Consider the following 461,373-nt stretch of genomic DNA (forward strand, 5'->3'; position numbering starts at 1 on the left):
ATGGTGACACAGGCAGTCAACAATAACGCGCTTAATACTGATATTTTTCTCATAACGGACTCCCGGTTATTCAATAATTACTTGGATTGATGCCGACTCTCCGTACCATCAATACATTCCAGTCAACATGGAGATTATAGCCGATCGCATCGATTCGCGGCAGACCGCTGTCGGTAATAACAAAAATTAGAGCGATGAAACCTCGACTATTCGTAGCTATTCAACAATCACTTCATCCGAGGTCGTAATTCGCTTTAACCGCTCCATCAATACATTCCAGTCAACACGCGGGTTATAGCCGATCACATTGATTCGCGGCAGGCCGCCGGGGGTGATAATGGCGTAGCCGGATTCTGTGGCCTCTACGCCCATCAGCTGACACACGCCATCATGTAAATAGCATCCCAGACCCAGTTTGTCGTAGCCGAAAGTTTCAAAAAAGCTTAAGAAACTCTGGGACAGTATATCCGCCGCGCCACCGCCTCCGATATTGGCGATGTTTTTTACCGCCTTCTGACTGATCCTGTGCCGGGAGTTATCGTCATCCGGCGTCCCCAGCCAGGCGTAAAAAGTGACCGGCTGCCAGTTTTCCATATACAACTGGCGGACATAACCCGATAACTTGCCGGTAATGCCGCCAAATTCAAACTTGCTGGTTAGCTGATCCAGATCAAGGTTGTCAATTTCCAGATCGCTATGGAACTTGGGGAAATCGGTAAACAATCCCGACGAGGCCAGGTTGCTGATCTTAATTTCACCGTCGAAAACCTTGACGATCAATTCACCGCCCAAACTCAGGGTTTTATTGCTGTACTCGACGCGGGGAATTTGACCGCTGATAGTTCCCGATAGCGGCGCCCAGTTTAAGGCCAGGGATAATTGCTCAAGCGACACATTGCTTACGTCACCCTCAAAAGACACTTCGGGTTCTTGTTGTTTTTTTGCCTGAAAGCTGAAGTGATTGACAGCGATTGCACCGCCCAAAAAAGGCAGCCGGGTCTTTTTTAGCAGTTTGATATCGCCAGCCCTGCCCAGAAACGAAAGCCTGGATGGGCCTATCGGCAAGGCACGCACTCGCAGTTGTTGCCAGGCTATTTCCGAGGACTGGCTAAAGGCTTCATCGCTCGACCAGTTAAGCCGACCTGCGCCGCCCTGAACTTCGCCGCGACCTGCTTCATCTTTAATATCAAGATGATTAAAGCTTGCCGCCAACGCGGTTAAGGCTTGTTGGTTAATAGAAAAATCGGCTGTTAACTGGCCTGCGAGCGTAACGCCTTGCAATACCGTCTGCTCAAAAAACGGTTTCAGATAGATTGCAGAAAAATCCTGCAAATTATCGCTGCTCAACGAGAACCGAGCCTTATCAAGGCTTATACCATCCTTATATTGAATGGTTGCGCTGCCGCGTAATGCGCCGACATTTGAATGCCGGTAACTTGCCGAGTGGATTTCAACGCGCTGGTTTGACGCGTCCCAGTCGCCCTGTGCATCCAAAACGCTATGTTGCCCGGCCGCTTCCAGATACAAAGGCTCCAAATACAGCGCGCCGCCGTTAAACTCAACATAAGTTTGCCATTGCCACATGCCGTTATTATTTTGGGCATTCAGCGTTGCAGCCACCATTAACGCCTCAGTAGCCAACCGACCGTCTTGGGTTTGCCCAGTCAGGCCATTAAGTCCGGCAGTTACAGCAAACTTGTTCACCGACTCATGACTGCCGGATGCCGTTAACTTAACATCGAGTTTACCGGCTTGCAGTTTGAATATTTCCTGCGGCATCAGCTGTTGAATCAACTTGCCATCTACAGCCTTGGCGTTAATCTGCAACTGCCATAGCTCGCCCCGCTCTTCGCCTTCAACGGCTATGTTTCCACCGGCCAGCTGCAAACCGGTTAGTTTGAACGAGCTGTGTTTTTCCGTGACCTGAAATGAAAAATTGGCGGCTGGCGACTGCCAATGTTTTGAACGCATTTCCGCCCTGCCCTGTTTACACAACAGTTCCTTGTTTTGCCAGGTGAAAGCCGTACAACGGATATTGACCAGATTGAGGTCATTGAACGGTTTAGGCAGGCTTAACCGGGCAATCGTTAAGGCCAGTTTTTGTGAGTTTTGCGCAAGGTCGGTCAGAGTGATACTGATGTTTTCTAATTGCCATTGCGACCCTGTAAGGGTTCCGACATCAACTGCCACGCTTTCCAGCGCATCGGCGCTAGGCGTTATCCATAAAAAAGCGCTGATCAGGATAAGTTTGATCGTTACTTTTGTAGGAGCGGCTTTAGCCGCGATTATCGCGGCTAAAGCCGCTCCTACAAAGACCCACATTAACCGGGAAAAACACCCGTGGACAAATACCGATCGCCCCGGTCGCAGATAATCACCACAATCACCGCCTGTTCAACTTCTTTGGACAGCATCAAGGCTGCATGAACAGCGCCGCCGGATGAAATACCAGCAAAAATACCTTCTTGAGCCGCCAAAGCGCGGGTGACGTTTTCAGCCGACGCCTGATCGACATCGATAATCCGGTCAACCCGATCGGCCTGATAGATTGTCGGCAAGTATTCTTTGGGCCAGCGCCGGATGCCGGGGATTTTGGACTCGCCTTCCGGCTGCACACCGATAACCTGAATATCGCTGTTTTGTTCTTTCAGGAATTTCGACGTACCCATAATGGTGCCGGTCGTACCCATGGAGCTGACGAAATGGCTTATTGTTCCCTGCGTATCGCGCCAGATTTCAGGCCCGGTGCCTTCATAATGAGCCCGCGGATTGTCGGGATTGGAAAACTGATCCAGCACCCTGCCTTTGCCGGCAGCTTCCATTTCCCTGGACAAATCAATCGCCGCTTCCATGCTGCCTGCCGCAGGCGTAAGGATGATCTCGGCACCGTAAGCTTTCATCGAAGCCCGACGTTCTTCGCTCATGTTATCCGGCATAATCAAGGTCATTTGATAACCTTTGATTGCCGCCGCCATCGCCAGCGCTATACCGGTGTTACCGCTGGTCGCTTCAATCAAGCGGTCGCCGGGTTTAATCTCGCCTCTTTCCTCGGCATGTTTAATCATACTGAGCGCCGGGCGGTCTTTGACCGAACCCGCCGGATTATTGCCTTCCAGTTTAACCAGAATGGTATTACTGGTAATGTCAGGCAAGCGTTGCAGCCTGACTAGAGGTGTATTGCCGACAAAAGATTCAATGGTTGGGAAAGTCATGATAGTCATAGAATAAAAGGGTAAAGGCAAAAGGTGCTGGGCTCAAGGTTTAAGGCTAAGGGCTAAGGGCTAAGGGCTAAAATTGAAAAAACAACAATTAAGCCTTAATGCAAGTTTTTTTTGCCCTTCGTCCTTCGCCTTTCGCCGAATTCCTATTTTTGAAAATGATGCGTCGGACATTGCCCGTTTCTTAGACTGATAATCGGCCAGTTAGCCGCATCGGCAAATTCAGCCAGTTTTTCATCAGGATCGACTGCAACGGGATGATCCACCAATTTAAGCAGCGGCAAGTCGTTATGGGAATCGCTGTAAAACCAACTGTCCTGCATGGTTTCGCTTGAGTCTGTTAACCATGCCTCCAATAACTTAACCTTGCCTTCGCGAAAACAAGGAATGCCGTTAAAGCCGCCGGTGTATCGACCGTCGATAAATTCCGGCGTGGTCGCCAGTAAGTTGTCAATGCCGTAGAGCCGGACTATCGGCTCGGTTACAAAGCGATTGGTTGCGGTGATAACCAATAAGGTATCGCCCCGGTTTCTATGTTTGTCGATCAGCTGTTGCGCAGGCGTTAACAGCAGAGGCCTGATGGCTTGCTCTATAAATTGCGCCCGCCACCGATAGAGTTGCTCGGCGTTATTGTCCGCTAAAGGTTTTAGCGAAAAGCGGAGAAACTCAACAATATCCAAGGTGCCTTGCTTGTAGTCATCGTAAAACTTGGCGTTAGCGCTTTCATAGTAACTTTTATCAACGATGCCCTGATCTACCAGAAACTGCCCCCATAAGTAGTCGCTGTCATCGGCAATCAGCGTGTTATCCAAATCAAAAATCGCTAAGCTCACGGTTAATCCTGTCTCAAGTCATTAAAAAGAGCCATGCCCTATGGCGTATGCACTTTATTTATGGAACAATGCAGTCATTAATTTACATTACTGACCTATCTTTTTATAATTTTACCATTAGCAAGATTAAAGAACTAGGAAAGGTAAAAACACAGGTTTTAACATGATTGACTCTAAAGGATACCGGCCCAACGTCGGGATCATCCTTTGCAATGACGAGGGTCGCGTGTTTTGGGCAAAACGAATGGGTGTAAACTCATGGCAATTCCCGCAAGGCGGGATTAATCCGAATGAAGACCCAGAAGCCGCGATGTATCGAGAGTTGTGCGAAGAAACAGGACTGCAACAACAGCATGTCCAAGTGCTTGGACGTACGCGCTATTGGCTGAGGTATCAGCTGCCTGAGCGCTATATCCGCAAAAACTCACTCCCCCTATGCATAGGCCAGAAGCAAATCTGGTATATATTGCGTTTAATCACGCATGAATCCAACGTGCGTTTTGATCAGTGTCCCAAACCGGAATTTGATGACTGGCGTTGGGTGGATTACTGGGAGCCGCTTAAAGATGTGGTGTATTTTAAGCGCAAGGTTTATTTAAAAGCGATGAGCGAGTTGGGTGTTATTCTGACCGCCGAGACCATCCCAGTTAATGCAGCCGGGTATTTAGCTAAGGAAATTGAACCGGTGAAAGGCAGAAGGCGCAAGAGGTAGGGTATTTTTCAGCTGGAACCTGCTGTCAATATTCATGCAGATTGGTTTGCAGCCCAGCCAACGGCTCGGCTAAACGCATCACCCCGGATTCAACCCGGCCATCTGCATACAGCTCTATCAACCGATAACCCGGAGCCGTGTCGTTTACAGCGAACTCAGTGCTTCCGGGCACAAATTGAAAACAGGTTGATGGCACGCCCAATACCCGAAGGCTCGCTGTCTTTATATCCAAAATCTGATGGATATGGCCGGTGGTTATCGCTTTTACTTGCGGATATTCGTCAACTATCGCCCATAATTCCCGACTGTTGTCTATGATCATGGTATCCATCCAGGGGCTTTTAGTCTCCAGGCAATGATGATGGACAGCAATCAACGCATGGCGGCTTGGGTTTTCAGTTAAGCAGTTTTCAAGAAACGCCAACTCCTCATTTGACAGATGCCCGCCCGGCTCTCCGGGTATTTGGCTGTTCAGGCTAATCAGCTGCCAGTTATCCAGAAAAACCTGTTTGCGGCAATTAATGCTGTCAGCATTAAATACCTGCTGCATCAACTCATAATCGTCATGATTGCCGGGCAGACAGATACAGGGCGTTTCATACACCTCAAGACTGTTTAAGATACGCCGGTAGCTTGCAGCGCAAGGATCCTGAGCCAAGTCGCCGGTCAGCAGAATCAAATCGAAATGCCGCTTTTCGGCAAAGGCCTGATCAAGGCAGGCGTGGAAATAATGCTCGGTATTAATGCCCAGCAGCTTATCTTCCGGCGCAGCCAAAATATGCAAATCAGACAGTTGCAGGATTGATAAACAAGCGGGGTTATTGTTCATAACAAAATGCTATGCCATTTCTTTGCAAAGAATTTTAGAGTTTCTTTGCGGGTTATATAACACCTTGAGCTGATCGGGAAGATCGCTGATAGCCGACGATAAAAATCCCCGCTCAATAAACCAGTGCATAGTTTGCGTAGACAGCACGAATAGCTTTTTAAGCTTGAGCTCTGCTGCCCTACGGTAGACATATTCAAGCATGCGATTGCCTCTGGCCGAACCTTGATAATCGGGATGTACGGCAAGGCAGGCAATCGCGCCGAACCGGTTTTGCAGATCCGGGTGCAATGCGGTGCAGCCGATAATCAGGCCATCGCGTTCGATAACGATATAGTCGGCGATTTCCATTTCAATTTTTTCTCGGGAGCGCTTGGCCAACTTGCCTTGTTGCTCCAGCGGCTTGATCAACTCCAGAATGCCGCCGATGTCGTTCAGTGTCGCCGGGCGCAATTCTTCAAACGCCGTTGAGCTGATCAACGTACCGATGCCGTCACGGCTGAATAATTCCAGCAACAACGCGCCGTCGATGGTTCTGTCAATCAAATGCACGCGGTCGATGCCGGATTGACAGCTTTGCATCGCCGCTTTGAGCGGTAAGCTGATGCTGGTGGATATGCCCGGATGTTGCTGCAGGAAAGCGTCGGCTTCGGCGGTGGTCATTTGCTGGATCTGTTCGCCGTTGTCGGGATTGCAGCAGCTTTGTTCGGTTAATAAAACCAGTTTTTCCGCTTTTAACGCAATCGAAACCGCGGTGGCGACTTGCTCGGCCGACAGATTGAAGACTTCGCCGCTCGGCGAATAACCGACCGGCGAGATTAACACCACATTGTCCTGGTCGAGTTGCTGATGAATGGCCGCGCTATCAATGCGGCGCACTTCGCCGGTATGGCAGTAATCGATGCCGTCGATCACGCCTATCGGTTTAGCGACGACAAAATTGCCCGAGGCCACCTTGATCTTGGCTCCCGCCATCGGCGAGTTGGCCAGCCCCATCGATAACAGCGCTTCAATTTCGACGCGGACCAATCCGGCTGCTTCTTTGACGCATTGCAAAGCTACATCGTCGGTGATGCGCAGGTTTTTATGAAAGCGGGCGGGGACGACCAGCTTGGCAAGTCGCTGGTCGATCTGCGGGCGTATGCCGTGAACCAAAACCAGGCGTATGCCCAGACTGTTCAGCAAGGCGAAATCGTGAACGTGATGATCGAAATCATCAGCCAGCACCGCTTCGCCGCCAAAGAAAATAACGAAGGTTTTGTTGCGATGGGCATGGATGTAAGGTGATGAGTCCCTAAACCAGCTAACGAATGATTTTTGTGGTTCCATGGTTTGTTATGGCAAGAATGTTATTGGCTAATTCCCAAGCTCCAGCTTCAATCACCATAGTGATAACGGCATTGGGCAATAATAATTTTTTTGTCGCTCACCGAATAGATAAGCCGGTGTTCATCATCAATACGGCGTGACCATAATCCCGTCAGTCCATGACGCAGGGCTTCGGGCTTACCAATGCCATCGAATGGGTCGCGTTGAATATCCCTGATTAGCTGATTGATACGCTTAATCTTGGTCTTGTCGGTTTACTGCCAAAACAGGTAGTCTTCCCATCCCTGCTGCTCGAAACTAATCATCGGGCAGCAATTCCCGTTCTTCAATGCATCGTCCCGCCCGGATATTTTCCGCCGCCGCCAGCAGTCTTCGGGCATTGGCCGGTTCTTGCAAAAGATAGGCTGTTTCGCTTTCGCCCCGGCGCTTGGTTTCCAAAAACCCCATGAAATCCAAAATTTCTCGCGCCTCAACTTCGGGCAATGCCTTGGCTTTTTGGTAGATTAATTCCGCTGTATTCATTATGTCACCCTCATTTCAGTCAGATGTGCGCAATATTTTACTAGTTTTCAAGTTCCGGCATATATGTCGGGTTACGTTATCTCGCTACCGCTCAATAAGCTAACCCGACCTACGCAACTATGCGTATCGAAAGTAATGGTGGTCATGGCTGACTCCTGATGCTAGTTCCCAAGCTCCAGCTTGGGAATTCGGTGCTGGAAGCTCTAGCTTCCTGTCTCGCGAAGCTGGAGCTTCGCCATCTGGGCTCCCAAGCTGGAACTTGGGAACCAGCGCAAAAGGTACGTACAGCGTGCCCTACATCAATCCAAATTATCAGTCACTGCACCTAACGAAGCCGAACTCACCAACTTGGCGTATTTCGCCAACACACCACGGGTATAGCGCGGCGCTGGTTGTGTCCATTGTTCAAAACGACGGGCGATTTCATGTTCGTTGACATGCAGTTTCAGTTCGTTGGTTTCCGCATCTATGGTGATGGTATCGCCGTTCTCGACTATCGCCAACGCACCGCCGACATAGGCTTCAGGCGTGATGTGCCCGACGACGAAACCGTGGGTGCCGCCGGAAAACCGGCCGTCGGTGATTAACGCCACTTCCTTGCCCAAGCCTTTGCCCATGACCGCCGAGGTAGGAGTCAGCATTTCCCGCATGCCGGGGCCGCCTTTGGGACCTTCGTAGCGGATAACAATCACATCGCCTTTGACGATATCGCCGTTTAAAATGCTTTTCAACGCCTGTTCTTCGGCATCGAATACTCTGGCTGTGCCGGTAAACACCAGCCCTTCCTTGCCGGTAATTTTGGCGACTGCGCCTTCCGAAGCCAGATTGCCGTACATCACCACCAGATGGCTGTCTTTTTTGATCGGATTATCCAGCGAGTGAATCACGTCCTGATCTTCGGGATACGGTAAGACATCGGCCAGATTTTCCGCCAGCGTAAGGCCGGTAACAGTTAAGCAATCACCGTGCAGCAAGCCTTTATCCAGCAGGATTTTCATCAACGGCTGTATGCCGCCGATTTCGATCAATTCGGTCATCAGGTAACGGCCGCTGGGCTTCAAGTCGGCCAGCATCGGCACATGTTTGCCGATGCGGGTAAAATCGTCCAGCGTAATATCCACGCCGGTTGAATTTGCCATCGCCAGGATGTGCAGCACCGCATTGGTCGAGCCGCCGAGCGCTATCACTACGGTGATCGCATTCTCGAACGCGGCCTTGGTCATGATGTCTCTGGGCTTGATGTCTTTTTTCAACAGTTCCAAAACCGCAGCGCCGGCGCGTTCGCAATCCAGGCGCTTGTCGTTGGAAATGGCAGCCTGAGCGGAGCTGTTCGGCAAGCTCATGCCCAGTGCTTCAATGGCTGAAGCCATGGTATTGGCGGTATACATGCCGCCGCAGGAACCCGCGCCCGGAATGGCTTTGGCTTCGATTTCAGCCAGTTCGGCATCATCGATCTGGTTGTTGGCTCTGGCGCCGACCGCTTCGAATACGGAAACCACATCCAGTTTTTTGTCTTTGTGACAGCCGGGCATGATGGTGCCGCCGTACACAAACACCGCCGGGCGGTTTAAGCGTGCCAAAGCAATCATGCAGCCCGGCATGTTTTTGTCGCAGCCGCCGATCGCGACAACGCCGTCAAAACCCTGGCAACCGACTACGGTTTCAATCGAGTCGGCAATCACTTCGCGGGACACCAGCGAGTATTTCATGCCCTCGGTACCCATCGAAATGCCGTCGGAAATGGTGATGGTGTTAAAGATGACAGCTTTACCGCCGGCATTGTTAACGCCAATCGCTGCCGCATCGGCCAGCTTGTTGATATGCATGTTGCACGGCGTGACCATGCTCCAGGTGGAAGCAATGCCTATTTGCGGCTTTTTGAAATCTTCATTGCTAAAACCGACGGCGTGCAACATGGCGCGGCTCGGTGCGCGCTCCATGCCGTCAACAACTAAAGAAGAGAAAGTACGGGTATTTTTGTCACTCATAATATATGGTTCAAGGTGAAAGGTTCAAGGTAAAAGGGAAAGATCCAGGGAACGAGGCTTTTTGAACCTTGAACCTTTCACCTGATTTAATACGAATCCCAGCTGCTGGTTCTGCTGCGGCGCCAGCTGAGTTTAGGTAAGATAAAGCCCAAAATAACACCGATAAGAGCGAGCAGGCCGCCGTATAAAAACCAGTCTTGGCTGGCAGTATCTTGCAACGCATGATTTTCAAGCTTGAATTGCTGTAATTCCCGCTCAACATTCACTACGCGTTCCTGAAGTTCATCACGCTGGTTTTTCAGTTCCACAGCACTGGCAGCGGTTTTATTCAATTCACTGAGTTCCCTGACTAACTGATCCCGCTCTGTTTCCAAGGATTTCTCAAGAGACGTTCCCGGAGTAATGGACTCTTTTATTGTCGATAACTCAGCCTTAAGCGTGGCATTTTCGGACTGCATCGCCGCCAGATCTTTGCTGACAATATCGAGCTGAGAACGGCTGGGTGGCTCCTTCATGGTATTACGGATCGGCATGTAGCCTTCTGTGCCGTCATTCATACGAACATGATAAAAACCATTACTTTCGTCTATGATCGTCAGCGGGGTGCCGGTCGGGAGCAATTTTACAACTTTACTTTTATTATTTGCTTCACTCCTGAGTGTCAAATTCAACGTATCGGTAACATAAACAGTTTTAGCCTGTGCTGAACCAAAAGTTACCAGTAGGATAAAAAACGAGCTGAGTATTTTTTTCACTTAAATCTCTATTGTTGGTCGTATGACGCCTGCCATGGATGGTGGAAGCGTCGCAATTGGTCAGGAACCAATGCGACCGCCTGCCATGGATGGTAAAAACGTCGCAATCGGCAGGAAATCAATGCGACCGACTGCCAGGGACGGTGGAAGTATCGAAATCAGTAGAAAACCGATGCAACTATGATCAATTCTAACGTGCTTTTTTGCACAGGAGAAATTCCAATAGTGATTTTTGCGCATGCAGACGATTTTCAGCTTCATCGAAGATTACACTTTGAGGGCCGTCAATCACTTCAGCACTGACTTCCTCACCTCGATGAGCGGGCAAACAGTGCATAAACAAGGCATCGCTATGCGCCGCTTTCATCACGTCGGCATTGACCTGATAATCTTTAAAAGCCAATTCGCGTAGTTTTTGCTCTTCTTCCTGCCCCATGCTGGCCCAAACGTCGGTGACCACCAGATCTGAATTTTGGGCGGCAGCCAACGCCGTGTCAAAGAAACGGATGCGTTCGCCGGCCGCGTCAACTATCTCTGCTAACGGCTGATAACCTTTTGGGCAGGCGATGTTCAAGTTGAAGTCCAGCACCATTGCCGCATGAATATAGGAATGACACATATTATTGCCGTCGCCGATCCAGGTCACCGTTTTGCCTTTAATGTCGCCGCGATGTTCAAAATAGGTCTGCATGTCGGCCAGCAATTGGCAGGGATGCTGCAAATCGGTCAAGCCGTTGATCACCGGAACACTCGAATACTGAGCGAATGTGGTCACGGTTTCGTGCTTATCGGTTCTGAGCATGATGCCGTCAACCATGCTGGAGATAACTCTGGCGCTGTCTTGCAGGGGCTCGCCGCGGCCCAGCTGGGTATCTCTGGGCGATAAAAACAACGCGCTGCCGCCAAAATGACTCATGCCGGATTCGAATGAAATACGGGTGCGCGTCGATGATTTTTCAAAAATCATCGCCAATACCTGGCCTTTTAACGGTTGATAGTCAGGATCGCGGTTATTTTTTAGAACGATGCCTCTGTTGATCAAGCGGCGAAATTCGTCGCCGGATAAGTCAAGCAGGCTGATGAAATGTCTAGGATTCATAGGGTGTTTGTATGCTTATTAATAAGCGTCGATAAAGTTTCTACGAGTTGAGTCATTTGTTGGTCATTAATAATTAACGGCGGCAGCAAACGAATGGTTTTTTCAGCGGTGACGTTAATCAATAAATTATTTTGCAACGCAGTTTGCACTAACTCAGTGCAGGGGCTGTCGAGTTCGATGCCGATCATCATGCCTTGGTGCCGAATATCGACCACATGCGCATTACCGCGTAATTTTTCTTTAAACGCCGAGCTGATCGCATCGCCTTTTTGCGCTGCCTGCTCGATCAGGTTTTCGGCATCCAGCGTCGCCAATACGGCTAAAGCTGCGCTACAGGATAACGGATTGCCGCCAAAGGTAGAGCCGTGATTGCCGGCGGTTAATACCTGAGCTGCTTTGCCTCGGGCAAGACAGGCACCGATAGGCACGCCGTTGCCCAGCGCTTTAGCCAGGGTGCAGACATCGGGAAGTATCGCGTTGTGCTGATAGGCGAGAAATTTGCCGGTACGGCCCACGCCGGTCTGGATTTCATCCAGCATCATCAGCAGGTTATGCTTATCGCACAGACTGCGGATTTGGTTAAGATAATCGGCAGCGGGAATATTGACGCCGCCCTCGCCTTGTATCGGTTCAAGCAAAACCGCGACGACATTATTATGCTGCTCAACCGCTTGTTCGATGGCGCTAATGTCGTTGTAGGGTACGCGAACAAAGCCTTCAACCAGCGGGGCAAAACCTTGCTGTATTTTAGCGTTGCCGGTAGCGCTCAGCGTTGCCAGCGTGCGACCATGAAAACTTTTTTCCATGACGATAATCGCCGGATTATCTATGCCTTGCTGGTGACCGTATTTGCGTGCCAGCTTGATCGCAGCTTCATTGGCTTCCGCACCGGAATTGCAAAAAAACACGTTATCCATGCCGCTTTTTTCGGTCAACCGGTCGGCCAGTTGCTCTTGAACGGCGATACCGTACAGGTTCGACGTGTGCAGCAGCTTTTCGCTTTGTTTGCAGATGGCTTGATGCACCGCAGGATGAGCATGGCCCAAACTGCACACAGCGATGCCGGATAGCGCATCCAGGTAGCGATTATTGTTTTGATCAAACAACCAGGCGCCCTCGCCCCGTTCGAAAGTAATAGGTAAGCGCCCATACGTTGGCATAATGTGGCTAGTCATTGCGTTTATTTTTAATATTTATAAAGAATACAGGCCGCGAGACCGCCGCCCATCACAAAAATGCTCGATTATAGATTTCAATTTGGTCTCAGGCAAGCGTAAATGAAAAGCCAGAAACATTGTCGCTGGCAAACACCCACTCAATCACCCAGCCAATTTTGCGGCTTTAAATAGCCGTCATAAAGCATAGCTTCGGCACTGCCAGGCTCAGGTTGCCAGTTGTATTTCCACTGAGCTAAAGGCGGCATCGACATTAAAATCGATTCGGTACGTCCGCCGGATTGCAGGCCAAACAAGGTGCCGCGATCGTAAACCAGGTTAAATTCGACATAACGACCCCGCCGGTAAAGCTGGAAATCGCGCTCCCTGTCGCCATAAGGCGTGTCCTTGCGTTTTTGCAGGATAGGCAGATAAGCTTCAATATAATGATTGCCCACGCTTTGCATAAAAGCGAAAGACCGCTCAAAACCCCATTCATTCAAATCGTCAAAAAACAATCCGCCTACGCCACGGGTTTCATTCCGGTGTTTGAGGAAAAAATACTCGTCGCACCATTTCTTGTAAGTCGGGTAAATATCATCGCCGAAAGGCTGACAGGCGGCGCGGGCGGTTTGATGCCAGTGCAGCACGTCTTCTTTGAACGGGTAAAACGGCGTCAAATCAAAGCCGCCGCCGAACCACCAAATAGTCGGTTCGCCCGGTTTTTCCGCGATTAAAAACCGCACATTGGCATGCGAGGTCGGCACATAAGGGTTGTTGGGATGGATAACCAGCGACACGCCCATCGCCTGAAATTGCCGCTCGGCAAGTTCCGGGCGCTTGGCCGTTGCCGAAGGCGGCAGCTTAAAACCGGAAACATGCGAAAAATTAACGCCGCCCTGTTCGATAACCCGGCCATTAGCCAATACGCGGGTTCTGCCGCCGCCACCTTCAACCCTGTCCCAAAGATCTTCAATAAACCGAACTTCAGGCTCTACCGATTCGAGCGCCGCACAGATTTGGTCTTGCAGCTTAAGCAGGTAATTTTTTACTTGAGTGATATTGTCAGTATTCATGGTGGGGTCGATGTTGTGTTTTAAATGCCGGTCATTAAAAAATTCAGAGCTGCAATCATATCATCTCTATAATTCGGCAAGTCGGACAAAGCGTTATCAGGCTGTACATATTCTGCGTGCATTTGTAGAATTTCTGCCCTTAGAAAAAAGGCGGTAGCGTATACTTATCATGTAAACAGCTGTTAAAAAGCTAACAGCTATCCCCTAAAACAGAAAATCGTGAGGCCGACACATGTTAAAAATACCAACCATCAAATCGACAGGATGCATGCTGGCAACGCTCGCAGCGCTCTCCCTTGGCAACATACCAACTGTTTCAGCCCAACAGAAAACCGGCCCGGATAGAACCGTGCTATTAGAAAAAAAACTGGAACTGCCCAGTCCGAACATTGACGCCAAAATAATACGGGTCGCGTTTCCATTGGGCTTTAAAACACCTTGGCATACTCATCAAGGACCGGGGCCGCGTTATGTAGTCAAGGGCACGTTAAAAGTCGTCGAGCACGGCAAAACCGCTACCTACTCTGCCGGTGAAGTTTTTTGGGAAACAGGCGAACTGATGTCGGTAGAAAACGTCGGCGACGATACAGCGGAATTGATTATTTTTGAATTAGCGCCGGTCAAGTAAGTTATCCATTGACGACTATTCTGTCGCCATTATGCCCTGCTCTACACCATAAACGCTTGCATCAGATTGGGATAAGGCGAATATAAGCGGTTCTTTTTTATTCAACTCTCTCCCACCCGATTCAAATCAATGCGTATCTATCTGGCCTACATCAGTATTGTTCTACTTTGGGCAACGACACCGCTGGCTATCAAATGGAGCGGCGAAGGACCGGGGTTTCTGTTCGCGGTGACCAGTCGGATGGCGATTGGTACGGTCTGCATTTTATTGATGCTGGGTCTATCGAAACAACGCCTACCCTGGCATCGCAAGGCACTGAAGACCTACCTCGCTGTGGCCGTGCAAATCTACGCCTCAATGCTTGCAGTTTATTGGGCGGCGCAGTTTATCCCTTCCGGCTGGATTTCGGTGTTATTTGGTCTTTTGCCGCTGATGATGGCTTTATTGGCGGCAATCTGGCTAGGAGAGCGGAGCTTAACCATTGGCAACCTGCTGGCGTATATTCTCGGCATTAGCGGTTTATGGACATTGTTCGGTTCGGCATTGCAAATAGGTCATGCCGCAGTGCTGGGTATCATCGGCGTATTGGTGTCGACACTTTTGCAGGCCGTCAGTTCGGTCTGGGTCAAACGCATTGATGCAGAAATACCGGCTTTATCCCAGGTAACCGGCGGACTGTTGTTATCCCTGCCGCTTTACCTGATGACCTGGGCGGTATTTGACGGACATTGGCCGACTGAAATTTCGCCGATCAGTCTGGCGGCCATTGTCTATCTGGGCGCAATAGCCACGACATTCGGCTTTGTGCTTTATTACTATCTACTGCTCAAACAGAGCGCTTCCCAAGTTGCACTGGTTACCCTGGTTTCGCCGGTAATGGCCCTGTTATTAGGCCATGCCGTTAATCATGAACCGTTGACCATCAAAGTCGTAACAGGCACCTTACTGATACTCGGCGCATTGCTGGTGCATGTGCTGTTTGATCGCTTAACGGGTTCAAGACAAGCTCGGTAGAAGGGGTATAGGCGGCAGCCGAATCCATCCTAATGTATTAAGTCTGCTCATCCTACCGTGTTGAAAAATACGATTACTTACGCATTAACCAGTAAATTTCGGCGCCGAGTGCGGGGAAAAGTATCCCCCAAAATAAGTTTACGCGTACCCAGCCTTTAAAGTTTTCCAAAGAAAAATTTCGCTTACGCAGAAAGTAAGTTCCTGAAAGAAAGTCCAGACTTAGACCGCAACTTTTCGCCATATTTTTCACACGTTGCGGTGAAAACGTGCTGACATGCCCAAAATTGGCGGCGGTCAGACGAATTTTTTTTTGTCGATAGGCTTGTAATAGTTGCGGAACAGTCGGAAAGCCGCCGATTAAAACGCCACGCGGAACCAATGCGGATGAAAGTTTTGAGGCCAATTGTTCAGGCTTAAATAAGTGCTCTAGCAGATGCAGTACGATGATTACGTCGTATTTTTCTGCCAAATTGAAGTCAGGCAAGTCAACATTCGCTTGTATCTGTTTGGTATAGCCGGACTCCATCAGTTCTGGTTGTAATTTGTAATCTACTGCTTCCCAGCAAGCGATATCAGTAAATCCCGCATCCTGCATATAACGGCGCATTTGCCCTCTATCCACACCAATTTCACAGACGCGCAGAGGTCGCCCCAGTCGAACTTGTTCTTCTTTAATTAAGTGATACATGAACCAGTAACGTAACAATTTGATGGGATAGTGCGTGCTGCTTTCTGTGTCGCTTATTTTTTTTACCCGGTTTTGTTTATAAAGAGAAGATAAGCTCCAATTCCAAGCAGCTTGTAACGGGGTTGTCGGTAGTATCATTCCTTGAGTATCCTTTCTTAATTAAGTGAACGGTTCTAAAGATAAATGGAGACGTAGTTACTTGATGATCAGATAACTTCTCATTAGCCGCTTAAGCTACCCTTAAACAGCCTTTTTAACAAATTGAAAAAAAACGGGTTTTCGATTATTCATCTGTTCAAAAAAGATTACCTGCGATAATTTCAAGTCAAGCTTTCGGTGACCGCTGATGATCTTTTCTAATCGCCATTCTCCGATGCTTAATAAAACAACCACATCCCCTCGATAGCGCTTTTCACCGTTTGCGCTCTTATTTGCCGCCGGTTTCCTGAAAATTGCTTTTTGACCACCTTGGCTGCACCATTTTTATGCGCCCAGGCGATAAATACAGTGCCGACCGGTTTCTCCTGAGTTCCGCCATCGGGTCCGGCTATGCCAGTCACCGCAACCGCAATATCGGCATTGCTGTGGGTCAGGACACCCGCTGCCATTTCCGTTGCAGCTTCGGCACTCACCGCACCGTAGTCTTCCAATAGTTGCACACTGATACCCAGCATTTGCACTTTGGCGGCATTGCTATAGGTGACAAAGCCCCGGTCGAACCAGGCTGAGCTACCCGGCACGTCGGTAATCGTTTGGGCGATCCAGCCGCCGGTGCAGGATTCGGCTGTGGCTATTGTTTTGCCGCTGGCCTTTAATAAACGGCCCAGCTGTTCTGCCAGTTTAAATAATTCAGACTCCATGATGTGACCTCGTGCGACTTCGGATAAAATAGACCGATGAGTATAAAACAAAAAACCACCGACCAGCACACACCGATGATGCAGCAATTTTTGCGCATCAAGTCAGATCACCCCGATACTTTGTTGTTCTACCGCATGGGGGACTTTTACGAACTGTTTTTCGATGACGCCAAAAAGGCCTCGCAACTGCTGAATATTACCCTGACCAGCCGGGGGCAATCGGCCGGCTTGCCGATTCCTATGGCGGGCATTCCTTATCACGCGGCTGAAGGCTATCTTGCCAAGCTGTTACGGCATGGCGAATCGGTCGCGCTGTGCGAGCAAATCGGCGATCCGGCAACGTCCAAAGGACCTGTCGAACGCAAGGTGGTGCGCATCGTGACTCCCGGCACGGTCACCGACGAAGCCTTGCTCGAAGACCGCAAAGATAACCTACTGGTCGCGGTATGCTCGGCGACCAGCCGGTCGCCCCTACAGGGAACGCTGCACGGCATCGCCAGCCTGGATTTAACCAGCGGCCGTTTTGTATTGCAGCAGGTTGAATCCGTCGATCAGTTATTGAGCGAAATCGGCCGCCTTAACCCTGCCGAACTGCTGTTCAGCGAAGACTGGCCGTTGCCTGCAAGCTTAAAGCAGCACAGCGGTTTGTGCAGAAGACCGCCTTGGCATTTCGAAGCGGAAAGCGCCAAACATCTGGTGTTAAAGCAATTCAACACCCTTGATTTGAAAGGCTACGGCTGCGAAAACATGCCTGCCGCGATCGCTGCGGCAGGCGGTTTGCTGCAATATGTTAAAGACACCCAGCAAAGCGCACTGCCGCATATTCAGGGCATCCGTACCGAAAGCAGCGACGACAGCATTTTGTTGGATGCGGCCAGTCGCCGCAATCTTGAACTGGATTTTCACCCTTCCGGGCAGCTGCAATACACACTGTTCGGGGTTCTGGACAAAACCGCCACGGCGATGGGCAGCCGTTGTTTACGACGCTGGATCAACCGGCCCTTACGCGATCACGACATTCTGAACAACCGCTATGCCTGCATCGACACCCTGCTGAATGTCTTGTTGTATCGCGACATTCAAACCCAGCTGCGGCAAGTGGGCGATATTGAACGGATCAGCTCCCGTATCGCATTAAAATCGGCGCGGCCCAGAGATTTGCTGGTGTTGCGCAACACCCTGGCGGTGTTGCCCGCGTTGCAGCAGGCGCTTTCCGGCGGCGACAACCCGCAACTTGCAGCTTTATGCGGACAGATCGGCGAACAGCCGGAAATGTTAAAGCTGCTGCAATCGGCGATCATCGACAATCCGCCGGTACTGATCCGCGACGGCGGCGTCATTGCGCCCGGCTACCATCAAGAACTGGACGAGTTGCGCAACTTAAGCCAGAACGCCGATCAGTTTCTGCTTGATATGGAAAATCGGGAAAAAGCGGCGACCGGCATCAGCACGCTGAAAGTTAAATACAACCGGGTACACGGTTACTATATTGAGATTTCCAACCTGCATGCGGAAAAAGTCCCTGCGCACTACACCCGCAAGCAGACCTTAAAAGGCGCAGAACGCTACATTACCGAGGAGTTGAAATCATTTGAAGACAAGGTGCTCAGCGCCAAGGAAAAATCGCTGTCTTTTGAAAAAGCCTTGTACGAGGAATTGCTGAACATCATCGGCGTATCGTTAATCCCGCTGCAACAGTGCGCCGCCGCCTTGGCCGAACTGGATGTCTTGGTCAACTTTGCCGAACGCGCCGAAACCTTGAATTTATCGCAGCCGACGCTGGTCGATAATCCCGGCATAACGATAGAAGCCGGCCGGCATCTGGTCGTTGAGCAGGTTTCGGACATTCCGTTTGTGCCCAATGATTTATCGCTTTCCAGCAAGCGCCGGATGCTGGTCATTACCGGCCCGAATATGGGCGGCAAATCGACTTACATGCGCCAGGCCGCGCTGATCGTATTAATCGCCCATATCGGCTGCTATGTCCCGGCCAAAACCTTAAGCTGCGGGCCCATCGACAAGATTTTCACCCGTATCGGCGCGTCCGACGACTTGTCCAGCGGACGCTCTACGTTTATGGTGGAAATGTCGGAAACCGCCAACATCCTGCATAACGCGACCTCGAAAAGCCTGATCTTGATGGATGAGATCGGTCGCGGCACCAGCACCTTTGACGGCCTGTCTCTGGCTTGGGCTTGCGCCGATTATCTGGCTAAGGAAACCCAGGCGTTTACGCTGTTTGCGACGCATTATTTTGAGCTGACCACGCTGCCGGACGAACAAAAAACCATCCATAACGTGCATCTGGATGCGATGGAGCACGGCGACAAGATTATTTTTTTACATGCGGTTAAGGACGGCCCGGCCAGCCAAAGTTACGGCTTGCAGGTAGCCTCTCTGGCGGGTGTGCCGCGATCGGTAATCGATAAAGCCAAGGCCAAATTGCGGCACCTGGAAGACCATGCCTACAGTGAACAACAGGCGGAAATCGGCGTTAACCAGCTGGACTTGTTTTCCTCGAAAGAGTGTCATCCTGCTGTCGGCTTGCTGGAAGATATGAACCCTGATGAACTCAGTCCCAGGCAAGCTTTAGAGTTGCTTTATCGGCTTAAGGGGATGGTGTAGTTCGCTATTCCGGCTTTTAATCTTGATCTCAGGAAAGCCCGCTAAACCAGGCATTAGAACAATAAAGACTTTTACCTACCTGCCGTCTACCGCAACAGGTAAATCAGAACACTTTTTTGAGCAGACTTTCTATAGACTTCCCAATCAAACTCCAGTGGGGGATTAATCGCCTACTGGCGAACGCGTGCGCTTACCATGATAGAAAGCTAAATAATTTATACGGCACGCTCTTTAAAATATCGATTGCTATAAGTATTTGTACTCATATGTTTACGCATTTTTTTTTGTTTAAATGGCAATGACTTAGGTTTTCTATGTCTAACCTAAAAGACGCTAGACTCATCAAGCGACCTAGGTTACTAACTACTAACAATAAAAAATTCAGGGCTTTTAATTATGTCTACACAAACAAACACCGGTACAGTTAAATGGTTTAACGCTAGCAAGGGATTCGGTTTCATCGAGCAGGAAAAAGGTCCTGATGTTTTTGTTCATTACAGCAGTATCAGCAGCACAGGATTCAAATCATTGACTGATGGGCAAAGAGTACAATTCAATGTCTCCGAGGGAAAAAAAGGCCCACAAGCTGAGGACTTAATTGTCCTCTGATCTGCAACAGATAATCCACCCTTGCACCCAACTTCAATAAGGTGACCAAATCATGCAAATCCCATTACAAATCACTTTTCGTGGAATACCTCCCTCCGAGGCTGTAGAAGCTAAAATTCGTGAAAAAGTAAGTAAGCTGGATAAGTTTCACTCGCATATTATGGCTTGCAGGGTGGCGGTGGAAGCTGAACATCAGCGCCACCATCAGGGCAACCAATACCATATTCGTATTGATATCACCACGCCACGGAAAGAATTAGTCATCAGCCGGGAACATCATGACAAACAGGCTTATGAAGATGTTTATGTGGCCATACGCGATGCCTTTAATGCGGCAATAAGACAGCTGGAAGATTACGCACGGATTCAGCGAGGCCAAGTTAAAACGCATGACTTGGAAAGCACCGGAACCATAACCCGTTTGCTGCCGGAAAAAGATCATGGCTTTATTGCAGCCAGGGATGGTCGTGAAATATATTTCCACCGAAACAGCGTGGCGGGAAGCGGATTTGATTCGTTAAAGGTTGATGATGAAATCCGCTATATCGAAGAAAGTGACGATCTCGGTCCGCAAGCCAGTATTGTTTATCCATGAGTGTACGGGGCTTAGACTTGCTTACGAAAAAACCGACAATTTTGCGTTAACACGCAATAATTTCCCGCAATACCGAGGTGGCGTAGCTCCCCGCAGCTAAGGTGAACTCAAGTTCCAGCGTGGTATCATCCATAAACTGCCAGCATAAATCCTGCACATTAACCCTTAATGCACGTCTGTCGCGATCAACGGCACTGGCTATCAAACCCTGAGCCAGTGCCTGATGCGCCTGAATGACGGCTTGCTCAATAGCCAGCGCATCGGCTGACACATCGGCATTCCCCCTCCCCCATAATACGCCGGTAGGATGAATCTCTTTATCCGCCAGTCGCCGGATGATTTCAGCATCCGGCTGATCCGATTGAAAACAGCTGTGCGACAGGTCGAATTGATAGCTGTCGCCAACCACGGGCTGATTCCAGTTATTTTGTGCCACCCGATCAGCCAAAATCAGGTTGAACAGATACGACCTGACCGCCGACAAATACATGCTGCGCTGCTCCCGGCCCACTTTAGCCCCCTCAAACATGGCCAAAGCCTTATTGACATTTTGACCCTCGTTGCCAAAGCGTTGCGAGCCGAAATAATTGGCGATGCCGCTGGCTTTAATCAGCTCCAGTTGCCGAATGGTTTTTTCTCGATCGCCCTGCCAGTCGCGAATAACCAGCTTAAAATTGTTGCCCGACAACACGCCACGCTTGAGTTTTCTGGCATGACGGACAGCGAGCAGCACCTTCATACTGTCCGAGTCAAACTGCGTCCAATCCGGGTCGGCCTTGCCCGGCAACCAGACACTGAACCATTGAGTAGTAAGCGCATACCGGTCTTTTAGACCGGCGTAACTGACATCGCGTTGCCTGACATTGGCAAATCTGGATAGTTGTCTGGCAACATATTCGGTGTTTTCGCCTTTCTTTTGTATTTGCAAAAAAGCGTGTTCGCCAGCGCCAGACGGTTCAAAGGACAGGTTTTCTTTAACGATAAAGTCTTCGGGAATACTACGGATTTTGCCGGTGCCGGAAGGCCCGCCGTAAACGTAAGGCCAAATGGGGATTTCAATGTTTTGCATAAGCTTAGATGAATAATTTTGTCCACGAAAAGCACGAAACTTTTCACATAGTTACCAAACTTTAGGCCATCGGCAGTCATGTAACATCAATGCAATGCAATGATTTATTTCGTGTCTTTCCTGGACAACTGCGATTTTTAGGATTTTTAGGGATAGCTCGGCTATTTTTCGATCAGAACTATCGCCTGCACGGCAATGCCTTCTTTGCGCCCTTCAAAGCCCAACTTTTCGGTGGTAGTCGCCTTGACGTTGATGCAATCGATATCCACCTGCAAGTCATCGGCGATATTGCGGCACATGGCGGCGGTGTGCGGCGACATAAGCGGCGCCTGGGCTATGATGGTAATATCGGCATTGACCAGCTTATAGCCTTTTTCCTGCACGATAGCGTAAACATGGCGCAATAACACCCGGCTGTCTGCACCTTTAAACTCCGGGTCGGTATCGGGAAAATGCTTGCCTATGTCGCCCAAGGCCGCCGCGCCCAATATCGCATCGCAGAGCGCATGCAACACCACATCGCCATCGGAATGCGCTTCCAGACCTTGTTCGTAATCTATTTTTACGCCGCCTAAAATAACATCGCCGCCTTCTTTGAAACGGTGTACATCGTAACCTTGACCTACTCTAATCATTATTGCTCCATATCAAACTGTATTAGCGCCGTAATTGGTTCGCGGGCAATGGCCCGCTCCTACAATCATTGTTGCTCCATATAAAATTGCGCCAGCGCCAGGTCTTCCGGGCGGGTGATCTTGATATTGTCGGGGCGGCCCTCGACGATTTTCGGCTGCAAACCCTGTAATTCCAAAGCGCTGGCATCGTCAGTGATAGCCGGATTGCCTTGCGCCTGCTCCAACGCGGTTTTTAACCTGCCGTAACGGAACATCTGCGGCGTTAATGCCCGCCAGATATGGTTTCTATCCAGCGTTCCGGTAATGCCATTGCCTTGTACCTGTTTTAAGGTATCCGGCGAAGCTAAGGCCAAAATCCCGCCGACATCATCGTTAATTAAAGAATCAATCAGATGATGAATATCGGACGCAGTTATACAGGGTCTGGCCGCATCATGCACCAATACCCAGTCGTCATCGGCCGCTTGCTCTCTGATAATTTTTAGCCCGGAAAGCACGGAATCTGCCCGTTCCTTGCCGCCTGAAGCGGTAATGATGTTTTTATGCCGCGATATTTCAAGCTCGGGCCAGTAGGGATCTTCTTTGGAAACTGCAACGGCAATAGCGGCAAAAACATCGGCCTGCAGCAAGCGCAACAGGGTATGTTCGATGACCGTTTTTCTGGCAAATTCCAGATATTGTTTAGGCCGGTCGGCCTGCATACGTTTGCCGACACCGGCAGCGGGCACGATAGCCCAGAATTTTATTGAATGAGTCATTGGTAAAAAAAGCGGAGGACAAAAGGTGTGTAGCCTACAAAATTAAATCGGTCATTCGATTTTAGGCAATCTCTGGATATATTGGCCAAAACGGCCATCTGTTGATATAAATCGAGTGCCATTAACTTTTTTTTAACCCACCCAAACTATCCACGGGAAGGTGTTGAAAATGTTTATCCAGTGTTAAAACCGGCATGGCATAGCGCTTGGCAATCACCGCGATTAATACATCGGTTAGCGGTAAGGTTAAACCTTTGGCTCGCAATTGTTGGGCAAGCTGTCCAGCATTGAACCAATCACTATCTTCGGTTGGCAAATAATTAATCGAGCGGAACAATACGCGTAGCCGCTGGCTCTCATTTTCCTGTTTTACACCTTGCAGCAACTCTGCGATGATCACACCGGTAATCGCGGCCTGATTAGTTTCGATCAACTCGGCAACCTGATTGCCCAAATCACCGGTTTTCGATTTAAAAAAATCAATCCAGGCGCAACTATCGATCATCACTCGCGTCATGATGGCCGTTCCAGCTCACGCAATTGCTGCCAATTGCCGTCTATTTCCACCGCTCCCCGGCAACCGAGCAATTCCTGGCGTTGCTTGTAACGGATGTATTCTTCAATAGCTCTAGCAATACTTTCCTTGGCTGTTTTGGCTTTGGTGTATGCCAATAGTTGCTCTAATACGGTGTTGTCTAGGGAAATGGTTGCTTTCATTTAAGGTTACCTCAATTTTATAAATTGGCCAGCTAGTCTGAATACGTTTGCAGATGCCGACAGCGGGGACAATAGGATAGCCCTGTCGTGTAGGTTGGGTTGCGCTTTTTGCAACCCAACAGTTATTGCATCAATGTGTGAGTTAACGATAAAGCTGTTAACCCAACCTACGCTGCTACAATCCACACATATTATTTCCATTTTTTCTAAGGCAGTTTTTTGTAACAAGCTTAATTGTTGGTATAGGATCCAACTTTAAATTTTTCTTGTCGACGTTAAACGTCATCTTAAATACGTCGTCTTCTATTATGTCCACAGAAAACCAGTAACCAAAATTGCCAAATAATGATATGGATTGCATCTTTCCTAAAAATGATATTTCTGCTAGCAATCCATTTTTAGTTAATTCGTCCCAAGCTTCTTTGTCTCCACCAGCAGCAATTGACGTGTGAAGATAGGTAGTGTATCTGGTAACGTTTGTAAAATATTTCGTCATTGCACTCGCCATTTGCAATGATAGATTCGGGTCGGTTAATTTTACAAAAACTTCCATACTGACCGTTACTGTATTTCCATTACTATCACTCACAATTGGTTGACCAGTTGTTATTTTCAACGATTTTTGATATTGATTAAGAATATCCGATATTTCTTTATGAATTTCATTTTTCGACGATTCGATGTTATTAGCTTGTTCTTCTAGGGTTGTTGCTGTGCTGGTTAATGGATGACCGATAAGACAGAAAAAAAGTAATGAGTACAATAAATATTTATTCACATATTCTCCTTAAATGAAAAGTTAGGGTCGAAAGCTGCTCACCGATTACAATCCTAAAATTTAAGTTTACTCCACCGCCCCCCAGTTTTTTTTGTTGGCAATTTTACAAGAACTTGCTTATAAATACGCCTATTAACGACACAATAACTGCAAATACAGCCATCCAATAGGCTCTCTTCGCATACTCAATAGCATGACAAAACTCAAGGTACTGAAGATACGAAAAGTATGCTTCTGGTCGAATAATCCATTGATATTTTTGGTCAGTTTCAAAAAATTGATTTTCCTGAAAACCATTTAGACTGAAGATGCTGGCTCTAACAAAATTGAATTCCCTCTTTGATAAACCAGTTGCAGCACATGCTTCATCCGCTGAAAATTCTTCATCATCAAGTTTTAACGAATTATTCAATGAGCGAAGTATATTTGTGCTTCGAAGGCTCATTGTGCCTAGAGTGTCCTAATAGCTTCATATGAACCTAAAACAAAAGTCAATGGGGTGTGTAGCATAAAATCTGCATAACACACGATTTTACATGTTATCCAGAAGCTGAATAATTTTTGTTGTTTTGCGACTAGACAATATAAGCCAAAATGTCTTGAAACGTGACGGGGTTTATAACCCCGTCACTCACGTTTTGTAAATTGCTGAGGTTTTCAAACGTTTTGCCTTTTGCCTAATTATTCAAGCACATGAAAAAACGTTTCATCTTCCTTAATCATCCCTAATTCATCCCTAGCCCGCTCTTCGATCGCTTCCTGCCCTTTCCGCAAATCCAGCACTTCGGCGTAAAGCGCTTCGTTGCGCTCTCTTTTTTCTTCGGCCTGTTTTTTTAGGTCATCGAGACGCAGTTGATAAGCATCGATCTGCGCAAGACTGCCGTCGCCAATCCATATCCGGTATTGGAAATGGATGATTAGCAGGATGATGATGGCAATGAGGGTTTTCATAGACGAAATAAAAAAGGCGAAGGACAAAAAGCAAAAGGCAAAAGGTTCATATTTTTCGCCCTTCACCCTTCGCCATTCGCCTGTTTTTTTATAACATTTTAAACGCGCTACGGCCTGCGTAAGTTGCTAATTCACCCAACTCGTCTTCAATTTTCATCAGACGGTTGTATTTAGCGACGCGGTCGGAACGGCTTAAAGAGCCGGTTTTGATTTGACCTGTGCCTGTGGCAACGGCTAAATCGGCAATGGTAGTATCTTCGGTTTCGCCTGAACGATGCGAAATAACTGCCGTGTAACCGGCTGCATGAGCGGTATTGATGGCTTCCAAAGTTTCGGTCAAGGTGCCGATTTGATTCAGTTTAATCAAAATGGAGTTGCCGATGCCTTTTTCGATGCCTTCTTTCAAGGTGGCAGGGTTGGTCACGAATAAATCATCGCCAACCAATTGGATTTTATTGCCCAATTTTTCGGTGTGGATTTTCCAGCCTGCCCAATCGTTTTGATCCAAACCGTCTTCGATAGAAATAATCGGATATTTGTCTACCCATTCAACAAAGAAATCAGTCATCTCTTCTGAACTGAAACTTCTGCCTTCTGCCGATAACTCATAACGGCCATTTTTATAATATTCAGAACTTGCCGCGTCCATGCCTAAGCAAATATCAACGCCCGGTTTGTAACCGGCCAGTTCAATCGCTTCGATAATCACCGAAATCGCTTCTTCGTTTGAAGCAAGATTAGGCGCAAAACCGCCTTCATCACCGACCGTCGTTGCCAAACCTTTGGCTTTTAACACTTTGCTCAGGTTATGAAAAACTTCAGCGCCGTAACGAATTGCTTCACGGAAAGTCGGCGCGCCAACTGGCAAGATCATGAATTCTTGCAGATCAACGCTGTTGTCGGCATGCGATCCGCCGTTAATGATGTTCATCATCGGTACCGGCATAACGAATTTGCCGCTGGTATTCAAATGACGATATAAAGGCACGCCAGCATCTTTAGCTGCCGCATGAGCCGCCGCCATCGATACCGCTAAAATAGCATTAGCGCCTAAACGACCTTTGTTTTCAGTGCCGTCCAGTGCGATCATTTTTTGGTCGATGCCTGCCTGATCGGCAACATCCATACCGACAATCGCAGCGCGAATTTCAGTATTCACATTGTTAACAGCAGTTAATACGCCTTTACCTAAATAACGGCCTTTATCATTGTCACGCAACTCTATCGCTTCGCGCTCGCCGGTTGAGGCACCGGACGGTACCATCGCGCTACCGACTACGCCTGAGGCCAGGATAACGTCGGCTTCCAGGGTAGGATTGCCGCGTGAGTCTAAAATTTCTCTTGCTTTAATATCAACGATTTTACTCATATTATTGTATTACTCCGAAAGATTGAAAAAATAAAAGCAACAGCATGTTGCATAGGAATGATGGTTATATTAATACTTGATAAAGGGAATTATTATTTTGCCAAATGAACATAGATTGACAAAGCTCTGTTTGATAAAGTTCAACTTTATCAATAGATCCACGTATATAGCTTGCTATAGTTTCGGTAATAGCTTTTTTATTATTCCCTAAAATTCCATTTTGAAAGCCCATCGACAAAATATCAATCATTTTATGCCCATTGCATAATAACCATGGATCAATGTTATTTATTGTTTTGAGCAGGTGTTGAGATGGCTCCGAATTAATATCCATACCTCGGGCATTTACAATAGCGTTGAGATTGGCTTGACTTAAACACCAGGTATCAGGGATAAGAATAGTATTATTTTTATGTAAATCGTTAAGCTCTAAACCAGGTTTCAACTGCTGTTTAAGCCATTCTAATTGAGCAAAAGGCAGAGCTAATTCAATTAGATAATCCTGTATACTTTTTTGCTCTTTCTTTTCAAAATTGGCGATTAGCTGGTTATCCCCAAACTCTGCAAGCATTTTTTTAAAAACAGTAGGGGAGCGTAACAATAAAGTCTCTAAGTCATGAGTATCCGCAACACACGTATTGTTTTCTCTTGGCAGACACATTAAGGCATCAAAATCATTATCGATGATACCTAAAAAACCATTAACTTTGCTGTTGTTTAAAGTTCGAATGTTTTTAATAACCGCTGTCTTTCCTGTTTGTCTCTTATTATTTTCACTAAACGAAACTAAAAAAACAATACAGCATTTTTTCTCTTCAATCCTACTATGCCAAAATTTTTCATCACTCTCACCTTCGATAAATAAAAAACTACAATTTTTATTTTCAGGTGAAGCTCTAAACATAATCAACGCCGCATCAAGACCTTGTGTATTAGAAATAGTCAACGGCGTCATTCATTAACACCTAAAGCAACCATAAGATGCGAGTTTTCACCTACGATGGTGGGCGAATGCGTCGCAATTAAAACATCAAATTTTGAGTGTTCAACAATTTCTTTTAATTCATCAATAAACTTATGTTGCCATGTAATATGGAGTGATAACTCGGGTTCATCGATCATCACTAAGGTATTAGGTTCAACTTTAAAAATAAGATCATAAAACATGACTAATTCGTGCTGCTCACCTGAAGAAAGTAAAGCAGGATCAATCTCTCCGTCTTTTCCAATAATAACTAAACCTTTTTTATCATCAATACGCAGTGATTTTCCTTGAAATTTACTGTTTATTATTTTTAACAACAGTTTAATTTTCTCACTCAAGCACTCTAATACAGCCAGTTTTTCTTCGCTATCTTTCACATAAAGATTCATCACTGCTGCGTGCTGAGCTTCTAAACTGTCAATAGAGCTTGCATCCAAGGTAGCTGAATCAGTTGTTGGTAATAAACCTATTGTTCTTAATTCGTCTCTTTTGTTTTGCAAAGCGACGATATGCTCATTTAACTGCTCGTTAGTATAGTTTTCTGAAGGCTTTAATAATCTAAAAGGAAAAGTTTGTTCTAATTCTTGGGATTTTTTAGCATAATCCGTCATCACGCTCCTAATACGCTGTTGCAATTCAGCCGCATAGACTTTGACTGTATGCGTAATAATTTCTTTGCGTTGATGTAATTCATCACGCTTTACAGTACGTAAAAGCCGGGAAGTCTCAATAAGTTGGACGGGGACATGTCCTAGCTTTGCAATAAGTTCCGAGTTTTTAACGTCCTTAATTGGCAATCTATCTCCATATTGTTCCATCACCTCTTCCAATGATAATGGCTCTTCCGTTCGACGATCATAGAACACATCATCGTCAACTTTACTGATCCAAGGAAGTCGTTTAATCAGGCTTTCGATATCCAGGTTTTGAAAATTAATTTTCTCCTTATTAATAAAAATATTTAGGATATTACGGATTTTATGCTGTTTTTTTTCAACTCTTATGTGATTACCGTTTGACAGCTCAATTTCGAATGAAGTAAACGGTATTTCGTTAAAACTATAAATACGAAAATTAAACAAGCTGTTAATCATCCGCAACAAAGTTGTTTTACCCACACCATTAATGCCATGCAAAATGGTAATGCGTTCCTCTTGATTAAAATCAATATGATGATTGAATTGATTAAACAAGCCTTTAACAGTCACTGATTTTATGCGCGGCGGATTACTCATTTTTTATCTCGAATTGATAAATTACAAGGTGGTTTCAATAAACGGCTGACTTTTAACGGCTCTATCCAAAATCGCCAAGGTTTCCAGCAATTCCCGCATCCGGTGTAAAGGCCAGGAGTTAGGTCCGTCACTTTTCGCTTCCGCAGGATTCGGATGGGTTTCCATAAACAGTCCGGCAATACCGACTGCAATAGCGGCTCTGGCTAACACCGGTACAAATTCGCGTTGACCGCCTGATACCGTACCTTGTCCGCCGGGCAGTTGCACCGAGTGCGTCGCGTCAAAAACCACGGGACAATCGGTATCTCGCATGACCGCCAAAGAGCGCATATCGGAAACCAGGTTGTTATAACCGAAAGATACGCCACGCTCACAGACCATAATCTGCTGGTTTCCGGTCGCCTTGGCTTTGTTGGCGACATGCACCATATCCCAAGGCGCCAGGAATTGGCCTTTTTTAATATTAACGGGAATGCCTTGAGAAGCGACTTGCTGAATAAAATTGGTTTGCCGACATAAAAATGCCGGCGTTTGCATCACATCAACGACCGAGGCGACTTCAGCCAGCGGCGTATCTTCATGCACATCGGTCAATACCGGTACGCCGATTTGTTGTTTAACTTTTTCCAGTATTTTAAGCCCCTGCTCCACGCCGGGACCGCGATAACTTTCATGCGATGAGCGGTTGGCTTTATCGAACGACGACTTGTAAATAAAGGGAATATTGAGTTGCGTCGTTAACTCTTTAAGGTAACCCGCAGTGTCCAGAGCCATTTGCTCGCTTTCAATAACACAAGGACCGGCTATCAAAAAAAACGGCCGATCTAAACCGGCTTCAAAACCACATAATTTCATTACACTGTACCTTTTTTATGTTCAAACGCCGCGACCACAAAACCGGAAAATAAAGGATGGCCTTTTCTGGGTGTCGAGGTAAATTCCGGGTGAAACTGACAAGCCAGAAACCAGGGATGATCAGGGATTTCTATCACTTCAACCAATCGTCCATCAATAGACTTCCCGGAAAATCGCATGCCGGCCTGTTCCAGTTTTTCCAGATACTGGCTGTTGAATTCATAGCGATGACGATGCCTTTCAGAAATGACATCTTTCTGATACAGCTGAAATGCCAGAGAATCGGATTGCAATCGGCATTGCTGGCCGCCCAGTCGCATCGAACCACCCAAATCGGATGCTTCATTGCGGGTTTCCAATTGACCCTCCTCATCCATCCATTCGGTAATCAAGCCGATCACCGGATACGGCGATTTGGGTAAGAATTCGGTGCTGTGCGCGCCCTCCAGTCCAGCGACATCACGGGCAAATTCAATAACGGCAACCTGCATCCCCAGACAAATACCTAAATAAGGAATTTTATTTTCGCGTGCATACTTAACCGTGGAAATTTTGCCTTCCACACCGCGTTCGCCAAAGCCACCCGGCACCAAAATCGCATCGATGCCTTTCAGTCTGCCAACACCCTCATCCTCTATAATTTCCGAATCGATATAGACAATGTTGACTTTGGTACGAGTGCGAATACCGGCATGAATTAAGGCTTCATGCACCGATTTATAAGCATCGGAATGATCGACATATTTACCGACAATGGCGATGGTCGCTTCGTTGACAGGATGTTCCAGGGCGTCAACAACGGCTTCCCACTCGGACAAATCCGCCGGCGGCACATCCAGTCGCAACTTGTTAACGACAATATCATCCAAGCCTTGATCGTGCAGTAATAATGGAATCTTGTAAATCGAACTGGCATCGACTGCAGAGATAACCGCTTTTTCTTCGACATTGGTAAACAAGGCGATTTTACGACGCTCACTGAGCGGTATGGATTGCTCGGATCGACAAATCAAGATGTCCGGCTGTATGCCGATACTCCGCAACTCTTTTACCGAATGCTGAGTCGGCTTGGTTTTTATTTCGCCGGCTGAACGAATATACGGCACCAAGGTCAAATGAATAAAAAGCGAGCGTTCAGGGCCCAGTTCAAAACGCATTTGCCGGATGGCTTCCAGAAAAGGCAGAGACTCAATATCACCTACCGTGCCGCCGACTTCAATCAAGGCAACATCAACCGCTCCCTGGGTCACTCTACCACCGGCATCTATACAGTCGTCGGCGCTTTCATAAACACGACGTTTAATTTCATCGGTAATATGCGGAATGACCTGAACCGTTGCCCCCAAATAGTCGCCTTTACGCTCTTTGCGTAAAACGCTTTCGTAAACCTGACCGGTTGAGAAACTGTTCTTTTTAGTCATCGTGGTTTTAAGAAACCGCTCATAATGGCCTAAATCGAGATCAGTCTCGGTACCGTCTTCAGTAACAAATACCTCGCCATGCTGAAAAGGACTCATAGTGCCCGGATCAACATTAATATAAGGATCGAGCTTGGTCATGGTGACTTTAAGGCCTCGCGACTCAAGAATAGCGGCAAGTGAAGATGCGGCAATGCCTTTGCCAAGAGACGAAACAACGCCACCGGTAATGAAAATGTATTTTGTCATGTAGGATTTTTCTGGTTCCCATGCTCCAGCGTGGGAATCCATACTGGGCTCTGATGAAGTTAGGTGAAACCAAGGTATTTTAGTCGACAATGCCCTTGTCGTCATTGTCTTTTGGGTTTAATTCTTAACTTTGCAATAACAGACTGACACAACCATTTGTTTCTTCATGATAAAATTCCGCGCTGATCCATTTATCAGCCACCGCAGCAAGTCTATCATCCAGATAAATCAAAGGAATTCTATCCCGTTCCCATGGCGGGATACCTGCTTCCTGAAACAGGTTTTTCAGCGAATGATGGCCTTGACGTCCCGGCAAACAGACTTTTTCACCGCCCCGGCGAAACCTTATTTCAACCTTGGCATCCGCCCACCGTTCACGGAGCATTCCTTTTGAAGACGACACACAAGAGACGGTCTGGTTATAAGCGGTTTTTATAGACGCTTGCCCGACAGGCCAAAAAGCATCTTGAGGTAAACCTGCGCCAGACAGATTGGTCACGTCAGGCTTTCCTGCCTGACGCCCTTCGGGTAAATGCAAATCTGTTCCGGACAGATTTGTCAGGCAATACAACTTATCCCGATAACGGCGAATACTGTAACCCTGCCCCGACAATACCGGATCGCGCTGTGCGGCTGCCGCAACCACCTGACTAAGAATTCGTCCGACAACAGCCTGCGCCGGCATTTTTAATCCGATGCTCCGGAACCAACGCCTGATGATGAGTTGCTGTTGGTGTAAATGATGCGCCGTTAACCGACTGATACACAATGTCGTATCTGCCGGATTAAAAACCTCAACGAATAGCTCCTCGGCGACGTCATCAACCAACACCTGTGCATCCGCACAATGCATTGCCGAACGTGCCACGGTTTTATCGATCGCAAGCCAACGCTGCTTGAGTAAGGGCACCACTGCATTACGCAGAAAATTGCGATCATAATCATTGCGTTGATTGCTGGGATCTTCAACCCAGCTTAATTGATACGCTTGAGCGTAATCGCTAATCGCCTGTTTGGGCGTATTCAACAAAGGCCTGAGCATAACACCCGCACCGAAAGCCATAGTTTTCGGCATTCCGGAAAGTCCGGGCAAACCGCTGCCGCGAAACAGTTGCAACAGTACCGTTTCCAACTGATCTTCCCGGTGCTGGGCAAGCAACAACGCATCATCAACTTTCATTAACGATTTTAACGCCGCATATCGGGCGTTTCTGGCAGCTTCTTCAGGACTTTCGCCCGGCAATGCTTGCGCATTAACCCTTAGCGTTAAAAATTCAACCCCCAGATCATTAGCCGTTTGTTCACAATGCTTGGCCCAATATCCGGCTTCTGCCTGCAAGCCGTGATCTACATAAACTGCGCTGAGCTTGTCTTTGAGTTGAGGTGTTGACGCGCACAAATGCAGCAAAACATGAGAATCTACGCCGCCGCTGTAGGCGACATAAACCTTTTGTCGCTGATCCCCAAGATCAAGCTTGGAAATAATGCCCTCGAACAACGGCGAAATTTTCGCCTTTTGTCTTTCGCCTTTCACCTAAGCCTTACTTCCCGCCTTCGTCAGTAAAAACGCCAAAGTCCATAATCCGCTGGTAGCGATTTTCCATTAAGGTATCAATAGGCTGCCGCTTCAACTCATTCATGTGCCGAATCAGCGTTTCCTTTAAATTCAAGGCCGTCGCCTTAAAATCCCTATGTCCGCCGCCTAAAGGTTCCCTGACGACTTCATCCAGAAAACCCTGCTCGCGAATACGATCCGAAGTAATGCCCATCGCCTCGGCCGCCAATTGCGATTTATCTGCGCTTTTCCACAGAATGGATGCGCAGCCTTCCGGTGAAATAACCGAATAGGTGCTGTATTCCAGCATGATCAAGCGGTCGCCGACACCGATGGCCAACGCGCCGCCGGAACCGCCTTCGCCGATAATGGTGCAGATAATCGGGGTTTTCAGCTTGGCCATTTCAAACAGGTTTCTGGCAATGGCTTCACTCTGACCGCGCTCTTCCGCGCCGATACCCGGATAGGCTCCCGGTGTATCAATCAGGCAAATGACCGGCATTTTAAAACGCTCTGCCATTTTCATCATACGCAAGGCCTTGCGGTAACCTTCCGGGCGCGGCATACCGAAGTTGCGGTAAATTTTTTCCTTGGTGTCACGGCCTTTTTGATGACCGATCACCATAACCGGCTGACCCTCAAGACGCGCCAAGCCGCAAATAATCGCAGGATCATCGGCATAAGCCCGGTCGCCGTGCAGCTCATGGAAATCGGTAAAAACATGCTCCACATAATCCAGCGTATAAGGCCGCCCCGGATGCCGGGATAACTGGGAAATCTGCCAATCGGAAAGATCGGTAAAAATAGATTCGGTCAGCGCCTGGCTTCGCTCTTCCAGTTGCTTAAGCGCATCGGAAATATTAATGTTATTGTCGAACTGCACATTGCGGAGTTCTTCAATTTTCGCTTCCAACTCAGCGATGGGTTGTTCGAAATCGAGAAATTTTAGGTCCATGTAGTCTTGATCTGAATAGTTATTACAGTAATAGGTGATTTTATAGAAATTCAACAATTTTTTCTAAATAAATTACGGACTCCAATTAAACCTAAAAACCGCAGTTCATCCACGAAAGACGCAAAAGACACGAAAGGCATCTAACAAATCAGTACGTTGTATTTAACTGACTATTCACCCACTCCCTTTTCATGCCCGTTGCATTCACGACTATTAAGCACGATTAAGCTGAACTGAGTACAATTGTACCCAACCGTCCCCACTAACAAACAGGATAAAAAATGACTGAAAACTTACCCGCAACAAACAAAGTTACCTACTGGCAACCGTCGGCAGGCGAAACCATCGCAGGCATAATTCAAGGCAGCGGCATTTTTAAAAATTCACTCTATGACGAACAGAAAACCCTGCTTTTACTGGATGATAACGGCTCGGTTGTGAGTGTTGACCTCAATCGCTATTTGATACACAGCTTGAAACAACATAACGCCGCCTTAGGGGATTTAGTCACAGTGACTTTTCACGGCAAAGAGCAGAAAAACAACGGGCGTTCTTTCAATCGGTACACTGTACTGGTTGATAAGCTTGCTTGTTCAATATAAGTAAGCAATGAATTTCTTACACCCTCTCGGCTTACGCTAACCCGACATGGCTTCATCTTGAACATCCACAAAAAACGACCCTCAGATCCCCTACTTTTAGCATTTGATTTGGAGTGCGGTTAAGAGTATGGTTAATCGCACTCTTAACGTTTTATGGGGAAATATCATGGCTGGAATCAGTGCGAACGAACTGAAAACAAAAGGTGTTTTAGCAATCCAAACCGCGTTGGAGCAGCAAACCGAAGCGGTCATTTCCGTACGCGGCAAAGACCGTTTTGTGGTGATGAATCTTACCCACTATCAGTATTTGCGCGAATGCGAATTGACCGCCGCGTTGGTCGAATCCAACGAAGACATGGCGGCAGGACGCTATGTTAAAGAATCGGCAGAAGAACATTTGGCCCGGTTGGAACGGATGGAATGAGCTACACCCTGGTTTTTACCGAACACTATAATCGCCGTGCTTTACACTTTATCAAGCGTCATCCTGAGCTTAAAAGACCGTATCTAAAAACACTACAATTGCTGGAAACCAATCCGTTCCATCCCTCTTTACGCTTACATGCTTTGCATGGGAAGCTGCAAAATCTGCATTCGGTTTCCATTAATTTGTCTTACCGTATTACCCTGGAATTTCAAATCAGCGAGGCGGAAATTATCCTGATTAATATCGGCGATCATGAAGCGGTTTATTAACAGACACATTATAGTAAAACCTGTGCGCAAAACTGGAAGAGAGGCAATGCCTAAAAACAATACTTCCCCTGTTATGAATCGCGTAGAAACATCAAAATGATTGACGCACATGAAAAGGGGTCCATGAAAAGGTGAAAAGGGGTCAGGTTACTTTTCGTCAATAATGTAACCTGACCACTTTTCTACACTAATGAGCAATATATCGGAGACGAGCGCCTTTCATCGTGCCCCGAAATTCATATTGGGGACATTAAAAAAACGCCTTCAATACCAGCGATATAACGCCAGCCAATAATACGCCAAGCATCCATCTATTTAGCTTTAATTCACCATCAATGCGCTCAAACCGAACATTCATGTCGGCCTTAATTTCATTTTTGGCTTCTGTTAGGTCATGCTTAGTGATCAGCCCATCCTGAGCTTCGGCAATCACACGCACAACCGCCTCGGCTTGCGCTTGTGGAATTCCGGCAGTTTTAAGCTTGTCTACCAGCTCAAGCGTGTCAAAGGTAATAGTGGTCATAGTCAGTCTCCCCTTGTTATTTTTGGACAGTTTAGCAGATATTTGACTTTCGCTGTTTTGTTGGGATCAACTTGGAGGGATTTCCCCATGACCACGATAATCTTTGACAAAAAGTAGATTGGGGTGATGCTGTTTCAATCCAACCTACTATTTTCCAGTTGCCAAATAGACATTCACTTAATTCGCATTCTTGTCCAACGCTTTCAAATGCTTCAATTTTTCCTTAATCTTTATTTCCAACCCTCTTTCCACCGGCTGATAATATTGCCTGCCTGCCAACTCTTCGGGAAAATAGTTTTCCCCGGCGGCATAGGCTTCCGGCTCGTTATGGGCATAGCGGTATTCCTTGCCGTAATCCAGCGATTTCATCAATTTGGTCGGCGCATTCCTTAAATGCACCGGCACGCCCAGGCTGCCGCTTTGTCTGGCATCGGCCATTGCCGCATTATAAGCCATATAAACCGCATTGCTTTTCGGCGCACAGGCCAAATAAACGACGGCTTGCGCCAAGGCCAGTTCGCCTTCAGGACTGCCTAAGCGCTCCTGGGCTTCCCAGGCGTTGATGCAAATCTGCAAGGCTCTCGGATCGGCATTGCCTATGTCCTCGGAGGCCATCCTGACGACGCGCCGGGCCAGATAGGATAAATCGCAGCCGCCATCCATCATCCGGCACAACCAGTACAGCGAGGCGTCGGGCGAACTGCCGCGCACAGATTTATGCAGCGCCGAAATTTGGTTGTAAAATTCTTCGCCCTGATTATCGAAACGCCGCACGCCGCCCGACAGCACTTCTTTGGCAATGGCTTCGTTAACCGTCTGACCGCCCTTGGCGGCGGCAAGTTCTACGGCAATTTCAAGCAAGTTGAGCAGTCTTCTGGCATCGCCGTCAGCCGCCTGGGCGAACTGCTGTTTTATATCACCGGCCATTTCGATAGCCAGACCGCCCAAACCGCGCACCTTATCGGTTAACGCTTTATCGATCACCGCCAATAAATCATCAGCTGTTAAGGCGTTAAGCACATAAACCCGAGCCCTGGACAATAACGCATTATTGAGCGCGAAAGACGGGTTTTCGGTGGTCGCGCCGACAAAATAAACCGTGCCGTCTTCGACATGCGGCAGGAAAGCATCCTGTTGCGATTTGTTAAAGCGATGCACCTCATCGACGAACAAGATAGTGCGCCGATGCTGTTCCAGCTGGATTTTCTTGGCCTCGGCGACCGCCGCCCTGATTTCCTTGACGCCGGACAGCACCGCCGAAATCGGCATGAATTCGGCATCGGAATGCTGGGCAATGAGCCGGGCCAGCGTGGTTTTACCGGTACCCGGCGGCCCCCAGAAAATCATCGAGTGCAAGCGTCCCGAGGCGATGGCTTCATAGAGCGGCTTGCCGGGTTTCAGGATATGTTGTTGACCGACATAATCGCTTAATTCACTCGGCCGCATCCTGTCGGCCAAGGGTTTGGTCAAATCATCGAAAAGCATAAAAATCAGGCGAAGGGCAAAAGGCTAAGAACGAAGGTTGATGCTGCTTGAGCCTTTTGCCTATCTTTAATCAGAAAAAACATCGACACCCTTGGGCGCTGTAAACTCGAACAGGGTCTGTTTTAACGGCGGATTCAAGACAACATTGGAAAAATAAATGCGTGTCAGCTGGCCAAAATTATCGCTCAATTCCATGCCGCCCAGAGAGTCGTTATCCAAACCGATCAGCACGTATTTAAAACCGCTTTCCTGATTTTTAGGAATCAATTTTACCCACATCAAATCGCCATCGACACCCTGCTGTTCCATGGTGTAATTGTCCTCCAGGGATACTTGACCACTTAACAATAATGCCGGTGTTGACCCCATGGACTCATCGAGTTTTTTAACGGTGACCTGTTCGAGGTCGGTATCGTAAAACCAGACCTTCCCGGTCGTGGAGACTATTTGTTGTTGAAAAGGTTTTAGATAATCCCAACGAAATTTCCCGGGTCGTTGCAGGTAAAAAACGCCGTAACTGGTTTGAGTCGGATTACCGGCTTCGTTAATCAATACTTGCTTAAAATCGGCAGTGAGCGATTTTGTATTTTTTAAAAAAGCTTTTAACTGCCGGACGGGTTTATCTTCTGCGTAGCTCAAGCCGGCAAACAGCAACATGACAGTCAAGCCGACGAAAATAGTCATTTTTTTCATAAATACCTTTATTAATTATTCGGTAACAAATCGTCAATCAAACTTTCAAATTGATTAACGGGCGAATCCACACACGAGGAATACTCCTCCGGTGCTGAACCGGCAATGAATGGATACGCCTTAGCCCCCGGGCAATTTTGATTCGCCAGCAGGCCGTTAGCAGGGTCGACCCAAGCCGTCTTAATATTGTCCGGCGGAACCAGACTTACAGGCTGATTTGAAATCTGCTTCATTAACGACGTCCAAACTTGTAATGCACCGGTTGCCCCGGTTAACCCGGCCGGCTTGTTATCGTCCCGGCCAATCCAGACCACAGCCAAATAATCACCGGTGTAACCGGCAAACCAGCTGTCTTTTGAATCGTTAGTCGTACCGGTTTTGCCGATCAAACCATAGTTTGCCGGAAAAGCGGAATAGGCCGAACGTCCGGTACCTTCACGCATCACCTCCTGCAACATGGTATTGACGATATACGTTACCGATGGATCAAGCACTTGCCGCACCGTAAAAGGATAACTTTGTAAGCGTCTACCGTCGGCTGCAACCACCGCTCTGATGCCTTTTATCGGCGTTGAAAAACCGTCGCCAGCCAGCGTTTGATAAATTTGAGTAACTTCCATCGGCGTTAAACTCGCAGCTCCCAGCAGGAATGACGGGAACAAATCAATCGCCCGGGTAATACCCATACTGCGTAATGTCTTAACGACTCTGGCTACCCCAATATCCATCCCTATCCGAACCGTAGCCAGGTTGTATGAATGCGCCAGTGCCGAATGAAAGCTCACGGTGCCATGCTCCCTGTGATCATAGTTTTTAGGACTCCAATCATTGCCACCCGAACTCTTAACCAAGATGGCTGTATCGCTGACCGGTGTAGTAATAGTGTACTTGTCCGGATATTCCAGCGCTGTCAAATAGACCACCGGCTTGATTAACGAGCCTATCGGCCTGACCGCATCCAGGGCACGATTAAATCCCGCGCTGGACACTTCGCGACCGCTCATCAACGCAGCTATCTCGCCGCCGTCTCTATGAGTGACTACAGCCGCGGCTTCAAGGTCGTTAGCTTTAGGCAGTTTTTCAAGCTGATTTAGCTTTTTAGACAGCGTATCCTCCAGCGCATCCTGAACCCGAGTATCCAATGTAGTAAAAATCCTTAGCCCTTCGGAGGTTAAATCTTCCTCTTTGTATTCCTGTCTTAATTGCCGCTTAACCAAATCGAGAAAACCAGGATAACGATTGCTTGAACGGTGGGTATTGGCGATCACATTTAAAGCCTTGGCTTTCGCCTTGACTGCCTGCTCTTTAGCGATATAGCCTTCCGCTTCCATCTCTCCCAACACTAAATTGCGCCGTAGTACAGCACGATCGGGATAACGCCTCGGGTCGTACTCAGACGGCCCACGAACCAAGGCAATCAACGAAGCCACATGCTCCAGAGGCAAGTCCTTTAAAGAACTGCCGAAATAAAACTCACTGGCTAAGCCAAAGCCATGCACAGCGCTACCACCATCCTGCCCCAGATATATTTCATTTAAATAAGCCTCCAGGATCTCATCTTTGCTGTAGCGATATTCCAAGATCAGCGCCATAAGCGCTTCTTTTACTTTCCGCGTCAAACTGCGTTCAGAGGTCAAATAAAAGTTTTTAACCAACTGTTGGGTAATAGTACTCCCGCCTTGCACGGTATGACCGGCAAGCACATTCATCCAAATCGCCCGGGCAATGCCTTTAAATGAGATACCGATGTGCTGGTAAAAATCCCGGTCTTCTGAAGCCAGCAAGCCTTTAATAAGCGTATCAGGGGCTTCTTCCAATTTAATTAAAATCCGGTCTTCTTTAATCCTTGGGTATAAGCTTCCGATTTGTACGGGATCCAAGCGCACAATGGCGAGATCTTGGTTCTGCTCAGCATCAACGATGTTGGCGATGCCGGATGCGTTAAAATTGACCCGTATCACGCTGCTAGATTGAACTTGATCCCAGAAGGTAAACTTCCTGGTTTTTACACTGACTTGTGAGCCGCTTTTAAAATACGTGCCTTCCGAAGACAAATGGACATCCAGCCGATAATGCAGCGCCTGCAATAACGCTTCAAGCTCTGCACTCGTCAGCTTATAACCGGCATAAAGCTCTACCGGACTGGCATAAACTCGTGCCGGAATAGCCCAGCGTTTACCTTCAAATTGGGTACGCACGTTGTGATCCAGGTAACCCAGATAACTCGCCAAAATAAACGTAAATCCGGCCACAAAAACCAGAACTGAATTTCTAATCCAATGAGAACCTGACTTTTTGGGAGCCGTTTTTTTCTTATCGTATCTACTCGAGCTACGTTTTTTGGTTTTTTCTGCCATAACCTCTTACAACATTATTTAATTAATATTCGCTATTATACATAAACCAAGAAAAATCATTTGATCCACGAAAACCAAAAGTAGGCGCCTCTACGACGGTAAGGACAGATATATTGCGCCGTAACCTAATAAGCACAAATGAAAACCTATACAGTCAATACAATCTTCCCGGTGCTATGCCCGGCTTCTATCAATTGATGCGCTATTGCGGCCTCTTTCAGCGGCATCTGCTTGCTGATATGCGTCTTTAAAAACCCTTTATCGATCCATTGCGCACATTGTTTTAAAATTTCAACGTGCTTGTCTCTTGCCTCAGCCAAATCTCTGAGCATCGGCGTCAGCATCAACTCAAAGCCTATCGATAAATTACGCATTCGGGCTTCGGCCAGACTCAATTCGCCCGGATCGAGCAAAGTCACCAGATGACCGAAATGCGCTGTCACAGCGATGCTTTGTTTAAATACCTCAGCGCCGACGGTATCGAAAACCAAGTCAGCACCTTTGCCGTCAGTCAGTTTATTGACCACATCGGCAAAACCGTTTTGGGTATAAATAACGGCTTCATCAGCGCCCATCGCTTTGACAAACTCGGCCTTTTGCCCGGAACTCACCGTGGTAATGACTCGGGCACCTTTTAATTTCGCCAATTGTATCGCCACATGCCCTACGCCGCCTGCTCCGGCATGAATCAGTACGGTTTGTCCGGATTGTAATCCGCCGCGATCGAACAAAGCGCCCCACGCGGTAATCAACACCAGCGGCAAGGCTGCGGCTTCGCTAAATGAACTGGTTTCCGGCATTAAACTCGCCCAGCGCTGATCTATTACCGTAACTTCGGCGTAATTACCCTGTTCGCGGCCTAGTCCACCGTGACAAAACCAGACTTTATCGCCCGGTTTAAATCGACTGACCGCACTGCCGATTTCGATAACCTCTCCAGCTCCGTCACAACCCAATACCGCAGGCAGTGGATTATCATAAAGCAAGCCATGGCTCCTGATTTTAGTATCGACCGGATTGACCCCAGCCGCTTTAAGCCGGACCTTGATCTGGGTTGCCGTGGAGATTTCGGGTTCGTCAATGTCGTGTAATTCCAGGACATCGGGATTACCGGTTGCCGTCATCATGATTGCTTTCATATTTTTAACCTTATTTGTATAAATAAAAATGTACAGGTATATGCCTTAATGAGCGCTGAATCACTAAAGTTGCTCCTCGCCCCGAACCTCAACCACCCATTGCCGACGATAATCCTGATAATCGTAATGTTTCATTTTTTTTACGCGTAAGGAGTTGCTCAGGTAAATATCCGGCAAGTTGTAACCATTAAAACGGTTCGCCTTAATCAGGGTGTAAGCGCCGACATGCTTAAAAACCACCTTATCCCCTACCTCCAACGGTTTTTTAAATCGATATTGCCCGAATACATCACCGGCCAAACAGGTACAGCCCGCTAAAATAGCAGTATATTGCCCATCAAGATCATGTTCGTGCAGTTCAGGCTGACGCTGATATTCGAATACTTCGGGATTATGATTGACCGAGGTGTCCAGTATGACTACGGTGACACCGTCACTGACAAAGCTATCAAGCACCGTTGCTACTAAATGCCCTGCTTGGCCTACGACCGCTTTGCCCGGCTCGATATAAACCTCAATGGCATAATCCTGCTTCAGCTTATTGACCAACTCGACAAATGGGCGATGATCTTCAATTTGACCCAACAAATAGCCACCGCCGATATTCAACCATTCAAGCTCAGCTAATCCTATCCCCAAATACTGTTGAAGCATGTCGATCGTTTCAATTAACGGAGTGAAATCGGTTGCTGAAAAAACGTTATGAATATGCAGCCCCTGAATTTGATCGAGACAAATCGACCGGCTCAATTCATCAATAGCGGCGCCCAGCTTTGAATGCTGCCGACACGGATCGAAGCGCTGATCATGCAGAAAAGACAATTTTGGATTAACTCGTAAGCCGATTGAGGATTGTGCCCCGGCCGTTTCAGCATAGCGCTGATATTGCGGCAGAGAATTAAAGCTGATGTGCGAACACAGCGAACTTAGCTCATCCAGCTCATCCGGCCTTATGCCGGGCGTAGTCAAATGAATGCTCCCCTGCCCGGCTAAAACCTCATCGGCCAGCCGCGCTTCGAATAAGGAACTAACCGAAAAACCATCAACCCAGGGTTTTGCCATCTCCATAACTGGGGAAAAAGGCAAGGCTTTAATCGAATATAAGACCTTGCAGCCGCACTGATTTTTCAGCTCTGTTAAAACCGCCAATGTCCTGGTCACTTCTATTTCATCGACAACAAAAGCCGGCGTGGAATAAACACTGTCTTTCAATAGTTGAAAATCCATCAGTTTAAAAACTGCCGTCCTTTACCGGCATAAACTACTTTTTCTGTTATGACAATATCCATGGCCACATCATGAGCCTCCATAACGACGTGCTCAACCAGTTGAGACTCAAAACAAACTCCGATTAATGCCGTATCGGCTCTGACGCAGCTCAATAAGCGATCGTAATAACCTCCGCCATTACCCAAGCGCCCGCCATGTCGATCAAAAGCCACGCCCGGCACCAATACGCAATCGAGCTGTTCAACGGCGATTTCTTTGCCCACTTCGCCCCATCGTTGTTTAGGTGGTTCTAAAATGCCCCACATGCCCGGCACCAGTTCGGCAGCATCTTCCAGCAGCCATAACCCCAGCTTATTATGCCCCTGCTGATCTTTAGTACAGTAAGGGATGACTATGCGTTTAGCGGTTGCCAGTTCGCACCATAATGCCGCCTGAGTTCTTGTTTCTGAGCGGCAGTGGCTATACCACATCACCGTTTTGGCCTGCTGGTAAACAGGATGCGCTATAAAGCGGTCGCAAATAATCCGGCTAACGGACTCTTTATCGGTTTGCTCATTGCGTGCAGCGTTAGCTTTGCTACGTTGCCGTTTTTTCAGATCACTCATCTGCCCCCGCCTTTAATATTCCAACCTGGAAAACATAAAATCACTCGGATAATACACAGATTCATCACCGGTTCAAAACTCAAATAGACAAGCGCATTTTTATTCTGCGGCTTTTTCTTTTATACTTGTCGAATAAAAACATAAGGAGAGATCATGGAAAAGCCATTTATTTTACACATGCTAACCACCGCTAAAAACCTCAGTCCGTTTGATGTCAATATGGCATTGGATGCAGGTTGGGTTTCCGCATTACCCTATATCAATGTTGAACCCAGTGAAGTTCAAGGCTTAGTGCAGGATGCTATTTTTTCCCGCAGCCCCAAGAACTTGAAACGCACCGGCATATTCATTGGCGGGCGTGATACCAAACAAGCGATGGATATGTTAAAGACGGCGAAGCGTTCTATGTTCCCTCCTTTTCAAGTTTCCGTCTTCGCTGACCCCAGCGGCGCATTTACCACAGCTGCAGGCATGGTTGCGGCAGTTGAACGCGAATTAAAACTTAAATTCGACACCACTCTGGAAGGAAAAAATGTTCTCGTTCTAGGCGGAACCGGCCCTGTAGGCCAAGTGGTCGCAGTGATTGCCGCCCAATGCGGAGCGCAGGTGAAGCTCATTGGCCGTCAACTGGAAAAAGCTCAAGCCATTGCCGATATGTGCAACAATGAATTCGGCGAAGGTAAAATCACTATTGAAGCCGGTGCAGACACTGATAAAGCTGAATATATTAAAACGACTGATGTGGTCTTTGCAACCGGTGCCGCAGGCATCGAATTATTAAGCGCAGAACTTGTCGCTTCAGCCCCACAACTCAAAGTTGCTGCCGATGTTAATGCGGTACCACCATCAGGTATCGCAGGCGTTGATGCCTTCCATAACGGCAACCCCATTGAGGGATCAAACAGTGGCGCAGTCGGCTTGGGCGCTATGGCAATCGGTAATATTAAATATCAGACCCAAATCATGATGTTGAAAAAAATGATCAGTACCGATAAGCCCGTTTACCTGCATTTTGAACATGCTTTTGAAACCGCCAGAGAATATATTAAATCAAGCTCTTGAGTTTACACTTTCGGATTAACCTGCAAATAACAAGGAACCCTAATGGCGAAGCGTAGCATTCTTCATATGTTTGACCCCATGCCGAACAATAGCCCATTCGACATTAACATGGCTCTGGATGCGGGGTTTGATGTCCTTATGCCGTATAACAATGTCAAGCTGGATAACGTGCATGGACTGACTCAAGATGCCGTTTTCTCCCGCAGTCCATCGGGTGTTAAACGCACCGGAATTTTTATCGGCGGCCGCGATTTAGGCTTGGCTATGGACATGCTAAACACCAGCAAACAAGCCATGGTTTCGCCTTTTGAAGTCTCGGTTTTTGCCGACCCCAGCGGCGCTTTTACCACCGCTGCGGCCTTAGTGACTTGCGCGGAAAAAGAACTCAACGCAAAACACAACAAAGAACTGAAAGAATGCTCAGTGATGATTTTTGGCGGAACAGGTCCGGTAGGTATAGCTACCGGTATTATTGCCTCATTAGCCGGGGCTGATGTAACATTAACCGACCATTTGTCAAGTGATACGGCTGTGGATGTTGCTAACGCATACAACCGCCGCTTTAACTGTACGCTTAAAGGAGTCTTGGCCAAATCTGAAGCCGATAAAATCAAGTTGGTAAAGGATGCTGACATTATCTTTTGTACCGCTAAAGCGGGTATTCAAGTTTTAAATGCAAATGTACTTAAAGAAGCGACCCAACTAAAAGTCGCTGCCGATGTTAATGCTGTTCCACCTTCCGGAATAGAGGGCATCAACAACAATGATTCCGGCGCACCACTCATCCATGCAATCAATGCGCCAGGCGCAGTAGGTATTGGTGCTTTAGCTATTGGGAATGTTAAGTTTAAACTGCAACATGAATTATTAAAAGCAATGCTGGGGGCCGAACAGCCTTTATTTATAGACTTCAGATATGCCTTTAATAAAGCCAGAGAAATGTAATTTAACACTCACCTAAACTAAAATAACAACTCCGTTTTACCCAAAGAGTCCGTAAAGCCACTTCCTTCAGGTGGGAGATGTAAGGATGATCTTGATCTATTTTGTTTCCAGCCATTCCGTGATGGGCTTGGTCATGCAATATTGAGAATAGTTCGGGAGTCATCCGAATGTGAAACCGCTGTTTAGCCATAAAATAAATGGCGTACAATTGGGTGCTATGAAACCCATAATTAAAACATTATCAGTCAGAGTTCGCGATAAACACGCTAGTGTACTGAATCGTATGGCGTTTGATGTGAATCAAGTCTGGAACGCCGCTAATGCTGATTCCGCTGAGTTTTCGTGGGTTTTTATTCCAGAAGTCGGCTACATGAACTTCGGCACCTCGGCGTTTGAGTTGATGAAAGACTTAAAAGGCATCCGCAAAGAGCGCGGCATGATAATCGACTTGACGGCGGTTCAGGAAACCATTGCGGTTCATGCCAAAGCCAGAAAACAATTCAAGAAAAACAAGCTCAATTGGCGCTGCTCTGGTGGAGCCAGACGCGCATTACTGGGTTCCGTTCAAGTCAGGCGCGGCTACATGGGTGAACGGTCAGATCCGCTATGCCGGTCACTACTTCAAGGTCTGGGATAGCTACGGCTTGAGCCAGTTTGATTTTCGTTCCGGCTGTTTTAGCCAGGATTCGCGCGGTCGCTGGTATTTCAATATCGTAGTGCATGTTGACGTTGACATCAGGCCAGCGGAAGGCAGTCAAATAGGCATTGATCTGGGCTTAAAAACCACCGCCACCTGTTCCAATGGCGATACCTTGGCAAGACAGGATTGCTACCGGAATAGCGAAGCCAAGCTGGGCATAGCGCAACGGGCTAGGGATAAAAAACGGGTTAAAGCGATTCATGCCAAGATTAAGCATCGACGCAACGATGCAATCCACAAATTCAGCAACAAAGTAGTTAAAGAAAACAGTTTAATCGTTGTTGGCAACGTCAGTGCGTCCGGTCTGGCAAAAACTAAAATGGCGAAATCCGTTTTAGATGCAGGCTGAGCGATGCTGAAAACACAACTTGAATATAAGTCCATCAGGACGCAAGGCGTGTTTATAGAAGTCAACGAGTCGTACACTACCCAAGCCTGTTCGTGCTGCGGCTGCATAAGCGCCAGTAGTCCGAAAGGTAGAGCGGGACTTGGAATAAGAGAATGGACGTGTGCCGAGTGTGGCACGACGCATGATAGAGATATGAATGCGGCAAAGAACATTCTCGCGCTTGGGCATAAGCGTCTAGCAGTAGGAATCCCCGTCCTTTAGGTCGGGGAGGATGTGTGCGCCCAGCATGGGCGCGATCTCGGAGGTGAAAGTCCTCCCGTGAGCTGACCACAGCGAGCGAATGGAAGCGCAACTGCGCAAAGGTGACTGAGCGTGGGAAGGAAGCGTGGAAAGAAACCGTGAGCCGATGAACAAAAATCAGATATGAGGCGCGTCCAATCAAGGCGAGCAGGCACATTACTGCGAAGCTTTTGTGGTCAATGAGAGGTGGCGTAGATCTGGCGGTTGTGCGGGGAAGGATCACGTTCTTACCTGGGGAGATCTCGTTTTACGCCTGAAAGGGCGACGGCGTAAGCCGGGACGAGAAGTCAGCAGAGGCCATAGTAGCTGGGTGACCAGCGAAGGGCCAAACGAGAAGGAGAGCTGAAAAGTTATGAATCTTGGAAATGTACTGCATCAGAAGTCCGGGAAACCGGAGCGGGTCGTGACCGGCAAGGGTGAAGCCCAAGCCGATGCGGCACGCGATGAAACACGTCCGGCGTTTCATAAACAAGAAGGCTTGGGGCGGGAGGACTTGCTTGCTCAGGCTCTCTCGCGTGAGAACATGGCTGCGGCGTGGAAACGCGTCAAAGCCAACAAGGGAAGTGCTGGTGTCGATGGACTGACTATCGGGCAGACTCCGGAATTCCTCAAGACCCATTGGCCACGAATCCGGTCAGAGCTTTTAAACGGGACGTATAGGCCTCAAGCCGTGCGGCGCGTGGAAATTCCAAAACCGGCAGGTGGTACGCGGGAGTTGGGGATACCGACGGTTGTCGATAGACTGATCCAACAGGCCTTGCTGCAAGTCTTGCAGCCGCTGATCGATCCGACTTTTTCAGAGTCCAGCTATGGCTTTCGACCTGGCCGAAGTGCGCATGATGCAGTGCTCAAAGCACAGCAATACGCGCAAGAAGGCTACCGGGTTGTGGTCGATGTGGATTTAGAGAGATTCTTTGATCTGGTTAATCACGACATCCTCATGGACAGGCTTGCCAAACGTATTGCCGACAAGGCCGTTCTACGGCTGATCAGGCGGTATCTACAAGCCGGGATCATGGCCAAGGGTATGGTGATGGAGCGAGAACAGGGGACGCCACAAGGCGGGCCGCTGTCGCCGCTTCTGGCCAACGTGTTGCTCGATGAAGTGGATAAGGCTTTGGAGAAACGGGGACATCGATTCGCCCGATATGCCGATGACTGCAATGTTTACCTGCACAGTCAGAAAGCCGGCGAGCGGGTGCTTCGCTTTCTGAGGAACCTGTATGAGAGGCTGCACCTTCGGGTGAACGAGAAGAAAACCGAGGTGGGTCCGGTATTTGGGCGCAAGTTCCTTGGCTACTGCCTTCGGCGGTGGTCAGGCGATACGGTCAAAATTGCTGTGGCACCCAAGGCGCTCGACACGTTTAAGCAACGCATCAGGCTCATCATACGCCGGGTGGGTGGACAAAGCATGGCTCAAGTGGCTGAACAACTGCAAGCGTATATGCCCGGCTGGAAGGCCTACTTCCGACTGGCGCAAACGCCAACGACGTTCAAAGATTTGGACTCTTGGCTGCGACATCGACTCAGGGCGATTCAACTGAAGCACTGGCGGACTGGCACCACAATCTATCGTGGGCTACGAAAGCTTGGCGCGTCACACGAGTTGGCCCTGCAAACAGCGGGTGGTGGTGGTCGATGGTGGAGTCACAGTGGCTCCGCCTTGAACAAAGTCCTCACGGTGAGCTATTTTGACAGCATTGGCATTCCGAAACTCACATGACCTCAACTTCTCGAACCGCCTGGTGCGGACCCGCATGCCAGGTGGTGTGGCAGGGGCGCAGCTTAAAGCTGCCCCCTATGCCGTTCAACTGCATTGATGTAATATGATTTTATAATGTTTTAAATTATCAACATGTTTTAATATTATTTCAAAATGAAATTCGACAAATCATCAATAAAAGCATTTCCAAAAAAAGTTAACCCTTCAACAGCCGCAGGTATTTTTCTAAGCATTATTCTCATCCTGTTTATTATTATAGTTGCTGCCAATGATCCGCTTTCTTTTATCAATTTGACCGGACTGGTGATTGTCATAGGCGGCACGGTTGCTGCTATCTTGTTAAGTTATCCTTTAAGAGACATTAGACATGGATTGAAATCGGCAAAACTTATTTTCTTTTATGAAGACCTAGATCCCCAAAGGGAAGCAAACGAAATTGCCGCTGTTGCTCAAATGTGGTTTAACAGAGACACGCTTGCAATAGAAAATATCATCGACAGCATCAACAACCCCTATTTAAAAACCGGTTTCCAGCTTATCGTAGACAACACCCCGGTAGAAGACATCTTGTCGTTACTTAAATGGCGCATTGCCCGCCTGAGAGCTAAAGAGAAAGCCGAAGCTAATATATTTTATAGTCTAGCCGCCTATTCTCCCGCATTTGGCATGCTCGGCACACTGATAGGCATGATAAATATGCTGCAAATCATTGAACTTAAAGACATAGCTGGCATAAGCTACAACATGGGCATTGCGCTGATTACCACCTTTTACGGTCTCATTATGGCCAACCTTATCTTCAACCCTATTGCCATAAAACTCGAACGACGCACTGAACAGCGCATTATGATTATGAGCATGATCATGGAAGGCATTACACTGATAGCAGCTCGTCGCAGCCCCTCATTTGTCCGAGAAACGCTCAAATCATTCATCAAGCACTATGACGATGAATTAAAAGACTGAAGCCGTTCGCCGGGGCTATAAATCCCAGCATTGAATCTCACAAACCGACTAAGTCCTGCAAAATGAGCAAATATCCATTATCGAAATTACAGTCCTCACTGTCCCTAGAGGATCTGCTTAACCAACCGGACACGCACAACTCACAAAACTGGCTATTAAGTTATCTAGATGTATTTGTGCTGATTGTCATGCTCGTTATCACTCTGCTTACATTAAGCGACTTAAACACGGAACAGCAACAAGCAGCCGTCACTAAACCGCGAGCGATTAAGCCTAGAACAGTACCTGCGGTAATATGTCCTCCCGTTGTTGCAGCAGCAATCGTAACCTGCCCTCCCCTCGTTGTTGCGACAAACAAACCCGTTCAAACCACTGTACCCATTGAAAATAACGTCGAAATCAAAACCGAAGCCAAAGAAAGCGACCATATCGTCCCTATTCCCGTCAATACGCCAGAAATTAAAAGCGCCGATAACATCACAACAAAGCCCATGCCCCTGATTAACGCTCAACCGGCAACGGTCAACCCAACAGACGAAAACAAATTGCAGCAACAGCTAACAAAAGCCATTAATGAATTCGGTCTTAATAAAACCGTCAACATAAAAGTTACCCATGGCTATGCGCAGCTTGAGATTCAAGACAAAGTATTGTTTAAATCTTCAGAAGCAGATCTAACTGTTCCGGGAGAAGCCTTAATAAAACGTCTTACCCCATTATTAAAACAAGCGGTTGGCCTGATCCTGATTGAAGGACACACAGACAATATCCCGATTAAAACCGCTAAATTCCCTTCAAACTGGGAACTGGGTTCTGCCAGAGCCACCAGTGTTCTACATCTCCTGGTCTCGCAACAATTAGACAGCAGCCGTTTGCGAGCCATCAGTTACGCAGACACCATGCCCGTTACCGACAATGCAACACCGGAAGGCAGAGAGAAAAACCGACGCGTCAATATTTTAATCAAATTTTCAGAACAATAAACCCAAGGACTTCGTTAAATAATCGAACAACCAATCCCCCGATTATTTAACATGCCGACGCGGGTGCTGTATCATAAAGCCCGTACAATTTAAAAAAAACGCCTACTCTTTATTTTTTTAAACCAAAAAGAAGGCAGTATCTTTATAACAAATAACCGGGGGAATTAATGACTGTTGGTGTTGATGATTTTAAAAAAGCGATGCAACTATGGGCCAGCGGCGTCACCGTTGTTACGACACACTCTGAAAAATTCGGCATTCAGGGCATGACAGTGACCGCCTTTTCAAGCGTTTCAATTAATCCACCTCAAATATTGGTTTGCCTAAATGAATCCGCTGACACCGGCACGGGAATCAAACAAAGCCAGCACTTTGCTGTCAATATTTTAAGTTCAACTCAACAAGACGTTTCCAATCAATTTGCCGGAGGCAGCAGCCAACAGCAACGGTTTGAAAACACCCCATGGACAGCGGGCATTACCGGCGCCCCCATTCTGAATAACAGTCTCATGTCTCTGGAATGCAAAGTCATAGAAGAAGTTCGCGCGGGCACTCACTGGATTATAATCGGCGAAGTACAAGACTGCGTGTGCCGCGAGGGAGAACCCCTTTTGTATTATCGAGGCAATTACCAGCAACTTATGCCCCAACCATAACCCAACAAATACCCTTTAAACGCTATGCAGCAAGGTAAATTTCGCAAAAAATCACGCCCCTTAAAGTTTTTTTAATACCGGCATTACGGCCCTAATAGAATTATCTTTGAGCCTAGTTAAAATATTTTGCTCTGCTCATATCTTTAATGCTATTATTTGCCCCGGTTAGAGTTTGAGCCGGCTTTATTTATGAAGCTGGGATTTGTAAGCCAACAAAAATTGGCGATTTTTTAAGTAAGAGTGTGATATGTCAGAGCAAGTTGTAGGTACCGTTAAGTGGTTCAATGATGAAAAAGGTTTTGGATTTATTGAGCAGGAAGGTGGCAAAGATGTTTTTGTTCACCACAGTGCAATTAACGGCGCAGGCCGCAAGACCTTAAGAGAAGGCCAAAAAGTTACTATGGAAGTAACTCAAGGTCAAAAAGGTCCACAAGCCGAGAATGTAACCCCAGCGTAACAAACTCATATACTTGGCCCAAAGGTCTATCGACTTTTGGGCCAAGCTCATATTTAGTCAACCATTTATGGCTTTTGTAAGCATAGCAAGCCAAGACTAAATACTGATGGGCTTTAAAAAACTCTTTAGACGAGAAATTCGTTTTATTTGAGCAACCCTCTCCTAAATTGCAATATCATGCACAAACTGCATGTACTTGCCGTGTACACCCTTTTAATTTGTTAGGGCATAGACAACAACCTATTCAAATTAATCCAGATCGCGTTAATCATTGCGCATCACCATCCTATTTTAAGCGACAGTCCTTCTATTGCTTTCTTTGCACCCAATAGATTCTGATGGGCCACATCACTGGACCTTGCTGGACCTACCAACATCAAAAGATAAACTCGCTTACGTCTGGCGAACAACGCCGGTTCAACTAAGCAATGCTTTTGAATATCGGTTTCCGAACCGGTTAACACGCATTGCATGTCGGGAATGTAACTTCTTGGCTATCCTCCGACAATTTGCTGCACATCATGATTTATCTCACCGTTTTCATGCATGACAGAACGAATATGAATGTCCCGTTGCGGAAATGGAATGACTATTTTATGCTCACGGAAAGCTTTTTCAAGGCGGAAGTGCAAGTCATGCGTGGTCGGTAGTCGATTTGCCAATTCACTGACGAAAAGACGGATAGAAAAATTCAACGAGCTATCGCCAAAACCGACGAACAATACACTCGGCTCAGGTTCGGCAAGCACCAGCGGCATCGCTTTTACCGTATCGATCATGACTTTATGCGCCAGCTCGACATCGGAACCGTAGGCAATGCCGATAGGAATTACCAGGCGAGTAGTGGCATCGCTTAAGGTCCAGTTTACCAACTGACTGGTAATAAAGGTTTTATTCGGCACAATCAATTCTTTTTGATCCCAGTCAATCAATGTTGTCGCCCGCATTCGGATACGACTGACTTTACCGCTGACATCACCGATGGTAACGGTATCGCCGACCCGTATCGGACGTTCAAACAGCAGGATAATACCCGACACCATATTGGCGAAAATTTCCTGCAAGCCAAAACCCAAACCGAGACTGAGCGCGGCAACCAGCCACTGCACCTGCGACCAACTGCCGCCCAACTCGTTTGCCACACTAATAAAACCTATGGAAAACAGCACATATTTAGCCAGCTGATTAACTGCATAACGACCGCCCGCCTCTATCGACAAGCGTCTAAATACCAATAATTCCATTACGCCGGGAAAATTCCGTATCGAGACCACAATAATAAAAATATATAAACCGGCCAGCAACAGATTGATCAAGGTTATCGGCTGATAACTTTCCTGATTATCGACATTAACCAGATGCTGCCAAAGCACAATTTGTTCCAAAAATGAGAAGGCGGGCAGAATGTTTTTCCAGATCATGCCAAAACCGATCACCAGCGTAAAACCGATAAAAACATTCAACAGCTTTATGGTTTGGGCGTTTATTTTAGGAATATCGATTTGTTGTTCGTCAACCGGCAACACCGGGTCTTCCGATCCAGCCAATTGCTTTTCGGCAATCACTGCCGTCTTACGTTTCTGTCTGGCATTAGCAATGGCCAATTGCCGGTTAACCAGGGTTAACCAGCGAACCACCATCGCATGAATGATGATGCTCAGAAAAATCAGCCGTAGGGTAATAATGAGTTTTTGTTGCAATTCCAATGCACTTAAGTAATAGCCGGCGACCGCAAAACCGATAATAACCAACGGTATGCTGATGACCGCAAAATACCACGCATAGCGCAGCTTAGCCGTCCATCCTTCAGGGTTATTATTGATATAATCTTTTACCAACCCGGTCGAAGGCTTTAACACCCGACCCGCAAAAATCGCCATGGCAATCATGATAATGATCAGCGCTAGACGGCCGATACTGTCGCTGTGCACCGAAAATTTTGAGGCACTGGTGCTGCTGATAATAAACATCCCCGGCACGGCAATAAAACGGATCCAGCCAATCTGCATGCGCAACAAACTAACTGATGCTTCTTGCCATTGAAAATGTTTGCGCGCTATGCCATCGACTGCAAACAGGCGATAGAAAAACTGCAGAAAAAACATCGTCAATGCCGCGCCCTGCAATCCGTCACCGACGGATTTAGTGAAATCGTCAACTTGAACATCTCTACTTAAAAACCAGCCTACATAGTTAAAAAGTAACGGCAGCGGCAACACCAGTATTAAGTTGTAAAACAAGGCTTTTAAAGTGTAATAAAAATTATCGGTATAAATTTTATCAACCTTGCCGGATATAGCCGCTAATTTTAACTTCGCCCAATTTTTAGACAATAGCAAACCAATAAAAAACACGACCGCAACAAAGATCAAAAATAGATGCTGAAAAGTCAGTTTAAACGAATCTTTAATCACCGCCATCCAGTTAAACGGCGACAACAGCCATTGCGTCGAATGATACAAATCGGTTATATATCCCAGGCTAATTGGCTCAGAACTTGGCACCCACAACAAGCGTTCATCCAGAAAAATAGCAAACTTACCGGCCTGAGTGATCATTTGTTGCCGGGCAAAATCGAAATCGCCCAACGCGCGCAAATACGTGCCGTAGGCAACGGACAGCTTGTTGAGCAACTCTTTCTGATTGTTCAGCAGCACCCGTAATTCAGCCTGTATCATCATGCGTTGCTCGACAGGCAAAGCTTGATCAACCTGCAGGCTCATCATGTCCTTCAGATCTGCGTCAATATCCATCAACCGTTTTAGCTTATCTTCGACTTTAAACTGCGCCAGACTGGTCAAGGCAGTTTCGTTTTGAATAGTCTGGGACTGCTGCTCAAATTCATCCTGAACGGGTAAATTACGCCGCTGCTCGCGTAAAATCTTGCCTAACGCCGGACTTAATCCGGCCAGACTGATTTTCTTTTCGGCACTTTTAAAGTCGACTTCAATTTCACTGGCTTGGGCCTCAACTTTGGTTTTTTGTTCGCTGTATTGTTCAATTTTGGCGGTAATATCCTGCAAATCACGGCTGTACTGAATATTATCCCTAGTACTTTCCTGGATCAGAACATGCTTGTCGGAAACTGCTTTTTCTGCTTGACTGAGTGCGTCCTGTATCTGTTTCGCCTCTTGCTGGCGCAGTTCGAAAGTAAGGCTTTCGATTGCAGCAACAATCGGAGTTAGCGCCGTCTTTTGCATATCCAGTAACTGAGATTGGGTTTTCAGTAATTCGACCCTGACCGGATTACTGATAGCTTCAACATCAAGCATTTTTAACTCAGTAGTACGCGCATCAATCAAGGTTTTTAGCTCCACCTGCCTGGCTTCAACCTCCAATTTTGCATCGGCTTTGTTGGCAGGAATTCCCAACTTTTTCTGTGCTGCGGCCAAACTTTGCTGGGCGGCCAGCATTTCTTCTCGGATCAACTGCGGACGGTTATTTTGCACCGTCAGCTCATTTTCAAATTTCTTTAACTGCTCGTCCAGATTACTGATTTTCCCTTTCTCAATAATAAGCCGCTGCTCAAGTTCCTCAACCGGTATCCGACTAAAATCTTCTGGTTTTTGCTTGGAAACTTTTAGCAGAACATGCTCGATTTCTTTTTGCAGCTTTTTAGTTTGCTCGGGCGCTTGTTTGATAGCCGTTTTAAATTCCATGGCCTGCTCTGTAAACTTTTCGATATTGCCCAAATTATCTTCGGCTGTCTGATAAATAAACAATAACTTGGATTTTGTCGCCTCATCAATACCTTCCCGGGAATTGATAGCATCGATTCTGGCCTTTAACGTGTCTTTATTGATGTCAAACGTTGCGCTTTTTTGCCCGGCATCCGCCGCAGTGGCTTTAGTCCACGCCCCGGTTAAAGATACGGTGATCATAAATAGGAAAAACAGCAAGGAATGAATCTTTGATCTAGTCATAGAGAAATTAATGATTTTCATAGGTAACACAGGGTTCAACAGGTAATGAATATACTCGGACATTGTAAACTGTTTTTGCCGGTTCCTACGCAGGCAAAAAAACAACATCTTAATTTAACGCCACCGTTCTTCGTGGTTATTTCTTAGATTTACCTGATTACCCATAATCCTCAGCCATCTTCAGTAGCCGCATAGGCATAGGTGGCGTTCTGGCTGCAACGTAACATAGGCGGGGCAGCATATCCTCAAGGACAAATCGCCGATTGAAGCGATAACAAAACTCTGCCAAATAGCGTGGAAGGTGTTTGTGATTGATAGCGTGATACGCCCCGTCAATCGACCTTTTGACATTACCTATCATGGTGTTTACCCAAGTGAAAGACTCCAGTGAGACACATTCAGGGCCGCCACCGGTTACGATGTAGGTGTGCTGGCATCCTGTATCCTTAACAGCGGCGAAGCAGGCCAGTCCGTCCGAGACCACGTGACTGTCGGTGCTAAGGTGGCGCTTAGCCCAACGAGCGATTTCTTTGGAGCGGAACCCCTTGACCACAGTCATGCTCATGGCAATAGGATGCCCTTTTTCGTTGACCGACACCGCCGCCACAAAAGGTGTTTTGTTGGGGGAACCCCGTCCACGCTTGCCTCCCCGGTGTTCGCCGCCCCAATACACGTCATCCAGCTGGATGACGCCGGATAATAGCTTACTATCATCACGCTCCTTCATTACCTGCATCAGCTTCTGTTTGATGCTCCAGGCGGTATTGTATGAAACACCCAATTGGCGGCGCAGTGAAAGGGCAGAAACGCCAGTTTTTGCCTGTGTGGTCAAGTGGATCGCGAGAAACCAAATCGTTAACGGGAGTTTCGTCGCAGAAAAAATGGTACCACTAATGAGGGAATGTTGATGGTGGCAGCGATTGCACTGATAAACCGCTCGTGTTTTCAGGGTGCAGTAGCTTTGCCCGCCGCATTCAGGACAAACATAGCCTTGAGGCCAGCGCCACTGAAACAAGGCTTTTCGGCATTGATCTTCACTCCCATAATTTTTCATGAACTCGCCTAGGCTATAGCCTTTTTGAAATTGAACTTTGTTTTTCATGACGTTATCCCATTTATATGTAGATACTGCATATGTAGATACTGTCAGTATAGACATTTTTGTAACATTGGCTGTTCTTTATGGGTAATCAGGTAGATTTATGCTAAAACTAAAATAGTTAACGGCTCTCCTCTCTCGATGAATCGGCTTTGCTACTTTCATTTCTTATGGATGAACACCTAAATAGTGCTAAATTAGGATCATCATTTATCCAGGAGCACGTTTGACATGAGTTTTTCTAATGTTTCCCCTGCCTTGGCTCAGCCAGTGCGCTATCGGGTCTTAACCCGCTATCTTGCTCACATCGGTCTTGTCGTCATTGTCTTGAGGTTAGTCCCTATTTCAGTCTCGTGGCTGAACGGCGACTGGGCATTTATGATTAACCAGTTAGGTACATTGGCGGTTCTCAGCGCCATCTGCCTGCCGTTATCCCGGATTCAGGCGCCTGAAGACATCGCGGATAATGAAGTGCTAGTGATTTCCGCGCTGTCTTTTTTCCTATCTGCGGCATCGGGCTGTATTCCTTTTATGAGTGAAGGCTTGAGTGACATCGATGCTTTTTTTGAAGCGGTCTCGGCAGTGACCACAACCGGCTTGAGTACGCTGAGTCAAATACAGCAACATTCAGCGGGGTTTCTATTCGCCCGTTCCTGGATGCAATGGTACGGCGGTTTGGGCATCGTTGTTTTTTCAATCGGTTTGCTATTTCAGGATAAGGGGCTTGCCGCCCGACGTCTGGCGATGGGCGACATCAGTGATAGTCGGGATATTTTAGGCAATGCGCGTGCGCATTCGGTTAAATTGCTCACTATCTATTGCGCACTGACTGTGTTTGCCATCAGCCTGTTATTAATGGCAGGCGTCGCGCCATTGAGCGCGGTGACCCACGCATTGAGCGGCATATCGACCGGCGGATTTTCCATTTACGATTCAAGTCTTGCGGCTATCGATCAATGGTCTATCCAGTTTATGATCGTGTTGTGCGGCGTATTGGGAGCCGTTTCCTTGCCGTTCTATTACCGGCTTGTCCAAAACGGCATCCAGGAATTGTCATTCAATCTGGAAATTCGGGCGTTGTTGGGGCTATCGATATGGGTGATCGGCTTGCTGTTTTTTTGTTCTGGAGGAAACGACGAAAATACCTTGTTGAGACTTAAACACGCCGTGATTCTGGGACTGTCGGCTCAAACCACGACAGGATTTGCCAATGTCGATGTGGTCGCTTTGGATAATGCCTCCAAACTGAGCCTGATTTTTTCGATGCTGATCGGCGGGTCTATTGGCTCCACTGCCGGCGGTATAAAAATCCTGCGCTTACTGATTGTACTGCGATTGTTACAGTTTTTTATTCAGCGTACACGCTGCCCGCTCATGCCGTCCTGGAACGGCATTTGAGCAATGACAAACTGGACTCCCATGAAATAGAAAAAGCGTTAATGCTGATCTTAATCTTCATGGGCACCGTGCTATGTTCCTGGCTGCCCTTCCTGATAACCGGTTACGAGCCGCTGAATGCCCTGCTTGAGGTTGTTTCGGCTTGTTCGACCGCCGATTTGTCGACCGGAATTACCCGAACCGGACTGGAACCGGGACTGAAAATCGTATTGATTGTCGATATGCTACTGGGACGAGTCGAATTTTTGGCTTTTTTGATATTTCTTTATCCGCGCACCTGGATCAAGGTGGGGAGTTAATCTTGAAAATTGTATTTATTGGCGCCTCTTCTCTGGCGATAGCGACCGCAGAATTGCTGCTACAAGTCGACCATGAAGTCATCATTATTGAAAAAGACAAGGCGGTAATCGATGAGCTGATAGAAAAAATCGATTGCGTGTTTATGCATGGCAATGGCAGTAAACCGGCCATTCTAAAAGAGACCGATCCCGATTCTATCGACGTCCTGTTTTGCCTGACCAAGAGCGATGAAGCCAATATTATCGCCAGCCTGGTGGCGCGTTCGCTGGGGATTCAGCGGGTCATCACCCGGATCGAAGATGTTGAGTTCGAGCACATCTGCATAGAACTGGGACTGAACGATACCATTATTCCTACGCTTAACAATGCCCGCTATTTAGCGAATATCGCTGCCGGAAGAAATATTCTGGAGCTGTCGGCGATCATCATCCGAGGCAATGTCCGCTTGTTCAGCTTTATCGCCGACGAAACCTGCGAAGAACCGGTCGGCGACCTGGATTTACCGAAACACTCCCGAGTGATATTTCTTTATCGGGATAACGTTTTTCAGCCAACCGACGAGGATACTAAACTTAAACAAGGCGATGAAGTTGTGCTGGTGACAACGACTGACGAATATGAGCAATTGCATGAAAAATGGTCCAATGGCAAAGCCATGTAAGGACTTTCATACTCTGAGGTCGGCTGCAAGCGCCATGTCCGCGCTCCACCTAACAGCATCAAATCGCCGTTATAACCCAGTACTTAACAACTGCTGCGCCCTATCATCCGCACCCGACGGAAGTTTATCAGGGCTCGCGTTAATCCATGCCGCTATATCCTTCCACGCGGTGGGTGCTTGCAAATCGCGTAACAGCATGTGATAGCCGTGCGGGTATATCGCGACCGTTTTATTGGCCGTATCCGCTGCAAGAAATTGCCGCAAAAATGCATAAGTCGGCTCCTTGGGGATGATTTCGTCTTTCTCACCGTATAGCATCAGGGTATGTCCGCGTAGCGACGCGGCGCTGTTAAAAGCCTCATCCATCAGATCAGTCAAGCCATACACCGTTTCCACGCGAGTCGCTTTGATAACCAACGGGTCACGCCCCATGGCTCTGAGCATGTCGATATTATCCGATGCCACGACGTGTACGCCCTTTCCGGTTAAAGTCAGCCAAGGCAGGCTGTGCGCCAGCGTCCAAAGCAAACCGGTTTGATACCAGGGCATGGTTGACCTGGCCCATAACGCCGGAGCAGCGAGAATAATACCCTCGACTTCCGGCATCTCCACCTGGCTCATAGTCGTAATAACTATCGCGCCACCCATGCTTTCTCCGAGCAGATAAACCGGACGTTTCGGATAGCGTTGTTTGACCAGTCGCACCAAAACCTGCAAATCCTTGATATAGGCCTCGCACCCCGCCCACAAACCACGTTGCGGTGCCATGCCGAAACCGCGTTGATCATAAGCGAAACTGGCAATACCTTGTTGACTGAAATACTCACCAGGCAAATCAAAAAAACGACTGTAATCGTTAAAGCCATGCAGTGCAATAATAACCGCATGCGGTTCAGTTTTTGGCAGCCAATGACGTAACGGTAAACTTGCCCCGTCCTCGGTCAGAAAAATATTCGCGCCAAGTTGCGCCCTATTGTTTTGTGCGCCGGGCGGATAAATCATAGGCATACAGCCGCTTAGCGTCAGCAGTGCAATTGATAGGTATCTGAGTTTCATACGCTGAGTCGAATCTGTGCGAGAAGTTTTTTATTATAACCATTGTAACGACGATAAATCCGCGCCTACCGCACTAACAGGCAAATCATTAAGCACCGGTTAAGCGTTGTGGCTATCCAAACCTGAATTAAGGCTTTATCATATATATCAATGCAACACAGGGCTTTAACCCGTTAACACCACCATTAATCATCATTACACTTTGGCAAGACAATCCCGTTACCCCAAAACCAGGAATAGCCGCTCATTATCCATCAAGCGACTCTTGCGTAAAGCAGTGCTTTATTTGCTGCTCACCTTCCTGGCTACCTCGATAGGCTTGTGCGTATTGTTACGCTGGGTGCCTGCGCCAACGTCGGCGTTTATGGTATACCGGCATATTGAAGATTTATGGGTCGACGGCTCGTTCCAGACTATTAAATACTCATGGGTCGGCGCAAAGAAAATCTCGGCCCATGCCTCTTCGGCGGTTATTGCCTCCGAAGATCAACGGTTTTTTCAACACTCCGGTTTTGATTTGCATTCCATACAATCTTCTATTGATAACTATATGGACGGCGGTAAGCTTAGGGGGGCAAGTACTATTTCTCAACAAGTCGCCAAGAATTTATTTTTAACGCCGTCAAAAAGCTTTGTTCGCAAAGGTCTGGAGGTCTGGTTCACGCTGCTGATCGAGTTGCTGTGGAGTAAGGATCGCATCTTGGTCGTTTACTTAAATATCGCCGAATTCGGCGATCATCTATTTGGCATAGAGGCCGCAAGTAAACACTATTTTGGTGTCCATGCAAGCCAAATCAGTCGATCTCAAGCGGCATTATTGGCAGCAACCTTACCTAATCCTATACTCCTGAGGGCAGAACAGCCATCAAGATACTTACTTAAGCGACAATATTGGATACTCCGGCAAATGCAAAATCAATGAGTTTTTTATGACTTGTGTCTGATATAATCGGCCCAAAATATAATAACTGTTCCGAGACAGACTTCCCATTACCTCAACACCCTGTAAATAGAGATAAACCATGCGTATGAAAAAATCTATCATCAACACTCGTTTATTAGTGAATAGTTTGGTTATATCAAGTGTGCTTGGAGGTTGTGCGACCACGTCAAAAGTCAACGAAACAGACTCCTGGGAAGGCTGGAATCGCGGCACGCAAGAATTTAATGACGATCTGGACAAGGCCATTTTAAAGCCCGTAGCAAAAGGCTATTTGTCAATAACGCCAAAATTCGTTGATAACGGCATCACCAATTTCTTCAGCAATCTTAACGATATCGGCGTAACCGTTAATGACCTTCTGCAACTTAAGATGGCACAAGGCGGTATGGATGCCGGTCGATTCCTGATTAACACCACAGCTGGCGTTGCCGGTTTTGTTGATGTAGCAACCATGATTGACCTACCCAAACATCACGAAGACTTCGGGCAAACCTTAGGTTTCTGGGGTGTTCCGTCAGGTAATTACCTAGTAATTCCGTTTATGGGACCCAGCTCACCTAGAGGCGTCGTCGGGGCTGTTGGCGACGCTTTATTAAATCCATTGACCTATACTTTTGTCTTTGCCGGTGGCGGCGCTGCTGTCAGCGCGATCAATGGCGGAGCAAAAGCTATTGATGTCACCGATACCCGCGCCGATTTGATACCGACAGAGAAGATTGTTGATGAAGCTTCTATCGACCGTTATTCCTTTATCAAAAATGCTTACCAGCAGCGTCGTGAATACCTAATCCATGACGGCAATGTTCCTGAAGAAGACGAACTCCAGCTCGAAGATGAAGCGGATACTGAAGCTGCAAACAGCGCTGTACCGGCTGCAGTGATTATAAAAACAAACAGTGCCGTACCGGCAACTAACAACAATAGCTCAAGCCTTGCCCCCGTAACTGATAATTCCAAGCACTTTCTGGACTTGTCGGAACCTGTTACTAAGTAAGCCGAAAACAGGGCGACTGACCGGTCGCCCTTAATGTTATTGGCAATCTGTTTTTAAAATGAACCTTTCAGTATTTTTCTTATTGTTAGCTGTTTTTTCCGAATGCTCTTCATCTCCTATTGCAAATAATTGGGCAATGGTCAAGCAAACAGTACAAATCGGCGATAGCGCACAGAGTATTGGTTCTTATACGGCCGGTTGTTTGAGCGGTGCTGTCTCGTTACCTCAAAATGGCACAGGGTATCAAATGATGCGCCCCACACGAAGTCGATCTTATGGGCATCCCGACTTGATAAGATTTATCGAAAACATAGCGCAGACGACGAATTTACAGCACTGGGGAGTCTTGCTGATTGGCGACTTGGGACAACCGCGCGGCGGACCGACCTTAAGCGGCCATCGCAGCCATCAAACTGGACTTGATGTCGATATCTGGTATTTGCTTTCACAGCAAGCCGCAAGCCGAAACCTGGAATTTAATGAGCGTGAAACCTGGGGAGCTCCCTCAGTTCTTGTCGCCAAATCGGATGCTATCAATGACGATCAATGGTCACCTACTCACGAGAAAATTCTTGAAGCGGCGGCACGCAGACCCGAAGTCGACCGCATCTTTGTCAACGCCAGCATCAAACAGCTATTATGCACACGTAAGACAAGCCATGACTGGCTAAAAAAAGTCCGTCCGTGGTGGGGACATGACGATCACTTTCACGTGCGCCTCAAATGTCCACTGGATAATCAAAATTGCACTGGGCAAGAATCCCCTTCTGAAAGGGATGGCTGCGATGCTTCATTGGCCTGGTGGTTTTCAGAGGAAGCCAAAATGCCGATTCCAGCAGCCAAAAAACCGGAACCGCTCGCACTTCCGGCGCTATGTGATGTTGTTTTAAAAGCCAATAACCAAACTAAATTAAGCCCTTCTCATCCCTAATCGGGACGATAAAGCCAAGCCCGTCATCCGTTGCTATAAATTCGGACAACTCCAACCTCAGCTTATCCAGCGCCTCATCAAGCGATTCCTGCTTGACCTGATGAAACGAAGGCAGCATGGTTGATGCGTTATGGTACTTCAAAATGTCCAATAATATTCTGGCTTGCTCAATGCTGTAGCGATGCTTCACAACGTCTCCGTGGGTACTGCACCGTGTAAATTTATCCAAGTGTCCACTCATGCTTTATAGAATCCAATTTTCTGATTGATTAGTCTGTTTAATTTTTTTGCCTAAATTTAGATAATTAAAGCTCAAGTTCAGGTCGACTGGTGTTAGGCCGTAGATTCTTTACCCTTTACCCTTTACCCAAATCAATAAGTTTTCATCAATCCATCCAGCGTCAACCCGCAACTTGGCACAAATGCTTTCATAAAAAAAATAACTTCCGGTTGCTCTGATGCACCGATAGTTAAAGCTAATTGGGCGGCGGCGGTTTCAAATTCCAAATTCCCGGCTTTTAATTCAGCCTGGCATTTGAGATAAGCCGATATTTTATCCGCCGCCTTGATAATCTGCACATGCTCTATCGGCATTTTATCGTGCTGAATCAGTACCTGAAAATCCGCCTGTAACTCAATCGGCAAAAGATCCAGCAGTTCCAACTCTGCCTGATGCTCAATCCGCTTGTAAGCGGCACTGATTTCCTGGGAATGATATTTGATCGGCGTCGGCAAATCGCCGGTAATCACTTCAGTAATGTCGTGATACAAAGCCGCCGTAGCAACCGCATTGGCATCGACATTGCCGTCATAATAGCGGTTTTTAATCAAGGCTAGCGTGTGCGCAATAACCGACACTTCCCAACTATGCTCCATCACATTTTCATCATGCGCATTGCGCTTGAGTCCCCAACGTTTAATCCATCTTAGTCGCGATAAATAGGCGTAAAAACTGCTTGTTATTGGGTTCATATTTTGATCTATTTGTTCAAAAAAAAGAGGCTTTGCTATCGGAGTCTGCAGATAATGTTTATGAGTTACCCACTTTTTATTATTTATAGCTGTTGCTTCAACGTCTATGATGCTTAAATATATCATTTTACCCGACTATAAACATCATGCTTATTCAGTGGTACCCCGGCCATATGCACAAGGCCAGTAAAGCCGTCAAAGAAATCCTGCCCAAGGTTGACCTAATCATCGAAATTCTGGATGCACGCATCCCGTTCAGCAGCCAAAATCCCATGCTGACTGACCTGCGCGGCGACAAACCCTGCATCAAAGTACTCAGTAAAAGCGACCTCGCCGACCCTGAGATTACGCAACAATGGCAAACCTATCTGGAGCAGGAACAAGGCGTAAAAACCCTGGCGTTAACCACCGAACAGCCCGAAAAAATGCGCCAGTTGACCGAACTGTGCCATAAGATGCTGCCGACCAAACAAAGCAGCGGCAGACTCATCCACACGCTAATCATGGGCATACCCAATGTCGGCAAATCCACGCTGATCAATATACTGGCTGGAAGAATAATTGCCAAAACCGGTAATGAACCGGCCATCACCAAAAACCAGCAACGTATTGACATCGGTAACGGCATTATTCTTTGGGACACGCCCGGCATGCTGTGGCCCAACGTCGAAAATAAAAATAGCGGCTACCGACTGGCGACCACCGGCGCGATCAAGGACACCGCCATCACTCATGAGCATGTCGCCTTCTTCGCGGCCGAGTACCTATTACAGCATTACCCGGATTTACTGCAAACCCGTTTTCAGCTGGAAAAAGCCCCGGAAAGCGAACAACAGCTGATGGAAGCCATCGGCAAAAAACGCGGCTGCCTGCGCTCAGGCGGACACATCGAGATGGATAAAGTGTCCAAAATCCTGCTGTCTGAATTCCGCGCCGGAACCATCGGCAGAATCAGCCTGGAAACCCCGGGCATGATGGAAAAAGAACTGACGGAACTGGTGATTATTCGGGCGGAGAAAGAAGCCAAGAAAAAAGCCCGGAAACAGAAATGGAAGGGCGCAAGTTAACGTGTGTCACCCAGAGTTGCCAAGAAGTTCTAGTTAAGTTAATTATAGCTGCGGACAAAAACGAGAGGACTAAACGAAATCATGAAAAGATTTTTCTTACTGATGCTGTCAATTTGGCGTCAACAATTAAAGGTTTATCTTACCGTTGCCCTGACTGGCGCAATAATTGGCATTTTTGTATTGGCTCCAAGTTACGACTACATCTATGCACGTGAACAGACCATTGATCCGCTGTCATCAATCGAGTATGTTTTAAAACAAATCGCGTCTCTTTTTACCGGAAATCTATCCGATGAAAGCGCTGCATTGCTTATATTTTATGCCGAAATCGGCGCGATGCTTGGGCTATTATCTCTGGTGCTATACAAATTTATTCATCAACGCCTAGTCAATATTGATCACTTAAAAACCGAATTAGATAAAGATTTACTGTCGATTATTCAGAAAGGTGAAGGCTCTTATTTGGAATTTAAATCTTCGTTGCGTTGGGATATGGTTGAATCACGCGTCAATCGCTCATTGGAAGGCGTTGTTCTAAAAACACTCGCAGGATTTTTGAATAGTCATCTCAGTGGAACATTGCTGATTGGTGTATCGGACGATGGCCAGATTATCGGCCTGGATAAGGATTATCAAACCCTAAAAAAACCGAACCAGGATGGTTTTGAACAAAATCTAATGGCCGCTATTTCAAACAACTTGGGCACTGATCTCTGCCAATTTGTCCATGTATTATTTCATGTAATTGATAATAACGAGGTTTGTCGTCTTATTGTTTCCCCTGCCCCCAGACCTGTATTTTTAGATCAAGGCAATACACCAAAATTTTTTGTTAGAACCGGTGGCGGAACTCGTGACTTGAATATTCGGGAAGCCTTAGATTATATTCACGGTAGATGGAAGCGCGTTAAATAATATGCAGGAAGAACAAAAAAATTAATTTTTCAACCACTTAGCTATATTTTCTTGATTTACCTGCTCGTCATTTTTCTTTAACTCAACACAAAACTAAGAACTACACGACAACATCGAACAGCCCGCCCGTTGCCTTGCCCAGTCAGGCCGTTTTAACGCGAATTCTTCTTTGCCGGGTTGTTCATCGTAGGGATAGCGCAACAACTCCAATAGCTCATTAACCATCGAAAAATCGCCCTGCTCTGCCTTGTCTATCGCCAGTTGCGCCAGATAATTGCGTAAAACGTATTTGGGATTGGCAGCGTTCATGATATTGCGTCGCTCAGTATTGGCTATCCCGGAAGCTTGAACCCGCTTTATATAAGATCTGAGCCAGTTGCCAAGACCTGCTTGGTAAGCATCGGTTATCTGCTCCGGCACATAATAGGCTTCCATCAGCGGCGCCATCAAAGCCTCGTCACTGAGTTCAATATCCATGACCAGTAGCGCAAGCTTGCGGTAAAAAATGGTCATATCCGTTTCTACCGATTGCAACAGCATCAACAACTCGGTGTTTAGCTCGTCATCGGTTGCCGAATCAAACGTATTCAAGCCCAACTTGGCGGCGACCATGGTTTGCCAGCCCTGCTCAAAGGTTTTAGTATAAACATTGATCGCCTGTTGCAGGGGTTCAACCTGCTCTATCAGTGGATAAATGGCGTTGGCCAGTTGCCCCAGATTCCAGAAAGCGATTTGCGGCTGATTGCCAAAACGATAGCGCCGATCCGCCGCATCGGTGGTATTGGGCGTCCAGTTGGAGTCGTAATTTTCCAGCCAGCCGTAGGGACCGTAGTCTATGGTGAGACCGAGTATCGACATATTATCGGTATTCATCACGCCATGAACAAAGCCGACACGCTGCCAGTGCACAATCATTTCCGCCGTTCTGCGGCAGACCTCTGCAAACCAAGCCAGATAAACATCACGCGACGGCTCACCCAAATGCGGGAAGTCGGTGCGGATAGTGTAATCCAGCAATTTTTTCATCAGATCGATCTCGCCTCTGGCGGCGAAAATCTGGAAACTGCCAAAACGGGTAAACGATGGCGCAACCCGGCAAACCACGGCACCCGGTTCCGGCTTGGGGTCGCCGCTGTAAAACATATCGCGAACCACCTGCTCGCCGGTCAATATCAAACTCAATGCCCGCGTGGTCGGCACGCCCAGATGATGCATGGCTTCGCTGCATAAAAACTCGCGCACCGAGGAGCGTAATACAGCCAATCCGTCCGCAGTCCTTGAGTACGGTGTGGAACCTGCACCTTTCAGCTGCAAGGTTAAATGCTCGCCATGACAATTGACCACCTCGCCCAGATTAATCGCACGACCGTCACCAAGCTGTCCCGCCCAGTTGCCGAACTGGTGTCCGCCGTAACAAATCGCATAAGGATCCATGCCGGGTAACAGACGATTACCGACAAACACTTGGGTAAAATCGGCAGATTGACAGACCTCCTCGCTCAAATCCAGCAGCTCTGCAACCTCCCGGGAATAAGCGACTGTTTGCGGCTCGGCAACTTGAGTCGGCAACACCCGAGAATAGCAGGCACTGAATACCTGACGTCGATTATTGGCAATTTCAGGGTCAGCAGGTAACTCGCGTGTAAAACGATTATCGAAAATCAAGTCATCAAGTCGCGATATTTTTTTTTGGGAATCCATCATAATCATAAAAATCTCTCATTAATATATACAGCTCTAAATCGGAATCATCCTATCGCCATAGCGAGGATCACATTCGAAGCTCTCACGTTATTTAGAACGCACTGAGTGTCTACGAACATTCGCATTCCTATGTCTGAATTTGCTTCCCGCTCTATCGGGGCAGGCGTCCCTACCAGTATGATCGTGTCTCGTAGACATTTAGGTATAAAGCTGAGTCCATATTCGGTGAACCGTTAAATTGATAATTCATGTTTATTCTAGCGTTAAACATGAATTCCCCTTAATATTCAGTTAAAATGATCGCGTTAAAAACCTCCGCTTTGAGTTGGCGGTGTGTCATTTTATTTAATGAATTAATCTGAGGCCGTCGTATGCATAAAAATCTTCTTACCTTCATTTGGGGCGCAACAATGCTCCTTACACACTCATGGAGTCAAGCGGCCAGCGATTTACCTCCTACGGCCAAGGTAGATATGGGGCCGGTAGAAGAAGTCTGTTCCGACTTTATTTCTCCCGAATGGCGTAAAGCACAAGTCATTGATGGCGTAGAAATACAGGCTTCACGGCTATGTAATCCCGACAATCCGTCTGACATCGCCGCCTTTGTCAAGGGTACCAACGGCATTTCCATGAAAACACTGATGGAAACCCAACTCGCTGCCGACGCCATCACGATGTCGGACGATATCGATGGCGACGGCGACCCTGATAAAATCATTATCCGGCTCGAAATTGCCGAACTCAACGGCCATTCGCCGGATATGAAAGACCCCACCACCACCTTCGATATAGCGCCGGGCATACAACCTACTTTTTGGGTTTTTGCTCCAAAAACCCGCGATATGTCTACACTGAGCATTTACGAGCCGATTGCTAATCCATTGCTGCGCGTACCGTCTCCGGTCATTCGCGTCGAGCAGGATGACGTAATCTGGCTGATTGTGGAAAATACCCATTATTTGCCGCATTCCTTACATTTGCACGGTATCGATCATCCATTTATGGATCATGCCGGCACCGGCAATGATGGTGTTGCGCAAACCAGCAACATGGATATTATGCCGGGCGAAAGTAAAACCTACGTGATCAAACCACGCCAACCGGGCACCATGTATTACCACTGCCATGTCCAACCGCACACTCATATTCCCATGGGTTTACAGGGTATGTTTATTGTTGAGGAAAACCGTCCCAATAACTGGCCGCAAACGCTGAATGTCGGCGCCGGTCAAGTACGTCATCCTTCGGTAGCAGTGCTGGAAAAATATGCCCGCGAGTACGACTTGCATTATCAATCGGCAGATAAAGAATTACATGAGCTTGTTGCCCGGTCAGCCAACGACCCGCGTCTGATTGCTAAGCACATGAACATGGAATACGACAGCACCGATGCCACCGACGATTATTTCATGCTCAACGGTCGGTCTTTCCCTTATACCTTAAGGGAATCGTTGATTGAAATGCAAAAGGATGAAAAAGTTAAACTGCGGGTTCTGAATGGTCACACCGAAGCCATGGCTTTGCATATCCACGGTCATAAGCCCACCATAACTCATTATGACGGCGTCGATAATGGCCCCGGCTCCTATATCCAGCGCGATGTACACGGCATGGTGCCGGCACAGCGTATTGATCTGGAATTGAACGGTACCGATGACGGCTTAAACAGCTTTGGCCAAGGCATCTGGATGTTCCATGACCATGTCGAAAAAGCCTTTACCACGAATGGTATCGGTGAAGGCGGTGATATCAGCCTGGTCGTCTATAAAGATTTTCTGGATGAAAAAGGCATTCCCAAATCGCACGGCATGAGTCTTGCACCTTATTTCACCAAGGGATTATGGAAAGGCAAGTATCCGATATGGCAGGATTACGATGCCTGGCACAGCTTAGGTCTACCTGATCTGAAAGCAGACTACCAACCCTCTAAAGTTGCAGTACAAACCGTACAAGCACAATGGGCGCCTGCAACTCCGCAAGCCGAACAGGAAAGCTCTGCTTTTGGAAAATTAGTATTCGGTTTACTGCTGGGACTATTAAGCTATGTGCTGATCATTAACCGGAAGATGATTTACGACCGCGTTCGTAAACTGCTTAACAAATAAGCCGCGCGGGGTGGGCAGCGCTTTTCTGCCCGCCCTAGCCGACTTTCATTACCTAAAGGCAGCATATTCTTAAGACTAGGCACAAGGGCGACCAATGCCGCCTCCTTATACCTAAGCCAATCTCAACTACGGATAATACCTCTCGATAGATAATACCTCTCGATAAAAGACCGTCGCTTTTTATGCGCATGTACTATAAAAACGACTACCAAACAGAGAACGCCGATGACATCAATATGATGCGAACCCGCTCTATACTTGCTGTAGCACTGGTCTGCGGTTGCTTTTCGGCATCAGCAGAACCCATTCATCTACAGCTACGCTGGCATCACCAGTTTCAATTCGCCGGCTATTATGCGGCGTTAGAAAAAGGTTATTACCAAAAATCCGGACTCGACGTCATTATCGACGAAGGTACCCCGGAAAAAAAACCGGTACAGGAAGTCCTTCAAGGCCATGCCCAATATGGCGAGGCCAATAGCGAATTACTGCTGGAACGGTTGCGCGGCGCGCCGCTAGTCGCCTTGGCTGCGATATACCAGCATTCTCCTTCGGTGTTAATCGCACGCAAAGATGTCGGCATTTTTTCACCTGACGATTTAGTCGGGAAAAAAATCATGCTAATGGATCAAACCATGGACGCCGACTTTGTCGCGATGTTCAATAATGAGGGCATAGACATTGGCCGTCTTCACGTCATCCCCAGCAGTTATGACATTAGCGATCTAGTCGCTGGCAAAGTAGACGCGTTTAATTCGTACTTAAGCAACGAGCCTTATTTTCTAAAGCAGCAAGGCATTGAATTCACCATGCTGAACCCGCGCAACTACGGCGTCGATTTCTACAGCGACATCCTGTTCACCACGGAAGACGAGCTTAAACAGCATCCCGAACGCGTCAAAGCCTTCCGTAAAGCCAGTCTCGAAGGCTGGTATTACGCCATGAATCACCCGCAAGAAATTATTGATCTGTTACTTAACAAATATAAAGTGACCAAATCCAGGGACCATCTTGAATTTGAAGCCGAGGCAATACGCTCATTGATAGTGCCTGATATAGTTGATTTAGGGCACATGAATCCTTGGCGCTGGCGACATATGGCGGAAACATTCATCGAAGCGGGCATGGTTGAAAACGATCAATTTTTGCAAGGTTTTAGTTATGATCCCGATCCTAAAGCCGATCAAAAAAAACTGCTTCAATATGTCAAAATTGCCGTAGTCATTAGTCTATTGACCGGTGTTATTACCTTAATCCTGTTAGCTTCCTATAGAACGCAAAAACGAAAAAATCAATTAGCCGACCGCAACGAAAAACTGTTACGTCTGGCGCACGATACTGCGGGCATAGGTTACTACGTGATTGACCTTGCAAGTGATCGCTGGGAAAGCTCACCTATGCTGGATCAGATTTTCGGCATTGATGCACACTTTGAACGGAATATCCCCAATTGGACGGAGTTGATTGATCCGCAACACCGTCAACAGGTCATTGACCAGCATCAGACAATAATCCGTAATCACGAACAGTTTTCAATGGAATATATAATCGTCCGCCCTAGCGATAACAAAACACGCTGGGTCATCGATCATGGCGACATCGAGTGCGACAACGTCGGAAAAACCGTAAAACTGGTTGGTACCATCCAGGATATTACTGAACGCAAACAAGCGGAAGTCGCCTTACGCGAAAGCGAAGAGGCATTTCGGCACCTGTTTGAAGATTCCAGAGACCCCATTTTGCTTATCAAAGAAGGTCGATTCATCAACTGCAACGCCACTGCTTTGATGCAACTCGGGTATCACTCAAGATCTGAATTGATCAATTGCAGACCCGGTGAAATATCTCCGGACTATCAAGCCGATGGTCGATCCTCAGAGGAAAAGGCGTCTGAAATGATAGCCATTGCTGTGCAGGTGGGTTATCACCGGTTCGAATGGCAGCATCTGCGAGCCGATGGATCACTCTTTCCTGTCGAGGTGTCGCTAACGCCTATGACAGTGCATGGCAAGCTTATTGTCCATGCCTGTTGGCGCGACATCACCAAGCGCAAGGCCGTCGAAAATGATTTACGTACCCGTACCGATGAACTGGCTTTACAAAATCGAGTTCTTCAACTGATTAACCGGGGAGTCGACCTACCCGAAGTATTGAATAAATTAGCCCTTCAAATTGAAGCGCTACATCCCGCTATGTTGTGCTCAATTTTGCTGCTGGATGAAAATAATAAGCAGCTACGCTATGGTGCAGCACCCAGCTTACCCGACTTTTACAATCAAGCCATTGATGGTACGACCATTGGCGACGGCGTCGGTTCTTGCGGTACGGCGGCGTATCTCGGCGAGCGTGTTATCGTGGAAGATGTACAGCAGCATCCTTATTGGGAAGCGTATCGCGATCTCGCCAAGCAAGCCAACTTACAATCCTGCTGGTCACAGCCGATTAAAAACAACTTGGGGAAGGTGAGCGGCACTTTCGCCATCTATCATCGACTACCAACGCAACCAACCGATAGCGAAATCGACCTGATAGGCCACTATGCCGGCCTGGCACAATTGGCGATTGAACGAAGCCGGTCAATGTTACAAATAGCGGAATCGCTATCGATACTAAGAGCTACTTTGGAATCCACCGGCGAGGCCATTCTGGCTGTGGATCTGAATAATAACTGGCTACTGCATAACCAAAAATTCGCTGATTTGTGGCAAATTCCCGATGAAATTATCGCCGACAAAATGAACGCTAAAGACGGCAATCCAGAACTATTGTACGACCCTAATCAAATCAAAGACTCCGAGGCTTTCTCAAGAAAAACAACCGAACTGTACGCAACTCCGGAAGTTCACTCCTTCGATATTATTGAGTTTAAAGATGGAAAAATCGTCGAGCGCTATTCCATCCCTCAGATAATTGACCATAAAGTGGTCGGCAGAGTATGGAGTTTTCGCGATATTACCGAGCAGAAACAGGCCGAAGCAAGGCTACGCATCGCCGCAACCGCTTTTGAATCGCAAGAAGGTATGTCCATCACCGATGCCAATCAGATTATTCTGAAAGTCAACAAGGCGTTTACCCGCATCACCGGCTATAGCCCTGAAGAAGCCATTGGACAAACCCACGCTTTGCTTAATTCGGGCCGTCAGAATGCCGACTTTTACCAAGCGTTACAACATAGCTTAAAACAGGATGGCTACTGGAAAGGCGAAATATGGAACAAACGCAAAAATGGCGACATTTACCCCGAATGGCTCAGTATTACCACAGTTAGCGATGCGAATAACCAGGTCACTAACTACGTTTCCGCTTTCACCGACATCACCAAAAATAAAGAAGCTGAAGAAACTATTCACAATCTGGCTTATTACGATCCGCTTACGGCACTGCCAAATCGCCGCCTGCTATGGGAGCGACTGACGCATGCCATCGAAATGGAACGACGTGACGGCAAAAAACTGGCATTGCTGATGCTTGATCTGGATCATTTCAAAGCGGTCAATGACAGCATGGGACACTTGGCGGGTGACGAATTACTGCAACAAGTCGCTGCCCGTATCAAAGCCAGATTGCGCGATGTCGATATGCTTGCTCGTTTGGGTGGTGATGAGTTTGTCGTTCTGCTGGAAAATATTACCCATCCGGAAGATGCAGCGCGGGTCGCCGAGGATATTGTCGCCGATTTGGGCCGACCCTTTCAATTGCTGCAAAGTAGCATTACCTATCCTGAGCTAAGCCGAGAGGTCATAATCGGCGCCAGCATAGGCATTAGCTTGTTTCCGCAGCACGGCGACAGCCCTGAAAACCTGATAGATAATGCCGACATTGCACTTTACCGTGCCAAAGATGAAGGGCGCGGCTGTTTTGCCTACTTTTCCGAAGAATTCACCGTTATCGCCCGTGAACGCATCGCCCTGGAAGCTCGCCTGCGTCGCGCCACTGAACAACAGGAATTGTGCGTCTATTATCAGGCACAAATCGACATCGTCAGCGGCTTGATCATCGGCGCAGAGGCGTTGGTACGCTGGCAAGACCCAGTCAATGGACTGATTTCTCCAGCCGGTTTTATCCCTATTGCTGAAGAAACCGGTTTAATTCTAAAGATTGGCGCCTGGGTGCTGCGTGAAACATGCCTGCAAGGCCGACACTGGATAGATGCCGGTTTGCCGCCGTTAACCTTAGCAGTCAACGTATCGCCGCACCAGTTCCGCCGTAGCGACATCAGCGCTCTGGTAGCAGAGGTGTTGCACGAAACCGGCTTTCCGGCCGAACGGTTAGAACTGGAGTTAACCGAAAGCGGCTTAATGGAAAACGAAGAAAAAGCCGTCGAGGTACTCAATAATTTGCGCGCTCAAGGCATTCGACTGGCCATTGACGATTTCGGCACCGGTTATTCGTCGCTGGCCTACCTGAAGCGCTTTCCGCTGAATGTGCTAAAAATTGACAAAAGCTTTATTGATGATATTCCCTCGGCACAAGACGATATGGAAATTACCGCGACGATCATTGCGATGGGGCATATTTTAGGCTTTAAGGTATTAGCCGAAGGCGTAGAAACGCTTGAGCAACTGGCATTCCTGCAGGAAAAAGGCTGCGATACTTATCAGGGTTTCATCAAAAGCAAACCCCTGCCGGCCGAAGAGTTTGCCCAGTTATTGCGGAATCAAGTCTGTATGACTGATGTTTCGCCATAGTTAAGGGACGGGGGTCTGGTTGCCATGCTCCCGAGACTGTGAAAGCATTCATATTTAGAAATTAACCACGAAGAACACGGACGACTGCATGGGCAGATATTTGCTCTCGGCAACTGCTCCTGCGTTGCTCTACTACACGCCATCCATGGCGTTATGCAATATCTGCATTCACCACATCCCTGTGGATTATGCAGGAGGTACGACCCAAGGACGGGGGAGGTAGAATTGCGTCTGGAACAGCAATCGAGAGCAACGCAGGAGCAGTTGCCGAGAGCACGAAGTTTTTAATACCTTGAATTAATACTGTTGTTTTCTCCGTGTCCTTCGTGTTCTCTGTGGTAAATAATTTTTTCAGCTCGATCTGGATAATACTTTCACAGTCTCTCCCGCGTGGAAATGGGCGATGCTCCGCCCAGCTATGGTGACTTGTGTAAATAGCTATGCGTCCAAAGCCAGCTTAGGACTCCAGAAAATACAGCAGTCGGAGTTCAAAGCTAGCTTTGAATTTATTAAACGTAATACCCAGAAAATGCCCGCACTACAATTCCCGCGTTGCGCTGAATTTAATATCCGGCCAGCGTTCTTCGGTCAGTTGCAGGTTAACCCGGCTGTTGGCGACATAAACCAAATAACCGCCGCCGTCTTCAGCCAAGTTATCAAAGGCTTTGTTCCTGAATTCCTCCAACTTGGCCGGTTTATCGGAACTTACCCAGCGTACTGCGGAGATGGGTATCGCGTCATAAACACATTCGACATTGTATTCGCTTTTAAGCCTGAACGCGGTGACATCAAACTGTAAAATACCGACCGCACCCAAAATAAGGTCGTTATTTTTTAACGGCTTGAATAGCTGGGTCGCGCCTTCTTCGGTCAACTGCACCAGTCCTTTTTGCAGGGCTTTGGCTCTTAACGGGTCTTTTAACACCACGCGGCGGAATAATTCCGGCGCGAAATAAGGAATGCCTCCGTATTTAATCGTTTCGCCCTGGGTAAAGGTATCGCCGACCTGAATAGTGCCGTGATTATGCAGACCGATAATGTCGCCGGGATAGGCTTCTTCAACGCTTTTCCGGCTGTCGGCCTGAAAGGTGATCGCATTGGCAACCTGAATACTTTTACCGATACGCACATGATGAATCTTCATGCCTTTGTCGAATTTTCCGGAACAGATTCTTAAAAAGGCAATCCGATCCCGATGCGACGGATCCATATTTGCTTGGACTTTAAAAACAAAGCCGCTAAATGCCGGTTCTTCCGGCAAAACCTCGCGCTGTTCTGCCTGTCTGGGTCGGGGTGACGGCGCATATTCGGCGAATGCATCGAGTAACTCAATAATCCCGAAGTTGTTGATGGCCGAACCGAAAAAAACCGGTGTCAAGTTGCCCGCCAGATAGTCTTCAAGATTGAATTCATGACTGGCGCCTTTGACCAAATCGATTTCATCCCTGAGTTCTTCGGCCTGATCGTCCAGCAACTCGTCCAGCTTTGGGTTATGCAAGCCTTTGATGATTTCAGCCTGTGCAATCTTGCCGCCATGTTGGGCGCTGAACAGGTGAATTTCATCTTTATATAAATGATAAACCCCTTTAAAACGTTTACCCATGCCGATAGGCCAGGTCATCGGTGCGCATTTGATATTCAGCACATCCTCAACCTCGTCCATCAATTCAATCGGTTCCCGCCCTTCCCTGTCCAGTTTGTTAATAAAGGTCAGGATCGGCGTAGTACGCAGACGACAGACTTCCATCAGGTTGATGGTTCTTTGTTCGACGCCTTTAGCGACGTCTATCACCATCAGTGCCGAATCGACCGCCGTCAAGGTGCGGTAGGTATCTTCAGAAAAATCTTCATGACCCGGTGTATCGAGCAGATTAATAATGCAGTCTTTATGTTCGAACTGCATCACCGAGGTGGTCACCGAAATGCCCCGCTCCTTTTCCATTTCCATCCAGTCAGAGGTCGCATGACGTGCCGCTTTACGGCCTTTTACCGAGCCTGCCAGCTGAATCGCGCCGCCGAACAGCAGCAGTTTTTCGGTGATGGTGGTTTTTCCCGCGTCAGGATGGGAGATAATGGCAAAGGTTCTACGACGTTTGGTTTCGGAACTTATTTCAGTAATCGACATGTTTATGCAAAAAATAGGTACACACACGGTACACAACAAAAAGAGCGCCCATTGGTTAATGGGGGACGAATGGATGATTGATGACTTCCCTTGCCAAGAATGTAAGCATTACCGGCAAACCTAAATCCCTCCTTTAAATAAACAGCAAGCTAGGTTTTTTAAAAAATACCGAAGTAGCCTCAATTAAGTAATTTTACCTAATTCATACAAAATAAGTAAGCCTAAGCCTCCTTCAATACAGAATGAGGCCGTATCTATTAGAAAACCAACCGTATTCCGTGTCCCTGGAATAATCATTTTTGGCTTTGCCTCCGACCTTGTTATACACACGAAAGCTACTGAACGGGTGTCGACCATGCACATCGGTGTAATGTGCCGCCGTTCCAATTCAAGGTAAGCTTGACTACATTGTATAAGTCTCATCCTGCATAGGATTCCCGGTGCAAAATCCGGTTAACACTATCGTATGAGAATTAAATAACTCATGTCTTTGTGCAATGGGCGACCAACCGGTCGCCCCTACTATATTGAGATACGGACGAAACACGCAACTTGAGTACTGCGGGGTTTGCTCTACGGGACAGGCCATTGAACCTCATGTAATGCTGCGCGGTAACGGCCGAGTGGTACAGATAGACAAATAAACAGACAGTTGGGAAGTTGCCGTTAAATTTACGGTATGAGAATGATGATTACAGGCATTATTTCATCAAGCATGAATTTGGAATCAAGCCTATCGAGCCACTTGCAATAAACGATGCAATCAATCAAATATCGATGTGACTGCTGTCCACTAAGTCAGGTATCAATGAAACAACAGCATGCTTGATAGCGGCCGCCGCAGTTCGGAGGGCTTGTTGTTCGCTGTCGTTCAACTCGGGATGCAAATGGCGGATAATGCCGCTACGTCCAACTACCACAGGAATACTAAAGCAGTTATCTCGAATGCCCATCCAGTTGTCAAACCAGGTTGCGAGAGGCATGGTGCGGTATTCGTCGAAAACGATGGCTTCAATAACCATACATGTCGCCGTGGCAATGGCGTGATTGGTATAACCCTTGAGTCGATAAACCTCAAAACCGGCTTCGGTAACCTGCGTAAATAACTGTCGATGAATGGGAGTGTCACCAATGGGCTCGCCTCCCGCTTCTGCACTACTCATTATAGGCACTTGATTGGAGCCGTGCTCACCCAAAATATAAGCACGAAGATCATCAGGGTGAATATGCTCTTCCTGTGACAACAAGGCACGAAAACGGGCGGAGTCCACCAGCGTTCCGACCCCCAGCACCCGATTGGCCGCAAAACCGGATAATTTACACGCGGCATAAGTCATCACGTCAACCGGGTTAGTCACGATAACGAATAGGGCATCGGGATTATTGGCAGCCAATACCGGAATCAATTCCTTGAATAATAAGGTGTTTTTTTCGCCCAATTGGAGACGCGAGGTTAAAACCTGACCCTCCATTGCAACCGATGCCGTAATGACCACAATATCGGCATCCTTTACCTGCTCATTAGTACAACCCTCTATGTGCATGGGCCGTAAGCAAAAAGCCAGCGTATGTTGCAGATCCAGAGCATCGCCTCTGGCTTTTTCATAGGTGCGACCGGCAATCACCAGATGGTCGCAAATCTGTTTTAACACCAGCGCATAAGCGAGCGTGGAGCCGACGCGGCCAGTTCCGATGATCGCAATTTTCATAAATAATGTTTCATGCTGAATAGTTACGTGACAATGCCGCCACTCACTGCAAGAGCCTGATTTAGTGCAACTTTTTTATTTTCAGAGTCTTAATTTTATCGCTATTCCTGCGTTCGGTGATGTCCACCTCGATACCGGCCATATGCAGGGGATTGCCTTCAGCATCGCGCTGAATTACCGTGCCGCGATTCAATAGCCAAATTAAGGATCCCGACCGGGTGCGGACGCGATATTCAGCTTGAAAAAACGGCGTGCTATTTTCTAAATGCGCCGTTAAAGCAGCATCATAAGCCGGGAAATCATTAGGATAGATACTGTTTTCCCAGGTATCAATGTGAGATTCTATATCGCCTAACCGGTAACCGCGTATCTTAGCCCAGCGTTCATTAAAAATGACGCGTCCGGTTGTAATATCCCAATCCCATGAACCCATCTCGGCACTAGCCTGCTCTATATCCAGCGTGTGCGTCTGATCCTCATGCAAAACCCTCTTTGCCTGTTTGCTTTCGGTAAGTGTAATTCGCAACATCGAACCTTTGCCGGCAGATGGTACAGACAGACATTCCATCTGAACAGGGAATACCGCACCATCACTGCGTTTTAGCGTCATCTCGGTATTGTTTTTTTGATTATGCTTCTTTATGCCTGAGAAAAAAAGTTGGCAACATTCAATGTCTTTAGGCGTCACAAAGGCAGAAAAATGATCGGGTAGCAGTTTTCTGCGATCCACTCCAAGCAATCTGGCAGCAGTAGGGTTGATTTCTGCAATCTTACCCTCACGCGTGAGCGTAAGATAACCGACCGGAGCAAAATCATAGAGTCCCACATAACAGTCACGGGGTTCGTCCTGAACGACATGAGCATACCTCAGCTCATTGTTTTTCTTATCCAGTTCGATTTGATGTAACCGTAGTTTATGTAGCCATTCTACGATAGGGAGGTCATCTGCTTCGGTTATTAGAGGATGGTAACGCTCTACTGGTAACGAGTTTTGTTTAATTACTTCATTTATCATACGGCACCTTTACAAGTTTATGGAATACCCCGGGTAAAACATTTCTTGGCAATCTACCTTCAAAGACATCTGATTTTTAATAAAAACCGTATCATCAGTTATCTATTTTGCAATAAGTTGAAAAAAGGTTAGCACCGTAAACGAACCACTCATCAATTTAAGATTTAAGCATTTTTTAAGATTAAATTAATGTTGATTACCTTAACAAAGCAAAAACATAAATAAAATACGTGGTAATACTTATCTATCAACAAAGCACCGGCTATACGATCGCATAATTTTTAAGAAAGCAATAAGGAGGAAAAACAACCGGTCTGTTGACCTATCCCATCATTAACGAGAACAACTGCCGTGTCTGGAATAAGTATATTCTTAGAATACGCAGTACTACTAATTCGTATTACGCTATGAATGTGATAATGTTTAATATAACTCGCTAATTTATTGTGATTTTTTTAATCGCTAACGCTATTTAATGTCTAACTACTCAGCAGTTACAAAAATAAATCACGGATTTGACTGATAAACCTATAAAAATCAATTGCTCCACGAAAACTAAAAACAGCTGCCTCTAGGCAACATAAAAAATACGAAAATATTCAAAAAGTACTCAACTGTAGATCGTTATTCACTAAGCAGAACGAGATTTTTTCAACTCCGTTCGGTATGTTTATCGACTAATATGTTCGTCGCAAACGATCTGAACTTGCGAATTATCAAACGTTTTGGACGGCGTGAATACCTCGTCCGGCGTCAGGAGTAATTTTTGATAAAAAACCCATTTCAGCCTATTTAATCAGCGTTACCGGTGCTCTATTATTAAAGCCAGTCTCTGCTGAGTAGTTACTTTTATTTTATTAGTTGCCAGTAAATTATTTTTGTTGTCCCCTCAGACCCTGTGTCTGTTTACTTTAAGGTTTTTCAAGGACTCCTATGAATACAGATTTCCGGATTGCACTGATTAGTGATGACCCTTATCTTCTGGGCTTATTAAAAGGATACTGTCATGCACATCGCTATAAAATTGTTGAAACCGCTGCCGATATGGAATCACTTAATGCAATAGCTCAGATGCAGCCGAATATCATTATTCTTGCTGTCGATCCGGTACAAAGTCAGACCCAAAAAATTATCGTTAAGTTGATTCGTGAAATCAGCCTTAACCATCAAATCCCCGTATGCTACTTACGTGACATTAATAACGATTCCCGTTTAGAAGAGGGTATCGCTTGCTGGGTTGACACCGTTTTAGATTCCCCTCTTGATGTTAATCAATTGGATAACTATCTACTCAATAAATTCAAGCAACATCATCACTTTATTCAAGAAAAAAGGAGTCGTTCGAGACGGGTGACTCATGATCGAAGGCTGTTAATGCTTGAGGTTACCGGCAATAACCAGTTGTCTAATAACACACCCAAAAATGGGCATACCGATTATCTCATCGTCGAACCTTTTCAGATTGATCAACGATCTAAATGTGTATTTTTTAACGGTAAATCGCTGAATTTAACCCGTAAAGAATTTGATCTTTTTGAATTATTGGCAAAAGATGTTGATCGCGTATTTATGACTGATGAAATCATCAATCATATCTGGCCTGAAAATAACCGGGTAACCAAGTCAGATCTTTATCAATACATGCACTTATTAAGAAAAAAGATTGAACACGACCCGAACAATCCGCAATGGATTTTAACGGTGAAAGGTTTTGGCTACAAACTGAATGTACCAGCGTCTGCTAAAGTGAATCCGCCGGGTATTTTAGAAAATGAAGATAGTCATGCATCTCTTAAAGCAATTACAATTTATGGATAATATCCGTTTTTTTAATAGCAGATTTTAAAGCGAGACCTTGTGAAGACACTTTATTACAGTCATCCTGATTTTCTTTTTCATCAAACAGGAACTGGACATCCTGAATGCGCCGACCGACTCAGGAGCATAGAACAAGCATTGGCGACACCGGAATTCTCAGGTTTAACCCGGCAATCGCCGCCACTCGGCACAGAGCGGCAAATCAGGCTAATCCACTCCCAATTTCATATCGATACCATTCTAAAAGCCATACCCGTACAAGGTGAGCACTATTTGGACCAGGACACGGTGCTGTCGCCCGGATCGAGACTAGCCGCTTTTCGTGCGGTTGGCGCGGTTTGCGATGCCGTCGATAAAGTCCTGACCGGCAAAGCCGACAATGCCTTTTGTGCGATACGCCCACCTGGACATCATGCAGAACCCGAGCAAGCCATGGGCTTTTGCCTATTTAACAATATAGCGATTGCGGCGAGTTATGCGCTTCACCATTATCAACTCGGACGCATCGCAATTGTTGACTTTGATGTCCATCACGGCAACGGTACCCAGGCGGCTTTTTACCATCAGCCCAAGGTACTCTATGCATCCAGTCATGAAATGCCGCATTATCCCGGCACCGGTCATCCGGCAGAAACCGGTGTCGGCAATATAATCAATGTGCCGCTGACTGCGGGTGACTCAGGCGTTGAGTTCAGGCAAAAATACAGCCGTATTATTTTGCCGGCGCTAAAAAACTTCAAGCCTGATTTATTGCTGATTTCAGCCGGCTTTGATGCACATAAAGATGATCCCTTAGCTTCCATCATGCTGGTTGAAGATGATTTTAAATGGATTACTGAAGAATTAATGACTATCGCTGACAGCTGCTGTAAAGGCCGAATTATTTCAGCATTAGAAGGCGGTTATCATCTCAAAGCCTTGGCTGCCAGTGTTGCCATTCATGTTAAGACCCTTATGACCGGCTAGAACTAGTTCGCTCTACCCTCAACATCCACCTGCATCAAAGCACCATCATAAACCGGAAGAATAGCCCGTACCGTATCACCGCCGCACTAAATATAGATTGCTAAATGGTATTGAGTTTTTTATCATCGATATAACGCTGAACTTATCCCGTGTAAGTATTCCGCATTTATTTCCTAGTGGGCTTCAGGTGAGCGGATGATGAACTTATTTATACTTGCAGAACTAGATACCGCAACCCCACATGAATTCATAGAATGTACTGAACGTCATAAAATTTGCCTTAGGCATGCCATATCCATCGTAAACGATATGCGTTCTTCGTCGGCACATCCTACAAGCTGAACAGCATGCATCAGCTCACACCCCATATCATTGTCCTTGAGCTGATTCGTTCAGAAGATACCGTATTGCGTATTACTCAGCTTAGCCCCTCTGCCGCTATTTTCTTAGGCTATGGCGAAGAAGAACTCATCGGTAAGCCTGTTGACCTTATCTACGCTTCCGGAAACGACAAGGCAATCTGGCAGACTGCCCTTACCCATGTAATTGGCGTGGTTCCGCTCAAAACAGCCCCTTCAACTTCGCTCAGGACAGGCTTTGTCGGCGAAATTGTTACCAAGGAACATAACAAAATCCGGGTATTCATCTCGCTGTTTGCCTTATCCAGTCGAATACCCAACAAAACCGAGATTGTTTTGTTGGTTCAGGACAAGTCTGCCGAAGACTTCAGTGCCGAATCGGCGCTTACCGAAAGCGAGGAACGTTTTCGACAGATGGCGGAAATGGCCGGCGAATGGTTATGGGAACAGGATCCCGATGGTTACTATAGCTATAGCAGCGCCGCAGTGAGTCAAATACTGGGCTATAGTCCGGATGAAGTGCTAGGCAAACACTATACCGAGTTTTTAACGCCCCGGGATAAAGCTGAGCAGCAACAATACGCAGCCAGCCATCGACCTTTTTATGCGTTGTTAGCTCACTATCAGCATAAAGACGGCCGGTCAATACTGACCGAATCAACCGGGTTGCCGATAATCGATGCAGCCGGAAAACTGCTTAAATGGCGGGGCGTCGACCGAGATATTACCGCCAGAATGCATTTTCAAAATGCGCTTATCGAAAGCGAAAAACGTACCCGAATGATTATTGAGAGCTCCTTGAGCGCCATCGTGATTATGGATTCATACGGTATCGTTACCGATTGGAATCACCCGGCAGAAAAAATATTCGGCTGGACAAAGGAAGAAGCCATCGGCCAGCGTCTTGAAGAGTTAATCATACCGCCACAATTGCGCAACGCGCACCGACAAGGATTGCAACACTTTCTGCGCACAGGACAAGGTCCGCTTTTCAATCAATTGCTTGAGCAGACCGCCATTCGTCGCGACGGCACTGAATTTCCTGTTGAACTTAGCTTTTCCCCGTTAAAACTTGGCAATGCCTATATATTCAGCGGTTTTATCCACGATATTACCAAGCGTAAGCGCTTGGAGCATCGATTTCGACAAGCGGTGGAATCATCGCCCAACGCGATTATTATGGTAAACGAATCAGGAACGATTGCGATGGTCAATGCGCAAACAGAAGCGTCTTTCGGTTACTTACGCACTGAACTCATTGGACAACCGATTGAAATATTAGTGCCGGAGCGCTTTCGTAGCGCACATAGGGGTTTTCGTCAGGCGTACCTCGCGGCCCCTGTGTCCAGAACTATGGGAGTGGGCCAAGAACTCTACGGCTTACGCAAAGACGGAACTGAATTTCCCGTTGAAATAGGCCTCAGCCTGATCGATAGCCATGAAGAAACACTGATACTGAGCACCATCGTAGATATTACAACGCGAAAAGCGACGGAAGCGGCAATTCGCCAGGCACAAATCAATCTGGCTATTGCTCAAAGCGAAATCAAGATTGCCGAACGCATTCAGGCATCTCTTTCGCCCTCGGCACCGATTAAATCCAGTCATTTTGAAGTCACCGGTTACTGTCTGCCGGCCGACCAGGTTGGCGGCGACTATTTTGATTATTTTTACCGTAATGAAAACTGTCTGGACATGATTATTGCCGATGTTTCGGGACATTCAATCGGCCCTGCCCTGTTTATGGTGGAAACCCGCAGCGCCATTCGAAGCCAGGCAAACGGCTCGGGTACGCCCGCAGAAACGCTGACCATACTCAATAATTTCCTTTTTGAGGATTTGGATAAATCCGACTACTTTATCACTTTGTTCTATTTGCAATATAACATCACCAACCAGCAATTGAGCTTTGCCAATGCCGGTCACCCGCCCCCCTTGTTACATAGCCGGTTTCAATCCGAATGCCAACAACTCGATGCGGAGGGATTAATATTGGGGGTACACAAAAATGTGATGTTTGAAGAAAAAACTACCGCACTATCCCAAGGCGACATAATCCTGCTGTATACCGACGGTTTAACCGAAGCGGAAAACGCCAATGGCGATTTTTTCGGTTTACAACGCGTCAGTGATATTCTTGTTCAATATGCGCAGCAATCCCCACAAGTCATCATTGAAGTGCTGCTGGAACAACTCAAACAATTTTGCCGTAGCGAATCCTTTAATGATGATATTACTTTAATGATTTTTAAGCGAAATTAAGCTAGAAATAGGCTGAAGCCCATAGCAACAAAGCACCTGCAAATATCCCCGCCAGCACATCATCCAGCATGATACCCAGACCGCCGTGTATCTGTCTGTCAATCCACTTAATCGGCCACGGCTTAAGTATGTCGAAGAATCTGAACAAGATAAAGCCCAGTATCACCGCTTGCCAGCTAAAAGGCACGAACCATAAGGTTATCAGATAACCGGCAATTTCATCCCAGACGATGCCGCCAAAATCATGTTCGTCCAGCTTTTTTGCGGCTATTTCACAAATCGGGATACCGATAATGGTCACGATTAATGTCAACAGGCTGTAAATAAATAAATTGGATTGCGCAAATAGCCAGTACACCGGAATCGCCGCCAAGGTACCCATGGTGCCTGGGGCTTTTTTTGCCAGGCCGGAACCGAAACCGAAAGCCAAAAACAGGATAGGATCGGACAGTATCTGCTTAGGTGTCAATTTATTTTTACCCATCTGGGTATTAAGAAAAATGCTCAAAGCCTTTTACCTCTAATGGTTGGATATGACCCGTTCTACTCAGCCGCAAACCCGGTTGAGATTCAATGATGCCGATTTTGGTGGCAGCTATAGTCAACTTATCTGCCTGTCCGGGACTTACGGTAAAACACAGCTCGTAGTCGTCACCGGCAGTCAGCGGCATAGACCAGTCGCCGGTATCGGTTATATAGGACAGCACAGCATTAGACAACGGCAACGCGTCCCAATCAAGACAGGCACCCACTTGGCTTTGCTCCAGTATATGAGCCAAATCGCCCGCCAAGCCGTCCGATAAATCGATGCAAGCGTTAGCAATGCCGATTAAGGCCTGCCCTGCTTCGACTTGCGGCTCCGGTCGGTTAAAGCGCATTAACGCGGCTTCGGAATCGGCGCAGTCATAGCCTTGCTTTATTTTTAATCCCAGGCCGGCATCGCCCAATAAGCCGGTCATATAAATAAAATCGCCGGGATGGGCCGATGAACGCCTAAGCGCTTGGTTCTTCGGCACTAAACCCATGGCCTGAACGGTCAAGGTCAACGGGCCGGAGGTGGTATCGCCGCCGATCAAATCCACCGAATAGCGCTCGGCTAATTTTAAAAAACCTTGGGCAAAAGCCGTCAACCAGTTTTCATCAACCCTAGGCAGGGTTAATGCCAGCGTCACCGAAACAGGCTTTGCCCCCATGGCGGCAAGATCACTCAAATTAACGGCCAACAGCTTATGGCCCAGCAAGTCAGGATCGGTTCCTGCAAAAAAATGCACATTTTCGACCATGGTATCGGTGGTTACTGCTAGCTCATAACCATCCGGAATGGACAGCAACGCGCAGTCATCGCCTATGCCCAGCAGCGTTGATGGATTTATGACCCGCTGCTTAGTAAAGAAACGCTGGATTAAGGCAAATTCGGAAAGTGGCATTTTTAAAGGCTAAAGGCTAAAGGCTAAAAGTGTATTTCACCGTGCGCCTTTCGCCTTAATCTCCACAGCCCTTTTTTGCTGAGCCACCTTGTCCAATATGCCATTAACATACTTGTGACTGCCATCGGCACCAAAAAACTTGGCTAAATTAATACCTTCATTCAACACAACCCGGTACGGCATATCCAGTCGATGCAACAATTCGTATACCCCGATTCTTAAAATTGCCCTTTCGACAGGATCAATCATATCAACAGGACGGTCCACAAACTCAGATAATACCTGATCAATAACAATCAGATTTTTAGGCACGCCATAAAATAACTCGATGAAATAACTTTTCTGAGCGTCTTTCAAGCGCTCTTCTTCCAGAAACTGCCGTTCAATCTCACTAAGATTCTGACCGGCCATTTGCCATTGATACAATGCCTGTACAGCAGCCTTTCGGGCATTGGTTCGAGCTTGACTCATTATATTTCCAGGTTATTAAATAAATTGACCATTTCAATGGCTGACATTGCCGCTTCCGCGCCTTTATTACCGGCTTTGGTGCCTGCACGCTCTATCGCCTGCTCAATACTGTCAACGGTTAATACGCCAAAACTGACGGGGATACTATATTGCAAAGAAACCTGCGCCAAGCCTTTAACGCATTCACCGGCGACATATTCAAAATGCGGTGTGCCGCCTCGGATCACTGCGCCTAAGGCGATAATCGCATCGTATTTTTTAGCCGCTGCCACGCGTTGCACCACCATCGGCAACTCAAACGCACCGGGTGCCTTAACCAAATGAATATCGGCTTTATTGGCGCCGTGACGCACCAATGCATCAATCGCACCGGCTTCCAATTGCTCAACGATGAAGCTGTTAAACCGGGAGGCTACTATGCAGAATTTCCCGCCCTGAACGAGTAAATTCCCTTCAAAGGTTTTTAGTGTTGACATGATATTTCTCTACTGTGTGATGTTTTCTACTATTGTGGATGGCATAACCCCCTAATTAAGGGCTTATTACTTTTTCAACCCATATACTCGGCGACTTCCAAATCAAACCCGGACAACGCGACATACTTTTTCTGGGGGCCTAAAACCTTAAGCTTATGTACGCCCAGGTCGGCCAGTATTCTGGCACCCGTGCCGATGTTACGCCAATCTTCAGCGCCGGCAGGTTGAACTGGATTCACAATACCGTTATCTTCCAGCTGATAATGGTGTATCAATTCCGCCAGCGACTTATTGTCTTCTTGCTGCCTGATAAGCACCAACACTCCGCGCCCTTCCTCGGCTATTTTTTGCATGGCTGTACGCAACGGAACGCTACAATCGCTACGCTTGGAGGCAAATACATCGTCCAACACATTCCGCGCATGAACCCTAACCAAAACGGGTTCGTTGCCGGCAACCTGCCCCATCACCAGCGCCAGATGCAGGTTATTGTCGTTTCTGTCCTGATAAGCATATAGCCTGAAATCGCCGAATTCGGTCGGATAAGCGCACTCGCTGATGCGCTCCAGGGTATTTTCGTGTTGGATGCGGTAATGGATTAAATCGGCAATAGTGCCGATTTTAAGATCGTGCTGCTTGGCAAATACTTCCAAATCAGGCCGTCTTGCCATCGTACCATCTTCATTGAGTATCTCGACGATCACTGCCGCCGGTTCCAAGCCTGCCAACCAAGCCAAATCACAACCCGCTTCGGTATGCCCGGCCCGGTTTAACACACCGCCGGATTGCGCCATTAACGGGAATACATGCCCCGGCTGCACCAGATCATCGGCCTTGGCATCGGCCATGACGGCACATTGAATGGTACGCGCCCGGTCGGCCGCAGAAATGCCTGTAGTTACGCCGGTTGCCGCCTCGATAGACACGGTAAAATTGGTTGAATGAGCCGTTTGATTGTCATTGACCATCAACGGTAAATGCAACTGTTGACAACGCTCGCTGGTCAAGGTCAAGCAAATCAGGCCGCGACCGTAACGTGCCATAAAATTAACATCTTCAGGACGCGTAAAAGTAGCCGCCATCAGCAGATCGCCTTCATTCTCGCGATCTTCGTCATCCATGATGATGACCATTTTGCCTAAGCGTAAGTCTGCTATGATTTCTTCGATTGTATTCATTTTGCCTTTGGGCTGTTAGCCAAAAAAACCGCTTTTTTGCAATAATTCTTCTGTGATACCGCTACAACTTTTAGCCGCCGCATCACCCTTGATTAACCGCTCTATATAGCGAGCCAGCAAATCCACTTCCAAGTTGACTTTAGTTCCGACCACCGCATCGCCCAAGGTCGTTTCTTTGAGCGTATGCGGCACAATATTAACGCTGAACACCGCGCCATCGACTTCATTGACGGTCAGGCTAATGCCGTTGATACAAATAGAGCCTTTTTCGGCAATATATTTAGCCAGGTTATCGGGGGCTTTACAGGTAAAACGAAAGGAACGTCCATCTGCCTGCTTTTCCGTTATCGTACCGATACCATCGACATGACCGCTGACGATATGTCCGCCCAATCGGGCTGACGGTGTTAAGGCCAACTCCAGATTAACCGGCGTACCCACCATTGCGGTATTTAAAATGGTTCTGGACAAGGTTTCATTAGAAACATCGGCGCAAAAATGATTTTTACCTAACTCCACTGCGGTCAGGCATACACCGTTGACAGCAATACTGTCGCCCAACGCGACATCCTGCAGCGGTAATCTTCCGGTCGCCACGGTCAATCGACAATCACCGGCTTTCTGCTCGATTGCCGATATTTTTCCCACTGCCAAAATTATGCCTGTAAACATGGATGCCCTGTAATTAATTGTAGGGGCGAATTCATTCGCCCTCGGCGACTTAAGTCGCCTCCTACAATGGTGTATAAGTTAATTTTAAATCCGATCCGACCTGCCTGACATCACGCAGCTTTAACTGCTTTTTCTCGGCCATCTGCTGTAGTCCCGGCAGCTTAAATAAGCCACGACCTTGGTCGCCCAAAATACACGGAGCCATATAAATAATATATTCATCAACCAGTCCTTCAGTCAGTAATTCGCCATTCAGCACCGAACCCGACTCAACCAGCAGCTCATTGATTTGTTGTTGGCTTAAAAAATCCATCACCGCATGCAAGTCTAAACGCCCGTTTTTTCCGCCCAGTTTATAAACTTCAAAACCAGCCTGTTGCAACGCGCGTTGTTTTTGGGGATCATCTGCACAGGTTAAAATCAGACTGCGCCCCAGAAGTTTTGCCATTTTGGCGGTAACCGGCATGTTCAGATGAGTATCCAGCACCACCCGAAGCGGTTGTTCGACAACCCAGTCCACACGGGCATTCATCGACGGATCATCCGCCAATACGGTATTGATTCCGGTTAAAATTGCCGAACTCTCCGCTCTTAGGCGCTGCACATCGGCTCTAGCCTCGCTTCCCGTAATCCACTTGCTTTCACCTGACGCCATCGCGGTGCGACCATCCAGACTCATCGCCAACTTGCTGCGCACAAACGGGCGATTTTCCGTCATTCGTTTGATAAACCCGCGATTCAATGCTTGCGCATCTTCCTGCAATACGCCACAGCCCACCCCAATCCCAGCCGCCTTGAGCTTTTCCAGTCCGCTGCCGGACACCTGCGGATTGGGATCCTGCATAGCCGCAACAACCCGAGCGATTCCGGCGCTTATCAGCGCATCGCAACACGGCGGCGTTTTGCCCTGGTGGCTGCAAGGCTCCAGCGTTACATAGGCAGTTGCGCCTGTTGCATCCTGCACGTTTTTTAATGCCTCAACTTCTGCATGACCTAAGCCCGCTTTAGCATGCCAGCCTTCCCCGATCACCACACCGTCCCTGACTAAAACACAGCCTACACGGGGATTCGGATCGGTCGTATAACGGCCTTTTTTAGCCAACTGAATGGCTCGCGCCATAAAAAAAGCATCGCGCTGCGCTGACATTATTTTTGGCGCAAGTCTTCAATCATGTCGGTGAATTCACTGACGTCCTGAAAACTCCGATAAACCGAGGCAAAACGCACAAAAGCCACATGATCCAGCAAACTCAATTCTTTCATAACCTGCTCGCCCAATACCTGTGCCGATATTTCCCGCTCGCCCAATGCCCGTAAATCCTGTTTTATACGATTGATTGCCGCTTCAATATCATCGCTGCTTACCGGCCTTTTTTCCAGCGCTCTGAGCATGCCTGCGCGTAGTTTATTTTCCTCGAAAGGCTCACGCACCCCGTCACGCTTAACAATGCGAGGCAGCGTTAACTCAGCCACTTCGTGCGTAGTAAATCGTTCCTTACAAGCATAACACTCACGCCGACGGCGAACCTGATCACCGTCATTGGCCAATCTGGAATCAAGAACCCGCGTATCTTGTGCTCCGCAAAACGGACATCGCATAATTAAGCCACTGTTTTTTGTCTACCGGAAAATCGGCCTTCAATCTCGAAAACCGTTAATTTTATAACACTCTGCCGGTTATCTGTATTTTATTTTTCTAGACTATCCGGTAACCACGCTTATACTTACCCGATCACAGCGCACCCGAAATAGCCGAATGAAACAACAAGAAGGCGTCATAAAATATCAGTTAAATCATACCCATCAACCGATTAGCCATCCATGCTCATTAACCGACATCAACGCCTGGCGCACCATTGCCGTCCGGCTTGAGCTAATCGGACAAAGCCCTGAGCGATACCAGAATATCGGTTTTGGCAATATCAGCCAGAGAATCGCCCCTCACAGCGCTCAGTTCATCATCAGCGGCACCCAAACCGGGCATATTGAACAACTCAGCCCGGAGCATTATTGCCTGATTGTTAAAGCAGAGCCTCACCAAAACCGGATTCAATCCCGTGGTTTGTGCAAACCTTCGTCCGAATCCCTGTCCCACGCCGGCGTATACGCCCAGAACCCCGCTATTCAAGCCGTTATTCACGCACACAGCCCTGAAATCTGGCAACATACCGTAGCGCTGGGACTGCCCCACACTAGCGTTGACATTCCCTACGGCACAGTTGAAATGGCGATGGCTGTTGAACAATTATTTCAATCCGGCAAGCTGGCGCAAACCTCATTATTTACCCTGCTCGGGCATGAAGATGGGGTCATAGCTTTCGGCAGAAACATGGAGGAAGCGGCGTGGGAACTCATCAAACATTTATCGCTGGCTATCCGCATTGAACAACAGCGCATTAACCGATAAGATACACAGCTCTATCATTAGCAACTCTTAATAAAATATGCCGGAAATACTGATCTACACCACCAATATTTGCCCCTATTGCATTATGGCTAAACGCCTGCTAGACAAAAAAGGCCTACCCTATACAGAAATTAATGTAGATGCCAAACCCGGTTTAAGGGAAGAAATGATGCTCAAAACAAACCGCCGCACAGTTCCCCAAATCTATATCGGCGATTATCACGTCGGCGGCTTTGACGAACTGCATGCGCTGGAACAACAAAAGAAACTGGATGATTTGTTGGCGGCTGCGTAGACCGGGCACCCAAAGCAGGCGCTTTAGGTAACAGCTTTTCGTTACCCAATAACATGTCGGGCATAAACAGCATGCCCGAACTACAAACCCCTTAAAATATCATTTTTAATATCTTCAAGACTTTCCAATCCTACTGAAATCCTGACCAGGCCGTCCTTGATGCCGGCCGCCGCTCTGACTTCGGGCGCCAATCGACCATGGGTGGTAGTTGCAGGATGGGTGATGGTGGTTTTAACATCGCCAAGATTCGCGGTAATTGACAGCATTTCGGTTGCGTCGATCAGCTTCCAGGCGTGTTCTTTGCCGCCGACCAGCTCAAAACTGACGATGCCTCCGAAATGGCTTTGCTGCCGCTTGGCTAATTGGTGCTGGGCATGCGATGCCAAACCGGGATAATGCACTTTGGCGATACCGGGCTGTTGCTCCAGCCATTTGGCCAGTTCAAAAGCGCTATCGCAATGCGCTTTCATTCTGACCGCCAACGTTTCTAAGCCGGACAAAAACACCCAGGCATTGAAAGGACTCATGGTCGCGCCGCCGGTGCGCAGATACGGATAAATAAACTTTTCGATGATCTCATCGCTGGCAATGACCGCGCCGCCGACACAACGGCCCTGCCCGTCTATATATTTGGTTGCCGAATGGATCACAATATCCGCGCCCAGTTCGAAAGGTTTTTGCAACACCGGCGTACAAAAACAATTGTCAACAATCAACAAGCTACCGTGTTTATGGGCGATATCGGCAAGCGCCGCTATATCGGCAATTTCAATCAACGGATTCGACGGTGTTTCCAGAAACAGAAACCGGGTATTCGGTTTAATCGCCGCTTCCCAGGCTGCGGTATCGATCAGATCGACAAAATCGGTTTCAACCCCGAATTTGCTAAAATAATTTTGGAACATCAGCACGGTATTGCCGAACACGCCACGCGAACACAGCACATGATCACCGGCTTTAAGCAACCCCATGCCGACCGCCATAATGGCCGCCATCCCGGATGAAAATGCCAGGCATCGCTCACCTTTTTCCATGAGTGCCAGTCTTTCCTGAAAAGCATTAACGGTAGGATTGGTAAAACGGGAGTAAATGTTACCGGGTTTCTGCCCGGTAAAACGCAAAGCGGCCTCTTCGGCACTCTTGAACACATAACTGGAAGTCGCAAAAATCGGTATGCTATGCTCATCTTCATGAGTTCGCTTATGCCCGGCTCTGATCGCCTGAGTTTCCAGTGAATAGTCGTTCCAGTTAATATCTTTCATTCTTAATTAAACGCATTTGTTTGTTAACAAGATCAGGCAAAAAACCAGGCTTCAATACGGCCGATCTTCGCCCTTCGCCTTTAGCCTTGCCCCTCAATCCCCATTTTGCATGCCGATAATGAAATTTTCCGAGTTTCTGGTCAATTGTGCGTTGTCATTGCGCAACGCTTCGGTACGTTCCAGATAGGCGTCGTCAATATCACCGGTGACGTATTCATTACTAAAGCAGGAGGTATCGAAGTGCTTGATATCCGGATTACCTTTACGAACCGCATCAATCAGGTCGTTCAGTTCCTGATAAATCACCCGATCTGCGCCTATGGCGACTCGCACCTCGTCTTCGGTACGATTATGGGCAATCAACTCATGAGCGGCCGGCATATCGATGCCGTAAACATTGGGGAAGCGTACCGGCGGCGCAGCCGAGGCAAAATAGACTTTTTTAGCACCCGCATCTCTGGCCATTTGAATAATCTGCTCGGACGTTGTGCCTCTGACGATTGAATCATCAACCAACAATACATTCTTGCCTTCAAATTCGAGACTAATGGCGTTTAACTTTTGCCTGACCGATTTTTCCCTCATTTTCTGGCCCGGCATGATAAACGTCCGGCCAATATACCGGTTTTTTATAAAGCCTTCACGGTACTTCACACCCAGAATATTAGCCATCTGCAAAGCCGCTGTTCGGCTGGTGTCAGGAATGGGAATAATCACATCGATGTCATGATCAGGCCAGTCTCTTAGCACTTTTTTGGCTAACTTTTCACCCATACGCAGACGCGCTTTATACACCGATATACGATCAATAATCGAATCCGGCCTGGCAAGATAGACATACTCGAAAATACACGGACAATGATCCGTTTTCTCAGCACACTGTTTGGTATGCAATACGCCTGACTCTTCGATAAATACCGCTTCGCCGGGCTCAACGTCTCTAATCAGCTCAAAACCCAGGACATCCAGAGCGACACTTTCGGATGCAATCATGAATTCCGAACCTTGCTCGGATTTTTTTTCGCCAAACACGATAGGTCGAATGCCATGAGGATCCCTGAAACCTAAAATACCGAACCCAGCAATCATAACCACAACGGCATAGGCGCCACGACAGCGGCGATGAACGCCGGATACCGCTTGAAAAACGTCATCCACAGTTAAATGCAATTTACCTAAACTTTGCAGTTCATGAGCAAAAACATTCAACAAAACTTCAGAATCGGAATCGGTATTGATGTGCCGTTGATCTTCGATGAACAAAACCTTTTTTAGCTCTTCGGTATTGGTCAAATTGCCGTTATGCGCAAGCGTCAAGCCAAAAGGCGAGTTGACATAGAAAGGTTGCGCCTCTGCAGAACTGGTACAACCCGCCGTTGGATAACGAACGTGAGCAATACCCATATTGCCTTTTAATCTCAACATCTGGGCGTTAGTAAAAACATCACGGGTTAAGCCGTTTTCCTTGCGCAAATGTAGCCGTCCGGCCTCACAAGTCACAATGCCTGCAGCATCCTGACCCCTATGTTGCAGCACTGTCAGAGCATCATATAACTCTTGATTAACAGCCTGATGTGAAACGATAGCAGCAATACCACACATTATTTTTTAACCTGAATTGTTTGTAAGAATTAGCGAAAGAAATTATTGATAACTCATGTATTCGGCAACGGCTCCTGCGTCGCCTCGGCAATTGCTCCTGCATTGCTCTCGATCGCTGTTCCAGACGCGATTCTACCTCCCCCATCCGTGGGGTCGTACCTTCTGCATAACCCACAGGGATGTGGGGAATGCAGAGAAATGACGGGATCATTTCCTGTCCATGCAAGTCGTCCGCCATACCCTGACGGAAAATGATCTCGCAACCAAACAGCGAGCAATTGAAAAGGTAGAATGGTTGCCGATTCTGTCCACCAGAAAGCCTTGGGCAATGGTGTCAATCCCGCCAATATAATAACCACAGTAACGACGACCATGCCATGCACAACGCCAAAAACCATTTTACCGAAACGCTCCATAAGGATTAATCCGGTTTTTTTAAAAGAAAACCTATTAAACCGCCAAAGCTCAACGTAATAACAAATAAAACCACAAAAGAGGCAACTATTCCGGCTGACGGAGGCTGATAGTCGATTCCATACAAACAGCGACCTCCATGGATGGTGGAAGTGTCGCAAGCGGTATGGAACCGGTGCGACCGACCGCCATGGATGGTGGCCGCGACTGCTCCCGGCAGTCGTCGGCACTTCCTCCATCCGTGGAGGTCGGAAGTGCCGCAATCATTAATGCCAACGAGAAAACTTGCTTAACAGATCCTCGCAACAGCCCCATTGCCAAGAAAATAAAAACCAGCTCGATAAATGAAAAATCTACCCAGATCATGCTTTTATACTAACTACGCCGCTTTCCATCACTCAGACATCAAAACTGCCTTTATGTTCTTTTTATCCAGTCTTGCCTTCATTGCGGCCGCTTTTTTCTGGTCAAGTTCGGGACCTAGTCGCAGTCGATAGGTAATTCCCTTATCTGTTTGAACGGTATCCAGCGAAGCGGGTAAGCCTTGTTCGTTCAAGCTTTTCCAATAAGAAACTGCGTTTTCTTTTTTACTAAAACTACCGAGTTGAATATACCAACGCACTAATTTTGAACTCGCTTTCGCTGCAGCTACTGGCTTTTTTGCTTCCGCTACAACGGCAGCAAGATCCTTCGTGACACTAGAGGGTTTAGGCGTCGATTGCTTAACCGTCACTGGTGGTTGCACGGGCTTTTTAACCGTTACTGGCTTTATCGTCTCTATAACCTTCTGAACCTTTTCGGGTACCTTAACCACTGTTTTTATTTGAGAATCCCCCAGTTGAGTGCTTTCTCCGTCATCATCCGTAGCGTCTGCCGATAAAGGCTGCTCAACGAGATCTTTGGTATTGGCATCCTCGGTATAACCTTCGGATTCGGCATACAAAGACTCCCCTGAACGATCCTGTTTCTCAGGTTCTTCTTCTACACCGACACTCTCAGGAGTATCACTGGCATTTTCGATAGATAAAGGCTCAGGATCCGGCAATCCTAAAACCTGATCCGCACTGCTCGGCACAATCCGGCCATCTGAGCCTGGAGTAGGAATACTCAGTTCACTGACTAATTTGCCGCTATTATCGACAGGATCATCGAACAACATGGGGATAAAAATTGCACATAGGGCCGTAACAACGACCGCACCAATCAAACGTTGTTTTAATTCATGATCCATTTCGTCTACTCACTTATTCTCAAATTCAACCAAGCAATCAGATACCAAAAAGAAAGATCCAAAAACCAATAACAAATCACCTTCTTTTGACTGGTTTTTTGCCGCAGCAAATGCTTCAGTAAAACCAGAAAAACCAAAAGAAACCCTGGACACCGAACTTTGTGAAAAAATCTCACGCATAACCGGTTCCGTAACCGCTCTAGAATTTGCCAAAGGCGCAAAAAACCAGTCGTAAACCACCAGATTCATAATTTCAAGGACTCCCGCTATGTCCTTGTCTTTCATCATTGAAAAAACAGCATGAATGCGTCTTCCGGGAAAAACAGCCGTCACGTAATCAACCAATGTTCGGACTGCCTGAGGGTTATGCCCCACATCCAGCAATACCGGAATTTCGCCGTCAATCAATTGAAATCGACCCGCTAACTGGACATTTTCCAGTCCCTGCTTAATCGATGCTTCAGTAACCGGCAAAACCTCAGCCATCTTGGTCACCGCTAAAATAACCGCCGAGGCATTACGATACTGATGCTCACCTTTTAATCCCGGCTCAGGCAATTGTAACATTTGCCGGTCGGCAGAGAACCAATCCCATCCTGTCGTCTGCTTTTTATAACCAAAATCTTTACCGAGGCAATACAGCAGGGTATGCTGTTCAAGGGCGCTCTGTGTTAATGATTTAGGGGGTTCGGAATCGCCGATGACAGCGGGAATTCCCGCTCGAAAAATACCGGCTTTTTCTCGTCCGATGGCTTCTCGCGTACCGCCCAGCCATTCAATATGATCAATACTGATACTGGTGATCAATGCCACATCGGGATCGACAATATTAACGGCATCCAATCGCCCGCCCAAACCAACCTCAAGCAATTGAATATCGACTCCGGCACGGAAAAATATATCCAATGCGGCCAGTGTACCAAATTCAAAGTAGCTTAATGAAGTATTGCCTCGTACCGACTCTATTCTTGCAAATGCCTCGCAAATTTTGTCATCCGACACCGGTTTGCCGTCAATTTTTATTCTTTCATTATATTTCAGGATATGCGGCGACGTATAAGCTCCTACCCGATAGCCTTGCGCCGTGTAAATAGCCTCAAGATAAGCAACAGACGAGCCTTTGCCATTGGTTCCGGCGACCGTAATCGTTGGAGGCTTGGCATAATCGGGATTAAGTGCATCAAAGACCAGTGCCGCCCGCTCCAAACCCAAATCAATGACTAAAGGATGCAAGCTTTCCTGCCACTTCAACCAAGCCTCTAGCGAATCAAAACGTCTCATTAACCGACAATAATATCAGTCTTCCTGAGTCGAGTGATGCAGGGCATCATCCGCTTCAACTTCAAGTCCCCCCTTACCTTCGGCTTCCCCCGCTGTCAAAAGGGAAGAGCTTGCAAGGGGAATTTGCGGTGCTGCAATGTTTCTACCCGCCATCAGCAGCGCCAAGATACCGGCAATCTTATCGCGCATTTCACGTCGATCGATAATCATATCGATAGCGCCATGCTCCTGTAAAAACTCGCTACGCTGAAAGCCTTCCGGCAGTTTTTCACGAACGGTTTGCTCGATGACCCGGGGCCCTGCAAAACCGATCAAGGCATTGGGTTCGGCAATATTAATGTCGCCCAGCATAGCCAAACTGGCTGAAACCCCGCCCATCGTCGGGTCGGTCATGAACGATATATACGGAAGACCGGCATCGGATAATTTGGCCAATACCGCACTGGTTTTGGCCATCTGAAACAATGAAAACAGCGACTCCTGCATACGTGCGCCGCCGCTGGCCGTAAACACAATAAACGGAACGCCCAGCTCCAGACTTTTGTTGACGCCACGAACAAATTTTTCGCCGACCACAGACCCCATTGATCCCCCCATAAAGCCGAAATCAAAAGCCGCAGCAACAATATCCTGACCTTTTAGCTGACCTTTGATCACTACCAGCGCATCATTTTCTTTCGTCTGTTTTTGCGCCTGGGTAATTCTGTCTTTATATTTCTTACTGTCTTTGAATTTTAAGGGGTCGATAGGCTTAACATGCTTACCTATTTCTTCATGATCGCCCTCATCCAGAAACATGGTCAACCGCGTTCTGGCCGAAATCCGCATGTGATGCTCACATTTTGGGCAAACGCTGAAATTTCTTTCCAGCTCCGTGTTGTAAAGAATCGCATTGCAACTCGGGCACTTATTCCACAATCCTTCAGGTACAGTGCCTTTTTTATTCGACCCTTCCGTTCTAATTGTTGAAGGGATTAACTTTTCAAACCAACTCATTCATCTGCCCTTTAGTGTTGCTGTTGTTTGATGGGGCTCCTTACGTCAGCCCATCCTAGCCATCTATCCTTTAGTTATCCATTGCCTGGCGCATGGCGACCAACAAATCGACTATCTCTCTTTTGGCACGCTCCGGATCATCCAGATTCGCCTCAATTTTGCTGATCAGGGCGCTGCCGACAACCACTCCGTCACCCAAACTGGCAACCGTCTTTGCTGTTTGCGCGTCCTTGACGCCAAAACCGATAGCCACAGGCAGACGGGTATTCGTCTTGATTTGCTTAAGCTTGGCTTCGACATCGGCAACATTTAAATGTCCGGCACCGGTCACGCCTTTCAGTGAAACGTAATAAAGATAACCTGAACCCGCGGCATCCATCTTTTTAATGCGCTCATCGGTGCTGTTGGGCGCCAATAAAAAAATCGGATCAATGTCGCGCGCCTTTAACAAGGCTACGCATTCTTCCGCCTCTTCAGGCGGCAAATCAACCGTTAAAACGCCGTCAATCTCGGCGCGTTGGGCAGCATTGGCAAAATCTTCATAACCCATGGCTTCAATAGGATTCACATAGCCCATTAGCACAACTGGGGTTTGTTGATTGGTTTTTCTAAATTCTGTCGCAATCGCCAATACGCGTCTTAAGCTCATTTTATAGCCTAAAGCGCGCTCACTGGCTCGCTGAATAACCGGTCCATCCGCCATAGGATCGGAAAACGGTACACCCAACTCAATCACATCGGCACCCGCCTCAACCATCGCATGCATCAGCGGTAAGGTGAACTCGGGGTTAGGATCGCCTGCGGTAATAAACGGAATTAACGCCTTCCGGCCTGTTTTGGCTAACGCTTCAAATGTTGCAGTTAATCGGCTCACAGTTCTATTCCCTCGCGTTGCGCCATGGTTTGCATATCTTTATCGCCGCGACCTGACAAGCAGACGATGATAATTTCGTCTTTTTTCATGGTTGGCGCCAGCTTCATCGTGTAAGCCATTGCATGACTCGATTCCAATGCAGGAATAATGCCTTCCATTCGAGTTAATGCGTGGAAACCTTCCAGCGCCTCGGTATCGGTAATATTGACATATTCAGCCCTGCCGGTATCTTTCAACCAAGCATGTTCGGGGCCTACGCCAGGGTAATCCAAACCGGCCGAAATGGAGTGCGTCTCGATAATTTCACCATCGTCATCTTCCATTAAATAAGTGCGATTGCCATGCAATACGCCGGGACGACCTGCGCATAACGGTGCAGAATGACGCCCGGTTTCAATGCCGTCGCCCGCCGCTTCAACACCGATCATTTTTACCGAACGGTCATCTATAAACGGATAAAACAAACCGATGGCGTTTGATCCGCCGCCGACACAGGCGACCAGCGCATCCGGCAAGCGTCCGACTTGATCCAGGCATTGTTGCTTCGCTTCGCGGCCGATGATGGCCTGAAAATCCCTAACCATCGCAGGATAGGGATGCGGACCTGCAACGGTACCGATGATATAAAAGGTATTGTCGACATTGGTCACCCAGTCTCTGAGCGCTTCGTTCAACGCATCTTTTAAGGTTTTTGAGCCGGATTCAACGGGAATCACTGTTGCGCCCAATAGTTTCATTCGATACACATTTAAAGACTGCCGGACAACATCGACAGCGCCCATGTAAATCACGCACTCCAGACCCAATCTGGCGGCAACGGTCGCTGTCGCAACACCATGCTGACCGGCTCCGGTTTCAGCGATAATGCGCGTCTTGCCCATACGTTTGGCCAATAAAGCCTGTCCAACCGTGTTGTTTATTTTATGTGCGCCGGTATGATTAAGGTCTTCGCGTTTCAGATAAATCTGTGCGCCGCCCAACTCGCGACTCCATCGTTCAGCGTGATATAGAGGCGACGGCCTGCCTACGTAATGGGTTAAATCGGCATCCAGTTCCGCTATGAATTCAGGATCTTTTAAATACTGCTGGTATGCAGCATTCAATTCCTGAATCGGCAGCATCAATGTTTCTCCAACAAACATTCCGCCGTAAGGGCCAAAGTGTCCCCGCTCATCGGGCATATTATATTTTTCTGTCATAGTAGTATTCTGTCACCCTCATTAACTTCACGTATGAATGCCGCCATTTTTAGCGCACCCTTAACACCTTTTTCTACTTCTACACCGCTGCTGACATCCACAGCATAGGGCCTGACTGTCTGCACCGCCTGCCTGGCATTATTCTCATCCAAACCACCCGCCAACACGATAGGCAACTGACAATGCTCAGGAATTCTGTTCCAATCAAATCGGCTACCCGTACCGCCTTTCGCTCCCGGATGATAAGCATCCAACAGCAATCCTGCCGCATCATGATAGTGTAAAGCCAGACCTGGAATATCGATACCATCCTGCATCCGCAGCGCTTTCATATAACGTTTGCCATATAACCTGCAAGCATCGGCCGGCTCATCACCATGAAATTGCAGGCAATCTACCGGTACCTGCGCCAAAACCTCGTGTATCCGTGACTCCTGCTCATCGACAAACAAAGCGACGACCGTAACAAACGCCGGCAAGGCCTTAACAATTTCAACCGCTTGTTCAATACCGACATGTCTTGGACTGGGCGGATAAAACACCAAACCAATGGCATCGACGCCTAATTGAGCCGCACAAACGGCATCTTCAACACGGGTAAAACCGCAAATTTTAACGCGAGTTCGCATAAAGTGATATGAGAATTTAACCAAAAAAAGCTAGCCGCCTAGAATACCATAAAACAATGCGACTTAGACTACCAACTTAAGCCGGGACCAGCCTAAGGTTATAAGCCGTTCGTGGTGAGTCTTTCGGTTACACTCAGGTGAACGACTAAGCCTGCCACTTGCTCTTAAGTGGGAAGCCAATTTCTGCCGGGCTTACTTCGCGCGCCACTCGACTTCATTAGTGCTGATGAGTATGCTCATGTCCATGCTCATGCTCATGAGAGCCAGGAACTTCAATCTGAAGCGACTTAACGGCCACACCATATTGATAAACCATCAATCCGCCTAGATCGGCGCCTAATACCATTAACCCAAACAATAACGTCGCTAATGCCAGAAAAAAGCAATTAGCCAGGCCTTCAATCACACCGCCACTGATTGCCCGCCAAGCTGATAATAAAATCGCCAAACAAAGTACCGCTACACCAAAATTCTTATGCCGTTCCACAATGCCATGAACCTCCTCTCCATGTGCTACGGAACCGGCCGCACTGAAACCGGCAATCACTGTAAAGACGGCGGCGACGGCGCCCAAGTACAACAACCAACCGGCAACGTTACGCCAATGTTGTTTTTTGACCAGCGTACCGATCATGTCCAAAGCAAAAAAAGCCGATAACAATGCAATAGGAAAATGCACCAGCACTGGATGGATATTATCCATGCTGGAAAGACCCGGCATTAATGTCGAAAAAACATCTGCCGAATCACGCGTTGAAAGTCCCTCAAAAAAAACCAGCAGACTAGAAACGCTGTCGGCAACACCACCGCCGTGATCGGCTCCGCCATGAATTTGAAAAGACAAAAAATTATTCATATCAATCATCACTATTATTTACAAAGGAAAACAATCTACTTGATATTTGGGCAATTGCAAATAAGTAAGAAACATTACAACGCGGCTAATCCTGGAAAGACGAAAAAGGCTAAAAGCACAAGGCAAAGGACGAGAGCAAGTCTCCAGTTACAAAAACCGACTAAGTTTTCTCATTTCTTAACACCCATTAAACCCAACAAGCCCTGCATCAACATCAAAGGTGTAGGTGGGCAACCGGGAATCACCGCATCGACCGGAATGACATTGGATACCGCTCCGCAACTGGCATAAGACACACCGAATTCGCCGCCGCAAGCTGCGCAATCACCGACGGCAATCACCCATTTCGGATTCGGTGTCGCTTCATAAGTGCGCAGTAATGCAGTTTGCATGTGTCTTGAAACCGGTCCTGTGACCAATAGCACGTCGGCATGCCTGGGGGATGCCACAAAATGAACGCCGAAACGTTCAATATCGTAAAAGGGATTGTTCAATGCGTGAATTTCCAGTTCGCAGCCGTTACAGGAACCCGCATCGACAGCGCGTATGGCAATGCTGCCGGAAAATTTCTTGTCGATATACCGTTTGATGTGGACGCCCAACTGCTCCAGTTCATCATCTTTGGGCATGGTAAGTTGTTCAGTGACGACACCCGTGGCCAGGATTTTTTTAAAAATTCTCAGCATGTTCCCTTCCTATAAATCATTGCCTGAATAAGAGCCATTCAGGGATTTGTTGCACACAGGAAAATCCGGCACGATATTATTCAGCACCAGTTTTTCCAACGCAGGCCAGTTCAATTGACTGGGGTCGCGCGGATAAAAACGGGCGATTTTGTTATCGGCATCAAAACGAATGTAGCTGATAATTTCGCCGCGCCAGCCTTCAACAATACCCAAACCTTCACTACCTGCAAGTGGTGTTTTCCATTCGCTTCGTATGTCACCGGCAGCCAGTTGGTCGATGAAATTTTCGATCAGCCGCAAAGCCGTCCTGATCTCCTTGTATCTAACCCAAAACCGAGAGGCAATATCGCCTTGTGTTTCCAGCGCGACCTTAACGGTTACCCGATTATAAGGCGCATAGGGCGCATCGCGGCGTAGATCAAAATCCTGTCCGCTGGCGCGGCCGACATAACCTAAGGTTCCAAATGCGGCGGCGATTTCTTCAGACAGAAAACCGGCCGTATACAGCCGGTCTTCCAGCGAAGAATTGAGATCCAGCACGAGTATGACTTCCGCCAGTTCCATTCTTAATTCGGCTATATCCTTCTTGATCAGGGCGCAGGATTCATCCGACAGATCACACGCAACGCCGCCGGGAATAATTTTATCCATCAACAGGCGATGGCCGAACACCATTGCATTGGTGCGCAGCCAAAGTTCGCGCAAGCGGGTCAACTGCATTTGCGCGAATACAAAAGCGACATCATTACAGATCCCACCTATATCGCCGAGATGGTTGGCGACGCGTTCCCGTTCGGCCAGAATACCGCGTATCAACGCGGCGCGAGCTGGGATTTCAATGCCCGCTGCTTGCTCCATTGCCATACAGGCGGCCCAGCAATGTCCGACCGTGGTATCGCCGGAAACACGCCCCGCCAGCCTGGCCAAAGATTCGGGTTCCCTGCCTTCGGCAATTTTTTCTATGCCTTTATGCACATAGCCCAAACGTTCTTCCAGGTTTAGGATCAGTTCGCCGACTGCCTGAAAGCGGAAATGCCCAGGCTCGATAATGCCGGCATGCACCGGTCCAACAGGAATCTCATACACGCCCTGCCCGTAGGCTTTAATAAACGGATAATCCCTATCGGGCGGCGTGATACCTACCGGCGTACCCTGAACCGGAAAATCTTTGCGCAACGGATAGTTTTTTTCAATCCAGGCTTGATGCCGCGTCCAGCGCCTGTTATCGGGATGCCCAATAAATTTGATCCCGAACAGGTCTTGCGTATGACGTTCGCTGCGATTGGCCGCTGGATAAACCGTGGCTTGGCTGGGCAATTCGGGATTTGAGTCACCAATGATGGTGCGCAACAGTACATACTCGCCGTGCTTCTCAAAACAGGCATTGATGAAAAACTGTTTATCGAGTTGTTCCGCCCATCCGGCAGCCCATCGCAGGTTTTGCTGTACAGCCAGCTCTGCAAAGCGCTGCCAAGCGTAGCTTTCGATTTGCCACAGTGTGGCCGAGGCTATATCGATATGGGTAACGGTAATATTCGTACTGACTCGAATTAAAAAATCCGCTGTCCAGTTTGAACGACTCATAATGGCGTACTCCCGGAAATTAATAGCGTCGCCTGTGAAAACCAGTGCGCCAGAAAGCCGGGGATAGCCAGACCCAGCCAAAGCACCAAGGCAAGGTGTATCGTCACCGGCCATAAATTGGCTTTAATCGGATTCTGCCCTTCGGGTCTGTCGCCGTAAACCATCGGCTGGATATGCCGAAACAGTCCGGCAAAGGCGATGCCGATCCCCAGCAGCAGCGGTAGCGTCAACCACGGATAACTGTGCATGGTCGCCAACAGCACCAGAAATTCGCTGGTGAAGACGCCAAACGGTGGAAATCCGGCAATGGAAATGGTGCCGATCAACAGCCCCCAACCAATCTTGGGCTGGGTTTTAATCAGGCCGCGTATCTGGTCTATACGCTGGGTTCCGGCAAGCTGCGCCGCATAACCTACCGTCACAAAAATGGCCGACTTGGTCAGTGAATGCACGGTCATGTGCAGCAAGGCGGCAAAAGTGGCTAGCGGGCCGCCGATACCGAAGGCAAACGTCATCAGCCCCATGTGCTCGATGGATGAGTAACTGAACAGCCTTTTAATATCTTTTTGCCGGTGCAGCAGTATGGCAGCGACCAGAAACGACAGCATGCCGAAGCCCATCATTAAATAACCGGCCATATTGGCATCTGTCGCTCTATCTACCAGCATTTTACTGCGTACTACCGCGTATAAAGCATCGTTTAACAGCAATCCCGACAATACCGCCGACATCGGCGTAGGCCCCTCGGAATGGGCATCCGGCAACCAGTTATGTAAAGGTACCAGACCGATTTTGGTGCCGTAACCAATCAGTAAAAAAACAAAGGCAATATTAAGAATTTCAGGATTTAATTGGTCGGCATTTTCGTAAAGCACCGACCACAGCAAGGCATTTTCCCCATCGCCGATCTGCACTGCAGCGTAATACAGCAAAATAGTGCCGAACAGCGCCTGGGCAATACCCACGCCGCACAAAATAAAATATTTCCACGCCGCCTCGATAGACTCCGGGGTGCGATACAGACTAACCAGCAAGACGGTTGCCAGCGTCGCTCCTTCCATCGCCACCCACATGATGCCCATATTATTGGTGGTCAATACCAGATACATGGCCAGCATAAAACCCTGAAACATCGAATGATACAGCTTTAAGCGCCCATCACTCAGCTTGCCGATATCCTTTTCATGCACCATATAGGGCGAGGAAAATATCGACGTGGTGAAGCCGACAAAAGCGGTTAACACAATCAAATACACATTAAACGGATCGATTAAAAAAGCCTTGTCTGTTGAAATTATCGTACCCTGATTAAGTACATTAATCGCAAGCCAGATAGTGGCCAGCAACGTCATGCCGTTGAAGCGGACATTCATTTTTCCGGTGTCTTCTCGGTGTCCAGACAGCGCAAAATAGAGTATGCCGACTAACGGTATCAATAAGACCAAATAGACGGCAATCATTTATCCACCTCGTGTAACTTGTTTAACAGATCGACATCCAGCGAATCAATACTGGTGCGGATGTGCAGGAAAAAGATGCCGAACAGCACCGCCGCCACCAGTACGTCGAAGGCAATACCCAGTTCAACCACCATCGGCATACCATTAGTGGCAACAATGGCTGCGAAAAACAAACCGTTTTCTATCGACATAAAGCCAACCACATGGGCGATAGCCTGCCGATGCGAAATCATTAACAACATGCCTAGCAGCATCACCGAAAGACTGACGGCCAAAGCATTCAGCATGACCACCGATGAGGATTGCACAATAGGGTGCAGCACGTAATAACTGAAGACCATCAGACTGGCCCCGCCCATCATCACCACGGTATTATTTTTTAAGGCTTCAATATCGCGATGCATAGCCATTTTTAAAACCTGCCGCCTCAACATCCACGGGATAAAAATAACTTTCAGCAGCAAAGTCAGCACCGCAGAAATATACAGATGATGGCTATCCAGACTGTATGCCGCCAATACCGTGGTCAAGGTTAATAAAAAACCCTGCAGCGCAAAGACAAAAATCAGCCGCAGCAACCGTCCCTGCCCTAACATAAGAAACGAGGTAAGCCCGACCAATGCCGCCATCGATAAAATCGCCTGCGTATAAAAATCTAATTGTTCAATGTTCATGATTAAGACTCAAGGTTAAAGGTGCAAGGCGAAAGGAGGAATACGATGCGCGGTTTTTGCCTTGCACCTTGATCACTCATCACCTCGATGCCTCTAAAATGATGTGGCTTAACATTCCCAGCAAGCCTAACAAATAGGCAAAACTGAGGTATTCCTGCACCCGAAACAGGCGCATTTTTGCAACCAGCGTTTCCGCTATCGCCAGAAAAATCGCCAGCACCGCAAGCTTGCCCATGATAGCCAGCAAGCCATAGCCTAACGCTTGGATGCTAAGGGTTTCGGCAATGCCCCAAGGGAAAAAGATATTGGCAATCAGGACACCATACAACATCAACTTCAACTGACTTGCCCACTCGATCAACGCTAAATGGCGACCGCTGTATTCAAGAATCATCGCTTCATGAATCATGGTCAACTCCAGATGCGTCGCCGGATTATCCACCGGAATGCGACCGGTTTCGGCAATGGCAACCAGTATCAACGCAGCCAAAGCAAATACAAACGAAGGCCGTAAAACCAAACCTTCACCGAGCACATGAGCGATAGCAAAGGATAAGTTGGTCGTCGATGCCGCCATGGTCAGGGTAAAAATAGCCATCAACATCGCCGGTTCCGCCAGCGATGAAATAGTCATTTCCCGAGATGAGCCCATGCCACCGAACGCGGTACCAACGTCTAGACCTGCCAACGCCAGAAAAAACCGGGCAAAGGCAAAAAAACCCACCATCACAATGACATCGGCGCTGGCCGAAGTCGGCAAATCAACGGCAATCAGCGGCACAACGGTTGCTGCCAGCACCGTTGCCGAAAAAATAATGTACGGCGCTTTGGTAAATAACCATGAAGCCTGTTCCGAGACTACCGGTTGTTTATAGGTTAATTTAAGCAAATCCCGGTAAGGCTGAAAAATAGACGGCGCTTTGCGGTTCTGTAACCGGCATTTGCAGCATTTGACCCAGCCGGCCAATAACGGCGCCAGGATGACAAACAAGGTGGTTTGTAACACGGCTATTAACCAATTCATCGCATTTCTCCATACTGTGGAGGCGACTTTAGTCCCCCTTTGATACATTGGGCGACTGAAGTCGCCCCCACACTGGTGATCATCAGCTGATTACCCATAACAGTAAGAGTAAAGTTGCCAGCGAATAGCTAAGATAAAGCCGGATATTGCCTGTTTGAATGCGCCCCACTAATTTGGCTAATTTGTTTACCCCGCGTTCAATCGGCTCATACAAACGCGGCCAACTGTGATCCTGAATCTGCAACTGATAATGAACCGCCGCCACATCCTGATTCATTGCGCCGTGCATGTCTTTATCGATCTGCTCGTCGACAATCCAGACTTTGGCGAAAATCCGCCGGAAAGGCATGGTAAAAGCGCTGCTGCTGTATTGCATACGCGGCGTTAACCCGCCAAAACCGCAATCCCAGGTTTCAGCTATGCGTAACGCCGTTGTGGGATTGCGCCGCAAATACCAAAAACTGATGCCGCCGGCAATCAGCGCACCGATCAGAACTAACGGAGGAGCATAAGAAGCTTGGTTAGCCGAAACCGGCGCCAGCCACAACCAGCCTAACGCCGCGTCATTCGGCAAAGTCTCGCCTAACAATTGCCCGGAAACGCCGTTGATCAGACTGATTACCGGACCGGGAAAAATGCCGAACAAAAAGCACAATCCGGCCAATAGCGCAGGGCCTGCCAGCATGCCTTTGTCCTGGACTTCATGCGCTTTATCGCAATGATGAGAACGGGGTTGTCCCAAAAAAATCAAGCCGAATACTTTGACAAAACAGGCGGCCGCCAATGCCGCCGTCAGCGCTAATGCAGCAGCGGCGACCGGTATCAAGCTGCGCAATACGCCATTGTCCAGCACATCGACCTGCAACGCGGTCTGGAAAGCCAGCCATTCCGAAACGAAGCCGTTAAATAACGGTAATGACGAGATACTCATGCAACCGATCAAAAACAACACACTGGTTTTCGGCATCTTTTTAATCAGCCCGCCCATCATGTCGATATTTAACTCATGGGCTTGATGTTGAATGATACCGGCGCCAAGAAACAATAAATTTTTGAACAAGGCATGATTGAAGGCGTGAAACAGCGCCGCCAAAAAGCCCAGTGCTGCCAGTTGCGGCTGACCGTTTGCCATAAAAATCATCGACAGACCGAGCACCATAAAAATAATGCCGATGTTTTCGACCGAACTGTAAGCCAACAAGCGTTTTAAATTGGTCTGCATCATCGCGTACAAAATACCGCCCAGCGCGGAGATAGTTCCCAGTATCAGCAGCACCACCCCCCATTGCCAGTGCACATCGCCAAGCAAATCAAAGCAGAAACGAATCAGTCCGTAGAGGGCGACTTTAAGCATCACCCCGCTCATCAATGCGGAAATATGCGAAGGCGCCACCGGATGCGCTTCCGGCAGCCAAACATGCACGGGGACTATACCGGCCTTCATGCCGAAGCCGAGTAGCGCCAGCACAAAGGCGATGCTAGCCCAAGTTGACGATAACTTCGCCTCACGCAAGGCATCGAAAGTAAAACCGTCGGTAAAACTGGCCAGTACGCCAAAGCCCAGAATAATGGCTAATGCACCGACTTCCGCCATCAATAAATAAAGAAAAGCAGCGCGGCGATTGGCTGAATTTTCATGCTGGAACGCCACCAGAAAATAACTGGCAACCGACATCAACTCCCAGGCAATCATGAAAAAGAAGGCGTCATCGGCCAACAGCACCAGTAACATCCCGGCAACGAACAGTCCGGTAAACAAGCCCAAGACGGCAAATGGATGCTGGCTTTCGTCATAACTATTGACATAGCCCGGCCCATATAGACTGACTGCGCTTACCGCAATACCGACGATTAAAAAGAAAAAACCGGACAAGCAGTCAAAACGGACATGCCAAGGCAGCCAAGGCAGGCCCAAACTGATTTGATCGGTGACAATCTCTTTACTGATTAATACACTCAACCCGGCCAATACCGCAAAAACACCAGACAAACCCAGTAAAACAAACACCGCTTGCCGCAACAAAACCGGAAAGTGTTTTTCTTCCAGACTGTCGGCAATTACGGACTGACAACGTTCATTGCCACTCGGGATTTTTTTAAACCAGTACCGATTAAACTCCAGTATAGGTTGGCGCTGATTCATCATCAGCGCCAACAAGCCGGAAGCAAAGCTTAAAAGTACTGCACAATAAGCTGATGCAAGTATCATGAATTTCTCACTATCGTATAAGTCGAGTTAGCATAACCCGACACTTTAAGACTACGGATGGATGCCGGGTTACGCTAACCCGATCACAAGCTACAATCATTTTCTATCATCTGCTGTCATAAGCCGCGCAGCGAGAGCATGATCAGAAAACGTTTCCAACGCTTTACCTACTTTCTGACATTGTCCGCCTTGAGCTTCATAGTTCTGCCTGTAATCATGGATAAACTCCATAACGGTATGATCAATCAGGTAACCGCCTGAAAAATCGAAAATAATAGTCTTACCTTTCTCCAGCTGGGCAAGTGCTTTTTTCAACGGCAGGAAGTTTGAAAAAAGGGCGGAACCTAATAACTTAATGGTCAGCGTATCGTTATCTTGTTGTTGGATAGTAAAGTGAATTTTGAACAAGTTGTTAGGCCAAACGCCTCTCGCCAGATTAATGGCCAGTTTTACAACAATACCCAATGTGACACCTATCAGTAAATCTGTCGCTAAAACGCCGATAATCGTGACAACAAACATAAATAACTGTTCTTTACCTACCTCCCTTACTCTGTAGAATATTTCTGGCGAGGCTAAACGATAACCGGTATAAACCAATATTGCGGCCAAAGAAGCCAACGGAATACTCTGTATAACTCCAGTAAACAAGACCACAAACAGTAATAATACCAAGCCATGAAAGAAGTTGGCCCAGGCTGTTTTGGCCCCATTTCTGACATTTGCCGAGCTGCGGATAATGTCAGAAATCATCGGCAAACCGCCTATTAAACCGGCTACCATGTTACCGATTCCGACAGCCGTTAAATCGCGATCAAGATCAGAAGTGCGTTTATAGGGATCCAGCTTATCGACCGCTGTCGCGCTCAGCATGCTTTCAAGACTGCCCACTAGACTGATAGCAATCACGGCTTCCCAAAAGGCTACGGTGAATAGTTTGGAAAAATCGGGAAAATAAAAGTCGGCCAGAAAATTATCGGGAAGCGGAACCATAATCTTCGGCCCGCCGATGACCGCGTCTTTTGCCAGATCAAAATGCCAGGCGAACAGTATTCCTGCCAGCACCACAATGACCGCAGCGGGAATCTTGCTGCCGATTAACGGCCAAACAATGAGTATTAGCAAACCTAAAAAACTGATCAGGCCGATTTTAGCATTCATGCTCAGCAAGCTATGCGGAATCTGTGCGATGATCGAAAACAGGCTGCCTGGTTGCGGCGTTACCCCCAGCATCACATGGGTTTGTGTAGCGATGATGATAATGCCAATCGCAGCCAACATGCCATGTACCACCGACGTGGGAAAAAAGGAACTCAGCTGTCCCATTTTAAATCTCCCCATCAGAATCTGCAAAACACTGGCTACCACAATCGCCGCCAAGGTATAACGATAACCGGCCAAAGCATCGCCTTCACCCAGCGCTTGCACCGCCCCCAAAACCACCACAATCAAACCGGCAGCCGGGCCATTGATGGTCAGGTATGAACCGCTAATACGCGATACCAGCATCCCCCCGATAATAGCGGTGATAATACCTGCCGACGGTGGGAAGCCGGAAGCCACAGAGACACCCAGGCACAATGGCAACGCGATAAGAAAAACCAGAAAACCGGACTGTAAATCACTGCGCCAGTTTTCTTTTAATCCGGCCAAGCCGGTTTTTGGTGAAGTTGACAGAGAAAGCTTATTCATACAATTCCTCGTTGATTCAAGCATTGCCGTTTGATCCATTTACTTTGCAGAGACATGCAAAAACTCATCATGGATAGTTGTTTTTTGAATTCCGAAACGTAAGTAGTCCGCAGTTTCATCATTCGTATTGTTAAACTTCAATTCCCTGAAAAGGACTTCACTGGGGTATCCTTACGTAGTTCCCAGTCTAACTTCCCTCAAAAGTTTGAGGCGGTAGTATCATGGCGTTTGACGAACACATGGAATTTGCTGATGCTTTGTGCATTCAGGGCAACCATAGACTTTTCGACCCGTTTTCTCCCAATGCCTTTGGGCTTAACCGCCAAGTGATACAAATAACCGCGCCTGCCAGCAAGTTGAGGCCTTACCAGGCTGTGGGCAACAATCGGGGTCGCTCCAGAACTGACTGAACCTTTCAAGGTCATCATAAAACACCACAGTGCGTTAGTCGCAGCATAATCTTCAGGTCGCAAGCATGAATCTCAATGTTCACTAGTTTCTCCGGCCAAAGCTTCCTGATCAATTAGAGCGACATGCTGATCGATATATTCGCGGATAAAACGACGCACAACCTGTGAGGATGTTAGATCCTGAGCGGCACAAATTTTCTCGAACAGCCGTTTTTTATCCGGATCGACCAACAATGTCAAACGAGCAGTATAGGTTTCCATAAGAAGACTTCATCATTATTAATTAAATAAGTATATTATCAAAATATATATTAAATGTTAATAGCATTAACATTTAATATGTTTAACAACAAACATCTGCGTCTAATTAATTCCATAATGGTCGCTTTTACGACGACTCATGTGATTCCGCTTCATTCTGCGCACCGCCAAAGGATGTTCTGAAAAAGTATCATGATATTCCATGCCGAAAAACTTGCATTGTCCGCCCTGCCTTTCATAGTTATGCTGAAAATCATGAATGAACTCCATCACGGTATGATCAAGCATGTACGCATTGTTCAATTGAAAGATAACCGTCTTACCGTTTTCCAGATTGGCCAGAGCGGTTTTTAAGGGCATGAAGTTGGAGAAAATGGCAGCACCTACTATTAAGACTACAACAGAATCATCGTCTTTGAGGTCAATAACAAAATGAATCTTGAACAGGTTATTCAGCCTGACGCCGCGTAGCAGGTGGATAGCAAACTTGGTTAAAATGCCGATGCCGACACCGATTAATAAATCGGTCGCCAATACACCGATAATCGTCACCACGAACATAAACAACTGTTCTTTGCCAACACCCATGACCTTGGCAAATTCTTTAGGCGAGGCCAGCCGAAAACCGGTAAAGACCAGCAACGCAGCCAATGCCGCTAACGGAATGCTGTGAATCAAGCGCGGAAACAGCACCACGAATAACAATAAAAATGCGCCGTGGAAAAAGTTGGCCCACTGGGTTTTTGCCCCATTGTTCACATTAGCCGAACTACGCACGATCTCCGCTATCATCGGCAAACCACCGATTAATCCGGCCACCAGATTACCAACACCCACCGCAGTTAAATCACGATCAAGATTGGAATGGCGTTTATAGGGATCAAGTTTATCTACCGCCATCGCGCTGAGTAAACTCTCAAGACTGCCCACCAAACAAATGCTCACCACCGCTTCCCAGAATTCAAGATTCAGTGATTTTGAAAAATCGGGAAAATAAAAACCGGACATGAAATTATCGGAAATAGCGACTAGAAACCTCGGTCCGACGGTTTCTTCATGATGCGGCAAAAAATCGGCATCCGGCAGAAACAAATACATGTGCTCATGTTGCAGGTCAAAATACCGCGCCAAGCCCATACCCACCAACACCACGATGAGCGGAGCCGGAATCATCTTTAAGATAGGATTTTTTATAACCGACCAGATTATCAGTATCACCAATCCTGAAACACCGATAATGGCAATATCAGGATTAAGGTTAACAATGCTGTGCGGAATCTGGGCGATAGTCGAAAACAGACTGCTGCCTTTTTCCGGCGCAGTACCCAATACCACGTTGATTTGCTTGGCCATAATAATAATGCCAATAGCCGCCAACATGCCATGCACCACCGATGCCGGAAAAAACGAGCTCAACCGCCCCGCCTTAAAAAGGCCCAGCAGAATCTGTAACACACTGGCAATAACGATAGCCGCCAGCGTATAACGGTAACCGGCCATCGCATCGCCTGCACCCAACGATTGCACTGCGCCAAGAACCACCACAATCAACCCGGCGGCCGGACCGTTAATCGTTACACATGACCCGTTGAAACGCGAAACCAGCATCCCACCAATAATAGCCGTGATAATACCGGACGATGGCGGAAAACCGGACGCCATCGCTATACCCAAGCACAACGGCAACGCAATAAGAAAAACCAGAAAACCGGATAACAAATCGCTACGCCAGTTTTCTTTTAAACCGGCTAAACCAGATTTTGGTAACCCAGGCAGGGATGGCTCAGTCATAAAAATCCTCGTAATGATAAAAAGTTCATGTCGAATTACATGCGATTAGTATGCCATCCTTATTTAATTACCATAACAATATGATTTTAATTGTTATTTTTATTATTTAGCCGGAAATAACAAAAAACCTTAAGGTGCAAAACAACCGAACGGTTGTTTTGCACCTGTGTCGGAAGAATTGCAGCTGTTTTGCCGGTTAATCAGTTATAGCTTCTATTTGTGGTAGCGGGGGATTTCATCGGATATTTCTTCCCTGTTTTTAAAGCCGTTTTAATGCGTTTGCCCGGGCGAGCACTGACAATATGTTTACAGCTTAGCTTTAACGATCTGATACACTTCTTCTGCAGCCAAATCCGCACCATTCAAGATCGCTTCCAGTTCAGCTAATTTCGCATCAGCAAAAGCCCTGTCTTTAAGACTGCCTGCATTAATGTAAACATTTAACGCTGCGCTTTTTAGTGCGCCGTAACCTGCCATAACCGCAACACCTGCGTCGCTGATCACACCTAAATTACCTTTATCTGCGGCAATTCTGCTCAATGCAATAGTTTCTGCGCAAGCGTGTGCGCACTTCAAAGGAACGACGGTGGCTTCCTTTAATGCTGATTGAATAGCTTCACTACGCGCGGCCTTTTCTTCATCGGAGTCTTTTGGCAAACCATACGTCGCCATCAAACGCTCGAAAACCTCAACATCGGCTTTGATCATGCCGGTCAGCATTTCACGCAACGCTTCTGACTTTTCCAGTAATGACTGCATTTCAATTTCAACTTCAGCGTACTTAGGCTTACCTATGGTCAGGTTACAAACCATGCTGATTAAAGCGGCGGCTTGCGCACCCATTACCGCTGCAGCACTACCGCCACCAGGAGTAGGCGCCTTGCTGGCCAAGCCATCAATAAAGGCTTGAACCGATTTATCTTTTATTTCACTCATGGCGTCACGTCTCTTCAATGTAGTCAGTTATAGTACACTTTTTTGATAAAGCAGATTTCATATCGGCTTGACACAGCATTGCAGCGCCTTATTAATCAAATAGACTTTCATTACCAATAAGGGGTTATTTATATCGGGCTATAGTTTTTTATGACATTTATGCGGAGTAATTGGTCGAACGGACTGCTATATATAAACCTTATGCCGAGACGACATGGCATATGATCAAACAAGGAGATGCATGAACCAAAAATCAAATATCCTGACTAAGCAGGTCAAAAATCCTGGTCGTCGCTCCTTGGTTCTGCCGAACAAACGCCCTACCCTTTTCAGCTAACGATTGCCTGTATGCGGGATCCGCATGCAAGGCAATAATCGCGCTGATTATCTCGCTTTCATCCTGGCACTGTATTGCCGCATCCTGACGCAACACGTCTTCAGCTATTTCCTTAAAATTCACCATGTAAGGGCCAAATAAAACCGGAGCCTCAACTGCGGCAGCTTCAAGAATATTATGTCCGCCAACAGGCACCATGCTGCCGCCGACAAACGCGACATCGGAGGTCGCATAAAGCAGCTTTAACTCACCCATGGTATCAGCCAGATAAACATCGGTATGCTGATGACAATGCTCTCCGGAGGTACGCATCACCACCGCCAACTGATACTGCTCACACAGTTTTTTTACTTCACCGAAACGCTCTGGATGTCTTGGCACAATAACCAGCAATAATTCAGGAATTTCCTGCTTTATTTTTTTATAGATTTCAAGAAATATGGCTTCTTCATGTTTATGGGTGCTGGCAATCAACCAAACAAACCGACCGTAAAACAAATCGGCTTTTAACTGCTGACCCCGCTCAATAATTTCGGTTGAAACTTCAACATCAAACTTTATATTGCCTAGCGTCCTAACCGCTTCGGCTTTTGCTCCAATAGCGACAAATCGCTTGGCATCATCCTGCGTTTGTGCAGCAATCAATTTGATGTGAGCTAAAGTCGGCGAAATAAGTGCTGGATATTTTTGATAACCCATCGCCGATTTTTCCGATAAGCGGGCATTGACAACATATAACGGAATTTTATTTTTGCTGCAACAGGCAAAAAGATTGGGCCAAATTTCAGTCTCCATGATCACGGCTATTTTGGGTTTAAAACACCGCATAAATCGACTAACCGCACAGGGAATGTCATAGGGCAGATAGACATGCTCCACGCTTTCCTGCATCACTGCCTTAATTCTGGCAGATCCTGTAACTGTTGTCGTCGTAATTAATAACCTTGCATCGGGGTACTGTCGTTGTATTTTCTTGACTAGCGGAAATAAAGCTTCCGCCTCTCCTACTGAGACTGCGTGAAACCAAATGACATTCTGGGGGAATTTTTTTTGATAGAGAGCAAAACGCTCGTTCCATCTGTACCGATATGCGGGAACCTCAATACTTCGCCAAATCAGGCGAATAAGTATAAAGGGAATGATCAGATAAAAAAAGCAGGAGTAAATAACTCGCATCGTTAAAAAGCAAAGGGTTGTAAGTCGCCCCACAACCCTTTCCCTTGAGCCTTTATTATGCTTCAGCAGCAATTTTAATAGGCATTTTTACGACAACATCGGTATGGCAATTAACGTCGATCTGATATTCGCCGATTTGACGAATAACGCCCTGAGGCAAACGAATTTCATGCTTTTCAACTGAAACGCCTGCTTCGGTAATGGCATCAGCAATATTTTGCGTACCTATTGAACCGAACAATTTGCCTTCATCGCCAGCCTTGTGAGCAATAACAACTTGAAGCTTGCTCAATGCATTGGCACGCGCTTGAGCCGCACTCAGCTTTTCAGCTGCCGCTTTCTCAAGTTCTGCGCGACGTGCTTCAAATTCAGCAATTTTAGTAGCTGTTGCAGGAACAGCTTTACCGTATGGAACAAGATAGTTTCTGCCATAACCTGATTTAATGACGACTTTATCGCCCAGGTTACCCAAGTTTGCTATCTTTTCAAGAAGAATGACTTCCATCTTTTAATACCTCATTTTTCGGATTTTATCCGGCTATTTTTTTACGCCATCAAGGCGTTTGTTGATTCGAAATTTTATTTCGTAAGTTCAGCCACGCATCGCTCAGACCAACTAAAGCAACGGGCAGCATGGCATGGGGTATCAAAAATAATGTCACATAAAACATTGGCACTATAAACCGACCCATTTTCATTGAGGCAAATACGGTATGCAATACTGCGGTTCCGATAAAGGTATACAACACAAACAGCAAAATAGTGATGTTCCACGATACCTCTGAAATCACACCGGAACTTAATGATGCGATAACCACCATTACAATACTGCCTATTGCCAACCTTGGATGCGTATTCAATGACAAAAATTCTTGCTTAAATCCACCGGGATTATAGAGCAAAGCCTGCCACCACCGTCCCAAAAACAGGCCAAACAACAGGCCAAAAACTGCTGCGGCCGCAACCACCCCAGTCATGTAATGGGACAATACATCCAGGGTATGCTGAACATCTTCAACCGGAGCATTCGGAGGCACCATTTGTGAAAGTATATGCTTCCACATCTCTGCCACCTCGGCATTATAGAGATAAAAACCAAGAACCCCCAGAACACCAATCAATACCGCAATTTCAATCGTCAGAGATAAATACCGCCCTTCTCTTAATATAATTGAAATCAACCAGACAGGAACCCATAGCACCATCCCATAAAGCAACACAAATTGGTAATTGCCTAATAAGAAGAACCCTAGCACTCCCGCTACTGCAATTGAGCTTGCCAAAACGATAAAGCCCTCAAGAGCGCCTCGCCTTAACGTGACCAGAGCAACAGAGGCTGAACTTACTATACTCACTGGAGGCATAACCAGCGACACTAATGCAAGAGTAGAAGCCACTATCATGGCTTGCATTCTCCCCCGCATAATGTATTCCGCTAAAAAGCCCATTGATCGTCCAGCGTATTATTTGTGTGCGTCACAGAAAGGCAGTAGTGCAATAAAACGAGCCCGCTTAATTGCAACACCTAGCTGTCTTTGATACTTGGCGCTGGTTCCTGTAATGCGACTAGGAACGATTTTACCGGTTTCAGTGATGTAATCACTTAACAAGTCCAGATCCTTATAATCAATTGCAGTGCCGCCTTCTGCACTGAATCGGCAGAATTTTTTGCGTCTAATGTTACGTGCCATAATAATTCTCGTAAATCCAAGTGTTAAAAGTGTTATTCAGAAGTAGTGTCGTCAGCATCAAGGTTTTCGTCGACATCATCAGCTTCGCCTTCGGCGTCAGTTACAGCCGCTACTGCTTCTCTAGCCGCAGCATCTTTAGCTCTTGATTCAGCCACTTTATTTTCTTCAGCTGTTGATGTGGCAATGATAGATGCTTCAGTAATAGCTGCTTTTTGCAATAAAGTCATACTACGCAAAATAGCATCATTAAAGCGGAAGCCGCTTTCTAACTCTTCCAAAGTAGGCTGATCGCACTCAACATTCATCAGCACATAATGCGCTTTATGAATTTTATTAATTGGGTAAGCCAGGTGTCTACGACCCCAGTCTTCCAAACGATGAATCTTACCGGATGCGGCTTCGATGGTTGATTTATAACGTTCAATCATCGCAGGAACCTGTGAACTCTGGTCTGGATGGACTAAAAAGACAATTTCATAATGTCGCATGATTTTTCCTTTCGGTTAAGCCTCCCACCTCTGTCTTATAAAGATGGTAAAGCAAGGAGGAGCTGGTAGCCCCCTAAGAACCGCCCATTATAAATGCTTTTTCAGCTATTGAAAAGTGTAACATTAAAGATACCGCATTAATCCTACCGAATAGCCAATCAATGTGAACAGAAATATATGTTCGTTCTTAACGCGCAAATCCGCCACTTAATATCGCTATCAAAAAAAAGGATTTATTCTAGCTTTGAATAAATCCTCATGAATTAGCTTATCGGCTTAGGCTATCCAGTCTACGCATAGATACTCAACAAGCCCTTGCTAACCCCAGTCCGTCCGTTTTCAATTTCCGGTTCTATATCATCAACCCCATCAATGTCCACATCGCCCTCATCTTGGCCCCGACCATCAGCGGCTTGCGCGGATCTTTGCGATGATTGACGCCCCTGATCTGACGTAGTGCCTTGGGAAATACTCACCTCCACCAAGTCGACCTGCTGAGCACCCATCATTTCTCGTAATTTAGGAATGGATGCTTCAAGAGCCTCTCTTGTAGCCGCATGCTGAGCTGTAAAAACAACGGTTGCCTGATTATCAGTTACATCAACACGAACGGATATAGGGCCAAGATGCAATGGATTCAATCTAATTTCTGCTGAGGGTATCGCTCTGTTGCTCATCCACACAATCCGCTCACCTAAATCCTTATTCCATTCCGGATGCGATAGCGGTTTGGTTATGGCGGAAATATCTGCTTTATTGTCAACAACCGCTCTATTAAGCGACATTACCTCCCCGCCAACTCGGGGTAAGCCCTTGTCCCCGTCTAAATTTAAGGCCTGCAACTCCTCCCGCCCAGTCTTTTCCGCCAACCCTACATTCTCAACGTATTTTAAATTAAGACCCTGTTTTTCCTGAACCGCCTGACTAAAAATAGTGTCACTTTGCAGCGCATCATCGGGAACTTTCGCAGACTCATTCGGCGTAGCATTCCCCATTAATGGCTTTATAAAAGATGAAGTCCCACCCTCTTTAATCGCATCTTCAGGCGTCAAATTATTGACTGAACTTCCTTGCTCAGCCAGTATCTTCACAGGAAGAACGATGACTGCCACCCCCCCTTGATTTCCGGGATTATCTTCAACCCCCGTCATTTGATCTTCGCCTTCAACCTGCTGCTTATCCGGCTTATCAATTGCTGGCGTCAAACCCATTTGCACCGAAGCACTCGTAACAACGCCTTTCAGACTTTGCTCAACCTCAATAACCCTATCTTTTATGTTTGCCTCAGCGGAAACAGCCGCTGCAATCACGTCTTCCAAACTTTGCTCAACCGGAACAGCCATTGCAATCACGTCTTTCATGTTCTGCTCGGCCACTGCCGCTTTTTCTCCGGTAGTAGTGCCTACGGCAATGTATTTTAATGTGTCAGTTATCGCGACTAAGACAGCCTCGCGCTCAACATCGTCTTTTGTTTTGTATGACGACGGCAAATCCTTGCCCAATAAAGCGGCAAAATCGTGCGTACCAACATGGTCGGTCGGCAAATCGGCAGTATCGCTGACACCTTGCAAAACAGCAATATCCGATGTCTGTAGAGGCAGCGAACCCTCGGTTTTTATATCGCTCAACAACTCAATCTGCGCAACTAATGCACTGGAAAAGCCTTTGGAAATAACGCCACCATCAGCCAAAGGTAGCGCCACACTTTCAACCGTACCGTTACTTGGCGCCAACGACGATAAATTTGTATTTTCTATATTCATAACCAACTCCGCTCGGACTATTATTAATTATTAAGCATTCCCCGTGCCACCTGAGTTATTACGACCGATTCTGGATGCTCGCTCATCCTGTTCCAGTTGCTCACGCTTAGCTTCCTGCTTCATTTCTGCCACCAAAGCTGAATCACATACCTTCTGCAAACTTTGGGTTTTATGATGCAGCCCTTCCCAGACTTTTCTTTTGGCCATTAAATCAGCTGCAATTGAGCTTAATACTTGCTCCTGGCCAATGATTGCCTTATCAAGCTTGTCAATAAATGATCTAAACTCCAGAAGCCGGGCAATATTGACGCCCTTACGGCCTAACAGGTCAAATCTATCTTGGTATTCTTGCCGATAATTTTTTAACCCGTCGACTTGAGTCTGCATGGCTAGCAGTTTTCTCTGCACGGCACCCTGCACTTCCAAAGCATTTTTTTCCTGTGTCGCCTTAATATCTACTATGGTTTTGATGCGTTGCGATTTTTTCACTTATATCCTTTCTTGAGCCTCAGCCGGAAGTCGGCCTGTTTACACCCAGTAATAATGCCAACTCCTGCAAACTCCTTTCCATATCAACCGGCTCATCCATATCCTGCTGCAAAAAATCTAAAATCGCCGGATTTCTTTCAATGGCCTTGTCGATTCTAGGGTCCGATCCTGGCTGGTATGCACCAACACTGATTAAATCGCGGTTTTGCTGATAAAGTGAATACATTCGCCTTAAATCCCGCGCCATTTGCAAATGACCGGCATCAATAATGTCCGGCATAACCCGACTGATTGACGCCTCTATATCGATGGCCGGGAAATGCCCCGATTCGGCCAAGCTCCTGGACAATATGACATGCCCATCCAGCACCCCTCTGGCTGCATCAGCAATAGGATCATTAGTATCGTCGCCTTCAGCCAGAACCGTATAGAAAGCGGTGATAGATCCCCCGCCATGATCGGCATTACCGGCGCGCTCTACCAAATGCGGCAACTTGGCAAAAACCGAAGGCGGATAGCCTTTGGTAGCAGGAGGCTCGTCAATAGCCAGGGCAATTTCACGATGCGCTTGGGCAAATCGCGTTAATGAGTCCATCAACAACAAGACATCGAGACCCTGATCACGAAAATACTCGGCAATACTGGTTGACAATAGAGCAGCATGAACGCGCATCAAAGGCGGACAATCCGCAGGCGAGACCACCACCACAGCTCTTTTAAGCCCCTCTTCGCCCAAGGTTTTCAGTACGAATTCATTAACTTCTCGTCCCCGCTCACCAATCAGGCCAACCACCACAACATCAGCCTTGGTAAACTTGGTCATCATGCCCAATAATACACTTTTGCCCACGCCGGTACCGGCAAACAAGCCCATACGCTGCCCGCGCCCGACGCTGAGTATCGAATTTATCGCTCTAACTCCAACGTCAAGCGGCTCACGTATCGGCCTTCTCGACAACGGGTTGATCGGCACACCATTTAGCGAAATTAGCGCATCGGTTTTAAGCGGGCCTTTGTCATCAAGCGCATTGCCTGCCCCATCCAGTACACGCCCCAATAGACCGAAACCCACTCTAGCCAAGCTATTTTTACCCATGGGAATGACCCGACAATCCGGCTCCAGTCCATGAACTTCCGAGGTCGGCATCAAAAAAATACGTGCATCGGCAAAGCCTACGACTTCCGCCTCAATCATCTTGCCATTCTTAGCCTCAATTCGACAGCGGGAACCAATAGCCGCTCGACAACCAACCGCTTCCAGCGTCAACCCTACCATGCGGGAAAGCCTGCCTTCGACAATCAGCTCTGGGACTTCAGCTAATCTTTCGGAATAGGGTTTTAATTTAGCCAGCCAAATTTGTGACCGATCTACATCCGGAATCACTCGTTTTTATCCTCGGCAACTGCTCCCTGCGTTGCTCTACCTCCTCCATCCCTGGAGTCGTCGGCAACTGCTCCTGCGTCGCCTAAAGCGCCTAAAGCGCCTACTTTTGGTGCTCTCGGCAACTGCTCCCTGCGTTGCTCTACCTCCTCCATCCCTGGAGTCGTCGGCAACTGCTCCCTGCGTTGCTCTATCTCCCCCGTCCGTGGGGTCGTACCTCCTCCATCCCTGGAGTCGTCGGCAACTGCTCCTGAACCTCGGCCGTCGTGCTCCCGTTCACCACCCAATATAGCTGAGATAACAGCAGCCAGCCGATGCTCTACAGTTGCATCAACATGTGAAATATCAGTGTCGACTGCACAGCCGCCACGGGTAATTAACGGGTCCTCAACTATCTTCCAACTGGGCGACATTTCATCCAGCGCTAATGCAGAACGCACTAATTCGGCATCTTCAGGGTGTAATTTCAAGCTGATCTTTTGTGACGCCAGCGGCAAGACATTAATGGTTTCCCGAACAACAGCCACGATTTGCCCTGGATCCAACTTAATTTCCCTACGTATTATTTGCGTTGCGATACCGATAGTCAGTTTAACCAGCTCTTTTTCCACTTCTTCATCTAGCGATTTAAACGGCTCGCTTAAAGATTCCAAAAGACCAACCAGTGTCGCCGCTTGGCTTTGCATCAGGTGCAAATTATCGTCATAGCCTTTTTTTGAACCCTCATCAAAACCTTGCTGAAAGCCATGCATCTTACCTTGCGCAAAGGCTTCGTCATACGCCTGTTTTTGCATGGTTTCAATTTCATCAACCGTTAAAATCGGTGTCGGCTCAGTCTCTATTTCCACCGTCTCCGACTCCCTAGACGCCTCTGCTGCGGAAACGTCCGGCAGACTCCATAATCTTAACGATTCCAGTTCGGCTACTGTAAATCTTGGTGTCTTAGATAAGCTCATCACCACCGATTCCCATTTGTATCTCACCCGCATCGGCTAGTTTTTTAGCGATAGCCAATATATCTTTCTGCGCCAACTCCACTTCACTTAACTTAGCGGGCGGTGAAGCCTCCAAATCATCACGCAGCATTTCTGCTGCCCGCTTAGACATATTGCTGAATATTTTTTCCTTAAGCTCACTACCCACACCCCGCAACGCCAGCAACAACTGTCCGGTTGAAACTTCACGCAACAAGGTTTGCATGCCCCTTTCATCAACCGTAGTCAGGTCTTCAAAGGTAAACATCTTCTCCTGAATTTCCTGAGCCAATTCCGACCTGTGCTCAGCAATGCCGGACATGACTAAATCGGCAGCGCCGCCATCCAGGAAATTTAAAATATTAGCCACCGCATCAACACCGCCGATATTTGTCGATTTGACATTATCAGAGCCGGTTAATTGTTGCTCCATAATTTGATCCAACTCACGTAAGGCAGCGGGCTGTATGCCTTTCATCGTTGCAACTCTCATCATCAAATCAGAACGCATACTCTCGGGCAAAAACATCATCACATCCGCTGCCTGCTCACTGTCCATTAAAGACATAATGGTCGCGACAATCTGAGGATGCTCCAAACGAATCATGTCTGCAATCGACCGGGTATCCATCCATTTCAGTTGCTCAATTCCCTTAGTGTTACCGCCCTGTAAAATTCGATCAAGGATGCTATTTGCTTTATCTGCACCCAAGGCACTGATTAACACGGTACGAATATACTCATCGGTATCCATGCCCAGAGCCGTCTGCCTCTTTACCGCGACAATAAAGCCCTCAACCACTTCATCCATCATCTCGATGGAGATCTCCCCCACGCTTGCCATGGTGATACCTAAAACCTGCACTTCCCTGGGAGACATATGCTTTAGAACCATCGCCGCCCTATCCATTCCCAGTGCCAGCAACAATACAGCGGCGCGATCAACCTGGCTTAACTCTTTTACTGGCGCTTTAGCCATCTTTTTTAATCCATGATTTAATAACTTGTGCGACTACTTTCGAATCATCATCGACCAATCTCTTCACATATTCCAAGCGATGTTCGTAACTCTGAGGCACATCCAATAGCAGCAGATCCTGCATTTCCATTTCATTGGGCATCGAAAAATTCACACTTTGTTGACCGCTCGGTACTGCGACAGGCGTACCTTGCTCATTAAAGCGAACAGATCCCCCTATAGCGACAGCCTTTTCTTGCGCCTCAGCTAAATCCTGGGCTTTTTTCTCTTCTATGTCCCGACCGACAAGACTGCGCATCGTGGGTCGCAACACCCCAAAAAGCAAAAATAATACGGCCAACACAGCAGCAGCTTGTTTCATAAGATCAAGAAACCAGCCTTGCTCCCAAACAGGTATTGTCGGCAATGCCTCAATAAGTTCATCCATTTTGAACGTCACATTAGTGACGGTAACCTGATCTCCCCGGCTACTATCAAAACCTACCGCCTGTTTTATCAGGTCACTAAAACGATTAACATCTTCCTGAGAAAAAGCCTGCCCTTTAAACGTACCATCGCTCTGAAGTAAATGCCGATCATCAACAACCACAGCTACGGACAAACGGCGCAAGCCTCCTGTCGCTAATCGGGTATGAGTAATGGTTTTATCCAATTCGTAATTCTTGGTAGCATTTTTTGCTATCGAACCCGGCGAACCCGTCTTCTCTGCCCCCGCAGCAGCTGACCCGGGTATTGCTTCAGGAGCGACACCTGCAGGAGTTGGTTGATTTGATAGCGCGCCGGGAACACCTTGAGTAGCGGATAAGGTACTTTGTTCTTCCGATGTTTGCTCACTTCTTAAAGCCGGCAAATCCGGGTTGAACATTTCCTGGGTTCTGTCAGTCTCGGTAAAATCCACATCCGCTGAAATTTGTACACGCATTCCGTCACCACCAACCAAAGGTGACAAAATATTCTGAATCCTTCCCATCAAATGCTCTTCAATATTTTTCTTATATTCGAATTGCTTGGAGGTCAAATTACCTGCCACTGATGAGTCATTGCTGTTTAACAGCTGACCTTTTTGATCGACGACAGTGACTTGATTGGCATCCAGTTGCGGCACACTGGATGCAACTAAATGAATAATGGATTCGACCTGGCCTTTATCCAGCGACCTGCCTTGATATAAATTAACCATGACCGAAGCGCTGGGTTTCTTACGTTCCCTGACAAACACCGACTGAACAGGAATAGCTAAGAGTACCCTGGCCGTCTTTATATTCTGGATGGACATAATAGTCCGTGCAATCTCGCCTTCCAGTGCTCGTTGAAAACGCACCATTTCTACACTTTTGCTGCTACCAAAGCCCTGATCTTTATCCAGAAGCTCGTATCCCATGCTGGTACTTCTGGGCAATCCCTGAGCCGCTAATTTGAGCTTTACTGTACTCACGTCATCCATCGGCACCATAATGGCTCCAGAACCACTCTCGACTTTATACTTGATGGACTCCTTATTGAGGATTTCAAGAATTTCCGCCACATCACTTTCACCAATGTCGGAATACAAACGTCCATAAGAAGGTTCCTGTGACCATAGAACAATAGCAACACCCATAGCAACACTAAGGGCCAGACCTAGCATCAGCCCCAGTTGACGCGCTATAGTCAGCCCAGCCAAGCCTTTAATGGCAGGATGCGCATCGACCTTAGCAGCTAAAATATGAGACGCTTCACCCTCAAGGTGCCCGTTGCCTGGCGCCATTGACTCATTCCGGCGCTTTGCCTCAATTAAACTATTACCGCTCTGTTCGCTCATTTTTTATTCACAGTTTGCCCGATTACATTGGCATATTCATGACATCTTGATAGGCTTCAACTAATTTATTTCTGACCTGTAGCATGGCCTGAAATGAAACACCCGCTTTTTGCGAAGCAATCATAACCTCTGCCAAACTGACATTAGTATCGCCTGTCTCAAAAGCCTTGGTCATTTTTCCGGAAGCTTGCTGGGTATCATTAACAGAATCAATGGACTGCTTTAGCATTGCGGCAAAATCAGCGCCACCGCCACCTGTTTCCGGCACTTTACTGCTACCAGCCTCAAGCGACATTGCCCGCATCTGAGCCAAAACTTGATTTACATTCATCTCACTCATGGGGTTTTCCTCTTACCTTCTTAATAATACAGAGTATTAAGCATTTTTAATGCCACATGTTAGCATGAAATAATAACACCCGAATCTTTCATCCTCGCCATTTTATAGCGGAGCGTTCTGGGACTAATACCCAACTTTTCAGCCGTTATCTTACGACTGCCGTTTTCCATCTGTAAGGTTTGCAAAATAATGCTCTCTTCGGCAGATCTAACCCCTACACCCAAACCGCCGATTTCAGGCTTTTCATCTATAGGCGTTGCCTGAGTCGTTTGTACGGCCTCAAACGAAGCCCCTCTCGCCATCATCGAACCGGAGTCCTCAAATACCAAATCGTCAACGGTAATGTTATCGTCAGTCCGCAAAATAAGGGCCCGCTGCACCACATTATCCAACTCTCTGACATTACCAGGCCAACGGTAAGCCTGCATTTTCTCAACAGCCTGACTGTCAAATTCAGGCAATTTTTTGCCTTCTTGCCCATGACGTTGCATAAATTCCTGCGCCAACGGCAAAATATCGCCTGGCCTGTTGCGTAACGGCGGGATATTAATAGGAAACACATTGAGACGATAATACAAATCCTCACGAAACAGCCCCTGCTCCATATGTTCTTTCAGCTTCTGATTAGTGGCCGCCAAAATTCTGACATTGAGTTTGATTTTTTTATGACTGCCCAAACGCTCGACTTCCTTTTCTTGCAATACCCGCAATAATTTTGCCTGCAAGCCTAAATCCATTTCGGCAATTTCATCCAATAATAAGGTACCGCCCTGGGCTTGTTCGAATTTTCCCGGCATAGACTGAACCGCTCCGGTATAGGCGCCTTTTTCATAACCGAACAACATCGCTTCCAGCATATTTTCAGGAATAGCCGCACAATTCACTGCGATAAAAGGCCCACGATGATACGTTGAATTATGATGAATATAATGAGCGACAACCTCTTTACCGGTTCCGCTTTCGCCCTGCAACAATACGGTAACATCGGTTTTAGCGACTTTAGCTGTCAGCGCATAAAGTTTTTTCATGCTTTCGTCTTGCACGATGCGCTGATCTTCCTCTGTATTAGCCGCAGCCGAGTTGACTACCACATAATCAGCCACCTTATTGACTAGCGCCTGTGCATCAAATGGTTTGATAAGATAATCGGATGCGCCCGCCTGTATAGCTTCGACTGCCTTGGGAATAGTTCCGAAAGCCGTCATCAACAGCACCGGTGTTTTTGAATATTTATACTGCATATTTTTTAACAACTGAAAGCCGTCCATAACCGGCATCTGCACATCGCTAACAACCAGTTTAAACTTACCAAGCTCGAGTTTGAGTAAGGCTTCAGTACCATTACGAGCAGAAATCACACGATAACCGGCTATCTCCAGAGTGTCACAAAGCGCTTCACATAGCGACAGATCATCCTCGACAACCAACACATCATACTGCTTCATGATTCAGACCTCTTTGATCGTCGCTTTGATGGTGATTTTTACCGGACAAATCTGTCTGGAACAGATTTGCATTTACCCGAAGGGCATCAGGCAGGATAGCCTGATGTGAAAAACCACCGGGCGACAAACTAAATATTTGATGTATACAAGGCAGGACTAATGTAAAAACAGCGCCCTGCCCCAGAACCGATTCAACCTGCACATGACCGCCATGGGCTCGCACCACACTGTCTACGACAGCCAAACCCAAGCCGATACCACGGGTCTTGGTGGTGAAAAACGGTTCAAAAATCCGCTGACACAGCTCTTGATTAATGCCTGGCCCATCATCCTTAATAACTATCCGCAGCTCAAAACTATCAAGCTGAACCACCGATATTTGTATGCATCCGGACTGGCCTACCGCATCAACCGCATTATTCAATAAATTAAGCAGCGCGCCGCGCAAGGCATTTTCATTACCCAACATAGCGTCATCTTGTGCCTCATTAATAATCTGCAAATCAATTCCGCCGCTATCGGTATATTCTTTGACCGCTTCCCTGAGATGATTTAACAGCTCGGCCAAGGAAAAAGTCTCCATCGCCAAGCGTCCGTCTTTGGCAAAAATCAACATATCGTTAACCTGCCTTTCCAGATAGTGCAGACGTTCAAGAATTTTTTGTGAAAACCGCAGTCGCCTTTCATTATCCAGCGCCGGGCTACTCATTTGCGATGCATAGAGTATTGCTGTCGCCAGCGGCGTTCTGACCTGATGAGCCATACTCGCCACCATTTCCCCCATTGCCGATAACTGCTTTTGCTGATTGAGCATATCTTGCAGGTTACGCATTTCACTGACATCCGATAACAAAATAATTTGTCCGGAATCAGTCGGGGCATTGCAGGCAACCTCTCTACTAATGGTCATATTTACCCGCTTACCATTACCCAACTGTCGCTCATGATGGTTGCCAACGACGGGAATCAGACTACGAGCAACAACATCGAACCAATCCTGGCCAATCAGCGGCTCAGCTAAAAAATCCATCGCTACCGCATTGCAATCTACAACCTTTCCGTCTGCATCCAACACAATGACGCCAGCGGGAAGCGCTGCCAATATTTTTTCTAAACGGCTGGCAAGTTTTTCTTTTTCCTCAAGGGTTTTGAGTCGCTCACTATGGGCAAAAGCAAGCTCACCGTGCAGCTTAGCAACTTGTTCTTCCAGTCCTTGGTAAGAAACGGATAAATTCTGGGATAGCTCGTTAAAAATACGGAATGCATCGGTAAGCTGTTCGGTTTTCTGCTTTTTCTGCGTATTCATATCTAATTGCTTTGGTTTTCTACAGCGTAAATTAATTAATAAAAATTAAGCAAAAACCAGACCAAATATTAATTCATCTTCTTTTCAAGACCTTGAGAATAAGATGACAGGAAATTGACTGCCTATCCTTAACGCTGAAAATCATATTTGCGTAATTTTTCAACCAGCGTTGTACGTCTCATATTTAATCGTTTGGCGGCATGAGCCACCACCCCATTGCATTCGCTCAACGCCTGACGTATCAAATTGACCTCTAAAACATTCAAATATTCTTTTAAATCCATACCCTGTTCCGGTAACTGCGCTAATGCGGTAGATGCTCCATCAAAAGCGCCGACAACTTCAAGTTGCTCCTCGGACTGAGCGTTATCTTCTGCCTCTATATTAACCGCAACTGTATCATCAATTATTTGTTCAGCTAATGCCTCAGAAACGTTATATCGTTGAAATTTTTCCGGTAAATCAGCCGCTTCGACGAGTCCCTTAGGGTTAATAATAGCCAAACGTTCAATCAAATTCGCCAATTCTCTGACATTACCCGGCCATTCATACAGCATCAACACCGCCAATGCGGCATTGGTCAGTCGCACCGAGCCGCGATTGGACGCTTCCATACGAGCGATAAGGTCATTCACTAACAGCGGAATATCTTCAGCCCTGTGCTTTAACGCCGGTATTTCGATAGGAAAAACATTTAAACGATAAAACAGATCCTCCCGAAATCGGTTTGCTTTTATTTCATCTTCAAGAAATCGGTGTGTTGCGGCAATAATCCGCACATCGCAATGTAGGGTTTTGTTGCTGCCTACGCGTTCAAAGGTGCGTTCCTGCAAAATGCGCAATAATTTGACCTGCATAGCCTGAGGCATATCACCAATTTCGTCCAGAAAAAGAGTTCCGCCTTCCGCCATTTCAAAACGACCTTGCCGGGCGCTTAAAGCGCCGGTAAATGCCCCTTTCTCGTGACCAAACAGCTCGCTTTCCAGTAATTCACCCGGAATAGCGCCGCAATTGATCGGCACGAACGGCTTTTCTTTTCGAAAGGACGCGTCATGCAAAGCGCGGGCAACCACCTCTTTTCCTGTTCCTGATTCGCCAAGAATTAGCACCGTCGCATCGGATTCCGCAACTTGGTCAATCAACTTACGGATACCGACAATAGCTTGGCTCTTACCTTTTAGCCGCTCAACTGAAGACGAACGCCGATCAGACTTTTCGCGTACCGTAAAAGTCGTTTGCATACCGAATACTGACAGTTTATCGAGTATCGGCTTCAACACAGGATGCGTAGTCGGCCATTCCAACACCTGAAATACACTATGCGTAATTGCGGTAGAAACCTGGAGCAGAGTTCCTTTGTTAATTAACAAAATAACCGGGACATTATTCGCCCGTCCCACAATATCACTGAGCACAGTTGCTTGTCTTTCAATACCATCACCGGCAAAAACGCCACATAACTGATCGATTTCGCTAAAATGCGATATATAATCCGCTGAACCTGCGATTTCTATCCTGTATCCCATAAACTGAAAAATCGTCTCCAGTTGTTGAATTCTTGTTTTATTATCATCAATTAATAAAATACGCGGCAACGCCATATTTTTACACTCATTATTCACATTGAGGCCATTTAGATTTAAACCTTACACTTTCCGCCGTAATAATCATTGCGCCTCATTATCCAGCATCTTAAAAATAATCTATTTTAATTATTTAGCGATTTGTCAAAGTTAAGCATCGAATCGGTATCATATCAAAATTCTTTTTATTTCATACTGTTCTAAGATCTTTTTAATGTAGCTTACACAATTAAGCCAACCCGCAACTCAGATATGGGCTTGACAAAAATTTCTCATCATAGACACTAGAGTTGTTTTCACAACCCAGAGTACACTTTCTTTGAACGATATGTCCCTTAGTATGCTGTTTGGCATACTTGCAGCCATGCTTATTCTTTCTGCTTTTTTCTCAGGCTCGGAAACGGCCTTGATGTCACTAAATCGCTACCGTTTAAGACATCTAGTTAAACTAAAACATTCTGGCGCTATTAAAGCCACTACATTACTGCAAAGACCGGATCGCCTGCTCGGCTTGATTTTACTGGGCAATAACTTTGTTAATATTTTCGCATCCTCAATAGCAACTGTCATTGCCATTAAGCTTTACGCAAATGAAGAATCCAGTATCGCTATCGCCGCCGGAATTTTGACTATCGTAATACTTATCTTTTCAGAAGTAACCCCAAAAACATTTGCCGCTATAAAACCGGAGCTACTTGCCTTCCCTGCCGCCTGGATTTACACCCCTTTATTAAAATTATTTTACCCTATCGTTTGGTTCGTCAATTTATTTGCTAATCAATTACTCCGCATAGTCGGTGTCGATGCCCAAAAAAAACGCCATGACACACTTAATAAAGACGAATTAAAAAGCATTATTAGCGAATCGGAAAGCCTAATGCCCGCACGCTACCAAAAAATGCTGATGGGCATCCTTGATCTCGAGTCGGCGACTGTTGAAGACATCATGACCCCGCGCAATGAAATTTTTGGTATCGATCTTGAGATGTCGATTGAAGACATCATTACCCAAATAAAAATCAGCCCGCATACCCGCTTGCCCGTCTATAAAACCAGTATCGACAGAATTATCGGTTTTATCCATTTAAGAAAAATACTGATACTGATTAATCATGATGATTTTGACAAGCAAACCCTCATCAACTGCCTGGACAAACCTTCGTTTATCCCTGAGAGCACCCCGGTGCACAACCAAATGCATCGCTTTAAACATGAAAAAATCCGTATAGGTCTGGTGGTTGATGAATATGGCGATGTCCAGGGACTGGTTACGTTGGATGATTTGCTTCAGGAAATCGTAGGGGAACTGATCACGGACGATATCGCAGCAAGAGTCCAAAGTGACGGTAGCTATCTGGTTGACGCCAATATTACTATCAGGGAATTAAACCGCGTCAATCAATGGTCACTGCCTACGGAAGGACCAAAGACGCTTAACGGACTTATCATTGAGTTTATGGAAACCATACCCGAGACCGGAACCAGTATCAAACTGCATGGATACCCTCTGGAGATCATAAAACGGGATGAGAGTACCGTTAAACTGGTTAAATTTCTGCCGAAAAAAATAAACCTTTATCGCAATACCGAATAAGCGGTAAGCCAAAAAACGGAATTTCTTGAATAACTAAAATAATACCGCCTATAATCAAAGCTCGTTTAAATTACTAAAATTGAACACGAATGATGTGCTGGTTATTGACAACACATCCCTGCAATTATTTTTTAAGCCAAGCCCATGAATCCTATAGAAAACAACGATAACCGCTATTTCCACCGCATTCACTTCGCGGGAGAAGCCACTTTAAGCTGCGAAGAAAAGACTTGGAGCTGCGAAATTATTGATCTGTCCTTAAAAGGCTGTTTATTAGGCTTTGAGCTTCCCTGGCAACAAGATCTGGAAAAACTCTACACTCTCACCTTGCCGTTATCCGAAGAAACCCAAATAAAAATGGAACTGACCGCAACACATGTTGTAGGCAATAAGGTGGGCTTTAAATGCGAGCACATCGATATAGACAGTATTTCCGCGCTACGTCGGTTGGTTGAGCTTAATCTTGGTAACAGCGCCTTACTGGAAAGGGATTTGTTGGCGTTAAGCGAGTAAGAAAAATTAGGCTAAGGGCAAAAGCATGTTCCGTAGTCTTTTGCCCTTCGCCTTACTCTCACATCTCCGAAAGAATATCCAACGCCTCCGAAAGCGTAGAGACTCCTTGAATTTCCAGCCCCTCAATCGATTTCTTAGGCACATTTGCCTTCGGAATAACCGCTTTTTTGAAACCGTGTTTTGCCGCATCATTAAGTCGTGCATGACCATTAGCTACCGGCCTGATTTCACCGCTCAGGCCGATTTCCCCAAAAAAGAAAATATCATGCGGAATCACCTTGTCCCTCAGACTGGACACAACGCCCACCACAATGGCTAAATCGGAACTGGTTTCGGTCACCTTAATGCCGCCGACCACATTGGCATAAATCTCGTCATTTGCGGTAAAAATGCCGCCGTGCCGGGACAGCACGGCCAGTAACATCGCCAGACGATTTTGATCGAAACCCACCGCCAGCCGCCTAGGATTACCATACTGGCATTCGGTCACCAGCGCCTGAATTTCAACCAGAAGCGGCCGAGTCCCTTCCCACAGCACAGTCACCACGCTGCCCGAGGACGGCTTATCCGGCCGGTTTAAAAACATCGCCGAGGGATTTTTAACTTCTTTAAGCCCGGTGCTGTCCATCGCAAAAAAACCCAACTCGCCGACGCTGCCGAAACGGTTTTTATCCGCCCTTAACACCCTGAATCGGGCGTCATCGGTCGATCCCAGCATCACTTGAGTATCGACAATGTGGCTCAAAGTCATCGGCCCCGCCAGCGATTGATCCTTGGTCACATGGCCAACCATAAATATCGACACATCATGCTTTTTGGCATATTGGGTCAAATAACTGGCCGACTCCCTGACTTGAGAAATCGAACCCGGCGCCGATTCCGTATCCTGGGTATGCATCACCTGGATCGAGTCTATGACCAGAATTTTCGGCTTGACCTCATCCAATACATCGCAGATGCGTTGCACCGACGTTTCGGCCAGCATCATGATTTTGTCCGCAGGCAGCTTAAGCCGATGCGCGCGTTCGGCAATCTGCTGCAGCGACTCTTCGCCGGAAACATAGAGCACGCTGACTCCGCGCGCGGCAATATTGGCAATCGCTTGCAGCAACAGCGTACTCTTGCCCGCTCCAGGCGCTCCGCCGATCAGCACCACGCTGCCGCAGACTATCCCTCCGCCCAGAACACGGTCGAATTCGGAAATGCCGCTAAAAATCCGCTCCGCTTGGGAAAGATTAACATCCGATAATAATTTGACCTCAGACCGGCTACCGGCATAACCTGCCGTACGGCTATTATGCTGGGTTGTTGCTCCGCCCAGCCTGATCTCCTTAATAGTATTCCATTCACCGCAACTGGTACATTGTCCGCCCCAGCGGGGATAATCGGCACCACACTGATCGCAGACAAACGCAGTCTTGCTTTTCTTGCTCATGGTTTTTCCCGTTCCAGCAAGCGCTGGTATTCAAGTTTATCGGGCTTACCCTGAAGATACGAAGCGCCAGGATCGACAATAAACCGGGTATCCATTGCCGTGCGCCCCAGCAACATACGAAAACGCATGCTGTCCCGATTGGTCAAGGTCATTTCAGCCCGGATCACCGACTGCCCCAAAAACAACTGGGTTTCTATCACATAACGACGCTGTTTATGGCCGCCGGAATCCATAACCAAACGACGGTCTTTAATCGGAGCATGACATTCAATCATCACATCGCAACGTTTTTGCAAAGGATGAATCGCAAACATCAGCCAGCGTTGCCCGCCCTTTCGATAAGGCTCGATAGCGAACGCATGCAAAGCCGACGAGCGCGCTCCGGTGTCGATTTTCGCCTTAATCTTCGCCAGCTTAAGTTCCGGCAGCGCCACCCATTCGCGCCAGCCCAGCATCGGTTTATCTATCATCTGTGTAAAGCCTTATTCTAAAGTTATACTGTATCCAAACAACGGTCGGAACATCGGTAAAATGTGCGCCATTATGCTTGAATAGACCAAGCGGATAAAATATATATCAAAAAGGATAACCATGTCTGAATCATTGAGTTACGCTTCCGAAAAGTCAGGTTTGCCGCCCGGCTCTCTGGTGCATGTCGGCGAAGTGCATAAACACGAACATAAAATCACCGTCATTGATTACAATAAATCAACGCTAACCCAACGCACCATCAAATCCATCGAAGAACTGCTGCCCTACAAGACTACCGATACAATCACCTGGGTGATTATCGACGGCCTAAAAGACGTTTCAATTATTGACGCGATCGGACAACATTTCGATATTCATGTGCTAGTGCTTGAAGACATTCTTAACACCCACCAACGCCCAAAATTCGAGGAATTTGACGATTATTTGTATATTGTCATCAAAGCGATTGCGCTAGCTGATGAATTCAATGTGGAATACGAACAAGTCAGTTTATTGCTGTTAAATAAATTCGTTTTCACCTTCAAGGAAAAGCCCGACGCTATATTCGAGCCGCTCTTAAGCCGACTTAACAACGATAAAAGCCAGCTCAGGAATCTTGGCTCGGATTACCTTACCTATGTGATCATGGATGCCATAGTCGACGAGTATTTTACCCTGCAAGATATTTTCGATGAACTGGTTGAAAACGTTGAAGATGAATTACTGACCAATCCCTCGGCGCAAACCCTGAACACCATCCAGAAAATAAAACGTGAATTGATTTTTTTACGCCGAAGCGTATCGCCCATGCGGGAATTGCTGGCCTCGATTCAGCGTAGCGAGTCGCCGCTGCTTAATGACAAAACCAAACGCTACTTCGGCGATGTTTACGACCATGTCATTCGAGTGACTGAAGCGATGGAATCCTACCGGGATTTAATCGCCGGCATGCTGGACATATATTTATCCAGCGTCAGCAACAAAATGAACGAAACCATGAAAGTGCTGACCGTGTTTGCATCCATCTTTATTCCGTTAACCTTCATCGCCGGCGTCTACGGCATGAATTTCGAGTACATGCCGGAACTGAAATGGAAATGGGGCTACCCGGCATTGTGGGCGGTATTTATCGGCGTGTCGGTATTTTTGCTCAGGTTTTTCAAGAAAAAGCACTGGCTTTAGCACCGTAAAATTTACCGACATGTACCGATTCTAAGTCTGTAGACTTAAAGTGGACCCCGTACCAATGTTTCGTTATCGTCAGCTCAGAGCCAATTTTCTGCTTTGTAACACGGGCAATCCCCGGCTTGATACGAACATCGCCGGAGCTCTTGCCAACTTTCGTTTTAACTTTGTCGGCACAGAAACATGAACGAAATTTCAATTCAGCGCTTACGCACACATGTCGATGAACTTGCCGGTAACATCGGCGAGCATAATGTTTTTCATCCGGATGCGCTCCATGCGGCGGAGGCTTATATTACGCAAGAATGGCGGCAGCAAGGCTATGACGTCCGCAAGCAGACTTATACCGCGCAAGGTATCGAATGCGCCAGTCTTGAAATTACCCGCCCCGGCAGCAGCACCGATGTCATGCTGATCGGCGCTCATTACGATTCAGTCTTCGGCAGTCCGGGCGCTAACGATAACGGCAGCGGCGTTGCCGCGTTGCTGGAACTTTCCCTCCTGTTCCAGGATGTTGCGCCTGAAACCAGCCTGCGTTTTGTCGCGTTTGTGAATGAAGAACCCCCTTTTTTCTTCTGGCCCGGCATGGGCAGCATGGCGTATGCCAAAGCCGCCAGGCAACGCAGGGATCCGATACGCTTTATGATCTCGCTGGAGACCGTCGGCTATTATCGGAATCAGCGAGGCAGTCAAACTTATCCGCCCTTGCTGAAGTATTTTTATTCCGATACCGGTAATTTTATTGCGTTCGTTTCTAACTTGCGCTCCCGGCACATCTTGCGGGACTGCGTTCGGGCGTTTTCCTCGGCGACGGATTTTCCGGTGCAATCCATCGCCGCTCCGGCCATTGTGCCGGGAATGTCCTTGAGCGATCAGCTGGTATTTTGGCGGCACGGTTACAAGGCTTTGATGATTACCGATACCGCTTTCTATCGTTACCCCTATTATCATACGGCTCAGGATACGCCGGATAAGCTCGATTATGAGCCGTTTACAGAAATGACTAAGGAGCTGTTTTTGATGTTATGCCGGTTGGCGAACGCAATACAATAAAGCCCGGAACCGCTCAGTTAACCATTGCCGATAACCCCGAGGTTTCGATATGGATGAAGAATTACCCTGTACTCTGATCACCTGGGAAGGTGTCTACAGTTTATGCCGCCGACTGGCTCAACAATTGCGCAAGGCAAATTTCCGGATCGATGCCATCGTCGCCATAGCGCGAGGCGGTTATATACCCGGACGGCTTGTGTCGGACATGCTCGGCATCCATGACCTAACCGGCTTCAAAATCGAGCATTATCAAGGCGCTTACAAACAGCATCAGGCCTATGTTAAGTACCCGTTAAATGCCGACATCAACGGGCGAAACGTCCTGCTGTTGGACGATGTCTGCGATAGCGGCGATACCTTCACCGTGGGCGTCGAGCATCTCCGGCACTGCGGCAAGGCGAACGAAATGCGCACAGCCGCCATGCACCTTAAAACCGTTTCCAGCTATATTCCCGACTTTTACGTCGAAACGGTCAGCGAATGGCGATGGCTGATCTATCCCTGGGCGGTTAATGAAGATTTGTCGAGCATGATTGCGAAAATGCGGCTCGATAATCCCGACGCGGCCTTGCTGCAACAGGAAATCAAGCAGCGGCATGGCATCGATGTAACCGGCAGGCAGATAGAAGATGCGCTGATGTTGCTAAAGCAATAGAGACTGTGAAAGTATCGTTTTTTGATCAAAATTTAAAAACTCACCACGAAGGCACGAAGGGCACGAAGTTTTCAATATATTGAATCAATTGTTTTTCTTCGTGTACTTCGTGCCTTCGTGGTAAATAATGCTTTTTCCCCGTTCAACATGAGGTCTTGTACATCATGGTAACCAATAAAGAAATCGCTGCGAAACTGCGCCAAATCGCCGCCTTACTGGATGAACAGAGAGCCAATCCTTTCCGGGTCAGCGCTTATCTGAATGCCGCCAAGACCATCGACACCATGACCGAACCTGTCGAGGATTTACTGGGCCGCGAGGGTTTTTCGGCGTTGCTGGAACTACCCGGAATCGGCGAAGGCATTGCCAGATCCATTAACGAATATGTCGTGACCGGGCGCATGAGCCGTTTGGAAAGCTTGCAGTCAGGTCATGATCCGATCGCATTATTCGAACAGATTCCGGGCATCGGCCCCAAGTCGGCGCACCGGATTATTGAAACGCTGCATATCGACACCCTGGAAGCCCTGGAACTGGCGGCGCATAACGGCCGCTTAAACAAAGTCCCCGGCTTCAGCACCAAAAAAATCGCCCTGGTGCAAACCTGGCTTGCCCATGTCCTGGGTTTTCGCAGGCCGCGTTTCGAAGCGCAGCAAACCATTGCAGAGCCGCCGGTCGAATTATTGTTGAAAATAGACGAACAATACCGCAAAAAAGCGCAAGCCGGAGAGCTGCCGACTATAGCGCCGAAACGTTTCAACCCGACTGGCGAAGCCTGGCTGCCCATTTTGCATGCAAGCCGGAAGGGTTGGCATTTTACCGCTTTGTATTCGAATACCGAGCGCGCTCACCAACTGGATCGCGTCAAAGACTGGGTGGTGATTTCTTTTTACGATGATAGTCACCACGAGGGCCAGCATACCGTCGTCACCGAAACGCGAGGCCCTGCAACCGGCCGGAGGATAGTCAGGGGCCGCGAAAAAGAATGTAACGAATATTATGCGGAACTTGCGGACTAAACTCTCCACTGCCGATCGCTATCGGGTGGAGATGGTGTCATATCCTATAGGGCTTGAGCCAGTAAAACGCATTCACTTATTCAAAATCAAGACCAGCCTTTCTCCACGCCTTTGCTCCTCCATCAAGATTGAATAAATTACGGTAGCCTAATTCATAAAGCGACCTTGCCGCAGCATTTCCCATCGGTCCGCCTTCGCAATACAAATAGATAACTGTATTTTTATCTGTGGGAAATTTGTCTTTGTATTTCTCGATTTCGTTGTAAGGAATAAAAAGGTCAGTGCCTTTTATATGCTGCTGTTCGGGCGTGTGAACGTCAACAAGGAATATATCCTCTTGTTGCATGATTCGGTTTAATTCAGTCGCGGTTATCACTTTCAGATAGTCCGGCTGTTGAAACGCGCAGCCGGCAACGATGAAAATAATAGCGATGATGGAATATAGTAGTTTTTTCATAACCAGCCTCGAAATTCATAAAAATAAACAACTCATTGATAGAAAAGTGCCCTGTAAAAATGTCAACTCATTCATACCGGGCGGCCGAGTGATTCAGAGATTGCTTTAACTGAAAATCACGGTAAATTGAAGAAGAATCATGACTATTTGAAATGAGTATTCCTCGTTCCCACGCTCTGCGTGGGAATGCGTACCTGCGCCTCACCATAGCTTACAAACATCCAGCAAGCCGTCCTCTCCTGCATAGTTTCTGGCGCTGGAATAGCGCCAATGCTCAGGCTTGTCCACATATCCGCATTTTACAGGATTTTGGTGGATATAATCGACTTTCTGCCGCATCATCGCATCCGACTGAATCAGCTCAGGGTGAACGCCTTCCTGCCAAAACTGATAGCCTCGGTCGATTTTATGGGCTTTTTTATAAAAAGCGAGCTGGTCAAGAAGCGTCTTAACATTATTATCACCAAGATAAACAATCAATTGTCTGGCCGTGTAGGATTTAAACCGCGCAATATCTCTATCCAACTGCGGACTCTGTGCAACGAGATGCAAGTGATTTTCAAGAATCACGTAAGCATAGATTTTTAGCCCTTCTGCACTCAGGTGACGCAATGAATCGAGCACAATGTTTACCGTATCCGGACGAGTAAATACGGGTATCCAATGCAACACAGTTACCGTCATAAAATGCGGCAAACCTGGATCGGTAAATTGATAGCGACTTCTACCCATGTATTATTCCCCCGTACGTTTGATTTACTTCCTTTTGACTCATTGCTCCGCCTTGAAACCTCTTGCTATAGGCTGAGCACAGAGGCTGGTTTGAGACTGAGTATGCGTTCCCACGCGGAGCGTGGGAACGAGGTGCAGCCAAAGGTTTTCCAGTTGTTCTTCGTTCATTGTTCTACTCCATCTTGTTTAATCCTCTGTAACACCGCTTTACCTGTCGGCGTTATTCGATATTGTTGCAATTTGCTTTGGGGTTTATCAGGCAATGTCATTTCGATCAGTCCTTGTTCGAGTGCGGGTTGTAGATAAGCCTGACGGAATGATTTTCTATCCGCCAGCCCTAATTGCTGCTGTAATTGCTCGCGGCTCATTGAGACTAGCAGCATTTGCAGCAACTTAACAACTTGGGGGGTAACTTGGGGGGTAACTTGAGGGGTGCCATGGGGGTATCTGCCGTATCCACAGACGCTAACGCCTCTTTAACGCGCTGCAACATAAACACAATAAAAGCAGCGCTATCAGTTTGGGCGGTGCTTTGATTTAACGCCCGGTAATACCCGGCCTGATGCTGATGCACCCTGCTTTCCACCGGAATATAAGCAAATACCGGCTGCCAGTGCGACAGCAACAAGGTTTGCCATAACCGCCCGATACGGCCATTGCCATCGGCAAAGGGATGAATAAATTCAAACTCGTAGTGAAAAACAGAACTGACAATCAGCGGATGATCTGCGGTTGTCGCCAGCCAGGAAAATAACTCATCCATTAAGCGCGGCACCTGGCTTGCAGGCGGTGCCATATGCAACACCGCGCTACCGGCCATTACCCCAACACCGTCGGCACGGTAATTACCTGCACTGTCAATCAAGCCTTTCATTAACAGCCGATGAGCCGCCAATAAATCGGCCTGCTGACTACCCTGCCAGTTAGGCAGTTGCTCGTAAGCCGCTAAGGCGTTGCCGGCTTCCAAAATCTCGCGCGGCGGGGCGATGACCCGCTTGCCGTCTAAAATGGCGGTGACTTGTGCTTCCGTCAGCGTATTGCCTTCAATGGCCAACGAACCGGTCACCGTGCGAATACGGTTTATCCGGCGTAGTTTCAGTTGCTGCTCCTGATCCAGTTGCACAGTCAAGCGCCCAATATGCTCGCTGATGTCGGCCACCAGGGAGACGATTTCGCTGATCAGGGTGAACGGCGGTTGGTAACTAGACATGGTTTATTCCTGACTCCGTTGTTTCCACTAATTCGCCATTTAGACACTCACCTCATCAGTCACCTTAACCGCTTGGCTTAGGTCGATTTCACCGGAGAGGAGTTTGGGGAGAAGGTTGTCGCGGAGTTCAGCAAGTGTAATTGATTCACTATTTATTACACTTAATGAATTTAATAATGGATTAATTCGCTTATTAAATTTCAAGAAAACATCATCATTATTTGGTGATGCAATGACATAGTTAGCCATATCATTCCATGATGCTCTAGGCATTCGTGTACCTGTGCTTCTAAGATTTGCATGTTCTACAAAATTAGGGCTGAACGTTTGCAATATAACGAAAGCAGAATAGAAACTTCTTTTAGGTCTAATAACTAAAATGTCTGTAGAACAAATTCCATTTATGGGTGCTATTGAAACCTTGTGAAAATAAGGCCTCAATTTTCCAAACAAGACATCGCCTTTAATAAAAGCTGATTTATTACTCCCAATATCACCACCACTTCCCCATCTGCGTAGAGTTAATGAAATTCTATCAATATGTTCTAAACCGATATAGATTTCATGGTCTTTAGTGTTTTCAGCTTTTATAGATTCACGTACATTCTGAGCAAATTTTGAAAAGTCCTGAGTATTCCACCCCTCCGGTATTTCACCCAATTCCGAATCCTGCATGGCTACAGGGAATAAGGCGGCGGTTTGGGCGAGTTCGGCGTAGGCGTCAGGTTGTTCGGTTTGCAATCGGATTAACGCTGCTTTGTCTTTGCCGGAAATTGCACATATGGCGACGCATTCGGCTTCCTCAGCGGTTCCGCCTGCTTCCAACACCGCCATTTTGGCTTTGACCGGCTCAAAATCGACAAACCAGCTTTTAAAGACCGCTTGGGCAATGGCTTCTAGGGTTTGGTTGGTTTGGGTATTGATGTCAATTTTGAGGTCAAGAATTTCTAAATTATCAGCAATAGACTTTTGTATCGAGATAGGTGGCTTACAAACCTCTAAAGACTCAATCATTCCTTTGGTTAATGCATTACGCGTTGCTCCGATACTTGCAATGGACAGCAGCAAGTCTTGCACCGTAGGCGAAACCAATAAATAACGTAAGTATCTTGAGTCGAACTTTTCTGGATCAGGACGTATTATTGCAACATGTTGATTAACTCTTGCGGGTATGTATTCATTTTTGGCTAAACAAACACGAGCCACAGAATCGCCGGTTATATTGAGTAAAATGTCATTTTCTTCAACTACGACATTTTTTAATTTATCGGCAGACTCTTGTGTTATATAGACTAAACCATTAGGTTTAAACCCATCATTATGAACATTCTGACTACGAATAAGGCAAATATCACCTTGTTCGATGTAGACGTTAGCTCCCCCATTAGGTGTTGAACCACTGCCGACTTTCGCACAGAAATCACCTAGTCGTACCACAGGCCAATCAGCACTCATAATTCTGTCATATCTGCGCTAGTTCCCAAGCTCCAGCTTGGGAATTCAGTGCAGGAAGCTCCAACTTCCCGTCTCGCGAAGCTGGAGCTTTTCCTCGTTCCCACGCGCCGCGTGGGAACGCAGTGCTGGACGCGCTGCGTCCCGTATACGCAATACGCTAGTCGTGACTCGCGGCGCAGCGCGCCTTGACTGCATTCCCACGTAGCACGTGAGAACGAGGTGAACTGACCGGCTAGCGCTTTACTGCTTGCCATTCGACAGGCTACATTAATGCTCATTCCCTGACCTCCCAGTAGCCGCCCTTGGCCGGACCGATACGCTTTATTTTTCTCGTTCCCACGCGCCGCGTGGGAATGCAGTGCCGGACGCGCTGCGTCCCGTATACCCCATCCCTCCCTCCCAACCCCGCCTGAAACGTTTGGCGTTGGTTAAGAGTAGCCATGTACTCAGGCATTGCATAAACGTCTGGAACGGGGTTGCAAACCCCGTTCCGCCTATTCGACAAAATGCCTATGCTAGCTTGAGCGCCCGACTGTCTGAGCTGTTCAGCCACGGGTTTTGCTTGAGGGGTGCGAAAATTGAGGGCTACATTAATACTCACTCCATGACCTCCCAGTAGCCGCCCTTTGCCGGGCCGATACGCTTTATTCGATTCTGGGCTTGCAGGCTTTTTAAATTCCGCTCAATGGTGCGCGTACTAACCTCTACAAGCTTTGACAGTTCATCAATGGTGATATTGGGGTTGGCCTGGATAAATCGCACTATTTTCTCCGACATTTTCTCCGACATTTTCTCCGAACCTGTTACTGGTTCGGTGTTGCTGATTGTTGAACGGTAGAGCTCCCAATCAACAAAGTCGCCGCGCTCCTGAATCTTCGGTTCAGGGTTACCGGCTTCTTTACAGAGTTTCTTGATCCGACTAATGCCGCTACCCCATTGTTCAATATAATTCAGTTCTTTAAAAACTCGTGCTAAAACACGGTTGCGAATTTCAGAACGGCCTTCCCGCAAATCACTTTCCATCAAACCATTAGGTAAACCACTAGGGGAGACAATGTTAAGCAAGTCGTCGTAGATACCAACCTTAATATCACGACCAAAATTGCTGTAGTCTCGATGCAGAACCGCATTTACTAAGGCTTCCCGAATGGCTGGAATGGGGATTTCGTAAGTTTCGGTACGCTGTAGTCCTAAGATTTCAGCTTTTAAATGCAAGTGGTTTTTTATAAATAGCTCCGCCTGCTGAAGCTGATTGAATAAATCGCCACGGTATTCTTTTTTATCGAGGAATTAAAGTGGACCCCATTGTCCAGACAAATAATGCCTTAATTTAAGATAGAGGCCTGTTCACACTCCAGCTGAATGGCGCTGTCCCAATTTTTTGATACGGGAACTGATATTTCTGCCGCCCCGTATTTATCCACGATCATTGCACCGCCACCCCTAGCTGTTTGGTAAACCACACTGGGTGTTTCATAGCCCAATGATTGATGACGCCGCTCTTCATTATAAAACATGAAGTAGTCGGTCAATCCCATCAGCAAGCTCTGTACACTGTCATGCTGCTTCAAATAGACTTCTTCATATTTCACCGTTCTCCAGAGCCGCTCGACAAAAATATTGTCCAGTGCGCGACCACGCCCATCCATGCTGATCGTGATGCCGCTGTTGAGCAGCGCGCCAGTAAAAGCATCGCTGGTGAATTGCGATCCCTGGTCACTATTGAAGATCTCAGGCATCCCGTAGGCCTTGATGGCTTCTTCCAAACAGTCGACACAGAATCCCGCATCCATGGTGTTCGACAACCGTCAGGAAAGTATTTTGCGGCTATACCAGTCGATGATTGCCACCAAATAAACGAAGCCGCGCGGTAGCCGGATATAAGTAATATCAGTGCTCCATACTTGATTGGGGCGAATGATGTCGATGCCCCTTAACAGATAGGGATAAATCTTATGTTGCGGATGCGGCTTACCGGTATTGGGGCCAGGGGTCATCCCAGCCAGGCCTAGCGTTTGCATCAAGCGCTGAACTCGTTTGCGATTAACCCTGTGCCCAAGTCCGCATAAGTATTTCGTCATACGCCGTGAGCCATAAAAGGGGTGCCGCGTATACTCTTCATCGAGCAACTGCAACAACAGGCATTCATCTTCATCAACGGCTTTCAGTAAACGCTTTTTATGGGCATAGACGACCGAGCGCGTAACCTGGAGCAGCTTGCATTGCAGGGATAGCGCCATTGTATTATCCGGTGCTATCCACGATTGCCGCTCATCTATAGGCTGAGTCCAGACTTTTTTTTAAGCCAGTCCAATTCCATGTTCAATTGCCCGATTTTGGCATACAGCCGATCCGGATCGCTCTGTGCATCGGTAGGCTTCGGTCCCCGCTTACCATCAAACAGGCTGCCTGCATTGTCCATCAATTCCTTTTTCCATTGACTAACCTGAGTCGGATGGACGTTGTTATCCTGGGCAATCTCATTGATGGCCTTTATGCCTCGAACCGCTTCCAAGGCGATCTTGGCTTTTTGCGCCCTTGTATAAATCTTCCGTTTGCTTTCGCTCATTTCCTGCTTCTCATTTATCGACAGAGCATAGCTTAAACTATTGTCCGGTTTTCGGGGTCCACTATAGAATACCGCCATAGTACGGCCTTTAAAACGGCTGCATTTGATTTCAACATGCTCGTAATGACCCAACAAAATCAGCAAACCGTGACTGGGATAGAGTTGCCCATGATCATCGAAAATGAGTTTGAGATTACGCATTTTTTCTTGCGTAAGGACTTTACCCGCCGCCAGAAAAGCATCTTGTAACGGTTTGGTATCGAGCGTGTTTAATGGCTGTTGATAGTTGATTTGCTCATCAAAGCTTTGCTTGAGACGCTGAAGTTCTAACGACAGAATGTATTCCTCCGATGCCAGTCTGTTACTGGCGCCCAGACGAATATAAGTTCCTTGCCGACGGTCTTTCGTTTTTAGGTGATAAGGCATTAGCTTGCCACGGAATACGTCAATAATCAGGAGTTCAAAGCCCTGAATATTTTCAATGTAAATATCCGGCAATAAGCTTGGTGCACAAAGTTCATGCACCATAGACGCGACTTTATCCATTAATTCAAATACGTCTGCGCCCTGCAAACCGATCAGTTCACGTTGGTCGTTAACGCCGATAACCAGTTTTCCGCCGCTGGTATTGGCAAAGGCAATCAGTGTCTTAGCAAGCTGATCGCCTTTGGGCAAAGTCGCTTTAAATTCCAGCGTTTTGCTTTCGCCTTGCAAAATTTCAGCAAGCAGCGGGTGTTTAGAGCTCATATCCTAACCCTGCCAGATTCTTTTTAATCTCCGCTTCCAGGCGGCTGCTTTCGGCAAGCTGTGTTTTGAGCTATGCGGTTAAGCGGGTCATTTTTTCGGCAAACGGTTCGCCGTCGTCTTCCTGTTCGGCGGCACCGACATAACGGCCGGGGTGAGCACATAATCATGCTTCTGAATATCTTTGAGTTCAGCCGAAAAGCAGAACCCGGCTTGATCTTGGTAATTTTCACCGCGCTGCCAGACATGAAAAATATCGGCGAGGTATTCATAATTTTTCTTAATTGTGTTTCAAAATAAACAAGTCATATCATACTATTTCGTGAGGTACTGAATTTGTAATCCCATCCCGCACGTTTTGGCATTGCTGCTCTATCTCTAAACCATGCGAATTGTTTGCCATACACACGTATTTTAAGTAGATTCCTATCAAGACCCGTTTCATCACCTTGGGAGTAGCCATTTTTGGACAGTTTGCAGATACAACAGGAACCTCGCCCTGTCATCGGAACCATCGTTGAAGTGCATGGCCCGGTGGTGATTATCGACTGCACCCAGCTGCCGCCTTTGCGTCAGGCTTTGTTCACCCGCTTTGATCACACCGCTTATGTTTTCGAGGTACACCAGCATCTTGATGAGCGGCATATCCGGGCGATTACCCTGCACGGCACCGCCGGATTAAGCCGCGGCATGAGCGTATTCGATACCGGAGCGCCTTTGCATGTGCCTGTCTCCGAGCAATGTTTGGGCCGGTTGCTGAATATATTCGGCAAACCGCTGGACGGACTGCCGCCCTTGCCTAAAACCGAATTCCGCAATATTCACGCTAAACCGTTGCCGCTATCCGAAGCCATCGGCATCAACGGCATTTTGGAAACCGGCATTAAAGTCATCGACTTGTTATGCCCTTTCGTAAAAGGCGGCAAAACCGGGTTATTCGGCGGTGCGGGAGTCGGCAAGACCGTGCTGGTCATGGAGTTTATTCATGCCGTTTCCGCGATCCACAAAGGGGTTTCGGTCTTTGCCGGAGTCGGCGAGCGCATTCGCGAAGCCCACGAATTATGGCGGGAAATGCAACAGGCGGGCGTCATGGACGATACTCTGATGGTGTTCGGACAAATGGACGAATCGCCCGGCGTGCGTTTTCGCGTCGCCCTTTCAGCCCTGACTTATGCCGAATACCTGCGCGACACCCTGCATAAAGAAGTGCTGTTTGTGGTGGATAATGTGTTTCGCTTTGTTCAGGCCGGAAGTGAAATCTCCAGCCTGCTGGGCCGCATGCCCGCTACAGTGGGTTACCAGCCGACATTGACTTCCGAAGTCGCCGAGTTGCAGGACAGGATACTTTCCACCCGGCAGGGCGCCATCACCTCGGTGCAGGCTGTCTACGTGCCAGCCGATGACATGACCGACCCGGCGGTCAGCGCGATACTCAGTCATCTGGATACCACTGTTATCCTGTCCAGGGATCAGGCCAGCAAAGGCATTTATCCGGCTGTCGATCCGCTGCGCTCCAGCAGCAAGCTGATGGACAGAAATACCCTGGGGGATCGCCATTATGCAGTTGCCGAAGCGGTGCGCGAACATCTGGCGCGATATCATGAACTGGAGGATATTATCGCGATGCTGGGCATTGAAGAATTGGCCGAGGTTGATCGACAAATCGTGATGCGCGCCCGTAAATTGCAACGTTATCTGACCCAGCCGTTTGCAGTTTTGGCTCAGCACACCAAACAAACCGGAGTTTCCGTGCCGCTGGCACAAACCCTGACCGATTGCGAAGCCTTTTTGGCGGGGCATTATGATGATCTATCCGAAGAGCAATGCTATATGCGCGGCTCGATGCAGGACAGTCTATGAACCGATTCGTGCTGAACCTGTTCGATGCAAGCCATGAACAACGCATCGCCGGCGTCACCTCCTTTGTCGGGGAAGACGCTACCGGCTGCTTCGGCATCCAAGCCAATCATGCGCGCTTTATGACTACTTTGGTTTTCGGTTTGGCGCGTTTTTCCCTGTCGACAGATGCATGGCAATATTTGGCTTTGCCGGGAGCGGTTGTCTATTTCAACAATAACGAGTTGACGGTCAGCACCCGGCATTTTCTGATCGACACCGACCTTGAACGGATCAGTACCTTACTGGAGCAGCAATTGATAGCGGAGGAAGAAAATCTGCATGCAATCAGGGAAAGCCTGCACCGGATGGAACAAGCCATGATGAAACGCATGTTGGCGCTTAAACACAAGACCGGCTGGCAGTCATGAATACTCAACAACGCCTCAAAAAGAAAATTGAAAGCCAGATCAAACGCATCAAAAAAGCGGAGCATGATCGACCTAATCTGCTGTCACAAACCGTTTATATCGGCACACTGGGTTTGGTCATGGTATTGCCTGTTATTGGCGGCGTTTATTTAGGCCGCTGGCTGGACGGCATGATGGCAGGCTATTCGATGCGCTGGACGCTCAGCTTATTGTTTACGGGATTAGTGGTTGGGATTTTTAATGTGTTTTTTCTGATTAAAGACTAAGGTGAAAGCTACGACAAAACGCTGGAAAACCCAACCAAGCTAAAAATTCTCCGCATTTAACAAAATAACTTCAATCTCTTCGGTAATTTCTTCCTGCCGGTAAATCTGGGATTTTCTTTGCAGCTTTACGGTTTCGTCGTCCAGGTGATTGACCGCGCCTTCCAGATGCTGCAGACGGCTGTGGTTTTCCGCCATCAGGGAGATATAAAAAATTTCATGCAGCACGGCAAATAGATAATGATCGACCAAGTCCGCAAAAAAATCGTCGGGTTCGAGATTCAGCACCGGCGGGTTGCGATAGTGAACGGTGCTTTCATTTTGCCGAGGAAGGGGCGGAAGTACCTGCCGTTGGCTGATTTGAGTGGCTACGTTATCGTGATAAACAACGGTTAACTGTAATGCGGAGGCGGCTTTGCCGTGTAAGCCGCTGAGAGTATCAATCAGGCGGCTAATGATAGCGGGCACTTCTTCGGCGACATTAGCCCCTTCGAGCGTTGCGATGACCTCCGGAGCAATGTCCTCCTGCCGGTTACAAAGCCGGCTGCCGACCGCAATAACGCCGGTATAAGCTTGGCTTGCAATCGCATCAATCAGGCTTTCGTTAAAATCGCCACAAAACCCGCGTTCCGCTCCCAGCAAAATACAAAATTGCGCGGCGTTATCGTCAATTTCTGCTAAGCCGGGATAAAAATCCAGAAAGTCCAGCGCCGCCTGTTCGATAGCAGTCACGGCCTGACCTTGCATGGCTTTAAAACGCTGTAGCTTATGAATCTCTATAAAAGCCAGGTTTTTCATCGAATTTAAAATGCTGCGTATCTCCTTCAGCTGGGTGATATGCTGTTGCAGTTCGCGGCTAAGGCTCATGACGATTTAAGCCATTCGCCGAGTGCTTGCTGCCACTGCTCAGGGCTGCTTTCTAGCGTCAGCGTTGTGGTTTCAATGCCTTGTTCAATGCAAACCAACATCTTTGCAATGTCTTCAGGAGCTGTTTGGTTAAGCAGTCCGGAATTAAACGCCGTCAGCCAGGCCAATTGATAAAGATTGCTCTGCGGAGTCAGTCGATCCTGTTTTAATAGCTCCCGAAGCAACCTGCCACGCTTGATTCGCGCTTCCATTGAAGCTTCCAGACGCTGGCCGAAACGGGTGAAAGCTTCCAACTCCAAAAATTGCAGATAATCCAGTTTCATTTGTCCGGCTTGATCACGGATGCTCATATCCTGTGCTTTGCCGCCGATTCGCGATACCGAGCGGGTGATGTCGATAGCCGGTCGGAATCCCGAAACAAACAAATCGTTATCCAGATAGATTTGCCCATCGGTAATGGAAATCAAATTGGTCGGAATATAGGCGGCAATTTCCCCTTGTTGGGTTTCGATAATCGGCAAGGCGGTCATGCTGCCGCCGCCGTTTTCGGCATTCAAGCAAGTCGAACGTTCCAGCAGGCGGGAATGGACAAAGAAGATGTCGCCCGGATAGGCTTCGCGTCCGGGAGGACGGCGCAGCAATAAAGACAATTCCCGATAAGTCCGGGCGTGGGTCGATAAATCATCGTAAATAATCAGCGTGTCCCGTCCTTGCGCCATCCAGTATTCGGCCAGCGCACAACCGGCAAACGGGGCGATATACTGTAAACCGGGCAAGGCGCTGGCTTCGGCGACCACGCACACAGTGTAGTCCAATGCACCGTGATTTTTAAGGGTTTCCAGGGTGCTGACCACCGCAGAGCGTTTCTGACCAATCAGCACGTAGATGCATACGACATTTTTATCTTTTTGATTAATGACGGTATCGATAGCGATTGAGCTTCTGCCCAGGCCTTCATCGCCGATGATCAGTTGCCGCTGACCTTTACCTATCGGAATCAGGGTGTCGATGATTTTTATGCCGGTGTACAGCGGTTTATGGACAAAATCTCGGGCGATAATCGCGGGCGAACCTTTTTCCATATTTTCGCGCCCTACCTGAGATGGAGGATCTTGCCCGTCCAGCGGCGTTCCTAGCGGGTCGATTACCCGGCCTAAAAACTCGTTGCTAACCGGTATGCTAAGCGAGTGCTTGGAAAGATGGACTGTAGTGCCTGCGGTCAGCGCTTCGGTTTCGTACAATAAAATTGCGCCGATCCGGTCGCGGTTAAGGTCGAAGACCATGCCCCTGCTGCCGTCGGAAAAAACCAGAATGTCATCGATAGCCGCCGATGGCAGACCCTTGATCCAGCTAATGCCATCGCCGATGGAGACTACCTTGCCTTGTTCGGTAACGCGCAGCCCTGGCTGGTAATTAGCCAGCCAGTCGGTCTGTTTGTCCACTAGACTGCTGCTGGGCACGCTTTCAATCCGACTCATAGTCAATCTCGGCAAAACCGATCAGTTCGTGTTGCAGGTTGGCGTTTAGCACCCAAGAGCCGATATCCATGCGCAGACCGGCAATAAGCGCTTCATCCTGCAGGTATTGAAATAGGATTTGACTGCTAATTAACGCGCCCAGCTTTTGTTCCAGCTGCTGGCGCATGTCAATTGATAAGGGATAGGCGCTAGTTATTTTTATAGGCACCGATTTTTTAGCGCCGAGTACGACTAAACACAGCTTGCAGGCATCCGGCAAGGCCGTCAAGTTGTCCATCAGCAGCGTAAATAAGCGCGCTTCCAGATCAGGCCCTGCCGCCTGTTGCAGCAGCATTCCGGAAAATTTGGCAGCGTTTTTCAAGGCCTGTTTTTCGGCCTGCTGTTGCAACTCCTGCTGTTGCTTTGACAGCGTTACTTTGGCTTTTTGCCGTTCTTGCTCAAGATCGGCATTTAGCCTGTCCAGTTGCATTCTTCTTTCGGCTGCGAGTTGTTGGTGCAGAGCAGTGATAGCGGTCTGTTTTTCCTGCTCCCAGAGTTTTTGCCGGTTTTCATAAAGGCTGCGTTGCTGTTCGGCCTGCTGTTGCAGGTTTTTTGTGTCACTTAACGATTGCTCGATAAATTGCTTGCGCTTGGCAATCACTTCAAGCAAAGGCTTATAAAAAAGCCGCTGCAAGATCCAGATTAGAATCAGGAAATTGATGATTTCAAAGATAAAGGTGGATAGATTGAATTCCATGCTGATCCCTTTGCATTATTTCACGATGTATTCAAGTAAAGGATTTCTGAATAGCACGATCAAAATAATAACCAGACAATAAATAGCCAATGATTCAATCATCGCCAGGCCGATAAACAAGGTGCGCATAATAGAACGTTCCGATTCCGGTTGCCTGGATAAGGCGTCCAGTGCACTGCCGATGGCTTTGCCCATAGCCAAAGCAGGGAGCATCACCCCCAGCGCGATGCCAATAATAGCAGCAATACTGGATCCAAAAACAATCGAGGCGATATCAGACATAAGTTACTCCGGTAAATTAAGTTATTGGGACTGCATAGCTCCAGCCAGATAAATCAATGCCAGCATCCCGAAAATATAAGCCTGTACCAGAGCTTCAATGATATGCAGCATTAGAATCGGGATCGGTGCCAGAAATCCTGCCACCAGTAATATCAGCATTGCCGCCAATTCCAGGCTCATCATATTGCCGAATAACCGGATAGCCAGCGCCAGGGTGCGAGTAAATTCGCTGATAATATGAAAAGGCAGCAAAATCGGGTTAGGGGTCAGGTAATGACGCAGGTAGTTTTTCAAGCCTTGCGTTTTTATGCCAAACCAGTGCGCAGAGAAAAACACCAGTATCGCCAGTGCCGAGGTCACAGAAAGATCGTCGGTTGGCGAATGCAAGCCCGGTATTAATCCCGTCAGATTGGCAATGATCAGGAACAGCCAAATCGACGCAATAAAAGGCATAATCTGCCGTCCGTGTTCCGGCGCAACGGCAGTAATGGCGCCTTCGATAGCGACGACGATGCCTTCGACGGTTGTCTGCAACGTGCCGGGCACCCTATCCAGATGCCGGGTTGAAAACCAGGCTATTGCCGTAATCAGCAACATGATGCCCCAGGTAGTGATTAACGATGCACCTATCACCACAGGGCCAAGAGCAAAAATAAGTTCGTTTTCCATCAGAGTACCTGTTTAACCTTTAAAAGGATTGTACATCGATTACTCTATGTCTTATATCCTAATGAGGTTATATATTCTGGAAGTGACTGAAGGTATGTGGAATCCCGGAACTAAAATAATTCGGCAACAAGTAGAGAGCAATTTCAGGCAAAAAAAAAACCCAAGTGCAGAGACTTGGGTTTTTAATTTAAGCGCTTGGCAATTCCCTACTTTCGCATGGCAAACTGCCACACTATCATCGGCGCTAAATGGTTTCACTTCCGAGTTCGGGATGGGATCGGGTGGTTCACATTCGCTATGGTCACCAAGCAAACTGGTGTAGTCGGTTTGCACCAACTGTCATGCAACAGGGGTAACACTCGGCGGCTTTTCAGCCTGTTGCCTTGCGTCTTGCTCCTGCTTTTATGGAAATCTGTAACTTCTCTTTAATCTATGCTCAAATTTGCGATGTTAAGCTGTCTCTAAGTTTCCTTAGTTGATAACACCTTCAAACTGATTGGGTGTTATATGGTCAAGCCTCACGGGCAATTAGTACACGTTAGCTTCACACATTACTGCGCTTCCACACCGTGCCTATCAACGTTGTAGTCTTCAACAGCCCTTCAGGGGACTTATAGTCCCAGTGAGATCTCATCTTGGGAGGGGCTTCCCGCTTAGATGCTTTCAGCGGTTATCCTGTCCGAACATAGCTACCCGGCGATGCCACTGGCGTGACAACCGGAACACCAGAGGTTCGTCCACTCCGGTCCTCTCGTACTAGGAGCAGCTTCCCTCAAATCTCAAACGCCCACGGCAGATAGGGACCGAACTGTCTCACGACGTTCTGAACCCAGCTCGCGTACCACTTTAAATGGCGAACAGCCATACCCTTGGGACCTGCTTCAGCCCCAGGATGTGATGAGCCGACATCGAGGTGCCAAACACCGCCGTCGATATGAACTCTTGGGCGGTATCAGCCTGTTATCCCCGGAGTACCTTTTATCCGTTGAGCGATGGCCCTTCCATACAGAACCACCGGATCACTATGACCTACTTTCGTACCTGCTCGACTTGTCCGTCTCGCAGTCAAGCACCCTTATGCCATTGCACTCATCGCCTGATTTCCGACCAGGCTGAGGGTACCTTCGTGCTCCTCCGTTACTCTTTAGGAGGAGACCGCCCCAGTCAAACTACCCACCATACACTGTCCCCAATCCGGATAACGGACCTAGGTTAGAACTTCGAACATACCAGGGTGGTATTTCAAGGTTGGCTCCACAAGAACTGGCGTTCCTGCTTCGAAGCCTCCCACCTATCCTACACAAATAGGTTCAAAGTCCAGTGCAAAGCTATAGTAAAGGTTCACGGGGTCTTTCCGTCTAGCCGCGGGTATACGGCATCTTCACCGCAATTTCAATTTCACTGAGTCTCGGCTGGAGACAGTGTGGCCATCGTTACGCCATTCGTGCAGGTCGGAACTTACCCGACAAGGAATTTCGCTACCTTAGGACCGTTATAGTTACGGCCGCCGTTTACTGGGGCTTCGATCAAGAGCTTCTCCGAAGATGACCCCATCAATTAACCTTCCAGCACCGGGCAGGCGTCACACCCTATACTTCCTCTTTCGAGTTTGCAGAGTGCTATGTTTTTGCTAAACAGTCGCAGCCACCAATTTATTGCAACCCCGTTCAGCTCCAGCAGCAAGTGCCTTCACCTACTTGGGGTGTACCTTCTCCCGAAGTTACGGTACCATTTTGCCTAGTTCCTTCAGCCGAGTTCTCTCAAGCGCCTTAGAATTCTCATCCCATCCACCTGTGTCGGTTTGGGGTACGGCCACTGGTAACCTGAAGCTTAGAGGTTTTTCTTGGAAGCATGGCATCAATCACTTCGTCGTTCCTAAGAACAACTCGTCATCACGTCTCAGAATATAGGTTCCCGGATTTGCCTAAGAACCCTCCCTACTCGCTTAAACTGCCTATTCCAACAGACAGCTGACCTAGCCTTCTCCGTCACCCCATCGCAGTTACCACTGGTGCAGGAATATTAACCTGCTTTCCATCGACTACGCCTTTCGGCCTCGCCTTAGGTACCGACTAACCCTGCGTCGATTAGCGTTGCGCAGGAAACCTTGGATTTTCGGCGTGGGGGTTTTTCACCCCCATTATCGTTACTCATGTCAGCATTCGCACTTCTGATACCTCCAGCCCACTTCTCAATGAACCTTCGCAGGCGTACAGAACGCTCCTCTACCGCCACACTAAAAGTGTGACCCGTAGCTTCGGTACTATGCTTAGCCCCGGTAAATCTTCCGCGCAGACCGACTCGACCAGTGAGCTATTACGCTTTCTTTAAAGGATGGCTGCTTCTAAGCCAACCTCCTGGCTGTCTGTGCCTTTCCACATCGTTTCCCACTGAGCATAGATTTTGGGACCTTAGCTGACGGTCTGGGCTGTTTCCCTTTCCACGACGGACCTTATCACCCGCCGTGTGTCTCCCGTGCTCAAACTTGTTGGTATTCGGAGTTTGCATCGGGTTGGTAAGTCGAGATGACCCCCTAGCCGAAACAGTGCTCTACCCCCAACAGTTATACACGAGGCGCTACCTAAATAGCTTTCGAGGAGAACCAGCTATCTCCGAGCTTGATTAGCCTTTCACTCCGATCCACAGCTCATCCCCTCATTTTTCAACATAAGTGGGTTCGGCCCTCCAGTAAGTATTACCCCACCTTCAGCCTGGCCATGGATAGATCGCCCGGTTTCGGGTCTAATCCCAGCGACTAAACGCCCTATTAAGACTCGCTTTCGCTACGCCTCCCCTATTCGGTTAAGCTTGCCACTGAGATTAAGTCGCTGACCCATTATACAAAAGGTACGCAGTCACATAACAAGTATGCTCCCACTGCTTGTACGCATACGGTTTCAGGATCTATTTCACTCCCCTCTCCGGGGTTCTTTTCGCCTTTCCCTCACGGTACTGGTTCACTATCGGTCAGTAAGGAGTATTTAGCCTTGGAGGATGGTCCCCCCATGTTCAGTCAAAGTTTCACGTGCTCCGACCTACTCGATTTCACTGCACAGCGTTTTCGTGTACGGGGCTATCACCCTGTATCGCCAGACTTTCCAGACTGTTCCACTAACAACTGTACAACTTAAGGGCTAATCCCCGTTCGCTCGCCGCTACTAAGGGAATCTCGGTTGATTTCTTTTCCTCTGGGTACTTAGATGTTTCAGTTCCCCAGGTTCGCTCAATACAGCTATGTATTCACTGTAATGTGACCCACTGATGTGGGCCGGGTTTCCCCATTCGGAAATTTTCGGATCAAAGCTAGTTTGCAAGCTCCCCGAAACTTATCGCATGCTACAACGTCCTTCATCGCCTCTCACTGCCTAGGCATCCACCGTATGCGCTTATTCACTTGACCATATAACCCCAATAAGTCTGCTTTTTCACTATTCGTTTGAATAATGATTAAGAGATGTCTTGTGTTATATCGATCAGCTTTCTTAATCGCTTTTTTCTGCTTTTGAGAACTCATTCTTGTTTACTTCGGTTTCAACATTTTTGCTGACTCGGTGTTCTTTGCTAATTGCTTGGCACTATCGACTTCGCTTGCTTTTTGTTGTAACCTCGGTTGACTCGAACTCGTTTTAAGTCGCCTCATGGTTTTATTCCATGAAGTTTCTTTGTTACAGATTTCCATTTTGTTAAAGAGCTATTAATGCAATTTCATGCACCAATTCTATAAGGTCTCTGCCGATTCTTTTTTAGAATCGAGACGTTATAGAATTGGTGGAGCTAAGCGGGATCGAACCGCTGACCCCCTGCGTGCAAGGCAGGTGCTCTCCCAGCTGAGCTATAGCCCCAGTGTTTGCTGAGTCCCCTTAGCCACATCACGTTTGCCATCACGGCAAGGTGGTGGGCCTGGGTGGACTCGAACCACCGACCTCACCCTTATCAGGGGTGCGCTCTAACCAACTGAGCTACAGGCCCTAGGCTCATACTGCGTGTGATCAAAATAATTTGTTGTGAGTACTCATGACAACATTCAGTTGCAATTTGTAAGGAGGTGATCCAGCCCCAGGTTCCCCTAGGGCTACCTTGTTACGACTTCACCCCAGTCATGAATCACAAAGTGGTGAGCGCCCTCCCGAAGGTTAGACTACCCACTTCTTTTGCAACCCACTCCCATGGTGTGACGGGCGGTGTGTACAAGGCCCGGGAACGTATTCACCGCGACATTCTGATTCGCGATTACTAGCGATTCCGACTTCATGGAGTCGAGTTGCAGACTCCAATCCGGACTAGGACCGGCTTTCTGGGATTTGCTTACTTTCGCAAGTTCGCAGCCCTCTGTACCGGCCATTGTAGCACGTGTGTAGCCCTACCCATAAGGGCCATGATGACTTGACGTCGTCCCCACCTTCCTCCGGTTTATCACCGGCAGTCTCCCTAGAGTTCCCGGCATTACCCGCTGGCAACTAAGGACAAGGGTTGCGCTCGTTACGGGACTTAACCCAACATCTCACGACACGAGCTGACGACAGCCATGCAGCACCTGTCTCAGAGCTCCCGAAGGCACTCTACTATCTCTAACAGATTCTCTGGATGTCAAGGGTAGGTAAGGTTCTTCGCGTTGCATCGAATTAAACCACATGCTCCACCGCTTGTGCGGGCCCCCGTCAATTCATTTGAGTTTTAACCTTGCGGCCGTACTCCCCAGGCGGTCGACTTAATGCGTTAGCTGCGCCACTAAACCTGTATATAGGCCCAACGGCTAGTCGACATCGTTTACGGCGTGGACTACCAGGGTATCTAATCCTGTTTGCTACCCACGCTTTCGTACCTCAGCGTCAGTTCTAGTCCAGGGAGTCGCCTTCGCCACTGGTGTTCCTTCAGATATCTACGCATTTCACCGCTACACCTGAAATTCCACTCCCCTCTACTAAACTCTAGTCCGCCAGTTTCAAATGCAGTTCCCAGGTTGAGCCCAGGGCTTTCACATCTGACTTAACGAACCGCCTACGCACGCTTTACGCCCAGTAATTCCGATTAACGCTCGCACCCTCCGTATTACCGCGGCTGCTGGCACGGAGTTAGCCGGTGCTTCTTCTAAAGGTAATGTCAAGAGACAGGGTATTGACCTGCCTGTTTTCCTCCCAATTGAAAGTGCTTTACAACCCTAAGGCCTTCTTCACACACGCGGTATTGCTGGATCAGGCTTGCGCCCATTGTCCAATATTCCCCACTGCTGCCTCCCGTAGGAGTCTGGGCCGTGTCTCAGTCCCAGTGTGGCTGATCGTCCTCTCAGACCAGCTATAGATCGTCGCCTTGGTAGGCCTTTACCCTACCAACTAGCTAATCTAACGCAGGCTCATCTCATAGCGAAAGGTCCGAAGATCCCCTCCTTTCCCCCGTAGGGCGTATGCGGTATTAGCGTGGGTTTCCCCACGTTGTCCCCCACTATGAGGCAGATTCCTACGCGTTACTCACCCGTCCGCCACTCGTCAGCGCCCGAAGGCCTGTTACCGTTCGACTTGCATGTGTTAAGCATACCGCCAGCGTTCAATCTGAGCCATGATCAAACTCTTCAGTTTATATCATTTTGCCACTCAATAAGATGAGTAGCCAATCTTGGCTCGACTACAGATTCAAACGTTTATAATTTCTTATCTACGTAAGTTCTCATGTCGACTATTTATTACAAACGTAAATAGCTCGTCACAAGCACCCACACAAATTATTTTGATCATATTTTTAAAGAGCGTCGGAGTAAACCCCGGTTGAGCTGGACAATTATACAGATCCAATTCAGTTTGTCAACACTTTGTTGATTTTATTTCTCTTGCCGTCCTTGTCGAAGTCGTTTACCGAACCCCGAAGAAGCCGACCATTGTAACCTATCCCGTCCGCTTGTCAACATCCTGTTAACTTTTATTTCTTGCTGCGTCTCTGCCAGGGCGTTTACCCCGGAAGAGCTGCGTATTATACATCGCCTTTTCATAAGGTCAAGCAGTTATCTTAACTCGCGCAAACTTTCTTTTTCCTACTTGATAAACATGCTGGGTACCTGCCGTAATCTCCATTTTTTGATCGGAAACCTTTTCTCCGTCAATCTTTACCGCGCCCTGTTTTATCATACGATTAGCTTCGGATGTACTCTCCGTCAATCCGGAATCTTTCAATATATTTGCTATACCGTAACTTGCCCCCTCAATCTTTAATTCCAGCTCTTCCATTTCATCAGGCATCGCGCCACGCTGAAATCTGGCTTCAAAGTTTTCCAACGCCTTGACCGCAGCAGCAGCATCATGAAATCTTTCTATAATCTCCTGAGCCAACTTTACTTTATAATTTCTCGGATTGGCGCCTTGCTTACACTCCTCTGCCCATAACCCTATCTCAGCCATGGGGCGAAAACTCAGCAATTCAAAGTAACGCCACATCAACTCATCTGATATAGACATGAGTTTGCCGAACATATCATCGGCAGAGTCAGCTATCCCCACATAATTATTGAGTGACTTGGACATTTTTTGCACGCCATCCAGCCCTTCCAAAATTGGCATAGTTATAACAACTTGAGGCTTTTGTCCAAAAGCCTCTTGCAACTGCCGTCCAACCAGCAAGTTAAACTTCTGATCCGTACCACCCAACTCCACATCGGCTTTCATCGCCACCGAATCGTAGCCTTGTATTAATGGGTACAAGAATTCATGTATCGCAATGGGCTGCCCACCCTTAAAGCGCTTGCTAAAATCATCTCGCTCCAGCATTCTGGCTACGGTATGTTTTGCTGCCAACTGAATTAAATCAGCAGGTGACATGGCGTTCATCCAACTTGAATTGAACATCACCAGCGTTTTAGTCGGATCCAGAATTTTAAATATCTGCTCTTCATAGGTTCTTGCATTATCAATCACCGCATCTCGAGTCAATGGCTTACGCGTAACATTTTTCCCGGTTGGATCACCGATCATCCCGGTAAAATCGCCAATCAAGAACAATACCTCATGCCCGAGATCTTGAAACTGTTTCAATTTATTAATCAGAACAGTATGTCCCAAATGCAAATCAGGGGCAGTTGGGTCAAAACCCGCCTTAATGCGAAGAGGCCGCCCCTCTTCCAGCTTTTTAATTAATTCTTGCTTAATTAAAACCTCGTCAGTCCCTCTAAGTAGGTGTGCCAATACGTCCTCTTGCAATTTCCTTCTCCAACTATTTACAAATAGTTCATTATAGAATTAATAATCAACTCCCTGAATAAAAACTTTGCTTAGCCTAAAATTGGTAAAAACGCCTAAAACCACTTAGAATGAAACTATAAATTCATTAATTTTTATGATTTACGTAAATTTCAATTATTTAGCCTAGTGAAAAAAAAAATCTATACATCCATGCTCTTTGGAATTAGCGTAGCCTTTTCAGTAGCCGGCCACACTCAGACAAAACCCATCAGCAAAAGCACAACAGCCAAAACGGTTCATGCTGCCAATGTTCATTCAAAAAATACCAAAACGGTTAACAAGAAAAGTATCGTAGCTGCAGTTAAATCGACACCACACAGCAAAAAAACCGCCGTCACATCGAAGTCCGCTAACAAAAAAAATGCGACCACTGCCAACAAGGCAGCTACGCAAAAAAAATCTATTACAAAAAAACAAGCGGTTGTTCCAACCAAACTAAAAAACAACAAACAATCCGTTGTCGCCAAATCCGCGAGAAACAACAAGGCACTCATTGCCACCAAATCAAAACATAACAAACAAGCCATTGCCTCGGCTAAATCGAAGCACACATCTCATCCAGCCGTTGCTTTTGAACCTGCGCGCAGACAACATATCTTTATTGCTTCCAAATCACTGAAACCCGTACTAGGCCACAAAGAACAGCAAAAGCACGTACCTGCCGAGCTGAATCTGGGTAACACCAGGACAGATCAAATTATCCAGACAAATAATGATAAACAATTATATCCAATCACATTCAATCACCCACAAACCATAAAAACTAACACGGCTCACGTCTCTATAGAGACCTCTTTATTTCTCGACGGACTCGAAGTCGGTTTATCAAAAGAGCTAATCCTGCAACTGACGGATATATTTGCATGGGATATTGATTTTGCCACCAATCTACGTCCTGGCGATCAATTCACGATTGTTTATGGCAAAAAAATAGTTAATGGCACAGAGACTGATAGTGATGACATTATTGCCGCCGAATTCGTTAACCAAGGGTCATCATACACAGCGATAAGATACATAGATAAATCTGGCACAACCAGTTACTACTCGCCTGACGGACAATCCATGCAAAGGGCGTTTTTAAGCACGCCTGTTGATTTCATAAAAATCAGCTCCCATTTTGACATGCACCGTAAGCACCCTATCCTGAACAGAATTCGGGCTCACAAAGGCATTGATTATGCAGCAAGAACCGGAACACCTGTAAAAACAACCGGAGATGGAATTGTTACCTTCAGTGGACGCAAAGGCGCTTATGGGCAAGTCGTGATTATTCAACATAACGATCACTATGAAACACTTTATGCCCATATGTCCGGCTTCAAAAAAGGCTTAACCGCCGGTAATCACGTTAAACAAGGCGATGTTATTGGCTATGTGGGCCAGTCCGGCTTAGCGACCGGCCCACATTTGCATTATGAATTTCATGTCGATGGACTTTATCGCGACCCGGAAACCGTCAAGATACCGCATTCAATGCCTATCAGCAGCGCATTACTGACTGACTTTAAAGCGCAAACCCAACCGTTTTATGCTCAGCTTAATCAGACCAAAGCCAAGAGCTTATTTGCAAAAAATCAGGAGGCTATTGCTCCCGACATCGCCCTACCTCCTGCATCCATACGATCATCTCGTTACGATTAACTCAAGCAATGCCCGAACTTTATATTGGACTCATGTCCGGAACCAGCCTGGATGGCATTGACGCTGCTCTTGTTGACTTCAAAGACAACAAAATCGAGCTGATCGAATTTGAATACCTGCCCTTTCCCGACGAAATTCAAAGTACAATTCAGCAACTCAGCAAGCCTGACGCGCTAATCTCGCTTAAAGAATATGGCGCTATGGACACCCGACTAGGTGTCTTATTCGCTGAGTCGGTTAATACCTTGCTGGCTAAAGCCGATATTCCCGCTTCAGCAGTCAATGCCATCGGCAGTCACGGTCTAACCATCTACCATGCGCCCGAGATAAAACTCCCTTTTTCCCTGCAAATCGGCGACCCCAATATTATTGCCGAACTTACCGGCATTACCACCGTGGCTGATTTCAGGCGCCGGGATATTGCTGCCAAAGGTCAAGGCGCACCATTGGTCCCGGCTTTTCATCAAGCCGTGTTCCATCACCCGAACGAACATCGCTGCATCGTCAATGTCGGCGGCATCGCCAATATTACGGTATTACCTAAACAGCTGTCGGCACAAGTCATCGGTTTTGATACCGGCCCCGGCAACACCTTGATGGATCTATGGATCAAGCTGCACCGGAACCTGTCTTATGATAAAAATGGTGCCTGGGGTAAATCCGGCAACATTGATCATGACTTGGTGGCGCTGTTAAAACAAGATGCTTATTTCAATACCGCCCCGCCAAAAAGCACCGGCAAAGAGTATTTTTCACTACCTTGGGTTTATCAGTATTTCGACGCATTCAGTTACAAGGCCGAAGACATACAGGCCAGCTTATGTTTTTTAACGGCGATAACCATTTGCGATGCGATTAAAAAGTACGCACCGGCTACTGAGCGGGTATTGATTTGCGGCGGCGGCATACACAATGGCTATTTGCTGGAACTCATCCAGCAATACATTGGATGCCCTGTTGAATCAACAGAAAAATATCACCTTCATCCCGATCATGTCGAGGCGATGGCTTTTGCATGGTTAGCCAGACAAACCATAAACAATCTGCCGGGTAATCTTAAAGAAGTCACAGGAGCCATTAACTCCGTTATTCTTGGGGGGATTTATCAGGGCAACAAAAAGGACACAGCTTCCGCTCCTCGGCAACTGCTCCTGCGTTGCGCTACCTCCTGAGTCCATGCAAGTCGTGCTCACGCTAAGCGCCTACATCCTTGTAGATGACAGTCCTGTCGCCCCGAGGGAAGAAACTATAGATCAGCTACGCTGAAAAAGAAGACCCGCAGCCACAGGTCGTGGTCGCGTTAGGATTGCGAATAACAAACTGGGCACCCGACAAATCATCTTTATAGTCGATTTCAACGGCGGTTAAATATTGAATACTCATCGAGTCAATCAATACCGTAACACCGCCGTTTTCAACACTGGTATCATCTTCATTGACTTCTTCATCAAAAGTAAAGCCGTATTGGAACCCTGAACAACCGCCGCCTGAAACATAAACCCTCAGCTTCAGATTATCATTACCTTCCTCGGCTATTAATTCACCCACCTTAGAAGCGGCGCTGTCAGTAAAAACTATCGCATTAGACATACATTTAACACTATAAAAAATGAAAGTAGATAGGATTATGACTATACCAAGCTTTTTAGTCAAGAATTATGAATGGATTATTTATCCCTACGGATAAAGAGCAATACTCTTTAATCCTGAGTCTTCCTTTAGCCCGAACATTAAGTTCATATTTTGCACCGCCTGCCCCGCTGCCCCTTTAACCAAGTTATCAATCACCGATAACACCACGATAGTTTGCCCACCCTGCGGCTGATGTATCGAAATCTGGCAGTTATTACTGCCACGGACATTCCGGGTATCAGGATGCGAACCTTGGGGCAGCACATCGACAAACGTTTCATTGGCGTATCTTTTTTCATACAAGGCCTGTACATCGTCCAGACTGCCATGCGCTTGACCATATAACGTAGCGTGTATGCCGCGAATCATCGGCGTTAAATGCGGAACAAAGGTCAATCCGACCGATTTACCGGCCACCAACTCAAGCCCCTGTACAATTTCCGGCAAATGCCGATGCCCGCCAACTGCATAAGCTTTAAAACTCTCGCCGGTTTCGCTCATTAATGTCGCCAGCTCCGCTTTACGCCCTGCTCCGCTGACACCCGATTTAACATCGGCAATTAAATGCTTAACATCAACCCGATCGTTTTCCAGCAACGGAAAAAATCCTAATTGCACAGCAGTTGGATAGCAACCAGGGCAAGCGATTAAATGACTCTGTTTAATCGCCTCACGATTCAATTCGGGCAAACCATAAACCGCCTCGGCGATTAAATCGGGGCAAGCATGCTTCATGCCATACCACTTGCTCCATTGCTTTACGTCTTTCAACCTGAAATCAGCTGACAGGTCTATCACTTTAACCCCACGCGCCAACAACTGCTCCGCCATCAGCATCGCCGTACCGTTCGGCGTCGCAAAAAACACCACATCGCACTCGGCCAAGGTTTCGACTTCGGGCAAACTGAATACCGCATTGATAGCACCGCGCAAGCTGGGATAAAGCGCATCCACCCTAAGCCCGGCATCGGCGCGTGACGTGACGACCGACACCTCAACGTCCGCATGCAACGCCAAAATCCGCAATAGCTCAACACCGGTATATCCGGTTCCGCCCACAATACCTGCACGAATCATCTGTTTTATCCTGTCCACACATTGTTTATGAAAATAACTGGGGCCTATAATAACCGCAACTCAGCTTATTGACGATGTTGTAACTATGCCTTTTCTGAACAGATGCTTACGATTTGAATTGACACCGGTGATTTAAAACCGGCAAAGCGCATGGCAGCTTATCGCTTGTTCAGTCCTGAGAAACTGTTCGTGTCGTTAACTGCACAGGCGCATCCTCGCCAACGGCGATAGGCGCACCTCCCGACCATAGCACCGCATACTGTCCCAGTCGCCGCTTGCGATCCAGTGTTTTCGTAACAGCTTGTCGCAAACAGTCGAGTATGACTTGTGTTTCCTGACTGGGGGTTGGGGGCGTTTGAACACTCATGGTTGAGCCTCTTGTTGCAAAAGTTGAAAGAATTCGTGGTGAAACACCAGCCGCTGCTCAGCGTTTTGCTGAAATACCAGTTCTGGTATTCTATCGTTGTTCATGAAACAAAATGTCTGATCAGCCAACGGGGAAAATAGCTGAAAAAGATTGCGCAGACTGCACGGAAAACGTCGGGCAATATCATCTTTGGGAATATCATGCCCGCCGTGGACGACGCGCTCCGCCACACGCAAGCGCGATATTTCCGCATTGGGCAAGGCTAAGTAGATTAGTTCTACCCTCCATCCACTGGCTTGCAATCGGCGTATCAACTTGAGATAGCTTCGTCCGGCTAGCGTAGTTTCAAAGGCAAAATCTTGTCCGGCGGCAATGCGTTCTTCGATCTCATGCAAAAACAACGGCTGGCCGCCAATAATTGCTGCTCAGGTGCTAGCGGCGACAAGCCAGCTGCAATCAGGTCGGCATTGATGAAATGACGGCAAAGAGCAACCTTCGGTAAATATTCCAGTGCAAAAGTGGTTTTTCCTGCACCATTCGGTCCGGCGATAATCCAGCAGGTTGGCATCAAGTTATCTCCATTTGCATAACCATTTCAGAACAAACTCAGCAGTAATTATTTATTATTTCCAGTGAAAAGAACTGATAAGTCAACTTCAGTTGCTCTGGCTGGAATTAATCGCGCTTTTTTTGCCTGAAGAGCGGAAACCCCATTTACTGTGATTTTGTTATATTGATTAGCTGCGGTACCGAACACTTTTTCCATTCGCCCTAAAAAAGCAGCGCTATTCGCTTCCGGCGCAACTATGTCAATGTAACGGTCTGGATGAACTCTGAGAATATCGTTGAAGTGTTCGTCGGCGTTGTTGAACGAGTAGCCAACCACCACAATTCGTTGAGCCTCTTTTACCCAATCGGAGGCCTTGCTCCACAAATCAATGTATCGGTGAGAAAGAATCGGTTTCAAACGCAAAGGCGGCACGAGGGCAGGAATGACATGCCTTTGCTCACGTAAATCTTCATTTTTGACATCCACATTCGGCGCAACTACTTCACGGATAAACGTAGCCGGATCGCAGTCCAGAATGTTTTCGATAGACAGCAAATCCCGTGTATCCATCCGTACATATTCAGCCAATCCGCCGTGAAAATAGATAGGGTTGTCGCTACCCAAGTGCTGTTGCAGAAAAGAAGTGTAATTGAGCGTAATAGCCCTCACGTTGGAGGGAACGTTGCCGTAGAACGGCAGAGGATTAGCACCATGAACCGCCAACACCTCCTTCTGCCGAGCGACAAGAAACGCCCACAACGCCCAAGAGATGTATAGATAGTTTTTAATGTCCGGCAGCCTTTCATTGTAAAAGCCCAGAAATTTCTCGATCAACAGGGTTTCGATATTGAGCATGTCCGCGCCCAATGCAGCAGCGACTTCGTGCCGGTCGGAACTCAGCCCCATTTTTAGCGTACGTTTGAGCACCGTCTTGAAAGTATCGGACAGAGACAGCTTGTGGATGTCCAGAATGGAATCGCTGTCGATCAAGTCATCTGCATCCTTGGGGAATACTTCGCGGATCAATTGTTCCGTCTCCTCGTCGAGCTGGCTATTCTCGGCAATTGCCGCTAATTTATTGAACAGACGAATGATCAGTTCGCCGTGCTTGCGAACATTTTCTTTGTCAGAAGGCAGATTTGCAATCGCTTCCTGCACACGCTGCACCATCGCTTTTTGCTCGTAGGGTTCCCGAGTGGCAATCTTATCAACTGCCCGTGCGATCATCGAATTGAAACTGAAACGCATGCCCGGCAGCATAGCCCGTAAAGCTTCGTCCACAGGTTTACCGGGGCCATCGAGATAGCGCGTCACATCTGCAAGCAGCGTATTGGCTAAAGGAAAATCAATGCCAGCGGTACGATCCGCGCCAGCGCCCAATATAAGAAGATGTTCGCTCATTCGGTTATTGTCCTTATGCTTGATTATCGATGGAAAATTAGATTAATTTTTTGTCAATTCGACGACTTTGAATGGAGCTCAATTTATGCACTCCAAAAATCGCCGCACTATTCTATAAGCAGGCTCGTAGCAGGCTGCGGCGTCTCTCGTCGGCGATAGCTCGCCATGAAATAATGTACACCGCATTAAATATACCGCTTCAACGAGCCCTGCGAATAAGTGTTCCCGTGAGCATCCGAAAGTATGGGCTCCGCATTGGATGGATGCTTCATTCCCATTAGTGAGATCAGCAATTAATCGAGGTGCTGCGGAGTCATATAGTGCGCGCAGATAGCTTTGTCGTGACGCACTTAGTTTTCCATAAGCTGGATCATCTTGTAGACCAGTAAGATTATAATGTGACTGCGTTAACTGATAGATAGGATTGCCAGTTTTTCCAAGAACTTTGACTGTTATTTTCTTATTCTGGATTCGTTCGACGGAGAATAAACAGCCGTGAGACTGGCCATTCTTCACGCAAGGCGGATTTTCCTTGAGGAAGATATTTGTAAGTGTAATTCGTTCTTTCGTATTACCTTTACCGGTAATTATTTCGTAGTTTTCTAGCCGATGGTGTAGCAAACCAATTTCAGCACGGAACTGCTCCGCTTCATCGGATTGCTGGATTAATAACGGACGCAGATAACTAGCAACTGGATTACTGTTCCATTTGATTTCGTTAATGATTTTTCGATCTTGTGTTTCGGTGTAGGCACTCCGATACCAAGCATTCAAGGCGAGCCATGACTTCACGAACTGGCCGAGATAATCAACATCCGAAAGCCTCATCCAGGCATCCCGATTATCAATAAAAGTATTAGACATGGCTCAAGGTTCCTTTACTGATTTAAGATAGAAAAGTGCAGCTTCCTCGGAATCCTCAATGGCGATTTCTACTGCGTGTTTGGCTGCTTCAAGAAGTTCGGCGGCACGGCAACGATTGGATTGAGCAGCGCGCACATTTTCCGCTACAAGAATTTGAGTCGCTGCTTCGATGCGTGGTATAGGAATCGCCAGTAAATCCAATTCAGAGATAGCTGGATATAGGCTGGCGCTGGTATGCAAGCCCATCAGTTCGCACACAGGCGACAAGCGAAGATAGGTCAGCAGCACTTCCGCCAAGATAGCGGCAGGTTGCAATACGACAAAACCAGAAGAGCAAATGTGTCCACCCTGTTCTGCTGCGATAAGTGCGGACAGGCGGCGTATAGGGCGCACCGTAGAAGTGATAACATCGCCCGCTGTTACATACCAAGTGGCGCGACTGGGAGCTTCGGCATGGAGGATGGATTCCGAAACGGCAGTGCCATCCGCTCGTATTCCGCCGATTTCGATGTAGTTGAAATTTCCCGTCTTGTCCGGCATGAAACGCTTATGCCGTACAGGGGCTACATTGCCGATACTGAGGCCGTCCTTGCTCAGATAGTCCAATAGTTCCGCCACTCTGGGCGCAAAATACTCTGCATCCAGCCGCCCTACGGCAAAAGCGTCTCGACTGGAACGGATGTAAGCCAGCGGTTCAGGTGGCTGCCAATTTGAAAGCCCAAGAGCGCAAAGTAGAGTCTGCTCGGCAAACTCAAGTTGAGTAAAGGCCACATCACGTTGTTCTTTGGCATTGGCAAATATGCGTCCTATTGCCGCGTAAAAACCCGAATTGAATCGAGGAATCCAGATGCTTCTTAAGTAGTTAGGTGCGACTTCCGGTTGAGCCGCGCCATAACGGCCCTTCATGATTTGTGAACGACCATAATAGGAATTTAGGAAGGCTGCCAAGAAATGATGCGGCCAAGCGCCACTACGAATAATGAATGTATGCGATGAGGCAAGAGCATCTTCATCGACGTTGAACAAAGCACAGTCGCCCGCATTCGCGCCAGTTCGAGTAATTATCAAATCGTTAGCTTGAAGTCGGTTTCTTTCAAGCCTTGTAGCATCAGCAGCAGATACGAAAACCTTGTCATTCTCTGATATTTCAAGAGGGCGCAAATTTTGCGCCCTAAAAAACCAGACACCTCCTTCCTCAACATACTCGCGCTCAATTTCGTGAGGATGGATAATAATCGGAGCTGAATCACCAAATCGCTCAGCTCCTAGCTTTCGAAGTTGCTCAATGATGGCAAGATGCGGTTTCAAGTTGAATTCACTATCGATTCGAAAAGCGATATTGTCTTCATACACCTTCGATAGCGGAAGCACTGTTACTTCCAGCCCCTCTAACAAGTCCCAATACCGGGCCTCGTCAAAGGGGCTATTCAAAAAAAACTAAGTCGCTCCTTGGCGGCGAATTCCGCAAAAGCTTCTGCTATGCCGTCCTGAGTCAATCCCTCATGATTAAACAAGTCGTGCTGGATCGCCCAATGACCATGAGTGTCGCGCAGCAAGCTGCCATCCGTATCCTTGGCGATAATCTTTTCGCCGCTGGTGTCTTTTGATTCCAACTTCTGAGTAGCAAAGAAAATGGGGTAGTCATCCAATTTAGGGCAGTAATAACGCGGGTCGGCGGTATCTTCGTTCCATTTCTGTATAAACAATACGCTGGTCTTGGTGCCGGTATGGGGCTTGAAGGTGCTGGGGTGCAACCCAACCACCGACAGAATGCGGCAGCGTTCGCCGATAAATTCCCGCACCCGTTTGTCGCTGGCGTTATTGAAGCGGCCTTGCGGCAACACAACGGCCATGCGCCCGCCGGGGCGCAGAAAGTCCAGATTGCGCTCGATGAACAACAAATCCCGGCCCACCTTGGTTTCTAGTTTGCCGTTGATTTTGTGACCCAGCTCGTAAGGCGAAAGCATGTCGCTTTGTTTTATGTCACCGGCAAAAGGCGGATTGGCCATCAGTACGTCGAACTGAAAGGCGCGATTGTTGTTCTTCACTGCCCTTAGCTTCTTAAGCTTGGTCCAACCTGGACCGTAGGTTTCCTGCCAATCTTCATCCTGGCGGATGCGTTCATCCCATTTCGGCCAATCCAAAGTATTCAGATGCAACACATTGGTTTGCCCGTCTCCCGCGATGAGGTTGAGGCAACGGGCTACGCGTACGCTCTTTTCATCGAAATCGATGGCGAAGACTTTATCTTGCACATAGTCTTTGCAGCGTTGCGGCTTGTCTTCCATGGTGAACAGGTGGGAAACAGGCAAGCCTTCGTCTTCGAGAATTTGCTTCCATACGTGAAAGATTGCATGAACGGTGAAACCCGCCGAACCGCAGGCAGTGTCGATAACAGTTTCCGACTCGTGCGGGTTCAGCATCTTTACGCACATATCGATGACCCAACGCGGTGTGAAGTACTGGCCCTTTTCTCCTTTAGACGATTTGTTGACCAAATATTCGAAGGCTTCGTCTACTACGTCCAGATTGGAGTTGAACAGCTTCCACTCCTCCAGCGAGCCGACGCAGACTTGCAGGTGTTCCGGGCCAAGCTTGATTTTTTCATCGTCGGCAAAGACGCCAGGCCATTGTTTGCGAGCATTGTCGAATAAGCCCTGAATGTTGGCCTTGAGCTGGGCGGCAGTGTTACTGTTGCGAAAACGCAAGTATTTATATCGCCCCCGGAAGCAATACATCTCGTCGTAGAGCTTGGTGAAGATGAGTTTGAAGACTTCCTCAAACACGTCCACACCGGCATTAGCAAGAACCTCGTCTTCCATGTCCTCAATCAGCTGTTTGAGACTGCGCGCGCCTTTGCCTTCCGCTTCGCGCTTTTTCTCGATGTCGATAAGGTTATCTACCGTCCAAGGTTGGCCTACTATGTCGTCGATAGTCTGAGTGGCGCTGGGGACATCGGGAATTTCGACGAAGTAATTCGGGTTCTTACGATGCCAAGCAATCGCCTGAACACCGTTGCACCACAAGGCGAGCGGTGCGCCGGTGGCGTGGGTGTAAGAACGTAGCTGTTCCTTACCATCTTTTAGCTTACCTTGTTTGACCTCGACTATGAGGTAGGGAACTGTAGGTCGATCAGCGTCAAACACTACGATGCCGGCGCGTTTTGAGCTGTCCCGACCAAAGGTAACCGGGTATTCCACGGTGAGGCGGGAAATCGGGTATTTGTAATCGACCACCAAACGATGCAGCCAAAGTTGGCGTACTAATTCTTCCGGCTTTGCTATGACTTCTTTGTTACGAACTAGGCAACTTACGTAACTTTTTCCATTTTTTTCAACAAGTTTTTCTTCAACGGCTTCGATTACTTTACTGCCAAACAGGTCGGTAAGCACTGCCGAGTTGAGATTGTCGAGCAGTTCTTTGATTAACATTTTCTATTTTCCATGTATTGTAATAATTTAAGACTGCATATTCGATCCAGCCCTGAAATTCGTTTTCTAAAGTAGAATGAGGTGGCGCATTATAGACTGATTTCTTCCGTTTGATGTTTTAGGCATAACCTCGCCAAAGACTATAAAGCCAAGTGTGAGAACATCGCCCCCTACTTTTAAAAGCCCACTCACACAGAAATTTTGATACGCCATCTGAATACCTGATGATCCCTGTATTCGTAAATAGTGTGCAATGTACATTCTACCCATTATTTGAAAAATCCGTTTAACCCCGTGCCATCCGTGTTCCATTATTTTAAGTTAGCGTATCAATAACTTGGGCATATAATAATCGCAACTCAGTTTATTGACGTTGTTGTAACTATGCCGCTACCCAAACAAATGCTTGCCATTGAAATCGACAACGGTGTTTTAAAGCCGACAAAACGCGCCATGCCCACGCCGTCAGCCAACCAGGTGTTAATTAAGGTCGCTGCCGCCGGTGTCAATCGACCCGATGTGATGCAGCGCCAAGGCCTGTATCCTCCCCCGCCCGGCGCATCCGACATTCCGGGACTTGAAGTCGCAGGAACCATTCAGGCATTGGGCGACAACGTCAGCCATTTACATGAAGGCGACAGGGTCTGCGCACTGGTGACCGGCGGCGGTTATGCCGAATATTGCCTTGCCTCGGCGGCGTTATGCCTACCCATACTGGAAGGACTGTCTTTTACTCAGGCTGCGGCATTACCGGAAACCTTTTTCACCGTCTGGAGCAATGTCTTTGACCGCGCCCATTTTCAACCCGGCGAAACGTTGCTGGTACATGGTGGCAGCAGCGGCATAGGCACTACAGCAATACAACTTGCCAAAGCCTTCAACGCCAAGATCATAGTCACCGCAAGCTCAAAAGCTAAATGCGAGTTCTGTCTGCAACTAGGCGCCGATGCCGCGATCAACTACCAGGAACAGGACTTTGTCGAAGAAATCAAACGGCTTACCGACAACCAAGGCGTAGCTATTATCCTGGATATGATCGGCGGCGACTATTTCCCGCGCAACCTAAAATGCATGGCCGATGATGGTCGACTGGTGCAAATCGCCATTCAAAACGGTTCAAAAACCGAACTAAACCTGCTGCCCGTCATGCTCAAACGGCTCACCATCACCGGCTCGACCTTAAGAGCCAGGGACGATGCTTTTAAAGCCGCAATCGCCAAGCAGTTGCTTGAAAAGGTCTGGCCTTTATTAGCATCCGGATCAATCAAACCGGTTATCCATTCAACTTTTGCACTCACCGATGCCGCAAAAGCCCATCAACTGATGGAAAGCAGTCAACACATCGGTAAAATCATCTTAACGGTATAAAACTATGACTTACACAACGCTCATTTCCACACAAACACTCCATCAACAACTTAACAATCCCGATTGGATCATCGTCGACTGCCGCTTCTCATTAGCGGATGCCCAAGCCGGTGCCAAAGCCTACCGGCACGGACACATCCCCCATGCCCGCTATGTCGATCTAAACAAAGGCTTGTCTTCAGCGATAACCGATTTTACCGGCCGTCATCCTTTGCCCGACTTTGCATTATTGGCAAAAAAACTGGGGGACTGGGGCATAACCAACACCAGCCAGGTTGTTGTTTATGACGATGCAGGCGGTGCTTTTGCAGGCCGTTTATGGTGGCTATTGCGTTGCATGGGGCATGACAAGGTTGCCTTATTGGACGGCGGCATCAAGCAATGGCAAAAACAAGGGCTGCCGATCACCACAACCTTGCCCAAAGTTAAGCCCGCCACATTCAGACCGTATCTGAACGAAGCCGCATGGCTTAATGCGGTACAGGTGCAAAACAGCTTGGCCCGAAAAGCCATTTGCCTGATCGATGCCAGAACCTCTGAACGCTATCGCGGCGAACAAGAACCTATCGACCCGGTTGCAGGCCATATTCCCTACGCATTAAACCGGGCCTTTCAATTAAACCTGGACAGCAACGGCTTGTTCTTATCGGCGGAACAATTGCGCGAACAATTTAAACAGCTTATCGGCGCTAGTGCACCCGAACAAGTTGTCCATTATTGCGGCTCCGGCGTCACCGCCTGCCATAACTTATTGGCGATGGAACATGCAGGATTAACCGGATCTAGACTTTATGCGGGATCCTGGAGCGAGTGGATCAGGAATAAAAACCGGGCGGTTGCGAAAGACTGATATTGAGTTAAAACCATGCCTGATACGTCAAAATTATTTTTTGCCTTATGGCCCGATGATGAAAACCGGCAAGCATTGGCGCGCTTGAACCAGTCTATCGCGGCTAAAGGATGCAAATGGGTGCAACCCCATAATCTCCATGTAACACTGGTGTTTTTGGGGCAGGTTGACAAAAATATTGAATCATTGATTAAACAGTCCGTCGACGGTATTACTGCCCAGCCTTTTGAGTTAACTTTCGACAGCTTAAGTTATTGGAGTAGGCCTAAGATTTTATGCCTGACCTGCTTACAACCCGCGCCGAAGAACGCGATGATATTGGCATCGGCGTTGACAGCGGCGGCGGCAAATTGCGGTCTGCAAACGGATACCCGGCCTTATACCCCGCATATTACCCTGGCCCGGCATGCCCGCTATTTGCCGGACGTGAAGATTGAGCCGATAGTCTGGCGCGCCGAGGCGTTTTGTCTGATTGAATCCTGTAGCGAACCGGACGGCATCCGTTATCAGGTGATACAGCAATGGCCTTTTATCAAACCCACTGCTAATCCCGATCAATAACTTTAATCTCGCTGGTGAACCGGCCATACGCGAGGCGGGTTTGAACCATATCGCCTGGCTTAAGTTGTTCGGTAGAGCGGATGATTACCCCGGAAGACGGGTCGAGCGTCATCGCATAACCCCGGTTTAATGTTGCCAACGGACTGACCGCATGCAAGGTCTGACTGGCATTGAATAAGCGCTGATTAAACTGCTCCAATTTATGTCTGGTTGCGCCAATCAGGCGTTGACTCAAATAGGCCTGCCGTTGTTTGTGGCTGTTAATGGTTATCGCGGGATTATGTTGCCATAATTGAGCGACTTTCGCCTCAACAATGCCGTTCATATGACGGAGTTTAGTGTAGATGGCTTGCTTAAGTCTGGCTTCAAGTTCATCCATGCGTCGTACGTTTCCTGCCAGTTTCTGGCCGGGATGTTGCCGTTGCAGACGCTTTATTAGCCAGTCCAAGGTCTGCTGTTTTTGATTCAGCTTGCGTTGCAGTTGCTGTTGCAGCCGCGATTCCAGGTACACGAACCGGGATAGCCATTGCTGCTGATCGGGACTGGCGTATTCTGCGGCCGCCGAGGGTGTTGCCGCGCGCAGGTCGGCGACAAAGTCGGCAATGGTAAAATCGGTTTCGTGCCCGACCGCTGAAATGATCGGAATTTCGCTGGCAAAAATGGCTCTGGCGACCAACTCCTCATTGAACGCCCAAAGATCTTCCAATGACCCGCCGCCCCGTCCGAGAATGATAACGTCGCATTGCTTAAACCGATTGGCGGTGGTTATCGCCTTGGCAATTTCATGTTTGGCGTTATCGCCCTGCACCGCAACCGGATAAATAATCACCGGTATCGCCGGAAAACGTCTTTGTAACACAGCCAATATGTCTCTGATGGCCGCGCCTGATGGAGAGGTTATGACGCCGATTGCTGTTGGTAGCGTAGGCAGGATTTGTTTGTGCGCGGCATCAAACAAGCCTTGTTCGGACAACTTCAGTTTTAATGCATCAAACGCCCTGCGTAAAGCCCCTTCGCCGGCTTCCTCAATATGCTCGACGATCAACTGGTAGTCGCCTCTGGGTTCGTATAGACTGACTTGCGCCCTGACGATGACCTGTTTGCCGTTTTCCGGTTTAAACCCCAGTCGGCGTTGCTGAGTGCGAAACATCGCGCAGCGTACCTGAGCGTTAGCGTCCTTCAGCGTAAAATAAATATGTCCTGATGAAGGTTGTACGGTGTTGGACAACTCACCCTCAACCCATACAGACAGGAAATGCTCGGTAAGCAATTGACTGGTTTCACGGTTAAGCTGGGTAACAGTGATGATATTGCGCTGTATAGCAGTCGATGTGGAGGTTGTAACCATGGTTTTACGTGAACTGAGGATGTGCTTGTTAAGGAAAGCCAATGGCTGCTCACTCATTTTTGTACCTAATTACCCATAAAGAACAGCCAATGTTACAAGAATGTCTATACTGACAGTATCTACCATACGGATGGGATAACGTCATGAAAAACAAAGTTCAATTTCAAAAAGGCTATAGCCTGGGCGAGTTCATGAAAAATTATGGGAGTGAAGGGCAATGCCGAAAAGCCTTGTTTCAGTGGCGCTGGCCTCAAGGCTATGTTTGCCCTGAATGCGGTGGGCAAAGCTACTGCTCCCTGAAAACACGGGTGGTTTATCAGTGCAATCACTGCCACCATCAACATTCCCTCATTAGTGGCACCATTTTTTCTGCGACGAAGCTCCCGTTAACAACTTGGTTTCTCGCGATCCACTTGACCACACAAGCAAAAACTGGCGTTTCTGCCCTTTCACTGCGCCGTCAATTAGGTGTTTCATACAATACCGCCTGGAGCATCAAACAGAAGCTGATGCAAGTAATGAAGGAGCGTGATGATAGTAAGCCGTTATCCGGCGTCATCCAACTGGATGACGTGTATTGGGGCGGCGAACATCGGGGAGGCAAGCGTGGACGGGGTTCACCCAACAAAACACCTTTTGTGGCGGCTGTGTCGGTCAACGAAAAAGGACATCCTATTGCCATGAACATGACTGTGGTCAACGGGTTCCGCTCCAAAGAAATCACTCGTTGGGCGAAGCGCCATCTTAGCACCGACAGTCACGTGGTCTCGGACGGACTGGCCTGTTTTGCCGCTGTTACCAAGGCAGGATGCCAGCATACCAGCATCGTAACCGGTGGAGGCCCTGAATGTGTCTCGCTGGAACCCTTCACTTGGGTCAATACGATGATAGGTAATGTCAAAAGGTCGATTGACAGGACTTATCACGCTATCAATCATAAACACCTTCCGCGCTATTTGGCAGAATTTTGTTATCGCTTCAATCGGCGATTTGTCCTTGAGGATATGCTGCCCCGCCTATGTTACGTTGCAGTCAGAACACCACCTATGCCTATGCGGCTACTGAAGATGGCTGAGGATTATGGGTAATCAGGTTTTTGTATGCTTTCTGGTTGAAGCCGATTGATATAACGCTGGACGGTTAACTCAAATAGAAGAGGTCATTCGGGTAAAAATCGAGGAAGACTATGACTGTCATTCATTCAATCATTCTTTCTGTAAGTTTTCTCGTTGAATCTGCTGCATATAACGTTGAATAATATCTTCAACCGGACGCGCTAGATTGATGAACTTACAGCCTATTTTTTGAATTTTTTGTAATTTGTCAGGGTTAATGATGTACTTGGCACAAATCTCAAAAGAAATCATGCCCTCACCCGCGTCCGAAAGAATAAGCTTACATTGCGCCATAGTTTTACCGGAGCTCATTAATTCAGAAATATCTTTCGATACATTAAGCATTGCAAAACCGGTAAGACTAATATCGTATAACTTAAGGTTAACGGGATCCCTATCTTCTCGTATTAATTGGCAATAACTGGGTTTTGAAAGCGGCGATTTTACCCTGTAATACTCTCTACGCTGCATCCAATAAAGCGACTTAGGAATAGTTATACTGAATGCCATCTCTCCCTTATGGGTGATTTCTTTCAGCTCAACTCCGGCAAAAGAAACCTTAATACCGTTATAATCCGCATCGAATGCAACCTTACCGGCATTAAGTAGCCGTTGGTTTAAATCTTCTTTAGATCCGCAGTCTAGAGTTACGGTATTGTTTTTCCCATCGATTCCGAGCAAGGTCGTGATATAGGACTCACTATTCGTCCCAAAACGAGCACTTAGCAGGCATCTGCTTTTTAATAAGAGCGTTAAATGATGAATTATTTGTTTGGTATTTTGAACCGAAAAAGATGATATGTCGCTCATTGTCACTTTGAATATTCTTTAAGGCCATCATCGAAAATTATAATTTTATTTTCTTTATTAGCAATAACTTATGAGGAATCAGAAAAAAAGCAGCATCACTAGAAAAACTTAGTGTTTCGTTGAGAGCCCTAAATTTTTTAAAATGCTGTTAAATTTAGTGTATTGTAGAATATTTAGTATTCAGGCACAAAGGAAAGAGGTATTCGTGGCGTGGTTTCTTTTATTTTCCGCAGGATTTGCAGAAATAATATTTGCTTTAAGTCTTAAATATAACCAAGGCTTTACCAAGCTTTGGCCCAGCATCATAACGATGGTTTCCGGCGGTTGTAGCTTTTATTTATTGATCATAGCAATTAGAACGCTGCCACTGGGAACGGCTTATGCCGTTTGGACCGGCATGGGCGCAGTCGGTGTGGCAGTATTAGGCATTTTCCTTTTTAAAGAATCTTCTGACTGGTATCGCTTATTGTCAATCACCCTGGTCGTTGCTGGCATTATCGGCCTTAAATTAACGGACAACGCTTAACGTGCTGCACCTTATTTTTCAGTCGCCGATTGACACTGCGGTCTTGGAGCGTATGGATTCCGGCGATGTGGCGGTATTTCTCGAAAACGCAGTTCTGCGGGTATATCAACATAGCAACATAAGTGATGCGTTAGCCAAACAACTTAGCAGTAATCGCCTTTGTGTGCTGTCAGATGACATTGCCGTGCGTGGAATCACTGCTGATGAGTTAGTTAAAGGCATCGAAGCAATAACCTATGCCGAACTGGTTGAATTGACCGTTACTAACCCGATTATTCAGTCATGGACTTGATAGACCAGAATGTGCGCCTGAAGACAACAGACCAAGGTTTTTTGGTGGATCAGGCTGACTGGAATGAAGGGGTCGCTCTGCAACTGGCTGTCTTAAACCATATCAAGCTGAGTGATGAGCACTGGGAAATTATTGTATTTATTCGGCGCTATTATCAGCAATTTAAACATTTGCCCAATGCGCGGGTTTTTACTAAAGCGATTGCCAAGGCATTAGGCGAGGCTAAGGGCAACAGTCGTTATTTGCATAAGTTATTTCCGGACGGCCCTTTAAAATACGCCTGCAAGCTGGCTGGTTTGCCTAAGCCGCCTACCTGTTTGTAGCCCCTAGCCTTGCTTAAACTGGTGAATCAGACGCCGTTCCTTTTTATTCGGCTTATGCTCCCTGCCGCTAAAGTCGAATAACTCCCGCTGCTCACGGTTCTTTATGATTTGTTGCTCACGCTTGGTAAGGCTTTCAGCACTTTCCTCATAGAGCAAAACCGCCTCTTTAGCCGAGCGCCGTTGACCGTTAATAGCGATAATCGTAATGTCCCAGCGATAATTGTCTTTACTGATGGAAAGCATTGCGCCGATTTTGACTTCTTTTCCGGGTTTGCTGCGCTGGTCATTAACATGAACTTTCCCGCCGGCAATAGCCTCCGCGGCCAATTTGCGCGTTTTAAAAAAACGCGCAGTCCATAACCATTTATCCAGGCGGATAGCTTCCAGCTCAGACACTAGACGACTTCATTGCCGTTGTCAGTCCACGCCTTAAATCCCCCAGCCATGCTGACGACATTGTTAAAGCCCATTTTGCTTAATACCTCTGTTGCCAAGGCAGAGCGGCCGCCGGACTGACAATAAACGATGATGTGGGCGTCTTGTTTGTCCTGAAAGTCAGGATGTGAGCCTATCTTGAATTCCAATACGCCTCGAGGTATGTTGAACGCGCCAGGCAAGTGACCTGCGGCATATTCAGCAGGCTCCCTGGCATCCAGGATTAGACTTGTTTCCAGGGAATTTTTTGCAGCATCAATATCGATTTCAACGATATTTTGTTTAGCTTGGGCAACAAGATCCATTGCAGTAAGTATCATAATCATCTCTGAGAAAATAAAAGTTATGTTAGTAATAACTAAGAGTTAGTTTTTATAGGATATTTGAGGCCTTTTCATTCTTAGCGTTAAGATTGGTTTTACAGCGAGGGCTATTTTAGATAAAAAAAATAGTTTTTGTCTTTATTTTAACAACGCACGGCTGGATGAGCACAGTCCCGGAGTCACAAATACAAAAAGAAGTGTCGGGGCGGTCACTGAAGTGATCACCCCGTAATAGGGAATGCTAATTGATGTGTTTTTTTAATTCTCTAGGCAAAGAAAATACCACTTTTTCTTCTATACCTTGAATCTCAATAGTCGATTGTCCGCCCCATTGCTTTAACTGATTGATCACTTCCTGAACCAGGACTTCCGGTGCAGAGGCTCCAGCGGTAACGCCGACCACGGCAATGCCGTCGAACCAGTTTTGCTGCATATCTTTTGCGGTATCGATCAGATAGGACTTTTTACCTAACTGTTGTGCAATTTCACGTAAACGGTTGGAATTGGAGCTGTTCGGCGAGCCGACTACCAAGATAATATCGGCTGTTTTAGCCAGTTCGAAAACCGCATCCTGACGGTTTTGCGTAGCGTAACAGATGTCGTCTTTTTTCTGTTCCTGTATGCCTTTAAAGCGCGCTCTTAAGGCGTCGACCATGATCTTGGTATCGGTCATCGACAAGGTAGTCTGAGTCACATAAGCCAGATCATCCGGGTTTTTTACCACCAGGTTTTTAACGTCTTCCGGCGTTTCTACCAGATAAATGCCGCCCTTGTCGGTACAGCGCTCATATTGCCCCATGGTACCTTCAACTTCCGGATGTCCGGCATGACCGATCAGGATAACTTCACGATCCTCTTTGGCATGTTTGGCGACCTGCAAATGCACCTTGGTAACCAAGGGACAGGTAGCGTCAAAAACCGTTAAATTACGTTCTTTAGCTTCCTTTTGTACCTGCTTGGATACGCCATGGGCGCTGAAAATCAAATAAGAACCAACCGGCACATCGGTTAAATCTTCAATGAAAATAGCGCCTTTTTCTTTAAGTCCGTCAACAACCGTACGGTTGTGAACAACTTCATGACGAACATAAATAGGCGCACCAAAAGCCTCAATGGCTTGGTCGACAATTTCAATAGCCCGGTCGACGCCGGCACAGAATCCACGGGGGTTAGCGAGTATAATTTGCATATCTTGAGTTCTTTGCTAGGTTAATGTGCGGTCATTTTAACCCAAGAGGGTTTCTGAGACGATAATTCCGTCGGTATCAGCATATAAAAAGTGATTTTGCTTGAAATTGATTCCGGCGAAAGTAACCAATAAATCGCGGTCGCCATGATCTTTCTTGTGGCTTTTTAACGGATGCGTATGCAATGCCAGAATACCGATAGGAAGTTGCTTGATGATTGCAGAATCGCGGATGCAGCCATGAATGACAATGCCCTGCCAGCCATTGGCGATAGCGATCCTTGCCAGATCCTCGCCCAGCAGAGCGCAACGGTGGGAGCCGCCGCCATCAACAACCAGCACCCTGTTTTCGACTTTCTCTTCCAGAACCGCTCTGATCAAGACATTATCTTCAAAAACCTTGACTGTGGTGATTTGGCCGCAAAAACCAGCCTGACCGCCATAAGATTTGAGCAACGGCTCGGCAATTTGGAAGTTTTCTTCCTCTGAATGGGCATCGCAAAGATTGGCTGTAGTAAAGGTCATGATTCAAGTCTCAAAAGGATAAAATAAGGCGAAGGGCAAAAGGCAAAGGTAACCCGCAAAAAATAAAACGCTGATGACGCTGATAATTATGATTTAAATAAGATTTTTCATAAATTATCCATATTTAATCATATTCACCTGCGTTCCATTATATTTATTGCGAGCTACCTAAAAGGGCAGAATACTAAAGGTAAGTGGCAAGCTTTTTTAGCCTTTCGTTATTTCAAGTATAACGCGCCAGCAGACCCTTATCACCGCCTATTTCCAGCAGCGGTATTTTCACTTCGTAGCCGCCGCCCGACGCTTCTTCCATCACTTGCCCGAACATGCCTTCCATGCGTTCGACGATAATATCCTGATTGCCTGTCGGCAGTATCAATTCCAGTTTATCGCCGACCGAAAACTTGTTTTTAACATCAATAGTCGCAAGACCGGTTGCCTGATCATAATTTCTGATCTCGCCGCAAAATTGCTGCTGATGGCTTTTGGAATAACCGGTGATATAGTTTTGCTGCTCATGGGTATGGTGGCGTTGATAAAAACCGTCGGTATAACCCCGATTGGCCAAGTTTTCCAAAACCCCGAGCAATTCCGGCTGAAACGCACGCCCCGCCAACGCATCATCAATCGCCTGACGATAGGTTTGTGCCGTACGTGCCGCATAATAATGCGACTTGGTGCGGCCTTCGATCTTAAGGCTGTCTATGCCGATTTCAACCAGTCGCTGCACATGCTCGATGGCTCTTAAGTCTTTTGAATTCATGATGTAGGTGCCATTTTCATCTTCCATGACCGGCAACAACTCGCCTTTACGGCCTTCTTCTTCCAGGAAATACACCTTGTCTGCCAACGGATGTCTTTCCGCACCGCCGCAACTGGCATTGCTGATGTCGGACATGGACAGCACCTCGCCAACAGGCAGATAATCGCCTTCGGCATTTTCTTCGGCGGGCAGCGTGTCGTATTTCCAGCGGCACGAATTGGTGCAAGTGCCCTGGTTAGGATCGCGATGGTTGAAGTACCCGGATAACAAACAGCGTCCCGAATAAGCGATACATAACGCGCCGTGGACGAATACTTCAAGCTCGGTATCAGGGCAGCGCTGGCGAATGTCTTCGATTTCATCCAGCGACAATTCGCGGGACAAAATGACCCGTTCAACGCCCATGCTTTTCCAGAAATTGACCGACGCATAATTGACCGTATTGGCTTGTACCGACAGATGTATCGGCATATCCGGCCACGCTTCCCGCGCCATCATAATCAGACCCGGATCGGCCATAATCAGGGCATCCGGCTGCATCGCAATAATCGGAGTAAGATCCTTAACAAAGGTTTTAATCTTGGCATTATGCGGAATCACATTGGTCGCCAGGAAAAACTTTTTGCCTAGTTGGTGCGCCTCATTGATGCCCTTGGCCAGATTATCTTCAAGAAAATCATTGTTGCGCACCCGCAGACTATAACGCGGCAATCCTGCATAAACGGCATCGGCGCCGTAGGCAAAAGCATAACGCATGTTTTTAAGCGTTCCTGCAGGAGAAAGTAATTCGACTTGTTTCACGCAGGGCTGTCCTGCCCTGCGCCCTTCGGGTAAATGCGAATCCGCTCCCGGCGGATTGGTCACGCCGGGCTGTCCTGCCCTGCGCCCTTCGGGTAAATGCAAATCCGCTCCCGGCGGATTGGTCACGTCAGTCTGTTCTGCCTGACGCCCTTCGGGTAAATGTAAATTGGTTTCAGACATATTTGTCATATTGAGTAGGTCAATAATCCAGGTAGCGGTATTCTATCGTAACCGGCTTAGGCAAGCCAAAAACGGGAGAAATGCGATGTGGATAGTGTTGTTTATAGTCATAGTGCTGTTTGTTTTGGGCAGCGCATTGATGCTGTTGCGCTCAGCTAAAATACCGAAAATTCCTGATAAGGTAAAGGCGCAACCTTATGAAGATGATGATGAATAACTCGGAGTACAGGCTTTGCCTGTGCGCAAGCAGAGCTTGCACTCCAGCTACTCACAATGTCGCCATACTGGAGTACAAGACTGGCCTTGTCTGAGTAAATTATCCAAAGCCAGCTTTGGACTCCGGAACCACATCATACGGCCTTAAGCCAAAAGTGCATTACCACCACTTTACTCAAAAAAGCCGTATAAATACATATCCTCATCCTCGCCTTCCAGGATGAATTTTACATCGTCATCGGAAATCTCCACATCCAGCGGGTAAGGCTCGGCGGCATCGTCAAAATAATCGGACTTGATATAAAATTCGTCATCGCCCTCTTTCACCAGAACGACCGAATAACACGCGTTATCTTCGCTTTGATCGATATTTCTTAAGCTAAAGCTGATGCTGTTGCCATCGGCGGCAACGACAGGGCTTTGCTCTGTTTGCTCATATTCGCAGGCTATATCTTCGTCTTCGATGAATACATAGGTCATGGAAAAATGCTTTAAGCGACTAAAATCTACCGACATTACTTTACCTCCAACATGTTATCCAACGCTTTTTTGGCGTACTTTGCTACGTCCACAGGCACAGAAATCCGGTTAACCACATGCCCTGCGGCCAGGTTTTCCAGCACCCAGGCCAAATGTTGCGGGTCGGTCCTGAACATGGTCGAACACATGCACAAGGTAGGCGACATGAAATGGACGTTTTTACCCTGCGCCTTACACTCTTCGTGCAGGCGGTTGACCAGATTGAGTTCCGTCGCCACCAGCCAGCGGGTGTCCGGTTCGGCTTCGCGCACCGTTGTTAAAATATACTCGGTGGAACCGATGTAATCCGATTTCTGGCATACCTCAAACGAGGCTTCCGGGTGCGCAATGACTTTGGTTTCAGGGAAGCGCTTCAAAAATTCATCAATCTGTTCCGGCTTGAATACCTGATGCACTGAGCAAAAACCGTTCCAAAGGATGATTTTGGCATTGCGGATTTTCTCCTCGGTCAAGCCGCCCATCGGCTTGGTGAAATCCCAGGTGACCATTTCTTCCAACGGTATGCCCATGCCATAACCGGTATTGCGTCCCAGATGCTGGTCGGGAAAAAACAGCACTTTCGGTTTTTTGGCAAAGCTCCATTCCAATATTTTCTGGGCGTTGGACGAGGTACAGACGATGCCGTCATGCTTGCCGCAAAAGGCTTTAAGGTCGGCCGCCGAGTTGATATAGGTAATCGGGGTGATTTCGGCTTCCACATCGATAACCTGCGCCAATTCATCCCAGCACTTTTGCACCTTGATCAGATTAGCCATATCGGCCATCGAACAACCTGCCGCCATATCCGGCAAGATGGCAATCTGCTCCGGACGGGACAATATATCGGCAACTTCGGCCATAAAATGCACGCCGCAAAATACGATGTATTCGGCATCGGATTTCGCCGCATCCCTGGACAGTTTTAGCGAATCGCCGGAAAAATCGGCATGCTTGAACACTTCATCGCGCTGATAATGATGCCCGAGCACCACGCAACGGCGGCCAAGCTTGGCTTTGGCGGCGATAATTTTGGCATCGCATTCCTCATCGCTGAGTAAGGCGTAATCTTGAATCGGAAAGGGGGTATTGGTCATAAGTGATGCTCCTCTAGGGCGAATGACTTCGGTAAGATTTGTTTACCACCAAGAGTGTATCCTTCGTGGTAAACAATACAAAAATAAGTAGCCTTAATCCTGCTTAGCTTTTTCTTTTCCCGCTGGCTTAATCAAGCGAATACCCAGCTCTTTCAATTGCTCATCCGTCACTACCGCCGGTGCGCTGACTAAAGGACAAGCCGCCGATTGCGTCTTAGGAAAAGCGATTACGTCACGGATAGAACTCGATCCAGTCATCAGCATCACTAAGCGATCAAGGCCGAAAGCAAGGCCGCCATGCGGAGGTGCGCCGTATTTCAATGCATCCAACAGGAAGCCGAATTTTTCCCTGGCTTCGTCTTCGCCGATGCCCAAAATTTCAAATACGGTTTGTTGCATGGGCGTACGATTGATGCGAATTGAACCGCCGCCGACTTCGGTGCCGTTCAACACCAAATCGTAAGCGCGTGACAAGGCTGTGCCCGGATTGGCTACCAACTCTTCAACCGAGCAACTAGGTGCGGTGAACGGGTGGTGGATCGCATTCCAACGCTGACTTTTCTCATCCCAGTCGAACATCGGGAAGTCGATCACCCAAACCGGCTTCCACTCGCCTTCAATCAAATTAAGATCATGTCCCAGTTTGACCCGCAACGCGCCCATTGCTTCATTCACGATATTGGCTTTATCCGCGCCGAAGAAGATTAAATCGCCGTTTTGTGCGCCGGTTTTGGCCAACACACTGTCCCACACTTCAGCAGGCGCGAATTTAACGATAGGCGATTGCAAACCGTCGACACCGGCGGCAAGATCGTTAACTTTGATATAAGCCAAACCGCGTGCACCGTAAATGCTGACATACTTGGTCAGCGCATCAATGTCTTTGCGGCTTAAATCGCCTGCATTCGGTACGCGCATCGCCACGACGCGGCCTTTCGGGTCGTTGGCCGGTGCCGAGAAGACTTTGAAATCGACGTCTTTCATGTCCTCGGCAATATCGACCAATTCCAGCGGAATCCGCAAATCGGGCCTATCGACGCCGTAACGCGATATCGACTCCTGATGAGTTATGCGCGGAAATTTGTCGCCCAGATTCACGCCGATCACTTTAATGAACAACTGCCGGATCATTTCCTCCATGATATGCATGATCTCGTTTTCATTCATGAACGAGGTTTCGATATCCAACTGGGTGAATTCAGGCTGACGGTCGGCGCGCAAATCTTCATCGCGGAAACAACGCACGACTTGATAATAGCGATCCATGCCCGCCACCATTAACATCTGCTTGTACAATTGCGGCGATTGCGGCAGCGCAAAAAACGAGTTTTCGTGGGTGCGGCTCGGCACGATGTAATCGCGCGCGCCTTCGGGTGTGGCTTTGGTTAAGTAAGGCGTTTCAATCTCGAAAAACTCGTTGTCATCGAGAAAGTTCCGTAAAACCCGCGTCACATCGCGGCGCACTTTCATCTTTTCCTGCATCACGGTGCGGCGCAAGTCGATATAACGATAGCGCAGGCGCAGCTCTTCGTTAACTTCGATCTCGCTTTCCACCGGGAACGGCGGGGTTTCCGATTCATTCAGGACTTCGATGTCCTTAGCCAGTATTTCAATCGCACCGGAATGCATATTGGCATTAACCGTGCCTTCGGGACGGTGGCGAACCAATCCGGTAATTCTTAATACATATTCACTGCGGACGCTTTCAGCAATCGCGAAAATATCAGCCATGTCGGGATCAACCACGACTTGCACTAAGCCGGCGCGGTCTCTGAGGTCGATAAAAATAACGCCGCCGTGGTCGCGGCGTCTATGTACCCAACCGCAGATTGAAACCGTTTCGTCCAGCTGTTGTGTGTTTAATACTCCGCACATGTGAGTACGCATAAATTTTCCCTGTTGATTTGATTAAGATGAAAAGCGGAAAGCGAAAGGCAAAAAACGTCTTCGCCTTGAGTCTTTCGCCTTTTGCCTGTTTTTTATTTGCTGCTTCCAGCCGGACTGCTACCGGTGGACGATGGGGAACTAGTACTGCTCGCCTCGCCCGCTATATTTTTTTTGGTGCCGCTCTTAAAATCAGTTTCGTACCAGCCGCTGCCCTTTAATCGGAATCCCGCCGCAGAAATCTTCTTCATTAATTCCGGCTTGCTACAGGCTGGGCAGGTAATGAGAGGCTCGGCGCTGAGTTTTTGTAGCGCTTCGTGCTCATGACCGCATGACTGACATTGGTACTCGTATATTGGCATTTACCGCTCCGATAACAAAAAATAATAGCTACGATAAGTGCTATGTTTAGTTTTTCAAGACACTTACTATAAAATAACCGCCTATTTTACAGAATTTACCTTCAATAATGAAAACAATAACCATCACCAAACCGGATGACCTGCATTTACACGTCAGAAACGGGGCCGTTTTAAAAACCGTTCTGCCGCATACCGCGAGGCAATTTGCCCGCGCGATCATCATGCCCAACCTCAAGCCGCCGGTAACGACGGTCGCTCAGGCCTTGACTTATCGGGAAGAAATTCTGCAAGCCATTCCTGCCGGCCTGGATTTTACGCCGCTGATGACGCTGTATCTGACCGGTTCGACAAGCCTAGATGAAATCAAACAGGCCGCCGAATCCGAACATATCCATGCCTGTAAACTTTATCCGGCAGGTGCGACCACCAATTCCGATTCCGGCGTCGCTGACATCAAGGCGATTTATCCGTTATTGGCGGTAATGGAGCGACTGGACATCCCGCTGCTGATTCATGGCGAAGTCACCGATGACGCTTGCGATATTTTTGACCGGGAACGGATATTTATCGACACCTATCTTACCGACATCACCGATAATTTCCCCGGTTTGCGCATCGTGCTTGAGCATGTAACCACCGCTGAAGCCGTGCAGTTTGTACAAGCATCCAGCACAAATGTTGCTGCGACCATTACCCCCCAACATTTACTGTTTAACCGCAATGCGCTTCTGGCTGGCGGCATCAGACCGCACTATTACTGCCTGCCGATTATTAAACGCGAGTCTCATCGTTTGGCATTAGTCGAGGCCGCGACCAGCGGCAATCCGAAATTTTTTCTGGGCACAGACAGCGCTCCGCATCTGACTTCATTAAAGGAAACCGCCTGCGGTTGCGCCGGATGTTACAGCGCTCATGCAGCTTTGGAGCTATACGCGGAAGCATTTGAGCGGGCGGACGCCTTGGACAAACTGGAAGGCTTCGCCAGTTTTTACGGTGCCGATTTTTACCGTTTGCCCAGAAATTTAGGCACGGTCACGCTGGAAAAAATCACCTGGAAAGTGCCGCCTACTTATGGAGAGGGTAACCTGTCCATCACGCCGCTCAAGGCAAATGAAGAGTTGTGTTGGAAATTAGCTAAAGGCTAAAAATGCAAGCTTTTTCGCCCTTCGCCTGATTTTTAATACGGTTTAACCGGAGCCAAATTATCTTCATTAAAGTCCTCATCAAGATCCAGCAGATCCACTCCTTCCGGCAAATTGCCATCGTGAATCAGATATTCACGCTGCTGAAAATAGGCACTTTTAAAAAACGCATACCGGTCTACAGCCGCTTCCGAGGCAATTTTTTCGGTATCCAGATTGTCTGCCCGTAAGTCAGCGGCATTCAACGCAAACAGACTGCCGGTGATAATGCCACTATCAATATAGCTAATAGGATTCATTGCCGCATCGCCGACCAGACCGCCCACGCCACGAGGAGAACTGGGGCCAAAAAACGGCAACACCAGATAAGGCCCCATCGGCACCCCCCAAACGCCCATGGTTTGATCGAAATCTTCATTATGTTTGGGCAAATCAATTAGGCTTGCAACATCAACCAAACCGCCAATACCGGCAATACTATTCACCAGAAAACGCGAGCCATCCATACCGGTTTGCTCTATTTTACACTGTAACAGATCATTAATTGTCACCCCTATATCTCTAATATTACCAAAGAAATTAGTCACTCCCTGATCAACAAACGATGGCGTTATCCAGCGATAACCTTTAGCAACCGGCTTCATTGCATAATCGTCAAGGTTGTCATTAAACGATTGCACGCCCCTATTCCATTCTTCGTATGGATCTTTAGGGTCATTGGCAACAGTCGCGCATCCTCCCAACGTACTCAATAAAACAAGAAATCCAAGCGGGGTCATTAATTTTTTCTGTTGCATTACATTCTCTCTACTTTTGCTATTATTTTTTATAATTGAGTAAACTTTCGCGTAACATATCATAAATTACCGCATTTATTCCCCCATCATTTCAGCACTTCTTGGCAAACTTTAAAAAATGGATACACCTGTAACTCCCTTAGACAAACGCTTCCGCGGTTACCTCCCGGTAGTCGTCGACATAGAAACAGCCGGATTTAATCCCAAAAAAAATGCATTGCTAGAAATTGCGGCCGTCATCGTTGAATTTGACGGTAACGGTGATCTGGAAATTACCGAACGTTATACCACACACGTTATTCCCTTTAAAAACTCCGAACTCGATGCTGCCGCACTTAAGTTTAACGGCATAGACCCGCACCACCCATTTCGCATGGCGATCGACGAAAAAGAGGCGCTGCACATGCTATTTAAACCGATTAAAGATGCCGTCAAGCGTAACAACTGTACTCGGGCAATTCTGGTCGGACACAACCCGGCTTTCGACATCGGCTTCTTAAATGCAGCCATTCAAAGAACCCAAATAAAACGCAGTCCTTTTCATCCGTTCAGTACCTTCGATACCGCAACATTAGGGGGATTGGCCTATCAACAGACCGTATTGGCAAAAATCGCCCAAACGGCAGGATTAGACTGGGATAACGAAAAAGCACATGCAGCGCTCTATGACGCGGAAAAGACAGCAGAATTATTCTGTATGATAGTCAATCGATGGAAACAACTGGAGTCGATTGCTAGTTGATGACAAAAACAAGCACACGAATGACGGACTTTTCCATAAAAATCCACGTCATCCGCGTGCCATACCTTACTCCGCTATAGCACCGGCCTCAGCCAGCATTTTTGCAAGTTCACCCTTTTGATACAGACCGATAACAATATCGCAGCCGCCGACCAACTCGCCGCCGATATAAAGCTGCGGATAGGTTGGCCAGCTTGAATATTCTTTCAGTGCCTCGCGAAGCTCAGGATCCTCGAAAATATTAACGTGCTTATATTTAGCATGACAGGCTTCTAATATTTGAACTGTCTGGCCAGAAAAGCCGCATTGAGGAAAATCCGGCGACCCTTTCATATATAAAACAACCTGATTATTTTCAAGTTGGTCTTTAATTCTTTCAACAACACTCATGATGATTCACCCGATTAATAATAAACCTAGTAATTTTATCAACTTTATATTTATTAAAAAAGGAAATCTTTCAATTCAACACTCCAGCCATTATATTGGGAGGGCATTTAAATAGGTTCAGCTTGTTTCGGCTCGGAGCCCAAGCAGAGACCGTAAAAATGTTATATTTATGTTGCAACAGCTTTGATAACAGCGGCAAAGCGTCTATATTCCAACTGACATCAATGGATTACCCAAGAAGAACGAGGTTTCTTTTGCAACTTATTTTTATGCCCCATGTTTAGCTTAGCCATACCAGTCATCTTGGGACTGCTGTATGCCAATGCCGGCGAATGGCTGATGCATAAATACATACTGCACGCGCTGGGCAAAAACCGGCAGAGTTTCTGGACTTATCATTGGCATGAACACCATGCGGTTTGCGCCAAAAACGCGATGCTTGATCCGGGCTATCAATCTTTGTCGTTAACAACATGGAACACCCAAACCAAAGAATTGGCGGTGTTAGCAGGCATTGTACTGCTGCATTTGCCGTTGCTTCCACTCTTTCCCCTGTTTACCGGCGCGGTGTATACGTCTTTAATGCTTTATTACTACAAACATCGCAAAGCTCATCTAAATCCTGCCTGGGCTAAACAGCATTTACGCTGGCATTACGATCACCATCTTGGCGGTAACTGCGCCGCGAATTGGTGTGTGACCTGGCCCTGGTTCGACTACCTGATGGGAACCCGCATTAAAGACAAAAAGCTTGACTAGGCTGACAACTGACAAATCCTAAGCCGGTCGGAATTTGCAACCCCGATCGAGCGGAATTTAGTCTGATCAATACCCGTACTTACGAAGTCAAAGCTGCCTTTAGCGCTACCGGCGAAGAACAGGATATGCGCGTGGTTACCGGAGGAAGCCGTGTGGTGCCAAGCCGCGCCAGAGTGGTCAATGCTCCAGATGCCGATTCGCCCGCCAATGATTAAAAATTGCCAGCCTGCCGTTCTTGCACCTGCCCATTGATGCCAACTAAAACTGTCGTTGCCAGCCCATAAAAAATACCATGCTCAACAATACCGGAAATGCCGTTTAAGATGTCATTGAGTGTTTTAGCATCGATGTGCTGATCAAAGCTTATATCCGCTATTAAACTGCCGTGAGAGCTTATCGCAACACCCTTTTTATGGGTATTTTGGCGTAAATCGCCATGCCCGCCGCGTGCTTCCAACTGTTTTTTAACCAGCTGCCAGGCACATGGCATCACTTCAATGGGAATCGCAAAATGCTGACCGATTCGCGCAACTAACTTACTCGCTTCAATCAACACGATAAATTGCTCACTGGCAGTTGCCAGCAGTTTTTCGCGCACCAAGTCAGCCCCTTGACCTTTAAGTAAGGTTAATTCCGGCGACACCTCATCAGCACCATCGACATAAAGATCAAGATGGCTAACCCGCTTGAAATCAACCGTGGTTAAACCGAGTTGTTGCGCCTTAATCGCACTCGCAACCGAACTGGCGACCGTGATCACCTTAAGCCCCTGTTCACGGCTACGATACGCCAGCTCTTCAATAAAATAATTCGCTGTAGAGCCGGTGCCAAGCCCGACCAGCATCCCATCTGCCACTTGCTTAGCGGCATGTTTGGCAACAAGTTCTTTATCGCTCATCGTTTACACCTTTATTTAATAGCAGAATGCGACACTGTAGAGTTCTTCTTGAGGCTAGTTAACACGCTGATAAATATTACCCGCCATTGTCACTCCGACCAAGGTAAGCGCACCGGCAACAACGCCCGCTAAGGCATTGAGCAGCGAAGAAATCAGTGTTTCCGCCATGCCGCCGATAGTAAGCACAACGCTGGCGCTTTGAGCCAGTTGCTCAATGAAGTGATGCGCTACGGGAATGCCGTGAATCAGAATCCCGCCGCCCACCATAAACATTGCCGCCGTGCCGACAACTGTCAGCAACTTCATCAGATAAGGCGCGCCATGCAACAAGATCAGTCCAATTTGGTGTTGAATTTTCGCCCATAAACCGAGTCCAGGCTTTTGGCACAGATAAAGGCCTGCGTCATCCAGCTTCACTATGATTGCTACCAGACCGTATACACCGGCGGTCATCATCAGCGCAATGCCGGAAACCACGGCCACTTTGGTCGTAAAAGCCGCTGTTGCCAGGGTACCCAGTGTGATAACAATAATTTCTGCCGACAACACAAAGTCGGTACGAACGGCTCCTTTAATTTTATCCCGTTCAAACGCCACCAGGTTAATCTCGGGATTGGCGACTGCCGCAGCCAGTTCGGCATGACGACTTTCATCTTCGTCATGGGAATGCAATAACGGGTGCGCCAGTTTTTCAAAACCTTCAAAACACAGATAGGCGCCACCCAGCATCAGCAACGGCATGATCAACCACGGCGCAAGCCAACTGATTGTCAGCGCCGTCGGCACTAAAACCAGCTTGTTTTTCAGCGAACCTTTCGCTACCGCCCACACCACCGGCAGCTCCCGGTCTGCCCGAATGCCGGATACCTGTTCGGCATTCAGCGCCAAATCATCGCCCAAAACGCCGACAGTTTTTTTCGCCGCAATTTTGGTCATCAGAGCCACGTCATCCAAGACTGTAGCAATATCATCGAGTAAAACTAAAAGGCTTGTACCGGCCATATTGAATTATTTGGGTTAAAAGTTAGTTGAAGAAATTTCAGCGCTTAATCTACAAGGCCGTTAAATAATAATTTTCTCCCCTACTCGAGGAATATTGGCATTCCATCCGCTGCGCTTGAAGCAGGTCTGCAATGACAATGTGGCCGTTTTCTCACCATGTATCAAATAAAGACGCGGCTTGGGTTCTTTAAAATGACTAGCCCAAGCTAACAACTGACTTTGATCGGCATGAGCGCTTAACGCGCCCAATGTATGCACTTTGGCCGCCACATTGACGTCTACGCCCAGGATTTTCAAATGCGATTTTTTCCCGTCAACAATAGCCCGACCCAAGGTGCCTTCGGCCTGAAAACCTGCGATGATGATATGCGCATTGCGCCGCCATAAATTGTATTTAAGATGGTGACGAATGCGCCCGCCGGTACACATGCCGCTACCGGCAATAATAATCACGCCACCGGCAATACGATTGACGGCCATGGATTCTTCCGCAGTCTGTGAATAGACCAACCCAGGCAACCAAGCTTGCCAGCCGTTAGGCGCAACTTTGGTAAACTCGGGGTCATCGATATTGAATAAGTGTGTATGTTCAGCGTAGATATTGCTGGCACCGATAGCCATCGGGCTGTCCAGATAAATCTTTTGCTGCGGCAATCCGCCCTGACGCTGAATTTTACCCAGCCAATAAATCAGATCCTGAGTTCTGCCTACCGCAAAAGCCGGAATAATCACATTGCCGCCGCTATCTGCGGCTTCTGCCAAAGCCTCGCGTAGTTCCTCCAGGGTATTTTCCAGAGGTTTATGGTCACGGTCGCCATATGTGGATTCAAGCAACAACACATCGGCTTCGGTTAGAACGGTTGGATCACGCAGTAACGGCGCATTCTTGTTGCCCAAGTCGCCGGAAAAAACCAGTATTTTGGTTTTATCTTGATCCTTGATTCGCAAACGTACGATCGCTGAACCGAGTATATGCCCGGCTTCATGAAAAGAAACGCTCAGCTCAGGCAATATTTTGCTTTCCACGCCATAAGCTATCGGCTGACGCAGCGCCAATATCGCTTTTACATCGGCCTCCGTATATAAAGGTTCAAGCAACGGCTTACCGGCGCGTTCCCGACGTTTATTTTCCCATTCGATGTCTCTTAATTGCAGATGGACAGCATCCATCAGCATCAATTCCAGCAGCGGGAAACTGGCTTTAGTCAGAAAGACCGGTCCCTTGAAACCCTCTTTAACCAGCTTGGGCAAGCGTCCGCAATGGTCAAGATGGGCATGAGACAACACCACCGCATCAATAGTCGCCGGATTAAAGGGGAAATCAGCTTGATTTTGTTCTTCTGTTGCTCTTGAACCCTGAAATAGCCCGCAATCAAGCAGTATTCGGCTGGAGTCGGTTTCCAATAAATAACAGGAGCCGGTAACTTGGCCTGTTGCACCTAAAAAAGTAAGATTTGCCATCGCATTGCCTTGTCATGTGTAAAAATTAACATAATAATGTCATCTGCAAATGATCACATCAAATTTCCTCGAATGACAGAGTTGATGTTAAAATCGGGCCATCACCGAGTCGTTCAGCAAAAAGCTTATTATCCTATTAAAAGAGTTTTGTCGTAACCCAGCGACAAAACTTAACTTCACGAATTTTTTCAGCGAAGAACTAAATTGAAAAAGACCATAAGACACTCTATCCCCCGATTGCTCCTGTTTTTTTGCTTAGGTCTCCCCATGCAAACACTACTTGCTTTGGGCCTACCTATGCCAGCAGCGCCTACTGAAGATCCCCTCAATCAGGAACCCGGCATAGCTCAGGAAATTACCGCCATTATTTCGACAAAACAGCACCCCTACCTGATGCTGTCCAATTTCGAAAATCGTACCGAAGATATTGAATCCCTCTATAAAATGTCGAACCATCAATTACTGTGGCTAGGCAATCGGAATACCGAAAAAAATATCACCGATGGGCTTAATCTGTTGGCTAAGGCAGCTGATCACGGTTTAAATCCTAAAAATTACGATATTGAAACCCTACAACGAAATCGACAAATTGCCTTATTGCTCAAGCCTGATTCCTATAAGGAATTAGCGTTATACGATACAGCGCTCAGTATCTCATTGCTACGCTACTTGCATGACTTGCATTATGGACGAATAAATCCACAGGGTATAAATTTTAACTTAAAGTTAAGAGAAAAAAAGCTGCTTGATTTACCGGCGTTGATTAAAAATAGTCTGGCACAAAACACGCTAGCTAAATTACCGTTATCGGTTGAACCTCAGCTAAAACAATACCCAAAGTTAAAACAGGCATTGGCTAGCTACCGCCAACTTGCCGCGAATACGCCGCGTTTAAAACTGGATATTAAGAAAACCTTGCTCCCCGGAGACGCTCACCCGCAAATTGGCGAACTACGCCGGTTTCTAATCGCTGTCGGCGATTTGCCTGAAGATAAAACCGTTATCAGTACTGAAAAACCCTCCCATTTGCCTAAAGATAAAACGGCTATCAGTACTAAAATAGTGCCAATCTACACTGACGCTATCGTTACCGGAGTTAAGTCGTTTCAAAAACGGCATGGACTTACTGCGGATGGACATATCGGAAAAGGCACTGTCGCTATGCTCAATGAGCCTTTAAGCCAGCGAGTCATACAAATCGAATTGGCTATGGAAAGATTGCGCTGGTTACCTGAACTCAATACCGGAACATCCATTATTGTTAATATTCCCGCCTTCCAATTATGGGCATTTGATTCGATTGCTCAGACCGATGCAAACATAGTTAATATGAAGGTCGTTGTCGGCAAAGCACTGAAACATCAAACCCCGGTGTTGATGGCAGAAATGCACTATATAGATTTCATGCCTTACTGGAATGTCCCTTCCAGCATCACAAAAAAAGAAATACTGCCAAAGTTGCTTAAAAACAACAACTATCTTAACCAGGAAAACATGGAACTGGTCGCTGTTAACCGCAACACGGAAACGCCTACTGCACTTAATAGAGAAACCCTGAATATGCTTCAACAAGGCAAGTTAAGAATCCGACAGCGTCCGGGGGGAAAGAATGCCTTGGGCAGAATAAAATTTATTTTTCCCAATAAGGAAGACGTGTATTTGCATGACACTCCGGCAAATGCCTTATTTAGCCAATCGCGAAGGGATTTCAGCCACGGTTGCGTGCGGGTTGCGAACCCTCAAAAACTGGCTGAGTTTGTACTTAAAAATCAGGATGACTGGAATCCGGAAACGATACAGCTCGCCATGAATACACCAAAAAATCGACGTGTTCTTTTGAAGGAACCTATACCGGTATTGTTTTTTTATACCACGGCTTTTTTTGACCAATTTGATAATTTAGAGTTTTATCCTGATATTTATGGTCATGATGCTGTATTACTAAAAGCCTTGAGTAAAGCGAATGATCTGCCTGATCAGTCACTTTTTTTCAGCAGCAATACGGCACAGGAAGCGTTAATCAAATAGACTTTGACACATCCTCCCCGACCTAAAGGCCATAGCTATCTACACAAGTTATTTGCCCGTTGTCGCGATCAAGAGTAGGACGGGGTTTTACGCAACACGTGGATAAACATAGCATTATGACGTAAACAGCTATTGATTCCTCCCGATAATTACCTTTACTGCCGCCATCCATGGCGCAAGGTAATTGTCGACATGCCCACTTTCATGCGGATTAAACAGGGCGGAACAATTGCCAAAAAAAAGGACACGAAGTTTTCTTCGTGTCCTTTTGTGTGTTTCGTGGTTTATTACGGCTTACATTACACCAAGCTTATACCTGGATATAAGCTAACTGCCCCAGCTTCTTACGCTGCCGGTATCCAAATGCACAAAATTGGATCTTGAGTAATAACCAACACCACCACGCTGCATGGCCAGCGCTGCATTTCTAATCCGTTTGGAATCTATACCCTCAAGACGTATGTCAATAGCCCGGCCCTGCATATGCAGGCTGTTTTTGGCAACGCCATCGCTGTGTTTACGCAAATCGGCATTAGTAGCCGGTGAACGGTAACCGGAAACAATATTAAAAGGCTTTCTGACTTCCAGACTGTGTTTTAAATCATACAACTGATCCAGCAATGCAGGATCAATGGGATGAACACTACCATCGTGGTAGTCGCGAAACAGATGATTGATTTCGAGAAGTGCATCTTCAACATAATCCCCCTGCTCAAAATAAGTCAGCTTTAAGCGGTCGCCGGTATGCGTATTATGTAAAGCTAGGACCTTATGCGAAGGCGAGTTTTGAGCTAATGTGGTATGAGTAGCAATCTTATGTGAGGACTTTTTTGAGGAAAGGTAATGATGTAACCTGTCATGAACAGGTGTTTTATGCGAAGCATGTACATGTGGGTCTATATGATGTCTAGCTCTAGCATTGACGACATCGATTCCTCCCACCATTAACAAGGAACCATAAGCCATATTTTTCAAAAACTTGCGTCGTGATAAAATAAGATCACTTTCATTCATAGTTGGTTGTGCTCGCGTTGATGCTTTATAGATATTAATACCGTTATATTATTCTGATCATTTAACCTTAAATTAGTCTTAAGTAACCTTAAATATTTCATACAAAAACATCCTTTCTGCTGCTGTATATGTAGCATTATGAAACTATTACTCTATTTAAAACCGCCCCATTATCAGGAACACAATGAACATATCGGTACTAACCCTGTTTGCGGTATTTGCGTTGATCACCGTGCGTAAAATCGGCCATTTTAATATCAAGATCTGGCAATCAATGACCTGCGGCGCACTGACGGTATTGGCTACCGGCGAGATTAGCGGAGTTGACGCCCTAAAGGCCATCGATTTCAATGTGATGCTGTTTCTGTTCGGCATGTTTGTCGTCGGCCAGGCGCTGGTTGCCAGCGGCTATCTGTACGCCCTCGCTTATCATTTATTTAACCGGATGACCTCAGTGCCGCAACTGATTTTCGGCATTTTATTCGGCGCGGCCTTGAGCTCTGCGTTGCTGATGAACGATACGCTCGCCATCATAGGCACACCGCTAGTGCTGCGCCTTGCTCGGGAACACAACATCAACAGTACGCTGCTGTTATTAACCCTGGCTTATGCCATTACCATCGGCAGCGTAATGAGCCCTATCGGTAATCCCCAAAATTTCCTGATTGCCAGTCAGGGCGGATTACCCGCACCTTTTCTGACTTTTTTTAAGGCGCTCACTATCCCTACGCTGCTTAATTTGATTGTCACCTATTTAATTTTACGGCTGTTTTATCGACAACAATTCATTGCCGCTATGCCGCTTACTCATAATCCGGTCAAACTATTGGATAAAAAACTGGCTAAATTGGCCCAAATCTCGATATTTTTGTTGATCGGATTAATAACACTTAACATCATTCTTTCTGCCGTGCACAGCACGATGCAGCTTAAATTAAGCCATATCGCCATTCTCGCCGCCCTACCGCCAATTTTATTCAGCCCTACCCGGCTAAACTTATTAAAAAGTCTGGACTGGTCAACCTTACTGTTTTTTGCTGCCATGCTTGTGTTAATGTCCAGCGTCTGGCAAACCGGCATCATGCAGCAACAGGTTAATGAATTGCACATAGACCTGACAACAACTTCGGCTATCATGTTGCTCAGCGCCTCGTTCAGTCAGTTGATTTCCAATGTGCCGCTGGTAGCGCTGTATCTGCCGATGCTGCCCCATCCGAGCCCCGAATCGCTAATGGCTCTGGCAGCCGGCAGCACTATCGCCGGTAATATGCTGATTCTGGGCGCCGCCAGTAATGTAATTATTATTCAGCATGCGGAAAAGCATGAAGCTACCCTGGGTTTTTTTGAGTTTGCCCGAATTGGAATTCCCTTGGGCTTTATCAATCTATTGATATACTGGACCTGGTTTCGCTATGGGTATGACTAACCGCGTCCCTATTTAAATATTGCACCGCTAATGGACGACACACATGCGCAAAAAAGCCGTTAAACCCTCTGCTTATCTAACCGAAGTCAAAACGCTATCGGATCGGATCGTCAAGGCTCAACAACCGATTCGCATACTCGACGCAATCAAATGGGATGACCATATTAAGCAGGCTTTTTTTGATGGCAATTGCAAAAAACCGCCCATAGTCACACCGGATTATTATCAAAAACGTCCACTGGGGTTTGATCCAAACGAAAAGAGACTTGAGTTTTATCAGATTGAGCGTGATTTAATGCGAAAACTTGGCCAACTCAACCCGCTCAGTGTGATCATGCGCCGAATTTGCCGGGAGTATCAGGACGTAGTACGCATGTTGGAGGCGCGAGGAACCCCGACATTTTCCAATATTTCTCAGGAATTATACGGCTCATCCCAGGATGTTTTCCATGTCGGCGATCCGACCATTGCCGGTCTAGGCAGCATGATGGAAGAAACCCTGGCGCAATTATTGAAGCTGGATTTCCTGGTCGAAGAACCCAAGACCATCAATGCCAAAGATGCGGTAGCCATCCTTAACGAAAAAATAGAGGCTGTGTTTCCCGGCGATGGCCTGCGCGCCATGCTCAGCGACGGTATCGTCGCCGATGCCGCCGCCGGTACCGATTACATCAAATTGCGCGCCGATGCATTATTCAATATGCGCGATTTGCGCGTGCTCGAAGTTCATGAAATATGGGTGCATCTGGGCACCACCCTGAACGGTCTGGCTCAACCTTATTGTACCTTTCTCGGCAAAGGACCGCCTTCCGCGACCATCACCCAGGAAGGACTGGCGGTATTGATGGAAATATTAACCTTCAGCTCCACGCCTAATCGGCTGATGCGCCTGATCAACCGGGTGCGCGCTATCACGCTGGCCGAAGAAGGCGCTGATTTTTTGGACATATTTAATTTCTTTATCGAAAAAGGGCTGGATAATGAAGAAAGTTATACCTTAAGCAGCCGAGTATTTAGAGGCAGCAGCTCTGACGGCATGCCGTTTACCAAAGACCTGACCTATATCAAAGGCTTCGTATTGACTTATAATTTCATGCGTCTGGCGGTCAGCAAGGGCAAGCCGGATCGCATTCCGTTACTGTTTTGCGGCAAAACCATGATCGAAGATATGAAAGTGCTGGTCGATTTGGTTGACGAAGGCACGGTAATAGCACCACGTTTTCTACCACCGCAGTTTAAAGATCTAATGGGACTTTCATCCTGGCTGAGTTTCAGCCGCTTCATGTCATCAATGAATTTCAAACAACTGGAACAAGACTACGCCAATGTTTTATGATGACACGATATTTAAAATGTGAGTGGTTTCGTCTACAGAGTTGTTAGCGTTAACTGCAACCCAAAGCATAACGAGAGCTCACCTTAATATTGGTTACGACAAAAATAACTTAAAGGTCATCCTATGAAAACACCAAGACTACTCGCTATATTTTTTATCGCAGCTTGTTTTAGCACCGTCAACGCCTCTGAGCATCACGGCGGACACGGGGGCGGCGGAGGTGGCGGGGAGCAATCCTGTGTCAAGCCGCAGTTAAGCAAATTTACGCCTGCCCATTTAGCGTCCGTTGCACCGGGATCAGCGTTCTCTTTTCTGGCTTTTAACGTGAGCAAGCCTGAACAAATTCACGTCACCGTTAAAACCATTCCCGTTGAAGTGACTACGGAAAATAAGGACACATTTTTTCTAGTAAAAGGGCAATTACCCACCGAGTTAGTTAACACCGCTGCAAGAATCAACATCAAGGTGAATAGTAAAATTTCAAGATGTGATGTCGAAAATGGCTGGCTGGTAAAAATTACCGAAAAATAAGGATGATTATGTAGGGCGCGAGTGCCGCGCCCTAATTCACTGCCACACCGACTCAACTTTTGGGAGTACTTTATGCCTACAAATAAGTCAATTAAACAATGCGTAGCTTACTGCTTGGCGCAACGCTTTGATATTAGCGCCTTAGCAAAACAACTATCAGACTCAGCGCTGATACGACTTATTAAAGGTGCATTACTCATTGAGGACAATCAATCCTGGTCGGTGGTTTTTGCTTATGGTGCTGTCGTACACTGGAATGTCAGCTCAGAACAGCAGATCAAGCTGCATCATTTATTATTAGATCATGCAGAAAACATACTAGCCGCCGCAGAGGAAGACCATTTCACTTTCATTCTTGATTGTCCGATCACACGCATTATTGAAGATCATCTTGAAATCGAGTCTTCCGATCCCATTGTGATATTTTCATTATCCCAAGGTATGGCCCAATCGATTAAGCTCGCCTCTTTTGAAACCAACGCGATAACCACCATCAACAATACCAGCTACATTCCAAAATCATTAGCTAAAACCGGAAAAATCAACTTAAGCCGCCATCAAATCGCGAAAATTCGCGGACAACTGTTTTTAACCAAAAGCGACATCATTTTAAATTACGACTTGCTGGATACGCCTGATTTCTTTTGGGAATATCCGGAATATGAGGTATTTTACGGGATCACCGCAAAATACCTCGAAGTAAGCCCGCGAACTGACGTACTGTCAAAAAAGCTGGAAACTATCCGCGAGTTATTTGAAATGCTGGCCGATGAGCAAAAACATCGACATTCATCAATACTGGAATGGATTATTATCTGGCTGATTGCTTTTGAAATAGGCATGGCAATAGTCGACAAAGTACTCTAAACAATTAAATTTATCATGCTCAGCTACCGACACTCTTTTCACGCAGGCAACTTTGCCGACGTTTTAAAACATATTACCCTGATACAAAGCCTTGAGTACTTAAGAACTAAAGACAAACCATTCTGCTGCATCGATACCCATGCCGGCCCCGGAAAATATGCGCTGGACGGTGACTACGCCTTAAAAAACCGGGAATTTGACAACGGCATCGCCAAGTTATGGCAACGTAATGACTTACCGGATAGTGTTGCCCACTATGCCAGCCTAATCAAACGCTTTAACAGCTCCGACCAATTAACCCGCTATCCCGGTTCGCCGTTAATTGCCAAACAATTGCTGCGCGACAAAGATCGCCTGTGTTTATTTGAACTGCATAACACCGAAATAAAGCTGTTAACCGCTGAAGCCAACAAAGACAAGCGCATCAACGTATTTCACGCCGATGGTTTAACCAGCTGTTTAAAATTGTTGCCGCCGTTCGAGCGCCGGGGTCTGGTACTGATTGATCCTTCGTATGAGATGAAAAGCGATTACCAACAGGTGGTTGAAACCCTGATCGCCATGCATAAACGTTTTGCCACAGGGACTTATGCACTTTGGTACCCGGTCATTGAGCGCAGTCGAAACCAAAAACTGGAACGCGCGATAAAAGCCTCCGGCATCAAAAATGTGCAACTGTTTGAGTTAGGGCTACGCGCCGACAGCGATGAACACGGCATGACCGCCAGCGGCATGATCATGATCAATCCTCCGTGGACGTTAACCGCTGAGATGAAACAGATCTTACCTTGGCTGGCCGATGTTTTAGGCCATAATGGCGAAGGTTTTTACCGGATACAGACCCTGGCTGGCGACGACTGAATGGACTCAGGAGGTAGAGCAATGCATGCAGGAGCAGTTGCCGGATAGTTCCCCAGTCTTCATCCTTAAAACGGCGATTTATCCACAAAAAGCACGAAATAAATCAATAGGCTGTAATAAAAAGGGGGGCAAGTTAGGTTACATTACTGATGCGAACTAAAAGTAACCTGACCCCTTTCTAGCGGGCGAATTAGTTAAACGTTAGTTCTCGGACAGCCTCCTAGTCGGATCATACCCGCCCACCCACGCCTTTAAACTTCTCAACAAAAGTGGCAATTTTTTGGAAAACACTTTGTTTTTTGCTTAAGTATTGTGGATTCAGCGGACTCATTTTGGGAAGGATTGCATTTAGCTCAGTGCCGTTTTCACTGGCATACTCTCGTTTTAACGATGCCGTGATATAACGCTTAGCAGCTTCTGCATTCAGGTTTTCATCATTAATTAATTCTTCTGCTTCACGTTGTTGTTCTGACTGAGCAAAGGTAAAGAAAGCATCAATAATGCTGGCTTTGTCGGGGATATTATCTAAATTGGTTTGATTGATAAAATCAACCACCAAGCCTTCTTTGGCGCGGCTGCCAAGGCTGGCACGAATTAAACGCCTCACCTCATCAACCAATGCAGCTTTATCTTTAAGCTTTTTATTGTTTTCAAAAATCAATTCCAGAATGTAATCCAGATTAATCTCTTGTGATTTGAGCAAATCTACTTCAAAAACCACATCATCCCAATCAATGGTGGAGGTGTCTTTTTCATTGCCGGATTTTTCACGGCGAAGCCAATCGCGAATATCGTTATAAGTTGAACGGTAATCTTGAATAGTGCGCTCGGCTGGTACCTTAATCGCCTGCATAGCGGCCAAGTCTTCATCGCTTATATAGTGCTTAGCTTTAAACGCCTCTACAGCTGTAGGGTCAGTCAAATCTAAGCTTTGCAAGGCCTTCAACCCAGAAAATTCGTCGTAGTTTTGCAGCACATTCTCGACACGCAAATATTCACCAAATAATTTAGCGAAGTCTTTTTTATCTTTTTCTTTAACAATGTCATCAGGGGTAGGGAAACGTTGTTGTAATTCCGCCACCACGTCCATATAACCACGTCGTGCTTCACCTGTTGCCACATCGGTAAAACCCTCCATGTATTCTTTGTAGCTTTTCTCCAGCACCACGTTTTTGGTGTTGTTGTCCCCAAATGACGTAATGGCATCAATGGTGGCTTGCTCTAAATCGCGAAAGGTGACGATGTTGCCAAACGTCTTGGTGGCATCATAAATACGGTTAGTGCGTGAATACGCTTGCATCAAGCCGTGATAGCGCAGGTTTTTATCCACGAACAAAGTGTTCAACGTGGGGGCATCAAAGCCCGTTAAAAACATGCCCACTACAATCAGCAAATCAACTTCTTGATTTTTTACCCGCATGGCAAGATCGCGGTAATAGTTTTGAAACGCATTGCTATCAACACCGTAATTGGTTTTAAACATCGCGTTATAGTCATCAATGGCCGCGCTTAAAAACTCTTTAGCGCTGCTATCCATTGCCGTGAGTTCAAAGCTCTCATCCAAAATATCCCCTACAGCATCTTGTTCTTCATTGGCGGCAAAAGAGAAAATGGTGGCAATCTTAAGGGGTTTGTGCTTTTCTTTATGTAAATGGTCTTTCTGTAAACTCTTCAACGATTCATAGTACAACTTGGCTGCATCCACACTGCTCACGGCAAACATGGCATTAAAACCTTTGCCATTGGCTTGTAAGCGATGCGTTTTTTGCTTGAAGTTATTTAAGATGTACTGAGAAATCTCTCGAATACGGTCGGGGTGCAATAAAGCTTGTTTGTTTTCCGCCGCTGTTAGTTTCTTCTCGTCTTGTTCAGATTCAATCGCCTTAAACTGTGGGCGCACATCGTTGTAGTCCACTTTAAACTTCAACACTTTATCATCGCGAATAGCATCGGTAATCACATAAGAATGCAATTCATGCCCAAACACGCTAGCGGTGGTTTCTGCGCCCAAGGCGTTTTGTGGGAAAATAGGCGTACCCGTAAAACCAAACTGGTAGAATTTTTTGAATTTTTTCTTTAAGTTTTTTTGCGCTTCACCGAATTGCGAACGGTGCGCTTCATCAAAAATAAACACCACTTGCTTGCTGTAGATGGGCAAGTCGCCTTCACTTTTCATTAAGTTATTCAGTTTTTGAATCGTGGTAACAATGATTTTATTGTCATCTTTCTCAAGGTTACGCTTTAGCCCTGCGGTGCTGTCAGAGCCATTGACGCTATCGGGCGAAAAGCGCTGGTATTCTTTCATGGTTTGATAGTCGAGATCTTTACGGTCAACCACAAAAAAAACTTTATCAATAAAACTCAACTCAGTTGCCAAGCGTGCCGCTTTAAAGCTGGTTAAGGTTTTGCCCGAACCAGTGGTATGCCAAATAAAGCCGCCACCCTCAAGGGTGCTCCAGTTTTTCGCTTGATAAGCACTCTTAATTTTCCACAAAATGCGCTCGGTTGCGGCAATTTGGTAGGGGCGCATCACCAACAAGGTATTGCTAACGTCAAACACCGAATAATGCAGCAGCACATTCAACAAGGTGTTTTTTTGAAAAAACGTTGCGGTAAAATCTTTTAAGTCTTTAATCAACGCATTATCTGATTTCGCCCAATTCATGGTGAAATCAAAACTGTTTTTATCGCGCTTGGTGGTATTGGCAAAATAACGACTATCGGTACCGTTTGAAATCACAAAAATCTGCAAATATTTAAACAGTGAATTCTCTGTATTAAAACTTTCTTTGCTATAACGATGCACTTGGTTAAAGGCTTCGCGTATCGCCACGCCGCGTTTTTTCAGCTCGATTTGCACCAATGGCAAACCATTCACCAAAACGGTGACATCGTAACGATTAGCCTGCGTACCCTTTTGTTCAAACTGTCTAATCACCTGCATTTTATTGCGGACAATATTTTTCTTATCCAATAGGACAATGTTTTGGATGTGCCCATCATCAAACACAAAATCATGAATATAGTCGTCATGAATTTTTCGGGTTTTGTCGATGCTATTATCGCTGGGCTTATCTAAATATGCCTCAACAAAACGCAGCCATTCACCCTCTAAAAACAGCACATTATTCAGGGCTTGCAGCTGCACACGCACATTAGCCAGCATTTTTCGTGGGTGTTTACATCGCGCAGATATTCATAGCCTTGGTTTTCTAAGTCGGCGATAAACTCACGTTCTAAATCGTATTCGCTTTGATAGGCTTCATTGACCTGTGAACACTTGGTGTATTTATCTAACACGATAAAGTTATTCGATTCTGCAATAGTTTTATATTCGCTCATTGTTTATTTGTCTCTAACTGGGATCGAATCAACGCATTTTGTCTGATCACCAAATTTGCAACTTTTCGTTATCGTGGGCAGAAAGCGCATTTTTTTACCCACGTTCTGTGTATATGGGTAAAAAATTCGACTTTTTACCCATGACTTCCCCCAACATTCAAAAGCAACTCAAACAATCTGTCATTCAAGTAATAATTCTCTTTACCTAATCGATGTTTGCTGAGTAAAGCCATATCCACTAGCACATCAAGATATTTGCTTGCCGTTTTCCGATTGACTTGCAATTCATTGGATACAAAATCAATTTTGGTATAGGGATGCCGAAAAATATTGTTAATAAGATCTTGACTGTAGATCTTTGGTTGCTTATCACGCAAATCATGCTTGTACTGTTGCATCAATTTATTAATCGCTACGACCAATTGCGTGGTTTGCACGGCGGTTTGTTCTACTGCATCAAGCATATAGAGCAACCATTCAGACCAGTCATGAGTTTCACGCGTCGCTTGCAACAGTCGATAGTAGTCGGCTTTGTTTTGGTTGATGTAGCGTGATAAATACAGTATCGGCGTATCAAGCAAACCTTGCTGCACCAAATACAAGATGTTAATCACCCGTCCCGTACGTCCATTGCCGTCATAAAAAGGATGGATGCTTTCAAATTGATGATGAATCACTGCCATTTTGACCAGTGCATCCCAGTCACACAGTTCGGGCTGATTGATAAATTGCTCCAAATTACCCATCAATGCGACAATTTCATCGGGATGCTGGGGTGGCAAATAGACCACTTCTCCGGTTTGGTCATTTTTGAGTGCAGTGCCTGTTTGTTTACGATAACCCGCTTGGTTTTCTTCTATCCCCGCTTGAATGGTCAAAATATCATTATTGGTCAATAAACCCGTTTGGCGAATTCGCTCAAAGCCTGCCCGTAAGCTTGCGGCATAATTGTGAACCTCTTTAGCAGCTAGTGTAATGAAGTACCGATGTGCATGGTCACTGCGGTACAAATCATCATGCGTGGTAATGATATTTTCTATCGCAGAACTGTCTTTAGCTTCTTGTAATGACAGAGTGTTAATTAAAATGCTTTGATTGGGCATGGATGCCGCCACCCCCTTCAACTCAGCCAAGGCTTTGTGTGCAAGCGCTGTTTTCTTGAGGATAGCTTTGGTTTCAATATCGCCCAAATCAGGTAATGTCGGCATCTTGTGTTTTGTCATGGCGTGATAATTCTTGGTTTAGGTATTGCTAATGTTCAGATGCAATTCTCTCACCAGTGGTGAGAGTTTTTCATCCGCCTGATATATTTCAAAAAACGGCTTCATACGCCACAGGTTTTTATCGCTAAAGGCTTTGAGTTCAGGCACTTGCTGCGCGATGAATGCGGCCAAATCGGCCACAACACCTTTACCCCAGGCCGCTGTACTGACTTTATGGCTAATGATTTGACCAATTTGCCAATACAAGTCGATAAGGGCCGTGTTGATTTGCGCAAAAACCTTGTGGCGTGATTGTTGAATATGTCGTAATACATCGACAAAGTCTTGGTGGCTATGTAGAGCTGATTTAGTTTCGATTGTCACTTTGCTCTACTTACTGCCAAAAACTATAATTATTAATCAAATGATTAAGTAAAAACTTAACAGTTTTCTTCTCTGGTTCAGTTGGCTCTGCAACCTCTTCATTAGATAATGTGCGATGGCTATGAAATTGCATAACTCGGTTTGAATAAGTCACTTTATCGTCAGGCAAGAGATCAGACCATTTTGGATAACCAAGAAAATTAGCCGTTTTTTCATATAAATTACGCAATAGCATAAAATGATATTTTTGAATTTCATTCCGCTCAATCGCTTGCTCAATCGTCTGCTTCAAATGTAAATGGTATGAAAAGCCTTTGTTGGAATCGCCCTGCTTTTCATCAAGTTCAAACGTCCCGTCCTCAAGCCGACCTAACATATAACAAGCCTTAGATTTAAGTTCATTGTGTAGCACGTTATAAAAAAGTGGGTTATGCATCGATACAATAAACTTAAGGGATGATTCACTGGATTTGATTAATTCTGCTAAATGTACCGCCAATTCAATCAAATGGTTCTCGTCCAACGAACTCACAGGGTCATCAATAAATACATATTCCAACTGATTAAATTGATCTGTTTCACGATCAGTTAGTTCGGGAACATTCATCACGCTAATGACTTGTTCGAGCAGGCTATAAAAAACACTCCAAATAAAGTTGCTTTCTTCACCTTTTGAAATCTTGATATTCCCTGACCGCTCTTTATTTCCACGCTCGAAAGAAAAGCTGACTTCAGAAAAATTCTCATTGAAATGCGGCGTTAATTTTTCATTGGCGTAGTGCTGAAAAATAGCAATAATATTTGGTCTTGACCTTGTTCTTTAAGCACCCAATCAGTGAAAGAATTGGGTTGAATCTTTAATTTCGGCTCGACATCATGCTCTAAATCGTTTTCCCAATAGAACAAGTCTTCCGTAAACGCATTGTAATAAAGAATTTTTGTGCGAGCTAACTCTGTTTGCTCTGCATCTTCATCACTATCTATTTTCGGAGCGATTAACTTTTTAAATGCGCGTGATAAGCCGCGTTTTACCCGTGCCATTGAACGCATAAATCAATTGAACTTTTTTATCAGAAGCTTTGAGTTGCTGTGCAATTTCCGTTAGCGACTTGCCCACGCTATGCCTCTACTTCCGCTTTGGGAAAGCTCAACAGCAAATCGCGATAATACGCATATTGCTGCTGACGCAATGTAATTTCGCGTGGCAAACCTTCGGTTATCGAGTTCGTCAATGCGTCGAATTTATCCAAGATAGATACGATGCGCTCTTGTTCTTCTGGATTATTGGGAACGGGAAAGCGGTACTCCATTATTTTAGATTTATCACCACGTGGCATTTTTGCGCCTTTAGCGTGTTGCATATTGTAATCAAAGAATCTTTCATCAGCTAAAACCTGATATAAATACCGTGGCTTTACCGCCTCATCCCTTGGATGAATAACAAGTACATCGCCATTTGTGCCACCAACACAATCAGCGTGCCATATCTTCTTTAAGTAAGGGCGAATATTACCGATTAAGATATCTCCATCATGATATTCAGTTAAATTACCTCCGGTTGGGACATAATTAGATTCTGTTTTTCCTGCTCGATTTTGCAAGAGATTATCAACGCCTACATAATTCGTTTTATCAAGACGATTAAAACTAATACGTGTTTGTGAATACTCCGCCACTTCGCCCAAGGCTTTCCATTCCACTTCGCCTTCTTCAAAACTTAACAACTGGTCGCGATAGTAGTTGTATTGCTTTTTTCGGGCTGTAAGCTCCGCTGTAAGCTCAGCTGTAAGCTCAGCTGTAAGCTCCGTGAAATTGTCCAAAATTCGGACAATTTCAGCTTGGATATTGAGGGGTGGGATGGGGATTTGGAGTTTTCGCAAATTATCATTGTAAAGACGTTGAATTGTCCCCCCTTCAGCAATGCCCCAATTTGCAATTTGGTAAAAGTAAAACAAATATTTGTTTAAAATTTGGCTTTCATCATTTTCAATCCAAACAATATTGCTGTCTTGAAAATACGCATCCTTTCCATCGAATATGACAGTTCTTCCAATCGTACCGCTCGCAGAAATCAAAATTTCACCAACTTTTGGATAATTGTATTTTGCTTTGTATTCTTCAAATAATTTTTGAGGAATATAAGCATCAGGTTCTTTGCCAAAAGTTCCAATTTTGTAAAACGGAATTTCACCCTCAGGCGAAGTTTGATTTTTTAAGATCCGTTTGCACATGCGCACTTCACCAACTTCCCCCAATGCCTTCCATTCCACCTCAACGCCTTCAAGCAGTTTCTCCATAAAGCTCAAATGACTCATGCGTTATCTCCTTTATTCTCTATAGCTTTGATTGCCCTATCAAAATCAGATTCGTACAGGCGATCCTGCACAATGCGGTATTTTTCAAATTCACTTATCGCGTGAGCTTTGGCGATTTCGGCGCTGACTTTACCTGCGTCTTGCAAAATCTCTCTATCGGTGGCCGCAATAAAACGATTCAGGCGTTCTTCCCAATCGGCCATCGTCAGGGGTATCTGTCTCATTGCCATGTCTTCGGCAATATCTAGATAGGCATTGACCAGCCTTTGTAATTGGGCGATTTCTTGGTTGCTTAGGTAATTTTTGGCAATGCTGACATCAAATTTTTGAATCTTGCCTTCGGGTGCATCTTTCCATGACGTTAAGCCCATATTGGTTTTTTCGGCATCGGCGCGGGTATAAACCATTTCGGCGGCGGTTTGCCCATGAATTGCCCAGTGCAATTTGTTTTGTACGGTCGCAAAGAACCGCTTGGTGGCTATTGCCGTTACATCGTAGTCCAGAGCCGTGGCGTAGATGTCGGTAACCTTTTGATAAAACTTGCGCTCGCTAAGTCGTATTTCACGAATACGCTCAAGTTGTTCTTCAAAATATTTTTTGCCAAGGATAGAGCCATCGTTTTTAATGCGCTCATCGTCCATGACATAGGCTTTGATGGTGAATTCCTTGATGATGCCTGTTGCCCATTTGCGAAACTGTACCGCACGCTCGGAGTTAACTTTGTAGCCAACAGCGATGATAGCCGAGAGGTTATAGTACTGGGTATTGTAGTTTTTGCCGTCTTTAGCAGTTATTCGAAAATTTCGAATAACTGAATTCTCCTCTAGCTCACTATCTGAAAATATTTTTTTTAAATGGTAGTTAATGGTATGGGTTTCTACATCATACAAAACACCTATCATTTTCTGGCTGAGCCATACGTCTTCATCCGCATAGACAGCCTCAACACCGCCCTTGCCGCTGGCTGCGACAAAGGTAAGGTATTCTGCCGCCGACGAGCGAATAGTGGGCGACGGGAGATTCTTTTTGTCCATTCTTTAATCTCCTTCAATTTCCGCAACAATCGCATCAATCTCGGTGCGTAGCTGGTCAATTTTCGCTACCGTGATTTTTAGCTCGGCATTGAGCTTGGCAATTTCCACGACTTCGCGGGTGTCTTTAGCTTCAACATAGGAGCTTACTGATAGGTTGTAGTCGTTGGCGGCTATAGCTGCATATTCCAACGATTTTGCAAAGTGTTCAACATTATTTTTAGTATCAAAAACTTCCATAATTTGCGCGATATGGCTATCGGTGAGCGTGTTGTTATTGGTTTCTTTTTTAAATAATGCACTGGCATCAATAAACTGGGTAAGGTTGTCGGTTTTGTGTTTAGAAAGCACCAAGATAGTGACGGCAATCGAGGTGCCAAAAAACAAGTTAGGCGCTAAAGAAATAATGGTTTCTACATAGTTGTTATCCACCAAATATTGGCAGATTTTCTGCTCGGCACCGCTACGGTAAAAAATACCGGGGAAGCAGACAATCGCCGCGCGGCCTTTGCTGGATAAATAACTTAGCGCATGGAGCACAAAAGCAAAGTCGGCTTTGGATTTTGGCGCTAACACGCCTGCGGGGGCAAAGCGTTCATCATTAATCAGGGTTGGGTCGTCGCTGCCAATCCAGTTCACCGAATAAGGCGGGTTAGACACAATGGCATCAAACGGTTTGTCATCGCCAAAATGGGGATCTAGCAGGGTATTGCCAAGTGCAATATTGAACTTGTCGTAGTTAATGTTGTGCAAAAACATATTCATACGCGCAAGGTTATAGGTGGTGTGGTTAATTTCCTGGCCAAAAAATCCGTCTTCAATGATATGGGCATCAAAGTGTTTTTTAGCTTGCAATAACAACGAGCCTGAACCTGCTGCCGGGTCGTAAATTTTATTGACGGTTTTTTGCTTGTGCATGGCCAGTTGCGCAATCAGCTTAGACACGTTTTGCGGAGTGAAAAATTCGCCACCCGATTTACCTGCATTGGCGGCGTAATTAGAGATTAAAAACTCGTAAGCATCGCCAAACAGGTCGATATGGCTTTCCTCGAAATTGCCAAAGCTAAGCCCCGCCACGCCTTTCAGAACTGCGGCTAAGCGCGTATTTTTTTCGGCAACGGTGTTGCCTAGGCGGTTACTGGTGGTATCAAAATCGGCAAACAAGCCTTTAATATCCATTTCGGACGGGTAGCCATTGGCAGAGCTTTCAATGGCGGAAAATATAGCGGCTAAATCGGTGTTCAGGTTTGCATTATTGTTGGTATTGGCAGCAATGTTTGCAAACAACTGGCTTGGGTAGATGAAATAACCTTTGGTTTTAATGGCATCGTCTTTGGTTTCTGCTTTGATGACATCATCGGCGAGCGTAGCATAATTAACGCTTTCATCACCGCCTTCAATGTAACTGGCAAAGTTGGCGCTAATAAAACGATAGAACAAAGTGCCCAATACATACTGCTTAAAATCCCAGCCATCGACTGAACCACGCACCTCATTCGCAATTTGCCAAATTTGGCGTTGTAGTTCGGCGCGTTGCTGGGTACTTGTCATTGTGAAATCCTGTTTAAATACGTTTTAAATAGCCATCTGGTCATAACCAGCTTGGCATTATAACGAGCAAAGGCGCTCTAATCTAATCACTTGCTGAAAACAGAGTAGCCTAATACCTTGCGGTCACTATTCTACAACCAAGACGAGCTCTCTCAAAAAATCCATAATTCCACATTAAGGCGGAAAAAAGGAAAAGGGCTAGGGGAAAAGGGGGCCGGTTACATTTCTGTGAGCTGTGTGTTGTCATAAAACCGATTTATGCGTTCGTACAGATGACTAATCACGTCCACTTGTTAACGCTAGGTGAAACATCGGGTGGAATTTCCGGCTTAATGCAATCGGTAGGTTGGCGTTATGTGCGCCATATCAATAGGACGTACCGGCGTTCAGGAACTCTCTTCGAAGGGCGCCTCAAATCAAGTTTGGTCGACAGCGAACGTTATTTGTTGACGTGCATGCGCTATATCGAACTCTACCCGGTGCGTGCTCGAATGGTGGCTGATCCGGGAGATTACCGCTGGTCCAGCTACCAGCATCATGCCACTTGACGTTCCATGGAATGGTTGACCGAGCCGCAGGAGTACCTCCACCTAGCCCCGAATCCAGAAGCATGTACGCTGACTTATCGCTAGCTTTTCAAGCAACCGCTGGTAATCCATGATTTCGTGCTTTTAGTGTTTTTCATCGACCAACCGCTTTTTCCAGGTTCATTCAATGTATAATTTGGCTTTTGACTCACAAATTCACTTCAATAACGCATACCAACCCCATGTCTACAAACGATACCCCAGCTACGTCAAACTTTATCCGCCAGATCATTGCCAATGACCTCAAAGACAACAAAAACAACGGCAAAGTCGTCACGCGCTTTCCGCCTGAACCCAACGGCTATCTGCATATCGGTCACGCCAAATCGATCTGCCTGAATTTCGGTATCGCCGCCGAAAATAACGGTGCCTGTAATCTGCGTTTTGACGATACCAATCCCGAAAAAGAAAGCGATGAATATGTGGAAGCGATCAAACGCGATGTACAGTGGCTGGGCTTTGAATGGTCGGAATTGCACCACGCGTCGGATTATTTCGAGCAACTTTACAACTACGCCGTGCAACTGATCGAACAAGGCCAAGCCTATGTTGACAGCTTGTCCGCCGAACAAATCAGGGAATATCGCGGCACCTTGACCGAACCCGGCAGGGAAAGCCCAGACCGCAGCCGCTCAATAGCGGAAAATCTCGATTTATTTAAACGCATGCGCGCCGGTGAATTTGCCGACGGTCAATACGTACTGCGCGCCAAAATCGACATGGCCTCGCCCAACATCAATATGCGCGACCCGGCGTTGTACCGGATTCGCCGCGTGCATCATCAACGCACCGGCAACGACTGGTGCATCTACCCGATGTACGATTACACCCACTGCATTTCCGACGCGCTTGAAGGCATCACCCATTCGCTGTGTACGCTGGAATTTGAAGATCACCGCCCGCTTTACGACTGGGTGCTGGATCAACTTAAAACGCCCAGCCATCCGCAGCAAATAGAATTTGCCCGCTTGCAGCTCGAATACGCCATCGTCAGCAAACGTAAACTCAACCAGTTGGTGACTGAAAAACATGTCAACGGCTGGGACGACCCGCGCATGCCGACCATCGCCGGTTTACGCCGCGCAGGCTTTACGCCCAAATCGATACGCGATTTTTGCGAGCGCATCGGCCTGACCAAACAAAACTCATGGATAGAAATGGGGGTACTGGAATACTGCATCCGCGAAGATTTAAACGACAACGCCCCCAGAGCCATGGCGGTGTTACAGCCGTTGCGCGTAGTCATCGATAATTATCCTGAAGACCAAACCGAACAACTGGAAGTCGGCAATCATCCGCAAAAACCTGAGCTGGGCAAACGCATCGTGCCTTTTTCCAAAGTCATACTGATCGAACAGGATGATTTTGCCGAAATTCCACCACCGAAATTCAAGCGTTTGGTGGCCGGTGGCGAAGTCCGTTTGCGCGGTTCTTACGTTATCCAATGCAACGAAATCATCAAGGATGAAGGCGGCAACATCACCGAACTGCGTTGCAGCTACGACCCGGACACGCTGGGCAAAAATCCTGAAGGCCGTAAAGTCAAAGGCGTAATCCACTGGGTTTCCGAGCCGCACTCCCAACCTGCGGAACTGCGTTTATATGACCGTTTATTCAGCGTACCTAACCCTGACAATGAAGAAAACTTCCTGGATGCGATAAACCCGAATTCCCTGGAAGTCTTGACTGATTGCAGAGTGGAAGCCAGTCTGGCTAATCCGCAACCGGAAAGCCGCTACCAGTTTGAGCGCATCGGTTATTTCTGTTTTGATGCGCTAGACAGCGTCGATGGCAAGCGGGTGTTTAACCGCACCGTGACCTTGCGGGATAATGGAGAAAAAGGCTAAGCAACCCATACCTAGTTAACTTATCAACCACGGAATCACTATGAACCAAGACAGCATCAAGCTTGTAGAACAATACTATGCCGCATTCAACGGCGGCGACATGGGGGCCTTCCTTAACCTGCTGACCGACGATGTCATCCACGACATCAATCAAGGCAGACGGGAAGTCGGCAAAGACGCCTTCACCCAATTCATGGCGTGCATGAACAATAATTACCAAGAACAACTGGTTGACATGGTGATCATGGCTACGCCTGACGGCAAGCGCGCAGCTGCCGAATTTGTCGTGCTGGGCGAATACATTAAAACCGACGAAGGCTTACCTGCCGCACAGGGACAGAAATATCGACTGCCGGCCGGCGCTTTTTTTGACATCCGCGACAATAAAGTGGCTCGCATTACTAACTATTACAACCTGCAAGACTGGATCGCTCAAGTTAGCAAATAGTTGGCTATAGCGATGACGCTGGTTTCCGATTTGGCGATTGGAAGCCAGCGAAAACATCGAAATTCACTTAAATCCTGCTGGCGACTACCCACTGTTCAAGTGAATTCAAAGACTGCCGGCAAATAATATTGCACTGTCATTTAGCCGATTTCAGCCATAAAAAAAACTAAAAATTATCCTTTAAAATCAAAATATTAATATATTTTAAGCGAAAATAACTCCAGCCTTATTTAGCGTGGGAAAAACTTTTAATTTGAAATTGACTGTATAAGCAATCGATTAATCCTATATCATAGAGCCCGGAAAGAACTTTCCTTTCCAATCATTAATTTTCAGACAGTGTCTGGAAATCATATCAAAACACTTCATAGGTATATGATGAATTTAATCAAAAAAGCAGTTCTTACTTTTTTTATGGCAATGTCTTTAGGCGCAACTAACGTTGCTTTCGCCGAAGATGCAAAAGCCACTGAAGTTATTGCACATATCGAAGCCGCTTTAGGTGAAGTCGAAAAAAATGATTTCAATGCCGCTTATTTGCATGAGAAAGCAGCGCGTGAAGCTTCCGAGCAAATCACCAGCAACGAAGCCGTTGCCAAACAAGGATACCAAAGCTTGATTCAAGCGCAAATACTCGGTAAAAAAGCAGAAACTGAAAAAGCCACTGCTGAATTAAACAAAGCATTAGGTTTTTACAAGTCACTCTAATCATTAAATCTGGCTTTTAATGTCGACAGGGTTAACGTTGTTGATCCTGTCTTCATAGTAAAAACCATCGTTCAATCCCTCTAAAATGTCTACACCGCGCAGCTTAAGCTACGAGTAAAATTCTCTTCCCTGTTTTCATGCATCAACATCACAATCCAAGCTCCTGTTATCTATGTCCGCTCTGTGCCGCACCATTAACGCTAACGCCATCCACTAAAAGTTATATTTGCGAAAACAACCATCACTTTGATCTTGCGAAAGAAGGTTATTTAAATCTGTTGCCGGTTCAGCATAAACGCTCCGGAGAACCGGGCGATAGCAAGCAAATGATGCAAGCCAGGCGCGAGTTTTTGGAAGCCGGATATTATGCAGCGATGGCCAAATCGGTGGCAATGATCATCGAGGCAAGCCGGCCTACGCATCTTCTGGATTTGGGTTGTGGCGAGGGCTACTACAGCCGAAAGATTGAATCGGATTGCTCAACCCTCATGATGTTGCATGGCGTCGACATTGCCAAGTTTGCGATACGCGCTGCCGCCCAAAAACAAGCCAATGCCCGATTTATAGTCGCAAGCTCAAACCGGCTGCCTTATGTCGATCAGTATTTCGATTTTGTGCTGAGAGTATTTGCCCCGTCAAATGGCGATGAACTGAGGCGTGTACTGAAACCGTCAGGACTTTTGCTAACGGTGACACCGGGCCCCCGACATCTATGGCAATTAAAAGAATTTATCTATGCCGAGGTGCAAGAGCATGCCTTAGAAAGCGCTGTCCCCCAAGGCTTTGAGCGCATCGATAGCCAACGCATCCGCTATAAAATCTCCCCGAATCCCCAACAACGAATCGCCCTGTTACAAATGACGCCTTTTGCCTGGCGAGCCAATGAAAGCGTCCAGCAAACCATTAAAGATGCCGACCAACTCGACATTGAAACCGACTTTATTTTGACGCTGGCGATAAAAACAGCGGATTAAGTCTTTTTAACGGCCCTACCCTCCCGGCGTTGCTCCCGATGCCATAAATATCCGCAATATCCCAACGAAAACCACTTCACAGTAGCTGAGCATTGTTCGACACAGAGCGGCCTATTAAAGACCGAAGTCGTAGACTGGATCAGGCCTCCTGAGGCACATTCAAACTAACATTTAAAGCCCTGAGGCCATATAAACCGGCTCCTCCTACGTATTTATGCCTATTGCAGGCAGCGATAATATGCGCGCAAAATTCTGTCCAGAAAAAAAATCATGTGTTTTTTATGCACGACTTTTTATTTCGGTTGGCTTGCAAAGCAAGATCAGGATTTAGGTTTCTGCCGTTAGCAGCCTGTTTCGACATACAAGATTATGCGTGTGTGGAGTGCGTGATCTGCTGTCAAATAATACTAAAGAGGAGCGCGTCATGCCTGCAGCACTCTCATATCCCGGCGTTTACATTGAAGAGATTCCCAGCGGGGTACGCACCATTACCGGAGTTGCGACTTCGATTACCGTCTTTCTTGGTCGAACTTTACGAGGCCCAACCGATGAGCCGATCACCATCAATAGTTTTGGTGATTTCATTCGATCTTTCGGCGACCTGCATGTGGATTTTCCATTGACTTACGCTGTCCGCGACTTTTATTTGAATGGTGGACAGCAGGCGATTATCGTCAGGTTACAAAAAAACGCAGCCAAATCAAAAAATGTCGACCTTAAATTGGAAGCGGCAAGCGCCGGATCATTGGGCGATAAAACTACCTATACAATTGATATAAAAGGCATTGCCGATGATGTTGCCAAGCGATACGGCATTGCTAAGGCTGATTTATTCAACTTAACTGTCTATGAAAATCCTGGCAAAGGCCGCGTTGAGCGTTTTCTCAATATGGCCATCACTTCCGATGCAGGTGCGCGCCGACTCGATCGGGTGCTGAAGGCCGAATCGAATCTGGTACTTGTCCAGAAGAAATTGGATGGCACTCCCGATCTGATTACCATTAAACCGACAGATTCAACACCCGCTGAAGATCCGGTCGATCCGGCAGCCGATCCAACCAAATTCAAGAAGTTTACCGGCGGCGCCGACAGCTCGGATTTAACGGTCAAAAACGACATCATCGGCGACAAAAACACCAAAACCGGTTTGTATGCGTTGGAAAAGGTCGATCTATTTAATCTGCTCTGTATTCCTCCTGATAAACGAGAGGGCGATACCTTGAAAGAGGTCTATCAAGAGGCCATGAAGTATTGCACCGACAGGAGAGCAGTGCTGATTGTCGACCCGCCGGCCGCTTGGGGCGCAAATAAGGAAACCGCAGCAGCCACCGCTGCGTGACGGTTTAAGCGGCTTGAACTTATCAAGCGTTGAAGCCCGAAATGCAGCCTTGTATTTCCCGCGCGTAATGCCGATTTGCCAACCCGCAATCCCGCTGGAAAAATCACTCAACGTCCGCAAGTGGCGCTGGATTTACATTACCTACTCGCGTTTTACGGCGATGAAAAGGAGCTGGAACCGCACCGTATGTTGGGGGCGGTTACACGCGACCTGCACGCCAACCCGGTGTTATTGCGCAAGGCAGTTCACGATGCCATAGCCAGCCGCACTGAACTGACCGGCTCCAATCTTGATGAAGCCATGGAGCAGATTAGACTCACTTCGATACCGCTCAATCTCGATGAATTATCTAAATTGTGGTCGGTATTTTTTCAAACCCCGCATGCGCTATCGATTGCTTACCGGGCCAGTGTGGTCGTGATTGACACAGATGACGCCGTTAGCCCAGCGCCGCCGGTGTTGCAACGCGGCCAAAATGACCAGGGTGTTGAGGCCTTGTTAGGCTCTTTGCCAAGACTGGAAAAAATTCACATCAGCTTTACCGAAGACAGCGAATCGCCTGAGCGCCTACCGTCTTTGCCTAATGCCTGGCTAGGCTTGTTGTTGACCGTGCAGGGGCAACACTTGAGCGGCGACGCCGTCACTTTACGCTTTAGCCATCCTCGCCTTGGCACCCGAAACGTTGACATTCCCATCGACAACCGTAGCGATACAAAAATCCGTTTTGAATTGCCAAATGACGCCCAGGCGCAAACCGACTGGGCGGCCGGATTATATACGGTTACAGCGATTATCGAACAGGCCGGAACGACCCGGACGACCAATCAATTAAGCCTGCCGTTGGCTATTAAGGTCAATCAGATTGCACCCGCCAATCCAGTTATTCGCATTGCCGGTAATGCCTCGCTAACCGTCACTTGTAGCCCGGAAGTGCTGATTGAACAGTCCGCGCGGTTATTGTTGGGTGACCGCGAAGTGCAGGCCGAGCCGCGGCTTGCTGCAAACAGTCCGTTGGAATTTATGCTCGAGAACGCACCGGAACTAACCTTACAACCGGTTTATGTGCGTGTTGCCGGTATCGACAGCTTGCCCTTCGAGCACAAGGACAATCCGCCGCGTTTTGTGTTTGCCGACAATCAGAAGGTGACCATCACATGAACGACCATCAGCAATGGCTGCAAGACAATAATGCGTATTTGCGCGATGCCTTAAAGTGGCTGCACCTGCGGCTGGAACGGTTGATTGCAGAACTGGGACCTGTACCGGAAACCGACTGTCGGTGCCAGTAACGATCCGCTGGAACGGGAAGCCGACCGGGTTGCCGAACAGGTGACGGCTGCGCCGACGCATTCTGTCGTCAGCAACTCAACACCAAGAATTCAACGCCATACAGGCCAAACCTCGGCGCAGCCGGAAAAAGTCCCTGCTAGCGTAGAACGAGTTCTTGGCAGCGCCGGCAGACCGCTGGATATTGCCTTACGCAAAGACATGGAATCGCGTTTTGGTCACGATTTCTCTCAAATTCAAGTGCATCTTGGCGCTGCCGCCGAGCAATCGGCGCGCGAGGTCAATGCCAATGCTTACACCGTAGGGCAAAATATTGTGTTCGGTGCCGGTCGGTTCGCCCCCCACTTGCATGAGGGAAGAAGATTGATTGCTCACGAGCTGACTCATGTGGTGCAGCAGACCGGAGGAAGTCTGTCCAGTGAACAAATCGGCTTGCCTTCTTCGAATCTTCACCTACAAAGAGATAAACTGCCTCCGAAGCAGCCGCAACCCAGCGATGCCTGTCAATCGGCAACGCTTGCCGACAAATTCAAGCCAACAAACACCTGGGGAGGGAAAACCTGGGATCCGCAACTCGGTGCCGAAGAGTTTGGCAGCACCTCGAAACTTGCGGCTAACTTCGGCTTTGGTGCCTGTAAGGACAAGGGCCAATGGCACTTTCATCTGAACAAGCTTGAAGCCATGATCACGTCAAAAGTCCAGCCTCAAGGTTTCCGCATCAACGTCGCCAGTACGAGCGATTCTGCGGTCACCCAGGATCAAGTAACGGACATCATGGCGGATCTGCGTCCCAACCGAAAGGTGACATTTCATCCGGGCTGCGGCACTGATAAATACGACGATAAAGTGAAAACTTACTCGCTGAGAGATACGTTCTGGAATCGCCAGTTCGTCGAGGATCACGAGGCTTTTCATCGCAAAGATTGGGGGACGATGTACCGTGCAGAACTGGTAAAGGCCGAGGCCAATGTTCGCAGTTGCACTCTCCCTGAAAAAGACGCCGGCGATTCGGCGTCCGCAGTAGCCAAGGCGCGGACAGACTTGGACAAGTACATGATCGACGCCTATCAGGATACCTGCAAGGCTTACAGCCCGCAGCAAGAGTCGCGTGCCTACGATGACGGTGCGCCGCAATACCAGAAGCTGGCGGACGAGATAAAGGCCAGAGCCGTCAAGGAAAAATGGATTTCGGCATCGAACCAGAAAATATCTCCCGATATCGGTGGCGAAGGCTTTCCCTCTGCGCCGTCCGAATTCGAGCCCCCGACAGAAGGAGAGACGATTCCGATGCTTTTGGAGTCCGGCTTGGACGTCGATGCCACACAAAGCGCTCCGGCTGCTGTCGAGGATGTCGACCAATGAAAACGACTCTTCGGCTTCAGCCATCGAACACCAAGGCTCCGCCTATTAGCCGCTTCAGCCCGATACTGTCGCCTCATCAATCGATCAAAGTGCAACCGGAGCACGACCAAACGGAGCGCGAGGCGGACCGACTTGCCGACCAAGCGTTAGCGGGTTCGACGCGCGCCGGCAAGCATCCGGAAGGATCGCCCAATCGGGCGGCTCCCAACCCCGATAGATTCAGTATCGGCTCCGGCCAGCCTGTGGAACCGACGCTCAGGCAAGACATGGAGCATCGCTTCGGCCACGATTTTTCTCAGGTGCGAGTTCATGCGGGTTCTGTCGCGGCACAGTCGGCTCGCCAGGTTAACGCTCTTGCTTACACACTGGGTTCGGACATTGTCTTTGCCGAGAATCGCTTTGCCCCTTCATCGTCCTCGGGACGATCTTTGTTGGCCCATGAGCTTGCTCATGTGACGCAGCAGTCGAGTCTTCAGCCTTCGGAAGCCGCCACGATTCGAAGAAAAGCGAACACGAGCCCAACAAGTCAGGTTTCGAATGTACTGTTGGATAAGCTGAAGACAGGCGAACAAGGCAGCTCGGAAGAGAAGCTTCCGCTGACTCCTCAGGTTCTGGGATGGGTCGCCGCGTTGCGCTCAGGAGAAAATAAGCCTGCTGAAGCGGATCCTGAGTCCGCTCCGGCCGCGAATGATCCGAGTCATTACCCCGAACGTCGGCACGAAGGCGAAGCTTTCGTTTGGGGCGAGAATGACCGGCGCGCCATCGATCCTTCGGATGTGCAGCAGGGTTATCTTGGCGACTGCTACTTCATGGCACTTTTGGCAGCCATAGCGGAGGTGCGTCCCGAGGTTATCGAACAGATGGTGAAACCGAACGATGACGGAACCTTTACCGTTTCGTTTTTTGCCCCGGATGGAAAGCGGGTTCATCAGACAGTCACCCCGACTTTTCCTACCTTTAAGTCGGGAGATCCTGCGTATGCAAAATTCGGAGAGCAGAGCCAGGTTTATGGCAAAGAAATCTGGCCTATGTTGATTGAGAAGGCATCGATGCAGGCCAACGGCTCCTGGCTCGGCATCGAAGTCGGCAAAGTCGACACGAAGAAACACGCAATCGCGATGACCGGCGGCGAAAGAGAGGACTTTCCCCTTCCGGGCAAGCTTTCGGAGGCCGCATTATTCGACCGGCTGTCGCAGCATTTCTCGGCTAAACAGCCGGTTACGATTTTCTCCCCCAAAGTGAAGGAAGAATCGAAGAAAAAGTCTTTGGATACGGGAGTCATAAGCAACCATGCCTACGCGCTGAGGAACGTACACCCGGCGAATAAGACCGCCGATTTTTATAATCCTCACGGCCCGGATAGTGATCATTTACCCGCCAAGAACATGGCTTTTTTGAGATCCAACTTCCGCAGCATCGTGTTCTTCAAATTGAAGAATACGATACTCGGTATCACGAAGGAAAGTCCGACCCAGGAGGAGCAGCTAGGTTCCGAGGCAGTCCCTAAACAGATTCTCAAAGATAGCGGCTACGATTTGCTGGTTGCGGATTTCGAAAAGCAGCTCCCCACCTTGTCCACCCATTTGATAGCACGGGATACCGTGCAGGACTTCGGGACGAAACTCTGGGAACTCTCGAAGACCCGGGCACAAGATACTAAGAATGCCGATACCGACGACCGGCCTCTTTATTGGGCCCGCCTAGCGGGGGCAGCTTACCTACGTTCGTTTGTGCCCTCTTCTTGCACCTTGACGCCTGTAGAAAAGGGAATTCTCCTGGATGTACTCGAAGCCTCGTCCCGCGGTCGTACCGGTATCGACTTCCCGGCGGCAGCGACGGCAGCAGGAACGCGGCGGGTACTGGTGTCGGGGTTCGATCCTTTTGGCCTACGTAGCGAAGGTATTCGTAAAGCCAACGAGTTACGTAGTCATTTATTCGGGTTACGAGTTACGTTGTATGCAGGTTACGAGTTGACCCCATCCCTGCTTATGCGGGGTACGCGATGTCCGTATGCGGGGTACGAGGTGAAATAACTTGTACCTGACCCCAGTTATTCCTGAAGGGTAAAACCTTTTTAATCTTTGGTAACCATTGTTTAAATTTAGGCTCATCGCCGCCTTTTTCTTTTACCCATTTACTTAACTCGGAAACTAAGACAATCAACGGGTCATCAGCATAATCGGTTTCCCAGGCATTAAAATAGATGGATTGCTTTCCCTCACTGTTTAAATACGCCTGCCACAACCTGACAAACGTTGTTTTGCCTGCTCCCCAAGGCGAATCTAAAGCCAAAACCAAGGGATCGCTGACATTAATAATAATTGAGGTTAGATTTTCAATTTCAGATTTACGATCTAATAAATCATTTTTGAAAATATCGCTGTCGTCGATCTCAATATCTAGCGTTTTTTTTATCATGGCTTAATTTTCTATACGTTGATTGGCTTAATGCAGTTTATTGTTTATACTCAGTTGGGCAATGATTACCTGTAATCTGGAACACCTTTTGCTTATTTACACCCTATATTTGTTAGTCAATGGACGGCATTTGGGGAAGCGTAACGCCAGATTCACAAAGTATCTTTTCTATTTCGGATTTTATAAATTTAAGTCTTTCATTGAGAACTAGATTATCTTCTCTGGCTTTTTTATTTTGGTTATGCGAACCTTCAATAATACTGTCTTCAATGTATGCTCCGGCATCGAAAATCTCCATTATCTTTATATGCTCTATAATAGTCGCTTGATTTGCCATGATTTTTTTTTGGTCATCTTGTAAAACTACCATTAAAACAGATAATTTGACGTTATTTTCATGCGCTTTAGTCGTCTTTTGAAATTCATCTCTATTTGCACGCAATTCATCTCGTTGTAACTTCAATTCCTTGCGTTGCATTGAATATGTTTTAAACAAAAGTACCAGTGCAAAAAAACTCAATACAAGGTTTAATGTTCCACCAACAAAATCACCAAATTCATTGAGCTGAGTTTTACATTTTTCGTAATCAAAAAAGCTAGGAAACTGTAAATAATATAAATACGAAATTGCACCAATCAAAACTAAAAAAATAAACTTATCAGTTTTACTCATCATTTCTTCTCATCCAGCGCTGGCAAGGTGTTTACTATCGCGACTGAACCGATGCTGACGGCTACTATACGTTTGACTAGGTCTACGATGTAACGGGGGTTGTCGCTCCAATCGTTGGGGTTGTTGCGAATGCCGCTGTCTTTATTGACGGTGACGGCGTAGCGTTCCATAATCCATTCAAGCGCGGATTTGCCGTTGACGATGTATTGGTACGTCTCTGCGGGGATGCCTGACAAGGTCAGGTGGGGATTATAAATAATTTTGCTTTTGTCGGCTTTGCTGGGGAATTTCATTTTTTCTACGGTCAAATCCAGTACGCCGCTGACTTCTTCGGTCAAGGGGTAGGGTTCTATAGTTTCATAATTCAAATGCAAGGCGGCTAAATCACGTCCGGCTTGGCTGAATACCTTAAAGTCTTGGGTGTAGGGAATGCGCGGCAACATCTTTTTTAAGTCCGAGGCAAACCGCGTTTTATATTCTGGCGAATGCAACACGCCATAGACGTAATAAAATATGTCTTCTTTGCTCAGAGTGGGGTCTGCGTACTGGGTTCTAAAGTCACTCAGCATGGCATCGGTGATATTTTCTTTTTGTCGATAACCGCTCTCGGCTGGGGTGTCAAACAACCCGCTTTCTTCAATATCTATTTTTTCGTAGGTGTAGAGGGGGAAGCATTGACCTGTATGTTGTAAATGAAGATTAGGAACGCAATCACTAATTAACGCTGAAAATTCTTTTTGCGCTCCAACACCAACAACTGAAATAACCAAATTTTTAACCGTATTATTCGGAAAAATCTTTGGCATTTGATAAACCATTTCATTAAATTGTCTGTCGAAATAAAGCCATTGTTTAGAATACGGGCGGTACATACTTTGAAAGATATTATTTTCGTAAAATTTACCTTTTTTATTCTGTCCTAAATCTTGTTTTAAAGCTCTTGTCCAGCTGATTTTTTTAGCATCGAAATCGACGAATGATTCGATTATTTTTTTCTTATCTTCTGCATTACTAATAATTTTATCTTGTTGAAATACGGCAAATTCTTTTACTTGTGAATTATAAAAATCAATCATTCTGCTCATATTTTTTGTTAAATAGGCCTTTGAAAAGTTATAAGTCCAAGTGTCTCTATTTGTTACAACGCCACCAGAATAAATATCAAAAATAGTTTTATCTTTTTTGTTACTTTCTTTACTACCAAGTTGAAAAAAACTTTCAAATTCCACGTTGCGTTGGTTAATCCAATCATGATTTTCGTTCGGTATGAGTTTTTGCCATGAAATACTGTCAATGCTTTTAAAATTACTAATTTTTTCTAACTTTTCTTGACGATTTAAATAATCACCAATGTCATGATATAATAGCTCACATTCGCCACTATATTCAGGATTTTTGATTAGCAAAGTGATTGCTATTCCTGCTTGGCTTCCTACTCCAAAAATTTGCCCTCCTTCTTCTTTCCATGTGCTTAATCGCATATCACCTCGTAGATTAAAACAATAAATTTTACTAAATTCGCTAGTTAAACATTTACGCAAACCGACCATGGCATTTTTATCAATAAAAGAGCCGTTGGTAACATAACAGACCATGCCTTTGTCTTTGATTCGGTCAGACGCCCATCGAATAGAACGAACGTAAGAATCATAAAGAGATACTTTTCTTGCACGAGATGAATCCGCATTAACGTAAGTATTCAAAATACGATTATCTAACGACTCATATTTTAGATTTTTATTGTTGTCATTTTCGCTAGATTGCCCCTCAGAATAAGGTGGATTGCCTATAATCACCCGAATATCATTTTCCTTTTGCCGCTTGGCACGTTCACTATTTTCAGGCGACATGGTGTTTTGCAGGGTGCTGCCTTCAGCTAGTTGGAAGGTATCGGTTAAGACGATGCCTTGAAAGGGCTGGTAAGTGTGCTGGCTTAAATCGTGATAGGTTGCTTCAATGTTAATCGCGGCAATGTAATAGGCGAGCAAGATGATTTCGTTAGCGTGTAATTCTTTTTGGTATTTGCGCGCTAAATCTTCAGCTTGAATCAAACCGCTTTGCAATAGACGCACAATAAAGGTACCGGTGCCGGTGAACGGGTCGAGGATATGGACACCTGCATCGGTCAAGCCACAACCAAACTCTTGCCGTAAAGCGTCATCGGCACTGTGAATGATGAAGTCGACCACTTCTACGGGGGTGTAAACAATGCCAAGGCGTTCTGCCATGCGGGGAAAGGCGGTTTTGAAAAATTTGTCGTACAGTTCGGTGATGATTTTTTGTTTGCCCTGAGCGCTGTCAATGCCTCTTGCTCGTTCTTTGACGCTGTCATAGAAGAGCTGCAGGGTGTCGGCTTCTTTGTCCAATCGATGGTTTTGCAAGATTTCTAAAACGTCTTGCATGGCCAGGGAAATGGGGTTGTGTTCGGTGAAGGCATAGCCTTCAAATAGCGAATCAAACACCGGTTTGGTGATGAGATGTTGGGCTAACATTTCAATGGCGTCAAGCTTGCTAATGCTGGGGTTTAAATGCGCCTGCAAGCCGGTTAAGAAGTTTTCAAACGCGGTGATTTCAACGGTATTTTCAGGGGTTTCTAAAATAGCTCGGATGCGGGTGATGTGAGTTTGGGCAATTTTGGCGATGTCTTTTGCCCAGTCTTCCCAATGGCTGCGATTGCCGCATTTGGTGACGACTTTGGCGTAGATGGCGCGTTGGATGTCGTCGACTTCAAAGGTGTCAATCAGATCAAGATTGAGTGGTTTTGGCTGTGCTTTGGCGCCTAGGTCATGGCGGCCTTTGCCGGTTGGCTTGGTGCCGGGAGTTCTTTTGGCTTTTTTGCTAACTTTGTCGGTAATGGCGATGACTTCCATTTTGGACACATCTTTGCCGATCAAGTCCAGTTTGTTAATCATGGCATCAAAGCGATCATCATGTGAGCGTAGCGCTTGTAATACTTGCCAAACGACTTTGTAGGTTTTGTTGTCGTCCAGAGCTTTATGAGGCTCTACGCCAGCCGGAATAACCACGGGCAGAATGATATAACCGCGTGTTTTACCGTCGGCCTTACGCATAACGCGCCCTACCGATTGCACCACGTCTACCTGGGAGTTACGCGGCGTTAAGAACAACACGGCATCCAAGGCCGGTACATCGACGCCTTCGGACAAACAACGGACATTACTTAAAATCCGGCAAGTATTTTCAGGGATTGCCGCCTTTAGCCAAGTGAGTTTTTCTTCTTTTTTGCTGGCATTCATACTGCCGTCGATATGTTCGGCTTCACACTGTAGATAAATCGCGGCGTCTTCGCTTTGTGCGGCGTCTTGCTCCTGTTCCTGATAGGCTTCCACCACGGCTTTAAACATATTGGCGATGTTTTTGGAGCTGACTTTATGGGTTCTGACTTTGGTGGTGGGTTCTATCACCTGACAAAAGGCGACGGCGCGGCGCATGGGGGCGCTGTCATCTTTGAGATCGTGGTCTGATTCTTGTTTTGATAAGGCTTTCCAGCAACCGATAATTTTGGCGGCATCATCCACTTTGAGTTCGTTGTCGTCGGAGGCCAGCAGTTTTTGCAGGCGTTGGCTTACATGAAATTCATCTATGGCTAAGACGATGACTTTATAATCGACCAGTAAATCTTGTTTAACGGCTTCGGAAAAACTGATGACGTATAGCTCTTGGCCGAAGAGTGTTTCATCATCCATTGAGCATAAGGCGATGTTGCCTTGTTCGGCGGTGGCTTTGGCGGCATTGCCATAGATGCGTGGGGTTGCGGTCATGTAAAGGCGTTTGGTGGCTTTGATAAAGTCGGCATCGTGGACTTTAATAAAGTTAGATTCGCCTTCATCGTCAAAGGTTGCGCCGGTGGTGCGATGTGCTTCATCACAAATAATCAGGTCAAAGTCGGGGAGCTGGTGTTGTTTTTGCGCGGCGCTAATGACTTCGATGGAATGATAGGTTGAGAACACCACGCTCATGTGCTGGCTGTCATCGCGTTTTGCCATTTCTTCTGCCAAACGTGCGGCGTTGGTGGTGGCGGGGTAACGTAATTCGTGGGTAAAAGTTTGTACGATGTCGTCGACAGCTTTGCGTTTTTTGCCCACATCGTTATCTGAACACACGGCAAAACTGTGTAACGGGGTATCTGATTCTTGTGTCCATTCGGTTAAGGTCTGTGATAACAGCGATAGGCTGGGCACTAAAAATAAGACGTGCTTACCTGCGCCTGCCAGTTTTTCGGCAATTTTTAGGCTGGTAAAGGTTTTGCCGGTGCCGCAGGCCATGATGAGTTTGCCACGGTCGGCGCTTTGTAAGCCGTCTTTGATGGCATGTAAGGCGATGTTTTGATGGCTACGCAGTCGTTTTTTAGCTTTGAATACTGGTGCTTGATAAGGGTGATAGTTTGCCCAGTCAATCTGGCTGTTTTCCAGGTCGTTTAAATCAATTTTGCTAACCGGTGGCTGCTGGTTTTGTAGCGCGTCTTCGGCGTGTTCGCTCCAGTTGTTGCTAGTGCTAATAATGATTCGATGGCTGAATGGCTTTTTACCGGAGGCGGTAAAGAAGCTGTCTATGTCGCTTTTTTGGATGCGGTAATCTTCAGCATAGAATTTGCATTGAATGGCGTGGTATTGGTCAGTGCCTGCGGTCTTGGCGACTAAGTCTATGCCGGTGTCACGAGCATCTATGCCTTGCTCTTTCGCCCAATCTGCATAAGTCCACACATGGCTATATAAATCCCTATAGCTGGCTTCGTTACGCAGATAGGTACACATGACCTCTTCAAAATAAGTGCCTTTTTCACGTTCGGTTTGTGAGGCTTCGCGATAGGTGTTCAGTAATGTTTGTAATGCGGTCATGGGTACGTGATTTTTATAGAGCAGTAATAGAACGATAAAACACACTCACCTTACCGGCATAGTAAGAAGGAAGGCTAGCGTATCAAGGTTGCGCCTTAAACTAGGACCTTTCCCGCGCGCGGGTGAGCCAGTGCAAAAGCCGCATAGTGGCCTTATGTTTTAGGGGGATCGGCAAAACCCAAAGTAATTTGCTTACTTCACAGCTCTGACTTCAAGGTGAATACCGCTTTGGGTTTGTAGATGCGAAATCACCGCAAACAGGTTTTTAGCCTGCGGATTACCTCGCTGGCTGAACATGCGCATGAGGCTTTTAGGCGGAGTATTGGTGGCTTCGCTGAGATTTTCAAAGCCGATGGTCGCGTTGATATAGTCGCGCAAAACCGCTTTACCGGTATCAACGTCACCCGACAACAAGCATTCAACGCCTTCGCGCAGCAGCGCATCACGAAATTCGGTATCACGCTCAACACGGGCTATTACGGTTGCTTTAAAACTGCGGGTTAAGGTCATTTTTTATCTCTGAGTCGTTTGCGTTGTTTGTAATCTTGCCATCGGGCTTGTGCGGCTTCAATGTCGAGCTGTTGGCGTTTCTTGGTACCACCCGCCAACAAAATCACCAACCGTTCGCCATCTTTGCCAAAATAAATCCGGTAACCTGGGCCAAAATCAAGGCGATATTCCAATACTCCAGCACCAACTCCTTTCGCATTGGAAAAGTTGCCCAGTTCCACCCGAACCAGAGCGGTCGCAATTTTAGCGGCGATAGGTGCATCCAGATCATTAAACCAATCCGCAAAAGGGCTATGTCCATCTTGGGCGGTGTATTCCTGCAATTCAATCATGATTAATAGTAACTTATAAGTTACCTTAATTCAACGGTAAACTTGGGTTCACGTTATCATTTGAATTTTTACGCTTAAATATCCGCCACCAACTTACTCAAGCGCTCCTGTCCGGCATGGGTGTAAATCTGCGTGGTGGCGATGCTCTCATGCCCCAGCAATGCCTGAATATCCACCAATTGTACGTCCTTTTCCAACAGCCGCGTGGCGTAAGTGTGGCGGAGCTTGTGCGGCGTGACTTTCTTTTCGATGCCCGCCTTGTCGATCAGCTTCTTTAAGTACGCCCTGGTCGCATGAGGGCCGGGCGGTTTGCCGCCGGGCTTTTTCGCGAATACGTAATCCTCGTTATTCTTGCCGACCAGCGACAACGCCAGCACCCGACCAAACGACTCGGGCAATGGCACCTGCCGCTCCTTGTTGCCCTTGCCGATCACCCGCAGGTGTTTAGCCACGCCATCAACCACGCGGATATGCTGCACTTTCAGACTCAGGGCTTCGCTGATGCGGAATAACTTGTACCTGACCCCAGTTATTTGACCCCAGTTATTCCATTTTCGCAAAACCCGATTGGTAACCGATGAGTATGGTGCGCGCATGTTAGTGGATGGTTTACGTTTGGAATTCGATGAAGTACAGATCGTATTGAATGAACTTGATCGGCAGGATTCCAAATGGTGGGCGCTGGGTAAAATTTATGCCTATCGATTGCAAGACGCGCCTTTTATCCACATAGACAGCGATGTGTTCTTATGGAAGCCGTTACCGGTAACCTCGCACACTCAAGTATTTGCGCAAAACCCTGAGTATTTTCAACTGGGCAAATCATTTTACAAACCCGATGAACTTTCCAAGTTAGTACGGCAACAGGGTGGCTGGTTACCAAAAGAATGGCAATGGTATCAGTCGCAGGGGAATATTCAACAGGCGGAGTGTTGCGGTATATTTGGCGGTTGCGCTATCGAGTTTATTCACTATTATGCCGACTTGGCTATCCGCACGATAGAACATGACGCCAACCGTTCTGTGTGGAAAACCCTGGGTGACGCCATTGAGAGAAACATTTTATTGGAGCAACACCTTCTTTCTGCCTGTATTAGCCATCGCAATCATCAGGATATAAGTCGCCAGCCGATCACTATGGAATACCTGTTTGCCTGTGAAGCCGATGCGTTCAACGCCGAAAAATCAGCGGCCGCTGGATACACCCATCTGATTGCCGACACTAAAAAGAATGCCATCGTTGCCGACAATCTGGAACAACGGGTTAAAAAAGATTATCCTGAAGCTTATCTACGCTGCCTGGAGTATCTGGAATAATAGGGGGTTAATGGTGTGATCTTACGCATTGACCATTGCTCTGTCCTTGCAACATTGCGCTCGATGCCATGAACGTAATAACATCTGACTATTGATTACGTCGAGGTTAACAACATGAGCAACAATACAGCGAAGGAATCAAGCCTCACCCTTATCAATGCGTTATTTGACTTTAATGCCTGTAACATCATTGAAACCCATATTTCCTGGGTGCTGCTGATCGGTAAACACGCCTACAAAATCAAAAAACCGGTTAATTTCGGTTTCCTGGATTTTTCCACGCTGGAAAAACGCCGCTTTTTCTGTGATGAAGAATTAAGACTGAATAGACGCTTGGCGGCCGAGCTGTATCTTGAGGTCGTGCCGATAACCGGCACCCCGGATCATCCGCAAATAGGCGGCACCGGCAATGCCATTGAGTATGCAGTCAAGATGGTTCGGTTTCCTTCCGGGCAATTGCTCAGCAAGTATGCACAGCGCGAACAGCTAAGCACAGATCAAATCGATCAGCTTGCCGATAGTGTCGCCTGTTTTCATCAAACGATTGAACAGACCGGCGAAAATTCGCCCTATGGCGATAGTGCCAACATCAACCATTGGTTTATAGAGAATTTCGATCATATCAGACCTTTGCTGGTCGATAACGGTCAAAAACAACAGCTGCAAAATATTCAGCAATGGGGCGATAGCGAATGGCGTTATCTGGCTGATTTGATGCAGCGGCGCAAGCACCAAGGTCATGTGCGCGAATGTCACGGTGATCTGCATCTGGGCAACATGACGCTGATCAACGGCAAAGTCGCCCTGTTCGACTGCATCGAATTTAACCCGATGCTGCGCTGGATTGACGTGATCAGCGAAGTGGCTTTTTTGTTTATCGACCTGCTGCACTTTGGTTACCACCGCTATGCTTACCGTTTTCTTAATCGCTATTTGCAGCACACCGGCGATTATCCAGGACTGGCATTGCTCCGCTATTACCTGGTTTACCGTGCGCTGGTTCGGGCTAAAGTGTCCTTATTGCGCATGGCTCAGCAGCAAGATGACGATACCGTTGTTAAACAGGCGCGCGATGAATACCGTCTTTTTGCCAATCTGGCAGAACGGTTTACCCAGCCACAATCAACCGCTCTGATTATCACCCACGGCTATTCAGGTTCCGGCAAATCGACTTTCGCCTGCCAACTCGCCGAACAAATCGGCGCCTTCCAGATACGTTCCGACATCGAGCGCAAACGGTTGTACGACTACCGGCCATTAGAGCAAACCGGCAGCAACATAGACCGCGGAGTTTATACCCCGCAGGCAAGTATAAAAACCTATCAACATCTTAAAGAACTTGCCCAAGCGGTGCTTGAAGCCGGTTTTCCGGTCATTATCGATGCGGCTTTTCTTAAAAGCGGACAACGCGACCTTTTCCGGCAGCTGGCGGCAGACTGCGGCGTGCCGTTTCATATTATTGACTTTCAAGCGTCTGATCAGGAATTATATAGACGCATCAAGCAACGACAAGACGATGCTTCGGAAGCGACGGTGGCCGTCCTGCGTCAGCAACAGCACTCGGCGCAACCGCTATCGGAACATGAACAAGCGCGTGTAATAACGCTGAATACCGAGCGCGACGATGTACTGGAAAATCTGCTGGATAATTTTAAGCGTTATTTGCAATGACGTGCTGTCAGTTTTTCAACCCTAACAAAACCATCACTTTACCTTTAGGAGATCCAAATGAACGAAGATACCTTAAATTTAGACATCAGAAAATTTCTCAAAAATGTCGGCATCACCTCACAACGCGAGATCGAACATGCTGTATTCAAAGCCGTTGAAAGCGGAAAGCTGAACGGTTCCGAGACCCTAGACATTAAAATGACGCTGGAAGCTCCTGCTATTGGCATCAGCCATTGCATCGAGGGGAAAATAGCACTCGATTAAATAAACCGGACAGAGGACAAAAGCAATGAACAAGCACTTGAAATTAGTTAGGGAATTCCACGATACATTTTCATTCCCGCAAGCGGAACACGGAGCAAATGTGCCGTTATCCGACATGAATGTTGTTTTCCGCCAAGCCTTACTAATGGATGAAGGTAGCGCGGCTTTAAAAGCCATTAAAGCGGGCGAGATGGTTGAAATATTGGCAGGCCTGATTAACCTTGCCTATTGTGCATTGGGCGCTGTGGCTATGCGAGGCGACGATGTTATCGATCATCAGGTAACATGGCGGCACGATGGCTTTGTGGTATCGGTCATGCGCGCCCTGTCTGACAAAATCCATAACTGTGCTTCCGGCAGCACCGATGATTATTCAGCGGTTTATTGCTTGTGCGTGCATTTAACCAGAAGTTTTATCAATGCGGATTTCGATAAGGCCTTTGACATGATCCATCAGAGCAAGCTATCCAAACCGGCTAAAGCGCCCGATTTAAGCGAGAGTCTTTACGAATAAACGTCAGCCTATTCCAGCCACACCTTATAGGTTTTACTGCCATCGTTAAAAATGAACAGTTGCTGGGGGGTAATGCCGTTGGCACGGAGAGAATAACTCAATTGTTTGAGGTCGATTTTTCCCGAACGGATGATGCGTTCCAATACATTTTCCGGAATAAGATGCTCCAAATCCAGTGCCGCTTCGGCGGGCATAGCAAGCGAAACACGCTGCTCACCGCCATCGGTGACGCACACGCAAAGTTTGCTTGCCTGCTGATCAAAGCTCAGCGCCGTAGCGGTAGCTTCCTGCTCAATTACCGGTAACTCATAAGCCATTGCCTGCTGAATAAGTTCCCGGCCAACCGCTTGTTGCAATAGCGGCCACCACGGCAAATTAATATCCAGCTGTTGTAATTGCTGGATAAGCCCCTGAAAAGCGCGCATCAGTAAAAACAGGTCGGAAGGCCCGGCCGACCGAAACCACCAGCGATAATCACCCAGCAGATCGTTAAAGGCTGGGCCTAGCCGCCACTGATCCGGACTAAACGGATGGCTGACTAAAAAAGGCCGGAATAATATCTGGCATAAAGCAGGCAATGAGCCGCTGATCGGCGCAAGTTTTTTGCTGTCGAAGCCCAGCGCTGAAAAGCAATCCAGCGGTTTGATGGCGCTTCGTTCGCGACAGCCGACAATCAATTTAAGGAGCGCCAGCCGGCGTTGTTCAGCAATAGTAATCGTGCAACCGTAATCAAGCAAGGTCACTAGTGGCCGACCATTTTCGTCATGACTATAAAAAATATTGCCGGGATGCGGGTCTCCATGCACTTCGCCGGCAACAAACAGGCTTTTAAATAGCGTCAGCATCAGCGTCTGCGCGATAGAGCGACGATCCTGCTCTGACCAGTCGCTGATTTTGTCGATCAGCACGCCCTGTGCCCGGCTTTGCACCAGCACACCTTCGCTGCATAAATCCTTATAGACTTCGGGAACTCGCAATCCTGCAACCTGTACAGCCCTGCCGAAATAGTCCTGCCGCTGAGCTTCCGAGCGGTAATCGAGTTCGCGATGCATATTGTCGCGCAGGCTTCTTTTATAAGCATCAAGATCAAAACCCCAGCGGCTAACCGGCCCAATACCGGGCAGCAAGCCGACCAAACGCAATTCGGCATCGACCGCATCGCTAATATCGGGATAGCGGATTTTGACCGCCACCTCGTCACCGTTTTTAAGCTCTGCAAGATGCACTTGTCCGAGTGAGGCTGCTGCGATGGCAGGCTCTATGGAGCGGAAAACACTTTTGATCTTTTTTCCGAATGCTGTTTCAAGCAGCGGAATCAGGGTTTTTAACGGCAAAGGCTCTATGCCTTCGACCAGTGCTTGAAACGGCGTCGAGCCATCGTTGCCCGCAAACAACTGACCGACTTTCATGGTAATGCCGCGCGCATCGGCAAACAGTCCGACAAGCGCCTGTTTGGCGAGTAAGCGTTCGATCTCGTTTTGAGTACGTTGCAGTTTTTTTGCCGCCAGTCCGATCCGAAAAAATTGCAGGCTGCGTTTTGCTGTTTGGAAGATAGTCACTTTTTTGGGTTTATCTGCTTCCATGGCGTCACTGCCATAGACGGACTAGCGGGAGCATTTGAACAGAAACTTACGGTTTCGCCATCAGTTTCCAGTTCATAACCGTAAGTTTGTGTACTGATCTCCAATAAAAACTGGAGTTAAATCCGGCCTTCTTCAATAGCTTTGTAATAAGTTCGCCTACCTATACCAACTTCAGAAACCGCTTTGCTAACGCTAGTGCCATTGTCGACAAGCTTTTGCACTTGCTGCAGCTTGGCTTCATTAATCGGCTTACGGCCTTTATATTTTCCATCCGCTTTAGCAATATCAATACCTTCCCTTTGGCGTTCCAACATAATTCCCCTTTCAAATTCAGCAATAGCAGCCAGCATAGTGAGCATCAATTGTCCGGTTGGAGATTTAGTGTCTAAATTAATGTTGAGGACTTCAAAGTCAGCACCTTTCTTTTTTATCGCTTCGGCTATGTTCAACAAATCCTTGGTTGACCGTGCTAACCGATCTAACTTTGTTACCGTAACGGTATCACCTTTACGAATGTAAGCTAATAACTTTTTTAACTCGGGACGATCAGTATTACTTCCTGATACTTTTTCCTTGAAAATTTCATGGCAACCCGCCTTGTTAAGCAATTCCAACTGGGCAGCCATATTTTGCTCAGTTGTGGATACTCGGCAATAGCCGATTTTTGATGAAGTCATGTTGTTTTGGCTGCTTTGCGCATATAGAATATGTGCAGATTATAAGCTGTGCATTTATTATAATTCAACTTCAAATACACAAAATATCGCCTTCTTTTCGTGCGCAGTTAGGCCAAGATTCAAATGCACAGCTTATGGAAAGATTAAATCAATTAATGTACCGGAAAATTAGGGAAAACTGTGCAAGCGCTACTTATGTTTCTAAGTAATTTGCACAAATCAACGAGTGCCGTTAACTATGACTACCAATGAAGAGTTCCTAAACCAACGGCAACGCTACCAGCCCATCAAGCTACCGCAGGATTTTTCAGATGAAGAAATGGCCAGGGACTGGACACTTTCTGATGCTGACAAAAAAGAACTCAGTAAATATCGAAAGAATTCCCGGATATTTATTGCCATCCAGTTATGCGCGTTACGCTTGTATGGCCGGTTTATGGCCGAGGTAAACGGCCTGTCACCCCGTATTGTCAACTATCTGAATAACCAATTGGGTTTGCCACCTTCGCTTACCCTGCCAACACTGGATCGTGAGGCAACATTTTCTGAGTACCGAAAAAATATTCTGAATTATCTGGGTTTTTCCAAATACGACGATGAAGCCCAGGCTCGATTGCAAAAATGGTTGGAACAACAAGCTTTACAAGCAAATCTGCCCGACGAGCTATTCTTACGGGCCGAACGCTATCTATTGGCCGAGCGTGTCGAATTGCCTGGCGCCAGTGTGTTAGAGCGGCTGGTAATCAGCGTCTGCGCAGAAACGCACGAACAGTTATTTGAAGTTTTGGGCGACAGGCTTACACCAGAACTGAGAACAGCTATTGATAACTTATTGGTCGTACAATCCGGTGACCAACGTTCATTATTTTACCAGCTAAAAGAATATCCGCCGTCAGCCACGATCTCGTCCATCCAAAGTTACCTGGAACGATACCGAACACTTGAAGAGACAGGTATTGGTAAGCTTGAAGCACAGTGCGTCGACCCCGCTTTTATCGATTATCTTTACAAACTTGCCGTCCGCTACAACGCAAGAGACATCAAGCGTTTCAAGGAACCCAAACGCTATGCCATGATGGCCTGTTTTCTTCTGGAAACCCGTAAGGGTTTACTGGATTCCCTGGTCAAGATGCACGACCAGTTCATCATGGACATGCTACGAAAAGCGAAGCACATTTATGAAATGAAACACCGTGAGTTTCGTAAGCGTCATAAAAAAGCCCTTGATACGGTGCTCGATACCACCCAGTTAATTATCGATTGGCCGGACGACAAACCCTTGCATAAAACTGATCTATGGCAACAGGTTAGCGAGAAGCAGTTGCTGGAATCCATTAGCGATCTGCATAGCTTCAAGCGCCTAGAAGAGCGTGGGTATGGCGATATTTTGTTGGGGCGTTACCCCAGCTTACGCAAATATTTTGCTGAATTTATTCAGTTGCCGTTTGCCGTAAAATCCGGCACAGAACCGTTAATGAATGTGATTAACCTTGTCCGTCAGTTGGATGCCGGTATTCTCAAGAAGATTCCCGATAATGCCCCGACAGGATTTATTCCGCAAGAGCTTCGCCGCTCATACAAGGATAAGGACGGCAATATAAAGCGCAATGCCTGGGAACTGGGGCTTGCGATAGCCATGAAAGAGGCGCTTCGCTCTGGCGATTTGTATCTGCCGCAAAGTAAACAGCATGTGTCGTTCTGGGATCTCATGCTGGATGAGCGTTACTGGCAAGCGAACCGAGAGGCTACGTACGAAGCGCCTCAGCAGCCTTATCAGGATGCTGTTAAATCAACACTGACATTGCAATTCCATCAGGCCGTTAGTAAAGCTGAAAAATGCTTTGGCCCAGATATGTTTGCAGAAATCAAGGATGGCAAGTTGAAGCTGAAAAAAGACGACAAAGCCGAAATCCCCGATGCCGTCATCAGGCTGCAGAAAGTCATTGATGCCAGTCTGCCACCTATTCGAATTGAGCAGTTGCTGATGGAAGTAGATCGACTAACTGGGTTTAGCCGACACTTCATTCCCCTACAGAAACACCAGTCCAGACCGGCAGATTTTTACAAAACCCTGATTGCTGCGATGATCTCACAAGCAACCAATCTGGGTGTGGTCGCCATGAGTGCCAGTGTCAAAGGTGTTACCGTGGATATGTTGAGACACGTCTTACAATTTTATGTGCGTGAGGAAACCAACAAAAATGCCAGTGCCGAAATTGTCAATCAGCATCATCAGTTGCCATTCAGCGAGATTCATGGCTCTGGTACGCTATCGTCATCCGATGCCCAGCGTTTCAAGATTAGGGCAGACAGCCTGCTAGCCTCTTATTATCCGAGGTACTACGGATATTATGAGAAAGCGATCGGAATTTACACCCATGTGTCCGATCAATATGCCGTGTACAGCACCAAGGCTATATCCTGTAGCCCCAGAGAAGCGTTGTACGTCTTGGATGGCTTACTGGAAAACAATTCTATCCTGAAAATCCGTGAGCACACGACGGATACCCACGGTTATACCGAAATCGTGTTTGCCTTGTGTTACCTGCTGGGTTATTACTTCATGCCTAGAATCCGCGACCTAAAAGATCAACAGCTCTACAAAGTAGATCGAAACGTCAATCACGGCATCTTCAACCCCTTGCTTAACAAAACTGCCGATATTGATATTGTTGAAGAGCAATGGGAAGCGATGATCCATGTTGCCCAGTCTCTTAAGGAGCGAACGGCTCCAGCGCATGTGATTGTCCAGCGCCTAACCAACAGTTTTCCGGCAGACCGGCTTTCGAGGGCTTTTACCAATCTGGGGCGGATCATTAAAACTGAATATATCCTGCGGTATATCACGGACAAGCCTCTTCGCCAAACCGTGCAATTACAACTCAACAAAGGGGAATACCGGCACAAGCTGCCACGATGGGTTTTCTTTGCCAACCAAGGTGAGTTTACCACCGGTGATTACGAAGAAATCATGAATAAGGCAAGTTGCCTGAGCTTGGTGTCAAATGCGATCTTGTACTGGAATACTTCCAGGATTAGCGATATCGTGGAAGGCTTGAGAAACCAAGGGGAAATAGTGGACGACGAAACCCTTACTCATATTTCTCTATTGCCATACAAACACGTACTTCCGAACGGAACTTATTTTATCGAAGATGAGTGAATGCGTATTTTTGATCAAACCTGCCGCGTTTACTAATTCCAAAACAGCCATTGGAGATCATGGTTACCAATCGGCAGCCGTCGGCCATCAAGAGACCGTCGCCAGATTTCGGTGAGAGGCAGCATAACTGCAAAAACCGGTCATTCAAAGTTGCTTTTACTATATCATTTCACATGAGCGACAGGCACGGTGAAGTCAATGTGACTATACTAATCCGGACACGCGACTTTAAATATTTTGAAAAGAGAAAGTGTATCCAAGATGAGTCGAAAATTCGGGGTGTCGCTATTTTTGCTGCTTGTTTTGGGCAACAAAACACAGCCGAAAACTGTAATAGGGTACAGCCTTAACTGACACCCCCACCCATAGCTTGGTACAGAGCTGCACTATCGACGAGGCGCTGTGCCTGAGCCGCGATCAGGTTGATGCTGGTCTGTTGCGCCGCTTGTTGCGCGATAAGTTGCTGAACGTAACTGGCCGCACCCAGTGCATATTGCCTCTGCACGGATTGCAAAGAGCCTTGAGCCGCAGTATCGGCGGCGGCCAATGCTGCCAATGCCTGGGCATCGTTCTCCAGTGCGCGCAGGACATCGGCCACATTGCGCAGGGATTCGAGCACGACGCTTTGGTAATTTGCCGCCGCCGCATCGAACGCGGCCAATGCCGCGCGCTTTTCGGCGGGAAGCGCGGGATTAAAGAGTGGCTGGGTAAGTTGTCCAAGAACGTTCCATATTGCCGAACCGGGTCCGAACAATGCGCCTGCAATCAAGGTCTGCGTAGCTAGATTGGCGCTGAGATTGAGTTGCGGATACAGCTTGGCGATAGCGCTGCCATATTCGGCGTTGGCGGCGTGTAACAGCGCTTCTGCGCCACGGATGTCGGGGCGGCGGCGCACCAACTCGGAAGGTACGACCAGCGGCAAAGCGGATGGCAGGGTGAATTCCTCCAGGGTGAAAGTGGGCAAGCTTCCATCTTCCGGCGCACGGCCAGTGAGCGTGGCCAACAGATGTTCATTCTGCTGACCCTGTTTGCGCAACAAAGGAAGTCCGGCACGAACCTGCTCCACTTGGGTTTGCAGTGCCAACACCTCATCCGGTGCGCCCTGGCCAAGCCGCACGCGCTCTTTGGTAATGTGTAATTGTTCATCCTGAGCGCGAAGAATGGCCGCCGTAGACTGAATCTGTGCCGCAAGCCTGGATTGGGTGACAGCGGCGGTAACGATGTTGCCCGCCAAGGTCAGCTGCGCACCTTCCAATTCGTGGCGGCGATACTCGGTTTGGGCGGCTAGGGCTTCCAATGCGCGGCGGTTACCACCTGCAAGGTCGAGTTGGTAATGTACGTTAACACCAGCGTTAAACAAACTGAATTCCCGCGCCTTGCCGTCTTGCCCCAATACGATGGGATTAAAGCGTTGTCGTTGTGCGCTGAAACCCGCATCGACTTGAGGATAAGTCATAGCCCCTTCCTGCGCCACATAGATTTCCTGCGCCTGTCGTAATGTGGCTCGTGCAGAAGCCAGGGTTGGACTAGCATGAAAGGCCTTCTCGATCAGTGCATTGAGTTTGGGCGAAGCCAGATCACGCCACCACTGTGCGCTCACGCTCGCGCCGATCCTGAAGTGCTGCGCATCCCCCAAAGCCGTGGGTGCGGATGCCGATTGTGCTGGTAAAGGCGCCGCTGTATAGCCGGGCATATCGGGGGCGGCCGGTGGTTTGAAATCAGGCCCTACGGTACAACCCGTCAGCAACCCGGCAAGAATCAAGGCTGTATATGTCAGAACAGCGATATGATTGGTCTTCGTGCTATCAGTGCCGAGACTGTGCATCTCTTCAACGTTGTCCATAAAAATGTTCCACGAACAATTTACGGAAGCTCTGATGGCAAGCCAGACAACCGCTTTGAAGAGTTGCAAAGGCTGCGATCACGCCTTGTCCATCATTGCGAGCGGCAACTTGCTCCAGTGCACGTGCAGCCTGGTGCGTTATTTCATCATGACTTTCGAACGTGTCCATATCGGTGCCAATGAAACTTAGGATACGCATCTTCTCGATGACTGGCGGTTCCGGATGTTCGGCGACCTGTGGTGCAATTTTGGCGACCAAAGCCCAATCTTCACGAGAAATAGCGTCAGTGATGGCCTGCATGTTTTTGCCGAGTTCTTGCATGATCTGTTGCAGCGCCAATGGCTTACTTTCAGTATCGCCATCGGCCCAAGCAGGCGAACAGATGCCGACTAGAAATACGCCGACTGCAATCGCTTTAAAGAGATTTCTAAAGGAGTTTTGGTGTGTCATAAAAAGCGCCTTAAATTGAATTGTTTACTCACTCGAACCCCCGTCCTTCGCCGACTTCCTCATGTGTCACGCCATCGCGGATATGGTAGATGCGCTTGAAGGTGGGTATGATTTTTTCGTCGTGGGTGACCACGATGATGGCGGTCTCGAACTGACGTGCCATATGATTGAGGATGCGGATAACGGCCATGGCCCTCTCGCTATCGAGCGGCGCGGTGGGCTCGTCGGCCAGAATCACCGGCGGGTGATTGACCAATCCGCGAGCAATCGCTACGCGCTGCTGCTCGCCGCCTGAAAGTTTTGATGGCATGGCGCGAGCACGGTGTTGCACATCCAGCGCAGTGAGCAACTCCAGCGCTTTCGCGCGCGCTTCGCCATTGGGAATGCCTGCCAACATCGGCAGTAACGCGACGTTGTCTGTCACATCGAGAAACGGAATCAGGTAGGGCGCCTGAAATATGAAGCCTATTTTGTCCCGCCTCAAGGCACGCAAGTCGCGGACTTTCCAGCCGTCGTCAAAAATCACCTCATCTCCCAGTATCATGCGGCCGGCAGTCGGGTCGATCACCGCCCCCAGACATTTGAGCAGGGTACTCTTGCCGGAGCCCGAAGGCCCGATGAGTCCTACCACTTCACCCGGCGCAACCTGCATGTCCACGCCTTTCAAGGCATAAACAGCGGTATCGCCATCGCCGTAGCGTTTCTTTAGACCTTCTAGACGAATACCTTTGCCGCTCATCTTAGCCTCCTATGGCTTCCGCCGGATCGACCTGGAGCGCCATGCGAATAGCAACGAGGCTGGCCAACGCACAGATCAGCAGCACGGCAAAAAAACCTGCGACGGAATCTAGCGGCATTAATAACACATACTTGGGAAAGATCGGCACCCAGAAAGTAGCAGTGATTTTACCCACCACAAAACCGATGATGCCAAGCGCAAGCGACTGTTGCATGATCATGGCGGCAATGGTGCGATTCTTGGTGCCAATTAGCTTAAGCACCGCGATTTCCCGAATTTTTCCCAAGGTCAAGGTATAGATGATGAAGGCAACAATGGCCGCGCTGACTATGCCCAGAATCACCAAAAATAAGGCGATCTGCCTAGCCGATTTAGCGATTACCTTGTCCATCAAAATCGACTCCATCTGGGTACGGGTATAAACCTGTAGGCGCTTCCAGCGGCGCATAGGCTCGGCTACATTCTCAGGGGGTGTGTCGGGTTTGAGCTTGACCAGTATCGCATTGACAGTGGCATTGGCACTTTGCGAGGCGTTCACCGCTGCGAGTAGATCGGGAATTCCCGGCCGATTGAAGGCCGGATTTTCGGCATTGCGCCGGCGCTGCTGGGTCAGGGCATCATTGTCTTTTAGAAATTGGGCTTCTTGTGCGTCTTTAAGCGGGATGAAAAGCATCGGGTCACCGTTATAAGACACTGTGCGTTTGGACAACCCGACGACCGTATACAGATTGCGACGAATTCTGATGCACTCGCCAAGCTGAAATCCGCTGGAAATATCGGCAACGGCTTCATAGTGACTACGGGTGATATGTCGGCCGGCAACCAGATGTCGGGGCTGGCCCGGGGTGCCCGGCTTGCCAGCGGTGATGCCGACCACCATGGTGCTGACATCCTGCCCGTGATGGCCGACCTGCATAATCAGATAGGTGACATTAGCGGCGTATTCTACCCCCGGCATATCCAGCAAGCTGCGATAGAGATCATCGTACAAACTGGAGGATTCGGCATAAGGGCCCTGAGTGCCCTGCTGCACCACCCACAGGTCTGCACCGGTGTTGTCCAGCATCACCCGTGCATCGTCTACCATGCCCCGATAGATACCGGCCATGCTTAAGGTTACCCCGACCAATAAGCCTAAACCTATACCGGTGAACACAAACTTGCCCCAGGAATGAAGAATATCGCGCCCCGCCAAGCTGATCATCGCGCACTCCCCGGTATACGCTCAACCACATCGATTCGGCTGTGCGAAGTCAGCGCCTTGTTGCTATAGACCACCACCTTATCGTCGGCCTTCAATCCTTCACGTATTTGCACGTAGCCATCAAGATCGGAAGCCCCATACTTGATGGGGGTAAAATGCAGATCGCCATCCCTGACTTGCCAGACACCCACCTGATCATGCTCACGGTGGATGGCTGCGTTGGAAATTACGGGGGCTGCCGGGAGTGCCGGTAAATCGACCGTGACTTCTGCCAGCTCACCCACGGGCGGTAACGGCTCGGGTTGAGTTTCGAAATTTACCTTGGCCAGCATTTCCTCGGTGATTGCGTCGGCCTTGGGCTCCACCCGCAGTAAGCGGCCGGCCAACGCTTGCCCGTTACGCGAGCGCAATACAATGTGGGCCGGCAGTCCAGCGGCGAGTCCTGTCGCACTGATCTGATCGAAACGCACGTTGAGCCATAAACTTTTGGGATCAATCAGTTCCACCACCGTTTGGCCTGCGACGACGGTTGTGCCTGGATCGGCATCGCGGGAGCTGACCAAACCGTCAACCGGCGCAATCAGCCGCAGATTACTTCGCTGCGCAATCAAAGCCTCCCGATCGGACTGAGCCCGAGCGACATCTTCAAGCGCTGCTGAAACTACAGCATTCGCAATCTGCAATTCCTGTCGTTTAATGGCGAGGATTTCCTCGCTGGTTGAGCGCACTGCAAGCAATTGCTCATACCGGTGCGCCTGCGTTTGTGCATAGACTTGCCTGGCCTTGGCTTCGCGTAATGCCGCTTCGGCATGCTTGTATGCCGAAGCCTGCGAGCGGACGCGATCATCGAGATCGACCGGCTCCATCTCGCCGAGCACTTGGCCGGCCTGTACCCGATCACCCACATGCACTGCCAGCCGTTGCACGCGACCGGCAACCGTGGGTCCGATCTTGTAGGTATAGCGCGCCTCTACGGTGCCGATACCGAATAATGCCGGGGTAATTGACTTAGCCTCCACGGTTTCGACCGTCACGGCCACAGGCGCTAACGGGCCGGATCGCAAGCCGACATAAATAAAAACTGCAAGCAACGGAATGACAACCGCCAGGAGCGCCAAGGTACGTTTTTGTAGAGGTAAGCGTTTCATTGCGTACTCCGGATACCACGTCGATAAATTGCAAACACCCGTGGCGCATCGTGGCGAATACGCTCCACGTTGCCGGCCAGTAGCGATTGCATGACCAAGCCTTGGATAGTGCCGATAAAAAGAGTGGCCGCAGCTTCGGTATCGAGCTCGGCAGGCAGCTCGCCGCAGGCCTTGCCCGCCTCGATTAGCCGATGCAGGCGTTCCGCATAGCGCTGAATTAGCGACTGCACTATACGCTTGGGCGCTGTCTGTTCGGCTCGTTGCAATTCGCCAAACATCATCCGTGGCACCCCTGGATGCTCGGCGACGAACTCGACATGGCTCATAAACATAGCCTGCATCGCGGCCAGAGGCGAGTCAATTCCTTGCGCGGCGCAATCAATCCGAGCCAAGAGACGTTCCGCTACCCACTCCATGACGGCCTGCCAAATGGCATCCTTGGTCGGAAAATGACGAAACAACGCGCCCTGGGTCAGATTCATATGCTTGGCAATAGCGGCAGTTGTGATTTCACTGGGATTTTGCGAACCCGCCAGCTCAACCACTGCCTCGACAGTCACGGCACGCCGTTCATCGGCAGGAAGATGCTTTACATGAGTATTCAAAGTCGCTCCTACAAAAGATAGTAATTAATTACTATCTTAACAGGAGATGCGAATTATGCAAGAGAAGTAGTATGCACGGTAACGTACAATAGCTATGACGGTCTGATTGGTTTGAGTGTACGCATTTTCCGAATTCTGCGATGTCACCTCTTAGCGTACGATTTTATCCATTTTGACAACGGGCACCTATTAGCATTGGGCAGATCAAAGAGTTACATTGCATCAACCATGTAAACGAACTTCTCATTTTGAACTTAATGACATTTATTTGGATTTAGGCCGTTAGTGCCAGTTGATTGGATAGAATCGACTGGCAGATTTTCGTAGGTGAACCGGACGGTCAGGTATTAGATGCCGATGACCGCTGTGGGTCGTTACCTGATAGCCGGGCTATTTGAAATGTATAATTGCCAGCGGCCGCTTTAGAGAGTTTTCGCATGGTCGAATTTTGTTGGAACCGTAAGTTTCTGTTCAAATGCTCCCGCCAGTCCTAGACTTAAGAAAAGCACAGGCTAACAAGGATCGACGTTAATCCCAGCGATTGTCTCTGACCTGTACTTTACCGTTTTCGATTCTGACCGGAAAGCAGTCGATGTCCTCATAGGCGGGCGGGGACGTTACTGCGCCGGTTTTTACGCAAAAACGAGCGCCATGGCGGGGGCAGATGATTTCATCGCCTTCCAGTATGCCGCTGGCGATTTCAGCGCCGTCATGGGTACAAACATCTTCAATCGCATAAAATGCGTCGTCGATTTTAAAAATCGCGACATCGGTACCATCGACCTCTATGACGATGTTCTCGCCATTCGCCAAGGCATTTTGATCTACTACATCTATCCAGTCTGACATTTTTTATCCGTTATCGTTGTATGTTAAATCTGGCGACCCGCGATGTGTCTTTCGTCCTTCGCCTGGAAGCCTGAACCTTTTTATTATCCTTTCAAATAAACATCATAACGCAACAACTTACCCTGAAAACTTTGACTGGGCTTGCCGCCCAAAGGTTCGGCATAATCGGGACTTTTGACCACCACGCGCTTCCCGGCGGCTTTTAAGGCGGCCTCAAAAAGTTGCTCCTTATCCTGATCGTCGCCCAGCAGATCGCGCAATACCATCATCGATTTTTTGGGCAGTGCCGATTTTTTGCGTTTGGGCGGAAACATAGGGTCAAGATAAATGCAATCGGGAGCGCTTTCCAATTCGGCCAACAGCTCGATGGCATTACCCTGCAGCAAGCTGGGAGGCTCAAGATTAAGCCGCAGCATCCAGTCCAGTTGCGCCAGTCGGGCAAAGCCGTCTGTCAGCAGTTCCGCCATAACAGGAGAACGTTCAATACACAGTAGCTCATAGCCCATGCGAAAGATATGCAAGCTGTCCTGAGCCCAGCCGGTAGTCGCATCGATAACGGTTCTGGTTTTGCGGCCAAGCGCCTGAGCTAAAGCGCCGTCTTTCGGCGCAGGCCATGAACGCTGCTCACCATTACGCGGCTCTATATCGACGACCAAACCGCCTTTTTGAAGGGGCGACCGGCCGGTCGCCCCTACTGTGTCGAGCAGTTTTAAACAGCCGTCCCGCCAGCTTAAAAAATAATCTTCCTGGCTATCAATATCGAACGATTGATACAGCGGAACACCCAACCTTTCCGCAAGCTGCTGGAACGGGAGAACATCGCCCTGCCCCTGGTAAAGTACGGCCAACTTTATCGCCAGGGATGGTGTGTATGCCGCAAGCGTGTCGGGAACAGGCGCGGCAATCGCCAGGGGTGGTGTGCATGCCGCAAGCCTGTCGGGAACAGGCGCGGCGCCGGCGTGTTTTTGCGATGAAATTTTCGTACTCAATGATTACTCTGTCGAAATCGATTTTTGTTCATTTTTCAATGCCGCATCCAACGTGTGCCAGGCCAAGGTCGCACATTTAACCCGCGCCGGATATTCCCGAACTCCGGCTAATACCGCCAGTTTTCCGACCGCTTCAAGATTAAAGTTTTCATCTTTACCGGTGGTCATTTCATGGAATTTTTTAAACAAATTCTCGGCTTCCTGTTCGGTTTTGCCTTTGACTATCTCGGTCATTAACGAAACCGAGGCCGTCGAAATAGCGCAACCTGAACCCTGAAAACTGGCATCGGTAATTCTATCGCCGTCCATTTTCAAATATAAGGTCAGGCGGTCGCCGCACAGCGGATTAAAACCTTCCACTTTTCGGTCGGCATTTTCCATGACGTGGAAATTGCGCGGGTTACGATTGTGGTCGAAAATGACCTCTTGATAGAGGTCGCGTAAATCATCAAACATATTTATTCTCTTGCGTGGTTATTCAGTATAGAAATGGGGATAAAGCTCTTCTGAACTGATATAGCGGCTTGCTTGGCGCATAATGGCTTTACAGGTTCCGGTATCCAATTGGGTATGATTCGGAATGGTCAGAATTTGTTTTTGACTATAAACGATTCGTTCCAATTTAATATGACTACCTCGCTGAGAAACAATAACAAAATCAAACTGCATCAAAATAGCTAATACTTGTTTGGCTGTTAAGCGCTTTAACTTTGGCACACAGCTTCCATTTCATAATTCACTACAATGGGTGGATTAGGCGCAAATCCTAAGGCGGCTAAATCTTCACCTTCTAAATGCAGGCTTATCGCTTCACGCAAATTTAGCGTCACTTCATCGAGTGTTTGCCCTTGAGTAACAATAGGCAATTCGACACATTCAGCAACAAAGCCTGATTCTTCGCCTGTATGAATATATGCTTTGATAGTGTAATACATTAGCCAAATACCTCAATCAAGGACTCTATGCCTTTTATTAAAACGTCAATTTCTGCTTTGGTGTTATACAGGGCAAAGGATGCTCTTGCCGTCGCAGGGACTTCAAAAAAATCCATGACCGGCATCGCGCAATGATGCCCTGCCCTGATCGCAATCCCCAAGCTATCCAGCATGGTGCCAATATCATGGGGGTGTATCTTATCCAACACAAAAGACAAAATCGCACCTTTATGCTCCGCCTCGCCGATAATTCTAAGCCCTTTAATTTTCTTAGCTTTTTCAGTGGCATAGGCCAGCAACTCGGCTTCATAAGCGGCGATATTATCCATGCCGATGGCATTCAGATAATCAATGGCCGCACCCAAACCGACTACATCGGCAATACTGGGCGTACCTGCCTCAAACTTGTAAGGCAGCGTATTATATTCGGTTTCTTCAAAAGTGACCTTGCGGATCATATCCCCGCCGCCCTGATACGGAGGCATAGCTTCCAGCAATGCCTGCTTGCCATATAACACGCCTATGCCGGAAGGCCCATAGAGTTTATGGCCGGAAAAAACATAAAAATCGCAATCCAGATCCTGCACGTCCACCGTCATGTGCGGAATAGCCTGTGCGCCATCCAGCAACACCGGAATGCCTTTGGCATGAGCCGCTGCGATAATTTTTTTAACCGGATTAATCGTGCCCAACGCGTTGGACATGTGTACGACGGAAACCAACTTGGTTTTATCGCTGATCAGTTTTTCAAACTCAGCATAGATCAACTCGCCTTGCAGATTAATCGGTGCAACTTTTAAGATTGCGCCGGTCTGCTCGCACAGCATTTGCCAGGGCACGATATTGGAATGATGCTCCATTGCGGTAATCAAAATTTCGTCACCGGCCTTGATATTGGCTTTGCCGTAAGTCTGCGCGACCAGGTTGATGGCTTCGGTAGCGCCTCTGACAAAAATAATTTCTTTTTCGCTGGCCGCATTGATGAAGTCTTTAACCTTGGTACGCGCGCCTTCATACTTATCGGTAGAGCGTATGCTTAAGGTATGTACGCCGCGATGCACATTGGCGTAATCATGGCTGTATAAATGTACGATGCTGTCGATAACCGCCTGCGGCTTTTGGCAGGTGGCGGCGTTATCCAGATAAACCAGCGGTTTGTTGCGTATAAGTTCAGCCAATATCGGAAAATCGGCGCGAATTTTATTGATGTCTAAACTTGTCGTCATAACCATTCCTTGTTCACGCCTTGCTGCGGGAAGCGCGCCAATACCTGCTCTAAAACCCTGTCGTGCAAACTTTTAATCTTGATCTTATCGACCATTTCGTTGGCAAACGCAAAGGTCAGCATGTTACGCGCGGTTTCTTCGTCAACGCAGCGCGATTGCAGGTAAAAAATGGATTTTTCATCCAGCTGCCCGACCGTCACGCCATGTCCGCATTTTACGTCATCGGCATAAATTTCCAACTGCGGCTTGGTGTCTACTTCGGCATCATCCGATAACAGCAAGTTGCGGTTATTCATTTGCGAATCGGTTTTTTGGGCGTCTTCAGCCACAATCACCCGCCCCTGAAACACGCCTCTGGCCCTGTCATCCAGCACGCCTTTGTACAGCTCGCGACTGATCGCGTGAGGTTTCAAGTGATTGATGCGGGTATGGTTATCGATATGCTGACGCTTGACGCCCAAGTACAAACCATTCAGTTCGCACGCTGACGCATGATCCAGATCGACATGAATATCGCTGCGCGCCAGCAAGCCGCCAAAGGCAAAATTGTGATGGGTAAAGCGCGCGTCCCGAGCCTGCTTAATATAACTGCCGCCAAAATGATAAGCTTTTTCGGACTCGCTTTGTAGCTTATACAGGGTCACATCGGCATTCTGCCCGACAAAAACCTCGGTGACTGCGGCTGTCAAGTAGGCGCTGTCAGAACCGACATACGTCTCTATCACTTTAACTTCGGCCATGTCGTCAGCAATAATGATATTGCGGGTGGTCGCCATTTGATCGACGCCGGTCACAATATGCAAAACCTGTATCGGTCTGTCCAAAATCAGTTTGGCAGGCACATGCACAAACAAACCGTCGGTAAACCACGCGGTATTGAAAGCAATGAAACTGTGCTCTGATTGATCGGCGGCCAGGCCTAAATATTTTTCCACTTTGTCCGGCTGTTTTGCCAAGGCATCCGCCATGCTCGTCACTGAAACAGCTTCAGGCAGACCGTCTAAAACCGAAAGCTCGGATGAAAAATGGCCGTTCACTAAAACCAAGACCCAGGCATCTTCCAGTTGAACCGATTTCAGCCACTCGGCATCGACATCATCGACGCTTAAACTTATCGACGGCGAAAACAGCTTCTTTTCAATACCGGACACGTTGGTGTAGCGCCATTCTTCTTCACGCGGCGATGGAAAGCCATGCGCTGAGAATTCCGTCAATGCCTGAGCTCTTAACGCCTGCAACCAAGGCAAATTTTGCCCCGGCAATGCCGATGCTATGGTTTGATATTCAGCCGCATAACGGCTTGCTGTTGCCGTATTCATTACGCTACCGCCTCTTCGACCCAACCGTAACCTTTTTCTTCCAACTCTAATGCCAAATCGGCACCGCCGGATTTGACGATCTGGCCGTGCGCCAAAACGTGGACAAAATCCGGTTTGATGTAATCCAGCAAGCGCTGATAATGCGTGACCATCACAAACGAACGTTCCGGTGAACGCAAGGAATTAACGCCTTCCGAAACGATTTTTAACGCGTCTATATCCAGACCCGAATCGGTTTCATCCATGATGCACAATTTAGGTTCCAGGATAGCCATTTGCAGGATTTCATTACGTTTCTTTTCGCCGCCGGAGAAGCCTTCGTTAACCGCACGGTAAAGAAATTTCTCATCCATTTCCAACAAGCGCACTTTATCTTTAACCAGCGTTAAAAAATCCATCGCATCGACTTCAGGCTGACCGTTATGCTTGCGTATAGAATTCAGCGCCGCTTTCAGCAAATAAATATTACTGACGCCGGGGATTTCCACCGGATATTGGAATGCCAAGAACACGCCTTCGCGCGCCCTGATTTCAGGGGCCATCTCCAGCAAGTCTTTACCCTGATAAGTCGCCGAGCCTTCGGTTACGGTATAACCGCCCTTGCCCGACAACACATGCGACAAGGTGCTTTTACCGGAACCGTTCGGCCCCATAATCGCGTGAATTTCACCGGCCTTAATCTCAAGGTTAATGCCTTTAAGAATAGGCTTGTCGCCAACGCTGACGTGAAGATTTTTTATGCTGAGCATACTTAGTTACCTGACTGGTCTAATTTGAAAACGTGTTCGACTTGCGACTGCTCTAACAATGCCAGGCATTGACATTTTATAGCGTCGCAAATACTGTGTAAGGGTAAATGGCTTAAATTTTTTATATTAAATGGATTCTGTAACTCAATACCGATTCTGTCTAATGACAACAATGGATAAGCGACTAGAAAAAAAATAAATACCGTAATAAATCCCGCCTGTTCTATTAAAGAAAAGGGCAACAATAATAAAAAAAGTAAAATAAACCGCCTGGTCTTAATAGCATAAACCAATGGCATTGGCGTTTTTAAGATTCTTTCACAGCCGCCAATTTGATCAATCAGCAAAATCCGCTGTCCTTCCAACGCCCAAAACCCAAAACCATCTATATGCTGATGTCCGGACCGTGCTTTTTGTAACAAAAAAGCCATTTTGCTGGCGACAAACAGCGGCATATGTTCAGCAGACTTTAGCTCGTTAAGTTCCTGTTCGCTCAGCACACCGGCCAAATCATCAAAATTCTTGGTATTCCGCAAAGACTCTTTCGCTGCGGCAGAAAAGGCTATCGTCCACTTCACCATTGCTTCCCGCCAGGCAGGATCTTGAGACCCATAGTGCAATGCCTCAATGACTATATTTCTGCTCTGGTTAACAATGCCTCCCCATAATTTGCGTGCCTCCCACCAGCGCTCGTGGCCTGCATTGGTTCGAAACACCAGCACCAACCCCAGTACAACCCCCGTATATTCAAACGGGGTCACATCAAGATGTGGCAAAGGTCACCAATATTGATCAAGCAGCACTAATAATAAAGGATAACAAGACATTATCAGCAAAGTGGGCAACACAATTGGGGTAACAGAGCCTCGCCACATTAGGGCGCCACGAAAAAAACCTGGCGATTCAACCTGATTACTATGCAAATGTACTGACTTTGCCATTTTGATAACTCTCATTAGTTAAACTAACTAACCGACCGAACCTTCCAGACTCAACCCCAACAACGCCTGAGCCTCTACCGCAAACTCCATCGGCAGCTCCCTGAATACTTCCTTACAAAAACCGTTAACGATCATCGACACGGCATCTTCCGCCGACAGTCCGCGTTGCTGGCAAAAGAACAGCTGGTCTTCGCTGATCTTGGACGTCGTCGCTTCATGTTCGACCTGAGCCGATGGCTGCTTGACTTCCACATAAGGGAAAGTATGCGCGCCGCATTTATCGCCGATTAACAGGGAATCGCACTGGGTATAGTTACGGGCGTTTTCCGCGCTTTTCAACACCTTGACCAAACCGCGATAAGTGTTCTGCGCATGACCGGCTGAAATCCCTTTGGAAATAATGGTGCTGCTGGTGTTTTTGCCGATATGAATCATCTTGGTGCCGGTATCGGCCTGCTGATAATTATTGGTCAGCGCCACCGAATAAAACTCGCCGGTGGAATTATCGCCGGTCAGGATACAGCTTGGATATTTCCAGGTAATTGCCGAACCGGTTTCCACCTGCGTCCACGATACTTTGGAGTTCTCGCCGCGACAATCGGCGCGCTTGGTCACAAAGTTATAGATGCCGCCTTTGCCCTCTTTATCGCCGGGATACCAATTTTGCACGGTCGAATATTTGATGGTTGCATCTTTCATCGCGATTAACTCAACCACCGCCGCATGCAACTGATTTTCATCGCGCATCGGCGCGGTGCAACCTTCCAGATAACTGACATGACTGCCTTCGTCGGCGATAATCAAAGTCCGTTCAAACTGCCCGGTATTGGCGGCGTTGATCCTGAAATAGGTCGACAATTCCATAGGGCAGCGCACGCCTTTGGGAATATAGACAAACGACCCGTCGGTAAATACGGCTGCATTTAAAGCGGCAAAGTAATTGTCGGTAGGCGGCACCACCGAACCCAGATATTGCTTGATCAGTTCGGGATGTTCTCGCAAGGCTTCTGAAATCGGGCAAAAAATAACGCCAACATCGTTCAGCTTACCTTTAAACGTAGTCGCTACCGATACGCTGTCGAAAACCGCATCCACCGCAACACCGGCCAGACGCTCCTGTTCATCCAGCGGAATGCCCAATTTTTTGTAGGCTTCCAATACTTGCGGATCGATCTCATCCAAGCTTTGCGGCCCGTCTTCCTTGCGCTTAGGCGCCGAATAATAACTGATTGCCTGATAGTCGATAGGCTCGAACTTGACGAACGCCCATTCAGGCGGCTTCATAGTCTGCCAATGACGGAACGCTTTCAGCCGGTATTCCAGCATAAACTCAGGCTCGTTTTTAACCTTCGATAAGCGGTGAATAACCGCTTCATCAAGTCCCGGCGGGAAAGTATCGGTTTCCAGTTCAGTGACAAAACCCTGTTTGTAACCCTGACTGATTAAATTACTGATTTCTTGTGTGCTTGCTGACATAAAAACTTCCTATCGATATAAACTGCTGAGCGGAATCATCACTTCTTCCGGCACAGCAGCAGGTCTGGTTAAATCGGCCAACGTCACCGACTCTAACGCATTATGAATAGTCTGGTTAATCAAACCCCAGTTCCCCCGAATATCACAGCCCGAAGCCTGCTCGCAGCCCTGATGGGAAATACTGCATTCGGTCAGGGCAATCGGCCCTTCCAGAGCACTGATAACCGCCGCAACACTAATCTCTTCGGGCATTCTGGCTAAAATATAACCGCCTTTGGCTCCTCGTGTAGAAATCAACATCTTAGCGTTAACCAGCATCTTAAGAATTTTACTGACCGTAGGCAAAGCAATACCGGTTACCGCCGCTATTTCCATAGCGGCATGCACTTGTATTTCGTCTTTAGCCATAAAACTTAAAATGACCGTTGCATAATCAGTTAACTTACTCAACCGTAACATATGTTGCCCTCATCGATTGAGGACTATTTTAGTCCTATTTAATTACAGAGTAAAGTCGTTGGTAATTGTTATCTGAAATTCCAATATTTACTTTCCGTCTGCCGCATCCCCCGCACTGCCCAAGCGTTATTTTCAACATTAACCACAATCGCCCCGCTGTCGGCACTACTCAGCCATTTAGCATTGACTCGCCGATAGCGCGTTAAAACATCCTGATGCGGATGACCGAATTGATTGCGATAACCTGCCGGAATCAACACGTAGTCAGGTTGTACCGCACGCAAAAAACCGGCTGTCGATGACGTTTTGCTGCCGTGATGCGGGGCGACTAATACATTGGCTTTTAAAGCCTCGCCGTAAGTCTCGACCAGCCAGGATTCTGCTGTAGCTTCAATGTCGCCAGTCAACAATACCGTACCGTGTTTCGACTCGATTTTCAGTACGCAGGAATTGTCGTTTTCCGACACAAACGCCTGCTGCGGAGCCAGTATAGTGAACTTGACTTCATTCCATAGCCACGATTGCCCGGCCACGCACTCGGTTGGCGCATACTCGCTTAGCAATTGAGGAACGCTGGTCAACACCTTTTCAGTATCCATGCCGCGCATTAACGATACCGCGCCGCCGATATGATCATTATCGCCATGACTAATGATTAAGCTGTCGATTTTGGCTATGCCTTGCGCATGCAAAAAAGGCAGCAATACCCGTTGCCCCATGTCGCTGTCAGCAGAAAACCTCATACCGGTATCGTAAACCAGCAGATGATCAGTCGTTTGCACAACCACCGATAAACCTTGCCCGACATCCAGCAAAGTCATATTGATGTCGCCGGTTTCAGGTCGTTTTGTATCAGTAACGACTAACGGTAAAAACATCACCAAGCTTAGCCACCGCGCCGGAATGCCGATTGGAGCAAGTAACAGCAACGCACCCGGCACAGCAAAAAACAACGCCCAATACGAGGGTGACGCATGCGTTATCGATGCCATCGGGAGTTCCGCCAAATAATCCAATAGCCACCATAAACCTTGCAGCACATGATCTACCCAATAGAACAACTTGCCAGCCAGCATTGATGAAACAAACATGACCATGACTGCCAGCAGCGATAAGGGCACAACCAATAGACTGATGACCGGCACGGCAACCAAATTAGCCAGCGGCGCAATCAATGAAACCTGTTGAAAAAACAGCAATAACAACGGCGATAAACCCAGCGACGTGACCCAATGTATTTTTATTGCGCCCCAGAAATAGCCCAGCTTGCCCAGGCGCCCGGAAACGGCATAAACAATCACACTCACGGCCAGAAACGACAACCAGAATCCCGCGGCCAACACCGCTAACGGATCGAATATCAACACCGCGAATAGGGCGATGGCCAAGGTATTAAAGGGGCGACTGTTGCGTTGCAGAATAATAGCTGTCATCGCGATAGACACCATAACCACGGAGCGTTGGGTCGGCACGGAAAATCCAGCCAACCCTGAATAAAAAACGGCAACAAGCACCGCCGAAACCGCCGCAACTCTTTGCGGCGGCCACGCCAGCCATCCGGTCCAGGCCCACAATTTCAGCACCAAGAAATAAACCAGCCCGGCAACCAGACCGATATGCGAGCCGGAAATTACCACCAGATGAGTGGTGCCGGTTTTACGAAAAACCTCCCATTGCTGTTGAATGATACTGCTGCCATCACCAATAGTCAGCGCCTTTATCAGCGCAAAACTGCGGCTGTTGCCCAAAATCAGTGAGAGCTGATCGGCGATACTTTGCCGCCAGACGGAAATGCTGTTCCAGGCCGAATCGCGACCCAGCAAAACAGGCCTTTGATGCGGACGCACATAGCCGGTCGCACCGATGCCTTCGGTAAATAGCCAACGCTCATAATCAAAGCCGCCGGGATTCATGGTGCCGTGGATGCGCTTCAATTTAACCGTAAAAGCCCAATGCTGCCCCGCCTTGATTTGTTGATCTGGATAATACCAAGTTAATCTCAGCTTAGCGGGCAATTGTTGTGCAGGTTTGGGAATAGTTGCCACGTTTTCAAAGGCGACCCGCCGGTCGCCCCTACCGGCATACACCTCATCCCTGGGGATCGCCGCACCCGTTCCCGAGGGGTTCGCGGCATACACCTCATCCCTGGGGATAAAGTCGAAACGAACGCGCTTTTCGTCCTGTTCCGGTAAGTCGGCTACAGTACCGGTCACCCGAACTTCGACACCCTCTAATTGCTCAGGCAACTGGTCAGACAATCGGTGCATGGCAAACACTATCGCCCACAGAACGCCGACCACAAAAAATAGCCACTGCCAATAACGCAACCATGCAATAATGCCCGCCACTACGGCACCGACTATCAGCCATTTAATATCCGGCAACACCGGATACTGTTGAACTAACAGCAGTCCGGCTAAAAATGACAGGGCGGAAATAACCATTTAGCACCTTGGTGTTTTTTAGGCTAACAAAAACCTGATAAACTTAACTTAAGTGTAACCTTAATAATAAATAACGATGCCAAAAGAACTTATACAACAACTGATCAACAAGTTCATCCCTGATCCTGAGGTGATCAAACGACACAAGAGCCTTCAATTTCTTGGCGATAAACTGCACGACCCTAACCTTTGGCATTTAAACCGACGTTCTATTGCTATGGCTTTTGCCGTGGGTCTTTTTTGCGCCTGGATACCGACCCCCACGCAAATGGCCATTGCCGCTGCGGGGGCAATTCGTTACAGGGCGAATCTGCCTCTTTCCGTAGGACTGGTCTGGATAACCAACCCCATCACCATGCCGCCGCTGTTTTACTTTGCTTATAAAGTGGGACTCTGGTTTATGAACCAGCCAGCCAGCGCCGATGACTTCGAGTTTTCACTTAGCACCATGTTCTCAGGGCTTGGCGATATTTGGCAGCCTTTTCTGGTTGGTTGTTTAATTATGGGCATAGTCTCGTCCACCATCGGTTATTTCGGTATTCAATATTACTGGCAATATCATATAACCAAAAAATGGAAGGAACGAAAGGAAAAAAGGTTAAAGGTTAAAGGTTAAAGGGGTTAGCCTTGCACCTTGCACCTTGTATCTTTAACCTAATATAACCCCATCTTCCATGTGCAAAACCTTGCCCATTTTTGCGGCCAATTCATGATCATGGGTTACTACCAAAAAGCTGACATTCAGTTCCTGATTTAATTCCAGCATTAACTGATAAACTTGGTCAGCCGTTTTGCTATCCAGGTTTCCGGTCGGCTCATCCGCTAGAACCACACTTGGCTTATTAATTAGCGCCCTGGCCACTGTGGCACGCTGCCTTTCCCCTCCGGACAATTCACCGGGTTTGTGTTCAATTCGATGTCCAAGCCCTACCCGCTTCAATAACTCAGTCGCACGGACACTCGCCAGTTTTACCGACAATCCGCCAATCAACAAAGGCATCGCCACATTTTCCAATACGGTAAATTCGCCCAACAGATGATGCGATTGATAGATAAAGCCTAAGGATTTATTTCTTAATTTAGCTAATTGGCCGGAGCCAACTTCATTGAGATTAACACCATCCAAAACCACCTTGCCGCCGCTGGGTTTTTCAAGTCCGCCCAACAGATGCAGCAAGGTGCTTTTGCCTGAACCCGATGCGCCCATAATGGCGACACGCTCACCGACACCGATGCTTAAATCAACCCCTTTTAAAACCTCAACATTCAACCCGCCCTGGTCATAGCGCATGGTCAACTGCTGGCATTGCAAGATACTGGTATTATTCATATCTAAGAACTTCCGCTGGGTTTACTTTAGCTGCCTGCCAGGCAGGATAAATAGTTGCCAATAATGACAGGAAAAAGGCCATGCCCGCTATCGCATAAACATCCGACCAAACCAGTTTGGATGGTAATTCGCTGATGTAATACACATCCGCCGCCATAAACTGAATGTGAAATAATTTTTCAATCGCCGGAACAATGGTTTCAACATTCAAAGCCAGCAACACCCCGCCTACGGTTCCAAGTGCCGTGCCGACTATGCCGATAACCGCGCCCAACACCATAAAAATCCCCATCACCGAACCTGCGGTTAATCCTTGGGTTTTCAAAATAGCAATATCGCCACGCTTATCGGTAACCACCATCACCAAGGTCGAAACAATATTAAAAGCCGCCACCGCCACGATCAGCAACAGGATAATAAACATCACCCGTTTTTCCGTCTGTATCGCCCGAAAGAAATTACTGTGCGCCAGCGTCCAATCGCTGACCTGATAATCACCAGTTAAAGCCGTTGAAAGTTCGCCGGTTATTTTCGGGGCGTTAAACAAATCATCCAGTTTAATCCGAAGGCCTGAAACCGAACCTTCCAGGCGGAATAACTTGGCCGCATCATCAATATGAATCATCGCCATATTGCGGTCATATTCATACATGCCTACCTTAAAAATACCGACTACGGTAAACCGACGCATGCGCGGCACAATACCGGCCGGTGTCGAGTTAATCTGCGGACTGATAACGGTAATTTTTTCGCCCATGAAAACGCCCAGATAATTGGCTAACTCCACGCCTAAAACAATACCGTATTCGCCCGGAACCAGATCAGACAGCTTGCCCTCTTTCATCTTATCGGCGACTTCCGAGACTCTGGACTCGTATTCCGGCAAGATTCCGGTCAACATAGTGCCGCTGACACGCCGGTCGGCATTAATCATCACCTGTCCATTAATAAAAGGCGCCGTGCCTTCTACATGGGGATAATTTTTTAATTTCTGCTCCAGTTCCTGCCAATCATCCAACTGACCGTATTTTCCAGTGGCAGTCGCATGTGAGGTCATGCCGAGTATGCGCTCGCGTAATTCGGCTTCAAAGCCGTTCATCACCGACAACACGGTAATCAGCGCCGTAACGCCCAAAGCTATGCCCAGAACGGACGTTAAAGTAATAAAAGAAATGAACTGAGTTCGACGTTTAGCTCGCGTATAACGCAAGCCGATATAAAAAACGAGAGGTTTAAACATGAAGCCTACAAGGTAAAATTAAAAAATCAGGATTTTCTGCACTGAGCGCAAAAACCGTATAAATAAAGGCCGTGATCGGTTAATTCATAGCCCAGCTTTTGTGCAATTTCTTTTTGCCGGGTTTCAATAACCTCATCGGTAAACTCATCTACCTTGCCGCACTTCATACAGAGTATGTGATCATGATGAGTACCCGAATCCAGCTCAAAGACAGAGTTGCCGCCTTCAAAATGATGCCTGCTCACCAGACCCGCCGCTTCGAATTGGGTTAAAACGCGATACACCGTAGCCAAGCCGATTTCTTCATCCTCGCTCAGCAGAATTTTATAAACCTGTTCCGCAGTTAAATGGCGTTCATCAACCTGTTTTTCTAAAATTTGCAGAATCTTGATCCGAGGTAAAGTCACCTTCAAACCTGCATTCCTTAAATCATGGGGTTCCAACATTCATCTCCGGTTATGCCTTGCGTACAGGCAGCTTTATTATAGAACTGCGCGCATTGTAGCCTTTTTTTGGTAAGTTGCGCATGACAGTTTTATAGGATAATTCTTTAACATCCTGTATGATTTTGCATTTTCAACATATCCGCAAGCTCAAATGAGAAAGCCGCTTTTTGCTTTAACCCTACGTGGAAACCGCTACTCCTGCATCGCTGCAATTGCGGCAAGCCTAACACTCGCATCATGCACCACCATCCTGACCAACCTGCCCGGTGTTTATACCGTAGATGTCCAGCAAGGCAATATCGTTGATCAGGACATGATCGACCAACTCAGACCGAGCATGAACAAACGTCAAGTGCAATATATAATGGGTTCACCGATGCTAATTGATTTTTTTAATCAGCAACGTTGGGACTATCTGTATTCGGCGCAACTGGGCGGCGAAAGCAGACAACAAAAAAGAATTTCATTGTACTTTGATAACGACCAACTAATCGGCGTACAAGGTGATTTCAAACCTAGCGTTATTCCCGTAATCAAAACATCGGGTGAAACTACAGTCGATGTGCCGAAGCGTAATCTTGAAAAAACTCTGTGGGAAATGATCACTGGCCTGTTTGGCTACGATAGCACCGATGATGAACATGCGACAGATAGGTCTGATAAAAAACCATCGCCAGGACCAGCATCGGGGCAACTGCCGCTTTAGCTGTTTGTAGTCGGGTTACGCGTAAAGTGTTGAGTTACGGCTAGTGTCTAGGCAAATATCTGTCCATGCAGTCGTAACTCAACCTATGAGGCTATAGTTCTCAAGCAATCCACAATCAAAAACGCTTCAAAGCCCTTTGCCGCCTAGCGTCTTTAGGATCATGAAGCAAGGGCCGATAAATTTCTATTCTATCGGCTTCTCTAACAGGCTGTTCCAGTTTGCAGACTGTACCAAAAATACCCGCCTTAAGCTCGGATAAGCCAATCTCAGGGAAAAGCTCCAGCAAGCCAGAAGCTTTTATCGCAGCTTCAACAGTCGCGCCTTCCTCCATTGCCACCGTGACTATTACCTGTTGTTTGGGTTTCGCGTAGGCCACTTCGATTTCAACCATAAACTTCTTTAGCCCGTGAGGTAAAAGAACTCACCATGGTGTTGCAGATCTGGTTAAAGACTGCGCCAAAAGCCAGGCTTGCCAGTTTGCCCGACATTTCGAATTCCAGATCCAGGGAGATTTTACTGGCATCTTCACGTAGCGGTATAAAATCCCAGGTTCCTTCCAAAGAGGAAAATGGGCCGTTCAACAGCGAAATTGTCATTCTACGCCCCTGCTCAGCCTTGTTTCTGGTCGAAAAGGATTTTTTAAAACCGCCTTTAGAAATCACTAACTCGGCTTCAATAATGTCATCTTCGCGCTTGATGATTCGACTGCCGCTGCACCAAGGCAAGAACTTGGGATAGGCTTCTATATCGTTAACCAGGTCAAACATCTGCTGTGCTGAAAATTTAACCAAGGCACTTTTTTGAACAACGGTCATGCTTAAAGAACCCCAACCACATGCAGGAATACCAAAAACACCGCAGCAGGTGCCACATAGCAAATTAACACCTTCCACACTTGATAGCTAAGCGTATTTGGCATACCCAGTTCATGCTCGGAGTGTTGCCGCTTCATAATCCAACCGGCGAACACCGCGATACAAAAACCGCCGATAGGCAACATCAAATTGGCGGTTAAATAATCCAGCAATTGAAAAATAGTCCGATCGAAAATCTTGAGTCCGGACCAGATGTTGAATGAAAAAATGGTACCGAATCCCAGTAGCCAGGTTATCGAACCTGACCAGATACAGGCTTGTTTTCTGTTCATGTCCTTGTTTTCAACCAACCATGCAACAGCGGGTTCAATCAATGAAATCGACGAAGACAAGGCCGCGAACACCAGCATCACAAAAAACAAAATGCCGAATAGCCAGCCGCCGGTCATGTTGCCGAATGCAATCGGCAAGGTTTGAAATATCAATCCCGGACCTGCGGCAGGTTCCAGGCCGCTGGCAAAAACAATCGGAAAAATGGCCATGCCTGCCAATAAGGCAACTGAGGTATCGGTGCCGGCAATCAAAAATACGGTTTTGGAAATGGATACGTCTTTCGGCAAATAAGAGCCGTAAACCATAATCGCGCCCATACCGATACTCAGAGTAAAAAAAGCATGTCCCATGGCGGTCAATACGCTATCGCCGGTCAGTTTGCTAAAATCGGGCGTGAATAAGAATTTGAGCCCCTGATCATAGCTGCCGGTAGTCATTGCATAGGCCACCAGTAAAATCAGCATCACAAACAAGCTGGGCATTAAAAAACGTACGGCTTTCTCGATACCGGTCTTAACGCCACGCGCTACAATCGACATGGTTGCCAGCATGAACAGACTATGCCAGAAAATCAGCTGTATCGGACTGGCAATAAGACCGTCAAAGAGACCTTTTATCTCTGAGGCATCGGCAGCGAAAAAACTGCCGGTAAAGGCCTTTAACACATAAGCCGAAGCCCAGCCTGCAATAACGCTGTAATAAGAAAGTATTAAAAAACCGGCAATAACGCCCATCCAGCCTAAATAATGCCAGTTTTTATCGGCCCCGACTTCGTCGCTCAGGGTTATCATGGTATCAATCGGATTCTGCCTGGTTCGCCGCCCGAGCATGGTTTCCGCCATCATAATGGGTATACCGATCAGTAACACGCACAATAAATAGACGATCACAAATGCCCCGCCGCCATTTTCTCCGGTAATATAGGGAAACTTCCAAATATTACCCAGTCCGACTGCGGAACCTGTCGCAGCCAGAATAAATGCGAAACGTGATGACCATTGACCATGATCTGATTTTTCTGTACCCGTCATTTGTGCTCCTGTAAAAACGTAAAAGTTATAAATTCACCACGGATGTTTCTTTCGTGGTGAGCTTTTCTGACTATTGCAGTAATATCGAGTAAAATAACAAAATTATTCCTTTACGTCAGTTTAAAAAAACTAATCCGCACTTATGGCCGATAAAAAGTCTAAGAAAAACACCAAGCAGCAAAACGCCAATATTGCCGTTAATCGCCAAGCGACTCATGAGTATTCGATTGAGGAGCGGTTTGAAGCAGGGATTGTTTTGGAAGGCTGGGAAGTTAAAAGTCTGAGAGATGGACGCATCCAACTCAAAGAAAGTTATGTCGTGATCAGACGCGGCGAAGCCTGGTTGTCGGGCGCACATATTTCACCGCTGTTATCTGCATCGACCCATGTTAATCCTGATTCTATCCGCGCCAAAAAACTGTTGCTGCATCGGCACGAACTCAGCAAGTTGATCGGCTCGGTCGAACGCAAAGGCTACACCTTGATTCCATTGAAAATGTACTGGAAAAACGGCCGGGCTAAGCTGGAAATCGGTCTGGCCAAAGGTAAGCAATTGCACGACAAACGCGCTACATCGAAAGACCGCGACTGGCAACGTGAAAAAGCACGGATCATGAAGAAAGGCTAGAAACAGATAAAAGGCGCAAGGTTAAAAGATGTGTTTCTAACCTTTCGCACTTAGCCTTCTTTCCCTTAAACCATTCCTTCACATTAAAATGTCCACACACCCTAATCTCCTTTCTATAGAAAACAGCCTGCTGATCGTCGTCGATTTGCAGACTACATTATCAGCAGCCATGCCGGAAGCTGAAGCCGAGCTGATGACGTCCAACGCCCGCAGCCTGGTTGAAGCCGCAGGACTGTTAAGCATCCCGGTGTTATTAACCGAACAATATCCCCAAGGCTTAGGCTCTACCGATACCAGCATCACCGACTTGTTGTCGGAAGACACCCTGATTTTCGACAAGACCGGCTTTTCCTGTTGCGCGGCTGAGGGTTTTACCGACACCGTAGCCAACACCGATCGCAAGCAAGTCATATTAATCGGTCAGGAAGCCCATGTTTGCGTATTACAGACCGCATTGGAATTGCTGCATTTAGGTTATCAGGTGCATGTCGTCGAAGACGCCATTTGCTCACGTAAGGCGGAACATAAATTCTATGCCTTGCAGCGTATGCAGCAGCAAAACGCCACTATTACCAATTATGAATCGGTATTATTCGAATGGGTCAAAGACTCCAGATATCCTGAATTTAAAAAGATTTCCGGTTTGCTTCGTTAACCCTATTTCACCTTGAACCTTACCCATGTCGCTTACATCCTTCATTGAAAAAATAAAAAATAATGACCCCGTCAGTTTTGATGAAACGATCGCCGTTATTACCGAAAATTACCATTACCAGCCTACCGAATTTCGCAACGGCCTAGGTGAACATATATTAATTAATCAAGAAGGCAGTAACGAAGGCTCCTGCAAGATTTTCGACTTTGCTCAAATTAACGAGCTTAATCAACAACAGACTTTAAACCTGTTCGGCGACTATTACCGGAATGTTTTAAACGATCCGAACGGCACAAATCACCAGAACATCAGAAATTTCATGCAATACGGCTGGGCTGGTATTTGTTTTAACGGTGTGGCGTTGACAGCCAAATAAACATTAGACATAAAAATTCACCACGAAGACACGAAGAAAAACTAGCGCATTAATATTGTTTTCAACCATCATGCAAACTAATGACGTAATGTTTTTCGTCCTTTAAAATGACTAATATTAGCTGGAGATTTCCATGAATTGCCCTAAGTGCGACTCTGACAACACCCGAAAATTTAGCATCATCTACGAGGAGGGAACCTCTCGCGGCAAGAGCGAAGGTTTCAGTGACCACTCAAATTATGAGACGGAGCACTTTTCTCAAACCCCTCTCGCTAAACGATGCTCGCCCCCCAAAGAACCTGAAATAAGTTCTTTTTTAATGCTGATAGGGCTTGCTTTCTCTATTTTTATAGCCTTCAAATTGGGTGTTTTCGCTGGCAGTTTTTGGTGGGGAGTAGGCGCATTTGTTTTATCATTGGTTGCATTCAATATCCTTTGGCACTTTACGTTAGGCACAAAGAAAAATAAGCAATATGATCTCGACTATGAAACATGGGATAACTCATGGATTTGCATGAAGTGTGGCAATGATTTTCTTTCTTCTAAATAACTCACCCTTAAAAATACGCTTTCTTTATCCACGTATCCTCCTTCACTAAATAAAACCTGCGCATCTTCCCCGAAGGATGAAATATAAAACTTCGTGCCCTTCGTGGTGAATTCTAACCATCCAAAAATAATGATCGACTTTCTAATCATCGGCCAAGGACTCGCCGGAAGCTTGCTGGCATGGGAACTCATACAACGCGGTTGTAAAGTCGTCATTGTCGATAACGGCCGGGAAAATGCCTCGCAAGTCGCCGCCGGATTGATCAACCCGATAACCGGCATGCGCTTTGTAAAATCCGCCGATGTCGATACCTTATTGCCTGCGGCAAAACACCGTTATTCACAGTTAGCCGATTTTTTTCAGCAAGAATTTTATGTAGAAAAACCGATGCTGCGGCTTTTCCGTAGCGAAAGCGAATTAAACAACGCCGGCAAACGCCTGAACAACCCCGAGTATCAAGCCTACTTGGGCGACGCACAGCCGCCGGGCGAAGCCATTAACCATCTTGCAACACCTTTCGGTTTTCTGGAACAAAAACAGACCGGTTATTTACTAACCAAGCCATTATTAAGCGGCTTAAAAACGTTTTTCATTGCCCAAGACAGTTACCGGCAGGCTGATTTCGATTACCGGGACATTCACCTTGAACCGTCTTTGCGCTGGCAGGACATTTTCCCCAAGCAGATTATTTTCTGCGAAGGCTATCAGGCAACACAAAATCCCTGGTTTTCCTACCTGCCTTTTCAACCGGTCAAAGGCGAAATTCTGACGCTGGAACACCAAACTGAATTACCTGATAAAATCCTCAATTGCGGCAACTGGCTGATCCCGTTAAACGACCATCGAATCAGGATAGGCGCAACCTTTGACCGGGAAAATCTGAACACCCGCACCACCGAGCAAGGTAAAAATGACTTGTTAAATGCACTCAAGCAAATCTCACCCGGTTTGACTCACACAACCCTGATCAACCACCAAGCCAATGTCAGGCCTTGTACTCAGGACAGACAACCTTTTATCGGCCTGCATCCAAGACACCCGCAACTGGCGATTTTCAACGGCTTCGGTGCCAAAGGCAGCTTGCAGGTACCTTGGTACAGCGAGCATTTTGTCGATGCCTTATTAAACGGCACTCCCCTGCCCAAAACCTGCAATATTCAACGTCATTATGAAACGCATTTCACTGCTTAACACGGCTCACGACCTGATCCGGGACATTCTCCGCCCCGGCGATATTGCCATTGATGCGACAGTGGGCAATGGTCACGACACCCTGTTCCTCGCCGAACAAGTCGGCCCATCCGGCCATGTTTACGGCTTCGACATACAACAGGCGGCCATCGATTCGACTCTGGACAAATTCCGGCAAGCACACCTTTCGGACTCCCTGACCTTGATCCACGCCAGCCATGCCGACATGACTGATAAAATTCCCGCAGATCTTCACGGTAACATCAGCGCAATCATGTTTAACCTGGGCTATCTGCCGGGTGGCGATAAAACAGTCATTACGCTAACCGGTTCCACCTTGACCGCCTTAACTGTCGCCAGCCGGATTTTAGCGGTCAACGGCATCATCACCCTGCTGGCTTATCCAGGCCACCCAGGCGGCGATATGGAAACCGACCAAGTCAAAAACGGGTGCGAGCAACTAGATACTCAGCAATTTGAAGTCAGCACCATTTACAGCAGCGAACACAAAGACACAGCGCCCAGACTTTTTGTAATCCGCAAGCTGCGCTAAATGAAAAATAGAACTCGGCACACCGCTACGCATTAGGAGCGGGGATTACAATTCCCGTTCCGCTTTGGAATTATTATTCCCCATAAATATCGCCCTCATGACGCTTTGGAAGTTCCGCCCAATTTGACAGATAAAGCCCAAGGCGAAGGTAGCGGTGAAAGCTCGAATAGGGCCAGGCACCGGGATGGGATACCAAGCCATGTTTCACCGGATTCCAATGGATGTAATCGCAATGTTTTTCGAAGTCTCGGTCATCGCGGATTTGGTGCTCCCAGTAGCGCGGTTGCCAGATGGTTTGTGCGCGTTTACGTCGCTGGGACGCAGAGGGTGGTAATTTGAGGTCATCCGGGCAATGGCGGGTGAAATAGTTTTTGATTGCATTCCAGCGCATCGGATAATCATTATCGTCTGGCGGCAACGTCCAAATGCAATGCAGGTGTTCCGGCAGCAGTACAAAGGCATCAATGGTGAAAGGATGAACCAATTTAACGGTTCGAAACGCCGTACGCAACAATTTGACGTTATCCGGTTCGCAGAGAAATTTACGCCGCCGGAAAGTCACGACGGTGAAAAAATAAGTGCCGCCGAGGGTTTTAGCGCGACGATATTGCATGATGAAGATTCTCCAAAGTCGGGCAACAGTTTTATCGTTGCCCGACATTTTAGCATCCGAAAATTGAGCGGCAGTGGTCAATCGCGAAATTCGTCAACGTATTGAAGCTTGAGAATGTCGGGCATAAACAGCATGCCCGACCTACCGGACTCCATCCAGACTACTCGCTAGACAAAGAAATTTCTCTAAAATCATAAGGATTAAGAGGGAGTATTATTTTGTGCTTTTCAAATAAATATTCTGAATGCAGGTTGCAGAAGAAGTTATGGTAATGAGCAACCCAAACATACTTCAGCCAAACACAATTATTTTCTTTATGTTTTTCAAGGTTGTTTTCGACCAGTTCCTTGTGCTTTAAAATAATTTCAAGGTTAGGTTCGCTATTATAATCAAAGTAATCAAGAAAAGCGGCATTGAGATAATTTATAAACCATTTTCCATCAGCGTCTTCTAAAAGATTTAGCTTAATCCATGAAGATGGTATTTTATTATGGCTAGTAAGGTCGGGGTGCCTATCAATATAACTATAAATAGCTTTGACTGCGGATTCGGTAAGAATAATTCTTGGGTTAATTGCTTCAATAGATTCGCCTTTATAGGCTTCAGTCAGCGCACTTCCAAAAACAACTATATCGTCAATATAGGCCTCGTCATACGAAATGGCACCACGAATAAAAAAATCTTTTTCGATCATTTCAAACTGAAAACGAGCCAGCTTTGATATAATTACTTGAAAGTATATATGGTTGTTATTGTTTTCAGGGAAACCAATAACAATATTGTCAGTGAATGCTTTGAGAAAATAATCATCCTTTTCAGTTGAAGATTCATTTAAATAATTGACAGTATCGTCAAATTCCTTATCGTTGCCATTAGTACAGCTTTTTTCTAATCGATACCTTCCGCTCTTTAACGCATTATAGAGTCTGCGAAACATTATTATTTCTGTATTATCTTCCCTAGCTTTTAAAACTATACCTTTGTAACCGAGGATATCTATAAACGCGAATACGGACTTTATTAAGCTTGGCTCTTTATCGACAGTGTAATATGGATTACGAGAGATTGGGGGAGATAGATTCATATTATTACATGCCAAAAAATAATTTAAATAAGGGATTATCATACACCGACCTCACTTAACCCGCCAAACCCAACCGGGCAAGGCTTCCAGTCGTGCTTTACGCTCCAGTGGCATGCTATCTTTGGCTGCTCGTTGCGAACTGACCCACCGACCTAGGGAGAATCCCTCCGGTGTTTTGTGAGCATAGGAAACCTTGGCATGTCCCTCTCGATCTGCGAATGCCTTGAGCTGGCGAAATCCTTCTTCCCACAACTCTGACAGAGCATCCCAAACCCAACCGGGCAAAGTTTCCAGTCGTGCTTTGCGCTCCGGTGACAGGCTGTCTTTGGCTCCTCGTTGGTTTCTGACCCACGAACCTAGGCGGTATCCCTCCGGTGTGCTGTAACGCAAAGAAACCTTGGCATGTCCCTCTCGCTCTATGAATGCCTTGAGCTGGCGAAATCCTTCTTCCCACAACTCTGACAGAGCATCCCAAACCCAACCGGGCAAGGCATCCAGCCGCACTTTGCGCTCCAGTGGCATGCTATCTTTGGCTGCTCGTTGCGAACTGACCCACCGACCTAGGGAGAATCCCTCCGGTGTGCTGTAACGCAAAGAAACCTTGGCATGTCCCTCTCGCTCGATGAATTCTTTGAGCTGGCTAAACCCTTCTTCCCACTGCTCTGACAGTACATCCCAACCCCAACCGGGCAAGGCTTCCAGTCGTGCTTTACGCTCCGGTGACAGGCTATCTTTAGCTGTTCGTTGGTTGCTGACCCACGAACCTAGGCGGTATCCCTCTGGTGTAGTGTGATTTTGGGAAACCTTGGCATGTCCCTCTCGCTCGATGAATTCTTTGAGCTGGCTAAACCCTTCTTCCCACTGCTCTGACAGTACATCCCAACCCCAACCGGGCAAGGCTTCCAGTCGTGCTTTACGCTCCGGTGACAGGCTATCTTTAGCTGTTCGTTGGGAGCAGCCCCAGGCGCCCAGGCGGTATCCCTCTGGTGTTTTGTGATTCGTTGGCACCTTGGCATGCCCCTCTAGCTCCATGAACGCCTTGAGCTGGCTAAATCCCTCTTCCCACCGTTCTGAAAAAGCATCCCAAACCCAACATGGCAAAGCTTCCAGTCGTGCATTGCGCTCCGGTAACAGGCTGTCTTTGGCTGCTCGTTGGTGGCTGACCCACTGACCTAGGGGGTATCCCTCTGGTGTTGTGTGATTTTGGGAAACCTTGGCATGTCCCTCTCGCTCCATGAATGCCTTGAGCTGGCTAAACCCTTCTTCCCACTGTTCTTCATATGCACGAGCAATCCAAACCCAACCGGACAAAGCTTCCAGCCGTGCTTTACGCTCCGGTGACAGGCTGTCTTTGGCTTTTCGTTGCACACTGACCCACTGACCTAGGCGATATCCCTCTGGTGTTTTATAAATCGCTGACACCTTGGCATGTCCCTCTTGCTCTATGAACACCTTGAGTCGGCTAAATCCTTCTTCCCACTGTTCTGACAAAACATCCCAAACCCAACCGGGTAAGGCTTCCAGCCGTGCTTTGCGCTCCGGTGACAGGCTATCTTTGGCTCTTCGATGCACACCGACCCACTGACCGAGGGAGAACCCCTCTGCTGTTTTGTGATTCGCTGGCACCTTAACATGTCCCTCTCGCTCCATGAATGCCTTGAGTCGGCTAAATCCTAGTACCCACTGCTCTGACAAAACATCCCAAACCCAGCCGGGCAAAGTTTCCAGTCGTGCTTTGCGCTCCGGTGACATGCTGTCTTTGGCTCCTCGTTGGTTTCTGACCCACGAACCTAGGCGGTATCCCTCTGGTGTAGTGTGATTTTGGGAAACCTCGGCATGTCCCTCTCGCTCTATGAACACTTCCAGCAATCCAAACCAGAAGTTCCAGGACGCTGTAACTTGCTCAACCAGATAAGTGCGCAATGCGCTACCAAAAGACGCATCAACCGTGGTGGGCAGGTCGAGGAAGATTTTTCGCAATTCGCCCACACCAACTCCCGCGCCGGGGTTTTTGCCCAACGATGTTCTAATCTGATCCAGTTCGTAAGCCAGCACGTCATCGTGTGCTTTTAATGCATTCAGTACATCCCAAATGGGTTTGAAATGACTGGCTTCAATTGTGTCTTTGGCATTCTGTCCGGCGGCGATAAACACCGGCAGAACGATGGTTCCTGTCTTTTTGTCTGGACTCAGACGAATGGCGCGGCCCACGGCCTGAATAATATCGATCTGACTGCTGCGTGGATCAATGAATGCCACACCATCCAATGACGGAACGTCGACACCTTCTGACAAACACCTTGCATTGCTTAACAGTCCTCGCTCATCTGCTCTCAATGATTTGAGCTGATCAAGTTTCCTCCGACGCTTATCTGTCGGCATCGCACCCGAAACGAAATCTGTTCTGAGTACGCCACTCGGTCGATGCTCGTCTCCAATCCATTCAATTACCTGCTGAATATCTTGCGTGAATAATTCAGCCCGAATGACGCGATTGTGAAAGCTGATGACCCGCTTGAGATCGTAATCCTTGATTGCCTTGAGTAGGCCAATCTGGGCAGCTAGAGACTCTGCATCGTTTTCGATGCCGGAATCAATTTTGATAAGTTCCCTGTTCTTAATATATTCGGCAATCATCGGGCTATCTACACCAATAATCACGATCCGGTAATCGGTCAGCAGGTTTTGCCTGATGGCTTTACCAAAGGGGAGCGAATACAGCACCTTACCGAATACGGCTTCATCATCCATGCAAGCCACTTCAATGCCGCGATCCTCAGCTGCTTTCTTTACTGAAGCGGTGTAGGTGCGTGGCGTGGCGGTTACGAACAGGCGTTTGCTGGCAATGATGCGCTTGTTGTCCAACACGGTGGAGAAAGCGCTGGTAATCTTGCCGGTACAACGATGAGCTTCATCGGCGACAACCAGGTCGAATGCCAGAGTGGAGTCACCGGCTTGCGCAACGGCTACTATGGGCGAAGATTGGTAGGTGGAAAAGATGACCTTGGCTCCATCCCCTTTTATGAATCGCCTGATTTCCTCTGCATCTGAAGTGACAGGAAAAGCCAGTTCGGAAACCGACTGGATGGCTTCATCCTCTCCGCGTTTTCCAACGGTTTCGTCTGAGCATACACAAAGCACATCGAATGGCTGAGTTGCGGCAAACGTCCATTCCCTGAGGGTTTGTGACAACAGGCTTAATGATGGCAACAGTACCAGCGTCCGCTTTGATGCAAGCTGTTCTTTGATCCAAAGTGTGGTGAAAGTCTTGCCTGTTCCACAAGCCATGATCAGTTGACCACGCTCGGCATGTTGGAAGTTATCAGCTACCGTGGCGATTGCCTCAAGCTGGTGTGGGCGAGGCTTGGGAGCTTCCTTGCGCTTGCCGCTATGGAGGTCATTGTAATGTGATGGGTATTCAAGCTCTGAACGTTCAAAGTCGGAGAGCAGGAACCTGACGACCGTTTTTTCCTGGGCTTCGCAGACCTGTATTGCATTTTTGCCGATCCGGTCAGTGGTAGCTATCAGCAGGCGCTTGTCGATACCCGTGCGGTTAGACTCGCTGAGGAATTTGTCTACATCGTGTTTGGTAATATCATGCTTGTGTGAGTAGCACTTGGCCTGCACTGCCCAGGTTTCACCATTTTTATGTTGAAAAACAAGGTCGACACCGCAATCAATACCCCAGCGTTTGGGGTATTCATGCCACAGCCAGACCTGATCAACCTGAGTTGACCATTCCGGATCATTTTTGAGGAACCATTTAGTAAAGCGTTCAAATTGCTTGCCCCGCTTTAAAGGGTCATTGTCCAAGCTTTGGTAGAGTTCGAGAAAAGTAGCCACTGATTAGAATTTATTGGTTTTATTTTGGATTGATGATAAACCATCCGTTGCATTGTTCACTGAAAATATTGATTGTGAGTCGGAAGAACGGTTTTGGTCGTAAGCAGGCATTCGAGTGCTTTCTTTGTATCGCTCCCACGCTCCGGAGACTGTGAACAATAAAAGAAGAAAAGAAAAATCTGCTTAATCAGCGTTGCCTGGAGCGCCTACTTCTGACATTCGCGTTTTATTACAACTCACCAAAGCAAAACAATCTGGTATCATTGCGCGCCTTATTACCTATTCTCCACAAAGGAAACCCATGTCAGAATTCAATAACGTAACCATCGTCAAAAAAGCCAATGTTTACTTTGGCGGCAATGTCAGCAGCCGGACTGTCAAGTTTGCAGACGGTTCGACTAAAACCCTGGGCTTCATGCTGCCCGGCGAATACACTTTCAACACCGCCGACCCGGAATTAATGGAAATCATCGACGGCGACCTGGACGTGTTGTTGCCCGGCGCGGAATGGCAAACTATCAAAGGCGGCGAATCTTTCAACGTGCCTGCCAATGCAGCGTTCACGATGAAAGTTAAAGCACCTAGCGATTACTGCTGTTCATTCCTCAAATAACGATGGAAAAAGTCGCCATCTTTGCCGATGTGCAAAATATCTATTACACCACCCGGCAAAGTTACCAGCGGCATTTTAACTACGCTGCATTCTGGGCGCAGGCGACCGCCAACAGGGAAGTGGTCGCGGCGTTTGCTTATGCGATCGACAAGGGCGACAGCAAGCAGCTGGGATTTCAGCAGATACTTAGAAATATCGGCTTTGAAGTCAAACTGAAGCCTTACATCCAGCGTAGTGACGGTTCCGCAAAAGGCGATTGGGACGTAGGCATTACTTTGGATGCAATCGACTATGCTGCCAAGGCTGATGTCATTATTTTATTATCCGGCGACGGCGACTTCGACCTGTTATTGAACAAGGCCCGAAGCGTTTACGGCGTAACAACCGAAGTCTACGGGGTACCGGCGCTGACCGCACCGTCACTGATTAAATCGGCCGACCGTTTTATAGCCATTAGCGATAAGCTGCTACTGTAAAACATTCAAAGACTAAAATCTGTTAGAATAGGGTTTTATTTTTCAAAGCCGCAAAGAATCGCTCAATGGCGCTTAAGTCAACCATCTATAAAGCCGACTGTCAGATTGCCGACATGGACAGAGGCTACTATCAACCGCATAACCTGACCATTGCCTTGCACCCCTCGGAAACCGAAGAGCGCATGATGGCGCGCCTGCTGGCCTTTGTTATCAATGCCCATGAACAGCTGCAATTCACCAAAGGCCTGAGCACCGATGATGAACCGGAACTCTGGCAAAAAAGCCTGACCGATGACATTGAACTGTGGATCGAGATGGGCATGCCCGATGAAAAACGCATCCGCAAAGCCTCCAGTCGTGCCGATAAAGTCATTCTTTATACCTATGGCGGACGCAATACCGTCTGGTGGAACCAGATTAAACCCAAACTGGAACGCTTTAAAAACCTGACAGTTATTAACCTGCCCAAGGAAGCCACCGATCAACTGGCACCGATGGTAAAACGCACCATGCAGTTACAAATCAGCATCCAGGACGGGCAGGTTTGGATCAGCGATGATCAAAATACCGCCACTATAATGCCAGAGGTCTGGCTTAGTTAACTCAAACTAAACAAAAGGTGCACTACCTCTATTTAGCCGGTTACCTTTTATATATCTTTTCACCTTTAATCTTCGGAAAAAATCTTGATTTCTACAGCTAACATCACCATGCAGTTCGGGGCTAAACCCCTGTTTGAAAACGTCTCAGTTAAATTCGGCGACGGCAATCGTTACGGCCTGATCGGCGCAAACGGCTGCGGAAAGTCGACCTTCATGAAAATATTGAGCGGTGATTTGGAACCGTCAGCGGGCAACGTCAGTATCAGTCCCAATGAGCGCTTGGGTAACTTGCGCCAGGATCAGTTCGCTTATGAAGACTACCGTGTACTGGACGTGGTGCTGATGGGACACGCTGAAATGTGGGCGGCCATGTCCGAGCGCGATGCCATTTATGCCAACATGGAAGCGACCGAAGATGACTACATGCATGCTGCCGAACTTGAATCGGTATTCGCCGAATTTAACGGCTATACCGCCGAATCCAGAGCCAGCGAACTGTTGCTGGGTCTGGACATTCCATTGGAACAACATAACGGCCTGATGAGTTCGGTAGCGCCGGGCTGGAAGCTGAGAGTCTTGCTGGCACAGGCTTTATTTTCCAATCCCGACATCATGCTGCTCGATGAGCCGACCAACAACCTGGACATCAACACCATCCGTTGGCTTGAAGACATTCTGAACCAACGCGATTGCACCATGGTTATCATCTCGCATGATCGCCACTTTTTAAACAGCGTCTGCACCCACGTTGCCGATATGGATTATGGCGAGTTGCGTGTTTACCCCGGCAATTATGACGATTACATGGTAGCCGTTACCGAAGTTAGAGAACGCTTAATGGCTGGAAACGCCAAGAAAAAAGTCCAGATTGCCGAACTGCAAACCTTCGTTAGACGCTTCTCGGCGAATGCTTCCAAGGCCAAACAAGCCACTTCGCGCGCCAAGCAATTAGATAAAATTAAACTGGATGAAGTTAAACCCTCAAGCCGGGTTAATCCGTTTCTCCGTTTTGACCAGACCAAAAAATTGCACCGTTTAGCACTGGAAGTCGACAACTTAACTAAAGGTTACGACGCTCAACCCCTGTTCAAAAACTTGAATTTGATGGTTCCGGTCGGTGAACGCATTGCTGTTATCGGCCCTAACGGTATCGGTAAAACAACCCTGCTGCGCACCTTGGTCGGCGATTTAACAGCGGATGCCGGCGAGGTTAAATGGTCGGAAAACTCGGAAGTGGGATATTTTGCTCAGGATCATGCCGAAGACTTCGCCGAAGATACCACTCTTATCGAATGGATGAGTCAATGGCGCAAAGAATCGGACGACGACCAGGCCATACGCGGCACCTTGGGGCGGTTATTGTTCAGCGCAGACGACATCAACAAATCGGTTAAAGTCATCTCCGGCGGGGAACAAGGCCGCATGTTGTTCGGCAAGCTGATCCTGCAAAAAAACAACATCATGGTAATGGACGAACCGACCAACCATTTGGATATGGAATCGATTGAATCGCTCAATACCGCGCTGGAAAGCTATCCCGGCACCTTGATATTTGTCAGCCATGACCGGGAGTTTGTGTCATCGCTGGCGACACGGATTATCGAATTAACCCCGACCGGGATTGTTGATTTTAGCGGTAATTATGAGGATTATTTAAGCCGCCAAGCGTAGATCGGCAAATGGTAAGCTGGGTTTGAAGCAATCGCGTAAAACCCAGCGATTAACTTCCGTTCATTAACGTATTGCCCACCAAATCGGCAACAGCTCTGTCTGCCACACCGACTACCTTAATATTGTTTTTAACCATGCCGGCATAATTTTCATGTAAATGGCCATGAAAGATATTTTTTACTCCCATCGCAACGGCCAACTCACTAATCACATCAAAGCCGTGCCGATGAGATCCCGGCGCTTCATGGGTCACCAAAATATCCGCTCTCAGCGTCTTTAATGCCTCAAACTCATCATGCCAAATCGCCCCCTTGTATTTTAGCGACATAGCCATATGCCGACTATTGACCGATTGATTATGCAGATAATGCTGCTTTCCCCGCCATTTAGGCTGTTGCGGCGGATACCAGACCCGCCCCAAAAAAATACCGCCTAAACCGGCAATTCTCAACCCTGCTATTTCCGTGACTTTCAAGTGCAAACCCTTATCAGCTAACGCTGAATCAAACAAATGCTTATGTTTGCTAGGCGTTTCAAAATCATGATTCCCTGCAATCCACCAGATTTGAGTTAAACCGACAATTTCCTGCAAACAGACTTCCAGGGGCATATCCAAATCATAATCACCCAATAACACGACGGCTTCCGGTTTGTATTTATGCACTGCCGCTATCAGCGGCTTGAAATTCCCATGCGGATCGCCTGCAAATAAAACCTTGTTCTGTGGGTTCACATTGTTACTCCTGTTAACTGAAACCTAACCCTTATCAAAAAACAACGTTTTATTTTCGTTGCTCCACGCAGGTTTGAAATTCCTCACGATTATAGACAAAAGTCGTGTTGATTAATATCAGACATTAAATGCCAGTGGAGTCGATTAGAATTTTCGGATGGGTTTTCTCACTCTACTCTATTTTACAGACGAGTTTGCTACCTTAATTCATCTTAATCAGATCGCAGAACAAAAACAGGCAGAACCCCAGTGTTGCGCAGGAAGTAACGGTAAATAAGCGAAAAATTTGATGCCTGGATAAAAAACACTCCCTTTAACAAGAGAGTGCCTCCAGCTTTTGCAATGTTTCTAATCGGCCAAGCGCTTACCAATACGGTAGTAAGTATCTTTCAGTTCTTCACCGACTATTTTGGCTTTGGCAATAAACTCTTCTGAAGTCTCCACCGAATCATCCGCTATTTCAGTAGCTTTGATTTTTAAACGGTGCCATGTTTTTTCGGCTTCTTCAAATTCTTGTTTGGCCTCCATAGAAGCCAAATGCAGTTTTAAATTGATTTCATCACGTTCTATTTGCAGCTTATCTAATAAATTATCAAAATCTTCTTTTATTGACATGACTCACCTCATCTTTATTAATCACTGATGTTACGCACCGACTACGAATTATCAATAACTTATGGTCATTTTTTGCTTTATAAGTTATTGATTTTTGGTTTGCCTGCGTAACATCAGTTAATCATCGTTTAACTTAAAAAACTAGTTGATATTGCATAATCATTTATAGTGTAGATAAATCAATCACTACAATCAATACGTAATACCACCAGTCCGACCGGACAACTGACATCTCAAACACCTTACGTTGCTAGGTTTCAGATGTTTTTTTTACTTTTGATTTAACAAAATTGTAAACATTAACTGGTATAGTGTTAAGAACGCGAAAGTGTCCTGCTATCACCCTCCATGACAGAAAACTTTATGACTCACGAACTTTTATTATTACGACACGCCAAATCGGATTGGTCTGCTGATATGGATGATTTTTTCCGCCCACTGAATAAACGTGGCCGTCGCGCCGCCAAGCGGGTGGGACGCTGGCTGCATGAGCAGCATTTGATACCCGACACCATACTCAGCTCTCCGGCTACGCGTGCGCTGACAACCGCGCAACGGGTTTGCAAGCAGTTGAACATAGACGAATCAGCCATTATCTGCAACCCACGCATTTATCAAGCAGACGCCCTAACCTTGCTGACAGTACTAAAATCCCGTCACCAAGATCAACGAGTGCTGCTGGTCGGCCATAATCCCGGCTTAGAAGACTTGTTATTAAAATTAACCTCCCATGCGGTTCCATTATCCGCTGACGGAAAATATCTGCCTACCGCCGCTTTAGCCCAACTCGCTTTCGAAGGCGACTGGACAGAACTGTCCGAAGGTACCGCCACATTAGTCACGCTGATTCGTCCGGATAGCCTGCCTGAATAATAAAAAGAGAATATCTTCATGTTACGACTATTCAATATCGACAAGGGGCGACTCAAAGAACAAACGCCGCAGGACAATCAACTCAAGCAGGCAGTGGCTAAAGCCGCTTGGATAGATGCCCACGATGCCAGTGACAGTGAGCGGGCGCTACTACAAGCCTTTTTGCGTACGGAATTGCCAGAGTCGGATGATGTGGAAGAAATCGAGTCTTCGGCGCGTTACTTTACCGATAATACCGGCATTCATGTACGCTCTTTATTTCTCGCCCAAAGCGAGGGACGGCACAGCACGGCGACCGTCGCCTTCATCTTGCAAAACGACCGCTTAATTACCCTGCGCGACGGAGCCTTGGCCGATTTTCGCCTGCTGCGTATGCGCGCCCGGCGTGGACAGATAGAGGCTCATTCTCCGCAGGAATTACTGGTAATGATGTTCGAACAAAAAGTGGAGAATCTCGCCGACGCACTGGAAGACATTCATCGTAAACTGGAAGATGTCAGTTATCTGGTACTGGAAGAAATAGACTCCGACCTTGAAAACGCCATTGATCAACTGGCCAAATTGGAGGATAGCAACGGCAAGATTCGACTATGCCTGATGGATACACAACGCTCCATATCCTTCTTGCAACGGCATTTGCGCAACCAGCCCGAGTTGCAGGAAACGGCGCGGGAGATTATGCGCGACGTGGAAACGTTGATGTCGCATACCACTTTCCTGTTCGATAAAATCAATTTCTTGATGGACTCGACCCAGGGCTTTATCAACATTGCCCAGAACAAGATCATTAAAATCTTTTCTATTGCCGCCGTGGTATTTCTACCCCCTACCTTGGTAGCCAGTATTTACGGCATGAATTTTCGCTTTATGCCAGAACTCAGTTTGCGCCTGGGCTATCCGGGTGCGCTGGGCTTAATGCTGCTGGCGGGGATTGCGCCTTATTGGTTTTTTAAACGGAAAGGCTGGTTGTGAGCTAGGTATAACTCATCCATAGCGGCAACCTACACGGCTGCCGCGTAATGGCTATGTTAAAATAAAAAAATAAGCCAGCTCCCTCTATGCTCAACACCTTCAACAGGGAAAATCGTCATGACCAAGGAACCCTTTTTTCGTCTCAATCAAGAACCTGAGGCCCTGAGCGGCTTTTCCCGCACCGTCGCAGAAATTGAATGGTTACTGCTGGTCTTGATGTTGTTCTATCTGGTAGTGGGCCATACCGAGGAAAGCGTTAAAATTTTTTTATTAGGCGGCCTCTGCGCTTTCGCAGGCTTCGTCATAGCATTCCATTACTTCAACTTTTTTACCCAAGCCAACATTTGGAAGCTAGCCTTAGAAACTTGGGTCATGATCTTGTTAATCACCTGGTTTGTCTGGCACACCGGACGCCAAGACAGCCTGTTGCTTAACTTGTACTTTCTACCCATCATTACCAGCGCCCTGGCTTTAGGCAAGCTAACGACATTATTGGAAGTGCTATTAATCGGCAGTTGCTATCTGTATTTGGGCAAAAACGACCTAGCTGGCGGCGAGTTCTTTTCCCTAAGCCAAAGCAGCGTCCTGTTGACGTGGCTATTTCCTATGTTACTGGTGGGTTACATCACCACCATGTTGTCTAACGACATCTACCACGCTTTCAGCCGTATCAAAACCGCCGCGCAAACCGATGAATTAACTAATCTCTACAACCGCCGCGCCTTCATGGAACTATTGGAAAAACAATTGCAGCAAGCCCGGCGCGGCGGATATACTTTCAGTCTATTACTGGGAGATTGCGATAACTTAAAAAGCGTCAATGACCAATACGGTCACGAAGCAGGCAACCTGTTATTGCAAACTATCGCCGATAACTTTCGTCACTGCTTAAGAGGCTGCGACACCGCAGCCCGCTACGGGGGCGACGAATTCACCGTATTACTGCCGGAAACCACTGTAGAAGCGGCAGAACGGGTGGCAAAGCGCATCAAAGATACATTGGTCGCAAGCAGTTTCAACTACCGAAGCAACGCAATCACCACCGATATCAGCATCGGCATTGCCACCTATCCACAACACGGCGACACGGCTGAAGCATTGTTACATCATGCAGATCAAGCCATGTATGCCAACAAGCGCGAAAGTAAAAATCAAGTTGCCGCACAGGTCGCGATCTAATGAATCTTCTTTTAAAGCCCGGCAAGGCATAGCACCCTACCCCATGAGAAACAATTCCTTAATTAATAGCTCAACGCCCCCAGTTACCATTAAACTCAAAATAAACATAGCCAATGATATTGTCATTATATTGAGATTGTTCAATACGAATTTGTTCATGGCGGTTAACCCCTGGCAAATGATTCAAAGGGTTATTCTGATTAAGCGATGTTAAAGTTTGATGACACCGCTATTAATTTTCTATGACACGGCAATGCGGCGTTCATTTAATACAACCCATCAATCACCAACTGGCCTAATCGAATAGGGCGCAGGATTTTGGCAAAAAATCGCATGATTGACTCTTTACTCTTTACAAAAACAAACACCGAAGTACTGATGTCGATACCACCTGCTTGATGGTGGCAACAGGTTTTCACGATGTTCACGCTCCGGCGTCGAAATTTCAAAGCAGCATCACCTTTGTTTAATACAAAAATCGCCAGCGCATCGATTTACCTCAACGGTAATATGTGACAATTTATTAATGCCTCCGTAGCGAAACTCTTTTAATAGCTCCTTATAATATTCCGGCGCTTTGGGATTATGCGAGACTAGCGAGATAATTATCGCAAAATGACCAGGACCTACCCGCCAGATATGAAGGTCTGAAATACGATTGTCGGCGTCATTTTCTATTTTTTCTCTTATCGCCAATTTATATTCCAATGCTATGCTTTCATCAAGCAATACCGGACTGGTCTCTGTCAGTAACAAATACGACCATTGAAGGATAATCAATGCCCCCACCATACCCATAACCGGATCCAGCCAATTCCAGCCATAATATTTACCCAGTCCCAGTGCAATAATGGCCAGCACTGAAGTCAATGCATCGGCAAGTACATGCAGATAAGCCGCTTTAAGATTATGGTCATGGTGATGATCAGCGTGACCATGTCCATGATGATCTTTAAGCAGCAGCGCACAAATCAAGTTAATCAATAAGCCGAAACCAGCAATGGCAATAGCTTCATTAAAATGAATGGTGTGCGGATGAACGATGCGCTGCCCTGACTCAACCAACATAATCAAGGCTACAACGCCCAGAACAATAGAACTGGTATAGCCCCCCAGAACACCCACTTTTGCGGGACTGAACGCAAAGGTCTGATCATGCGCATGAACGCGGGAATAGCGATAAGCAATCAGAGTAATAATGAACGCGGCAACATGTGTGCCCATGTGCCAGCCATCGGCCAGCAGCGCCATCGATCCAAACAAGTTGCCCGTGATTATTTCCAGAATCATGGTAAAAAAAGTGAGTACCAGAACCAGCTTGGTTCGCCGCTCCCCTTTTTTATTAAGGGCTGAAAAATTGTGTTCGTGCTTCAGAATATCTAATGTGTGCGCATGCATTCCGAACCCTGTTTTTGTATTCGTTAAACTAACCAGTCCAATAAAATAGTGTGCTGCGCCTATTTCTTTTGATCAGGCCGTAATGATGACGGAAATTCTATTTTATAGAATAACCATCGCTTTTGATAAGGATTATTTGGCAGGGTCTGATCGCAAACTCAAACTGACAGGCATAAAAAAGGGTTATCATATTGATAACCCTTCTAATAATGGCGTCCCCAGGGGGGTTCGAACCCCCGTTACCGCCGTGAAAGGGCGGTGTCCTAGGCCACTAGACGATGGGGACTAAACTGGTTTAGTCAGCCTATACTTAACTGTACATCAACTTACTTATTTATGCTTCGAACAGCACAAAAAGCAAAACTATAAAAAAAGGCCTATGCTTATAGGCCTTAATATAATGGCGTCCCCAGGGGGGTTCGAACCCCCGTTACCGCCGTGAAAGGGCGGTGTCCTAGGCCACTAGACGATGGGGACTAGAACTGATCAACTATTGGTGGAGCCAAGCGGGATCGAACCGCTGACCTCAACACTGCCAGTGTTGCGCTCTCCCAATTGAGCTATGGCCCCTAAGTTGAGAACCGGCATTGTACATTAATTATCCATCCTGTCCAATACTAATTTAAATTATTTATATGATTTATGGCTCGCCGTATTCTCGCCAAAGTCTTTTCTTTACCCAGCAATGACAAGGTAATATCAATCGCCGGCGAAACCGCTGAACCGCAAACGGCAACGCGCAAAGGCTGAGCAATCTTACCCAGACCTAGCTCCATGGTTTCAGCCAGATTCAGTACAATCTGATGCAACGCCTCACCCTGCCATTCTGTTACCTCAGTAAAGTCATCATGCAACCGCGCCAAAACCTCTGCCGCAGCTGGGGTAAAATTCTTTTTAGCCGCTTTTTCATCATAGGCGTCAAAATCCTTGTAAAAATAAACGCTGGCAGCCGCTATTTCAACCAGGGTCTTGCAGCGTTCGCGTTGCGCCTTGACCATATCGACAAGACTCGGCCCATCGGTAGGATCGATACCCAGTTCGCCCATGTGCCAGCTTAAATGACGCGCCACATGAGCAGGATCGCTAGTCATAATGTAATGATGATTCAGCCATAACAGCTTTTCGGTGTTGAATGTAGATGCCGACACATTGACATTTTCCAACGCAAAATGTTCAATCATTTCATCAACAGAAAAAATCTCCTGATCGCCATGCGACCAACCCAGACGCACCAGATAATTCAACAAGGCTTCGGGCAAATAGCCGTCGTCACGAAATTGCATCACGCTGACCGCGCCGTGGCGCTTTGACAACCTGGCGCCATCAGAACCGAGGATCATCGGAAGATGCGCGTATTTGGGCAGTTTGGCACCTAGGGCTTGAAGAATATTCATCTGCCTGGGCGTGTTATTGATATGATCATCACCGCGTATCACATGGGTGACCTGCATATCCATGTCATCAACCACCACCGTTAAATTATAAGTCGGTGTGCCATCGCCTCGGGCGATAATCAGGTCGTCCAGTTCTTTGTTGCCGACTACAATGTCGCCTTTAATCAAATCGGGAATGGTTACAGCCCCGTCAACAGGATTTTTAAAACGGATGACGGCTTCCCGATCATTCTTAAGCTCATCAGAATCCCTGCATTTGCCGTTATAGCGCGGCTTTTCCTTATTCGCCATTTGCTCGGTACGCAACTGCTCCAGTTCGTCTTTACTGCAATAGCAGTAATAGGCATTGCCCTGATCCAGCAACTGCTGAATAATCTGTTTATAGCGATCGAAATGATGGGTCTGATAAAATGGCCCTTCGTCATATTCCAGCCCCAACCAAGTCATGCCTTCCAAAATAGCATCGACCGATTCCTGCGTGGACCGTTCCAGATCGGTATCCTCGATCCGTAAAATAAACTTTCCTCCGTGTTTACGCGCATAAAGCCAGGAAAACAAGGCAGTGCGGGCACCGCCTACATGCAGATAACCCGTTGGACTCGGGGCAAAACGTGTTTTTATACTCATTTGATATTATTTCGTCAGTAAAATTCTGTTGGCGTATTCTTTCGGGATTTGCTTAGAGGCAGTCAAGCGCATCGCTTGATAATTAAAAGCAATCGCTCCCTTAGCGGCGGCATTCTTGCCCAAAATAGCCAATGAAGGGCCATGTCCTTGGGCGGCAGCTTTTTGGTACCACGCTGTCGCCATTTTAACATCATTTTTCACACCGATGCCCCGGTCGTATAGCGCCGCCATAACCACTTCAGCCTCAATAACGCCTTGATTTGCAGATTTTAACATCCACTCGGCAGCTTTCTGCTCATCTATTTCAACGCCGTTACGACCTAATAAATACATCGACCCCAATTTAGCTTGAGCCATTGCATAGCCTTGTATTGCGGCTTGTCGAACATCATCCTGCAGTGCTTGTTGTTCTGCTTGCACACCCGGGCTAAGCAACAATAAAAAAGCTAACATGAATAATTTGAACATCAATGGAACTCCCTTTTTCTTTAATTGAAAAACCCGCATTATTTCACGCCGGGAAGCAAAGACAAATTATCCGTAAAACAAACTACCGCTAAAATCAATTATTAAGTTGCCAGTATTGACCTGAATGTAACCAATCATATTGTTACAATAAGTATTTCCACTGATTTTATAAATAAGTTGATTCCTATATCCTGTAGCCGTTAACATTCCAATTGATTGCTTTAGGCTTACCTGTTCCATTTAACGCCAATGGCTGCAGGATAACATCATGTTATCTTAAACGATTTGGTAATCAGGAGATATTCCATGAAAAAAATATTTATCATTGCAGCCGCTATTGCCAGTGCACTTCTATCGGGCTGCGCTTCGCAACCGTTGAGCACTTTCAATGCATTTCACCCGGCAGAGCTAAACGATTTGGTTGCTTCAGGACAGTACCTACAAAAAACCGATAACTTCTTTGTCCTCAATGATTCCTCATCATCAATGGCCGAAACTTATCATGGTGCAGGCTACCCGGCCCAGCCCTCCCCGACTAAACTCTCCGTCGAAAAAGAAATCCTGAGCAGAATAAACCTAACCCTTCCTGACCTGAAAATGACCTCAAGCATTCGCAGCTTTGGCTTCGGCCCCTGTCTGGACTGGGGATTCACCCGGCTTAATCTAGCACCGACCCCCTACTCAAAGTCATCATTCGGTAGCGGTATCGATACATTGACCTGCGCAAGCGGCGGCTCACCGATGATTAACGGAATTGAGGGAACAGCCGACGATTTAGCAAACACAACCGGCAACGTCGCCGTTTTGATCCTCAGCGATGGCTATGGACTGGACGCTAATCCTTATGCCGCCGTTCAATCCCTGAAGCAACAGTATGGCGACAGATTATGCGTTTATACCGTCTGGGTAGGCAACGAAAAAGACAGTCAAGGTCAAATCGTATTAAATAACCTCTCCAACATGGGCGGTTGCGGATTTAGCACCACGGCTGATCGGATTTCCAGCAGCGCCGACATGGCCAAATTTGTACAAAGCGTTTTTCTAAAATCCGGCACACCACCGGTTGCCGACTGCTCAATGCTCGATGATGATGCCGACGGCATTAATAATTGCGATGATAAATGCCCCGACACCTTAAAAGGCGCTCACGTTAACCCATTCGGCTGCTGGATTGTTGATATAAAATTCGACAATGATAAGAGCGACATCAAACCCTATTACTATACTGAACTCGATAATGCCGTTAGCGTCATCAAACACAATCCCGGCATCAATATTGAAGTACAAGGCCACACCAGCAGCACCGGCACTGCGGCATACAACCAAGCATTATCCGAACGCCGCGCACTGGCGGTTAAAAACTATTTAAGCGACAAATACGTCCATGCAGATACCGCATTGACCGCACGCGGATACGGCTTAACCCAACCTGTCGACACCAATGAAACCGAAGCAGGCCGGGCCAACAACCGCAGAGTGGAGCTGAAAGTATTTAAGTAAAGTTAACCGATACAGCCAAACCGGAAACGCTCTAAAGGGCGGGGTTATTACCCGCCCTTTTTTATCTGCGCCACAGCAACGATTTGATTCGGACAGCCTCTCAGGAAAGTTGCAGATCCAAATCTACAAGCTTAACTTCAGCAATTTCCTTGTCTGTCACTAACGCACTACAAATGCCCTGCCCTAAAGCTATATCCCGCACCTGCCACATTGCAGCCTGACCGCAATCAACCGGAACCCTTAAAAACCCAGCCTGGTTTTCAGGATTAACCACACAATGATTTAACCCTAAGGCGATACCGCGTCCAGTGGCTTTAACGAAAGCCTCCTTACGCGTCCAGAAGCGATAAAACTCGACTATTTTTTGAGCTTCCGGCAGCTGGTTCCAATAAGCGACCTCTTCTTCAGCAAAACATTTGTCGACCAGCGCTGCTAGACTGGCTCTGGGTTTACAGCACTCCACATCCACACCTAACTGACAGTTCCAGCCTACGGCAATTACCATCGTATTGGCTGAATGGGACAGATTGAATACCAGCTCGGGATTATCGGCAAGATAGGGTTTGCCGTGTTCGGCTTTTTTTATACTGATCTTTTCCGGCGGCAAATTAAGCGTTTGAGCTAACACGTTTCTTAAGCGACCATGCACTTCGACATAGCGCTTGCCTAGCCAATCGTATTTGAATTTCTCGGCTTGTGCCTGCTCGACTGCATCGAGAACGCGCCAGTAGTTTTGATAATGCTCATCATCGGCAACAACATTGCCATGCCATATTTGGATAGTATCGGTATTCATGATCCTGAAGTTTTCGCTGGCTTTCTCATTCCCACGCACCCTGTCACTGTGCCATTAAGTTAAGCCGAAAGTCGTTATGGTCGAATGTTGTGGGCGCGAATTTATTCGCGCAGTAGATTTAAAAGCGCGAATAAATTCGTTCCCACAACATAAACTTAATGCCCAACAACAGCCCGGCCCTCGCCCCGACGATCACTGGCCGCAGTCAATTGACCCGTGGTTTTATTCCACTGTACCGCCTGCATATTGCCGTAATGATAACGCGCCGCTTTCAGCTGATGCCCCATTGCGGCAAGCCGGGTTTGCTCATCCGCCGTCAGTGCGCCTTGTTCATATTCAATCACATCCGGCATAAATTGATGATGAAAACGCGGCACTTGCACCCATGAGTCCGGCTCATGGCCTTTGGCAAAATCCAGCGCGGCTAACAGCACCATCGAAATAATTCGACTGCCGCCCGGCGTTCCCAACACCGCGACATGATGCCCGTCATCAAGAAAAGTGGGCGTCATACTGGACAACATACGCTTGCCCGGCGCGATCGCGTTGGCGATACCGCCTACCAGTCCGTAACCGTTCATAGCGCCCGGCAGACTGGCAAAATCATCCATATGATCGTTCAGCAATACGCCGGTTCCAGGCGCCACCAAACCCGCACCAAAAGGAAAGTTAATACTTAAGGTTGCGGCAACCCGATTGCCTTGCTCATCAATAATCGAAAAATGGCTGGTATTGACACCCTCAGGCTGCGGTTGAATTTCTCCTGACAGCATGCCGCTGGGCAACGCTTTATCGAGTCGCAGACTGCTGCGCAATCCGGCCGCATAATCCTCGTTTAACAAGCGCCTAACCGGCATGTCGATAAAGTCCGAATCGCCCAGATACAAGGTCCGATCATGATAAGCACGGCGCATGGCCTCGACGATAAGATGCTTTCGGGTTGGCTCATCGGCCTGCGTCAAATCATAGCCGGACAGAATATTCAGTGCTTCAATCAACACAATACCGCCGGATGACGACGGCGCGGCGCTGGTGATTTTTATGCCGCGATAATTACCCGTTACCGGCTCCCGTTCGACAATCTGATAAGACGCCAGATCCTGTTTTGTCCAGATGCCGCCCGCCTTGTTGACGCCCGCCACCAGCTTATCGGCTACTTCGCCGCCATAAAATCCATCCCGTCCCGAATCAGCCAATTGCCTTAAGGTATGGGCCAAGTCTTTTTGCCTGAGTATTGAATAAGCCTCGGGAATATCGCCATCAGTCAAAAATATCCGTGCAGTCTGCGGGTGTTTTTTGATCAGCTCAGCCCTGAACTTGAGTAGCTTTCGATGTCTTTCACCGATGGCGAAACCGCTTTGTGCCGCCCTTATCGCAGGTTGCAGACTTTCCGCCAACGGCAAGCGTCCGTATTTTTCCGACAAATGCACCAGAGCCGCAGGCAGCCCGGGGATCGCAGCCGCTAACGCGCCATCGAGCGATAAACCGGGAATCACCTTGCCGACCTTATCCAAAAACATCGTCTGATGAGCCGCCAACGGCGCTTTTTCGCGCCCGTCGATCATGGTTTCAAAACCATCCTGCTCCCTGTGCAACAACCAGTAACCGCCACCGCCCAGCCCAGAACCGGAGGGTTCAACCACTGCCAATGTTGCACTGACCGCCACGGCCGCATCAAAAACATTGCCGCCTTTATCCAAAACCTCAAAACCGGCTGCCGTCGCCAGAGGATGCGCACTGGCAATTGCAGCACGGGTTCGATCCGCATAAACCTGCGCAATCCCAAAAACGGTTGTTATAAGGAGTACGGCACAATATTTCTTAAACATCTTTTCCTCAGATTAAATTTAGTTGATGCAATTAAACCACATTTGCAGGGTCTCGTTAGCTTGATGCTCAACTGATTTTTTAGGACGCTCAATAAAGCCAAAGCATTAGGTATTCGTACTAATATTTTTTTTTATTTTCCTATTTAGAATACATAGTGTTGCTTTTGTTTCATACATAACTCAAAGGGCGATCCTTAATCACTATAAAGAGGTGAAAAATGACTGTAACTGCTAAAAAAACTAAAAATCAGGAAGTTTCAACGTCTGACGAAGACCGCTCAACGATATATCTTCCTGACCGTGACGCCAAGATTGCGGAAATAGCCTATCACAAGGCCGAAAGCAGGGATTTTGCACCAGGCTATGAACTTGAAGACTGGCTTGAGGCCGAACGGAAATTTTTGCTGTAACAATACAACCGGATACAAGTCGCGATGCCTCGTTAGGCTACTATTTTACAATCAATTTACCGGAGTAAATTATGTCAAATAAAGAGATAGATACCACAAAAAAAAGTTCTGAATTATCACCCAAAACATCGCTAGGCGGACTGGCGTCGTTCGATGAATTTGATCATTTTTTTGATGATTTCCTCTCCCGCAGATGGCCGCGCTTGCTGGACTGGAATGTACCTACCCTGCCGGAAATCAGCATTCCAAAAGTCGATATTCTCGATCACGACAATGAAATAGAAGTTCAGGCGGCATTGCCGGGCGTTAAAAAAGAAGACCTGGAGGTATCCATTAACAACCAGACCATTACCATCCGCTCTTCCACCAAGGAAGAAAAAAAAGAAGGGGGAAAAGGCAAATATTTTCGCCGCGAAATATCGCATGGCGAGTTTCAGCGCACCCTGTCCTTACCCAACAATGTCGATGGTGACAAGGCAAAAGCATCGTTTAAAGACGGCATATTGAAAGTAACCATTCCCAAAATCGAAAAGAGCAAGCGCAAAAGCATCGAAATCAGTTAGTTGCACAAACCGGAAACATTGAAAACGGATAAATACGAATAACAAGGCTTAAAACGACTTTGCCACACCGGCATTTTCTCCTGGAGAAAACCAATGAAAAATGAAACCATTGCCGCTTTAGCCGCTGCACTCGTGATTGCTCTGGGAATACAAGCTTATATGACCTATCGACTGAATGACCGGCTTAATAAGCTGGCCGAGCCGTATAGTCAGACTGAAGCTCCACAAACCAAACCATCGAATCGTCCCAAGTCGGTTATGGATGACGAATTCTTTAAGGGACGGACCTGGAATCCTTATGCGGAAATCCAGCACATGCAAAATCAAATGGAACGAATGTTCGATAATTCATTTTCGCGTTTTCATATGAAAACCCCTTTAGGCAATTTAAGCGCTGCACCTGACGTGGATTTACAGGAAAAGTCGGATCGTTATATTGTGACGGTGAATGCGCCCGGTGCCGATGAATCATCCATGGATGTAAAACTAGAAAATCAGGTCTTGCGCATTTCCATTAAAACCGAGCATGCAAAAGATGAAACGGATGATAAAAATGGTAACTACCAATACCGGGAGCGTTTCGTCGGTCAATTCCAACGGGCATTAACCCTACCTGGCCCTATCAACGCGGCCAAAATGACAACCGAATACCATAAAGGTGTGCTGACCATTACGATTCCCAAGACATAGTTTTTAGCCCCTGATAATTTCACTTGATATAGCAGGCTTCACGATGATGCGAATATTTCTTTTTCTGGCGACCAACGTCGCAATAATGGTTGTGATCAGTATTGTCTTTAGCCTGTTGGGCTTAACCGGTACTTTAGATGCTCAGGGCATCAATATCGACCTTAACGCACTGCTGGTCATGTCGGCAATCATCGGCATGACCGGCTCGGTCATTTCCTTAGCCATGTCGAAGTGGTCGGCAAAACAGGCCATGGGCGTTCAGCTTATCGAGCAACCACGAAACCAAACCGAGCAATGGCTGCTGACTATTGTAGCTAAACAAGCTCAACAGGCGGGCATCGGCATGCCGGAAGTCGGTATTTTTCAGGCGCCGGAAGCCAACGCCTTTGCTACCGGAATGAACCGGAACAGCGCCTTGGTAGCGGTCAGCACCGGTTTGCTGCAACGCATGAGTAACGATGAGGTTGAAGCCGTGATCGGTCATGAAATCAGTCATGTCGCGAATGGCGATATGGTGACAATGGCCTTGATGCAGGGCGTGGTAAACACCTTCGTTTACTTTTTTGCCAGCATCATCGGTCATGTGGTTGACAGGGTCATCCTCCAAAACGAACGGGGGCATGGCATGGGTTATTTTCTCGCCCAGATGGTTGCGCAAATTGCCTTGGGGTTTCTTGCCTCACTGCTGGTCATGTGGTTCTCGCGTTACCGGGAATTTAAAGCCGATGCCGGCGGCGCCAAGTTGGCCGGTCGGGGAAAAATGATCAGCGCTCTTCATGCCTTGCAACGTGAATACAAACCGCAAGACCTGCCCGGACAACTGGCGGCTTTCGGCATTAACGGCAGGGGTGGCATCAGCAAGCTGTTTATGAGCCATCCGCCCTTGGAAGAGCGTATTGCGGCGTTACAAAATATCCGTTGAGAGGATATAGACAACATGATTTCAGTCAATGCTAAGCCATGCCGTAAAGCCAGCTAATCGGCATCAATGGATTTCAGAAGCGGCTTATTACAAAGCCCTAGCCAGAAAATTTGAGCCCGGCAAAGAATTAGCCGACTGGTTAGAGGCTGAACTAGACTATTCCAATATGCTGATAACCCTGTACATTTATATTTTAGAAGAAGACGGAGCGATAACAATTTTAAGTTTGCAACAGTTGGCAGAGTTTATCGGCATTAAAAATTCGGAGGATATTCTTTCAGAAATAGAACTGATACGAGCCATTCAAAATGCTGCCGGACATAGACCTTGCTTCCAACCTGGAATCAATATGAATTGCGAAGCAATGGAATGCCAATGGAGAGCCGAGTGCCGAAAATTGATTTCAGCATGGTATTGATGCATAGAAACTGAGGTTTCCCAGTTTTTGAGTCCGCGCAGCGTTCAAAACGTTTTACTACTCAGTTTCCACGAGCAAACTTTGTGGAAATTTTCTAACCTGACGCATCACGCTGCTTGCGGTTAAAGTTGGCCATACTCGCTTTGAAAACCCCGCCTCGGCTAACGCTTCCATAACCCAAGTATTACAATTGTTGAACAAATGATAACGCCCTTTAGCGTCGTAAAATGTACTGTATGCATACAGGCCTCGACCCAATCCGATTAAAGCGTCCTGACTGTCCCTTGCGAAAGAGCTATCGATATACCGTAACATGGACTTTAAACGCTCTCGCGGAATCCGAATACCTTCCATGTTGCTATGCCGAAAATAAAACTCGGGGCGATCACTAAGCCCTGCGACATGCATGACTGAACCGGTAAGAAAAAATAATGCTCTGATGGCCAAAAACACCGAAAAAGAATCGGCCTGATAAAAAGCCTGATCGCCCCAACCGAATTCGATAAAGCTTATATCTTCAAAATTGAACCGTAATCCCTGAATAATTTCAGTCACTGACTCGGCATCGATAACGATGCCGGCATGCATCCCGTGATCGACAATATAAATGGTTGTTTCTTCAGCTTGAGCATTTTCAACCGGAGCCAAAGAGCAGCCGCTGTGCATGAAACCAAAAACCAGAAGGATAAGCAGTTTTAGTGACATGAAAAAAGTATTTATCCCATTTTACTGAAAAAACGTTCAAATTTTAGATTCATCAAAGATGCAAGACCGGCATGCTGCCTCGTCCCGCTTGAAGGATGAACGCTACATATAATAAGTACCCCACGAAATCGGAAAAAGCTTTTTTTCAAAGACAGAGCTAAGCCATTACTTTTTATAATACTTTCACAGTGTAGCGTGAATTCTTTTATCAGGTTAAAGTAGATGCAAACAAGCGTTAAAACGATTTTTTTTCACCGAAAGGAGAGACTGTATCTTGATAGGCTATAAAAGGGTAGTGGAGCAATATTTGCCGTAATATTTCATGCTTTGTCGATTTTATTAGTACTTATAGCAAGTTATGATTTTGTAGGTTATGCGCTCAATCCTCAGGGAGAGTTTATGACAACGGTAATACACGCCGTTAATACCTTTGTTATCGCCTTAGCTATGTTTGAACTTGGTGCTGGCATTAGTAAAGAATACAGCTCTTCAGATGATGAAGAAAACATATACTCCAATATCAGAAGAATAATCACCCGATTTGTCGGAACAGCCTGCATTGCACTTGTATTGGAAGCGCTGATAATGATTATAAAATATAGTCAGTTAGAATTGGCTGGCAATCTGTATTATCCTGTCGGCATACTTTTCGGCAGCAGTTTTTTACTTGTAGCCCTCGGCGCCTTCCTTTGGTTGACGAAAGGACATAAAGAGTGAAATCTCTTCTTTGCTGTTTAAAAGCAACAAAGGATCAAGTAGCAGCATAAAGAGTAACGCCAAAAAACGCGTCATCTGCAAAGCACGAGGTCTGCCACTACCTTAAGCGTTGCACGGTGTTTCGCCGCAGTCACGTTGATTTGCGTTGAAAATCGGTGCCATCGTGAATCCTATGCTCCCAATATCGTCGTTGCCAAAACCGACATTCGCCGCGGATGTCGGGAGTTAACGGCATTCCAGATGCATGCAGATCGCGTGTAAAGTGGGACTTTATCGCCCGCCAGCAACCCGGTTCCGCCGTTATAACACCCTGTTGCACCATCAATGAGTTGGAAAATCCCGTAGATCAGCGCCACAAAGCCTCGGATTCCGCATGCTCCTTACCGTATTTGGAAAGGATATACGATGTGCATAGCTATAGCTCTTGGGAGCTACCCAGCTTCTGTTCAGCAATGTCCAAAAAACGGTTATTTCTTTTTTCTAAAAAATGTCGCTCCAGTTTTTGAACATAGGCATAGATTCCATATAGAACCCCTCCAGCTATTGGTAGTACAAAATACCAATGCTCTTTAGCAACACGCAATAAACTTAATATTTCCTCACCATAGAAATAAGCAGGTGTTACGGTAATTGCGGCCCATACCCATGCGCTAAGAAGATTAATTAATGCAAATTTTCTTGCCGAATACTTGGTAATACCAATCGACATGGGAATGACGGTACGCAAACCATACATATAGCGCTGCATAAAAATAATAGGCCAACCATATTTTTTTAACAGCAAATGCGCAATGGCAAACTTACGCCGCTGCTTATGCAGTTTGCGCTGAATATAGCCTTTATTAAAGCGGCCAATGTAAAAATAGATTTGATCTCCAGTAAAACCACCCAGACCCGCCACAAAAATTGTCGTACAGTATTGCATATCACCGGTATGGGACAGAATTCCTCCCATAATTAAGCCCATTTCCCCTTCGAATATGCTCCACAGAAACAAAACAATGTAACCGTACTCCTTAAGCCAACCAATAAATAATTCTTCCATAAAATCCTTAATTTCGTTGAGATACTGCTCTACGCCCATCATCCGAGTTAAAATCGCATACTTTTTAGGAGCTTACCCATTGATTCTCAATGAGTTTTATTTTTTAAAGTTATACGTTTTCAAAGTAGGATGGAAGCAATTGTAACCCTGTTTACCGTCATCAAATTAAATTAAAAACTTCGTTTTCAATAGCCTATAACGTATTGGACATGGATCATAAAAATCAGACTTTTATCCTGAAGCAGCATCATAAACTGATTAATGGCGGCTTTCCAATCGCGTAAGGATAAAGACCATTTTTCCAGTCGTTTTGAATCCTGTCCCGAACGCTTGAAGCTGCGGTAACCTTGCCGGTACGGGTTACGGCTAGCGCCTCGGCAACTGCTCCTGCGTTGCTCTATCTCCTGCATCCTTGCAGTCGTAACCCAACAGAGTTACACACAGCCGGACGGAGCATGTTGCCCCGTTCGAACTATTTTGCGTTGGTTATGTGTAGCCGCTTAGCTCAGGCATCACAGAAACGTGAGAACTAGTGAATATGTACCTCACGTGACTTTACCGTATCGCTTCTGCGTAAAGTATAGCGATCTGACTTACCTGTCACCTTAGTTCCATCGCTGTTAAGCTGAATCAGCGTTCCTTCATTTTCAATACGATATTGCCGTATAGTTGATTCCTTACGCGGCGTTAAAACAACGGTATGGGTTTCCTCATTCCAAGTATATTTTCCCTTTTCATAAAACTCCTTTGAGGATTCTTTTGCTGGCTGGGTCACCAACAGATAATTGTTGTTTTGTTTTAACGACAGTGTCGCTTTAATTCCATCGCAATCGTTGCAAGGGAGATAACCGTAAAAAACGCCATGAAACTCCAGGCTCTTATCGACAGGGGTTAAATGGCTTGTGTGATCTGTATTTTGCTCATAGCTCTTTACACGCGCCCTAAGAAGTTTTTCTTGGTCTGCTTGGTCTGTTCCTGCCACTGCAATATTAGCAGGAAGCAGAATGCTGAAGAAAATCAACATCAGATTTTGTTTTAATTGTTTTTTTAATGTTTGCATATAAATACCTCTTTTTTTAATGCGTAATTCACGTTTAATGTTTGCCGATCAACCTGAACGGCCACGAATGCTACGAATCCCCGGATTCTGCAAGGTGTAGGCCGGGTTAGCGTAGCGTAACCCGACATTTTTTGCTCATTGCAATTATTCATAGCCAATATCATCAGCAAAATCCATTTCACCTTCACCCCAATTTTTATCCAGCATACCTGATTTTATATATCGGTGAATACTTGAATATTGCCAATCAGTGGCGCGTTTTACAAGCCCGTGTTTTACGGGATTGTAATGGATATAATCAATATGCTGTTGAAAGTCCCGTTCATCACGCAAACAATGTTCCCACCCACGATGTTGCCATAGTTCCTGTTGTTTTTTCTTTTTACGGTTAGCATTTTGAATGATCGATTTATCAGGGTATTGTTTGGTAAATGCGGATTTGATAAGTCGCCAGCGTGTTGAGTAGTCGCTGTCATGTTCAGGAAGCGTCCAGATAAAATGTAGATGGTCAGGTAAGACAACGGCGGCATTAATCACAAAAGGGCGTTTTTTCATGACGCTTTTAAATGCGGCGCGTAGGCGTTTGACATTCTCATCCTCAGAAAATATTTTTCGGCGTTTTTCGGTAACAACGGTGAAAAAATAACAGCCACCTTCGATATAAACACGGCGATAATGCATAATTTGTGAAAATAATCATTATGGATAGATGGGTAGGTCGGGTTAGCGTAGCGTAACCCGACACATTCACGCAAAATGTCGGGTTACGCTATCGCTAACCCGACCTACTTGGCTAGCGCCTAACCCAACCTAAGGTGCTATCGAATCGTGCAGGAATACGCTTCGAAAGAAATTGTCGTACCTCCCATTAAACAAGGAGCTAGTTGTATGATTTGGTAGCGATATGCGTTACCGCCCAGCTGAGCAACAAGATTCTTCATTTCTGAAAAGGCGCGTTCCTTGCACACTTCTGGATAAGCGCCAAATGATGCATTATTGATCTCATCAGTTTTAATTAGTGTGCAACCGTCTGTTGAACCAAGTTCACGTAGAGACCGCGCCGCTGGCGTTTGATTCGTAATACTACAAGCAGCTAAGATGCAGTAAACTAAAATCACACAAAGTATTCGTAACATCATATATCCTTTCGCAGGGTTAATTAAAGGGATGTCACTATAAACTCTTATTCACTGGCTGAATATCTGATACTGCTTGTTTATACCGGTTGTGGCCATCGATGATCTTGTCATCGTGGATGAGCTGGCGCGTAAAAAACAGAAAACCCTTACAGATGGGTAGGTCGGGTTAGCGTAGCGTAACCCGACACATTCACGCAAAATGTCGGGTTACGCTATCGCTAACCCGACCTACTTGGCTTATCTGCGAGTTGTTCAAAGCCGAAAACCCAGCGCGGGAAGATAATTAGGGGACGCCCATTAAATTAGCGCCACGAAGCTAGGGATTACACATTGATTATGCCAATTCACCGTATGCACTTTGATCTTCGTTGACAGCGGTAGCCCATTCAGCCGACAGCAAGCCGTGGCAGACGTATTTGTGGAACGAAGAATACGGCCAGTCGGCAACGCATTGAGTCAACCCATGTTTTACCGGATTCCAGTGGATATAATCGACATGCCTTTGAAAATCAGTGTCATCGCGGATCGTATGCTCCCAAAATCGTCGTTGCCAAAGCCGATATTCGCCACGGTTGTCGGGAGTTAACGGCATTCCCGATAGTCGCAGATCGCGTGTGAAGTGGGATTTTATCGCCCGCCAGCGCCCCGAATAGTCGACATCGCCGTCAGGCAGCGTCCAAATGGCATGCAAGTGATCCGGTAAGATGACAATGGCATCGATGGTGAAAGGTCGTTCCGTCCGCGCCCGGCGGAATGCGCTTCGCAATAGCCCGACGTGCCGCACCAAGACATCGGAGGAACGATCCCGCAACGTCACCGTAAAGAAATACGTCCCTCCAGCAACCCGGTTCCGCCGATATAACACCATACCGCACCATCATTGAGTTAGAAATTCGCGTAGCCCGTATGAAGCGTAGCGGAATACGGGATGATCAGCGCCACGAAGCCCCGGATTCCGCAAGCTCCATCCAGGCTACTTGCTTCGTCGCTTCTTACCAAATTGTTTACGACATGATGCACCGCTGAACGGCGTCTACCGTCAACACGACAGCCGGACGGGGTTTGTAACCCCGTTCGAAACGTTTTGCGGGGATTAAATGTAGCCGCTTAGCTTGAACATCGTAGAAACGTTAGGAACGGGGTTACAAACCCCGTTCCGCTTGTACATTATCCACGAACTCCACGCCATTCTGGAAGTCCATCCCATTGCCTTACAGCAGCGTTCTTTTCGAATTAGCATATTCTGCTAACTCGTGGAAAGTATTGACAAAAGTATTGATGGCAGCACGCTCTCCAAGAGGCTCTATAATTACCCATCCATTTTCTTTTTTTATCATTTTGTAGCCAATCTCAAGAAGAACTCTTTCACAATCTTCTGGTGTAGCCAATGATTCTTCTGGAGTATTTATAATTTCGACAGTGACTTGCTCTTTACCACAATAACGGCATATTACTGCTTCTTTTTTTATTATTTCAGCACAATATGGGCATTTTTTATTGTTGTCATTTGTTTGGCTTCTCCTTGACGCACCAGATCTGGATTTAGAGCTAAATCCAATTAGCATTATTCCAGAAATAAAAGCAATACCAGCACCAATTAACAAATTCGTTTGAAGATTCATGAGTCCTAAATTATTGACTCGACCGCCTAAGCCAGTTGCAACTGACGTATCCATTGTAATTGCTGAAAAGGCACAAATAATGCCAATAATAATTAGAAAACTTCCCCAACCTTTCATTTACTCTCCAAATTTGATATGCCACCGGATAAATTTAAGAACAGTGCAAACCGCAAAAAAAACAACCACTCAAAACGAGCTCACAGCTAAAAGCTAGGTAGGTCGAGTTGGCGTAGCGTAACCCGACATTTTTCGCGTGAAGTGTTGGGTTACGGCTAGCGCCTAACCCAACCTACGGCCCGCAAACGCCCTAATCTTCCCAACCAAAACCCCCATTCCCCCCATAACCAAATCCCCCATCAAAGCCCCAACCAACTCATCATCCTCCATCCCCAATAACTCAACAAACAAATCCCTCTCCCCCTGATCCGCCACCAAATACGCCGTTTCAAGATACCGATTCAACAGAAAATCCAGCTCCTTAGTCCCGCGCCGACATTGCCACCTTAACCGAGCCAGCTCGTCCATCAACCCAACTTTCTCTGCACTAACAGCTTCTTGGTTTCAGCTATGGCCTTGGCCGGATTTAAGCCCTTAGGGCAAGTATCGGTGCAGTTCATAATGGTATGGCAACGATACAATTTAAACGGGTCTTCCAGCCCTGTAGGGTACGCATCGCGTACCATTTGCAAAACGTTCCGATTGATCAAATCCAAAAAAGGTACGCGATGCGTACCCTACTTGGTTATTTTATTAACCAGACCTGCCAGTTCTTTCGGTTCCGGCTTTCGGTCTCCCATCAGAACCCCCATCAACTCATCATCCTCCATCCCCAACAACTCCACAAACAAACCCCTCTCCTCCTGATCCGCCACCAAATATCCCGTTTCCAGATACCTATTCAACAGAAAATCCAGCTCCTTAGTCCCGCGCCGACATTGCCACTTTAATCGAGCCAGCTCCTCCATCAGCCCAACTTTCTCTGCACCAAAAGTTTCTTGGTCTCGGCAATAGCCTTGGCCGGATTCAAGCCCTTAGGACAGGTATCGGTGCAGTTCATAATCGTATGGCAACGGTACAACTTAAACGGGTCTTCCAGTTCGTCGAGCCGTTCGCCGGTGCTTTCGTCGCGGCTGTCGACCAGCCAGCGATAGGCTTGCAGCAGCACCGCAGGCCCCAGGTAACGCTCGCTGTTCCACCAGTAACTGGGGCAACTGGTCGAGCAACAGGCGCACAGCACGCAGTCGTATAAGCCATCGAGTTTTTCCCGGTCTTCTTTACTTTGCAGGCGCTCGGAATCCGCAGGCGGCGGGGTTTGGGTTTCTATCCACGGCTTGATCGACGCGTATTGCGCATAAAAATGGGTCAGATCCGGCACCAGGTCTTTAACGACTGGCAAATGCGGCAACGGGTAGATTTTGATGGTGCCGGGATAAGCATCGATGGCTTTGGTGCAGGCTAGAGAGTTTTTGCCGTTGATGGTCATCGCGCAGGAGCCGCAAACGCCTTCGCGACAGGATCGACGGAAGGTCAGGCTGCTGTCGACTTCATTCTTAATTTTCAGGATCGCGTCCAGCACCATCGGGCCGCAGCTGCTCATGTCCAGTTCGAATGCATCGATCCGCGGGTTTTCGCCGGACTCGGGGTCCCAGCGGTATACTTCAAAGCGGCGGATGTTGGTTGCTCCGGCAGGCGCTTTAAAGGTTTTTCCTTCGGTTAACACCGAATTTTTAGGCAGGGTAAATTCAGCCATCAGTACACCCTCTCTTTTGGTGGAATTACGTCAACGTCGTCGGTCAAGGTGTACATATGCACCGGCCGGTAATCGATTTTAACCTGATCGCCTTCCAGCCAGGTCAGGGTATGTTTGAGCCAGTTTTCGTCGTCGCGCTTGGGGTAATCTTCCCGTGCATGGCCGCCCCGACTCTCGGTGCGGTTGCCTGCTGCGTTGATCGCCACGGTGGCCTGGCTCAGCAAGTTATCCAGCTCCAGCGTTTCAACTAGGTCGGTATTCCAGATCAGGGATTTATCGGCTACTTTGACGTCGGCAAAGGTTTTTCTGACTTCCGCCATCGCGTTGATGCCTTCGGTCAGCGTGGCACCGGTTCTGAACACCGCCGCCTTGGCCTGCATGACTTTTTGCATATCCAGACGTATATCGGCGGTGCTGCGGCTGCCATTGGCATTGCGGATTTCATCGAAACGGGCGATGGCTTTGTCGCAAGCATTACTGGCCAAGGGTTTCTGCCTTGATCCGGGTTTGATCAGTTCCGCGCAGCGTATCGCGGCGGAGCGACCGAACACCACCAGATCGAGCAGCGAGTTTGAGCCCAAACGGTTGGCGCCATGCACGGAAACGCAGGCCGCCTCGCCGATTGCCATCAGGCCCGGCACGACGGCATCGGGATTGTCGCCGTTTAAGGTTACGACTTCGGCTTTGTAATTGGTCGGTATGCCGCCCATGTTGTAATGCACGGTCGGCAGAACGGGAATCGGCTCTTTGGTGATGTCGACATTGGCAAAAATCCGCGAGGTTTCGGAAATACCCGGCAAACGTTCGTGAATAATAGCCGGATCAAGATGCTCGATATGCAGATAGAGATGATCTTTCAGTGGGCCTACGCCGCGACCTTCATTGATTTCGATGGTCATCGCGCGGCTGACCACATCGCGTGAAGCCAGGTCTTTGGCGGTTGGCGCATAGCGTTCCATGAAGCGCTCGCCCTCAGAGTTAGTCAGATAACCGCCCTCGCCTCTGACGCCTTCGGTGATCAAACAGCCTGCGCCATAAATGCCGGTCGGGTGAAACTGGATAAACTCCATATCCTGTAACGGCAAACCGGCGCGCAATACCATCGCGTTACCGTCGCCAGTCACGGTATGCGCCGAGGTGCAGGAAAAAAAGGTACGCCCGTAACCGCCGGTCGCCAATACAGTCATATGGGATTTGAACAAATGCAGCGAGCCGTCATCCAGACACCAGGCCAAAATACCGCGACATTCACCGTCCTCCATAATCAAGTCCAGCGCAATATATTCGACGAAGAATTCGGCCTTATGTTTTAACGACTGCTGATACAAGGTATGCAAAATCGCATGACCGGTCTTGTCGGCCGCCGCACAAGTACGTTGTGCTGTGCCTTTGCCATAATGCGTGGTCATGCCGCCAAACGCACGTTGATAAATTTTGCCGTCGGGAGTTCTGGAAAAAGGCACCCCGTAATGCTCCAGTTCGATAACCGCAGCCATGGCTTCGCGGCACATGTATTCAATCGCGTCCTGATCGCCCAGCCAGTCGGAGCCTTTGACGGTGTCGTACATATGAAAGCGCCAGTCGTCTTCGCCCATATTGCCCAACGCCGCGCTGATACCTCCTTGCGCGGCGACGGTGTGACTGCGGGTGGGAAACACTTTAGTAATGCAGGCGGTTTTAAGGCCTTTTTCCGCCATGCCCAAGGTAGCGCGAAGGCCAGCGCCGCCAGCGCCGACGACAACCACATCGTAAGTATGTTCAATAATTTTATAATCTGCGGACATGAGTTACCCTATCGATACAATGCGAAATACGGCCAGCAAAGCCGCAATCGCCAAAAACAAGAATGCCAGATGAACGGCCCAGATTGAGATAATCTTACTGTCTTCGGCGGCGACATAATCTTCAATCACCACCTGCAAACCCAAGGCGGCATGGTAGAAAACGGCGATGATCCACGCTACCATGCAGACGCTATTAATAGGTGATGCCAACCAGTCTACGGTCTGTTGATAAGGGGCAGTCACACTCAAACCCAGAAAATAGATTAACCAAAAAGACAGCGGGATCAGCGCTACGGCGGTGACGCGCTGCATCCACCAGTGAGTCGTTCCGCTTTTGGCAGAACCCAAGCCCCGAACTCGGGATAAAGGCGTTCTATAATCCATAACATCCCCACACAAAAGCGATTAAAGTCAGCGCCAATGATGCCGCCAGCTCAATCATCGCGTAGCGGTTTAGCGTATCCAGTTCAAAGCTGTTGCCGGAATCCCAAATCAAATGGCGAACGCCGTGGCACAGGTGAAAAAACAGCGCGTAAACAAAGCCCCAGCATACCAGTTTGAGCAACCATAGATTCATGACGGCCTGCATTGCCTTATATGAATCTTCGCCGCCTGCCAGCGCCGAAATGACATAAACAAATAAGAACAATCCAGTAGAGAGCATAACGCCGGTAATTCGATGGCTGATGGAAATAATGCCAGTTAAAGGCAGTCGGTAGACTTGCAAATGTGGGGATGTGGGTCGGTTGGTATTTATCGCCATAGTATTATCCAGTGGTTATGTTTATTCAATGATCATCCAAATCAAAAGTCGATGCAATAGTCGTTAATATCGGCTGATATTATGTTGTACCACAAATTATAGACCCCCGCTAAGTTAATAAACCGGCATTTATAGCCTGTTGCACTGATGTTCCTGATGAAATTTTGTGCCGTTAATAAGTGATACCCGACCAGAACCGAAAAGCAATCAGAGCCAGCTTTGAATGCCAAAAAACACCATTATCTATTAGCCAAAACAGCAGCCATTTTTTTTTGCTGAAACCTTAGGCTACAATAATAAATATGTGGCAACAGGATGACTGCCGAATGACAAGATTCGCTTTGCTGCTTTCTGCAAACTGCCTGTATCACCCTCAATTAAACTATGTTAGTTAACACATTAAACCAAGTCATATGACACACTTTTACCGTTTGCTTCCGGTGAATCAACTCGCTCACACTACTTATAAAAAATTAATCATGCGCCTAAAAAAACTTTTCCCTTATCTTTTGTTTCTCCTTTTAGCCCCACTTTACTCACCTGCGCAAGCAGAGCCATCGGCATTCACCTCAGGAAGTTATCAGCAAATATTGACCAGCAACGCCAATCAGCCATTCATGCTGGTCATTTGGTCGATAAACTGCTCTTCCTGCCTGAAAGACATGGAGCTGTTAAGCAATATTCATAAGAGCAGGCCTGAACTCAACATGATCATGCTGGCGGCAGATGAGTTATCGGCAACCGAACAAATCCAGACGATACTTGAAAAACATCAATTATCCGATATTGAAAACTGGGTTTATGCCGATGAAAACACCCAGAAAATGCAATTTGAAATCGATCCTAAATGGTATGGTGAGCTACCCAGAACCTATTTCTTCGATAACACCCATCAACGTACCGGGGTCAGCGGTGTATTGTCAAAACAAGAGTACGACGAGATGTTCACAAAAATCCTGAAGCCTGAGTAACTACATTTTTAAACCCCAGATAAAAAGTTACGTTAAAATGGCCGACATAACTAAAACTACCGGCCATTTTTTATGTTAAAAAAAACATTTCCAGCTCTGCTAACTGCCTGCCTATTAAGCGCCTGCATCACCAGCCCTACAGGTAGAAGCCAACTTGTTTTCATGCCTGATACGCAAATTGATCAAATGGGCTTGCAGGCTTTTGATAACCTGAAAAAACAAAAACCTGTCAGCACTAACAGCAAATATAATCAGGTCGCCAGCTGTATTGCCGGGGCCATTATCCGGGAAACCGGCGGCAACTGGGAAGTCGTAGTCTTTGAAGATGCCTCGCCTAACGCTTTTGCCTTGCCCGGCAATAAAATCGGCGTACATACCGGAATGCTCACACTGGTCGACAATCAGGATCAATTGGCTGCAGTCATCGGCCATGAAATCGGCCACGTTCTCGCCAAACACAGCAATGAACGGGCATCGCAAGAAATGGCGGTCAGTTCGGGCATGGGCATCATTCAGGCAGTCAGCGCCCCTCAAACCGCCCTCGGGCAAACGGCGCTGGGCATGCTGGGAGTCGGCGCGCAATACGGCATACTGATGCCTTACAGCCGCGTCCATGAAAGCGAGGCCGACATGATCGGCGTCGATTTAATGGCAAAAGCGGGCTTTGATCCAAGACAAAGCGTCGGCTTGTGGCAAAAAATGGAACAGGCAACGCAAGGCAAGCAACCGATAGAATTCATGTCGACTCACCCTTCGCATGCCACCCGCATTCAAGACTTGGAAAAGCGCATGCCGCAAGCCATGGGACTATTCCAGCAAGCTCAAGCACAGGGTAAACAACCGCGTTGTAACTAATCAATGACTCCTAATTTAAAACATTTACATCCCTACCCATTCGAGAAACTGGCGCAACTTAAACAAGGCATTGTTCCGCCTGCGAACAAGCCGCATATCGCCCTGTCTATGGGCGAGCCGACTCATGCCACCCCGCATTTGATTCAGGAAGCGCTGTTAACCCATTTGCATGGTTTGGCTAACTATCCAACCACTAAAGGTCTGCCTGAACTCAGGCAGACGATTGCCGAATGGATCAGCCGACGTTTTCAGATTCCGGCTAATATCATTAACCCTGAAACCCAGGTTTTGCCGGTCAACGGCACCCGCGAAGCTCTATTTTCGTTTGCCCAGTGCCTGATCGATCCGACTGGCGCCGCGCCTGTTCCCGACAGGCTTGCGGCATACACGCCATCCCTGGCGATAAAGCCCATCGTGATCATGCCGAATCCGTTTTACCAGATTTACGAAGGCGCGGCTCTGCTGGCAGGGGCTGAGCCCTATTTTCTGAACACGCTGGAAGACTCCGGCTATTTACCGGATTTTGACGCGGTGCCGGATGACATATGGCAACGCTGCCAGTTGATTTACATATGCTCGCCCGGCAACCCGACCGGCTCGGTGATCGATCAGGCCGGCCAGGAGAAGCTGCTCAATCTGGCGGAAAAACATGATTTTGTGATCGCTTCCGACGAGTGCTATACCGAAATCTATGACGACGAAAGCAATCCGCCGCCGGGCTTGCTGCAAACCGCCTATAACATGGGCAACACGGCATTCAAACGTTGCGTTATTTTCCACAGTTTATCCAAACGCTCCAACGCACCGGGTTTACGCTCAGGCTTTGTTGCCGGCGATGCCGAGCTATTGAAACCCTATTTTCAATACCGGACTTATCACGGCTGCGCGATGCCTTTGCCTACCCAACATGCCAGCATTCAAGCCTGGAAAGATGAGCATCATGTTGTCGAAAACCGGCGCTTATACCGCGAGAAATTCGCCGCCTTCATCGAACTTCTTGGCGATGTTTGCACCGCCACTAAGCCACCGGCCAGTTTTTATGTCTGGTTGAAAACACCGATTGCCGATACCGAATTCGCGCAGCAGCTATTTGCTCAGCAAAACATCACCGTACTGCCCGGCAGTTACTTATCCCGCGATTTTGACGGCATCAATCCCGGCCTTAACCACGTCAGAATTGCCTTGGTTGCACCCTTGGATGAATGCATAGAAGCCGCGCAGCGCATCAAAAACTTCCTTAACTCTTTATAAAAGAAACCATGTCACAACTAGAAAACATCATTAACGACGCCTTTGAAATCCGTGCCGACATTTCCCCTGCCAACGTATCCGCTGAAGTGCGTGCAGCCGTTGAAGAAGCCATCAACTTACTGGATAGCGGCAAAGCCCGTGTTGCCGAAAAAACCAGCGGCGAGTGGGTCGTCAACCAATGGCTGAAAAAAGCCGTATTGCTGTCGTTCAGAATCAACGAAAACCGTGTGATCGAAGGCGGCAACAGCCGTTATTACGATAAGGTTGAAGCCAAATTCAGCACTTATTCACCCGACGACTTTGCAAAATCCGGCGTGCGCGTCGTGCCTAATGCCATCGTCCGTCACGGTGCTTACATTGCGCCGGGCGCGGTGTTAATGCCTTCGTTCGTCAACATCGGCGGCTATGTAGACAGCGGTACTATGGTTGACACCTGGGCCAGCGTCGGCTCTTGTGCGCAAATCGGCAAGAACGTGCATCTTTCCGGCGGCGTCGGCATCGGCGGCGTTTTGGAGCCTTTGCAAGCAGGGCCAACGATCATTGAAGACAACTGCTTTATCGGCGCACGCTCGGAAATCGTTGAAGGCGTTGTGGTTGAACAAGGCTCGGTCATTTCAATGGGCGTTTACATCGGTCAAAGCACCAAAATCTTCAACCGCATGACTGGCGAAGTCAGCTATGGCCGCGTTCCAGCCGGTTCAGTTGTGGTTCCGGGCAACCTGCCATCAAAAGACGGCACATACAGCTTGTATTGCGCAGTTATCATCAAGCAGGTCGATGAAAGAACACGCAGCAAAACAGGGATTAATGAATTGTTGAGGGATTAAGCGGAACCTGACTCGCACCATGCCAAAACAGGAGAAAGCCAATGAGCTTAAACTACGCAAATAGCAAGATCACTGAAGAACAGTATCTACAAGGCGAACTTGTTGCAGAAATAAAGCATGAATTCATTGATGGTGAAGCTTATGCAATGGCTGGGGCGAGTGAAGCGCATAATTTACTGGCTATTAATATGCTTAGTGAGTTAAGAAATAAGCTTAAAGGCACGCCTTGCAGAACTTTCATAGCAGACATGAAAGTTAAGGTGGCTAATGATTTTTTCTATCCTGATGTCATGGTGGTTTGCCAGCCAGATATCGCCAGGGATGGTGTGTATGTCGCAAGCCAGTCGGGAACTGGCGCGACGAATGAGTTTGAATATTACAAACAATCGCCGGTCATTATCGTCGAGATATTATCCAAATCGACCCGAAAGTTTGATAAAAATGCCAAACGTTTGAAATACCAAAATATTTCAACCTTGGAAGAGTATGTTTTAATTGATCAAACCATTGCGGAAATTGAGGTCTTTAAAAAGAAAGAGCATTGGCAATCCTTTTATTACTACCTTGGCGATGCGATTACTTTTGAATCATTAGGCGTTACCGTTCTTGTTGAGGACATTTACTATCAAGTCAACAATGACGATGTGCTTGCTTTCTTGCAGGAAAAAAATCAAGCAGCTCTTGAAGAAACGGATTCCAACCCTGTACACGGTGCTGTACAGCCACCCCACATTGCCACACAGAAACCATGATTAACAACGACGTTTTACGCCGAGTACGCTACGCTTTAGAGCTTAAAGACCCTGACATGATCGAAATCTTCGCCTTGAGCGACGTAGAGATCAGTCGAGATGAGCTGCTTAAGCTGCTCAAAAAAGATAATGAAGCCGACTATGTCGAGCTTGACAACAAGCTACTGGGAAAATTTCTAGACGGCCTGATTATCTATAAAAGAGGCAAGCAGGAAAATCAAGCCGAACAGATCAAAAAGCCGGAGCCGTTAACCAATAACACCATACTCAAAAAACTGAGAATCGCGCTGGAATTTAAAGAAGAGGACATGCTAAGCACCTTAAAACTGGCCGACTTTGAATTGTCCAAAGGCGAACTCAGCTCCTTTTTCAGGCAAAAAGGCCATAAACATCACCGTGAATGCGGCGATCAGATTTTAAGAAACTTCTTACAAGGTCTAACCATTCGTTTTAGAGAACAAGACTGATCTTTTACACACTATTCCCCAATAACCTACCAAGGCCAATACCATGAGCGACAACATATCAAACAATGCGATCATTTACGCCACACTTGCTTTAAACAGCGAAGTCGCCCTGCAACACGAATATTTGGAATCCACGGATGTTCCTGATGATGAGCGCGAAAACGAAGAAGAAATCCTGGCCGATCTGGAACAAGCCTTTATGGAATTTGTCGATCTTTATAAAATCCGCTGCAAATCCGACAAACAACTGCCCAACATAGACGAATTGCTGAACAGCCAATTGTAAAATCGCTATAGAGTCAACGATGCCGATTGTCAGAATCCTGGCTATTTCAGGTAGCCTGCGTAGCGCATCGTTGAACTCTGCACTGCTGCGAGCCGTTGCTGGCTTAGCGCCTGCGGATGTTCGCATTGAGCTGTATACCGAACTGGGCAATCTGCCGCGATTCAACCCCGATCTTGAAATAACCGATACTCCCCAGTTGCCTATTTTTACGCCCGTATTCTCGAAGCCGATGGTGTTATTATTGCCAGCCCGGAATACGCTCGCGGCGTAACGGGAGTCATGAAGAATGCCTTGGACTGGATGGTGGGTAGCGAGGCTTTTGCAAACAAGCCGGTTGCGTTACTTAACGCGTCGCCACGAGCCACTATCGCCCAGGCGTCTCTGAAGGAGACGCTTACCGTCATGTCCGCTCAAGTGGTTGAAGCAGCCTCAATCATCTTACCGATTATCGGCTCTAACCTTGATCAGCTGGGGATTGTTAACCACCCCTTTATTTCAACATCAATTCGCGAGGCGCTACGCGTCTTCCATACGGAGATTGTAAATTTGCAAAATTTAAAAACTCACACGTTGTACGGCATAAAAAACTGCGACACCGTCAAAAAAGCGCGCAACTGGCTGGATCAAAACAACATAGCCTATCAATTCCACGATTTTCGAACCGATGGCTTAACGCCTGAACTGCTGCAGCATTTCGCCGACCATTTGGACTGGAACCAACTGCTCAACCGCAGCAGCACCAGCTGGCGGCAACTCAGTACCGAGCAGCAAAGCGATCTGACCTTAGACAACGCCATGCAACTGATGCTGACCACCCCTACCCTGATTAAACGCCCGATTTTAGAGTCCGGCGACCTGCTAATCCTTGGATTTAAAGCTGAGAACTACCAAGCCAAACTATTATGAGCGATACCCTAGAACTGCTTAAAGACCTTATCAGCCGCGAATCGGTAACCCCAAAAGACGCGGGTTGCCAGGATGTGCTGGCGGCACGACTAACCAAATTGGGCTTCAAAGAAGAACGCCTGGACTTTGCAGACACCCAAAACATCTGGCTGAGACGCGGCGATGCCAAACCGCTGTTTACCTTCCTCGGCCACACCGATGTTGTGCCTACCGGCCCGTTGGATGCCTGGGTTTCACCGCCTTTTGAGCCGACGATTCGTGACGGCAAGCTTTATGGCCGGGGCGCTGCGGATATGAAGGGCGGCATCGCCTGCTTTATTACCGCCGTCGAACGTTTCATTGCTAAGCACCCGGATCATCAAGGCTCTATCGCGGTGATGATGACCAGCGATGAAGAAGGCATTGCCACCAATGGCGTGATTAAAGTCGTTGAAGTGCTGGAACAGCGCAACGAGAAAATAGACTGGTGCCTGGTCGGCGAACCGTCCAGCGACAAAAAAATCGGCGACGTGATTCGCGTCGGTCGGCGCGGTTCTTTATGCGCCAAACTGACCATTGCAGGCATCCAAGGCCACGTCGCCTACCCTGAACTGGCCGATAATCCGATACACACTTTTGCCCCGGCGTTAAAAGACCTCATTGATGAGGTTTGGGATCACGGCAATGCCTTTTTCCCGCCGACCAGCTTGCAGGTTTCCAATATCAACTCTGGAACCGGCGCAGAAAACATCATCCCCGGCAGCGTGGCAGTTCAGTTCAACCTGCGTTTTTGCACCGAACTGGATGAGGAAACCATCAAGCAACGCACCCACGCGCTGCTGGACAAATACGATTTCAAATACGAATTGGAATGGCGCTTGTCCGGCAACCCTTTCTTAACCGAATCAGGCGCATTAATCGATGCCGCCCACGCCGCGATCAAAACCGTGACCGGCTTTGAAACCCTTGATGACACCGGCGGCGGCACCTCCGACGGACGCTTTATCGCTCCGACCGGCGCACAGGTCATCGAGCTCGGCCCGTTGAATGAAAGTATCCATAAAATCAATGAACACGTTGGCGTGGAAGATCTGGAAATTTTGTCTCGTATTTATGAACAGATGCTGATCAATTTACTGATGTAAATTAGCCCAAGGTAACTCAGCCAATCAGTTGCAATCTTGTGCCGGACAACAAAAAACTATTGCCCGACATTCATGGTTTCAGGAGTGCAGGCTCCCTGCTGTACAAGCAAAGCTTGCACTCCTCCATCTTTATTTACTGTAAGTTAACTAACACAGGAATAACCGAGGTAATCGCAGGCAAATATCTGGCTTAATGTAGAGCCAGGCAATGCCATATTGGATTTTTTAGATTTAAGGGATTATTGTTTTACATGGCCAATTTTAACACCCATTTATTCGTCGCTTCAGCTGCCAGCGCCGGCGCAGCTCTCATTGCCACCAACGTCCATTTGATCACTAACGCTGATATACCCTGGCTCGTTTTCCTGGGCATAGTAGGCGGACTATTGCCTGATATTGATGCGAGCAACTCAAGACCGGTAAGGCTGTTGTTTAACGTGTTAGCGTTAATGGGCGTAGCTGCGGCGCTACATACGTTAAAAGACAGTTATGCGCCATACCTGTTATTGCTGATTGCGACAGGTACTTATCTGTTTATTCGCTATGTAATGTTGAACTTGTTTAACAGCCTTACCGTTCATCGCGGCGTATTCCATTCACTATTGGCAGCTTTGTTTTTTGGCTTATTAATGACCTGCATCAGCTACCGTTTACTGCATTGGGATATTTTACATGCCTGGCTAAACGGTGTTTTCATTGCCTTCGGATTTATCGTTCACTTGCTATTAGATGAACTCTACAGCACCAATTTATCCAATTTAAGAATGAAAAAATCCTTTGGTACCGCGTTAAAATTATTCAGTTATAACAATATCGCTGCCTCGGCATTAATGACCCTTTGTACAATAATGCTGTACTCGATAGCGCCATCACCGATGCCATTAGTTACAGTATGGAAAGGCGCTCAATGGAACCATTATTTAGCGCTGGCAATGTTTTAAAATCAAAGGTGAAGCAGAATAAGAACGAAGTCTGCTAAAAGCCGATAAACCATTACCGGCAAGTCATACGATGCAAAGCTTGCGCTTTCCTTATACGGTAAACCCATTGGATTACGCTGCCTGCGTGGCTTAAAGACTACCGCGAAATCAAATGCAAAAAAGCGGCGCGATGCTTAGTTTACAAGACTCATCGCCTGTATTGCTTGCCTTTTCTGACGCGTCCCGCTTTGATCCATCACGGCAATCGACTCTTCACAGCTGATGATATTTTCTCTGTTTTTAAGAATATAATCCGCCAAACGCTCAATAGCCTGCCAATAAATCGGTGAACTTATAAACTGAAAGGCTTTGCCAAACAGCTCAACCAACTTCTCTTGTTGCCGACTTTTAGTTGCGATAAAAATATCCAGATACTCATAAACCTGCTCAAGATCGGATGTACCGCCGTAATAATGCAAAGCATTGATGTTAACCAGTTGAGCAGTAAACTGTTCATTATCACGTAAGGCGACATGCTTTGCTTCCGCTAAAGGCCCGACCAATAAATTAATCACATCCGCTTCAAAAGCGGTCTGATACGCATCTTGCTCAACATCTGAAAAATAATGCGCACTTTCAATCAACGCAACCGGCAGGCTATGAATCAGGCGACCTCCCTCTACGACTGCGGCAAAGTGCTCATAGCCTAATCGGCAGGCGTCCAAAAGGCTGCCTTTTTGGCGCTTCGAAGCCTTAATGATGATTTGAAAATGTACCGGGGGCAGTTGTTTTTGTTTATTGCAAAGATAAATAGCGGCAGCGTGACCCGCCTCATGGAAAGCGATTTGTTTGAACAAATCTTGATCATTAATGACGTAAGAGGTATCAGTTTGGTGATTCCGTTTCATGATTTCACCCGTAGGTTAAAAAGATGCGGCCAGGGCTGCTGACCGCATTTAAAAGGAAGGACAGTCAACTCTAATCCCCTTAAATTAAGGGGACGATGCAAGAGTTGCAAACCAGTCTAATGACTAAAACCAGTCTTGGAAATGTGACCGATTGCCGCGCGACAATAAGCCGCGGAAAATGGCACGGTAACTGCTTTATATTTTGGTTTGCGTACTGAAAAATGCTTAAAAGCCGCATCGTTGCTGGACTCAGAAAAAATCATTACACGAGTAACCCAGGCATTTCACATGGTAATATAGGCTATATGACACATAAAATTATTGAATCGACTGAATCCGATCAGATCGTCGCCGTTAACCGGACAGCATAATTAACGGCGGAAATCACCTTAAATGACGGTCAAACAGGCGTCACAATCAGCCCGTATAATACCGAAAAATCAACCGACCCATTTGCAACCAACTCTAGGATTTATAAGCCATGACCGTCCCAAAAACTCCGCTACCGCAAGAAGAAATCGGCAAAATAGACGCCTACTGGCGCGCCTGTAATTACCTTGCGGCAGGCATGATTTATCTGCGCGACAATCCGCTGCTGCGCGAACCGCTCAAGCTGGAGCATGTAAAGAGTCGCTTGCTGGGACATTGGGGTTCAAGTCCGGGGCTATCCTTCACTTATATTCATCTCAACCGCCTGATTAACAAGTACGATTTAAACGCTATTTTCATGGCAGGTCCAGGACATGGTGCGCCGGGCGTGCTCGGTCCGGTCTATCTGGAAGGCGCTTACAGCGAGATTTACCCGAACAAGAGCGAAGACGAGCACGGCATGCGCGAGTTCTTCAAAGAGTTCTCTTTTCCCGGCGGCATCGGCAGCCATTGCACGCCGGAAACGCCGGGCTCGATTCATGAAGGTGGAGAACTCGGTTATAGCGTCTCCCATGCTTTCGGCGCGGCTTACGACAATCCCGAACTGATCGTTGCCGTGATGGTCGGCGATGGCGAAGCTGAAACTGCCCCGCTGGCGACCTCCTGGCATTCCAACAAGTTCCTGAATCCGATCCGCGATGGCGCAGTATTGCCGATCCTGCATTTGAACGGTTACAAGATCAACAACCCCACTATTCTGTCGCGTATCTCGCACGAAGAACTGGAAAACCTGTTCAAGGGCTACGGCTGGACGCCTTATTTTGTCGAGGGAAACGACCCGGACACCATGCACCAGGCCATGGCCGCAACGATGGAAGACTGTGTACTGGAAATCCGCCGCATTCAACAACAGGCCCGCAGCAGCGGTCAGCCGATTCGTCCGCGTTGGCCGATGATCGTGTTACGCAGCCCCAAAGGCTGGACCGGGCCGAAACAGGTTGACGGTAAAAAAGTGGAAGGCTTCTGGCGCTCGCATCAGGTGCCTTTGGGCAACGTACGCGATACGCCTGAGCATTTTAAACAGCTGGAAGACTGGCTGCGCAGTTATAAGCCGGAAGAACTGTTCGACCAAGACGGCCGCTTGTTACCCGAACTTAAAGCTCTGGCACCCAAGGGCGCGCGGCGCATGAGCGTCAACCCTCACGCCAATGGCGGCCTGTTGCGCAAAGCCCTGCATATGCCGGACTGCCGCGACTATGCCACGGTGGTGACCCAGCCGGGCACCACCAGCGCTGAAAACACCCGCCCGCTAGGCAAGTTCCTGCGCGACATCATGCGCCTGAATAGGCATAATTTCCGCGTGTTCGGCCCTGATGAAAACAGCTCGAACAAGCTGGACGACATCTACGAAGTCAGCAAGAAAACCTGGCTGGCCGACTATCTGCCGGAAGATGCCGATGGCGGCGAACTGTCGCCTGACGGACGGGTCATGGAAATGCTGTCCGAGCATACCCTGGAAGGCTGGCTGGAAGGCTATCTGCTGACCGGTCGCCACGGTTTCTTCTCCACCTACGAAGCCTTCGTGCATGTAATCGATTCGATGTTCAACCAGCATGCCAAATGGCTGGCCATGTCCAAGGCAGTCCCTTGGCGCGCCCCGGTGTCCTCGCTGAACCTGCTGATTACTTCCACCGTATGGCGGCAGGATCACAACGGCTTTACGCATCAGGACCCCGGCTTTCTCGATGTCGTGGTCAACAAAAGCCCGGAAGTGACGCGCATCTATCTGCCGCCGGACGTGAACTGTCTGTTGACGGTTGCCGATCATTGCTTAAAGAGCACCGATTACATCAACGTGATCGTTTGCGACAAGCAAAAGCATCTGCAATTTTTGGACATGGATGCGGCGATCAAACATTGCACCAAGGGCATCGGCATTTGGGACTGGGCTTGCAACGATCAAGGCGTAGAACCGGATTTAGTGATAGCCAGCGCCGGCGACATTCCAACCAAAGAAGCGCTGGCCGCCGTGGTGTTGCTGCGCGAGAATTTCCCCGAACTCAAAGTTCGCTTCATCAACGTGGTCGACCTCTACAAACTGACGCCTGCAGCCGAGCATCCGCACGGCTTATCGGACAAGGATTTCGACAGCCTGTTCACGCTGGACAAACCTATCCTGTTCAACTTCCACGGTTATCCCTGGCTGATCCATCGTCTGGCCTATCGTCGCAACAACCATAAAAATCTGCATGTGCGCGGCTACAAGGAAAAAGGCAGCATCAATACGCCGTTGGAACTGGCCATCCAGAATGAAATCGACCGTTTCAGCCTGGTGATTGACGCGATCAACCGCATCCCGGCGTTGCGTGTAGCCGGTGCCCATGTCAAAGAAAACATGCGCGACAAGCAGATCGAATGCCGTAACTATGCTTACGAATACGGCACCGATCTGCCCGAGGTCGACAACTGGGTATGGCCGTATTGAAGCGCTCAGTTCTAACCATCAACAGCGGCTCGTCTTCGATCAAGGCGAGCTTGTTTTCCGCTGAGGGTGTGCGGCGCAATTTTCGCTATGAACAGGTGCATGACCAAAGACAAGCATTCGCTCAGCTGTTGCACGATTTAGCCGGTGAAGTGCCCAAACTGGTGGGGCATCGCTTTGTTCATGGCGGCGATATCAGCGATCTGGCAAGGCGGGTTGATGCTACTGAGCGTTCCCGTCTGGAACACCTGATTCATCTTGCCCCGCTGCATTTGCCGGGCAATCTGCTCGGGCTGGATTTGTGTCTGCAACGCTTCTCTGTGCCGCAAATCGCCTGCTTCGATACGGCTTTTCACAGCACCCTGCCCGAGTTGGCTAAACGGTTGCCGATTCCGAACGAGTTTGGCATGCGCCGCTTCGGTTTTCATGGGCTCAATTACGCCTACATTGCCGGCATGCTTGCGGAAATTTTAGGCGACGTGGCTTATAAAAAAGTGGTTATCGCGCACTTGGGCAGCGGCGCCAGCCTTTGTTTGATGGAAAACTTAAAATCGGTGGACACCACCATGGGTTATACCCCGGCAGGCGGCATCCCGATGGGAACCCGTAGCGGCGACCTCGATCCAGGCATAATGCTGGAACTGGCAAAGCGTTTCAGTCCGGAAGCATTGAGCGACATGGTGTTTCACCGCATGGGCTTACTGGCTTTGTCTGCGGGTGAAAGTTCGGAAATGGATAAGCTGCTTGCCAGTGACAGTGACAACGCAAAATTTGCCGTCGACTATTTTTGCCGTCAGATACGGGCGGCGATAGGCGGCTTTGCGGCCAAGGCAGGCGGTATCGATGCGCTGGTTTTTACCGGCGGTATCGGTGAACACTCTGCCGAAGTCCGTGAAAAAATCTGCGCTCCGCTGGCCTTTCTGGGGTTTGCTTTGGATCGGACGGCCAATCATTCCGGTGCCAATGACATCGGCCTTACCGATTATAAACCGGTACTGATTGTCCCGGCTGATGAGGAAGTCATGATCCGCACTCTTTGTCTAAGTGCTTGCCGGTAAATTGGCGCTGTAACTGAGGGGAATTAAGCCATGCTCATATCCCACAAAGATAGGAGCATGTTTGAATAGTTGTTAGCTGACTCTGCCAACTGCTGTTGCGGCAGGCACTTCAATCAATCGGCCTGATTTACAATCGTAAATATAACCGTAAACAGGGATGCCGGAAGGAACCAGAGGATGGTTCTTAATGCGGGTGACATCTTCCAAAACGCTTTCCTGTTGATCTTTAATGGTCAGCCAATCGATATATTTGGCTTCGGCAGAACCCGGACCCTCGTTGCAATCATGCCAGCCGTCAGCATCGACAGAGGACGTTTTTAAGCTACTACCCAACAGACCGCGCATGATGTCGTCGGTAAATGTTTCCATGCCGCAGTCGGTATGATGAATAACAAACCATTCGCGGGTTCCCAATAATTTATAGGAGATAACCAAAGAACGGATCGCGTCGTCGCTAGCGCGACCGCCGGCATTACGAATGACGTGAGCATCACCTTCGGATAAACCGGCATATTTGGCCGGATCCAAACGGGCATCCATACAGGTCAAGATAGCAAAATGCCTTCCGGGAGGCATAGGCAATGCGCTCTTGTCACCGAAATCATTCACGTAATCTCTGTTTGCTGCTAAAACCTCATTAAGAATTTTGCTCATAAATACCTCATTGTTTTTGGTGGGCATAAAAAAACCGCTTGACCCTAATCACTAAGGAGAAATGAAAAAGACCAAGCGGCATAAACTACTATCTCCGCGACAAAGTTTACTCCAATAAATCAGGGTTTCAAATAGCGATATAGGTTATACAATATAAACTCAGAGTTTATAAAGAGACGGATATGGCTAAACTAAATAATACTCAAGTCTTTTGCCGAATTGTCGAGTTAGGTACTTTTGCAGCGGTTGCCCGCGAGATGAATCTTTCAGCGATGATGATCAGCAAATACATGGCTCAGCTGGAAGAATCTCTGGGGGTTGCCTTATTAAACCGGACAACCCGGCAGCTGAGTATGACGGAAGCGGGCAAGATCTACTATTACCGCAGCAAACAGCTACTCGATGATTTCTCGGAACTGGAAGAATTCACCTCGCAACTGGGTCGGCAGGTAAAAGGGACTTTAAAAATCAGCGCGCCTATCGATTTTGGCGGGCTTTATATGGTGCCTGCGATTGACGCGTATCAACGCGAATATCCCGATATTAAAATATTGATGACCTTACACAACAGCGAGGTTAATTTGAGCGAAGGTAGTTTCGATTTGTCTATCCTGGTCACGAATACACTTGATTTGGGCGTGGTCGCCAGAAAAATTGCCAAAACTCGATTGTGCACCTATGCTTCTCCGGCCTATATCGCCGAATACGGTGAACCGCAAACCATTGCCGAGCTAAGTTCGCATCGCTGTCTGCATTATATAGATACCCCGCATAAAGATTATTGGATGTTTAATGCCGACGGCGAGGAAGTTAAAATCAAAGTGAATTGGCATTTTGCCTCAAACAATGGCAGGGCATTATGTCAGGCGGCAGCCTTAGGCATGGGCATAACCCAGGCGCCTGAATTATCGGTGATGAATTATTTGGAACAGGGAAAGTTAATAGAGATTTTACCGGCTTTTCGTATTCCAGCACTGGAAATTTATGCTACCTATTTGCAAAGACGCTTTCTGCCTGCCAAGTTGGCAACGTTTGTAGATTTTTTAATCAAGCACTTTGCAGAAAACAATAAATTGAAATTCATCTAAAGACGCTCAACATGGCAAGACAAAACAAACACAGCCTGCAAGTAATCAGGGAAATGCTGCTGGATGCAGCAGAAACCCTCATCAATGAGGGCTATTCTGCATTAAAATTGGGCTAAAAAAGAGACCGCTTTAGAAGCCGCCCAACAAGATCAAAATATCTTGAGTCATACCTACTATTTTTAATCAAAATGTCATACTTGCCAGTTAGAGTTGCAGCTCCTTCTCAATAATCTGGAACTTCAAATGGATCAATTCAAGAAGAAAGCCATTATTACTGGCATACTTTTGGCCTGCGCACAAACAGCCTCTGCTGGAACTGACGTATTTTTTAATCCCTTGACACAATCGGCGGCCGTTGCTCAAACACCCAATCATGTCAACGAGTTGAATTCGCCTTGGCAAGTGCCGGCTGGCGTCAGTTACGAAAACCTGACCAGTCTGCATGAAATCGAAGCCGATCCATCTCAGTCCACAGTGCGTGTTCCCGGTCTCGGTGCTGGAGCTTCGATGACTGACATGAGCGCTTTCGATCCGAGCGGCCGTTATATCTTTTTGCCGCATGAAACTCAATACGGCGCTGGCTTGACCCGTTACGACCGTGAAACCGATAAAGCCGTCAACCTGTTCAGAGGCGACATGGGCGGACAGACTGGTAACTGGACTAACGATTTCGGCGCTCTCGATCCAGCTACCTGGACTCCGGCGAACACTCTCTTGGTTGGCGAAGAATGGTCCGGTCAAGGTCGTTTATTTGAAGTTACAAATCCAATGGCCAATGTCGAAAACGGCGAGGCTGTGATCGTCAATGAATTGCACAGCATCCCTAATGTTTCACATGAAGGCCTGCGCTTCAATCATGACGGTTCAGCATTGTATTTCGTCGATGAAGATCGTTCCGGCTCGGTATACAAATTCGTGCCTTCCGTTCACGGTGATTACAGCAAGGGGCAATCTTTTGTCCTGCGTGTCAATGGTTATACTGGCGGCTCCTCTGCTAATGCGGGCGCCTATCCAAACAACAATCCCTCTGAACGCTCAGGTTCGGCTACTTGGGTAGCTATGACAGATATTAAGGGTGTCACGCTGACTACAGCCGATCCATTCGATAATGAAACGCGTGGCGGTCGTGCCGCAGCCGATGAATTGAACGGCACACCTTTCCGTCGTCCGGAAGATGTTGAAATCGGCTATCTGAAGAATGGTCATGAAGTACTTTACTTTACTGCTACGGAAGAACTGGCTGCTTATTCGGTTGAAGAACTGGGTCACGGCAAAGCGATGGTACGTCTGTTCGCCGACGAAAGCACGCTTAAAAACCTGGGACAGGCATCGACTACTGGACATATAAACTCACCCGATAATTTGGCCCAGGATGCGCTTGGCAATATATATATGGTTGAAGATGCGCCGAACGGCGACAATGTGGGCGGTGATATCTGGTTTTTGCGTGATACCAATAATGACGGTATTGCGGAATCAGTCGACCATTTCATGAGTTTGCAGGTCAAAGGCGCCGAAAACACGGGCATGATATTCAACCCAGCCAATCCGACTCAGTTTATTATCAACGTACAGCATCCGGAAAGTACAGCGGATCAAGATAACGGCATGGGTGATGCGACCTGGTTAATCGACATCAACAATGTCGTTGCACCACTTTGTGCGGCCGATAGCGATGACAAACGCGAACATGCGCGCAATGATCATGATGGAAAAAATCGAACGGTAAAAACCTGTAACGACAGCGATGCTACCAACTTCATTAAGAAATTGACCAAAGCGAGTCAATAAAAAAGCCAAAATGACAATTGTCATGTTCCACTTTGATACCCATGCAACATCCGTTTAATTCGCCGATCAAACATGGCCTACACCCGTTCCCAAGCGCTCAGTTTGGGAACTTTAACTATCGTTAAAAATCGTCCTCAGTTAATAGTGTTGTTACCTTTCTATCCGGGTCGGTGATAACCCATAGTTTTTCGGTACCGATGCTATAAACAGACATGATTCTTTCCACCGATTCAGGCAGTAATGCCAGCGTGTTCTCATGCCAGTCCTGCTCCGATATCTCGCCATAATCACCTTTTTCATGCCTATCCAGCAAATCGCCAATGGCTACTTTATAACGGGCTATTATCGAAATAGCCGATGGCGTCATGGTGATTTTCCCCAGTTCAAATAGCTTCATTTATGTAGCCTCCCTTATTATTATAAAAAGCCCACTTTCAGCGATTAGCCGTTTGTTATTTTTTTTTATTATCAGGCAGATGCAACGATACCAAAAAAGTGGCACTCAATACCAACACACCCAATATAAGCATAGAAAATACGGGATCCACCTTATGTGCTACAGCAAAAGTATAGCTTCCAACTGCCAATAGCATAGCCAAATTTTGAAAAAACCCTTGCAGAGCTACAGCACTGCCGCTACCGATACTTTGTTGCCCCAGTTCCTGTAACGCGGCGTTGACGGGAACGATAAACATACCGCCCATCATACCAATGAAAAACAGCGTAAAACGGGCAGGCCAGATGCTCTCTGTCAGACTCAGCACTATGATAAACGCTGCCATTAAATAGGCGGGTATTCTGGCACGGCGCAAATGTTCCAATGGAATCATCCTGGGCACCAAGGCCGATCCGGCAATAATGCCGATAGCGAGAAACAAAGTCAATTCAGCAATTTCAGAGGCATTTTTGGACAATAAAACCAGCGGCGCCCAAACGACAATAATGACCCTTAAGGTTGCCGCAGAAGCCCAGAATAAGGAGCCGCCAAGAACAGCAAAGCGTGATCTCGGCGTAGTAAAAAACAGGCCTATTTCCCGTAAAAACAGCAGCACTTTCGAACCGGCAGGGGCCGTTTTTTTAGCGATGCTTGCCGGTAAAAACAAGGTGGTTACTGCGGAAATGATAAAAAGGACGATGGTTCCGATCAGCGCCCATGATATTGAGTAATCCGCCACCTTGGCGCCAACAACCATACCCAATAGGATAGCCAAAATGGTGGAGCCTTCAACCCAGCTGTTCGCTTTGACCAGGAATTGATGCCCTGCCAGTTCAGGCAGAATACCGTATTTTGCCGGACTGTAAATGGCCGCGCCTATGCCAACAATGCCATAAGCAATCAGGGGCTCTATATGCAATAGCAATAACCCTGCGCCCGCCGCTTTAATTAGGTTGGCAATAATCAACACCTTCGATTTAGGATGGTTATCGGCAAATCCTCCCACCCACGGAGCAAGTAATACGAAGGCAATCAGGAATACACTTTGCAAGGCAGGAATGTACCATCCAGCCAACTGCGTAGACTGCATCACCATGGCAATCACCGTAAACAAAATAGCGTTATCGGCAAAGGCAGATAGGAACTGGGCAATCAATAACGGGTAGATTTGTTTGTTCATGCAAGAATATCGGTATCGTAAGAACGTTGTGGGGGCGATCCGGCAGGTCGCCCTGATAATGCACGGTCTTTAAAAACAAGGGCGACCTGCCGGATCGCCCCTACGAAAGAGAAACCATGTTTGGTACTTATATTTTACCGGCTGCCAGCTCGGTCACTGCCTGATAATTGGTTTTACCGGTCGCCATCACCGGAATCGCATCAACGATCAAAACTTTCTTGGGCAGGCCGATAGGGGTAACGCCTATTGAGGCCGCTGCCAAGTCAGCGACAGTCGCATCTTTTTGGGTGGTGAGCAGAACAATCTGTTCGCCTTTTTTTGCATCCGGCAGGCTGATTGCGGCGTGATGCGCATCCGGCCAGGCATTGGAAGCCAGCTGTTCGACTGCGGTTAACGAGACCATCTCGCCGCTGATTTTGGCAAAGCGCTTGCTGCGCCCGCGTATGCTGATGAAACCGTCGTTATCGACATTGACAATATCGCCGGTGTCATACCAGCCTTCGCCATAAATTGATTGGGGCGGGATCAGCTTGCCCGGGTTATCGGCCAGCAGATAACCCCGCATGATATTGGGCCCGCGAACGTGTAGCCTGCCCGCCTCTTGGATACCTTCGACAGCTTCCAGCTTGTAGTCCATAGACGGCATAAACCGGCCAACGGTGCCGGCTTTAAAGTCCATCGGCGTATTGACAGAGGTGATGGGCGTGGTTTCGGTGGCGCCATAACCTTCCAATATACGTATGCCGAATTTATCAGCCCAAACTTGGCGGGTGGTTTCCTGCAACTTTTCAGCACCGGCAACTACATAACGCATATTGAAAAAATCATAGGCGTGAGCTTTTTTAGCATAACCGGCTAAGAAAGTATTGGTACCGAACATGATGGTCGCGCTGATTTCATAAGCGATTTCGGGAATGATCGAATAATGCAGCGGGGTCGGATAAAAAAACGTGGTCATGCCATGCAATATCGGCAGCATCGTGCCGACGGTAAAACCGAAAGAATGAAACATCGGCAGAAAGTTCAGCACCACATCCTGGGCAGTGAAATTAATCCGGGCTTCCAGTTGTTTAAGGTTGGACAGGATGTTGGCATGGGACAGCACCACGCCTTTAGGCGTGCCTTCAGAGCCGGAAGTAAATAAAACCACCGCCGGACTGTCGGGGTTGTATTGGGTGTGTTTGTACCAGATATTGGCGGTTTTGCCTTGCACCAGCGCCTGGAATTTGTCCAATTTAGACAGGCCATCGGCCAAATCTTCCAGATAAACCAGCTTAACCAGTTCGCCCAAGTGCTCGGCCTCCATGGCTAACTTACCCAACTCTATAAAGCGACGGGACGTTAAAACGGTTTTAACTTGCGCGGTGTTGCACGCGGAAATCATACCGGCTGAACCGGTTGAATAATTCAACATCGCCGGGACCCGGCCATAAAGTTGCAAGCCCAGAACCACCGACAGCGTTTTGGTCGAATTGGGCAAAAAAATCCCGACATTTTCCGAGGCGGCCGTAATTTTCGTTAAGGCGTTGCCGATCGCAATGGTGCGGGTAATTAAGTTGTCATAGGATAACGGAATACGTTCCAGATCTTTGGCAACAGTATGCTTGCCGCCGTGTATTTTGCGCGCTTCAAGCAGACTGGCGAAAATGGTTTGCCGGTAATGGCTGGTGGCAAACATCATTTCAGTCATAATATCCGACAAAATGTGTCCGCTGTATTTGCGACGGTTTCTGCCTCTCAATTCTGCCGGCGGGGAAACGAAGGTATGAGGCAAAATCTGAATGGTAATTTTGGGAAATAAACGCAAGCGGACAATATTGCGCAGCCTGGAAAAATGCGTGTATTCGGCGCCATGAATGCGCACAGGCAGTATCGCCGCCTGGGATTTATCGGCGACCATGCCGGTGCCGTCGTAAACTTTCATTAACGAACCGGTCACGGTAATGCGACCTTCAGGAAAAATAACGGTGCGGGTGTCTGCCTGCAAGTGGTGAATCAAATCCTTCAGTGATAAAGGATGGGTCGGATCCATTGGAAATACGCGGGATAGTCTCAGAAAAGGCTTTAACCACCAGCGCTCGGAAATCTGGGTGTTAATCGCAAACGTGATGTCATCGGGCAAAAATACGCCCAGCAGCAACGGATCCAGAAATGAGGTGTGATTGGATATAATCAGCACACGTTTGCCTGCCTTTTTATAGTTGTCCAGGCCTTTGACTTCAACCTTGTAGATCAAGGTCAGCAACCAGCGTAAAATTTTTTTCAGCATTAAGTTTCCTCCTTGTGTCATTTTAACAGATGTTTTATTTTACCCGGAAAAATCATGGTGAATGGAGCGCTCAAACCTCTGGAGACATTTTTCGACGCGTGTACTCACCTGCCAACTATAAATGAATATTTTAATTTCAAGGTGTTAACCGCCATGATTTTGCAAACCTTTCTATATAACCGTCTGTTTTATAGATTATATTTTTCACCAGTCACACGCTATCTTATAGGTTGAGAAAAAATCATCAGACAGCGTTATAATGTTTCATTCGAAAATCCCCAGCCGTTACCCAGCAAAGTCGTCTCAGCCAATGAAAATACTCAATATTCATTTTAAAAACATCAATTCATTGGAAGGCGAGAGCCGGATCGATTTTGAACAAGCGCCTTTTTCAGATACCGGGGTTTTTGCGATTACCGGCCCTAACGGATCGGGAAAATCCAGTATTTTAGATGCAATTACGCTGGGCTTATATGGCGAGACTTTTCGTTTTGATCGCCCTGCCAAACACGTGATGACCCAACACACGGCTGAGTGTTACTCGGAGATTGAATTTGTTGTGGACCAGGTGAAATACCGGTCCAGTTGGCATGCGCAACGGCATAATGCGAATCCCGAGGGCGAGTTAATGCCGCCTGAAATGAAGTTGATCCGTTTGAGCGACGACCAAGTGCTGGCGACTACATCCCAACAGGTTTGTGCGCGGATCATCGAAATTACCGGGATGAATTTTCGTAACTTTACCCGTTCGATACTGCTGGCTCAGGGCGATTTTGCCGCATTTCTGAATGCGCTGGACAGTGAGCGCATGGATATTCTGGAAAAAATCATCAGCGCCGACATTTATTCCGACTATAAAAAAGAGGTGCATAAAAAGGCCGCCGATGCGCAACAACGCCTGGATTATTTAACCCAGGATTTGTCGATTATACCGATCATGGAGCCGGAAAAGCAGGAAGCCTGCGAACAGGATTTGGCCGATTTTATCGACCAAGCATCCGAGTTGAGGGAACAGCAAAACCAGCTGAAGCAGCGGCAAGCGTCACTGAAAAACGTGCTATCCCTGCAAGTCCGGATTGCCGACCAGGAAAAAAACCTACAGCAAACCCAATCACTGGCCGAAAGTGAGCAGCAGCAACTGGATCAACTGGCTACGACTCAAGACGCGTTGCTTTTTAAGAATGATGCGCAGCTCATTAAGGAAAAAAATCACGAGATTCATCAGGGCAAAGCAACACTGGCGGACTTTCGTGGCGAACTTAAGCAGATACAAGAGCGCATCGGTGCAGATCAATCGGCTCCGGAAAGCTTGCCCCGTAAATCGGTTACCGAACAGGGACAAACGATAACCCAGATCAGAACCCAGATCGGTCAACTGAGTGCGCAGCAACAGTCGGAATCAGACTTATGGCAATCTTTAGGTATGCAGATTGACCAGAAAACATCGGTTCTTGGTACCGTGTCGCAATGGCTGAAAGATCATGCCGCAGACGAATCTTTGCTGGTAAATTTCCCCGAAACAGGCCGATTAAAAAACCTCCGAGCAGAACTGATCGAACTAAAACAAAAACAAAAAGCATTCATTCAGTGGTCCAAAAACACAACTTCATCACTGAAAAACAACCAATCTGCCCTTGCGCAGGAAAACAAAAAAATTGCTGAATTAACTCGCCAGTTGCCGCTGGCAGAAAAGGCACTGGATGAACTGGCACAGGGCAAAAATCTGGCTGAACTTGAGGAGTTTCAGCAAGATCAGCAAGAGCGGGTTAAGGATTTCCGGGAGTTCTATAGTCTGAGCGTGGCTAATCAAAAACTGTCTCAAAGCGGCTTTGGTTTTTTCCGTATATTTGGCCGTAAAGACCAGCCGAATCATGATATAGAGGAGCTGGAATCCGAACTTGTCGCCTTAAAACAGGAAGTAAGCCGGGAAGACAATATTAGACTCACCTTGGAAACGGCCGTTTTTCATGAAGCCTTGCTTAAAAAAATGGCCGCAGACCGACAGTATCTTGACGATGGCGAACCTTGCTTTTTATGCGGTGCTGTGGAGCATCCTTATATCAAGCATCCGCCGAAAGAAGCCAATTCTCAACAGGCGCTGACGGATCAGAAGGCAAAATTAAAGGCCTTAACATTAGCTAGAGGCAAACTCGCTCAGCGGATTAAAACAACGCAAAAACAGGTAGAAAAAAACCAGGCTAATCAGGCACAACTGCTGAGGATTAGATCCCAATGGTTAACCTTGAGCAACCGACTGAACACCGCAAGTGAAGATCTAAGCATCACCAAATTACGCTTGATAAAGCGTCTGCTAACGGCTGAAATAGATAAATTAACAACCATTACCAACGTGGTTGCCAGCTATCGAAAAAAACTGGCCAGTATCGAACGATTAAAAGCCTCGATCGCCAAAGGCGAAGCTACCGTTGAACGTTTGCAGCTAAACACTCTGCAACTGGATGCCGAATGGCGGGAGCGCCCACAGGAAGAAATCGATTACGACGCCGCATTGGCTAGCCGCCAGCAGGAAGAACAACAACTGGCCGAACAAGTGCTTGCACAATTGATCTTATTGGGCGAAAAAATGCCGACTAAGGGTAAAGAGGATGCCTTGTTTGACCGACTGAATGCGCGGAGGCAGGATTATCAAGGCTATGTTCTACGTCAAAAAAGTTTAACCGACGAACTGGGGGCATTGAAGGCGAAAGCGGCTCATTGCCAAGTTGAAATAACGGCATGCCATGAAAAACTCGAGCATTACAGCCATCAATTGCAATCCGAAGAAATCGTCGGTCTGTATTTGGCATTGATTGAAAAACAAAAACTGATTGCCGACAAGGAGCAGCTTATTGCCAGTCAGGAAACCGAACTCGGCGTGCTAAAACAGGCGCTGCAAGACAAAATACAGGACACGCAATTTACCAGTCTGCATGCGCTGACTGAAATATTAGAGCTGCTGCAACACCAGCCGGAACTTGAACGGCACCTGGCAGAACTGGAACAGGAAATCGACGCCAGGACCGTAGAGTTGGAAAACAGCCGGCTTGAGTTGGACGCTGAAGATACGCTGGTTGTCACTAAAATAAACACCGAACAACTGGACGTCCAACTCAAGAACGCGAGAGAACAACTGGAGATAGCCAATCTGGAAGCGCAGCGTCTGGAGCGGCTGTTGAAAGAGCAAAACCAACTTAAACAAAAAGCCGATGCGATACGGACACAATTGCAGGATCAACAAGAAATCACCCGACTGAGCAACGCCGAGGCCGCTCAAATAGCCGAGGAAAGCGGCATGGCTTTTCGTCGTCGGGTTCAACAACGGGTAGCCGATCGGCTATTATCCCAAACCAATGCCGTGCTGGAAAAAATCAGCGGCCGTTATTATCTGCGGAAAATGCCCAGCGAACAAGGTTTGGCATTGGAAATTGAGGATACGTATCAGGGCAATGCACGACGACTGCCCAAGACTTTATCCGGCGGAGAGAGTTTTGTGGTGAGCCTGTCGCTGGCGCTGGGACTTTCGGAATTAGCCAATAACGGCAAGTCCGTGGATTCGTTATTTCTCGATGAAGGCTTTGGTAACCTGGATGCTGAAACGCTATACACGGTCATCAGCACCTTGGAAAGCCTGCAAACCCACGGCAAAACCGTCGGCGTTATTTCTCATGTTGAAGGCATACAAAAACGCTTTAAAGCCCAACTGCAAGTGGTTAAAAAGCCTAATGGGATGGGGATGCTGAAGCAAGTATCATAAGCGATAAAGGGTGCGCCACGCGCCCTAATCCGGTTCGGATCTCAGCCTAACCGGATTAGGGCAAATAAACATTCCATTTCATTCCGCCCAGCGTTGCGCTCTTTTTACCTTCCAGCACGCCGCCCAACAGTCCGACTAATTCATAAACGACGGCCATGCCGATACCGTGCCCGTGGATATTTTCATCGGCTCTGACACCTCTTTTTAAAATCTCAACCAGTTTTCCATCAGGGATTCCGGAACCGTCGTCTTCAATCTGTAACAATACCGCATAATTCCGTCTGCCTTTACCTTGATTCAGAGAAAGGCTGATTTTGACTGTGTGCCGACACCACTTGCAGGCGTTATCCATCAGGTTACCGGCTATTTCATACAAATCGCCTTCTTCATAACAAACCAGACTTTGTTCCGGCACAGTCATATCGAAACTGATGTTTTTATCGATATAAACCTTAGCCAGCGATACGCTTATTTTTTTTATGATCACCGATAAATCCACGGTTCCGGTGGTTTTATACTCGCCCTTGGCTGCCGCCCGCTGTAATTGATACTCGACGATGTCATCCATACGGCAAATTTGTTCTTTTACCGTCTCCTTATTCACGCTGAAAGACTCGGCACAGCCGCGCATTATCGACAGCGGCGTTTTCAGGCTGTGCGCCAGGTCCGCCAAAGCATTACGATAACGCTTCAGATGCGCCCGTTCGCTGTTGATGAAGGCATTAATGTTTCCGGCAAGACCTTCCAACTCCGTGGCATAGTTCCCGTCTAAATGGATTTTTCGCCCTTTCTCTATCGCCTCAAGATCTTTTACGATAACCCGCAAAGGCTTCAATCCCCAGCGCAACAAGGCCAGCTGAATAACCATCAAAACCACGCCTAATGCCAGCAACCAGACTCTTAAGGTTTTTCTAAACCGCTCCACCTCATTACTGACAAACTGGGCGTCTTCAGTCACGGTAAAGATGTATTCGCGCTCATCACCGATCTTGTTTTTCCAGATGACGGCGTAATGCAGCGTGTAACGACCCTGCTCGGTTAACAAGAATTCAAAATTTCCGGGAATGAGTTCCGGAGGAGGAATGACATCGAGGCCGATAGCCGATGGCGAATGCCAAATCAGAGTTTTATTGACCAAGTGTATAAAGCCGTACAGGCCGGAACCTGGCGTTGCAAAGCGCGGCTCCGGCAAATAAGTCGGCATCGTTAAATCGCCGAAGTTTTTAAGCTCGGCGGACGATAACAGCGAGTACACATGAACCTGTAGCTTTTCTTTCAAGGCTTGTTCGGCACTCTTTCGAAAACCCTGTTCAAGCACCACCGAAGCCAAGGCAAAAAATGCGGCAAGCACAAGGCCTGCGGAAACCAATAATCGAAAGGTTAATGATTTAACTTGCATTCAGATTTGAGTATCAAATCAATCGCGCTGACCATGAATGATATAACCTCGTCCACGCAAGGTTTCAATCGGTTTACGGGTGCCGTCGGGATCGAGCTTCTTTCTCAAACGACCGATAAAAACCTCAAGCACATTGCTGTCGCGTTCAAAGTCTTCATCATAGATATGTGCAGTCAACACGGATTTTGAAATAACTTCGCCCTTGCGAAACATCAGGTACTCCAGCACCTTGTATTCGTAAGCGGTTAATTCCAGTTTGGCGCCGGACACTGTGACTTCCTGAGCCACGGTATCCAGCTCAATATTGTCATGGCTTAATACCGGATGAGCCACTCCGGCTGAACGCCTTATCAAGGCGTTAATCCTGGCCAGCAACTCTTCATAATGAAAAGGTTTGACCAGATAATCATCCGCGCCCGCTTCCAGTCCTTCTACTTTTTCCTGCCAGCGACTGCGAGCGGTTAAGATCAGGATGGGCACGGTCACTTTGTCTTTACGCAAGCGCTTAATCAATTCAATGCCGGAAAAATCGGGCAGGCCAATGTCAATCACCGCCGCATCAATCGGATATTCCTTGCCCATATAATAGCCGTCGCGACCGGTATTTGCGGTATCAACGGCAAAACCTTTATCGGCAAAGAACTGCTGAATCTGTTCACAGAGCTTTATTTCATCTTCAACAACTAGAATACGCATGTTTTTCGTCTACCGAGGTTAACTGACTAATTGACCGGTTTGGGCGTCAATTTTGTAATATCTGATACGACCATCCGGTGTAAGCACTTTAATGATATGGACTTCTTGTCCATCGATAATCTCTGTTTGCGCACCCAGCACCTTGTTATAAGTACCTTCGATTATTTGTTTGGTAGCCTCGTCCAAACTGATGTAAACCAGCAGATTATTTTCTGCAAAACAGCTACTGGAAAATATCAAGGCGACTACAACGGCTTTAAGCAAATTTCTCATGGGCAATCCAAGCTATCCGGGCACAAAATGTTTGTTCAACGTAACGACAAGAATAGAACGCAGATGATTATGATGACCGCGGATAGCCTCAAAATGGCAATCAACTGATTTTTCCAGGATAATTCAAAAAATCTTATTCAATCATAAATATCAGCATCATCTGCGTTCTATTACTGAGTGAAAAGCATTTTAACCCTTCACCCTGAATCGACACTGAACCATTAACGTAACGACAAATCCTGAGCCATGCTGCCGATAGCTTGCCCGAAAGATGCGCCCAACTTACCTGCAATTTTATCCAGAAAATGTTCCTGCCTGCTAAAGTCAACCAATTTATCGGCGCCAATCAGCTCTTTGGCAACGTAATCCTGGTTGCCAACGCCGTCAACTATGCCTTGCTTCACGCCTTCTTCACCGGTCCAAACCAAGCCTGAAAACATGTCTGGATTTTCTTTAAGCCGGTCGCCGCGACCGGCTTTAACCGCGCTGATAAATTGCTGATGCACTTGATTTAACAGGCCTTGTATATACTGGGTTTCCCCTTCTTTAGATGGCGAAAAAGGATCGAGCATGGCTTTATGTGCCCCTGCTGTGAGCAACCGGCGCTCTACGCCCAGTTTTTGCATAACGTCGACAAAACCGAATCCATCCATCAATACGCCTATTGAACCCACCAAACTGGACGGGTTAACAAAAATCTTGTCGCTAGCAGCTACGATAAAGTAGCAACCTGAAGCACAAATATCACTAACCACCGCATAAATCGGCAGACTAGGGTGTTCTTTTTTTATCTTCCTGATTTCCTCATAGATATAAGAAGACTGCACGGGACTGCCGCCCGGCGAATTTGCATGCAGAATAATGCCCTTGGTGTGTTTGTCTTTGACTGCATCTCTCAAACTTCCAATAATGCTGTCCGCATTGGCCTGCTTATCCTCAGCAATCATGCCGACCACATCGATAACAGCGGTATGATCCTTACTGACATCACCCATATCTTTACTCAACTTTGGGTACATCACCACACCGAATACGGCGATCAAGTACACGAACATCAAGCTCTTAAAAAAAACCCCCCACCGCCTTGCCCTGGTTTGCTCGGTGACTGCGGCCAGTGCCAGCTTTTCAATGACCTCTCGCTCCCAACCGGATTCGCGTATAACTTCTGCTTTGTTCTGATTATCCATACTTTGTTAACCTCTAATAATATTCAGTAATGCTGCAGGATGCTGTAAGCACATTAACGGATTGTATTGTTGCAATATGTCTTCCGGATGCGCTCCGCACGACACTGCTATCGACGATATTTGGGCATTCATCGCCATTTGCAAGTCATGGCTGGAATCACCCACCATTAAACTCCGGTTATTCGCTGCATTAGTATGCTGCATAATCTGATGCAGCATCAGCGGATCCGGTTTAGAGGCGGTCTCATCGGAACAACGGGTGATGCAAAACAAATCTTCGGTAGCTGTCGCCTGCAAGGCCTGCTGCAAACCTGCCCTGGTTTTACCGGTAGCCACAGCCAGCTGATAACCGGCCTGTTTCAGTTCCACTAACATCTCGTAAACACCAGGGAATAAATCTTCCCTGCTGAGTTGTTTGGACGAATACGTTTGCTGGTAACAGGCCGTCAATCGCGTCAGCGTTTGCTGATCGACGCCGGGAAATAGCTGACTACAGGCGTTGGCAATACTCAGGCCTATCACATCTCTTGCCGCTTGAGGCTCAGGAATAGCGCAATTACACTGCTTTGCCGCTGCTTGCAGGCAGTTGACGATCCAGTCTATCGAATCAATCAGAGTGCCGTCCCAATCAAAGATGATTAAATCAAATCTGTTCTTCATGTCTTAACAAATCTTCCAGTTGCTTAGGCAAAGGAGCCAAAATGGTTAGCGGCTCACCGGTAACAGGGTGCTGAAACTTTAACTTTTCCGCATGCAGAAACATGCGCTTGTAGCCTCGACCTTTAAATCCGCGGTTAATGTCATCTCGCCCGTAACGGTCGTCACCGACGATGGGATGTCCAAGACTGGCGGCGTGTACGCGGATTTGATGGGTACGCCCGGTTTTTGGCGAAGCCTCAACCAACGTCGAGTCCGCAAATGTTTTCAAGCGCCGAAACAGCGTCTCAGCCTCTTTTCCGGCTTGACTGATGACCACCATGCGTTCACCGCCTTTGCTGACATTTTTTAGCAAGGGCGCGTTGACAATCAGCTTTTTCCTCGCCCATTGCCCGGCCAGCAACGCCAGATAGGTTTTATGAATATGATTCTCTCGAAACAGCTCATGCAACAGTTTCAGCGCGCTGCGTTTTTTAGCAATCATCAGACAGCCGGAGGTATCTTTATCGAGTCGATGCACCAGCTCTAAAAAATGCGCTTCAGGTCTAATCAGGCGCAGTCCTTCGATAATGCCGGAACTCACGCCGCTGCCACCGTGCACCGCGAAACCTGCCGGCTTGTTAACGACCAGGAAACCTTCATCTTCAAACAAAATGCCCTGTTCCAATGCGGCTTGCAAACCCTGCGGAACATAAGATTCTTCGCTACGTTCTGCTATTCTAACCGGAGGAATTCTGACTATATCGCCTGCAACCAGACGGTATTTAACATCGACACGACCTTTATTGACCCTCACTTCACCTTTACGAACGATCCGGTAAATTCGGCTTTTAGGCACGCCCTTCAAGCGTGCAATTAAAAAATTATCCAAGCGTTGATCGCACATATCTTCGGTGATTTCGACCAGTTGGACTTTGGGGGTTACGCTTTTTTCTTCACTATTCATCGTGTAAATAATACCAGTATCTCGTTATGATTGATTCTTTAAATTGATGTATAGCAATAAGATTGCTATATTAAGCAAGTTTTTAATAGTAAAAACATACTATTGTTCTGCGGTTTGATTAACAAAACTGCCTTGGAGCACTATTCAATGATGATTAACATAGCGGTTACTAACCACGCTGACTCATCATTGTAAGATTTTCGGGTTCATCGTTCGACCCTAGACGAACGATTAATAACTCCTGTTTAAGACGGAATTTACAACCAAGACTGAAAAAAGAATATTTATTTGCTTAGACTCTGTCCGTGCAACTATCCACGGTCTTCACCTAAGTGAAGGTCGGGATACCCATTACAACACGCAGAAACGGAATATTAAAACCGTAAAAACTAAGTTATGTAGAAGCGACTTTAATCGCCTGCCCTACACAAACACGATTACCCAAACCAGTCTGTTCAGTAAAATCTGACCGTGGAGCAGGAAACAACAAGGAATATTGAATGAAAAGAATGCTTATCAACGCTACGCAGCCAGAAGAACTGCGAGTCGCTTTGGTAGACGGTCAAAAACTATATGATTTTGACATAGAAGTACCTTCAAAAGAACAAAAAAAGTCCAACATTTACAAAGGGATAGTAACCCACGTAGAACCCAGCTTAGAAGCTGCCTTTATCAACTACGGCGCTGAAAAACACGGCTTTTTACCTTTTAAAGAAATCTCTCCGCTCTACCGTCACCTGCAAGATGGCGTCGAAAACGACGGCCGTCGTCCAGCCATAAAAGACCTGATTAAAGAAGGTCAGGAAATCGTTGTTCAGATTGAAAAAGAAGAACGCGGCAACAAAGGCGCAGCTTTAACCACCTATATCAGCCTGGCCGGCACCTATCTGGTGTTGATGCCTAACAACCCCAAAGCAGGCGGAATTTCGCGGCGCATCGAGGGCGAAACCCGTAGCGATCTGCGTGAAGTCATGGAAGCGCTTGAGATTCCCGAAAGCATGGGACTCATTGTTAGAACAGCAGGATGCGGTAAAAATGCCGAAGAATTGCAATGGGACTTAAATTATTTACTGCAACTCTGGGAAGCTATAGAGCGCTCTTCAGGTGAAAATTCAGCGCCATTCCTGGTCTTCCAGGAAAGCAACGTGATCATCAGAGCCTTGCGTGACCACTTGCGCGGTAATATTGACGAAATTTTGATCGACAATGAAGAATCCTTCATCCTGGTGCAAAACTTCTTAAAACAAGTCATGCCGCACTTTTTGCCCAAGGCAAAACTGTATCAAGATGCCGTCCCCTTGTTTAACCGTTACCAGATTGAATCCCAAATTGAAGTGGCTTATGGCCGGGAAGTTTCCTTACCGTCCGGAGGATCACTGGTTATCGATCATACCGAAGCGTTAACCTCAATCGACATCAATTCGGCGCGCGCCACCAAAGGCAGCGACATTGAAGAAACCGCGCTAAATACCAACCTGGAAGCGGCAGATGAAATTGCCCGTCAGTTAAGACTGCGCGATTTGGGCGGTCTGTTTGTTATCGATTTCATCGACATGATATCTAATAAGAATCAGAAAACCGTTGAAAATCAACTGCGCGACGCCCTAAAAATCGACCGAGCCCGCATCCAGACCAGCCGCATCTCGCGTTTCGGGCTACTGGAAATGTCCAGGCAACGGATGCGTCCATCGCTGGGCGATTCTACTCAACTGCCATGTCCGCGTTGCAAAGGTCAGGGTACGATTCGCAACGTAGAATCGGTCGCACTTTCCGTACTGCGTATTCTTGAAGAAGAAGCGATGAAGAAAGGCACCGAAAAAGTGATTGCTCACTTACCCATTGAGTGCGCGACTTTCCTGTTAAATGAGAAACGCAGCGCCATCGATCAAATTGAACACCGGCTGAAAGTCGGCATTGTGATCCTGCCCAGCAAGCATTTGGAAACACCGGCTTATGACATTGAGCGCATCAAGGAAAAAGAATCCGGCGATAGCAAAGCCAGCTACTTACAGATAAAAGCAGAAGACATCACCATCCCCGAATTTGCCCAACAAGTAAAACCGAGCGCGACAAAAGCCGCAGTCAAAGAATTCCTACACGATTCTCCGGCACCGGTACAAAACAAAAACGAATCAGCCAGCCTGATTCAACGTTTCTGGCAGAAACTTGTAGGCCCCAGCGCCAGTACTACAGAGCCTAAAGCAAGGGTAACGGTAGCCGCTCAATCTACCGAAAGAACCCAACCGACTAACGAGGGTCAACAGAACAAAAACAGGGGCAACAGGCCAAGCCAGGGGCAACCCCAAGAAAGAGGACGTGGGCGCGGACGCGGACAAGGGCGCGTTCAAAATCCAAAATCAGAGCAAGTTCAAGCACCTGAACAACGACAAGCACCCAAACCAAAACCGGAACAAAATCCGGATGAACCGCGTCCTAACCGTCCTCCGCGTGGTCAAGGCAGAAACGTGAAACGCAATCTCGATCCGGCCAATCTGCCTGCGCCAAAAATCGAACCCGTTAAAAGCGAAACTGTTGAGGTTGTCGACCTTATTGCAACCGCACCGGAACTTATTGCTCCTGGTGCAGTCACTACTGGAGATCAACCTAAAAGAAACAATGCCAGAAGAGGGCCGAATCGCAGAAGACCGCGCAACCCCAACTACAAAAAACCTGAATTTGATGGCGATTCAAATTCCACAAATGACGTATCCAGCGTAAGCAATGACGAGTCACGTCCGGCTCAAGTCCGTTCTTATGACAATGACTTTGCAGAAAGAGTGGAAAGAACCGAGCGCCCGGAACCTCAGACTAATGCGCCTAGCCAGGTTAGCGATAATCAGGGATCGGACGCACCAAGACCTGCACCTATTGCTGAACCGACTCCAACGCAAAAACCGGTTGTTGAACCCGCGCCAAAACCGGCTGAAGTAGTCAAACAAGAAACGGAATAACAACCCGAGGATTGAAGTGGTTGGTGGGCAACGATGTTTTGCTCACCAACCGCATTAACTCACCACGAAGACGTGAAATTCACGAAAAAAGCAGGATAAATACCCCCCAAGTCTTCATGCTTTCGACTTTAACCCTCATACTCACCTGTACCTAACTTCTACAACCTCGCTCCCCGACAACGCTTTCAATCGCGCAACCAATTCATCGGTTGGATGGACACGCCACGCATCACCCAACTGTAAGCTTGCTTTAGCAATCATTGATGTATAACTGATACTGACCGGACAACTTCCCCCCTTAAAAGGCTCAAGAGCAGCCATCAGCCTGGTAACAAAGCTATGATCTTCATACTCATTACCTACCGCATTCCAGACCAGTTGAATCCCTCTAGCAAAAACCTCCCTAGCCTGCTCCATGCTGTACAACTTCTCTACCGTTAAGCGTAGCGTTCCCAAATAATCATCAATACCCAATGCTCCTTCGGCAACCAACAGGCTATCGCGAGAAAAAATACCCCGATATTTTTCATAGACATCACCAAATACTGCAATTTCAAGTCTGCCGGTTCGATCATCAATGGTCGCAAAGCCCATGGTTTTACCGCTCTTGGTCTGTCGGGTACGAACTTCGATAACCAAGCCAGCCGTCCGCGCTTCCATCTTCCTGCTTTTGGAACGCTCCACATTGGCCAACAGCGACTCTATAGTTCCGTTGGTAAACTGCCTTAATTCAGCCTCATATTGATTGATCGGATGCCCGGTCAAAAACAAACCCAGAACCAGCTTTTCCGCCGCCAGCCGTTCATTTTCCGACCACGGCTCAACCATCGTGGAATAAGCATGTACATCATCGATATTTCCGACATTAACCGCCAGACCGAACAAATCGTTCTGGCCTGTTTTCGCCATTTTCCCGTATTGGTCGGCAACTTTTAATACCGTGGGCAACTCTGCCAAATGCCCGGCCCGGTTATCGTCAAATTCATCGAAAGCCCCGGCGCGTATCAACGCCTCCAGTACTCGCCGGTTGAATTTGCGCAAATCGACCCGCTTGCATAAATCGTACAGGCCGGAAAAAGGCCCGTTTGCTTCCCGCTCGACCAGCATTTCTTCGATGGCCGCCTCGCCGACGCCCTTTAGTGCGCCCAGGCCGTAAACGATCTGCCCTGCATCGTTGACGGTGAATTTGTATTTTGAAACATTGATGGTCGGAGGACAGACTTCCAGCTTCATCTGCTTGCATTCTTCAATTAATATGACCACCTTGTCGGTGTTGTCCATATCGGCAGACAACACCGCCGCCATAAATTCGGCAGGAAAATGAGCTTTCAACCAGGCAGTTTGATAGGCAACCAGCGCATAAGCGGCGGAATGCGATTTATTGAAACCGTAACCGGCAAATTTTTCCATCAAATCGAACACATAGGTCGCTATAGTTTCATCAACCTGATTTTCTATGGCACCGGCGGTAAATTTGTCCCGCTCTTTGGCCATTTCCTCCGGTTTTTTCTTACCCATCGCCCGACGCAGCATATCCGCCCCGCCCAGCGTGTATAACGCCATTTCACGGGCGATTTGCATCACCTGTTCCTGATACAAAATAACGCCGTTGGTGGGCTTTAAAATCGGCACCAGCAACGGATGCGCATATTCGGCTTTGGCTCCGTGCTTGACGTTGATGTAATCGTCGACCATGCCCGATTCCAACGGTCCCGGACGGAACAACGCCACCAGCGCGATAATATCGTCGAAGCAGTCGGGTTTCAGCTTTTTAATCAGCTCCTTCATGCCGCGCGACTCCAGCTGGAACACGGCGGTAGTCTGGGCGTTGGTCAACAGCTTATAAGAAGCTGCGTCATCTCGGGGAATGGTGGTTATATCAACCAGCGGCTTGCCTTGTTGTTTGTGTTTGGCGTTAATATCCTGCAAGGCCCAATCGATAATGGTCAGCGTACGCAGTCCCAAAAAGTCGAACTTGACCAGACCGACCGCTTCCACGTCATCCTTATCAAACTGGGTGACCAGGTTATTGCCGTCCTGGTCGCAATACAGCGGGGTAAAATCGGTCAACTTGGTCGGCGAGATCACTACGCCGCCGGCATGTTTGCCTGCGTTTCTGGCCGTGCCTTCCAACGACAGCGCCATATCGATCAGCGCCTTGACTTCTTCCTCGGTATCATAAAGCTGTTTCAGTTCCGGACTGTCTTTCAGCGCCTTGGTCAGCGTCATGCCGATTTCAAACGGAACCAGCTTGGCCAGTCTATCGACAAAACCATAACCGAAACCCAGCACCCGGCCGACATCGCGGATAACCGCTTTCGCCGCCATCGAACCGTAGGTGATGATCTGCGCGACATGATCGCGGCCGTAATGACGGGCGACGTAATCGATCACCTCGTCCCGGCGATCCATGCAGAAATCCACGTCAAAGTCGGGCATCGAAACCCGCTCGGGATTCAAGAACCGCTCGAACAGCAGGTCGAATTCGATCGGGTCGAGGTCGGTAATCTTCAGCGCATAAGCCACCAACGACCCCGCACCCGAACCCCGGCCAGGACCTACCGGAATCAAATTGTTTTTCGCCCACTGGATAAAGTCGGCAACAATCATGAAATAACCGGGAAAACCCATCTGGGTGATCATTTTCAACTCGAAATCCAGGCGGTCATAATAAACGCGCCGGTTTTCCTCATCCGTCCCCTTGCCCACTGCCGGATAGTGCTGCAAACGCTGTTCCAGACCTTTCATGGCCTCCTCGGCCATAAACTCGCCCAGATTCATGCCTTCGGGTACCGGAAAATCCGGCAGGAAATTTTCGCCCAGCGTCAGCTTTAAATTGCAGCGCTTGGCAATTTCTACGGTGTTTTCTAAAGCCTCGGGTATATCGGCAAACAGCGCCTGCATTTCTTCAGTACTACGTAAATATTGCTGATCGGTGTAATCTTTGGGCCGACGATTATCATCCAGCACCCGGCTCTGATTGATGCAAACCCGCACTTCATGGGCGGCAAAATCCTGCTGATGAACAAAGCGCACATCATTGGTCGCCACCACCGGCAAACCGGTTGCCAACGCCAGTTCGACGGCGGCGGCGATATAGCGCTCCTCTTCAGGCTTGCCGACCCTTTGCAATTCCAGATAAAAGCTTTGCTCGAACACTCCGCCCCAAAACTCTGCCAATCGTTTGGCCGCATCAGGGTTTTCGGCTAACAGCGCTCGGCCTATATCCCCGCTCATCGCGCCGGACAACGCAATCAGACCGTTATGATTGGCGACTATCCACTCTTGCCGTAGCATCGGCACACCTTGGTGCTGGCCTTCCTGATAAGCTTTTGAAATCAACTCGGTCAGCGTGATGTAACCGGCGTGATTATTGACCAGCAAGGTCAAACGATACGGCGTAGCGGGGTCTTCTGGATTAAAAACCAATACATCGGAACCGGCTATCGCCTTGATGCCCTGCCCTAATGACGCCTTATAAAACTTAACCAGTGAAAACAGATTGGCATGCTCGGTAACCGCAACCGCCGGCATATTTAACTCAGCCAGACGCTTGACCAAGGGTTTAATTTTGACGATCCCGTCTACCAGGGAGAATTCAGAGTGGAGTCTTAAATGGACAAATGTGATCTGCATGGGGATTAGGGAATTGTTTCAGCTTTACTATTATGCCGGGCAGGCTATTTTACCCTGTCTGCAAGATTTGCGTGTGACCAACATAACGCCAAACACAAAACCAGTAACCACAGTTCTACCGCCTAGTATTACTACTTATTGATTGAAGCGCTTAATGTCTCTATTCTATGTCTAACAATGCAAGACTTATGTTTTTAGCTTTAATGAGTTTTGCAAGTAACGCGTTATTTAAACAAAATCATCACAGAGGGAACCATCATGAAATTAACCTGGATACTCGTTGCTGACAGCGCTCGTGCACGCATTTTTACTGCCGACACGTCCGCGTCCCCTTTAGAGGAAATTGAAGACTTTTCTCATACCGAAAGTCGTTTACATGATCGGGACATAACTTCCGATCTGCCAGGAAAGATCAAAAGCGTCGGTGGGGGCGGCCATGCTTTTGAGCAACCTACCGACCCGAAAAAACACGAAGCCGATAATTTTGCGCATATTATTGCCCAATATCTGGAAGACGCACACAACACAAACCGGTTTGAGCAACTACTGCTTGTTGCCTCACCTTCTTTTCTTGGCTTACTACGCAATCATCTGTCTGAACAAGTTAGAAAGCTGGTTCGCTTCGAACTCAACAAAGAAATAACCATGTTGAGTGTTGCCGATATTCGGCAACATCTTCCCCAATATTTACCAAATCTTTAACAAAACCGCGCGTTCCTGCATGCCAATGCAGGAACGCGAACTGCCCTTCAACACCGTATACAGCGATAAAGCCGTATCCAATACTTACGCACAAAATCTGTGGATAACTCTGTGTATTGATTGTTTTCTTTAGTGCTTACTTGCGGTTTTTATTGGTGTTTTGTTAAATCGTACAAAAACGCAACAAATCAATAATTTTATAAACTATCAATGACTTACAACTGCTTAGCGGCACTTAAACGGCGCATTCATAAGGCAACGCTAAGCCACTGATTGTTGCTGTGTGCAAATACTATTGTCTGTTCGGCATAGCTGTACAAAGCGGCAACCACGGGTTTACCCATGGTTCAGTAGAATGGGACGGCGAGCAGGATGTCACGCAGATACTTGAGAGAACTCAAGCTTGGGAATTTGGTGTTCCGAGTCCTGTCGAAAGGCGCTAATCTCCGATTTCGTGAAAAACGAAGCGGCTCCCAATATAGAAATCGGGAGCCAGAAAAATTATATTAACTCTTAGAATCTTTTTTGGTTTTCTTCACCGCTTTTTTTTCTTTCGGGCTTAAAGCAGGTTTTTTCTTGTCTTCTTTATTGCTTTTTTGTTCTTTGCTCATGGTATTCACTCCGACTAATTGATGGTTTTTCTAAAAATTCATGCAAATGACACAGGGACACCCGTGTTTTAAAGATGACTATTGCCAAATTCGACTGCCGAATGCAGCGAATTAAGCATACGCTGATGGCCTGCTTTATGCCAATTCCATCTACGTTGAAAACACACCGATTCAATGCCGGAATGCTAGACAGGTAAAATGGGTATTGACATCCGTACAACCGACATTCCGCATACCCATGCCAATTCATTGAAATTAAATGATATTGTTTTTTACCAATTAGCGACATAATTTTCAACGGATTGATTTTAAATGCTTAATTTTCAGATGCGCGGAATGCCGGGTACAATTTTTACCTTTGAAACTGACTGCACATTCAGCCCTTTGATCATCAACGCTTAAAAATTACCAAATAACATGGAATAATAGCCGACATCGCGATACCCTCTACCCACCTTAAACTGCTGAACTAAACACTATGGCGCAATACATCTACTCAATGAACCGGGTCGGCAAGATTGTCCCGCCCAAAAAATACATCCTCAAGGACATCTCGCTGTCTTTTTTCCCCGGCGCAAAAATCGGCGTGCTGGGCTTAAACGGCTCGGGTAAATCGACGCTGCTGCGCATCATGGCGGGCATCGACAAGGAAATCGAAGGCGAGGCCATCCCACTCAAGGGCATTAAAATCGGCTATCTGCCGCAAGAGCCGCAACTCGACCCCAATAAAACCGTGCGCGGCAATGTCGAGGAAGCGGTCGCGGAAATCAAGGAAACCTTGGCGAAACTCGACGCCGTCTATGCCGCTTACGCGCTGCCCGATGCCGATTTTGACAAACTGGCCGCCGAACAAGCGTTCCTGGAAGACTTCATCAATGCCTGCGACGGCCATAACCTGGATCGCAAGCTGGAAGTCGCCGCCGATGCGTTGCGCTTGCCGGATTGGGATGCCGATGTCACCAAGCTGTCCGGCGGTGAAAAACGCCGCGTGGCCTTGTGCCGGTTGCTGTTGTCCAATCCCGACATGCTGTTGCTGGACGAACCGACCAACCATTTGGACGCGGAATCGGTCGCCTGGCTGGAACGGTTCCTGCACAATTATCCCGGCACTGTGGTTGCGGTCACCCATGATCGCTACTTTCTGGACAATGTGGCCGGTTGGATTCTGGAACTGGACAGAGGTTCCGGCATTCCGTGGGAAGGCAATTACTCCAGCTGGCTGGAGCAAAAGAGCAACCGGCTGTTGCAGGAGGAGAAACAGGAATCTTCCCGCCAAAAAGCCATGAAAGAAGAGTTGGAGTGGGTGCGTTCCAGCCCCAAAGGCCGTCATGCCAAAAGCAAGGCCCGATTGGCGCGCTTTGAAGAGCTGTCTTCATCCGACGTGCAAAAACGCAACGAGACCCAGGAAATTTATATTCCACCCGGCCCCCGTTTGGGCGACGTGGTCATTGAAGCCGACAACATCAGCAAGGCTTTCGGCGACAAGCTGTTAATCAACGGTTTGAGCTTTAAACTGCCGCCCGGCGGCATCGTCGGCATTATCGGCCCTAACGGCGCGGGTAAAACCACGCTGTTTCGTATGATGGCCGGTGTTGACCAGCCCGATTCCGGCACCCTAACACTGGGACAAACCGTTCAACTCGCCTATGTTGATCAGTTGCGCGATGACCTGGATTCGAAAAAAACCGTGTTCGATGAAATTTCTGATGGGCTGGATTTGATTACCGTTGGCAAATATGAAACGCCATCACGGGCTTATGTCGGTCGTTTTAACTTTAAAGGTGCAGACCAGGGAAAACGTATCGGCGATCTTTCCGGCGGCGAACGCAACCGTGTGCATTTAGCCAAGCTGCTTAAAACCGGCGGCAACGTGCTGTTGCTTGATGAGCCGACCAATGATCTGGACGTTGAAACCCTGCGCGCATTGGAAGAAGCGCTGCTGGCTTTCCCCGGCTGTGCGGTGGTGATTTCGCATGATCGCTGGTTTCTGGATCGGATTGCTACGCATATGCTGGCGTTTGAAGGCGACAGTAACGTGGTCTGGTTTGAGGGTAACTATGAAGATTACGAGGCCGACCGCCACCGCCGTTTAGGTAGCGATGCGGATAATCCTCATCGGTTGAAGTATAAGAAACTGACTGGGTAAGAAGTTATAAAACCACGAAGGACACGAACGACTGCAAGGATGCAGGAGGTAGAGCAATGCAGGAGCAATTGCCGAGAACACGAAGTTTTTACTTTGGCTTTTCTTCGTGCTCTTCGTGTCCTTCGTGGTAATTAAAAGATCTGCTAAAGCTTACGCCCTACCCCGCAAACACCACATCAAACCGCTTCATCAATCCGGCTATGTCTTTCCGGTAAAGCTCCTGCACCGGCAGGCACAAATCGCCCGGCTTTAAGCCGCGTTCCTGTAGCGACTCCACTTCAGTGTAGATGTCGTTAACATCGTAGATTTCCAGCGCTTTAAAAATGGAGGCCGTATCTTTCATGCCCGCTATTTCAGGATTCTGACCGTTTTTCAGCTGAAATACGCCGTCGTCCAGCAACAAGATACTGACGTGCTGGTCAAAAGCGGCGGTGGTCAAAATAATATCCAGCATTTCCTGAACCTGTGCGCCGCTGTGCGGGGGTTTACGCAGTACAAATAAATAACGCTTCATGCCCTCACCCGAATACGATAAAACGGTCGGCTTCCAGCGTGGCCTCAACCAGCTGCCCCAGACCGGAAATACGAAAGCCCTCGGCCAAATCGTTATCCTTCTTACCCTGTCGCTGGGCCTCGTCGGCGCATAACAAACCGCGCCGTTGCGCGGCGGAAATGCACACCACCAAGTCAATCTGATGCAGTCTTGCCAGCTCGCTCCATTGCGTAGTGAACTGGAGTTCGTCATCCGGCGGGGTGGCATATTTGAACGCATGGTAAACGCCGTCGTGATAAAAAAACACCCGGAACACTTCATGTCCCGCTGCCAAGACAGCATTGATAAACTCATACGCGGTATACCCGGCATTGGACTGGTAAGGGCTGGCGTTAACTTGGATGGCAAATTTCATTGGGTTTTAACACTCATCGCAGTCAAAAGGATTGAGGGTTTTAAACAAGCCGGACGGGATATGTTGCCCCGTTCGAAACGTTTTGAGTTGGTTAAGTTATGACCATTTACTTAGGTATCATAAAAACGTTAGGAGCGGGGTTGAAACCTAGGCGTAGGTCGGAATAAGGCCATCCAAGCGCGTAGCGCGAGGTGGCGTTTCCGGCGAATTCGAATGGTGTTTGCCGGAAACCCCAGTTTTCGCTGCCGCTCGAACCGGCTTATTCCGGCCTACATGACTGTTCCATACGGAAAACTCCGGTAATTAACAATATAGTCGTACCCTACATGGCTTTGATTAACGGTTACCGTTACACTCTTACTATTCTTTAGCCCACAGTAAGAGTACCTATAGGAATTCCCATAGCATCAGAAAATATAGATAAAGGGGATGACAAGCTATTATTCAATACGTTGTACAAGATCCTTTAAATTTGGCACTTGTCTATCGAGCTGAGACTGATTAACAGTTATAGTTACTCCTGCTACTTTTCTTTGTCCCGCAGTAAGAATACCGATAGGAATTCCCAACGCACTTGAAACAACTGAGGCTGAATTTGCGTCATTTACCTCAAACTGAAACATATTTTTAAATGATCTTTTGTTATTTGGTTTAGTGGCACCAAAAGGATGTATGCAAAATGGAGTGTCACTGGATTGCCATACTGTATAAATTTCATCGCTAATTTCATTGACGACTGTTTTAAAAGCAGAAGCCGATGAAGAGTTCATTTGCGTCAACCTATTACCTATGTACATATAAATTTCGGGTAATGACATTTTATTTCTAGTGGTTTCAATGTAAAACTCTGATTGTGCATCATTTGGTTGTCGTCTTTGTCCATATACAAGGGACAATACAGCTTTAACCGCTCTTTTTGATGAACCATCTGCAGAAAACGGAATTAATAACCTGTCTGCTGCTGTTAATGCCAATTCTGTATAAATAGAAAAACTGGGGTTACAGTCGATAAAAACACAGCAATCTTCGTTATTCCATGAATACTTAATATCTGAAATCAAATCTGTTATCCATAGATGAACGATACGCCAGGCATCATCGTATCCCCTCGGATCTGCTTGGTATGATACTTGTGAGGATTGAAGTTCTAATTTTTCGTCGCCTACAACGAGATATACATTACTAGGCACTTTATCGTTATATTGAGAAACCTGCGTTATATAATCTGCACCAGATTTTGTCGAAACATAGGGGCTTCGACTTCTATCATTAATATATCCAGAGATAGTTTTTCTTGATTGTTGCCCATGAATAGTATTGAGGGTTTCTTCACCATCCACCATTCCACCCAGCAACATAGATGATGAATTTGCTTGCGGACACAAATCAACCACCAGCACTTTTTTATCTGAGTGTTGACGGGCATATTCTGATGCCAATTGGAAAGTTAAGTAACTTTTGCCGACACCACCTTTGTTATTCCAAATTGCATAAATAGCCATGTTTTAAATTCTCACATTATGTTGTAGTTGGCTGTATTGTAGCTAAACATGATCTATTACTGTTAATAATGTGTCGTGATTGCTGTATTCTGTGAAATTCGAAGAAAGCTTTTTACCACAACAAATAGACACCTTAATTTAAGCCAGTAGACGCTTTACCGTTTTCGGCTCAATCCTGCTTAATCTCGTTAAAATAAAGCGTCGCGCCAATCACCGCAGCCGGGGCGATGATGATATTCAGCACCGGAATGGTCAACCCCAGCACCGCCAAGCCGCCAAAGCTTAACGCGCCCAGCCTGACGCTTTTGACCAGGTTTTTCTGTTCGGAAAACAATACACCCTCGTTTTCCAGCGGATAGGCCAGGTATTCCAGCGCCATGCCCCAGGCGCCGAACAGAGCCCATAGCACAGGCGCAATTACGTTGATACCGGGAATAATCGACAATATCAGCAACGGCAAGGCTCGGGTTCCCAGATAGCCCATGCGTTTTAATTCCGCAAGCAGAACCTTAGCTAAGGGCGGCTCACTTATTGTCATGGGTTTGTCGCTTACCATGGCCAGCGTTTTTGCCGATAAATGGCCGTAAAAAGGCGCGGCAATCAGATTCGCCAGTACCGTAAAAGTGAAAAAACCGGCGATGAAAAAGCTGATAAAAAACAGCGGCCATAATATCCAGCTTAACCATTGCAGCCAGCCGGGGATGAATTGATCAATCAAGTCCGAAATATAAAAATATCCCAAGACCAAGGCGGCGCTGTACAAAACGATATTAATCAATACCGGAATGATGATGAATTTGCGCAATTCCGGGCGACTCACTAATTTCAGGCCTTTAAATAAAAAACCTACGGCTAATACCGGGTTGTTGCCTTTTTTATTAAATTGCATGTCTTAATCCTCCCACGCCTTGCTCGGCAGGATTCAATACCACACCGCGCTCGGTCACAATGGCGCTAATCAGTTCCGCCGGGGTTACGTCAAAGACCGGATTCCAGGCGCTAACCAGGGAATCCTCGTTGCTATAACACGCAGGCAATAATTCGTTCGGGTTGCGTTGTTCGATTTCTATCAGATCACCGCTAGGCATAGTCCAGTCTATGGTCGTGGTTGGTGCTACCACCATTAACTTGACGCCATGCTGTTTGGCCAGCACGGCCAGGGAATAGGTGCCGATTTTGTTGGCCGCATCGCCATTCGCGGCAATGCGGTCTGCACCGACCACAATCCAATCGACAGCACCGGACTTCATCAGCCATGCCGCCGCCGAATCGGCAATCAAGGTCGAAGCAATGCCGTCTTGCGCCAATTCCCAAACGGTCAGCCTTGCGCCTTGCAGCCAGGGCCGGGTTTCGCCCGCATAAATGTTAATGCGCTGGCGTTGATAAGCGCTGCGAATAACGCCCAGCGCCGTGCCGTAACCGCCGGTTGCCAAGGCCCCGGCGTTGCAATGCGTCATCACGCCTTTAGCGCCGGCCAGAATATCGGCGCCCAGTTCGCCCATTTTGTAATTGGCCGCAATATCGTCGCTGTGGATTTTTTCCGCACAAGCCAGAATAGCCAGAGGCGGATTATCCAGCTGCTTGGCCAATGTGGTCTTCATCTGACCCAGCGCCCAAAACAGATTGACCGCCGTGGGCCTGGACTTTGCCAGCATGGCTATGTCAGCCGTCACTTTTTGCCGCCAATGATTGGACTGCGCGTAATGCTTACGTACCGACAGCGCCACGCCGTAAGCCGCCGCTATGCCGATAGCCGGTGCGCCGCGAACGCGCATGCTTGCAATGGCTGCCGTTACGCCGACGGCATCGGTGTATTCATCGTAAACAATTTTTTCCGGCAATTGCCGCTGATCCAGCACTTTTAAAGCATCACCTGTCCATTGCAAGGCTTGTACAGTCAATTTATTTTGCATAGTCATTAATATAAAAATAAAATCTAATTATTCAGTGTCTTTATAAGAGACAAAAGGTGCAAGGTTTTTTTGCCCGTCGCCTTTCGCCTAAATCTTTCCTTCGTGCCGAATAGTGTCTAAAAAGTTATAATTCGGCAACCCAAACCTAGGAATATCTTATGACAGTTGTCGATACCCTCATCCACGCTCGCTGGATTATACCCGTTGAACCGGAATCCGTAACCTTAGAACACCATACGCTGGTTATCGATAATGGTCGAATCATCGACCTGCTGCCGACCGATCTTGCCCGGCAAAAATATCAAGGCACAATCACCGAAAACCTTGAACATCACGCCCTGCTGCCCGGCCTAATCAACAGTCACACCCATGCCGCGATGACCTTAATGCGCGGCATTGCCGACGATTTACCGCTGATGGACTGGCTTGCCAACCATATCTGGCCGCTGGAACAAAAATGGATGAGCGAAGCGTTTGTCAAAGACGGCACCGACCTGGCGATAGCCGAGATGATACTGGGCGGGACGACTTGCTTCAACGACATGTATTTCTTCCCGGAAATCACCGCGGCGCAGGCGAACCATCACGGCATCCGCGCCAGCGTCGGCCTGATCGTTATCGATTTTCCGACGGTCTGGGCCGAAAACAGCGACGCCTATATTGAAAAAGGCCTAGCTCTGCATGAACAACTGCGGCACCATCCGCTGATTTCCACGCCGTTTGCGCCGCATGCGCCGTACACGGTGTCGGACGAACCGCTGCAAAAAATCAAAACCCTGGCCGACGAACTGGAACTGCCGATCCATATGCATGTCCACGAAACGCAGCACGAAGTCGAGCAGGAACTGGAAAAAACCGGACAGCGCCCCTTGCAAAGATTGCACGAACTCGGCCTGATCGACCCGTCATTCATAGCGGTACACATGACCCAATTAACCGATGACGAAATCGCCCGGTTTGCAGAATCTGGCGCTCATATCGTGCATTGCCCCGAATCCAATTTAAAACTGGCCAGCGGCTTTTGCCCGGTTGCCAAATGTATCGCGGCAGGCATCAATGTGGCGTTGGGCACCGACGGCGCGGCCAGCAACAATGACCTGGATATGTTCGGCGAAATGCGCACCGCAGCATTGCTCGGCAAAGCCGTTGCCGGTGACGCCAGCGCCATTCCGGCCATGACCGCCCTGCGCATGGCGACCATCAACGGCGCCAAGGCCTTGGGTCTGGACAATGAAATCGGCTCGTTAAGTATCGGCAAAGCCGCCGACGTGATTGCCGTTGATTTATCGCATTTGGAAACCCAGCCGTTATATTGCCCGGTTTCGCAGATTGTGTATGCCGCCAGCCGCCAGCAAGTCACCGATGTCTGGGTGGCGGGCAAACGCCTGTTAAAGCAGCGTCATCTGACTACGGTTAATATTGATGAGTTGAGGATAAAAATCGCCGAATGGCAGGAGCGACTGGCGGGTTGATTGTTTTTGTTTATTTAAGCCGAGTAGGGTACGCTGTGCGTACCATAATAATGTCGAATGATACGCACAGCGTACCCTACTCGGCTTCCACTTCGGAGAAGACGATGGCTACCGCAGAACAATTGCAACAAAAGTACACCTATACCGATTATGCCCAATGGCCTGAAAATGAGCGTTGGGAGCTGATTGATGGCGTACCGTATGCCATGACCGCACCGCAACGACTGCATCAGGATATTGTTTCCGAATTGTGCAGGCAAGTCGGCAATTACCTGCAAGGCAAGCCTTGTAAATTTTATGTTGCCCCTTTCGACGTGCGCCTGCCACGCAAGGATGAAGCCGATGCAAAGGTGGAAACAGTGGTGCAACCCGATCTGAGCGTTATTTGCGACCAGTCCAAGCTGGACAAACAAGGTTGCCGTGGTGCGCCCGATTGGATTATTGAAGTGCTTTCCCCTTCTACCGCGCTAAAGGACATGAACACCAAACGCAGTCTTTACCAACAGCATGGGGTTCAGGAATATTGGATTATCCACCCGGAAGATCGTTGGATTCTTGTATATACACTGGATGAACAAGGACATTACGGTCAGCCCGGAGTATTTGGCATGGATGAACCAACGACCGTTCAACGATTCCCGGATCTGAACATTGATTGGTCGTTTATGAAAATCATTTAATATCAAAAGGTACGCACAGCGTACCCTACATGACTACCGCTTTACTGAGTCCACTTCATAACCGGCACAGATGAAATAGAATTCTTTGGAGAACCTTCAATCACTTTGTCGCTGTAAGCCAAGTAAACCAAAACATTGCGTTTTTTATCATAGAAACGCACCACTTGCAGACTCTTAAAAATCAGCGACAGGCTTTCTTTAAACACCACATCGCCATTTTTCAATTTATCCAGTTTGCTTGTATCGATTGCACCTATTTGCCGGCATGCAATTGACGCTTCTGTCGGATCTTCAGCCAGACCTACCGAGCCTTTAATTCCACCTGTTTTAGCGCGTGAGACATGGCAGGCAACGCCTAAGACTTCAGGATCATCGAAAGCTTCAATCACAATTTTATTATTGGCTCCCAGCAGCTTAAATGTCGTGCTGACATCACCTATCTCTTCGGCTGACACCGTAAAAGCTAAGGTACTGAGAGCCATTGTTGCCGCAAGCAAAATTTGTTTTTTCATAAGTTTATCCACAAAGTTAAGAAGTTATACTGTCTTTATTACCTGAACGCAGCTTGAATGTTAAACCCTTGTCGCGAACCCACTCAAGTTTTACTCTCAATGATCCATTTTCAAAACCGGTACAGCCGCCAATAGTTTTTTGGTATAAGCCTGCTTGGGCTGGGTCAAAACCTCGGCCACACTGCCCTGCTCGATGATCTTGCCCTGGTACATAACGGCAACGTCATCGGCTATTTCTGCGACGACGGCAAGATCATGGGTGATGAACAAATAGCTGACGCCTTTTTCCTGCTGCAAGGTTTTAAGCAACTGGATAATCTGCGCCTGTACCGACACGTCCAGCGCGCTGGTCGGCTCGTCGCAGACGATCAGTTTGGGTTCGACCGCCAAGGCGCGGGCTATGCAGATGCGCTGGCGCTGCCCTCCGGAAAACTCATGAGGATAACGCAGCGCCGAATCTGCGGGCAAATCGACTTGCTGCAACAGTTGCCGGACTCTGGCCTTGCGCTCATCCTGACTCACCTTGGGATGCAAGGCTCTGATGCCTTCGGCGATGATGTCGCCGACCAGCATGCGCGGATTCATCGATGAAAAAGGGTCCTGAAACACGATTTGGATATTGGCGCGTTGTTGCCGCAAAGCTTCTCCGCTTAAGGCATTCAACTCGACGCCGTTGATCACGACCCGACCGCTGCCGGGTATCAGGTTTAACAAACTCTTGCCCAAGGTGGTTTTGCCGCAGCCGGATTCGCCGACCAGGGCCAGGGTTTTTCCTTGCTGTATGTCAAAACTGACGCCGTCGACTGCCCGCACAAAATCGACTACCCGCTTGAAAATGCCTTTCCGGATCGGGTAATAACAATAAAAATCGCTGACCTGTAGCAACAGCGATTTTTCTTGCGCGCTGTGCGACAGGCAACTCTGCATCAACGGCAGCGCATTCAGCAGCTTGCGGGTATAAGGATGTTTGGGCTGGTTAAAAAACTCGGCGGTCGCGCCGGTTTCGACGATTTTACCCTGCTGCATGACCGCAACCCGGTCGGCCATTGTGGACACCAGCGCCAAGTCATGACTGATCAGCCACAACGCCATGCCGGTCTGTTGCTGGATAGCTTTCAGCAGCGCCAGGATTTGCGCCTGGATGGTCACATCCAGCGACGTGGTCGGTTCGTCGGCGATCAGTAAATCCGGTTTGCCCGCCAAGGCAATGGCTATCATCACCCGCTGCCGCTGGCCGCCGGAAAGCTGATGCGGATAGTCCTTAATGCGCTGCTGGGCTTGGGGCAGTTCGACTTGCTGCAATAATTCCAGCGCCCGTTGTTTAACCGCTGCCCTGGGCAGGTCAAAATGCAGCTTAATGACTTCCTCGATTTGGCTGCCGATGGTCATCACCGGGTTCAGCGAAGACATCGGATCCTGAAAAATAAAGCCGATGCGCCGGCCGCGGATTTTGCACAGCTCGAATTCGGAGCGGTTCAGTAAATTATCGCCGTGCAAGTTGATCGCGTCGGCATTCAGCCTTGCATTATTGGGCAATAATCTGAGCACCGACAAGGCGGTGATCGATTTGCCGGAACCGGATTCCCCGACCAACGCGAAGGTTTCGCCTGCATGGATCTCAAAACTGATGTCGTCGACCACCGTCTGCCGGTGGTTGAAGGTCACGCTAAGCTGCTTAACGGCCAGTATCGGATTATTCATTGCCGCTCCGTCTCGGATCGAACGCATTTTGCACCACATCGGCAAACAGGTTAGCTGCCAGCACCAGCGCGAACATAAACACAAAGGCGGCCGTCAGCGACCACCACACGATAGGCTCGCGCGCCATTTCCAGCCGCGCGCCGTTAATCATATTGCCCCAGCTGTAACTGGTCGGATCGACGCCGATATTGATGTAGGACAATACCGCTTCGGCCAGCACCAGCGAGCTGAAATCCAGCACCACGGAAATCAGCACGATATGCATCACGTTGGGCAGGATGTGGCGCAGCAAAATCGCGCCTTGCTTGACGCCCAAGGCAGAGGCGGCCTGAACGTATTCCATTTCCCGGAGTTTGAGGGTTTCCGCCCGGAGCAACCGGCATAAGCCCGTCCAACTGGTCACGCCGAGGATCATGCACAGGAATAATAAGCGCGTATCGGCCCTGACAATAACGCTGGTGAAGGCCGCTTCATGATTGGCCATGTACACCTGCACCATCAGGATGGAGGCGGCTATCAGCAACACGCCGGGGATCGAGTTGAGCGTGGTGTAAATGTATTGGATGATGTCGTCTACCCAGCCGTGAAAAAATCCGGCCAGGATGCCGAAGATGATCGCCATCGGCAGCATGATTAACGTGGTTAAGGTGCCAATGACCAAGCCGGTTCGTATGCTTTTTACCGCCTGATAAAAAACGTCTTCGCCGACTTTGTCGGTGCCAAAAATATGATAATAGGCGGATAAGTAGATTGAGGCGTAACTGAACGACACGATAACAAACACGACTGCCCAGACTGTTTTCGCCGTTGAACTGCGCATGAAGCGTTTATGCTGCTCAGCTAATAATCCCCACATCAGCAATATAATAAAACCAATCAAACTGGCGCCTTGAGCCAAGCCGTAAACGGCTTTTTGCAGAATGTCGGCAATATGCTGCGTTTCAGTATCCTCCAAATGCCTGCCGCCGAATTCCAGACGCGGATAAGCCCATTGCATGGAGCCGTCCGCCAGCGTCATCATTTCCTTGCTGTACAGCGTGGTTGCAAAAGGCGCGGAATAGGTTTTCTCGCCATGCTCGCGCAACGGCGTCGCGAAGGCGTCCAGCAGACTGATAATCTCGTTTTTCTTGTCGTCTGCAGGTTTAAAATGCACGGAATCGAGCAAGCCGATCAGCACAAAAAACAACAGCACCACCAATGACGCCATGCCGATTTTACTGCGGCCTATTTGTTGCAGAGGGCGCTGAATATGTTCTTTGCCGCGCAGGTAAATGCCCAGCGCCAACATTACTACAATCAGCACATAGATCAATGCGTCTGTCCATAAAACCACCATTACGACAACCTCACGCGCGGGTCAACCAGGGTGTAGGAAATGTCGGTCAATAACAGCCCGATCACATATAGCACCGACCCCAGGAAAACCATCGCGCGAACGATAGCGAAATCCTGGCTGTTGATCGCATCTATGGTGTAGCTGCCTAAACCGGGGATGCTGAAAAACGATTCCATGATCAGGCTGCCCATGAATAGCAACGGCAACACGACCACTACGCCGGTCAAAATAGGAATCATCGCATTGGGCAGCACATGCCGGAACAGGGTTTGGGTTTCGGTTAAGCCCTTGGCTCTGGCGGTGCGCACATAGTCTTTTTCGACTTCTTCCAAAAACAAGGTTCGGTACCAGCGAACGCCTGAACCTATACCGGAAAACACGCCGATCAACACCGGTAAGATCAGGAATTTAACCGCCGCCATGCCGTCGTCATAGCCGGATATAGGCACCAGCCTTAAGACTTTACCGATGAAAAACTGTCCGCCGATGATATAAAACAGCGAGGAAATCGACATCAAAATCACGCATAACACCAGACCCGCATGTTCCAGGTAGCTGTTGCGAAACAACACCATCATCAGCGCAAAACAAATATTCACCAGCAGGCCGATCATCAGCGTCGGCAATGCCACGGCAAGACTGGGCCAGGCGCGTTCTTTAATGTCTGCACCGATATTCCTGCCGCTATCGGACACCCCGAAACGAAACAAAAACAAGCCGACCGATTTTTGATAAAAAATAGTGTCGGTTATTTTTTTCTCGCCTTGAGCATCGTCATTCCAGAGCAACGGCACATCGTAGCCGTGTTGCTGTTTCCAGTTGGCGATGGATTGCTCGGTAACGTGCTTTTGCCCCAGTTGCATCCTCGCCATATCGTCCGGGCTGTTGACGACGAAGAACAGTACGAAGGTTAAGATATTGACGCCCATCAACAAGGGTAAGCTGTATAAAAGTCGCCGGATGATATATTGAGTCATAGCCTGGTTTCCTTGATCCGGCGGCGATAGGCAATAACTGCCGGAATCAACATCAACACAAATACCGCGCCACCCAACACCAAAGGCCAAAATACCGGTTCATTCCATTGTTGCCTTTTTGTATCTCGATCGGCCGTATCAATGCGGGTATATTTCAGCTGGTTATTCGCCATCAGATTGGGTTTGAGGTTTTTGTACCAGTGATGAAACAGTGAAAAGTTCTTTGGATGATAACCGAAAACCCACGGCGCATCATGGCGCACAATCTCCTGCATTTGCTGAATAATCCGGTAGCGCTGCTCGCTGTTATCCATGTTGCGCATTTGCTCGAATAAACGGTCGAATTCGCGGTTATGGTAATTGGCGGCATTTTCACCGCCGTGCTGCACTTTGGAATTGGCACCGTACAGCAGGAAAAAGAAATTTTCGGGATCGGGGTAATCGGCGTTCCAGCCCCAGACAAAGATCTGCGCATTACCGGTACGCATTTTTTCCTGGAAACGGTTGTAATCGGTGCCGCGTATCACCAGTTTTATGCCCAGCTTTTCAAATTGTTTGCGATACCAGTTCATCCGGGGACGATCATCAATACTCGCAGCTGTGGTATCAAAATACAAAATCAGGGCTGCTTTAGTTTTGGGATCTATACCATTGGCATAACCGGCTTCGGTCATCAGTTGCCTTGCGTCAGCGATTTTTTTACGCTGAGTTTTACCATCCAGCCACTCGTAAACATAGGGATTAATGCCCGCCTTTTCATCAAACCCATAAATGCCGGGCGGCAAAACGCCTTGCGCAGCAACGCCGCGCCCGTTGGTAAAAATGGAGATGTATTCTTCATAATCGACCGCGATAGCGATAGCCTGCCGTAACTTTCGCCCCTGTTCGGTCTCACCGCCTACGGTCGCGTCAAGCATGTTAAAACCCATGTAAAAACTGGAGATCGCCACCGAGGTTTGCAGCTGGATGCCTTTTTCAAGCATGATAGGCGTTAGCGCAACATCGCCGCTGCCGGTAAATTGTATGGCCTGATCGAAACTGTCAGAGGCGATGCCCGACGCATCGTAATAACCTTGCAAAAATTTGGTCCAATAGGGAATGGTTTCTTTTTCCAGCATAAAAACCACTTTATCGATAAACGGCAGTTTTTTTCCCGCATCAACCAGTAGGCCTTTTTGTTTGTCTTCAGCTTCGCCTTCGGTCGGATAGGTTTCAAGATGGAACAACGGGTTTTTAAGCAAGACCATGCGCCGGTTCGGGTTATTTTCGGCCATTAAATAGGGCCCTGTACCTAGCGGAAACCAGTCCAGGGTAATGTTCTTGTCGGCAAGTCCGGCCTGATCGTAAAACACATCCGCTTCCCACGGCATCGGCGAGAAAAACGGCATGGCTAACCAGAAGATGAATTGCGGATATTTGCCTTTAATACGAATACGGTATTGGTAACGGCTGAGTGCTGTCGTACCGACCATCGGCAGGTTTCTAAGCGCTGCCTTGGGTTTATCGCCAACCTGTTTGGAGAAATCATCAAAACCGACAATATAATTCCTCATGATTTCGGCTATCGGCGACTGAATTTTGGGATGCGCCAAGCGTTTGATCTGGTAAACATAATCCTCAGCAGTGAGTTCACGCGAGCCGGTGGCTTTAAAATCATTCAGCGACGCAGCCGACTCGATTTGCGCTGGGTTTAACCGGTGATATTCATAATCGCCCTGGGCGTTTTTTGCCAGCGCAGGGTGCGGCTGATAACGAATACCGGGCTGAATTTCAATCATATAATCGGTAAACGCAATATCGTCGTCATTTGCGCCATAGCCCAATTTCTCGCCTTTCTGATTCAGGTGAATAACCTCAGGCATACGGGCAGCGGTTAACGGCACCAATTGATAAGGCCTTTTTAAATAATGATATTGAAAAGGCGGCTCGTAAATCTGCGCGATAAAGGCATATTCGTTGGCATTGTAGGATACAGCCGGATCAAAATGCTTGGGCCGCTCGGAAAATGATTCGTATAAAACCGCCTGCTTGCCTTCGTCTTCGCTATACGGATTATTAAGCTGCTCTGATTCCCTCGCCATACACGAAACCGAGACGGCCAAAAATACGGCCGACAACATCAGGACTAATACACGAACTTTGCAGGATTGCATCTTCATACGACTACATGGAATTAAAAGGCAGGCCAACGCATGGAACAGCGGTGTGCCGACAACAAAAGACTGGACATCAATAAAAGGCTCATAGATACTTGAATCTCTATTGTAACAACAAAAACACCGGGAGATGATAATGGGTTTTATGCAGGGCAAACGGGTCTTGATTGTGGGCTTAGCCAGTAATCGTTCTATCGCATGGGGTATTGCTCAAGCCATGCATCGCGAAGGCGCTGAATTAGCTTTTACCTTTCAAAATGAAAAGCTGCAAAGTCGCGTCGAGGAAATGGCTGGAAAATGCAATTCCAACATTACCATTGAATGCGATGTCAGCATTGATGAACATATCGACACGGTATTTAACAAGCTCGGCGAACACTGGGACGGTTTGGATTGTATCGTACATTCGGTCGCCTTCGCACCCCGCGACGCACTGAACGGTGATTATGTTGATGTGACCACCCGAGAAAACTTTAAAATCGCTCACGACGTGAGTTCTTACAGCTTTACCGCCTTGGCTAAAGCCGGACGCGCGATGATGCAAGGCCGCAACGGTTCGCTGTTAACCCTGACTTATTTAGGTGCCGACCGGGCGATTCCTAACTACAATGTCATGGGTGTTGCCAAAGCCAGCCTGGAAGCCAATGTCCGTTACATGGCTGTGGCCTTAGGTGCGGAAGGTACGCGCGTTAATGCTATTTCAGCAGGCCCTATCAGAACGCTTGCTGCATCGGGTATTAATGATTTTAAATCCATGCTCGGCAAAGCGGCCGATACCGCGCCTTTAAAGAAAAACGTCACCATTGAAGAAGTCGGCAATGCGGCGGCTTTTATGTGTTCTGATTTGGCTTCGGGTATTACCGGCGAAATCACCTTTGTGGATTGCGGCTATAATATTGCCGGTTTAGCGGCATCTTAAAGCAATAATTTTGACACAAAAAAAGGGAGCTTTAAGCTCCCTTTTTTATTTCAGGTTCGAAGTTTATTTAGGTGCTTTTACCGAGATGTCAGCATCTCCCTGTAAACTGTTTACCAACGCATTAAACTCAGTCTGACCGAAAGCTTTGGCAATATTTTTGGTCGCCAAGTCCATTTGTTTCTTGTCGTCCTCAGTCATTACGCCTTCTTTTACTTTTGACAAACTCACGACCACCTGCTCACCTGCAGGCAATTCAGCAATAAAGAGGGTCGGCTTGCCACCAACAGGCTTAGCCGCCTTAAAAATCGCTTCACTCAACGGCAATGGCACATCATCCTTGTTGCGCGTTAATCCCGCAACCGTCTTTACTGGCAACTTATTTTCAGCAGCAACCGTTTGAATAGACTCTCCTGCCTGTAACCGGGCTTTAATCTGCCGCGCGGTTTCGACAGCCTGTAATTTGGCTTTATCGGCCAATAATACGGCAACTATATCCTGCTTAACATCTTTTAGTTCTCTCACAGCAGCAGTCTTGTGCTCTGAAAGCCGCAACACGACCAGACGATCGGTTCCCAATTCTATAGGTGTACTATTATTACCTTGCAAAACTTCTTCAGTGAAGGAGGCGTGCCGAATTTTTTCGTCAGCGGCAATACCATCACCTTTATTTTTGGTGAACAAGGCCGATTTCTGGATAGTGATACCCAACGCATCCGCCACTGTTTTCAGATTGTCAGGATTTTCATAACTCATTTCGGTCAGCGTTTCAGCTGACTCATAAAAAGCGGTTTCTGCCTGGGCTTTCTGAAAAGCCTTGGTGGCTTCGTTTTTAACGGCATCGAACGGCTTGATCTCTCCCGGCATTAACTCGGTGACTTTGATCAAGTGATAACCAAATGCCGACTTAACGGGTTTTGATACTTCACCCAATTTTAAAGCACTCGCAGCGTCTTCGAATGATTTCTCCATGACGCCCACATTAAACAGGCCTAAATCCCCGCCTGTTTTAGCGGACAATTTATCATCGGAAAATTCCGCCGCAACAGTTGCAAAGTCTTTAATTGCCAATTCTTCTTGGGCTTTTAAAGCTTTGTCTAAAGCGGTTTTTTCGTCGACCTTGTCATTAATTGCAAACAGGATATGACTGATTTTTCTTCGCTCTGCAGTAGTATATTGATCTTTCTGCTCTTCATAGTAGGCTTTTAGCTTGTCATCGGTTACCGCTATAGTCTTGGCTATATCTTCAAGTGCCAATTCTATGTACTCTACAGAAACCTGCTCAGGCGTTTGATATAAGTCCTGATGCTGCTGATAATAGGCCGCTATATCTTCCTCTGAAGGCTGTTCTGTCGACTTTTGCACCGCAACGGTGATGTAATCTACATCGCGCTGCTGATTCTGGATTTTGAAAAAACTTTCCACATCATATTTTGTTGCAAAACTGCTATCGATAATGCTGCGCTGAAACTGTTCCATGATCAGAGCATTCTTGATTCTGTTTACAAATTCCCCTGAGGACATTTTTTGTAAACTGAGCATTGTCTTATATCGCTTATCATCAAATTTTCCGTCTACCTGAAAATAGGGCAAGGATTGAATAAAATCACGCGCCGTATCATCAGTTGTAACCAGACCTTTAGCATGCACATGTTGCAATAAGACCTCATCTTTTATTAGTTTTTCTAATGCTTGCGCCTTCAAGGTTTGTTCGTCAAACGCCATCCCCTGAAAATTCTGGCTATATTGCTCATAAGCCTTATTAACATCGCGCTGAAAAAAATCCTTATCACCTACGGAAGCGACAGGCGCCTCTTCTCCAGTATCCACATAATTCTGAATGCCCCATAAAGCAAAGGGGACACAAATTACTATCAAAATACCCCATGCAAAAGCACCTTGTGCTTTTTCTCTAATTTTTGTCAGCATAATGCTCTGCCCTAAAGAAACAACTTACAATAATCAAAAAAAAAGCCCCGAATCAATTGATCCGGGGCTTTTTTAATTTGGCGGAGTGGACGGGACTCGAACCCGCGACCACCGGCGTGACAGGCCGGTATTCTAACCAACTGAACTACCACTCCAAAGTCTGGTGGGTGCTGAGGGGTTCGAACCCCCGACCCTCGCCTTGTAAGGGCGATGCTCTCCCAGCTGAGCTAAGCACCCGACTAAAGAAATCCTAGTTTACAGCATCTTTTAAAGATTTACCAGCTTTAAATGAAGGAATTTTTGCAGCCTTAATAGTAATCTCAGCCCCAGTTTGTGGATTACGCCCTTTGCGCTCAGCTCTGTCTTTTACAGCATAGGTTCCAAAGCCAACTAAAGCGACTGAATCACCGCTGCTTAATGCTTTTGTAACTGCACCAATAAAGCCATCTAATGCACGACCCGCATCCGCTTTAGTCAATTCAGCAGACTCTGCTATAGCGTCAATAAGTTCCGATTTATTCATTATTCCCCCTTAGGAAGTCATTTTTTAAAATTATATTCTACAAGACCAGCATGATAATTTTTATGCATCCATGGTCAGCGACACAAAAAACTCGGGTATTTATAACAACTGCACTTACGTAGTGTCAAGTATTAACCACCCCGGAGACCATGATTTTTGGGGTTTTGCTATTTTTTAGACAAAACCCCAAATTGATTAATGCGCTGTTAAGCCCTGATTTACTATTTTAACTGCTTCAGTTTCATTTTTTCCTGACTCTTCCACTTCCTTTTTTTCAAACGGAACTGGCATATATTGTAAAGCGACTTCCAATACCTCATCTATCCAATGAACCGGCTTTATTACCAAGTTCTGCTTAATGTTTTCCGGTATTTCAACTAGATCTTTTTCATTCTCAGCAGGTATCAAAACCGTTGTTATACCGCCGCGATGAGCAGCCAGAAGCTTTTCTTTCAAGCCCCCAATAGGCAACACCTCACCTCGCAAGGTAATTTCACCGGTCATGGCCACACAAGCTCGAACCGGTATCTTGGTCAATGCTGAAATAATGGCTGTACACATACCCACACCTGCACTCGGACCATCTTTTGGTGTAGCACCCTCAGGCACATGAATATGTATATCGTTCTTCTGAAACAGTTCATTATCGATACCCAGGATTTCTGAACGACTCCTGACGACCGTCATTGCCGCTTCAATTGACTCCTTCATCACATCGCCGAGCTTACCCGTTGCCGAATGCTTACCTTTTCCGGGAATGACCGCAGTCTCAATAGTTAATAATTCCCCCCCCACTTCGGTCCAGGCCAAGCCGGTAACCTGTCCAATCTGATCCTTCTCTTCTGCAAGACCGTAATGAAAACGCTTAACTCCCAAATAATTATCCAAATTTTCAGGATTAACCACGACTTTAGATTTTCTCGGCTTCAATAATAAATCTTTCACCACTTTACGACAAATTTTCGAAATTTCCCGCTCAAGACTCCGAACACCGGCTTCGCGAGAGTAATAACGAATCATATCCCTGACCGCGTCTTCTGTAATTTGAATTTCTCGTTCTTTAAGACCGTTATTTTTAACTTGTTTCGGAACCAAATACCGAATTGCGATATTGATTTTTTCGTCTTCCGTGTAGCCGGCAATGCGTATAACCTCCATTCTATCCAACAATGCTGGGGGAATATTCATGGTATTTGCAGTCGCAACAAACATCACATCAGACAAGTCAAAATCCACTTCCAGATAATGATCTGAAAAAGTGTGGTTCTGCTCGGGATCCAGGACCTCTAATAAAGCCGACGCCGGATCACCTCGAAAATCGGCCGCCATTTTGTCGATTTCATCTAGCAAAAACATAGGATTGCGCGTTTTCACTTTAGCCAGATTCTGCAAAATCTTACCCGGCATAGAGCCTATATAAGTTCGACGATGGCCACGAATTTCCGCCTCGTCACGCACTCCACCCAAGGACATACGCACGTATTTGCGATTAGTTGCCCTGGCAATAGACTCGCCTAGCGAGGTTTTTCCTACGCCTGGAGGTCCCACCAAACACAAAATCGGCCCTTTGAGTTGTTTTACTCGCTGCTGAACAGCAAGATACTCAAGAATACGCTCTTTAACCTTATCTAAACCATAGTGTTCGGCCTCTAAAACCTGCTCAGCGACCTTTAGATCATGCCGTACTTTAGTTTTTTTCTTCCATGGCACATTGACCATCCAGTCAATATAATTGCGCACCACGGTTGCCTCAGCTGACATAGGTGACATCTGTTTAAGCTTATTAAGCTCAGCATCCGCTTTTGTTTTAGCTTCCTTAGACATACCCGCGTCTTCAATCTTCTTCGCCAACGCTTCAATTTCATTAGGCACATCATCCATATCCCCTAATTCTTTTTGAATCGCCTTCATCTGTTCATTCAGATAGTATTCCCTTTGATTCTTCTCCATTTGCTGCTTAACGCGCACGCGGATTCTTTTCTCCATCTCCAGAAGATCAACCTCCCCTTCCATTAAGGTCATTAAATCTTCAAGGCGCTTTTCAATATCTGCCGTTTCAAGGATAGCCTGTTTTTCATTAACCTTTAAAGTCATATGAGCCGCCATCGTATCGGCAAGCCGGCTTGGATCATCAATGCCGGACAGCGAATTCAACACTTCTGGCGGAATCTTATTATTGAGCTTAACATATTGATCAAACGAATTAATGACCGTCCGCTGCAACACATCCTGCTCTTGCTCGGTTAGCTTTAAAACGTCGAAAATTTCCGTTACGACCGCAGAAAAATAGCTTTCTGTCTCCTTATAGTGCAATACTTTGCTGCGCTGAACCCCTTCAACCAAAACCTTGACCGTTCCATCCGGCAACTTAAGCATTTGCAGGATATTAGCCAGAGTCCCTACCTCATAAAGATCGGCAACATCGGGGTCATCAACTTCTGCTTCTTTTTGCGCAACCAACAATATTTGTTTGCTGTCCTTCATCGCAGCATCCAAAGCATCAATCGATCTTTCCCTGCCGACAAACAGGGGAATGACCATGTGCGGATAAACCACGACATCTCTGAGCGGCAAAACCGGAATCAGTACATTTATTTGTTGTAACTCTGTCATTTTGTGCGTTTCCATAAATGGAACCTTATAACAATTTTCTTGAAAAAGAGATTATGGGGTCGTTAATTAGAATAGCAAGGATGCCACCTCAAAATAGTACCTTTGATTATCTACAGCACAAAAAAAGGGAGCTTTAAAAAAATAAAAGCTCCCTTTATCATCCATCAATAATCTTTAAGACTCCGCAGAAGCCTTTTTCTTTTCGGTTTCATAAACCAAAATAGGCTCTGACTCACCTGAAATAACACCACCATCGACAACAACTTTGCAAATATTATCCGCAGACGGCAACTCATACATGGTGTTCAGCAGAACATTTTCAACGATAGTTCTTAGCCCTCTCGCCCCTGTTTTTCGCTCCATAGCTTTGCGAGCAATTGCAATCAGAGAGTCATCCCGAAATTCCAGTTCAGCGCCTTCCATTTCAAATAAATGCTTATATTGCTTGATTAGCGCATTTTTAGGCTCGGTCAATATTTGCACCAAAGCTTTCTCGTCCAGCTCTTCTAAGGTAGCAATAACAGGAAGACGGCCCACAAATTCAGGAATCAATCCATATTTAATCAGATCTTCCGCCTCGACTTCGGCAAACAGTTGCCCAATATTTCTAGACTCATCTTTAGTTTTTATTTCAGCTGAGAAACCTATTCCGCCTTTTTCGGAGCGATCTTTAATAACCCGATCCAAACCGGCAAAAGCACCGCCGACTATAAACAGAATATTAGCCGTATTAACTTGCAAAAATTCCTGCTGAGGATGCTTGCGCCCGCCTTGAGGCGGAACCGAAGCAATAGTTCCTTCAATCAGTTTCAACAAAGCCTGCTGAACGCCCTCACCTGAAACATCTCGAGTAATTGACGGGTTATCTGATTTCCTGGAAATCTTATCGATTTCATCAATATAAACGATACCGGTTTCAGCCTTCTCTACATCATAATCACATTTTTGCAGAATCTTCTGAATGATATTTTCTACGTCTTCACCGACATAACCTGCTTCTGTCAACGTAGTTGCATCAGCAATAGTAAACGGCACATCCAGTAATCGAGCTAAAGTCTCAGCCAGCAAGGTTTTCCCTGAACCGGTAGGCCCAATCAACAAAATATTACTTTTTGCCAATTCAACGCTATCTTTTTTAGACTTACTACGTAGGCGTTTATAGTGATTATAAACAGCTACTGCCAAAATCTTTTTCGCATTTTCCTGCCCGATAACATAGCTATCAAGCTCTTCTTTTATCTCTTTTGGCTTGGGCAACTCACCGCCACCAAAAGAAAAAGAGGATTCATCCTGTAATTCGTCTTTTATAATGTCATTACAAAGATCTACACATTCATCACAGACATAAACCGATGGCCCTGCAATAAGCTTTCTGACCTCATGCTGACTTTTACCGCAAAAAGAACAATAAAGCAGTTTGTCATCATCTTTGCTATTTTTGTCATTACTCATAAATTAGACTCCCGCAACCATCCAGAGATGATGTTTTTTTACTTTCGATAAAATAAAGAATATAGCGAAATACAAAAGAATACTAACCGTTATTTCTCAGCAACAGCTGTTCGGCTCGACAATACTTGATCAATCAAACCATACTTAACAGAATCATTTGCACTTAAGAAGTTATCTCTGTCTGTGTCCTGCCGAACCTTTTCTATAGATTGGCCGGTATGATCAGCAAGAATTTTATTCAATTTTTCTCTGATTGACAGAATTTCTTTGGCATGAATATCAAAATCGGAAGCCTGTCCCTGAAAACCGCCCAATGGCTGATGAATCATCATTCTTGAGTGAGGCAAACAATACCGCTTGCCTTTTGCTCCACCCGTCAGAAGCAGCGCTCCCATACTGGCAGCTTGTCCAATACACATAGTACTGACATCAGGCTTAATAAACTGCATCGTGTCATAAATTGACATACCAGCAGTCACTGACCCACCTGGCGAATTGATATATAAATGAATGTCTTTATCAGGATTTTCCGATTCCAAAAAAAGCAACTGGGCGACAATTAGATTAGCCGAGTAATCTTCAACCTGCCCCACCAGAAAAATGACGCGTTCTTTCAATAATCTTGAATAAATATCAAAAGAACGCTCACCTCGAGCAGTTTGTTCAATAACGATAGGCACTAACCCACCAGCTGCTTCTGGAGCAATCACTTGATTTTCTATGTACTGGTTATACATTTAAACCCCTTGGCCTTGCTTACTCATCGCATCACTAAAACTTATAGCTTCATCCGACACTTTTGCTTGAGCAACCAGCCAATCGATGGTCTGATTTTCCAAAACCATCTGCCGTACATCGTTCAATCGGCTTTCATCAGAAAAATACCACTCTATAACGTCACTAGGACGTTCATAGCTTTTTGCCATATCTTCAATAGTAGAGCGTACTTTGTTATCGTCCAGCTTGATGTTATTTTTATCAATAATTTCACCCAAGATAAGTCCCAGCGCTACTCGACGCTTTGCCCGCTCTTCAAATAAATCTCTTGGCAGTTTCACATCTTCCGGCTTCATTTTCTGTCTTTTAGCATTCTCGATGTACGGTTTCATCATACTTTCGACTTCCTGATCGACTAATGCATTTGGCACAAGGATCTGGATTTTTTCATACAAAGCATCCATCACTGCATTTTTAAGCTTACCGTGCAATGCCTGTTCGAGCTCCCCCTCCAAATTACTTTTAATATCTTCACGGAAAGCCTCTACCGAACCCTCAATGCCGTATGCTTTAATAAAAGCATCGTCAATTTCCGGCAATATTGGCTCTTCAACGCTAATGACTTCAACTTCAAACTCAGCCACTTTACCGGTCAACTTCTCATTGCCGTATTCTTCTGGAAAAGTTACTTCAAAGGTTTTATTAGCACCCGCCGCGAGGCCGATCAGGTTTTCTTCAAAACCTGGAATCATTTGTTTCGCGCCAATTTCAACAGGATAATTCTCTACTTTTCCGTCCGTAAAGTTCTCGCCTTCGGAAACTCCTGAGAAACTAATGGTCACGCGATCATGTTCCTGAGATGCACGCGCAACAACAGACCAACTTTTCTTTTGCGCTCTCAGTTTCTCAATCATGCCGTCAACATCAACATCTTGAACGGTAGCAACAGGCTTCGACACCTCAATTTGCTCAACACCGTCTAGTGATATTTCAGGATAGACCTCAAACTCGGCGATGTATTTGAAACCTTCGGCTTCATCTTCTGGCTGAATATGCGGATAGCCGGCAGGTTTCAAATCCTGCTCCTTCAATGCCTCGTAATAAGTAGCTTGAATCAGATCCCCGGCTATTTCACCGCGAACCCGTTCTCCATACATTTTCTTAATGACATGTTGGGGCACTTTACCCGGACGAAAGCCATCAATCTTAACTTCGCGTGCTAACGACTTTAAACGTGCCGCCATTTTTTCCTGAACAACTTCTTCAGGCACGCAAACAGTCATTTTTCTGCTTAATTCTGATGTCTTCTCGACAGAAACTTGCATTTCTTTACCTCAGCTAAATTTAAAATAAGAATTTTATAGAACACCGGTAAACGGCTCATGAAATCTGAAAAGTCAGCGATGAATCGCTGACTCTTAAATGAATTGGGTGGTGCGAATGGAGAGACTCGAACTCTCACAGGATAACCTACTGGAACCTAAATCCAGCGCGTCTACCAGTTCCGCCACATTCGCACTTTGAATGAACTTGCAATTATATCCGCAATTATACACAGACAACAAGCTTTAAATTTTAAACTTATCATTCTCAATATAATCATTTACTGTTAACAACAATGCTCTATTACTCACAGTTCTGCTTTTAAGTCGCAATTCAATCTTTGCATATTACTCATATAGATGTAGTATTAATCTGAAGTTAATTTAATGTACAGAGGTGCGACATGAACATTTCACCAACTACCAGCGCAGTTAATCTAATCAATACCGCCCAACATAAATCAGCGGGCGCGGCTCAAGAGATTGCAAAGCTGCCCATACAAGATAATGAAGTCGGCAGCTCAGAATTCAATTCCAGTGACATTATCAAACCCGTACTCAGCTTAAAAGAGGCTGAACTGGAAACTTCGGCCGCCGTTAAATTACTTCAAGCCGATAAAGAGATAACAGGATCTTTGCTTGACATAAAAGCCTAACACATCACTCACTAACACACTGAAACATCAAAACCCAAGAGCCTGATTTCATCAGCGAATGCATTCAGCGCCTCCAGAGACAATCGCTGCAGCCGATCGGCTTCCGGCTGCAGCGATTGTCTTGCAATCGTATACAGCATCACCCCCTTCAGCACGCAGCCCTTTGCTTTAATATCTCTCAGCAAATCAAGAAAAGCATTTTTTTCTTTCAGGGACAAACCCTGTTTATTGTAATCCAATAAACAGGTTTGTAGCTTTGTTGAACACAGCTTTGCCGAAATCAACAGATTATCGACGCTCGCCTGACAACTCTGCCCGGCATTATTCGTTAGAGCCCTCCCCTCTTCCGTAGCGCTATCCAACTTAAACCAGACTTCTCCGCCATATTCCTGTAATTTCTTCAGACCACCTTGAACATTAGGACGATGCATCAAGCTACCATTGGTAATCAACACAAACTTACTCTGCGGCAAAATTCCGACTTCTGTCGCCACCTCACCAATTAAAGCCACAGCCTTATCAAAATCTTTTAAACTGGTCGGCTCACCATTACCGGATATGGCAATATCCTTAATGATCCGTTTATCTTCATCGACCTGAAAGCGCTGATAAAAATCACCGTTAAGCACATCATCAAGAAAGCATCTCAATTCCTGCTCCAGCAGCTGAAAGTCCATTTTCGGGGCTGTACCCACCTTAAGACCAGGTACCTGGCAATAAATACAGCGCCAATTACAGGCATTGTTAGGATTGAAATTAATGCCGATTGACAAGCCGCCTGCTCGCCTGGAAACCACCGGATACACGTACTTTAACCCGACAACATCGCGACTATGATTGCTTGCTGTTAATGTCGAAGCCATAACTCTACTCAGAAATAATCCAAATTATGCTATTCTACGTTTTTCTCTATTTTTAATTTGGAGTTTTTGAAGTTATGAGCGAAAGAATCATATTCCGCACCGGTGAAGCGCTGGTTGCAGGCGGCCCAGCGGGTACCGCAGCAGAACCTGAAGTCATTATCGGCGAACTTGATGGCCCTGTCGGCGTTGCGCTGGCAACATTGACCGGCAATCAAGCTAAAGGCCACTCCAAAGTCTTTGCTCTGTTAAATACGGATATTCAAGTGCGCCCCGTAACACTGATGGTCAGCAAGGTAACGGTCAACAACAGCCGCTACACCAATATTCTAATGGGCACTGTACAGGCCGCTATTGCTAACGGCGTACTAGATGCCGTGCGTGCCGGCGACATCCCAAAAGAAAAAGCCAATGACCTAGGTATTATCTGCTCGGTTTGGTTAAACCCGAGTGTGGCTACAGATGATAATTTGGACCACCAGATTCTTTTCGACATCCACCGTAAAGCCATGGCACAAGCCATTCATAAGGCCATGAATAACACGCCGAATATCGATTGGCTGCTGGAAAACCAGGATAAAATCATCCACAAATATTTCCAGATGGGCTTGGACGGAAAAATCTAGCCCATTCTCATACAAAAAAGTCCCGATTTAACGGGGCTTTTTTTGTAACCGTATCAAATAATCAGGATGATTTAAATTTTCAGCCTATTTTAACCAATACTTCGCCACGCCCCATTTCCGACATATCGCCAGCGTAACGTTGCACCCGGCTAAAGGCCGCAGAACTGTCTGCAAATTTGGAATCAAGCCTTCTAAATGATGCAAACAATATCGGTAAAAATGCCAAGGTATGCGCACCGCAATCATTAAATCTTGCCGACGTCTGCGGTTGATTCCATAACAATAACGTACCCCGGCGCATCGCAAAACCCAAATACCTGCCGGTCTGCCCCATAACTGCAATAGTACCCGCTGTCATTCTGGAGCCGCAGTAATCACCGGCATTACCCTCAATCAGGATATTGCCGCGGCGCATGTGATCACCGGCGCGTTCGCCGACATTACCCTTAACCAGAATCGTTCCGCCTTTCATGCCCATTTTGTTGCCGGGCAAAGCCGCCCCCAAAAAATCACCGGCATTACCGTTAATTTTCAGCAAACCTTTTTTCATTTCGCAAGCAGCATAAAGCCCGACATCCCCCGACACTTGAATCTCGCCGGACTTCATGCCCAAACCCAGATAAGCACCCGCATCGCCTTCGACCGTTATGCGTCCACCATCCAGCTCCTTGCCGATAAAATCAAGCTTGCCGAAACTGTTCTTTATCACAATGTTTTGTGTATCAGAACCGGTAATACCGAATAACTCATCGACGCGGATTTTACGCTTGCCATTCTGCAAGGTGAGCGCTGCAATCTCAGTGAGTTCCAAATCAGCCAGCTTCTGGCAAACCAGCGGAGACATATCCACGCGCTGATCCAGTCGTTGTTTCAGCGTAAAGGTTAAAGCGCTCATGCCATAATCTCCTGTAAGTGAAAGTGGAACGGCCCCAACTTGCCACCGTAATTACCCGCACTAATGCGCTTGATGCCATTCTTCGAGCCTAAATCACAAACCGCCTGAATACCCACACGCATAACTTTAGCTATATCTTCTTTAGTTAAACCGTCGATAACGATTTCCATGACCGATTCGATTTCCGGCGACAGGTCGGTTTTGGTCATGCCTTTTAAAGTCGGACAGAAGGCATCATTGGTTGACGCGCCTAAAGCCGCATATTTTGAACCGACCTTGGAACCGGAACGCACCACACCGCCGGGGAAAGGCATGATCACATTGGGAATTTTACGCATTTCTTCAATCGCCGCCTCGCAGGCCGCTAGCGCTTGCGGTTGCGATTCAGCCAACACCAGAAAGTTGCCTCCGCCTATTGCATCGACTTGACCGGTAGTCGCTTCGGTTAAAAACTCGCCATCCATTACAGGGATCCGCCAGTAACGTTTGCCATCAATGAGCTTAGCCACCTGAAAGCCGTCACCAAAATAACGCAAGTTTTTACCCAAGGCTATGCGTGTACCGCCATCAATGCCTGCAAACAAGGCCGAAGTCGGCGAGGTTAATACGCACTGCCCTGCCCGCGTTTCAAGTTGCTTAGCCAAGCCTTTGCCGCCCATCGCAAAAATCATAATAGAAACGCCAGGGCGACCATCAGGTGTTTCAGATGGATCTAAAACCCGCTCAATACCCGCCTCACAACCACAGGCAATCACCGAAGTGGCAAAGCCGGTCATGGCTTGGGCTGAAATCATCGCCCATTTTTCATTCTGTGCGGTGATGATGGCACGCGTGGCCTTCATCGGGAACGCTTCGGCAAAAGTTGCGTCTATAACTACACCATTAATGATCATGCCACATCTCCTTTAAGCGGATGCACCGTCAAACTGCCGCGCCCATCCTCAGTTATTTCATCATCGCTGATTTTAAAGTTGCCGAGTTTCATAGTCAGGAACCGATCAAAATATTTCTGTAAATCCTTTTCCACCGAGGCATCCCAGTCAGGCTTAACGACATGGGTCGTACCCCATTTGCTATGAATGACCTTGCCGTCAACCACCACCAGCTCGCCGTCCTTGAACACATAATCCGGTTTTTCAAACATCTTCTGCCTGTCAGCGTTGTCTGTGTAAACGGTAATATCCGCCCAATTACCAGCGCCCAAACCGCCGCGATCTTGCAAGCCAATCAGCCTGGCGGCTCCGGCACGAGTCATAATCGCAATCTCCTGCAAGCTGTATTCGCGCTCAATTGATGCCAAGGTGGTCATTTTTTGCGCTTCAGGATGAATCGTGGACAACACCTCGTTACGGAAACTTCTGTCCATCAGCAAGCGTATCAAATGCGGATAACTGGTAAACGGCGCGCCGTTGGGATGATCCGTAGTCAGGAAAATGCGCCACGGATCGTCAACCAGCAGGAAGGTTTCCAGACCGATCGCCCATTGCAGCGCGTTGACAAAATTCTTATCTTTGTATTTGAACGGCACAACGCCGCAACCCGCATCACATTCAATATCCATGGTCACCCATTTATTCGGGCTGGCATGTTTATGATTGGCATGTTGGCGCATGTTGTCGCCGGAAGCTGTTACCGTTTGACCGAACAGAATCTGCCCGACATCGATAGTGATGTTTTTATTTTTGTTGACCGCTTCGGCAATCTCGGCCGCACCCGAGGAAAACTTGAAATCTCCTTCGGTACCATAACTATGAAACTGAATATGGGTTAAATGCATCGGCAAGCCGCCTATGCCTTGAATGGTATCCAGCGTGGTATTCATGTTGCCGGGCACACCCAGATTACAGCCATGCACATGTAATGGATGAGTAATGCCCAGCTCCTTAACGGCCGTCGCCAATACCCGCAGAATATCGCGCGGAGTCACGCCGTAATGGCTGTTTTGCTCATCCAGATCCAGTTTGCGCTGGTTAAATTTAAACGCGCTGATACCGCCGGGATTAACGACTTTAACGCCGATCGCTTTTGCTGCTTGCATCGTCCAGGCCACGTAATCATTGATGGCTTTCTGGTCTTTTTTGGCGGTCAACATACGCAGCAAATAATCATCACTGCCCATCAAAACATACCCCCCCTTATCCAGAATCGGAATATCGGCCATTTCCATATGCGCCTGACGCGCGTTGACCGGCAATACGGCCGGTTCAAAACCAGCGGTATAACCCATTTCTGCATAACGATAGCCGGTCACAAAGGTGCTGGGCATAGCATGACCGCAGCCGGAACGGGTAATATCGGTACGAGCGACCGGATCGGCCCGATGATCTTCCGGCAACAAGATTCTGGCAATGTTGCCTTTACCGCCGCCAATATGCGTATGCATATCAATCGCGCCGGACATCGCCACCTTGCCTGTTAAATCGTATTCTTTGTCGACTTTAAAATCGCCGATGGGCTTGTCGACGATACGTCCGTCCTGAATGTAAATATCCTGTTTTGCGCCATCAATCCCGCTTGCGGGATCATAGACAGCTCCGCCTGTTAACTTTATCAACATACTATTTTTCCGAGTTACATGGATGTAATGAAAGCTTCCGCTCCTGCTCACGCCCCTTACCTACATCCATGTAGGCAATGCAGAAATTGCCTAAGGCCATCGATGGCCTGTAGTAGAGCAATGCAGGAGCAATTGCCAAAAAGCATATTTCTGCAAATTACAAGGAAGTAATAAATGCAGAAAATGCAGAAGCAATTTTCTGCCTACAAAGCTTGTTCAATGGCATTCAGCACGTCAAACGTACTGGGTAGGCCGGATTCGCGCAATTTTTTCAACCGTATCGCAATCACGTTATCCATACGATAAGCGTGACCGGCATGATCAATGCCCGGCGTACCGATAGGGATAAACACATCCGGCTCTTTGGCAAAGGTCATCCCCGAACGACCCAGTACAATAGTCGGCAAGCTTGTTACCGGCGGTACGGCTTTGGCATTAAACGCCTGCACCCAAACCAAAGCATCTGCCTCACCATTGGCCAACAACAAATTGGTATCATTCAAAAAGGGATCATATTCAGGATAGCCACTGGAAAAACGGGTACGCGCCGGATAACCGGTAGTCCACCCGCAAACCTGGTTAGCCGTCTGATCGCCTTCTTTGCCGCCTAACGGCAAACCGGAACTACGGGTATTTTGATTATTAATATCCTTAATCATTTCAGAAACAGTCTGCACCGTTAATTCGGCCTGACCGTAGGCCAACGCGCCGGCTGCCCAGGTCACGACGCTGTAGCGGGCCGCTAGTAATTTGTCGGCAATAGCCTGCAAATCGGCCACCGCAATACCGCCAACTGAATCGACCCGAATCGGGTTACCTTTGACCTGCGCCCTTAATACTGCGACCACATCCGGCAAATCTTCATTGGCGCATTCAAAAACCAGTGCTTTTTGGCCGCTAGGCGAAGTGGAAGCGTTACCGGAAGGCGCTTTGCCTAGGTAAATAACCTCGCGCTTACCGGTATCGTCCAGAAACATGGATTCTTCGTTCCATAGATAACGCTCAAAAAAACGCGGCGAAAAGCCTTCCAGATCGACACCAACCACCAGCAACAAATCGCAGCGGTTTTTGACTTCCGCCAACGTGGTATTCATCCAGCCGGAATCCTGCAAAGCCAGAAAATTATTCCGCGCACCGGTAAAATTCATATTATCGACCACCGCGCCGCTACGATCAGCCAAGGCCAGCAACGCCCGCATGCCGTTCACATCAGTAGCACAGCCGCCAATTACCGGCTGATTAGTATCTTTTAATAACGCTGCCGCCTTAGTCACGGCTACATCCAGACCGACTTCCTTGCCATCGACTCTTGGACGAGTATCGGTAATAGCCTGCTCAAAAGCAGGCGTATTAACCGCACAGCCGTTTTTAATCACCTTAAGCAGTACACCATCAACCTGAATAGTCAGGTCATCGGTGCCGATACCGCAAAAAGGGCTAGGTACTTCAGTTATCTCAGCCATGGAGCTGTCCTTTTATGAGTCACAATGTGGCGTTATTGTGACAGATGACCTCTATTCGTACAACCTTAGCATCTCCCTCGATCAAGCGCCTATATGAGAAGTTACACATTGACGATTAGCTAAAATGTGGGGATTAAATACATTATGATTGTCATGAAAGTGCCATTCGATATTCAAGTTTTTAATTTTTGAGGGGATGATGAAATCTAAATTTTATCCACGAGTAGCGTAAAACCCCGCCGTTTTCGGTAACCGCTCCTGCGTCGCCTAAAGCGCCTACTGTTGGTTCTCTACCTCCTGCATCCATGCAGTCGAGGGCGGGGATGTAAGCGGCCCAGCTTCGTATTTCTCATAGTATTAAATCTTTCCATAGTGTTAAAATGGACCTGTTGCTACCAGAGGACGCTATCGGCTCGCTCCATGACGGCAACTTAGTTTTAAAAAAGACTTCAAATTCACTTTCAGCGAAAACCAAGCAACCAGTGTGAGGTCTTGAATAAGCGCTTAAAAAGTACAAAACAACCGTCGGGCTGACGGGGCTAGTCTGTGAAGTGAGCGATGCAACAATGTCGCCAGCAGCAGAAACCAGTAGGTAATAGCGATATATGCCTGCTCCTGAAGTTACATCAGGAATCCCCTTCCTTCAGGTGGGGGAGGATGTGTGCGCCCAGCATGGGCGCGATCTCGGAGGTGAAAGTCCTCCCGTGAGCTGACCACAGCGAGCGAATGGAAGCGCAACTGCGCAAAGGTGACTGAGCGTGGGAAGGAAGCGTGGAAAGAAACCGTGAGCCGATGAACAAAAATCAGATATGAGGCGCGTCCAATCAAGGCGAGCAGGCACATTACTGCGAAGCTTTTGTGGTCAATGAGAGGTGGCGTAGATCTGGCGGTTGTGCGGGGAAGGATCACGTTCTTACCTGGGGAGATCTCGTTTTACGCCTGAAAGGGCGACGGCGTAAGCCGGGACGAGAAGTCAGCAGAGGCCATAGTAGCTGGGTGACCAGCGAAGGGCCAAACGAGAAGGAGAGCTGAAAAGTTATGAATCTTGGAAATGTACTGCATCAGAAGTCCGGGAAACCGGAGCGGGTCGTGACCGGCAAGGGTGAAGCCCAAGCCGATGCGGCACGCGATGAAACACGTCCGGCGTTTCATAAACAAGAAGGCTTGGGGCGGGAGGACTTGCTTGCTCAGGCTCTCTCGCGTGAGAACATGGCTGCGGCGTGGAAACGCGTCAAAGCCAACAAGGGAAGTGCTGGTGTCGATGGACTGACTATCGGGCAGACTCCGGAATTCCTCAAGACCCATTGGCCACGAATCCGGTCAGAGCTTTTAAACGGGACGTATAGGCCTCAAGCCGTGCGGCGCGTGGAAATTCCAAAACCGGCAGGTGGTACGCGGGAGTTGGGGATACCGACGGTTGTCGATAGACTGATCCAACAGGGCTTGCTGCAAGTCTTGCAGCCGCTGATCGATCCGACTTTTTCAGAGTCCAGCTATGGCTTTCGACCTGGCCGAAGTGCGCATGATGCAGTGCTCAAAGCACAGCAATACGCGCAAGAAGGCTACCGGGTTGTGGTCGATGTGGATTTAGAGAGATTCTTTGATCTGGTTAATCACGACATCCTCATGGACAGGCTTGCCAAACGTATTGCCGACAAGGCCGTTCTACGGCTGATCAGGCGGTATCTACAAGCCGGGATCATGGCCAAGGGTATGGTGATGGAGCGAGAACAGGGGACGCCACAAGGCGGGCCGCTGTCGCCGCTTCTGGCCAACGTGTTGCTCGATGAAGTGGATAAGGCTTTGGAGAAACGGGGACATCGATTCGCCCGATATGCCGATGACTGCAATGTTTACCTGCACAGTCAGAAAGCCGGCGAGCGGGTGCTTCGCTTTCTGAGGAACCTGTATGAGAGGCTGCACCTTCGGGTGAACGAGAAGAAAACCGAGGTGGGTCCGGTATTTGGGCGCAAGTTCCTTGGCTACTGCCTTCGGCAGTGGTCAGGCGATACGGTCAAAATTGCTGTGGCACCCAAGGCGCTCGACACGTTTAAGCAACGCATCAGGCTCATCACACGCCGGGTGGGTGGACAAAGCATGGCTCAAGTGGCTGAACAACTGCAAGCGTATATGCCCGGCTGGAAGGCCTACTTCCGACTGGCGCAAACGCCAACGACGTTCAAAGATTTGGACTCTTGGCTGCGACATCGACTCAGGGCGATTCAACTGAAGCACTGGCGGACTGGCACCACAATCTATCGTGGGCTACGAAAGCTTGGCGCGTCACACGAGTTGGCCCTGCAAACAGCGGGTGGTGGTGGTCGATGGTGGAGTCACAGTGGCTCTGCCTTGAACAAAGTCCTCACGGTGAGCTATTTTGACAGCATTGGCATTCCGAAACTCACATGACCTCAACTTCTCGAACCGCCTGGTGCGGACCCGCATGCCAGGTGGTGTGGCAGGGGCGCAGCTTAAAGCTGCCCCCTATGCCGTTCAACATCCCTGTATTCCCTCAAAACCCAATATAAGCCTTTTCCCGAAAAAACCGGAAAAGCTTCAGCGCTTCCGTGTTGTTCATGCCAAACCAAAAAACTCAAGCATATGTCGGCCGTTAGGTGTTTTTACTAATTGTACAAATTATTCGCTTCCTATATTCTAAAAGCGTTTCTATCTTTCCAATCGATTTTTCTAGGATAAATAGGGATATTTTGCATCATGCCTGAAATGGAACCGTTACTTAGATTGCAGTCCAAGCCTATTTTAAATTAGTTGGCCTATGCAGGGCGATTTTTTCATAACCTTTTTAGGAGTTATCATGGAATCTATTAAAGCGAGTTTGTCGTCTGTAAGCCCACTCGCACCTATCAGCATTGATCATTACCACACAGGAAAAGAGAGTTCGACATGGAATTTGAATTGTTTAGGAAATAGCATGGGATTTGAATCCAACATAAAACCCTTGTGGAAGAAATCTGTGGTTAACTTATTTCGACATCAATGGTCATTTACCCAGAATGAAGCGTCCCGAGCAGTCATTATCGGATTTAGTAGCTTAAGTAATGAACTCGCCTACAAATTTAAGCAAAACCCGTCGCTGGGAGTGAACTTCATGGGTTTTTTTGATGATCGTTGGCAGAAACGCTTTTCAGGACAAAGCCAACAACCGGAAAAACTACTAGGCAGCGTTGCAACAGCTGCCGAATTTGTTAAAGCCCATAACGTTCAGCATATTTATATCGCTTTACCCATGTCCGCACAGCCGCGGATTCTGGCATTACTGGATGATTTGCGCGATACCACCGCATCGATTTACTTTGTGCCGGATATATTTTTGTTTGATTTAATTCAGGCCAACATCAGCAACATAAATGGCATTCCCATAGTAGCCGTGTGCCAAAGCCCGTTTGTTGGTATCAACAGTAAAATTAAACGGATCAGTGATGTAGTGCTATCACTCTCGATTTTGCTATTGATCGCTCCATTGATGCTGTTGATTGCTATTGGCGTAAAGCTCAGCTCACACGGTCCGATATTATTCAAACAGCGTCGTTATGGATTAGACGGCAAAGAAATTCTGGTTTATAAATTTCGTAGCATGACCGTACTGGAAGACGGAGAGCACGTTAACCAGGCAACGCGAAATGATCCGAGAATCACCCGATTGGGCAGTTTTCTGCGAAAAACATCTCTAGATGAATTACCGCAGTTTATCAATGTGTTGCAGGGGTGTATGAGCATTGTTGGCCCGAGACCACATGCTGTCAGTCATAATGAAATGTACCGCAGCCTAATTAAAGGCTACATGATTAGGCATAAAGTAAAGCCAGGCATCACTGGCTGGGCTCAGGTTAACGGTTTTCGTGGTGAAACAGATATTCTCGAAAAAATGCAGGATCGGATTAATCACGATCTCGATTACCTGCGCAACTGGTCATTATTTCTCGACTTAGTGATCATATTTAAAACTATCGCCGTAGTAATCAAGGATAAAAATGCATACTAACAAAAGATTTCAGCGTTTAGATAAACGCTATCTGTTGCTAGTGGTTTTTCTGCTACTGTTGCCTATGCAGCAAAGCATTGCCACTAATAGCATTGGCCCTGATGATGTTTTGCGCATCTATGTTTACGGTCATGAGGATTTAAGAACTGAAACTCGCGTTTCATCCGATGGCCGGATTAACTTTCCGTTAATCGGTGAAGTCGTGGTGAGCGGGAAATCAAGCATGGAACTGGAGGAAACCATTGCCATAGGTTTAATTAATGGCGGCTTTATCCACGATGCTCAAGTCAGTGTCACTGTGTTGGAACATGTCAGCCAACAGGTATCGGTGCTAGGTCACGTCAATAAACCGGGGCGTTATCCTCTGGATTCCGATAGTTCAATCGTCGATTTGATCGCCATGGCCGAAGGTATTGACGAATTGGGCGACAATAAAGCCGTGGTTACCCGAACTGTTAACGGAAAGCCGCAAAGGCAGGAACTGAATTTGCGCGTTTACCTGGAAGACGCCGAAAGTATCGCGCCATTTAAGATGCACCAAGGCGATGTGGTATACGTACCCAAGGCCCCGCTATTTTATATTTATGGCGAAGTTCAGCGCCCGGGAAGTTATCGTATTGAACCGGGAATTACGGTGCTAAAGGCCTTATCGATCGGCGGCGGACTGACACTACGCGGCACTGAAAACGGTATAGTCATAAAACGTAAAGATGAAAACGGCACCTTACAAGAAGCTGATGTGGAATTGAAAGATACCGTATTAAAAGATGATGTAATTTATGTTAGTGAGCGTTGGTTTTAACATGTTGCAAACCGGGATATGTTCTTGCACCACCCTTACCGGTTGTCCAGATTAAATCAATAAAACAAAGGAATAATATGAACTTTCAACAATTTATTAACATCCTCTGGTCGCGCAAATCAGTCGCACTATCAGTATTAATGGTGACGGTGATCACAACCTTGGTGTTGAGTTTGTTGTTACCCAAACAATACCTGGCCACAACATCAATAGTAGTCGATCAACGCAGTGTCGATCCGGTAACGGGACTGACCTTGCCGGTACAACTGATGCCAGGGTATATAGCAACACAAGTCGATGTAATTTCCAGTCATAATGTAGCGCGCAAAGTAGTGGAAAAGCTTAAGCTCAGCGAAGACCCACAAATACAGGAAGACTTTGCAAAATCCAAGAGTACTGGCGACATCAGAGACTGGATTGCGGATTTATTGCTGAAAAGCCTGGACATCAATCCATCACGCGAGAGTAACGTGATACAGGTTGACGCTACCTCTATCGACCCGCAATCGGCCGCGAATATTGCCAACGCTTTTGCCGATGCCTACATACAAACTGGCATCGAATTGCAAGCTCAACCGGCCAAACTAACTGCAGACTGGTTCGACTTGCAAATGGCTACCTTGCGAGAGCATCTGGAACATGCGCAGTCGGTGCTGTCTACTTATCAACAACAGCACGGTATCGTCGCGACAGATGATCGCCTTGACTTGGAAAGTTCTCGCCTGTCTGAATTATCGCGGCAGTTGTTGGAAAGTCAGGTTCAGACTAGCGAATTGCAATCCAGAAAAGATTTACTGACAACTACCATCAAACAGGGCGGTTCATCCGAAGCGTTACAGGAAGTATTGAATAATCCTTTAATTCAAGCACTTAAGTCTGAATTAGCGCGAGCGGAAGCCAGTTTTGCCGAATTGTCCAAACGAGTTGACATAAATCACCCGCAGTACAAGCAAGCGAAAGCCGAAGTGAACAGCCTGCGACAAAAAACTCAGTCTGAAATCAAAATGGTGTTAAGCAGTATCACCAGTGGACTCGCGTCTTCCAATCAACGTGACCGGATAGTTGCCAATGCTTTGGCTGAACAAAAAGCCAAGGTGTTGCATCTGAAAAAACAGCATGATGAAATAGCGGTTTATAGCCGTGAGGTGGAAAACGCTCAGCGGGCATACGATGCCGCCATGCAACGTACGGTACAAACCCGTATGGAAAGCGAAATCAGCCAAACCAATATTGCCGTCCTGAATCCAGCCCTTCCGCCGCAAAAACACGCCAAGCCCAATGTACAGTTGAACATGATTCTGTCGGTTTTTTTGGGTGGCATGTTAGGAATGGGTGCGGCATTATTGGCTGAAATCATGGATCGTCGAGTGCGCTCTGCTTTTGATATTTCGGAGTTATTGGCCATTCCTGTTTTCGCCATTGTTTCCACATCGGCATCCAAGCCAACGAGAATGCCCCATCTGTTTAATCGTGACAATACCAAATAGCCGATCCAACCATTAAAGGAGCGCATAAATGCACGCAGTAGACGCTATAATTAACAAAAAAATGGTCACAACTGAAAGTCCTATTTCTATGGGGGCTTTGTTTCTCGATGCGGGGAAAATTAGTGTTGGCGATGCCGAACGCATTATCGTTTTGCAAAAACAGAAAGGCATACGCTTTGGCGAAGCAGCGAAAGCATTAGGATTGATCACTGATGACGATATTCAAGAGGCACTATCTCAGCAATTTGATTTCCCATTTCTAGCGGCAAGTGAAGAAAATTTCAGCAGGGAACTGATCGCAGCATACCAGCCCTTTAGTGCGCAAGTGGAAGCGCTACGAGCTTTACGTGGACAGCTCATGCTACGCTGGTTTCTCGACGCCCATAAAACCTTAGCGCTGGTCAGTCCCCGTCAGGGTGAAGGGCGTAGTAACATAGCGGCCAATTTAGCGATTGTTTTTTCCCAGCTTGGTGAGCGCACCTTGCTAATTGATGCAGATCTACGACAGCCGCAGCAACATGCGTTATTCAAGCTACACAACGTTTACGGCTTATCGGACGTGTTAGCAGGCCGCGCTGATCTTACTGGCGTCACACGCATTCCAGGCTTCCGGGATTTATCGGTCTTGCCTGCGGGCACAGTACCGCCCAATCCGGTCGAATTAATTAGCCGAGGCTTAAAAACCTGTTTACATCAATTACGCTCACAGTTTGATGTAATTCTGATCGATACTCCATCGGCAGAACAGGGGATTGATGCACAAATTATCGCCTCACATTGTGGCGGCGCACTTTTAGTGGCGCGACAACACAAAACTAGGTTGAATGATTTACAGCTGTTAAAAGAAGCATTACAAGACACGGGCAGTCAATGCGTTGGCGCTGTTCTAACAGATTTTTAAAAACTAACTGATGTTACGCAGGAAAATAAAAATCAATAACTTACGAAGCAAAAAACGACCTTAGGTTATTGATAGCTCGTAGTTGGTGCATAACATCAGATACTAAAAACTAAAGATTAAACCTGATTGCTTAATTACATTAAATAAACTATATTAACAATCTATAGTAACATTATGTTTTTTATAGATTGTTAATAAATTATCATCATCATTAATTATGAAATTAAGCAAGAACAATGCGATCAGAAATCGCTACTTATTACCATGTTACATGATGCTGATAAGCGGAGTATTGCCTAATAAAAGTTATGCCGTAGCATCGCCAGACGATACCATCAGACCCTATGTTGCCTCCAACCTACTATACGACAGCAATTTTTTACGGCTATCCGATAATGTCGATCCGGTATCGATTACCGGTCAAAGCGATAAAAGCGATTTTATTAAGCAGGTTTCAGCCGGATTTGATATGGACTGGACAATCAGCAAGCAGCATCTGATCATCAAAGCCAGCGCTAACCAGAACTGGTTCCAAAACTTCACCAACCTGGATTACACTGGTTGGGACACTCTAGCTCAATGGAACTGGCAAGTAGGGAATAATCTGGATGGCGAAATTGGATACTCCAATGTTCAAACGTTGGGTAGTTTTGGTCAATTGAATAGCTTAGTAGACAACTTGCAAAATAATCAACGTTACTTTGCCAACGGCGGTTACCTGTTTCACCCCAACGGCAAGATTAAATTTGGTCTCTTTAGAGAAGAGAGGCAGTTTGACGATGAAAATCGACAATTTAGCAACAACACCGAAGATAATGCCGAGCTCAACCTGCAGTACCTAAGCCCCACCGAAAGCACTTTAGGGTTACGAATACTCGCAACCGACGGCAAGTATCCACAGCGCCAATTAACTTCCGGCAGCACCCAGGATAATGCCTACACGCGAATGAACTATGCCGTGACTGGGGATTGGCATGCTAACAGTAAAACTCGTATTGATGGACTGGTCGGCTATACACACCAAAACTTTGCCAATTTTAGTAGCCTTGATTTTGCTGACATCATCGCTCATCTTAATCTAAACTGGCGAGTCAGTGACAAAACATTGTTAGAACTGTCCGCAAGACGTGATATTTATCAAGCCGAGAACTTTTTTGCCAGCTTTGTGCTAACTCAAGGCATGTGGCTTAACCTCAGCTGGCAGGCCAGCCCAAAAATCGCCCTAAATTTGCCCATGTCCTACCAACAGCAACAGTATCTGGGCGGCTCTCGCAGCAACAACATTAGCACTGAGCAACAAACAGACAACGTCAGCAACATCGGCTTAAATGTGATGTATCACCCATTGGAAAGCATCAGTATTGGCCCTATACTGAACTACGAAAAACGCGACTCTAATAACCCGCTTGCCTCTTACGAAACCAAATCGGCCGGAATTAACTTAAAGGCGGCTTTTTAAGATTCAACATAACTCGCGTACGACTAAACATAAATTCTTGGTTTTTACTATCATTAGCTTTAAAAAGACTGCCATCCACGACTCCATATCGTATTTATATAAGACATTCAGCTCAATATCAGGTTTCTTTGATAGGTAATTGCACTAATTGTTTAAAAAAGACAAAGCTTCTATGCTAGACATATTTGTGTTGTATCACTCAGTTTTTTTAGGTTTATGACCCTATTATCTAAGTCTGCATTGCCTCAAAAACCTGTCACTAAACAGCGTCTAGAATGGACGGAGTTAAAACCAGAAATGATTGAAACCATGAAACAGCAGCTGGATTACTGGAAGTTGCAATTGGCGAATATGCCCATACTGGACTTGCCTACCGATAGGCCCCGCTCGGCGCTACAGTCATTCCGAGCTGAAACGCAGCAATTCAGTTTGCCACCCGGCTTGACTGAGGGACTAAAAGACCTGAGTCGGCGCGAAGGCGCAACCTTATTCACAACACTGGCGACGGCTTTTCAAGTACTGCTGCACCGCTACAGCGGCCAAGACGACATTGTAATCGGTACGCCGTCTGCGGGGCGTACCGATTTAGAGCTTGAAGACTCGCTCGGCTTATTTGTCAACACCCTGCTGTTGCGTACTGATCTTTCAGGCAACCCAAGTTTCCGTGAACTGCTGGCGCAGGTGCAAGAAGTTGCACTTGGAGCTTACGCCAATCAGGATATACCGTTTAAAAAACTGGTCGAGGCACTCGACCCGCAATGCGAATGCAGTCACAATCCGCTGTTCCAAGTCATGTTCTCACTTCGGAATGTTTCCGACGACAAATCGCAGTTAAATGCAATTACCCCAGAGTTTTTACAGGTCGATACCGAAACGACCCAACTCGACCTTACCTTAGAACTGTTGGAAACACCGCACGGTCTAACAGGCGAGATGGAATACGCCAGCGATTTGTTCGAGGCCGCGACCATAACCCGCCTGATCGGGCATTTTCAGACCTTACTCGAAGGCATCGTCGCTCAGCCGGAGGCGCGGCTATTCGAATTACCCCTGCTGACTGAGTCTGATCGCCAGCAACTGTTGGCGGAGTGGAATAGCACTACCGTAACATTTCTACATAATCGTTTTATTCATCATTTGTTCGAAGAACAAGTTGCCCGATCCCCTGAAGCTGTGGCGGTGGTCTATGAAGAACATCAACTGACTTACGGCGAACTTAACGCCCGCGCCAATCAACTGGCCCATCATCTGCGAGACATCGGAGTGAAACCGGAGGCGTTGGTAGGCATTTGCCTTGAACGATCCCTGGATATGGTGGTTGGATTGCTGGGTATTCTTAAGGCCGGGGGGGGCTATGTGCCACTTGATCCTGCTTATCCCAAGGAACGTTTGACGTTCATGCTCGAAGACAGTGCCCCGATGGCCTTGCTGACACAAGGCAAGTTTAAGATGCTGTTTGAAGATGTCAGCAAATTTTTATCGGTGATTGATCTGTCGGCCAAGATCCCTTCATGGGTAAGCAAGCCGGAGACTAACCCAGACCACAGCAGTGTTGGACTTATGCCTGAGAATCTGGCCAATGTACTCTACACCTCTGGCTCCACAGGTAAACCGAAAGGCGTTGGAGCTCTGCATCGCGGCCTACAGAACCTGCTTCCTTGGTATATCAGTGAGTTTAATTTATCGTGCGATGATGCCGTTTTGGTAGTGACATCGCATAGTTACGACCTGACACAAAGAAATATTTTCGGCCCCTTACTCGTTGGCGCACGCTTGGTTTTGGCGGGTGAACCCTTTAACCCGCAAGCAATTGTGACATTGGTTGCAAGGGAGCGCATCAGTTTGATCAATCTGACGCCTAGCGCGTTTTATGCACTGATCACGGCCAGTACTAATGGAGAACTCGGCGGATTGCGGCGTGTGATCCTTGGTGGAGAACCGATACAACCCTCCAGATTACTGGAGCTGCCAGAACCGCGGCCTGAGTTTGTCAACGGCTATGGGCCAACTGAGTGCACCGGCATGATTACTTATCACCGAATGTCTCCTGATCTTGAGCAAGACAGATATTGTAACCGCGCAGTGCCAATCGGAAGGCCAATTGCCAACACTCGCATTTACATATTGGACGCCCACCAGCAACTGGTGCCGATTGGCGTGGCCGGAGAAATCCATATAGGCGGAATGCCGGTCGGGCGTGGCTATATGAATCAACCGGAACTAACGGCGGAGCGCTTTGTGCGTGACCCGTTCATCCCGGAAGCTGATGCGCGGATGTACAAGACTGGCGATCTGGCGCGATGGTTAGCCGATGGCACCATTGAATTCTTAGGCCGCAATGACTTCCAAGTCAAAGTTCGGGGCTTTCGCATCGAACTAGGTGAAATCGAGTCGACGTTGCGCGAGCATTCGCAATTACGTGAAGTGGTTGTGGGTGTTTACGAGCCCGTTCCTGGAGATAAAAAGCTGGCAGCTTATATGGTGCCTAAAAGTGATTCAACGCCAATTCCTTCGGAGCTACAAGACTTTCTTAAGTCAAAGTTACCTGAGTTTATGATACCTTCGGCCTTTGTATTTCTTGGTGCCTTACCAACCACGCCAAATGGTAAGATCGACCGAAAGGCTCTGCCGATACCGGATATGAATAAACAGGATCTGGATGTCGCTTTTATTGCTCCACGCAGTCAGGTGGAGACGCGACTGGCTGAGATATGGGGCAACCTATTAGCCATTGATCGTGTCGGAATTTATGATAATTTCTTCACGTTGGGCGGACATTCTTTGTTAGCGATTAAGATGGTTGTCGATGTTAATAAACAATTCGATACCAACTTATCTGTGGGTACAATTTATCAATTTCCAACGGTTGAAAAACTGGGAAGTATAATATCGTCAGGCAAGCCGCAACCTTCATGGTATTCCCTCGTCCCAATTCAGACGCAAGGATCACGCCCCCCCCTATTTGCAATTCATACAATATCGCTCGTAGATTTACCCCATTATTTGGGAAAGGAACAGCCGCTCTATTTTCTACGATATGGCATGGCCGCAGAGAACAGTAATCGTTCTGTCCAACTACCGCAACTGAAGGAGCTTGCCAGTCACTATATTGAAGAGATGCAACAGGTGCAGCCACGAGGCCCCTACTATTTTATGGGGTTTTCCTTTGGTGGTTTAATTGCCTATGAAATAGCCTGTCAATTAGTTGTAAATGGGCATCAAGTGAATTTTGTGGGCTTGTTGGATACGTACCTGACCCGGAAAAAGCTATCACAGCCCTTCCATCGAAAGATCCATAAGTTATTTAGGCAAAACCCACTCCGACTCTTGACAAGAGTCAATAATAAAATTACCGACCTGACAACAGCTAACAAATATGGCACGGATTTCTGGCCTCATATTTATACATCAGCACCTGACGATGCTTGTCGCTATGATTTTCAACCGAAAAATTATAACGGTCGAGTGACACTATTTCAAGGATTCGAGTGGGATAGTGCGTTTTCTAGCTATGCCCTTCCAGAACAAGCATGGCAAACACTTCTGGGTGACAGACTGGAAGTTCAACAGGTTACCGGAGCACATATTGATATATGCAAAGAGCCGCATGTCAAAGTCCTGGCTGAAAAATTAATAGCTTGCATGGATAAAGCAATTGACGATAAATAATATCTTAATATTAAACAGGGAGAGTATTCAGAGAAATTCATTAAAACTAGTTTGTTGCTGGTTTTGTTCTCTGTGAGCTTATTCCAAGCCCAATCAAGCGAGAATACCTGGACTGTTCGCTTTGATTGGTGATTTGTTATCATTGAACTAGCTGGCAAGGTTCGGATGGACTGGTACTTAACATCTCGGGTATTTTAATAGGAGTGAATGTTTCCCGACGCTTTCAAGTCAATTTCGTCAAGCAAGTTTTTCTGCTGTGGACGTAGAACTGCGGCGCCCCCTATTTCGATCTCTCCACCATCAGAATAGAAGGATTATATGTTATTAATTACAGAAACTTACAAATTAACTAACTCACTGGATTTAGGCAAAAAGGAGGCCTGTTTGTGGATAAATCAGACTGGAATATTGGATTCATCCTATTCGTATAGCTTGATAACAACTCTTGTTATTAGCTTAAAGATTTCGCAAAAATGATCACTATGAAACTAGGCATGAAAACTATTTCCCCCGATATTAACAAACAAAGTGTAAGCGCCGTAAAATGGAGTGCGCTTGGAAGCATAGCCCAGTATGGTTTATCGTTGGGCGCACAAATCGTCTTGGCTAGAATCTTGGGACCCGAGAACTACGGATTGTTTGCCATGGGCACCATAGTGCTCACTTTTAGCAATTTTTTTTCCAATTTTGGATTTGCTTGGGGATTAATTCAAATCCAAGACTTAGTCGAAGAGGATATTCGTTTCGTCTTCACTTGGCAGCTTATTACCGGCATTATGATTGCTATCGGGCTGTATTTACTCTCTCCCTTTGTTGCCAACTATTTTAATGAACCGCGAGTCGATCCTATTGTTCGCTGGCTAAGCTTGGCGTGTGTGTTCAGCGCCATTACCGCACCAGCCAGTAATCTACTCAGGCGTAATCTCGATTTCCGCTGGATTAATATCATTCAAATTATCAGTTATAGCATTGGCTATCTTGGCATTGGCATCCCGCTGGCTTATCAAGGTGCTGGCGTTTGGTCGCTTGTTGCAGCATGGCTTACGCAATCTTTTATCATGTTGGTAATAACCTTTATTCGACATCCACATTCCATAAAGCCTTTACTTTGGTATAGCGGGGCTAAATTCATGTCCGGAGTTGGTATCACCGTATTTTTAACAAATCTCTGTAATTGGCTACTCAATAACATGGATCGTATTTTTTTAGGACGCTTTCTTGATTCTCATGCAGTAGGGCTTTACACCGTAGGCTATAATCTTTCTAATACACCCAACAATCTATTTATTGGCGCATTTCAACCTGCATTTTTTACTGCAGGCGCCCGTCTTCAATCGGAACCGGATCGTTTGCGTCGAGCTTACCTTCCGGTCATTGCGACAGTGTGGATACTTATTGCCCCGCTTTTTATTCTCTTTGCAATAATTGCCCCAGATTTAATTGGTTTTTTATATGGTCGAGCATGGACATCCTCTGCAATGGTATTGGCTATTTTGGCGCTAAGCATGCCTGCTTATATCACATGGAGTATGTCAACCCCCATTTTGTGGAATACCGGCAGGAAGCATTTTGAGAGCTTATTGCAATTGCCCATCCTAGCAATAGCGGGTTATGCCTTTTATAGCTTCGCCAACCAAGGCATTATGATGGTTGCGTTGATCACTGCCGGCCTCATTGTCATTCGGGCTACCGTAATCACAACCGCCGCCTGTCGACGGTTAAACATTTCCTTTTTGGATTTATTCTCTTTTGCTGTTCGTGGTATCGTCATGATGAGTCTTACGGCAGTCAGTACTTTTAGCGGGATTAAACTTGGCGTTCTTGGAAATATTTATATCACCACTAAACTTAGCCCCCTTGCGTATACTTTTGCTGGCATCAACGTTAATTTTGCCGCAGTAACTCCCCATTTACTCCCACTTCTTGGAGGTGTTTTTTTTGGAAGCCTTATTTTATTAGCGACCGTATTTGTTTTTCCGCGCTTGCTTGGGAATGAGGTGATCGAGATGTTGAGTCGTTTTAGTCCGCGACTATCTCGAGCGTTAGACGACAATACCAAATCTGAATCAAGAAAATTAATGGCGGTGGAAAAATGACTGAAATTTTATTAACCGCTGTATTGTTTCTGGCGGCATTTTTTGCTGCCATAGGTGCAATATTCTGTTTTATGAGGCTTATGCATATGCTTCGTAACAAGGAAGAAGGTTATCTGCCGTACATTTTTTATACATCAACCTTTGTTTTTATGCTCACACACATAGTCTTAGGGCGAAATATGTTTGTATATCCCGAGCCTAGCAATAGCAATTTGACGTCGCCGTCCTATTTTTTATGGATCAGTCGTGCCAATACGACATTTATTCTTTTTGCAGCCTGTCAATGGTTAACTAGTCGATTAATGCATTACGGAAGTAAACCCAATGCTCCGACCCTACTGATCATCGCGTTCTTGTTTCTCTTCTTTACCAACGTGTTCATCCCAGCATTCTTCAGTACTCATCCATCGCTTTCCCACCAGTACGTGTACATGGCCTTATTAGGCGTTGCATCTCTATTGTTCGCCCAAGAAAAAGAAGAAACGGCTATCCATGCATTCCGTAATTCTATCTTTATTTTTTTGGTGGTCAGTGCAGGATTTATAACCTGGAATCCTGGATTAGTATTTAGTAAAAATTATCTTGCTGGAGTTATTCCTGGACTAACTTACCGTTATGCTGGATTGGCTGATCACCCAAACACTTTAGGCTCAATGGCAACCCTATTTTTGCTATGCTTATGGAGCAAACCTTTTCCTAGTCGTTGGATCAACTTTTTAGGCTGGACAATCGGCTATTTGAGTTTGGTGTTAGCCCAATCCAAAACATGCTGGATCGTTTTTATTCTATGCATGTCCTGTTTGGGATATTTCAAATATGGCGATTTTTTAAAGCAGCGCCTTTTAGATTTTAAGAATCCTATTTTACCGGCGATTTTTATCATTATGTCCATGATAACGGCCAGCATTGTGTTGGGTGTGGTTATGTTTAGCGATATAGGGAGTAAATTTAATTCATTTTTTTCTACACGCGAGGGTTCTGATCTTATGACGATGACAGGGCGAACTATGATCTGGGAAGTCGCGCTAAATGAGTGGAATCACAATCCCCTATTTGGATATGGATTAACCATCTGGGATGACGCACACCGAGCAAGAATCGGTATGCCTTGGGCAGTTACTGCACATAGTCAATTTTATCAATCGCTTGCTAGCGCGGGGACTGTGGGTGTATCAGGATTATTAATCTATGTAACAACATTATTTTGGTTTGCCTTGAAAACCGCAAAATCGAGCCGAGGACTAACGATTGCTATTTTCTTAATGCTTTCAGTTCGAGGAATCAGTGAAGTTCCGTTAACCATAATTGGTTTTGATTTCGATGCACTCACCCATGCGTTACTCTTGATGATTATTGGCGCTCAATTCAAATCTGATCGCACTCCAAAAAAAACCAACAACTCACCAAACACTTATTTTCTTCAGGAGTAACAACTGATGTTCTGCTCAATTATTATCCCTTTGTATAACAAGGCAGGCTTCATTACAGCAGCTATTCAATCCGTACTTAACCAAAGTCATCAGAATTTTGAAATAATTGTGGTCGATGATGGTTCAACTGATGATGGTGCATTGATAGTTCGAGCTATTCATGATCACAGAATTAAACTCATTCAGCAAGCCAACAGCGGCGTATCGTGTGCGAGAAACCAGGGTATTGATCTAGCAAAAGGTGAGCTTGTGTGTTTTCTGGACGCGGATGACTGGTACTTGCCCTCGTACCTTGAAACTATTATTTCAATGGCATTTCGATACCCGGAAATAGCTTTTTTTGCCACTTATTATAAAAGAGTTAGCATTGACAGCCTAAACAAAATAGGCATGTCTTGGAATCCAGGCGATACTCATACTATCGAGTTAATTGACAATTTTTTCCATCGTTGGCGATTGGGTTCGCTATTCGTCACCAATTCAGTCGCCATTAGACGGTTGCATTTAACCCAGTTCAAGCCTTATTTCCCGCTAAACGAGCAATGGGCGGAAGATCAGGATCTGTGGTTTAGACTAGCCGAAAAATCTCCTCTTGCGTATTGCCCGGCACCGCTTGTTGGTTATAGGATGGAAGTGAATGGTAGCCTTTGTGCAATTAATGAGCCACGTTCATCAGTCATGTCTGCCTGTTATCTTCGCCTTGAGCAACGAGCGCTTGATCCACAATTCCCAGACAAGCATCGAAATTCTGCACTCAAATTGGTTGCAGAGAGCAAAATCACATTAGCACGCAATGCCTTAATGGAGGGACGACGTTACGATGCTTTTATACAGCTGCTTAATACATGGCACGGATTGCTCTCAAAAAGATGGTGGGTCAGTTTAATGATGTGCCTTGTTGGTTCACCCGTTTTTGTAAGTCGTTGGGAAAACTGGCGGCTTCAACGAACTCGTAATTGGTGATGCACTCTATTCCCATATCACTCAAAAATCGTCTACCTTTAAGTTAGTCAAACAGCAAAATTTAAGGGGTATGATTCGCAAAACACACCTTCAGTCGCTTGGCACCTCAAGACCGAAAAGCCTGAAAAAACAGTATTGTGAGCATTAAAAGTATTGGCGGCACAGACCAATTTTCTGACATTAAAAGCCATTTTGGCTGGACAGAATCTGCCGCATGATGATTAAGGTTACACTTCGGAGTATTGAATTAGCCGAATATTTTAAACCGACTTACTTCTAAAAATATTATGATGTCCGCCCCTAGCAAACCACGTCTGACTATCCTTATCAAGGCCCTCAACGAAGAGCATCATATTGCTGCTTGTCTTGATGCTGCCGTCCCTGAAGCTCAAGCTTTTGGTGGAGAGATAATACTGATCGATTCACTATCAACGGATAATACAGTGGTCATTGCACGCCAATATCCTATTCGGATAATACAATTTGAACGAATTGAAGACAGAGGATGCGGTGCAGCTGTTCAACTGGGTTACCAATATGCACGAGGTGACTTTATCTACGTACTTGACGCCGACATGGAACTGCAGCCGGGATTTATTGCGCATGCGCTTGAATATTTGGAGACCAACCCAGCGGTTGCGGGCGTTGGCGGATTAATTATTGATACTCGTAAAATTACACCTGAGGACAGACGTCGTGCAGAGCACTACTCTTCTATTAATGACGCTGTGTTTGTGGATCATCTCGGTGGTGGTGGACTGTTCCGGCGTAGCGCAATAGCCTCAGTTGACTATCTATCCAATCGCTGGCTGAAAGCTTGCGAAGAAGGCGATTTGGGTATGCGTTTGGTGGCCGCCGGATGGCATTTAGTACGACTGCCGGTATCAGCTGTCAAACACACCGGTCATAACGAGTCAGGGCTTGAAATGATGTTCCGCCTATGGCGCAATGGACGCATGCAGGCGTACGGCGTATTCCTGCGCAACGCGATAGGAAGACCTTGGTGGTGGGCAAGTATTAAGCACGCTTGGTTTATTTTTGCAGCACCTGCGCTTTATCTTATAGCCTTTTTGTTTTCATGGGTGCAAACCAGTGCTGGCATTGAACCACATAAAGCATTGCTAACCTCGGTCACGTTGCTTTGGATTTTGGCATTTCTAGCGCTGTGGAAGAAAAAACGTGACGCTGCAGATGCGTTACTTGCTATCGCTGCGTGGCATTTTTATGCTGTCGCTGCTATTCCTACATTTCTTAAGAAAGTTCCTGATCCCCATCAACTCATTTCCGCCCGTAAAATAAAATAATCCGATTTGTTCTTTTTCACTGACATTCCGCCCCCCCTTAGCATCTCATCGAGATTAAATGATATTATTTTTTTCTAAATAACCTGAGTTCGGGATAAGGAATCATAACAATGGCAACAAATCCTCTCTTCGTAAATTGAGTGCAGGCTTTTTATCTTGGTAAGAATAAGCGACTAAACAGGCGACAATATTGATCATATAATTTGTCAGGGAACGATGCCTGGAGTGCTCAAGCTGAAAAATGTTTTTGAGTTGATCATTGATAGTTTCAATAATACTGCGTTTTCTCAGTAAAAGTGCATCAAAAGCGGCGATAACTTTAGGTTTCATATTCTTTTTGAGTGTTGTAATTAACTCAACGTCATCAATTGCCAATAGTTCAGTGAGTTTTTTAGAAATATAGCCCCTATCGCCAAAAAGCTTACCAATCAAATTTTTAGCCAGTTTGGGTACCGGTTTTCGATCATCAACATTGCCTTTAGTCATCGAAAAGGACAAGATTTCGCCGCAATCATCAGCAATGATATGTAATTTAAAGCCATAGAACCAACCGGTAGAAGATTTGCCGCGTTGGGCTTCCTGTTTGAAGGTTTTATGGCGTGGAATTCGAATGTTTTTACAAATACACAGTGGTGTTGAATCGACAAAGGCAATTCCCTTGCTTTGACCGCATCGCGATTGTATAAAGGCAGTTAAGGGAACCAGAATATCCGGTATCAATTCGATAAAACGGTTATAACTCGGTACCTTAGGAAAATATTTTATTAAATGTTTAAGCAAATAGCGTTGATAAAACCATTTAAATGTTTGGTAACCTGTCTGATGATAGTAAACAATAAGCGTGATGATTTCGCTACAGCTAATACAGCGTTGTTGTTGTTTTCTTTTTCTTTCACCAGTTTCTATTAACGTTTTTTCCCATTCTGGACTGAACAACCACCAGCTAAAGCTGGTGGGTTCGTATAATGGACTAAAGTCCGGATACGGGTCATAAGACCCGTTCATGACTCTGTCCTAAAATTATCATCTCCTTTGGGTTCAAAATGATGTTCCAGATAATTTTTTATCATTTCATCTGTCAACTCACCAGAAGTCACGCAAAAGTAACCCCGTGCCCAGAAGTGACGACCCCAATAGCGTTTTTTCAAATCAGGAAAACTCTCGAACAGCTTCATCGAACACCTGCCTTTGATTCGCCTCATAATTTCGCTCGGTGCCAAATTGGGTGGCGCAGAAACCAAAATATGGACAGGATCCTGACTGATAACGCCTTTCAGAATTTCTATTTCAAAGGCTTCACAGGTTTGCCTAATCAGTTCACGAACTTTCAAACCAACGTCACCTTTCAACACCTTATAACGATACTTTGTGACAAATACAAAATGATATTGAATTTTAAAAACAGTATGACTTCCATAACGGTAATCCATAAGGCCCCCTACTTTTCAGTTCAGAGCAATATCATGCGTCAAAAAATCATAGATAAATCTGACCGCCTAAAAGGCGGTGGTTTTAACCTTACTACGGACTAATAAACGTCTGACAAAAATCGCCCACATCACAAAATAATCGCGTTAAAATCATCACTGGGCAGCCTTTTGAAAAATATAGTCTTGGTCGTTTATATTTTTTCAGCTTTTTATAAAGGCCGCCAACTTTTCTTATCCCGAACTCAGGTTAAATAGCAACATAATTTTCAATTAATTGATTTTTAATGCTTTTTTTAAGGGTGCGGAATATCGGTTCCTCCTTACCTGAAAAGTGGTGGTACCACCGACGAAGGTGGGCGCGGTATTGGAGGTGACTGCGGTTACGGTTACAGCAAAGGTACGGGCACGGTAGCCACGCCGTCGCTGACCTGCACCGTAAAGCTAACCGGTCGCCGGTGTGTAGGTGATGGTTCCGCCCGGGGTTATATTGGTGCTGCCGGAACTGGCCGTGGCACCGGAGACAGTCCAGCGTGCCGTGGACGGGAGCAACGCTTGAACTCCAGATTAGCGTCTGACCAATGTCGGTATCGCTGACATGCAGACTGGGTTTCAAATCCAGCGCTGAACTGTTCTGCGGCACTGTCAGGGAGGTAGCTCCCCCGACAAAGGTGGGCGCTGTATTGGTAGCGCGGGGAGTCGCTATTTTTGCGAAAGCTTTTATGGGCATCCCTGCCCAACAAGCTGCAAAAATCACGCGACCGCTCATGCCTGCGGCTGCCCCAGCCGTCCTGGTCACTCGATCGCTACCCAACAAGGGGTCACATGCTCTCCAATGACTCGACGCGATGTCGGAAAGCCTGTATTTTCACTACGCAAAAAGACGCTTCGTGAAAACACAGGCACTATCGCTTCTAGGGACTACTCGACTCCTGTCTCGCAGCGGGGGTGGAACCATCTAGAATCTTCGCTATTGAGTATTCATCTGTTGTAAGCGTACCAACACTCGACAAGGCGGTGCCAAAGCTCATCGCTTTGGCACCCACGGGTAATGTCCCTGTCTGATAGGTCATTTGAGCCCAATCGTTGGCCGCAGGTAAATTCGGTCCAGTCTTCCAGTACTGCCAAACGCCATTAGCATCAAGATAGTACAGTACAACGCTTGAGCTAGCCGTGGACTTGTAATATGCGCTAATTTGATAAGCAGCGCCTGCATCCACCGAAGGTGCACACCCGCCGGATGCCTGACCGACATCAAGCGTTGGTAATAACTTACGGTCACCGTTGGTGTAGGAGGCAATCTGCAATTGTTGTGCAAAACTTCCAGTGTAAGCATCGGTTGTGCGCGTCCACGTGAAAGTATTTGTTCCGTAACCACCCTGCTGCCAACAATTAGGTTGATTATTACTGCCGACCACCTCAAGCGATGGATTGATCAGCAGGTTTGGACCCAAGTTCGTTGAAGTCACAGTCATGGTGATCGTACGATTCGCTGTAGTCAAGCCATCGCTGACCTGTACCGTAAAGCTGTCGGAGCCGCTATATCCGGCCGTCGGTTGGTAAGTAATGGTGCCTCCTGGTGTGATATTGATGCTGCCGGAACTGGCCGTGGCACCGGAGATAGTCAGCGTGCCGTGAATCGGGGCGGCGCTTGGACTCCAGGTTAGCGTCTGGCCGGTGTCGGTATCGCTGACATGCAGGCTGGGGTTCAGGTCTAGCGCCGAACTATTCTGCGGCACTGTCAGGGTGGTAGTTCCCCCGACAAAAGTGGGCGCTGTATTCGTAGGGGTTGAACCATCTAGAATCTTCGCTATTGAGTATTCATCTGTTGTAAGCGTACCAACACTCGACAAGGCGGTGCCAAAGCTCATCGCTTTGGCACCCACGGGTAATGTCCCTGTCTGATAGGTCATTTGAGCCCAATCGTTGGCCGCAGGTAAATTCGGTCCAGTCTTCCAGTACTGCCAAACGCCATTAGCATCAAGATAGTACAGTACAACGCTTGAGCTAGCCGTGGACTTGTAATATGCGCTAATTTGATAAGCAGCGCCTGCATCCACCGAAGGTGCACACCCGCCGGATGCCTGACCGACATCAAGCGTTGGTAATAACTTACGGTCACCGTTGGTGTAGGAGGCAATCTGCAATTGTTGTGCAAAACTTCCAGTGTAAGCATCGGTTGTGCGCGTCCACGTGAAAGTATTTGTTCCGTAACCACCCTGCTGCCAACAATTAGGTTGATTATTACTGCCGACCACCTCAAGCGATGGATTGATCAGCAGGTTTGGACCCAAGTTCGTTGAAGTCACAGTCATGGTGATCGTACGATTCGCTGTAGTCAAGCCATCGCTGACCTGTACCGTAAAGCTGTCGGAGCCGCTATATCCGGCCGTCGGTTGGTAAGTAATGGTGCCTCCTGGTGTGATATTGGTGCTGCCGGAACTGGCCGTGGCACCGGAGATAGTCAGCGTGCCGTGAATCGGGGCGGCGCTTGGACTCCAGGTTAGCGTCTGGCCGGTGTCGGTATCGCTGACATGCAGGCTGGGGTTCAGGTCTAGCGCCGAACTATTCATCCCTACCTGTAGGTTGGTGCTGCCACCGATGAAGGTGGGTACCGTATTGGAGGGAGCCGCAGTAACAGTTACAGTGAAAACACGAGTTGCGATAGCTACGCCATCACTAACCTGCACCGTAAAGTTGTCGGAGCCGCTATAACCAGCCGCAGGTGTGTATGTGATGGTTCCGCCCGGGGTGATATTGGCGCTGCCGGAACTGGCCGTAGCACTGGAGATAGTCAGCGTGCCGCGGACTGGAGCAGCGATCAGACTCCAAGTTACCGTCTGACCAATGTCGGTATCGCTGACATGCAGGTTGGGTTTCAAATCCAGCGCCGAACTGTTCTGCTGCACTGTCAGGGTGGTAGTTCCCCCGACAAAGGTGGGCGCTGTATTGGTATCTAGAATCTTCGACATTGAGTATTCATCTGTTGTAAGCGTACCAACACTCGATAAGGCAATGCCGAAACTCATCGCTTTGGCACCCACGGGTAATGTCCCTGTCTGATAGGTCATTTGAGACCAATCGTTAGACGCTGGCAAATTCGGCCCATCCCGCCAGTACTGCCAAACGCCGTTGGCATTAAGGTAAAACAGGATAAAGGTTGATGGAGTGGTGGACTTGTAATATGCGCTAACTTGATAATTGGTACCTGCATCTACTGGAGGGGCACACCCGCCGGACATCTGCCCGGCATCAAGTGTTGGCATTAACTTACGATCACCATTGTTGTAGGCAGTGATCTGTAGCCGTTGTGCAAAGCCTCCCGTATAAGCATCGGTTGTGCGTGTCCATGTAGCAGTGCTGCTTCCCCAGTCGCCAAGCTGCCAGCAATCAGGTAGATTATTATTACCAACGACTACTTCAAGCGAAGGATTAATGATCAGGTTGGGACCAAGTGGCGGTGGCGGTGGGAGTGGCGGATAATCCCCGGACATTACTTGATGAACAGTTTTCACATAAGTACCTTGCGGCTCCCGAGCCCTCAGCCATGTCAAGAAATTAATCAACATTTCTTGTGTCACCGCATAGGTGCTGCAACCATTGCACACACTATGAAAAACCAGTGGCACCCAACCGCCCCCGTTAATTTCTGCCTGGGTCACGTAGCTTTGTAGGGTAGCAAGCGTGGTCGTGGATACCACAGCATCGGTTGTTGCTAGGTGATAGGGGTTCGGTGCGGGCAACGACTCTGCCACCGAGCACTCCTGGCATCCCAACCCGCCGCCCGCCCGCCCGCTTTCGTATTTACCGACAGGTTTATTCAAGGAGCCGTATGTACCGGGACATCCTCCAGCAACAATACCTTGAGTAGCCGGTCCGGTGGATGTGTACGGATATGCCAACGAATAAATATTGTCGCCATACCATCCGCGGAGTGTCGCCAGATCGTCGCAGATAGCTTGCAGCTGGGCAGCGTCACTCAGGGTTGCAAGATCGACATGGTCAATGGTATGTCCGCCGATTTCATAACCATTGTTAAACAGCGTATCAATTTCACCCTTAGTCAGAAAATCATTATTGTCAATTGGCCCGGTGAGGCGTATCCGATTCGAGTTAACATAGAAAGTGGCTTTTAAACCACTGTCAAGCAATGGCTGGATTGCGGCCGACTCCCTCAAGCCATCGTCAAATGTCAACGACACCAAGGTAAGATATTTCACGCCCGCAGCTTCGACTGATTGCACCACATTCAAAGTCAACAAAAAGCTCATCAGCAGTATCTCGATGATGAACAGAACCCCACGGCGTTTCAAGCGCAGCATGGGCGCGTCCTTCAACAAAGCAGACGCTCTCATCGCCATTATCGACAACCTATTCATTAATAATATCTTCATGGCGTTCACAGTGCCTCCAAAGTTATGAATGAAGGTTGTGCCAAGTGGGTATTTCCGTTGTCGGGTGAGAGCGCCACCACCACTTGATATATCCCGGGCGAACCAAATGTAATTCGTAGTTGCAATGTCTTATTCAATTTAGCGGGTATTGCAAAACCACCGCGTCGGTGAATCTCTTTGTGGCCGCTTCCCTCGGCGCCGATGACTGCAATGACGCCGCCATCGATGGGCTCAACAGGCACAGACACCCATGATGCTCCCTCCCGTACCTCGACCTTAATATCGCCTGCTTGAATCTCGTTATGATCTGCTTCGTCCTGATGAATAAAAAGGCGCAGTCGTGCATCTTGCTTGGCCGCCCCGGCGTTGACGAGCTGTACGTTAACCCCCGTGAACCGCTGTCTTGCTTGTACTATCTGTCGGCCGGTCGTCTGCTGGGGTCCGGATAATTTAAGATCCAGCACTGGCGAAGCTGCCATTACGGCCTGCATCCCCCAGTCTCTGCTAACCAAGACTAATAGTACAAGTACACCAACAGACAAGGATAACCTTCCTAGAATAGAGTTAACGGGGGGTTTCGGCATCGCCATGCACCCAACTGATCCTTTATGATTTAATAGGGCTTCTTGATCATCGTTTTGTAGAATGTTTCGCATAGCGTAACTCCTTTATATTTTAATATCTAATGTTACGTAGGCAAACCAAAAAACCAATAACTTAAGAAGCAAAAAATGACCGTAAGTTATTGATAGCTTATAATTGGTGGTGCGTAATATCGGTTAGTATAAATCCGTAAATATGGAGGTATGTCTTTAAATATAACTGACATTCCGCACCCTTAAAAAATAAGCATTAAAAATCAATTAATTGAAAATCATGTTGCCATTTAGCAAAAAATAATCTCATTTAATATCAATGAGATGCTAAGGGGGATGCGGAATGTCAGATATAAGTATTCTCTTGAGAAATACTCTCTTGAGCCTTTAATATTTTTTCAAAAGAGGCAGAAGTATCTATACAAGTACCGATCCATGATGTGTAAAATACACTTACAATTAATCGCATTTAAAGCAACAGGGTACCTTTTAGGCTCTTCCCCATTTCGGGGGATAGGTGCCAAATTAATGGATTTGTGATAATTTATTATAAATTCAAGATGATTGTTTAACATTTATCATCTGATTACTACTAGTACGAATACGCATACCCGACCTCCAGCGCCTAGAGTAAAATTGATAGCTAAATTAATTACGCCCACGCTACGAGACAGGAGTCAATTAGACCCCAGAAGCAATAGATCATGTGTTTTCACGAAGCGTTTTTTTGCGTCGTAAAAATGCAAGTTTTCCGAAATCGCGGCGAGTCATTGGAGAGCATGTGAGCTACCCCTTGTTGGGTAGCGATCGAGTGACCAGGACGACTAGGGCAGCGGCAGGCATAATGGTCGCCTGAGTTTTGCTGCTTGTTGGGCAGAGGATGCTCATAAAAGCTTTCGCAAAAATAGCGACTCCCTGCTCTTATGCAGCAAACGTTCAATTTATGATCTGATTAGTAAGGAACTTCAGCCAACACTGTCTACCGATTGGATTGTAATACTTAGCGAAGGATCTGCGCGGCACGCCCTACTTGGCCGATCAATAAAGTCGAGTTTGGGTCCATATTATTTACTGATGTTACACAGGAAAATCAAAAATCAATAACTTACAAAGCAAAAAATAACCGTAAATTATTAATAGTTCGTAATCGGTGCATAACATTAGTTATTTACACATGATTACATACTTCACCCGCCACCCGATTTTCATACGGGTTTGCGACCTTATTTAGAAATCACCAGTCAGGAGTAATAATGGATTCAATTATAATTGTTGTACCAGAGCTGTTGCCGATTCCTCCGGTGCAAGGCGGCGCAGTTGAGTATTGGGTTCATGAGGCCAGTCGGCATTTGGTGACTTGTGGTCATAGGCTGGCTGTAGTTTCGCGCCCAGCTGGTGTAACAGGGCAAGACGATATCGAATATCTCAGTATTCCCTGGACGCCGATGGAACGGTTTTTCCATCAGATCAAGGAGCGCGTGACCTGGAAGAATCCGCTGCGCTATCTGGCAAAAATCCAGAATGTATACTCATATGGGCAGCGCGTGGCAAGCGTCGTCCGGGATTTTGACGTAGTTTATTTGCATAACGAGCCAAATATTCTGCTGTTCCTCCGTAAGCGCCCCGGCCAGAAGATCGTATTGCACATGCACAATGATCATCTTTCCATACGACTGTTTCGACCTTTTTATCGCCGGGCACTAGCCAAGGTCGACAGGGTGATTTGTGTCAGTGATTATATCCGTCGACAGGCCGTAGTGCATTTTCCAGAATATGCCAATCGCTTCCATGTGGTGCTCAATTCCACCGACCCAAAAGTATTCAAACCCTACGGTGATGAGGGCATTCGGCAGCTAGAAGGCAAGGTGCGTCTTGAGCAGGATAAACGCTATCTGCTTTACGTGGGCCGCTTGACGCCTATTAAGGGGGTACATGTGCTGATCGAGGCATTCCGCGAGATTCATCGCCAGATGCCGGATGTCCGCCTGATCATCACCGGCTCATCTTTCTTCGGCGGGGCAGCCAAAACCGCCTATGAGCAGGAATTGGTAAAACTGGCGGAACCTGTGAACGACGCTATCGTGTTCACAGGTTATCTGCCGCATGAAAATTTGAAATACTTGTATTCTATGGCGGATATGATCGTATTACCTTCTGTGTGGCAAGATCCATGCCCCTTAGTGGTATTAGAGGCAATGGCATCGGGATCATGTCTCGTAGCCTCTGCCGTGGGGGGGATACCGGAGGTAGTGGAAAGTGGAATCAACGGCGTATTAGTCAAACCGGCCGATGCCGATGCCCTTGCCCTTGCAGTTTGTAGTACATTGAGCGAACCGGAATTGATGCGCAGGATGGAAAGCATGGCTCGTCAGCAAATTGTTGCTAACTATACATGGGAACGGCTGGTCGGTGAACTTGAAACCATATTTGGAGTACTAAAATGATTGCGATTGTTTATCCTCAGTTTTATGGCATTGGCGGCATTGCCCGCTATTTAGATTCATTTCTTTCCAATTTACCAACAGATCACCCGCCTGTCTACCTGATTACCAGTGACGAACACCGGGTTGAACGGCATTATCCGGGAGTAAAAATCATCCATTTCCCATACAATCACAATCGCTTCAGCCTTTTTTTCTGGAGTTTAAGGGCGCGCAATAAACTGATAAACCTCTATGATGAAGGCAAAATTCAGTGGATTAACCTACATTATCCCCCATTGATTCCAGGCCTATTCTTGCCACGCCATATTCCAGTCATGCTGACAGTACATTCAACCTACCTTGGTTTCTCCGGTAATTTTTATCCAAAAAAGTTTTATGACAGCGAGATTAGCTGGCTCACTTTAAAAATAAAGATGTGGATGGAGTCACGAATCTATAAAAATTCTTCAAGGACTATTACCTTGACCGAGTTTGGCCGTGAACAGATTCTCGCATATGGGTACGACAAGCCTATTCATATCATTCCTAATGGCGTCGATTTGAACCAGTTCAAGTTTTCATCGGATAACATTAAAAACATTGACGTTTTGTTTACGGGAAGAATCGAACATCTTAAGGGCAGTAAAGGAATGGTGGAGATTTGCCGTCGATTGGTGGAGAAGAAAAAAGATATCTTGATTTACATTGTCGGGTATGGTGAGGAAGAAAACTGGGTTCGGCAGCAGCTAGGCGATCTGAAAAAGAATGTCATTATGACGGGTAAGGTTCCTTTTGCTGAAATGATAATTTACTACAACCGCAGTCGAGTGTATGTCTCAACTTCTTATTATGAAGGCTTGCCCGGAACATGTCTTGAGGCTATGGCGATGCAATTACCTGCGGTTGTTTGGGATTTCCTATTTTATCGCGGCTTGGTGGTCGAGGGTCAGACGGGTTCGTTGGCCGCACCCAATGATTTTGCGGAGATGACAGATAAGGTGCTGACGCTTTTATCCAACCCTCGATTGGCGGCCGAAATGGGCGAAAATGGCCGAGTATTGCTCGAATCAGATTACAACTGGGGAAAGTTGGCCCCCGATGTGTTGGCTGTTTTTGCTAAGGCAGGATAACAATGAATCGATCAATTCACGTGATGATGTTGGGATTTCGTGGATTTCCCGGAGTTCAAGGCGGAGTGGAAACACATGCAGAGCATTTATGCCCGTTGCTTGTCGAGATGGGGTGCCGGGTGACCGTATTGGCACGTTCACCGTATCAGCCTACCGAGATTGGCAGGGACTGGAAAGGCATCAAATTCGTTTCGCTGTGGATACCCAAATCCAAGGGGCTTGAAGCAATAATCCACACTTTTTTGGGCGTATTGTACGCAGCTATCAAACGCCCGGATATCTTGCATATTCAGGCTATCGGTCCTGCCATCATGACACCGCTTGCTAGGCTGCTGGGACTACGGGTGGTGGTGACGCACCACGGTCCGGATTATGATCGGCAGAAGTGGGGGCGATTTGCCCGCCTCATTCTCCAACTGGGTGAGAGATGGGGGATGCGTTGTTCGAATGGACGTATTGTCATTTCAAAAGTTATCGCTGATCTAGTTCGAGGCAAACATGGCGTGAAGTCGGTGCTGATACCCAATGGCGTGGTTCTGCCGCAGCTACCGGACTCGCTTGCTGCGCTTGAGCATTTCGACCTAGAACGTGGCCGCTATGTGCTATTGGTAAGTCGGTTGGTGCAGGAAAAACGCCACCTGGATTTGATAGCGGCATTCCAACAGGCCAACTTGCCGGATTGGAAATTGGTAATAGTAGGTGGCGCCGACCATCCCGATCCTTATCAACGTGAAGTACTCAAAAAAGCGGCTGAAGCCGGTATTGTTATGACAGGCTTCCAGCGGGGTTTGGCATTACAGGAGCTTTATGCGCATGCGGGACTTTTTGTGTTGCCGTCGTCACACGAGGGTTTACCTATCGCGTTACTGGAGGCATTGAGTTACGGATTGCCGGTGTTAGCAAGCGACATTCCGGCCAACCTGGAGGTATGCCTGCCTGCGGAGCGGTATTTCCCATTGGGGAATACCAAAGCCCTTGCCGAGCGTATCACGCTATTGTCAAACGAGAGACTAACCCTTGAGGAGCGCGAACATATACGAGCGTGGGTGACACAGCGTTATAACTGGCGGAATATAGCAGAGAAAACGTTAACGCTTTACATCGGCTGCCTAGGGAGGAATTGAACCTAATCGGCCTGAGTAGTCGGCATAAGAAACAGTCTAACCACTTAAACAGTGCCCACTGCATCTGCGCTGCCTCCTGCACTCTTTGTTTTAAATGGCCAAAGCCAACTTTGGACTCCAAAAATTACCCATATCAGAGCTCAAAACTGGCTTTGAATTTTCAAAAATAACGCAATATCAAGCCTGTATTTCAAACTTGAACAACACTTGTCAATGGCCAACAGAATTGAGCCATTTTTGGCTCAGTTTAATTGGCCATTAACAACACTCTGGGTAGAAGAATAAACACCCACTTAGAATGAGATGACAGGTTTCTTGAAATCAGTAAAGCCCGCTTGTTGAAACCATAAAATCAACAGCCTTCAATTTTCCCGGTAACGACCAAAACATGGCAATACTGATAGCGGCACTCAATTTAAGCGTTGACTTTATCTGCGACGAGGCCATCAGCGAGAACCGCCAGCAATGCTGAAACTGGAAACAGCAGTCTCAAATCCATTATTAATGCTGATTTTGTAAAAATATACAGTGCTACGGTTCAGCCCGGAAATTTGTACTGTTTAACTCGTAGCCGAATTCTCGACGCTAGCTTGAGAACTAAGGTTATCAACACTGGTTCCGTAATAAACTACGCCGGTAACAGAAATTTAGTAGTCCAGTTAATCTCGGTACTGTTGGCCGTTATGTTTCCTACATAGTAGGAAGTTAGTTGCTTGAGACGGAAACGTAACAAGATTTCACCACACCACTGATTGGATCACCAAAAGTACGGTTATTACACCCAATACCGCCTTTTTGACCATATTTATAGTAGAACGAACCGTTGGCGCCATACGCTACATCCACTGTTCCGACCAATGAACATCTGCCAGCTTCATCAGCACACCAAGTATATCCCGATGGTGCACCTGCAGTGCCGTACTCAGGGACGGGTGATGGGAGCGGTGCCTTCGCTGTGCTGCTTGAGGCGGAAACGTAACAAGATTTCGCCACATCATTGATCGGATCACCAAAAGTACCGTTATTACACCCAATACTACCTGTTTGACCATATTTATAGTAGAACGAACCGTTGGCGCCATACGCTACATCCACTGTTCCGACTAATGAGCATGTGCCGCTTTCATCAGCACACCAAGTATATCCCGATGGTGCACCATTAGTTCCGTACAGAGGAACAGTGGAATCAGCCGTATTGTTATTGCTGCTGGTATTACTTATGGCACTAGATGCTCCGAATTCATGAGCCCCTATATCGGGTGCTGTTCCCCTACTCCCCTTAAAGAAGTCGCTCACCATCACATTTAGCGGCATTGCGGCATCTGTTACGGGTGAACTCCCTGATATTTTGAAATAAGCCGAGGTCAAGGCACCTGCTGTTGTTGCTCCAGTCCTGGCTATCTGCGGATCGCCGACTATATTGGTTGACGCCGCCGCTGCGGAAGGCATCACAGACCAATTATTATGGGAGAAAGTGATACCGCTATTACTAGGAATATCGCTATTCTTACCGACAATAATATTATTTCTGATTTGGGAATTAGTATTTATTATGTTACCCCCAGATCCTGTAAACAAACTACCATCAACAATAGTATTGTTTGCTATTAGCACATTGTTTAATCCAGAGTTGGGGACAAGCGTCCAGTAAAATGCCTGAAGATCGGCATTGTAGATAAAATTATTGATAATTGTACTGTTGGCGGAACGGGGAACACTTGCTACTTCATCTGCCATAACAATAGCTTGATGTTCGCCAGCCTTAAAGGGTATAGCAGGATTTGCAGATACATAAACCATATTGCGCTGTACCAGGCTATTTGGACTATCGGAAAGATACAGATTAACCGTGTAATTATCATAAACAATATTATCTTCCATCGTGCAATGGTCGGCTTCAAAGCAAGATAAACCTTCGCCCCAATTGTTAAAAACTGTATTGCGCCGCAAAATAGCATAAGAGGTAATGCCTCGTTTTAAAGCGGCAGAACTAGCATTTCGTGCAGCACTGAGTCCAGAACTCCACCCCGTCCCAGGGTTGGCCGAATTAGTCCTTGATGACTGCGATATTGTGGAATCTTCGACAATACCATAATCGCCTTGAACAAAAATCCCGTTTTCCCAGATATGATGGACATTTACTTTACTGATCGTATTATGATGACCTACTACCCATACGCCATAACCTCCTTGATATGCACCATTAATGTTGCTATTTTTTACTTCAAAGCCGGAAACGGCGTTGTTGTTGCCATTCACTTTAATGAGTGCGCCCCAATTTCCATTAGGTAGCCTGCTTCCACCGTCAATAACGGGTTTATTATCCAGATAAGCGCTCAAGGTAATACCGCTTTGTTCAATAGTAACGGCTTCAGCATAAGTGCCCGTCGTCACATAAACAATATCGCCGTTGGCCTGCGCTTTACTCAGCGCCTTAGTTATCGTCTTTACCGGCGTTGAAAGCGCTGTACCGCTGTTACTGTCAGAACCCGTAGGTGAAACATAATAAGTCGCCGCATAAGATTGCTGAAGTCCGAGTAGACCTTGAATGCAAACAATAAAAAATAATTTGTAGGTGATATTTTTCTTCATATTCATTTGATTGGAATGTTTAATTGCTTCTTTAGTCCCATAATGTGATGCCGTACTCTGGACACATAAAGGAACCGTCCTAGAAAAATGCTTCGAAGTAGATCAGATTTTCTGATTGCCTTGAATACTTAAAGGTTGTAAGTCCAAATTTAAGTCGTTTATATCTGGTCTGAATTTCTGAGACCAGCAAAAGGTCTCTTCTAAAGGCCTCAATAAGGCCGAACACAAAAATACCGATTTATTCACAAAATTACCTCTATGACATAAAGCTGTTAATTTACGAGACATTCGATGCCTGCTTTTTATATCTAATTGAGTTATATTGAAAAAACAACAAAGACCATGAAACGATTTTCTTTTCTTTATGCAAAAAAATTTCTAAAAAACGCATTTAAAGCATAATGAAAATAAACCACAAAAAATGTGGGTTTCTTCTCGTTTTTATCCATGTGCATAGATTTCTATATAACTCAGACAAAGTTTACAAATGGTCTATTAACGTTTACTTAAATTTACGTCTATTTACGTGTTTTTACGTAGGTTCTGTTGACGTTTCGCCAATCAGGTAGAATTTGTTATTTTTGGTAACATGAGCCGGATAAATTTAAGCGATGAAGAGTGGGCGCGTATATTGGCAAACTTAAAGAAATTGACAGGCATTCGTATCGGTCAGCCAGATACTTGCAGACAATTTATCAGTGCCTGCTTGTGGATATTACGTTCGGGAGCGCAGTGGCGGATTTTGCCGCCAACGCAGGGTAAGTGGAATAGCATCTTCAAGCGATTTTCACGCTGGTGCACCAATGGCGCATGGGAGAAGCTCTTAAGTCATTTTTCTGAAGCAGCTGATTTACAGGATGTTTCTATGGATGGCTCGGTGATTAGAGCGCATGCCTGTGCGGCTGGGGCGGCAAATAGCTCCGCCGAGAATGAAGCACTGGGACGTTCCAAAGGTGGTTTTGGCTGCAAGGTTCACGCGCTCTGTGATGCCTTGGGCATGCCGATTAAGTACATCCTGACAGGTGGGCAAGAGGCTGAATGCAAGCGAGCGATACCCTTGCTGGAAAACGTTAATGCCTCAGCCGTTTTGGCGGACAAAGCTTACGACACAAACGAGTTGAGGGAGTGGCTGGAATGTCGGGGAATAAAAGCCGTCATCCCGCCAAAATCGAACCGGAAAGAAGAAATTGAATGCGATTATTGGCATTATAAGGAGCGGCATGCGGTCGAATGCATGTTCGGCAAGCTCAAGCATTACCGCAGAATTGCCACTCGATACGAGAAAAAGGCTATCAATTACATGGGATGCTGTCATTTTCCTCGGTACTTTTGTGGCTGAGATGAAACGTCAACAGAACCTAGATCATCGTGCGGTTATTCCAATAGCTCTTTTTACCTGTAAGCGAAGAGCTAAATTTCGCTAAAATTCATCACAAATTTCATCACAACCTAGGTGTTTATACCACTTCACCTATTCATTTTTTCTATTTACAATAAAAAATAAATTGTTTGTTTCCTGACACGAACCTAAAGCCAATACCTAACCGTAATGAGATGATTTAAGGAATGCGCATGTGTGGAATTAACGGTATCGCAGCTCTGTCGATGCAAATCAAAATTAGCGAGCAGGATGTGCGCAGCATGCTACCTTCCCTGCACCACCGAGGGCCGGATGATAGCGGCGTTTACCTTGATCCCTGCCAACGCATTGGCTTAGGCCACACTCGGCTTAGCATCATTGATCTTGCCGGAGGCGCTCAGCCCATGCACAACGAAGATAAAACCGTATGGGTCACGTTCAACGGCGAGATATTCAATTACCTGGAATTACGTAAGACATTACTCAAAGCAGGACACCGCTTTCATAGTCAAAGCGATACCGAGGTTATCGTCCATGCCTACGAGCAATATGGCGACGACTTTGTGCAACACTTGAACGGCCAATTTGCCATCGCTCTTTGGGATGAAGGCCGCAGACGTTTGCTGTTGGTGCGTGATCGGGTCGGCATTTTGCCGCTATTTTATACGCGCCAAGGCGAGCGTCTGTTATTCGCTTCGGAAATCAAGGCATTGTTGCCGCAGTTATCGGAAGCCCCGCGTATCTCTGCCGTAGCTCTGGATCAGATTTTCACTTTCTGGGCGACGCGCAGTCCCAACACTATTTTTGAAGACATCTTCGAGGTGCAACCTGGGCACATGCTGTTACTGGAAGACGGCCGTTTGCGCGAGTCAATCTACTGGGACTGGCGCTTTCCCGCGCAGGGTGAGTATCATCAGGGTTCGGACACCGAACTAGCTGAGCAACTGTATGATCTACTGGCCGATGCAACGAGCATTCGCCTGCGCGCGGATGTACCCGTTGGAGCCTATCTTTCCGGCGGACTCGATTCCTCGGCGTTGGTAGCATTGATTCGTCGCCACTCGGATGCGCCGCTCAAGACCTTCTCCATTGGCTTCGAAGAACCGTCCCTTGATGAATCATCTTTTCAGCAGCAAATGATCGAACATCTTGGCGTCGAAAACAGCCGGATAACCTGCAGTAATCGCGACATTGCCGAAGATTTCCCCGCCACTATTTTTCACACCGAGACAGCCATTCTGCGCACGGCTCCCACGCCTATGCGGCATTTGTCAGCACTAGTGCGCGCCTCAGGTTACAAGGTAGTCCTCACCGGCGAAGGTGCCGATGAAGCACTGGGCGGTTATGACCTGTTCAAGGAAGCCAAGATTCGCCAGTTCTGGGGTTGTCAGCCTCAGTCCGAATGGCGCCCTCTGCTGCTCAAGACCCTATATCCTTATCTGGAAACATCCGGCAGCCAAGCTAAAGCCTATTTACGCAAGTATTACAGCATCGGTCTGGATAATCCTGATCAACCGGGATTCAGCCATCTTACCCGGTGGTTCACCACCGCCCAATGCAAGCTATTTTTTTCGCAGGAACTGGGCGCCAAGTTGCGCGAAGATGCTGTCGATCGACTGACCGGGCAGTTACCTCCTGCTTTCGACAACTGGCACTGGTTCAACCGCGCACAATATCTGGAAGCCAAAACGCTGATGGGCGACTATTTGTTATGCTCCCAGGGAGACCGTATGCTGATGTCTAATTCAGTGGAAGGGCGCTTCCCCTTTTTGGATCATCGTGTAATTGAGTTCGCTAATCGCCTGAATCCGCGTCTGAAAATGCGCGCGCTCAACGAGAAGTATTTATTTAAGCAAGCGATGAAAAACCAGTTGCCTCGACAGATTCTTGAGCGTCACAAACAACCGTATCGCGCCCCGGACATACCGGCCTTTTTCTCTGCACATCCGCCAGCCTATGTGGATGATCTGTTAAGCGAAGAAAAACTCAATCGCTATGGTTATTTTGACGCTAAAAAAGTCGGCTTTCTGCTTAAGAAGGCGAGGCGCGGTAGTTCGATTGCTTACAAAGATAATATGGCGCTGATCGGCGTTCTTTCCACGCAATTGTGCCATTATTTTTTCATTGAACAATTTTCTCGGACTATCCGAGAAACGGGTACCCCTCATTGCTCTTTAACCTAACCCTGGACCTAAACATGAAAAAAATTATTCGACAATACATTTTGGAAAACCTCCTCTTCACCGAAGATGAACAAGCTTTACAGGATGACGATTCCTTTCTTGACAGCGGCATCATAGATTCCACCGGCGTTATGGAAGTCATACTTTTCATCGAAGAAAGCTTTGACATCAAAGTAAACGATGACGAAATGCTTCCGGCCAACCTGGATTCTGTGAATAATTTGGCCGTTTTTATTCATCGCAAACAAGCTGTCGCCGCCTAAAGAAGGGTGTTCCCTATGCCCAGACTCTTGCAAGATACCTTATTAGCGACTGTCGCGCGCTATCCCAATCAAACCGCATTGATTGCAGGCGATGTGCGCATGAGCTACTGCGAGGTGACGCATTACGCCTGCCGCCTTGCGCATGCTTTGCGCGCGCACGGCGTAGGCCGCGGCGACCGCGTGGCGATTTTCATGAATAACTCTTGGCAATGCGCGGCGTCGATCTATGGCGTATTGTTGGCTGGCGGCGTATTCGTTGCCGTTAATGTCCAAACCAAAGCCGATAAGCTGGCATTCATCCTGCGCGATTCCGGCACTCGCGTGTTGCTCAGTGAGCAACATCTTGAACGCGTGTTCGGCTCAGTGGCGGAACAGATGCCGACGCTACGGATATTGTGCTCATCCGAATCCAAAATATTACCGCTGGGTGTTGAAAACCTGGATGATGCAGTGGCGGATATGCCAAGCACGCCACCTCCACAGCAGTCTATCACCTTGGATTTGGCCGCACTGATCTACACGTCCGGTACCACCGGCGAGCCCAAAGGGGTGATGCACTCCCACCAGTCGCTGTTATTTGTGCTGAACAGCATCAATGAATATCTGGGCTTTACCCAGGATGACCGCCTATTTTCTGCTTTACCGCTCAATTTCGGCTATGGCCTCTTCCAATGGTTTTCGACAGTGTGCGCAGGGGCAACCTTGGTATTGGAGCGTTCGTTCGCCTATCCGGGACAAGTGTTCAAGCACATGCAGGACGAGGCAGTAACCTGTTTTGCCAGCGTACCTACGGTGTTCGCCATGATGCTTGCACATGATGCCCAACAACCTCTCCACTTCCCCAGCGTTCGACTGCTTACCAACGCTGCCGCAGCCCTCCCTGCTGAATTCATCCCCGGCATCCGGCGGCTGTTCCCACAAGCGAGCTTATACAAGATGTACGGACAGACCGAGTGCATCCGTTGTGCCTATCTGAATCCCGCCTTGGCCGAGATCAAACTGGAGTCGGTGGGATGCGCCATACCCGGCACCGAACTACTGCTGTTAGATGAAGGTGGGCGGGCAGTGCTTCAGGGCGAGGTCGGCAACCTGCATGTGCGAGGACCGCATCTAATGCGGGGTTACTGGAATCAGCCGGAAAAAACGGCCGAAGTCTTGGTTCCTGGTTTACTGCCGGGCGAGTTCATGTTAAAAAGCGGCGATTTATTCCGACAGGATCCAGATGGCGATTTCTATTTCGTGGCACGTAGCGACGAAATCATCAAAAGTCGAGGGGAGAAAGTCAGCCCTGCCGAAGTTGAAAATGCTATCTACAGTCTTCCAGCCGTACTGGAAGTGGTAGTAGCCGGTGTCCCCGACGCCTTGCTAGGAGAGGCAGTATGCGCTTTTGTTGCCGCGCGCGCCGGTCAAAATCTGAGCGTAAAAGAAATTAAGCGTATTTGCAGCGAGCGCCTGGAAAACCATATGGTACCCAAGCATGTCTTGTTATTATCCGAACTGCCTCGCACCATCAACGGCAAGCTATCCCGTAAACTGATTATGGAACAATGCGCCACGTTACTTGCCGAATTGATCTAATTTATTATTAAGGATTTACCTATGTCTATGAATCTTACTGCCGCACTCAAGCTCGACGAGACTGCTGAAATCGCCAAAATTGCCGAGCGTCTGCGTGAGTTGTTACGCAGCCATCTCCACCGCCGCGGACTGATCGTTGCTATTTCCGGCGGTGTGGACAGTGCAGTCTGTGCCGCCTTGGCCGTGCAAGCAGTTGGATGTGAGCGCGTGTTTGGCCTACTCTTGCCTGAGCGCGATTCCGCTTCCGAAAGCACGCTTCGCGGTCGCATGGTGGCAAAGCAACTTGGCATCGCCCACGAAGAGTTCGACATCGCGCCGACCTTGGAGGCTCTGGGCTGCTACCGCTGGCGCGACCAAGCTATTCGCGCTGTTTTTCCGGCCTATACTGACGATTGGAAAAATAAAATCGTTATCGCTGGCGGTCAGACAGGCCACTTTAATTATTTCAAACTAGTGGTGCAATCGCCGGAAGGACAGCTATTTGAGGAAAGACTGGACTCGAAGAATTACCTGCAAATTGTTGCCGCCACCAACTTCAAACAGCGGGTGCGTAAAACTCTCGAATACTTCCACGCCGACCGATTGAATTATGCAGTCATCGGCACACCCAACCGTTTGGAATACGACCAAGGCTTTTTTGTGAAAAACGGTGATGGCTCGTCCGATTTAAAGCCCATCGCACACTTGTACAAAACTCAGGTCTATGCCTTGGCACGTCACCTGAAACTTCCCGATGCCATATGCAATGCCCCCCCCACCACCGATACCTACAGCATGACGCAAGGGCAAGATGAATTCTATTTTGCACTCCCTTACGACAAAATGGATGTTGCTTTGCTGGCTTACAACAACGGTGAGACTACCGCTAAGCTGGCGGGAGAGTTGGGCATAGGTCTTGATCAAGCCGAATTTGTCTACCGCGACATCGAAGCCAAACGCAAAGCTACTGCAATGTTGCACTGGCCTGGAATTACTATGGAGACAGTGACAGGTCCGAATACTAAAGCGCCGATACTGGGCTGAAAGTAAACATTTGAATAAAATCAACCGGAGACAAGCTATGACGACGAGAAATGTATGTGGAGGATGGTTGCTGGCGGCATTAATAATGCAGGCACTACCGGGATATGCAGAATCAAAACAGGAGGAAACATCAATGGCGGAAACATCACAAAAAATTAGTGCATCGGAATGGCAAGCGCTGGAAAAAAAGCGCGTGGTATTCGGTCACCAGTCGGTCGGCTGGAATATTCTCAACGGCCTAGAACGTTTGGCCGCCCGGCAAGGCATCAAAATCAATATCCAAGAGCAGCGCACAGCACCCGTATTGACAGGTATTAGCCACTTTACTATCGGCAAAAACGGTGACCCGATGTCCAAAATCCAGGATTTCGCCGCCGCCATTGACGCCGGTGCCGCCCAAGGAGCCGATGCGGCTTTGATGAAGTTGTGCTATGTCGACTTCGATGCAACTACCGATGCACGACAGGTGGCAGACAGCTACATTGCTAGCCTGGAATCCTTGGCCCAGAGGCATCCTGATACAAGCTTCGTAGCCGTTACCGCGCCTCTGATGGCCGTGCAAACTGGGCCAAAGGCTTGGACCAAACGACTCATGGGCAAGCAACCCAGAGGGTATCTCGATAATGCCAGGCGTGCGGAATTCAACACACGGCTTCGTGAGCGCTTTCTTGCTACAGGCCGTTTGTTCGACCTAGCCCGAATCGAGGCCGAATCGACAGGCAAACTCTGCACGGTAGACGTAGAGGGCAAAGCGGTAGAGGCGCTGTGTCCTGAGCTTACCGATGATGGCGGTCATCTCAATGAGCGCGGACAGGAGTTGGTAGCCAACGCCTTGCTGAGTCTTATCGACTCACTCCCGGCCAAGCAGACACCAAAGTGAGTCGGGTATCGATGGACATCGACATTGCCCATCGACGGCGCTGGCCAGATCGTCCCATGAACTGGGCTTCTCGCTTATGGCTGCTGGTAACTTCCCCTGGTTTGCAATTGCTGCTGATCCATCGCATCGCCCACTGGATACATGTAAAGCGTAACAATGACGGCGAACGCCGGTGGCTTTGGCATGTTATCTTGATTCCCCTTGGTTTGCTGAAGTTGGCGACGAAGATCAACACTAAAAGTGAAATTTGCAATGACTGTGAAATTGAAGGCGGTGTTTTCTTTTCCGATCAAGGGCATATCACCTTCGGAGCCAAAAAAACAGGTGGCGGGACTATAATAGGTACGCGAATTACTGTCGGCATGAGTCATACTAAAAGAGGGCGGGGACGCCCGAAAATTGGCCGCAATGTCTGGGTCGGCTCTGATTGCGTCATCTATGGCGCAATCACTATCGGTGACGGCGCAACACTACTACCCGGCACCGTACTTACCAAGAGCGTCCCCGCCAACGTAATCATGCAGGGCAACCCCGCACGGCTGGTATGGCAAAACTTTGATAATGCCAAGTTACGCAGCCATCCAGATACGGATGCAGTGCAATATGTAACCGCAATACGAGACACTTAAATGTTCGAGAATATTCGTGCCGACATAATACGCGTGCATCATTGCACAAAAAAACTCGGCCCAATTGATGTCCTACATTCGTTCTGGATTAATTACGGGCTTCGGGCGCTAATGGTATACCGCCTTGGTCGCTGGTTGACAAGCATTCGCAAACACCGCTGCGGCTGGATTGTTACTGCGCTCTTTTACCCGATTTACTGGCTATTATCGATTTGTATAAACAAGGCTTATGGTATCGACCTGGATCAAAGCGCGAATATCGCGCCCGGCTTGTATATAAATCATTTCGGAGGCATTGAGGTAAGAAATTGCTCTATTGGGCCTCGCTGCAACATTCAGCAGTTGGTCAAGCTGGGATCGACCAAGACTACGGATGGAGGGCTGGTAATTGGCGAAGAAGTATGGATTGGAGCCCATGCACAAATATGCACGGATGTCCGCGTGGGGGATGGCACTACTATCGGTGCCGGGGCCGTGGTTACTCAGGATGTCCCTCACCACTGTCTGGTGCTCGGCAATCCTGGCCGGATTGTCCAACGGAATTACGACAATCGTGAGTTTTTGTAAGTTTTCTTTGCCATCTAGTGCTAAACTTATTTCCTACTTTTAAGCATTTGCATTATCGGAGCAATCCACTATCCCATACCCTTAATCCTAATTTCCGCTTTGATTGCGATAATCGGTTCTTTCACCCCACACAAGACTGCGTAATAGGGTTACGTAACCCTCTATGAATCATATGTATCGACGATACTTGATACCAGCAATTTTAGCGGGGCACCTGCTACACAAAATAATGAGAGTAGCGTAAAAGTTGTTTAGGTACACACGCTATCACAGTCTAAAAATTATTAGGCAGTCGATGAACTGCATTTATTACCGCTTTGGACTGGTTTTTAAGTTCAAGCAATCAGAATTGTTTTATAAAATTTCCTAATTAGGGTAGAGGCTTGAGACCTTCATGAGGTTCAAGAGAAAAGCACCCTGCGTAAAAATAATAGACGAGGCACAGCATGAAAATTTTGGTAACTGGCGGCGCGGGTTTTATCGGTAGCCATACTTGTGTGGAATTATTAAGCTCGGGTTATGAAGTCATAATCGTTGACAACCTGCTTAACAGCAAAGCCAGCGTAGTCGATAGAGTCGCGACCATTACCGGCAAGCAACCCGCGCTGGTGCAGGCGGATGTGCGCGATCAGTCGGCATTGCGTGGTATTTTTTCAACACATAAGATTGATGCGGTAATTCATTTCGCTGGACTTAAGGCAGTAGGCGAATCAGTCCAACAGCCCTTGCAGTATTACGACAACAATATCGGCAGTACTTTGGCCTTGTGCCAGGTGATGGCGGAGTTCGGCGTATTCCAGTTGGTGTTCAGTTCGTCCGCCACGGTTTATGGCGATCCGGCCAGCGTGCCGATCAGCGAAGATTTCCCGCTTTCAGCAACCAATCCTTACGGCAGATCGAAGCTGATGAACGAGGAAATTCTGCGCGATCTGTTTGTATCCGATGCGCGTTGGCATATCGCACTACTGCGCTATTTCAACCCGATAGGTTCCCATAACAGCGGCATAATCGGCGAGGATCCAAACGGTACTCCCAATAATCTGATGCCGTATCTGTCGCAAGTGGCCGCAGGAAAACTGAGCGTACTTTCGGTCTATGGCAATAATTGGCCAACCCCTGACGGCACTGGCGTGCGAGATTATATTCATGTCGTCGATCTGGCCAACGGTCATAAAAAAGCCCTGGAAAAGATCAGCCGAGCACCGGGCGTTTTTACCTATAACCTCGGTACCGGGCGGGGCTACAGCGTGCTGGAAATGATTGCCGCCTTTGAAAAGGAGACCGGGCAGTCTGTCCCCTATAACATTGTGGACAGACGAGCGGGCGACATTGCAACTTGTTACGCTAATACCGAGTTGGCCGAAAAAGAACTCGGCTGGGTGGCGACGCGCGGCCTGAATGAGATGTGTGCCGACTTGTGGCGCTGGCAGCAATTTTGCGCAACGGCTGTTGTGTAATCCTCAATTTCAACGGCTACTAAGGAATGAAAAATTAAATAACTCATGCCTTTGCGCAAGGGGCGACCGGCCGGTCGTCCCTACAATTTATCGCGTGTTCACGTTATTTGGATTTGATTCCTTAGGTATGTGGCAGATGTACTTTCATATTGTTACTAATACCGACTCAAGCGATGCGACCAAATATAATCCGCCGACTGGTAATAAGCCATGTTTTCGGTAACCAACGAGGCGGCGGCATTCATATCCAGCTGTTTGTAAGCCCCTAAAGGATCGTCAATCACATCAACTTTTTGCTGGGGCGACAGATACACCAATTTATTGTCTTTAAACAAGCCCAATTTCTGGTAATTACTAATCAATGCCCTGCCCTCGTCTTTGCGCATCTGCATAATATCGCGGCCATAAAACTGGCTTTCATAGCTGAGGTTTAAAAAACCAAGCACGGTTGGAGCCACATCAATCTGGCTGGACACGATGTCGTTTGTTATTGCCGGCACATGTTTGGGCGCATAGATAAACAAGGGGATATGGTATTTGTCCACAGGCAACTCGATTTTGCGCGCACTACCGGCGCAATGATCGGCAACCATCACAAACACGGTATTATCAAACCAAGGTTTGGTTTTGGCCTGCTCGATAAATTGATGTATCGCATAATCGGTATATTTAACCGCACCTTGCCGACCGTTGCCCGAAGGAATGTCAATCTTGCCTTCAGGATAGCTGTAAGGACGATGATTGCTGGTGGTCATGATCTGAAAGAAGAACGGCTGGTTATGTTGATGATCCTTGTCGGCTTCTTTTAGGGTGCGGTTAAAAATGATGTCATCGGAAACGCCCCAGGCATTGGTAAAGGTTTTTTCCTCTTCGCTGAAATCGGTTTGATCGACGATGCGGTAACCGTTGCCGGAATAAAACGCATTCATATTGTCAAAATAACCCCGGCCGCCGTATAAAAACGCAGTATCGTAGCCTTTTTGCTGCAAGACCCTGCCAAAGCTGAATAAATTGCCGTTATCGGGTCGTTTGACGATGGCCTGACCGGGTGTGGGCGGAATGGACAAGGTTAGGGATTCAAGGCCTCTGACGGTACGGGTGCCGGTTGCGTAGAAATTGGTAAACAATAAACCCTCTTTAAACCATTCATCCATAAACGGCGTGATGTTCTCTTTATTACCAAAGGTAGCTAAATATTCGGCACTTAAACTTTCGACAGTAATTAAAATAATATTCAGGCGTTTTTCTTCGCCTGCCGCTTTAATCATGCGCTTGATGTCATATAAATCATCGGATGAATTTTCGACTCCCAGTTGTTTTTTGATGACAGCGGATAGCTGCTGATCATCGCCCACCTTGTAAAAGTGCCGGTAATCCAGCTCGTTATTTCTAAATGCCGAGAAGAACTGATAAGGCCCGTTGGTAGCCAGTTCATTAAGATAGGTATTATTAGAAAACTGATACCATGACGACCCTATTGAGGCGTAGCTTATTACCGGCAACAGCAGTAAAATTCCGGCAATTTTTAACCGGGACAAAAACGATTCATTTGCCCTAAAGGTATGTGACAGCAGGCTTCTTACCAACAAAAAGCAAATCACGGTAATGACTAAAATACCCGACAATAGCCAGCCTAACGGATAAGATTCAATAATATTGCTGACCACTTCATGGGTGTAAATCAGGTAATCGACGGCAATAAAATTAAACCTGACCCCAAACTCGTCCCAGAAAGTCCATTCGGACAACTCGATAAAAAACAGCGCATATAAGCAGATAATAAATACGCCAAAGCTGATTGTTTTATGAATTTTGCTTTGGTAAATACGATTGGGCAGAACCAGTAAATACAGAACGAAGGGGATTAACAGGTAACTGAAAAAAGCCAGGTCATGAACCAGTCCAATAAGAAAAGCCAGCGCTATTTGATAAACCGGCGTGTCAATGTCGTCCAATTGTTTGATCAGCAAGACTACTCTGAGCAAGGCAAAAGTACCTAAATTAATCAATAAAAACAGCAGCACAATAGTGAACCGTGATCTTGAAAACAATGCGTTTACATTCATTTATGTTGTTACCTGGAAAAGAAAATAAGGTTCAAGATGAAGGCAAAAGCTGCAAAAATTAACAACTTGCATTCCTCACCTTTCGACAAGCACAGGGCGAATGGGATTTTTTAGATTTAACTTAATAGGAACCTTAAACTTTCACCCTGAACTTGATTTTTATATTTTAACACCCACGTTACTCAATTGCTTGCGACTAAAATCAGTGGTCAATACGGCAGTAGTCAATTAGCTTGAGGGGAAAGTGAATGTTTCAACTTATAAAACCTCTAATCGACAACAAAACCTTATAAATCCAGCTTCCCGGCGTATCAAACCCCTTAAACCTAACGCCAAAAATCTGGGCTCTTTATGCAAGCCTTTTTTATAAACGTCTTCGATTTTTACGCCGTCTTCGTTATCTGACGAAAATGGCTGCTCCGATAATTGCTGTAATTTATGCGCAAATTCCAACGTCAATGTAAAGTCTTCCGTTTTAACTTGAGTCGTGCCTAATGCTGTAGCGATGGCTTTTCTTTCAATGCTCACCTGAATTTTTGTTTTCACGCCGGTCAGACCGGCTTTATGCACCGAATAAGTAAACAACGTTTCATCAAAATAAACCACATCAGGATTGACCGATAAGCGAAATAACACATCATGGTGATTTTCAATAATCAAATCAGTGTCTTTAAATAATTCGGCCAGCTGCATTAATTCGGCTTGCAGCGTTGGATTATTTTTAACATCAATCCAGCCATAAGGGTGAAAGATAATATTTTCTTCAATCGTCGCGAATTCAAAACCGCGACAATGTGCCGCCAACCCCAATAAAACACTCAATTGCCTGGGCGTTAAAGCCACATCAAGCGGTTTTTCCTTGCCTAAAGCACCCGCCAACAGTGGTCTTTCGGCATCTATAAGCAACGTCAAACCGTATTTTGGCGGATCAAATAAATAACCTGCCGCAAAACTATCCGGCAAAGCCGACAGCTCTGTTTTTAGCGCTAAACGGTCTTCGCCAAAATCATCAACCAAGGCTTTGATATAAGCGATCTTGCCGTCCGTTGTTTCGCCCTTTGCTACGTCATCAATGGCAAACCAGACCAGACGATCATCGCGTTTGATTTGCTGTTGCAGAAGTAAATAACCTTCCAGCGTTAATTCAACCTGAAAAATATTCAGGTAATATTCAGTTAACGCGTGATTTGGCGCTGATCCTTGAACTTGTTGATAAGGCTTTAAGCTGCGCCAAGGCTTAAAACGATAATGCTGCTCAAAAACCAAACCGACTTCTTCGCGTATTTCCCGTTTTAAAGTTTCCGGCAAGGCTTTTTTAATTAAATCGGAATTTTCTGATTGTAATTCAGCGAGTAAAGCGGGAATATCGATATTCCCCGGCACATCGTGTTGATTCAACCGCCCGCCGACCAAGCCATAATCCCCGGCTTTGTTATCAAAACGTTTTTGGGTGTCTTCGCGTTGATAAAACAAAATATTGCCATCCAGTTTGATCATGCTCCAAGCCACATAAATGTAACGGATAGGTTTAGCGTTATGGCTGGCATGATGTTCATAGCGTCTGTTTTCAACAACACTCAACACCTCGCGTTGCTGGTTTTTCTTAGCATCGGCGATGCCTTGCGTATTCCAAAAATTATCGGCAAAAAAGCGTGATTCCTTGTCGCTTAGCGCCGTTAATAACGACGTAGCCAATAATTGCGCCGGGAATGACATAAAACACCATTCGCCTTTTTGCAGATAGGCGGTATTTAACACAGCCAAGGTATCGAGCAGGGTTTCTATTAAACTTATAGTGTTTTCAGCAATCGCGCGATCAAGATGGTGTTGGTGGCAAAGCGCGTTAATTAAATCTTCGCGCGGAATACCGTAAAAATCGCCTTCTTCTTCGGCGTAACGGGGAAGATGGGAAATAAGCGTTTGAATGCGATTAGCAGACATTATTTATAAACTTCATTTTGCATTTTTCTCTACGTCTCTAATGACTTCTGCCAATAAAGAAGCGCGAATGTGTAAAGTGGTCCGTGTTGAAATAGCGCGTAACAATTCCAATACATCCGATTTTGAGCGGGTTTGTTGGCGAATAGCGCGAACCAACACACCCAGTGTGCCATGTGCCGCCACGCCTAAATTTTTTGCGGCCAACCGGGCGGCAGTATCGTCCGTCAAAAGCAGGCTATTGGTAAATTCAAAGCACAAATGCAAAGCTTCCTGCTCTCCCGCATGTAGAGTGTAAAACGGGGTCAGCGCATCGACTTGGGCCGAGAAATGTACCGCACGTTGGCGAATCAATTTAACTTCGAAGCAAGACAAAGCTTGAGGACGATGCCGGTCCACTTCATTCCAAACTGTTTCCGGAATAATAACCTTGCCAAAATCGGCCAGAAGATCAAGGCTGTTCAGTTCATCCAAATGAATAATAGGCCCGGCGTCGGCAATGACGACCGCTCTAGTCTTTTCCATGTAGGCCCCAGTCAATATCTTCGCGAATAAAGCGTTCGCTGATCGTTTGCTGATGAGACTCTATATAACGGCGCATTGCTTCTGCAACCAGTGCATCCATGTTATCAATCCAACCTTGCTCCACCATGTTTTGCGCTTGTTGCCAAAGTTGATCGGGTATTTCGGTTTTTATAAGTGTGGACATGATGATTACCTATTGAGGAAAACTATGGCTATAGATATGTCTAGCCAATGTCGGTAAAAAGTCATCCGAAGTGGCTGTTAAATTTCTTAAATCAGATTTCTGATTAACCCAGAAATATTGCAGTAAAAAGCCTTTATAGTTATGTTTCTCAGCGTCAGTTTGCCCCGTGTTGTACCTATAAATTTCATTAATTTTATCTTTAAATTTATTCAATTTATTTGTCTTTTCTTCATACTTACCTTCTTTATTTTTAGTAATAGAGGTAACGATAAAATCCCCTTTTTCATTTTTGGAAATATTACTCATTCTAATTAATATGTCATCAACACATTCTTCTGCATGCTTAATATCACCACTTAAAGTTTCAATATTGATATTATCGGCTAGTGATAAAGAAACACAACGCAACAAAATTCTTTCGTAAGGTTGTATTGCTTTTGGTAATTTGAACATGGCTCGCATGTTGACCAAGAATAAAAAAGCGATGATCTGAGGATTTAATGGCTCAAGTAAAATAGCATGGGATACCCAGTTTCGGGTCATTTTCATAAGCCATGCAAAGGTATAAATATCGTTCATTTTTCCAAAAGAATTTGGTTGATCTTTCCTGAAAAACTGTGGATATTTTTCTTTTAAGCTGTTCGCTTCAATATTTTCTTCCCATTCATGTACCAGCGTCCTCAAAAATAAACGATAGTGGATATTTGGGTCATCCGGTTGTTTGATCGCTAAAAACTGCGATAAAGCATCAAGATAATTTTTTATATCCGTATTTGGTATTTCAATAGCGGGCTGATTATTTTCTATTTTTATAAAGTCCCTAAATTGAATATTACCGCCGTCTTTTTCAATATGGGATTTTAAAAAACCGCAACCTTCAATAATCCCCCGCCGCAAAATCAGATAATCGTTTCTTTCGTAATTTTCTAACCAATGATTGAGATGTTGCTTAGCTTCATTTAAACTTTTATTGATAGCTTTAGGCGGTTCAATGCGACAACGTCGATAAGCCTCACAAAATCTGTTATACGTATTTGGGGAATTACCGTCATTTAAGCCATTGAAATGAATTTCAAGATATTGACACAAGCTTTCAATATCTTCTTTATCTATAAACTCAGAACATTTTATTGCTGTTTCTTCCCTAAGTTCATTTGTGATGGTTCCTAGAATTTCATCAGTAACATCATAATTATCTTGTTTATAAGCTTCACGAAGTTCATCTACCCGACTGATATTAATATCTGCATTAGCGGTTAAAAATATAATTTGTTCTTTTGGAAATCCATGTTCCAGCAAGTATAAAAATAAATTCATTCCACTTTCTTGCAAAAACTTTTGCTCAGAAATATCAAATTGCTTTGCAAGTTCTTTTACTTCATTTGAATGCTCAGTGTTCTCTAAATTTATATCCAACACAATCAAATCGAATTGCGCCAAACAATTATTAATGACTTCTTTTGCTTCAAGAAAGTTTGTTTTTACGCAAACCGACCTATTGTTAAACCAGGCAATTTGTTTTTGCTCTGTATACTCGTCTTCAACCCATAATATTTTCAGCATTTTTACTCCATATTGGTTTTTCTTTTTATTTTAAGGCTAGGTAACTCATTTACTAGCAAATCTTTTTTAAAAAACAGAGTTACCTGAAATTGATTTTTTTGTTGAGAAATCAATAAACTTTCTTCCGGGTTTTCGGTGTCGTTCAGTTGCTTTAAATCTTCTTGAATGGCATCCAAGCCTTTCCCTGTACCTAGCATTGATGGGCTTTTATCTTTAACTGGGTTTTCCCAGCTGCAAGACAAATACGTTGTTTCGTTGAGGATTCTTTCATCAAAAACTAACGTTAAAAATTCATTTTTATCATGGTCTGCATACTTAAAGGCATTAAACAAAATTTCCGAAAAATAACCGAATAATAGCGCTTCGGCATGGCTTTCTGAAAGAATGAAAACTTTTTTCCACAGAGGACTTATTTCAGTTATTTGAATCGGCCGCAAATTTTGGTTAATCCATGCAATAGGCCGCAATGATTTGTTGAGCAAAATATCATCTTCAAATTTTTGCTTTAAGGCATCAAGATTTACATTTTTCTTGGACAAAATGTTATCGCGGATGCTGTTAAGCCCCGCATAATGTTGATTGAGAAATCGAGCTGTTACACGACTAGCCGCATAATCCAAAACATCTTCGATGGATTTGGTTTGTTCGGCATCATTCGAAGTTCGGCGACAGCTTCTAATAAACTGGCGAAACTTTTCAGGATTTGTGTTTGCGTAACGTTGGCGTAATAATTCGCCTTGTAACTTGATGATGATTTCTGAATGATAAGCTTCATGCAGCAATAAGACATCTTTACGACATTCTGGGTTGTTTTTTAAACGTTCAGCAACTTGATAAATAGTGTCTGGAAAAATCACATTACCTAAAGAATGCGTGAATTGTTCAACTAATTTTTGCATTCGATGGTTAGCATTTTCTTTTTCTTTTATTTCTAATTCAAGGCGTTTGTTTTTCTCGGCTAATTCTTGCTCTTGCTCAATGCCAGTCAAGCAAATCGCTTTAAAGTTTTTATCCAGGTTTTCATCCTTATCAAAGACTTCTATTATGAATTCCTTTGCTAGATCATATTCTCCAGCTTTTTTGTAGATAGCAACCCTTAGCAAAATGAGAAATACTTTATGATTGTCAGCATACTTAATATCTCCATTAGATGACATAGATATGAGACCTTCCACAAAAGCCTGAGCATCATCTAAGTCGTTGATGGCAATATAGTCGTTTACACCAAAACAGCCGTCATTATCATAGATTACATCACCTTTAAATTTACCTTGAGCCAAACCATTCCCTAAATAGAGTTGAATAGATTTGATAACAGGCAGATTTATAGCATCACCGTGATAGAGGTCACCCCATGCATTTAGTCCTTTCTTTAAATAATCCGAAGCGCGTTCATCGCTTTGTCCAACGCCTTTTCCAGAATAATAAAGAACGCCTAACAATAAATAGGCCCCGTCAGCATTATGCCCATCCACTTCTTTAAGGCACCACTCGGCAGCAAATTCATAATATTGCTCGGCATCTTCTTTATCCGATAAGCAAGACGGAATGGCTAGCGAAAGATAGGCGCTATTAAGCCAATTATTGGCCTCAACATGACCTTTTCTAGCTGCCCTTATTATCCACTTCATGCCGAACTGATAGTTTTTCTCAACACCTTTGCCTTCAAAGTAGCAATGAGCTAACCGGTATTCAACTTCAGTAATGCCCTGCCCAGCCGTCTTTTTGAAGCATTCAAACGCAAGTGTTTCGTCTTGTACTATATTGTTGCCTTCAAAGGAACAACAAGCCAACCAATACAGAAAATCCGCCTGCTGATTTTGTAGTTCCTGTTGTTTTTGTTGTTCAAAAGCTGATTTAAACCATGCAAATGCCAGTGCTTCGTTTTGCTCAACAATCTCACCTGTTAGGTAACAATAAGCCATCCCGTACTGAGCCTTGGCATAGTTTTGTTCGGCAGCTTTTTTTAACCATTCAAACGCAAGCGTGTTGTTATGTTCAACGGCTTTACTTTGCAAGTAATAATCGCTCAACAAGTATTGGGCTTCGACACAGTTTTGTTCAGCCGCTTTTTTTAACCATTCAACTGCAAGCGCATCATTTTGTAATGCATTGTCACTTTGCAAGTCACAATGGCCTAACAAATATTGAGCCTCGTCACAGTTTAATCCAGCAGATTTTTTGAGCCATTCAAATGCACGCTCTCGACTTTTGTTCATCCCCCTCAGCAAATCATCCAAAGCACTAGCTTTCTCATAACCCATCTGAGTGATCTCTGAAAGCCGCCATAAAAGATAGCTGCTATAGCAACAGGCCAAATCAATCTGTGCCTGTACATCGCCATCATTCGCTTGTTTCATTTTATGGATAAACATCCAGGCTTTTAAATCTTCCTGTTTCTGTCTTGGATTGCCGTTGTTGGATTGTTGTTGCAGTTCAGAAATTGACAAGGTGTTTTGTTCGGTCATGGTCTCGGCCTTTGGTTTTGTGCTTTTTTTTGGGTTCGTGTGCTTACGGCAATCATCGGATCGTTGATTGCCTATAAGCTTGGTGTTGCCGTTGTTTATCAAACCAACGGCTGTCCTTGCAGATCACCGTTCAATACATTCGACTTTCACCGGCATATTCAATGCTTTCGCGATTTCTTCCAACACCGTGGTCGCTGATACTTTGTTGACGTGGGTGGTTATGAACCAGCCATCGCAACGCCTTTGCGCTTGGTAGTCGCCATTGGTCGGTGTTCTGGCGATCAGTGGAATCGAGGTGACTGTCTTACCCAGCTTCGCCACCCGCTCCAGTCCGAAAGCCTTCAATGTTTCCACAAAGGTTTCGGCAATGGTGTTCTGTTCTATGACTCTGCCAGCCACTGTTACGCGTAAACGCCCGCCTTGTTTTCGGGTGCGATTACTATCCTTTTTGTGAAAACCCGTTTTCTCCACCGTCCGCGCAGTATATTTTGCGTCAAAATTATTCACGGCGGCTTTGATGTTCGATTCTAATGCTTGCAACTTGAGGCATGAATCATTGAGGGCGGCGACTTGCGAAAAATCGCCGATTAAACAGGCTTCAGCGCCTGCCATTTTTAAATCATCCGTGGCGCTATGCAGCGCAGCAAACAATTCGGTAAATTTTGTGGTAACGGCTTCCGGTAATCTTTTCATGTTTGCATTCTCCATCATTTTTGTTTGATTCGTTTGGTTAAATGTCCTGTAGGAATTACTGTGTCAGCGTAATTTCCATTTTTTAAATATTTTAAAATCCGCTTTTTTCTTGGCGGGATTTACTCCCAATATTTACCTGACTCATTAACCGGTTATTTTCAAATATAAAATAGAAATTAAATTACCTGTTGTTGAAGCTGATTTTATTTCCCCATGAATTCGCTTTCACAACATGGTGTGTAGTATCGGATAAAACTATGCTGATGTAATGGGAGAACTGTGGGAGTTTTTTGGGGGAGGATTCCACAAATGCGGAAATCGGAATTAGTCTTGCTAATTTTTTAAGCAGAGCGGGATTTGATATGTTCACCAACATAGGTGGACGTGTGGAAGCCGCTCATGCTTCGACAGATAGCCGAAGAACTCAGCACGAACGGTTTCCACTCACTACAACTGCGGTTTTTAGGATTATTCTTTATCCGCCATTGCCTAATTGCTCAGGACTAAAATCATCCACGCTAATGGCTGCAAATCGGGCTTTTTCAGCATTCGCCATCAGCTCGGCTTCTTTTTTGCTGATAACGGCCTTGCTGATCGCAGCCTCCAGCACGTCGATAATGGCGCCTTTGGGCAGCTGTTTTTGCTTTTGCGCAGCATGGATTTTAGCCTCCACCGGGGCTGCGGCAAGCACAGCCTGGAAGGCGACTTCGATTCTGCCGGTAGCATCATCAGGTTTATCGTTGATATAAATGCCATGAGTTAAACGGTCGCGAGTCGGGGAGTTTTTCAGCAGCAACACCGCCGTCTGGTGGATTAAATAATCGGCGGGTAGTGAGTAAGGCTTGCCGCCGGGGAACAGCACGGCTCTTAACAGATACGTAGAAAGACGCATCGGCAAGGTGTGGAAAATAGCCAATAAGGATTGCTGGGCGCGGTGCAGGGTTTGTTGGCAGGCCCAATGCAGCAACGGCAAGTCGTCTTGGGGACTGCCCTGATCCTGGTAATTTTTCAGCACGCAGGAACACAAATACAGGTTACTCAGCACATCGGCAAAGCGCCCGGAGAGCCGTTCCTTGCGTTTAAGCGAGCCGCCCAGCGTCAGCAACGCAAAATCGGCGACCAGCGCAAAGCTGACGCTGAGCCGGGCAATCTGCCGGAAATAACGCCGGGTATTTTGATCGCCGGGCACCTCGACAAAACGGGCGTTGCTTAGCCCCAACCAAAAACCGGCCGCCAAATTGTGCAGCACCGAACCGATATGCTCGAACAGCACTTGATCAAACTGCTGCAAAGCCAGTTCGAGATTACTCTCGCCCAAGGCTTCCATTTCCCGCTGGATATAAGGATGGCAACGCACCGCGCCCTGACCGAAAATCATCATCGTTCGGGTCAGGATATTGGCGCCTTCGACGGTAATACTAACCGGAATCACCTGGTACATCCGGCCGAGATAGTTTTTAGGCCCCAAACAAATGCCGGAACCGCCTTGTATGTCCATACCGTCGTTAACCACGCGGCGCATCCGTTCGGTGAGTTCGTATTTGATAATCGCGGAGATGACCGACGGCTTTTGCCCATCATCCAGCGCGGCGGCGGTGACTTTGCGCGCGGCATCGATAATATAGGTTTGTCCGGCAATGCGCGACAGCGGTTCTTCAATGCCTTCGAATTCGCCAATCGGCAGGTTGAATTGCTTGCGAATGCGGGCATAAGCGCCGGTATTGCGGCTGATCATTTTCGACGCGCCGGTGCTGAGTGCAGGCAAGGATACCGCCCGACCAGTAGCCAGGCATTGCATCAGCATCTTCCAACCGTTGCCGACCTGCTCTTTGCCTCCGATAATCCAGTTCAGCGGAATGAACACGTCCTTGCCCCAGTTTGGGCCGTTCTGAAACGCGGAATCCAGCGGAAAGTGGCGCCTGCCGATAGAAACACCGGCGGTATTCGTGGGAATCAGCGCGACGGTAATGCCGATATTTTGCTTATCGCCGATCAAGCGCTCCGGGTCGTAAAGCTTGAATGCCAGACCCAGCACCGTGGCGACCGGACCTAAGGTGATATAGCGTTTGTCCCAGTTGAGCCTTATGCCCAGCACCTTGTCGTTGCCGTCGAATTTGCCGTAACAGACCACGCCGGTATCGGGCATGGCTCCGGCATCGCTGCCTGCATAGGGGCCGGTTAACGCAAACGCGGGGATTTCCAAGCCTTTCGCCAGACGCGGCAGATAATGGTTTTTCTGCTGTTCGGTGCCGTAAGCCAGCAGTAATTTGGCGGGGCCCAAAGAATTGGGCACCATGACGGTCACGGCAGCGGTGCTGCTGCGGCTGGAAATTTTCATCACCACTTCGGAATGCGCGTATTCGCTAAACTCCAGGCCGCCGTAATGCTTGGGTATAATCATGCCGCAGAATTTGTGCTGTTTGATGTAGTCCCAGACTTCACTCGGCAGATCGAAGCGGTTGCGGGTGATGTCCCAATCGTCCAACATACTGCAAAGGGTTTCTACCGGGCCGTCGATGAAGGCCTGTTCTTCGGCGCTCAGTTTCGCGGCGGGCAAATCCATCAGAACTTTCCAGTCGGGATGGCCGGAAAACAGCTCGGCATCCCACCAGGTATTGCCCGCTTCCAGCGCTTCGCGTTCGGTTTGCGACATCCGCGGCAGCATGGGTTTCATGACCTTGAAAATCACCCTGCTGAATAGCCTTTTGCGGATAGCCGGGACATTGAGCGGGATAAAAACCGCATCGAAAACCACCCAGAACAGGAAGACAACATTGCCGCCGCCCTGTGCCAGAGAAAAAAGCCCCAACCATCCGGCCACAACCAGCGTTGTCCAGCGTAACGATGCCCGGCCATAAGCCAGAACTCCGCCGAGAATGAATAATGAGATTAACCAGATCATGGGATACTCCTTGGGTTGATTTGTAGATATTGTCCACGAAAAGCACAAAAATCAGTGAGCCTGTAGCGGTTTATTTTTTGCGAATTCCTTAACAGGCGTGCAGGCTTCGCTTGCACAGCAGGCGAAGCCTGCACTCCAGTAAACCATTAAAGCCGCTCCACGCCGAAGCGAGAGAACGGTAAATCTATTTTTTTCTTTCGTGCCTTTCGTGCTTTTCGTGGACAACTGCTTTTAATCAATTACGCAACGGCTTACCTGTTTTAAACAGGTGCTCCAGCCTAGCCAGAGTGCCCGGTTGTTGAACTAGATGCAAAAACGCTTTTAGTTCCAGATTTAACAAATCGTCTTCGGTTAAAGGCTCGGTAATGTCGCACGAACCGCCGCTGAGCACGTCGGCCAGTTGCTGCGAAATTTCCACATCGTAGTCGCTTATCTTGCCTGCCAGCTTAAGATTATTAATCGCAATAGCCATTGCCGCTTTAGCGCTGGCGCCGGGCAACTCGAAACTAGCGGGTTTGGGCGGCGCATAACCCGGCACCAGCTTCAATGTCTTGGCTTTGGCATCGGTCAATAAGCGGTCTTTGTTCATGGTAACGCCGTCGGAGGTGGACAAAAACAGCAACTCTTTGGCTTCCGCCGCCGATTTGGACACTTTGGCCATGCCGATGCTTTCAAAAGCCTGGGCTATCGCAGGCATCGGGCCGCCGGGGCGTCTGGCAAATTCCAGCCAGCGCCGCAGATATTCCTTGCAGCCGCCCCAGCCCGGCACCAAACCCACGCCCACTTCGACCAGGCCGATATACAATTCGGCATGGGCTTGAATGGCGTCGCAATGCAGCAGGATTTCGCAGCCGCCGCCCAAGGCCAAGCCCGACGGCGCGCCGACCACCGGAAACGGCGCATATTTCAAGGCATAATAGGTCTGTTGCCCCTGCTTGATCAATTGCTCCACCGCAGGCCAGTCTTGAGTGTGGATAGCCTGCACCAGCAAGGTTAAATTAGCCCCGGCGGAAAAATTGTCGGCATCGTTATGAATAATCAAGGCCGAAAAATCGGTTTTGACCTTGTCGATGCTTTGCCGAACCATCGCCAGACTATCGCTATCCAGGGTATTCATTTTGCTGTGGAATTCCAGACAGGCGACGCCGTCGCCAATATCCCAGAGACTGGCCGACGGATTTTCCAGTACTGCCGGAGCCTGCAATTTAATATCGGCCAGCAGCAGAATGCCGTCCGGCCGCTGCACGGCTTGGTAATTGCCGGATAAATCGGCATACATGCGTTTGCCTGAATCGACCTTGTACAGGCAGTGATGTTGCGGGGGCGACGTTAGTCGCCCTGGGCGACTAACGTCGCCCAGGGCGACTAACAACGGCGGTACCTCGCGGTTTTCGGCAGCTAAGCGCTCAACGAACCAATCCACGCCAATCCGGTCCAGCAGCTCGAACGGCCCGTATTTCCAGTTATAACCCAGACGCATCGCGGTATCGACAGCGACGATGTCATCGGCAATCTCGGGGATCAGGCTGGCGCTATAAACCAAGGTGTTGGACAGCACTTTCCAGGTAAAGCGGCTGATGGCGTCATCAGCCGACAAAAAAGCCCGTTGCTCGTCCTGCGTTTTGGGCACCACCTGCAAGGCAAATTTTTCGCTAGCGTGATAAACGCCGGTTTGCAGGTTGATCGATTCTTTGATGCGTTTCCCATCTATTTCATTTAGGCGATAAAAACCGCCCTTGCCTTTTCTGCCGGTGTAGCCGTCGGCAATCAGACGGAGCAATAATTCCGGCGCATTATTGATGGCATTGAATGCATCTTCGGCGGGCAGCAATTGCTTGAAACTGTCCAGTACATGCGGGATTAAATCCAAGCCAACCAGATCAAGCAAACCAAAGATACCGGTTTTCGGGATGCCGAAAACCGTCACCGCCGCATCCGCCTGCTCAACCGGCAAGCCCAGTTCAATGGCGGTCAATAAACCCGATTGAATCCAAAACGTGCCAATCCGGTTGGCGATAAACCCCGGCGTGTCTTTGCAAATCACGCAGCCTTTGCCCAGACGGACATCGGCGAATTTAGCCAATGCGTTTATCGATTCGGTATCGGTTGATTCGCCGACCACCAGTTCCAGCAGGCGCATATAACGGGGCGGATTAAAAAAATGGGTAATCATGAAACGCTGTTTGAAACTGTCCGGCAGGTCTCGGGTCAGCAGTTTCAGCGGCAAGGTCGAGGTATTCGATGAAATCAGGGTATCCGGGCGACAGATAGTATCCAGTTTCCGGTAAAGTTCCTGTTTGATAGCCAAATCTTCAAGCACCGCTTCAATCACCCAATCGACATCGATCAACCAGTCGAGATGGTCTTCGATATTGCCGGGAGTAACCAGACGGGCATAGTTCTTATGCATGAATGCGGCGGGCTCGGTTTTGAGCAGTTTGGCAATCGCGGCTTCGGCAATGCCGTTCCGGTTTACCGCATCTTTTGGCACGATATCCAGCAAATAAACGGGAATACCGGCGTTGGCGATATGGGCGGCGATACCGGAACCCATGACCCCCGCGCCTATCACCGCGACTCTTTTGATGTCCATTAGATAGCCTCCAAAATAGTCGCTATGCCCTGGCCGCCGCCGATGCATTGGGTAGCTAGCGCAAACTGCTTGTTTTCCCGTTTCAGCAGGCTGGCGGCTTTACCGGTAATTCTGGCACCGGATGCGCCCAGCGGATGGCCTAATGCAATCGCGCCGCCGTCCAGATTCAACTTTTCCAGCGGAATCGGCAAATCGTTAAGTACCGCCAAAGATTGCGCGGCAAAGGCTTCGTTCAATTCGACGATATCGATGTCCTGCAAGCTTAAGCCGGCGCGTTGCAAGGCTTTATGAGTCGCGCTGACCGGGCCTATGCCCATGATTTCCGGCGCACAAGCCGATACCGCGATGGCCTTGATTCTGGCCAGTTTTTCCAGGCCGTGGGCATCGGCATAGTCCTCGCTGCACACCAGCACGGCGGCAGCGCCGTCGGTCAGCGGCGAAGAAGTTCCGGCGGTCACGCTGCCGTTTTTAAGGAAGGCCGGTTGCAATTCGGCAAGCGCCTCTAGTGTTGTGGCTATTCTGATACAGCCGTCGTATTGAACGATCTCGCCGTCAGCGCGTTTAATGGGGATGATTTCACTGGCGAACAAACCATTTTGTTGAGCAGTCCACGCTTTTTGCTGGCTGGCGACGGCAAAAGCATCCTGGGACAGACGGTCGATATGATAGTGCAAGGCCAGGTTTTCGGCGGTCTCGCCCATGCCGATATAGGCTTGGGGATAGGCTTTATAAAGGCCGGGATTGGGCAGATAATTGTAGCCGCCCATCGGTATCCGGCTCATCGATTCGACCCCGGCGCAGATAAACACCTCACCGGCGTTCATTTGAATCGCGCCGGCAGCAAAATGTATCGCCTGCATTGAGGAACCGCAAAAGCGGTTAAGGGTGACCCCGGCTATGCTGATCGGCAATCCGGCAAGATGGACGACCAAGCGCGCCAGATTCATGCCTTGCTCGCCTTCCGGGAAGGCGCAACCCAAAATCAAATCTTCAATATCCTGCGGCTCCACGCCGGTTTCATTGATTAAACCGTTGATGACCTGCGCGGCCAGATCATCCGGCCTGACTTTAGCCAGTTGCCCTTTTTGCGCCGGTGTAAAAGGCGATCTGCAATACCCTGCGATAATGACATTTTTCATTTTACTATCCTCTTTTGCGTAGCTCATTTAAAAACCCATCAATAACGCCCCATGTGCCGCCGATATTTCCCATTAAAATTCCGTGGCGTTGAGCTTTAATGACTTGGAGTTGCTTATGCGGTGAAGCCAATTTAGCCATAATAATCGGCGCGCCTTTGGCAGAGACAATAGGATCCTGATCGCCACACACAACCAGTGCGGGCAGGCTAATCTGCGGCAGTAATTCATCAAGCTGCGCAATCAACAGTCTCAGTTCATAAAGCGCCCTGACCGGCGTATTGCGGTAATTAATAGTGGGGTGTTCCGGTTCATTGTCGATAAAGGGCTTTACACCTTCAAAGGCCGAAACCCAACCGACCAGCGTGTTGGTGCCATGTAATAATGACACCAGCATAAAAGCAGGATTAACGAATTTTAACGGCACCGAAACGGCGATAACGCCGACCATTTCAGGATAGTGCTCAGCGGCCAGTTTTAACGCCAAGGCACCGCCTGTGGAAAAACCGGCAACAAAAATACGCGGACAATGCACCTTGAGTATATTAAACCCCCGTTGCACACAACCGTACCAATCTTCCCAGCTCTGATCGCGCAACGCATGGGGCGATGTGCCGTGGCCTTTTAGCCGAATGCCCAATACCGTGTAGCCCTGGTTAACCAGATATTCGCCATAAGCTCTTAATTCCGCAGGACTGGCGAGCAAACCATGAATAAGCAGTACACCGTAGCCATTGGCATGTTCCGGTTGGATGAAAAAAGGCGAGGGATCATCAACAGCGGCTTCCTCCTTGCTAATGTCGTCGCTTAAATAGCTTGAGTAAGCCTGCTTTTCCCATGCCAGCGTGCGACATTCATCTTCAAAATGCCAAGCAGCCAGTTTGTCTACATCGGCATGGGCGCATTCATCTACGGCAGCAATCAGGGTATCGCGAACCGTATGCAGCGGTGCGGCTTCGTTGTTGTAAACCGCAATCGGATTTTCCAGACGAATGCTATCAAAGTCGAACTCGGTACAAAGTTTGGGCAAAAACTGATAACAATGCTCATCTTCGTTGATCAGTTCGGCTTCTTTTGCCGCACAGATAAAATGTTCGAAGCGCTTGTTACTCGCCTTAAACAAATCGCTGTAATCATCGGGATTGAGCAGGCTTCGGTGCAGATGAATCACGGTGTTGTTTTGCAGATGCTTGATGGCGATATACAGAATAGTATAAAACTTGTTTTTCTCGATCCGCGTTTGTCCCTGCTCGATGCAGTGCATGATCAACGTTGCCGCCAGATGGCTTAAATTGATCGTGACATTGGCATAAATGGCTTCCATGTATCGATCTCGGGAACATTGGGCATTTTTTATAAAATACTTCCCCAATAAACGCTGCTTCCAGTTTTTAGGTCGGGAATTCAGCGCAAAAACATCGTCTATCGTGTTGATTTCAGGAACGACCTTGTCCATCAGATAACGGATACGCCAGTCCCAGACACCACAAGGATTGACCGGGGTACCCATGCGTATATCCATGTCGGTATTTTTCAGCATAATATTGCCTTCGATCAGCAATTCCTCGGATTGGCGCAAGCTCAGGCCGCCGGAAAACAGCTCAACGCCTTTAAACAACAGATTTTCAGAGGAACGAATCGGATAAAAAGTAATATTGGCAGGCACTATCAATGTCGGCTTATTCGCTACCGCAATCAGCTGATCAATACTGTCGATCTGCAAGACATTTTTCCATTGCCGAAGCAGTGCAACGTCATTCTGGCTATGGGCGTATCGAATCGCCGCTTTAAAGGTTTCCACACCCTGACACAAAACAGCAGGTCCCGTGTGCAGCTTGCGCCGGTTGCCGGTAACCCTGGAGTAAATACTGTAATGACCGCGTTTGTCGATAACCCGCCGGTCTTTGACCATGCCGCCTTCAGGAAAAATAATGGCTTTGCGACCGCGCAAAATCTGCCCGGCCAGCAGCGGAAACAGACGCTCATGATTGTGGGGGAAAACGCCGACATTTTTCAAATATCGCGACAACACATTGTCTTCGTTAAAGAACTCGCCGGAAGCAATGGCGCAACTGTAAGCCCCGGTTTGCTCGTAAATAAGAAACTGCGGGATGAAGGTTTCAAACCGGGAAAAATGATTGAATAAAAAGATGTCGCCTTCCAAAAACTGTGGATCGGCATGCAGATCAAGCTTGACGCTGAGCATATTTTTGACCGCATCAAACAACTTGACCGACCTGATGTAGAGTTTGGTATCTATATCAGGCCAGTCATCCGGGTAAGGTGTTTTATTCATATCAGCCCCGTGTCTAAAGGTAAAAGTATGCTTGCGCCACATTCAGACTTTCAGTATAGCCCCTCTGAAAACTATTGGGGCATTGTCATTTTTTTACCGTCCTTGTAAGCCAAGCCGATGATACTCCTTGCCTTTAAAACCTTTAATCGGAGACTCGGTACCTGTTAAAGGCTGACCGGCCAGTCGTGCGCAGTCCCGCTTCACGAATCGCGCATCTGCAATGCCAATTGCGGGTAATCGGTAATCAGGATATTGGCCTTCAGATCCAGCGCTTTTTGAATCTCCTCGACACTGTTGCAGGTATAAACCGCTACGCCTTTGCCGCTGTCATGCAGAAGCTTGGCAATGGCCTCGTTATGGATGTCGATGGGCAGGCAAAAACCGGCCAAAAAACTATAATCCGTCAGCAACCGTTCAATATCAGCCTGGGTGTGATGGCCGGATAGCAAATAATAAAGCGGCACATCCGGCGCGTGTCGATGGGCGAAAATCAGCCCGGGCAGACTGTAGGAAGAAACAAACACGCCATCGACGGCCGAGGTGCCGATGACAGCCAGCATTTGCAGTATCTTGGTTTCCAGCCGTTGCCGGGATTCCCCGTCTCGGTTTTTAAGCTCAATATCCAGGCCGCAACGCCCCCGGAAACTGCCGATAAACTCCTGAAGGCTCAACGCGCCTTCCGGCAGCGCATCGGGCGAGTTGTATCCTGAAAAATCCATTTGTTCGAGCTCGGCGAAATTAAAATCGTCTATGCATTTTCCGGGATAACCCAATTTTTCCAGCTCCCAGTCATGCCAAAGCACCGGCACCTGATCCAGACTCAGCTGCACATCTGTTTCAATGCCGTCTATCGGGTATTGCAGCGCCTTGTTGAAGGCGGCGCGGGTGTTTTCGGCGGCTTCCCTGTTAGCGCCTCGGTGGGCGAAGATCAAACATCCGCTCTGGTCGCTCATTATGTTATCTCCGTTATATTTCATATCGGCTATATCCTTACATTCGTTGTGCTGGTTCCCAAGCTGGAGAGACTGTGAAAGTATTCATATTTAGAAATTAACCACGAAGAACACGGACGACTGCAAGGACAGATATTTGCTCCTTGCAATATCTGCATTCACCACATCCCTGTGGATTATGCAGGAGGTACGACCTCATGGATAGGGGAGGTAGAGCAACGCAGGGAGCGGTTGCCGAGAGCACGAAGTTTTTAATACCCTGAATTAATGCTGTTGTTTTCTCCGTGTCCTTCGTGTTCTCTGTGGTAAATAATTTTTTCAGCTCGATTTGGATAATACTTTCACAGTCTCTGGAGCTTGGGAGCTTGGGAACTAGCGAAATTCAGACCAGCCCTTCTTCCTTCATCGCTTTTTGCACTGCAGGACGCGCGGAAATTTTAGCGGCATACTCCACCAGCACCGGCCAGCGGGAAATATCGACATCGACATAAGTGCCCCAACTCAGCGTGACAAACAAATAGGCATCGGCCACGGTAAAATGCTGGCCGAGCAAAAATGCCCGGTTCGAAAGCTGCTCGGAGACCGTTTCCAGACGCGACGTCAGTGCAGCAATCGCCATTTGTTTAGCGGCTTCAGGCGTAGCGGGATTAAACAACGGCGCAAATCCTCCTTTATGAATCTCGGTCGAAATAAAATTCAGCCATTGTTGCAGCTGATAACGCTCGAACGTGCCTGCCAATGGGGCTAATTTTTTATCCGGCGCCTGATCGGCAAGATACTGAACAATAGCGGGGCCTTCCGTTAACGTGTTGCCATCGTCAAGGATCAGCACCGGCACGTAACCGTTAGGATTTATCAGTCGAAAATCCTCCCCGGTTTGGGTGCGCTTAGCCGTCAAATCAACTTCGACCAGTTCAATCGGCAGTTCCGCTTCACAGGCGGTGATATGGGGCGATAGCGAACATGCGCCTTTGCTGTAATAGAGTTTCATGGTCTTTTCCTCTGGGTTGCATGAGTAAACAAGGCCGATCAGTCTTTGATCGCCTCAATTTGAAGCGCGATATTGACTGCATCGGCAAGGGTCGGCGCATATTTGTCTACGCCAAAATCGGATCGCTTGCTGGTTGCGGTTGCATTTTCTCCGCAAACGTTTTTCATGGCGATCATAGTCATTCTGCAATGAAAACAATCTGCCACTAAATACACCACATAATCATACCGCGCAAGGTTTTGTGCATCAGCGGCAACTTGCGTAGGGCCACGCGCCAGAGAGGGAGCTAAAGTTAAAACCCAAACGGCGCGTCCTGCTCTTATTCGTGAATGGCAACTGCCTTTTCTTTGTCCACTTTCTTTAAAAAAGGCGCAACAACCAGCGAAGCCGCGAACAAAACGGCGATAATCTGAAACAGGTTGTTAAAGGTCATCACTTCCGCTTCCCGCAATGCAAGTCCGGTCATTTGTTTTAAGGCGGCCAAATCAGGATCGGGGATATTCATTTGCGCCATCGACTCGCTTAATCCTTCGAGCATTTCCTGCGCCTGATAACGGGTTGCGGTAACCGATTCACGTAGCGTCGCATAATGCGCTTTGGTTAAATAAATCATTTGGGTATTGGCAACCGCCAGGCCGATCGCGCCGCCCAGATTACGCATCAAATTATAGAGTCCGCTGGCATTTTTGACTTCGTCGACCGGCAACCGGCCCAAGGCCAGGGTATTAATCGGCAAAAAGCACAGCATAATGGCGCTGCCCCGAATAGCCTGCGGCCAGAAAAACTCCCAATAACCGGATTCGACGGTTAATTCGCCATTCATCCACGATCCCAGAGCAAACAAGCTAAGCCCCAGACAGAGCATCCAGCGCAAATCAATTTTTTTCTCCAGCGGCCCGGCTATAAACGCCGAGAGTAATTGAAACAAGCCAACGACCATTAAATAGTAGCCGATTTGCAGGCTGTTAAGGCCTTTAACGCTGGACAGATAAATAGGCGTTAAATAAATGATGGTATAAAGTCCTACGCCCAGCACAAAGCTGTAGCCGCAGCCTATCGCAAAATTGATATGGCGGAAGGCGTAAAGATCGATAATCGGGTGAGGCGTTTTTAACTCCCAGACCAACATGGCGATGCCGCTGCCCACAGCAACTATCGTTAACGCGACAATCAGATGATCTTCAAACCACTGCTTGCTTGCACCCTCTTCCAACACGAACTGCATACTGCCTAAGAAAACGGCAATCAGAGTGATCCCGACAAAGTCGATTTTCTGCAATAGCGCCCAGTCAGGCTTATCAATATCAAGATACCGCCAGACAACGACGCAGACGATGATGCCGGGGATAATGTTGATCAAAAACAGTAATTCCCAGCTGTAGGTTTCGGTAAGATAGCCGCCCAGTATCGGCCCGACAGTCGGCGCCATAGTCACAATCAAGCCGAGTACGATGCTCATTGTCGGTTGCAACCGAGGAGGAAATAAAATGAAGATTACGGTAAAGGTCAGCGGAATCATCGCGCCGCCGAGAAAGCCCTGCAAACAGCGAAACACGATCATCGACGGCAGATTCCAGGCGAAGGCGCACAGCAAACTGGCTAGGGTAAATCCGCCTGCGGAAATAACGTATAAATAGCGGGTCGAAAAAACCCGGCCCAGCCAGCCGGACAAGGGAATAACAATGACTTCGGCAATCAGGTAAGACGTTTGCACCCAGGCGATTTCATCCTTGGTAGCGGACAGGCCGGCCTGGATTTTCTGTATCGAACTGGCAACGATCTGGATGTCCAGTACCGCCATGAACACGCCAATCGCCATGCTGAAAAAACCGATCCACTGGCCTAAGGTTAGCGGCGTTTCTGTGGCTTGCTGGTCTGCTTTTACCACGGTATTAATGGACTTTTACTTGGACGGCAACCGACAGACCCGGCCTCAACAACTCATTATGCTCGGTTGAGTCAAGGACTATTTTTACCGGGATGCGACGCACGATTTTGGTGAAGTTACCGGTGGCATTTTCCTCAGGCAGGATACTGAATTCGGAACCGCTGGCCGGTGAAAAACTGTCGACTTTGCCGGTCAACTCAAGATCGGGATAGGCGTCCACTTTAAGCGTAACCGACTGCCCTAAACGCATGTATTGCAACTGCGTTTCCTTGAAATTCGCCTCCACCCAGATTTTGCTGTTTTGCACCAGAGAGGCCAAGGCAACGCCGGGGCGTACCAATTGCCCGAGCTGCACGCCGCGATTGCCGATGATGCCGTCTATAGGCGCCTTGACCTGAGTATGCTCCAGATCGATTTTTGCCAAGGTTAATTGCGCCTGGGCATTTTCCAGTCGCGCTTCGGTTTCGGTGATTTCAATGTCGAGCGTGGCTAATTGGTTATGCTCGGCGCTGGCGGCGGCCTTTGAGCCTCTTAATTCAGCCGCCGCCTGTTTGGACTCCGATTGCACTTTATCCAGGGATTGACTGGCCGCCGAACCGCGATCAATCAGGTTATGAAAGCGCTGCAAATCTTTTTGAATCTGTTCGCCTCTGGCTTGCACCGCCGCTATATTCGCGCCGGCCGTTTCGATATGCGCGTGCTGGGAGGTTTTCATCGCCCGCAATCGCTCAATGTGCGCGACTTCCGCGCTGACATTGGCTGCCGCCTGAACGACTCTGGCCTGATAATCCCGGTCGTCAATCGTTACCAGAACGTCATTTTTCTTGACGGCCTGGTTGTCATTAATGCCTATTTGCGTCACATAACCCTGCACTCTGGGGCTGATTAACACGATGTTGCTGTGCAAATAGGCATCGTCGGTGGTTTCATAATGCTGGCGATCCAGCAGCCAATAACCGATTCCTGCGATTAAAGGAATGACTATCAATAAAATCAGTAATACGGAACGGATGCGGGACATAATCGGCCTTGATAAACTAAACGGTTTAGTTTATTCTAACTGAACTGTTAAAGTTACGCAAAACAGATCTTGTCCACGAAAGGCACGAAAGAGGGCTGTTTATTAGGGCGGAAAGAAGCAGACATCAACAGAGCCGACTTTTTGCCTTTTATTTTTTCGTGTTTTTCGTGGACAATTTCTCTAGCGACTACCTGCTTACTTAAATTGAACAAATGACTTCAGAACCCACCGATCCCAAGCATCTAGCCATCCTTAACGGTGCAACCCGCATGTTTCTGGCGCACGGCTATCGTAACGCAAGCATGGAAAAAATAGCCCAGGCCGCGCCGGTTTCCAAGGCGACACTGTATAACCATTTCGACAGCAAAGAGGCTCTGCTCGCGGCGGTCATTTCAAACCTGTGCGGATCTTTATTGCAAACCATGACCCAAGTCACTATCGAGTCGGATGACGTGGAAAACAATCTGAACAAAATCGCGATATCCGCAATGGATTTGATTTATGCCGAAGATGCCTTAGCCATTTACCGGCTGGTGGTGGCAGAAAGTCCTGATTTCCCAGAGCTTGGCCAATTGTTTTATCAAAGCGGGCCGCAAACCGTATTGACGCAACTGGAAGATTATTTTCGCCACTTGAATGCCGAGGGTCATTTTAACATGATTGATCCGGTGTTTGCGGCAGACGCGTTTTTCAGCATGCTGAAAGGCGATCTACATTTGCGCTGCCTGTTGTCAACAACGTTACGGCCTTCCGCTGACGAAAAAAAACGTCTGATCTCGCAGGTCATTCATTTTTACATGCGGGGCATGCTCCATGCTGAAGCATAAAAACCGTTTAATGGGCGTGTTACTATTTTTTGTTACCACGGGAGTTTGCGCGGAAACGCTGGAGGATGCCTGGGACAGCGCCATCAATAACAACCACCGGATCAAATCGGCAAAAGCCGATACCGATGCCTCCGAACAACAACTCCGTTCAGCGCAAGGACAGCGATTACCCGATCTTAACGTAAGCAGCGGTTACACCCAGTTTAGTGAAACGCCGACGGCAAAAACCCAAATTGCAGACCAATCGGCTCAGTTTAGTACCGCTCAGGCCGGAAGCGTCAAAGCTCAGGCGATAGCCTCGGTGCCGATTTTTACCAGCGGGCGCATCGGCCATAATATCGATGCTGCCGAAGCCTCCTTGCAAGCGGTTCAATCCAATGAAATCACCTCCGTATTGGATATCAAAATGCAGGTAGCGGAAGCCTATATCACTATATTGCGCCTGGAAAGCGCCTTGCAGGTAGCGCAAAGCCATGTCGATACCCTGAGCCTGCACATGAAGGACGTAAACAATCTGTTCGATCAAGGCATGGTCGCACGCAATGACGTACTGGCGGCCAATGTCGAACTGGCCAATGCCCAGCAGCTGGTGGTGCAGGCGAATAATCAGCTGGATATTGGTCGAGCCCGTTACAACCAGTTACTGGATCGGAATCTTGCCGATGAAGTTAAGCTGGCCCATCAATTTCCTGAAACGCCACCAGAAACATTAATCGAGCTGAGCAGCAATGCGATAAAACAACGCCCGGAATTGGTCGCGCTGGCGCAGCAAATTGAGTCGCTAGGCCAACAGGCGCAGAGCGTAAAGGCCGGTTTGCTACCGCAAGTCGCTGTCAATGGCGGCTATCAATATCAGGAAAACCGCTATCAGGTCTTTGAAGGCATGTGGATGGCCAACGTCGGTATGGAGTGGAAGCTATTTGACGGCAGTTCCCGCCATCGTAGCGATGCGATTACCCGGCAGGCAATGTCCTTAAAAGAACAACGCGACGACCTGTCCAGCATGATCAGCTTGCAGGTACGCCAAGCCTGGCTCGATATTCAAGAGACGCAAAAACGCATCGCGGTGACCCAGCAAGCCATAGCCCAAGCCGACGAAAATTTAAAAGTCACCATCGACCGCTACCAGCAGGGCTTGTCCACCAATACCGAAGTGCTTAAGGCCGAAGATTTGCGCACCACTACGCATGACAATTACAACAATGCTACTTATGATGCGGCGCTGGCGACCCTGCATTTGCGACGCGCGACAGGGATTTTGTAAAGCGCATCATTCGCGATTGATGCGCTTCAGTGCGTTCAGCACAGCCTACTATATAAGATGTGTCTACAGGTCAAACGGCTCAACATCGCCCGGTTTGCGCAGCATCTTATTGACTTCGTCAAGATGCAGCTCTTCGCCGACAATCATGTCTCTGGCATATTCTTCCAGCAGCACCGAAACGCCCTCAGCCGCTTTTAGCAATTCGAAATAGGCGGCTATCGATGCTTTCTCATGCTCCAGACTTTCCCTTAGAATATCGCCAATATCATGCTTGGCGGTTTCCAATAAAGGGCCGATCTTAAGAGAAGGATGCCCTCCCAACAAGGTCACCAACTCACCGGCTTTATGCGCATGAGCAAGGCTCTCGTCAGCATTGCCCTTAAGCCAGGAAACAATAGGTATGCGGTTATAGCCGTAGACCATCAGCGAGTAATGCGTGTAGCGAACGACTCCTGCTAATTCAAGCTCCATAATTTTGTTAAGAATTTCTACAGCCCGTTGTTTTTCTTGCTCGTTCATGTCGATTCTCCTGATGTTTAAAAAGCAGTTAGTCCACGAAAAGCACGAAAAAATACAAAGGGATACCAAACTTTAGATCATCAGTCAAAGGGTGAGTGACTTAATCCATTTAATATATTGATTTATTTCGTGTCTTTCGTGGATCAATCGCCGTTTTTAAGTTACTGAGATTCGAGTATAAACAATTCCGTTTTGGATAGGTAGCTAATCATGCAAAATCAGCCGTATTAATTATGACCGTTTTTATCGTTTCCAGGTTTTGCGTCTCGCACCGCTGGAGCGGTGGGAACGCTGCATGCTTATGAAACAGAAAAGCCGTACCCACTACTTGGCCCAAAATAGCAGCATGATTGACGTTAGATAAACTAACGTTTATAGTGATTCTCGGACAAGATAGTCCGCAACCGAAGTACATTTGAAATTTATATTTAGGAGTGTAATGTAATGTTAACAAAATCAATAGTAAGGGATATTGTTTTCAGTATAGGTTTATTGGTATTTATGCAATCTGCATTAGCTCAGACTGGGTCTGTTGCTGCTACAGTTCAGCTTATACCAGCATCAGAAATTATGTCTGCTCCAATGGGGACGGCGTCTGATCCAGTTGAAAGCTTAAGTATTGTTCCTCTTGCCAATGGTGGGGCGTGGGCAAATAGCGCAGGTGGGCCAACAATATACAGTAAAAATATCTATTATTATCTTCAATTGAACCCAGTAGGCAGTATTCCTGCTACTGCAACGATTACCTCTATATCCTGGTCTTGGGGCCTTTCCTATAAACCCGCTGGTTTGATTGTGTATCTATGCCACGATACGACAAGTGCATGCATAGATGTTACGAGTCTTCAAAGCGGCTCTACTTCGAGCTTTATTAACCGTCCTGCAAATAAAAAAATGATTTATGCATTCGGGGTGGCGGGGTCTGGTACTTTGTATCCTCCTGCCTATGGACAGGTTGACCAAGTGATTGTGAACTATCAATATTAAAAATATTATGGCTGTCTAGATATTTCTGTTATATCGAATATCAAGGCAGCCATTTTAAAACATTATCCTGCTTGTACGTACTTGCTATATTGATCGCTATATTTATCAAGACCCGTATTTTTTTGATAATCGGCAGGTAACGTTTTATTAAACTCCATAAGACTTTTAAATATATCTGCCCCGCTGGCACCATTTTTCTTCATTTCATTATAAATTTGAACGCGTTGGTTCATGATTTTATCAGCTCCGCTTTCAAAGTCCTTTACATGTTGGAAATAGGCATCCATACGTAAAGCGTCATCCAGAGGCGGTACATCTTTTAAATCAATCAGCTCAGCATCTCGCGAATGCGAGTACGTATAGGCCATTTTGTCTGCGAATTCAGGATCGTTATTTATGCTGTTGACAATTAACGCGACACCTCGTGATATGGTAGCCTCTGAATCGGATAGAGCTTTATATGCTTCTTTACTAATTTCTACCGTATCGCCAGCTACTGATGGACTCTTATTGGATACGCCGAGTTGAGAAGTACGGTCAGTAGAAATAGGTACTTGAGTTGTATATGTCTTGGATAGAGTGTTTATGATCATGGCCTAAGCTCCTTAAAATAGGGTAATTCGCATCAACCGGCTATAGAATTTGTCGGTTATTTTGAAATAAAGCACCATTCATGCCATACATAATATTTAAAGCAATTTTAGTGATGCGCAGCATTCTAGAGGCTAGTTTTTGCCCATTTCTTTGTTATGAATGTAGGGAAGCGGCAAATACTTGCCAGATAATTTGAGGCAATGCAGTATGTGCCTAGGAACGACGCGCATCCTTATCCGTCGGCATAAATTTGCACAGACCCAATCTAGCAATGCCTAATGCCCGTTTTTCAGTTATAATCCCCCCCTTTTTATTGCCCAAGAGCATTAAACCGTGTCCAGCATAAACAACGACTTATCTACTTTTCAGGGACTCATCCTGGCCTTACAGCAATACTGGTCGGCTCAAGGCTGTATTTTATTGCAACCGTTGGATCAGGAAGTGGGCGCGGGGACATTTCACCCTGCCACCTTCTTACGCGCCATCGGCCCCGAGCCTTGGAACGCCGCCTATGTGCAACCGTCGCGTCGCCCGACCGACGGCCGCTTTGGCGAGAATCCCAACCGTCTCCAGCATTACTACCAGTTTCAGGTTATTTTAAAGCCGTCACCGGACAATATTCAGGAACTGTATTTAGGTTCGTTACGTCATTTAGGCCTGGATTTGCTCGAACACGATGTGCGTTTTGTCGAAGACAATTGGGAATCGCCCACGCTTGGCGCCTGGGGTTTGGGCTGGGAAGTCTGGCTAAACGGCATGGAAGTAACCCAGTTCACCTATTTCCAGCAAGTCGGCGGTCTGGAATGCCGTCCGGTCACCGGCGAAATCACTTACGGCCTGGAGCGCATCGCGATGTACCTGCAGGGCGTTAAAAGCGTTTACGATCTGGTCTGGACTCAGGGCCCACACGGCACCGTCACTTACGGCGACGTGTTCCATCAAAATGAAGTGGAAATGTCCGCCTACAACTTTGAACACGCCAACGTCGACTTCATGTTCCAGTGCTTCGACACCTACGAGCAGGAATGCACTAAATTGATCGAGTTGAATTTACCGTTACCGGCCTATGAAATGGTGCTGAAAGCCTCGCATGCCTTTAACCTGTTGGATGCGCGTCATGCCATTTCGGTGACCGAGCGCCAACGCTATCTGTTAAGAGTCAGAAACATGGCCAAGTCCGTTGCCGAAATTTATTACCAACGCCGGGAAGCGCTGGGCTTCCCGATGTTAACCGAGCAGGGAGCATAATATGACGACAAGCCAACATTTACTGTTCGAACTGGGTTCGGAAGAACTGCCGCCCAAGACCTTGCTGAAACTGAGCAATGCCTTATTGAACAACATCGTTCAGGGACTCAATGCCGCCGAGTTAACTTTCACCGGCAGCAAGGCTTACGCGACACCCCGGCGTCTGGCCGTTTTTATCGAGAACCTGGCTAGCGCACAGCCCGATAAAACCGTAGAAAAACGCGGGCCTGCCCTGCAAGCGGCATTCGCGCCCGACGGCACGCCCAGCAAAGCGGGACTGGGTTTTGCGCTCAGCTGCGGCACCAGCTTCGAGCAACTGGAGCGTCTGAAAACCGACAAGGGCGAATGGCTGAGCTACACCCAGGCCGTCAAAGGGCAAGCGACCGAAAAGCTGATTCCCGACATTATCCGCTCAAGCATCGCCGGCTTGCCGATTGCCAAACGGATGCGCTGGGGCAGTTTTACCACCGAGTTCGTCAGACCGGTACATTGGGCCGTCCTGCTTTACGGCGACAGCGTCATCGACACCGAAATCCTGGGTCTGGAAACCGGAGCGGCGACGCAGGGACACCGTTTTCATGCGCCGCAAAAAATTACCCTGACCAAGCCGGAAGACTACGCTGAGCTATTGTACAAACAAGGCCGCGTCATTGCAGATATTGAGCAACGCAAAACCTTGATCCGTGACGCGGCGCAAAAAGCTGCCGCCGCTGTGAACGGCATTGCCCATATCGAGGACGATTTACTCGAAGAAATTGCCGCGTTAAACGAATGGCCGGTGCCGATTACCGGGACTTTCGACCCGCGTTTTCTGGAGCTGCCGCCTGAAGTGCTAATCACCACGATGCAAACCAACCAGAAATATTTTCCGGTTAAAAATGCCGACGGCGGTTTGCTGGCGAACTTTATCACCTTCAGCAACATTGAAAGCAGCAACCCGGAATCTATCCAGCAAGGCAATGAACGCGTGGTGACCCCGCGTCTTGCCGATGCCGAATTTTTCTGGAATCAGGACAGGAAAAAGACCCTGGAAGATCGCGTCGAAAGCCTGACTAGCGTGGTTTTCCAGGAGAATTTGGGCACGGTTTTCGCCAAAACCAAACGCGTACAAAATCTGGCGAAATTTATTGCCGGACACCTGAACGCCGATGTCGAACTGGCCGAACGCGCCGCGTTATTGGCTAAAACCGATTTGATGACCGAGATGGTTCTCGAATTCGGCAACCTGCAGGGCATTATGGGGCGCTACTATGCGCTGGCCGACAACGAACCGAAAGCAGTCGCGCTGGCGATTGAGGAACAGTATTTCCCCAAACAATCCGGCAGCCCAACTGCCGGCAGCATCACCGGGCAAATCCTGGCTATCGCAGAAAAAATAGACACTTTGGTCGGTATTTTTGCCGTCGGCTTGATCCCTACCGGCGACAAAGACCCTTATGCGTTGCGCCGCGCCGCCTTGGGCATCCTTAGAACCGTCATAGAAAACGAACTTAACATCAATATTATTGAGTTAACGGAATTCGCCGCCGCTCAGATCAAAACCGTATCCGGTCAAACCGCAGACCAATCGGCAACAGCCGACCGGGTGATCGATTTTATGTTTGATCGTTTGAAAGGCTATTGCCTGGATCACGGTTACACCGCCGACGAATTTGACGCGGTGATCGCGGTGACTCCGGCCGAACCTTTGGATTTTATGCAGCGTTTGCAGGCGGTTAAAGCCTTCAGGCAACTGCCCGAAGCCGAAAGCCTAGCGGCGGCGAATAAACGCATCCGCAATATCCTGAAAAAATCGGATACCCCTCCTGCAGCCAGCATCGGCGTATTGCTTGAAGCGCAAGAAAAACAGTTGTTGCAAGCCGGATTGCAATCCGCCGAGGACATCAAACCGTTACTGGCGCAACGCGATTATCAGGCGACACTGAACCGCTTGGCGGGTTTGCGCAATGACGTCGATGCGTTTTTCGATCAGGTGATGGTAATGACCGATGATCTGGAATTGCGCGCCAACCGGCTGGCATTGCTGAACCTGTTGTCCGAACAGTTTTTGACCTGTGCCGACATTTCCAAATTGCAATCGTAAATGAAAATGTCGGCACAGGATTCATCGTTCCCACGCTCCGGCGTCACTGTCATTAAGTTAATGCTAAAATAGTTATGGCTGTCTATTTGTGGGCGCGAATTTATTCGCGCGGTAGATTAAAAGCGCGAATAAATTCGCGCCCACACGATAAACTTAATGTCAGTTTATCGTTCCCACGCTCCAGCGTGGGAACGCAGTCAGCACCGCTCCTGCGGTGCGGGGACGCTAGATAAACCATGCTCAAAAATCGCTACGTATTGCTGGATCGTGATGGCGTCATTAACCAGGATTCGGATAACTTTATCAAATCCCCGGATCAATGGCTGCCGATTGACGGCAGCCTTGAGGCCATCGCCCTGCTGAACAAGCATGACTATAAAGTCGTGGTAATCACCAATCAGTCCGGCCTGGCCCGAGGCTTATTCGATGCGGCGATGCTGGAACAAATCCATGCAAAAATGCAGCGCATGGTTGCAGAAAAAGGCGGCAAAATCGAAGCCATCTATTTTTGCCCGCACGGCCCGGACGATGACTGCAGCTGCCGCAAACCCAAACCGGGCTTGCTTGAACAATTTGCAACCGACAACCATGTCAGCCTGATAGGCATGACCGTGATCGGCGATTCGCTACGCGACTTGCAAGCCGCGCAGGCAGTCGGTGCAAGCCCAATACTGGTCAAAACCGGCAAAGGCAACAAAACCCTAATCGAAAATCCTACGCTCAACATTCCTGTTTTTGAGAACTTATATGACGCAGCAAACTACCTCACAGCAAGACCCCAGACCTAAAAACTATATCGGCTCGGCCCTGTTATTTTTAGGCATTTTCACTACCGCTACCATCGTCGGCGTGTTGCTTATTACCGGCATGCTAACGACCTTTAACATACGCTGGAAAATCGGCCATGTCTGGTGCGGCATTATCGGCTGGATAACCAAAGTGACTTGCGGCCTCACCTATGAAGTCGAAGGACTGGAAAATATCGATCCGCAACACCCCGCCATTATATTTAGCAATCATCAGTCGGCATGGGAAACGCTGGCGTTACGATATATTCTCCCGCCTCATTCCGTGGTTATAAAACGTGAGTTGCTTTATCTCCCGATTTGGGGCTGGTCGCTGCTGACCCTAAAATCCATCGTCATAAACCGGAAAAATCAACGCGCTGCATTACGTGCCTTGCTCGAACAAGGCACTCGATATTTAAACGAGGGCTTATGGGTGCTGGTTTTTCCGGAAGGCACTCGCGCCGGAGCCAGGGAAGTGCTGAAATTCAATATCGGTGGCGCCATGCTCGCGCATAAAACCGGTTTTCCGGTCATTCCCGTCGCCCATAATGCCGGTGATTTTTGGCCTCGCTATAGTTTTTTAAAATATCCCGGCGTGATCAAACTAAAAATCGGGCCGCCCATAGAAACCAAGGGACGTAAAGCCGGGGACATCAATGCCGAAGCCGAGACCTGGATAAAGCAGGCAATGAAGGAGATGGACTGAGGTTCAAGGTTCAAGGCTAAAATTTTAGCCTTCCGCCTTTTGCCTGATACAAATGCGTATAATGTCGCCTATTGCATTTTCACTCATAACGGTAACACACATGAAAAAACTACTGCTCATTTCCCTGTCCGCATTATTACTCCCTGCTTGCGCCGATAAAAACCAATATGAACAGACTGTATTGGAGCAAATGCAGTTGGAAAAAGATGTTAAGGACTATAATTTATCCCCTGAACGCATGGCTAAATGTATCGTTGAGACATCCTCAAGCCACATGCCCGGCATTTTTGCTCTCGATCCTAAGCGCTTGACTGCTTATCGCAACTATACAAAAATGTTGATGCTGTCCTCGTCTCAAGACCCTAAAAAGACCCTTGAAGAACTACGTGCTGATTTCGGCTCGCCAAAAGATCTCGCAGAAGCCCATACTAACTATACCGAAAGCATGATGGACTGTTTTTCTGCCGTCATCAACGAATCAGAAGAAACCAAACAAGAAATAAAATAACGCTGTTTTTTGAATAAGCTGATTACAGCAGCCATCAGTCTAACCAAGGGCGATCGTTCGCCCTTGGTTAATCAATGCCGATACTGCATCACCCTGCCCCGCAACAACGCTTAAACTTGTTGCCGCTGCCGCAGGAACACGGCGCATTCTTGCCCAGATTAGTCTGTAAGCCCACTTTGCCAATCGACTTAACCTGTCCATCCAGATAAAACCAGCCACCCGCGCGTTTGATAAACTGACTGATTTCAGTCATCACGTAGACTTCATCATCCTGCAAATAATACGCTTTAAATGCCACCACACCTTTAGTGTCTTTAGCCCCGCCTTTTTTAGTCGTGCCGATTTCCAAGCGTTGCCAATCGACTTTTTCCTTGGAAAAATCAATCAACTCGGGTCGCACCGTGGCATCCCAGGTATCCAGTAAATACTGGGCATTATGCAGCGCATAAGCGGTAAAGCGCGAACGCATCAAGGCTTCGGCAGTTAAAGGCTTTTTTTCGCCGGAATGAAACGGAGCGCAGCATTGAGCATAGTCGATGCCCGAACCGCAACGACAGATGGCGTGTGTATTCAAAATAGGTTCCTGATTAGAATTTTGGCTTATTTTGCATTGATCCGCACTTGATAGCCAAGTTATATAAGGTTTATCGTTGCCAAGCGTGACGCTGAAGCGCCTCGGACGGCATTCCCACGCCGGAGCGTGGGAACGATACATTATATGGAATTCGGGTGGGCAGAAAAACACTGCCCACCTTACACGGCTTACAGGTTAATATTTTAGTTCACAAACATTATCGCGGGTTCCCGATTCTCCAGGTTGTAAATTCAAATCGGAGACAGTGCAATAAGGCGTTTTATTACCTATTTTGGTACCCAGTATTCTCACCGTTGTATAATTCGTCTGAATCACACAGCTAAATGTTGAACTGGAAGCAGTACAAGTATTGGTGATACCAAAATCATTGGTTACCGTTACAGTTGGCGTGTGTCCTTTGTTGCCTGTTATCGTGCCGTCAAGCGTATATATAGGCGGGGTAACCAGCGTAATTGAACAGCTCCCTGTTGCGGGCTGTGAGCTTGTATTAAGCTCTACCGTGCAGTTACCGCTAGCAGCTGGTGCGACTGCAATAACGCTTAGCACATTGCTTTTCGTTTGCCCGGAACAGGTGAAATTGTCTGTGTCGATCTCACGACTGCAGGTAACAGTTGCGGTTCCCCCCTCTACTGTTACATCGGTTGCGGTAGATGCGGCAATAGTTAGCGTATAGTCCTTTGCCGATAAATTATTGCAAAAGGTGCTATCTATACCGGCTACCGTATTTGAACCCGAAATAGTCCGAACTACTTCCTTAGGCGGCAAGCTGGTAACACTAAGGTTGCCGACTGCAACCGCACACGCCGCAGCCAGTTGGCTAAAGTTGTTGCGGCGGCCTACAATCAAATAATCCTGGCAACTATAGGATTGATTAACGCCTTGCTCGTGGCTGCTCAGCATGCCCTTATATTTACGCGCGGTAGAACGCTCTGATTCTTGATTGTTTACCTCTTCCAGATAACAAACACTTTCTTTGCCGCCACCTGCGTCGTCAACGTTAATCAAACCGACATTACCCCGCCAACCGCCCGGGCCTACGCTAATATCAGCAATCGCGGGGCTAGAGCATTGATCCGCAGCATTATTACCGGCCGGTCCAAATTTGCAGCTACCTCCAGGATAACAAGCATATTTTCTTTCCGATTGACCTTCACCCGGATTAAAGACGCAATACATATCTTCACGGTTATGGTCGATTTTAATATCATCCAGATTATTTACCGTATAAACATTGCCTTTTATGCTTAGAATAACTCCACCCAAATAAGTACGTACAATGCTTGCCGTGCCATCAAGCTCTGGCTCTTCAGGATCTACGGCATCAAATTTATTTTTCCCATCGCCAATACCGCCGACAATATTAGCTGTATATAAATAAATTTTCTCTGGATTAGTTGAATCTCTTTTCGTATACAGATAAATGTCATTATCAGGATCATCATCATTACTGACTTGGAACCGCAAATCGACATCGAATTTATTTAAATTGACGATACTTTCAATCTGTCTGCCAGTTAATGCGCCTCCACCATCATGACGGTAAACATTGCCTTCTTCATCCACATAAAGATTGGTGGAGCCCTCTACTAGTGTAAAGCCGGGCTTGATGGTGGTGTCGGGGTTGAATAGATCAACTATATTAGGCGTTCGTATCGAAGATCGTACATTAGGATGCGGCGATGCTATGCCGGGGCCGGTGCGGTGACTAGCTTCTCCACTCCCACTAGCAAGTCCGGCTGTGTTGCTCGGCTCAACATAACCAATTTCGCTGTTAACGGCGACTTGTTGATCGGCGGCATTCCCCCAAGAAACCTTAACAATAAGCCCGATTCTTGGCGTCTGGGTTGTGGTCGTCAATGCGCCGTTCGCTGTAATTTGCCAGTCTCTATTGAATGTAGCATTTACGCCCGTTATCGTGTCATTGGCGTTTTCATGGCCTTCCAGTTGAGTGCGAGTCATGTAGTTTCTTAACTCTTCCATTTTTTGTTCCGCCAGGACTATGGCTTCGGCACGGGTCTTGTTAGTGGCGCTTCCGAACATAAGACCACCTTGCATGGAGGCGACGGAGAGCAAACCCAAGGCAACCACTACCGTGGTAATTAATACTTCAATTAGACCAATGCCGTGGTTGCGTTTTTTTTGAAAAACCGATTTCATAAAATTTTCTCCATCTTAATATTGTTATTACCAATCGCGCCAAGAACCGGCAATAATGCCGGTCAAACCTGGCAATCCACCAGCTCCCCCGCTCCCGCCGCCAAAGGGTGAATAGACCAACGTTACTGTACCTGCCCCCCGATCTACACTTCCCTCGGTAATAATCGTACCAACCACATTCGGACTACCAGCTCCCAATAATTTACCCGTTACATAGATGACGCCGAAAACATCACCGCCGTTTAATGTAAAATCACCATCGATGAATAATAATACCGGCGCGGCGGCTGTGCCTACGCTGTTATTGCCACCAAAACTGGCATCGCCTTTGACATAAACAATACCCTTTAGCCCCGCGAGACTATTGCCTGGATCAGCTTCAAAAAATTGCTCCGAAGCTTTAGCGCTTCTTGCAATTTCGGCTTTCCTAATGCCAGGAAAAAACATATCAAAAAAAGTATCCGGGCCATCGCCTGCACCACCAGCTGTTATATCCGCTTCAGTAGCGGTAATGGCAGCGGCGAGAACGCCGTCACTCTGATAGATATCGGTTCCAGTACCTAAGCCATTACTCGAAACTTTTTGAACATTAGGTATTGTCGGGGATGTCTGGGTGCTGGTTAACTCATTAAAATTGAGTTCATTGATTTCTTTATCGGTCGGGCGAATATAAGTCTCCATAGCGCCGGATTGGATATTAACCGCTCCGGCCGACCAGATGTTAAGGTCGTTGTAGCGATTGATAATTTGGGCGCTACCGGTCAGTTGAACGCTACCGCCGGACACCAAAGTTTGATCCGGCCCGTTACCCGATAAAAGCGCGCGTGTGCCAACACATTGACTAACAGTACGTTGTGCCTGCCCGTCATCACTCCAACCTGTGGCGATAATCATACCCGCAGTGGTAGCGCCGTTATTCTGAACGCAAGTGGTATTGACGGTTACGCCCCAGGGAGTAGTGAGCGGCCTAGCTGTGGTATTGTCGATACAAACGCTGGCCGAATTGGTAGGTAAATCAGCGCCTGCAATATAGGTATGGTTTTGAACGAAGTTCCCAGGATAGTTGGCTGTGGCACATGGAAAAGTGTTGTTACCCGCATCGCCAAAATAGGCCAGCGCGTAATCCATGGCTGCATTGGCCGCAGACATTGCCTGTGCTGCACGATAATTGTTAGCGGACATTTGGGTTTCAACCAGTACGGCTTTAGCGGTTAGAAAGGTTACCAAGGTAATGCTAATGAGCAACACCAATGCAGTCAGAAGTGTTGCTGCGCCGCGCTGGTGGGCTAAACTTGAGGTATTGGTTTTCATCGTCGTACCTTATAAGAGATGGCTTACGGCTAGGGTTGCGTGAAAATGCGGTCGCTTCTGATTTTTACCGAGTTGCTGACTGCTTTCGTGACCGTGTCATCATTATCTAATCGGCCGGTAATGACAATATTGATCTGCCGGGTTTCTATGGCTCTTTCTTCAGAATCAAGATAATCGACGGTATCAATGCATAACGTTTCAGGTGGATTATCCAAGCTGGTTGTATTCATGCATTTGCTGGTGCCGGGTAAATTGGGATCAACAATTGGATCGAAACTATATTCAACGCGCGTGATATTGATTTTTTCGCCGCTGTTGTCGTTGATGGTTAATACCTGCCAGTTTTGATTAGCCTGGCCGCAACCCTCAACCGCTGTAGTTGTACCTGTCAATCGCATTTCAACAGCGTTATTGTTAAGTCTAAAGCCATAAAATTCATTAGCATCGACATCGTCAGCAGTATTATCTAACGTGTTAATACCGCTGCCATTGGCGTCATAGGCATACAAAATACACTTGCCCTCATCATGAATTTGCACGTTGGTTGTTGCTCCTGTGAATGGATTAGTTTGGCTGTTAGCGCCTGCAATTGCCCCGCCCCAGTAACCCGCTCGACGGATGTCATTAATCATTAATTGCATCGCAGAATCGAGGTCGTGATTTAATCTTGCTGACCTTAACACATCCGTACTGCCTCTAATCGTGCTGATATAAATGCCAATGGTGGCCGAAACAATAACCAGGCCTATCAATGAAGCAATCATTATTTCAATCAGTGTAAAACCGGTTTGTTTTTTCATGATCTTGTCTCTACATGTAGGTTTAAGGACAAACCGGGTAATTTGATATACCAGTTGAACCGGAAGGCGTGCATATCCTTACTCGCCCGACATCAGTAAAAACAACACGGGCAGCGTAATTGTTGGTGCTAAATGTCACACCGCTTGCACCGATAGTGCCGCGCCTAGAATTAAAGCTACTGTTATTGCCAACGGCTGCCTCCATATTGGTCGTGCTAAAATCGGTTCCTAAAACACGTTTTATTTCACAATAATCAGCGGCCGTCGTAGTTAGTTGTGCACAACTGCAAGCAGCTTTAATGCTTAAACCATAACACCACGTCCCGGCATTACCGGGAGTACGCGTAACAAGGACAGTTTGGCTTCGCTTGATCGCTTCGGTTCTTGCAAATTGCATGTCTGATTTTAATCCTTCGGCGGCTTGTTTCAGGCGGTTGCGTTCGAGCATGTCTTGATAAGACGGTACGGCTATCGCCGCGAGTATGCCGATGATGGCAACGACTATCATTACCTCTAGCAGGGTAAAACCGGCGTGTTTTTGTCTGTTCATGTCTATCCACCTTTTTGTGTAATTTGAGTATAGATTACTATCGATTTTAATCCATTAGCTAATCTACATTTTGCCGATTAAATTTGAACATTATTCAATATTATCTTCGCGTGTATCGGTTATGCTATATTTGCATCCGTTTAATAACTTTAAAAAGGTATAACAATGTACACGTTTAAACGATCTTCCGGTTTTACCTTAATAGAATTGATGATTGTAGTCGCCATTATCGGAATTCTGGCGAGCATTGCTTATCCGGCGTATACCGAATATGTGATCAGGGCAAAACGGTCTGATGCCAAGGCGGCGCTGCTGCAGGTGCAATTGGCACAGGAAAAATGGCGGGCTAATCATACAAGCTACGACACACTTGCAAATATAGGTGTCAACGCTACTTCACCTGATGGTTATTACACTATTGCCGTCTCGGGAAACACCGCTACGGCTTACACAGCTACTGCGACTCCGCTAGCGCCATTTGCAGACGCCACATGCGGTACTTTCGCTGTTAATAAAGATGGAAAAACGACTTCGCTTGTCACTCAAACGACTGCCGCAAAAGTGACTGAATGCTGGGGAAAATAATTTTTCTCTCGTGTTTCGCTTGGCAACGCTGGAGCGTTGCGGGATGCATTCCCACGCTCCGGCGTGGGAATGCCGCCAGGGACGCTCCAGCGTCCCGCTCCACATGCATAAAAGCTCATGACAAAACCAGATAATCCAAGGCATCGGCTATGTGTTGCCCCGATGTTAGATTGGACTGACAGACACTGTCGTTATTTTCATCGGCTGATTTCACAACACACGTTTTTATATACCGAAATGGTGACGACCGGCGCGTTGATTCATGGCGACCCTCACCGGTTTTTGCACTTTCATCCGGCTGAAAATCCGATGGCGTTTCAATTGGGCGGCAGTAATCCACGGGAACTGGCCCTCTGCGCCAGGATGGTTGAAGATTACGGCTATGACGAGGTCAATTTGAATGTCGGCTGCCCCAGCGATCGGGTTCAGAATGGCCGTTTCGGCGCTTGCCTGATGGCGGAACCCGAGCTGGTCGCCGAGTGCGTTGCGGCGATGCGTCAGGCGGTATCAATCCCGGTCACGGTCAAATCGAGAATCGGCATTGATGAGCGCGATTCTTATCAAGAGCTGGTGCATTTTGTCGCTACGGTTGCCGATGCCGGTTGCGAAACCTTTATTATCCATGCAAGAAAAGCCTGGTTAAGCGGCCTATCGCCCAAGCAAAACCGCGATGTTCCGCCATTACGCTATGATATGGTCTATCAAATCAAACAGGACTTTCCTGGGCTTGAAATCATCCTGAACGGCGGCATCACCACATTGGATCAGGCCGAAGACATTTTGCAGCATGTTGACGGCGTCATGGTAGGCCGGGAGGCTTATCACAATCCTTATCTATTGGCCGATGTTGATCGGCGGTTTTATGGCGAACCCAAAGAACCCCGGTCACGGGCAATGATTATGGCGTTGTTAATCCCCTACATTCAGCAGCAACTTGAGCTTAACGATGGCGTTCGTTTAAACAGTATATCCCGGCATATTTTGGGACTTTTTCATGCTGAACCGGGTGCCAGGGCTTGGCGCCGACATCTGAGCGACAATGCCTGCAAACCCGGCGCGGATATCAACGTGATTTTGGAAGCGTTAAAATTTTGATTGCCAAACGGGGCATGAGCCATCGCAAGGGGCGTGAGCTTCGACTTCATGGATGGAGGAGGTAGAGCAACGCATGGAGCAGTTGCCGAGAGCAATGCAGGAGCAATTGCCGAGGAAGCGGAAGCTTTAAACTTCACAACGCCATGCTGTATACTGGCGACCTATTTTTATTACTGAGATTGAGACTATGGAACAGCATTTTGCCAGGATTATCGAAGCAGTCGGTGAGGATTTAAATCGGGAAGGCCTGATCGATACGCCAAAACGCGCAGCCAAGGCTTTCAAATTTTTAAACAACGGCTACGAAAAAACACTGGAAGAAGTACTCAATGGCGCTATTTTTAACGCCGATACCGAAGACATGGTTATCGTGAAAGATATTGAACTGTATTCTTTATGCGAGCATCATTTACTGCCGTTTATCGGCAAATGTCATGTGGGTTATCTGCCCCAAGGTAAGGTGATGGGCTTATCCAAAGTAGCTCGCGTTATCGATATGTACGCACGTCGCCTGCAAATTCAGGAAAAACTGACCAAGCAAATAGCCGATGCGATAGAACTGGCAACCGGTGCCCGAGGCGTGGCGGTAGTTATTGAAGCTAAACATTTGTGCATGATGATGCGCGGTGTTGAAAAGCAAAATTCGGTCATGACAACGTCAGTGATGACCGGAATTTTCCGTAAAGAGATCAGTACCCGGTCAGAATTTTTAACCCTAATCAGCCGATAAGATCTCCGATGACAGCCAAAAAAACCGGCGTATTACTGGCAAATCTGGGTTCGCCTACTGCACCGACACCCAAAGCGGTCAGACGATTTCTTAAGGCTTTTCTTTGGGACCCCCGGGTTGTCAACCTGCCCAGACCGCTGTGGTGGGTGATTCTGCATTTTTTTGTGCTGCCTTTTCGTCCCCGAAAATCGGCCTTAGCCTATGGTAAAATCTGGGATGAGAAAGGTTCTCCGTTAATTTTTCTGACCTTGCAATTGGCCGAACGGGTTGCCGATAAGCTGAGTGCCAAGGGCGTGAGCACCCAGCATGTGATGCGCTACGGCGAACCCTCGATAGCAAAACAGTTAAAAGCCTTCAAAAAGGCAGGCATTGATAACTTAATCATTCTGCCGTTATACCCGCAATATTCCTCGACAACCACCGCATCCATCTATGATGACGTGATTAAGGAACTCAATCAGTGGCGGCATCTGCCCAACATCCAATTTATCAGCGATTATCACCAGCACAGCCACTATATTGATGCGGTTGCAGAATCCATCGAGCAGAGCTGGCGGGATCACGGCAAAAATGAATTATTATTGATGTCATTTCATGGTTTGCCCGAGCAACTGACTCAATGGGGCGACCCTTATTTTCACCAGTGCCATAAAACCGCAGCCCTGATTGCCGAGAAATTGGGCATTGACCAAAAACAATGGATGATTGTTTTCCAATCGCGGTTCGGCAAGGCCCAATGGCTAAAACCTTATTGTGTGGACACGTTACAGGATCTTCCGGGACAGGGCGTTAAGACCATAGATATTGTCTGTCCCGGATTTGCGGTGGATTGCCTGGAAACGCTGGAAGAAATAGCGATGGAAAACAAGGCTATTTTTATCGCTTCCGGCGGCGTGGAGTATCGTTATATATCGGCGCTAAATGATTCAGCCATTCATGTTGACGCTATAGTGAATCTGATTGAGCAGAAGCTTTAACCACTGGAGTGCAGGCTCTGCCTGCAAGTACAAGTAAAGCTTGCAAGCCCGTTGAAATAAAACTTTTAGTGATGCAAACAGCGAACCAAAAGGCTAAAAAATGAAACAAACACTCTTACAAAGTTGGCAAGATAGCAGCTGGCCGACCATCAAATCGAGCAAACCTCTGGAAACCGGCGACGGTGTTATTGACCAAAGAACTTTCAATACGATTGAAGTCGATCAGCTGTTCGAGGCCGTCAATTACGCCTCAACAATTGCCGGGCAAGCGGTGTTATTTCGTTCGTTAACCCAGCCGCTGGATACGCTGGACCCGATTAAAGCCAAACAACAAGCCGTCGAAGAGCTGCGCAATAATCCGGCACTCAAAGAGCAGCTTGAACGCATCGTACAACACGCGATAGCCGATGAAAAAAACTTCTATTTGCTGTTGTTCGGCGAATTTCTGGGAACCTTTGGCACCGCCAGAGAAGAGCACGAAATTGAAGGCTACGGCTATCTGCAATATAAACGCGGCATCCGCTTTATGCTGGAGCTGGTCGATCAGATTCAAGCGGCAGAAGCCCCCCAAAGCGACTATCTAAAAGGCATTTTCGAGCAAATAAAAGCCTTTTCAGAATCAAGACCTTATTCGCTGATGGAAGGGCCGGTTTATATTGTTGAAAATAATCTCCAGTGCAAGGAACAGCGGAAGACGTCGTTTTCGCCTGCGATTATTTTTAAACCCCGGCTGTTCAAACCGCTGCTGATCACGCTGTTTTTCGGAGCCATCTGGGCGCTGGCGCACTTTTTCCCCACCGACATGTTCAAGGTTTCAGTTGAGGCTATCCCGACCGCGACTATTTTCCTGGTGCCTTTGTTGCTGGTTTATTTTCCGATTGTCGGCGGCTTTGATCGCGATAGCTGCATTATCCCGCTAAGAAATGAGTTTAAAAAATCCCCGGCGGTAGCCGACACTTTAGATGCGCTGGGCAAGCTCGACGAATTGCTATCGTTTATAAAATTTTCCGAGGCATTCGGCGGGAGTCATGTATTGCCCGAACTGATTGATGCGACGCATCACCGGATCAATCTGGTTGATGCCAGGAACCCGGTACTAGGCAAACAAAACCCGGATTATGTCGGCAACGATTTTGTCTTGGATGATGACAAACTGGTACTGGTCACCGGACCCAACAGCGGCGGCAAGACGGCTTTTTGCAAAACGGTCACCCAGATCCAGCTGCTCGCGCAAATCGGCTGTTATGTTCCTGCCAAATCGGCAATACTGACCGTCGCCGACCGGATTTTTTATCAGGCGCCCGAGATCAGTCATCTGGATGACGGCGAAGGCCGGTTCGGTACCGAATTGAAGCGAACCAAAGATATCTTTCTGGCGGCTACGCCTAAAAGCCTGGTGATTCTGGATGAATTATCCGAAGGCACGACCTTCGAAGAAAAAATGGAATCGTCGTCGAATGTGCTGAACGGCTTTTACCGGAAAGGCAACAGCACCCTTTTAATTACCCATAATCATCAACTGGTCGATCATTTTGTTGCGCAGGGCACAGGCTTGCCGAGACAAGTCGAGTTTGCCAATGACGCGCCGACCTACAAACTGGTTACAGGCATATCCCGAGTCAGCCATGCCGACCGCGTGGCGAAAAAAATCGGTTTCTCCAAAGAAGACATAGACAACTATCTGGCGGATTCACAATGAAAATAGGCACCCCCTTATCAAATAGTGCAACCAAAGCCCTGATGCTCGGCAGCGGCGAACTGGGCAAAGAACTGGCTATTGCCCTGCAACGTTACGGCGTGGAAGTGATTGCCGTCGACCGTTACCCGAATGCACCGGCGCAACAGGTGGCGCATCGCAGCCATGTGATCGATATGACCGACACCGAAGCGCTCAAAAAGCTGATTGCACTGGAACAACCCGATTTCATCATCCCTGAAATTGAAGCGATTGCGACCCAGGCGCTGCTCGACATTGAAGCGGAAGGGTCATGTACGGTGGTGCCTAACGCCAGAGCGATACAGTTGACCATGAACCGCGAAGGCATCAGAACTCTGGCCGCCAAGCAGCTTAAAATCGCCACTTCGGACTATGCATTTGCACAAAGTTTTGAGCAATTGCAGGCGGCGGTTGATGGAGGCATCGGTTATCCGTGCTTTATCAAACCGACTATGTCATCATCCGGCAAAGGCCAGTCGATGGTTAAAAATGCCGATCAGCTGAAAGCCGCCTGGGATTACGCTAAATCCAGCGGCCGAGTGGATACCGGCAAGGTTATTGTTGAAGCAAAAATCGACTTTGATTTTGAAATCACCTTGTTAACGGTACGCGCACTGGATCAGCACGGAGAAGTCGAGACTCACTTTTGCGCACCGATAGGCCATGTACAGGAAAACGGCGATTACCGGGAAAGCTGGCAACCGCAAGCGATGAGCGCCGCCGCGATCAAAGCGTCTCAGGACATCGCGTTCAAGATAACCAACGAAATCGCCGGACTCGGCCTGTTTGGTGTTGAACTGTTTATCAAGGGCGATACCGTCTGGTTTAGCGAAGTTAGCCCCAGACCGCATGATACCGGCATGGTGACCCTGGTCACCCAGAAACAAAATGAATTTGAATTACACGCCAGAGCCATTTTAGGCCTACCTGTCGATACCGGCATGCACAGTACGGGAGCTAGCGCGGTAATCTTAGGTGGCCTGGATGCACAAGGCGTGGTTTACGAAGGACTGGACAAGGCGCTAAGCGTCCCGACCAGCGAAATCAGATTATTCGGCAAGCCTGAAGCTTTTACCAACAGGCGCATGGGCGTTGCGTTAGCTACGGCTGAAACTGTCGATGAAGCCAGAAACAGGGCGGTCAAAGCCGCAAGTATAATCGCTATCAAACCGAGTCGATAGGTGAAGCCATGATGAGAATTGCCGTTATTTTAACCCTATTACTCATCTCAAACGAGGTGCTGGCTGACATCTATAAATTTATCGGCAATGATGGCAGCATCACCTATACCGACAAGCCTAAAAACGATCTGTACAAGCGCATCATACGAACAAGGCCGGTAAATTATGCCGCAGCCCTGCCCTATATGGGCCCCAACAAGAAGAGATTCGCCGACCTTGTTACCGAGGCGGCTAATCGACATCAGGTTGATGTTAGGCTGGTACACGCCGTTATCCAGGCGGAATCCGCTTACAATGCCAAAGCAATCTCCTCAGCCGGGGCCGTAGGCTTAATGCAGTTAATGCCCGATACCGCAAGACGCTACGGCGTTGTTGACCGAAACAATCCCGTGCAGAATATTGACGGCGGCACCCATTATTTGAAAGATTTGCTCAGAATGTTTGGTTCCAATCTGGATCTGGCCGTTGCCGCCTATAACGCCGGTGAAGGGGCGGTGATGAGATACCATAACTCCATCCCGCCCTACCCCGAAACGCGCAATTACGTTAAAACGGTAATGGCTTTGTATAACAGGCGTTCTTGAACTGGATCGTAACCTGCCGGGGTAGATCAACAAGGAGATCAGCATGATAAACGCAAGCGACAACGTCGACTTAAGTCGCTTCACCCGTGCGCAAGACAGCATCTATGACAGAGTGCTCGCAGAGTTAAGAAACGGCCGGAACGGCCGGAAACGAACTCACTGGATGTGGTATATATTCCCGCAAATTGATGGCTTGGGGCACAGTACAACGTCAAAACATTATGCCATTAAGAGCCTGGAAGAAGCTCGGCAATACCTGAATCATCCTGTCCTTGGAAAAAGGCTGTTGGAATGCGCAGAAGCGGTTTTTACCGCTGAAGGACGCTCAATTTCAGAAATCTTTGGCTATCCTGATAATCTAAAGCTTAAATCTTCCATGACGCTGTTTGCCTGTGTGGCAGAGCCATACTCCGTATTTTTCCGTATCCTTGACAAGTACTTTAATGGAGAGAAGGATGCTTTGACGCTCCAATTATTAGAGGAAATTAAGACGAAATGAGCCAAGTGTGTAGGTCGGATTGGGCGCGCCGGTCATGGAGTTTAGGCATCTTTGCTCCCCACGCCGTAACCCGACAGGGGAAGCAGGAATAACATTAATTACGTTAAGCCAAACCGATAAACCAAGGTCACACTGATAGCGATCAGCAAGCAGTTATCAAAGCTTTCAATCAGCTGTTTGATGTAAATGTATAGCCGATTTTATGATTTAGCCCGGCTAACCACATAAACGCCGATTAACACCAAAGCAGTCCCGGCCAGTTGCGCCGCCGTCAAAGTCTCGCCTAACAATACAAAGGCCAACGCCAACGTACCTATCGGCCCTATAGAGCTGATGATAGATGCGGAACCGGCACCGATGCGCCTGATCCCGGCATTCATTAAAAACGCCGGGAGCACGGTGGAAAAAATCGCCATGATCAGCGCCAGCCAATAAACATCGGCCGGCAAATTCAACAGCTTAACGCCGTGCTGAATCACGAAATGCAAACCGGTCGCAAGACAGGCGACGGTCATCGAATAGGCGGTAAAACGCGTCGAGCCTATCCGTTTGACCATCATGCCGCTGCCCATCAAAAAAAAGGCAAACGCGACCGCACTACAAAAAACCAATGCCGAACCTAACAATAAGCCCGATGATGCCATTGCCCTATTGTCAGCAAACACCAACATCATCCCCGCATAACTTAAAGCCAAGGCAACAGCTTGATGACGGTTAATGGCCCGGCGTTGTAGCGCCGCCGTGAACAAAACCACAAAGGTCGGATAGAGAAATATAATCAAGCGCTCAAGACCGGCCGATATATATTGCAGCCCCGCAAAATCAAGGAAGCTGGCAATGTAATAACCCAATAGGCCCAAACCGAAAATCATCAGCCAGTCCTGCCTGTTTAAGCGTTGCGCATCGTTAGTTTTTGCCGAATCGTTGGCCGACCATAACGCCACTACCAGAAAAAAAGGTAATGAAATAGCCATGCGCAGCACCATCAAGGTGATGGCATCCAATTGATGGCTGTAACTGTAGGCTAATTTGACCAGCACCGCTTTGGCTGAAAAGCCAAACGCGCCGAGTAAAACAAACAGATAACCGAAAATAGCCTGACGATTGTTTTGAGGTATAACGGATTCGGGTTGATGCACAAACTTCTCCTTAAGATGGAAAAACTGCGAATCTTGCCGGAAAGACTACCAAAGCAACGGGGACAAGACCCGCAGTTGCTTAGCTAAAATGGAATTAATGAATCAATAAAACAGCACTGCGGCGAAAGCTAATAATCTTTCGCAGCCATCGTTTGCTAATTTTCAAGGATGAGGTCATGTGGTTCATGGGTTGTATTCTATGAATACGTTTGTGCGTTGTCAATTTATGTGAGTTTTCGGGCACTTGCTCGTAATACGAACGATGCGTAGGGCGTGCCACGCGCGCCTTTTCCGATGCTTGAATAATCTTGCTACCCTTTGGCGCGCGCGGCGCGCCCTACATGAGCATCGCTGGTTGTCCGTTATCAATTTGCGTTGCATGATAGAATCCTTTCACGTCCAGCCAACCAAGAACTCAAAACCATGAATCACATTGCCATAAAAATGCTGATGGGGGATAAAGGCAAATATCTCGGTATTGTCATGGGTCTGACTTTTGCCTCGTTGATCATGACCCAGCAACCGGCTATTTTCTTGGGGCTGATGTCGCGCTCTTACAGTTTCATTTCGGATGTCGGTTTGCCCGACATATGGGTGATGGACCCGAAAGTGCAGTTCGTCGATGACATCAAACCTTTACAGGACACCGAACTTTACCGGGTACGCGGTGTTTCCGGCGTGGAGTGGGCGATGCCGATGTACAAAGGGCTGTTAAAAGCGCGGCTGGCCGACGGTACTTTTCAAACCTGCAATGTCGTAGGATTAGACGACGCCACCTTAATCGGCGGCCCGCCGGTCATGCTGGAAGGAACGATTGAAGACTTGCGCCGCAGCGACGGCGTCATCGTCGATATAGACGGCGCCAGGGACAAACTGGGCAAGCCTGCACCGATGTCCGACGGCAAACCCATTGCGCTTAAAGTAGGCGACAGCCTGGAGTTAAACGATCGTCGTGCCATCGTTGTCGGTATCGCCAAGGTCACCCGTACCTTTCAATCCCAGCCCGTAGTCTATACCACGTATTCCCGCGCCAAGAGCTACGCGCCCAAGGAACGCAAGCTGTTGTCTTTCGTTCTGGTTAAAGCCAAACCGGGACAAGACCTTACCGAATTGACCCGACGCATCCGCGCAACGACCGATTTGGCGGCTTATACGCGGGAAGAGTTTATGTCGCTCACTTATGAGTATTTTATGCATAACACCGGCATCCCGATCAATTTCGGCATTTCGGTGCTGTTGGGTTTTATCGTCGGCGCGGCCATTGCCGGACAGACTTTCTATAATTTCACCCTGGAGAATCTCCGTCAATTCGGCGTGCTGAAAGCGATGGGCACCAGCAACTGGGTTTTGCTGCGCATGATTTTGCTGCAGGCGGTTTTAGTGGGTACCATCGGTTACGGTCTGGGCGTGGGCCTGACCGCAGTGTTCGGCTACTCGATGCGCAATTCGATACTGGCGTTCAAGTTTCCGTGGCAACTGCTTATGTTTAGCGGTGCCGGGGTTAGCCTGATTTGCGTGTTTGCGGCGCTGATCAGCATCCTTAAAGTAATCCGTTTGGAACCGGCTATTGTGTTTAAAGGCTAAAACATGAATCCATCGTCATTGGCGGTACGCTGCCAGAATGTAGTCAAAATTTACGATACCGGCGACCAGAAAGTGACCGCGCTGAACGGCGTCAATCTGGATATTGCGCTGGGCGAACTGATGATGCTGGTCGGTCCCTCAGGCTGCGGCAAGACCACGTTGATTTCAGTTATCGCCGGTATTCTCGATCAGGACAGCGGCTATTGCGAAGTGTTCGGCGAAGATTTGCTGAATATGAGCAATCAACGCAAACTGAATTTCAGGGCGCGCAATATCGGTTTCGTGTTTCAGGCCTATAACCTGCTGCCTGCACTCAGCGCGGCGGAAAACGTGTCGATACCGCTGATCATCAACGGCATGAAACGCAGCGATGCCGAGCGCAAAGCCACCGCCGTGCTGGAGCAAGTGGGCTTGGGCGCGCGAGTGACAGCCTTGCCCTCGGAGCTTTCCGGCGGGCAGCAGCAACGTGTCGCCATTGCCCGAGCGCTGATTCATAGCCCGAGACTGATTGTTTGCGACGAACCCACCAGCGCACTGGATCATGAAACCGGCCGCAATGTGATGACCTTGCTCAAAGACGTGGCCTTGCACAACGACCGGGCACTGGTCATCGTCACCCATGATGCCCGGATTTTCGACTTCGCCGACCGCATTGCCGAAATGGATGACGGGCATATTGTTGAGGTCAAAGGAATTAGAGTGCAGGCTTCGCCTGCAAGCACGAGCAAAGCTTGCACTCCTGTTGCAGTCAAACCATAAAACTATGTCCAAGAGCGACTATGCAAGTTAAATACACATTACCGATACTAGCAGCGGCCGGATTTCTTTTTGCGGCTTATACGGTCGTCAACAGCAATAAACCAATACCGGTTGCTCCCGTCGTGGCACCGCCCGCCTCCGCGCCGTTTACATCGTTTATTGCCGGATCGGGTATTGTCGAGGCAAAAAGCCAGAATATCGCGATCGGCACGCCCTTGTCCGGCATCGTCAAAACCGTGGCCATCAAGGTTGGCGATAAGGTCAAGGCCGGCGCACCGCTGTTTTATCTGGACGACCGCGATACCCGTGCAGAGTTGGCCGTTAAACGTGCCGATCTCGCCAAAGCTCGGGCAGGCGTTAACGAAGCCAAAGCCTCAGTCAAAGATACCCAATCGCTGAGCGATTTGGCCGAAGCCATAACCGACCGGCGCGCCATCAGTTCCGAGGAACTGCTTAAACGCCGCAATGCCCTGTTGATCAACTCAGCCAGACTGGACAGCGCCAAAGCCCTGGTGCAACAGGCCGAAGCCGCGCTGACAACGACACAAACCACGCTGGCCCGGCTCGTCGTTCAAGCACCGGTGGACGGTGAGGTATTGCAAGTCAACATCCGGCCGGGCGAATTTGCCCAGGCCGGAGCCCTGAACACGCCTCTGCTGATGTTGGGCAACATGGACCAGCTGCATGTGCGGGTAGACATCGATGAAAATGATGCCTGGCGCTTCGACCAAAACAGCAAGGCCGTGGCTTTCCTGCGCGGCAATCCCAACTTCAAAACCGACCTGATTCCGGCTTATGTGGAACCTTACGTGGTACCCAAAAAATCGCTGACCGGCGACAGCACCGAACAGGTTGATACGCGCGTATTGCAGGCACTGTACAGTTTTGACCGGCATCAACTGCCTGTTTATGTCGGGCAACAGATGGATGTATTCATTGAAGCCGGGGATTATTCCGGCGACGGCCGTCCGCCGTTATGATTTGTCGTTCGCTTACGCTTTTTGCCGCCTTGCTGTTATCCGGCTGTTTTGCTGTCGGCCCCAACTATAAGCGCCCGAAAATCACGGTTCCGCAGCAATGGAGTGAATCGACTGCTAATGCCCGTTCCCACGCAGAACATGGGAACGATGCGCAGGCGGAACAATGGTGGAAGACCTTTAATGATCCGGTACTCGACCAACTGATCGGCGACGCGATCATCTCGAATCTGGATTTAAAGCTTGCCTTGGAACGGGTTAAAGACGCCCGCGTCCTGCGCTCCGCGACCATTGCAGCAGGCTTGCCCAGCTTGGACGCAAAGAGCAATCTCAGCAGGCGGTTCAACAACTCGTCCGCATCCGCTGCCCAAACTGGCGGCACAGCCTCTGGTGGAGGCGGTTTTGGCATCGGCAATCAGTTCATCAACATTTTCCAAATGGGCTTTGACGCTCAATGGGAGCTGGATTTTTTCGGCGGCGTCAGACGGGCGGTAGAAGCCGCCGATGCAACGATTGATGTCGAAGTCGAAAACAGCCGGGATGTGCTGGTTACCCTGCTGGGGGATGTTGCCCGCAACTACATCGAACTCCGCGCCAATCAACGACTGGTCGCGATAACCCGTGAAAATTTACATGCACAACAGCAAACCCGGGAGCTAACGCAAATCCGGCAACAGTCAGGACTTGCGAGCATGCTGGAAGTGACGCAGGCTCAAGCCATGGCCGCCACGACAGAGGCACAATTGCCGAATTATGAAACGGTAGTCAAGCAGTCGATACACGCACTCAGCGTATTGCTCGGCAAAGAACCCGGAGCTCTAGCCATGCGGCTTGACCAACAAGGCACGATCCCGACCATTGCCGCTAAGGTAATAACCAACCTCCCCTCCGAATTATTACAGCGCCGACCGGACATTCGCCGCGCCGAACGGCAGCTGGCAGTCGCCAATGCAGCCGTCGGTGTCGCGACCGCCGAGCTGTACCCGAAAATCAACCTGGCAGCGTTCATCGGCTTGCAAAATACGACCATCACCGACTTTACCCCGCTTGGAAAATCATGGTCGGCAGCATCCTCATTAACC

General features: G+C 47.5%; 425 protein-coding genes, 8 tRNA genes, 3 rRNA genes and 3 pseudogenes (2 of these 439 running past the window's edge). 166 read left to right on the top strand and 273 right to left on the bottom strand.

Going from position 1 to position 461,373, the window contains the following annotated elements; translation table 11 throughout:
* From ABXJ76_RS11715 to ABXJ76_RS11730, 4 genes are all read right to left on the bottom strand, one after another.
* Positions 1-53: the 5' end (the start) of a YdbL family protein gene (locus tag ABXJ76_RS11715; RefSeq protein WP_432740670.1), read on the bottom strand. The gene continues 529 nt to the left of window position 1, outside the view; the window shows 53 of its 582 coding nt (coding positions 1-53); the start codon lies at positions 51-53; its stop codon lies off the left edge, out of view.
* A gap of 163 nt (positions 54-216) precedes the next feature.
* Positions 217-2,322: a C4-dicarboxylate ABC transporter gene (locus ABXJ76_RS11720; RefSeq protein WP_432740671.1), complete on the bottom strand. Its 2,106-nt coding sequence runs from the start codon at positions 2,320-2,322 to the stop codon at positions 217-219.
* Complete coding sequence (gene cysM, locus ABXJ76_RS11725; protein ID WP_432740672.1) at positions 2,322-3,212, bottom strand: cysteine synthase CysM; 891 nt, start codon at positions 3,210-3,212, stop codon at positions 2,322-2,324. Before cysM ends, ABXJ76_RS11720 begins: the two co-directional genes overlap by 1 nt.
* A 152-nt stretch (positions 3,213-3,364) precedes the next feature.
* The gene (locus ABXJ76_RS11730; protein WP_432740673.1) at positions 3,365-4,051 is read right to left on the bottom strand and encodes an HAD family hydrolase; all 687 of its coding nucleotides are present in this window, start codon (positions 4,049-4,051) and stop codon (positions 3,365-3,367) included.
* 163 nt (positions 4,052-4,214) lie between these two features.
* Here ABXJ76_RS11730 and ABXJ76_RS11735 point away from each other — a divergent pair, with 163 nt between their 5' ends.
* Positions 4,215-4,763 carry an RNA pyrophosphohydrolase gene (locus ABXJ76_RS11735; RefSeq protein WP_432740674.1) on the top strand — a complete coding sequence of 183 codons (549 nt, stop codon included), beginning with the start codon at positions 4,215-4,217 and terminating at the stop codon, positions 4,761-4,763.
* Between the two features lie 25 nt (positions 4,764-4,788).
* Here the strand turns inward: ABXJ76_RS11735 and cpdA are convergent, their stop codons facing one another.
* From cpdA to hemF, 9 genes are all read right to left on the bottom strand, one after another.
* Complete coding sequence (gene cpdA, locus ABXJ76_RS11740; protein WP_432740675.1) at positions 4,789-5,592, bottom strand: 3',5'-cyclic-AMP phosphodiesterase; 804 nt, start codon at positions 5,590-5,592, stop codon at positions 4,789-4,791.
* Positions 5,593-5,601: 9 nt separating this feature from the next.
* Positions 5,602-6,918 (bottom strand): amino-acid N-acetyltransferase, encoded by a 1,317-nt coding sequence (gene argA, locus ABXJ76_RS11745; protein WP_432740676.1) that lies wholly within the window; start codon positions 6,916-6,918, stop codon positions 5,602-5,604.
* A gap of 47 nt (positions 6,919-6,965) precedes the next feature.
* Entirely contained in the window at positions 6,966-7,157 is a 192-nt protein-coding gene (locus ABXJ76_RS11750) for a Txe/YoeB family addiction module toxin (RefSeq protein ID WP_432746510.1), read from the bottom strand.
* Positions 7,158-7,215: 58 nt separating this feature from the next.
* On the bottom strand, positions 7,216-7,440 hold the full coding sequence (locus tag ABXJ76_RS11755; protein WP_432740677.1) for a hypothetical protein: 225 nt from the start codon (positions 7,438-7,440) through the stop codon (positions 7,216-7,218).
* Between the two features lie 299 nt (positions 7,441-7,739).
* Complete coding sequence (gene ilvD, locus ABXJ76_RS11760) at positions 7,740-9,428, bottom strand: dihydroxy-acid dehydratase (protein ID WP_432740678.1); 1,689 nt, start codon at positions 9,426-9,428, stop codon at positions 7,740-7,742.
* A gap of 86 nt (positions 9,429-9,514) precedes the next feature.
* The gene (locus ABXJ76_RS11765; protein WP_432740679.1) at positions 9,515-10,183 is read right to left on the bottom strand and encodes a TIGR04211 family SH3 domain-containing protein; all 669 of its coding nucleotides are present in this window, start codon (positions 10,181-10,183) and stop codon (positions 9,515-9,517) included.
* A gap of 190 nt (positions 10,184-10,373) precedes the next feature.
* Positions 10,374-11,282, bottom strand: coding sequence for an ornithine carbamoyltransferase (argF, locus tag ABXJ76_RS11770; protein WP_432740680.1), 909 nt, complete (start codon positions 11,280-11,282; stop codon positions 10,374-10,376).
* The gene (locus tag ABXJ76_RS11775) at positions 11,279-12,457 is read right to left on the bottom strand and encodes an acetylornithine transaminase (RefSeq protein WP_432740681.1); all 1,179 of its coding nucleotides are present in this window, start codon (positions 12,455-12,457) and stop codon (positions 11,279-11,281) included. The genes argF and ABXJ76_RS11775 overlap by 4 nt, the downstream gene beginning before the upstream one ends.
* A gap of 140 nt (positions 12,458-12,597) precedes the next feature.
* Positions 12,598-13,512 carry an oxygen-dependent coproporphyrinogen oxidase gene (gene hemF / locus ABXJ76_RS11780; RefSeq protein ID WP_432740683.1) on the bottom strand — a complete coding sequence of 305 codons (915 nt, stop codon included), beginning with the start codon at positions 13,510-13,512 and terminating at the stop codon, positions 12,598-12,600.
* A gap of 232 nt (positions 13,513-13,744) precedes the next feature.
* Between hemF and ABXJ76_RS11785 the strand changes: the two genes are divergently transcribed.
* Positions 13,745-14,140, top strand: coding sequence for a cupin domain-containing protein (locus ABXJ76_RS11785; protein ID WP_432740685.1), 396 nt, complete (start codon positions 13,745-13,747; stop codon positions 14,138-14,140).
* 129 nt (positions 14,141-14,269) lie between these two features.
* Entirely contained in the window at positions 14,270-15,154 is an 885-nt protein-coding gene (locus ABXJ76_RS11790) for a DMT family transporter (protein ID WP_432740687.1), read from the top strand.
* A 73-nt stretch (positions 15,155-15,227) separates the two neighbouring features.
* On the opposite strand, the gene ABXJ76_RS11795 is transcribed toward ABXJ76_RS11790, so the two are convergent.
* Both ABXJ76_RS11795 and ABXJ76_RS11800 read right to left on the bottom strand, forming a co-directional pair.
* Positions 15,228-15,980: a class I SAM-dependent methyltransferase gene (locus ABXJ76_RS11795; protein WP_432740689.1), complete on the bottom strand. Its 753-nt coding sequence runs from the start codon at positions 15,978-15,980 to the stop codon at positions 15,228-15,230.
* 239 nt (positions 15,981-16,219) lie between these two features.
* Entirely contained in the window at positions 16,220-16,702 is a 483-nt protein-coding gene (locus tag ABXJ76_RS11800) for a CinA family protein (protein WP_432740690.1), read from the bottom strand.
* A 36-nt stretch (positions 16,703-16,738) separates the two neighbouring features.
* Here ABXJ76_RS11800 and mutS point away from each other — a divergent pair, with 36 nt between their 5' ends.
* The 3 genes from mutS (at position 16,739) to ABXJ76_RS11815 (ending at position 20,531) form a co-directional block, all read left to right on the top strand.
* Positions 16,739-19,327 carry a DNA mismatch repair protein MutS gene (gene mutS / locus ABXJ76_RS11805; RefSeq protein ID WP_432740691.1) on the top strand — a complete coding sequence of 863 codons (2,589 nt, stop codon included), beginning with the start codon at positions 16,739-16,741 and terminating at the stop codon, positions 19,325-19,327.
* 396 nt (positions 19,328-19,723) lie between these two features.
* Positions 19,724-19,936 (top strand): cold-shock protein, encoded by a 213-nt coding sequence (locus ABXJ76_RS11810; protein ID WP_432740693.1) that lies wholly within the window; start codon positions 19,724-19,726, stop codon positions 19,934-19,936.
* A 52-nt stretch (positions 19,937-19,988) separates the two neighbouring features.
* Entirely contained in the window at positions 19,989-20,531 is a 543-nt protein-coding gene (locus ABXJ76_RS11815; protein WP_432740695.1) for an HPF/RaiA family ribosome-associated protein, read from the top strand.
* Between the two features lie 46 nt (positions 20,532-20,577).
* Here ABXJ76_RS11815 and truD read toward each other — a convergent pair whose 3' ends face one another.
* From truD to accA, 15 genes are all read right to left on the bottom strand, one after another.
* Positions 20,578-21,600, bottom strand: a complete 1,023-nt coding sequence (gene truD / locus ABXJ76_RS11820) for a tRNA pseudouridine(13) synthase TruD (RefSeq protein WP_432740697.1) — start codon at positions 21,598-21,600, stop codon at positions 20,578-20,580.
* A 161-nt stretch (positions 21,601-21,761) separates the two neighbouring features.
* Positions 21,762-22,235: a 2-C-methyl-D-erythritol 2,4-cyclodiphosphate synthase gene (gene ispF, locus ABXJ76_RS11825; protein ID WP_432740699.1), complete on the bottom strand. Its 474-nt coding sequence runs from the start codon at positions 22,233-22,235 to the stop codon at positions 21,762-21,764.
* Positions 22,236-22,300: 65 nt separating this feature from the next.
* A complete protein-coding gene (gene ispD / locus ABXJ76_RS11830) occupies positions 22,301-22,993 on the bottom strand; it encodes a 2-C-methyl-D-erythritol 4-phosphate cytidylyltransferase (protein ID WP_432740701.1) in 693 nt (230 codons plus the stop codon).
* A 121-nt stretch (positions 22,994-23,114) separates the two neighbouring features.
* Positions 23,115-23,510 carry a type II toxin-antitoxin system VapC family toxin gene (vapC, locus tag ABXJ76_RS11835; RefSeq protein WP_432740703.1) on the bottom strand — a complete coding sequence of 132 codons (396 nt, stop codon included), beginning with the start codon at positions 23,508-23,510 and terminating at the stop codon, positions 23,115-23,117.
* Entirely contained in the window at positions 23,507-23,710 is a 204-nt protein-coding gene (locus ABXJ76_RS11840) for a type II toxin-antitoxin system VapB family antitoxin (RefSeq protein WP_432740705.1), read from the bottom strand. Before ABXJ76_RS11840 ends, vapC begins: the two co-directional genes overlap by 4 nt.
* 175 nt (positions 23,711-23,885) lie before the next feature.
* Positions 23,886-24,488 carry a hypothetical protein gene (locus ABXJ76_RS11845; RefSeq protein ID WP_432740707.1) on the bottom strand — a complete coding sequence of 201 codons (603 nt, stop codon included), beginning with the start codon at positions 24,486-24,488 and terminating at the stop codon, positions 23,886-23,888.
* A gap of 103 nt (positions 24,489-24,591) precedes the next feature.
* A complete protein-coding gene (locus ABXJ76_RS11850) occupies positions 24,592-24,900 on the bottom strand; it encodes a hypothetical protein (protein ID WP_432740709.1) in 309 nt (102 codons plus the stop codon).
* Between the two features lie 269 nt (positions 24,901-25,169).
* On the bottom strand, positions 25,170-25,439 hold the full coding sequence (locus ABXJ76_RS11855; protein WP_432740711.1) for a septum formation initiator family protein: 270 nt from the start codon (positions 25,437-25,439) through the stop codon (positions 25,170-25,172).
* Positions 25,440-25,527: 88 nt separating this feature from the next.
* Entirely contained in the window at positions 25,528-26,808 is a 1,281-nt protein-coding gene (gene eno, locus ABXJ76_RS11860) for a phosphopyruvate hydratase (protein WP_432740713.1), read from the bottom strand.
* Between the two features lie 64 nt (positions 26,809-26,872).
* Positions 26,873-27,763, bottom strand: coding sequence for a DUF4435 domain-containing protein (locus ABXJ76_RS11865; protein ID WP_432740715.1), 891 nt, complete (start codon positions 27,761-27,763; stop codon positions 26,873-26,875).
* Positions 27,760-29,028, bottom strand: coding sequence for an AAA family ATPase (locus tag ABXJ76_RS11870; RefSeq protein WP_432740717.1), 1,269 nt, complete (start codon positions 29,026-29,028; stop codon positions 27,760-27,762). Before ABXJ76_RS11870 ends, ABXJ76_RS11865 begins: the two co-directional genes overlap by 4 nt.
* Positions 29,029-29,049: 21 nt before the next feature.
* Positions 29,050-29,883 (bottom strand): 3-deoxy-8-phosphooctulonate synthase, encoded by an 834-nt coding sequence (gene kdsA, locus ABXJ76_RS11875; RefSeq protein WP_432740719.1) that lies wholly within the window; start codon positions 29,881-29,883, stop codon positions 29,050-29,052.
* A complete protein-coding gene (locus ABXJ76_RS11880) occupies positions 29,883-31,550 on the bottom strand; it encodes a CTP synthase (protein ID WP_432740720.1) in 1,668 nt (555 codons plus the stop codon). Before ABXJ76_RS11880 ends, kdsA begins: the two co-directional genes overlap by 1 nt.
* A 124-nt stretch (positions 31,551-31,674) precedes the next feature.
* Positions 31,675-33,084 (bottom strand): tRNA lysidine(34) synthetase TilS, encoded by a 1,410-nt coding sequence (tilS, locus tag ABXJ76_RS11885; protein ID WP_432740722.1) that lies wholly within the window; start codon positions 33,082-33,084, stop codon positions 31,675-31,677.
* A 7-nt stretch (positions 33,085-33,091) separates the two neighbouring features.
* Complete coding sequence (accA, locus tag ABXJ76_RS11890) at positions 33,092-34,060, bottom strand: acetyl-CoA carboxylase carboxyl transferase subunit alpha (RefSeq protein ID WP_432740723.1); 969 nt, start codon at positions 34,058-34,060, stop codon at positions 33,092-33,094.
* Between the two features lie 281 nt (positions 34,061-34,341).
* Between accA and ABXJ76_RS11895 the strand changes: the two genes are divergently transcribed.
* The 3 genes from ABXJ76_RS11895 to ABXJ76_RS11905 all read left to right on the top strand — a co-directional run bounded on the left by ABXJ76_RS11895 (position 34,342) and on the right by ABXJ76_RS11905 (position 35,358).
* Positions 34,342-34,662 (top strand): hypothetical protein, encoded by a 321-nt coding sequence (locus ABXJ76_RS11895; protein WP_432740724.1) that lies wholly within the window; start codon positions 34,342-34,344, stop codon positions 34,660-34,662.
* Between the two features lie 166 nt (positions 34,663-34,828).
* On the top strand, positions 34,829-35,086 hold the full coding sequence (locus ABXJ76_RS11900; protein WP_432740726.1) for a type II toxin-antitoxin system Phd/YefM family antitoxin: 258 nt from the start codon (positions 34,829-34,831) through the stop codon (positions 35,084-35,086).
* Positions 35,083-35,358 carry a type II toxin-antitoxin system RelE/ParE family toxin gene (locus tag ABXJ76_RS11905; RefSeq protein ID WP_432740727.1) on the top strand — a complete coding sequence of 92 codons (276 nt, stop codon included), beginning with the start codon at positions 35,083-35,085 and terminating at the stop codon, positions 35,356-35,358. Before ABXJ76_RS11900 ends, ABXJ76_RS11905 begins: the two co-directional genes overlap by 4 nt.
* 250 nt (positions 35,359-35,608) lie before the next feature.
* On the opposite strand, the gene ABXJ76_RS11910 is transcribed toward ABXJ76_RS11905, so the two are convergent.
* The 7 genes from ABXJ76_RS11910 to ABXJ76_RS11940 form a co-directional block, all read right to left on the bottom strand.
* Positions 35,609-35,881 (bottom strand): hypothetical protein, encoded by a 273-nt coding sequence (locus ABXJ76_RS11910; RefSeq protein WP_006893715.1) that lies wholly within the window; start codon positions 35,879-35,881, stop codon positions 35,609-35,611.
* Positions 35,882-36,058: 177 nt separating this feature from the next.
* Positions 36,059-37,366, bottom strand: coding sequence for a replication-associated recombination protein A (locus ABXJ76_RS11915; protein WP_432740729.1), 1,308 nt, complete (start codon positions 37,364-37,366; stop codon positions 36,059-36,061).
* A gap of 66 nt (positions 37,367-37,432) precedes the next feature.
* Positions 37,433-38,050, bottom strand: a complete 618-nt coding sequence (gene lolA, locus ABXJ76_RS11920) for an outer membrane lipoprotein chaperone LolA (protein ID WP_432746512.1) — start codon at positions 38,048-38,050, stop codon at positions 37,433-37,435.
* A gap of 20 nt (positions 38,051-38,070) precedes the next feature.
* Entirely contained in the window at positions 38,071-40,416 is a 2,346-nt protein-coding gene (gene mrcB / locus ABXJ76_RS11925; protein ID WP_432740730.1) for a penicillin-binding protein 1B, read from the bottom strand.
* 146 nt (positions 40,417-40,562) lie between these two features.
* Positions 40,563-41,555 carry a zinc-dependent alcohol dehydrogenase family protein gene (locus ABXJ76_RS11930; protein WP_432740731.1) on the bottom strand — a complete coding sequence of 331 codons (993 nt, stop codon included), beginning with the start codon at positions 41,553-41,555 and terminating at the stop codon, positions 40,563-40,565.
* A 63-nt stretch (positions 41,556-41,618) separates the two neighbouring features.
* The gene (locus ABXJ76_RS11935) at positions 41,619-42,782 is read right to left on the bottom strand and encodes a carboxynorspermidine decarboxylase (RefSeq protein WP_432740732.1); all 1,164 of its coding nucleotides are present in this window, start codon (positions 42,780-42,782) and stop codon (positions 41,619-41,621) included.
* The gene (locus tag ABXJ76_RS11940; protein ID WP_432740733.1) at positions 42,782-43,390 is read right to left on the bottom strand and encodes a 5-formyltetrahydrofolate cyclo-ligase; all 609 of its coding nucleotides are present in this window, start codon (positions 43,388-43,390) and stop codon (positions 42,782-42,784) included. Before ABXJ76_RS11940 ends, ABXJ76_RS11935 begins: the two co-directional genes overlap by 1 nt.
* A 153-nt stretch (positions 43,391-43,543) precedes the next feature.
* On the opposite strand from ABXJ76_RS11940, the gene ABXJ76_RS11945 reads away from it, so the two are divergent.
* The 10 genes from ABXJ76_RS11945 (at position 43,544) to ABXJ76_RS11990 (ending at position 51,531) form a co-directional block, all read left to right on the top strand.
* A complete protein-coding gene (locus ABXJ76_RS11945) occupies positions 43,544-44,452 on the top strand; it encodes an NADP-dependent methylenetetrahydromethanopterin/methylenetetrahydrofolate dehydrogenase (RefSeq protein ID WP_432740735.1) in 909 nt (302 codons plus the stop codon).
* 42 nt (positions 44,453-44,494) lie between these two features.
* On the top strand, positions 44,495-45,397 hold the full coding sequence (locus tag ABXJ76_RS11950) for an NAD(P)-dependent methylenetetrahydromethanopterin dehydrogenase (RefSeq protein WP_432740736.1): 903 nt from the start codon (positions 44,495-44,497) through the stop codon (positions 45,395-45,397).
* A gap of 217 nt (positions 45,398-45,614) precedes the next feature.
* On the top strand, positions 45,615-46,034 hold the full coding sequence (locus ABXJ76_RS11955) for a hypothetical protein (protein WP_432740738.1): 420 nt from the start codon (positions 45,615-45,617) through the stop codon (positions 46,032-46,034).
* Positions 45,985-46,446, top strand: coding sequence for a transposase (locus ABXJ76_RS11960; RefSeq protein WP_432740740.1), 462 nt, complete (start codon positions 45,985-45,987; stop codon positions 46,444-46,446). The genes ABXJ76_RS11955 and ABXJ76_RS11960 overlap by 50 nt, the downstream gene beginning before the upstream one ends.
* 3 nt (positions 46,447-46,449) lie before the next feature.
* Positions 46,450-46,707, top strand: coding sequence for a zinc ribbon domain-containing protein (locus ABXJ76_RS11965; protein ID WP_432740741.1), 258 nt, complete (start codon positions 46,450-46,452; stop codon positions 46,705-46,707).
* Between the two features lie 391 nt (positions 46,708-47,098).
* Complete coding sequence (gene ltrA, locus ABXJ76_RS11970; protein ID WP_432740742.1) at positions 47,099-48,469, top strand: group II intron reverse transcriptase/maturase; 1,371 nt, start codon at positions 47,099-47,101, stop codon at positions 48,467-48,469.
* 153 nt (positions 48,470-48,622) lie between these two features.
* A complete protein-coding gene (locus ABXJ76_RS11975) occupies positions 48,623-49,435 on the top strand; it encodes a motility protein A (RefSeq protein ID WP_432740744.1) in 813 nt (270 codons plus the stop codon).
* A gap of 62 nt (positions 49,436-49,497) precedes the next feature.
* Positions 49,498-50,418, top strand: a complete 921-nt coding sequence (locus ABXJ76_RS11980) for an OmpA/MotB family protein (protein ID WP_432740746.1) — start codon at positions 49,498-49,500, stop codon at positions 50,416-50,418.
* Positions 50,419-50,585: 167 nt separating this feature from the next.
* Positions 50,586-51,074: a flavin reductase family protein gene (locus tag ABXJ76_RS11985; RefSeq protein ID WP_432740748.1), complete on the top strand. Its 489-nt coding sequence runs from the start codon at positions 50,586-50,588 to the stop codon at positions 51,072-51,074.
* Positions 51,075-51,321: 247 nt separating this feature from the next.
* Positions 51,322-51,531 carry a cold-shock protein gene (locus ABXJ76_RS11990; protein ID WP_006893693.1) on the top strand — a complete coding sequence of 70 codons (210 nt, stop codon included), beginning with the start codon at positions 51,322-51,324 and terminating at the stop codon, positions 51,529-51,531.
* 494 nt (positions 51,532-52,025) lie between these two features.
* On the opposite strand, the gene ABXJ76_RS11995 is transcribed toward ABXJ76_RS11990, so the two are convergent.
* A complete protein-coding gene (locus ABXJ76_RS11995) occupies positions 52,026-55,454 on the bottom strand; it encodes a mechanosensitive ion channel domain-containing protein (RefSeq protein WP_432740749.1) in 3,429 nt (1,142 codons plus the stop codon).
* Positions 55,455-55,611: 157 nt separating this feature from the next.
* A complete protein-coding gene (locus tag ABXJ76_RS12000) occupies positions 55,612-56,556 on the bottom strand; it encodes an IS1595 family transposase (RefSeq protein WP_432740442.1) in 945 nt (314 codons plus the stop codon).
* 228 nt (positions 56,557-56,784) lie between these two features.
* Here ABXJ76_RS12000 and ABXJ76_RS12005 point away from each other — a divergent pair, with 228 nt between their 5' ends.
* Genes ABXJ76_RS12005 through ABXJ76_RS12015 form a run of 3 tightly spaced genes read left to right on the top strand, consistent with a single transcriptional unit; the run spans position 56,785 to position 58,912 of the window.
* The gene (locus ABXJ76_RS12005; protein WP_432740750.1) at positions 56,785-57,951 is read left to right on the top strand and encodes a TrkH family potassium uptake protein; all 1,167 of its coding nucleotides are present in this window, start codon (positions 56,785-56,787) and stop codon (positions 57,949-57,951) included.
* Positions 57,948-58,250 carry a potassium transporter TrkG gene (locus tag ABXJ76_RS12010; protein ID WP_432740751.1) on the top strand — a complete coding sequence of 101 codons (303 nt, stop codon included), beginning with the start codon at positions 57,948-57,950 and terminating at the stop codon, positions 58,248-58,250. Before ABXJ76_RS12005 ends, ABXJ76_RS12010 begins: the two co-directional genes overlap by 4 nt.
* Before the next feature lie 2 nt (positions 58,251-58,252).
* Positions 58,253-58,912 carry a potassium channel family protein gene (locus tag ABXJ76_RS12015; RefSeq protein WP_432740752.1) on the top strand — a complete coding sequence of 220 codons (660 nt, stop codon included), beginning with the start codon at positions 58,253-58,255 and terminating at the stop codon, positions 58,910-58,912.
* Between the two features lie 69 nt (positions 58,913-58,981).
* Here the strand turns inward: ABXJ76_RS12015 and ABXJ76_RS12020 are convergent, their stop codons facing one another.
* Positions 58,982-59,968 carry a lysophospholipase gene (locus ABXJ76_RS12020; protein WP_432740754.1) on the bottom strand — a complete coding sequence of 329 codons (987 nt, stop codon included), beginning with the start codon at positions 59,966-59,968 and terminating at the stop codon, positions 58,982-58,984.
* A gap of 202 nt (positions 59,969-60,170) precedes the next feature.
* On the opposite strand from ABXJ76_RS12020, the gene mtgA reads away from it, so the two are divergent.
* The 3 genes from mtgA to mepA all read left to right on the top strand — a co-directional run bounded on the left by mtgA (position 60,171) and on the right by mepA (position 62,836).
* Positions 60,171-60,890 (top strand): monofunctional biosynthetic peptidoglycan transglycosylase, encoded by a 720-nt coding sequence (mtgA, locus tag ABXJ76_RS12025; RefSeq protein ID WP_432740756.1) that lies wholly within the window; start codon positions 60,171-60,173, stop codon positions 60,888-60,890.
* A gap of 100 nt (positions 60,891-60,990) precedes the next feature.
* Positions 60,991-61,905: an MlaA family lipoprotein gene (locus ABXJ76_RS12030; RefSeq protein ID WP_432740757.1), complete on the top strand. Its 915-nt coding sequence runs from the start codon at positions 60,991-60,993 to the stop codon at positions 61,903-61,905.
* Between the two features lie 136 nt (positions 61,906-62,041).
* Positions 62,042-62,836, top strand: a complete 795-nt coding sequence (gene mepA / locus ABXJ76_RS12035) for a penicillin-insensitive murein endopeptidase (protein ID WP_432740759.1) — start codon at positions 62,042-62,044, stop codon at positions 62,834-62,836.
* Here mepA and ABXJ76_RS12040 read toward each other — a convergent pair.
* The gene (locus tag ABXJ76_RS12040) at positions 62,811-63,026 is read right to left on the bottom strand and encodes a hypothetical protein (protein ID WP_432740760.1); all 216 of its coding nucleotides are present in this window, start codon (positions 63,024-63,026) and stop codon (positions 62,811-62,813) included. The two genes, mepA and ABXJ76_RS12040, sit on opposite strands and share 26 nt — an antisense overlap.
* 182 nt (positions 63,027-63,208) lie before the next feature.
* Complete coding sequence (yfbR, locus tag ABXJ76_RS12045; RefSeq protein WP_432740762.1) at positions 63,209-63,808, bottom strand: 5'-deoxynucleotidase; 600 nt, start codon at positions 63,806-63,808, stop codon at positions 63,209-63,211.
* A 146-nt stretch (positions 63,809-63,954) separates the two neighbouring features.
* Here yfbR and ylqF point away from each other — a divergent pair, with 146 nt between their 5' ends.
* Positions 63,955-64,875 carry a ribosome biogenesis GTPase YlqF gene (gene ylqF, locus ABXJ76_RS12050; RefSeq protein WP_432740764.1) on the top strand — a complete coding sequence of 307 codons (921 nt, stop codon included), beginning with the start codon at positions 63,955-63,957 and terminating at the stop codon, positions 64,873-64,875.
* Between the two features lie 81 nt (positions 64,876-64,956).
* A complete protein-coding gene (locus ABXJ76_RS12055) occupies positions 64,957-65,790 on the top strand; it encodes an AlbA family DNA-binding domain-containing protein (RefSeq protein ID WP_432740766.1) in 834 nt (277 codons plus the stop codon).
* Positions 65,791-65,883: 93 nt separating this feature from the next.
* On the opposite strand, the gene ABXJ76_RS12060 is transcribed toward ABXJ76_RS12055, so the two are convergent.
* Positions 65,884-67,491 carry a protein adenylyltransferase SelO gene (locus tag ABXJ76_RS12060; protein WP_432746513.1) on the bottom strand — a complete coding sequence of 536 codons (1,608 nt, stop codon included), beginning with the start codon at positions 67,489-67,491 and terminating at the stop codon, positions 65,884-65,886.
* 374 nt (positions 67,492-67,865) lie between these two features.
* Between ABXJ76_RS12060 and ABXJ76_RS12065 the strand changes: the two genes are divergently transcribed.
* On the top strand, positions 67,866-69,599 hold the full coding sequence (locus tag ABXJ76_RS12065) for a multicopper oxidase domain-containing protein (RefSeq protein ID WP_432740768.1): 1,734 nt from the start codon (positions 67,866-67,868) through the stop codon (positions 69,597-69,599).
* Positions 69,600-69,781: 182 nt separating this feature from the next.
* Complete coding sequence (locus ABXJ76_RS12070) at positions 69,782-74,287, top strand: EAL domain-containing protein (RefSeq protein WP_432740770.1); 4,506 nt, start codon at positions 69,782-69,784, stop codon at positions 74,285-74,287.
* Between the two features lie 538 nt (positions 74,288-74,825).
* Here ABXJ76_RS12070 and ABXJ76_RS12075 read toward each other — a convergent pair.
* The 3 genes from ABXJ76_RS12075 to ABXJ76_RS12085 form a co-directional block, all read right to left on the bottom strand.
* On the bottom strand, positions 74,826-76,406 hold the full coding sequence (locus ABXJ76_RS12075) for a peptide chain release factor 3 (protein WP_432746514.1): 1,581 nt from the start codon (positions 76,404-76,406) through the stop codon (positions 74,826-74,828).
* Between the two features lie 773 nt (positions 76,407-77,179).
* The gene (locus ABXJ76_RS12080; RefSeq protein WP_432740772.1) at positions 77,180-78,121 is read right to left on the bottom strand and encodes a malate dehydrogenase; all 942 of its coding nucleotides are present in this window, start codon (positions 78,119-78,121) and stop codon (positions 77,180-77,182) included.
* Positions 78,122-78,182: 61 nt separating this feature from the next.
* Complete coding sequence (locus tag ABXJ76_RS12085; RefSeq protein ID WP_432740774.1) at positions 78,183-79,136, bottom strand: PAS domain-containing protein; 954 nt, start codon at positions 79,134-79,136, stop codon at positions 78,183-78,185.
* 933 nt (positions 79,137-80,069) lie between these two features.
* Between ABXJ76_RS12085 and ABXJ76_RS12090 the strand changes: the two genes are divergently transcribed.
* The 3 genes from ABXJ76_RS12090 to ABXJ76_RS12100 all read left to right on the top strand — a co-directional run bounded on the left by ABXJ76_RS12090 (position 80,070) and on the right by ABXJ76_RS12100 (position 84,541).
* The gene (locus tag ABXJ76_RS12090; RefSeq protein WP_432740778.1) at positions 80,070-80,954 is read left to right on the top strand and encodes a winged helix-turn-helix transcriptional regulator; all 885 of its coding nucleotides are present in this window, start codon (positions 80,070-80,072) and stop codon (positions 80,952-80,954) included.
* Positions 80,955-80,993: 39 nt separating this feature from the next.
* Complete coding sequence (locus ABXJ76_RS12095; protein WP_432740780.1) at positions 80,994-81,920, top strand: histone deacetylase family protein; 927 nt, start codon at positions 80,994-80,996, stop codon at positions 81,918-81,920.
* 347 nt (positions 81,921-82,267) lie between these two features.
* Positions 82,268-84,541 carry a PAS domain S-box protein gene (locus tag ABXJ76_RS12100; RefSeq protein WP_432740782.1) on the top strand — a complete coding sequence of 758 codons (2,274 nt, stop codon included), beginning with the start codon at positions 82,268-82,270 and terminating at the stop codon, positions 84,539-84,541.
* Between the two features lies 1 nt (position 84,542).
* On the opposite strand, the gene ABXJ76_RS12105 is transcribed toward ABXJ76_RS12100, so the two are convergent.
* The 8 genes from ABXJ76_RS12105 to nrdR all read right to left on the bottom strand — a co-directional run bounded on the left by ABXJ76_RS12105 (position 84,543) and on the right by nrdR (position 90,364).
* Positions 84,543-85,049: a phosphatidylglycerophosphatase A family protein gene (locus ABXJ76_RS12105; RefSeq protein ID WP_432740784.1), complete on the bottom strand. Its 507-nt coding sequence runs from the start codon at positions 85,047-85,049 to the stop codon at positions 84,543-84,545.
* Positions 85,033-85,968 (bottom strand): thiamine-phosphate kinase, encoded by a 936-nt coding sequence (gene thiL, locus ABXJ76_RS12110; RefSeq protein ID WP_432740786.1) that lies wholly within the window; start codon positions 85,966-85,968, stop codon positions 85,033-85,035. The genes ABXJ76_RS12105 and thiL overlap by 17 nt, the downstream gene beginning before the upstream one ends.
* 36 nt (positions 85,969-86,004) lie before the next feature.
* Positions 86,005-86,439: a transcription antitermination factor NusB gene (gene nusB, locus ABXJ76_RS12115; protein WP_432740788.1), complete on the bottom strand. Its 435-nt coding sequence runs from the start codon at positions 86,437-86,439 to the stop codon at positions 86,005-86,007.
* Positions 86,439-86,915, bottom strand: coding sequence for a 6,7-dimethyl-8-ribityllumazine synthase (gene ribH, locus ABXJ76_RS12120; RefSeq protein ID WP_432740789.1), 477 nt, complete (start codon positions 86,913-86,915; stop codon positions 86,439-86,441). Before ribH ends, nusB begins: the two co-directional genes overlap by 1 nt.
* A gap of 74 nt (positions 86,916-86,989) precedes the next feature.
* Positions 86,990-88,093: a bifunctional 3,4-dihydroxy-2-butanone-4-phosphate synthase/GTP cyclohydrolase II gene (gene ribBA / locus ABXJ76_RS12125; protein ID WP_432740791.1), complete on the bottom strand. Its 1,104-nt coding sequence runs from the start codon at positions 88,091-88,093 to the stop codon at positions 86,990-86,992.
* A gap of 15 nt (positions 88,094-88,108) precedes the next feature.
* Positions 88,109-88,765 carry a riboflavin synthase gene (locus ABXJ76_RS12130; protein ID WP_432740793.1) on the bottom strand — a complete coding sequence of 219 codons (657 nt, stop codon included), beginning with the start codon at positions 88,763-88,765 and terminating at the stop codon, positions 88,109-88,111.
* A 61-nt stretch (positions 88,766-88,826) separates the two neighbouring features.
* Positions 88,827-89,912 (bottom strand): bifunctional diaminohydroxyphosphoribosylaminopyrimidine deaminase/5-amino-6-(5-phosphoribosylamino)uracil reductase RibD, encoded by a 1,086-nt coding sequence (ribD, locus tag ABXJ76_RS12135; RefSeq protein ID WP_432740794.1) that lies wholly within the window; start codon positions 89,910-89,912, stop codon positions 88,827-88,829.
* Entirely contained in the window at positions 89,912-90,364 is a 453-nt protein-coding gene (gene nrdR, locus ABXJ76_RS12140) for a transcriptional regulator NrdR (protein ID WP_432740796.1), read from the bottom strand. Before nrdR ends, ribD begins: the two co-directional genes overlap by 1 nt.
* Before the next feature lie 157 nt (positions 90,365-90,521).
* Between nrdR and ABXJ76_RS12145 the strand changes: the two genes are divergently transcribed.
* Both ABXJ76_RS12145 and grxC read left to right on the top strand, forming a co-directional pair.
* The gene (locus ABXJ76_RS12145) at positions 90,522-91,172 is read left to right on the top strand and encodes a class II aldolase/adducin family protein (protein ID WP_432740797.1); all 651 of its coding nucleotides are present in this window, start codon (positions 90,522-90,524) and stop codon (positions 91,170-91,172) included.
* A 37-nt stretch (positions 91,173-91,209) separates the two neighbouring features.
* Positions 91,210-91,467 (top strand): glutaredoxin 3, encoded by a 258-nt coding sequence (grxC, locus tag ABXJ76_RS12150; protein WP_432740798.1) that lies wholly within the window; start codon positions 91,210-91,212, stop codon positions 91,465-91,467.
* A gap of 80 nt (positions 91,468-91,547) precedes the next feature.
* Here the strand turns inward: grxC and ABXJ76_RS12155 are convergent, their stop codons facing one another.
* From ABXJ76_RS12155 to ABXJ76_RS12335, 37 genes are all read right to left on the bottom strand, one after another.
* Entirely contained in the window at positions 91,548-92,729 is a 1,182-nt protein-coding gene (locus ABXJ76_RS12155) for an O-succinylhomoserine sulfhydrylase (RefSeq protein WP_432740800.1), read from the bottom strand.
* A 93-nt stretch (positions 92,730-92,822) separates the two neighbouring features.
* Entirely contained in the window at positions 92,823-94,331 is a 1,509-nt protein-coding gene (purF, locus tag ABXJ76_RS12160) for an amidophosphoribosyltransferase (protein ID WP_432740802.1), read from the bottom strand.
* Positions 94,332-94,384: 53 nt separating this feature from the next.
* Positions 94,385-94,747: a hypothetical protein gene (locus tag ABXJ76_RS12165; RefSeq protein WP_432740803.1), complete on the bottom strand. Its 363-nt coding sequence runs from the start codon at positions 94,745-94,747 to the stop codon at positions 94,385-94,387.
* 85 nt (positions 94,748-94,832) lie between these two features.
* Complete coding sequence (locus tag ABXJ76_RS12170) at positions 94,833-95,111, bottom strand: hypothetical protein (RefSeq protein ID WP_432740805.1); 279 nt, start codon at positions 95,109-95,111, stop codon at positions 94,833-94,835.
* Between the two features lie 28 nt (positions 95,112-95,139).
* Positions 95,140-95,976 (bottom strand): SPOR domain-containing protein, encoded by an 837-nt coding sequence (locus ABXJ76_RS12175; RefSeq protein ID WP_432740806.1) that lies wholly within the window; start codon positions 95,974-95,976, stop codon positions 95,140-95,142.
* Between the two features lie 9 nt (positions 95,977-95,985).
* A complete protein-coding gene (gene folC, locus ABXJ76_RS12180) occupies positions 95,986-97,257 on the bottom strand; it encodes a bifunctional tetrahydrofolate synthase/dihydrofolate synthase (protein WP_432740807.1) in 1,272 nt (423 codons plus the stop codon).
* Between the two features lie 15 nt (positions 97,258-97,272).
* Positions 97,273-98,253, bottom strand: coding sequence for an acetyl-CoA carboxylase, carboxyltransferase subunit beta (gene accD / locus ABXJ76_RS12185; RefSeq protein ID WP_432740808.1), 981 nt, complete (start codon positions 98,251-98,253; stop codon positions 97,273-97,275).
* A 70-nt stretch (positions 98,254-98,323) separates the two neighbouring features.
* Positions 98,324-99,127: a tryptophan synthase subunit alpha gene (gene trpA / locus ABXJ76_RS12190; protein ID WP_432740809.1), complete on the bottom strand. Its 804-nt coding sequence runs from the start codon at positions 99,125-99,127 to the stop codon at positions 98,324-98,326.
* Entirely contained in the window at positions 99,124-100,326 is a 1,203-nt protein-coding gene (gene trpB / locus ABXJ76_RS12195; RefSeq protein WP_432740810.1) for a tryptophan synthase subunit beta, read from the bottom strand. The genes trpA and trpB overlap by 4 nt, the downstream gene beginning before the upstream one ends.
* Positions 100,323-100,955 carry a phosphoribosylanthranilate isomerase gene (locus ABXJ76_RS12200; RefSeq protein ID WP_432740811.1) on the bottom strand — a complete coding sequence of 211 codons (633 nt, stop codon included), beginning with the start codon at positions 100,953-100,955 and terminating at the stop codon, positions 100,323-100,325. Before ABXJ76_RS12200 ends, trpB begins: the two co-directional genes overlap by 4 nt.
* Before the next feature lie 217 nt (positions 100,956-101,172).
* Positions 101,173-101,811 carry a DUF2231 domain-containing protein gene (locus tag ABXJ76_RS12205; RefSeq protein WP_432740812.1) on the bottom strand — a complete coding sequence of 213 codons (639 nt, stop codon included), beginning with the start codon at positions 101,809-101,811 and terminating at the stop codon, positions 101,173-101,175.
* 170 nt (positions 101,812-101,981) lie between these two features.
* On the bottom strand, positions 101,982-102,497 hold the full coding sequence (locus ABXJ76_RS12210; protein WP_432740814.1) for an NADH-quinone oxidoreductase subunit B family protein: 516 nt from the start codon (positions 102,495-102,497) through the stop codon (positions 101,982-101,984).
* Positions 102,498-102,506: 9 nt separating this feature from the next.
* The gene (locus ABXJ76_RS12215; RefSeq protein ID WP_432740816.1) at positions 102,507-104,081 is read right to left on the bottom strand and encodes an NADH-quinone oxidoreductase subunit C; all 1,575 of its coding nucleotides are present in this window, start codon (positions 104,079-104,081) and stop codon (positions 102,507-102,509) included.
* Positions 104,078-105,541, bottom strand: coding sequence for a hydrogenase 4 subunit F (locus ABXJ76_RS12220; protein ID WP_432740818.1), 1,464 nt, complete (start codon positions 105,539-105,541; stop codon positions 104,078-104,080). Before ABXJ76_RS12220 ends, ABXJ76_RS12215 begins: the two co-directional genes overlap by 4 nt.
* Positions 105,538-106,215, bottom strand: coding sequence for a formate hydrogenlyase (locus ABXJ76_RS12225; RefSeq protein ID WP_432740820.1), 678 nt, complete (start codon positions 106,213-106,215; stop codon positions 105,538-105,540). Before ABXJ76_RS12225 ends, ABXJ76_RS12220 begins: the two co-directional genes overlap by 4 nt.
* A 79-nt stretch (positions 106,216-106,294) precedes the next feature.
* Positions 106,295-107,239 carry a respiratory chain complex I subunit 1 family protein gene (locus ABXJ76_RS12230; RefSeq protein WP_432740822.1) on the bottom strand — a complete coding sequence of 315 codons (945 nt, stop codon included), beginning with the start codon at positions 107,237-107,239 and terminating at the stop codon, positions 106,295-106,297.
* 82 nt (positions 107,240-107,321) lie between these two features.
* A complete protein-coding gene (hyfB, locus tag ABXJ76_RS12235; protein ID WP_432740824.1) occupies positions 107,322-109,448 on the bottom strand; it encodes a hydrogenase 4 subunit B in 2,127 nt (708 codons plus the stop codon).
* Positions 109,449-109,544: 96 nt separating this feature from the next.
* The gene (locus ABXJ76_RS12240) at positions 109,545-111,140 is read right to left on the bottom strand and encodes a SulP family inorganic anion transporter (protein WP_432740826.1); all 1,596 of its coding nucleotides are present in this window, start codon (positions 111,138-111,140) and stop codon (positions 109,545-109,547) included.
* 197 nt (positions 111,141-111,337) lie between these two features.
* Complete coding sequence (locus tag ABXJ76_RS12245; RefSeq protein ID WP_432740828.1) at positions 111,338-111,568, bottom strand: hypothetical protein; 231 nt, start codon at positions 111,566-111,568, stop codon at positions 111,338-111,340.
* A gap of 54 nt (positions 111,569-111,622) precedes the next feature.
* Complete coding sequence (locus ABXJ76_RS12250; RefSeq protein WP_432740830.1) at positions 111,623-111,811, bottom strand: ribbon-helix-helix protein, CopG family; 189 nt, start codon at positions 111,809-111,811, stop codon at positions 111,623-111,625.
* 102 nt (positions 111,812-111,913) lie between these two features.
* On the bottom strand, positions 111,914-113,602 hold the full coding sequence (locus tag ABXJ76_RS12255) for a SulP family inorganic anion transporter (protein WP_432740832.1): 1,689 nt from the start codon (positions 113,600-113,602) through the stop codon (positions 111,914-111,916).
* Positions 113,603-113,908: 306 nt separating this feature from the next.
* Positions 113,909-114,538, bottom strand: a complete 630-nt coding sequence (fchA, locus tag ABXJ76_RS12260; protein ID WP_432740834.1) for a methenyltetrahydrofolate cyclohydrolase — start codon at positions 114,536-114,538, stop codon at positions 113,909-113,911.
* A 253-nt stretch (positions 114,539-114,791) separates the two neighbouring features.
* Entirely contained in the window at positions 114,792-116,051 is a 1,260-nt protein-coding gene (waaA, locus tag ABXJ76_RS12265; RefSeq protein ID WP_432740836.1) for a lipid IV(A) 3-deoxy-D-manno-octulosonic acid transferase, read from the bottom strand.
* Positions 116,052-116,106: 55 nt separating this feature from the next.
* On the bottom strand, positions 116,107-116,556 hold the full coding sequence (rplI, locus tag ABXJ76_RS12270; RefSeq protein WP_432740838.1) for a 50S ribosomal protein L9: 450 nt from the start codon (positions 116,554-116,556) through the stop codon (positions 116,107-116,109).
* Positions 116,557-116,605: 49 nt separating this feature from the next.
* Positions 116,606-117,499 carry a hypothetical protein gene (locus tag ABXJ76_RS12275; RefSeq protein ID WP_432740840.1) on the bottom strand — a complete coding sequence of 298 codons (894 nt, stop codon included), beginning with the start codon at positions 117,497-117,499 and terminating at the stop codon, positions 116,606-116,608.
* Between the two features lie 15 nt (positions 117,500-117,514).
* Complete coding sequence (rpsR, locus tag ABXJ76_RS12280) at positions 117,515-117,742, bottom strand: 30S ribosomal protein S18 (RefSeq protein WP_292556395.1); 228 nt, start codon at positions 117,740-117,742, stop codon at positions 117,515-117,517.
* A 32-nt stretch (positions 117,743-117,774) separates the two neighbouring features.
* The gene (rpsF, locus tag ABXJ76_RS12285) at positions 117,775-118,230 is read right to left on the bottom strand and encodes a 30S ribosomal protein S6 (RefSeq protein WP_432740842.1); all 456 of its coding nucleotides are present in this window, start codon (positions 118,228-118,230) and stop codon (positions 117,775-117,777) included.
* A gap of 290 nt (positions 118,231-118,520) precedes the next feature.
* The gene (locus tag ABXJ76_RS12290; RefSeq protein ID WP_432740844.1) at positions 118,521-119,993 is read right to left on the bottom strand and encodes a flagellar hook-length control protein FliK; all 1,473 of its coding nucleotides are present in this window, start codon (positions 119,991-119,993) and stop codon (positions 118,521-118,523) included.
* A gap of 30 nt (positions 119,994-120,023) precedes the next feature.
* On the bottom strand, positions 120,024-120,482 hold the full coding sequence (gene fliJ, locus ABXJ76_RS12295) for a flagellar export protein FliJ (RefSeq protein ID WP_432740846.1): 459 nt from the start codon (positions 120,480-120,482) through the stop codon (positions 120,024-120,026).
* A 19-nt stretch (positions 120,483-120,501) separates the two neighbouring features.
* Positions 120,502-121,866: a flagellar protein export ATPase FliI gene (fliI, locus tag ABXJ76_RS12300; protein ID WP_432740848.1), complete on the bottom strand. Its 1,365-nt coding sequence runs from the start codon at positions 121,864-121,866 to the stop codon at positions 120,502-120,504.
* The gene (locus ABXJ76_RS12305; RefSeq protein WP_432740850.1) at positions 121,863-122,819 is read right to left on the bottom strand and encodes a flagellar assembly protein FliH; all 957 of its coding nucleotides are present in this window, start codon (positions 122,817-122,819) and stop codon (positions 121,863-121,865) included. Before ABXJ76_RS12305 ends, fliI begins: the two co-directional genes overlap by 4 nt.
* Positions 122,806-123,816: a flagellar motor switch protein FliG gene (gene fliG / locus ABXJ76_RS12310; protein WP_432740852.1), complete on the bottom strand. Its 1,011-nt coding sequence runs from the start codon at positions 123,814-123,816 to the stop codon at positions 122,806-122,808. Before fliG ends, ABXJ76_RS12305 begins: the two co-directional genes overlap by 14 nt.
* Positions 123,809-125,617 (bottom strand): flagellar basal-body MS-ring/collar protein FliF, encoded by a 1,809-nt coding sequence (gene fliF / locus ABXJ76_RS12315; RefSeq protein ID WP_432740854.1) that lies wholly within the window; start codon positions 125,615-125,617, stop codon positions 123,809-123,811. Before fliF ends, fliG begins: the two co-directional genes overlap by 8 nt.
* A gap of 22 nt (positions 125,618-125,639) precedes the next feature.
* Positions 125,640-125,957 (bottom strand): flagellar hook-basal body complex protein FliE, encoded by a 318-nt coding sequence (gene fliE, locus ABXJ76_RS12320; RefSeq protein ID WP_432740856.1) that lies wholly within the window; start codon positions 125,955-125,957, stop codon positions 125,640-125,642.
* Between the two features lie 59 nt (positions 125,958-126,016).
* Positions 126,017-127,402, bottom strand: coding sequence for a sigma-54-dependent transcriptional regulator (locus tag ABXJ76_RS12325; protein WP_432740858.1), 1,386 nt, complete (start codon positions 127,400-127,402; stop codon positions 126,017-126,019).
* Positions 127,389-128,708: a sensor histidine kinase gene (locus tag ABXJ76_RS12330; RefSeq protein WP_432740860.1), complete on the bottom strand. Its 1,320-nt coding sequence runs from the start codon at positions 128,706-128,708 to the stop codon at positions 127,389-127,391. The genes ABXJ76_RS12325 and ABXJ76_RS12330 overlap by 14 nt, the downstream gene beginning before the upstream one ends.
* Before the next feature lie 128 nt (positions 128,709-128,836).
* Positions 128,837-130,309, bottom strand: coding sequence for a sigma-54 dependent transcriptional regulator (locus ABXJ76_RS12335; protein ID WP_432740862.1), 1,473 nt, complete (start codon positions 130,307-130,309; stop codon positions 128,837-128,839).
* A 301-nt stretch (positions 130,310-130,610) separates the two neighbouring features.
* On the opposite strand from ABXJ76_RS12335, the gene ABXJ76_RS12340 reads away from it, so the two are divergent.
* A complete protein-coding gene (locus tag ABXJ76_RS12340; RefSeq protein WP_432740864.1) occupies positions 130,611-131,885 on the top strand; it encodes an HlyC/CorC family transporter in 1,275 nt (424 codons plus the stop codon).
* A gap of 144 nt (positions 131,886-132,029) precedes the next feature.
* On the top strand, positions 132,030-132,398 hold the full coding sequence (locus ABXJ76_RS12345) for a PilZ domain-containing protein (RefSeq protein ID WP_432740866.1): 369 nt from the start codon (positions 132,030-132,032) through the stop codon (positions 132,396-132,398).
* Positions 132,399-132,456: 58 nt separating this feature from the next.
* Here the strand turns inward: ABXJ76_RS12345 and radA are convergent, their stop codons facing one another.
* Both radA and ABXJ76_RS12355 read right to left on the bottom strand, forming a co-directional pair.
* Positions 132,457-133,833: a DNA repair protein RadA gene (radA, locus tag ABXJ76_RS12350; protein WP_432740868.1), complete on the bottom strand. Its 1,377-nt coding sequence runs from the start codon at positions 133,831-133,833 to the stop codon at positions 132,457-132,459.
* Positions 133,830-134,303 carry an ATP-dependent zinc protease family protein gene (locus ABXJ76_RS12355; RefSeq protein WP_432740870.1) on the bottom strand — a complete coding sequence of 158 codons (474 nt, stop codon included), beginning with the start codon at positions 134,301-134,303 and terminating at the stop codon, positions 133,830-133,832. The genes radA and ABXJ76_RS12355 overlap by 4 nt, the downstream gene beginning before the upstream one ends.
* A gap of 121 nt (positions 134,304-134,424) precedes the next feature.
* On the opposite strand from ABXJ76_RS12355, the gene corA (ABXJ76_RS12360) reads away from it, so the two are divergent.
* The 4 genes from corA (ABXJ76_RS12360) (at position 134,425) to ABXJ76_RS12375 (ending at position 138,216) form a co-directional block, all read left to right on the top strand.
* Positions 134,425-135,486 (top strand): magnesium/cobalt transporter CorA, encoded by a 1,062-nt coding sequence (gene corA, locus ABXJ76_RS12360; RefSeq protein WP_432740871.1) that lies wholly within the window; start codon positions 134,425-134,427, stop codon positions 135,484-135,486.
* A gap of 186 nt (positions 135,487-135,672) precedes the next feature.
* Positions 135,673-136,542 (top strand): M28 family peptidase, encoded by an 870-nt coding sequence (locus ABXJ76_RS12365; RefSeq protein WP_432740873.1) that lies wholly within the window; start codon positions 135,673-135,675, stop codon positions 136,540-136,542.
* 49 nt (positions 136,543-136,591) lie between these two features.
* Positions 136,592-137,197 carry a phosphoribosyltransferase gene (locus ABXJ76_RS12370; protein ID WP_432740875.1) on the top strand — a complete coding sequence of 202 codons (606 nt, stop codon included), beginning with the start codon at positions 136,592-136,594 and terminating at the stop codon, positions 137,195-137,197.
* Between the two features lie 164 nt (positions 137,198-137,361).
* Positions 137,362-138,216, top strand: coding sequence for a helix-hairpin-helix domain-containing protein (locus tag ABXJ76_RS12375; protein ID WP_432740876.1), 855 nt, complete (start codon positions 137,362-137,364; stop codon positions 138,214-138,216).
* Between the two features lie 76 nt (positions 138,217-138,292).
* Here ABXJ76_RS12375 and ABXJ76_RS12380 read toward each other — a convergent pair whose 3' ends face one another.
* The 9 genes and pseudogenes from ABXJ76_RS12380 to ABXJ76_RS12420 form a co-directional block, all read right to left on the bottom strand.
* Positions 138,293-138,673 (bottom strand): rhodanese-like domain-containing protein, encoded by a 381-nt coding sequence (locus ABXJ76_RS12380; protein ID WP_432740877.1) that lies wholly within the window; start codon positions 138,671-138,673, stop codon positions 138,293-138,295.
* 201 nt (positions 138,674-138,874) lie between these two features.
* Positions 138,875-139,405, bottom strand: a complete 531-nt coding sequence (locus ABXJ76_RS12385; protein WP_432740879.1) for an REP-associated tyrosine transposase — start codon at positions 139,403-139,405, stop codon at positions 138,875-138,877.
* Between the two features lie 39 nt (positions 139,406-139,444).
* Positions 139,445-139,573 (bottom strand): hypothetical protein, encoded by a 129-nt coding sequence (locus ABXJ76_RS12390; RefSeq protein ID WP_432740881.1) that lies wholly within the window; start codon positions 139,571-139,573, stop codon positions 139,445-139,447.
* Entirely contained in the window at positions 139,570-139,788 is a 219-nt protein-coding gene (locus ABXJ76_RS12395; protein ID WP_432740883.1) for a Fic family protein, read from the bottom strand. The genes ABXJ76_RS12390 and ABXJ76_RS12395 overlap by 4 nt, the downstream gene beginning before the upstream one ends.
* Positions 139,779-140,615: a Fic family protein gene (locus ABXJ76_RS12400; RefSeq protein WP_432740884.1), complete on the bottom strand. Its 837-nt coding sequence runs from the start codon at positions 140,613-140,615 to the stop codon at positions 139,779-139,781. The genes ABXJ76_RS12395 and ABXJ76_RS12400 overlap by 10 nt, the downstream gene beginning before the upstream one ends.
* A gap of 39 nt (positions 140,616-140,654) precedes the next feature.
* Positions 140,655-142,070, bottom strand: coding sequence for a restriction endonuclease subunit S (locus ABXJ76_RS12405; protein ID WP_432740886.1), 1,416 nt, complete (start codon positions 142,068-142,070; stop codon positions 140,655-140,657).
* A 597-nt stretch (positions 142,071-142,667) separates the two neighbouring features.
* Entirely contained in the window at positions 142,668-143,285 is a 618-nt protein-coding gene (locus ABXJ76_RS12410) for an ATP-binding protein (RefSeq protein WP_432740887.1), read from the bottom strand.
* A gap of 110 nt (positions 143,286-143,395) precedes the next feature.
* A pseudogene (locus ABXJ76_RS12415) lies at positions 143,396-144,639 on the bottom strand (IS3 family transposase).
* A 411-nt stretch (positions 144,640-145,050) separates the two neighbouring features.
* Positions 145,051-145,386 (bottom strand): annotated as a pseudogene (locus tag ABXJ76_RS12420) (AlbA family DNA-binding domain-containing protein); the annotation flags it as partial.
* 462 nt (positions 145,387-145,848) lie between these two features.
* Between ABXJ76_RS12420 and atpD the strand changes: the two are divergent.
* Genes atpD through ABXJ76_RS12435 form a run of 3 tightly spaced genes read left to right on the top strand, consistent with a single transcriptional unit; the run spans position 145,849 to position 147,916 of the window.
* Positions 145,849-147,243 carry a F0F1 ATP synthase subunit beta gene (gene atpD / locus ABXJ76_RS12425; RefSeq protein ID WP_432740889.1) on the top strand — a complete coding sequence of 465 codons (1,395 nt, stop codon included), beginning with the start codon at positions 145,849-145,851 and terminating at the stop codon, positions 147,241-147,243.
* Complete coding sequence (locus ABXJ76_RS12430; protein ID WP_432740891.1) at positions 147,240-147,650, top strand: F0F1 ATP synthase subunit epsilon; 411 nt, start codon at positions 147,240-147,242, stop codon at positions 147,648-147,650. Before atpD ends, ABXJ76_RS12430 begins: the two co-directional genes overlap by 4 nt.
* Positions 147,647-147,916 (top strand): AtpZ/AtpI family protein, encoded by a 270-nt coding sequence (locus ABXJ76_RS12435; protein ID WP_432740893.1) that lies wholly within the window; start codon positions 147,647-147,649, stop codon positions 147,914-147,916. The genes ABXJ76_RS12430 and ABXJ76_RS12435 overlap by 4 nt, the downstream gene beginning before the upstream one ends.
* A gap of 39 nt (positions 147,917-147,955) precedes the next feature.
* On the opposite strand, the gene ABXJ76_RS12440 is transcribed toward ABXJ76_RS12435, so the two are convergent.
* From ABXJ76_RS12440 to tyrS, 11 genes are all read right to left on the bottom strand, one after another.
* Positions 147,956-148,780 (bottom strand): F0F1 ATP synthase subunit gamma, encoded by an 825-nt coding sequence (locus ABXJ76_RS12440; protein ID WP_432740894.1) that lies wholly within the window; start codon positions 148,778-148,780, stop codon positions 147,956-147,958.
* Positions 148,777-150,258, bottom strand: a complete 1,482-nt coding sequence (locus tag ABXJ76_RS12445) for a F0F1 ATP synthase subunit alpha (protein ID WP_432740896.1) — start codon at positions 150,256-150,258, stop codon at positions 148,777-148,779. Before ABXJ76_RS12445 ends, ABXJ76_RS12440 begins: the two co-directional genes overlap by 4 nt.
* Positions 150,245-150,994 carry a F0F1 ATP synthase subunit delta gene (locus tag ABXJ76_RS12450; RefSeq protein WP_432740897.1) on the bottom strand — a complete coding sequence of 250 codons (750 nt, stop codon included), beginning with the start codon at positions 150,992-150,994 and terminating at the stop codon, positions 150,245-150,247. The genes ABXJ76_RS12445 and ABXJ76_RS12450 overlap by 14 nt, the downstream gene beginning before the upstream one ends.
* A gap of 15 nt (positions 150,995-151,009) precedes the next feature.
* Positions 151,010-151,276 carry an ATP F0F1 synthase subunit C gene (locus ABXJ76_RS12455; RefSeq protein WP_340124175.1) on the bottom strand — a complete coding sequence of 89 codons (267 nt, stop codon included), beginning with the start codon at positions 151,274-151,276 and terminating at the stop codon, positions 151,010-151,012.
* Between the two features lie 21 nt (positions 151,277-151,297).
* Positions 151,298-151,945, bottom strand: a complete 648-nt coding sequence (locus ABXJ76_RS12460) for a F0F1 ATP synthase subunit A (RefSeq protein ID WP_432740898.1) — start codon at positions 151,943-151,945, stop codon at positions 151,298-151,300.
* 193 nt (positions 151,946-152,138) lie between these two features.
* Positions 152,139-152,254: ribosomal RNA gene (gene rrf / locus ABXJ76_RS12465) — 5S ribosomal RNA — on the bottom strand.
* Between the two features lie 198 nt (positions 152,255-152,452).
* Positions 152,453-155,345 (bottom strand): 23S ribosomal RNA (locus ABXJ76_RS12470).
* 366 nt (positions 155,346-155,711) lie between these two features.
* A tRNA-Ala gene (locus tag ABXJ76_RS12475) sits at positions 155,712-155,787 on the bottom strand.
* Between the two features lie 50 nt (positions 155,788-155,837).
* Positions 155,838-155,914, bottom strand: a tRNA-Ile gene (locus tag ABXJ76_RS12480).
* Between the two features lie 69 nt (positions 155,915-155,983).
* Positions 155,984-157,518, bottom strand: a 16S ribosomal RNA gene (locus tag ABXJ76_RS12485).
* The 16S, 23S and 5S rRNA genes sit together here with 2 tRNA genes alongside, the layout of an rRNA operon.
* 411 nt (positions 157,519-157,929) lie before the next feature.
* Positions 157,930-159,126 carry a tyrosine--tRNA ligase gene (tyrS, locus tag ABXJ76_RS12490; protein WP_432740900.1) on the bottom strand — a complete coding sequence of 399 codons (1,197 nt, stop codon included), beginning with the start codon at positions 159,124-159,126 and terminating at the stop codon, positions 157,930-157,932.
* Positions 159,127-159,294: 168 nt separating this feature from the next.
* Between tyrS and ABXJ76_RS12495 the strand changes: the two genes are divergently transcribed.
* Together ABXJ76_RS12495 and ABXJ76_RS12500 are read left to right on the top strand one after the other, a co-directional pair.
* Positions 159,295-160,812 (top strand): peptidoglycan DD-metalloendopeptidase family protein, encoded by a 1,518-nt coding sequence (locus ABXJ76_RS12495; protein ID WP_432740902.1) that lies wholly within the window; start codon positions 159,295-159,297, stop codon positions 160,810-160,812.
* Between the two features lie 8 nt (positions 160,813-160,820).
* A complete protein-coding gene (locus tag ABXJ76_RS12500; RefSeq protein ID WP_432740904.1) occupies positions 160,821-161,984 on the top strand; it encodes an anhydro-N-acetylmuramic acid kinase in 1,164 nt (387 codons plus the stop codon).
* 85 nt (positions 161,985-162,069) lie between these two features.
* On the opposite strand, the gene erpA is transcribed toward ABXJ76_RS12500, so the two are convergent.
* The 9 genes from erpA to ABXJ76_RS12545 all read right to left on the bottom strand — a co-directional run bounded on the left by erpA (position 162,070) and on the right by ABXJ76_RS12545 (position 170,134).
* Positions 162,070-162,465 (bottom strand): iron-sulfur cluster insertion protein ErpA, encoded by a 396-nt coding sequence (gene erpA, locus ABXJ76_RS12505; RefSeq protein ID WP_432740906.1) that lies wholly within the window; start codon positions 162,463-162,465, stop codon positions 162,070-162,072.
* A gap of 24 nt (positions 162,466-162,489) precedes the next feature.
* Positions 162,490-163,521 carry an N-acetyl-gamma-glutamyl-phosphate reductase gene (gene argC, locus ABXJ76_RS12510; RefSeq protein WP_432740908.1) on the bottom strand — a complete coding sequence of 344 codons (1,032 nt, stop codon included), beginning with the start codon at positions 163,519-163,521 and terminating at the stop codon, positions 162,490-162,492.
* A 169-nt stretch (positions 163,522-163,690) separates the two neighbouring features.
* Positions 163,691-163,888, bottom strand: coding sequence for a hypothetical protein (locus ABXJ76_RS12515; protein ID WP_432740910.1), 198 nt, complete (start codon positions 163,886-163,888; stop codon positions 163,691-163,693).
* On the bottom strand, positions 163,885-164,283 hold the full coding sequence (locus ABXJ76_RS12520; protein ID WP_432740913.1) for a zeta toxin family protein: 399 nt from the start codon (positions 164,281-164,283) through the stop codon (positions 163,885-163,887). Before ABXJ76_RS12520 ends, ABXJ76_RS12515 begins: the two co-directional genes overlap by 4 nt.
* Entirely contained in the window at positions 164,223-164,456 is a 234-nt protein-coding gene (locus ABXJ76_RS12525) for a hypothetical protein (RefSeq protein WP_432740915.1), read from the bottom strand. The genes ABXJ76_RS12520 and ABXJ76_RS12525 overlap by 61 nt, the downstream gene beginning before the upstream one ends.
* A gap of 48 nt (positions 164,457-164,504) precedes the next feature.
* Entirely contained in the window at positions 164,505-165,839 is a 1,335-nt protein-coding gene (locus ABXJ76_RS12530) for a hypothetical protein (RefSeq protein WP_432740917.1), read from the bottom strand.
* A 78-nt stretch (positions 165,840-165,917) separates the two neighbouring features.
* Positions 165,918-166,703, bottom strand: a complete 786-nt coding sequence (locus tag ABXJ76_RS12535; RefSeq protein WP_432740919.1) for a hypothetical protein — start codon at positions 166,701-166,703, stop codon at positions 165,918-165,920.
* 3 nt (positions 166,704-166,706) lie between these two features.
* Entirely contained in the window at positions 166,707-168,098 is a 1,392-nt protein-coding gene (locus tag ABXJ76_RS12540; RefSeq protein WP_432740921.1) for a hypothetical protein, read from the bottom strand.
* A 32-nt stretch (positions 168,099-168,130) separates the two neighbouring features.
* Positions 168,131-170,134: an N-6 DNA methylase gene (locus tag ABXJ76_RS12545; protein ID WP_432740924.1), complete on the bottom strand. Its 2,004-nt coding sequence runs from the start codon at positions 170,132-170,134 to the stop codon at positions 168,131-168,133.
* 384 nt (positions 170,135-170,518) lie between these two features.
* On the opposite strand from ABXJ76_RS12545, the gene ABXJ76_RS12550 reads away from it, so the two are divergent.
* From ABXJ76_RS12550 to thpR, 3 genes are read left to right on the top strand one after another with little or no spacing between them, the layout of a single operon-like run.
* The gene (locus ABXJ76_RS12550; protein ID WP_432740927.1) at positions 170,519-171,502 is read left to right on the top strand and encodes an NAD(P)H-quinone oxidoreductase; all 984 of its coding nucleotides are present in this window, start codon (positions 170,519-170,521) and stop codon (positions 171,500-171,502) included.
* Between the two features lie 4 nt (positions 171,503-171,506).
* Positions 171,507-172,352: a sulfurtransferase gene (locus ABXJ76_RS12555; protein WP_432740929.1), complete on the top strand. Its 846-nt coding sequence runs from the start codon at positions 171,507-171,509 to the stop codon at positions 172,350-172,352.
* Positions 172,353-172,367: 15 nt separating this feature from the next.
* Positions 172,368-172,913: an RNA 2',3'-cyclic phosphodiesterase gene (gene thpR / locus ABXJ76_RS12560; RefSeq protein WP_432740930.1), complete on the top strand. Its 546-nt coding sequence runs from the start codon at positions 172,368-172,370 to the stop codon at positions 172,911-172,913.
* Here the strand turns inward: thpR and xseA are convergent.
* Positions 172,897-174,261, bottom strand: coding sequence for an exodeoxyribonuclease VII large subunit (xseA, locus tag ABXJ76_RS12565; RefSeq protein ID WP_432746515.1), 1,365 nt, complete (start codon positions 174,259-174,261; stop codon positions 172,897-172,899). The two genes, thpR and xseA, sit on opposite strands and share 17 nt — an antisense overlap.
* A gap of 143 nt (positions 174,262-174,404) precedes the next feature.
* On the opposite strand from xseA, the gene ABXJ76_RS12570 reads away from it, so the two are divergent.
* Positions 174,405-175,349 carry an IS1595 family transposase gene (locus ABXJ76_RS12570; protein ID WP_432740931.1) on the top strand — a complete coding sequence of 315 codons (945 nt, stop codon included), beginning with the start codon at positions 174,405-174,407 and terminating at the stop codon, positions 175,347-175,349.
* A 117-nt stretch (positions 175,350-175,466) separates the two neighbouring features.
* Here the strand turns inward: ABXJ76_RS12570 and ABXJ76_RS12575 are convergent, their stop codons facing one another.
* Positions 175,467-176,186 (bottom strand): flagellar brake protein, encoded by a 720-nt coding sequence (locus tag ABXJ76_RS12575; protein WP_432740933.1) that lies wholly within the window; start codon positions 176,184-176,186, stop codon positions 175,467-175,469.
* 205 nt (positions 176,187-176,391) lie between these two features.
* Between ABXJ76_RS12575 and ABXJ76_RS12580 the strand changes: the two genes are divergently transcribed.
* From ABXJ76_RS12580 to ABXJ76_RS12590, 3 genes are read left to right on the top strand one after another with little or no spacing between them, the layout of a single operon-like run.
* A complete protein-coding gene (locus tag ABXJ76_RS12580) occupies positions 176,392-176,712 on the top strand; it encodes a DMT family transporter (protein WP_432746516.1) in 321 nt (106 codons plus the stop codon).
* A gap of 1 nt (position 176,713) precedes the next feature.
* Positions 176,714-177,004 (top strand): sulfurtransferase complex subunit TusB, encoded by a 291-nt coding sequence (tusB, locus tag ABXJ76_RS12585; RefSeq protein WP_432740934.1) that lies wholly within the window; start codon positions 176,714-176,716, stop codon positions 177,002-177,004.
* On the top strand, positions 176,995-177,327 hold the full coding sequence (locus tag ABXJ76_RS12590; protein ID WP_432740935.1) for a TusE/DsrC/DsvC family sulfur relay protein: 333 nt from the start codon (positions 176,995-176,997) through the stop codon (positions 177,325-177,327). Before tusB ends, ABXJ76_RS12590 begins: the two co-directional genes overlap by 10 nt.
* A 3-nt stretch (positions 177,328-177,330) precedes the next feature.
* Here ABXJ76_RS12590 and ABXJ76_RS12595 read toward each other — a convergent pair whose 3' ends face one another.
* From ABXJ76_RS12595 to yegQ, 5 genes are all read right to left on the bottom strand, one after another.
* On the bottom strand, positions 177,331-177,723 hold the full coding sequence (locus ABXJ76_RS12595; RefSeq protein WP_432740937.1) for an RNA-binding S4 domain-containing protein: 393 nt from the start codon (positions 177,721-177,723) through the stop codon (positions 177,331-177,333).
* Positions 177,723-178,082: a rhodanese-like domain-containing protein gene (locus ABXJ76_RS12600; protein WP_432740938.1), complete on the bottom strand. Its 360-nt coding sequence runs from the start codon at positions 178,080-178,082 to the stop codon at positions 177,723-177,725. Before ABXJ76_RS12600 ends, ABXJ76_RS12595 begins: the two co-directional genes overlap by 1 nt.
* Before the next feature lie 244 nt (positions 178,083-178,326).
* Positions 178,327-179,274: a 4-hydroxy-3-methylbut-2-enyl diphosphate reductase gene (ispH, locus tag ABXJ76_RS12605; RefSeq protein WP_432740939.1), complete on the bottom strand. Its 948-nt coding sequence runs from the start codon at positions 179,272-179,274 to the stop codon at positions 178,327-178,329.
* Between the two features lie 36 nt (positions 179,275-179,310).
* A complete protein-coding gene (gene rraA, locus ABXJ76_RS12610) occupies positions 179,311-179,796 on the bottom strand; it encodes a ribonuclease E activity regulator RraA (RefSeq protein WP_432740940.1) in 486 nt (161 codons plus the stop codon).
* Positions 179,797-180,019: 223 nt separating this feature from the next.
* Positions 180,020-181,360, bottom strand: a complete 1,341-nt coding sequence (yegQ, locus tag ABXJ76_RS12615) for a tRNA 5-hydroxyuridine modification protein YegQ (RefSeq protein WP_432746517.1) — start codon at positions 181,358-181,360, stop codon at positions 180,020-180,022.
* A gap of 265 nt (positions 181,361-181,625) precedes the next feature.
* On the opposite strand from yegQ, the gene ABXJ76_RS12620 reads away from it, so the two are divergent.
* Entirely contained in the window at positions 181,626-181,757 is a 132-nt protein-coding gene (locus ABXJ76_RS12620) for a hypothetical protein (RefSeq protein WP_432740942.1), read from the top strand.
* Between the two features lie 170 nt (positions 181,758-181,927).
* Here ABXJ76_RS12620 and ABXJ76_RS12625 read toward each other — a convergent pair whose 3' ends face one another.
* The 4 genes from ABXJ76_RS12625 to ABXJ76_RS12640 all read right to left on the bottom strand — a co-directional run bounded on the left by ABXJ76_RS12625 (position 181,928) and on the right by ABXJ76_RS12640 (position 185,615).
* The gene (locus ABXJ76_RS12625) at positions 181,928-182,272 is read right to left on the bottom strand and encodes a hypothetical protein (RefSeq protein WP_432740944.1); all 345 of its coding nucleotides are present in this window, start codon (positions 182,270-182,272) and stop codon (positions 181,928-181,930) included.
* Positions 182,272-183,369, bottom strand: coding sequence for a quinolinate synthase NadA (nadA, locus tag ABXJ76_RS12630; RefSeq protein WP_432740946.1), 1,098 nt, complete (start codon positions 183,367-183,369; stop codon positions 182,272-182,274). The genes ABXJ76_RS12625 and nadA overlap by 1 nt, the downstream gene beginning before the upstream one ends.
* A 93-nt stretch (positions 183,370-183,462) precedes the next feature.
* The gene (aspS, locus tag ABXJ76_RS12635; RefSeq protein ID WP_432740948.1) at positions 183,463-185,256 is read right to left on the bottom strand and encodes an aspartate--tRNA ligase; all 1,794 of its coding nucleotides are present in this window, start codon (positions 185,254-185,256) and stop codon (positions 183,463-183,465) included.
* 92 nt (positions 185,257-185,348) lie between these two features.
* Positions 185,349-185,615: an FmdB family zinc ribbon protein gene (locus ABXJ76_RS12640; protein ID WP_432740949.1), complete on the bottom strand. Its 267-nt coding sequence runs from the start codon at positions 185,613-185,615 to the stop codon at positions 185,349-185,351.
* Positions 185,616-185,722: 107 nt separating this feature from the next.
* Here ABXJ76_RS12640 and pyrC point away from each other — a divergent pair, with 107 nt between their 5' ends.
* Entirely contained in the window at positions 185,723-186,760 is a 1,038-nt protein-coding gene (gene pyrC / locus ABXJ76_RS12645; protein WP_432740951.1) for a dihydroorotase, read from the top strand.
* Positions 186,761-186,792: 32 nt separating this feature from the next.
* Here pyrC and ABXJ76_RS12650 read toward each other — a convergent pair whose 3' ends face one another.
* Positions 186,793-187,554 carry an MlaA family lipoprotein gene (locus ABXJ76_RS12650; RefSeq protein WP_432740953.1) on the bottom strand — a complete coding sequence of 254 codons (762 nt, stop codon included), beginning with the start codon at positions 187,552-187,554 and terminating at the stop codon, positions 186,793-186,795.
* A gap of 118 nt (positions 187,555-187,672) precedes the next feature.
* On the opposite strand from ABXJ76_RS12650, the gene rnt reads away from it, so the two are divergent.
* Positions 187,673-188,296, top strand: coding sequence for a ribonuclease T (gene rnt, locus ABXJ76_RS12655; RefSeq protein WP_340122697.1), 624 nt, complete (start codon positions 187,673-187,675; stop codon positions 188,294-188,296).
* A gap of 66 nt (positions 188,297-188,362) precedes the next feature.
* On the opposite strand, the gene grxD is transcribed toward rnt, so the two are convergent.
* Positions 188,363-188,686, bottom strand: a complete 324-nt coding sequence (gene grxD / locus ABXJ76_RS12660) for a Grx4 family monothiol glutaredoxin (RefSeq protein ID WP_432740955.1) — start codon at positions 188,684-188,686, stop codon at positions 188,363-188,365.
* A gap of 276 nt (positions 188,687-188,962) precedes the next feature.
* On the opposite strand from grxD, the gene ABXJ76_RS12665 reads away from it, so the two are divergent.
* On the top strand, positions 188,963-189,445 hold the full coding sequence (locus ABXJ76_RS12665) for a hypothetical protein (RefSeq protein WP_432740956.1): 483 nt from the start codon (positions 188,963-188,965) through the stop codon (positions 189,443-189,445).
* Positions 189,446-189,656: 211 nt separating this feature from the next.
* Here ABXJ76_RS12665 and rpiA read toward each other — a convergent pair whose 3' ends face one another.
* The 3 genes from rpiA to ABXJ76_RS12680 are packed head-to-tail and all read right to left on the bottom strand — an operon-like array spanning position 189,657 to position 192,806.
* Positions 189,657-190,343 carry a ribose-5-phosphate isomerase RpiA gene (gene rpiA, locus ABXJ76_RS12670; protein WP_432740958.1) on the bottom strand — a complete coding sequence of 229 codons (687 nt, stop codon included), beginning with the start codon at positions 190,341-190,343 and terminating at the stop codon, positions 189,657-189,659.
* A 54-nt stretch (positions 190,344-190,397) separates the two neighbouring features.
* Positions 190,398-191,345, bottom strand: coding sequence for a DUF808 domain-containing protein (locus ABXJ76_RS12675; protein WP_432740959.1), 948 nt, complete (start codon positions 191,343-191,345; stop codon positions 190,398-190,400).
* Between the two features lie 60 nt (positions 191,346-191,405).
* On the bottom strand, positions 191,406-192,806 hold the full coding sequence (locus ABXJ76_RS12680; RefSeq protein ID WP_432740961.1) for an MBL fold metallo-hydrolase RNA specificity domain-containing protein: 1,401 nt from the start codon (positions 192,804-192,806) through the stop codon (positions 191,406-191,408).
* Positions 192,807-193,073: 267 nt separating this feature from the next.
* On the opposite strand from ABXJ76_RS12680, the gene ABXJ76_RS12685 reads away from it, so the two are divergent.
* Positions 193,074-194,834, top strand: a complete 1,761-nt coding sequence (locus ABXJ76_RS12685) for a L,D-transpeptidase family protein (RefSeq protein ID WP_432740963.1) — start codon at positions 193,074-193,076, stop codon at positions 194,832-194,834.
* A gap of 327 nt (positions 194,835-195,161) precedes the next feature.
* Here ABXJ76_RS12685 and ABXJ76_RS12690 read toward each other — a convergent pair whose 3' ends face one another.
* Positions 195,162-195,848 (bottom strand): YcbK family protein, encoded by a 687-nt coding sequence (locus ABXJ76_RS12690; RefSeq protein ID WP_432740964.1) that lies wholly within the window; start codon positions 195,846-195,848, stop codon positions 195,162-195,164.
* Between the two features lie 184 nt (positions 195,849-196,032).
* On the opposite strand from ABXJ76_RS12690, the gene ABXJ76_RS12695 reads away from it, so the two are divergent.
* The 5 genes from ABXJ76_RS12695 (at position 196,033) to ABXJ76_RS12715 (ending at position 200,869) form a co-directional block, all read left to right on the top strand.
* Positions 196,033-197,274 (top strand): SLC13 family permease, encoded by a 1,242-nt coding sequence (locus ABXJ76_RS12695; RefSeq protein WP_432740966.1) that lies wholly within the window; start codon positions 196,033-196,035, stop codon positions 197,272-197,274.
* A gap of 43 nt (positions 197,275-197,317) precedes the next feature.
* Positions 197,318-198,610 (top strand): flavohemoglobin expression-modulating QEGLA motif protein, encoded by a 1,293-nt coding sequence (locus tag ABXJ76_RS12700; RefSeq protein ID WP_432740968.1) that lies wholly within the window; start codon positions 197,318-197,320, stop codon positions 198,608-198,610.
* Positions 198,611-198,733: 123 nt separating this feature from the next.
* The gene (locus tag ABXJ76_RS12705) at positions 198,734-199,141 is read left to right on the top strand and encodes a hypothetical protein (RefSeq protein WP_432740969.1); all 408 of its coding nucleotides are present in this window, start codon (positions 198,734-198,736) and stop codon (positions 199,139-199,141) included.
* Positions 199,142-199,213: 72 nt separating this feature from the next.
* Positions 199,214-200,008 carry an RMD1 family protein gene (locus ABXJ76_RS12710; RefSeq protein ID WP_432740970.1) on the top strand — a complete coding sequence of 265 codons (795 nt, stop codon included), beginning with the start codon at positions 199,214-199,216 and terminating at the stop codon, positions 200,006-200,008.
* A 15-nt stretch (positions 200,009-200,023) separates the two neighbouring features.
* Entirely contained in the window at positions 200,024-200,869 is an 846-nt protein-coding gene (locus ABXJ76_RS12715; RefSeq protein ID WP_432740972.1) for a 23S rRNA (adenine(2030)-N(6))-methyltransferase RlmJ, read from the top strand.
* Between the two features lie 229 nt (positions 200,870-201,098).
* Here the strand turns inward: ABXJ76_RS12715 and ABXJ76_RS12720 are convergent, their stop codons facing one another.
* From ABXJ76_RS12720 to ABXJ76_RS12760, 9 genes are all read right to left on the bottom strand, one after another.
* Positions 201,099-204,035 (bottom strand): HsdR family type I site-specific deoxyribonuclease, encoded by a 2,937-nt coding sequence (locus ABXJ76_RS12720; protein ID WP_432740974.1) that lies wholly within the window; start codon positions 204,033-204,035, stop codon positions 201,099-201,101.
* Complete coding sequence (locus ABXJ76_RS12725) at positions 203,999-204,211, bottom strand: hypothetical protein (RefSeq protein WP_432740975.1); 213 nt, start codon at positions 204,209-204,211, stop codon at positions 203,999-204,001. The genes ABXJ76_RS12720 and ABXJ76_RS12725 overlap by 37 nt, the downstream gene beginning before the upstream one ends.
* A gap of 134 nt (positions 204,212-204,345) precedes the next feature.
* Positions 204,346-205,434, bottom strand: coding sequence for a Fic family protein (locus ABXJ76_RS12730; RefSeq protein ID WP_432740977.1), 1,089 nt, complete (start codon positions 205,432-205,434; stop codon positions 204,346-204,348).
* A gap of 18 nt (positions 205,435-205,452) precedes the next feature.
* Entirely contained in the window at positions 205,453-205,797 is a 345-nt protein-coding gene (locus tag ABXJ76_RS12735; RefSeq protein ID WP_432740979.1) for a DUF1016 N-terminal domain-containing protein, read from the bottom strand.
* A 10-nt stretch (positions 205,798-205,807) separates the two neighbouring features.
* On the bottom strand, positions 205,808-206,407 hold the full coding sequence (locus ABXJ76_RS12740) for a hypothetical protein (RefSeq protein WP_432740981.1): 600 nt from the start codon (positions 206,405-206,407) through the stop codon (positions 205,808-205,810).
* Positions 206,408-206,556: 149 nt separating this feature from the next.
* Positions 206,557-206,838: a hypothetical protein gene (locus ABXJ76_RS12745; RefSeq protein WP_432740982.1), complete on the bottom strand. Its 282-nt coding sequence runs from the start codon at positions 206,836-206,838 to the stop codon at positions 206,557-206,559.
* A gap of 77 nt (positions 206,839-206,915) precedes the next feature.
* Positions 206,916-208,112, bottom strand: coding sequence for a restriction endonuclease subunit S (locus ABXJ76_RS12750; protein ID WP_432740984.1), 1,197 nt, complete (start codon positions 208,110-208,112; stop codon positions 206,916-206,918).
* The gene (locus tag ABXJ76_RS12755; protein WP_432740985.1) at positions 208,109-209,146 is read right to left on the bottom strand and encodes a virulence RhuM family protein; all 1,038 of its coding nucleotides are present in this window, start codon (positions 209,144-209,146) and stop codon (positions 208,109-208,111) included. Before ABXJ76_RS12755 ends, ABXJ76_RS12750 begins: the two co-directional genes overlap by 4 nt.
* Positions 209,147-209,149: 3 nt before the next feature.
* Positions 209,150-210,694, bottom strand: a complete 1,545-nt coding sequence (locus ABXJ76_RS12760; protein WP_432740987.1) for a type I restriction-modification system subunit M — start codon at positions 210,692-210,694, stop codon at positions 209,150-209,152.
* 272 nt (positions 210,695-210,966) lie between these two features.
* Here ABXJ76_RS12760 and ABXJ76_RS12765 point away from each other — a divergent pair, with 272 nt between their 5' ends.
* The 10 genes from ABXJ76_RS12765 to ABXJ76_RS12810 all read left to right on the top strand — a co-directional run bounded on the left by ABXJ76_RS12765 (position 210,967) and on the right by ABXJ76_RS12810 (position 221,279).
* Complete coding sequence (locus tag ABXJ76_RS12765) at positions 210,967-211,242, top strand: transposase (protein ID WP_432740989.1); 276 nt, start codon at positions 210,967-210,969, stop codon at positions 211,240-211,242.
* Positions 211,243-211,463: 221 nt separating this feature from the next.
* Positions 211,464-213,128, top strand: a complete 1,665-nt coding sequence (locus tag ABXJ76_RS12770; RefSeq protein WP_432740991.1) for a glutamine--tRNA ligase/YqeY domain fusion protein — start codon at positions 211,464-211,466, stop codon at positions 213,126-213,128.
* A 40-nt stretch (positions 213,129-213,168) separates the two neighbouring features.
* Complete coding sequence (locus tag ABXJ76_RS12775; RefSeq protein ID WP_432740992.1) at positions 213,169-213,576, top strand: ketosteroid isomerase-related protein; 408 nt, start codon at positions 213,169-213,171, stop codon at positions 213,574-213,576.
* Between the two features lie 378 nt (positions 213,577-213,954).
* Positions 213,955-214,284 (top strand): hypothetical protein, encoded by a 330-nt coding sequence (locus ABXJ76_RS12780; protein WP_432740993.1) that lies wholly within the window; start codon positions 213,955-213,957, stop codon positions 214,282-214,284.
* A gap of 137 nt (positions 214,285-214,421) precedes the next feature.
* Positions 214,422-215,258: a 23S rRNA (guanine(745)-N(1))-methyltransferase gene (rlmA, locus tag ABXJ76_RS12785; protein WP_432740995.1), complete on the top strand. Its 837-nt coding sequence runs from the start codon at positions 214,422-214,424 to the stop codon at positions 215,256-215,258.
* 424 nt (positions 215,259-215,682) lie between these two features.
* Positions 215,683-216,597 carry a hypothetical protein gene (locus ABXJ76_RS12790; protein WP_432740997.1) on the top strand — a complete coding sequence of 305 codons (915 nt, stop codon included), beginning with the start codon at positions 215,683-215,685 and terminating at the stop codon, positions 216,595-216,597.
* A 75-nt stretch (positions 216,598-216,672) separates the two neighbouring features.
* Positions 216,673-217,755 carry a DUF4255 domain-containing protein gene (locus ABXJ76_RS12795; RefSeq protein WP_432740998.1) on the top strand — a complete coding sequence of 361 codons (1,083 nt, stop codon included), beginning with the start codon at positions 216,673-216,675 and terminating at the stop codon, positions 217,753-217,755.
* Positions 217,752-217,886: a hypothetical protein gene (locus ABXJ76_RS12800; protein WP_432740999.1), complete on the top strand. Its 135-nt coding sequence runs from the start codon at positions 217,752-217,754 to the stop codon at positions 217,884-217,886. Before ABXJ76_RS12795 ends, ABXJ76_RS12800 begins: the two co-directional genes overlap by 4 nt.
* A complete protein-coding gene (locus tag ABXJ76_RS12805) occupies positions 217,840-219,246 on the top strand; it encodes an eCIS core domain-containing protein (protein WP_432741001.1) in 1,407 nt (468 codons plus the stop codon). The genes ABXJ76_RS12800 and ABXJ76_RS12805 overlap by 47 nt, the downstream gene beginning before the upstream one ends.
* Complete coding sequence (locus ABXJ76_RS12810) at positions 219,243-221,279, top strand: eCIS core domain-containing protein (protein ID WP_432741003.1); 2,037 nt, start codon at positions 219,243-219,245, stop codon at positions 221,277-221,279. Before ABXJ76_RS12805 ends, ABXJ76_RS12810 begins: the two co-directional genes overlap by 4 nt.
* Here the strand turns inward: ABXJ76_RS12810 and ABXJ76_RS12815 are convergent.
* The 6 genes from ABXJ76_RS12815 to ABXJ76_RS12840 form a co-directional block, all read right to left on the bottom strand.
* Entirely contained in the window at positions 221,233-221,664 is a 432-nt protein-coding gene (locus tag ABXJ76_RS12815) for a P-loop NTPase fold protein (RefSeq protein ID WP_432741004.1), read from the bottom strand. The two genes, ABXJ76_RS12810 and ABXJ76_RS12815, sit on opposite strands and share 47 nt — an antisense overlap.
* Before the next feature lie 112 nt (positions 221,665-221,776).
* Complete coding sequence (locus ABXJ76_RS12820) at positions 221,777-222,337, bottom strand: hypothetical protein (protein ID WP_432741005.1); 561 nt, start codon at positions 222,335-222,337, stop codon at positions 221,777-221,779.
* Entirely contained in the window at positions 222,337-227,196 is a 4,860-nt protein-coding gene (locus ABXJ76_RS12825) for a DEAD/DEAH box helicase (RefSeq protein WP_432741007.1), read from the bottom strand. The genes ABXJ76_RS12820 and ABXJ76_RS12825 overlap by 1 nt, the downstream gene beginning before the upstream one ends.
* 192 nt (positions 227,197-227,388) lie before the next feature.
* Positions 227,389-227,706, bottom strand: coding sequence for a hypothetical protein (locus ABXJ76_RS12830; protein ID WP_432741009.1), 318 nt, complete (start codon positions 227,704-227,706; stop codon positions 227,389-227,391).
* Entirely contained in the window at positions 227,703-228,038 is a 336-nt protein-coding gene (locus ABXJ76_RS12835; protein WP_432741011.1) for a type II toxin-antitoxin system RelE/ParE family toxin, read from the bottom strand. Before ABXJ76_RS12835 ends, ABXJ76_RS12830 begins: the two co-directional genes overlap by 4 nt.
* Positions 228,039-228,112: 74 nt before the next feature.
* On the bottom strand, positions 228,113-228,634 hold the full coding sequence (locus ABXJ76_RS12840; protein WP_432741013.1) for a tyrosine-type recombinase/integrase: 522 nt from the start codon (positions 228,632-228,634) through the stop codon (positions 228,113-228,115).
* On the opposite strand from ABXJ76_RS12840, the gene ABXJ76_RS12845 reads away from it, so the two are divergent.
* From ABXJ76_RS12845 to ABXJ76_RS12860, 4 genes are all read left to right on the top strand, one after another.
* On the top strand, positions 228,633-229,355 hold the full coding sequence (locus tag ABXJ76_RS12845; protein ID WP_432741015.1) for a DUF6734 family protein: 723 nt from the start codon (positions 228,633-228,635) through the stop codon (positions 229,353-229,355). The two genes, ABXJ76_RS12840 and ABXJ76_RS12845, sit on opposite strands and share 2 nt — an antisense overlap.
* 114 nt (positions 229,356-229,469) lie before the next feature.
* Positions 229,470-231,026, top strand: a complete 1,557-nt coding sequence (locus ABXJ76_RS12850) for an AAA family ATPase (RefSeq protein WP_432741017.1) — start codon at positions 229,470-229,472, stop codon at positions 231,024-231,026.
* 57 nt (positions 231,027-231,083) lie between these two features.
* The gene (locus ABXJ76_RS12855; protein ID WP_432741019.1) at positions 231,084-231,290 is read left to right on the top strand and encodes a DUF6494 family protein; all 207 of its coding nucleotides are present in this window, start codon (positions 231,084-231,086) and stop codon (positions 231,288-231,290) included.
* A gap of 25 nt (positions 231,291-231,315) precedes the next feature.
* Complete coding sequence (locus ABXJ76_RS12860; RefSeq protein WP_432741020.1) at positions 231,316-231,804, top strand: nucleoside triphosphate pyrophosphohydrolase family protein; 489 nt, start codon at positions 231,316-231,318, stop codon at positions 231,802-231,804.
* Positions 231,805-231,812: 8 nt separating this feature from the next.
* Here ABXJ76_RS12860 and ABXJ76_RS12865 read toward each other — a convergent pair whose 3' ends face one another.
* Together ABXJ76_RS12865 and ABXJ76_RS12870 are read right to left on the bottom strand one after the other, a co-directional pair.
* Positions 231,813-233,387, bottom strand: a complete 1,575-nt coding sequence (locus ABXJ76_RS12865; RefSeq protein ID WP_432741022.1) for an ABC1 kinase family protein — start codon at positions 233,385-233,387, stop codon at positions 231,813-231,815.
* Between the two features lie 116 nt (positions 233,388-233,503).
* The gene (locus tag ABXJ76_RS12870; RefSeq protein ID WP_432741024.1) at positions 233,504-234,064 is read right to left on the bottom strand and encodes a recombinase family protein; all 561 of its coding nucleotides are present in this window, start codon (positions 234,062-234,064) and stop codon (positions 233,504-233,506) included.
* Between the two features lie 238 nt (positions 234,065-234,302).
* Between ABXJ76_RS12870 and ABXJ76_RS12875 the strand changes: the two genes are divergently transcribed.
* A complete protein-coding gene (locus ABXJ76_RS12875; protein WP_432741026.1) occupies positions 234,303-237,227 on the top strand; it encodes a Tn3 family transposase in 2,925 nt (974 codons plus the stop codon).
* A 346-nt stretch (positions 237,228-237,573) separates the two neighbouring features.
* Here the strand turns inward: ABXJ76_RS12875 and ABXJ76_RS12880 are convergent, their stop codons facing one another.
* From ABXJ76_RS12880 to ABXJ76_RS12965, 18 genes are all read right to left on the bottom strand, one after another.
* Positions 237,574-239,070 carry an efflux transporter outer membrane subunit gene (locus tag ABXJ76_RS12880; RefSeq protein WP_432741027.1) on the bottom strand — a complete coding sequence of 499 codons (1,497 nt, stop codon included), beginning with the start codon at positions 239,068-239,070 and terminating at the stop codon, positions 237,574-237,576.
* Positions 239,057-239,521 carry a cytochrome c gene (locus ABXJ76_RS12885; RefSeq protein WP_432741029.1) on the bottom strand — a complete coding sequence of 155 codons (465 nt, stop codon included), beginning with the start codon at positions 239,519-239,521 and terminating at the stop codon, positions 239,057-239,059. The genes ABXJ76_RS12880 and ABXJ76_RS12885 overlap by 14 nt, the downstream gene beginning before the upstream one ends.
* Before the next feature lie 28 nt (positions 239,522-239,549).
* The gene (locus ABXJ76_RS12890; RefSeq protein ID WP_432741031.1) at positions 239,550-240,260 is read right to left on the bottom strand and encodes an ABC transporter ATP-binding protein; all 711 of its coding nucleotides are present in this window, start codon (positions 240,258-240,260) and stop codon (positions 239,550-239,552) included.
* Position 240,261: 1 nt separating this feature from the next.
* On the bottom strand, positions 240,262-241,464 hold the full coding sequence (locus ABXJ76_RS12895; protein ID WP_432741033.1) for an ABC transporter permease: 1,203 nt from the start codon (positions 241,462-241,464) through the stop codon (positions 240,262-240,264).
* Positions 241,461-242,612, bottom strand: coding sequence for an efflux RND transporter periplasmic adaptor subunit (locus tag ABXJ76_RS12900; RefSeq protein WP_432741034.1), 1,152 nt, complete (start codon positions 242,610-242,612; stop codon positions 241,461-241,463). Before ABXJ76_RS12900 ends, ABXJ76_RS12895 begins: the two co-directional genes overlap by 4 nt.
* On the bottom strand, positions 242,609-243,217 hold the full coding sequence (locus ABXJ76_RS12905; protein ID WP_432741036.1) for a TetR/AcrR family transcriptional regulator: 609 nt from the start codon (positions 243,215-243,217) through the stop codon (positions 242,609-242,611). The genes ABXJ76_RS12900 and ABXJ76_RS12905 overlap by 4 nt, the downstream gene beginning before the upstream one ends.
* A 528-nt stretch (positions 243,218-243,745) precedes the next feature.
* A complete protein-coding gene (locus ABXJ76_RS12910) occupies positions 243,746-244,066 on the bottom strand; it encodes a non-heme iron oxygenase ferredoxin subunit (protein ID WP_432741038.1) in 321 nt (106 codons plus the stop codon).
* 83 nt (positions 244,067-244,149) lie between these two features.
* The gene (locus ABXJ76_RS12915) at positions 244,150-244,926 is read right to left on the bottom strand and encodes a class I SAM-dependent methyltransferase (RefSeq protein WP_432746518.1); all 777 of its coding nucleotides are present in this window, start codon (positions 244,924-244,926) and stop codon (positions 244,150-244,152) included.
* A 132-nt stretch (positions 244,927-245,058) separates the two neighbouring features.
* Entirely contained in the window at positions 245,059-245,511 is a 453-nt protein-coding gene (gene sufU, locus ABXJ76_RS12920) for a Fe-S cluster assembly sulfur transfer protein SufU (protein ID WP_432741040.1), read from the bottom strand.
* Between the two features lie 18 nt (positions 245,512-245,529).
* Complete coding sequence (locus ABXJ76_RS12925; protein WP_432741041.1) at positions 245,530-245,772, bottom strand: type II toxin-antitoxin system HicA family toxin; 243 nt, start codon at positions 245,770-245,772, stop codon at positions 245,530-245,532.
* A complete protein-coding gene (locus ABXJ76_RS12930) occupies positions 245,760-245,990 on the bottom strand; it encodes a type II toxin-antitoxin system HicB family antitoxin (protein ID WP_432741042.1) in 231 nt (76 codons plus the stop codon). Before ABXJ76_RS12930 ends, ABXJ76_RS12925 begins: the two co-directional genes overlap by 13 nt.
* On the bottom strand, positions 245,990-247,216 hold the full coding sequence (locus ABXJ76_RS12935; protein ID WP_432741044.1) for a SufS family cysteine desulfurase: 1,227 nt from the start codon (positions 247,214-247,216) through the stop codon (positions 245,990-245,992). Before ABXJ76_RS12935 ends, ABXJ76_RS12930 begins: the two co-directional genes overlap by 1 nt.
* Positions 247,213-248,535, bottom strand: coding sequence for a Fe-S cluster assembly protein SufD (gene sufD, locus ABXJ76_RS12940; protein ID WP_432741046.1), 1,323 nt, complete (start codon positions 248,533-248,535; stop codon positions 247,213-247,215). Before sufD ends, ABXJ76_RS12935 begins: the two co-directional genes overlap by 4 nt.
* Complete coding sequence (gene sufC / locus ABXJ76_RS12945) at positions 248,535-249,284, bottom strand: Fe-S cluster assembly ATPase SufC (protein WP_432741048.1); 750 nt, start codon at positions 249,282-249,284, stop codon at positions 248,535-248,537. Before sufC ends, sufD begins: the two co-directional genes overlap by 1 nt.
* Before the next feature lie 2 nt (positions 249,285-249,286).
* Positions 249,287-250,060 carry a bestrophin family protein gene (locus ABXJ76_RS12950; RefSeq protein WP_432741050.1) on the bottom strand — a complete coding sequence of 258 codons (774 nt, stop codon included), beginning with the start codon at positions 250,058-250,060 and terminating at the stop codon, positions 249,287-249,289.
* A 192-nt stretch (positions 250,061-250,252) separates the two neighbouring features.
* A complete protein-coding gene (gene sufB, locus ABXJ76_RS12955) occupies positions 250,253-251,701 on the bottom strand; it encodes a Fe-S cluster assembly protein SufB (RefSeq protein ID WP_432741052.1) in 1,449 nt (482 codons plus the stop codon).
* 9 nt (positions 251,702-251,710) lie between these two features.
* Positions 251,711-252,160, bottom strand: coding sequence for an SUF system Fe-S cluster assembly regulator (locus ABXJ76_RS12960; protein WP_432741054.1), 450 nt, complete (start codon positions 252,158-252,160; stop codon positions 251,711-251,713).
* 68 nt (positions 252,161-252,228) lie between these two features.
* On the bottom strand, positions 252,229-254,604 hold the full coding sequence (locus ABXJ76_RS12965; RefSeq protein ID WP_432741055.1) for a DNA internalization-related competence protein ComEC/Rec2: 2,376 nt from the start codon (positions 254,602-254,604) through the stop codon (positions 252,229-252,231).
* A gap of 76 nt (positions 254,605-254,680) precedes the next feature.
* Between ABXJ76_RS12965 and ABXJ76_RS12970 the strand changes: the two genes are divergently transcribed.
* Entirely contained in the window at positions 254,681-255,220 is a 540-nt protein-coding gene (locus ABXJ76_RS12970; RefSeq protein WP_432741056.1) for a DUF2062 domain-containing protein, read from the top strand.
* 33 nt (positions 255,221-255,253) lie between these two features.
* Here the strand turns inward: ABXJ76_RS12970 and lolD are convergent, their stop codons facing one another.
* Genes lolD through fur form a run of 3 tightly spaced genes read right to left on the bottom strand, consistent with a single transcriptional unit; the run spans position 255,254 to position 257,617 of the window.
* Positions 255,254-255,934, bottom strand: coding sequence for a lipoprotein-releasing ABC transporter ATP-binding protein LolD (lolD, locus tag ABXJ76_RS12975; protein WP_432741058.1), 681 nt, complete (start codon positions 255,932-255,934; stop codon positions 255,254-255,256).
* Positions 255,927-257,174 carry a lipoprotein-releasing ABC transporter permease subunit gene (locus ABXJ76_RS12980; RefSeq protein ID WP_432741060.1) on the bottom strand — a complete coding sequence of 416 codons (1,248 nt, stop codon included), beginning with the start codon at positions 257,172-257,174 and terminating at the stop codon, positions 255,927-255,929. Before ABXJ76_RS12980 ends, lolD begins: the two co-directional genes overlap by 8 nt.
* A 26-nt stretch (positions 257,175-257,200) precedes the next feature.
* Entirely contained in the window at positions 257,201-257,617 is a 417-nt protein-coding gene (gene fur / locus ABXJ76_RS12985) for a ferric iron uptake transcriptional regulator (protein ID WP_432746520.1), read from the bottom strand.
* Between the two features lie 154 nt (positions 257,618-257,771).
* Here fur and ABXJ76_RS12990 point away from each other — a divergent pair, with 154 nt between their 5' ends.
* Positions 257,772-258,326: an outer membrane protein assembly factor BamE gene (locus tag ABXJ76_RS12990; protein ID WP_432741061.1), complete on the top strand. Its 555-nt coding sequence runs from the start codon at positions 257,772-257,774 to the stop codon at positions 258,324-258,326.
* 115 nt (positions 258,327-258,441) lie between these two features.
* Here ABXJ76_RS12990 and ABXJ76_RS12995 read toward each other — a convergent pair whose 3' ends face one another.
* Genes ABXJ76_RS12995 through ABXJ76_RS13005 form a run of 3 tightly spaced genes read right to left on the bottom strand, consistent with a single transcriptional unit; the run spans position 258,442 to position 260,505 of the window.
* Positions 258,442-258,717 carry an RnfH family protein gene (locus tag ABXJ76_RS12995; protein ID WP_432741063.1) on the bottom strand — a complete coding sequence of 92 codons (276 nt, stop codon included), beginning with the start codon at positions 258,715-258,717 and terminating at the stop codon, positions 258,442-258,444.
* The gene (locus ABXJ76_RS13000; protein WP_432741064.1) at positions 258,710-259,141 is read right to left on the bottom strand and encodes a type II toxin-antitoxin system RatA family toxin; all 432 of its coding nucleotides are present in this window, start codon (positions 259,139-259,141) and stop codon (positions 258,710-258,712) included. The genes ABXJ76_RS12995 and ABXJ76_RS13000 overlap by 8 nt, the downstream gene beginning before the upstream one ends.
* A gap of 2 nt (positions 259,142-259,143) precedes the next feature.
* Positions 259,144-260,505 (bottom strand): sodium-dependent transporter, encoded by a 1,362-nt coding sequence (locus tag ABXJ76_RS13005; protein WP_432741066.1) that lies wholly within the window; start codon positions 260,503-260,505, stop codon positions 259,144-259,146.
* A gap of 142 nt (positions 260,506-260,647) precedes the next feature.
* Here ABXJ76_RS13005 and smpB point away from each other — a divergent pair, with 142 nt between their 5' ends.
* From smpB to ABXJ76_RS13035, 6 genes are all read left to right on the top strand, one after another.
* A complete protein-coding gene (gene smpB, locus ABXJ76_RS13010) occupies positions 260,648-261,133 on the top strand; it encodes an SsrA-binding protein SmpB (protein ID WP_432741068.1) in 486 nt (161 codons plus the stop codon).
* Positions 261,134-261,221: 88 nt separating this feature from the next.
* Positions 261,222-261,788 carry an isochorismatase family protein gene (locus ABXJ76_RS13015; protein ID WP_432741070.1) on the top strand — a complete coding sequence of 189 codons (567 nt, stop codon included), beginning with the start codon at positions 261,222-261,224 and terminating at the stop codon, positions 261,786-261,788.
* 25 nt (positions 261,789-261,813) lie between these two features.
* On the top strand, positions 261,814-262,164 hold the full coding sequence (locus tag ABXJ76_RS13020; RefSeq protein ID WP_432741072.1) for a HopJ type III effector protein: 351 nt from the start codon (positions 261,814-261,816) through the stop codon (positions 262,162-262,164).
* 133 nt (positions 262,165-262,297) lie between these two features.
* Positions 262,298-262,714, top strand: coding sequence for a hypothetical protein (locus ABXJ76_RS13025; protein ID WP_432741073.1), 417 nt, complete (start codon positions 262,298-262,300; stop codon positions 262,712-262,714).
* 129 nt (positions 262,715-262,843) lie between these two features.
* Positions 262,844-263,905 carry an NAD(P)/FAD-dependent oxidoreductase gene (locus tag ABXJ76_RS13030; protein ID WP_432741075.1) on the top strand — a complete coding sequence of 354 codons (1,062 nt, stop codon included), beginning with the start codon at positions 262,844-262,846 and terminating at the stop codon, positions 263,903-263,905.
* The gene (locus ABXJ76_RS13035) at positions 263,883-264,458 is read left to right on the top strand and encodes a class I SAM-dependent methyltransferase (RefSeq protein WP_432741077.1); all 576 of its coding nucleotides are present in this window, start codon (positions 263,883-263,885) and stop codon (positions 264,456-264,458) included. The genes ABXJ76_RS13030 and ABXJ76_RS13035 overlap by 23 nt, the downstream gene beginning before the upstream one ends.
* Positions 264,459-264,531: 73 nt before the next feature.
* Here the strand turns inward: ABXJ76_RS13035 and ABXJ76_RS13040 are convergent, their stop codons facing one another.
* The 3 genes from ABXJ76_RS13040 to ABXJ76_RS13050 form a co-directional block, all read right to left on the bottom strand.
* Positions 264,532-265,071, bottom strand: a complete 540-nt coding sequence (locus ABXJ76_RS13040) for an REP-associated tyrosine transposase (RefSeq protein WP_432741079.1) — start codon at positions 265,069-265,071, stop codon at positions 264,532-264,534.
* Positions 265,072-265,231: 160 nt separating this feature from the next.
* Positions 265,232-266,155: a hypothetical protein gene (locus ABXJ76_RS13045; protein WP_432741081.1), complete on the bottom strand. Its 924-nt coding sequence runs from the start codon at positions 266,153-266,155 to the stop codon at positions 265,232-265,234.
* A gap of 51 nt (positions 266,156-266,206) precedes the next feature.
* The gene (locus tag ABXJ76_RS13050; protein ID WP_432741083.1) at positions 266,207-269,998 is read right to left on the bottom strand and encodes a Helicase associated domain protein; all 3,792 of its coding nucleotides are present in this window, start codon (positions 269,996-269,998) and stop codon (positions 266,207-266,209) included.
* Between the two features lie 301 nt (positions 269,999-270,299).
* Here ABXJ76_RS13050 and ABXJ76_RS13055 point away from each other — a divergent pair, with 301 nt between their 5' ends.
* The 4 genes from ABXJ76_RS13055 (at position 270,300) to ABXJ76_RS13070 (ending at position 273,360) form a co-directional block, all read left to right on the top strand.
* Positions 270,300-270,611 carry a pyrimidine/purine nucleoside phosphorylase gene (locus ABXJ76_RS13055; protein ID WP_432741084.1) on the top strand — a complete coding sequence of 104 codons (312 nt, stop codon included), beginning with the start codon at positions 270,300-270,302 and terminating at the stop codon, positions 270,609-270,611.
* Positions 270,612-270,613: 2 nt separating this feature from the next.
* Positions 270,614-271,087, top strand: a complete 474-nt coding sequence (locus ABXJ76_RS13060; protein ID WP_432741086.1) for an NYN domain-containing protein — start codon at positions 270,614-270,616, stop codon at positions 271,085-271,087.
* Between the two features lie 65 nt (positions 271,088-271,152).
* Positions 271,153-271,689, top strand: a complete 537-nt coding sequence (locus tag ABXJ76_RS13065) for a YaeQ family protein (protein WP_432741087.1) — start codon at positions 271,153-271,155, stop codon at positions 271,687-271,689.
* A gap of 84 nt (positions 271,690-271,773) precedes the next feature.
* Entirely contained in the window at positions 271,774-273,360 is a 1,587-nt protein-coding gene (locus ABXJ76_RS13070; RefSeq protein WP_432741088.1) for an ABC-F family ATPase, read from the top strand.
* 49 nt (positions 273,361-273,409) lie between these two features.
* On the opposite strand, the gene ABXJ76_RS13075 is transcribed toward ABXJ76_RS13070, so the two are convergent.
* Positions 273,410-274,093: a metallophosphoesterase family protein gene (locus ABXJ76_RS13075; RefSeq protein WP_432741089.1), complete on the bottom strand. Its 684-nt coding sequence runs from the start codon at positions 274,091-274,093 to the stop codon at positions 273,410-273,412.
* 348 nt (positions 274,094-274,441) lie between these two features.
* Positions 274,442-274,708 carry a hypothetical protein gene (locus tag ABXJ76_RS13080; protein WP_432741090.1) on the bottom strand — a complete coding sequence of 89 codons (267 nt, stop codon included), beginning with the start codon at positions 274,706-274,708 and terminating at the stop codon, positions 274,442-274,444.
* A 363-nt stretch (positions 274,709-275,071) separates the two neighbouring features.
* Between ABXJ76_RS13080 and ABXJ76_RS13085 the strand changes: the two genes are divergently transcribed.
* The 3 genes from ABXJ76_RS13085 to ABXJ76_RS13095 all read left to right on the top strand — a co-directional run bounded on the left by ABXJ76_RS13085 (position 275,072) and on the right by ABXJ76_RS13095 (position 277,732).
* Complete coding sequence (locus ABXJ76_RS13085) at positions 275,072-275,581, top strand: SixA phosphatase family protein (protein ID WP_432741092.1); 510 nt, start codon at positions 275,072-275,074, stop codon at positions 275,579-275,581.
* An 18-nt stretch (positions 275,582-275,599) separates the two neighbouring features.
* Positions 275,600-276,553, top strand: a complete 954-nt coding sequence (gene corA, locus ABXJ76_RS13090; protein ID WP_432741093.1) for a magnesium/cobalt transporter CorA — start codon at positions 275,600-275,602, stop codon at positions 276,551-276,553.
* A 117-nt stretch (positions 276,554-276,670) separates the two neighbouring features.
* Positions 276,671-277,732 (top strand): GGDEF domain-containing protein, encoded by a 1,062-nt coding sequence (locus tag ABXJ76_RS13095; protein WP_432741094.1) that lies wholly within the window; start codon positions 276,671-276,673, stop codon positions 277,730-277,732.
* Between the two features lie 456 nt (positions 277,733-278,188).
* Here the strand turns inward: ABXJ76_RS13095 and dmeF are convergent, their stop codons facing one another.
* The 6 genes from dmeF to ABXJ76_RS13125 form a co-directional block, all read right to left on the bottom strand.
* Positions 278,189-279,130 (bottom strand): CDF family Co(II)/Ni(II) efflux transporter DmeF, encoded by a 942-nt coding sequence (gene dmeF / locus ABXJ76_RS13100; RefSeq protein WP_432741096.1) that lies wholly within the window; start codon positions 279,128-279,130, stop codon positions 278,189-278,191.
* 210 nt (positions 279,131-279,340) lie between these two features.
* A tRNA-Glu gene (locus ABXJ76_RS13105) sits at positions 279,341-279,416 on the bottom strand.
* A gap of 115 nt (positions 279,417-279,531) precedes the next feature.
* A tRNA-Glu gene (locus ABXJ76_RS13110) sits at positions 279,532-279,607 on the bottom strand.
* 17 nt (positions 279,608-279,624) lie between these two features.
* Positions 279,625-279,700, bottom strand: a tRNA-Ala gene (locus ABXJ76_RS13115).
* Between the two features lie 47 nt (positions 279,701-279,747).
* Complete coding sequence (gene gltX, locus ABXJ76_RS13120; protein WP_432741098.1) at positions 279,748-281,151, bottom strand: glutamate--tRNA ligase; 1,404 nt, start codon at positions 281,149-281,151, stop codon at positions 279,748-279,750.
* A 6-nt stretch (positions 281,152-281,157) separates the two neighbouring features.
* Positions 281,158-281,619: a tetratricopeptide repeat protein gene (locus tag ABXJ76_RS13125; RefSeq protein ID WP_432741100.1), complete on the bottom strand. Its 462-nt coding sequence runs from the start codon at positions 281,617-281,619 to the stop codon at positions 281,158-281,160.
* Between the two features lie 306 nt (positions 281,620-281,925).
* Here ABXJ76_RS13125 and ABXJ76_RS13130 point away from each other — a divergent pair, with 306 nt between their 5' ends.
* Positions 281,926-283,119, top strand: coding sequence for an OmpA family protein (locus tag ABXJ76_RS13130; protein ID WP_432741102.1), 1,194 nt, complete (start codon positions 281,926-281,928; stop codon positions 283,117-283,119).
* 100 nt (positions 283,120-283,219) lie between these two features.
* Here the strand turns inward: ABXJ76_RS13130 and ABXJ76_RS13135 are convergent, their stop codons facing one another.
* Together ABXJ76_RS13135 and ggt are read right to left on the bottom strand one after the other, a co-directional pair.
* Entirely contained in the window at positions 283,220-283,915 is a 696-nt protein-coding gene (locus ABXJ76_RS13135; RefSeq protein WP_432741104.1) for a 4'-phosphopantetheinyl transferase family protein, read from the bottom strand.
* A 155-nt stretch (positions 283,916-284,070) separates the two neighbouring features.
* Positions 284,071-285,744: a gamma-glutamyltransferase gene (gene ggt, locus ABXJ76_RS13140; RefSeq protein ID WP_432741105.1), complete on the bottom strand. Its 1,674-nt coding sequence runs from the start codon at positions 285,742-285,744 to the stop codon at positions 284,071-284,073.
* A gap of 218 nt (positions 285,745-285,962) precedes the next feature.
* Here ggt and ABXJ76_RS13145 point away from each other — a divergent pair, with 218 nt between their 5' ends.
* From ABXJ76_RS13145 to ABXJ76_RS13165, 5 genes are all read left to right on the top strand, one after another.
* Positions 285,963-286,154, top strand: a complete 192-nt coding sequence (locus ABXJ76_RS13145) for a DUF2934 domain-containing protein (protein ID WP_432741106.1) — start codon at positions 285,963-285,965, stop codon at positions 286,152-286,154.
* A gap of 71 nt (positions 286,155-286,225) precedes the next feature.
* Positions 286,226-286,717: an Hsp20/alpha crystallin family protein gene (locus ABXJ76_RS13150; protein ID WP_432741107.1), complete on the top strand. Its 492-nt coding sequence runs from the start codon at positions 286,226-286,228 to the stop codon at positions 286,715-286,717.
* A 93-nt stretch (positions 286,718-286,810) separates the two neighbouring features.
* Positions 286,811-287,407 (top strand): Hsp20/alpha crystallin family protein, encoded by a 597-nt coding sequence (locus ABXJ76_RS13155; RefSeq protein WP_432741108.1) that lies wholly within the window; start codon positions 286,811-286,813, stop codon positions 287,405-287,407.
* A gap of 43 nt (positions 287,408-287,450) precedes the next feature.
* A complete protein-coding gene (gene htpX / locus ABXJ76_RS13160) occupies positions 287,451-288,329 on the top strand; it encodes a protease HtpX (protein WP_432741110.1) in 879 nt (292 codons plus the stop codon).
* A 28-nt stretch (positions 288,330-288,357) separates the two neighbouring features.
* Positions 288,358-288,747: a DUF2934 domain-containing protein gene (locus ABXJ76_RS13165; protein WP_432741112.1), complete on the top strand. Its 390-nt coding sequence runs from the start codon at positions 288,358-288,360 to the stop codon at positions 288,745-288,747.
* Positions 288,748-288,804: 57 nt separating this feature from the next.
* Here the strand turns inward: ABXJ76_RS13165 and ABXJ76_RS13170 are convergent, their stop codons facing one another.
* Positions 288,805-289,452 carry a DUF2459 domain-containing protein gene (locus ABXJ76_RS13170; protein ID WP_432741113.1) on the bottom strand — a complete coding sequence of 216 codons (648 nt, stop codon included), beginning with the start codon at positions 289,450-289,452 and terminating at the stop codon, positions 288,805-288,807.
* A gap of 399 nt (positions 289,453-289,851) precedes the next feature.
* On the opposite strand from ABXJ76_RS13170, the gene ABXJ76_RS13175 reads away from it, so the two are divergent.
* The gene (locus ABXJ76_RS13175; protein ID WP_432741114.1) at positions 289,852-290,169 is read left to right on the top strand and encodes a hypothetical protein; all 318 of its coding nucleotides are present in this window, start codon (positions 289,852-289,854) and stop codon (positions 290,167-290,169) included.
* Between the two features lie 415 nt (positions 290,170-290,584).
* Here the strand turns inward: ABXJ76_RS13175 and ABXJ76_RS13180 are convergent, their stop codons facing one another.
* The 14 genes and pseudogenes from ABXJ76_RS13180 to sdhC all read right to left on the bottom strand — a co-directional run bounded on the left by ABXJ76_RS13180 (position 290,585) and on the right by sdhC (position 299,332).
* Positions 290,585-291,256, bottom strand: a complete 672-nt coding sequence (locus ABXJ76_RS13180) for a DedA family protein (RefSeq protein ID WP_432741115.1) — start codon at positions 291,254-291,256, stop codon at positions 290,585-290,587.
* A 143-nt stretch (positions 291,257-291,399) separates the two neighbouring features.
* Positions 291,400-291,624, bottom strand: coding sequence for a hypothetical protein (locus ABXJ76_RS13185; protein ID WP_432741117.1), 225 nt, complete (start codon positions 291,622-291,624; stop codon positions 291,400-291,402).
* A 119-nt stretch (positions 291,625-291,743) separates the two neighbouring features.
* Positions 291,744-292,274, bottom strand: a complete 531-nt coding sequence (locus tag ABXJ76_RS13190) for a copper resistance protein NlpE (protein WP_432741119.1) — start codon at positions 292,272-292,274, stop codon at positions 291,744-291,746.
* A gap of 144 nt (positions 292,275-292,418) precedes the next feature.
* A complete protein-coding gene (locus ABXJ76_RS13195) occupies positions 292,419-292,955 on the bottom strand; it encodes an REP-associated tyrosine transposase (protein WP_432741120.1) in 537 nt (178 codons plus the stop codon).
* 137 nt (positions 292,956-293,092) lie between these two features.
* The gene (locus ABXJ76_RS13200) at positions 293,093-293,410 is read right to left on the bottom strand and encodes a hypothetical protein (protein ID WP_432741121.1); all 318 of its coding nucleotides are present in this window, start codon (positions 293,408-293,410) and stop codon (positions 293,093-293,095) included.
* A gap of 337 nt (positions 293,411-293,747) precedes the next feature.
* Entirely contained in the window at positions 293,748-294,281 is a 534-nt protein-coding gene (locus ABXJ76_RS13205; RefSeq protein ID WP_432741122.1) for an REP-associated tyrosine transposase, read from the bottom strand.
* Between the two features lie 343 nt (positions 294,282-294,624).
* The gene (locus ABXJ76_RS13210) at positions 294,625-295,152 is read right to left on the bottom strand and encodes a zinc ribbon domain-containing protein (RefSeq protein ID WP_432741123.1); all 528 of its coding nucleotides are present in this window, start codon (positions 295,150-295,152) and stop codon (positions 294,625-294,627) included.
* A gap of 162 nt (positions 295,153-295,314) precedes the next feature.
* Positions 295,315-295,560: a succinate dehydrogenase assembly factor 2 gene (locus tag ABXJ76_RS13215; protein ID WP_432741125.1), complete on the bottom strand. Its 246-nt coding sequence runs from the start codon at positions 295,558-295,560 to the stop codon at positions 295,315-295,317.
* Positions 295,560-295,691, bottom strand: a pseudogene (locus ABXJ76_RS13220) (succinate dehydrogenase iron-sulfur subunit); the annotation flags it as partial. The pseudogene ABXJ76_RS13220 and the gene ABXJ76_RS13215, both read right to left, overlap by 1 nt.
* 78 nt (positions 295,692-295,769) lie before the next feature.
* Complete coding sequence (locus tag ABXJ76_RS13225; protein WP_432741126.1) at positions 295,770-295,937, bottom strand: succinate dehydrogenase assembly factor 2; 168 nt, start codon at positions 295,935-295,937, stop codon at positions 295,770-295,772.
* Between the two features lie 62 nt (positions 295,938-295,999).
* Positions 296,000-296,785, bottom strand: a complete 786-nt coding sequence (locus ABXJ76_RS13230) for a succinate dehydrogenase iron-sulfur subunit (protein ID WP_432741127.1) — start codon at positions 296,783-296,785, stop codon at positions 296,000-296,002.
* Positions 296,785-298,569, bottom strand: coding sequence for a succinate dehydrogenase flavoprotein subunit (sdhA, locus tag ABXJ76_RS13235; protein ID WP_432741128.1), 1,785 nt, complete (start codon positions 298,567-298,569; stop codon positions 296,785-296,787). The genes ABXJ76_RS13230 and sdhA overlap by 1 nt, the downstream gene beginning before the upstream one ends.
* A 3-nt stretch (positions 298,570-298,572) precedes the next feature.
* Positions 298,573-298,953 (bottom strand): succinate dehydrogenase, hydrophobic membrane anchor protein, encoded by a 381-nt coding sequence (sdhD, locus tag ABXJ76_RS13240; protein ID WP_432741129.1) that lies wholly within the window; start codon positions 298,951-298,953, stop codon positions 298,573-298,575.
* Positions 298,943-299,332 (bottom strand): succinate dehydrogenase, cytochrome b556 subunit, encoded by a 390-nt coding sequence (gene sdhC / locus ABXJ76_RS13245; protein ID WP_432741131.1) that lies wholly within the window; start codon positions 299,330-299,332, stop codon positions 298,943-298,945. Before sdhC ends, sdhD begins: the two co-directional genes overlap by 11 nt.
* Before the next feature lie 479 nt (positions 299,333-299,811).
* Here sdhC and ABXJ76_RS13250 point away from each other — a divergent pair, with 479 nt between their 5' ends.
* The 11 genes from ABXJ76_RS13250 (at position 299,812) to ABXJ76_RS13300 (ending at position 307,712) form a co-directional block, all read left to right on the top strand.
* Positions 299,812-300,303 (top strand): TlpA family protein disulfide reductase, encoded by a 492-nt coding sequence (locus ABXJ76_RS13250; protein WP_432741132.1) that lies wholly within the window; start codon positions 299,812-299,814, stop codon positions 300,301-300,303.
* A gap of 72 nt (positions 300,304-300,375) precedes the next feature.
* Positions 300,376-301,158, top strand: a complete 783-nt coding sequence (locus ABXJ76_RS13255) for a M48 family metallopeptidase (protein WP_432741133.1) — start codon at positions 300,376-300,378, stop codon at positions 301,156-301,158.
* 3 nt (positions 301,159-301,161) lie between these two features.
* Positions 301,162-302,409: a succinyldiaminopimelate transaminase gene (gene dapC, locus ABXJ76_RS13260; protein ID WP_432741134.1), complete on the top strand. Its 1,248-nt coding sequence runs from the start codon at positions 301,162-301,164 to the stop codon at positions 302,407-302,409.
* Positions 302,410-302,417: 8 nt separating this feature from the next.
* Positions 302,418-303,236 (top strand): 2,3,4,5-tetrahydropyridine-2,6-dicarboxylate N-succinyltransferase, encoded by an 819-nt coding sequence (dapD, locus tag ABXJ76_RS13265; RefSeq protein ID WP_432741135.1) that lies wholly within the window; start codon positions 302,418-302,420, stop codon positions 303,234-303,236.
* Between the two features lie 41 nt (positions 303,237-303,277).
* Positions 303,278-303,988 (top strand): Uma2 family endonuclease, encoded by a 711-nt coding sequence (locus tag ABXJ76_RS13270; protein ID WP_432741137.1) that lies wholly within the window; start codon positions 303,278-303,280, stop codon positions 303,986-303,988.
* A complete protein-coding gene (locus tag ABXJ76_RS13275) occupies positions 303,985-304,455 on the top strand; it encodes a DUF1456 family protein (protein ID WP_432741138.1) in 471 nt (156 codons plus the stop codon). The genes ABXJ76_RS13270 and ABXJ76_RS13275 overlap by 4 nt, the downstream gene beginning before the upstream one ends.
* Before the next feature lie 43 nt (positions 304,456-304,498).
* Entirely contained in the window at positions 304,499-304,741 is a 243-nt protein-coding gene (locus ABXJ76_RS13280) for a hypothetical protein (RefSeq protein ID WP_432741140.1), read from the top strand.
* Between the two features lie 19 nt (positions 304,742-304,760).
* The gene (locus ABXJ76_RS13285) at positions 304,761-305,012 is read left to right on the top strand and encodes an NADPH-dependent FMN reductase (protein WP_432741141.1); all 252 of its coding nucleotides are present in this window, start codon (positions 304,761-304,763) and stop codon (positions 305,010-305,012) included.
* The gene (locus ABXJ76_RS13290; protein ID WP_432746522.1) at positions 304,982-305,647 is read left to right on the top strand and encodes an ArsC family reductase; all 666 of its coding nucleotides are present in this window, start codon (positions 304,982-304,984) and stop codon (positions 305,645-305,647) included. Before ABXJ76_RS13285 ends, ABXJ76_RS13290 begins: the two co-directional genes overlap by 31 nt.
* On the top strand, positions 305,644-306,771 hold the full coding sequence (gene dapE, locus ABXJ76_RS13295) for a succinyl-diaminopimelate desuccinylase (RefSeq protein WP_432741143.1): 1,128 nt from the start codon (positions 305,644-305,646) through the stop codon (positions 306,769-306,771). Before ABXJ76_RS13290 ends, dapE begins: the two co-directional genes overlap by 4 nt.
* Positions 306,772-307,022: 251 nt before the next feature.
* Positions 307,023-307,712 carry a metal-dependent hydrolase gene (locus tag ABXJ76_RS13300; protein WP_432741144.1) on the top strand — a complete coding sequence of 230 codons (690 nt, stop codon included), beginning with the start codon at positions 307,023-307,025 and terminating at the stop codon, positions 307,710-307,712.
* 173 nt (positions 307,713-307,885) lie between these two features.
* Here ABXJ76_RS13300 and ABXJ76_RS13305 read toward each other — a convergent pair whose 3' ends face one another.
* Entirely contained in the window at positions 307,886-308,599 is a 714-nt protein-coding gene (locus ABXJ76_RS13305) for a hypothetical protein (protein WP_432741145.1), read from the bottom strand.
* Between the two features lie 481 nt (positions 308,600-309,080).
* On the opposite strand from ABXJ76_RS13305, the gene ABXJ76_RS13310 reads away from it, so the two are divergent.
* Both ABXJ76_RS13310 and ABXJ76_RS13315 read left to right on the top strand, forming a co-directional pair.
* On the top strand, positions 309,081-311,453 hold the full coding sequence (locus ABXJ76_RS13310; protein WP_432741146.1) for a phosphoketolase family protein: 2,373 nt from the start codon (positions 309,081-309,083) through the stop codon (positions 311,451-311,453).
* Positions 311,441-312,508, top strand: coding sequence for an acetate/propionate family kinase (locus tag ABXJ76_RS13315; RefSeq protein WP_432741147.1), 1,068 nt, complete (start codon positions 311,441-311,443; stop codon positions 312,506-312,508). The genes ABXJ76_RS13310 and ABXJ76_RS13315 overlap by 13 nt, the downstream gene beginning before the upstream one ends.
* A gap of 72 nt (positions 312,509-312,580) precedes the next feature.
* On the opposite strand, the gene ABXJ76_RS13320 is transcribed toward ABXJ76_RS13315, so the two are convergent.
* Complete coding sequence (locus ABXJ76_RS13320; RefSeq protein WP_432741148.1) at positions 312,581-313,162, bottom strand: beta-class carbonic anhydrase; 582 nt, start codon at positions 313,160-313,162, stop codon at positions 312,581-312,583.
* Positions 313,163-313,344: 182 nt separating this feature from the next.
* On the opposite strand from ABXJ76_RS13320, the gene ABXJ76_RS13325 reads away from it, so the two are divergent.
* Positions 313,345-314,250, top strand: a complete 906-nt coding sequence (locus ABXJ76_RS13325) for a LysR family transcriptional regulator (protein ID WP_432741150.1) — start codon at positions 313,345-313,347, stop codon at positions 314,248-314,250.
* A 243-nt stretch (positions 314,251-314,493) separates the two neighbouring features.
* Positions 314,494-316,041, top strand: a complete 1,548-nt coding sequence (locus ABXJ76_RS13330; protein WP_432741152.1) for an alkaline phosphatase PhoX — start codon at positions 314,494-314,496, stop codon at positions 316,039-316,041.
* A gap of 121 nt (positions 316,042-316,162) precedes the next feature.
* Here ABXJ76_RS13330 and ABXJ76_RS13335 read toward each other — a convergent pair whose 3' ends face one another.
* From ABXJ76_RS13335 to ABXJ76_RS13345, 3 genes are all read right to left on the bottom strand, one after another.
* On the bottom strand, positions 316,163-316,438 hold the full coding sequence (locus tag ABXJ76_RS13335) for a hypothetical protein (protein ID WP_432741154.1): 276 nt from the start codon (positions 316,436-316,438) through the stop codon (positions 316,163-316,165).
* Positions 316,439-316,493: 55 nt separating this feature from the next.
* A complete protein-coding gene (gene lplT, locus ABXJ76_RS13340) occupies positions 316,494-317,657 on the bottom strand; it encodes a lysophospholipid transporter LplT (RefSeq protein WP_432741155.1) in 1,164 nt (387 codons plus the stop codon).
* Positions 317,658-317,784: 127 nt separating this feature from the next.
* Positions 317,785-319,926, bottom strand: coding sequence for an AMP-binding protein (locus ABXJ76_RS13345; RefSeq protein ID WP_432741157.1), 2,142 nt, complete (start codon positions 319,924-319,926; stop codon positions 317,785-317,787).
* Between the two features lie 259 nt (positions 319,927-320,185).
* On the opposite strand from ABXJ76_RS13345, the gene ABXJ76_RS13350 reads away from it, so the two are divergent.
* Complete coding sequence (locus ABXJ76_RS13350) at positions 320,186-323,680, top strand: AAA family ATPase (protein WP_432741159.1); 3,495 nt, start codon at positions 320,186-320,188, stop codon at positions 323,678-323,680.
* Positions 323,681-323,735: 55 nt separating this feature from the next.
* Here ABXJ76_RS13350 and ABXJ76_RS13355 read toward each other — a convergent pair whose 3' ends face one another.
* From ABXJ76_RS13355 to rluC, 6 genes are all read right to left on the bottom strand, one after another.
* Positions 323,736-325,079: an ATP-binding protein gene (locus tag ABXJ76_RS13355; RefSeq protein WP_432741161.1), complete on the bottom strand. Its 1,344-nt coding sequence runs from the start codon at positions 325,077-325,079 to the stop codon at positions 323,736-323,738.
* Between the two features lie 18 nt (positions 325,080-325,097).
* Positions 325,098-325,775 carry a response regulator transcription factor gene (locus ABXJ76_RS13360; RefSeq protein WP_432741164.1) on the bottom strand — a complete coding sequence of 226 codons (678 nt, stop codon included), beginning with the start codon at positions 325,773-325,775 and terminating at the stop codon, positions 325,098-325,100.
* An 18-nt stretch (positions 325,776-325,793) separates the two neighbouring features.
* Positions 325,794-326,048: a PepSY domain-containing protein gene (locus ABXJ76_RS13365; protein WP_432741166.1), complete on the bottom strand. Its 255-nt coding sequence runs from the start codon at positions 326,046-326,048 to the stop codon at positions 325,794-325,796.
* A gap of 221 nt (positions 326,049-326,269) precedes the next feature.
* On the bottom strand, positions 326,270-327,235 hold the full coding sequence (locus ABXJ76_RS13370; RefSeq protein WP_432741169.1) for a S49 family peptidase: 966 nt from the start codon (positions 327,233-327,235) through the stop codon (positions 326,270-326,272).
* 6 nt (positions 327,236-327,241) lie between these two features.
* Positions 327,242-327,895 carry an HAD family hydrolase gene (locus tag ABXJ76_RS13375; protein ID WP_432741170.1) on the bottom strand — a complete coding sequence of 218 codons (654 nt, stop codon included), beginning with the start codon at positions 327,893-327,895 and terminating at the stop codon, positions 327,242-327,244.
* Positions 327,879-328,838: a 23S rRNA pseudouridine(955/2504/2580) synthase RluC gene (rluC, locus tag ABXJ76_RS13380; RefSeq protein ID WP_432741173.1), complete on the bottom strand. Its 960-nt coding sequence runs from the start codon at positions 328,836-328,838 to the stop codon at positions 327,879-327,881. The genes ABXJ76_RS13375 and rluC overlap by 17 nt, the downstream gene beginning before the upstream one ends.
* A 500-nt stretch (positions 328,839-329,338) precedes the next feature.
* On the opposite strand from rluC, the gene ABXJ76_RS13385 reads away from it, so the two are divergent.
* Entirely contained in the window at positions 329,339-331,789 is a 2,451-nt protein-coding gene (locus ABXJ76_RS13385) for an Rne/Rng family ribonuclease (RefSeq protein WP_432741176.1), read from the top strand.
* Positions 331,790-331,930: 141 nt separating this feature from the next.
* Here the strand turns inward: ABXJ76_RS13385 and dnaE are convergent, their stop codons facing one another.
* Positions 331,931-335,425 (bottom strand): DNA polymerase III subunit alpha, encoded by a 3,495-nt coding sequence (gene dnaE, locus ABXJ76_RS13390; protein WP_432741178.1) that lies wholly within the window; start codon positions 335,423-335,425, stop codon positions 331,931-331,933.
* A 258-nt stretch (positions 335,426-335,683) separates the two neighbouring features.
* On the opposite strand from dnaE, the gene ABXJ76_RS13395 reads away from it, so the two are divergent.
* Both ABXJ76_RS13395 and ettA read left to right on the top strand, forming a co-directional pair.
* Positions 335,684-336,127, top strand: coding sequence for a host attachment protein (locus ABXJ76_RS13395; RefSeq protein ID WP_432741180.1), 444 nt, complete (start codon positions 335,684-335,686; stop codon positions 336,125-336,127).
* A 1,089-nt stretch (positions 336,128-337,216) separates the two neighbouring features.
* Positions 337,217-338,884 (top strand): energy-dependent translational throttle protein EttA, encoded by a 1,668-nt coding sequence (gene ettA, locus ABXJ76_RS13400; protein ID WP_432741182.1) that lies wholly within the window; start codon positions 337,217-337,219, stop codon positions 338,882-338,884.
* Positions 338,885-339,041: 157 nt separating this feature from the next.
* On the opposite strand, the gene tusC is transcribed toward ettA, so the two are convergent.
* The 5 genes from tusC to mtnA all read right to left on the bottom strand — a co-directional run bounded on the left by tusC (position 339,042) and on the right by mtnA (position 343,213).
* Positions 339,042-339,398 carry a sulfurtransferase complex subunit TusC gene (tusC, locus tag ABXJ76_RS13405; protein ID WP_432741184.1) on the bottom strand — a complete coding sequence of 119 codons (357 nt, stop codon included), beginning with the start codon at positions 339,396-339,398 and terminating at the stop codon, positions 339,042-339,044.
* A gap of 4 nt (positions 339,399-339,402) precedes the next feature.
* Positions 339,403-339,792: a sulfurtransferase complex subunit TusD gene (gene tusD / locus ABXJ76_RS13410; protein ID WP_432741186.1), complete on the bottom strand. Its 390-nt coding sequence runs from the start codon at positions 339,790-339,792 to the stop codon at positions 339,403-339,405.
* 440 nt (positions 339,793-340,232) lie between these two features.
* The gene (locus tag ABXJ76_RS13415; protein ID WP_432741187.1) at positions 340,233-341,294 is read right to left on the bottom strand and encodes a ParA family protein; all 1,062 of its coding nucleotides are present in this window, start codon (positions 341,292-341,294) and stop codon (positions 340,233-340,235) included.
* 169 nt (positions 341,295-341,463) lie between these two features.
* Entirely contained in the window at positions 341,464-342,183 is a 720-nt protein-coding gene (gene cysZ, locus ABXJ76_RS13420) for a sulfate transporter CysZ (protein ID WP_432741189.1), read from the bottom strand.
* Positions 342,173-343,213 (bottom strand): S-methyl-5-thioribose-1-phosphate isomerase, encoded by a 1,041-nt coding sequence (mtnA, locus tag ABXJ76_RS13425; RefSeq protein ID WP_432741190.1) that lies wholly within the window; start codon positions 343,211-343,213, stop codon positions 342,173-342,175. The genes cysZ and mtnA overlap by 11 nt, the downstream gene beginning before the upstream one ends.
* Before the next feature lie 152 nt (positions 343,214-343,365).
* Between mtnA and ABXJ76_RS13430 the strand changes: the two genes are divergently transcribed.
* Together ABXJ76_RS13430 and ABXJ76_RS13435 are read left to right on the top strand one after the other, a co-directional pair.
* Positions 343,366-344,679, top strand: coding sequence for a TRZ/ATZ family hydrolase (locus ABXJ76_RS13430; RefSeq protein WP_432741192.1), 1,314 nt, complete (start codon positions 343,366-343,368; stop codon positions 344,677-344,679).
* Between the two features lie 104 nt (positions 344,680-344,783).
* Complete coding sequence (locus tag ABXJ76_RS13435) at positions 344,784-345,359, top strand: Uma2 family endonuclease (RefSeq protein ID WP_432741194.1); 576 nt, start codon at positions 344,784-344,786, stop codon at positions 345,357-345,359.
* A gap of 41 nt (positions 345,360-345,400) precedes the next feature.
* Here ABXJ76_RS13435 and ABXJ76_RS13440 read toward each other — a convergent pair whose 3' ends face one another.
* The 5 genes from ABXJ76_RS13440 to ABXJ76_RS13460 form a co-directional block, all read right to left on the bottom strand.
* On the bottom strand, positions 345,401-345,871 hold the full coding sequence (locus tag ABXJ76_RS13440; protein WP_432741196.1) for a CreA family protein: 471 nt from the start codon (positions 345,869-345,871) through the stop codon (positions 345,401-345,403).
* Positions 345,872-345,967: 96 nt separating this feature from the next.
* Positions 345,968-347,572: an ABC transporter ATP-binding protein gene (locus ABXJ76_RS13445; RefSeq protein WP_432741197.1), complete on the bottom strand. Its 1,605-nt coding sequence runs from the start codon at positions 347,570-347,572 to the stop codon at positions 345,968-345,970.
* The gene (locus tag ABXJ76_RS13450) at positions 347,565-348,908 is read right to left on the bottom strand and encodes an ABC transporter permease (RefSeq protein WP_432741199.1); all 1,344 of its coding nucleotides are present in this window, start codon (positions 348,906-348,908) and stop codon (positions 347,565-347,567) included. Before ABXJ76_RS13450 ends, ABXJ76_RS13445 begins: the two co-directional genes overlap by 8 nt.
* Complete coding sequence (locus tag ABXJ76_RS13455) at positions 348,908-349,885, bottom strand: ABC transporter permease (RefSeq protein ID WP_432741201.1); 978 nt, start codon at positions 349,883-349,885, stop codon at positions 348,908-348,910. The genes ABXJ76_RS13450 and ABXJ76_RS13455 overlap by 1 nt, the downstream gene beginning before the upstream one ends.
* Positions 349,882-352,044 (bottom strand): ABC transporter substrate-binding protein, encoded by a 2,163-nt coding sequence (locus tag ABXJ76_RS13460; protein WP_432741203.1) that lies wholly within the window; start codon positions 352,042-352,044, stop codon positions 349,882-349,884. The genes ABXJ76_RS13455 and ABXJ76_RS13460 overlap by 4 nt, the downstream gene beginning before the upstream one ends.
* A 133-nt stretch (positions 352,045-352,177) precedes the next feature.
* On the opposite strand from ABXJ76_RS13460, the gene ABXJ76_RS13465 reads away from it, so the two are divergent.
* On the top strand, positions 352,178-352,960 hold the full coding sequence (locus ABXJ76_RS13465; RefSeq protein ID WP_432741205.1) for an enoyl-ACP reductase FabI: 783 nt from the start codon (positions 352,178-352,180) through the stop codon (positions 352,958-352,960).
* Between the two features lie 63 nt (positions 352,961-353,023).
* Here ABXJ76_RS13465 and ABXJ76_RS13470 read toward each other — a convergent pair whose 3' ends face one another.
* The 9 genes from ABXJ76_RS13470 to ABXJ76_RS13510 all read right to left on the bottom strand — a co-directional run bounded on the left by ABXJ76_RS13470 (position 353,024) and on the right by ABXJ76_RS13510 (position 361,708).
* A complete protein-coding gene (locus ABXJ76_RS13470) occupies positions 353,024-354,886 on the bottom strand; it encodes a SurA N-terminal domain-containing protein (protein WP_432741207.1) in 1,863 nt (620 codons plus the stop codon).
* Positions 354,887-354,964: 78 nt separating this feature from the next.
* Positions 354,965-355,041: transfer RNA gene (locus ABXJ76_RS13475), tRNA-Asp, on the bottom strand.
* A 6-nt stretch (positions 355,042-355,047) separates the two neighbouring features.
* Positions 355,048-355,123 (bottom strand) — tRNA-Val (locus ABXJ76_RS13480).
* A 13-nt stretch (positions 355,124-355,136) separates the two neighbouring features.
* A complete protein-coding gene (locus ABXJ76_RS13485) occupies positions 355,137-355,409 on the bottom strand; it encodes an HU family DNA-binding protein (protein ID WP_432741209.1) in 273 nt (90 codons plus the stop codon).
* A gap of 195 nt (positions 355,410-355,604) precedes the next feature.
* Positions 355,605-358,037: an endopeptidase La gene (gene lon, locus ABXJ76_RS13490; RefSeq protein WP_432741211.1), complete on the bottom strand. Its 2,433-nt coding sequence runs from the start codon at positions 358,035-358,037 to the stop codon at positions 355,605-355,607.
* 159 nt (positions 358,038-358,196) lie between these two features.
* Positions 358,197-359,474, bottom strand: coding sequence for an ATP-dependent Clp protease ATP-binding subunit ClpX (gene clpX, locus ABXJ76_RS13495; RefSeq protein WP_432741213.1), 1,278 nt, complete (start codon positions 359,472-359,474; stop codon positions 358,197-358,199).
* Positions 359,475-359,563: 89 nt separating this feature from the next.
* Complete coding sequence (gene clpP / locus ABXJ76_RS13500) at positions 359,564-360,211, bottom strand: ATP-dependent Clp endopeptidase proteolytic subunit ClpP (protein WP_432741215.1); 648 nt, start codon at positions 360,209-360,211, stop codon at positions 359,564-359,566.
* Positions 360,212-361,516 (bottom strand): trigger factor, encoded by a 1,305-nt coding sequence (gene tig / locus ABXJ76_RS13505; protein WP_432741217.1) that lies wholly within the window; start codon positions 361,514-361,516, stop codon positions 360,212-360,214.
* 107 nt (positions 361,517-361,623) lie between these two features.
* Positions 361,624-361,708 (bottom strand) — tRNA-Leu (locus tag ABXJ76_RS13510).
* Positions 361,709-361,917: 209 nt separating this feature from the next.
* Between ABXJ76_RS13510 and ABXJ76_RS13515 the strand changes: the two genes are divergently transcribed.
* On the top strand, positions 361,918-362,169 hold the full coding sequence (locus ABXJ76_RS13515) for a hypothetical protein (protein WP_432741219.1): 252 nt from the start codon (positions 361,918-361,920) through the stop codon (positions 362,167-362,169).
* 11 nt (positions 362,170-362,180) lie between these two features.
* Here ABXJ76_RS13515 and ABXJ76_RS13520 read toward each other — a convergent pair whose 3' ends face one another.
* Positions 362,181-363,032, bottom strand: a complete 852-nt coding sequence (locus ABXJ76_RS13520) for a radical SAM protein (protein ID WP_432741221.1) — start codon at positions 363,030-363,032, stop codon at positions 362,181-362,183.
* 74 nt (positions 363,033-363,106) lie between these two features.
* Between ABXJ76_RS13520 and fae the strand changes: the two genes are divergently transcribed.
* On the top strand, positions 363,107-363,655 hold the full coding sequence (fae, locus tag ABXJ76_RS13525) for a formaldehyde-activating enzyme (protein ID WP_432741223.1): 549 nt from the start codon (positions 363,107-363,109) through the stop codon (positions 363,653-363,655).
* Between the two features lie 79 nt (positions 363,656-363,734).
* Here fae and ABXJ76_RS13530 read toward each other — a convergent pair whose 3' ends face one another.
* From ABXJ76_RS13530 to ABXJ76_RS13545, 4 genes are all read right to left on the bottom strand, one after another.
* Positions 363,735-364,550: a formylmethanofuran dehydrogenase subunit C gene (locus ABXJ76_RS13530; RefSeq protein WP_432741225.1), complete on the bottom strand. Its 816-nt coding sequence runs from the start codon at positions 364,548-364,550 to the stop codon at positions 363,735-363,737.
* Positions 364,547-365,443, bottom strand: a complete 897-nt coding sequence (gene fhcD / locus ABXJ76_RS13535) for a formylmethanofuran--tetrahydromethanopterin N-formyltransferase (RefSeq protein ID WP_432741227.1) — start codon at positions 365,441-365,443, stop codon at positions 364,547-364,549. Before fhcD ends, ABXJ76_RS13530 begins: the two co-directional genes overlap by 4 nt.
* Positions 365,440-367,107, bottom strand: coding sequence for a formylmethanofuran dehydrogenase subunit A (locus ABXJ76_RS13540; protein ID WP_432741229.1), 1,668 nt, complete (start codon positions 367,105-367,107; stop codon positions 365,440-365,442). The genes fhcD and ABXJ76_RS13540 overlap by 4 nt, the downstream gene beginning before the upstream one ends.
* Positions 367,108-367,310: 203 nt before the next feature.
* The gene (locus ABXJ76_RS13545; protein WP_432741231.1) at positions 367,311-368,570 is read right to left on the bottom strand and encodes a formylmethanofuran dehydrogenase subunit B; all 1,260 of its coding nucleotides are present in this window, start codon (positions 368,568-368,570) and stop codon (positions 367,311-367,313) included.
* A 1,038-nt stretch (positions 368,571-369,608) separates the two neighbouring features.
* Between ABXJ76_RS13545 and ltrA (ABXJ76_RS13550) the strand changes: the two genes are divergently transcribed.
* From ltrA (ABXJ76_RS13550) to ABXJ76_RS13600, 11 genes are all read left to right on the top strand, one after another.
* Positions 369,609-370,979, top strand: coding sequence for a group II intron reverse transcriptase/maturase (gene ltrA, locus ABXJ76_RS13550; RefSeq protein WP_432741233.1), 1,371 nt, complete (start codon positions 369,609-369,611; stop codon positions 370,977-370,979).
* A gap of 367 nt (positions 370,980-371,346) precedes the next feature.
* Positions 371,347-372,573 carry an undecaprenyl-phosphate glucose phosphotransferase gene (locus tag ABXJ76_RS13555; RefSeq protein ID WP_432741234.1) on the top strand — a complete coding sequence of 409 codons (1,227 nt, stop codon included), beginning with the start codon at positions 371,347-371,349 and terminating at the stop codon, positions 372,571-372,573.
* Positions 372,563-373,375, top strand: coding sequence for a polysaccharide export protein EpsE (epsE, locus tag ABXJ76_RS13560; RefSeq protein ID WP_432741236.1), 813 nt, complete (start codon positions 372,563-372,565; stop codon positions 373,373-373,375). Before ABXJ76_RS13555 ends, epsE begins: the two co-directional genes overlap by 11 nt.
* A gap of 77 nt (positions 373,376-373,452) precedes the next feature.
* Positions 373,453-374,862: a chain length determinant protein EpsF gene (epsF, locus tag ABXJ76_RS13565; RefSeq protein WP_432741237.1), complete on the top strand. Its 1,410-nt coding sequence runs from the start codon at positions 373,453-373,455 to the stop codon at positions 374,860-374,862.
* 28 nt (positions 374,863-374,890) lie between these two features.
* Entirely contained in the window at positions 374,891-375,763 is an 873-nt protein-coding gene (epsG, locus tag ABXJ76_RS13570; protein WP_432741239.1) for a chain length determinant protein tyrosine kinase EpsG, read from the top strand.
* Between the two features lie 217 nt (positions 375,764-375,980).
* On the top strand, positions 375,981-377,222 hold the full coding sequence (gene epsL, locus ABXJ76_RS13575) for an XrtB/PEP-CTERM-associated polysaccharide biosynthesis outer membrane protein EpsL (RefSeq protein WP_432741241.1): 1,242 nt from the start codon (positions 375,981-375,983) through the stop codon (positions 377,220-377,222).
* Positions 377,223-377,438: 216 nt separating this feature from the next.
* Positions 377,439-380,891, top strand: coding sequence for a non-ribosomal peptide synthetase (locus ABXJ76_RS13580; protein ID WP_432741242.1), 3,453 nt, complete (start codon positions 377,439-377,441; stop codon positions 380,889-380,891).
* A 494-nt stretch (positions 380,892-381,385) separates the two neighbouring features.
* On the top strand, positions 381,386-382,987 hold the full coding sequence (locus ABXJ76_RS13585; RefSeq protein ID WP_432741244.1) for a lipopolysaccharide biosynthesis protein: 1,602 nt from the start codon (positions 381,386-381,388) through the stop codon (positions 382,985-382,987).
* On the top strand, positions 382,984-384,417 hold the full coding sequence (locus tag ABXJ76_RS13590) for an O-antigen ligase family protein (RefSeq protein ID WP_432741246.1): 1,434 nt from the start codon (positions 382,984-382,986) through the stop codon (positions 384,415-384,417). Before ABXJ76_RS13585 ends, ABXJ76_RS13590 begins: the two co-directional genes overlap by 4 nt.
* Positions 384,418-384,423: 6 nt before the next feature.
* Positions 384,424-385,380, top strand: a complete 957-nt coding sequence (locus tag ABXJ76_RS13595; RefSeq protein ID WP_432741248.1) for a glycosyltransferase family 2 protein — start codon at positions 384,424-384,426, stop codon at positions 385,378-385,380.
* A 287-nt stretch (positions 385,381-385,667) separates the two neighbouring features.
* On the top strand, positions 385,668-386,684 hold the full coding sequence (locus ABXJ76_RS13600) for a glycosyltransferase family 2 protein (RefSeq protein WP_432741250.1): 1,017 nt from the start codon (positions 385,668-385,670) through the stop codon (positions 386,682-386,684).
* A 102-nt stretch (positions 386,685-386,786) separates the two neighbouring features.
* Here the strand turns inward: ABXJ76_RS13600 and ABXJ76_RS13605 are convergent, their stop codons facing one another.
* The 4 genes from ABXJ76_RS13605 to ABXJ76_RS13620 form a co-directional block, all read right to left on the bottom strand.
* Positions 386,787-387,689, bottom strand: coding sequence for an IS982 family transposase (locus ABXJ76_RS13605; RefSeq protein WP_432741252.1), 903 nt, complete (start codon positions 387,687-387,689; stop codon positions 386,787-386,789).
* Positions 387,686-388,114 (bottom strand): IS200/IS605 family transposase, encoded by a 429-nt coding sequence (gene tnpA / locus ABXJ76_RS13610; RefSeq protein WP_432741254.1) that lies wholly within the window; start codon positions 388,112-388,114, stop codon positions 387,686-387,688. The genes ABXJ76_RS13605 and tnpA overlap by 4 nt, the downstream gene beginning before the upstream one ends.
* A gap of 911 nt (positions 388,115-389,025) precedes the next feature.
* Positions 389,026-392,433, bottom strand: coding sequence for a tandem-95 repeat protein (locus ABXJ76_RS13615; protein ID WP_432741256.1), 3,408 nt, complete (start codon positions 392,431-392,433; stop codon positions 389,026-389,028).
* 77 nt (positions 392,434-392,510) lie between these two features.
* Positions 392,511-393,161, bottom strand: coding sequence for a hypothetical protein (locus ABXJ76_RS13620; RefSeq protein ID WP_432741258.1), 651 nt, complete (start codon positions 393,159-393,161; stop codon positions 392,511-392,513).
* Positions 393,162-394,354: 1,193 nt separating this feature from the next.
* Between ABXJ76_RS13620 and ABXJ76_RS13625 the strand changes: the two genes are divergently transcribed.
* The 3 genes from ABXJ76_RS13625 to ABXJ76_RS13635 are packed head-to-tail and all read left to right on the top strand — an operon-like array spanning position 394,355 to position 397,778.
* A complete protein-coding gene (locus ABXJ76_RS13625; protein ID WP_432741260.1) occupies positions 394,355-395,545 on the top strand; it encodes a glycosyltransferase family 4 protein in 1,191 nt (396 codons plus the stop codon).
* The gene (locus tag ABXJ76_RS13630; RefSeq protein ID WP_432741261.1) at positions 395,542-396,654 is read left to right on the top strand and encodes a glycosyltransferase family 4 protein; all 1,113 of its coding nucleotides are present in this window, start codon (positions 395,542-395,544) and stop codon (positions 396,652-396,654) included. The genes ABXJ76_RS13625 and ABXJ76_RS13630 overlap by 4 nt, the downstream gene beginning before the upstream one ends.
* A gap of 2 nt (positions 396,655-396,656) precedes the next feature.
* The gene (locus tag ABXJ76_RS13635) at positions 396,657-397,778 is read left to right on the top strand and encodes a glycosyltransferase family 4 protein (RefSeq protein ID WP_432741263.1); all 1,122 of its coding nucleotides are present in this window, start codon (positions 396,657-396,659) and stop codon (positions 397,776-397,778) included.
* A 705-nt stretch (positions 397,779-398,483) separates the two neighbouring features.
* On the opposite strand, the gene ABXJ76_RS13640 is transcribed toward ABXJ76_RS13635, so the two are convergent.
* Positions 398,484-400,370, bottom strand: coding sequence for a right-handed parallel beta-helix repeat-containing protein (locus ABXJ76_RS13640; RefSeq protein ID WP_432741264.1), 1,887 nt, complete (start codon positions 400,368-400,370; stop codon positions 398,484-398,486).
* Between the two features lie 589 nt (positions 400,371-400,959).
* Here ABXJ76_RS13640 and ABXJ76_RS13645 point away from each other — a divergent pair.
* The 9 genes from ABXJ76_RS13645 to galE all read left to right on the top strand — a co-directional run bounded on the left by ABXJ76_RS13645 (position 400,960) and on the right by galE (position 410,310).
* Positions 400,960-401,709, top strand: coding sequence for an IS5 family transposase (locus ABXJ76_RS13645; protein ID WP_432741266.1), 750 nt, complete (start codon positions 400,960-400,962; stop codon positions 401,707-401,709).
* 233 nt (positions 401,710-401,942) lie between these two features.
* Positions 401,943-403,913 carry an asparagine synthase (glutamine-hydrolyzing) gene (asnB, locus tag ABXJ76_RS13650; RefSeq protein ID WP_432741267.1) on the top strand — a complete coding sequence of 657 codons (1,971 nt, stop codon included), beginning with the start codon at positions 401,943-401,945 and terminating at the stop codon, positions 403,911-403,913.
* A 14-nt stretch (positions 403,914-403,927) separates the two neighbouring features.
* Positions 403,928-404,176: an acyl carrier protein gene (locus tag ABXJ76_RS13655; protein ID WP_432741268.1), complete on the top strand. Its 249-nt coding sequence runs from the start codon at positions 403,928-403,930 to the stop codon at positions 404,174-404,176.
* A 15-nt stretch (positions 404,177-404,191) separates the two neighbouring features.
* Positions 404,192-405,754, top strand: a complete 1,563-nt coding sequence (locus tag ABXJ76_RS13660) for a class I adenylate-forming enzyme family protein (RefSeq protein WP_432741270.1) — start codon at positions 404,192-404,194, stop codon at positions 405,752-405,754.
* Positions 405,755-405,775: 21 nt separating this feature from the next.
* Entirely contained in the window at positions 405,776-406,777 is a 1,002-nt protein-coding gene (gene nadE, locus ABXJ76_RS13665) for an NAD(+) synthase (protein WP_432741272.1), read from the top strand.
* Between the two features lie 133 nt (positions 406,778-406,910).
* A complete protein-coding gene (locus tag ABXJ76_RS13670; RefSeq protein WP_432741274.1) occupies positions 406,911-407,657 on the top strand; it encodes a hypothetical protein in 747 nt (248 codons plus the stop codon).
* Positions 407,654-408,286: a serine O-acetyltransferase gene (locus tag ABXJ76_RS13675; protein ID WP_432741276.1), complete on the top strand. Its 633-nt coding sequence runs from the start codon at positions 407,654-407,656 to the stop codon at positions 408,284-408,286. The genes ABXJ76_RS13670 and ABXJ76_RS13675 overlap by 4 nt, the downstream gene beginning before the upstream one ends.
* The gene (locus ABXJ76_RS13680; RefSeq protein ID WP_432741278.1) at positions 408,287-408,853 is read left to right on the top strand and encodes a serine O-acetyltransferase; all 567 of its coding nucleotides are present in this window, start codon (positions 408,287-408,289) and stop codon (positions 408,851-408,853) included.
* Positions 408,854-409,299: 446 nt separating this feature from the next.
* The gene (galE, locus tag ABXJ76_RS13685; RefSeq protein ID WP_432741280.1) at positions 409,300-410,310 is read left to right on the top strand and encodes a UDP-glucose 4-epimerase GalE; all 1,011 of its coding nucleotides are present in this window, start codon (positions 409,300-409,302) and stop codon (positions 410,308-410,310) included.
* A 155-nt stretch (positions 410,311-410,465) separates the two neighbouring features.
* Here galE and ABXJ76_RS13690 read toward each other — a convergent pair whose 3' ends face one another.
* The 16 genes from ABXJ76_RS13690 to ABXJ76_RS13765 all read right to left on the bottom strand — a co-directional run bounded on the left by ABXJ76_RS13690 (position 410,466) and on the right by ABXJ76_RS13765 (position 433,527).
* A complete protein-coding gene (locus ABXJ76_RS13690) occupies positions 410,466-412,376 on the bottom strand; it encodes an LTA synthase family protein (RefSeq protein ID WP_432741282.1) in 1,911 nt (636 codons plus the stop codon).
* A gap of 258 nt (positions 412,377-412,634) precedes the next feature.
* A complete protein-coding gene (locus ABXJ76_RS13695) occupies positions 412,635-414,317 on the bottom strand; it encodes an NUDIX domain-containing protein (RefSeq protein ID WP_432741284.1) in 1,683 nt (560 codons plus the stop codon).
* Positions 414,318-414,329: 12 nt separating this feature from the next.
* Positions 414,330-414,839, bottom strand: coding sequence for a DNA-binding protein (locus ABXJ76_RS13700; RefSeq protein ID WP_432741285.1), 510 nt, complete (start codon positions 414,837-414,839; stop codon positions 414,330-414,332).
* Complete coding sequence (locus ABXJ76_RS13705; RefSeq protein WP_305267406.1) at positions 414,826-415,023, bottom strand: CopG family transcriptional regulator; 198 nt, start codon at positions 415,021-415,023, stop codon at positions 414,826-414,828. Before ABXJ76_RS13705 ends, ABXJ76_RS13700 begins: the two co-directional genes overlap by 14 nt.
* Positions 415,024-415,032: 9 nt before the next feature.
* Complete coding sequence (locus tag ABXJ76_RS13710) at positions 415,033-416,586, bottom strand: hypothetical protein (RefSeq protein WP_432741287.1); 1,554 nt, start codon at positions 416,584-416,586, stop codon at positions 415,033-415,035.
* A gap of 2 nt (positions 416,587-416,588) precedes the next feature.
* Positions 416,589-419,054 (bottom strand): tetratricopeptide repeat protein, encoded by a 2,466-nt coding sequence (locus ABXJ76_RS13715; protein WP_432741288.1) that lies wholly within the window; start codon positions 419,052-419,054, stop codon positions 416,589-416,591.
* Positions 419,055-419,177: 123 nt separating this feature from the next.
* Complete coding sequence (locus ABXJ76_RS13720) at positions 419,178-419,747, bottom strand: hypothetical protein (protein ID WP_432741289.1); 570 nt, start codon at positions 419,745-419,747, stop codon at positions 419,178-419,180.
* A 475-nt stretch (positions 419,748-420,222) separates the two neighbouring features.
* Positions 420,223-422,649, bottom strand: coding sequence for an acyl-CoA dehydrogenase (locus ABXJ76_RS13725; protein WP_432741290.1), 2,427 nt, complete (start codon positions 422,647-422,649; stop codon positions 420,223-420,225).
* Between the two features lie 235 nt (positions 422,650-422,884).
* Positions 422,885-425,242: a 3-hydroxyacyl-CoA dehydrogenase NAD-binding domain-containing protein gene (locus ABXJ76_RS13730; RefSeq protein ID WP_432741291.1), complete on the bottom strand. Its 2,358-nt coding sequence runs from the start codon at positions 425,240-425,242 to the stop codon at positions 422,885-422,887.
* A complete protein-coding gene (locus ABXJ76_RS13735) occupies positions 425,242-426,381 on the bottom strand; it encodes a thiolase family protein (protein ID WP_432741292.1) in 1,140 nt (379 codons plus the stop codon). Before ABXJ76_RS13735 ends, ABXJ76_RS13730 begins: the two co-directional genes overlap by 1 nt.
* A 4-nt stretch (positions 426,382-426,385) precedes the next feature.
* A complete protein-coding gene (locus ABXJ76_RS13740; protein ID WP_432741293.1) occupies positions 426,386-428,674 on the bottom strand; it encodes an alpha/beta hydrolase in 2,289 nt (762 codons plus the stop codon).
* Between the two features lie 200 nt (positions 428,675-428,874).
* Positions 428,875-429,627, bottom strand: a complete 753-nt coding sequence (locus ABXJ76_RS13745) for a glycerophosphodiester phosphodiesterase (protein ID WP_432741294.1) — start codon at positions 429,625-429,627, stop codon at positions 428,875-428,877.
* 382 nt (positions 429,628-430,009) lie between these two features.
* Complete coding sequence (gene gstA, locus ABXJ76_RS13750) at positions 430,010-430,618, bottom strand: glutathione transferase GstA (RefSeq protein ID WP_432741295.1); 609 nt, start codon at positions 430,616-430,618, stop codon at positions 430,010-430,012.
* A 38-nt stretch (positions 430,619-430,656) separates the two neighbouring features.
* A complete protein-coding gene (locus ABXJ76_RS13755; protein ID WP_432741297.1) occupies positions 430,657-430,794 on the bottom strand; it encodes a YceI family protein in 138 nt (45 codons plus the stop codon).
* Between the two features lie 143 nt (positions 430,795-430,937).
* On the bottom strand, positions 430,938-432,437 hold the full coding sequence (locus tag ABXJ76_RS13760) for a DHA2 family efflux MFS transporter permease subunit (protein ID WP_432746524.1): 1,500 nt from the start codon (positions 432,435-432,437) through the stop codon (positions 430,938-430,940).
* A gap of 73 nt (positions 432,438-432,510) precedes the next feature.
* Positions 432,511-433,527 (bottom strand): HlyD family secretion protein, encoded by a 1,017-nt coding sequence (locus tag ABXJ76_RS13765; protein ID WP_432741298.1) that lies wholly within the window; start codon positions 433,525-433,527, stop codon positions 432,511-432,513.
* Positions 433,528-433,739: 212 nt separating this feature from the next.
* Between ABXJ76_RS13765 and ABXJ76_RS13770 the strand changes: the two genes are divergently transcribed.
* Positions 433,740-434,354 (top strand): TetR/AcrR family transcriptional regulator, encoded by a 615-nt coding sequence (locus ABXJ76_RS13770; protein ID WP_432741300.1) that lies wholly within the window; start codon positions 433,740-433,742, stop codon positions 434,352-434,354.
* Entirely contained in the window at positions 434,341-435,618 is a 1,278-nt protein-coding gene (locus ABXJ76_RS13775) for a TolC family protein (RefSeq protein WP_432741301.1), read from the top strand. Before ABXJ76_RS13770 ends, ABXJ76_RS13775 begins: the two co-directional genes overlap by 14 nt.
* A gap of 63 nt (positions 435,619-435,681) precedes the next feature.
* On the opposite strand, the gene ABXJ76_RS13780 is transcribed toward ABXJ76_RS13775, so the two are convergent.
* Complete coding sequence (locus tag ABXJ76_RS13780; RefSeq protein WP_432741303.1) at positions 435,682-436,137, bottom strand: ferritin-like domain-containing protein; 456 nt, start codon at positions 436,135-436,137, stop codon at positions 435,682-435,684.
* Between the two features lie 444 nt (positions 436,138-436,581).
* Here ABXJ76_RS13780 and ABXJ76_RS13785 point away from each other — a divergent pair, with 444 nt between their 5' ends.
* Complete coding sequence (locus ABXJ76_RS13785; RefSeq protein ID WP_432741305.1) at positions 436,582-437,124, top strand: flagellar protein FlhE; 543 nt, start codon at positions 436,582-436,584, stop codon at positions 437,122-437,124.
* Between the two features lie 62 nt (positions 437,125-437,186).
* On the opposite strand, the gene ABXJ76_RS13790 is transcribed toward ABXJ76_RS13785, so the two are convergent.
* The gene (locus ABXJ76_RS13790; RefSeq protein WP_432741306.1) at positions 437,187-437,717 is read right to left on the bottom strand and encodes a hypothetical protein; all 531 of its coding nucleotides are present in this window, start codon (positions 437,715-437,717) and stop codon (positions 437,187-437,189) included.
* A gap of 334 nt (positions 437,718-438,051) precedes the next feature.
* Between ABXJ76_RS13790 and glyQ the strand changes: the two genes are divergently transcribed.
* The 5 genes from glyQ (at position 438,052) to ABXJ76_RS13815 (ending at position 443,051) form a co-directional block, all read left to right on the top strand.
* Positions 438,052-438,966: a glycine--tRNA ligase subunit alpha gene (gene glyQ, locus ABXJ76_RS13795; protein WP_432741307.1), complete on the top strand. Its 915-nt coding sequence runs from the start codon at positions 438,052-438,054 to the stop codon at positions 438,964-438,966.
* 1 nt (position 438,967) lies between these two features.
* The gene (gene glyS, locus ABXJ76_RS13800; RefSeq protein ID WP_432741308.1) at positions 438,968-441,049 is read left to right on the top strand and encodes a glycine--tRNA ligase subunit beta; all 2,082 of its coding nucleotides are present in this window, start codon (positions 438,968-438,970) and stop codon (positions 441,047-441,049) included.
* 236 nt (positions 441,050-441,285) lie between these two features.
* Positions 441,286-441,837 (top strand): D-glycero-beta-D-manno-heptose 1,7-bisphosphate 7-phosphatase, encoded by a 552-nt coding sequence (gene gmhB / locus ABXJ76_RS13805; RefSeq protein ID WP_432741309.1) that lies wholly within the window; start codon positions 441,286-441,288, stop codon positions 441,835-441,837.
* Positions 441,797-442,543 (top strand): lysophospholipid acyltransferase family protein, encoded by a 747-nt coding sequence (locus ABXJ76_RS13810; RefSeq protein WP_432741310.1) that lies wholly within the window; start codon positions 441,797-441,799, stop codon positions 442,541-442,543. Before gmhB ends, ABXJ76_RS13810 begins: the two co-directional genes overlap by 41 nt.
* A 100-nt stretch (positions 442,544-442,643) precedes the next feature.
* The gene (locus ABXJ76_RS13815) at positions 442,644-443,051 is read left to right on the top strand and encodes a hypothetical protein (RefSeq protein WP_432741311.1); all 408 of its coding nucleotides are present in this window, start codon (positions 442,644-442,646) and stop codon (positions 443,049-443,051) included.
* 88 nt (positions 443,052-443,139) lie between these two features.
* Here the strand turns inward: ABXJ76_RS13815 and ABXJ76_RS13820 are convergent, their stop codons facing one another.
* From ABXJ76_RS13820 to ABXJ76_RS13840, 5 genes are all read right to left on the bottom strand, one after another.
* Positions 443,140-443,625, bottom strand: coding sequence for a YchJ family protein (locus tag ABXJ76_RS13820; protein WP_432741312.1), 486 nt, complete (start codon positions 443,623-443,625; stop codon positions 443,140-443,142).
* A 195-nt stretch (positions 443,626-443,820) separates the two neighbouring features.
* A complete protein-coding gene (locus tag ABXJ76_RS13825; RefSeq protein WP_432741313.1) occupies positions 443,821-445,803 on the bottom strand; it encodes a type IV pilus modification PilV family protein in 1,983 nt (660 codons plus the stop codon).
* A 27-nt stretch (positions 445,804-445,830) separates the two neighbouring features.
* Positions 445,831-447,114: a hypothetical protein gene (locus ABXJ76_RS13830; protein WP_432741314.1), complete on the bottom strand. Its 1,284-nt coding sequence runs from the start codon at positions 447,112-447,114 to the stop codon at positions 445,831-445,833.
* Between the two features lie 29 nt (positions 447,115-447,143).
* Complete coding sequence (locus ABXJ76_RS13835; RefSeq protein WP_432741315.1) at positions 447,144-447,914, bottom strand: prepilin-type N-terminal cleavage/methylation domain-containing protein; 771 nt, start codon at positions 447,912-447,914, stop codon at positions 447,144-447,146.
* Positions 447,915-447,936: 22 nt separating this feature from the next.
* Positions 447,937-448,464, bottom strand: a complete 528-nt coding sequence (locus tag ABXJ76_RS13840; RefSeq protein WP_432741316.1) for a GspH/FimT family pseudopilin — start codon at positions 448,462-448,464, stop codon at positions 447,937-447,939.
* A 165-nt stretch (positions 448,465-448,629) separates the two neighbouring features.
* Between ABXJ76_RS13840 and ABXJ76_RS13845 the strand changes: the two genes are divergently transcribed.
* From ABXJ76_RS13845 to ABXJ76_RS13880, 8 genes are all read left to right on the top strand, one after another.
* Entirely contained in the window at positions 448,630-449,049 is a 420-nt protein-coding gene (locus tag ABXJ76_RS13845; protein WP_432741317.1) for a type IV pilin protein, read from the top strand.
* Between the two features lie 117 nt (positions 449,050-449,166).
* Positions 449,167-450,144: a tRNA dihydrouridine(20/20a) synthase DusA gene (gene dusA, locus ABXJ76_RS13850; protein WP_432741318.1), complete on the top strand. Its 978-nt coding sequence runs from the start codon at positions 449,167-449,169 to the stop codon at positions 450,142-450,144.
* Positions 450,145-450,331: 187 nt separating this feature from the next.
* A complete protein-coding gene (gene folE, locus ABXJ76_RS13855) occupies positions 450,332-450,874 on the top strand; it encodes a GTP cyclohydrolase I FolE (protein ID WP_432741319.1) in 543 nt (180 codons plus the stop codon).
* Between the two features lie 8 nt (positions 450,875-450,882).
* Positions 450,883-451,851, top strand: coding sequence for a ferrochelatase (hemH, locus tag ABXJ76_RS13860; protein ID WP_432741320.1), 969 nt, complete (start codon positions 450,883-450,885; stop codon positions 451,849-451,851).
* Positions 451,852-451,951: 100 nt separating this feature from the next.
* Positions 451,952-453,550 carry a MutS-related protein gene (locus ABXJ76_RS13865; protein WP_432741321.1) on the top strand — a complete coding sequence of 533 codons (1,599 nt, stop codon included), beginning with the start codon at positions 451,952-451,954 and terminating at the stop codon, positions 453,548-453,550.
* On the top strand, positions 453,547-454,749 hold the full coding sequence (gene purT / locus ABXJ76_RS13870; RefSeq protein ID WP_432741322.1) for a formate-dependent phosphoribosylglycinamide formyltransferase: 1,203 nt from the start codon (positions 453,547-453,549) through the stop codon (positions 454,747-454,749). Before ABXJ76_RS13865 ends, purT begins: the two co-directional genes overlap by 4 nt.
* An 8-nt stretch (positions 454,750-454,757) precedes the next feature.
* Positions 454,758-455,333 (top strand): lytic transglycosylase domain-containing protein, encoded by a 576-nt coding sequence (locus tag ABXJ76_RS13875; protein WP_432741323.1) that lies wholly within the window; start codon positions 454,758-454,760, stop codon positions 455,331-455,333.
* A 43-nt stretch (positions 455,334-455,376) separates the two neighbouring features.
* Positions 455,377-455,832: a DUF1810 domain-containing protein gene (locus tag ABXJ76_RS13880; protein ID WP_432741324.1), complete on the top strand. Its 456-nt coding sequence runs from the start codon at positions 455,377-455,379 to the stop codon at positions 455,830-455,832.
* Positions 455,833-456,032: 200 nt separating this feature from the next.
* Here ABXJ76_RS13880 and ABXJ76_RS13885 read toward each other — a convergent pair whose 3' ends face one another.
* Positions 456,033-456,971 carry a DMT family transporter gene (locus tag ABXJ76_RS13885; protein WP_432741325.1) on the bottom strand — a complete coding sequence of 313 codons (939 nt, stop codon included), beginning with the start codon at positions 456,969-456,971 and terminating at the stop codon, positions 456,033-456,035.
* A 423-nt stretch (positions 456,972-457,394) separates the two neighbouring features.
* Here ABXJ76_RS13885 and ABXJ76_RS13890 point away from each other — a divergent pair, with 423 nt between their 5' ends.
* The 4 genes in view from ABXJ76_RS13890 to ABXJ76_RS13905 are tightly spaced (at most 20 nt apart) and all read left to right on the top strand, a layout consistent with a single transcriptional unit that may run on beyond the window.
* Complete coding sequence (locus ABXJ76_RS13890; protein ID WP_432741326.1) at positions 457,395-458,555, top strand: ABC transporter permease; 1,161 nt, start codon at positions 457,395-457,397, stop codon at positions 458,553-458,555.
* Positions 458,556-458,558: 3 nt separating this feature from the next.
* Entirely contained in the window at positions 458,559-459,314 is a 756-nt protein-coding gene (locus ABXJ76_RS13895; RefSeq protein ID WP_432741327.1) for an ABC transporter ATP-binding protein, read from the top strand.
* Positions 459,315-459,334: 20 nt separating this feature from the next.
* Positions 459,335-460,294, top strand: a complete 960-nt coding sequence (locus tag ABXJ76_RS13900) for an efflux RND transporter periplasmic adaptor subunit (protein WP_432741328.1) — start codon at positions 459,335-459,337, stop codon at positions 460,292-460,294.
* A protein-coding gene (locus tag ABXJ76_RS13905; protein ID WP_432741329.1) for an efflux transporter outer membrane subunit crosses the window boundary here: on the top strand, positions 460,291-461,373 show its 5' portion. 390 nt of this gene lie beyond the right edge of the window; only the first 1,083 of its 1,473 coding nucleotides appear in the window; it begins with the start codon at positions 460,291-460,293; the stop codon falls past the right edge of the window. The genes ABXJ76_RS13900 and ABXJ76_RS13905 overlap by 4 nt, the downstream gene beginning before the upstream one ends.

The sequence above is a fragment of the Methylobacter arcticus genome (genome assembly GCF_050917435.1).
GTDB lineage: Bacteria > Pseudomonadota > Gammaproteobacteria > Methylococcales > Methylomonadaceae > Methylobacter_A > Methylobacter_A titanis.

Bases quoted from the DNA above. Each gene is read 5' to 3' on its own strand.
- ABXJ76_RS11720 (WP_432740671.1), bottom strand. From the start codon at position 2,322: ATGTGGGTCTTTGTAGGAGCGGCTTTAGCCGCGATAATCGCGGCTAAA.
- cysM (WP_432740672.1), bottom strand. From the start codon at position 3,212: ATGACTTTCCCAACCATTGAATCTTTTGTCGGCAATACACCTCTAGTC.
- ABXJ76_RS11735 (WP_432740674.1), top strand. From the start codon at position 4,215: ATGATTGACTCTAAAGGATACCGGCCCAACGTCGGGATCATCCTTTGC.
- cpdA (WP_432740675.1), bottom strand. From the start codon at position 5,592: ATGAACAATAACCCCGCTTGTTTATCAATCCTGCAACTGTCTGATTTG.
- argA (WP_432740676.1), bottom strand. From the start codon at position 6,918: ATGGAACCACAAAAATCATTCGTTAGCTGGTTTAGGGACTCATCACCT.
- ABXJ76_RS11755 (WP_432740677.1), bottom strand. From the start codon at position 7,440: ATGAATACAGCGGAATTAATCTACCAAAAAGCCAAGGCATTGCCCGAA.
- ilvD (WP_432740678.1), bottom strand. From the start codon at position 9,428: ATGAGTGACAAAAATACCCGTACTTTCTCTTCTTTAGTTGTTGACGGC.
- argF (WP_432740680.1), bottom strand. From the start codon at position 11,282: ATGAATCCTAGACATTTCATCAGCCTGCTTGACTTATCCGGCGACGAA.
- ABXJ76_RS11775 (WP_432740681.1), bottom strand. From the start codon at position 12,457: ATGACTAGCCACATTATGCCAACGTATGGGCGCTTACCTATTACTTTC.
- hemF (WP_432740683.1), bottom strand. From the start codon at position 13,512: ATGAATACTGACAATATCACTCAAGTAAAAAATTACCTGCTTAAGCTG.
- ABXJ76_RS11785 (WP_432740685.1), top strand. From the start codon at position 13,745: ATGTTAAAAATACCAACCATCAAATCGACAGGATGCATGCTGGCAACG.
- ABXJ76_RS11790 (WP_432740687.1), top strand. From the start codon at position 14,270: ATGCGTATCTATCTGGCCTACATCAGTATTGTTCTACTTTGGGCAACG.
- ABXJ76_RS11795 (WP_432740689.1), bottom strand. From the start codon at position 15,980: ATGATACTACCGACAACCCCGTTACAAGCTGCTTGGAATTGGAGCTTA.
- ABXJ76_RS11800 (WP_432740690.1), bottom strand. From the start codon at position 16,702: ATGGAGTCTGAATTATTTAAACTGGCAGAACAGCTGGGCCGTTTATTA.
- mutS (WP_432740691.1), top strand. From the start codon at position 16,739: ATGAGTATAAAACAAAAAACCACCGACCAGCACACACCGATGATGCAG.
- ABXJ76_RS11810 (WP_432740693.1), top strand. From the start codon at position 19,724: ATGTCTACACAAACAAACACCGGTACAGTTAAATGGTTTAACGCTAGC.
- ABXJ76_RS11815 (WP_432740695.1), top strand. From the start codon at position 19,989: ATGCAAATCCCATTACAAATCACTTTTCGTGGAATACCTCCCTCCGAG.
- truD (WP_432740697.1), bottom strand. From the start codon at position 21,600: ATGCAAAACATTGAAATCCCCATTTGGCCTTACGTTTACGGCGGGCCT.
- ispF (WP_432740699.1), bottom strand. From the start codon at position 22,235: ATGATTAGAGTAGGTCAAGGTTACGATGTACACCGTTTCAAAGAAGGC.
- ispD (WP_432740701.1), bottom strand. From the start codon at position 22,993: ATGACTCATTCAATAAAATTCTGGGCTATCGTGCCCGCTGCCGGTGTC.
- vapC (WP_432740703.1), bottom strand. From the start codon at position 23,510: ATGACGCGAGTGATGATCGATAGTTGCGCCTGGATTGATTTTTTTAAA.
- ABXJ76_RS11840 (WP_432740705.1), bottom strand. From the start codon at position 23,710: ATGAAAGCAACCATTTCCCTAGACAACACCGTATTAGAGCAACTATTG.
- ABXJ76_RS11855 (WP_432740711.1), bottom strand. From the start codon at position 25,439: ATGAAAACCCTCATTGCCATCATCATCCTGCTAATCATCCATTTCCAA.
- eno (WP_432740713.1), bottom strand. From the start codon at position 26,808: ATGAGTAAAATCGTTGATATTAAAGCAAGAGAAATTTTAGACTCACGC.
- ABXJ76_RS11865 (WP_432740715.1), bottom strand. From the start codon at position 27,763: ATGACGCCGTTGACTATTTCTAATACACAAGGTCTTGATGCGGCGTTG.
- ABXJ76_RS11870 (WP_432740717.1), bottom strand. From the start codon at position 29,028: ATGAGTAATCCGCCGCGCATAAAATCAGTGACTGTTAAAGGCTTGTTT.
- kdsA (WP_432740719.1), bottom strand. From the start codon at position 29,883: ATGAAATTATGTGGTTTTGAAGCCGGTTTAGATCGGCCGTTTTTTTTG.
- ABXJ76_RS11880 (WP_432740720.1), bottom strand. From the start codon at position 31,550: ATGACAAAATACATTTTCATTACCGGTGGCGTTGTTTCGTCTCTTGGC.
- accA (WP_432740723.1), bottom strand. From the start codon at position 34,060: ATGGACCTAAAATTTCTCGATTTCGAACAACCCATCGCTGAGTTGGAA.
- ABXJ76_RS11895 (WP_432740724.1), top strand. From the start codon at position 34,342: ATGACTGAAAACTTACCCGCAACAAACAAAGTTACCTACTGGCAACCG.
- ABXJ76_RS11900 (WP_432740726.1), top strand. From the start codon at position 34,829: ATGGCTGGAATCAGTGCGAACGAACTGAAAACAAAAGGTGTTTTAGCA.
- ABXJ76_RS11905 (WP_432740727.1), top strand. From the start codon at position 35,083: ATGAGCTACACCCTGGTTTTTACCGAACACTATAATCGCCGTGCTTTA.
- ABXJ76_RS11910 (WP_006893715.1), bottom strand. From the start codon at position 35,881: ATGACCACTATTACCTTTGACACGCTTGAGCTGGTAGACAAGCTTAAA.
- ABXJ76_RS11915 (WP_432740729.1), bottom strand. From the start codon at position 37,366: ATGCTTTTCGATGATTTGACCAAACCCTTGGCCGACAGGATGCGGCCG.
- lolA (WP_432746512.1), bottom strand. From the start codon at position 38,050: ATGACTATTTTCGTCGGCTTGACTGTCATGTTGCTGTTTGCCGGCTTG.
- mrcB (WP_432740730.1), bottom strand. From the start codon at position 40,416: ATGGCAGAAAAAACCAAAAAACGTAGCTCGAGTAGATACGATAAGAAA.
- ABXJ76_RS11930 (WP_432740731.1), bottom strand. From the start codon at position 41,555: ATGAAAGCAATCATGATGACGGCAACCGGTAATCCCGATGTCCTGGAA.
- ABXJ76_RS11935 (WP_432740732.1), bottom strand. From the start codon at position 42,782: ATGGATTTTCAACTATTGAAAGACAGTGTTTATTCCACGCCGGCTTTT.
- ABXJ76_RS11940 (WP_432740733.1), bottom strand. From the start codon at position 43,390: ATGAGTGATCTGAAAAAACGGCAACGTAGCAAAGCTAACGCTGCACGC.
- ABXJ76_RS11945 (WP_432740735.1), top strand. From the start codon at position 43,544: ATGGAAAAGCCATTTATTTTACACATGCTAACCACCGCTAAAAACCTC.
- ABXJ76_RS11950 (WP_432740736.1), top strand. From the start codon at position 44,495: ATGGCGAAGCGTAGCATTCTTCATATGTTTGACCCCATGCCGAACAAT.
- ABXJ76_RS11955 (WP_432740738.1), top strand. From the start codon at position 45,615: ATGAAACCCATAATTAAAACATTATCAGTCAGAGTTCGCGATAAACAC.
- ABXJ76_RS11965 (WP_432740741.1), top strand. From the start codon at position 46,450: ATGCTGAAAACACAACTTGAATATAAGTCCATCAGGACGCAAGGCGTG.
- ltrA (WP_432740742.1), top strand. From the start codon at position 47,099: ATGAATCTTGGAAATGTACTGCATCAGAAGTCCGGGAAACCGGAGCGG.
- ABXJ76_RS11975 (WP_432740744.1), top strand. From the start codon at position 48,623: ATGAAATTCGACAAATCATCAATAAAAGCATTTCCAAAAAAAGTTAAC.
- ABXJ76_RS11980 (WP_432740746.1), top strand. From the start codon at position 49,498: ATGAGCAAATATCCATTATCGAAATTACAGTCCTCACTGTCCCTAGAG.
- ABXJ76_RS11985 (WP_432740748.1), top strand. From the start codon at position 50,586: ATGACTGTTGGTGTTGATGATTTTAAAAAAGCGATGCAACTATGGGCC.
- ABXJ76_RS11990 (WP_006893693.1), top strand. From the start codon at position 51,322: ATGTCAGAGCAAGTTGTAGGTACCGTTAAGTGGTTCAATGATGAAAAA.
- ABXJ76_RS11995 (WP_432740749.1), bottom strand. From the start codon at position 55,454: ATGACTAGATCAAAGATTCATTCCTTGCTGTTTTTCCTATTTATGATC.
- ABXJ76_RS12000 (WP_432740442.1), bottom strand. From the start codon at position 56,556: ATGAAAAACAAAGTTCAATTTCAAAAAGGCTATAGCCTAGGCGAGTTC.
- ABXJ76_RS12005 (WP_432740750.1), top strand. From the start codon at position 56,785: ATGAGTTTTTCTAATGTTTCCCCTGCCTTGGCTCAGCCAGTGCGCTAT.
- ABXJ76_RS12020 (WP_432740754.1), bottom strand. From the start codon at position 59,968: ATGAAACTCAGATACCTATCAATTGCACTGCTGACGCTAAGCGGCTGT.
- ABXJ76_RS12030 (WP_432740757.1), top strand. From the start codon at position 60,991: ATGCGTATGAAAAAATCTATCATCAACACTCGTTTATTAGTGAATAGT.
- mepA (WP_432740759.1), top strand. From the start codon at position 62,042: ATGGTCAAGCAAACAGTACAAATCGGCGATAGCGCACAGAGTATTGGT.
- yfbR (WP_432740762.1), bottom strand. From the start codon at position 63,808: ATGAACCCAATAACAAGCAGTTTTTACGCCTATTTATCGCGACTAAGA.
- ylqF (WP_432740764.1), top strand. From the start codon at position 63,955: ATGCTTATTCAGTGGTACCCCGGCCATATGCACAAGGCCAGTAAAGCC.
- ABXJ76_RS12055 (WP_432740766.1), top strand. From the start codon at position 64,957: ATGAAAAGATTTTTCTTACTGATGCTGTCAATTTGGCGTCAACAATTA.
- ABXJ76_RS12060 (WP_432746513.1), bottom strand. From the start codon at position 67,491: ATGGATTCCCAAAAAAAAATATCGCGACTTGATGACTTGATTTTCGAT.
- ABXJ76_RS12065 (WP_432740768.1), top strand. From the start codon at position 67,866: ATGCATAAAAATCTTCTTACCTTCATTTGGGGCGCAACAATGCTCCTT.
- ABXJ76_RS12070 (WP_432740770.1), top strand. From the start codon at position 69,782: ATGCGCATGTACTATAAAAACGACTACCAAACAGAGAACGCCGATGAC.
- ABXJ76_RS12080 (WP_432740772.1), bottom strand. From the start codon at position 78,121: ATGAAAATTGCGATCATCGGAACTGGCCGCGTCGGCTCCACGCTCGCT.
- ABXJ76_RS12085 (WP_432740774.1), bottom strand. From the start codon at position 79,136: ATGATAAATGAAGTAATTAAACAAAACTCGTTACCAGTAGAGCGTTAC.
- ABXJ76_RS12090 (WP_432740778.1), top strand. From the start codon at position 80,070: ATGAATACAGATTTCCGGATTGCACTGATTAGTGATGACCCTTATCTT.
- ABXJ76_RS12100 (WP_432740782.1), top strand. From the start codon at position 82,268: ATGCATCAGCTCACACCCCATATCATTGTCCTTGAGCTGATTCGTTCA.
- thiL (WP_432740786.1), bottom strand. From the start codon at position 85,968: ATGCCACTTTCCGAATTTGCCTTAATCCAGCGTTTCTTTACTAAGCAG.
- nusB (WP_432740788.1), bottom strand. From the start codon at position 86,439: ATGAGTCAAGCTCGAACCAATGCCCGAAAGGCTGCTGTACAGGCATTG.
- ribH (WP_432740789.1), bottom strand. From the start codon at position 86,915: ATGTCAACACTAAAAACCTTTGAAGGGAATTTACTCGTTCAGGGCGGG.
- ribBA (WP_432740791.1), bottom strand. From the start codon at position 88,093: ATGAATACAATCGAAGAAATCATAGCAGACTTACGCTTAGGCAAAATG.
- ABXJ76_RS12130 (WP_432740793.1), bottom strand. From the start codon at position 88,765: ATGTTTACAGGCATAATTTTGGCAGTGGGAAAAATATCGGCAATCGAG.
- ribD (WP_432740794.1), bottom strand. From the start codon at position 89,912: ATGTCAGCGCAGCGCGATGCTTTTTTTATGGCGCGAGCCATTCAGTTG.
- nrdR (WP_432740796.1), bottom strand. From the start codon at position 90,364: ATGCGATGTCCGTTTTGCGGAGCACAAGATACGCGGGTTCTTGATTCC.
- ABXJ76_RS12145 (WP_432740797.1), top strand. From the start codon at position 90,522: ATGAAACAACAAGAAGGCGTCATAAAATATCAGTTAAATCATACCCAT.
- grxC (WP_432740798.1), top strand. From the start codon at position 91,210: ATGCCGGAAATACTGATCTACACCACCAATATTTGCCCCTATTGCATT.
- ABXJ76_RS12155 (WP_432740800.1), bottom strand. From the start codon at position 92,729: ATGAAAGATATTAACTGGAACGACTATTCACTGGAAACTCAGGCGATC.
- purF (WP_432740802.1), bottom strand. From the start codon at position 94,331: ATGTGTGGTATTGCTGCTATCGTTTCACATCAGGCTGTTAATCAAGAG.
- ABXJ76_RS12165 (WP_432740803.1), bottom strand. From the start codon at position 94,747: ATGGAGCGTTTCGGTAAAATGGTTTTTGGCGTTGTGCATGGCATGGTC.
- ABXJ76_RS12170 (WP_432740805.1), bottom strand. From the start codon at position 95,111: ATGATCTGGGTAGATTTTTCATTTATCGAGCTGGTTTTTATTTTCTTG.
- ABXJ76_RS12175 (WP_432740806.1), bottom strand. From the start codon at position 95,976: ATGGATCATGAATTAAAACAACGTTTGATTGGTGCGGTCGTTGTTACG.
- folC (WP_432740807.1), bottom strand. From the start codon at position 97,257: ATGAGACGTTTTGATTCGCTAGAGGCTTGGTTGAAGTGGCAGGAAAGC.
- accD (WP_432740808.1), bottom strand. From the start codon at position 98,253: ATGAGTTGGTTTGAAAAGTTAATCCCTTCAACAATTAGAACGGAAGGG.
- trpB (WP_432740810.1), bottom strand. From the start codon at position 100,326: ATGACAGAAAAATATAATATGCCCGATGAGCGGGGACACTTTGGCCCT.
- ABXJ76_RS12200 (WP_432740811.1), bottom strand. From the start codon at position 100,955: ATGCGAACTCGCGTTAAAATTTGCGGTTTTACCCGTGTTGAAGATGCC.
- ABXJ76_RS12205 (WP_432740812.1), bottom strand. From the start codon at position 101,811: ATGAATAATTTTTTGTCTTTTCAAATTCATGGCGGAGCCGATCACGGC.
- ABXJ76_RS12210 (WP_432740814.1), bottom strand. From the start codon at position 102,497: ATGCTGAGAATTTTTAAAAAAATCCTGGCCACGGGTGTCGTCACTGAA.
- ABXJ76_RS12215 (WP_432740816.1), bottom strand. From the start codon at position 104,081: ATGAGTCGTTCAAACTGGACAGCGGATTTTTTAATTCGAGTCAGTACG.
- ABXJ76_RS12220 (WP_432740818.1), bottom strand. From the start codon at position 105,541: ATGATTGCCGTCTATTTGGTCTTATTGATACCGTTAGTCGGCATACTC.
- ABXJ76_RS12225 (WP_432740820.1), bottom strand. From the start codon at position 106,215: ATGAACATTGAACAATTAGATTTTTATACGCAGGCGATTTTATCGATG.
- ABXJ76_RS12230 (WP_432740822.1), bottom strand. From the start codon at position 107,239: ATGAATTGGTTAATAGCCGTGTTACAAACCACCTTGTTTGTCATCCTG.
- hyfB (WP_432740824.1), bottom strand. From the start codon at position 109,448: ATGATACTTGCATCAGCTTATTGTGCAGTACTTTTAAGCTTTGCTTCC.
- ABXJ76_RS12240 (WP_432740826.1), bottom strand. From the start codon at position 111,140: ATGAATAAGCTTTCTCTGTCAACTTCACCAAAAACCGGCTTGGCCGGA.
- ABXJ76_RS12245 (WP_432740828.1), bottom strand. From the start codon at position 111,568: ATGATGACCTTGAAAGGTTCAGTCAGTTCTGGAGCGACCCCGATTGTT.
- ABXJ76_RS12250 (WP_432740830.1), bottom strand. From the start codon at position 111,811: ATGGAAACCTATACTGCTCGTTTGACATTGTTGGTCGATCCGGATAAA.
- ABXJ76_RS12255 (WP_432740832.1), bottom strand. From the start codon at position 113,602: ATGACTGAGCCATCCCTGCCTGGGTTACCAAAATCTGGTTTAGCCGGT.
- fchA (WP_432740834.1), bottom strand. From the start codon at position 114,538: ATGAGTGAAATAAAAGATAAATCGGTTCAAGCCTTTATTGATGGCTTG.
- waaA (WP_432740836.1), bottom strand. From the start codon at position 116,051: ATGCGAGTTATTTACTCCTGCTTTTTTTATCTGATCATTCCCTTTATA.
- rplI (WP_432740838.1), bottom strand. From the start codon at position 116,556: ATGGAAGTCATTCTTCTTGAAAAGATAGCAAACTTGGGTAACCTGGGC.
- ABXJ76_RS12275 (WP_432740840.1), bottom strand. From the start codon at position 117,499: ATGGGCTTTTTAGCGGAATACATTATGCGGGGGAGAATGCAAGCCATG.
- rpsR (WP_292556395.1), bottom strand. From the start codon at position 117,742: ATGGCACGTAACATTAGACGCAAAAAATTCTGCCGATTCAGTGCAGAA.
- rpsF (WP_432740842.1), bottom strand. From the start codon at position 118,230: ATGCGACATTATGAAATTGTCTTTTTAGTCCATCCAGACCAGAGTTCA.
- ABXJ76_RS12290 (WP_432740844.1), bottom strand. From the start codon at position 119,993: ATGAATATAGAAAATACAAATTTATCGTCGTTGGCGCCAAGTAACGGT.
- ABXJ76_RS12305 (WP_432740850.1), bottom strand. From the start codon at position 122,819: ATGAGCTTATCTAAGACACCAAGATTTACAGTAGCCGAACTGGAATCG.
- fliG (WP_432740852.1), bottom strand. From the start codon at position 123,816: ATGGCTAAAGCGCCAGTAAAAGAGTTAAGCCAGGTTGATCGCGCCGCT.
- fliF (WP_432740854.1), bottom strand. From the start codon at position 125,617: ATGAGCGAACAGAGCGGTAATAGTTTAATTGAGGCAAAGCGCCGGAAT.
- fliE (WP_432740856.1), bottom strand. From the start codon at position 125,957: ATGAGTGAGATGAATGTAAATCAAGTTTTGGCTCAGATGCGGGCAATG.
- ABXJ76_RS12325 (WP_432740858.1), bottom strand. From the start codon at position 127,402: ATGAAGCAGTATGATGTGTTGGTTGTCGAGGATGATCTGTCGCTATGT.
- ABXJ76_RS12330 (WP_432740860.1), bottom strand. From the start codon at position 128,708: ATGAATACGCAGAAAAAGCAGAAAACCGAACAGCTTACCGATGCATTC.
- ABXJ76_RS12335 (WP_432740862.1), bottom strand. From the start codon at position 130,309: ATGGCGTTGCCGCGTATTTTATTAATTGATGATAATAAAACAAGAATT.
- ABXJ76_RS12345 (WP_432740866.1), top strand. From the start codon at position 132,030: ATGAATCCTATAGAAAACAACGATAACCGCTATTTCCACCGCATTCAC.
- radA (WP_432740868.1), bottom strand. From the start codon at position 133,833: ATGAGCAAGAAAAGCAAGACTGCGTTTGTCTGCGATCAGTGTGGTGCC.
- ABXJ76_RS12355 (WP_432740870.1), bottom strand. From the start codon at position 134,303: ATGATAGATAAACCGATGCTGGGCTGGCGCGAATGGGTGGCGCTGCCG.
- corA (WP_432740871.1), top strand. From the start codon at position 134,425: ATGTCTGAATCATTGAGTTACGCTTCCGAAAAGTCAGGTTTGCCGCCC.
- ABXJ76_RS12365 (WP_432740873.1), top strand. From the start codon at position 135,673: ATGAACGAAATTTCAATTCAGCGCTTACGCACACATGTCGATGAACTT.
- ABXJ76_RS12370 (WP_432740875.1), top strand. From the start codon at position 136,592: ATGGATGAAGAATTACCCTGTACTCTGATCACCTGGGAAGGTGTCTAC.
- ABXJ76_RS12375 (WP_432740876.1), top strand. From the start codon at position 137,362: ATGGTAACCAATAAAGAAATCGCTGCGAAACTGCGCCAAATCGCCGCC.
- ABXJ76_RS12380 (WP_432740877.1), bottom strand. From the start codon at position 138,673: ATGAAAAAACTACTATATTCCATCATCGCTATTATTTTCATCGTTGCC.
- ABXJ76_RS12385 (WP_432740879.1), bottom strand. From the start codon at position 139,405: ATGGGTAGAAGTCGCTATCAATTTACCGATCCAGGTTTGCCGCATTTT.
- ABXJ76_RS12390 (WP_432740881.1), bottom strand. From the start codon at position 139,573: ATGAACGAAGAACAACTGGAAAACCTTTGGCTGCACCTCGTTCCCACG.
- ABXJ76_RS12395 (WP_432740883.1), bottom strand. From the start codon at position 139,788: ATGCTGCTAGTCTCAATGAGCCGCGAGCAATTACAGCAGCAATTAGGG.
- ABXJ76_RS12400 (WP_432740884.1), bottom strand. From the start codon at position 140,615: ATGTCTAGTTACCAACCGCCGTTCACCCTGATCAGCGAAATCGTCTCC.
- ABXJ76_RS12405 (WP_432740886.1), bottom strand. From the start codon at position 142,070: ATGAGTGCTGATTGGCCTGTGGTACGACTAGGTGATTTCTGTGCGAAA.
- ABXJ76_RS12430 (WP_432740891.1), top strand. From the start codon at position 147,240: ATGAACCGATTCGTGCTGAACCTGTTCGATGCAAGCCATGAACAACGC.
- ABXJ76_RS12435 (WP_432740893.1), top strand. From the start codon at position 147,647: ATGAATACTCAACAACGCCTCAAAAAGAAAATTGAAAGCCAGATCAAA.
- ABXJ76_RS12440 (WP_432740894.1), bottom strand. From the start codon at position 148,780: ATGAGCCTTAGCCGCGAACTGCAACAGCATATCACCCAGCTGAAGGAG.
- ABXJ76_RS12445 (WP_432740896.1), bottom strand. From the start codon at position 150,258: ATGAGTCGGATTGAAAGCGTGCCCAGCAGCAGTCTAGTGGACAAACAG.
- ABXJ76_RS12450 (WP_432740897.1), bottom strand. From the start codon at position 150,994: ATGGAATTCAATCTATCCACCTTTATCTTTGAAATCATCAATTTCCTG.
- ABXJ76_RS12455 (WP_340124175.1), bottom strand. From the start codon at position 151,276: ATGTCTGATATCGCCTCGATTGTTTTTGGATCCAGTATTGCTGCTATT.
- ABXJ76_RS12460 (WP_432740898.1), bottom strand. From the start codon at position 151,945: ATGGAAAACGAACTTATTTTTGCTCTTGGCCCTGTGGTGATAGGTGCA.
- ABXJ76_RS12500 (WP_432740904.1), top strand. From the start codon at position 160,821: ATGCCCGAACTTTATATTGGACTCATGTCCGGAACCAGCCTGGATGGC.
- argC (WP_432740908.1), bottom strand. From the start codon at position 163,521: ATGATTCGTGCAGGTATTGTGGGCGGAACCGGATATACCGGTGTTGAG.
- ABXJ76_RS12515 (WP_432740910.1), bottom strand. From the start codon at position 163,888: ATGAGTGTTCAAACGCCCCCAACCCCCAGTCAGGAAACACAAGTCATA.
- ABXJ76_RS12525 (WP_432740915.1), bottom strand. From the start codon at position 164,456: ATGCCAACCTGCTGGATTATCGCCGGACCGAATGGTGCAGGAAAAACC.
- ABXJ76_RS12530 (WP_432740917.1), bottom strand. From the start codon at position 165,839: ATGAGCGAACATCTTCTTATATTGGGCGCTGGCGCGGATCGTACCGCT.
- ABXJ76_RS12535 (WP_432740919.1), bottom strand. From the start codon at position 166,703: ATGTCTAATACTTTTATTGATAATCGGGATGCCTGGATGAGGCTTTCG.
- ABXJ76_RS12545 (WP_432740924.1), bottom strand. From the start codon at position 170,134: ATGTTAATCAAAGAACTGCTCGACAATCTCAACTCGGCAGTGCTTACC.
- ABXJ76_RS12550 (WP_432740927.1), top strand. From the start codon at position 170,519: ATGCCGCTACCCAAACAAATGCTTGCCATTGAAATCGACAACGGTGTT.
- ABXJ76_RS12555 (WP_432740929.1), top strand. From the start codon at position 171,507: ATGACTTACACAACGCTCATTTCCACACAAACACTCCATCAACAACTT.
- thpR (WP_432740930.1), top strand. From the start codon at position 172,368: ATGCCTGATACGTCAAAATTATTTTTTGCCTTATGGCCCGATGATGAA.
- xseA (WP_432746515.1), bottom strand. From the start codon at position 174,261: ATGGTTACAACCTCCACATCGACTGCTATACAGCGCAATATCATCACT.
- ABXJ76_RS12570 (WP_432740931.1), top strand. From the start codon at position 174,405: ATGAAAAACAAAGTTCAATTTCAAAAAGGCTATAGCCTGGGCGAGTTC.
- ABXJ76_RS12575 (WP_432740933.1), bottom strand. From the start codon at position 176,186: ATGAGCGACATATCATCTTTTTCGGTTCAAAATACCAAACAAATAATT.
- ABXJ76_RS12590 (WP_432740935.1), top strand. From the start codon at position 176,995: ATGGACTTGATAGACCAGAATGTGCGCCTGAAGACAACAGACCAAGGT.
- ABXJ76_RS12600 (WP_432740938.1), bottom strand. From the start codon at position 178,082: ATGATACTTACTGCAATGGATCTTGTTGCCCAAGCTAAACAAAATATC.
- ispH (WP_432740939.1), bottom strand. From the start codon at position 179,274: ATGCAAATTATACTCGCTAACCCCCGTGGATTCTGTGCCGGCGTCGAC.
- rraA (WP_432740940.1), bottom strand. From the start codon at position 179,796: ATGACCTTTACTACAGCCAATCTTTGCGATGCCCATTCAGAGGAAGAA.
- ABXJ76_RS12620 (WP_432740942.1), top strand. From the start codon at position 181,626: ATGTGGATAGTGTTGTTTATAGTCATAGTGCTGTTTGTTTTGGGCAGC.
- ABXJ76_RS12625 (WP_432740944.1), bottom strand. From the start codon at position 182,272: ATGTCGGTAGATTTTAGTCGCTTAAAGCATTTTTCCATGACCTATGTA.
- nadA (WP_432740946.1), bottom strand. From the start codon at position 183,369: ATGACCAATACCCCCTTTCCGATTCAAGATTACGCCTTACTCAGCGAT.
- aspS (WP_432740948.1), bottom strand. From the start codon at position 185,256: ATGCGTACTCACATGTGCGGAGTATTAAACACACAACAGCTGGACGAA.
- ABXJ76_RS12640 (WP_432740949.1), bottom strand. From the start codon at position 185,615: ATGCCAATATACGAGTACCAATGTCAGTCATGCGGTCATGAGCACGAA.
- pyrC (WP_432740951.1), top strand. From the start codon at position 185,723: ATGAAAACAATAACCATCACCAAACCGGATGACCTGCATTTACACGTC.
- ABXJ76_RS12650 (WP_432740953.1), bottom strand. From the start codon at position 187,554: ATGCAACAGAAAAAATTAATGACCCCGCTTGGATTTCTTGTTTTATTG.
- rnt (WP_340122697.1), top strand. From the start codon at position 187,673: ATGGATACACCTGTAACTCCCTTAGACAAACGCTTCCGCGGTTACCTC.
- grxD (WP_432740955.1), bottom strand. From the start codon at position 188,686: ATGAGTGTTGTTGAAAGAATTAAAGACCAACTTGAAAATAATCAGGTT.
- ABXJ76_RS12665 (WP_432740956.1), top strand. From the start codon at position 188,963: ATGTTTAGCTTAGCCATACCAGTCATCTTGGGACTGCTGTATGCCAAT.
- rpiA (WP_432740958.1), bottom strand. From the start codon at position 190,343: ATGAGCGATAAAGAACTTGTTGCCAAACATGCCGCTAAGCAAGTGGCA.
- ABXJ76_RS12675 (WP_432740959.1), bottom strand. From the start codon at position 191,345: ATGGCCGGTACAAGCCTTTTAGTTTTACTCGATGATATTGCTACAGTC.
- ABXJ76_RS12680 (WP_432740961.1), bottom strand. From the start codon at position 192,806: ATGGCAAATCTTACTTTTTTAGGTGCAACAGGCCAAGTTACCGGCTCC.
- ABXJ76_RS12685 (WP_432740963.1), top strand. From the start codon at position 193,074: ATGCAAACACTACTTGCTTTGGGCCTACCTATGCCAGCAGCGCCTACT.
- ABXJ76_RS12690 (WP_432740964.1), bottom strand. From the start codon at position 195,848: ATGAATGAAAGTGATCTTATTTTATCACGACGCAAGTTTTTGAAAAAT.
- ABXJ76_RS12695 (WP_432740966.1), top strand. From the start codon at position 196,033: ATGAACATATCGGTACTAACCCTGTTTGCGGTATTTGCGTTGATCACC.
- ABXJ76_RS12700 (WP_432740968.1), top strand. From the start codon at position 197,318: ATGCGCAAAAAAGCCGTTAAACCCTCTGCTTATCTAACCGAAGTCAAA.
- ABXJ76_RS12705 (WP_432740969.1), top strand. From the start codon at position 198,734: ATGAAAACACCAAGACTACTCGCTATATTTTTTATCGCAGCTTGTTTT.
- ABXJ76_RS12710 (WP_432740970.1), top strand. From the start codon at position 199,214: ATGCCTACAAATAAGTCAATTAAACAATGCGTAGCTTACTGCTTGGCG.
- ABXJ76_RS12715 (WP_432740972.1), top strand. From the start codon at position 200,024: ATGCTCAGCTACCGACACTCTTTTCACGCAGGCAACTTTGCCGACGTT.
- ABXJ76_RS12720 (WP_432740974.1), bottom strand. From the start codon at position 204,035: ATGCTGGCTAATGTGCGTGTGCAGCTGCAAGCCCTGAATAATGTGCTG.
- ABXJ76_RS12725 (WP_432740975.1), bottom strand. From the start codon at position 204,211: ATGAGCGAATATAAAACTATTGCAGAATCGAATAACTTTATCGTGTTA.
- ABXJ76_RS12730 (WP_432740977.1), bottom strand. From the start codon at position 205,434: ATGACAAAACACAAGATGCCGACATTACCTGATTTGGGCGATATTGAA.
- ABXJ76_RS12745 (WP_432740982.1), bottom strand. From the start codon at position 206,838: ATGGCACGGGTAAAACGCGGCTTATCACGCGCATTTAAAAAGTTAATC.
- ABXJ76_RS12750 (WP_432740984.1), bottom strand. From the start codon at position 208,112: ATGAGTCATTTGAGCTTTATGGAGAAACTGCTTGAAGGCGTTGAGGTG.
- ABXJ76_RS12755 (WP_432740985.1), bottom strand. From the start codon at position 209,146: ATGGACAAAAAGAATCTCCCGTCGCCCACTATTCGCTCGTCGGCGGCA.
- ABXJ76_RS12760 (WP_432740987.1), bottom strand. From the start codon at position 210,694: ATGACAAGTACCCAGCAACGCGCCGAACTACAACGCCAAATTTGGCAA.
- ABXJ76_RS12765 (WP_432740989.1), top strand. From the start codon at position 210,967: ATGACTAATCACGTCCACTTGTTAACGCTAGGTGAAACATCGGGTGGA.
- ABXJ76_RS12770 (WP_432740991.1), top strand. From the start codon at position 211,464: ATGTCTACAAACGATACCCCAGCTACGTCAAACTTTATCCGCCAGATC.
- ABXJ76_RS12775 (WP_432740992.1), top strand. From the start codon at position 213,169: ATGAACCAAGACAGCATCAAGCTTGTAGAACAATACTATGCCGCATTC.
- ABXJ76_RS12780 (WP_432740993.1), top strand. From the start codon at position 213,955: ATGAATTTAATCAAAAAAGCAGTTCTTACTTTTTTTATGGCAATGTCT.
- rlmA (WP_432740995.1), top strand. From the start codon at position 214,422: ATGCATCAACATCACAATCCAAGCTCCTGTTATCTATGTCCGCTCTGT.
- ABXJ76_RS12790 (WP_432740997.1), top strand. From the start codon at position 215,683: ATGCCTGCAGCACTCTCATATCCCGGCGTTTACATTGAAGAGATTCCC.
- ABXJ76_RS12800 (WP_432740999.1), top strand. From the start codon at position 217,752: ATGAACGACCATCAGCAATGGCTGCAAGACAATAATGCGTATTTGCGC.
- ABXJ76_RS12810 (WP_432741003.1), top strand. From the start codon at position 219,243: ATGAAAACGACTCTTCGGCTTCAGCCATCGAACACCAAGGCTCCGCCT.
- ABXJ76_RS12815 (WP_432741004.1), bottom strand. From the start codon at position 221,664: ATGATAAAAAAAACGCTAGATATTGAGATCGACGACAGCGATATTTTC.
- ABXJ76_RS12820 (WP_432741005.1), bottom strand. From the start codon at position 222,337: ATGAGTAAAACTGATAAGTTTATTTTTTTAGTTTTGATTGGTGCAATT.
- ABXJ76_RS12825 (WP_432741007.1), bottom strand. From the start codon at position 227,196: ATGACCGCATTACAAACATTACTGAACACCTATCGCGAAGCCTCACAA.
- ABXJ76_RS12830 (WP_432741009.1), bottom strand. From the start codon at position 227,706: ATGACCTTAACCCGCAGTTTTAAAGCAACCGTAATAGCCCGTGTTGAG.
- ABXJ76_RS12835 (WP_432741011.1), bottom strand. From the start codon at position 228,038: ATGATTGAATTGCAGGAATACACCGCCCAAGATGGACATAGCCCTTTT.
- ABXJ76_RS12845 (WP_432741015.1), top strand. From the start codon at position 228,633: ATGTTAGTGGATGGTTTACGTTTGGAATTCGATGAAGTACAGATCGTA.
- ABXJ76_RS12840 (WP_432741013.1), bottom strand. From the start codon at position 228,634: ATGCGCGCACCATACTCATCGGTTACCAATCGGGTTTTGCGAAAATGG.
- ABXJ76_RS12850 (WP_432741017.1), top strand. From the start codon at position 229,470: ATGAGCAACAATACAGCGAAGGAATCAAGCCTCACCCTTATCAATGCG.
- ABXJ76_RS12855 (WP_432741019.1), top strand. From the start codon at position 231,084: ATGAACGAAGATACCTTAAATTTAGACATCAGAAAATTTCTCAAAAAT.
- ABXJ76_RS12860 (WP_432741020.1), top strand. From the start codon at position 231,316: ATGAACAAGCACTTGAAATTAGTTAGGGAATTCCACGATACATTTTCA.
- ABXJ76_RS12865 (WP_432741022.1), bottom strand. From the start codon at position 233,387: ATGGAAGCAGATAAACCCAAAAAAGTGACTATCTTCCAAACAGCAAAA.
- ABXJ76_RS12870 (WP_432741024.1), bottom strand. From the start codon at position 234,064: ATGACTTCATCAAAAATCGGCTATTGCCGAGTATCCACAACTGAGCAA.
- ABXJ76_RS12875 (WP_432741026.1), top strand. From the start codon at position 234,303: ATGACTACCAATGAAGAGTTCCTAAACCAACGGCAACGCTACCAGCCC.
- ABXJ76_RS12880 (WP_432741027.1), bottom strand. From the start codon at position 239,070: ATGGACAACGTTGAAGAGATGCACAGTCTCGGCACTGATAGCACGAAG.
- ABXJ76_RS12885 (WP_432741029.1), bottom strand. From the start codon at position 239,521: ATGACACACCAAAACTCCTTTAGAAATCTCTTTAAAGCGATTGCAGTC.
- ABXJ76_RS12890 (WP_432741031.1), bottom strand. From the start codon at position 240,260: ATGAGCGGCAAAGGTATTCGTCTAGAAGGTCTAAAGAAACGCTACGGC.
- ABXJ76_RS12895 (WP_432741033.1), bottom strand. From the start codon at position 241,464: ATGATCAGCTTGGCGGGGCGCGATATTCTTCATTCCTGGGGCAAGTTT.
- ABXJ76_RS12900 (WP_432741034.1), bottom strand. From the start codon at position 242,612: ATGAAACGCTTACCTCTACAAAAACGTACCTTGGCGCTCCTGGCGGTT.
- ABXJ76_RS12910 (WP_432741038.1), bottom strand. From the start codon at position 244,066: ATGTCAGACTGGATAGATGTAGTAGATCAAAATGCCTTGGCGAATGGC.
- sufU (WP_432741040.1), bottom strand. From the start codon at position 245,511: ATGTTTGATGATTTACGCGACCTCTATCAAGAGGTCATTTTCGACCAC.
- ABXJ76_RS12930 (WP_432741042.1), bottom strand. From the start codon at position 245,990: ATGTATTACACTATCAAAGCATATATTCATACAGGCGAAGAATCAGGC.
- ABXJ76_RS12935 (WP_432741044.1), bottom strand. From the start codon at position 247,216: ATGACGACAAGTTTAGACATCAATAAAATTCGCGCCGATTTTCCGATA.
- sufD (WP_432741046.1), bottom strand. From the start codon at position 248,535: ATGAATACGGCAACAGCAAGCCGTTATGCGGCTGAATATCAAACCATA.
- sufC (WP_432741048.1), bottom strand. From the start codon at position 249,284: ATGCTCAGCATAAAAAATCTTCACGTCAGCGTTGGCGACAAGCCTATT.
- sufB (WP_432741052.1), bottom strand. From the start codon at position 251,701: ATGTCAGCAAGCACACAAGAAATCAGTAATTTAATCAGTCAGGGTTAC.
- ABXJ76_RS12960 (WP_432741054.1), bottom strand. From the start codon at position 252,160: ATGTTACGGTTGAGTAAGTTAACTGATTATGCAACGGTCATTTTAAGT.
- ABXJ76_RS12965 (WP_432741055.1), bottom strand. From the start codon at position 254,604: ATGGTTATTTCCGCCCTGTCATTTTTAGCCGGACTGCTGTTAGTTCAA.
- ABXJ76_RS12970 (WP_432741056.1), top strand. From the start codon at position 254,681: ATGCCAAAAGAACTTATACAACAACTGATCAACAAGTTCATCCCTGAT.
- lolD (WP_432741058.1), bottom strand. From the start codon at position 255,934: ATGAATAATACCAGTATCTTGCAATGCCAGCAGTTGACCATGCGCTAT.
- ABXJ76_RS12980 (WP_432741060.1), bottom strand. From the start codon at position 257,174: ATGTTTAAACCTCTCGTTTTTTATATCGGCTTGCGTTATACGCGAGCT.
- ABXJ76_RS12990 (WP_432741061.1), top strand. From the start codon at position 257,772: ATGAGAAAGCCGCTTTTTGCTTTAACCCTACGTGGAAACCGCTACTCC.
- ABXJ76_RS12995 (WP_432741063.1), bottom strand. From the start codon at position 258,717: ATGGTTGAAATCGAAGTGGCCTACGCGAAACCCAAACAACAGGTAATA.
- ABXJ76_RS13000 (WP_432741064.1), bottom strand. From the start codon at position 259,141: ATGACCGTTGTTCAAAAAAGTGCCTTGGTTAAATTTTCAGCACAGCAG.
- ABXJ76_RS13005 (WP_432741066.1), bottom strand. From the start codon at position 260,505: ATGACGGGTACAGAAAAATCAGATCATGGTCAATGGTCATCACGTTTC.
- smpB (WP_432741068.1), top strand. From the start codon at position 260,648: ATGGCCGATAAAAAGTCTAAGAAAAACACCAAGCAGCAAAACGCCAAT.
- ABXJ76_RS13015 (WP_432741070.1), top strand. From the start codon at position 261,222: ATGTCCACACACCCTAATCTCCTTTCTATAGAAAACAGCCTGCTGATC.
- ABXJ76_RS13020 (WP_432741072.1), top strand. From the start codon at position 261,814: ATGTCGCTTACATCCTTCATTGAAAAAATAAAAAATAATGACCCCGTC.
- ABXJ76_RS13025 (WP_432741073.1), top strand. From the start codon at position 262,298: ATGAATTGCCCTAAGTGCGACTCTGACAACACCCGAAAATTTAGCATC.
- ABXJ76_RS13030 (WP_432741075.1), top strand. From the start codon at position 262,844: ATGATCGACTTTCTAATCATCGGCCAAGGACTCGCCGGAAGCTTGCTG.
- ABXJ76_RS13035 (WP_432741077.1), top strand. From the start codon at position 263,883: ATGAAACGCATTTCACTGCTTAACACGGCTCACGACCTGATCCGGGAC.
- ABXJ76_RS13040 (WP_432741079.1), bottom strand. From the start codon at position 265,071: ATGCAATATCGTCGCGCTAAAACCCTCGGCGGCACTTATTTTTTCACC.
- ABXJ76_RS13045 (WP_432741081.1), bottom strand. From the start codon at position 266,155: ATGAATCTATCTCCCCCAATCTCTCGTAATCCATATTACACTGTCGAT.
- ABXJ76_RS13055 (WP_432741084.1), top strand. From the start codon at position 270,300: ATGTCAGAATTCAATAACGTAACCATCGTCAAAAAAGCCAATGTTTAC.
- ABXJ76_RS13060 (WP_432741086.1), top strand. From the start codon at position 270,614: ATGGAAAAAGTCGCCATCTTTGCCGATGTGCAAAATATCTATTACACC.
- ABXJ76_RS13065 (WP_432741087.1), top strand. From the start codon at position 271,153: ATGGCGCTTAAGTCAACCATCTATAAAGCCGACTGTCAGATTGCCGAC.
- ABXJ76_RS13080 (WP_432741090.1), bottom strand. From the start codon at position 274,708: ATGTCAATAAAAGAAGATTTTGATAATTTATTAGATAAGCTGCAAATA.
- ABXJ76_RS13085 (WP_432741092.1), top strand. From the start codon at position 275,072: ATGACTCACGAACTTTTATTATTACGACACGCCAAATCGGATTGGTCT.
- corA (WP_432741093.1), top strand. From the start codon at position 275,600: ATGTTACGACTATTCAATATCGACAAGGGGCGACTCAAAGAACAAACG.
- ABXJ76_RS13095 (WP_432741094.1), top strand. From the start codon at position 276,671: ATGACCAAGGAACCCTTTTTTCGTCTCAATCAAGAACCTGAGGCCCTG.
- dmeF (WP_432741096.1), bottom strand. From the start codon at position 279,130: ATGCATGCGCACACATTAGATATTCTGAAGCACGAACACAATTTTTCA.
- gltX (WP_432741098.1), bottom strand. From the start codon at position 281,151: ATGAGTATAAAAACACGTTTTGCCCCGAGTCCAACGGGTTATCTGCAT.
- ABXJ76_RS13125 (WP_432741100.1), bottom strand. From the start codon at position 281,619: ATGTTCAAATTATTCATGTTAGCTTTTTTATTGTTGCTTAGCCCGGGT.
- ABXJ76_RS13130 (WP_432741102.1), top strand. From the start codon at position 281,926: ATGAAAAAAATATTTATCATTGCAGCCGCTATTGCCAGTGCACTTCTA.
- ABXJ76_RS13135 (WP_432741104.1), bottom strand. From the start codon at position 283,915: ATGAATACCGATACTATCCAAATATGGCATGGCAATGTTGTTGCCGAT.
- ggt (WP_432741105.1), bottom strand. From the start codon at position 285,744: ATGTTTAAGAAATATTGTGCCGTACTCCTTATAACAACCGTTTTTGGG.
- ABXJ76_RS13145 (WP_432741106.1), top strand. From the start codon at position 285,963: ATGACTGTAACTGCTAAAAAAACTAAAAATCAGGAAGTTTCAACGTCT.
- ABXJ76_RS13150 (WP_432741107.1), top strand. From the start codon at position 286,226: ATGTCAAATAAAGAGATAGATACCACAAAAAAAAGTTCTGAATTATCA.
- ABXJ76_RS13155 (WP_432741108.1), top strand. From the start codon at position 286,811: ATGAAAAATGAAACCATTGCCGCTTTAGCCGCTGCACTCGTGATTGCT.
- htpX (WP_432741110.1), top strand. From the start codon at position 287,451: ATGATGCGAATATTTCTTTTTCTGGCGACCAACGTCGCAATAATGGTT.
- ABXJ76_RS13165 (WP_432741112.1), top strand. From the start codon at position 288,358: ATGCTAAGCCATGCCGTAAAGCCAGCTAATCGGCATCAATGGATTTCA.
- ABXJ76_RS13170 (WP_432741113.1), bottom strand. From the start codon at position 289,452: ATGTCACTAAAACTGCTTATCCTTCTGGTTTTTGGTTTCATGCACAGC.
- ABXJ76_RS13175 (WP_432741114.1), top strand. From the start codon at position 289,852: ATGACAACGGTAATACACGCCGTTAATACCTTTGTTATCGCCTTAGCT.
- ABXJ76_RS13180 (WP_432741115.1), bottom strand. From the start codon at position 291,256: ATGATGGGCGTAGAGCAGTATCTCAACGAAATTAAGGATTTTATGGAA.
- ABXJ76_RS13185 (WP_432741117.1), bottom strand. From the start codon at position 291,624: ATGCAGGAGATAGAGCAACGCAGGAGCAGTTGCCGAGGCGCTAGCCGT.
- ABXJ76_RS13190 (WP_432741119.1), bottom strand. From the start codon at position 292,274: ATGCAAACATTAAAAAAACAATTAAAACAAAATCTGATGTTGATTTTC.
- ABXJ76_RS13195 (WP_432741120.1), bottom strand. From the start codon at position 292,955: ATGCATTATCGCCGTGTTTATATCGAAGGTGGCTGTTATTTTTTCACC.
- ABXJ76_RS13200 (WP_432741121.1), bottom strand. From the start codon at position 293,410: ATGTTACGAATACTTTGTGTGATTTTAGTTTACTGCATCTTAGCTGCT.
- ABXJ76_RS13205 (WP_432741122.1), bottom strand. From the start codon at position 294,281: ATGGTGTTATATCGGCGGAACCGGGTTGCTGGAGGGACGTATTTCTTT.
- ABXJ76_RS13210 (WP_432741123.1), bottom strand. From the start codon at position 295,152: ATGAAAGGTTGGGGAAGTTTTCTAATTATTATTGGCATTATTTGTGCC.
- ABXJ76_RS13215 (WP_432741125.1), bottom strand. From the start codon at position 295,560: ATGGACGAGCTGGCTCGGTTAAGGTGGCAATGTCGGCGCGGGACTAAG.
- ABXJ76_RS13230 (WP_432741127.1), bottom strand. From the start codon at position 296,785: ATGGCTGAATTTACCCTGCCTAAAAATTCGGTGTTAACCGAAGGAAAA.
- sdhA (WP_432741128.1), bottom strand. From the start codon at position 298,569: ATGTCCGCAGATTATAAAATTATTGAACATACTTACGATGTGGTTGTC.
- sdhD (WP_432741129.1), bottom strand. From the start codon at position 298,953: ATGGATTATAGAACGCCTTTATCCCGAGTTCGGGGCTTGGGTTCTGCC.
- sdhC (WP_432741131.1), bottom strand. From the start codon at position 299,332: ATGGCGATAAATACCAACCGACCCACATCCCCACATTTGCAAGTCTAC.
- ABXJ76_RS13250 (WP_432741132.1), top strand. From the start codon at position 299,812: ATGCGCCTAAAAAAACTTTTCCCTTATCTTTTGTTTCTCCTTTTAGCC.
- ABXJ76_RS13255 (WP_432741133.1), top strand. From the start codon at position 300,376: ATGTTAAAAAAAACATTTCCAGCTCTGCTAACTGCCTGCCTATTAAGC.
- dapC (WP_432741134.1), top strand. From the start codon at position 301,162: ATGACTCCTAATTTAAAACATTTACATCCCTACCCATTCGAGAAACTG.
- dapD (WP_432741135.1), top strand. From the start codon at position 302,418: ATGTCACAACTAGAAAACATCATTAACGACGCCTTTGAAATCCGTGCC.
- ABXJ76_RS13270 (WP_432741137.1), top strand. From the start codon at position 303,278: ATGAGCTTAAACTACGCAAATAGCAAGATCACTGAAGAACAGTATCTA.
- ABXJ76_RS13275 (WP_432741138.1), top strand. From the start codon at position 303,985: ATGATTAACAACGACGTTTTACGCCGAGTACGCTACGCTTTAGAGCTT.
- ABXJ76_RS13280 (WP_432741140.1), top strand. From the start codon at position 304,499: ATGAGCGACAACATATCAAACAATGCGATCATTTACGCCACACTTGCT.
- ABXJ76_RS13285 (WP_432741141.1), top strand. From the start codon at position 304,761: ATGCCGATTGTCAGAATCCTGGCTATTTCAGGTAGCCTGCGTAGCGCA.
- dapE (WP_432741143.1), top strand. From the start codon at position 305,644: ATGAGCGATACCCTAGAACTGCTTAAAGACCTTATCAGCCGCGAATCG.
- ABXJ76_RS13300 (WP_432741144.1), top strand. From the start codon at position 307,023: ATGGCCAATTTTAACACCCATTTATTCGTCGCTTCAGCTGCCAGCGCC.
- ABXJ76_RS13305 (WP_432741145.1), bottom strand. From the start codon at position 308,599: ATGAAACGGAATCACCAAACTGATACCTCTTACGTCATTAATGATCAA.
- ABXJ76_RS13310 (WP_432741146.1), top strand. From the start codon at position 309,081: ATGACCGTCCCAAAAACTCCGCTACCGCAAGAAGAAATCGGCAAAATA.
- ABXJ76_RS13315 (WP_432741147.1), top strand. From the start codon at position 311,441: ATGGCCGTATTGAAGCGCTCAGTTCTAACCATCAACAGCGGCTCGTCT.
- ABXJ76_RS13320 (WP_432741148.1), bottom strand. From the start codon at position 313,162: ATGAGCAAAATTCTTAATGAGGTTTTAGCAGCAAACAGAGATTACGTG.
- ABXJ76_RS13325 (WP_432741150.1), top strand. From the start codon at position 313,345: ATGGCTAAACTAAATAATACTCAAGTCTTTTGCCGAATTGTCGAGTTA.
- ABXJ76_RS13330 (WP_432741152.1), top strand. From the start codon at position 314,494: ATGGATCAATTCAAGAAGAAAGCCATTATTACTGGCATACTTTTGGCC.
- ABXJ76_RS13335 (WP_432741154.1), bottom strand. From the start codon at position 316,438: ATGAAGCTATTTGAACTGGGGAAAATCACCATGACGCCATCGGCTATT.
- lplT (WP_432741155.1), bottom strand. From the start codon at position 317,657: ATGAACAAACAAATCTACCCGTTATTGATTGCCCAGTTCCTATCTGCC.
- ABXJ76_RS13345 (WP_432741157.1), bottom strand. From the start codon at position 319,926: ATGCTGAAAAAAATTTTACGCTGGTTGCTGACCTTGATCTACAAGGTT.
- ABXJ76_RS13350 (WP_432741159.1), top strand. From the start codon at position 320,186: ATGTTTCATTCGAAAATCCCCAGCCGTTACCCAGCAAAGTCGTCTCAG.
- ABXJ76_RS13355 (WP_432741161.1), bottom strand. From the start codon at position 325,079: ATGCAAGTTAAATCATTAACCTTTCGATTATTGGTTTCCGCAGGCCTT.
- ABXJ76_RS13360 (WP_432741164.1), bottom strand. From the start codon at position 325,775: ATGCGTATTCTAGTTGTTGAAGATGAAATAAAGCTCTGTGAACAGATT.
- ABXJ76_RS13365 (WP_432741166.1), bottom strand. From the start codon at position 326,048: ATGAGAAATTTGCTTAAAGCCGTTGTAGTCGCCTTGATATTTTCCAGT.
- ABXJ76_RS13370 (WP_432741169.1), bottom strand. From the start codon at position 327,235: ATGGATAATCAGAACAAAGCAGAAGTTATACGCGAATCCGGTTGGGAG.
- ABXJ76_RS13375 (WP_432741170.1), bottom strand. From the start codon at position 327,895: ATGAAGAACAGATTTGATTTAATCATCTTTGATTGGGACGGCACTCTG.
- rluC (WP_432741173.1), bottom strand. From the start codon at position 328,838: ATGAATAGTGAAGAAAAAAGCGTAACCCCCAAAGTCCAACTGGTCGAA.
- ABXJ76_RS13385 (WP_432741176.1), top strand. From the start codon at position 329,339: ATGAAAAGAATGCTTATCAACGCTACGCAGCCAGAAGAACTGCGAGTC.
- dnaE (WP_432741178.1), bottom strand. From the start codon at position 335,425: ATGCAGATCACATTTGTCCATTTAAGACTCCACTCTGAATTCTCCCTG.
- ABXJ76_RS13395 (WP_432741180.1), top strand. From the start codon at position 335,684: ATGAAATTAACCTGGATACTCGTTGCTGACAGCGCTCGTGCACGCATT.
- ettA (WP_432741182.1), top strand. From the start codon at position 337,217: ATGGCGCAATACATCTACTCAATGAACCGGGTCGGCAAGATTGTCCCG.
- tusC (WP_432741184.1), bottom strand. From the start codon at position 339,398: ATGAAGCGTTATTTATTTGTACTGCGTAAACCCCCGCACAGCGGCGCA.
- tusD (WP_432741186.1), bottom strand. From the start codon at position 339,792: ATGAAATTTGCCATCCAAGTTAACGCCAGCCCTTACCAGTCCAATGCC.
- ABXJ76_RS13415 (WP_432741187.1), bottom strand. From the start codon at position 341,294: ATGGCTATTTATGCAATTTGGAATAACAAAGGTGGTGTCGGCAAAAGT.
- cysZ (WP_432741189.1), bottom strand. From the start codon at position 342,183: ATGCAATTTAATAAAAAAGGCAACAACCCGGTATTAGCCGTAGGTTTT.
- mtnA (WP_432741190.1), bottom strand. From the start codon at position 343,213: ATGACTATGCAAAATAAATTGACTGTACAAGCCTTGCAATGGACAGGT.
- ABXJ76_RS13430 (WP_432741192.1), top strand. From the start codon at position 343,366: ATGACAGTTGTCGATACCCTCATCCACGCTCGCTGGATTATACCCGTT.
- ABXJ76_RS13435 (WP_432741194.1), top strand. From the start codon at position 344,784: ATGGCTACCGCAGAACAATTGCAACAAAAGTACACCTATACCGATTAT.
- ABXJ76_RS13440 (WP_432741196.1), bottom strand. From the start codon at position 345,871: ATGAAAAAACAAATTTTGCTTGCGGCAACAATGGCTCTCAGTACCTTA.
- ABXJ76_RS13445 (WP_432741197.1), bottom strand. From the start codon at position 347,572: ATGAATAATCCGATACTGGCCGTTAAGCAGCTTAGCGTGACCTTCAAC.
- ABXJ76_RS13450 (WP_432741199.1), bottom strand. From the start codon at position 348,908: ATGGTGGTTTTATGGACAGACGCATTGATCTATGTGCTGATTGTAGTA.
- ABXJ76_RS13455 (WP_432741201.1), bottom strand. From the start codon at position 349,885: ATGACTCAATATATCATCCGGCGACTTTTATACAGCTTACCCTTGTTG.
- ABXJ76_RS13460 (WP_432741203.1), bottom strand. From the start codon at position 352,044: ATGAAGATGCAATCCTGCAAAGTTCGTGTATTAGTCCTGATGTTGTCG.
- ABXJ76_RS13465 (WP_432741205.1), top strand. From the start codon at position 352,178: ATGGGTTTTATGCAGGGCAAACGGGTCTTGATTGTGGGCTTAGCCAGT.
- ABXJ76_RS13470 (WP_432741207.1), bottom strand. From the start codon at position 354,886: ATGCTGACAAAAATTAGAGAAAAAGCACAAGGTGCTTTTGCATGGGGT.
- ABXJ76_RS13485 (WP_432741209.1), bottom strand. From the start codon at position 355,409: ATGAATAAATCGGAACTTATTGACGCTATAGCAGAGTCTGCTGAATTG.
- lon (WP_432741211.1), bottom strand. From the start codon at position 358,037: ATGGAAACGCACAAAATGACAGAGTTACAACAAATAAATGTACTGATT.
- clpX (WP_432741213.1), bottom strand. From the start codon at position 359,474: ATGAGTAATGACAAAAATAGCAAAGATGATGACAAACTGCTTTATTGT.
- clpP (WP_432741215.1), bottom strand. From the start codon at position 360,211: ATGTATAACCAGTACATAGAAAATCAAGTGATTGCTCCAGAAGCAGCT.
- tig (WP_432741217.1), bottom strand. From the start codon at position 361,516: ATGCAAGTTTCTGTCGAGAAGACATCAGAATTAAGCAGAAAAATGACT.
- ABXJ76_RS13515 (WP_432741219.1), top strand. From the start codon at position 361,918: ATGAACATTTCACCAACTACCAGCGCAGTTAATCTAATCAATACCGCC.
- ABXJ76_RS13520 (WP_432741221.1), bottom strand. From the start codon at position 363,032: ATGGCTTCGACATTAACAGCAAGCAATCATAGTCGCGATGTTGTCGGG.
- fae (WP_432741223.1), top strand. From the start codon at position 363,107: ATGAGCGAAAGAATCATATTCCGCACCGGTGAAGCGCTGGTTGCAGGC.
- ABXJ76_RS13530 (WP_432741225.1), bottom strand. From the start codon at position 364,550: ATGAGCGCTTTAACCTTTACGCTGAAACAACGACTGGATCAGCGCGTG.
- fhcD (WP_432741227.1), bottom strand. From the start codon at position 365,443: ATGATCATTAATGGTGTAGTTATAGACGCAACTTTTGCCGAAGCGTTC.
- ABXJ76_RS13540 (WP_432741229.1), bottom strand. From the start codon at position 367,107: ATGTTGATAAAGTTAACAGGCGGAGCTGTCTATGATCCCGCAAGCGGG.
- ABXJ76_RS13545 (WP_432741231.1), bottom strand. From the start codon at position 368,570: ATGGCTGAGATAACTGAAGTACCTAGCCCTTTTTGCGGTATCGGCACC.
- ltrA (WP_432741233.1), top strand. From the start codon at position 369,609: ATGAATCTTGGAAATGTACTGCATCAGAAGTCCGGGAAACCGGAGCGG.
- ABXJ76_RS13555 (WP_432741234.1), top strand. From the start codon at position 371,347: ATGCAGGGCGATTTTTTCATAACCTTTTTAGGAGTTATCATGGAATCT.
- epsE (WP_432741236.1), top strand. From the start codon at position 372,563: ATGCATACTAACAAAAGATTTCAGCGTTTAGATAAACGCTATCTGTTG.
- epsF (WP_432741237.1), top strand. From the start codon at position 373,453: ATGAACTTTCAACAATTTATTAACATCCTCTGGTCGCGCAAATCAGTC.
- epsG (WP_432741239.1), top strand. From the start codon at position 374,891: ATGCACGCAGTAGACGCTATAATTAACAAAAAAATGGTCACAACTGAA.
- epsL (WP_432741241.1), top strand. From the start codon at position 375,981: ATGAAATTAAGCAAGAACAATGCGATCAGAAATCGCTACTTATTACCA.
- ABXJ76_RS13580 (WP_432741242.1), top strand. From the start codon at position 377,439: ATGACCCTATTATCTAAGTCTGCATTGCCTCAAAAACCTGTCACTAAA.
- ABXJ76_RS13585 (WP_432741244.1), top strand. From the start codon at position 381,386: ATGAAAACTATTTCCCCCGATATTAACAAACAAAGTGTAAGCGCCGTA.
- ABXJ76_RS13590 (WP_432741246.1), top strand. From the start codon at position 382,984: ATGACTGAAATTTTATTAACCGCTGTATTGTTTCTGGCGGCATTTTTT.
- ABXJ76_RS13595 (WP_432741248.1), top strand. From the start codon at position 384,424: ATGTTCTGCTCAATTATTATCCCTTTGTATAACAAGGCAGGCTTCATT.
- ABXJ76_RS13600 (WP_432741250.1), top strand. From the start codon at position 385,668: ATGATGTCCGCCCCTAGCAAACCACGTCTGACTATCCTTATCAAGGCC.
- ABXJ76_RS13605 (WP_432741252.1), bottom strand. From the start codon at position 387,689: ATGAACGGGTCTTATGACCCGTATCCGGACTTTAGTCCATTATACGAA.
- tnpA (WP_432741254.1), bottom strand. From the start codon at position 388,114: ATGGATTACCGTTATGGAAGTCATACTGTTTTTAAAATTCAATATCAT.
- ABXJ76_RS13615 (WP_432741256.1), bottom strand. From the start codon at position 392,433: ATGCTGCGCTTGAAACGCCGTGGGGTTCTGTTCATCATCGAGATACTG.
- ABXJ76_RS13620 (WP_432741258.1), bottom strand. From the start codon at position 393,161: ATGCGAAACATTCTACAAAACGATGATCAAGAAGCCCTATTAAATCAT.
- ABXJ76_RS13625 (WP_432741260.1), top strand. From the start codon at position 394,355: ATGGATTCAATTATAATTGTTGTACCAGAGCTGTTGCCGATTCCTCCG.
- ABXJ76_RS13630 (WP_432741261.1), top strand. From the start codon at position 395,542: ATGATTGCGATTGTTTATCCTCAGTTTTATGGCATTGGCGGCATTGCC.
- ABXJ76_RS13635 (WP_432741263.1), top strand. From the start codon at position 396,657: ATGAATCGATCAATTCACGTGATGATGTTGGGATTTCGTGGATTTCCC.
- ABXJ76_RS13640 (WP_432741264.1), bottom strand. From the start codon at position 400,370: ATGAAGAAAAATATCACCTACAAATTATTTTTTATTGTTTGCATTCAA.
- ABXJ76_RS13645 (WP_432741266.1), top strand. From the start codon at position 400,960: ATGAGCCGGATAAATTTAAGCGATGAAGAGTGGGCGCGTATATTGGCA.
- asnB (WP_432741267.1), top strand. From the start codon at position 401,943: ATGTGTGGAATTAACGGTATCGCAGCTCTGTCGATGCAAATCAAAATT.
- ABXJ76_RS13655 (WP_432741268.1), top strand. From the start codon at position 403,928: ATGAAAAAAATTATTCGACAATACATTTTGGAAAACCTCCTCTTCACC.
- ABXJ76_RS13660 (WP_432741270.1), top strand. From the start codon at position 404,192: ATGCCCAGACTCTTGCAAGATACCTTATTAGCGACTGTCGCGCGCTAT.
- nadE (WP_432741272.1), top strand. From the start codon at position 405,776: ATGTCTATGAATCTTACTGCCGCACTCAAGCTCGACGAGACTGCTGAA.
- ABXJ76_RS13670 (WP_432741274.1), top strand. From the start codon at position 406,911: ATGGCGGAAACATCACAAAAAATTAGTGCATCGGAATGGCAAGCGCTG.
- ABXJ76_RS13680 (WP_432741278.1), top strand. From the start codon at position 408,287: ATGTTCGAGAATATTCGTGCCGACATAATACGCGTGCATCATTGCACA.
- galE (WP_432741280.1), top strand. From the start codon at position 409,300: ATGAAAATTTTGGTAACTGGCGGCGCGGGTTTTATCGGTAGCCATACT.
- ABXJ76_RS13690 (WP_432741282.1), bottom strand. From the start codon at position 412,376: ATGAATGTAAACGCATTGTTTTCAAGATCACGGTTCACTATTGTGCTG.
- ABXJ76_RS13695 (WP_432741284.1), bottom strand. From the start codon at position 414,317: ATGTCTGCTAATCGCATTCAAACGCTTATTTCCCATCTTCCCCGTTAC.
- ABXJ76_RS13700 (WP_432741285.1), bottom strand. From the start codon at position 414,839: ATGGAAAAGACTAGAGCGGTCGTCATTGCCGACGCCGGGCCTATTATT.
- ABXJ76_RS13705 (WP_305267406.1), bottom strand. From the start codon at position 415,023: ATGTCCACACTTATAAAAACCGAAATACCCGATCAACTTTGGCAACAA.
- ABXJ76_RS13710 (WP_432741287.1), bottom strand. From the start codon at position 416,586: ATGCTGAAAATATTATGGGTTGAAGACGAGTATACAGAGCAAAAACAA.
- ABXJ76_RS13715 (WP_432741288.1), bottom strand. From the start codon at position 419,054: ATGACCGAACAAAACACCTTGTCAATTTCTGAACTGCAACAACAATCC.
- ABXJ76_RS13720 (WP_432741289.1), bottom strand. From the start codon at position 419,747: ATGAAAAGATTACCGGAAGCCGTTACCACAAAATTTACCGAATTGTTT.
- ABXJ76_RS13725 (WP_432741290.1), bottom strand. From the start codon at position 422,649: ATGATCTGGTTAATCTCATTATTCATTCTCGGCGGAGTTCTGGCTTAT.
- ABXJ76_RS13730 (WP_432741291.1), bottom strand. From the start codon at position 425,242: ATGGACATCAAAAGAGTCGCGGTGATAGGCGCGGGGGTCATGGGTTCC.
- ABXJ76_RS13735 (WP_432741292.1), bottom strand. From the start codon at position 426,381: ATGAAAAATGTCATTATCGCAGGGTATTGCAGATCGCCTTTTACACCG.
- ABXJ76_RS13740 (WP_432741293.1), bottom strand. From the start codon at position 428,674: ATGAATAAAACACCTTACCCGGATGACTGGCCTGATATAGATACCAAA.
- ABXJ76_RS13745 (WP_432741294.1), bottom strand. From the start codon at position 429,627: ATGAGCGACCAGAGCGGATGTTTGATCTTCGCCCACCGAGGCGCTAAC.
- gstA (WP_432741295.1), bottom strand. From the start codon at position 430,618: ATGAAACTCTATTACAGCAAAGGCGCATGTTCGCTATCGCCCCATATC.
- ABXJ76_RS13755 (WP_432741297.1), bottom strand. From the start codon at position 430,794: ATGATCGCCATGAAAAACGTTTGCGGAGAAAATGCAACCGCAACCAGC.
- ABXJ76_RS13760 (WP_432746524.1), bottom strand. From the start codon at position 432,437: ATGGCGATTGGCGTGTTCATGGCGGTACTGGACATCCAGATCGTTGCC.
- ABXJ76_RS13765 (WP_432741298.1), bottom strand. From the start codon at position 433,527: ATGTCCCGCATCCGTTCCGTATTACTGATTTTATTGATAGTCATTCCT.
- ABXJ76_RS13770 (WP_432741300.1), top strand. From the start codon at position 433,740: ATGACTTCAGAACCCACCGATCCCAAGCATCTAGCCATCCTTAACGGT.
- ABXJ76_RS13775 (WP_432741301.1), top strand. From the start codon at position 434,341: ATGCTGAAGCATAAAAACCGTTTAATGGGCGTGTTACTATTTTTTGTT.
- ABXJ76_RS13780 (WP_432741303.1), bottom strand. From the start codon at position 436,137: ATGAACGAGCAAGAAAAACAACGGGCTGTAGAAATTCTTAACAAAATT.
- ABXJ76_RS13785 (WP_432741305.1), top strand. From the start codon at position 436,582: ATGTTAACAAAATCAATAGTAAGGGATATTGTTTTCAGTATAGGTTTA.
- ABXJ76_RS13790 (WP_432741306.1), bottom strand. From the start codon at position 437,717: ATGATCATAAACACTCTATCCAAGACATATACAACTCAAGTACCTATT.
- glyS (WP_432741308.1), top strand. From the start codon at position 438,968: ATGACGACAAGCCAACATTTACTGTTCGAACTGGGTTCGGAAGAACTG.
- gmhB (WP_432741309.1), top strand. From the start codon at position 441,286: ATGCTCAAAAATCGCTACGTATTGCTGGATCGTGATGGCGTCATTAAC.
- ABXJ76_RS13810 (WP_432741310.1), top strand. From the start codon at position 441,797: ATGACGCAGCAAACTACCTCACAGCAAGACCCCAGACCTAAAAACTAT.
- ABXJ76_RS13815 (WP_432741311.1), top strand. From the start codon at position 442,644: ATGAAAAAACTACTGCTCATTTCCCTGTCCGCATTATTACTCCCTGCT.
- ABXJ76_RS13825 (WP_432741313.1), bottom strand. From the start codon at position 445,803: ATGAAATCGGTTTTTCAAAAAAAACGCAACCACGGCATTGGTCTAATT.
- ABXJ76_RS13830 (WP_432741314.1), bottom strand. From the start codon at position 447,114: ATGAAAACCAATACCTCAAGTTTAGCCCACCAGCGCGGCGCAGCAACA.
- ABXJ76_RS13835 (WP_432741315.1), bottom strand. From the start codon at position 447,914: ATGAAAAAACAAACCGGTTTTACACTGATTGAAATAATGATTGCTTCA.
- ABXJ76_RS13840 (WP_432741316.1), bottom strand. From the start codon at position 448,464: ATGAACAGACAAAAACACGCCGGTTTTACCCTGCTAGAGGTAATGATA.
- ABXJ76_RS13845 (WP_432741317.1), top strand. From the start codon at position 448,630: ATGTACACGTTTAAACGATCTTCCGGTTTTACCTTAATAGAATTGATG.
- dusA (WP_432741318.1), top strand. From the start codon at position 449,167: ATGACAAAACCAGATAATCCAAGGCATCGGCTATGTGTTGCCCCGATG.
- folE (WP_432741319.1), top strand. From the start codon at position 450,332: ATGGAACAGCATTTTGCCAGGATTATCGAAGCAGTCGGTGAGGATTTA.
- hemH (WP_432741320.1), top strand. From the start codon at position 450,883: ATGACAGCCAAAAAAACCGGCGTATTACTGGCAAATCTGGGTTCGCCT.
- ABXJ76_RS13865 (WP_432741321.1), top strand. From the start codon at position 451,952: ATGAAACAAACACTCTTACAAAGTTGGCAAGATAGCAGCTGGCCGACC.
- purT (WP_432741322.1), top strand. From the start codon at position 453,547: ATGAAAATAGGCACCCCCTTATCAAATAGTGCAACCAAAGCCCTGATG.
- ABXJ76_RS13875 (WP_432741323.1), top strand. From the start codon at position 454,758: ATGATGAGAATTGCCGTTATTTTAACCCTATTACTCATCTCAAACGAG.
- ABXJ76_RS13880 (WP_432741324.1), top strand. From the start codon at position 455,377: ATGATAAACGCAAGCGACAACGTCGACTTAAGTCGCTTCACCCGTGCG.
- ABXJ76_RS13890 (WP_432741326.1), top strand. From the start codon at position 457,395: ATGAATCACATTGCCATAAAAATGCTGATGGGGGATAAAGGCAAATAT.
- ABXJ76_RS13895 (WP_432741327.1), top strand. From the start codon at position 458,559: ATGAATCCATCGTCATTGGCGGTACGCTGCCAGAATGTAGTCAAAATT.
- ABXJ76_RS13900 (WP_432741328.1), top strand. From the start codon at position 459,335: ATGCAAGTTAAATACACATTACCGATACTAGCAGCGGCCGGATTTCTT.